This is a genomic window from Tunturiibacter psychrotolerans (assembly GCF_051013365.1).
Lineage (GTDB): Bacteria > Acidobacteriota > Terriglobia > Terriglobales > Acidobacteriaceae > Edaphobacter > Edaphobacter psychrotolerans_A.
In genome coordinates this window covers 5,644,273-6,105,645 of record NZ_CP132941.1, presented here as the reverse complement: position 1 = coordinate 6,105,645, position 461,373 = coordinate 5,644,273, and the positions used below count along the sequence as shown (strand labels likewise).

398 protein-coding genes, 4 tRNA genes, 3 pseudogenes and 1 riboswitch (2 of these 406 cut by a window edge) are annotated in these 461,373 nt (G+C 57.0%); of the genes and pseudogenes, 159 read left to right on the top strand and 246 right to left on the bottom strand.

Annotation, left to right across the window (positions count from 1 at the left end; genetic code table 11):
* Nucleotides 1-713, bottom strand: partial view of an SDR family NAD(P)-dependent oxidoreductase gene (locus tag RBB76_RS26010; protein WP_429634196.1) — the 5' portion only. The gene continues 37 nt to the left of window position 1, outside the view; only the first 713 of its 750 coding nucleotides appear in the window; it begins with the start codon at nucleotides 711-713; its stop codon lies beyond the left edge, outside the window.
* Between the two features lie 230 nt (nucleotides 714-943).
* Between RBB76_RS26010 and RBB76_RS26005 the strand changes: the two genes are divergently transcribed.
* The 3 genes from RBB76_RS26005 to RBB76_RS25995 all read left to right on the top strand — a co-directional run bounded on the left by RBB76_RS26005 (nucleotide 944) and on the right by RBB76_RS25995 (nucleotide 4,154).
* A complete protein-coding gene (locus RBB76_RS26005) occupies nucleotides 944-2,077 on the top strand; it encodes a tyrosine-type recombinase/integrase (RefSeq protein WP_429634194.1) in 1,134 nt (377 codons plus the stop codon).
* A 392-nt stretch (nucleotides 2,078-2,469) separates the two neighbouring features.
* A complete protein-coding gene (locus RBB76_RS26000) occupies nucleotides 2,470-3,321 on the top strand; it encodes a type IV toxin-antitoxin system AbiEi family antitoxin domain-containing protein (RefSeq protein WP_429634192.1) in 852 nt (283 codons plus the stop codon).
* Nucleotides 3,322-3,395: 74 nt separating this feature from the next.
* Nucleotides 3,396-4,154 carry a nucleotidyl transferase AbiEii/AbiGii toxin family protein gene (locus RBB76_RS25995; protein WP_429634190.1) on the top strand — a complete coding sequence of 253 codons (759 nt, stop codon included), beginning with the start codon at nucleotides 3,396-3,398 and terminating at the stop codon, nucleotides 4,152-4,154.
* 65 nt (nucleotides 4,155-4,219) lie between these two features.
* Here RBB76_RS25995 and RBB76_RS25990 read toward each other — a convergent pair whose 3' ends face one another.
* Both RBB76_RS25990 and RBB76_RS25985 read right to left on the bottom strand, forming a co-directional pair.
* The gene (locus tag RBB76_RS25990; RefSeq protein WP_429634188.1) at nucleotides 4,220-4,897 is read right to left on the bottom strand and encodes a DNA methyltransferase; all 678 of its coding nucleotides are present in this window, start codon (nucleotides 4,895-4,897) and stop codon (nucleotides 4,220-4,222) included.
* Between the two features lie 254 nt (nucleotides 4,898-5,151).
* On the bottom strand, nucleotides 5,152-5,991 hold the full coding sequence (locus RBB76_RS25985) for a helix-turn-helix domain-containing protein (RefSeq protein ID WP_429634186.1): 840 nt from the start codon (nucleotides 5,989-5,991) through the stop codon (nucleotides 5,152-5,154).
* A gap of 147 nt (nucleotides 5,992-6,138) precedes the next feature.
* Between RBB76_RS25985 and RBB76_RS25980 the strand changes: the two genes are divergently transcribed.
* The 3 genes from RBB76_RS25980 (at nucleotide 6,139) to RBB76_RS25970 (ending at nucleotide 9,190) form a co-directional block, all read left to right on the top strand.
* Nucleotides 6,139-7,209: an NmrA family NAD(P)-binding protein gene (locus RBB76_RS25980; protein WP_429634185.1), complete on the top strand. Its 1,071-nt coding sequence runs from the start codon at nucleotides 6,139-6,141 to the stop codon at nucleotides 7,207-7,209.
* 245 nt (nucleotides 7,210-7,454) lie between these two features.
* Nucleotides 7,455-8,486: an IS110 family transposase gene (locus RBB76_RS25975; protein WP_429634183.1), complete on the top strand. Its 1,032-nt coding sequence runs from the start codon at nucleotides 7,455-7,457 to the stop codon at nucleotides 8,484-8,486.
* Between the two features lie 338 nt (nucleotides 8,487-8,824).
* On the top strand, nucleotides 8,825-9,190 hold the full coding sequence (locus RBB76_RS25970; RefSeq protein WP_429634181.1) for a YybH family protein: 366 nt from the start codon (nucleotides 8,825-8,827) through the stop codon (nucleotides 9,188-9,190).
* Between the two features lie 50 nt (nucleotides 9,191-9,240).
* On the opposite strand, the gene RBB76_RS25965 is transcribed toward RBB76_RS25970, so the two are convergent.
* Nucleotides 9,241-9,507 carry a DUF1905 domain-containing protein gene (locus tag RBB76_RS25965; RefSeq protein WP_429634179.1) on the bottom strand — a complete coding sequence of 89 codons (267 nt, stop codon included), beginning with the start codon at nucleotides 9,505-9,507 and terminating at the stop codon, nucleotides 9,241-9,243.
* 261 nt (nucleotides 9,508-9,768) lie between these two features.
* Between RBB76_RS25965 and RBB76_RS25960 the strand changes: the two genes are divergently transcribed.
* Entirely contained in the window at nucleotides 9,769-10,251 is a 483-nt protein-coding gene (locus RBB76_RS25960; RefSeq protein ID WP_429634177.1) for a nuclear transport factor 2 family protein, read from the top strand.
* Nucleotides 10,252-10,358: 107 nt separating this feature from the next.
* On the opposite strand, the gene RBB76_RS25955 is transcribed toward RBB76_RS25960, so the two are convergent.
* Nucleotides 10,359-11,228, bottom strand: coding sequence for an NmrA family NAD(P)-binding protein (locus tag RBB76_RS25955; protein ID WP_429634175.1), 870 nt, complete (start codon nucleotides 11,226-11,228; stop codon nucleotides 10,359-10,361).
* A gap of 61 nt (nucleotides 11,229-11,289) precedes the next feature.
* The gene (locus RBB76_RS25950; RefSeq protein ID WP_429634174.1) at nucleotides 11,290-11,982 is read right to left on the bottom strand and encodes an alpha/beta hydrolase; all 693 of its coding nucleotides are present in this window, start codon (nucleotides 11,980-11,982) and stop codon (nucleotides 11,290-11,292) included.
* Nucleotides 11,983-12,295: 313 nt separating this feature from the next.
* Between RBB76_RS25950 and RBB76_RS25945 the strand changes: the two genes are divergently transcribed.
* From RBB76_RS25945 to RBB76_RS25935, 3 genes are all read left to right on the top strand, one after another.
* Nucleotides 12,296-12,844 (top strand): carboxymuconolactone decarboxylase family protein, encoded by a 549-nt coding sequence (locus RBB76_RS25945; protein ID WP_429634172.1) that lies wholly within the window; start codon nucleotides 12,296-12,298, stop codon nucleotides 12,842-12,844.
* A gap of 168 nt (nucleotides 12,845-13,012) precedes the next feature.
* Nucleotides 13,013-13,939 (top strand): DJ-1/PfpI family protein, encoded by a 927-nt coding sequence (locus tag RBB76_RS25940; protein ID WP_429634170.1) that lies wholly within the window; start codon nucleotides 13,013-13,015, stop codon nucleotides 13,937-13,939.
* Nucleotides 13,840-14,844 (top strand): GlxA family transcriptional regulator, encoded by a 1,005-nt coding sequence (locus RBB76_RS25935; protein ID WP_429634168.1) that lies wholly within the window; start codon nucleotides 13,840-13,842, stop codon nucleotides 14,842-14,844. The genes RBB76_RS25940 and RBB76_RS25935 overlap by 100 nt, the downstream gene beginning before the upstream one ends.
* A 384-nt stretch (nucleotides 14,845-15,228) precedes the next feature.
* On the opposite strand, the gene RBB76_RS25930 is transcribed toward RBB76_RS25935, so the two are convergent.
* On the bottom strand, nucleotides 15,229-15,837 hold the full coding sequence (locus RBB76_RS25930) for a TetR/AcrR family transcriptional regulator (protein WP_429634167.1): 609 nt from the start codon (nucleotides 15,835-15,837) through the stop codon (nucleotides 15,229-15,231).
* A 97-nt stretch (nucleotides 15,838-15,934) separates the two neighbouring features.
* On the opposite strand from RBB76_RS25930, the gene RBB76_RS25925 reads away from it, so the two are divergent.
* Together RBB76_RS25925 and RBB76_RS25920 are read left to right on the top strand one after the other, a co-directional pair.
* On the top strand, nucleotides 15,935-16,315 hold the full coding sequence (locus tag RBB76_RS25925) for a DUF4267 domain-containing protein (protein WP_429634165.1): 381 nt from the start codon (nucleotides 15,935-15,937) through the stop codon (nucleotides 16,313-16,315).
* Between the two features lie 54 nt (nucleotides 16,316-16,369).
* Nucleotides 16,370-16,801, top strand: coding sequence for a hypothetical protein (locus RBB76_RS25920; RefSeq protein WP_429634163.1), 432 nt, complete (start codon nucleotides 16,370-16,372; stop codon nucleotides 16,799-16,801).
* A gap of 222 nt (nucleotides 16,802-17,023) precedes the next feature.
* Here the strand turns inward: RBB76_RS25920 and RBB76_RS25915 are convergent, their stop codons facing one another.
* The 25 genes from RBB76_RS25915 to RBB76_RS25795 form a co-directional block, all read right to left on the bottom strand.
* Nucleotides 17,024-18,118 (bottom strand): serine hydrolase domain-containing protein, encoded by a 1,095-nt coding sequence (locus RBB76_RS25915; protein WP_429634161.1) that lies wholly within the window; start codon nucleotides 18,116-18,118, stop codon nucleotides 17,024-17,026.
* A gap of 632 nt (nucleotides 18,119-18,750) precedes the next feature.
* Nucleotides 18,751-19,311 carry an aspartyl protease family protein gene (locus RBB76_RS25910; protein WP_429634159.1) on the bottom strand — a complete coding sequence of 187 codons (561 nt, stop codon included), beginning with the start codon at nucleotides 19,309-19,311 and terminating at the stop codon, nucleotides 18,751-18,753.
* Nucleotides 19,312-19,462: 151 nt separating this feature from the next.
* Entirely contained in the window at nucleotides 19,463-21,337 is a 1,875-nt protein-coding gene (locus tag RBB76_RS25905; protein ID WP_429634157.1) for an aspartyl protease family protein, read from the bottom strand.
* A gap of 73 nt (nucleotides 21,338-21,410) precedes the next feature.
* Nucleotides 21,411-23,264 carry a DUF885 domain-containing protein gene (locus RBB76_RS25900; RefSeq protein WP_429634155.1) on the bottom strand — a complete coding sequence of 618 codons (1,854 nt, stop codon included), beginning with the start codon at nucleotides 23,262-23,264 and terminating at the stop codon, nucleotides 21,411-21,413.
* Nucleotides 23,265-23,336: 72 nt separating this feature from the next.
* A complete protein-coding gene (locus tag RBB76_RS25895) occupies nucleotides 23,337-24,623 on the bottom strand; it encodes a dienelactone hydrolase family protein (RefSeq protein WP_429634153.1) in 1,287 nt (428 codons plus the stop codon).
* 495 nt (nucleotides 24,624-25,118) lie between these two features.
* Complete coding sequence (locus tag RBB76_RS25890; protein ID WP_429634151.1) at nucleotides 25,119-25,496, bottom strand: winged helix-turn-helix transcriptional regulator; 378 nt, start codon at nucleotides 25,494-25,496, stop codon at nucleotides 25,119-25,121.
* 2 nt (nucleotides 25,497-25,498) lie between these two features.
* Nucleotides 25,499-27,439: a TolC family protein gene (locus RBB76_RS25885; protein WP_429634149.1), complete on the bottom strand. Its 1,941-nt coding sequence runs from the start codon at nucleotides 27,437-27,439 to the stop codon at nucleotides 25,499-25,501.
* 3 nt (nucleotides 27,440-27,442) lie between these two features.
* Complete coding sequence (locus RBB76_RS25880) at nucleotides 27,443-28,195, bottom strand: ABC transporter ATP-binding protein (protein WP_429634147.1); 753 nt, start codon at nucleotides 28,193-28,195, stop codon at nucleotides 27,443-27,445.
* A 23-nt stretch (nucleotides 28,196-28,218) separates the two neighbouring features.
* The gene (locus tag RBB76_RS25875; protein WP_429634145.1) at nucleotides 28,219-29,481 is read right to left on the bottom strand and encodes an efflux RND transporter periplasmic adaptor subunit; all 1,263 of its coding nucleotides are present in this window, start codon (nucleotides 29,479-29,481) and stop codon (nucleotides 28,219-28,221) included.
* A 177-nt stretch (nucleotides 29,482-29,658) separates the two neighbouring features.
* Nucleotides 29,659-30,492 carry a hypothetical protein gene (locus RBB76_RS25870; RefSeq protein ID WP_429634143.1) on the bottom strand — a complete coding sequence of 278 codons (834 nt, stop codon included), beginning with the start codon at nucleotides 30,490-30,492 and terminating at the stop codon, nucleotides 29,659-29,661.
* A gap of 163 nt (nucleotides 30,493-30,655) precedes the next feature.
* A complete protein-coding gene (locus RBB76_RS25865; RefSeq protein WP_429634141.1) occupies nucleotides 30,656-33,367 on the bottom strand; it encodes an ADOP family duplicated permease in 2,712 nt (903 codons plus the stop codon).
* Nucleotides 33,364-33,711 (bottom strand): PadR family transcriptional regulator, encoded by a 348-nt coding sequence (locus tag RBB76_RS25860; protein WP_429634139.1) that lies wholly within the window; start codon nucleotides 33,709-33,711, stop codon nucleotides 33,364-33,366. Before RBB76_RS25860 ends, RBB76_RS25865 begins: the two co-directional genes overlap by 4 nt.
* A 159-nt stretch (nucleotides 33,712-33,870) precedes the next feature.
* Entirely contained in the window at nucleotides 33,871-34,356 is a 486-nt protein-coding gene (locus RBB76_RS25855) for a hypothetical protein (RefSeq protein ID WP_429634137.1), read from the bottom strand.
* A 154-nt stretch (nucleotides 34,357-34,510) separates the two neighbouring features.
* On the bottom strand, nucleotides 34,511-35,038 hold the full coding sequence (locus RBB76_RS25850; protein WP_429634135.1) for a hypothetical protein: 528 nt from the start codon (nucleotides 35,036-35,038) through the stop codon (nucleotides 34,511-34,513).
* Nucleotides 35,039-35,403: 365 nt separating this feature from the next.
* Nucleotides 35,404-35,637: a DUF3303 domain-containing protein gene (locus RBB76_RS25845; protein ID WP_429634133.1), complete on the bottom strand. Its 234-nt coding sequence runs from the start codon at nucleotides 35,635-35,637 to the stop codon at nucleotides 35,404-35,406.
* Nucleotides 35,638-35,751: 114 nt separating this feature from the next.
* On the bottom strand, nucleotides 35,752-36,771 hold the full coding sequence (locus RBB76_RS25840) for a ketopantoate reductase family protein (protein ID WP_429634131.1): 1,020 nt from the start codon (nucleotides 36,769-36,771) through the stop codon (nucleotides 35,752-35,754).
* A 270-nt stretch (nucleotides 36,772-37,041) separates the two neighbouring features.
* Complete coding sequence (locus RBB76_RS25835) at nucleotides 37,042-37,749, bottom strand: aspartate/glutamate racemase family protein (RefSeq protein WP_429634129.1); 708 nt, start codon at nucleotides 37,747-37,749, stop codon at nucleotides 37,042-37,044.
* Nucleotides 37,750-37,881: 132 nt separating this feature from the next.
* The gene (locus RBB76_RS25830) at nucleotides 37,882-38,256 is read right to left on the bottom strand and encodes a Rid family detoxifying hydrolase (RefSeq protein ID WP_429634127.1); all 375 of its coding nucleotides are present in this window, start codon (nucleotides 38,254-38,256) and stop codon (nucleotides 37,882-37,884) included.
* 89 nt (nucleotides 38,257-38,345) lie between these two features.
* Nucleotides 38,346-38,771, bottom strand: a complete 426-nt coding sequence (locus RBB76_RS25825; RefSeq protein ID WP_429634125.1) for a Rid family hydrolase — start codon at nucleotides 38,769-38,771, stop codon at nucleotides 38,346-38,348.
* 65 nt (nucleotides 38,772-38,836) lie between these two features.
* Entirely contained in the window at nucleotides 38,837-39,739 is a 903-nt protein-coding gene (locus RBB76_RS25820) for an alpha/beta fold hydrolase (RefSeq protein WP_429634123.1), read from the bottom strand.
* A gap of 71 nt (nucleotides 39,740-39,810) precedes the next feature.
* The gene (locus RBB76_RS25815; RefSeq protein ID WP_429634121.1) at nucleotides 39,811-40,227 is read right to left on the bottom strand and encodes a cupin domain-containing protein; all 417 of its coding nucleotides are present in this window, start codon (nucleotides 40,225-40,227) and stop codon (nucleotides 39,811-39,813) included.
* Between the two features lie 9 nt (nucleotides 40,228-40,236).
* Nucleotides 40,237-41,184: a subclass B3 metallo-beta-lactamase gene (bla, locus tag RBB76_RS25810; protein ID WP_429634119.1), complete on the bottom strand. Its 948-nt coding sequence runs from the start codon at nucleotides 41,182-41,184 to the stop codon at nucleotides 40,237-40,239.
* Between the two features lie 310 nt (nucleotides 41,185-41,494).
* Nucleotides 41,495-42,019, bottom strand: coding sequence for a DinB family protein (locus RBB76_RS25805; protein ID WP_429634117.1), 525 nt, complete (start codon nucleotides 42,017-42,019; stop codon nucleotides 41,495-41,497).
* 209 nt (nucleotides 42,020-42,228) lie between these two features.
* Nucleotides 42,229-43,239 carry an alpha/beta hydrolase gene (locus RBB76_RS25800; RefSeq protein ID WP_429634115.1) on the bottom strand — a complete coding sequence of 337 codons (1,011 nt, stop codon included), beginning with the start codon at nucleotides 43,237-43,239 and terminating at the stop codon, nucleotides 42,229-42,231.
* A gap of 68 nt (nucleotides 43,240-43,307) precedes the next feature.
* Nucleotides 43,308-44,270: a formylglycine-generating enzyme family protein gene (locus RBB76_RS25795; protein ID WP_429634113.1), complete on the bottom strand. Its 963-nt coding sequence runs from the start codon at nucleotides 44,268-44,270 to the stop codon at nucleotides 43,308-43,310.
* 259 nt (nucleotides 44,271-44,529) lie between these two features.
* On the opposite strand from RBB76_RS25795, the gene RBB76_RS25790 reads away from it, so the two are divergent.
* Together RBB76_RS25790 and RBB76_RS25785 are read left to right on the top strand one after the other, a co-directional pair.
* Nucleotides 44,530-45,612 (top strand): sensor histidine kinase, encoded by a 1,083-nt coding sequence (locus RBB76_RS25790; protein ID WP_429634111.1) that lies wholly within the window; start codon nucleotides 44,530-44,532, stop codon nucleotides 45,610-45,612.
* Nucleotides 45,609-46,367 carry a LytR/AlgR family response regulator transcription factor gene (locus RBB76_RS25785; protein ID WP_429634109.1) on the top strand — a complete coding sequence of 253 codons (759 nt, stop codon included), beginning with the start codon at nucleotides 45,609-45,611 and terminating at the stop codon, nucleotides 46,365-46,367. The genes RBB76_RS25790 and RBB76_RS25785 overlap by 4 nt, the downstream gene beginning before the upstream one ends.
* A 17-nt stretch (nucleotides 46,368-46,384) precedes the next feature.
* Here the strand turns inward: RBB76_RS25785 and RBB76_RS25780 are convergent, their stop codons facing one another.
* From RBB76_RS25780 to RBB76_RS25770, 3 genes are read right to left on the bottom strand one after another with little or no spacing between them, the layout of a single operon-like run.
* Complete coding sequence (locus RBB76_RS25780; protein WP_429634237.1) at nucleotides 46,385-46,969, bottom strand: SCE4755 family polysaccharide monooxygenase-like protein; 585 nt, start codon at nucleotides 46,967-46,969, stop codon at nucleotides 46,385-46,387.
* A gap of 59 nt (nucleotides 46,970-47,028) precedes the next feature.
* Nucleotides 47,029-47,829, bottom strand: a complete 801-nt coding sequence (locus tag RBB76_RS25775) for a hypothetical protein (RefSeq protein WP_429634107.1) — start codon at nucleotides 47,827-47,829, stop codon at nucleotides 47,029-47,031.
* Complete coding sequence (locus tag RBB76_RS25770) at nucleotides 47,830-48,159, bottom strand: PadR family transcriptional regulator (RefSeq protein WP_429634105.1); 330 nt, start codon at nucleotides 48,157-48,159, stop codon at nucleotides 47,830-47,832.
* A 120-nt stretch (nucleotides 48,160-48,279) separates the two neighbouring features.
* On the opposite strand from RBB76_RS25770, the gene RBB76_RS25765 reads away from it, so the two are divergent.
* The 3 genes from RBB76_RS25765 to RBB76_RS25755 all read left to right on the top strand — a co-directional run bounded on the left by RBB76_RS25765 (nucleotide 48,280) and on the right by RBB76_RS25755 (nucleotide 49,895).
* Entirely contained in the window at nucleotides 48,280-48,768 is a 489-nt protein-coding gene (locus tag RBB76_RS25765) for a cytochrome c (protein WP_429634103.1), read from the top strand.
* A 237-nt stretch (nucleotides 48,769-49,005) separates the two neighbouring features.
* Nucleotides 49,006-49,446, top strand: a complete 441-nt coding sequence (locus RBB76_RS25760) for a heme-binding domain-containing protein (RefSeq protein ID WP_429634101.1) — start codon at nucleotides 49,006-49,008, stop codon at nucleotides 49,444-49,446.
* Nucleotides 49,443-49,895, top strand: a complete 453-nt coding sequence (locus tag RBB76_RS25755; protein WP_429634099.1) for a c-type cytochrome — start codon at nucleotides 49,443-49,445, stop codon at nucleotides 49,893-49,895. The genes RBB76_RS25760 and RBB76_RS25755 overlap by 4 nt, the downstream gene beginning before the upstream one ends.
* 227 nt (nucleotides 49,896-50,122) lie before the next feature.
* Here RBB76_RS25755 and RBB76_RS25750 read toward each other — a convergent pair whose 3' ends face one another.
* From RBB76_RS25750 to RBB76_RS25735, 4 genes are all read right to left on the bottom strand, one after another.
* Nucleotides 50,123-51,709 carry a ParB/RepB/Spo0J family partition protein gene (locus tag RBB76_RS25750; protein ID WP_429634097.1) on the bottom strand — a complete coding sequence of 529 codons (1,587 nt, stop codon included), beginning with the start codon at nucleotides 51,707-51,709 and terminating at the stop codon, nucleotides 50,123-50,125.
* A gap of 83 nt (nucleotides 51,710-51,792) precedes the next feature.
* Nucleotides 51,793-52,206: a DUF6908 domain-containing protein gene (locus RBB76_RS25745; RefSeq protein WP_429634095.1), complete on the bottom strand. Its 414-nt coding sequence runs from the start codon at nucleotides 52,204-52,206 to the stop codon at nucleotides 51,793-51,795.
* On the bottom strand, nucleotides 52,207-53,121 hold the full coding sequence (locus RBB76_RS25740; protein ID WP_429634093.1) for an ArdC-like ssDNA-binding domain-containing protein: 915 nt from the start codon (nucleotides 53,119-53,121) through the stop codon (nucleotides 52,207-52,209).
* Between the two features lie 1,146 nt (nucleotides 53,122-54,267).
* Nucleotides 54,268-55,497 (bottom strand): dienelactone hydrolase family protein, encoded by a 1,230-nt coding sequence (locus RBB76_RS25735; protein WP_429634089.1) that lies wholly within the window; start codon nucleotides 55,495-55,497, stop codon nucleotides 54,268-54,270.
* Nucleotides 55,498-55,660: 163 nt separating this feature from the next.
* Here RBB76_RS25735 and RBB76_RS25730 point away from each other — a divergent pair, with 163 nt between their 5' ends.
* Together RBB76_RS25730 and RBB76_RS25725 are read left to right on the top strand one after the other, a co-directional pair.
* Complete coding sequence (locus RBB76_RS25730) at nucleotides 55,661-56,899, top strand: aspartyl protease family protein (protein ID WP_429634087.1); 1,239 nt, start codon at nucleotides 55,661-55,663, stop codon at nucleotides 56,897-56,899.
* A gap of 13 nt (nucleotides 56,900-56,912) precedes the next feature.
* Nucleotides 56,913-58,217 carry an alpha/beta fold hydrolase gene (locus tag RBB76_RS25725; RefSeq protein WP_429634085.1) on the top strand — a complete coding sequence of 435 codons (1,305 nt, stop codon included), beginning with the start codon at nucleotides 56,913-56,915 and terminating at the stop codon, nucleotides 58,215-58,217.
* A gap of 2 nt (nucleotides 58,218-58,219) precedes the next feature.
* Here RBB76_RS25725 and RBB76_RS25720 read toward each other — a convergent pair whose 3' ends face one another.
* Complete coding sequence (locus RBB76_RS25720) at nucleotides 58,220-58,825, bottom strand: ArsR/SmtB family transcription factor (RefSeq protein WP_429634083.1); 606 nt, start codon at nucleotides 58,823-58,825, stop codon at nucleotides 58,220-58,222.
* A gap of 608 nt (nucleotides 58,826-59,433) precedes the next feature.
* Here RBB76_RS25720 and RBB76_RS25715 point away from each other — a divergent pair.
* The 4 genes from RBB76_RS25715 (at nucleotide 59,434) to dinB (ending at nucleotide 63,033) form a co-directional block, all read left to right on the top strand.
* Nucleotides 59,434-60,531, top strand: coding sequence for a hypothetical protein (locus RBB76_RS25715; RefSeq protein WP_429634081.1), 1,098 nt, complete (start codon nucleotides 59,434-59,436; stop codon nucleotides 60,529-60,531).
* Nucleotides 60,532-60,939: 408 nt separating this feature from the next.
* Nucleotides 60,940-61,563, top strand: coding sequence for a response regulator (locus RBB76_RS25710; protein ID WP_429634079.1), 624 nt, complete (start codon nucleotides 60,940-60,942; stop codon nucleotides 61,561-61,563).
* Between the two features lie 92 nt (nucleotides 61,564-61,655).
* A complete protein-coding gene (locus RBB76_RS25705) occupies nucleotides 61,656-61,892 on the top strand; it encodes a hypothetical protein (protein WP_429634077.1) in 237 nt (78 codons plus the stop codon).
* The gene (dinB, locus tag RBB76_RS25700) at nucleotides 61,885-63,033 is read left to right on the top strand and encodes a DNA polymerase IV (RefSeq protein WP_429634075.1); all 1,149 of its coding nucleotides are present in this window, start codon (nucleotides 61,885-61,887) and stop codon (nucleotides 63,031-63,033) included. The genes RBB76_RS25705 and dinB overlap by 8 nt, the downstream gene beginning before the upstream one ends.
* Before the next feature lie 213 nt (nucleotides 63,034-63,246).
* Here the strand turns inward: dinB and RBB76_RS25695 are convergent, their stop codons facing one another.
* From RBB76_RS25695 to ligD, 4 genes are all read right to left on the bottom strand, one after another.
* Nucleotides 63,247-63,975 carry a DUF5131 family protein gene (locus RBB76_RS25695; RefSeq protein ID WP_429634073.1) on the bottom strand — a complete coding sequence of 243 codons (729 nt, stop codon included), beginning with the start codon at nucleotides 63,973-63,975 and terminating at the stop codon, nucleotides 63,247-63,249.
* Nucleotides 63,972-65,057: a three-Cys-motif partner protein TcmP gene (gene tcmP / locus RBB76_RS25690; RefSeq protein ID WP_429634071.1), complete on the bottom strand. Its 1,086-nt coding sequence runs from the start codon at nucleotides 65,055-65,057 to the stop codon at nucleotides 63,972-63,974. The genes RBB76_RS25695 and tcmP overlap by 4 nt, the downstream gene beginning before the upstream one ends.
* Before the next feature lie 150 nt (nucleotides 65,058-65,207).
* Nucleotides 65,208-66,167 (bottom strand): SOS response-associated peptidase family protein, encoded by a 960-nt coding sequence (locus RBB76_RS25685; RefSeq protein ID WP_429634069.1) that lies wholly within the window; start codon nucleotides 66,165-66,167, stop codon nucleotides 65,208-65,210.
* 54 nt (nucleotides 66,168-66,221) lie between these two features.
* Entirely contained in the window at nucleotides 66,222-67,193 is a 972-nt protein-coding gene (ligD, locus tag RBB76_RS25680) for a non-homologous end-joining DNA ligase (RefSeq protein WP_429634067.1), read from the bottom strand.
* A gap of 267 nt (nucleotides 67,194-67,460) precedes the next feature.
* On the opposite strand from ligD, the gene RBB76_RS25675 reads away from it, so the two are divergent.
* The 9 genes from RBB76_RS25675 (at nucleotide 67,461) to RBB76_RS25635 (ending at nucleotide 81,027) form a co-directional block, all read left to right on the top strand.
* Complete coding sequence (locus RBB76_RS25675) at nucleotides 67,461-68,492, top strand: recombinase RecA (protein ID WP_429634065.1); 1,032 nt, start codon at nucleotides 67,461-67,463, stop codon at nucleotides 68,490-68,492.
* Nucleotides 68,489-70,000 carry a DNA polymerase Y family protein gene (locus RBB76_RS25670; protein WP_429634063.1) on the top strand — a complete coding sequence of 504 codons (1,512 nt, stop codon included), beginning with the start codon at nucleotides 68,489-68,491 and terminating at the stop codon, nucleotides 69,998-70,000. Before RBB76_RS25675 ends, RBB76_RS25670 begins: the two co-directional genes overlap by 4 nt.
* Entirely contained in the window at nucleotides 69,993-73,220 is a 3,228-nt protein-coding gene (locus RBB76_RS25665) for a DNA polymerase III subunit alpha (protein WP_429634061.1), read from the top strand. Before RBB76_RS25670 ends, RBB76_RS25665 begins: the two co-directional genes overlap by 8 nt.
* Before the next feature lie 624 nt (nucleotides 73,221-73,844).
* Entirely contained in the window at nucleotides 73,845-74,192 is a 348-nt protein-coding gene (locus RBB76_RS25660) for a hypothetical protein (RefSeq protein ID WP_429634059.1), read from the top strand.
* Nucleotides 74,185-75,306 (top strand): HigA family addiction module antitoxin, encoded by a 1,122-nt coding sequence (locus RBB76_RS25655; RefSeq protein ID WP_429634057.1) that lies wholly within the window; start codon nucleotides 74,185-74,187, stop codon nucleotides 75,304-75,306. Before RBB76_RS25660 ends, RBB76_RS25655 begins: the two co-directional genes overlap by 8 nt.
* 2 nt (nucleotides 75,307-75,308) lie before the next feature.
* A complete protein-coding gene (locus tag RBB76_RS25650) occupies nucleotides 75,309-75,881 on the top strand; it encodes a hypothetical protein (protein WP_429634055.1) in 573 nt (190 codons plus the stop codon).
* Between the two features lie 38 nt (nucleotides 75,882-75,919).
* Entirely contained in the window at nucleotides 75,920-77,092 is a 1,173-nt protein-coding gene (locus tag RBB76_RS25645; protein WP_429634053.1) for a hypothetical protein, read from the top strand.
* A 52-nt stretch (nucleotides 77,093-77,144) separates the two neighbouring features.
* Nucleotides 77,145-79,268: an ATP-dependent nuclease gene (locus RBB76_RS25640; RefSeq protein ID WP_429634051.1), complete on the top strand. Its 2,124-nt coding sequence runs from the start codon at nucleotides 77,145-77,147 to the stop codon at nucleotides 79,266-79,268.
* The gene (locus RBB76_RS25635; RefSeq protein ID WP_429634049.1) at nucleotides 79,255-81,027 is read left to right on the top strand and encodes a UvrD-helicase domain-containing protein; all 1,773 of its coding nucleotides are present in this window, start codon (nucleotides 79,255-79,257) and stop codon (nucleotides 81,025-81,027) included. Before RBB76_RS25640 ends, RBB76_RS25635 begins: the two co-directional genes overlap by 14 nt.
* Nucleotides 81,028-81,062: 35 nt before the next feature.
* Here the strand turns inward: RBB76_RS25635 and RBB76_RS25630 are convergent, their stop codons facing one another.
* The 20 genes from RBB76_RS25630 to RBB76_RS25535 all read right to left on the bottom strand — a co-directional run bounded on the left by RBB76_RS25630 (nucleotide 81,063) and on the right by RBB76_RS25535 (nucleotide 101,107).
* Entirely contained in the window at nucleotides 81,063-81,980 is a 918-nt protein-coding gene (locus RBB76_RS25630) for a DUF2971 domain-containing protein (protein WP_429634047.1), read from the bottom strand.
* Between the two features lie 177 nt (nucleotides 81,981-82,157).
* Nucleotides 82,158-85,826, bottom strand: coding sequence for a MobF family relaxase (gene mobF / locus RBB76_RS25625; RefSeq protein ID WP_429634045.1), 3,669 nt, complete (start codon nucleotides 85,824-85,826; stop codon nucleotides 82,158-82,160).
* 2 nt (nucleotides 85,827-85,828) lie between these two features.
* On the bottom strand, nucleotides 85,829-87,916 hold the full coding sequence (locus tag RBB76_RS25620; protein ID WP_429634043.1) for a type IV secretion system DNA-binding domain-containing protein: 2,088 nt from the start codon (nucleotides 87,914-87,916) through the stop codon (nucleotides 85,829-85,831).
* Between the two features lie 4 nt (nucleotides 87,917-87,920).
* Entirely contained in the window at nucleotides 87,921-88,313 is a 393-nt protein-coding gene (locus tag RBB76_RS25615; protein WP_429634041.1) for a plasmid mobilization protein, read from the bottom strand.
* A 197-nt stretch (nucleotides 88,314-88,510) separates the two neighbouring features.
* Nucleotides 88,511-88,837 carry a hypothetical protein gene (locus tag RBB76_RS25610; RefSeq protein ID WP_429634039.1) on the bottom strand — a complete coding sequence of 109 codons (327 nt, stop codon included), beginning with the start codon at nucleotides 88,835-88,837 and terminating at the stop codon, nucleotides 88,511-88,513.
* 31 nt (nucleotides 88,838-88,868) lie between these two features.
* A complete protein-coding gene (locus RBB76_RS25605) occupies nucleotides 88,869-89,804 on the bottom strand; it encodes a DNA-primase RepB domain-containing protein (protein WP_429634037.1) in 936 nt (311 codons plus the stop codon).
* 102 nt (nucleotides 89,805-89,906) lie between these two features.
* Nucleotides 89,907-90,281: a single-stranded DNA-binding protein gene (locus tag RBB76_RS25600; protein WP_429634035.1), complete on the bottom strand. Its 375-nt coding sequence runs from the start codon at nucleotides 90,279-90,281 to the stop codon at nucleotides 89,907-89,909.
* 530 nt (nucleotides 90,282-90,811) lie between these two features.
* Entirely contained in the window at nucleotides 90,812-91,780 is a 969-nt protein-coding gene (locus RBB76_RS25595; RefSeq protein ID WP_429634033.1) for a CpaF family protein, read from the bottom strand.
* A complete protein-coding gene (locus tag RBB76_RS25590; RefSeq protein WP_429634031.1) occupies nucleotides 91,777-92,586 on the bottom strand; it encodes a VirB8/TrbF family protein in 810 nt (269 codons plus the stop codon). The genes RBB76_RS25595 and RBB76_RS25590 overlap by 4 nt, the downstream gene beginning before the upstream one ends.
* Nucleotides 92,576-92,824: a hypothetical protein gene (locus RBB76_RS25585; RefSeq protein ID WP_429634029.1), complete on the bottom strand. Its 249-nt coding sequence runs from the start codon at nucleotides 92,822-92,824 to the stop codon at nucleotides 92,576-92,578. Before RBB76_RS25585 ends, RBB76_RS25590 begins: the two co-directional genes overlap by 11 nt.
* On the bottom strand, nucleotides 92,824-93,756 hold the full coding sequence (locus tag RBB76_RS25580) for a type IV secretion system protein (protein WP_429634027.1): 933 nt from the start codon (nucleotides 93,754-93,756) through the stop codon (nucleotides 92,824-92,826). Before RBB76_RS25580 ends, RBB76_RS25585 begins: the two co-directional genes overlap by 1 nt.
* 45 nt (nucleotides 93,757-93,801) lie before the next feature.
* A complete protein-coding gene (locus RBB76_RS25575) occupies nucleotides 93,802-94,032 on the bottom strand; it encodes a hypothetical protein (protein ID WP_429634026.1) in 231 nt (76 codons plus the stop codon).
* Nucleotides 94,033-94,043: 11 nt separating this feature from the next.
* Entirely contained in the window at nucleotides 94,044-94,910 is an 867-nt protein-coding gene (locus tag RBB76_RS25570; protein WP_429634024.1) for a hypothetical protein, read from the bottom strand.
* Between the two features lie 17 nt (nucleotides 94,911-94,927).
* Complete coding sequence (locus tag RBB76_RS25565; RefSeq protein WP_429634022.1) at nucleotides 94,928-96,202, bottom strand: TrbI/VirB10 family protein; 1,275 nt, start codon at nucleotides 96,200-96,202, stop codon at nucleotides 94,928-94,930.
* A gap of 2 nt (nucleotides 96,203-96,204) precedes the next feature.
* Nucleotides 96,205-97,041 carry a TrbG/VirB9 family P-type conjugative transfer protein gene (locus RBB76_RS25560; protein WP_429634021.1) on the bottom strand — a complete coding sequence of 279 codons (837 nt, stop codon included), beginning with the start codon at nucleotides 97,039-97,041 and terminating at the stop codon, nucleotides 96,205-96,207.
* Nucleotides 97,042-97,077: 36 nt separating this feature from the next.
* Nucleotides 97,078-98,355: a VirB4 family type IV secretion system protein gene (locus RBB76_RS25555; RefSeq protein WP_429634019.1), complete on the bottom strand. Its 1,278-nt coding sequence runs from the start codon at nucleotides 98,353-98,355 to the stop codon at nucleotides 97,078-97,080.
* Entirely contained in the window at nucleotides 98,294-99,430 is a 1,137-nt protein-coding gene (locus RBB76_RS25550; protein ID WP_429634017.1) for a hypothetical protein, read from the bottom strand. The genes RBB76_RS25555 and RBB76_RS25550 overlap by 62 nt, the downstream gene beginning before the upstream one ends.
* Nucleotides 99,414-99,680 (bottom strand): VirB3 family type IV secretion system protein, encoded by a 267-nt coding sequence (locus tag RBB76_RS25545; RefSeq protein WP_429634015.1) that lies wholly within the window; start codon nucleotides 99,678-99,680, stop codon nucleotides 99,414-99,416. The genes RBB76_RS25550 and RBB76_RS25545 overlap by 17 nt, the downstream gene beginning before the upstream one ends.
* Nucleotides 99,681-99,687: 7 nt before the next feature.
* Complete coding sequence (locus RBB76_RS25540; protein WP_429634013.1) at nucleotides 99,688-100,032, bottom strand: hypothetical protein; 345 nt, start codon at nucleotides 100,030-100,032, stop codon at nucleotides 99,688-99,690.
* 118 nt (nucleotides 100,033-100,150) lie between these two features.
* Nucleotides 100,151-101,107 carry a LysR family transcriptional regulator gene (locus tag RBB76_RS25535; RefSeq protein ID WP_429634011.1) on the bottom strand — a complete coding sequence of 319 codons (957 nt, stop codon included), beginning with the start codon at nucleotides 101,105-101,107 and terminating at the stop codon, nucleotides 100,151-100,153.
* A 311-nt stretch (nucleotides 101,108-101,418) separates the two neighbouring features.
* Here RBB76_RS25535 and RBB76_RS25530 point away from each other — a divergent pair, with 311 nt between their 5' ends.
* Complete coding sequence (locus RBB76_RS25530; RefSeq protein ID WP_429634009.1) at nucleotides 101,419-101,667, top strand: helix-turn-helix domain-containing protein; 249 nt, start codon at nucleotides 101,419-101,421, stop codon at nucleotides 101,665-101,667.
* A gap of 213 nt (nucleotides 101,668-101,880) precedes the next feature.
* On the top strand, nucleotides 101,881-102,951 hold the full coding sequence (locus RBB76_RS25525) for a tyrosine-type recombinase/integrase (RefSeq protein WP_429634008.1): 1,071 nt from the start codon (nucleotides 101,881-101,883) through the stop codon (nucleotides 102,949-102,951).
* A 70-nt stretch (nucleotides 102,952-103,021) separates the two neighbouring features.
* Here RBB76_RS25525 and RBB76_RS25520 read toward each other — a convergent pair.
* From RBB76_RS25520 to RBB76_RS25495, 6 genes and pseudogenes are all read right to left on the bottom strand, one after another.
* Nucleotides 103,022-103,098 (bottom strand) — tRNA-Asp (locus RBB76_RS25520).
* A 347-nt stretch (nucleotides 103,099-103,445) separates the two neighbouring features.
* Nucleotides 103,446-104,299: pseudogene (locus RBB76_RS25515) on the bottom strand (nitrilase-related carbon-nitrogen hydrolase).
* A 198-nt stretch (nucleotides 104,300-104,497) separates the two neighbouring features.
* Nucleotides 104,498-105,037, bottom strand: coding sequence for a cytochrome P460 family protein (locus tag RBB76_RS25510; RefSeq protein ID WP_429634006.1), 540 nt, complete (start codon nucleotides 105,035-105,037; stop codon nucleotides 104,498-104,500).
* A 513-nt stretch (nucleotides 105,038-105,550) separates the two neighbouring features.
* The gene (locus RBB76_RS25505; RefSeq protein WP_429634004.1) at nucleotides 105,551-105,919 is read right to left on the bottom strand and encodes a metal-sensitive transcriptional regulator; all 369 of its coding nucleotides are present in this window, start codon (nucleotides 105,917-105,919) and stop codon (nucleotides 105,551-105,553) included.
* A gap of 8 nt (nucleotides 105,920-105,927) precedes the next feature.
* On the bottom strand, nucleotides 105,928-108,348 hold the full coding sequence (locus RBB76_RS25500; RefSeq protein ID WP_429634002.1) for a heavy metal translocating P-type ATPase: 2,421 nt from the start codon (nucleotides 108,346-108,348) through the stop codon (nucleotides 105,928-105,930).
* 12 nt (nucleotides 108,349-108,360) lie between these two features.
* Entirely contained in the window at nucleotides 108,361-108,573 is a 213-nt protein-coding gene (locus RBB76_RS25495) for a heavy-metal-associated domain-containing protein (protein ID WP_429634000.1), read from the bottom strand.
* Between the two features lie 163 nt (nucleotides 108,574-108,736).
* Between RBB76_RS25495 and RBB76_RS25490 the strand changes: the two genes are divergently transcribed.
* A tRNA-Val gene (locus RBB76_RS25490) sits at nucleotides 108,737-108,813 on the top strand.
* Nucleotides 108,814-109,279: 466 nt separating this feature from the next.
* Here the strand turns inward: RBB76_RS25490 and RBB76_RS25485 are convergent.
* The 3 genes from RBB76_RS25485 to RBB76_RS25475 all read right to left on the bottom strand — a co-directional run bounded on the left by RBB76_RS25485 (nucleotide 109,280) and on the right by RBB76_RS25475 (nucleotide 114,839).
* Nucleotides 109,280-110,026: a copper homeostasis protein CutC gene (locus RBB76_RS25485; protein WP_429633998.1), complete on the bottom strand. Its 747-nt coding sequence runs from the start codon at nucleotides 110,024-110,026 to the stop codon at nucleotides 109,280-109,282.
* A gap of 169 nt (nucleotides 110,027-110,195) precedes the next feature.
* On the bottom strand, nucleotides 110,196-111,131 hold the full coding sequence (locus RBB76_RS25480; RefSeq protein WP_429633996.1) for an N-acetylglucosamine kinase: 936 nt from the start codon (nucleotides 111,129-111,131) through the stop codon (nucleotides 110,196-110,198).
* Between the two features lie 252 nt (nucleotides 111,132-111,383).
* Nucleotides 111,384-114,839, bottom strand: a complete 3,456-nt coding sequence (locus RBB76_RS25475; RefSeq protein WP_429633994.1) for a carboxypeptidase regulatory-like domain-containing protein — start codon at nucleotides 114,837-114,839, stop codon at nucleotides 111,384-111,386.
* A gap of 254 nt (nucleotides 114,840-115,093) precedes the next feature.
* Between RBB76_RS25475 and RBB76_RS25470 the strand changes: the two genes are divergently transcribed.
* From RBB76_RS25470 to RBB76_RS25460, 3 genes are all read left to right on the top strand, one after another.
* Complete coding sequence (locus RBB76_RS25470; RefSeq protein WP_353067452.1) at nucleotides 115,094-115,879, top strand: DeoR/GlpR family DNA-binding transcription regulator; 786 nt, start codon at nucleotides 115,094-115,096, stop codon at nucleotides 115,877-115,879.
* A gap of 65 nt (nucleotides 115,880-115,944) precedes the next feature.
* Nucleotides 115,945-116,280 (top strand): energy transducer TonB, encoded by a 336-nt coding sequence (locus RBB76_RS25465; protein WP_429633992.1) that lies wholly within the window; start codon nucleotides 115,945-115,947, stop codon nucleotides 116,278-116,280.
* A gap of 127 nt (nucleotides 116,281-116,407) precedes the next feature.
* Nucleotides 116,408-117,382: a glycosyltransferase family 2 protein gene (locus RBB76_RS25460; RefSeq protein WP_429633991.1), complete on the top strand. Its 975-nt coding sequence runs from the start codon at nucleotides 116,408-116,410 to the stop codon at nucleotides 117,380-117,382.
* Nucleotides 117,383-117,404: 22 nt separating this feature from the next.
* On the opposite strand, the gene RBB76_RS25455 is transcribed toward RBB76_RS25460, so the two are convergent.
* From RBB76_RS25455 to RBB76_RS25440, 4 genes are all read right to left on the bottom strand, one after another.
* Entirely contained in the window at nucleotides 117,405-117,944 is a 540-nt protein-coding gene (locus tag RBB76_RS25455) for a hypothetical protein (protein WP_429633989.1), read from the bottom strand.
* Between the two features lie 47 nt (nucleotides 117,945-117,991).
* A complete protein-coding gene (bla, locus tag RBB76_RS25450; protein WP_429633987.1) occupies nucleotides 117,992-118,849 on the bottom strand; it encodes a subclass B3 metallo-beta-lactamase in 858 nt (285 codons plus the stop codon).
* 146 nt (nucleotides 118,850-118,995) lie between these two features.
* The gene (locus RBB76_RS25445) at nucleotides 118,996-120,033 is read right to left on the bottom strand and encodes an LLM class flavin-dependent oxidoreductase (protein WP_429634235.1); all 1,038 of its coding nucleotides are present in this window, start codon (nucleotides 120,031-120,033) and stop codon (nucleotides 118,996-118,998) included.
* A gap of 20 nt (nucleotides 120,034-120,053) precedes the next feature.
* Complete coding sequence (locus RBB76_RS25440) at nucleotides 120,054-121,073, bottom strand: ATP-grasp domain-containing protein (RefSeq protein ID WP_429633985.1); 1,020 nt, start codon at nucleotides 121,071-121,073, stop codon at nucleotides 120,054-120,056.
* A gap of 198 nt (nucleotides 121,074-121,271) precedes the next feature.
* Here RBB76_RS25440 and RBB76_RS25435 point away from each other — a divergent pair, with 198 nt between their 5' ends.
* The 5 genes from RBB76_RS25435 to RBB76_RS25415 all read left to right on the top strand — a co-directional run bounded on the left by RBB76_RS25435 (nucleotide 121,272) and on the right by RBB76_RS25415 (nucleotide 128,525).
* Nucleotides 121,272-122,240, top strand: coding sequence for a quinone oxidoreductase family protein (locus tag RBB76_RS25435; protein WP_429633983.1), 969 nt, complete (start codon nucleotides 121,272-121,274; stop codon nucleotides 122,238-122,240).
* 68 nt (nucleotides 122,241-122,308) lie between these two features.
* The gene (locus tag RBB76_RS25430; protein WP_429633981.1) at nucleotides 122,309-124,741 is read left to right on the top strand and encodes a TonB-dependent receptor; all 2,433 of its coding nucleotides are present in this window, start codon (nucleotides 122,309-122,311) and stop codon (nucleotides 124,739-124,741) included.
* Nucleotides 124,742-124,835: 94 nt separating this feature from the next.
* Nucleotides 124,836-125,789 (top strand): hypothetical protein, encoded by a 954-nt coding sequence (locus tag RBB76_RS25425; RefSeq protein ID WP_429633979.1) that lies wholly within the window; start codon nucleotides 124,836-124,838, stop codon nucleotides 125,787-125,789.
* 350 nt (nucleotides 125,790-126,139) lie between these two features.
* Nucleotides 126,140-127,312: a TIGR03118 family protein gene (locus RBB76_RS25420; protein ID WP_429633977.1), complete on the top strand. Its 1,173-nt coding sequence runs from the start codon at nucleotides 126,140-126,142 to the stop codon at nucleotides 127,310-127,312.
* Between the two features lie 181 nt (nucleotides 127,313-127,493).
* Nucleotides 127,494-128,525: an IS110 family transposase gene (locus RBB76_RS25415; protein WP_433963464.1), complete on the top strand. Its 1,032-nt coding sequence runs from the start codon at nucleotides 127,494-127,496 to the stop codon at nucleotides 128,523-128,525.
* A 466-nt stretch (nucleotides 128,526-128,991) separates the two neighbouring features.
* On the opposite strand, the gene RBB76_RS25410 is transcribed toward RBB76_RS25415, so the two are convergent.
* The 4 genes from RBB76_RS25410 to RBB76_RS25395 form a co-directional block, all read right to left on the bottom strand.
* Complete coding sequence (locus RBB76_RS25410) at nucleotides 128,992-132,042, bottom strand: FG-GAP-like repeat-containing protein (protein WP_429633963.1); 3,051 nt, start codon at nucleotides 132,040-132,042, stop codon at nucleotides 128,992-128,994.
* A 459-nt stretch (nucleotides 132,043-132,501) separates the two neighbouring features.
* Nucleotides 132,502-135,195, bottom strand: a complete 2,694-nt coding sequence (locus RBB76_RS25405; RefSeq protein ID WP_429633961.1) for a glycoside hydrolase family 2 TIM barrel-domain containing protein — start codon at nucleotides 135,193-135,195, stop codon at nucleotides 132,502-132,504.
* 437 nt (nucleotides 135,196-135,632) lie between these two features.
* The gene (locus RBB76_RS25400; protein WP_429633960.1) at nucleotides 135,633-136,502 is read right to left on the bottom strand and encodes a 3-keto-disaccharide hydrolase; all 870 of its coding nucleotides are present in this window, start codon (nucleotides 136,500-136,502) and stop codon (nucleotides 135,633-135,635) included.
* A gap of 266 nt (nucleotides 136,503-136,768) precedes the next feature.
* The gene (locus RBB76_RS25395; protein WP_429633958.1) at nucleotides 136,769-137,635 is read right to left on the bottom strand and encodes an NmrA family NAD(P)-binding protein; all 867 of its coding nucleotides are present in this window, start codon (nucleotides 137,633-137,635) and stop codon (nucleotides 136,769-136,771) included.
* A gap of 150 nt (nucleotides 137,636-137,785) precedes the next feature.
* Here RBB76_RS25395 and RBB76_RS25390 point away from each other — a divergent pair, with 150 nt between their 5' ends.
* The gene (locus tag RBB76_RS25390; protein ID WP_429633956.1) at nucleotides 137,786-138,334 is read left to right on the top strand and encodes a TetR/AcrR family transcriptional regulator; all 549 of its coding nucleotides are present in this window, start codon (nucleotides 137,786-137,788) and stop codon (nucleotides 138,332-138,334) included.
* A 104-nt stretch (nucleotides 138,335-138,438) separates the two neighbouring features.
* Here the strand turns inward: RBB76_RS25390 and RBB76_RS25385 are convergent, their stop codons facing one another.
* The 3 genes from RBB76_RS25385 to RBB76_RS25375 all read right to left on the bottom strand — a co-directional run bounded on the left by RBB76_RS25385 (nucleotide 138,439) and on the right by RBB76_RS25375 (nucleotide 141,855).
* Nucleotides 138,439-139,401, bottom strand: coding sequence for a class I SAM-dependent methyltransferase (locus tag RBB76_RS25385; RefSeq protein ID WP_429633954.1), 963 nt, complete (start codon nucleotides 139,399-139,401; stop codon nucleotides 138,439-138,441).
* A 378-nt stretch (nucleotides 139,402-139,779) separates the two neighbouring features.
* Nucleotides 139,780-141,453: a chaperonin GroEL gene (gene groL / locus RBB76_RS25380; RefSeq protein ID WP_429633952.1), complete on the bottom strand. Its 1,674-nt coding sequence runs from the start codon at nucleotides 141,451-141,453 to the stop codon at nucleotides 139,780-139,782.
* Between the two features lie 102 nt (nucleotides 141,454-141,555).
* Entirely contained in the window at nucleotides 141,556-141,855 is a 300-nt protein-coding gene (locus RBB76_RS25375) for a co-chaperone GroES (protein WP_020713919.1), read from the bottom strand.
* A gap of 306 nt (nucleotides 141,856-142,161) precedes the next feature.
* On the opposite strand from RBB76_RS25375, the gene RBB76_RS25370 reads away from it, so the two are divergent.
* Nucleotides 142,162-142,731, top strand: coding sequence for a carboxypeptidase-like regulatory domain-containing protein (locus tag RBB76_RS25370; protein WP_429633950.1), 570 nt, complete (start codon nucleotides 142,162-142,164; stop codon nucleotides 142,729-142,731).
* A gap of 20 nt (nucleotides 142,732-142,751) precedes the next feature.
* Nucleotides 142,752-143,480 carry an SDR family NAD(P)-dependent oxidoreductase gene (locus RBB76_RS25365; RefSeq protein ID WP_429633948.1) on the top strand — a complete coding sequence of 243 codons (729 nt, stop codon included), beginning with the start codon at nucleotides 142,752-142,754 and terminating at the stop codon, nucleotides 143,478-143,480.
* Between the two features lie 9 nt (nucleotides 143,481-143,489).
* Here RBB76_RS25365 and RBB76_RS25360 read toward each other — a convergent pair whose 3' ends face one another.
* The 3 genes from RBB76_RS25360 to RBB76_RS25350 form a co-directional block, all read right to left on the bottom strand.
* Nucleotides 143,490-144,281, bottom strand: a complete 792-nt coding sequence (locus RBB76_RS25360) for a tyrosine-protein phosphatase (protein WP_429633946.1) — start codon at nucleotides 144,279-144,281, stop codon at nucleotides 143,490-143,492.
* A gap of 38 nt (nucleotides 144,282-144,319) precedes the next feature.
* A complete protein-coding gene (gene purQ / locus RBB76_RS25355) occupies nucleotides 144,320-145,018 on the bottom strand; it encodes a phosphoribosylformylglycinamidine synthase subunit PurQ (RefSeq protein ID WP_429633944.1) in 699 nt (232 codons plus the stop codon).
* A 371-nt stretch (nucleotides 145,019-145,389) separates the two neighbouring features.
* Nucleotides 145,390-146,754 carry an alpha-amylase domain-containing protein gene (locus tag RBB76_RS25350; protein ID WP_429633942.1) on the bottom strand — a complete coding sequence of 455 codons (1,365 nt, stop codon included), beginning with the start codon at nucleotides 146,752-146,754 and terminating at the stop codon, nucleotides 145,390-145,392.
* 106 nt (nucleotides 146,755-146,860) lie between these two features.
* Here RBB76_RS25350 and RBB76_RS25345 point away from each other — a divergent pair, with 106 nt between their 5' ends.
* Nucleotides 146,861-147,412 (top strand): AI-2E family transporter, encoded by a 552-nt coding sequence (locus RBB76_RS25345; protein ID WP_429633940.1) that lies wholly within the window; start codon nucleotides 146,861-146,863, stop codon nucleotides 147,410-147,412.
* Here the strand turns inward: RBB76_RS25345 and RBB76_RS25340 are convergent.
* Nucleotides 147,394-149,181: an ABC transporter permease gene (locus RBB76_RS25340; RefSeq protein ID WP_429633938.1), complete on the bottom strand. Its 1,788-nt coding sequence runs from the start codon at nucleotides 149,179-149,181 to the stop codon at nucleotides 147,394-147,396. The genes RBB76_RS25345 and RBB76_RS25340 overlap by 19 nt on opposite strands.
* Entirely contained in the window at nucleotides 149,178-150,530 is a 1,353-nt protein-coding gene (locus RBB76_RS25335) for a nitrate/sulfonate/bicarbonate ABC transporter ATP-binding protein (RefSeq protein WP_429633936.1), read from the bottom strand. Before RBB76_RS25335 ends, RBB76_RS25340 begins: the two co-directional genes overlap by 4 nt.
* Before the next feature lie 167 nt (nucleotides 150,531-150,697).
* On the opposite strand from RBB76_RS25335, the gene RBB76_RS25330 reads away from it, so the two are divergent.
* The gene (locus RBB76_RS25330) at nucleotides 150,698-151,081 is read left to right on the top strand and encodes a response regulator (protein ID WP_183980255.1); all 384 of its coding nucleotides are present in this window, start codon (nucleotides 150,698-150,700) and stop codon (nucleotides 151,079-151,081) included.
* A 79-nt stretch (nucleotides 151,082-151,160) separates the two neighbouring features.
* Here RBB76_RS25330 and RBB76_RS25325 read toward each other — a convergent pair whose 3' ends face one another.
* From RBB76_RS25325 to RBB76_RS25275, 11 genes are all read right to left on the bottom strand, one after another.
* Nucleotides 151,161-151,787 (bottom strand): putative colanic acid biosynthesis acetyltransferase, encoded by a 627-nt coding sequence (locus tag RBB76_RS25325; protein ID WP_429633934.1) that lies wholly within the window; start codon nucleotides 151,785-151,787, stop codon nucleotides 151,161-151,163.
* A gap of 12 nt (nucleotides 151,788-151,799) precedes the next feature.
* Nucleotides 151,800-152,975 (bottom strand): glycosyltransferase, encoded by a 1,176-nt coding sequence (locus RBB76_RS25320; RefSeq protein WP_429633932.1) that lies wholly within the window; start codon nucleotides 152,973-152,975, stop codon nucleotides 151,800-151,802.
* 73 nt (nucleotides 152,976-153,048) lie between these two features.
* Nucleotides 153,049-154,308 (bottom strand): glycosyltransferase family 4 protein, encoded by a 1,260-nt coding sequence (locus RBB76_RS25315; RefSeq protein ID WP_429633930.1) that lies wholly within the window; start codon nucleotides 154,306-154,308, stop codon nucleotides 153,049-153,051.
* A gap of 18 nt (nucleotides 154,309-154,326) precedes the next feature.
* Nucleotides 154,327-155,580 carry a glycosyltransferase family 4 protein gene (locus tag RBB76_RS25310; RefSeq protein WP_429633928.1) on the bottom strand — a complete coding sequence of 418 codons (1,254 nt, stop codon included), beginning with the start codon at nucleotides 155,578-155,580 and terminating at the stop codon, nucleotides 154,327-154,329.
* Nucleotides 155,581-155,623: 43 nt separating this feature from the next.
* Nucleotides 155,624-156,718, bottom strand: coding sequence for a polysaccharide biosynthesis/export family protein (locus RBB76_RS25305; RefSeq protein ID WP_429633926.1), 1,095 nt, complete (start codon nucleotides 156,716-156,718; stop codon nucleotides 155,624-155,626).
* A complete protein-coding gene (locus RBB76_RS25300; protein WP_429633924.1) occupies nucleotides 156,715-158,967 on the bottom strand; it encodes a GumC family protein in 2,253 nt (750 codons plus the stop codon). Before RBB76_RS25300 ends, RBB76_RS25305 begins: the two co-directional genes overlap by 4 nt.
* 109 nt (nucleotides 158,968-159,076) lie before the next feature.
* Nucleotides 159,077-160,990: a capsule assembly Wzi family protein gene (locus tag RBB76_RS25295; protein WP_429633922.1), complete on the bottom strand. Its 1,914-nt coding sequence runs from the start codon at nucleotides 160,988-160,990 to the stop codon at nucleotides 159,077-159,079.
* An 89-nt stretch (nucleotides 160,991-161,079) separates the two neighbouring features.
* Nucleotides 161,080-161,952: a thiamine pyrophosphate-dependent enzyme gene (locus RBB76_RS25290; RefSeq protein ID WP_429633920.1), complete on the bottom strand. Its 873-nt coding sequence runs from the start codon at nucleotides 161,950-161,952 to the stop codon at nucleotides 161,080-161,082.
* Between the two features lie 86 nt (nucleotides 161,953-162,038).
* Nucleotides 162,039-164,714, bottom strand: coding sequence for a pyruvate dehydrogenase (acetyl-transferring), homodimeric type (gene aceE, locus RBB76_RS25285; protein WP_429633918.1), 2,676 nt, complete (start codon nucleotides 164,712-164,714; stop codon nucleotides 162,039-162,041).
* Between the two features lie 245 nt (nucleotides 164,715-164,959).
* The gene (gene argJ / locus RBB76_RS25280) at nucleotides 164,960-166,198 is read right to left on the bottom strand and encodes a bifunctional glutamate N-acetyltransferase/amino-acid acetyltransferase ArgJ (RefSeq protein WP_429633916.1); all 1,239 of its coding nucleotides are present in this window, start codon (nucleotides 166,196-166,198) and stop codon (nucleotides 164,960-164,962) included.
* Between the two features lie 447 nt (nucleotides 166,199-166,645).
* Entirely contained in the window at nucleotides 166,646-167,719 is a 1,074-nt protein-coding gene (locus RBB76_RS25275) for an oxidoreductase (RefSeq protein WP_429633914.1), read from the bottom strand.
* A 270-nt stretch (nucleotides 167,720-167,989) separates the two neighbouring features.
* Here RBB76_RS25275 and RBB76_RS25270 point away from each other — a divergent pair, with 270 nt between their 5' ends.
* The 4 genes from RBB76_RS25270 to RBB76_RS25255 all read left to right on the top strand — a co-directional run bounded on the left by RBB76_RS25270 (nucleotide 167,990) and on the right by RBB76_RS25255 (nucleotide 172,658).
* Entirely contained in the window at nucleotides 167,990-169,513 is a 1,524-nt protein-coding gene (locus RBB76_RS25270; protein WP_429633912.1) for a TolC family protein, read from the top strand.
* Between the two features lie 2 nt (nucleotides 169,514-169,515).
* On the top strand, nucleotides 169,516-170,826 hold the full coding sequence (locus RBB76_RS25265; protein WP_429633910.1) for an HlyD family secretion protein: 1,311 nt from the start codon (nucleotides 169,516-169,518) through the stop codon (nucleotides 170,824-170,826).
* Nucleotides 170,827-170,891: 65 nt separating this feature from the next.
* Nucleotides 170,892-171,488, top strand: a complete 597-nt coding sequence (locus RBB76_RS25260) for a Dps family protein (RefSeq protein ID WP_429633908.1) — start codon at nucleotides 170,892-170,894, stop codon at nucleotides 171,486-171,488.
* 147 nt (nucleotides 171,489-171,635) lie between these two features.
* Nucleotides 171,636-172,658: a VTT domain-containing protein gene (locus RBB76_RS25255; protein ID WP_429633906.1), complete on the top strand. Its 1,023-nt coding sequence runs from the start codon at nucleotides 171,636-171,638 to the stop codon at nucleotides 172,656-172,658.
* 33 nt (nucleotides 172,659-172,691) lie between these two features.
* Here RBB76_RS25255 and RBB76_RS25250 read toward each other — a convergent pair whose 3' ends face one another.
* Nucleotides 172,692-173,414: an energy transducer TonB gene (locus RBB76_RS25250; RefSeq protein WP_429633904.1), complete on the bottom strand. Its 723-nt coding sequence runs from the start codon at nucleotides 173,412-173,414 to the stop codon at nucleotides 172,692-172,694.
* A 248-nt stretch (nucleotides 173,415-173,662) separates the two neighbouring features.
* Here RBB76_RS25250 and RBB76_RS25245 point away from each other — a divergent pair, with 248 nt between their 5' ends.
* Together RBB76_RS25245 and RBB76_RS25240 are read left to right on the top strand one after the other, a co-directional pair.
* Nucleotides 173,663-175,252: a UbiD family decarboxylase gene (locus RBB76_RS25245; protein ID WP_429633902.1), complete on the top strand. Its 1,590-nt coding sequence runs from the start codon at nucleotides 173,663-173,665 to the stop codon at nucleotides 175,250-175,252.
* A 101-nt stretch (nucleotides 175,253-175,353) separates the two neighbouring features.
* Nucleotides 175,354-176,442 carry a hypothetical protein gene (locus RBB76_RS25240; RefSeq protein ID WP_429633900.1) on the top strand — a complete coding sequence of 363 codons (1,089 nt, stop codon included), beginning with the start codon at nucleotides 175,354-175,356 and terminating at the stop codon, nucleotides 176,440-176,442.
* Nucleotides 176,443-176,455: 13 nt separating this feature from the next.
* On the opposite strand, the gene RBB76_RS25235 is transcribed toward RBB76_RS25240, so the two are convergent.
* The gene (locus tag RBB76_RS25235) at nucleotides 176,456-177,007 is read right to left on the bottom strand and encodes a hypothetical protein (protein WP_429633898.1); all 552 of its coding nucleotides are present in this window, start codon (nucleotides 177,005-177,007) and stop codon (nucleotides 176,456-176,458) included.
* A 38-nt stretch (nucleotides 177,008-177,045) separates the two neighbouring features.
* Between RBB76_RS25235 and RBB76_RS25230 the strand changes: the two genes are divergently transcribed.
* From RBB76_RS25230 to RBB76_RS25215, 4 genes are all read left to right on the top strand, one after another.
* Entirely contained in the window at nucleotides 177,046-177,549 is a 504-nt protein-coding gene (locus RBB76_RS25230) for a NuoI/complex I 23 kDa subunit family protein (RefSeq protein ID WP_353067539.1), read from the top strand.
* A 102-nt stretch (nucleotides 177,550-177,651) separates the two neighbouring features.
* Nucleotides 177,652-178,752, top strand: a complete 1,101-nt coding sequence (locus RBB76_RS25225) for a homocysteine S-methyltransferase family protein (RefSeq protein WP_429633897.1) — start codon at nucleotides 177,652-177,654, stop codon at nucleotides 178,750-178,752.
* Complete coding sequence (gene metH, locus RBB76_RS25220) at nucleotides 178,749-181,457, top strand: methionine synthase (protein ID WP_429633895.1); 2,709 nt, start codon at nucleotides 178,749-178,751, stop codon at nucleotides 181,455-181,457. Before RBB76_RS25225 ends, metH begins: the two co-directional genes overlap by 4 nt.
* 195 nt (nucleotides 181,458-181,652) lie before the next feature.
* Nucleotides 181,653-182,045, top strand: coding sequence for a hypothetical protein (locus RBB76_RS25215; protein WP_429633893.1), 393 nt, complete (start codon nucleotides 181,653-181,655; stop codon nucleotides 182,043-182,045).
* On the opposite strand, the gene RBB76_RS25210 is transcribed toward RBB76_RS25215, so the two are convergent.
* Nucleotides 182,042-182,362 carry a hypothetical protein gene (locus tag RBB76_RS25210; protein WP_429633891.1) on the bottom strand — a complete coding sequence of 107 codons (321 nt, stop codon included), beginning with the start codon at nucleotides 182,360-182,362 and terminating at the stop codon, nucleotides 182,042-182,044. The two genes, RBB76_RS25215 and RBB76_RS25210, sit on opposite strands and share 4 nt — an antisense overlap.
* Nucleotides 182,363-182,524: 162 nt before the next feature.
* A riboswitch (SAM riboswitch) is annotated at nucleotides 182,525-182,641 on the top strand.
* A gap of 123 nt (nucleotides 182,642-182,764) precedes the next feature.
* Between RBB76_RS25210 and thrC the strand changes: the two genes are divergently transcribed.
* Nucleotides 182,765-184,045 (top strand): threonine synthase, encoded by a 1,281-nt coding sequence (thrC, locus tag RBB76_RS25205; RefSeq protein ID WP_429633889.1) that lies wholly within the window; start codon nucleotides 182,765-182,767, stop codon nucleotides 184,043-184,045.
* Nucleotides 184,045-184,326 (top strand): MoaD/ThiS family protein, encoded by a 282-nt coding sequence (locus tag RBB76_RS25200; RefSeq protein WP_429633888.1) that lies wholly within the window; start codon nucleotides 184,045-184,047, stop codon nucleotides 184,324-184,326. The genes thrC and RBB76_RS25200 overlap by 1 nt, the downstream gene beginning before the upstream one ends.
* 65 nt (nucleotides 184,327-184,391) lie before the next feature.
* Here the strand turns inward: RBB76_RS25200 and RBB76_RS25195 are convergent, their stop codons facing one another.
* Entirely contained in the window at nucleotides 184,392-185,276 is an 885-nt protein-coding gene (locus tag RBB76_RS25195) for an alpha/beta fold hydrolase (RefSeq protein WP_429633886.1), read from the bottom strand.
* A 298-nt stretch (nucleotides 185,277-185,574) separates the two neighbouring features.
* Between RBB76_RS25195 and RBB76_RS25190 the strand changes: the two genes are divergently transcribed.
* On the top strand, nucleotides 185,575-185,724 hold the full coding sequence (locus RBB76_RS25190) for a lmo0937 family membrane protein (protein WP_183980309.1): 150 nt from the start codon (nucleotides 185,575-185,577) through the stop codon (nucleotides 185,722-185,724).
* Between the two features lie 74 nt (nucleotides 185,725-185,798).
* Here the strand turns inward: RBB76_RS25190 and lon are convergent, their stop codons facing one another.
* The 5 genes from lon to RBB76_RS25165 all read right to left on the bottom strand — a co-directional run bounded on the left by lon (nucleotide 185,799) and on the right by RBB76_RS25165 (nucleotide 193,415).
* A complete protein-coding gene (gene lon / locus RBB76_RS25185) occupies nucleotides 185,799-188,225 on the bottom strand; it encodes an endopeptidase La (protein WP_429633882.1) in 2,427 nt (808 codons plus the stop codon).
* A 243-nt stretch (nucleotides 188,226-188,468) separates the two neighbouring features.
* Nucleotides 188,469-189,755, bottom strand: a complete 1,287-nt coding sequence (gene clpX / locus RBB76_RS25180; protein ID WP_429633880.1) for an ATP-dependent Clp protease ATP-binding subunit ClpX — start codon at nucleotides 189,753-189,755, stop codon at nucleotides 188,469-188,471.
* A 166-nt stretch (nucleotides 189,756-189,921) separates the two neighbouring features.
* A complete protein-coding gene (gene clpP, locus RBB76_RS25175; protein ID WP_256369948.1) occupies nucleotides 189,922-190,542 on the bottom strand; it encodes an ATP-dependent Clp endopeptidase proteolytic subunit ClpP in 621 nt (206 codons plus the stop codon).
* 15 nt (nucleotides 190,543-190,557) lie between these two features.
* Nucleotides 190,558-191,970 carry a trigger factor gene (gene tig, locus RBB76_RS25170; RefSeq protein WP_429633878.1) on the bottom strand — a complete coding sequence of 471 codons (1,413 nt, stop codon included), beginning with the start codon at nucleotides 191,968-191,970 and terminating at the stop codon, nucleotides 190,558-190,560.
* 200 nt (nucleotides 191,971-192,170) lie between these two features.
* Nucleotides 192,171-193,415 carry an aldose 1-epimerase gene (locus RBB76_RS25165; protein ID WP_429633973.1) on the bottom strand — a complete coding sequence of 415 codons (1,245 nt, stop codon included), beginning with the start codon at nucleotides 193,413-193,415 and terminating at the stop codon, nucleotides 192,171-192,173.
* 189 nt (nucleotides 193,416-193,604) lie between these two features.
* Between RBB76_RS25165 and RBB76_RS25160 the strand changes: the two genes are divergently transcribed.
* Nucleotides 193,605-194,321, top strand: a complete 717-nt coding sequence (locus RBB76_RS25160) for a uracil-DNA glycosylase (RefSeq protein WP_429633876.1) — start codon at nucleotides 193,605-193,607, stop codon at nucleotides 194,319-194,321.
* Nucleotides 194,322-194,612: 291 nt separating this feature from the next.
* Nucleotides 194,613-194,909: a YtxH domain-containing protein gene (locus RBB76_RS25155; protein WP_429633874.1), complete on the top strand. Its 297-nt coding sequence runs from the start codon at nucleotides 194,613-194,615 to the stop codon at nucleotides 194,907-194,909.
* 138 nt (nucleotides 194,910-195,047) lie between these two features.
* Here the strand turns inward: RBB76_RS25155 and RBB76_RS25150 are convergent, their stop codons facing one another.
* From RBB76_RS25150 to RBB76_RS25140, 3 genes are all read right to left on the bottom strand, one after another.
* Complete coding sequence (locus RBB76_RS25150) at nucleotides 195,048-197,516, bottom strand: ATP-dependent Clp protease ATP-binding subunit (RefSeq protein WP_429633872.1); 2,469 nt, start codon at nucleotides 197,514-197,516, stop codon at nucleotides 195,048-195,050.
* A 364-nt stretch (nucleotides 197,517-197,880) separates the two neighbouring features.
* A complete protein-coding gene (locus RBB76_RS25145; protein ID WP_429633870.1) occupies nucleotides 197,881-198,684 on the bottom strand; it encodes an ABC transporter ATP-binding protein in 804 nt (267 codons plus the stop codon).
* Between the two features lie 92 nt (nucleotides 198,685-198,776).
* Complete coding sequence (locus RBB76_RS25140) at nucleotides 198,777-199,256, bottom strand: carboxymuconolactone decarboxylase family protein (protein ID WP_429633867.1); 480 nt, start codon at nucleotides 199,254-199,256, stop codon at nucleotides 198,777-198,779.
* Nucleotides 199,257-199,381: 125 nt separating this feature from the next.
* Here RBB76_RS25140 and RBB76_RS25135 point away from each other — a divergent pair, with 125 nt between their 5' ends.
* Complete coding sequence (locus RBB76_RS25135; protein WP_429633864.1) at nucleotides 199,382-200,014, top strand: hypothetical protein; 633 nt, start codon at nucleotides 199,382-199,384, stop codon at nucleotides 200,012-200,014.
* 91 nt (nucleotides 200,015-200,105) lie between these two features.
* Here the strand turns inward: RBB76_RS25135 and RBB76_RS25130 are convergent, their stop codons facing one another.
* From RBB76_RS25130 to RBB76_RS25120, 3 genes are all read right to left on the bottom strand, one after another.
* Complete coding sequence (locus RBB76_RS25130; RefSeq protein WP_429633861.1) at nucleotides 200,106-201,398, bottom strand: FtsX-like permease family protein; 1,293 nt, start codon at nucleotides 201,396-201,398, stop codon at nucleotides 200,106-200,108.
* A gap of 139 nt (nucleotides 201,399-201,537) precedes the next feature.
* Nucleotides 201,538-202,185: a trimeric intracellular cation channel family protein gene (locus RBB76_RS25125; protein ID WP_429633859.1), complete on the bottom strand. Its 648-nt coding sequence runs from the start codon at nucleotides 202,183-202,185 to the stop codon at nucleotides 201,538-201,540.
* A complete protein-coding gene (locus tag RBB76_RS25120) occupies nucleotides 202,185-204,425 on the bottom strand; it encodes a hypothetical protein (RefSeq protein WP_429633857.1) in 2,241 nt (746 codons plus the stop codon). The genes RBB76_RS25125 and RBB76_RS25120 overlap by 1 nt, the downstream gene beginning before the upstream one ends.
* Before the next feature lie 216 nt (nucleotides 204,426-204,641).
* Here RBB76_RS25120 and RBB76_RS25115 point away from each other — a divergent pair, with 216 nt between their 5' ends.
* Nucleotides 204,642-205,598: a glycosyltransferase family 2 protein gene (locus tag RBB76_RS25115; RefSeq protein ID WP_429633855.1), complete on the top strand. Its 957-nt coding sequence runs from the start codon at nucleotides 204,642-204,644 to the stop codon at nucleotides 205,596-205,598.
* A gap of 145 nt (nucleotides 205,599-205,743) precedes the next feature.
* On the opposite strand, the gene RBB76_RS25110 is transcribed toward RBB76_RS25115, so the two are convergent.
* Nucleotides 205,744-206,751: an NAD(P)-dependent alcohol dehydrogenase gene (locus RBB76_RS25110; protein ID WP_429633853.1), complete on the bottom strand. Its 1,008-nt coding sequence runs from the start codon at nucleotides 206,749-206,751 to the stop codon at nucleotides 205,744-205,746.
* A 165-nt stretch (nucleotides 206,752-206,916) separates the two neighbouring features.
* Nucleotides 206,917-208,743, bottom strand: a complete 1,827-nt coding sequence (locus RBB76_RS25105; protein ID WP_429633851.1) for a SpoIVB peptidase S55 — start codon at nucleotides 208,741-208,743, stop codon at nucleotides 206,917-206,919.
* A gap of 72 nt (nucleotides 208,744-208,815) precedes the next feature.
* Between RBB76_RS25105 and RBB76_RS25100 the strand changes: the two genes are divergently transcribed.
* Nucleotides 208,816-209,340 (top strand): hypothetical protein, encoded by a 525-nt coding sequence (locus RBB76_RS25100; RefSeq protein WP_429633849.1) that lies wholly within the window; start codon nucleotides 208,816-208,818, stop codon nucleotides 209,338-209,340.
* 62 nt (nucleotides 209,341-209,402) lie between these two features.
* Nucleotides 209,403-210,566, top strand: coding sequence for a VWA domain-containing protein (locus RBB76_RS25095; protein ID WP_429633847.1), 1,164 nt, complete (start codon nucleotides 209,403-209,405; stop codon nucleotides 210,564-210,566).
* 19 nt (nucleotides 210,567-210,585) lie between these two features.
* On the opposite strand, the gene RBB76_RS25090 is transcribed toward RBB76_RS25095, so the two are convergent.
* On the bottom strand, nucleotides 210,586-211,404 hold the full coding sequence (locus RBB76_RS25090; protein ID WP_429633844.1) for a carbonic anhydrase: 819 nt from the start codon (nucleotides 211,402-211,404) through the stop codon (nucleotides 210,586-210,588).
* 118 nt (nucleotides 211,405-211,522) lie between these two features.
* Nucleotides 211,523-212,404 carry an alpha/beta fold hydrolase gene (locus RBB76_RS25085; RefSeq protein ID WP_429633842.1) on the bottom strand — a complete coding sequence of 294 codons (882 nt, stop codon included), beginning with the start codon at nucleotides 212,402-212,404 and terminating at the stop codon, nucleotides 211,523-211,525.
* A gap of 242 nt (nucleotides 212,405-212,646) precedes the next feature.
* On the opposite strand from RBB76_RS25085, the gene RBB76_RS25080 reads away from it, so the two are divergent.
* Nucleotides 212,647-213,243, top strand: a complete 597-nt coding sequence (locus tag RBB76_RS25080) for a CGNR zinc finger domain-containing protein (RefSeq protein WP_429633840.1) — start codon at nucleotides 212,647-212,649, stop codon at nucleotides 213,241-213,243.
* A gap of 16 nt (nucleotides 213,244-213,259) precedes the next feature.
* On the opposite strand, the gene RBB76_RS25075 is transcribed toward RBB76_RS25080, so the two are convergent.
* The gene (locus RBB76_RS25075; RefSeq protein WP_429633838.1) at nucleotides 213,260-213,763 is read right to left on the bottom strand and encodes a DinB family protein; all 504 of its coding nucleotides are present in this window, start codon (nucleotides 213,761-213,763) and stop codon (nucleotides 213,260-213,262) included.
* A 120-nt stretch (nucleotides 213,764-213,883) separates the two neighbouring features.
* Between RBB76_RS25075 and RBB76_RS25070 the strand changes: the two genes are divergently transcribed.
* On the top strand, nucleotides 213,884-215,563 hold the full coding sequence (locus RBB76_RS25070) for a prenyltransferase/squalene oxidase repeat-containing protein (RefSeq protein WP_429633836.1): 1,680 nt from the start codon (nucleotides 213,884-213,886) through the stop codon (nucleotides 215,561-215,563).
* Nucleotides 215,564-216,429: 866 nt separating this feature from the next.
* Here RBB76_RS25070 and RBB76_RS25065 read toward each other — a convergent pair.
* From RBB76_RS25065 to RBB76_RS25045, 5 genes are all read right to left on the bottom strand, one after another.
* Complete coding sequence (locus RBB76_RS25065) at nucleotides 216,430-216,624, bottom strand: hypothetical protein (protein WP_433963488.1); 195 nt, start codon at nucleotides 216,622-216,624, stop codon at nucleotides 216,430-216,432.
* Nucleotides 216,625-217,378: 754 nt separating this feature from the next.
* The gene (locus RBB76_RS25060; RefSeq protein ID WP_429633834.1) at nucleotides 217,379-218,128 is read right to left on the bottom strand and encodes a hypothetical protein; all 750 of its coding nucleotides are present in this window, start codon (nucleotides 218,126-218,128) and stop codon (nucleotides 217,379-217,381) included.
* Between the two features lie 198 nt (nucleotides 218,129-218,326).
* On the bottom strand, nucleotides 218,327-220,411 hold the full coding sequence (locus RBB76_RS25055; RefSeq protein WP_429633833.1) for a DNA polymerase: 2,085 nt from the start codon (nucleotides 220,409-220,411) through the stop codon (nucleotides 218,327-218,329).
* A 6-nt stretch (nucleotides 220,412-220,417) separates the two neighbouring features.
* A complete protein-coding gene (locus RBB76_RS25050) occupies nucleotides 220,418-220,732 on the bottom strand; it encodes a hypothetical protein (protein ID WP_429633831.1) in 315 nt (104 codons plus the stop codon).
* A gap of 172 nt (nucleotides 220,733-220,904) precedes the next feature.
* Nucleotides 220,905-221,450: a hypothetical protein gene (locus RBB76_RS25045; RefSeq protein ID WP_429633829.1), complete on the bottom strand. Its 546-nt coding sequence runs from the start codon at nucleotides 221,448-221,450 to the stop codon at nucleotides 220,905-220,907.
* Between the two features lie 301 nt (nucleotides 221,451-221,751).
* Between RBB76_RS25045 and RBB76_RS25040 the strand changes: the two genes are divergently transcribed.
* A complete protein-coding gene (locus RBB76_RS25040; protein ID WP_429633827.1) occupies nucleotides 221,752-222,312 on the top strand; it encodes a hypothetical protein in 561 nt (186 codons plus the stop codon).
* Between the two features lie 110 nt (nucleotides 222,313-222,422).
* A pseudogene (cas1, locus tag RBB76_RS25035) lies at nucleotides 222,423-223,403 on the top strand (CRISPR-associated endonuclease Cas1); the annotation flags it as partial.
* A gap of 627 nt (nucleotides 223,404-224,030) precedes the next feature.
* On the opposite strand, the gene RBB76_RS25030 reads toward cas1, so the two are convergent.
* Both RBB76_RS25030 and RBB76_RS25025 read right to left on the bottom strand, forming a co-directional pair.
* A complete protein-coding gene (locus tag RBB76_RS25030) occupies nucleotides 224,031-224,483 on the bottom strand; it encodes a hypothetical protein (protein ID WP_429633974.1) in 453 nt (150 codons plus the stop codon).
* A gap of 5 nt (nucleotides 224,484-224,488) precedes the next feature.
* Nucleotides 224,489-226,276 carry a caspase family protein gene (locus RBB76_RS25025; RefSeq protein ID WP_429633825.1) on the bottom strand — a complete coding sequence of 596 codons (1,788 nt, stop codon included), beginning with the start codon at nucleotides 226,274-226,276 and terminating at the stop codon, nucleotides 224,489-224,491.
* 336 nt (nucleotides 226,277-226,612) lie between these two features.
* Between RBB76_RS25025 and RBB76_RS25020 the strand changes: the two genes are divergently transcribed.
* Nucleotides 226,613-226,686: transfer RNA gene (locus RBB76_RS25020), tRNA-Gln, on the top strand.
* A gap of 84 nt (nucleotides 226,687-226,770) precedes the next feature.
* On the opposite strand, the gene RBB76_RS25015 is transcribed toward RBB76_RS25020, so the two are convergent.
* From RBB76_RS25015 to mutS, 6 genes are all read right to left on the bottom strand, one after another.
* Nucleotides 226,771-227,631, bottom strand: coding sequence for a recombinase family protein (locus tag RBB76_RS25015; RefSeq protein WP_429633823.1), 861 nt, complete (start codon nucleotides 227,629-227,631; stop codon nucleotides 226,771-226,773).
* Nucleotides 227,603-228,469 carry a hypothetical protein gene (locus RBB76_RS25010; RefSeq protein ID WP_429633820.1) on the bottom strand — a complete coding sequence of 289 codons (867 nt, stop codon included), beginning with the start codon at nucleotides 228,467-228,469 and terminating at the stop codon, nucleotides 227,603-227,605. Before RBB76_RS25010 ends, RBB76_RS25015 begins: the two co-directional genes overlap by 29 nt.
* A 484-nt stretch (nucleotides 228,470-228,953) precedes the next feature.
* Nucleotides 228,954-229,472, bottom strand: coding sequence for a class I SAM-dependent methyltransferase (locus RBB76_RS25005; protein ID WP_429633818.1), 519 nt, complete (start codon nucleotides 229,470-229,472; stop codon nucleotides 228,954-228,956).
* A 233-nt stretch (nucleotides 229,473-229,705) separates the two neighbouring features.
* Nucleotides 229,706-231,208, bottom strand: a complete 1,503-nt coding sequence (locus RBB76_RS25000; protein ID WP_429633816.1) for an ABC transporter substrate-binding protein — start codon at nucleotides 231,206-231,208, stop codon at nucleotides 229,706-229,708.
* Nucleotides 231,209-231,370: 162 nt separating this feature from the next.
* Nucleotides 231,371-232,564, bottom strand: a complete 1,194-nt coding sequence (locus RBB76_RS24995) for an anhydro-N-acetylmuramic acid kinase (RefSeq protein WP_429633814.1) — start codon at nucleotides 232,562-232,564, stop codon at nucleotides 231,371-231,373.
* Nucleotides 232,565-232,687: 123 nt separating this feature from the next.
* Complete coding sequence (mutS, locus tag RBB76_RS24990; protein ID WP_429633812.1) at nucleotides 232,688-235,354, bottom strand: DNA mismatch repair protein MutS; 2,667 nt, start codon at nucleotides 235,352-235,354, stop codon at nucleotides 232,688-232,690.
* Nucleotides 235,355-235,525: 171 nt separating this feature from the next.
* Here mutS and pqqA point away from each other — a divergent pair, with 171 nt between their 5' ends.
* The 8 genes from pqqA (at nucleotide 235,526) to hemA (ending at nucleotide 241,847) form a co-directional block, all read left to right on the top strand.
* Nucleotides 235,526-235,612 carry a pyrroloquinoline quinone precursor peptide PqqA gene (gene pqqA / locus RBB76_RS24985; RefSeq protein ID WP_183792039.1) on the top strand — a complete coding sequence of 29 codons (87 nt, stop codon included), beginning with the start codon at nucleotides 235,526-235,528 and terminating at the stop codon, nucleotides 235,610-235,612.
* Nucleotides 235,613-235,623: 11 nt separating this feature from the next.
* The gene (gene pqqB / locus RBB76_RS24980) at nucleotides 235,624-236,538 is read left to right on the top strand and encodes a pyrroloquinoline quinone biosynthesis protein PqqB (RefSeq protein WP_429633810.1); all 915 of its coding nucleotides are present in this window, start codon (nucleotides 235,624-235,626) and stop codon (nucleotides 236,536-236,538) included.
* Nucleotides 236,511-237,281, top strand: coding sequence for a pyrroloquinoline-quinone synthase PqqC (pqqC, locus tag RBB76_RS24975; protein ID WP_429633808.1), 771 nt, complete (start codon nucleotides 236,511-236,513; stop codon nucleotides 237,279-237,281). The genes pqqB and pqqC overlap by 28 nt, the downstream gene beginning before the upstream one ends.
* Nucleotides 237,278-237,565 (top strand): pyrroloquinoline quinone biosynthesis peptide chaperone PqqD, encoded by a 288-nt coding sequence (gene pqqD / locus RBB76_RS24970; RefSeq protein WP_429633806.1) that lies wholly within the window; start codon nucleotides 237,278-237,280, stop codon nucleotides 237,563-237,565. Before pqqC ends, pqqD begins: the two co-directional genes overlap by 4 nt.
* A gap of 436 nt (nucleotides 237,566-238,001) precedes the next feature.
* Complete coding sequence (gene pqqE / locus RBB76_RS24965) at nucleotides 238,002-239,087, top strand: pyrroloquinoline quinone biosynthesis protein PqqE (protein WP_429633804.1); 1,086 nt, start codon at nucleotides 238,002-238,004, stop codon at nucleotides 239,085-239,087.
* A 300-nt stretch (nucleotides 239,088-239,387) separates the two neighbouring features.
* Nucleotides 239,388-239,588, top strand: a complete 201-nt coding sequence (locus RBB76_RS24960) for a hypothetical protein (RefSeq protein ID WP_429633801.1) — start codon at nucleotides 239,388-239,390, stop codon at nucleotides 239,586-239,588.
* Nucleotides 239,589-239,772: 184 nt separating this feature from the next.
* Nucleotides 239,773-240,582, top strand: a complete 810-nt coding sequence (locus RBB76_RS24955) for a cytochrome C assembly family protein (RefSeq protein WP_429633798.1) — start codon at nucleotides 239,773-239,775, stop codon at nucleotides 240,580-240,582.
* Nucleotides 240,579-241,847 carry a glutamyl-tRNA reductase gene (gene hemA / locus RBB76_RS24950; RefSeq protein WP_429633796.1) on the top strand — a complete coding sequence of 423 codons (1,269 nt, stop codon included), beginning with the start codon at nucleotides 240,579-240,581 and terminating at the stop codon, nucleotides 241,845-241,847. Before RBB76_RS24955 ends, hemA begins: the two co-directional genes overlap by 4 nt.
* 77 nt (nucleotides 241,848-241,924) lie before the next feature.
* Here the strand turns inward: hemA and RBB76_RS24945 are convergent, their stop codons facing one another.
* Nucleotides 241,925-243,376, bottom strand: a complete 1,452-nt coding sequence (locus tag RBB76_RS24945) for a sugar transferase (RefSeq protein WP_429633794.1) — start codon at nucleotides 243,374-243,376, stop codon at nucleotides 241,925-241,927.
* A 548-nt stretch (nucleotides 243,377-243,924) separates the two neighbouring features.
* Between RBB76_RS24945 and RBB76_RS24940 the strand changes: the two genes are divergently transcribed.
* From RBB76_RS24940 to RBB76_RS24915, 6 genes are all read left to right on the top strand, one after another.
* The gene (locus RBB76_RS24940; protein WP_429633792.1) at nucleotides 243,925-244,740 is read left to right on the top strand and encodes a 2OG-Fe(II) oxygenase; all 816 of its coding nucleotides are present in this window, start codon (nucleotides 243,925-243,927) and stop codon (nucleotides 244,738-244,740) included.
* A gap of 307 nt (nucleotides 244,741-245,047) precedes the next feature.
* The gene (locus RBB76_RS24935) at nucleotides 245,048-246,175 is read left to right on the top strand and encodes a glycosyltransferase (RefSeq protein ID WP_429633790.1); all 1,128 of its coding nucleotides are present in this window, start codon (nucleotides 245,048-245,050) and stop codon (nucleotides 246,173-246,175) included.
* Between the two features lie 437 nt (nucleotides 246,176-246,612).
* Nucleotides 246,613-248,907 (top strand): GumC family protein, encoded by a 2,295-nt coding sequence (locus tag RBB76_RS24930; protein WP_429633788.1) that lies wholly within the window; start codon nucleotides 246,613-246,615, stop codon nucleotides 248,905-248,907.
* Entirely contained in the window at nucleotides 248,894-249,916 is a 1,023-nt protein-coding gene (locus RBB76_RS24925) for a polysaccharide biosynthesis/export family protein (RefSeq protein ID WP_429633786.1), read from the top strand. The genes RBB76_RS24930 and RBB76_RS24925 overlap by 14 nt, the downstream gene beginning before the upstream one ends.
* 160 nt (nucleotides 249,917-250,076) lie before the next feature.
* The gene (locus RBB76_RS24920) at nucleotides 250,077-251,432 is read left to right on the top strand and encodes an O-antigen ligase family protein (protein WP_429633784.1); all 1,356 of its coding nucleotides are present in this window, start codon (nucleotides 250,077-250,079) and stop codon (nucleotides 251,430-251,432) included.
* 132 nt (nucleotides 251,433-251,564) lie between these two features.
* A complete protein-coding gene (locus tag RBB76_RS24915; RefSeq protein WP_429633782.1) occupies nucleotides 251,565-252,899 on the top strand; it encodes a lipopolysaccharide biosynthesis protein in 1,335 nt (444 codons plus the stop codon).
* Here the strand turns inward: RBB76_RS24915 and RBB76_RS24910 are convergent.
* Nucleotides 252,896-253,669: a hypothetical protein gene (locus RBB76_RS24910; protein WP_429633780.1), complete on the bottom strand. Its 774-nt coding sequence runs from the start codon at nucleotides 253,667-253,669 to the stop codon at nucleotides 252,896-252,898. The two genes, RBB76_RS24915 and RBB76_RS24910, sit on opposite strands and share 4 nt — an antisense overlap.
* A gap of 220 nt (nucleotides 253,670-253,889) precedes the next feature.
* Nucleotides 253,890-255,101, bottom strand: a complete 1,212-nt coding sequence (locus RBB76_RS24905; RefSeq protein ID WP_429633778.1) for a glycosyltransferase family 4 protein — start codon at nucleotides 255,099-255,101, stop codon at nucleotides 253,890-253,892.
* 186 nt (nucleotides 255,102-255,287) lie between these two features.
* Here RBB76_RS24905 and RBB76_RS24900 point away from each other — a divergent pair, with 186 nt between their 5' ends.
* The 4 genes from RBB76_RS24900 (at nucleotide 255,288) to RBB76_RS24885 (ending at nucleotide 262,261) form a co-directional block, all read left to right on the top strand.
* Nucleotides 255,288-257,891 (top strand): glycosyl hydrolase family 28-related protein, encoded by a 2,604-nt coding sequence (locus RBB76_RS24900; RefSeq protein ID WP_429633776.1) that lies wholly within the window; start codon nucleotides 255,288-255,290, stop codon nucleotides 257,889-257,891.
* Nucleotides 257,892-258,039: 148 nt separating this feature from the next.
* On the top strand, nucleotides 258,040-259,200 hold the full coding sequence (locus RBB76_RS24895; RefSeq protein ID WP_429633774.1) for a glycosyltransferase family 4 protein: 1,161 nt from the start codon (nucleotides 258,040-258,042) through the stop codon (nucleotides 259,198-259,200).
* A 220-nt stretch (nucleotides 259,201-259,420) separates the two neighbouring features.
* A complete protein-coding gene (locus tag RBB76_RS24890) occupies nucleotides 259,421-261,310 on the top strand; it encodes a glycoside hydrolase family 55 protein (protein WP_429633772.1) in 1,890 nt (629 codons plus the stop codon).
* Nucleotides 261,311-261,487: 177 nt separating this feature from the next.
* A complete protein-coding gene (locus RBB76_RS24885; RefSeq protein WP_429633770.1) occupies nucleotides 261,488-262,261 on the top strand; it encodes a WecB/TagA/CpsF family glycosyltransferase in 774 nt (257 codons plus the stop codon).
* Nucleotides 262,262-262,273: 12 nt separating this feature from the next.
* On the opposite strand, the gene RBB76_RS24880 is transcribed toward RBB76_RS24885, so the two are convergent.
* Entirely contained in the window at nucleotides 262,274-264,811 is a 2,538-nt protein-coding gene (locus RBB76_RS24880) for an ABC transporter permease (protein ID WP_429633768.1), read from the bottom strand.
* A 245-nt stretch (nucleotides 264,812-265,056) separates the two neighbouring features.
* On the opposite strand from RBB76_RS24880, the gene hemC reads away from it, so the two are divergent.
* A complete protein-coding gene (hemC, locus tag RBB76_RS24875) occupies nucleotides 265,057-266,031 on the top strand; it encodes a hydroxymethylbilane synthase (protein ID WP_429633766.1) in 975 nt (324 codons plus the stop codon).
* A gap of 6 nt (nucleotides 266,032-266,037) precedes the next feature.
* Here the strand turns inward: hemC and RBB76_RS24870 are convergent, their stop codons facing one another.
* A complete protein-coding gene (locus RBB76_RS24870) occupies nucleotides 266,038-267,360 on the bottom strand; it encodes an MFS transporter (RefSeq protein ID WP_429633764.1) in 1,323 nt (440 codons plus the stop codon).
* A gap of 244 nt (nucleotides 267,361-267,604) precedes the next feature.
* Nucleotides 267,605-267,901, bottom strand: coding sequence for a GYD domain-containing protein (locus tag RBB76_RS24865; RefSeq protein ID WP_429633762.1), 297 nt, complete (start codon nucleotides 267,899-267,901; stop codon nucleotides 267,605-267,607).
* A 114-nt stretch (nucleotides 267,902-268,015) separates the two neighbouring features.
* On the opposite strand from RBB76_RS24865, the gene RBB76_RS24860 reads away from it, so the two are divergent.
* The gene (locus RBB76_RS24860; RefSeq protein ID WP_429633760.1) at nucleotides 268,016-268,780 is read left to right on the top strand and encodes a uroporphyrinogen-III synthase; all 765 of its coding nucleotides are present in this window, start codon (nucleotides 268,016-268,018) and stop codon (nucleotides 268,778-268,780) included.
* A 32-nt stretch (nucleotides 268,781-268,812) separates the two neighbouring features.
* Here the strand turns inward: RBB76_RS24860 and RBB76_RS24855 are convergent, their stop codons facing one another.
* The 3 genes from RBB76_RS24855 to RBB76_RS24845 all read right to left on the bottom strand — a co-directional run bounded on the left by RBB76_RS24855 (nucleotide 268,813) and on the right by RBB76_RS24845 (nucleotide 271,502).
* The gene (locus RBB76_RS24855; protein WP_429633758.1) at nucleotides 268,813-269,718 is read right to left on the bottom strand and encodes a class I SAM-dependent methyltransferase; all 906 of its coding nucleotides are present in this window, start codon (nucleotides 269,716-269,718) and stop codon (nucleotides 268,813-268,815) included.
* Between the two features lie 171 nt (nucleotides 269,719-269,889).
* Complete coding sequence (gene nth / locus RBB76_RS24850) at nucleotides 269,890-270,684, bottom strand: endonuclease III (RefSeq protein ID WP_429633756.1); 795 nt, start codon at nucleotides 270,682-270,684, stop codon at nucleotides 269,890-269,892.
* Between the two features lie 5 nt (nucleotides 270,685-270,689).
* On the bottom strand, nucleotides 270,690-271,502 hold the full coding sequence (locus tag RBB76_RS24845) for a chlorite dismutase family protein (protein WP_429633754.1): 813 nt from the start codon (nucleotides 271,500-271,502) through the stop codon (nucleotides 270,690-270,692).
* Nucleotides 271,503-271,572: 70 nt separating this feature from the next.
* On the opposite strand from RBB76_RS24845, the gene RBB76_RS24840 reads away from it, so the two are divergent.
* Nucleotides 271,573-272,199, top strand: coding sequence for a DedA family protein (locus RBB76_RS24840; protein ID WP_429633752.1), 627 nt, complete (start codon nucleotides 271,573-271,575; stop codon nucleotides 272,197-272,199).
* Nucleotides 272,200-272,275: 76 nt separating this feature from the next.
* On the opposite strand, the gene RBB76_RS24835 is transcribed toward RBB76_RS24840, so the two are convergent.
* Nucleotides 272,276-272,851 (bottom strand): KdsC family phosphatase, encoded by a 576-nt coding sequence (locus tag RBB76_RS24835; protein WP_429633750.1) that lies wholly within the window; start codon nucleotides 272,849-272,851, stop codon nucleotides 272,276-272,278.
* A gap of 158 nt (nucleotides 272,852-273,009) precedes the next feature.
* Between RBB76_RS24835 and RBB76_RS24830 the strand changes: the two genes are divergently transcribed.
* A complete protein-coding gene (locus RBB76_RS24830; protein WP_429633749.1) occupies nucleotides 273,010-274,365 on the top strand; it encodes an inositol-3-phosphate synthase in 1,356 nt (451 codons plus the stop codon).
* Nucleotides 274,366-274,454: 89 nt separating this feature from the next.
* On the opposite strand, the gene RBB76_RS24825 is transcribed toward RBB76_RS24830, so the two are convergent.
* The 3 genes from RBB76_RS24825 to RBB76_RS24815 all read right to left on the bottom strand — a co-directional run bounded on the left by RBB76_RS24825 (nucleotide 274,455) and on the right by RBB76_RS24815 (nucleotide 276,721).
* Nucleotides 274,455-274,970 carry a hypothetical protein gene (locus RBB76_RS24825; RefSeq protein WP_429633747.1) on the bottom strand — a complete coding sequence of 172 codons (516 nt, stop codon included), beginning with the start codon at nucleotides 274,968-274,970 and terminating at the stop codon, nucleotides 274,455-274,457.
* A gap of 186 nt (nucleotides 274,971-275,156) precedes the next feature.
* Nucleotides 275,157-275,768, bottom strand: coding sequence for a ribosome biogenesis GTP-binding protein YihA/YsxC (gene yihA / locus RBB76_RS24820; protein ID WP_429633745.1), 612 nt, complete (start codon nucleotides 275,766-275,768; stop codon nucleotides 275,157-275,159).
* A gap of 104 nt (nucleotides 275,769-275,872) precedes the next feature.
* Nucleotides 275,873-276,721, bottom strand: coding sequence for a hypothetical protein (locus tag RBB76_RS24815; protein WP_429633743.1), 849 nt, complete (start codon nucleotides 276,719-276,721; stop codon nucleotides 275,873-275,875).
* 597 nt (nucleotides 276,722-277,318) lie between these two features.
* Here RBB76_RS24815 and RBB76_RS24810 point away from each other — a divergent pair.
* Nucleotides 277,319-279,415, top strand: coding sequence for a hypothetical protein (locus RBB76_RS24810; RefSeq protein WP_429633742.1), 2,097 nt, complete (start codon nucleotides 277,319-277,321; stop codon nucleotides 279,413-279,415).
* A 9-nt stretch (nucleotides 279,416-279,424) separates the two neighbouring features.
* Here RBB76_RS24810 and RBB76_RS24805 read toward each other — a convergent pair whose 3' ends face one another.
* On the bottom strand, nucleotides 279,425-279,574 hold the full coding sequence (locus tag RBB76_RS24805) for a hypothetical protein (RefSeq protein WP_429633740.1): 150 nt from the start codon (nucleotides 279,572-279,574) through the stop codon (nucleotides 279,425-279,427).
* Between the two features lie 36 nt (nucleotides 279,575-279,610).
* Here RBB76_RS24805 and RBB76_RS24800 point away from each other — a divergent pair, with 36 nt between their 5' ends.
* The gene (locus tag RBB76_RS24800; protein WP_429633738.1) at nucleotides 279,611-282,094 is read left to right on the top strand and encodes an Ig-like domain repeat protein; all 2,484 of its coding nucleotides are present in this window, start codon (nucleotides 279,611-279,613) and stop codon (nucleotides 282,092-282,094) included.
* A 19-nt stretch (nucleotides 282,095-282,113) separates the two neighbouring features.
* On the opposite strand, the gene RBB76_RS24795 is transcribed toward RBB76_RS24800, so the two are convergent.
* From RBB76_RS24795 to RBB76_RS24760, 8 genes are all read right to left on the bottom strand, one after another.
* Nucleotides 282,114-282,842, bottom strand: a complete 729-nt coding sequence (locus RBB76_RS24795; RefSeq protein WP_429633736.1) for a ZIP family metal transporter — start codon at nucleotides 282,840-282,842, stop codon at nucleotides 282,114-282,116.
* A gap of 120 nt (nucleotides 282,843-282,962) precedes the next feature.
* Nucleotides 282,963-283,448: a DUF4149 domain-containing protein gene (locus RBB76_RS24790; RefSeq protein ID WP_429633734.1), complete on the bottom strand. Its 486-nt coding sequence runs from the start codon at nucleotides 283,446-283,448 to the stop codon at nucleotides 282,963-282,965.
* A gap of 1 nt (nucleotide 283,449) precedes the next feature.
* Nucleotides 283,450-284,301 (bottom strand): zinc metalloprotease HtpX, encoded by an 852-nt coding sequence (locus RBB76_RS24785; protein ID WP_429633732.1) that lies wholly within the window; start codon nucleotides 284,299-284,301, stop codon nucleotides 283,450-283,452.
* Between the two features lie 10 nt (nucleotides 284,302-284,311).
* Entirely contained in the window at nucleotides 284,312-285,649 is a 1,338-nt protein-coding gene (locus tag RBB76_RS24780; protein ID WP_429633730.1) for a carboxypeptidase regulatory-like domain-containing protein, read from the bottom strand.
* Between the two features lie 171 nt (nucleotides 285,650-285,820).
* Nucleotides 285,821-286,114, bottom strand: a complete 294-nt coding sequence (locus tag RBB76_RS24775; RefSeq protein WP_183980514.1) for a hypothetical protein — start codon at nucleotides 286,112-286,114, stop codon at nucleotides 285,821-285,823.
* 1 nt (nucleotide 286,115) lies between these two features.
* Nucleotides 286,116-286,553 carry a cytochrome c-type biogenesis protein CcmH gene (locus RBB76_RS24770; protein ID WP_429633728.1) on the bottom strand — a complete coding sequence of 146 codons (438 nt, stop codon included), beginning with the start codon at nucleotides 286,551-286,553 and terminating at the stop codon, nucleotides 286,116-286,118.
* Nucleotides 286,554-286,686: 133 nt separating this feature from the next.
* Nucleotides 286,687-288,756, bottom strand: coding sequence for a heme lyase CcmF/NrfE family subunit (locus tag RBB76_RS24765; RefSeq protein WP_429633726.1), 2,070 nt, complete (start codon nucleotides 288,754-288,756; stop codon nucleotides 286,687-286,689).
* Nucleotides 288,757-288,825: 69 nt separating this feature from the next.
* Complete coding sequence (locus RBB76_RS24760; protein ID WP_260698456.1) at nucleotides 288,826-289,257, bottom strand: response regulator; 432 nt, start codon at nucleotides 289,255-289,257, stop codon at nucleotides 288,826-288,828.
* Between the two features lie 295 nt (nucleotides 289,258-289,552).
* Here RBB76_RS24760 and RBB76_RS24755 point away from each other — a divergent pair, with 295 nt between their 5' ends.
* The 4 genes from RBB76_RS24755 to RBB76_RS24740 all read left to right on the top strand — a co-directional run bounded on the left by RBB76_RS24755 (nucleotide 289,553) and on the right by RBB76_RS24740 (nucleotide 296,299).
* On the top strand, nucleotides 289,553-291,412 hold the full coding sequence (locus RBB76_RS24755; protein ID WP_429633724.1) for a sodium:solute symporter family protein: 1,860 nt from the start codon (nucleotides 289,553-289,555) through the stop codon (nucleotides 291,410-291,412).
* A gap of 146 nt (nucleotides 291,413-291,558) precedes the next feature.
* A complete protein-coding gene (locus RBB76_RS24750; RefSeq protein WP_429633722.1) occupies nucleotides 291,559-291,813 on the top strand; it encodes a hypothetical protein in 255 nt (84 codons plus the stop codon).
* Between the two features lie 123 nt (nucleotides 291,814-291,936).
* Nucleotides 291,937-293,271: an NAD(P)/FAD-dependent oxidoreductase gene (locus RBB76_RS24745; protein ID WP_429633720.1), complete on the top strand. Its 1,335-nt coding sequence runs from the start codon at nucleotides 291,937-291,939 to the stop codon at nucleotides 293,269-293,271.
* A gap of 535 nt (nucleotides 293,272-293,806) precedes the next feature.
* The gene (locus tag RBB76_RS24740) at nucleotides 293,807-296,299 is read left to right on the top strand and encodes a protein kinase domain-containing protein (RefSeq protein ID WP_429633718.1); all 2,493 of its coding nucleotides are present in this window, start codon (nucleotides 293,807-293,809) and stop codon (nucleotides 296,297-296,299) included.
* 440 nt (nucleotides 296,300-296,739) lie between these two features.
* Here RBB76_RS24740 and RBB76_RS24735 read toward each other — a convergent pair whose 3' ends face one another.
* A complete protein-coding gene (locus RBB76_RS24735) occupies nucleotides 296,740-297,048 on the bottom strand; it encodes a GIY-YIG nuclease family protein (RefSeq protein WP_429633716.1) in 309 nt (102 codons plus the stop codon).
* 196 nt (nucleotides 297,049-297,244) lie between these two features.
* Nucleotides 297,245-298,171, bottom strand: coding sequence for a hypothetical protein (locus RBB76_RS24730; RefSeq protein WP_429633714.1), 927 nt, complete (start codon nucleotides 298,169-298,171; stop codon nucleotides 297,245-297,247).
* A gap of 509 nt (nucleotides 298,172-298,680) precedes the next feature.
* On the opposite strand from RBB76_RS24730, the gene eno reads away from it, so the two are divergent.
* Complete coding sequence (gene eno, locus RBB76_RS24725; RefSeq protein WP_429633971.1) at nucleotides 298,681-299,973, top strand: phosphopyruvate hydratase; 1,293 nt, start codon at nucleotides 298,681-298,683, stop codon at nucleotides 299,971-299,973.
* A 63-nt stretch (nucleotides 299,974-300,036) separates the two neighbouring features.
* Here eno and RBB76_RS24720 read toward each other — a convergent pair whose 3' ends face one another.
* Nucleotides 300,037-300,375: a cupin domain-containing protein gene (locus RBB76_RS24720; RefSeq protein WP_429633712.1), complete on the bottom strand. Its 339-nt coding sequence runs from the start codon at nucleotides 300,373-300,375 to the stop codon at nucleotides 300,037-300,039.
* Nucleotides 300,376-300,528: 153 nt separating this feature from the next.
* Between RBB76_RS24720 and RBB76_RS24715 the strand changes: the two genes are divergently transcribed.
* Together RBB76_RS24715 and RBB76_RS24710 are read left to right on the top strand one after the other, a co-directional pair.
* The gene (locus tag RBB76_RS24715) at nucleotides 300,529-302,034 is read left to right on the top strand and encodes a hypothetical protein (RefSeq protein ID WP_429633710.1); all 1,506 of its coding nucleotides are present in this window, start codon (nucleotides 300,529-300,531) and stop codon (nucleotides 302,032-302,034) included.
* Between the two features lie 121 nt (nucleotides 302,035-302,155).
* Nucleotides 302,156-302,884 (top strand): SIR2 family NAD-dependent protein deacylase, encoded by a 729-nt coding sequence (locus tag RBB76_RS24710; protein WP_429633708.1) that lies wholly within the window; start codon nucleotides 302,156-302,158, stop codon nucleotides 302,882-302,884.
* Between the two features lie 156 nt (nucleotides 302,885-303,040).
* Here the strand turns inward: RBB76_RS24710 and RBB76_RS24705 are convergent, their stop codons facing one another.
* Both RBB76_RS24705 and RBB76_RS24700 read right to left on the bottom strand, forming a co-directional pair.
* A complete protein-coding gene (locus RBB76_RS24705) occupies nucleotides 303,041-303,316 on the bottom strand; it encodes a hypothetical protein (RefSeq protein WP_429633706.1) in 276 nt (91 codons plus the stop codon).
* A 426-nt stretch (nucleotides 303,317-303,742) separates the two neighbouring features.
* Complete coding sequence (locus RBB76_RS24700) at nucleotides 303,743-304,534, bottom strand: PP2C family protein-serine/threonine phosphatase (protein WP_429633702.1); 792 nt, start codon at nucleotides 304,532-304,534, stop codon at nucleotides 303,743-303,745.
* 302 nt (nucleotides 304,535-304,836) lie between these two features.
* Between RBB76_RS24700 and gpmI the strand changes: the two genes are divergently transcribed.
* Nucleotides 304,837-306,462 carry a 2,3-bisphosphoglycerate-independent phosphoglycerate mutase gene (gpmI, locus tag RBB76_RS24695; protein WP_429633700.1) on the top strand — a complete coding sequence of 542 codons (1,626 nt, stop codon included), beginning with the start codon at nucleotides 304,837-304,839 and terminating at the stop codon, nucleotides 306,460-306,462.
* 473 nt (nucleotides 306,463-306,935) lie between these two features.
* Here gpmI and RBB76_RS24690 read toward each other — a convergent pair whose 3' ends face one another.
* From RBB76_RS24690 to RBB76_RS24670, 5 genes are all read right to left on the bottom strand, one after another.
* Entirely contained in the window at nucleotides 306,936-307,955 is a 1,020-nt protein-coding gene (locus RBB76_RS24690; protein WP_429633698.1) for a metallophosphoesterase, read from the bottom strand.
* A 77-nt stretch (nucleotides 307,956-308,032) separates the two neighbouring features.
* On the bottom strand, nucleotides 308,033-308,611 hold the full coding sequence (gene recR, locus RBB76_RS24685) for a recombination mediator RecR (protein WP_429633969.1): 579 nt from the start codon (nucleotides 308,609-308,611) through the stop codon (nucleotides 308,033-308,035).
* Between the two features lie 45 nt (nucleotides 308,612-308,656).
* On the bottom strand, nucleotides 308,657-308,989 hold the full coding sequence (locus RBB76_RS24680) for a YbaB/EbfC family nucleoid-associated protein (RefSeq protein ID WP_260738734.1): 333 nt from the start codon (nucleotides 308,987-308,989) through the stop codon (nucleotides 308,657-308,659).
* Between the two features lie 26 nt (nucleotides 308,990-309,015).
* Nucleotides 309,016-311,067, bottom strand: coding sequence for a DNA polymerase III subunit gamma/tau (dnaX, locus tag RBB76_RS24675; RefSeq protein WP_429633967.1), 2,052 nt, complete (start codon nucleotides 311,065-311,067; stop codon nucleotides 309,016-309,018).
* Between the two features lie 175 nt (nucleotides 311,068-311,242).
* The gene (locus RBB76_RS24670) at nucleotides 311,243-311,701 is read right to left on the bottom strand and encodes an SET domain-containing protein (RefSeq protein ID WP_429633696.1); all 459 of its coding nucleotides are present in this window, start codon (nucleotides 311,699-311,701) and stop codon (nucleotides 311,243-311,245) included.
* Nucleotides 311,702-311,815: 114 nt separating this feature from the next.
* Here RBB76_RS24670 and RBB76_RS24665 point away from each other — a divergent pair, with 114 nt between their 5' ends.
* Nucleotides 311,816-312,547 (top strand): hypothetical protein, encoded by a 732-nt coding sequence (locus RBB76_RS24665; RefSeq protein WP_429633694.1) that lies wholly within the window; start codon nucleotides 311,816-311,818, stop codon nucleotides 312,545-312,547.
* An 82-nt stretch (nucleotides 312,548-312,629) separates the two neighbouring features.
* Nucleotides 312,630-313,184 (top strand): DUF1569 domain-containing protein, encoded by a 555-nt coding sequence (locus tag RBB76_RS24660; protein WP_429633692.1) that lies wholly within the window; start codon nucleotides 312,630-312,632, stop codon nucleotides 313,182-313,184.
* 18 nt (nucleotides 313,185-313,202) lie between these two features.
* On the opposite strand, the gene RBB76_RS24655 is transcribed toward RBB76_RS24660, so the two are convergent.
* On the bottom strand, nucleotides 313,203-313,718 hold the full coding sequence (locus RBB76_RS24655; protein WP_429633690.1) for a hypothetical protein: 516 nt from the start codon (nucleotides 313,716-313,718) through the stop codon (nucleotides 313,203-313,205).
* 124 nt (nucleotides 313,719-313,842) lie between these two features.
* Here RBB76_RS24655 and RBB76_RS24650 point away from each other — a divergent pair, with 124 nt between their 5' ends.
* The 5 genes from RBB76_RS24650 (at nucleotide 313,843) to RBB76_RS24630 (ending at nucleotide 319,633) form a co-directional block, all read left to right on the top strand.
* The gene (locus RBB76_RS24650) at nucleotides 313,843-315,048 is read left to right on the top strand and encodes a tetratricopeptide repeat protein (RefSeq protein ID WP_429633688.1); all 1,206 of its coding nucleotides are present in this window, start codon (nucleotides 313,843-313,845) and stop codon (nucleotides 315,046-315,048) included.
* 137 nt (nucleotides 315,049-315,185) lie between these two features.
* Nucleotides 315,186-316,223 (top strand): alpha/beta hydrolase, encoded by a 1,038-nt coding sequence (locus tag RBB76_RS24645; RefSeq protein ID WP_429633686.1) that lies wholly within the window; start codon nucleotides 315,186-315,188, stop codon nucleotides 316,221-316,223.
* A 102-nt stretch (nucleotides 316,224-316,325) separates the two neighbouring features.
* Nucleotides 316,326-316,640, top strand: a complete 315-nt coding sequence (locus RBB76_RS24640; RefSeq protein ID WP_429633684.1) for a PspC domain-containing protein — start codon at nucleotides 316,326-316,328, stop codon at nucleotides 316,638-316,640.
* Between the two features lie 3 nt (nucleotides 316,641-316,643).
* The gene (gene lysA / locus RBB76_RS24635) at nucleotides 316,644-317,948 is read left to right on the top strand and encodes a diaminopimelate decarboxylase (protein WP_429633682.1); all 1,305 of its coding nucleotides are present in this window, start codon (nucleotides 316,644-316,646) and stop codon (nucleotides 317,946-317,948) included.
* A gap of 1,235 nt (nucleotides 317,949-319,183) precedes the next feature.
* A complete protein-coding gene (locus RBB76_RS24630) occupies nucleotides 319,184-319,633 on the top strand; it encodes a YybH family protein (protein WP_429633679.1) in 450 nt (149 codons plus the stop codon).
* A 228-nt stretch (nucleotides 319,634-319,861) separates the two neighbouring features.
* Here the strand turns inward: RBB76_RS24630 and RBB76_RS24625 are convergent, their stop codons facing one another.
* From RBB76_RS24625 to RBB76_RS24610, 4 genes are all read right to left on the bottom strand, one after another.
* Nucleotides 319,862-320,089, bottom strand: a complete 228-nt coding sequence (locus tag RBB76_RS24625; RefSeq protein WP_429633677.1) for a tetratricopeptide repeat protein — start codon at nucleotides 320,087-320,089, stop codon at nucleotides 319,862-319,864.
* Nucleotides 320,059-320,631, bottom strand: a complete 573-nt coding sequence (locus RBB76_RS24620) for a hypothetical protein (RefSeq protein ID WP_429633675.1) — start codon at nucleotides 320,629-320,631, stop codon at nucleotides 320,059-320,061. The genes RBB76_RS24625 and RBB76_RS24620 overlap by 31 nt, the downstream gene beginning before the upstream one ends.
* Nucleotides 320,632-320,700: 69 nt before the next feature.
* Nucleotides 320,701-321,159 carry a hypothetical protein gene (locus tag RBB76_RS24615; protein WP_429633965.1) on the bottom strand — a complete coding sequence of 153 codons (459 nt, stop codon included), beginning with the start codon at nucleotides 321,157-321,159 and terminating at the stop codon, nucleotides 320,701-320,703.
* A 5-nt stretch (nucleotides 321,160-321,164) separates the two neighbouring features.
* Complete coding sequence (locus RBB76_RS24610; protein ID WP_429633673.1) at nucleotides 321,165-321,422, bottom strand: hypothetical protein; 258 nt, start codon at nucleotides 321,420-321,422, stop codon at nucleotides 321,165-321,167.
* Between the two features lie 390 nt (nucleotides 321,423-321,812).
* Between RBB76_RS24610 and RBB76_RS24605 the strand changes: the two genes are divergently transcribed.
* Nucleotides 321,813-324,002, top strand: a complete 2,190-nt coding sequence (locus RBB76_RS24605) for an immunoglobulin domain-containing protein (protein WP_429633671.1) — start codon at nucleotides 321,813-321,815, stop codon at nucleotides 324,000-324,002.
* A gap of 652 nt (nucleotides 324,003-324,654) precedes the next feature.
* Here the strand turns inward: RBB76_RS24605 and RBB76_RS24600 are convergent.
* Nucleotides 324,655-325,479: a hypothetical protein gene (locus tag RBB76_RS24600; RefSeq protein ID WP_429633670.1), complete on the bottom strand. Its 825-nt coding sequence runs from the start codon at nucleotides 325,477-325,479 to the stop codon at nucleotides 324,655-324,657.
* Nucleotides 325,480-325,992: 513 nt separating this feature from the next.
* Between RBB76_RS24600 and RBB76_RS24595 the strand changes: the two genes are divergently transcribed.
* The 4 genes from RBB76_RS24595 to RBB76_RS24580 all read left to right on the top strand — a co-directional run bounded on the left by RBB76_RS24595 (nucleotide 325,993) and on the right by RBB76_RS24580 (nucleotide 329,636).
* Entirely contained in the window at nucleotides 325,993-326,742 is a 750-nt protein-coding gene (locus RBB76_RS24595; protein WP_183980918.1) for a YebC/PmpR family DNA-binding transcriptional regulator, read from the top strand.
* 76 nt (nucleotides 326,743-326,818) lie between these two features.
* Nucleotides 326,819-327,568: an acyloxyacyl hydrolase gene (locus RBB76_RS24590; RefSeq protein WP_429633668.1), complete on the top strand. Its 750-nt coding sequence runs from the start codon at nucleotides 326,819-326,821 to the stop codon at nucleotides 327,566-327,568.
* A gap of 42 nt (nucleotides 327,569-327,610) precedes the next feature.
* Complete coding sequence (gene ftcD, locus RBB76_RS24585) at nucleotides 327,611-328,531, top strand: glutamate formimidoyltransferase (protein ID WP_429633666.1); 921 nt, start codon at nucleotides 327,611-327,613, stop codon at nucleotides 328,529-328,531.
* A gap of 145 nt (nucleotides 328,532-328,676) precedes the next feature.
* Nucleotides 328,677-329,636 carry a hypothetical protein gene (locus RBB76_RS24580; protein WP_429633664.1) on the top strand — a complete coding sequence of 320 codons (960 nt, stop codon included), beginning with the start codon at nucleotides 328,677-328,679 and terminating at the stop codon, nucleotides 329,634-329,636.
* Between the two features lie 110 nt (nucleotides 329,637-329,746).
* Here RBB76_RS24580 and RBB76_RS24575 read toward each other — a convergent pair whose 3' ends face one another.
* The 6 genes from RBB76_RS24575 to RBB76_RS24550 all read right to left on the bottom strand — a co-directional run bounded on the left by RBB76_RS24575 (nucleotide 329,747) and on the right by RBB76_RS24550 (nucleotide 333,455).
* Entirely contained in the window at nucleotides 329,747-330,214 is a 468-nt protein-coding gene (locus tag RBB76_RS24575; protein ID WP_429633662.1) for a GyrI-like domain-containing protein, read from the bottom strand.
* 128 nt (nucleotides 330,215-330,342) lie between these two features.
* Nucleotides 330,343-330,798, bottom strand: a complete 456-nt coding sequence (locus RBB76_RS24570) for a nuclear transport factor 2 family protein (RefSeq protein WP_429633660.1) — start codon at nucleotides 330,796-330,798, stop codon at nucleotides 330,343-330,345.
* A 64-nt stretch (nucleotides 330,799-330,862) separates the two neighbouring features.
* Nucleotides 330,863-331,369 (bottom strand): GyrI-like domain-containing protein, encoded by a 507-nt coding sequence (locus RBB76_RS24565; RefSeq protein WP_429633658.1) that lies wholly within the window; start codon nucleotides 331,367-331,369, stop codon nucleotides 330,863-330,865.
* Nucleotides 331,338-332,003 carry a TetR/AcrR family transcriptional regulator gene (locus tag RBB76_RS24560; RefSeq protein WP_429633656.1) on the bottom strand — a complete coding sequence of 222 codons (666 nt, stop codon included), beginning with the start codon at nucleotides 332,001-332,003 and terminating at the stop codon, nucleotides 331,338-331,340. The genes RBB76_RS24565 and RBB76_RS24560 overlap by 32 nt, the downstream gene beginning before the upstream one ends.
* 479 nt (nucleotides 332,004-332,482) lie before the next feature.
* On the bottom strand, nucleotides 332,483-332,935 hold the full coding sequence (locus tag RBB76_RS24555; protein WP_429633654.1) for a chemotaxis protein CheX: 453 nt from the start codon (nucleotides 332,933-332,935) through the stop codon (nucleotides 332,483-332,485).
* Nucleotides 332,936-333,068: 133 nt separating this feature from the next.
* A complete protein-coding gene (locus tag RBB76_RS24550; protein WP_183980910.1) occupies nucleotides 333,069-333,455 on the bottom strand; it encodes a response regulator in 387 nt (128 codons plus the stop codon).
* 133 nt (nucleotides 333,456-333,588) lie between these two features.
* Here RBB76_RS24550 and RBB76_RS24545 point away from each other — a divergent pair, with 133 nt between their 5' ends.
* From RBB76_RS24545 to RBB76_RS24505, 9 genes are all read left to right on the top strand, one after another.
* A complete protein-coding gene (locus RBB76_RS24545; protein WP_429633652.1) occupies nucleotides 333,589-334,344 on the top strand; it encodes a flagellar hook-basal body protein in 756 nt (251 codons plus the stop codon).
* Between the two features lie 47 nt (nucleotides 334,345-334,391).
* Complete coding sequence (gene flgG / locus RBB76_RS24540; RefSeq protein WP_183980908.1) at nucleotides 334,392-335,180, top strand: flagellar basal-body rod protein FlgG; 789 nt, start codon at nucleotides 334,392-334,394, stop codon at nucleotides 335,178-335,180.
* Nucleotides 335,134-335,727 (top strand): flagella basal body P-ring formation protein FlgA, encoded by a 594-nt coding sequence (locus RBB76_RS24535; protein WP_429633650.1) that lies wholly within the window; start codon nucleotides 335,134-335,136, stop codon nucleotides 335,725-335,727. Before flgG ends, RBB76_RS24535 begins: the two co-directional genes overlap by 47 nt.
* On the top strand, nucleotides 335,724-336,560 hold the full coding sequence (locus RBB76_RS24530) for a flagellar basal body L-ring protein FlgH (RefSeq protein ID WP_429633648.1): 837 nt from the start codon (nucleotides 335,724-335,726) through the stop codon (nucleotides 336,558-336,560). The genes RBB76_RS24535 and RBB76_RS24530 overlap by 4 nt, the downstream gene beginning before the upstream one ends.
* 11 nt (nucleotides 336,561-336,571) lie before the next feature.
* Complete coding sequence (locus tag RBB76_RS24525; RefSeq protein WP_429633646.1) at nucleotides 336,572-337,747, top strand: flagellar basal body P-ring protein FlgI; 1,176 nt, start codon at nucleotides 336,572-336,574, stop codon at nucleotides 337,745-337,747.
* Nucleotides 337,744-338,034, top strand: a complete 291-nt coding sequence (locus RBB76_RS24520) for a hypothetical protein (protein ID WP_429633644.1) — start codon at nucleotides 337,744-337,746, stop codon at nucleotides 338,032-338,034. The genes RBB76_RS24525 and RBB76_RS24520 overlap by 4 nt, the downstream gene beginning before the upstream one ends.
* A gap of 69 nt (nucleotides 338,035-338,103) precedes the next feature.
* Nucleotides 338,104-338,412: a flagellar biosynthesis anti-sigma factor FlgM gene (locus RBB76_RS24515; RefSeq protein WP_429633642.1), complete on the top strand. Its 309-nt coding sequence runs from the start codon at nucleotides 338,104-338,106 to the stop codon at nucleotides 338,410-338,412.
* 166 nt (nucleotides 338,413-338,578) lie between these two features.
* On the top strand, nucleotides 338,579-339,991 hold the full coding sequence (gene flgK, locus RBB76_RS24510) for a flagellar hook-associated protein FlgK (protein ID WP_429633640.1): 1,413 nt from the start codon (nucleotides 338,579-338,581) through the stop codon (nucleotides 339,989-339,991).
* A 9-nt stretch (nucleotides 339,992-340,000) separates the two neighbouring features.
* Nucleotides 340,001-340,948, top strand: coding sequence for a flagellin (locus RBB76_RS24505; RefSeq protein ID WP_429633638.1), 948 nt, complete (start codon nucleotides 340,001-340,003; stop codon nucleotides 340,946-340,948).
* Between the two features lie 126 nt (nucleotides 340,949-341,074).
* On the opposite strand, the gene RBB76_RS24500 is transcribed toward RBB76_RS24505, so the two are convergent.
* The 5 genes from RBB76_RS24500 to RBB76_RS24480 form a co-directional block, all read right to left on the bottom strand.
* Nucleotides 341,075-341,941, bottom strand: coding sequence for a DUF2076 domain-containing protein (locus tag RBB76_RS24500; RefSeq protein WP_429633636.1), 867 nt, complete (start codon nucleotides 341,939-341,941; stop codon nucleotides 341,075-341,077).
* Nucleotides 341,942-342,084: 143 nt separating this feature from the next.
* Nucleotides 342,085-343,962, bottom strand: coding sequence for a SpoIIE family protein phosphatase (locus RBB76_RS24495; protein ID WP_429633635.1), 1,878 nt, complete (start codon nucleotides 343,960-343,962; stop codon nucleotides 342,085-342,087).
* A 494-nt stretch (nucleotides 343,963-344,456) separates the two neighbouring features.
* Nucleotides 344,457-345,248 (bottom strand): deoxyribose-phosphate aldolase, encoded by a 792-nt coding sequence (deoC, locus tag RBB76_RS24490; protein WP_429633633.1) that lies wholly within the window; start codon nucleotides 345,246-345,248, stop codon nucleotides 344,457-344,459.
* A 48-nt stretch (nucleotides 345,249-345,296) separates the two neighbouring features.
* The gene (locus RBB76_RS24485; RefSeq protein WP_429633631.1) at nucleotides 345,297-346,886 is read right to left on the bottom strand and encodes a UdgX family uracil-DNA binding protein; all 1,590 of its coding nucleotides are present in this window, start codon (nucleotides 346,884-346,886) and stop codon (nucleotides 345,297-345,299) included.
* Entirely contained in the window at nucleotides 346,886-348,118 is a 1,233-nt protein-coding gene (locus tag RBB76_RS24480; protein WP_429633629.1) for a putative DNA modification/repair radical SAM protein, read from the bottom strand. Before RBB76_RS24480 ends, RBB76_RS24485 begins: the two co-directional genes overlap by 1 nt.
* 143 nt (nucleotides 348,119-348,261) lie before the next feature.
* Here RBB76_RS24480 and RBB76_RS24475 point away from each other — a divergent pair, with 143 nt between their 5' ends.
* Nucleotides 348,262-349,287 (top strand): LLM class flavin-dependent oxidoreductase, encoded by a 1,026-nt coding sequence (locus RBB76_RS24475; RefSeq protein WP_429633627.1) that lies wholly within the window; start codon nucleotides 348,262-348,264, stop codon nucleotides 349,285-349,287.
* Nucleotides 349,288-349,531: 244 nt separating this feature from the next.
* Here the strand turns inward: RBB76_RS24475 and RBB76_RS24470 are convergent, their stop codons facing one another.
* A complete protein-coding gene (locus tag RBB76_RS24470) occupies nucleotides 349,532-350,203 on the bottom strand; it encodes a class I SAM-dependent methyltransferase (RefSeq protein ID WP_429633625.1) in 672 nt (223 codons plus the stop codon).
* 183 nt (nucleotides 350,204-350,386) lie between these two features.
* A complete protein-coding gene (locus tag RBB76_RS24465) occupies nucleotides 350,387-351,130 on the bottom strand; it encodes an alpha/beta hydrolase (protein ID WP_429633623.1) in 744 nt (247 codons plus the stop codon).
* Between the two features lie 228 nt (nucleotides 351,131-351,358).
* Here RBB76_RS24465 and RBB76_RS24460 point away from each other — a divergent pair, with 228 nt between their 5' ends.
* Nucleotides 351,359-352,183: an alpha/beta fold hydrolase gene (locus RBB76_RS24460; RefSeq protein ID WP_429633621.1), complete on the top strand. Its 825-nt coding sequence runs from the start codon at nucleotides 351,359-351,361 to the stop codon at nucleotides 352,181-352,183.
* 98 nt (nucleotides 352,184-352,281) lie between these two features.
* Here the strand turns inward: RBB76_RS24460 and hpt are convergent, their stop codons facing one another.
* Nucleotides 352,282-352,845 carry a hypoxanthine phosphoribosyltransferase gene (gene hpt / locus RBB76_RS24455; RefSeq protein ID WP_429633619.1) on the bottom strand — a complete coding sequence of 188 codons (564 nt, stop codon included), beginning with the start codon at nucleotides 352,843-352,845 and terminating at the stop codon, nucleotides 352,282-352,284.
* A gap of 66 nt (nucleotides 352,846-352,911) precedes the next feature.
* Here hpt and RBB76_RS24450 point away from each other — a divergent pair, with 66 nt between their 5' ends.
* Complete coding sequence (locus RBB76_RS24450; protein ID WP_429633617.1) at nucleotides 352,912-353,763, top strand: prolipoprotein diacylglyceryl transferase; 852 nt, start codon at nucleotides 352,912-352,914, stop codon at nucleotides 353,761-353,763.
* A 131-nt stretch (nucleotides 353,764-353,894) separates the two neighbouring features.
* Here the strand turns inward: RBB76_RS24450 and aqpZ are convergent, their stop codons facing one another.
* Nucleotides 353,895-354,629 (bottom strand): aquaporin Z, encoded by a 735-nt coding sequence (gene aqpZ / locus RBB76_RS24445; protein ID WP_429633615.1) that lies wholly within the window; start codon nucleotides 354,627-354,629, stop codon nucleotides 353,895-353,897.
* Between the two features lie 154 nt (nucleotides 354,630-354,783).
* Here aqpZ and RBB76_RS24440 point away from each other — a divergent pair, with 154 nt between their 5' ends.
* Nucleotides 354,784-355,755, top strand: coding sequence for a hypothetical protein (locus tag RBB76_RS24440; protein ID WP_429633613.1), 972 nt, complete (start codon nucleotides 354,784-354,786; stop codon nucleotides 355,753-355,755).
* Nucleotides 355,756-355,788: 33 nt separating this feature from the next.
* Here RBB76_RS24440 and RBB76_RS24435 read toward each other — a convergent pair whose 3' ends face one another.
* The 5 genes from RBB76_RS24435 to RBB76_RS24415 all read right to left on the bottom strand — a co-directional run bounded on the left by RBB76_RS24435 (nucleotide 355,789) and on the right by RBB76_RS24415 (nucleotide 361,166).
* Entirely contained in the window at nucleotides 355,789-356,598 is an 810-nt protein-coding gene (locus tag RBB76_RS24435) for a M48 family peptidase (RefSeq protein WP_429633611.1), read from the bottom strand.
* A gap of 212 nt (nucleotides 356,599-356,810) precedes the next feature.
* A complete protein-coding gene (locus RBB76_RS24430; RefSeq protein WP_429633609.1) occupies nucleotides 356,811-357,347 on the bottom strand; it encodes a hypothetical protein in 537 nt (178 codons plus the stop codon).
* 35 nt (nucleotides 357,348-357,382) lie between these two features.
* Nucleotides 357,383-357,844 carry a hypothetical protein gene (locus RBB76_RS24425; protein ID WP_429633608.1) on the bottom strand — a complete coding sequence of 154 codons (462 nt, stop codon included), beginning with the start codon at nucleotides 357,842-357,844 and terminating at the stop codon, nucleotides 357,383-357,385.
* A 26-nt stretch (nucleotides 357,845-357,870) separates the two neighbouring features.
* On the bottom strand, nucleotides 357,871-359,250 hold the full coding sequence (locus RBB76_RS24420) for a tetratricopeptide repeat protein (protein ID WP_429633606.1): 1,380 nt from the start codon (nucleotides 359,248-359,250) through the stop codon (nucleotides 357,871-357,873).
* A gap of 755 nt (nucleotides 359,251-360,005) precedes the next feature.
* The gene (locus RBB76_RS24415; RefSeq protein ID WP_429634952.1) at nucleotides 360,006-361,166 is read right to left on the bottom strand and encodes an IS30 family transposase; all 1,161 of its coding nucleotides are present in this window, start codon (nucleotides 361,164-361,166) and stop codon (nucleotides 360,006-360,008) included.
* 91 nt (nucleotides 361,167-361,257) lie between these two features.
* Here RBB76_RS24415 and RBB76_RS24410 point away from each other — a divergent pair, with 91 nt between their 5' ends.
* Both RBB76_RS24410 and RBB76_RS24405 read left to right on the top strand, forming a co-directional pair.
* Entirely contained in the window at nucleotides 361,258-361,623 is a 366-nt protein-coding gene (locus tag RBB76_RS24410; protein WP_429630339.1) for a hypothetical protein, read from the top strand.
* Nucleotides 361,624-362,082: 459 nt separating this feature from the next.
* Nucleotides 362,083-363,633: an ATP-binding protein gene (locus RBB76_RS24405; protein WP_429630341.1), complete on the top strand. Its 1,551-nt coding sequence runs from the start codon at nucleotides 362,083-362,085 to the stop codon at nucleotides 363,631-363,633.
* A 319-nt stretch (nucleotides 363,634-363,952) separates the two neighbouring features.
* Here RBB76_RS24405 and RBB76_RS24400 read toward each other — a convergent pair whose 3' ends face one another.
* The 7 genes from RBB76_RS24400 to ileS form a co-directional block, all read right to left on the bottom strand.
* Nucleotides 363,953-364,489, bottom strand: a complete 537-nt coding sequence (locus RBB76_RS24400; protein WP_429630343.1) for a hypothetical protein — start codon at nucleotides 364,487-364,489, stop codon at nucleotides 363,953-363,955.
* Between the two features lie 260 nt (nucleotides 364,490-364,749).
* Entirely contained in the window at nucleotides 364,750-365,805 is a 1,056-nt protein-coding gene (locus RBB76_RS24395) for a cytochrome P460 family protein (protein ID WP_429630345.1), read from the bottom strand.
* 152 nt (nucleotides 365,806-365,957) lie between these two features.
* A complete protein-coding gene (locus tag RBB76_RS24390) occupies nucleotides 365,958-366,458 on the bottom strand; it encodes a DUF4760 domain-containing protein (RefSeq protein WP_429630347.1) in 501 nt (166 codons plus the stop codon).
* Nucleotides 366,459-366,520: 62 nt separating this feature from the next.
* Nucleotides 366,521-367,954 carry a DUF2252 domain-containing protein gene (locus RBB76_RS24385; RefSeq protein ID WP_429630349.1) on the bottom strand — a complete coding sequence of 478 codons (1,434 nt, stop codon included), beginning with the start codon at nucleotides 367,952-367,954 and terminating at the stop codon, nucleotides 366,521-366,523.
* Nucleotides 367,955-368,103: 149 nt separating this feature from the next.
* Complete coding sequence (gene uvrA / locus RBB76_RS24380; protein ID WP_429630351.1) at nucleotides 368,104-371,181, bottom strand: excinuclease ABC subunit UvrA; 3,078 nt, start codon at nucleotides 371,179-371,181, stop codon at nucleotides 368,104-368,106.
* A gap of 24 nt (nucleotides 371,182-371,205) precedes the next feature.
* Nucleotides 371,206-371,751, bottom strand: coding sequence for a signal peptidase II (gene lspA / locus RBB76_RS24375; RefSeq protein WP_429630353.1), 546 nt, complete (start codon nucleotides 371,749-371,751; stop codon nucleotides 371,206-371,208).
* On the bottom strand, nucleotides 371,751-374,645 hold the full coding sequence (ileS, locus tag RBB76_RS24370; protein ID WP_429631139.1) for an isoleucine--tRNA ligase: 2,895 nt from the start codon (nucleotides 374,643-374,645) through the stop codon (nucleotides 371,751-371,753). The genes lspA and ileS overlap by 1 nt, the downstream gene beginning before the upstream one ends.
* Nucleotides 374,646-375,089: 444 nt before the next feature.
* Here ileS and RBB76_RS24365 point away from each other — a divergent pair, with 444 nt between their 5' ends.
* The gene (locus RBB76_RS24365; protein WP_429630355.1) at nucleotides 375,090-376,172 is read left to right on the top strand and encodes an energy transducer TonB; all 1,083 of its coding nucleotides are present in this window, start codon (nucleotides 375,090-375,092) and stop codon (nucleotides 376,170-376,172) included.
* 71 nt (nucleotides 376,173-376,243) lie between these two features.
* Here the strand turns inward: RBB76_RS24365 and RBB76_RS24360 are convergent, their stop codons facing one another.
* From RBB76_RS24360 to RBB76_RS24340, 5 genes are all read right to left on the bottom strand, one after another.
* A complete protein-coding gene (locus RBB76_RS24360) occupies nucleotides 376,244-377,950 on the bottom strand; it encodes a methyl-accepting chemotaxis protein (protein WP_429630357.1) in 1,707 nt (568 codons plus the stop codon).
* Nucleotides 377,951-378,066: 116 nt separating this feature from the next.
* A complete protein-coding gene (locus tag RBB76_RS24355; RefSeq protein ID WP_429630359.1) occupies nucleotides 378,067-378,402 on the bottom strand; it encodes an energy transducer TonB in 336 nt (111 codons plus the stop codon).
* A gap of 49 nt (nucleotides 378,403-378,451) precedes the next feature.
* Nucleotides 378,452-379,069 (bottom strand): class IV adenylate cyclase, encoded by a 618-nt coding sequence (locus RBB76_RS24350; protein WP_429630361.1) that lies wholly within the window; start codon nucleotides 379,067-379,069, stop codon nucleotides 378,452-378,454.
* A gap of 41 nt (nucleotides 379,070-379,110) precedes the next feature.
* Nucleotides 379,111-380,127 (bottom strand): L-threonylcarbamoyladenylate synthase, encoded by a 1,017-nt coding sequence (locus tag RBB76_RS24345; RefSeq protein ID WP_429630363.1) that lies wholly within the window; start codon nucleotides 380,125-380,127, stop codon nucleotides 379,111-379,113.
* A complete protein-coding gene (locus RBB76_RS24340) occupies nucleotides 380,124-381,278 on the bottom strand; it encodes an ATP-binding protein (protein ID WP_429630365.1) in 1,155 nt (384 codons plus the stop codon). The genes RBB76_RS24345 and RBB76_RS24340 overlap by 4 nt, the downstream gene beginning before the upstream one ends.
* A 420-nt stretch (nucleotides 381,279-381,698) precedes the next feature.
* Between RBB76_RS24340 and RBB76_RS24335 the strand changes: the two genes are divergently transcribed.
* Nucleotides 381,699-383,015, top strand: coding sequence for a carbohydrate porin (locus RBB76_RS24335; RefSeq protein ID WP_429630366.1), 1,317 nt, complete (start codon nucleotides 381,699-381,701; stop codon nucleotides 383,013-383,015).
* Between the two features lie 77 nt (nucleotides 383,016-383,092).
* On the opposite strand, the gene RBB76_RS24330 is transcribed toward RBB76_RS24335, so the two are convergent.
* Entirely contained in the window at nucleotides 383,093-383,845 is a 753-nt protein-coding gene (locus RBB76_RS24330) for a CAP domain-containing protein (RefSeq protein ID WP_429630368.1), read from the bottom strand.
* Nucleotides 383,846-383,936: 91 nt separating this feature from the next.
* Here RBB76_RS24330 and RBB76_RS24325 point away from each other — a divergent pair, with 91 nt between their 5' ends.
* Nucleotides 383,937-384,362, top strand: a complete 426-nt coding sequence (locus RBB76_RS24325; RefSeq protein WP_429630370.1) for a TOBE domain-containing protein — start codon at nucleotides 383,937-383,939, stop codon at nucleotides 384,360-384,362.
* Between the two features lie 12 nt (nucleotides 384,363-384,374).
* Here RBB76_RS24325 and RBB76_RS24320 read toward each other — a convergent pair whose 3' ends face one another.
* Entirely contained in the window at nucleotides 384,375-385,826 is a 1,452-nt protein-coding gene (locus RBB76_RS24320) for a cytochrome P450 (protein WP_429630372.1), read from the bottom strand.
* Between the two features lie 89 nt (nucleotides 385,827-385,915).
* Complete coding sequence (gene tmk, locus RBB76_RS24315) at nucleotides 385,916-386,590, bottom strand: dTMP kinase (RefSeq protein ID WP_429630374.1); 675 nt, start codon at nucleotides 386,588-386,590, stop codon at nucleotides 385,916-385,918.
* A gap of 117 nt (nucleotides 386,591-386,707) precedes the next feature.
* Here tmk and RBB76_RS24310 point away from each other — a divergent pair, with 117 nt between their 5' ends.
* Nucleotides 386,708-386,860 carry a hypothetical protein gene (locus RBB76_RS24310; RefSeq protein ID WP_429630376.1) on the top strand — a complete coding sequence of 51 codons (153 nt, stop codon included), beginning with the start codon at nucleotides 386,708-386,710 and terminating at the stop codon, nucleotides 386,858-386,860.
* 161 nt (nucleotides 386,861-387,021) lie between these two features.
* On the top strand, nucleotides 387,022-387,168 hold the full coding sequence (locus RBB76_RS24305; RefSeq protein ID WP_429630378.1) for a hypothetical protein: 147 nt from the start codon (nucleotides 387,022-387,024) through the stop codon (nucleotides 387,166-387,168).
* 11 nt (nucleotides 387,169-387,179) lie between these two features.
* On the opposite strand, the gene RBB76_RS24300 is transcribed toward RBB76_RS24305, so the two are convergent.
* From RBB76_RS24300 to RBB76_RS24285, 4 genes are all read right to left on the bottom strand, one after another.
* Nucleotides 387,180-387,536: a hypothetical protein gene (locus RBB76_RS24300; RefSeq protein ID WP_429630380.1), complete on the bottom strand. Its 357-nt coding sequence runs from the start codon at nucleotides 387,534-387,536 to the stop codon at nucleotides 387,180-387,182.
* 341 nt (nucleotides 387,537-387,877) lie between these two features.
* Nucleotides 387,878-388,711, bottom strand: a complete 834-nt coding sequence (locus RBB76_RS24295; RefSeq protein ID WP_429630382.1) for a response regulator — start codon at nucleotides 388,709-388,711, stop codon at nucleotides 387,878-387,880.
* A gap of 57 nt (nucleotides 388,712-388,768) precedes the next feature.
* Nucleotides 388,769-389,764, bottom strand: coding sequence for a UDP-3-O-(3-hydroxymyristoyl)glucosamine N-acyltransferase (gene lpxD / locus RBB76_RS24290; protein ID WP_429631140.1), 996 nt, complete (start codon nucleotides 389,762-389,764; stop codon nucleotides 388,769-388,771).
* Nucleotides 389,765-389,970: 206 nt separating this feature from the next.
* Nucleotides 389,971-390,510 carry a DUF6982 domain-containing protein gene (locus tag RBB76_RS24285; RefSeq protein WP_429630384.1) on the bottom strand — a complete coding sequence of 180 codons (540 nt, stop codon included), beginning with the start codon at nucleotides 390,508-390,510 and terminating at the stop codon, nucleotides 389,971-389,973.
* A gap of 204 nt (nucleotides 390,511-390,714) precedes the next feature.
* On the opposite strand from RBB76_RS24285, the gene RBB76_RS24280 reads away from it, so the two are divergent.
* Together RBB76_RS24280 and RBB76_RS24275 are read left to right on the top strand one after the other, a co-directional pair.
* Nucleotides 390,715-392,613: a CCA tRNA nucleotidyltransferase gene (locus RBB76_RS24280; protein WP_429630386.1), complete on the top strand. Its 1,899-nt coding sequence runs from the start codon at nucleotides 390,715-390,717 to the stop codon at nucleotides 392,611-392,613.
* 228 nt (nucleotides 392,614-392,841) lie between these two features.
* Nucleotides 392,842-393,432 (top strand): NADPH-dependent FMN reductase, encoded by a 591-nt coding sequence (locus tag RBB76_RS24275; RefSeq protein ID WP_429630388.1) that lies wholly within the window; start codon nucleotides 392,842-392,844, stop codon nucleotides 393,430-393,432.
* A gap of 32 nt (nucleotides 393,433-393,464) precedes the next feature.
* On the opposite strand, the gene RBB76_RS24270 is transcribed toward RBB76_RS24275, so the two are convergent.
* The 6 genes from RBB76_RS24270 to pdxT form a co-directional block, all read right to left on the bottom strand.
* Nucleotides 393,465-394,298, bottom strand: coding sequence for an isocitrate lyase/PEP mutase family protein (locus RBB76_RS24270; RefSeq protein ID WP_429630390.1), 834 nt, complete (start codon nucleotides 394,296-394,298; stop codon nucleotides 393,465-393,467).
* Nucleotides 394,299-394,332: 34 nt separating this feature from the next.
* On the bottom strand, nucleotides 394,333-394,743 hold the full coding sequence (locus tag RBB76_RS24265; RefSeq protein ID WP_429630391.1) for a hypothetical protein: 411 nt from the start codon (nucleotides 394,741-394,743) through the stop codon (nucleotides 394,333-394,335).
* 62 nt (nucleotides 394,744-394,805) lie between these two features.
* Complete coding sequence (locus RBB76_RS24260; RefSeq protein ID WP_429630393.1) at nucleotides 394,806-395,579, bottom strand: cytochrome c oxidase subunit 3; 774 nt, start codon at nucleotides 395,577-395,579, stop codon at nucleotides 394,806-394,808.
* Between the two features lie 35 nt (nucleotides 395,580-395,614).
* Nucleotides 395,615-397,459: a cytochrome c oxidase subunit I gene (locus RBB76_RS24255; protein ID WP_429630395.1), complete on the bottom strand. Its 1,845-nt coding sequence runs from the start codon at nucleotides 397,457-397,459 to the stop codon at nucleotides 395,615-395,617.
* A complete protein-coding gene (locus RBB76_RS24250; RefSeq protein WP_429630397.1) occupies nucleotides 397,456-398,205 on the bottom strand; it encodes a cupredoxin domain-containing protein in 750 nt (249 codons plus the stop codon). The genes RBB76_RS24255 and RBB76_RS24250 overlap by 4 nt, the downstream gene beginning before the upstream one ends.
* Before the next feature lie 44 nt (nucleotides 398,206-398,249).
* On the bottom strand, nucleotides 398,250-398,894 hold the full coding sequence (pdxT, locus tag RBB76_RS24245) for a pyridoxal 5'-phosphate synthase glutaminase subunit PdxT (protein ID WP_429630399.1): 645 nt from the start codon (nucleotides 398,892-398,894) through the stop codon (nucleotides 398,250-398,252).
* A 538-nt stretch (nucleotides 398,895-399,432) separates the two neighbouring features.
* Here pdxT and RBB76_RS24240 point away from each other — a divergent pair.
* Nucleotides 399,433-401,424 (top strand): hypothetical protein, encoded by a 1,992-nt coding sequence (locus RBB76_RS24240; RefSeq protein ID WP_429630401.1) that lies wholly within the window; start codon nucleotides 399,433-399,435, stop codon nucleotides 401,422-401,424.
* Nucleotides 401,425-401,534: 110 nt separating this feature from the next.
* On the opposite strand, the gene RBB76_RS24235 is transcribed toward RBB76_RS24240, so the two are convergent.
* Complete coding sequence (locus tag RBB76_RS24235) at nucleotides 401,535-402,242, bottom strand: lipid-binding SYLF domain-containing protein (RefSeq protein ID WP_429630403.1); 708 nt, start codon at nucleotides 402,240-402,242, stop codon at nucleotides 401,535-401,537.
* A gap of 82 nt (nucleotides 402,243-402,324) precedes the next feature.
* Between RBB76_RS24235 and RBB76_RS24230 the strand changes: the two genes are divergently transcribed.
* From RBB76_RS24230 to RBB76_RS24220, 3 genes are all read left to right on the top strand, one after another.
* Complete coding sequence (locus tag RBB76_RS24230) at nucleotides 402,325-402,462, top strand: hypothetical protein (protein ID WP_429630405.1); 138 nt, start codon at nucleotides 402,325-402,327, stop codon at nucleotides 402,460-402,462.
* A 74-nt stretch (nucleotides 402,463-402,536) separates the two neighbouring features.
* On the top strand, nucleotides 402,537-403,661 hold the full coding sequence (locus RBB76_RS24225; RefSeq protein WP_429630407.1) for a hypothetical protein: 1,125 nt from the start codon (nucleotides 402,537-402,539) through the stop codon (nucleotides 403,659-403,661).
* A gap of 146 nt (nucleotides 403,662-403,807) precedes the next feature.
* Entirely contained in the window at nucleotides 403,808-404,197 is a 390-nt protein-coding gene (locus RBB76_RS24220; RefSeq protein WP_429630409.1) for a hypothetical protein, read from the top strand.
* 81 nt (nucleotides 404,198-404,278) lie between these two features.
* Here RBB76_RS24220 and pdxS read toward each other — a convergent pair whose 3' ends face one another.
* Nucleotides 404,279-405,238 carry a pyridoxal 5'-phosphate synthase lyase subunit PdxS gene (gene pdxS, locus RBB76_RS24215; RefSeq protein WP_429630411.1) on the bottom strand — a complete coding sequence of 320 codons (960 nt, stop codon included), beginning with the start codon at nucleotides 405,236-405,238 and terminating at the stop codon, nucleotides 404,279-404,281.
* A gap of 173 nt (nucleotides 405,239-405,411) precedes the next feature.
* Between pdxS and RBB76_RS24210 the strand changes: the two genes are divergently transcribed.
* Together RBB76_RS24210 and RBB76_RS24205 are read left to right on the top strand one after the other, a co-directional pair.
* Nucleotides 405,412-405,807, top strand: coding sequence for a (R)-mandelonitrile lyase (locus RBB76_RS24210; protein WP_429630413.1), 396 nt, complete (start codon nucleotides 405,412-405,414; stop codon nucleotides 405,805-405,807).
* Nucleotides 405,808-406,025: 218 nt separating this feature from the next.
* Nucleotides 406,026-406,745, top strand: a complete 720-nt coding sequence (locus RBB76_RS24205; RefSeq protein ID WP_429630415.1) for a glycosyltransferase — start codon at nucleotides 406,026-406,028, stop codon at nucleotides 406,743-406,745.
* A 107-nt stretch (nucleotides 406,746-406,852) separates the two neighbouring features.
* Here the strand turns inward: RBB76_RS24205 and RBB76_RS24200 are convergent, their stop codons facing one another.
* From RBB76_RS24200 to RBB76_RS24180, 5 genes are all read right to left on the bottom strand, one after another.
* Complete coding sequence (locus RBB76_RS24200; RefSeq protein WP_429630417.1) at nucleotides 406,853-407,374, bottom strand: PaaI family thioesterase; 522 nt, start codon at nucleotides 407,372-407,374, stop codon at nucleotides 406,853-406,855.
* 104 nt (nucleotides 407,375-407,478) lie between these two features.
* Nucleotides 407,479-408,012, bottom strand: coding sequence for an SRPBCC domain-containing protein (locus RBB76_RS24195; RefSeq protein ID WP_429630419.1), 534 nt, complete (start codon nucleotides 408,010-408,012; stop codon nucleotides 407,479-407,481).
* A 69-nt stretch (nucleotides 408,013-408,081) separates the two neighbouring features.
* Entirely contained in the window at nucleotides 408,082-408,480 is a 399-nt protein-coding gene (locus RBB76_RS24190; RefSeq protein WP_429630421.1) for a VOC family protein, read from the bottom strand.
* 57 nt (nucleotides 408,481-408,537) lie between these two features.
* Nucleotides 408,538-411,342: a RecQ family ATP-dependent DNA helicase gene (locus RBB76_RS24185; protein ID WP_429630423.1), complete on the bottom strand. Its 2,805-nt coding sequence runs from the start codon at nucleotides 411,340-411,342 to the stop codon at nucleotides 408,538-408,540.
* Between the two features lie 109 nt (nucleotides 411,343-411,451).
* A complete protein-coding gene (locus RBB76_RS24180) occupies nucleotides 411,452-411,952 on the bottom strand; it encodes an energy transducer TonB (RefSeq protein ID WP_429630425.1) in 501 nt (166 codons plus the stop codon).
* A gap of 188 nt (nucleotides 411,953-412,140) precedes the next feature.
* Here RBB76_RS24180 and RBB76_RS24175 point away from each other — a divergent pair, with 188 nt between their 5' ends.
* The 10 genes from RBB76_RS24175 to RBB76_RS24130 all read left to right on the top strand — a co-directional run bounded on the left by RBB76_RS24175 (nucleotide 412,141) and on the right by RBB76_RS24130 (nucleotide 422,328).
* The gene (locus RBB76_RS24175; protein WP_429630427.1) at nucleotides 412,141-413,325 is read left to right on the top strand and encodes an acyltransferase family protein; all 1,185 of its coding nucleotides are present in this window, start codon (nucleotides 412,141-412,143) and stop codon (nucleotides 413,323-413,325) included.
* Nucleotides 413,326-413,402: 77 nt separating this feature from the next.
* Nucleotides 413,403-414,401, top strand: coding sequence for a serine hydrolase (locus RBB76_RS24170; protein WP_429630429.1), 999 nt, complete (start codon nucleotides 413,403-413,405; stop codon nucleotides 414,399-414,401).
* A 185-nt stretch (nucleotides 414,402-414,586) separates the two neighbouring features.
* A complete protein-coding gene (locus RBB76_RS24165) occupies nucleotides 414,587-414,973 on the top strand; it encodes a rhodanese-like domain-containing protein (RefSeq protein WP_429631142.1) in 387 nt (128 codons plus the stop codon).
* 137 nt (nucleotides 414,974-415,110) lie between these two features.
* Entirely contained in the window at nucleotides 415,111-416,703 is a 1,593-nt protein-coding gene (locus tag RBB76_RS24160) for a S10 family peptidase (protein WP_429630431.1), read from the top strand.
* A gap of 141 nt (nucleotides 416,704-416,844) precedes the next feature.
* Nucleotides 416,845-417,072: a hypothetical protein gene (locus RBB76_RS24155; RefSeq protein ID WP_020713518.1), complete on the top strand. Its 228-nt coding sequence runs from the start codon at nucleotides 416,845-416,847 to the stop codon at nucleotides 417,070-417,072.
* A gap of 127 nt (nucleotides 417,073-417,199) precedes the next feature.
* Nucleotides 417,200-418,345 (top strand): 3,4-dihydroxy-2-butanone-4-phosphate synthase, encoded by a 1,146-nt coding sequence (ribB, locus tag RBB76_RS24150; RefSeq protein ID WP_429630434.1) that lies wholly within the window; start codon nucleotides 417,200-417,202, stop codon nucleotides 418,343-418,345.
* A gap of 353 nt (nucleotides 418,346-418,698) precedes the next feature.
* Nucleotides 418,699-419,517: a GAF domain-containing protein gene (locus RBB76_RS24145; protein ID WP_429630436.1), complete on the top strand. Its 819-nt coding sequence runs from the start codon at nucleotides 418,699-418,701 to the stop codon at nucleotides 419,515-419,517.
* 287 nt (nucleotides 419,518-419,804) lie between these two features.
* Entirely contained in the window at nucleotides 419,805-420,563 is a 759-nt protein-coding gene (locus tag RBB76_RS24140) for a hypothetical protein (RefSeq protein ID WP_429630438.1), read from the top strand.
* A gap of 86 nt (nucleotides 420,564-420,649) precedes the next feature.
* Nucleotides 420,650-421,378 (top strand): DUF4440 domain-containing protein, encoded by a 729-nt coding sequence (locus RBB76_RS24135; RefSeq protein WP_429630440.1) that lies wholly within the window; start codon nucleotides 420,650-420,652, stop codon nucleotides 421,376-421,378.
* Nucleotides 421,379-421,410: 32 nt separating this feature from the next.
* Complete coding sequence (locus RBB76_RS24130) at nucleotides 421,411-422,328, top strand: hypothetical protein (protein ID WP_429630442.1); 918 nt, start codon at nucleotides 421,411-421,413, stop codon at nucleotides 422,326-422,328.
* On the opposite strand, the gene RBB76_RS24125 is transcribed toward RBB76_RS24130, so the two are convergent.
* The 3 genes from RBB76_RS24125 to RBB76_RS24115 all read right to left on the bottom strand — a co-directional run bounded on the left by RBB76_RS24125 (nucleotide 422,289) and on the right by RBB76_RS24115 (nucleotide 429,963).
* Entirely contained in the window at nucleotides 422,289-423,119 is an 831-nt protein-coding gene (locus RBB76_RS24125; protein WP_429630443.1) for a response regulator, read from the bottom strand. The genes RBB76_RS24130 and RBB76_RS24125 overlap by 40 nt on opposite strands.
* Nucleotides 423,120-423,269: 150 nt before the next feature.
* Nucleotides 423,270-429,197, bottom strand: coding sequence for a choice-of-anchor D domain-containing protein (locus RBB76_RS24120; RefSeq protein ID WP_429630445.1), 5,928 nt, complete (start codon nucleotides 429,195-429,197; stop codon nucleotides 423,270-423,272).
* Between the two features lie 103 nt (nucleotides 429,198-429,300).
* Nucleotides 429,301-429,963 carry an HAD family hydrolase gene (locus RBB76_RS24115; protein ID WP_429630447.1) on the bottom strand — a complete coding sequence of 221 codons (663 nt, stop codon included), beginning with the start codon at nucleotides 429,961-429,963 and terminating at the stop codon, nucleotides 429,301-429,303.
* A gap of 229 nt (nucleotides 429,964-430,192) precedes the next feature.
* Here RBB76_RS24115 and RBB76_RS24110 point away from each other — a divergent pair, with 229 nt between their 5' ends.
* Nucleotides 430,193-431,254, top strand: coding sequence for a hypothetical protein (locus RBB76_RS24110; protein WP_429630449.1), 1,062 nt, complete (start codon nucleotides 430,193-430,195; stop codon nucleotides 431,252-431,254).
* A 114-nt stretch (nucleotides 431,255-431,368) separates the two neighbouring features.
* The gene (locus RBB76_RS24105) at nucleotides 431,369-432,544 is read left to right on the top strand and encodes a pyridoxal phosphate-dependent aminotransferase (RefSeq protein ID WP_429630451.1); all 1,176 of its coding nucleotides are present in this window, start codon (nucleotides 431,369-431,371) and stop codon (nucleotides 432,542-432,544) included.
* A 54-nt stretch (nucleotides 432,545-432,598) separates the two neighbouring features.
* On the opposite strand, the gene RBB76_RS24100 is transcribed toward RBB76_RS24105, so the two are convergent.
* The 5 genes from RBB76_RS24100 to RBB76_RS24080 all read right to left on the bottom strand — a co-directional run bounded on the left by RBB76_RS24100 (nucleotide 432,599) and on the right by RBB76_RS24080 (nucleotide 437,361).
* Nucleotides 432,599-433,231: an MBL fold metallo-hydrolase gene (locus RBB76_RS24100; protein ID WP_429630453.1), complete on the bottom strand. Its 633-nt coding sequence runs from the start codon at nucleotides 433,229-433,231 to the stop codon at nucleotides 432,599-432,601.
* Nucleotides 433,232-433,342: 111 nt separating this feature from the next.
* The gene (gene secG, locus RBB76_RS24095) at nucleotides 433,343-433,642 is read right to left on the bottom strand and encodes a preprotein translocase subunit SecG (protein ID WP_429630455.1); all 300 of its coding nucleotides are present in this window, start codon (nucleotides 433,640-433,642) and stop codon (nucleotides 433,343-433,345) included.
* A 225-nt stretch (nucleotides 433,643-433,867) separates the two neighbouring features.
* Nucleotides 433,868-434,617, bottom strand: a complete 750-nt coding sequence (locus tag RBB76_RS24090) for a LuxR C-terminal-related transcriptional regulator (protein WP_429630457.1) — start codon at nucleotides 434,615-434,617, stop codon at nucleotides 433,868-433,870.
* 256 nt (nucleotides 434,618-434,873) lie between these two features.
* Complete coding sequence (locus RBB76_RS24085; RefSeq protein ID WP_429630459.1) at nucleotides 434,874-435,833, bottom strand: UDP-glucuronic acid decarboxylase family protein; 960 nt, start codon at nucleotides 435,831-435,833, stop codon at nucleotides 434,874-434,876.
* Between the two features lie 109 nt (nucleotides 435,834-435,942).
* On the bottom strand, nucleotides 435,943-437,361 hold the full coding sequence (locus tag RBB76_RS24080; RefSeq protein WP_429630461.1) for a UDP-glucose dehydrogenase family protein: 1,419 nt from the start codon (nucleotides 437,359-437,361) through the stop codon (nucleotides 435,943-435,945).
* A 674-nt stretch (nucleotides 437,362-438,035) separates the two neighbouring features.
* On the opposite strand from RBB76_RS24080, the gene RBB76_RS24075 reads away from it, so the two are divergent.
* Entirely contained in the window at nucleotides 438,036-439,487 is a 1,452-nt protein-coding gene (locus RBB76_RS24075; protein ID WP_429630463.1) for a sugar transferase, read from the top strand.
* A 74-nt stretch (nucleotides 439,488-439,561) separates the two neighbouring features.
* Here RBB76_RS24075 and RBB76_RS24070 read toward each other — a convergent pair.
* The 5 genes from RBB76_RS24070 to RBB76_RS24050 form a co-directional block, all read right to left on the bottom strand.
* A tRNA-Leu gene (locus tag RBB76_RS24070) sits at nucleotides 439,562-439,646 on the bottom strand.
* A 209-nt stretch (nucleotides 439,647-439,855) separates the two neighbouring features.
* Nucleotides 439,856-440,551 (bottom strand): lipid-binding SYLF domain-containing protein, encoded by a 696-nt coding sequence (locus RBB76_RS24065; protein WP_429630465.1) that lies wholly within the window; start codon nucleotides 440,549-440,551, stop codon nucleotides 439,856-439,858.
* A 259-nt stretch (nucleotides 440,552-440,810) separates the two neighbouring features.
* Nucleotides 440,811-443,243 (bottom strand): Orn/Lys/Arg decarboxylase N-terminal domain-containing protein, encoded by a 2,433-nt coding sequence (locus tag RBB76_RS24060; protein ID WP_429630467.1) that lies wholly within the window; start codon nucleotides 443,241-443,243, stop codon nucleotides 440,811-440,813.
* A gap of 161 nt (nucleotides 443,244-443,404) precedes the next feature.
* Nucleotides 443,405-444,088, bottom strand: a complete 684-nt coding sequence (locus RBB76_RS24055; protein WP_429630469.1) for a sigma-70 family RNA polymerase sigma factor — start codon at nucleotides 444,086-444,088, stop codon at nucleotides 443,405-443,407.
* 110 nt (nucleotides 444,089-444,198) lie between these two features.
* Nucleotides 444,199-444,921 (bottom strand): HAD family hydrolase, encoded by a 723-nt coding sequence (locus RBB76_RS24050; protein ID WP_429630470.1) that lies wholly within the window; start codon nucleotides 444,919-444,921, stop codon nucleotides 444,199-444,201.
* A gap of 361 nt (nucleotides 444,922-445,282) precedes the next feature.
* Between RBB76_RS24050 and RBB76_RS24045 the strand changes: the two genes are divergently transcribed.
* Complete coding sequence (locus RBB76_RS24045) at nucleotides 445,283-448,570, top strand: protein kinase domain-containing protein (RefSeq protein ID WP_429630471.1); 3,288 nt, start codon at nucleotides 445,283-445,285, stop codon at nucleotides 448,568-448,570.
* Nucleotides 448,571-448,663: 93 nt separating this feature from the next.
* Here the strand turns inward: RBB76_RS24045 and RBB76_RS24040 are convergent, their stop codons facing one another.
* The 10 genes and pseudogenes from RBB76_RS24040 to RBB76_RS23995 form a co-directional block, all read right to left on the bottom strand.
* Nucleotides 448,664-449,152, bottom strand: a complete 489-nt coding sequence (locus RBB76_RS24040) for an SPASM domain-containing protein (protein WP_429631144.1) — start codon at nucleotides 449,150-449,152, stop codon at nucleotides 448,664-448,666.
* 150 nt (nucleotides 449,153-449,302) lie between these two features.
* Nucleotides 449,303-449,596: pseudogene (locus RBB76_RS24035) on the bottom strand (radical SAM protein); the annotation flags it as partial.
* A gap of 94 nt (nucleotides 449,597-449,690) precedes the next feature.
* Nucleotides 449,691-451,640 carry a methyltransferase domain-containing protein gene (locus RBB76_RS24030; protein WP_429630473.1) on the bottom strand — a complete coding sequence of 650 codons (1,950 nt, stop codon included), beginning with the start codon at nucleotides 451,638-451,640 and terminating at the stop codon, nucleotides 449,691-449,693.
* Complete coding sequence (locus tag RBB76_RS24025; protein ID WP_429630475.1) at nucleotides 451,637-453,100, bottom strand: B12-binding domain-containing radical SAM protein; 1,464 nt, start codon at nucleotides 453,098-453,100, stop codon at nucleotides 451,637-451,639. The genes RBB76_RS24030 and RBB76_RS24025 overlap by 4 nt, the downstream gene beginning before the upstream one ends.
* Nucleotides 453,097-453,909, bottom strand: a complete 813-nt coding sequence (locus RBB76_RS24020; RefSeq protein ID WP_429630477.1) for a class I SAM-dependent methyltransferase — start codon at nucleotides 453,907-453,909, stop codon at nucleotides 453,097-453,099. The genes RBB76_RS24025 and RBB76_RS24020 overlap by 4 nt, the downstream gene beginning before the upstream one ends.
* Before the next feature lie 182 nt (nucleotides 453,910-454,091).
* Entirely contained in the window at nucleotides 454,092-454,910 is an 819-nt protein-coding gene (locus tag RBB76_RS24015; RefSeq protein WP_429630479.1) for a class I SAM-dependent methyltransferase, read from the bottom strand.
* Nucleotides 454,907-456,304: a B12-binding domain-containing radical SAM protein gene (locus RBB76_RS24010; RefSeq protein WP_429630481.1), complete on the bottom strand. Its 1,398-nt coding sequence runs from the start codon at nucleotides 456,302-456,304 to the stop codon at nucleotides 454,907-454,909. Before RBB76_RS24010 ends, RBB76_RS24015 begins: the two co-directional genes overlap by 4 nt.
* Complete coding sequence (locus tag RBB76_RS24005) at nucleotides 456,305-457,807, bottom strand: B12-binding domain-containing radical SAM protein (protein ID WP_429630483.1); 1,503 nt, start codon at nucleotides 457,805-457,807, stop codon at nucleotides 456,305-456,307. It abuts the gene before it with no gap.
* Between the two features lie 24 nt (nucleotides 457,808-457,831).
* The gene (locus RBB76_RS24000) at nucleotides 457,832-459,334 is read right to left on the bottom strand and encodes a B12-binding domain-containing radical SAM protein (protein WP_429630485.1); all 1,503 of its coding nucleotides are present in this window, start codon (nucleotides 459,332-459,334) and stop codon (nucleotides 457,832-457,834) included.
* The gene (locus RBB76_RS23995; protein WP_429630487.1) at nucleotides 459,328-460,845 is read right to left on the bottom strand and encodes a B12-binding domain-containing radical SAM protein; all 1,518 of its coding nucleotides are present in this window, start codon (nucleotides 460,843-460,845) and stop codon (nucleotides 459,328-459,330) included. Before RBB76_RS23995 ends, RBB76_RS24000 begins: the two co-directional genes overlap by 7 nt.
* Nucleotides 460,846-460,985: 140 nt before the next feature.
* Between RBB76_RS23995 and RBB76_RS23990 the strand changes: the two genes are divergently transcribed.
* A protein-coding gene (locus tag RBB76_RS23990) for a hypothetical protein (RefSeq protein ID WP_429630489.1) crosses the window boundary here: on the top strand, nucleotides 460,986-461,373 show its 5' portion. 593 nt of this gene lie beyond the right edge of the window; only the first 388 of its 981 coding nucleotides appear in the window; its start codon is at nucleotides 460,986-460,988; its stop codon lies beyond the right edge, outside the window.

Sequence of the window (461,373 nt, the reverse complement as noted above, 5' to 3'; positions counted from 1 at the left end):
GTTATAAAGGATGATTCGTCGGAGGCGAAAAACACTGCGGCAGCCGCTACATCCTCGACAGAACCATTGCGGCCAAGTGGTGTTTGCCGCAATATGTCGTTGAGCATGACACGCCCCATTTCCCCCAAACTTCTGACTCCCTCAGTGGGAGTGAGTCCCGGGTTCAACGTGTTGAAGCGGATCTGGCGACTCGCATGTGCTTTTGCCAAGGATTTCGTAAGGGCGTCTATCGCACCTTTGGTTGCCGAATATACGGGTCCCAACTCCGATGGGCAAACGCTCACTACAGAGCTAATGTTAACGACACTGCCGCCCGTTCGTTTGAAGTATGGGATAGCAGCCTGAGTCACGAAAATCGTGCCAAGCACGTTGAGGTCGAAGAGGTTATGAAAATGCTCCTCCGTAATAGCTTCCAAAGGAAGAAATTCGTATGCTCCGGCATTGTTGACAAGAATGTCCAACGGCCCAAAGGCTTTGACACTCTCAGAGAGCATTATCTGTACCTCGTCTCGTTTTGTTATATCTGCGCGGAGCGATATCGCTCTTCCACCTGATGCAACTATGTCCGAGACAACCTTATCCGCCTCAATTTTGTTGCTAGGGTAATTCACGATCACATCCGCGCCTTCCAAGCCCATGCGGCGGGCGATAGCAGCGCCGAAACCCATCGACGCTCCTGTTACGAGAGCAACTTTCGCTTTGAGTCTGTGCAAGGCGGTTCCTCTAGACGAATCGTATTAGTTATTTCTGATAAGAGCTCAAAGGTGAGCGCACTAAGCCTCCAAGGGACGGCTTCAGCCTCGCTGTAGGAAACTACTGACAATGGTCATCTTAAATGGTGCTGCAGAGACGTGATCGGTCGCTCAAGCAACTACTGGAATGTGTACTTGCAGATCCTAAAAAAGACGCACAAAGACAAAATGGTCAGGATAACCTCGGCACAGTGAAGGATCTTCCTTCACGCCGGGATGCGGAGCAAGCCGTGGCCGACTTTCGCGCCAACATCAACGTCGAGGTCAGAGTTCCTATTACGGTCTCTGAACTCATAGCCCACTATCGCAAACACGAGTTAACCGAGGACAAGAAAGCATTCGCCACGATTGCATCGACCTCGATCTATCTGACCAATCACATCGCTCCGAAGTGGGGTGAAAAGCGGTTATCGGATGTCCGAACCGTGGAAGTTGAAGAGTGGCTGCACTCTCTTTCATATGCTCCGGCAACGAAGAGCAAGATTCGGAACATCATGTCTGCAGTCTTCAACCATTCCATCCGGCATGAATGGACACATCGTAACCCAATCTCTAAGGTCAGGGCTTCATCGAAGCGTCTACGGGAGCCAGATGTACTAACGCCAGCAGAATTCGCGGCTCTGGCGGACGAACTGCCGCTTCGCGTCAAAGCGATGGTAGTCCTGGCACGGAGCACGGGTTTGCGACGGTCGGAACTGGTTGCCCTCACATGGCGCGATATCGATCCGCTCCTGATGCAGGTCAACGTTCTTCGCTCGTGTGTGCGGGGCCGCTTCGGGGATACCAAGAACGAAGCGAGCCGAAAACCCGTTCCGTTGCACACGTCAGTCGTCGAATGTCTCGACGCCTGGAGAAGGGAGTCGATGTACAACGGCGACGATGATTTTCTCTTTCCGTCAGTTCGGAATGAGGGAAGAACGCCGGTGACACCTGACACGATTTTGAAAAAGATCATTCGCCCCGCACTCGTCCGGGCGAAGATCACTGGGAAACGAATCGGATGGCATAGCTTCCGTCACTCCCTGGCGACGAACCTAAGAGCGGCTGGAGCGGACCTGAAGACAGCCCAGGAACTCCTGCGTCACGCGAACTCGCGGATCACCCTCGATATCTACACGCGGGCGATCTCCGCGAACAAACGTGAGGCTAACAACAAAGTCATGGAGATGGTGATTGAGGCCGGCAAGACCCGGCTTTCAGCACCCTCGCCAGCACCCTCGCGACGGGAGCCTCACCTATTAGAAGGCAGCAAAAAGGGTGCCGGAAACTTTCAGCACCCTTCAGCACCCTCGCGGGCTACAACTAATCTTGTCACTGTGCCATAAACCTTTGATTTTCTTTGGTTTATGGCGGGGACGACGGGGCTCGAACCCGCGACCTCTGCCGTGACAGCTAACCGGTAAATCGTAACTTGTTGATACCAGGCGTAGCGGATGGCTACCTGAGCGCCCTGAGACACCCAAAGGAACCGTTATTGGGCCCTTATCGGACCCGCGACCTTTGCCCTCTAAACCTTTGCCCTATTCTTAGTTTTGGATGGAATTTGGGCCATTTTTGCGTCTAATTTCGACCTCGACCTCTTTCGCGAGAAGGCAGAGGCCGTGGGTCCAAATGATATCCGGATCACGAATTGTTCCCTGCGAGGGAACGTTTCATGCAGACAATAGCACTGAGTTATGATACTGTGTTCTTGTTTCGTTCCCTCCGGGGGAACAATATGAGCACAGAATACAACTCGAAGACTGCCGGACCCGGATCTAAAACCTTGGGGCCGAAGTCGTCTGCCTTATGGGTGGAACTCAACGAACGCGGCAAGACGACGTTCACCCTCCAAGATGCCGAAGAGATCACCGGATTGCGCGGATCGTCGGCGAGGACCCTCATCCACAAGGCGGAGCGGCGGGGACTTGTGACCCGGCTGCGCTCTGGCCTCTACACGCTCGTTCCCTTTGAGCTGGGCCGGGCGACGGAGTATGTCGGCGATCCCTACGTCATCGCCCGGGAGATGTGCGAGGGACGTTCCTACTTCCTTTCGCACGCCTCGGCGATGGAGCTGCACCGTATGGTGACCCAGCCTCAGTTCACCATCTATGTCAGCTCAACGATGCGGACGCCGCCGCGTTCGGTGCATGGACACGACTACCGCTTCGTCACGGTCAAGCCGACGGATTTCTTTGGCCTGATGAAAGTGTGGGTTACGAAGCAGCAGTCCGTCATGGTCAGCGACAAGGAACGGACTATCCTCGACGCCCTGCGCCAGCCTCAATACGCGGGCGGCATCCCGGAGGTGGCGAAGGCGCTTTGGATGAGCCGCGATGACATCAAGATCCCGCAGCTTCTCGACTACGTGCAGCACTTCTCAAGTGGCGCTCTGCGCCGGCGCCTCGGCTTCCTGCTGGAGCTTTACGCAATGGCCTCATCGGATCAACTCGAACTCCTGCGCTCGAAGCTAACCTCTACCTATGACCGCCTCGATCCCACGCTGCCGAAGTCGGGTTCCTTTCAGGCACGCTGGCGTCTGCAGCTCAATATCGGTATCGACGAACTGGAGGCGATTCCGCACACATGATCCCGCAGCGCAATCTATCCCTTCTCGCAAACCGGCTGTACAAGGAACATGGTGGCCGTCGCATTCCCGAGGCAGTGCTGGAGCGCGACTACTGCCTGGCTTGGTTTCTCGCGGGCCTTAGCCGAAGCAAGCTCCGCGATCTGCTCATCTTCAAAGGCGGAACCGCGCTCAAACGCTGTCACTTCGGAGACTATCGCTTTTCCGAAGACCTCGACTTCACGCTTGCAAGAAAAGTAGAGTTCGCAGAAATCCGTGAAGGTCTGGAAGAGGTTTATGAATTGGTGGCCCAAGCCTCCGGCATACGCTTCTCTTTTGAAGCCGAAGACCGCCTGACGCACGTTAACAGCTACACCTTTTATCTCCGGTATCAAGGGCCGTTGCCGACATCGAACACGGTTAAGGTGGACATCACGGTTTCGGAGATTCTGCTTTTTCCAGTGGAGCAGCTTCCGATTTTACGCACTTACCCGGAATTTGAGGACGTACCGGAAGATCGCCCAATCTCTGTGTACAGCCTGAACGAAATCGCCACCGAAAAGATCGTGGCTCTTCAGGACAAGGCTCGCAACGAGCCGCGCGACCTCTACGACCTGTGGTTCTTGACCTCTCATGCGGGTGTCGACATCGGCCCTCTCATCGGAGCCGTTACGAAAAAAATATGCTTTCGGGAGAAAGACCCCATCGGCATCGAAGACCGCATCCTCGCAAAAGAAGCTCGCCTGAACGCGCTGTGGAACGGCCGTCTCGGGCATCAGATGGAAGCGTTGCCTCAGTATGATGAGGTCTTCCGCACGGTGCGCCGCGAGCTTCGTCAGGCGGCCTTTCCCAAGTAGAACAGCCTATTCATATCGTCAGGCGAGCGAAACCAACTGATGGCTGGATATGAAAAGACAGGCTGTCATTTGGCAGCCCGTTCCCGAATCCGAGCCATGCGATTTACTGCTTGCTCAAAGTAGGCAGGGTCCAGTTCGATCCCGAGGTACTGACGATTGCAAAGCGACGCCGTGGCACAGGTGCTGCCGCTGCCCGCGAACGGATCAAGTACAAGTTCGCCCGGCAAAGTAAAGCTGCGAATGAGCGGAGCCAGAGCTGCGATGGGCTTCTGCGTCGGATGCAGCTTATTGCCGCTGTACGGCATATCGAGGACATCTGCGATGGGCCGTGCCGGCAAAGGCGGTCGTCCCTTCGCCAGAAGGTATGCCTGCTCATGCTGATAGCTGAGAAAGCCTGTCTTAGAGAAATAGGTCTTCCGAAAGACGACGTGCCCCACTGGACGAAAACCCGCATCTTTCCACGCAGCGAAGAACGCATCGACCTTGGTCCAACCGTAGAACATGATAGCGACTCGATCTTGCTTCAATACACGGTAGGCTTCGCGCATGGCAGGCCGGAGCCAGTCGGCATTGGTGTCGTTCTGTATAGAGCGGCCATTCCGGTCACGGTAATTCACCAGATAAGGCGGATCAGTGAGGATGAAGTCGATGCTGTTCGCAGGCATCTGGCGCATCTTGTCGATGCAGTTGCCATTGAGGATCGCGTTGACGGGAAGCTGATGCTGAATGGTATTCGTGTTCATGGAAGTCACTCCGTTTTGTGTGGTCTCCCGACGGGTCGGGGCACACTGCGCGAAGCGACGAGAGTGGGTCAGGCTTCCAAGGCCAAGGGACGCTTTTGGGGAAGGACCTGAAGAAAGTCTTCCACGTTTGTTACGGAAGAGTTTGTTTGGTGAGGAACCGGAAAAGCAGAGGCCCGACGTGCCGCAGGACGACGGTAAAACCCCGAACGCGTGCCCGACTCAGAGAAGAACACAGACAGAAGTGCGCCTGAATACTATTCGATAACTATATCCGGTGTTTCCTTGGAGATTCCATTGGCGGCGGCGACCAATAAAAATTGGCGGGTCGATTCATCGACGGGAAATGACATATCGATGCGCAGTTCCTGCAACGCGATGTCCTGCGATGTGCCGAACGTCGTGAACATGGTGAATAGCCGCAAGTGAGCGCCGTCGACAAGTAGTTCGAGCGGCAGAACGGCGTCGAGCGGTTCATCCAGCCCGAAGGCTTTATCGCCAGGTGCGCCCGCGGCTTGATGCAGGTCTTGTAACAACTGCGCGGAAGGCGAGTTTGGGTTCCCGATCGCTTCACGGCGTAATCTGCTGACCAGAGCGTGACTGGTTTCATTCCAGTTGAGGATGTGGGGCCGTAGGCCGTCGATAGCGAACATCAAGCGCATGAAATTGAGAGGCAAGTCTGCTGCAACCCTGGATATGCGGTCCGACTGGATGCAAGAGCCGATGATCCGCGATGCGGCTTCATTTTTCATGACAATATTCCACGCCGCATCCGTGACGATCGCTGGATAAGGCTCGTGATGTTTCAGGATGCGATCGAGCGCATCACGCGCCGGCCGCATCTCCACCAGGTCAAGTTGACGCTCACGATAGATGGGCGCGTAGCCGGCCGCGAGCAGAAGTTCATTCCGGGTTCGCAAAGGGAGGTCAAGGCCACCTGCGAGTTTCAGGATCAACTCGCGACTGGGTTGTGCACGTCCAGACTCGACAAAGCTGATGTGCCTTTGTGAGACACCGGTTGTAAGAGCGAGGTCGAGCTGGCTCGCGCGGCGAATAGACCGCCATTCGCTAAGAATCGATCCAAATCCACTCTTCACTTTCCCCACTATAGTTCCTCGGCTACACAGGTCAATTATCTCCGAGGTAATTGCGGGGCCAACTTCTTCTCACTATCTTTGGCGTAGTCGCAGGCTTTGTGAGTCCGCGAAGAGAACAACAAAGCAGCGATCATGAGGAGCTAATTCATGCAGAAGCCTCTCACTTTGGTGACTGGTGCGACCGGTAAGACTGGCGCGGCAACCATCAAGCTACTTCTGGCTCAGGGATACCCAGTGCGGGCGATGGCCCGACGGGCGGATGAACGCAGTGCGCGGCTTAGGCAAGCAGGGGCTGAAGTCGTCGTCGGGTCGATCGAAGATGCAACGGACCTGCGCACAGCGATGGCTGGCGTGCAGCGGGCCTATTACTGCCCGCCGCTGGAACCGGGAACACTTCGGCGCGCAGCGCTATTTGCCGCCGTGGCACTCGAGAGCAAACTGGAAGCCGTCGTCGTGATGAGCCAATGGTTGGCAGAGGCAAACCATCCGGCGATTCATGCGCGGGAGAAATGGCTTAGTGAGAAAGTATTTCAGTGGGCTGCGGGTCTCGACGTGGTTACGATCAATCCAGGATTCTTCGCCGACAACTACATGTTGGCGCTGGAGCCGATCGCTCATTTTGGGTTGATGGGCATGCCCTTGGGCGACGGACTGAATGCACCACCTTCCAATGAAGACATCGCCCGCGTAATCGTCGGCGCACTTGTTAATCCAGCGCCTCATATCGGCAAGACCTACCGTCCGACGGGGCCGAAGTCATTAGCGCCGGAAGAAATCGCCGCGGTCATCGGCAAAGTGCTCGGGCGTAAGGTGAAGTATCAGAATGTGCCAATCAACCTATTTCTGAAGGTTGCAAAGTCGCTCAAGATCGACGATTTCGTGATTGAAGAGCTGTATTGGTTCTTGCGTGATTACCAGCGGAATTCCTTTGGGGTGGGAGCGCCGACGAGTGCGGTGCTGGAGGTGGGCTGCGTGGAGGCTGAGGGTTTTGAAACGACCGTTCAACGGTACATTGCCCGCTCCGCATTCCGCGAAAGGACAATCGGATCGACTTTTACTGCAATCCATAACCTTCTTGCGGGCCTTCTGACTCCAGCGCCAAGTCCGGAGTCGATCGCCGGACGTCTCAAATTACCATCGCTGAACCATCCGTCACTCGCCGCTGATAGCGCCTCCTGGCACGCCTTGCACATGATGGATCACCACTTGGAAAGGTGAGAATTCTCGGTAAATCTCCTCAGCGTAGAGCTGCGAAGCGACGACGCGCTCAATCGTTGAGAAATTGCAAATGCGCGTTCGAACAAGTTCGGCTTGGAAACGTGCGTTGGCCTGTTCGCAACAATTGACATTCTGAATACCACGATTACTGACGATAAGCCGACTAATGAGATGGTCCGCCGCTTGATTCTCCTGCGTGAGCAGGAAGATTGTAGAAGCAGCTTGTGACAAGGAGGATCATCGCTATGCAGATACATTCCGTTGGCATCGACCTGGGCAAGACTACCTTTCACCTTGTGGCGCTCGGCGCAGCCGGCAAGGTGCTCGTGAAGAAGAAGTTCACACAGCGCCAGTTGCTGACGTTTACAGCGAACATGCAGACATCGCTGATCGGCCTGGAAGCCTGTTCCGGAGCGCACTTTCTCGGAAGGGCATTGTGCAAGCAGGGGCACGATGTACGCCTGATTCCAGCGCAGTTTGTAAAGCCGTTTGTGAAGTCGAACAAGAACGACTTCGTGGATGCGGAAGCGATCGCCGAAGCTGTCGAACGCAAGAACATGCGCTTCGTTCCGATCAAGACGGACGATCAGCTGGATCTCCAGGCCATCCATCGAGTGCGCGACCGGCTTATCTCGCGGCGCACCGCAGTCATCAACCAGTTGCGGGCATTCCTGCTAGAGCGAGGGATGGTATTCGCGCAGACGCCAGCGAAGCTTAAGGCTGCCATGGCCGACATCCTTGAGAACGCGGAAGCGAACCTGACACCACAGATGAGCAACCTCATCGACATACTGTGGAGTGAGTGGAAGACCGTTGAACAGCAGATCGAAGAACTCACCACGCAGTTGGAACGCATCTCTGCTGCAGACGCGGGTTGCACTCGTATCCGTCAGATCCCGGGCATCGGACCGATCGTTGCAACAGCTATCGTCGCGGCTATCGGTAACGGAGCTGCATTTCGTAAGGGACGAGACTTCGCGGCATGGCTCGGTGTCGTTCCACGCCAGTACTCCACCGGAGGCAGAGCCAAGCTGCTCGGTATCAGTAAGCGTGGCAACGTTTATCTGCGCAAAGTGCTGATTCATGGTGCCCGAGCCGCCGTACTGCGCATCAAGCGAGATCGAGCGGCCATCGGGCCCTGGCTGGATCGACTCGACGCAAGAGCTCCTAAAAATGTTGTCGTGGTTGCCATGGCGAACAAGCTGGCACGCATCGCATGGGCCGTGCTTTCGAGCGGACAAGATTACAGACCGTCACCGATCGTCTCAGCAGCCTGAAGTAAAAACCAGTAACGGCAACACATCTACGGATTTGAACTTACCCACCGAAGTCTGCACAGGAACAGCAACGACGAAAGAACAGTCACAACGGCGTGCCTTCAACCTGATCCCGATAATGGTCTTCAACGACCGACCGACTTGTAAGGACAGGCACGCAGCGGAACTCATCATGGCCAGGAGAACCTACCTCCACCTAAAGGCCGAATACATTGCCGCAGACTTGTCTTCTCGCCCACAGCTTTTCCATTGCAGTCCTGCGGCGGACCATACATTATCGGTACCGACATCATTCCAGTACGATTACGGAACGTGGATTCTGAGCATCGAGGTCAACTATGACATTCGACGAGGCCTTACAACACGCGCAGCATTGGGCAGCCGCTTGGAATGCGCATGATCTGGATCGAATTCTGTCTTTCTATGCGGACGATGTCGTTTTCGAGGTGTCGACCGCAGTCACTCGTTGGCAAAAGCCCGACGGGAAACTCCGAGGAAAGAGCGAATTAAGGAAGCATTTCGGGCTAGGCCTGCAACTCGCTCCGCAACTCAGGTTTGAGATCGAAACTGTATTCCTGGCGCCGTCAGGGTACGCAGTTCTATACCGTCGTGATAACGGTAACCGCGTCGTTGACTGTGTGGCTTTGGATAGCGATGGCCTGGCTTCCCACGCCATCGCATACTATGCAGGCGCTCAGCAATAGAAGTTTCCCCGTTCACTTCTGGTAAACGCCGTTCGCGCAAGTGATCGGAGTCAGCCTGCTTTCCGCAGCTTGATCTGCACAGCGTCTCCGGGATCCTTTCCGATCCGCAATCGAAGCTCTTTCAGGAGGCCGAGAATATGTTGCGGAAAACCATATTTCAGAAGCTTCCCTCTGTAGAGCACACCGTCAACAGTCGCCTCGACACTCACTTTCCCTTTTGTTCCAAATGACTCCTGCATGTCGAAAGGGAAGAACACAAAGGCCCCGCCACCATCGCCGGCTTGGATGACTGCTTCAAATTCGAAATCGCGGTCCATAGCTGAATGATTCCACACGCCGCAACGCAGTGCGAGGAAGATAACGATAAACGCGCTTCTCGGAAGTATGGGAAAGGTTCGGGAGGAGGAACGAGCCTGTTACTAGAGTTGCAGATCACTATTCTACCGGGGCCAACTCCCTGGCGAGAAGCCCGGCTTACCGCAACTAAACCATCAGCGCTTTCCGTCTAACGACGACAGTACTGTCCACCGTAGAGCTCGTTACACTTTAAGATGATTCGGTCGATCAGGGAGTACTCGATGAAGACTCGTATTCTATTTACCGTAATGCTCTCGCTCTTTTCGCTTCGTGCCGCAGCACAAATGGATACTGGCCCTGCGACCGATGTAAGAGACATTCACATTCTGATCAACCGGTACGCGAAAGCGATCGATAACGTTGATCTGAACCTGGTCTCGCAAATTTGGTCTCACTCGGCTGAGGTTTCCTTCATCTATCCGATTGGCGAGGAACATGGATTCGAGGCCATTAGGCAGCATGTCTTTCAAGACGTGATGGGTGGGATGTTTTCAATTCGCCATCTCGAAGTAAATAGTGTAACGATCCATGTGAGTGGCAATGAAGCATGGTCGGAATTTCACTGGACCTTTCATGCGACGATGCGCAAAGACGCATCAGCTATAACCACGGATGGCGTTGAAACCCAGGTGTACCAAAGAGAGGCCGAAGATTGGCATTTGGTTCATGTCCACTACTCCGAAGACCATCGAATACTCCCTTAATCCGTTGTGTCATTTCGCCATGATCGCTTTGGAATTCGGCGCAAGTCCCCATAAACGCGCTTCTCGTTAGGGATGCTCCTGGATTGGTGCCCGCCAGACGAGAATGATCAGCTAGATTTCGCAGCAAGAGCTTTCACGGTAGTCACAAGATCGATCGTGCCTTCGACATGTTCTGTCTCTGGAACGCCAAAGTGAATCCAACCGGAGTTTATGCTGTCGACGAGTTCGACATATGCACCGGAACGGTCGGCTGGCATTCCGTTCTGAGCCAGGGTTTCGACCCAGCTTTCGCGAGGAACGGCCACGGGGGCGACGGACTGGCCAATCGCCGTTTCGAGTGCGGCGGCGACGTCATTGCTGGAGTAGCTTACGGGACCGGAAATCTCGATAACGCGGTTTCCTTGCCAGCTTTGGAGCAGCACTTCAGCCCCGATGCGCCCGACGTCTTTTGTGGCGACCATCGCGTAAGCACGTTCGAGGGGTTGGTAGAAGGAAAAATATTTCCCGGTAGAGCGAGCGGCGGGAAGGCTGTACACAACGTTCTCCATAAACCATGCGGGGCGGAGAAAAGCACTTGGAACGCCGGTGTCACCAAGCTCCTCCTCAAGGATGCGGTTGGTAGTGACTATGCCCAGGCCTGAAGGTTGCTCACTGCCCCAGGAAGAAAGAAAGACAGCGCGGGGCGGTTTGGCGGCGATGATGGCCTTCTTGATGGCGGCAATCTTGGCGACGCTATCCGGGAAGCCTGGTTCCGGGAGCAGGTTGGGCGGAATCATAACGAAGACACCTTCAACTCCCTTGAAGGCCTCGCTTAGATTCTCGTCATAGTTCGATACAAAGATTTCGACGCCTTTATCTTGCCAGGCCCGCGCTTTAGCTGCATCGCGGACGATGCCACGGACCTTCTTTCCATGCTGGAGAAGAGTATCTGCGATTGTTCCGCCTACGTTACCGGTGATTCCCGTAATTGCAAACATGTGGAGCTCCTTTGCGACGAAAAGCACGTGAATGATTCAGTCCGGTCGTGCAGGCCATCCATCATTCGCCTGCTGCGGCCTTTGCGATGAGATCGGCGACGGCCTGAGGCTGTGAGACGTAGACTGCATGGCTGCCTTTTACTTCGATGACCTCCGCCTGGGCGCGCTTCGCCATAAACCTTTGTGCATCTGGCGGAATCATCTTGTCTTCAGTGGCGACGAGATACCAGCTTGGCTTGGACTTCCAGGCAGCGTTGCTTACTACTCCGCTTAGCGCATCCAGTCCCCACGGCACCTGGGAGTCAGCCATGAAGGAGACCAGACTGGGTTTTACATCAGCGGCAAATGAAGCGGCAAACTTTGTGGGATCGAGGAGGAGATAACCGTCCCGCGGCGGCATGATGGGCGGCACCGGCGCTCCGGGGATCGGGTCCTTGATCAACGTACCAACCGACTCGCCGTTATCCGGAGCAAAGGCGGTGATGTAGGCAAGCCGCGCTACCTTCGGGTTGTTGCCTGCCTCTGTGATGACGGCGCCCCCGTATGAGTGGCCAGCGAGAATGACCGGGCCATCCTGCACGTCGATGACGCGATTGGTTGCGACGACGTCGTCCGCCAGAGAAATAGTCGGATTCTGCACAATGGAGACATTGAAGCCCATGTTCTTCAGGATGGCGTGCACGTTCTGCCAGCCCGAACCATCCACAAAGCCGCCATGGACCAACACGATGTTGTTTACCTTTGAGTTTGCCATTGTCCGTCTCCTCGGGGCATGCTGACCTGGTGCCATCTCAGAGGTCATGCCTGATAACTCAATTGAAGATAAACAGTTCTCGCGCGATAGATGAGGCGCGGCACTCAACAGGCGCTCGCATTGGCTGTTAAGTAGGCAACGTTGTCCGTTTCGGTGTGGTTTTTGCGTTCGGCGGGATGCATCAAAACGTCGTCGGTCCGGGATGACGCGCTTCATTTACCTGCGGGCAATTGATTCAGCGCCTATCGATTCGATCCTGGATCAGTCATAGCTCAGCATTCCCAGCGACCTACACATCACCAAGGAGAATTACATGCCAAACTATCCTATTCATACGATTGCCTCGGCACCCGAGGGCTCTAAGTCAGGCCTTGAACAGCTACAAAAAGCGTTTGGAGTCATGCCGAATATAGCCGCCGCGATTGCAAACTCGCCGAAGCTCATCAACTCCCTTGTCGGCGTATTTGGGCAGGTCCATAGCAGCAGCCTCACCGAACAGGAGATTCAGATCGTTCTTCTGACAGACGCAGTCGCGAACTCATCCACGTATGCCGTGGCATTCCATACGGGATTGGCGCTCCAGGCAAAAGTAAGCTCCGACGAGACCAATGCGATTCGTGAGGGACGCGTGCCGACGGACAAACGATTTGCCGCACTCTCCATCCTCGCAAAAACGCTCATCGAAAAGCGCGGACATCTGAGCGAGGAAGAAGTTGATTCGTTCCTCTCTGCCGGCTTTACGAAGGAACAGGTTCTAGAGGTCATCGCCATCGTCGCTGCCTCAACGATCACAAACTACTTTGCCACCATTGCCAATCTGCCGCTCGACGACGCCTTCGAGCAATATGCGTGGCGAGGCTAGAAGCAGAGACCGAGTCTCGGCAACTCGGCCGCTGGCGGAGCTTTGTATCCGGCGTGGCATCACCACGAGTTCACGGCATTTATCCAGCGAAGCCTCGTCGACTTTCCGGGTCGGGCCTCAGCTTTAACGAAAGGAATAGAAGCAATGACGACCATGAATGAACCATCCTTGCTCACCTTCGGAAAGCAGCCGGCTGTTGACCGTAACGCCCACCTCACAATTGGAGCGTTCGTCTTTCCCGGTCAGGACCAGATCGATTTCACGGGCCCTTTTGAAGTACTGTCGCGAATCCCTGATTCAACATTCGTCGTGCTCGGCAAGACCCTCGAACCGATTCGCGACGTGAAGGGCCTTTTGCTTACCCCTGTGAAGACCATCGCAGAAGCACCTCAACTTGACTTGCTACTCGTTCCTGGTGGCCTGGGGCAGCAGCAGATCATGAACGATGAGGAAATCATCGGCCTTATACAAAGACAAGCGGCCTCTGGACAGTATGTCTTCTCCGTTTGCACAGGTGCGCTCTTATGCGGCGCAGCGGGTTTACTGCGCGGGCGGCATGCCACGACTCATTGGGCAGCCAAAGAGCTGTTGCCACTGTACGGTGCCATCCCGACCGACGCCCGAGTTGTTATCGACGGCAACTATGTCAGTTCCGCAGGCGTAACCGCTGGATTGGATGGCTCCCTGGAGATCGCTGCGCTTCTGAGAGGGCAGGAAGTGGCGGAGGAGATTCAACTCGAAATCGAGTATGCGCCTAACCCCATTTTCACAGCGGTACGCCGGCGACAGCCTCAAAGTCAATCGTCGATGCCTTTTACCGACAGTACGGCCATAATCGGGCGGATCGCAAAACGGAAGCAGAACGATTTGCGATCCAACTGGGCATCACATTGCAAATGTAGCGCGGATGTTTGCTCTGCCAGGTCCCGCGGTCTTTGGTGCAGGGGTAAGCTCATATCAGAGAAAACGAAGTATTCCGCGGAGATTATGGCCGAATGCAGGCATCAGCCAAAACCGACTCTCACAAGCCAGGAACCGTCAATGGCAGATCGATCGCGATTCTGGGCATTTCACCTGTTCGAGCCTTGGACCTGATCGGGCCGGGCGAAGTCTTCATGGAAGCGAATCGCCTGAAGGGCAACACGTTTTACCACTTGACGTTCTTGTCCGGCGCTAAAGATACAACTATCCTCAGTCCGCTCGCCCTCCCATTCACCGCTGCTAGCAGTTACCTGGATGTCGACTCGACGTTCGATACATTATTGGTAGCTGGTGGTGGCGGCGCTCAGGGGCCGGTGTACGACACAGCTCTATTGGGCTGGTTACAGCGGCAGACCCCAGCCTGCCGCCGGTTCGGCTCTGTTTGTACAGGCGCCATGGCGCTTGCAGCAGCCGGTCTACTAGACGGCAAACGTGCTACAACTCATTGGAATTGGTGTGATGAGCTTGCAGCGCGCTATCCACGAGTGACCATTGAACGAGATCCGATTTTCATCAAGGATGGCAACTGTTACACCAGCGCTGGAGTGACTGCCGGGATCGACCTCGCACTAGCACTCGTAGAGGAAGACCTAGGCCGCGAGGTCGCTCTACGTGCCGCTCAAATGATGGTCGTCTTTCTCAGACGTCCAGGCGGCCAGTCGCAGTTCTCCGCGACACTTACTGCGCAGAAGGCTGAAAGAAACGCTTTAGCAGACTTACTGACGTGGCTGCCTGAACACCTCACTTCGGACTTGTCGATCAAAGCAATGGCTCGTATCGTAGCCATGAGTCCCCGCAATTTCTCTAGAGCATTCAAACAAGCGGTCGGGAGCACCCCCGCGCAACATTTAGAGGCGCTTCGGGTAGAGGCGGCGCGCCGACTACTAGAGACATCAAGTTTGTCCCAAGCTGAGATTGCTGGACGCATAGGGGTGAACAATACGGAAACCTTGCGTCGAATCTTCGGTAGACACCTGCATGTGACGCCCGGCGCATATCGAAAGAGTTTCGGCAAATAAGAGGAACGAGAAGGGCGGCAGCAAGGCGCAGAGGACCGCACCTCCTACAGGTCACTGACGACACATCAACCGGCCCTCGATATCCCTTGTGCCCATCAAATAACGGTAGCGTAAGCCAGCTTCCCTTAGCGAGTCAGCATCGTGCAAATAACGGTCAGGAACCGGATTGCCTGGTTTTCCCGATACCGTCATGCGCTAATTCCGCTCCCCGGATAATCTCATCCGGAAATAGCTCCTGATAAACGCGCTTCCCATCAGTCGACGATTGCTGACGAGAAACCGACCTATAGGGACCGATCCGCAACCTGGACGTTGAAGCTGTGCGCTGATCGCGATCACCGAAGGACGCATGAGCACCACTCATGAGCTCTGTCATTTTCGCCTCTATGCCTTTGCCGGTTCTTCCTTCGAAACGCTGAAGAGATCCACGAGCGTCCTGACGCGCTCTTTCTGACGGCTGGGCGGAAATCGCTCGGTTCTTGTAAGCTCGGCGATGCCGTGGAGAGCCGCCCAAAAAAGCTCAGAGATAACTTCTGGTCTTGAGCGCTGCCCCTCAAACAACTGCAGAATCTGGGAAAATGCGAATCGCAGTTCTGGAGGAGTCGCCGCCTCACCGAACGGGACGCTCAGGCTGAGCGAAAACATCGCCTCATACAATGCGGGTGATGACGTTGCAAACTCCAGATATGCGTCCGCGATGGATTTCACGGCACTTCCACGCTTGACCTGTTTCCGCGCCTGCTCCATGGCCAGGGCAAGCTCCTGGAATCCTTCGATCGCAACCGCGGCAACAACTCCTTCACGGCTTCCGAAATGAGCGTAAAGAACAGGTTGGCTATACGAAATCTCGTCCGACAGCCGTCGAACTGTCACGCTAGGCCACCCCTCAAGCTCCGCGATGCGTCGCGCGGCACTGATGATGTTTGACCGGCGCGCCTGCTTGTCCCGCAGTTTTCGTTCCGCGATCCGGGTTGGTACTGACTTTGTCGCCATATGTAGATATTATAGCGCTGCTAGAAATTATTGGAACGTGGCCACTACAAGGATCATCACATATAGCGTTGCTAGATTCTATACCAAGGAGAAGTTCATGCACTCCGCCCTCCCGCTCGCTATCGCCGTACTCGTCTCTGTTGGGATCATTGTGATCGGATGTTTCTACGTTGCCGCTCCGGAGCGAATCGTAGGAGGTTTTGGGCTTAAGCCACCTGCACCCGACGCTGACACTCGCGCGTGGCTCCGTCTCAAGGGAGTCCGGGACGTCGCAGCTGGATTGGCCGTGCTGACCCTGATGTTGACCACGGACCACCGGACCGTAGGCATAGTCCTCCTTGTTTTCGCCATCATCCCATTCGGCGACATGTCCAACGTGCTGTTATCGGGCGGTCGCAAAGTCACAGCATTCTCCGTACATGGCGTGACCTGCGCGGTAATGCTCTTCGCGGGCATCCTACTGATTCACGCATTTTAAGGAAGCGCATCACATCACTCGCAAATTGAACGAAGGAATCAATAGGAGCCGCTCATGCACTTGTTCACTATGGCAACTGTCTTCATCGTAGTTTCTCTGGTAAGCGTCGAGTTCTCCGTTGCTGCCTTCGTAGACCCCGCCGCGCGGCGACTTGATCCCCAACCGCAGCTGAACCTACTCAGCCGTTTGGCTTCCGTGCTTGGAAAAGTGATGCCGGTCTGGTATCCCGTGAGTGCTCTATTGCTTGTTATCCAGACCTGGCTATCTTGGCACTCGTCGGGGCGCGGCATTCTCCTTACAGCTACAGCGATCTGGCTCCTTGCTTCGGTCGGATCGATCCTTTTCCTGGTTCCGCTGAATACTCGCGTGGCAAAAGGTGATGCCGATTGGCAACGGATACATCGAATCTGGGACAAGAGACACCGTGTCCGAACTGTCGCTCTCGCCGTCGCGGCCGTCTTGTTCACATATGTAGTTGTGCGCTAAATGGGTGTTCCGCTCAGATTGGTAATGCGAAACGCCGATTGCGTCAGTCATGATCTCGGCGAGTGCCAAATCGCCAAGGCGCTCATAGAGCATAGGCCGAGCTGCAAACGTGCTTTGGCCTGTTGTCGCTCATCTAGATTTCATAGTGCCTGGGGTAAGCAAACGCAAATACGATTGCACACTATCAATCCAACGAGCGCAGCGTTGCAGATGACGCAGATGCTATTCGGTCGTCGTGGCAGACAAGATTCTGAGTAAAACATCCTGTGATCGCTGCTGACCCCATCGGGTGCCGTACGCGCTTGAGGTGATCGCAACCACCATATGGAAAGAAGGCACGATGTAGATCTTGTTGCCGCCATTGCCAGAAGCGAAGTGTACCAGGACTTTGTCATCGCCAACCGGCTCGGCCTTCGTGTACCACATATACCCATAAAAGTCCGAATAGGGATCGCTGTCGCTGATCGGCACCTGGTTTGCAAGGCTGGCCGTGACCCAATCATGGCTGACAAGGCGTTTGCCATCTACAACGCCGTCGTTCAACATAAGTTGCCCAAGAGCTGCGGCGGAGCGGGCCGTGATTTCGAGGTTTCCTTGTCCTGTCGTCCGATTGACAGGAATATGCCTCCAGCGAAAGTTCTGGATATTCAAAGGGCCGAAGAGATTGATTCGGGCAAAGTCATCCAAAGGGGTCTTGGCAGCATTCTCGACGATCACTCCGGTGAGGAATGCGTTTACTGAGCAGTACAGATATTTCTCGCCAGGCGTGCGCTTCATGGGGATGGCATAGACCGACTTTATCCAGTCCGAGGATTCGTCGAGCCGGTTTTCGTTGCCGGGACTGGCAGGATCTTCATCGTCCGCATCGAGTCCGGAACGCATGTTGAGAAGGTCTTTGATCGTGATCTTTTCCTTACCGTCTTGCGGCAGCCCCGGAAGATACTGCGAGATCGACTCGTCGACACCATGGACTACCTGATTGTCGATGGCGATGCCCATTAGGAGAGAGGTGAGGCTCTTCGTAGCTGACCGGATATCATGGAGCGTCGTCGCCGAGTCGCCGTTGAAGTAGTGTTCACTTAGCAGAGCGCCATTCTGGACGATGACGATACCCTTCAGATCGTGGTGCTGCTCTTTCTCCATATCGGCGTATAGCCCGTCGAAAGCCGCGGAACCCATCGGGGACTTTCCGGTCAGAGATGGACTCCAGACGATGCCATTGGGGAGCGATTTCGCTGGCGGCGCCTGCTGCGCCGGGGCGACGGTGACAAATAGGGAGACGGCGAGAGGGCACACGACGGCCAGAGATCTGAACATGCCCGGGATACGCGGTATGAGCAGGAAAGGTTCCCGGACAGTATGGTTGTGAGTGGCTTTTGTTGTCGCAGTTTGTATCGAAGGACGACCCTCAAGGAGCTCGCATGGGTCATGAGCATAGTGCCGGCAAAAGCGCCTGTCCGCAACACGAGGAGGCATACGACAACTACGTAGTATCCACGCTCAAATCGAGACGGAGATACACTTGCAGTCGGTCCACTGAACAGAGCACCGACAATAGAACCAACGAACATTACAGCCAGTGTGTAGTCGACTCGGTAAAACATCTATATCCCCTCCAAAAACACGACCATCTAAAGCGCCAGTTTGTTCCAATCTCTCGCCCAGTTCCGGGATTCGCTTCGCCTGCCGCAAATTATCAGCCTTGAGGTTATGAACACGAAGACCGCGTTAGCTGGCGGCATGTGGCGAAAGCCATGCATGCCCAGACGCTAAATCGAGGATCAGTGTCCACTTCTTGAAAAACTGTGCAGCGATATTGCCATCCATAATCATGTCTGGAGTTCTGGCTGTTCCCTCGACTGGGATACCAGCAGCGATGTCGAACCTCACTGGCTGAGGTTCCTTCTTGTCTGGGTCCAGACGGAACAAGCTGGCCAGATGACTGGCTATCACAAAGTCCCGCCGTTCCCAGAGTCCAATTCCATCCATGCCATGCCAAGCGGCGTCGGGACACCTACGTCTACGGCGAGAGCAACACCTTCGGCATCACGTACCAGACGAATAGGAATCTCTTTCGCGTTTCGTATCCTTTTTATAAGGCTGGCCCTACTCTCTAGAATGAGCAATCCGTTCGATTCATCGAATGTGATCGCCCGACCGGCAAGAATATCCAAGCCCAGTGCACCGTCCAGATGCGGAGCATCGGACGGCAAGAGCGTCATGATGTCGAAGACTCCAGCGATCGGCGCTGTCAAAGTCTCTCCAGCAGTTTTGAACTGCAGGTTGTCACAGCGTGGAAAATCCAGCCTTCCTCCGGTCATGCGAAACCCGGTAATTCTCCCCCACGGTACACACCCAACAGTTTTTGCAAATTCTGAACTAATGGTCGAAACGCCCTCACCCGTATCGAAGAGAAACAGTCCAGTATGTCCATTGACTTCAGCGCGGATCGTAAGCGCTGTTCCGAGGTACGGTTCAAGCCTGATCGTTGTTGGCTCTGAAGACCTCATTTCCCCTCGCATCGGGGGGACGCCGCACAGCAGTAACAAACATATGATTATCGTGCGCACAGGGTTTCTACACTCCTTCAGGTTTCAGAGACTCGTTAGAAAAAAAGATCAGGGCCCACTGGAAATGCGCTCATCGAGACGCGTTTATTGCTTAGGAGGGCTTCTGATCGATGGAGACAACGGCCATCGTGGCGCGGATGGATGTTTGCTTGCCAGCACGAAGGATGTTGAAATCATGGGTTTCATCTGTGCGTAACAGCGTGTCGCGGAGCTGGCCCAGGGTGAAGCTCGTGGCTGGTTTGCCGTCTAGGCCGGTGATAATGTCACCCTTGAGGAATCCCTCTTTCTCTGCGGGGGAGCCGGCGCGGATAGCAGTGACGAGAAAGGTGCGGAGGTCGTCGCCGCTGGCGATAAGGGTGAGGCCAAAGGTCTTGCGCTCAGGGAATGGGGCAGCGGTCTTGGCGGTGGGTTCGAAGATGACGCGGTGGTGTGGATAATCGAGGAAGACATGGTAGCGAGTGTAGATGCCTTCGCCAACCGTCCCGTCGAAGATGTCGTCGCTGTATGCGCCCGCAGTGTTGGCGGAGAGGCTGACAGGAATACTGCGGGCAACCAAGCCGCCGACCCGAAACTCGTCGATGTGACCGCGCATGTTGGTTTGGGCGAAGAACTGGTTCTCAAGGCCGGCGGGCTTCGTGGCGCGAGTATCGGTGCCTGCGAGCCGAACGAGACTGTGCTGCTGCACAAAGGGTGAGTTAAACGTCATCGTGTCGGCGGCCCCGAAGTCCATGCACATACGCGCGGGGATGGCGGGTTGGGTAGGTACTGAAATTTGCGTTTCGAAATAAGGGATGCCGCTATCGAAGGTGATCGGAACGACAAAGCCGTGACCCGTGTACTGCCAGGCTGAAGGTTTGTGGAGAGTCATGATTTTGGCCTCATAGTCAATTTCGACAATGAAGCGGCTGAGAAAGTCGTAACCGAGGATGCCGCCGAGAGGGATGCCGAGAGCTTTCTCGAGGCCGGTTTGATCGAGCAGATCGACGTGCTGATTGTGCAGTTCCATACCGGGAAAGGTGAAGCTTGCGCCAGATGCGAAGCTAAACTGCGCAAGGTTCCCGCCACCGTAACTTGCGGTTGCGCCGTAACTGGAGAGTTTGAAGGCGGCAGCACGCGGAGTGTTGATGGATTCGTGGTCGTCACCGGTGTCGACAAGAAAGCCGATTGGCGCGGTGCCGTTGACTCGCGCTTGAAGGATGATGTGATTTGCCTCCATAGAAAATGGGAGCTTGACGCTAGACTTGGCCATGATGACGTCGGAGCCTTCCTGTTTGATCGGGGCAAAGGTGGACGCACCAGCGGGTTCGAACTGAACTAGTGCTGCGATGTGGTAGTCCGAATCGGGCTTGTCTCTTTCTTTGATGACAATGTGCTGCGGAGTGAAGACGCCGCCGGAATGCTGCCATTCGCTGTATGTGGTGACCTGATCGGCCTCAGTTCCGCGGATGATGGTTTGGACTGGAAGCGAGGTGTCTTGATCGATGATCCACTTGATGCTGATGCCATGGGAAGGCGTGAAGAGTAACGCAACGCTGTGGGGTTCCGAGGTCGAGGTGAGCGTCGCTTGATCCATGGCTGCCGCCGGGCCGAAAGCAATAACGGCGGCGATAAAGGCCTCCGAACGGCGGCGTGCAAGTTCGACGCCATCAAGGGACCGAACGAAGCCATTCCAATCACGGGTTTGCGCGATGGCGGGTGTGACGAGAAGCTCATTACTGTCGGAGTCGCGCTCGGTGTCGCGGCGCAGGATGCCCGAGGGAGTAATCCACTGATCGACGGTGGCGGAGACGTCTTCCTCGTTGGCGGTGAAGCGCTGATGAAGCGTGCCGTGGCGGGTCGCCGTACCGACCGCGTGACGCCAGGCTTCAATTATGCTCGGCACCGGGGTAGACTGCGCGAATGCGGGTGGGGCTAAATTCGTTGCAGCGAGAGTTAGACTGAGGTGGATAAGTCGGCTGAATTTCATATCAATAACCCACAGGTGAAGAGGAGTTTCTCAAACTAAAGGATCTTCTATTCGTTTTTGAAGGCGAGCTTATCTACTCTTTCTTCTTAGTTGCTAGCCACGCATCAACCCGCGTCTCCAAGATATTCAGCGGCAAGTTTCCAGCACTCAGAACTTCATCGTGAAATTGACGGATGTCGAAATGAGAACCAAGCTCCTGCTGCGACCGTTGGCGGAGCTTGAGAATCTCGAGTTGTCCGATCTTGTAACTGAGACCCTGCGCCGGCCAAGCAATGTAGCGGTCCACTTCTGCCTGAATCACTGGCTCGTCCGCGCAACCGCTTTCACGAAAATATGCCACTGCCTGGTCGCGAGTCCAACCATTTGCGTGGATGCCAGTGTCGACCACCAGCCGAACTGCGCGCATGAGTTCAGTATTGAGCCGCCCGTAATCGGAGCCGGCGTCCTGAAAGAAGCCGATCTCTTTGCCCAATGCCTCAGCATAGACAGCCCAGCCTTCGGTGTAGGCTGCGCTGAAGAGATGCTTGCGAAACTCTGGCAGATCTTTCAGTTGCTGCTGCATCGAGATTTGCAAATGATGACCAGGGATACCTTCGTGGTACGCGATAGTTTCGTCGCTAAGCAGACGTCGCTGTGCATAGTTTGAGGTGGCAACCACAACCCGCGCCGCTCGCGACCCATCCGGTGTGCCACCGATATAGTGCGTTGCATTGCCCGGCTCCGAAGTGGGAACAGCTTCTACGGTCAGTGCGGTCGTGGGATATACATTAAACAGCTCGGACAACTTCGGCTGCATCTGCGTTACATACTTTCGGAAATCGTCAACGATCTGGTCCGCAGATTTCGGAATGTACTTCGGATCATCGTTCAGTGCGGCTCTGAAACTGGCGAGATCGGTGTATCCCTGCTTGTGAGCCAGATTGGTGAGAAGGCCGGTAAGTCGGGCTACTTCCTGAAGGCCAAGCGTATGAATTTGAGCTGCCGTCATGTCCGTCGAGGTCTGCTCCTTGATTGCTTGTTGATATCGGCGAGCGCCGTCTGGCAACCCGCTGAGGCCTATCGTTGCACGGCCGTGAGGAGCGTAGTCCTTGCTGATGAAGTCAGCAAAGTTTTGAAAGGCGGGCAAAACCTCTGCACCGACGACCGCATTGATCTCGGTGGTGAGGCGCTTTTGGTCGGCAGCGCCGATTGAAGGCGGAAACTTTTTCGTCGGTTCCACGAATGGGTTCTCGGCGATCACCCCTTGGCACTGCGCAGGCACTTGATCGAGGAGAACACGTGGCGGCATCAAGCCATCTTTTTCTCCCTGCCGCAGCACCGCAATGGTCTGCTTAAAGACACGCGGGATCTGACGCAAGCGCGCAATGTACTCCTCATAGTGCTGGACAGAATCTAGTGGCACGGCATTTGGAAGATCGGCAAGGCTGTTCTGCACTCCGCCCATTTGAGAGATTGGCATCTCGTACTGTTTCAGCTCGTAATCGATGATCCGTTCTTCCAGGACCTGAATAAACAGGTCATGGGAGATGCGATCCTGCTCCGGGAAGCCCGCATCCGAGACGGCTTTGATCTTCTGCAGGTACGCTTTGTCCACTGCATTTTGCCGTGTACTGGCCGCAAGTGAATAGTCGTCGAGCCTGGCATTGTCGCTGTAGTCCCCAACGGCAGTCTTGCTTTCCGGTGAGATGTTCAGATCATTCTGGTATTGCTGCGCAAAGAGGTTGTTCTGCGCGGATAGTCGATCTTCGGCGCTTGGAAGGAAGACTGAAACGAAAGAAGAACGACTATGCCTATACGGATCGGGAGTAGTTAAGCCAAACGCCTTGACAGTGCCAAGAGCGAACAGGAATATGAGTACAGGAGCAAGCGCGGTTCCGGTTGAGCGCGGGATGCGACTGTTGAGAAAGTTATGCGACAAGAGCGGCATTATCACCTCATCTTTCTAATCATCTGACCTATCTCCGAAGCGAGGGCTGGTCGATGTTGACCTTCATAAAATCTATTGGGAGTGTCTTGCACTCGGGTAGCTGCTACTGCTTCGCCTAGATTGGCCCAGTTTGACCAGTTCAACCTTCGCGTGCTCATTGTCAGGATTCAACTCGACAGATCGCGCATATGACATACGCGCATCTTGGATATCGCTCATCGCCTCGTAACCATCTCCAAGGCTGTCCCACGCATTCGCGGAACCGGGATAGGCCCTTGTGTTCAATTTGAACAGCACAACGGCTGACGACGGATCCTTTTCCTGAAGAAGGGTATAGCCAAGCCTATTGATCGTCTCCTCTTCGCCTGTCATGTAAAGGTGCTTGGGATCGGCAGCGAAGCTTTGGAATGCCTTCCACGCGCTCTCCTCTCCTGTCCGAGCAGCGGATCGCATTATCTCGGCAAACGATCCAGGACGGAATATAATTCCCATGATGTGCATGGGGACGCCGTTTTCAGCGGGAGTTCTACCCAGAAACGCCTTCGCCGCAGAGTCATGCCTAACGTAGGCATTCAGAAACTGAAGCATGTAAAGTGCAACCCAAGAGTAGCTCGTATTGGCGTCGTTCCGTCCATAATCTGCGACCTGATCCCACTCCGCGAAATCTTTGGGTGTCTTGAAGCGTTCAATCATCGAGGAGAATTCAGGATGGGACATTCCTAACATATTGACCGTCATGAGATCCGCATGTGTCCACTCATTCAGGACGTTGTGCCCTGTCATGTCCATGCCGGAGTGCTCGATGTCCTCGATAAAGTTTTCTCTGTTTGAGGTAAAGAAGAGAAGTGGGACATTCAATTGCTCCGGGTGAATAGATCCAGCTTTTGCCACGAAGCTTGGGTAATAGCGTATGCTGCCGTCCATCTCGGCCAAGACCTGAATGCGAGGGTCCCGCGCAGCAGCGAACAAACTCGATATTCCTCCCCAACTCCAGCTCACAACTGCGACCTTGGACACGTCCGAGTCGGAGAGCGTTTCGGCATAGGTAATGAGGAATGAGATGTCGCGAGCCTGGGAGTCAATCCCCGCCAGGTCGTCAGTCATATCACCCGTCGACACTCCCATCGACCGACTGGCAAGAACGACATAGCCATGGCTGGCAAGGTACTCGCACAGATCGGCATTTTCCCATGCTATGGATGAATCGCTGGGAGCGTAAATGAGAACCGGGAAGTGCTCCTGCGCCATTTGTGCGTCGCGCACCGCCCACAGCGGAACATCGAAGGAACTTTTCAACCGTCTGCGCCATTTGTTGTGCCCCGGATCAGGCGCGTCGAAAGAAATTTCGGTATCTGCCAATGCCACATAATCTCCAACTGTCATTGGCTTAGTCGTGCTTTTGAGCGCCGGATACCAGATGAGCGTCTGCAGAGGGCGGCTTCGTTGCCGGGCAGGTGCTCCGGGACCATCAGCTTTGGCGGGAAACTGTCGTGAAGGATCGTACTGATCCACCACCTTTAGGCCCACGGAATAGGGCCCGAACTTTTGCATAAATTGAAACGAAGGAAACTGCGAGAGCGATGTTCTCGAGCCGAAGAGCAAAAAGGGTATGAGAGCTGTCAGTGTCCTCGTTTTACAAGTCATAGATTCTCCTGTTTATCTGTTCGCCCTCTTCAACCAAGGCATGCCAGGGAGAGCGAGCTTCTCTAGCCAAGACGCAACGCAGCTCGGAGTGATCGGTGAAACTCCTTCGTGTAGTCAGCGAGTTTCGCAACAGCCTCATTCCTCCTCCTGTACATTCCCCTGCAGTTCCGTGAGATAGGCATGATGCCAGTTGTTCGCCGCTTACTGAACCTATTTTTTGTCATTTCCCAATTTTCCAAATTGAAGGCCTCCCCACTTTGCCAGGTGATCCAGAAGGGCACAAACCCCTTCTCTCGTACTTTCAGCCAACTCGTATTCGATATGAAGCACGAGATCGCTCATGTCCTTTCGAACGACGATTCCATCAGCTTCCAATTGGCGCAAGTTTTGGGTTAGCATCTTTTTGGAGGCCCCAGGAACGATCCTTGCGAGTTGACCGAGTCGAACAGGACCAGACCGCATAGCACAGAGGATTTGAAGTTTCCATTTGCCCCGGAACAAGACTTCAGCAGTCAGATTGGCGCGCCGCACGTATCGTGAAACTTCGTTCTCTGCTCCAAAACTCTGGTCTGCTCCTCTCATCATCATGATTACCGCTTAACCGGTGCCGCTGCATCGACACCTCTACGGGCAGAATCTATCGAAATTGCGTTGACCGCGAGCGTTCTACCTGTGGCGCGGTCCAGTTCAACGCGGGCCTTCTGGTAGGCAGTGCGAGCGCCCACGAGAGCGGACTCTGCCGTAGCCAGGTCGTGGCGTGAGGAAAGGGTCTGCAAGGCGGACCCTGCGCCGAGAGACTGCTCCTTGGCCGTAATCTCAAAGGTCTTTTGAGCGAGGTCCCGAGCCTTGAGTGCGGAGGTTACACGGGCCGCGCCTTGCTCTAGGGCATATTGGGCATTGCGAACTTCAATGCGAATCTGCTTCTGCAATTGTTCAGCACGGAGCTGGGCTTGGCGAAGTTCCAGTCCGGCGCGGTACTCGTCGGACTTGGAGACGCGATTACGCAACGGGACGTTGAGTGAGAGGCCAACATAGTAGTCTGGAGCATCGTTCTTGAAAGCATTTGCGAGCTCGCCGGAGTTACTAGTGGGAGAGACGGATGGAATTCCTGAGGCGGCGTTGTCTAGACCGCCTAGACCGGTTCCGCCGTACCAGGCGGTGAGGGCAAGCGAAGGCAGAAGCGAGTTGCGAATGGCGGCGAGGGAGATATCGCGGTTCTTGAGATCAATTGAGGACTCGGAGAGCTCAATGCGGCTCCTGAGAGCTTCTTGAATGATGTCTTCAGTAGGCGCGGCGGTGGCGAAGACAGAATCAGCGGCCACGGTGCTGAGATCGGTGGGCTGGACGGGCATGGCCTCAAGGATGGGGTCATCAAGGTTCTTGGTCAAGGCGTTCTTGATGAGGAGCTCCTGGAACTGGAGGTTGGACTTGGCGATGGTCAGGTCCTGCTCGCGGTTCGCTACTTCGCCTTCGGCTTTGAGTGCATCCAAGGCCGGAATGGCCTGAATGGCTACCTGTTTACGATCGCTCTCGAGGGTTTGGTTCGCGAAGTCGAGCGAGGCCTGCTTGACCTTCTCGTCTTCGTAAGCACTGACGAGGTCCCAGTAGATGTTTTCGATTTGAGTAACGGTGCTGACTACTTGAAGTTGGAAGGCCTGGTCGGAGATCTTCTGGTTGTTGCGGGCGATGCGGAGGTAACGGAGGTTAGGACCCAAACCAAAGCCGGAGAGGAGTTGTTGTTGGAACTCGACGCGATAGTAGCTGTCGAGCTCCGGGGTAAGGATGTTGTCCAAACTGTTAGTGGCTATCCGGTCGTTGTTGAGCAGGAAAGTCAGCGTCGTGCCGGTGGCAAAGGCCTGCGTGTAATTGAACTCTCCGTAGATGCCGTTGCTGCGCAAGGTGGGGACGCCGTAACCGACGGTGTTGGCGAGGGGCTGGGTGTAGTGTTCGTCCCAACCGGTGATGCTGATGGTTGGGTCATAGGAGGAGACGGACGAGCCGCTGCCGAGGGTAGACTCGACGAGACCGCCCGCACCTCCACCCGCACCGCCCGCGCCACCGCTGGTGCCACCCGCACCGCCCCCGGTGCTGGAACCGAGGTCCGCGCCGCCGCCGCCGGGGGTGTTCCGAACGACACCGGTGTTGACGCCGCGGAAGACGCCGCCTGCCTGAGTGCGGAGAATATCGGCCTTGGCGATGGGAATGTTGTAGCGAGCGATGGCGAGGTCGAGATTGTTTTCGAGCGCGAGCTCGATAGCATCCTTGAGGGACAGGTGAAGTACCCCTTCCGAGATGAGGTTGTCGATGTGCGCTGAGTTGGCGAGATTGGGCTCGGCGACCGGGGTGCTGCGATATGCGGACAAGGGATTCCAGGAATGAGGGATGTCGAGCCGTAGCGTGGGTTGCGGAGCGGCGGGAGTCTGCGCAGCGAGCGTGGTCTGGGCGTACCCTTCCGTGCTCGCTAAAGGAAGCAGAGCAGCGCTGGTGAGTGTGACGGCGAAGGCGAAAGTAAGGCGCGAGCTTAGGGGCATAGTCTAGACAGCAGTTCCGGTGGAGGTGCTCTCTTCAGATGCGGCGAGCAGTCGAAGCAACTCGTCTTCGCTAACGACCTTGCCGTCGAACAGGTGGATCTGGCGTTCAGCGTGTGCGGCGAAGCGCGGGTCGTGAGTCACCATGCAGATCGTTGCGCCCTCGGAATGGAGGTCCTGCATGAGGCGCATGACGGCCTCGCCGTTTTTGGAGTCGAGATTTCCAGTTGGCTCGTCAGCTAAGAGGATCGAAGGTGAGCCTGCAAGCGCGCGGGCAACGGCGACACGTTGTTGTTGACCACCCGAGAGCTGTGCTGGATAGTGGCTCGTGCGATGTGCCATATTCACGCGCTCCAGCGCATGCAGTGCGCGCTCCTTGCGTTCGGCGCCTGCCATGCCGGCACGATACGTGAGGGGCAGCTCGACGTTCTCGAAGACCGTGAGGTCGCCGATCAGGTTGAAGCTCTGGAAGATGAAACCAATCTCCTGGTTGCGGATACGGGAGCGGTCAGCGAAGCCGAGGTTAGCCACGGCTTTTCCGTTGAGTGTGTACTGACCGGTGGTCGGCGTATCCAGCAAGCCGAGGATCGAGAGCAGTGTCGATTTGCCACAGCCAGAAGGTCCTGACATCGCGACGTATTCACCGGGTGCAATGGACAGGTGAACACCAGCGAGGGCGTGCGTTTCGAGCTCGTCAGTGTAAAAGACCTTGGTAAGCTGCTCGATGTGGATGATGTTGGACTGCGAGAGATCATTCATGAGATCCTAATTTTCCTTTCGAATTACTGGCTCTGAAGCTTGACGCGATCAGCGGAGTCCCAGCGCGACATATCAGAGAGAATGACCTTGTCCCCGACTTGGAGACCCCCGATGATTTGGATACTGTTGACTGACGCACGGCCGATTTTGACGGGCACGCGGGTCGCGTACTTACCATCTGGCGCTAGGCGAAAGAGACTAATCGTAGAGTTTTCGTTGCCGATTGCAGGATGTCCGACGTAGAGCACGTCCGCCAGACGGTCGAGATCAATCGTGCCGTCAACGGAGAGGTCAGGGCGTGCACCCTGCGGTAGATCACCAAGAAGCTCGACGTCTACCGTAACCGTGCCGTTTTGGACAGCGGGGTCGATGCGCGTCACCTTGCCGGAGATAAGACCGTTATGGGTGTCGATTTCTGCAGGTTGGCCGATCTGAATGTCCCGAGCTTGGGTCTCCGGGATCTTGAGCGCTGCCTTGAGCTGATCTGGTTGAACTACTTTGGCGAGGGTCGCACCAATGGCGACGTGCTCACCCACCTGATGAGGAAGGTCGGAGAGTACACCGGAGATGCCGGCGCGCACACTCAAAGCGTCTTGCTGCTTCTGTCGCAGCGCAAGAACGGCCGCGGCTTGCTGGACCTTGGTCTGCTGTACCGCAAGTTCGGTGGCAATGGCCTTCTGGTTGAGATCTAGCCGCTGTGTCTCCAAGTCATTGCGCACGTTCAACTCTTCGGCCTTACCCCTCGACGCGCTGTACGTAAGTCCGCTAATGACGCCGAGGTCATAGAGATTCTTATCTGTCTGCGCCTGCAACAGCGCCTGCTTTTGATCGGCACCCACCGTCGCGGCACCGGCGCGCTGCGTCATCAAGTCGCTCTGCAGCCTGGCCTGAGTGTTCTTGTAATCCGCCTTGGCGGCTTCGAATTGTAGTTGGGCGTCCAGCAACTGCTGCTGCAACTCGGGATCAACAAGATCCATGACCACAGTTTCCGGTTCGACGCGGGCACCCGGCAGTACCCGAATCCTCACGACGGTTGCCTCGGTCTCCGCTGGGATGAGGCGAATACGATCTTCACGTGCTACCAGTGATCCCGGTCCGCGTACTTGACGAAGAAACGGGCCGCGTTTGACGGTGTCGGTCCAGACAGCACTATCCACGGTTGGAACCGCTGGTTTTAGTCGAAGAATGAACCAGGCACCTATGACAACCAGGGTCAGCCCAATGGCCGCTAGGGTGAGTCGATAGCGCAGCTTTCGCTTTCGTATGTCAGGTCGTGAAATATCCATTATGGGGAGTGATCCTTGAGAACTCGCTATGGTTGATTCATCAGCATCCCGAAGGAGGCTGGGATGGCTACAACTTTGTGAAGTTAAGTCTCGATTTGCTAGATCTACCGCGATTGACCTGAATGTCTAATGGCCGAGGGTACAAGTCCCAATTTGCGATCCAGTGCATACGGGACTTCACTGGAGTTTTGGTTCAACCCCACAGGTGGGATCGGAGAAGCATTCGCTCTGTCCTGCATCGCGATACTCTGCTCCTTTACTCTTGAAGCCCTCCTCCCCGTCATAGCTGCCCGAGAGTGCGGCGGAGAGCCGCCATGAGGGAGTGTCTGGAAGACTGGTTTCGCTGCACATAATGGTCGCTATTGCGGGACTCTGGTCAACGTTCTGGTCATACGCCGCCGTTATCAGATACTTCGCGGGCAGCGTAAGCCCTGGCCGCTCATTATCAAAAAGAAGACTGGCGATCCAGAAACGTCCGCGAGCATGCACAATCTGGAACGAATTGATGCCTCGCGAGGATGGCTTAGCGTCGTCCTTCGCGTCCCGGCCTTCGTCCGTGCTCCACACCTCGACAAGATCGCCAAACTCCTCGACTCGGTTCGCTATGCTCCGCTCGAAAAAGCCGGTCGTCTTGAAGTAGGGGTCGTTTTGTTGGGCGAACATGTCGGGGGTCAGGAAGACTACATCGCCCTTGCGTGCGGGTTTGTCTTTCGACGCGGGAAAATCAGGATGAATTGAGCCAATCCTGCCATCGGGCAAGAACAATGAGCGGAAGCGCTGCCAATCACGGTTACCGGCTGGGCCGGAAATCACGTCGTACAGCGAAGCGACGAGGTGGTCCACAGTGTCCACATCCGCTGAGTCCTTCGCGGCAGGCCAGTCTGGATGCCCCGCGAGTGTCCCCACCACCGGAGGCGGCGTTGGTGTGGCGGGTGCGGACTGCTGTGCGCTCGCATTGAGCGTCAGTCCCACAAGAAAACAAGACACCATAAAAGCGAAGCTACGAGTCATGACATATCTCCTTGGTTGATTAATTCAACCGATGCGCAATCCGGTAAGAATCGGGCCCAATTCCGAGCGCCTTTCACATTCTTTTGAGTGCGCGTTGTGAACCGATTCGCTCCGTTCAAACGCGGATACTGAGCTTGAGCTTCACGCTTCCAGCGCCAAAAGCTTATCCGGACTGGAGTGTCGTGATCGGATCGAGGCGCATCGCGCGCAGCGCAGGGACGTAACTGGCGGCGATGGCGACGGCGGTGAGCGCCGCGGTCACGCCAGCGAAGATGGAGAGATCGTAGGGCGAGACACCGTAGAGCAGGCTAGCCATCAAATGAGAAACAATAAGCGCGCCTACCAGGCCTACGCCGGCGCCGGCGCCGGCCAGAGTGAGCCCTTGGCGCAGAACCATAGCGAGGATATTGCGCCTTTGCGCGCCCAACGCCAGGCGAATGGCGATCTCGCGCGATTGCTCATTGACCAAGAACGAAATGGTGCCATAGATTCCCAGGCCCGCTAACAGCAGGGCGGTTATGGCAAATAGCGCGACCATTTCCATGGAGAATCGCCGCACTGAAAGCGATGAGGCGAGAACGTCGTTCAACGTCTGCGGATGGAAGACAGGAAGCTCCGGATCGACAGCCTGTATCTGTGTGCGCACCTGCTCGGAGATGGCGGCGGGATCGACCGCTCCACGCAAGTAGAACGCAATAAACTTGGCCGGCCGCTGATAGAGGTCCAGGTACATCTGCGGGACACTTGCGTCCGCGAGCGACTCTGTGTGCGCATCGGCAATGACGCCGACGATGGTGGTCGCGTCCGGCCTGGCACGGCCCAAACGGCCCAACATACGGACTCGCTTGCCGACCGGGTCCTGATTAGGCCAGTAGGTGCGGGCCGCAGCCTGGTTGATGACTGCGACCAGAGGCGTCGATTCGAGGTCCTGATCGACGAAGAAGCGTCCACGCACAAGAGTCATACCCAGCACGTGGAAATAGTCCGGGGAGACGATCGATGTATCCAGCAACGGTGGCTGTCGGTCCTGCCCTTCCTGGCCCTCGCGAACCAATGGAACCAGTCTGCGATCGTTCTGGCCATGGCCGAGTGGGATCGCCTGCCGATCGCTGACGGCGGTTTCTTCTACTCCCGGAAGCGTCCGGATTCGACGGAGAGTTTCCCGCAGGAACACCGCTTCTTGCGTGGCAGTTCGATAAATGTCGGTACTGGGATCGTTAGGATTCGGCAGCGAACTCTCGATTGCCATCACTCGAGTGGGATTGAAGCCGAGTTGCACGTTGAACAAGTCCCAGAAGCTGCGTAGCAGAAGGCCGGCGGCTACCATCAGCACCAAGGAGAGGGCTAATTCACCAATCACCAGAACATGGCGCAAGCGCGAACTCCGCCGGGAACCGCTAGAGCCGCGACCTTCCTGCCGGAGGGTCGCCGTCAAATTAAGGCGGCTTGTGAGAAACGCGGGGACAAGTCCGAAGATGGTTCCGGCGGCGACGGAAACAACGATGGCAAACGCCAGCACGCCCCAACTGATGGAGATATTATTGAGGCGCGGCAGGCTTTCGGGAACAAATTGCAAAAGGAATTTTTGGGCGCAGAAGAGAACGGCGAAACCGGCGAAACCGCCAAGCACGAAGAGTAACAAGCTCTCAGTAAAGAGCTGCCGGACTAGCCGCATTCTTGCGGCTCCCAAAGCCTGGCGAACGGCCATTTCGCGTCCGCGCGCGCTGGCGCGAGCGAGAAGCAGATTGGCGACGTTGACGCAGCTGATCAGCAGGACCAGGCCGACCGCGCCAAACAGCAGAATGAGCGACTGGCGAACGTTGCCGACGAGACTCTCGGCCAGGGGAGTGAGATGGATAGCCCACGCGCCTTGCGATGGATAATCCGCCGGATATTGCTTTTTTAGCGATGCAACGAGGGCATCGATACGCCCCTGTGCTTCCGCAGCCGATAGACCTGGCTGAAGGCGCGCGATGGTCTGATAGGGGGTACGCGTGCCGCGCACCAGGGGTGAGGAGGGGTCAGCGATAAATCCGGTCGCCGCCCACAATTCGGTACCGACCTGCTCGTTGGTTTGGCCCTGGTCGCGGAAGCTGGCGGGCATGACGCCGACAACAAGAGCGGGATCGTTGTCAACGCGCAGAGTTTTGCCGACAATGTTCGGGTCGGCCCCTAATGCGCGCTTCCAGAACCCATCGCTGATGACGACTTCATTGTTGAAGCCGGGGGTGGCGTCGTGCGGATCGAAGGTGCGGCCCAACTGAGCGTGCACGCCGAGCACCGCGAAGTAGGTCGGTGAGACCGACTTTCCAGCGATGCGCGTGGGCTGGCCGCTGCCGGTAAGAGTATCGGTGCCGAAAAACCAGAGGGACACACTTTGAAAGATTCCCGAGTTCTGAAGGTCTCTCAGCTCAGGAATGGAGAAGCCGATGTCATGCGCGCCCACGCCGGGAAGATTGGCTTGAATGCGCACCAGCTCGTTGGGGTGGGGGTAGGGCAAAGGATGCAGCAGTGTGGCATCGATGACGCTGTAGATGGCAGTGGTGGCTCCGATGCCGAGGGCAATGGTGGCGATGACAATAAGGGAAAATCCAGGAGCCCTCAAGAGCATGCGGAACGCATACCGGATATCGAGAAGGAGATTCTCAGCGAGCGGAAGACCCTGCTCGGCGTTGTGGTGCTCCCTGATGGCCTGGGCCGCGCCAAGCTTCAGTGCGGCCTGCCTGCGCGCCTCCGCAGGCGACATGCCGGAGCGTAGGTTCTCCTCAGTCTGCAAGGCCACATGCTCGGCCAGTTCCTCACGGAGACGCTGGTCGGCGCGCTTTGCGGTGGCGAAGTTTGAGAGACGAATGAAAAAGCGTCGTAAGAATCTCACAATAAATCCTCCGCCTTGAAGTTGAAAAAGCGTGCGACGATCGCTGCGGTCTGTTCCCAATTGCGGGTCTCTGCCTGAAGTTGTTTGCGGCCGGCCTTCGTAAGGTCATAGAAGCGCGCGCGGCGGTTGTTATCCGATGCGCCCCACTCCGATGTGACTGAGCCTTCATGCTCGAGCTTGAGCAATAGGGGATATAGCGTGCCCTGGTTGACAGCCAAAAGGTCTCCGCTGACCTGCTCGATGCGCCGTGCAATTCCCCAGCCATGCTGCGGTCCCCTGACATCCAGTGTCTTGAGCACCATCAGCGAGAGAGTTCCTTGTTGTATGTCTTGTTTGTCTTTCACGGTAAAGTCACCTTTTGTATTCCCACAGGAATGGAATTTCGATACGTCTCCTACAGGTAACCAACAGGAAGAATGCATTTAGCAGCCAGACCTGTTGTGCAATTCAATCGAGTTTCCTGAAGCCTCGTGTTCTGCGGTACCGCGTCGGTGACATGCGGTTCACTGAACTGGCTCAGTTGCCCTTGCGAACCGCCGAGCGCTGAAAGATATCGGCAGCCCGATCACGACCATGTGCACAATCAGTCCATGAAGGAGATCGTGAAGCTTGTAGGGACCTCTTGCGTGAAGCGCGGAAAGAGGTAGGACGATGAGATTCATTACCAGCTCGACTGCAATCCCATAAAACAACCCGCATACCAGCCAGTGCCCGGTCAAGAAGTTCAGCTTACGGCTCGCCGCATAGTAAATAGCTGCAGCTGAGAGCGCGATAAAGAAGTGCAGGAGGACGCCCAGCACATAAGTGGATACACCCCCATGTAAAGCCTGTCGGCCCATCAGGCCCGCTGCAACTAAGAGCGGAACGCGCGTTCCAAAGAGGGCAAAAGCTTGCATAAGGTCCAAGGTGCCGGCGACCAGGCCGCCCACTGCAATTGCCAGAATAGGTTTGCGGAAATTAGGAGCCGTGCTTCCGGAAACATCAATCATTCAGGACTCCTTCGGGATTCGTGTATGAGCCTCGACGTTTGACACCTTCATCCCGTAGAAGGAACGGTTCAACGATTAACCTAACGTCACTTTTCGCCGGTAACAGCAATTGCGCGCTAACTTGGGGCCGGCAGAGGACATCACTTGAATCCCATTACCAATTTGCGATCGGCGGACTCTCCGTCCACCGTTGCTGGCCCAGTGGCTCGGTAGATAAGATGGTCCACTGGTTGTCATTCAATTTTCTCCAGCCATCCCTTGCAACCAGCACTCGGTACCCCTTGCTCGTTTTGCCGTCTTTGTCCTTGGTCTCGACCTCGACTTTCTCAAATACGAGTACGGACCAGTCATTGCCTCTGGGCTCGACCGTGAGCACGTTAGCATCAAACTTCGTTGCCTTGGCTGAAGGCATGCTATTGATAAACTCTTGCCGGGTACGTTTTTGGTCAGCAGTTTGGACGTAGAAATCAGCAGCCAGCATTCTCTCGATCGTGTTCATGTCCAGCGCCACACGCGCTTTAGTCCACTCGGCGTAACCGGCTTGAATCGCTTTTCGCGCTTCATCGGAACTGATGGTAGGAGCATTTTGCGCCGCGGCTGCAACGGTCACGGTTATCGCCAGTAACGTGGAAGCGAGAATGCGCCGCCCCAGGTTCATGTAAGTTGCCAATCTCGATTTCACTCGCTTCTTCTCCCCTTGTAGAACTCGTCGGCCGCCGGGGTCGTCCCAGCAACGTTCTTGGCGATACTCCGGCGCTGACGGAACCATATGCCGCGAAGAACGGGGGTTTGTAGGAAAAGTGACATGCGGTGTCTGCGATGAGACAAGCGGTCAGACTAGGCGGCCAAAAAATGTGTCACGGGATTCGTTCACAGAGCAGAACCGGTCCGCAGCGCTGGTGCCGAGGCCGCCTCAATGGTAGCTTCGGCACTCGCTTCGCGGATAAGCGCTACAAAAGAGTTGGGCCAGTCAAGAATCGCCAAGGCAACCACCAGGGCAACGGAGCTTAGGAATTTCACTCAGATTGAATCGTCGACCAGAAATCGTTAGAAGTCAGTACCGGAATGATTTCGATCCATTAGGTCACTCCAACACCTGATCCACGGCATCAGCGATTCTGAATCCGGTGCTTCCATGAGTTGAAACCACCGAACGGCCGGCAAGTCGACCCAGTTCGCGTGGTACGGTACGCCCTCAGGCAGCATTCGGCCTTTTTGTCTGAATCGCTCCCCGATGAGCCCCGTGTCACATTTGAACCGTTCTATGACCTTGAACAACATGAACAGGCGTCGCCCTCTGAAACCCTCTTTGGATGATGAAGCATGCCCAATGTGAGCGAGACCAATCTCTTTCTCAAAAGACGGGTCACTTGGGTTTCAGTTACGGCGCCGACCTCAGTCCGCAGTTTGGACGGCCAGATCGTTCATCCGATCTGGTGAGGGAAGGAGATCCCCACGCTCGATCTGGTGTATGAGGCCTGTCATTCTGGCGTTCATGTGTACGGGCACTCCGGATACGTGGCCTAACTTCACCACATAGCCGTTGATGAAGTCGATCTCAGTCTTACGGCCGCGCTCAATGTCCTGGAGCATAGAGGGTTTGATGTCTCCGTAGAAAGCAAGGACAGTCTCCACCCACGCCTTGTATTCTTCCTCTGCGGCAGACTTGCTCGGCCAGCCGGGCGGAATCGGGTCCACGGTCAGCCGCTCCAGCCGAGTGCCAATCGCAAGTGCCACGGACAACGCTTCCTCGTACGTCCGTCGGAAGACCTTCTTGCCTGCCTCCGTTTCGATGTATTGACGCATGGTCTGCGAACAGAGCGCACCGAGGGTTGTAACCGAGCAATTGATCAGGAGTTTCGACCAGATGGCACCAGTCAGGTTTGAAGATACCTTGACCTCAATCGCTCGGCCCAAGGCGCGCGCAACCCGCTCGACGCGCTCACTCACACCACCGGCAAGCTCGCCTATCAGTAGATGCCCTGCATTCTTCTGCTCGTAGACGCCCGGTTCTACCATTGTGGCACCAAGATTTGAGAATCCACCTAGGATCTTATCTTCGCCTAGACGATCCGCAAGCGCCCGCGCAACGCCGCCATTCTGTATCGGCAATATAACCCCTTTGGGGGCAAGTAGGCCCACCATGTGGGGCGCGACTTCCAGCGCGTCCTGCGCTTTGGTGGCAAGCAGGATCAGGTCAAATTGATCTCTCTCTGCGTAGTCCTCAACTGCGGCAACGTCGATAGCGTTTGCCCTTACCTCGCCTCCGATGCCAGACACTCGCAGACCCGATCTCCGCAATGCCTTCGCGGAATCGGTATTGCGAGTCGCAAGCCGGACAGGCAGTCCTGCGTGGATGGCACGCGCCGCAATAGTTCCTCCCAACGCGCCGATGCCCACTATCAGTATTTGCACTGAAGCCTCCAAGGTGGCAAAGCCGTCCAGTCTTTGACGGTATGCATGTCGACAATGATTGGCCCATCTTTTCGAGAAAAGGTAGCCCAGGGATATTGAAAACCTACAACTGCGTGAGAACGGCCATGCACCGAATTCTCCCCGATCCCGAGTAATCGGCAAACTGGAAGTGATTCCAATGTTCGTTTCGAGAAAGACAGCGCAGGTAAGGCGTACCGACCCTTCTCAACAACCTTGTTTGCGTCGGATCCCTTCAGATCTGAAGACGGCTCAGGCACCGACTAAGCCTATGGCTTCTGGAAGCACCTTCTTGAGAATCGCTTCAATGTGCAAAGCAGCACAGTCGATGTACGGAAACTGGGTGTTTGCTTCATTGAAAATCAGTGAGAGGTCGGTACCAGCGAGAAGAATCGCGTCCAGCCTATCCCGCTCGCAGAATTCGAGCGCAAGGCTGGTAAGACCTCGATGTTGCGACTCGGAGCCCTCTCCTGCTTGAGCCAGTTCTAAATAAGTGCGATGGATGTACTCGATCTCGTTTTTCGCCGGTAGCACTACTTCCACGCCATCAGCCATGCCAAAAAGGACGGACTCAATGACAAAGCGAGTACCGAATACACCAACTCGGCTGGCCGAGCGTCTGGCAAGCTCTTTGACGAGCGGATCAAAGATGTTCAGCACCGGCAAGGGCGAGATGGAGAGAAGTTCTCGAATACAAAGATGCGGCGTCACTGCTGGAATCACAACCCAATCCGCTTTCGCCGCCTTCAATCGATCAACAAAGCTTTTTAGATATCGCGCCATACCTTCACGGTCACTCGCCTCAGCATACTCAAATATCCGAGATGTCTCGGCATGAACCATGACAAGGTCGAGCGGGAGACGCCGCTTGGCATGAGCCTCTGCCAGCGCTCGATAGTAATGCGAAGCAGCTCCCGGTCCGAGCCCGCCGATGATACCGATACAGCAATCCATATCCATAAAGTATGCCTAACAGTCTTGAGCGCGTGGGCGAAGATAGAGACTTCCTGAAGCAATCACTCTCCGCTACATCGAGTATCGTTTCTGCACTTTCTCGCGTAAGTTTGCTAAACCCGGTTAGCCTGTTCCGTTCTATTCCAGAGCGATAGCGTCGATCTCCACCAAGCTATCTTTGGGCAGACGTGCCGCCCCAACGGTTGTACGTGCCGGGCGATGCGGACCGAAGATTGCCCCGTACACGTCGTTCATCGCTTCGAAGTCACTCATGTTTTTCAGGAACACCCCGCACCGCACGACTTTGTTCAGGTTGGATCCAGCGGCTTCGAGGATCGCTGCAATATTCTGAAGGGCGCGTTCGGTCTGTTGCCGCGCGTCACCCTCGATGATCTGCCGGGTAGCGGGATCGAGGGCAAGCTGTCCGCTCACGAAAATAAATCCACCGGCCTTGACAGCTTGTGAGTAAGGCCCAACACCGGGAGCCTTGCTGGTACAAACGACATCGCGCATAAACCTCCTTGCAAATACGTACCTTCCTCGTACCCGGACGGATCTCCGTTTGTTCGGTCTGAGTCTTGCTGCTCGCAACAAGTAGCTGGCTATGCGCGAATCTTTCCCTCCCCGACGACCACCGCCTCGCCGCCGACCTGAACCTCTTCGAGAACTCCATCACGGCTAGAGAGCGCAATGTGAATATGACTTGGGCGGCCCATCCGGACGCCTTGGAGGCTTACGAGCCGCGACTCAGTATTGGCTGATACAGCGTTGTACTTGAGCAGATATGCGCCCAGCACTGTCACCTTCACAACATGAGAGAGATCCTTCCGAGCCGCCCGCAATATAGCCGCATCATTCTTGAAGATCTGTTCCGTCTGTTCAGTGATCCCGCCTGGTATAAGCTTTCCCGAACCTGGATCTTGTGCCACTAGCCCGCTGAGGTACAAGACCTGGCCTGTTGTGACTGCAACAGAAAACGGACCAACGGGTCGCGCAATCTCGTTCGTTAAAATTTCAGTCCTAGTCATATTTCTTCTCTTGAAGTACAAAATCAACTGCTACGGTGTTGCTGTCAATGATGTCGCATCCCCCTTTACCGGGCGCGGCTTTGTTTTGTCATCGCCAAGCTATAGAAGAGATCGAAACGAGTGACCATATCTGCTGGCCGTTGAGCTTGAATAAGATGGCCCACATCTTTCCAGATTTCAAATGAGGCGGAGGGTACTGCTGCTTTTATCGCCCCCGCGTAGGCAAACACATCGCCAATGTCAGCCTCACCCACAAGGATGAGCGTTGGCACCGTGATTTCTGAAAGACGGGAAACAGCCGACGGTGAAGGGTGCTTTTCCAATTCGCCTCCAAACTTCAGGTTCTGCGGATTGTCCGCCAACACGTCATAAAGTTTTTTGCGCGCAGCCGATTCGTTCCCTGCAATCAGAAATCGGTCCCTCGACCATTTTTCCGCTGCAGCTCTTACGTCTCCATGAGAAAGGGGAGTGTCGTTCTCCTCTCCCCGCTTGATGAAGTAGTCAGAGTTAGCCATGCCGTGAACGACAGGCCCAATCAGAAACAACGCCGACACCATTGCCGGATGAGCGAGAGTGAAGTCTATCGCCAAGCCTCCTCCTGAAGAGTTCCCAATAATCACGGTTCGATCCATATGCACTATTCGCAAGATGCTTAGAAGGTCATCTTCGGGAACAAAGGGGGCTCTAGCTCTATCAGACCGGCCGTATCCTCTGCGGTCGTATCGCACAACGTGGTATTTGGAACATAGAGGTTTCCAGACCTCGTCCCAGGTGACAGAGTGCAACAACCCGTCGTGGAGGAGTACCACTCCGGGTCCGGGTGTGCTTGGTCCGCATTCTTCGTACCAGATCTTTGACCCACCTACATCAGCGTATTTCCCAACACTCGTACTGAATTTCAAAGCCTGAGAAAGAGCTTGCTGGAAGACGCCAACAAGGCCGATCAACAAAGCTATTTTGCGGATCATCTACAAGTTCTCCCTGACATACTCTGGACGCCTTATTGCATCGCTCATACGCTATCCGCTTGAAACTTGCCCTAGTGTGGAGACCGGATATTGAATTGGTCGCCAGGAGTGTGTACCCATGTGGCTAGAACTTTCGCCCCGTGTTGCCCAGCGGTGGTCTGATGCGCGATCATTGCTGGAATTTGGAAGCTTTCCCCCGTGCGGTATACCTTTTTCGGCCTGCCCTGCATTTCTACTATTACTTCTCCACTGAGCACATAGCAGGTCTCGGGACCGATCGCCTTTTGACGGGGTTTTGCTGCGTTCGGAGAAAAGTTTGCTATTCCCATACCTAGTTCGCGATTTGTCTCCGGGATTGCAACCCTTTGAAGGACAACGGTTGCATCTGCAGCGATGGGGTTAGTCGCTGTTTGCGTCATAGCTCTCTGTGGGTGGATGCCCAGTATGAAACCTACACACAGGAAGATGAATGTAAAAGAAATGCTCACAACATTCTCCTATCGTCTGACCGCGGCAGCCTGCTGTTCGGCCAGAGCCTTCTCAAAAGTGTTCTGCGCGTCCGAAACGAACTCCTTATAGCCGGCAGGGTCGACGAAGACACCGGGGCCAGCTTTTGGATAGCGCTTCAGTTTGGTGAGCAGGTCGAAATACTCGCCGTGAGCTCCAAGAAATACGTCGCACGGTAACCTGCGCAACGTTAGGAAGGTGTGCTGAAAATCTTGGGCGATACCGGGGTAGCTCTCGGGATGCATGGACGTCGGAACGAAGTGATATTCCGACCAGAAACTCATGCCTCCAACGATTACGATATTCCTCATCGTTCCGGCTGGCTCTCCTGGAATGTGAGATCGCATCGTCCATGTGGTGCATCCGCGGGTGTGGCCAGCCGTCTTGTGAGCTGTCAACGTGACATTTCCTAAAACTACAGTGTCCCCGTCGTGAAGAACGCGGTCCACATGTACAGGTGCGTATAAGGGGACACTTGGCGAGGGAAACAAGAAGTCTGTGCGCGCACCGCTTTCGGCCACGCTCACGTCTCCGTCCATCACCATATTCCTTGCGTGTGTCTCGCGAACAACTTCGGCGGCTCCAGCCATGTGATCGAAGTGCGCTTGGTTGTTTAGCAAGATCCTGGTGTCGCTCCAATGAAAACCAAGCTTCTCCACGCTTGTCCGGATTTGTGATGGCGAGCTAGCAAGGTTTGCATTGATAAGAATATTTCCGTCAGAGGTTATGATGAGGTAGCTTGCAAGTTCTTGGCTTCCTACGTAGTAGACGTTGTCAGCGATCCGAAAGGGTGCGAGCGGTGTAGTCCACGCCGGATTATTTTCAGCAAGAATGGGTTTCGCAGCGCTGCACAGGAGAACGAATAAACAGGAGACGACGACCCGCGATTCGCATCTGTCTCGGAACACGCAGCCAATAAGCTGGCCGAATCCGCCCATAGAGTCTGATCCTCGTTGGTGCTTTAGGGAAATAGTAGAGCGTGGCTCGGTCGCTACGTCCACAAGTTCGGAAGCTGTGATTTGCGCTGCAATCGTTCGAACACAAAGACGACGGAATAATTTGACTAGTTTCATGAACACTAACAACAACCCTCCACTTTCATGCTTTGACTTTGTTCTTCATCCAAGACAACCTTGCCCGCGAAGAGATGGATTTCACGTTCGGCGTATGCTGCAAGCCTTGGATTATGTGTAACAATGCGAATCCTCGCTCATCGAACAGTATGCCGCAAAGAACCCCGCGACGCTCCTACTTAGACCAGGGCGGAACCACGTCGTTGGTCCGCGCGTACGCGATCGACTGCCCCAGATGCTCGTGTTGATCCTCGATAATCAGCATCAGCGCGGCCTGCTTCGTCATGTCTCTTCCGAACAGTTTCACCGGCGCCTGCAGGTCGTTGTCGGAAAGTCCCGTAATCGCTTTTTGCAGATTGACGTAAGAAGTCTTCAGAGCTTCCTGCATTTTCTCCGGATCGGTGATCGGAGCTGGCTTCGCCCCCGCATTCGGTGTGCCCGAGAGCGCGGCGGCGAGCATGCCGTTCTCCGTAACGATCAGGTTGAACACGTCGCTAACTGAGCGAACGCCCTGGCCGGGCTTCCAGTCGTACTTGCCCGACATAACGCGCGCGAGTCCGGTGAATTTGTCGGAAAGCGTTCCGGCATCTTTTCCGAAGGCAGCTCGAACTCCTGCCGGCTGCGCTTGCGCATGCGCCAACGGCATCATCAAAGCGACCGCAAGCGCGAACACTCCATACTGAGTAAGAATCTTCTTCATGTGGAACTCCTCTACGTGGCGATGCTTCTGCTCACTGAACATATGCTGCGGAGAACCACTGATTGTAGGAAAAGTGACATGCGGTGGCCGAAATGAGACAAGCGGTTAGAGTTGGACGTCAAATACTGTTCCAACGGATTCGTTCACAGAGGGAAACCCGAATCAAAATGTGGCAGCGATATCCAGCACAAACTGAACCGATGACTTAGTTATGGACTCTTAGTCCGCTTCTTCACGGGTTCACCTGACGGTAGTTTGTCAGACCAGCTTGCAATGACCTGTGAGACACCATCTTCGTGCCCGTCATACATGTGCCCGGCACCTTGAATCAGAGCAGTATCTACGCGTGTTGGGTGGGTAGGTAGCCGTTTGATTGAAGATTTGATCTCTTCCAAGTCCTTCTCGTTTCCAACGTCTCCATCTGTTCCTAAAAGAATGAGCAATGGACACTGAATGCGGGCGACACCCGCATCGGTGCTCAGCTCTCCGAAGAAATCTTTGAATCCGGGAGGTCTGTTGAGGATGTCCAGAAAGGTGGCGGCACTCAGAAAGGGGCCTTGCACCAATTCTTCTGGTTTCCCATCAGCAATGTCTTGCTTTGCGTTCGATACCCATTCAGGAGGTGGAACCCTCGTATCGGGGCGGACATCTCCTGAAGCAAGTATCAGTCCCGCGACGCGTGGGTCCTGGGTCTGCGCTTGATATTCGCGTACAGCGTTCGCGCCCGCACTGTGACCCACGAGGACGACCTGTTTGAACCCGAGTCCCTCTGCAAAGTCTATCCATGCAGCTATATCTCGTTGCTGTTCGCCGGGGACTCCCCAGTATGTACCGCCGCGGATGCGCTTGCCGCCACGATCAGTCTCGACATTACCAAGATCGTGCGTTCGGGTGTTCCCATCAATGACCGTGTAGCCTCGTGCTGCAAGGTCTCTGCTGATTTCAAGATAGGTTGGAGAGTAGAAATTAACGGTCGCTCCATGAATCCAAATCACGGCGAGTGGCTTGGCTACGCTCTTTGGTGGAGAGAAGAGCGCCCCCGCGTCGGGAACGCCATCTTTAGTCTGAACTTGAACAATGCGCTCTGTAATCTCTCCGTCCTTTCGATCGGCGGTTTGAGCGGCAAAGCTTCGCCCAATCGGAAAAGCTGCACAAAGCAACACAACGGTGCCACAAAGAGCCGCCGTCTGAATCCGCACTTTCACTTGGTCTAATATCATCCCGCTCCGCCTCCTTTCATCTGCTACGCAGGCTGGGGAGTAAAGTTCCGCTGCCTTGCTGAATTTCTCTAGAGCGTTCTGGCCACGCGGAACCCCAAGCTGGTAGCCCGTTTGGACGTGGCGAGCCCACGGCGATGAGCCGAGCGGACGACGCTAAGATCAGCGTCCCAGGAACCGCCATGCACAACGCGCCGACCACAGTCTCCAGCCTGCCACGCCGTGCCATCAGTAGGTGCGCCGCTATAGTTGGCGTTCCAGCAATCTTCAGTCCAATCCATGACATTGCCAAGCATGTCGTCGAGGCCGAATTGGTTCGGCGGAAAACTTCCGACCGGCGACGTGAATGCATACCCATCGCGGCACGCTCGATTTGCCCCGCTATCGCCAGGGTGCTGCTCACTATAGTCCAGATCTCCAACATTGGTGTAGCGGCAGAACTCCGCCGGATTATCGCTACCGTAACGCGCTGTCGTTGTTCCCGCGCGCGCGGCGTATTCCCACTCATCTTCCGTTGGCAATCGGTAAATATGCCCTGTCTTGGCGCTCAGCCAAGCCACATAAGCCTGCGCATCGTCCCAACTCACACAGACGACGGGGTCTCTTCCTGTCTGCAGAAATCCTGGAGCATGCCAATTGCCCTTCATGGCAATGAAGCCGGTTCCGGCCGCATTAACCGTGATGCAGCTATCGGAGTCTGGCCTTTTTGTTTCCCCGACAAACAGAGCGTACTCATCTCTTGTCACGTCAAATTTGGCAAGTGCGAGCTTGTGTCGGATCGTGACCAAATGCTGCGGTACCGAGCTTCCGCGAATTTCACTGGGTAGATTCTCGCGCGCTTCTTCCCCAGCCGGCGCCCCCATAGTGAACCTGCCTTGTTGGATCACCACCATTTCGGGACAACCATTCGAACAGTCACGGAACGACGTACCCGGGGCCGGCGTTCGCGCCCGCGCGCCGGCCAGCGTTGCGGTCATCCCGAGCACCGCCAAACCGGCGATGCCACCCATCACTCTATTCACTAATCCGTTCATGCCGCGTCCCTGTCTCTATCTTGTCGGTGCTCCTGCTCACGAAACAATATGCCGCGAAGAACGGGCGCCCGCAGGAAAAGTGACATGCGGCGTCCAAAATGAGACAAGCGGTCAGGAGTTGGCCGTCAGATACAGTTGCCCTTTGTCGGGAGAACTTGGCGCTCTCGACCGCCGTGTCCTCAGTGATATCTCCTTCGAAGGGTCAGCTATAATCCGTGCCTGAGGGGTCGACACACCATTGCGACAAGCCACGCTAGATATGAGACGGACGAGTTGGTTTTTGATCCTGTGCGCGTGGACGATTGTAGGACTGTTGTTCGCCGTGCGCCATATCGTGGTGGTGAAGGCACAGGGGTCACATGTAAGTTGGGCGATCGTGGGTACACTCGAACTTGTCTACTGGTGCATATGGGCGGCGTGCACCCCGATTGTGATTGGTCTGGCCAAACGGTTCCCGTTGACTGGGGCGAAGGTTGTACCTCATGTAGCGATTCACATAATCACGTCGCTCATTATGGGTCCGCTGGCAGCTGTCACCGAACACTTTTTGAGCCATGGCCTTGTGCAAACAGTTTTTCGCACGACTGATCCTGCCGTGCTCCATCTTCTCCCGCCGTTTGCACTCAGTGTTCTATCGATGAGCTTTACTGGCATGCTTACGTACTGGTTGATTGTGGGACTGTATCAGTCCATCCACTTTTACCAGGCCGCTTTGGAGCGCCAGACGATAGCGGCGCAACTGGAGACGCAGCTCTCTCATGCCGAACTTGAGAACCTTAAAAGTCAGTTGCATCCGCACTTTTTGTTCAACAGTCTCCACACCATTGGAATCCTGATGCAGGAAGACGTCGATGCTGCGAGCCACCTGCTCGTCTGCCTCGGCGATTTGCTGCGCATGGCCCTCGAACGTAGGGAGAATGAGATCACCCTGCAGAGCGAGCTCGACTTCGTCAGCAAGTATCTGGAGATCGAACTGACGCGCTTTCATGATCGCTTGAAGGTTCACATGGATGTGCCACTTGACCTTCTCGGAGTCTATGTACCGAGCCTGGCGCTTCAGCCACTGGTTGAGAATGCCATCAAACACGGCATCAGCGTCGATTCCGCCGCAGGCCGGCTAGACATCATTGCCAAACTCCGCAACGGCAGAGTTTGGCTCTGCGTCCGCGATGATGGCCCGGGTCCGGCGCCGGCATCGCGTCTGCGCTTCGGCGTCGGACTCACCAATATTCAGTCACGCTTGAAACAGCTTTACGGGGAGGATGCGTCGCTGGAACTCACGGGCGGCAACGATCGAGGTTGTGAGGCCATCATCACCATTCCACTGAGGAGTTCCCATTGAAGACTCGAGTCCTCATCGTCGATGACGAACCGATCGCACGGCGCGGCATCCGTCGCTATCTGGCCGAACACGAGGGTATTGAAGTTATAGGCGAGGCGGCGAACGGAATAAGTGCGGTGGAGCAGATCAATGAACTGCTTCCCGACATCGTTTTCCTCGATGTACAGATGCCGGATCTGGATGGTTTTGGCGTCATCGAAAATGTGGAGCCGTCGTCCGATCCCGCTCCCGTATATATCTTCGCCACGGCTCACGATGCGCACGCCATTCGCGCATTCGAAGTGCACGCTGTCGACTATCTCTTGAAACCCTATGATAAGGAGCGATTTGCCAAGGCCCTGGTCCACGCGCGTCAAGTCCTTGAACAACGCGGGAAAACGAATCGAGATCTCGAACCGCTGCTCCAGTCCCTCCGTCGTCTCCGCCCATTGGAACGTTTTGTAGTGAAAGACAAGAAGCGGATTTTCTTTGTTCCCGTTCCCAACGTTTTGTGGATCGAGGCCACGGGAAATTATGCCTGCATACACACCGCAAGCGAACATCACCTGTTGCGGGAAACCATGGCACACCTCGAAGAGAAGCTGGCGGCCCACCACTTCATCCGTGTGCGTAAATCCACCATCGTGAACAGTGCCTGCATTAGCGAAATTCGTCCGATGTTCGATGGGGTTTACGACATCGTACTGGCAGAAGGAACGGTGGTCACGTCGAGCCGCAGGTACGCTCACAAGTTACGGACGCTGTTGGAATCCTAGCGAGCGCAGTAGCGCCTTCAATGCTGCTTGTTTTCGGCGGGAAATCTGGTATCGATCGGCTTATCCGGATTGGCGCGTATTTGAAGGTCAGCGCAATGGTGATAGGTGTAGTCTCCGTCCGGGTTTCTGACATGGGACGCCATAAATTCGATCACCTGTAAGGTGCACTTCGTACAGTTGATGTTCGGCATTTCGATTTCAGCTTCCTGAATTTTGTCGAGCGGGACGGTGTGCATAAACAATCCGTCGGCAAGAATCGGTGGAGCAGGGGGATATTGAATTGCTCCTGAAATTGACCTTTGACGACCGTCGGGTCCGGTCTTGCTGATGGGTTCTGGATCTGGTGGGAGTTCACTGCGCGAGTTCACGGCGAGGGCCACACGGTAAAAACCGGGATGGAATGCCATCTCCTGGATTCGAAGATGAAGCTTTTCGCCTCCTTCGAGTTTCGTTACGGCCCCGGTGGGTTTCCCCGGATCGGTCAACGTTCCGCCGCACGGATACGACCACTGCGGGTCGCCGAAATCGTCTTCTTCCGCAATCCACGGTGCGGGTGAAAGCAATTTGAAGTGCGCTTCTACTGGCAGAGTCAGCGCGAGCACCAAGCAGCCGCCCAACACAACGGAATACGTACTCATCCGGTTCCTCCTTTAGGGCCTCTTCAAATCCGTTGTAGTCTGTCGAGAACAGCTGCATCTACGCGCGGCGCGAGACGACTCATGAGCAGGTATCCCATACCCAAAGCGAGCCAACTGGCGCACGTGACAAAGAGGTCAACCGTTGAAACCGGTGAACGTAGCAGAGCGAAACTGAACCCGGCCAAAACGAAACAAACCAAGACGATGCCGACACGCGCGACTTCCGCCGGAATAAAAAGGCGTACCGCTCGGAAGAACAGGCCGGTAATAAGCCCATAGAACAGAAAAGCTGGGTGAAAACCCATAGCTCTAAATGACATTGTGACGACTGCACCAATTGCCGCAAGCATAATTGCAGCTTTTTGAAACCGGCAGCGTTCAAATTGAGTTTCGAGCAAAGTCAAACCCAGATATACAGCGACGAACGCCACGATATCCAGCGCTTGCACTACCGTATGTTTACTTGCGAGCAGTTCAGAAATTGGTGTGCCAAAGCCGAATGCCAAACCGGTCTGGATTCCCAGAATGGCCATGAGAAGAGAACTCGCGATCAGCAATGTCGACAGCGCATAGGCGAATACCAAAAACGTTCGACGCTCGTACCTGTAAACATGCAAAAAGCCTTCGGCGACTTGGCGGGCGTCGCCAAAGTGAGCCATGAGTAGTAACTCAATCTCCTGCTCTTCATGGCCTGCATCGCGTGCGGCATCAACGAAATCTTCAATATGTGCGGTAAGTTCTCGCTGAATCTCCCGCCGCCGCCTGGCGGACGGAATCTGCGCGTAGGTCACGACGTCATGGATCAATTCGTCCGCTTTGCGCATCTATTTGCTCTCCAGTATGGCCGCCATCGCGCCGGTCAAATGTTGCCACTGCCTTTCGTATGCGACCGCGGTTTTCTTGCCCTTAGGGGTGAGCGAATAATACTTTCGTTTCCTGCCATTTTCGGCTGTGCGCCACTCGGCCTTTATTTGGCCTTTCTTTTCGAGTTGATGCAGCGCAGGGTAAAGAGTGCCCTCTTTGAAATCGAATGCGTTGGCGCTGCGGCGCGAGGCTTCCTGAAGAATTTCATAGCCGTACAGTTCGCCTCGCGAAAGCAGGTGGAGCAGCAATAAGCTGATGCTTCCCTTCAAAAATTGTGTGTCAATCTCCATGGACGCCTCCTGTCATGCTTAACAAGCCTTGGTAAACAAGGTATACTCGCCAAATCGCTCTGTCAATCGCCTCGCGGTTGAAGAAACAGAGAAAAATCAGCAGGACCAAGGAGGCACACAATGGGAAAAGGTTTGATCGCGTCATCGGTCGCTTTCGTTTGCTTGGCAGCCGTTGGCTTGTCGTCACAAGAAAGAAACGGCGTCTCCTACGTTGACGTAATCGCCACACGTCAGGCGAGCCTGGATATGTCTTCGATCACCTTCCACTCAATGGGAGACGCCATGAAGGCAGGCCGCGAGGCGAAGACTCAGGCGTATCCAGCGGCCGCCCTTGCGAAATGGGCTAAGACTCTTCCAACAATGTTTCCGGTGGGAACTGGCGAGGGGCAGACGTCGGCGGATTCACAAGCGCTTCGTGCAATCTGGACCGATCGCGCCAACTTTGATCGGGCTGCGGCCGATTACGCGGACGCCACAACCAAACTGGCTGCATTGGCTGCTGCGAATGACACCGTGAGCTTCACAAGACAACTCGATGAGGTCAGTCACGCGTGCAGTTCCTGCCACACCCGGTATAAATCGGGAGCGCAGGCCGCTCCAAAGAAGTGAGTGTCGGTCGAATCTCGCATACCGAGGATATCCACGAGGTGATGCATAACTGGAGAGGAACGTGGGCTTTCATACCGTGATGTCGTCGGCGTCTCTACTGCCAGCAACGCGAACCGCTCCCTTCCGAAGGCCGATGAGAGCGGGGTGGTGGTGACCCCATGAAACCAATCCACATTGCGTTGCCTGGCACTTTTTTAAGTGCGAGCTTGGCGTGCTCTTTTATCCACCCGTGGGGAAATGCTCGGATTACAAAATCCGACGATCGACTCATGGAGGGGGATAAATGTACCTGCGCCGGTCAGGGCCATCCTGGAGAACAAATGCGCCGATTGCCATTCGGAGAGGACAAAGTGGCCGCGCTATAGCCGGCTTGCCCCAGCCTCGTGGCTGATGGAGCGTGACGTTCAGGACGGTCGTGAGCATTTTGATATGTCACGGTGGCAAGAGCTGGATCGGGATGAGCATGTCGAGTTACTGACCAAGATCGCAGCCGAGGCACACAGCGGTGAGATGCCGCCGAAGCAATATGTGCTGATCCACCGCAGCGCAAAACTCACTCCAGAGGAAGGCGATTTGGTATATGCGTGGGCAAAGGCTGAGAGAAAGCGGCTCCGGCAGCTAGCCTCGGCGATTGGCAATCGTGGAGTAGGAAATCGGAGAGGTACAGACGCTCGATGAATGATTCCCATCAACCGATAGCAAAGAAGAGCTTGAGCAGGAAGGCCTCGACAGCTCTGTACCTTGTAGCTCTCGTTGGAGTGGCGTGTATGGTGCTGGCACCTGCGGGGAGTGCTGCAGGCGGTTCGGCTACGAGAATGCCCCAAGTCGGTACGCCGGGCGGCGATGTTTTGTTTGTAAGGCGGTGTGGCGGGTGCCACTATTTGGACGACGATAAGGAGGGTCCGCGCCTGCGGCACGTTTACGGAACGAAGGCGGGTAGCGTTGCTACCTTCAAATATTCGTCTGCATTGAAGGCGTCACGCGTCGTTTGGGACGATGCAACGTTGGATAGGTGGCTGGCCAAGCCAGACTCTGTGGTGCCCGATAGCGATATGGATTTCAGTGTCTCGAAACCCGAGGAAAGAGCGGCAATCATCCAGTACTTGAAATCGGTTTCCACAAAATAGAAAGTGTACCCCGCGTTTGACCCCAGGTTCATAACCCAAAGAACAAGCAGCCGCGAGTTTCGTAGCAGCTTCGGAACTCGACTCCTGACGCGCAGCCGGCGAGCGGAGGCCGGTGATGTAAGCGGGATGAGGGCTCGGGAGAAACCGAAGGGGTGTCTCCCGGCGCGATTTGTTTCGAGCAAAAGAATGAGAGGCGGCAGGTATGCCGCCCCTCGAAGGATGGAACGCTAGGCCGCTTTCTTCGCGGTCTTCGTTGCGGGTGGTGGAGTCTTCTTTGCCTTCTCCTTCGCGGCGAACTCCTGCTTCACCTTGGCGGCGATGGCCTCGGTGTCTACCTTGTATGCCGTGGCGGCATCCTTGAGGACGGTGGCCGGGTTGCCCCGCGAGGTTGCAAGCAAAATGCTCGCCTCGACCAACAACCGGGAGAGCGTCCCTTCATCCGCGCGGCGAACAAAAGCAGTCAGCGTTTTGCCAATTCCTCCATCGTCCCGCTTCTGACGGATGCCATGCTGCCGCGCCAGCATTTCAACACGGTTCTCGTCCATGACGCTTACCAGCTTCTCAAGGATGAAAAGGAGGTCGCGCTTCAGGAGACGAACGGGAACGGCGGCGTTCACAGCGGCAAGGACACGGAGACCGGTCGTGTTGGCGATGGCCTGTTCCTTGCGCTGCTTGTCCTGCTCGGCCTTCCACTTCTCATCGTTGCGGCTGGTTGGCTGCTTCGGATGATGGACCGGGCAGGTTGGATTGGCACATACCTTATGGATGGTGCCAACGTCCGAGCCTTCGGTGATGATGGCCTCGGTGGTGAACTTGCACACTTTGAACTCGGGCCGCTTCGCATCATCTTTCGACTTCGGCTTGTCGTCCCGAATCGCGATGTACTTATTGCGAGGGATTACCGGGCTGCCTTCTTTCTGTCCGCCGTAGGCCGTGCTGATCTGCACCAGTTCCGGCTTCGCGGAGACGGTCTGCGCGACGTGAGCCGAAACCTTCGCCTGATAGCAATTGGGGTCGGTGCATCGGTCGCCCTGCCTTCCGAGGTCATCGCCAAAGAGCAGCTTGTTATGTCCTGTCCGTTTCGGGCAGTCGGCACAACTGCCAGCAGCGGGAACAAGCTGCGCGTCGCGTTTGTTGAACGGCGCATCTTTCAAGACCAACAGGATATTGCTGTCGATCCAGAATTGCAGGTTGCGAACCGGTAGCAGGATACGCGCTGGTTTCGATCCTCCGTTGTAGACCTCCTTGAAGCAGGATTGGAGTGCGGCTTTTTGCTGGTCGGCGGGCAGCTTCGCCAACAGCAGCGCATGGCCCACGCCGATTTCATCGGCGTAGAAGGCATCGACCGCAGCGGAGACAAGGTCGGACAACTTCAACCTCGAAGCCACGAAGACGGGTGATTTGCCCACCTTCGCGGCGATCTGCTCGATGCTGTACTTCGGGTCTTCCAAGTCCAGCAAAGCGCGGAATCCCTGCGCTTCTTCCATCGGGTGAATTTCCGACCTGATAAGGTTCTCGACCAATTGAGCTTCCAACGCCGCTGCATCGGAGAGGTGAACGATCCGGACAGGGACGCTCGGTGTCTTGGCCATCTGCGCCGCGCGGTAACGCCTTGCTCCGGCGATGATCTCGAAGCCGTTTTCGGTCAGTGGCCGCACAAGCAAAGGCGAGAGAACGCCCTGGGTACGGATGGACTCTGCCAGTTCCTTCAAGGCGGTCTCCTCGAAGGTACGGCGCGGGTTGGTCTTGGACTCACTCAAGAGAGCGAGAGAGACGTTGCGATACTCGGTGGCATTGACGATCTGCGTTTCCATGATGGTTTGCTCCTTTCGAGCGGTTGAAGGGTGAACGGTAGCGGAGCGGAGACACGCTGGCGGTTCCGCTCCAAGGGAGCGGACTAGCCACGAATGCACTTATCCGTAAAAGCCTCGACAAAGCCCTGTAAGCGGAGGTTGTTGTCCCACGTTGCGGCAAAGCGTTTGTGCTGGTCGTGAAGCTCGACAAGATGCACGTACTGGTCGCGCACGACGTTGCGGCTCCACTGCTCGATGGCAACGTAATCGTTGCGCCAGTACCAAGGATCGAGGTGCGCACCACCCCCCATGCCAAGCTCGAAGCACATCTCCGGGTCACGCATGAGGTCGCCGTTCTGTTCGCCGTAGTGGGCTACGGAGATGGCAGAAAGTCCCATCGGACCGGACTCGTCCATCGCCTCGATGACAAGTTCCATGTACGGGGCGTTGTCGATCTTGAGATAGAGGCCGGGGTGCCACCCTCCGGCCATCTTGAGGATTTGAAGGATGGTCTGCATTTACGCCACCTTCGCCAGTTCTGCATCGGGCATCGTCTCTTCGGCTGCGGACGATTCCAGTGCGGCAAGGATGACAGCGGAGGTCTGCTGGATGACTTCCAGCGATTCAATCAGCAACGAGGCGTTGCCATGATAGAGAGCAATGTAATCGGCACTCGCGGTTCCAACCTCAAGCCCTACGGCTTTGCCGACCACAAAGGCGATTGCCTCGGCCTCTGTTTCGCGTACAACCTTGGTTGTGGTGGTGCGCCGCTCGGCCTTGTGCAACATCTCGTGCGCCAACTCATGAAGCAAAGTGGCGAAGGTTTCGGCCTTCGATTGTCCGGGAAGAATGGCGATGCGTCCCCCGTAGCTCATGCCAAGCGCGGGAGCGATGTTCTCGGTGTAGACAAGCTCGATGCCCTGACGTTCGATAAACGAAACGAGACGGTCGTGATTCTCGCCTACATCGCCATACACTTCACGCATGGCGGGGAGCTCGACACCTTCGGTCTGCTCCACGTCGAAGACATAGGCATTGCGGAAGCCAACAAGCACGCGGGTGTTCTGCTTGGTGATGTCCTTCTCGGCTTCTGCGTCCGGCTTGCGCTTGATGCCGATGATGGGAGCGAGAATGCGGATACCCTTCTCGCCTTTCTTCACGCGGCGTCCTAGCTGGTTCCATGCGTACATGCCCGCAACGCGCGTGGCTGTCGGGCGCTGTCTCGCAATCTCCAAGACATTCCCGAAGGAATAGGAATGAAAGCGGCTCATCGTGTTCAGATAGGCGGTAAGTGCGTCCGAGTGCCCGGCCTCTAGCTGCTCGATAAGGCTCTGGACATTGGCGGCGATCATCTCTTTTGCTGTTTGCCGTGGCTGCGGCTGTTTGGGGTTTCGCGTGGACGGGGTGACGGTGGTCGTGGCTGGGCTGCTCATGGTGTTTGTCTCCTTTGCGGTTGCCTTTTGCTTTTCATGCCATGCGTGGCATGTACCTACATGCCGAACGCCTCCTGGCGAAGGCGGGGCGGCAAAGCGCAAGGGGAGGGGTATCTCCCATCCGGAGCAAAGCGGAGGACGAGCGAAGCGAAGGTCTGCACAAGCGCAGCGCGGAAGACTGTTGGGAAACCCCTTGCGCTGCGCCAGGGCAGAGCCCTCAGCGAGGTTTGGTTTCCTTATTCGTGCGCGTCCGCGCACACAACTTTCAGGGTCGCGTTGCGGCAGGAACAGGCCGCTGAGGAGGGTGGCGGAAGACGCGCGAGCGGCTGGAGACAGGCGAGGAGTGCAACTCCTCCCTCTACGGGAAACGGCTATCGGAAGCATCAAGCACTACAGCGTGAGCCACGATCAACCATGTTCCGTATCGACGGCGGTTTGAATGTTGTATGCAGGAAGGGCTTGCTGACCGAGATAACGCTGTAACGCGACTCTCTCGCGGACGGTGTCAATACTGACCACAGCGCGAAACTTGGAGGCATCGATGGCGATCCATTCGCCGCAGCTAAGACCACAATTCCGAGCAAAACGAATGAGGGCCGCGTCCGCTGCGGTTACGGCTTAGGTGTGCACTGGCGAAATTCAGCAATGCTTTTACGGTCTGGATGCAAGCAGTCAAGAAGCCACATTCATTCAACGTTTCGACGAGATTCCGCTTCCAACCGTCGTCATAATCGAATCTGGTTCAGACAGCCATTTAGATATAGTTTCGATTGGTCGCGCGGATCAGAGCCGGGTCGTCCTGTGTCAGCGGCCTGAGCGCGCTCGAGACCAAGCTCCGACATCCAAAGTCTGTTGACAACATGTCGATGACGCGGCACGCATGATCTTCAGGTATCAAATCGTCGAGCACCACCGAAACAGAGTTCTTTGAACGCGCCCTTCACCTTGTATGTATGCCATAAGACGGTGCCCGCGTGTTTACAAGGGCATCGTCTGACTCGGGCCTGTTTAAACTTATTCGTGGATGCACGAGGTACTTACCTTCTTTGCACACGCTTTTTATTGCTCAAAAACATTAGCCACACTCGTCTCTAGACGACAGCACAGAAAGGGGGGCCATCGTAGACGACGTGATTTGAAGAGTACCTAGTGGGGTTTCGCAACCGGCGTAATCGCTACAGGAACACCTGACCGAAATTTCATTGACATCGTGTGTCCGGGCACACCATTCGCACTTGTCGAAGCTTTCAGGAAGGCTCCAGCCTGAACGTCCTGTTTGAGGTAAAAGTCTAAAAACGCACGCGTATAACGCATGACCCAAGAGTATCCAACTAAACCATCTGCCCGGTCGTAATCTGCCACCTGAAGATTGGGAAGTTCCTGCTCCCAAAGTTCGGAGTTTCGGTAGGCGATGGAACAGAACTCTGGATGAAAAAGGCCAAGCATTCTGACCGTAACCAAGTCCCCATGACTCCACTGGTTGAGCACGCTTGGCCCTTGAGCATGAAATCGCTGATCAAGCTTATCTTGACCTTCCAGGGACGCATCACCCTCTTCGAAGTAGATGAGCGGAATCGTCATATGATCAGGGTGAACGGTCTTAGACGTTTCAACCAAACCTGGGAAGTAGCGCTCGCTACCGTCAAGAGAGACCAGCGCTTTGATTCTGCTGTCTGTCGAAGCCGCAAACAAGTCGGCAAGCCCTCCCCAGCTAAAACCCATAGCGGCGACCTTCGTCATGTCGGTATTTGGCATTGAGGCTGCGTACCCAATCAGGAACGACACGTCACCGGCTTGGGCGTTAGCTCCTGACAAATCGTGGGTGGATTCGCGAGACTTTTCGCCTATGCCTGGACTCGCTACTACTACATAGCCGTAGCTTGCGAGATATTCGCACAGGTCGGCGTTCTCCCATGACCATGAACTGAAGCTAGGGGCGTAAATCACAACCGGGAATCGGCCCATTTCGGGAGTCGCATCCCGCACGGCGGACAGGGGCTGTCCGAGCGAGGCTTGCAACCATTCCTTTAGCACATCGCCATCTCGCGTTTTCTGAGGATTTCCGAAGCTTATCTCCGTATCCATCAACGTGACGTAGTCTCCCATAGTCATGGCCGGACGAACGCTCTCCTGCGCGGGGTACCAGATGAGCGTCTGTAGCGGCCGGCCACGTTCAGGTTGAGCAGCGGGGACAGCTTTTGAAGCAGACGTCGCTCCAAAGTTGCGTGTATTGTCGTACTGCTCAACGACTCTCACGCCCACTGCATGTGGCCCCAGTCTTTCCAGGAACTTCACCGCAGCATGGTTCTGCGCCGGAGCGAGCCTAAGAGCGACAGTGAGGACGAAACAGAGGATTGCTAATTGACGTAACCGCATGAGTGCTCCATTTCCGGAATCTGCCTGCCTTGCCCTCCTTTACGTCAGGTTGGAGACATTTGTTCCCCGCTTATTGCCTAAAGCTAGATCTGATGTACCCAACAACTTTCGTAACGGTATGGTGTAAGAATATAGATAGTTACACTCGCGCGACGCCAATAATATGAACTGTCTGGTGAATAAATCTCGAAGCGGAAGGCGGATTCTGAAGATCGTGGTTTTCGGGCTATTGTCTGTTTCCAGCACGCTTGCATCAGTGCCGAATCAGCCAACGCTGCAAGCGTGTGTTTATGAATCGCCGGTGGCAGTCATCCCATTTTCGATCGTCGACGGACGAATCCTAATTGAAGCCAGATTAAATGGGCGTGGGCCATTCCGAATGATCTTCGATTCAGGAGCTTCTGCAGTCGTCTCACGAGATGTAGCCAAAAGGCTTCGGTTATCGCTGTCGTTGCCCCATTCGGAGAGCGGCACAGGAAACAAAGCTAACGAAACTGCGGGTACCACGATGAGATCCGTGCAAATCGGCTCGTCCCGTCTCTCCGATATTCGATTTGATGTGATGTCCATGGTCGACATGCCGCCCGTGTTCGGGACCGTAGAGATCGACGGTATCCTTGGTCGCCCCGTGTTCGACCGGTACACCGTACAGGTGGACTATGACCACCATCTTCTTTCGCTGTATATGCCGGGAACCTTTTGTCCTGGTTCTTTCGACACTCCCGTGCCATTTACTCGGGTGCGCGATGTGCCTCTCGTGAAGGCCAGTCTCAATGGCCATTGCGGAATGTTCGGCGTCGATCTGGGCGCTCGGTCGTCCCTGCTCGTGAATGCCTGGTTCGCTGAAGAGGGCCATTTGGCCTCTGTGTTCGAGGACGCGCCGGGAATGATCACCGGGTGGGGGCTTGGCGGGCCGATACGTGGCAAGCTCGGTCGAGCGCAAGAGTTTAAGCTCGCAAACGCGACCATTGAACAGCCGGTCGTCAGGCTGTCGACCCAACGCTCGGGTCTGCTCAGCAGATCGGATACGGCAGGACTCATTGGCGCCGACATTCTGCGGCAGTTCACCCTCACGTTCGATCTGCTACAGCACGTCGTCTACTTCCGAAGGTCCAGATCCTTTGGGAGGAGAACTGAATTTGACCGCTCCGGCATGTGGGTCATTCAAGGCCCCCAGGCTTTCACGGTGATTGACGTCGTTGATGGAGGAGCCGCAGACCGAGCCGGTCTTGAGGTTGACGACAGCATCCGTAGCATTAACGGGCATTCCGTTTCTGAGATACGTTTGGCCGATTTGCGCGAACAGTGGGCGAACGAGCCGGATGGAACGCGCATTACGCTTGAGATCAAGCGAGGCAAAGTGGTGCTAGAGAAGACACTGAAGTTGAAGTCGCTCGTGTGACCGGAGAGTGAATATGCATCGAAGCTGGATTGGCCTCATTCTGCTTTTCACGTGCGCCGTCAGCGCTCAAGAACTCCCTCGACGCAACGCATTCGGTGCTACGGTCAATCCTGATCCTCAGGGAGTTCGGGTTTCCATCGTCGTTCCGGGGTCTCCCGCAGCGCAAGGAGGGGTGCGGGTTGGAGATGTGATCACTACGGTCGGCATGCGGGCCATCTCGACTGCAGCCGACTTCCTGCAGACGGTGAGATCTGCGCCCGCATCGACGCCGCTGGCCGTCTCAATCCTCCGAATGGGTAAGCGGGACCAATTGGAGGTCAGCTTAGTACCGGTTGCAAAGGAGTCCGATCCACGGGTAGACACGGTTTATTCCTCAATCTCAGTTGCGGGTTCGCTACGCCGAACTTTAATCTCCACGCCGAAAGGGGCTACTGGACAACTGCCAGCCGTCTTGCTGATTGGGGGTATCGGCTGTTATTCCGTCGACAACCCAGCCGATCCGAACGACGCCTACAGGAGGCTCGCCCACGATTTGAGCACAGCCGGCCTGATTGTGATGCGCATCGAGAAGTCCGGGATTGGCGACAGCCAGGGCAGTCCGTGTTTTGAGACAGACTTCAATTCTGAGACGCAAATGTACGCGGCAGGGCTAGCTGCTTTGGATAAGGAGCCTCATGTCGATCCTGACAAGATATTCCTCTTCGGTCATAGCATCGGAACACTCATTGCCCCGCGCCTCGCGGTAAAGAACTCCGTAGCAGGCATCGTCATCGCGGAAGCGGCCGGCATCAACTGGTTCGAGTATGAATTGGCCAACCTGCGACGGCAGTCCATCTTGGGTGGCGACACGCCGACCCAAACAGATGATCTGCTTCGATCGAAGGAAGTCTGCATGCATCGTCTTCTCATCGAGCATCAGCCTGAGGAGTCCATCGAGAGCTCAATGCCCGAGTGCAAGAAGCGGAATTCGTATCCGGTGGCTGCACCCTACATGCAACAGGTAGCGGCACTCAATGTAGCGGAACCTTGGAGTCAGGTAAGCGTGCCGGTCCTCGCCATCTACGGTACAGCCGATTTTGTCACCGCGGAAGCCGAGCACCAACGCATCGTGGACATCGTGAATACAGCGCACCCTGACGCTGCCACACTTATCTTGATTCAAGGCATGGATCATCATCTCGAAATCATGGGAACGCCACAACACGCCTACGAGCTGCGTGTCGAACAACACAAGGACGGACCATATGCAGGAGACCTGAGCGATCAGGTGGCAAAGTGGTTGTGCGCGCACGCCGAGTGCAAGCCTGCAGCTATCTGAGTTCAGCGGACCTTTCTCGTCCTTTGACGAACTCCAGCCTCCGGACCTCGATGCAGACGGTTCACAGGGGTCAGTAGAACGGTAACGGCGTATAACTGCCCTTGCTCCGATCCCGGCGAGGCTGAGTCAAGCAATTCTTTGATGAGGCGGTTCACGCGCGCCAGATCTTTGTTCGTGAGTCTGCCGGTCTTTCGAGCCGACCAGAGCTCACGCCGAGGACCCTCGACGACAATTTCTGTATCGCGTACGGCATCGGCGAAGTCCCGAATTCCGAGTCGGAGCATGGATGTGGCCACGGCGACGAGGTCCTTCTGATTCTTGCGCCTAGAGGTGTCGTAATCGATATTCAGGTTCCGAGCATGGTAGAGCGTCTCTGCTCTGCCGTCCCTGACACGTGACCCGACGGTTTCAACCAGTCCCGCCTTTTGGAGAATGCGGAGATGATAGTACAAGGTGTCCGGGGGCCTGCCCAGCGCCTGAGCCAGCTCTGGAACGGACACCGTTCCCATTTGCGCTAGTACGTCAATGATCTCTTGGCGCGCAGAGGAAGCGAGCGCGCGCAATTCCTTCTTGCCATAAATGGTGTAAACCGGCTCCCGTTTAGCCATGCCCTTATCGTACCGAACGAGCTCCGGCAAAGATGCCGGTTATACGAGCGTTGATCGGGACCGATAGTGGTTCGCGGCAACCTTAACGAGCACGAATGACTCACGATAGAGTGCGGAGGAGACCTCCTGCCTGGCGAGAGTCTTTCTCCTAAATTCCCCGAAAACGCGGTTAACAAGCAAAATTTGACGAGATATGCCATGGACGGGACTGGGCGCCGTTGCCATTCGAGCCTGTATGCCCGATGATGAATTTGGAACGGTCACGCGCCGTTCTGGGGTGTGGAAACCCCAACAACACTTGAGCGCGCGTATTCGCGCTTACGAATCCCTACGCCTTTGCGGTCGGGGAGCCTGTGACGTATGTCCAGGCCCCTAAAGCTAAAGGTCACAGGAGCCGTGTGTTGTCGGCTTTCCAACTCCCCGATCACGGGTTATAGGGTTGTTTGCGGGGGCGCACCGCAGACGTTTTCCCACCCTTCCGATTGAGGAGTTATGCTGATTCCGCATATTATTTCCCGGAAATGGTTCCTGCCGGCCTCCAAGGGACCGGGATTTGTGTTGGCCTTAGGTAAGCGATGGAGGCATTGCTTTGTGCGCATGAAAAGTCCATGTGCGAGAGCGACGGGGTATCCGCGATGAGCGCCATTCGCGAACTGAACTTCGCGGCCAAAGGCGAGGCTCGTCTGCCGCTGCCGGACCGGTGCAGCCTCGATGTCTCCTGTTTTGAAGAACCGGAGGTACAAGACGCGCTGGCCGTCGCCATCGAAGAAATACTCTACGTCGTCGCGTTTTCCGGGATTGAGTTGCAGGCGCTGGACGGCGTGACGGTCACTTCGGACTGCCGTGCGGCTGCATGCGCGCTGCAAGCCCTTCCCCAAGGCCAGGTTCCACTAGAGATGGGTCCCCAGCCGGAGGTCATGGAGATGGCGCGGACGGCTGCGGTCCGGCGTGGGGGAGACCTACGTTTCCATATCGTGTTGCGTCGCGGCCTCGCTTTATCAACACTCTCTCCGGAGCCGGAGATGCAGCGGTTGGCGCTGGGCTGCATTGCCCATGAAGCCGCCCATGTGGAGCACGAGAGCCATCTCTATCGGATGTTTCGCGAAAGTTATGGAAAGCCGCTGGAGTGCGGCAACCGATCGCGACAGACCTTCTTGAAGGCTATGGATGTTTGGAGCGAATACGCCGCGTGCCGATCTTCGGCAACGTTTCGCCCGGAAGCGGTTGAGGAGTTTGAGGGGATTCTCTGTCGGGCGATCGAAGACAGCTTTTGTGCGGCACTGGAACAAATCAAGGCACACCGTGAGGGGCGCGGCGCAGGCGATGTGTTCCGTGAGCTTCAGCAGCTCTTCGGAGACGTGTTCATTTGTGCAGGCTACCTGCTTGGCCATGTCCACGGAGTGGAACGAAATCTGAAGGATCGCACGCCGAGCCTGGAGGAGGTTTTCAAGAAGAATCCGCCGGTTATAGATCTCATCAGCCGTCTCGAACGCATCCTGCATGAACTTTGGCTGCAGGAATTCGTCTGGGAATCCATCGAAGTATTTGCGCCCATCTACGATCTAATCTGCGAGATGATGGCCCAATGCGGACTTGTCTTTGCAAAGCACGAAGAGGAATGGCGAATCGTGATGTATGAGGAAACTGAAGCAATGGAAGCGGCGATACAAGCTTTGCAACGATGGACGAATCCGCCTGACGAATAGGCAGAACAGGGCGACCGAAGGGAGTCAATTCGGAACAACAAATTATGGGGAGCCGAGGGGGCGCGAAAAGCGTTGCGTGGGATTGTGAAACTCTTCCCTGATTCGAATGAACCAGTTGAGTTTAAGAGCAGCGTAATTGAAGCGGTGGCTGAAACGTCGAATGGAAGACGTATGGCGGAAGACGCGAGGCGGCTGCAGACGGGTGAGGAGCGCAGCTTCTCCCTGAAACATTGAGCGTTAAAACGCGTCCCGGGCCGGCAGTGCTTGTGAAGAGTAAGATTCCCTTAGCCAGAGAGTGAGCGGAACGGTCCGCTTCTACCGTCAAAGCCTCTTCAAGATACGAACAGGTCAAGGGCGCTATCGCGCAAGCCCACGGGTTCCTGGGAAGAAAGACACAGGTAACCTCTGATGGATGCAAGCCGCCTTTTCAAATGCCGTGTTCTCCTCGTCGATGATGATCCTGTCCTGCTTCAGACAACCGCAGCGATCGTTCGGAGTTTCGGGTTCTCGGTGCGGACGGCGGAAGACGGGTTCGTCGCCTTGAAGATACTGCGAGAAGTCTTGCCGGACATGATTATTTCCGACCTGCGCATGCCGAATATGTCCGGGTTTGAACTGCTCTCCATCGTCCGTCGCAGGTTTCCTCACCTTCCCACCATCGGCATCAGTGGCGAATTCATTCTTGCGACCATGCCGCTCGGCTTGCTGGTCGATCACTTTTTCCAAAAGGGCGAATACACTCCAGGCGATCTCAAGGCAAAGATGAAAGAGTTGATCTCTGATTCGCCGATACGCCCGCACATCGGTAAAGCCGACAAAGCGCCCTTGTGGATTCCGCGAAAGGACGCCGACTATATCGTGGTCACCTGCCCAGAGTGCTTACGGTCTTCCTCGATTCCAGACCAGACGGACGCGGGCGACTTGCAACTGACTGAGTGTTTCGCATGCAGCGCAATGATCAGCTATCTGGTGGACTCTAGTGTTCTCAAAGCACTCCGTGACGCGAGACCAAAGGCGTCAGCCGCGAACTAGAGCGGACCTCTCCTATAGCGTCCTCAAATCTGCACCGTTAGGCGAATGCAAGGCGAACATGCCAGAATGAGATGTAGGTTACGGAGTCCTGCATGTCCAAGCCGGATCAACTCGAATTTGGGATAGAGAAGCTGTTTGCCGAAGATGAGGGACTGCCGTGTCCAGCCGGAACGGAACTCCTACGAAACTTCGTTGACGCACGTCCGCTCGACTTCGCGTTTCTCAAACCACACAATCTGATCGATCTGAACAACTCGGCCTTCGAGGGCATTCCCGAATGGGACGCCTTCGCTCAGCATTATACGGAATGCGAGTTGTGTAATGCCTGAGTCGAGCGAGGTGAAGTCAACGCTCCACGCGTTGGGCTCTCGCAAGATCGTCCATGTCGACATGGACGCGTTCTACGCCTCCGTTGAACAACGAGATGACGCAAGTCTTCGCGGGCGTCCTGTCGTTGTGGCCTGGAAAGGCAAGCGCTCTGTGGTCTGCGCCGCTTCGTACGAGGCGCGGCGCTTCGGTGTGAGGTCCGCGATGCCCGCGGTGACGGCGGAGCGACTGTGTCCTGAGGCAGTCTTCGTCCCACCTGATTTCGTGCGTTACAAGGCCGTGTCGCAAGCGGTGCGAGAGATCTTTCAGAGACACACCGATGCAATTGAACCACTCTCCCTGGATGAGGCCTATCTTGACGTCACCGCGAACAAGACAGGCCTACCGACCGCGACCGTGGTGGCGAAGACAATCCGTCAACAGATTTGGGAAGAGCTGAATCTCACGGCATCGGCAGGCATTGCTCCAAACAAGTTCCTGGCAAAGATCGCATCGGACTGGCGCAAACCTAATGGTCAATTTGTAATTCAGCCACACGAGGCGCAGCCATTCTTGCTCACGCTTCCGGTTGGTCGCATTCCGGGTGTTGGTAAGGTTACGGAGGCACGGATGGCCCGCGCCGGGATCAAACTGGTCGGCGACATTTACGCGATGGATCTTCGGACACTGGGACAGGAGTTTGGCGATTACGCCCAACGACTATACGAGCTGGCTCGTGGGGTCGACCATAATCCGGTGATTTCGAATCGCGTCCGCAAACAGGTCTCTGCGGAAGACACGTTCGAGGACGATATCCCTCTGTCGGAGTGCCTGCCGCATATCCGGCATTTGGCAGAGAAGGTTTGGAAAGCCTCACACGAGAACGCGCGCGGTGCCAGGACCATCGTGCTCAAACTCAAGACGAAGCAATTCCAATCGCTGACGCGTAGCCTATCAATGCGGGGCCCAGTTGCCAGTTTCGAAATGCTTGTAGAGACGGCTCTGATGTTGTGCGAAAGAGTCGATCTACGAACAACACAGCTCTACCGCTTGGTGGGCGTCGGACTCAGTAACTTTCAGGCACTTTCGGAAACAGCGGAACAGCCTGACGCAGAGCTTTCGCTCATCATTACGCCCAGTATGCTCCCAGAAGCTGTTGAGTAGTGGCGTAGCTATGAGAATTGGTAGTGCTATCTCTGAAGTGAGGATGACTTCCCACTACTAATGTCGATTGCTGCGTCGTGAGAAATGGCAAGGCCTTGGCTATTTGGTCGGAAGGCTGCCTCGTACGCGTTCGATATCTAAATTAGGGCGCTAGCGCGAAGCAAATTCACTTCTGCAATTTTGCGCGGATTCAGTTTTTGTAAGCCGACGGGATCACTGAATAATTGGTAATTCGTCGTAAGTCCGATTATTGAGCAATCTCCCTGTGGCCTTCTTGTTCGGTCCGCCCCATTGCTTGAAGAAGAAACGCACGCCTTGTTGCTTACATTGTTTCAGGAGATGTTCAACCCAAGTTTTCTGCATCGGTCGTGCACCGTGCCCGCTTTCGCCTCCAACGATCATCCAGTCGATATCAACTAAGTCAACCACTCCCAAGTCCTCAAGGAGTGGCTCTACCGAAAGGAACTTTATTGAAGCTGGCGTGTCGCGTAGATGTGCAATCCTTTGCAGCCCGTAAGGTCTGTCCTCAACACTGACGCCCCACCAAATATGCGGAGTTTCGGCAGCGAATCGCAATTTGGTCTTCAACAAATGCGACAATCGCTCAGACCTTTTGGTCAAGACTTGGTACTGGTGCCAATCCGCTTTCACCATGATTTTGCATACGGACACGATGTAGGAATCGGGTACCTCGGGGTGGAAGAGGTCACTCATGGAGTTGACGAAGATCTTGCGTGGTCGCTTCCACTTCAATGGCTCTTCCAGTTTCTCTGGAACGAGCAGAAGATCAAAGCCTTGTTCGTACGGGTGGCCCGGGACTCCGCGAAAGCGTTCTGCAAACGTCTTCGCATAACAGTGTTTGCAGCCGGGGCTAATCTTGGTGCATCCTCGCACTGGATTCCAAGTGGCATCGGTCCATTCGATCGCTGAATGTTCGCTCACGAAGTTCTCCCTTCCTGCGGAAACGTCACCGTGACTAATTCGGACATAGTCACAATACCGTTGCGTGTGGGGCGCTCAAAGAGACATGGTGTCGTCTTCACGCAAGCGGCGGCTTCTAGCCTCCTGAGCGCCTCTTGATAGTTCCGAAGTAAAAAGCATTCGTTGGTGACGTGATGTTCTTCAAAGATCTCACCCACGGTCGCGGTCCGACCAGCAAAAAAGGTGAGCAACTCGCTCTGCAATCCAGGTATCGGATCGGGATTGAAGAGACCGTGTTGGACTGGCCCTTCGGTATAGCCCATCTGAGGAACGCCGTCATGATGCATGGTACTACTGCGATCCATGACATCCTTCATAACCTCAAGTCCCTTCGAATGCTTGCCCAAGTAAATGAGGTGTTGCTTTGGGCTATTTCCGTCGCCAAGACGAAATGGGAACGGCTGGAAGTAGGGAGCGCCAGCGAGCCGCATCGCTTCCTTGAGGTGCTCTAAGACAACGATTTCCTTTTCCCGTGGCCGGTCGCGGAACGATTGCCTAAGCGACTCCAAGCCTGTGTCGCCGAACAGAGTAACCATTGCGTCTCGGGAATTGGGATTCGACACGGCCGCTATAACCCTCGGGGTACGCAAGAAGAAGGCGCAATCGCATTTGCGGTTCTTGAAGATTCGGCGCACTAAATCCGGTGTGATGTCTGCCCATCCAAACTGGTCCAAAAAGTAGAACTGCGGGACGTCCAATGAAAGACCAAGGCTGTCGATCAACCTGATGGTCGCCGGCAAACTGCTGTAGCGTGGCGCGTGCCGCAGGGTTATGGCACCCGCCAGTCCACTGATCTCTTGGCGCAGAGAATTCGTCAGAGAGGGGTTGATGTCATTGAAGAACATCTGAAGCCCCTGCACCAGCTGAGGCTTCTTCAGAACCGCCTCTGCAATCAAAAGAGGTGTCGAACGGGCCCCGTCGTCATAAGAACCCGGACCTGAAAAGAGATCAACATATGCAGCTGTGCCAGTGCTGTTATATCTGGTATTCAAGACGATGGCGGCCCAGGCGAGGACGTATTTGTAGACGATGTCGGCCTTCACACGAGAGTGCGCGGTTTGCTCGGCGAAGAACTTTTTCGAGGAGACTTTGGGCATGTCACCTGGCCCCCCAAATTATTCGCGATATCGAGAGGCTCGACCACTGTCTTTCGCAAAGGGATACTGAACAGTAACGGGTCATACCTCGAATGATCATGCTGCGATCTGATGAACGTAGTACGGAAGCTCTTTGTCCGAAAGGATGTGCTCAAGCCGCTCTTTGCTCAGCGCACACGGTGACAGCCACTCGGAAAGATATCGCTCCTGAATGGTGATGATGGTGCGCTGGTGGCCTGTCGCGGCGACCTCGGGCGTAGGCTCGTCGGTGATTGCCGCAAACGAATTGAGGCTAGGTTTCCCGGGCTGCGTCCAGTGATCCCAGAGACAGGCAACGAGCATGTCACGCGAGGGCTTCGGATCGAACTCCAGAACAAGGTTCTTTTCCTTCTCGTCGGGAGCGAGTTCGCGATGCTGATACAGGTGCTCGGGCACGTTTTCGTAGAAGCCGCTGATGACCATGACGGCATGGCTACGCCCGTACACGCCACGCCAGTAGTCATCCAGGCTGTCTCTGCGCGCGTTGTAGATGCCGGGAAACCGCTTCTCTATATCCGCGGGCTTTCCCGAGAGGCGACACGTATAACGCATCGGCTTGATAACGATGCGGCCTTCTTCCGCGATTAGGACGGGAGCAAAGCTGAGGGGAAAGATGCGGGCATCTTCGTTGTTGGCCTCTGTCCGACGAAGATCCGTAAGGCGATCGAGGTAATCCTGTGCTTTCTTTGTGCCGATCCGGATATCCTCGCGCGCCTTCTTGGTCTCGCGTTTCGCGAGTGATTCTTCAGCCTCGGCAACGCGGCGACGCTGGGCGAAGATTTCATTCTCCCACTCGTCGCGCCTTGCTTTGAGGTATTGACCGATGTATGCGGCGGTGCTGCGCTCGACATCGGTTTCCGGGTGCTGGAAGTTGCGCTGGAGGTCGCGGGAGGTACGAATATCCTCTCCTTCCGCTCGCCGCCGATACAGCTCCTCGAACGCTGCCCAATCGACCTCGGCCTCATAGCGACGGGAGAGGTGTTTCAGATTCTGCCGGACTCGGGCTGAGAAGCACATAGACCTCTATTCTAGGCTTTTGCTGGTATTTTCTGCGATTTTGAGGCCGCTCTGTTAGGTCTCCCGGACGACCTTGCGAGGATCTTTGTCGTCGCGTAGAGCGACGAACTTCGTGTGCCGCAGATGGTCGGCGCCTGTCCATTCGAGGAAGTCGATCCGGGCGACAGCTTCCGGGCGAAGCCAGATGCAGTCCTTCATCTTGTCGGCAGTCAGACCCTGCCCCCAGCGGCCAGCCTGCTTTTCAGGCAGGTTTGCGAAAGGACATTTCGTTGTCGTGAGGTCTTTGATCTTTGCGAAGACTTCTCTGCGTGTGGCGGGGATGAAGCCGGCGCGAACACGCGCCGCGTAGCGAAGCTCTTTATCTACGTAAAAGCCGACGATCAGCGCATCCAGACCATGCGTTCCTGGTGTGTAACCACCGATGACGAACTCCTGACCGAGATTGATCCGGTGCTTCGACCAGACTCCCGTTCTCATGCCGGGCTGGTACACACCATCGCTGCGCTTGGCTACGATTCCTTCCAAACCGTGGGAACGGACGAAGCTGAGCATCTGGGACGCTGTCTGGTCGGAAACCTCCGACAACGCGAGATGCTCAGAGGGCTTGATGACGGATTGTAGGATTCTGCGGCGTTCGGACAGCGGAAGCAAGGTAAGGTCTTTGCCTTTGTAGACGAGGACGTCAAAGGCGTAGTACGTGATGTGGGATTCGGCAGAGCGAAAGTTCTGAAGCAGATTGAAGTTCGGGCGGCCGTCTGGCCCCATTGCGACCAACTCCCCGTCGATCACGGTATCTTCCGGCAAAGCGGTGAGAGCGGAAACGATGTAGGGAAACTTCTGATTCAGGACATTCCTGCGACGTGAATACAGCGTCGTTTCACAACCGGCCCGGACAGCTTCCAGCCGGTAGCCATCGAGCTTGAGTTCGTAGGTCCACTCTGGGCCCTCCGGCAGCTTGGTCACGGGGAGGCAATCCATCGTGTCAATGAACTCTGCCTTCCGACGGGATATGGTTTTCTTCACCATCTGCTTGTCCGGCTCGAAAAACTCGTCATTACGGAAACCTCTTCAGGCCGTCTGATGCAGTCGGACAGATGGTAAAAGGCACCTTTTCGCATGACATCGCTGGCGCTAACTTCAGTCATGGAGTTAAGGGCTGGCATCAGGAAGGCTTCTGGAAAGAATTAGCGGTTTCTTTTCAACAAGATAGCTCACATGTGCACCGTAAAGAGTGCGCCACCGTTTGACACGACCAGAGCAGGATAGGCGAAGATAAGGCGAAGAGTCTTCGCCATGTCAGCTTCCTCCACAATTCGTGTCCAAGTCGAGTCGGCCCTTGCGCACAGGTTCCCCTCTGCGCTGACGCCCCCCGCACGCATGGTGCGCCCGGTAGTCCCGACGGGAATTGGCCCTTTGGACGAACTTGTTCAAGGTGGGTTCCCGGTTGGAGCGATGACCGAACTGGTCGGGGATGTGTGCTCTGGGCGAATGTCTCTCGCTCTCTCGTTCCTGTCACAAGTGACGGCAGCGGAAAAGGTGTGTGCGTGGATCGACGCCTCAAACACCTTCAACCCGGCAGCGGCATCCGCAGCGGGAGTTGATCTCCGGCGTCTTCTATGGGTGCGCTGCGGTGTGAGCGAGACGGTATCTGAACAGGAGACGCGGAAGTTTACCCTTCCCCCGGAATGCTTCACTCCGAAACCTGTGCTGAAAGGGCTTCACGGTGGAGGCCACGGAACGCATCCGCGTAACGAGGTCAAAGGTCTATCCGCAGCCGTGGGACGGTTCCTCAGTGATGAGACGGTAAGGGCTCGCTGCGCGGAGCCTATCTCGAAGCCACGACCTACGCCACAGACGTTTGCGCCGAACCCAAAAACCGCCTCGACCAGCGTCCGCACCCCCAGGCGCGGACGAGCTTATGACGCAGTGGAACAAGCGCTGCGCAGCGCAGACCTTCTCATCCAAACGGGCGGCTTCAGTGCTGTCATTCTTGACTTTGGAGAGATTGCAAGCGAGGTCGTGTCTCGCATTGACCTATCGACCTGGCACCGATATCGCGTGGCTGCGGAACAGACGCAAGCGAGCATCGTTCTGCTCTCCCAATATGCCTGCGCGAAAAGCAGCTCGGAACTGCAACTATGCCTATCGCCTTTGGAAGACACCAACGAGGAGCGAACGGTCTTTACCGGACTCAGTGCTCACGTTGAAGTTATGCGCCAGCGTTTCACACAAACGCCCAGTAACGTCGTGCCGATGCGAAAGCCTCCGCAAAGGGCACGAGACGCCCGTTGGACGCATCGTGCGAGTTGGGTAGGCCCGCGATGACTCGTCCACCGGAGCTCTACGCCTGCGTCTACGTCCGGGAACTCCCCGCACAAGCCCTACTCCGCCTTCGACCCGAACTGCACGACAAGCCGTGTGTCGTGTTGGAAGGCGAGCCACCGTCGGAGTCAGTGTGCGCGATGAACACGCGAGCCCGACTTCACGGTCTCCGTAATGGGATGACGAAAGTAGAAGTCGAGACCTTTGAGAACGTGATGGTGTTGCAGCGTTCCCCAAAGACAGAAGCGGCCGTTCGCACCATTCTCCTGGAATGTGCGGGCGCATTCTCGCCTCGCATCGAAGATCGAAGTATCAACGGGCTCTTCGTGTGCGTTCTGGATGCAGCCGGGACAGAAGGATTATTTGGACCGCCGTTGATGCTGGCGAAGCACATCCGGCAACGTCTCCGTTCCGTGGGTATCGTAGGCTCGGTCACGATCAGCGCAAACGTGCATACCGCAGTGTGTCTAGCCAGAGGACTGAGCGGCGGTGTTCCAGCCCGTGTTGTGCCTCGCGGTGAAGAGGCCAAGGCTCTTGCGCCGTTGCCCGTGACGGTCTTGGGTATCACTGAAGCTCAGGATGAAACCTTCCGCATATGGGGCATCCGGTCGGTGGCGGCGCTAGCGGCATTGCCGGAACGATCACTCATCTCTCGACTAGGACAAGATGCGAAGCGGCTTCTTCAACTGGCGCACGGGAAGCATCCGCATCTGCTCCAGCCTATCGACGTGCCGTTTGTACTTGAAGAGCAAGCGGAGCTTGATTCGCCGCTCGATGAGTTGGAGTCTTTGCTGTTCGGACTCTCGACGATGCTGGAGCAACTTATCGTTCGAGCTAGGTCGCGCGTTCTCGCGTTGGCATCGGTCACGATCACGCTTCGGCTTGACGGTGGAGGCTCGCACGAACGCACCGTGAATCCGCGCGTACCGACGAATGAGAAGAAGCTGTGGCTCAAGCTGCTGCAACTTGATCTCGAAGGCCATCCGCCGAATGCTTCGATTCTCGGAGTTCATCTTCATGCCGAGCCTGGTGCAACCAGCAAATTACAACTGGGTATTTTCTCCCCGCAGCTTCCTGAAGCGGGAAGGCTCGACGTGACGCTGGCGAAGATCACAGCGATTGTCGGTGAAGGCAATGTCGGTATGGCGGTGCTCGATGACACACGACGCGCCGGTGATTTTCATATCGAGCCTTTCTCGATCACCACGGCAGAGCCTCCTTGCGCTGCTACAGCGTCGCCCATGTGTCTACGTCTGCTTCGGCCAGCAGAGCGAACGAGAGTTGAGATCCAGCGAGGCCAGCCCTGCGAGATCCACTTTCGCTCACGCTGTTACACCGTCGAACGGGTTTATGGTCCATGGCTCAAGGGAGGAGATTGGTGGAACGAGTCGATCTGGGGCAACGAGCAGTGGGACGTAATCGGTAAGACGACGGATAGTGCAATTCTGATCTGTCGACTTTCGCATGACTTCATCCTGAAAGACTGGAGGGTGGCGGGACTCTATGACTGAGAGCTATATCGAACTCCACACCAACAGCGCTTTCTCATTTCTGGAGGGCGGCTCCCAGCCAGAAGCACTTGCAGAACGTGCCTTCGCGCTTGGGATGCCAGCAATCGCGATGATGGATTGCAACGGCTTCTACGGGTCGGCACGGTTTCATAAGATCGCATCTGAGAACGGGATTAAGGCGCACGTCGGAGCAGAAGTTTCCGTTACCGGCCTGGGTAATCGCATCACGCCTCCCGTGTGGTTGCCGCATCAGCATCTTGCTGAACCGACACGTCTCCCTCTACTTTGCGAAACCCGCGAAGGCTATCAAAATCTTTGCCAAATGATTACGCGTTTCAAGATGCGTGAGACGACAAAGCAGGAAGGGTCCGCAAAGCTCGGTGACCTCGAAGAGTACAGTCGTGGTCTGGTCTGCCTTACTGGGGGCGAGGAAGGGCCTCTTGCTGCCGCGCTCATGAACGGCGGTGAAGCCGCTGGCCGTGCGTCCGTGGAAAGACTCGTGCGGATTTTCGGACAGAAGAATGTCTATGTAGAGGTCCAGCGTCATCGTGAAAGAACGCAAGAGTGGAGAAATCAAGCGGCATTGCGCATCGCGGAGTCACTCCATTTGCCGGTGCTCGCGACCAACGGCGTTCGCTACGCAACGCGGTACGACCGCGAGATTGCCGACCTCTTCACGGTCATACGCAATCACACGCAACTTGATCGCGCGGGACGCCTGCTCGCCCTCAATAATCAAAGGCATCTCCGAGCCGCTGACAAGATGGCGCCGCTGTTTCGCGACATTCCAGGCGCCGTCGAAAACACAATCGAACTCTCGTCGCGTTTGGGGTTCCAGCTCTCGGACCTCGGCTACGAGTTCCCACGCTATCCGGTGCCTGACGGCGAGACGATGGATTCGTTTCTCGCTGAGCGGGTAGCCGAAGGCGTCACTAAGCGTTATGGACCGAAACGCGACGCTGGCCTTCTGGAACGCGCGAAAAAACAAGTCGCTCATGAACTCAAACTGATTGCGAAGCTCGGATTCGCCGGATACTTCCTCATCGTCTGGGACATCGTTGAATACTGCAAGAAGTACGGCATATTGATTCAGGGACGCGGGAGCGCGGCGAATTCTGCTGTCTGTTATGCGCTCGAAATCACCGCGATTGATCCGGTCGGCATGGAGCTGCTGTTCGAGCGCTTCCTCTCCGAAAGTCGCGGCGAATGGCCGGACATCGATCTTGACCTGCCTTCGGAAGAGAAGCGCGAGCAAGCCATCCAGTACGTCTATCAACGTTACGGGCAACTTGGCGCAGCGATGACGGCGAACGTCATCACGTATCGTGGCAAGTCCGCAGCTCGTGAGGTTGGCAAAGCCCTTGGGTTTGATCCCGAATCGCTGCAACGGCTTTCTGGCCTGGTAGCGAACTACGAGTGGAAGGGACCGAACGATACGATGGCGCGTTCGTTTCAGAACGCGGGCTTTGATGTGCAGCATCCACGCATAGCTAAGTACCTAGAACTCTGTATGCGGATACAGGACTTCCCACGGCACCTCGGGCAGCACTCGGGCGGCATGGTGATTTGCCAAGGCCAGCTCGACAAAGTCGTCCCTCTGGAGCGGGCGTCGATGCCAGACCGAACCGTTGTGCAATGGGATAAAGAGGACTGCGCTAACCTCGGCATCATCAAAGTGGATCTCTTGGGGCTCGGCATGATGGCCGTGCTCAAGGACTGCCTCACGCTCGTCCCTGAGCACTATGGCGAAACTCTCGATCTCGCACAACTGCCGGAAGATGAGGGGGTTTATCGAACCCTACAACTCGCCGACACCATCGGCATGTTCCAAGTTGAAAGCCAAGCGCAAAAATCATCCTTACCCAAGAACCGCCCCGAGAAGTTCTACGATCTCGTTGTTCAGGTTGCAATCATTCGGCCAGGCCCGATCGTCGGCAAGATGATGCACCCCTACATGCGGCGGCGCCAGAAGCAGGAGGAAGTGAGCTATCCGCACCCTTCTTTGGAATCGACACTCAAGCGCACCTTAGGCGTTCCGCTCTTTCAAGAGCAACTATTACGGATGGCAATGGTAGTCGCCAACTTCTCAGGATCGGAAGCAGAAGAGCTTCGCCGCGCGGTGGGAATGCGGCGCTCCTGGGAGCGCATGAAAAACCTCGAAGGACGGTTGCGTGCCGGCATGACGTCGAACGGACTGGATGCTGCAACGCAAGAGACGATCATTCAGAACATCAGCTCGTTTGCGCTTTACGGATTCCCGGAGAGTCATGCCGCCAGCTTTGCTTTGATCGCGTATGCCTCGGCTTATATCAAGGTCAAATACCTCGCAGCGTTTACGTGCGCCATTTTGAATAACCAGCCGATGGGCTTCTACAGTCCATCCGTCCTAATCGAAGATGCGCGGCGGCACGGCCTACGCGTGAAGCCTATCGACATACAAGTGTCCGATTGGCCGTGCACGGTAGAACACGAAGACGACCAGTCATTATCACTTCGTCTCGGACTCGGCTACGTGAGAGGGCTACGCAGTCAGTGTGCGGAAGCGATTGTCAGAGGCCGCGTGTTCAACCGGTTTGCGTCCGTTGATGATCTCGTGCTGCGCGTGCCGCAACTCAACCGAAAGGAACTGGCTCTCCTCGCGAACATCGGCGCACTCAACGCGCTCGATGGTGTGGATCACCGTCGAGATGCTCTGTGGCAGGTCGAACGTGCGGGAAAGCCGGAAGGACCGCTGCTCATGCAGCAGAGCCAATGGCTACACGAGGAGACGAGCGAATCGCCATTGGCACCAATGACTCCAGAAGAGCGGCTGGTCGCGGACTACGCGGTCAGCAGTGTCACCACTGGCCCGCACCCAATGTGGTTCCGAAGGCAGGAATTGCATCGCAAGGGATACCTACGGGCGGCCGACCTTGCGAACTGTGCCGACGGTGCATGGGTAAAAACAGCAGGGCTGGCTTTCGTCAAGCAACGCCCTGGCACGGCTTCGGGTGTTGTCTTCATTGGTGTGGCGGATGAAACAGGCGATTTCAGAATCTTCGTCGCTCCTGATTTCTTTGAGCAAAATCGTCGTGTGATCCAGCAGGCAAAGTTCATTGGCGTAGAAGGACCGATTCAGAAGGAAGGCCCAATCATTCACGTCATGGCGCGTTCGATCTATGAGCTATCGGTAGAGGGCCCCGCTGGCCGTCTCAAGGTGGAGTCGCATGACTTCCACTAAACCGGGTGGTCAGGTAGGTGGATATCGAACGGAAGTGGATCAGCAGAAACTTGGGCCCGCACTCGTCATCACGGCTGGTCTCATACTTGGAATGCGAACAATACGGTGGGAAGCAACGCACAGCGACGGCCTGGCAGGAGAAGAGTGGGAAAGAGAAGTTGAACACAGCGCGAGAGTCGCGAAGCGGATGCTGACCTTTCTTACGACGCGATATCCAGATCTATTTCAGTCCAAAAAAGTCCCTTGGTATGTTGCCACAGATGAGGATTCTCCTCGGTAAACTGCCTAACGGTCCAATGCGGGCAGAAAGAGGCCCGCTCCGTCTTTCGACCGGAAGACGCGAAGCAGCTGAAGGCGCAGTCGGATGACGGCTCGCCGGCAGGAGACTCCCTGGGTCCGGTTCCACGCTGTGGTCATAGGCACGAAGTTCTAGGTAGCACGTCCTCTTCGTAGACACCGTCGAAGGTCAATTCTCTATTCCAAGCCAGGGATCATTCAACCTCTTTCCCCTCCTATAGGTAGAGTTTCCCACGCCCTCTGTTGCTTGAGGTTGCCCTGCTGCTCCGATTGTGTTACCTTTTTGGTAATGAAACTAGTCGATACGGCTTTACCACTTGGGGAAATATGCTCGTTATGGTCGGTGACAACAAGCTGCGAAAGACTGTAGAGGACGAAGCTGTCGCTCAGAAACAGCTTGGCGTCGACATGGCGAAGAAATTAGCTCTACGTATCGCCGCCTTGAAGGCAGCTGGATCTCTCGCAGACTTTTGGCCACCAAAGACACCCCCCGAGCGGTGTCACGAATTACAGGGAGCTGACTTGGGTAAGTTCACGGTCGATCTCAAGCAGCCATACCGCCTTATATTCGAGCCGGTCGATGAGAAGCCCCCGCAGGACCGCTCGAATGAGCAAGAACGATGGAGCTTGATCACGCAAATCAACCTTTTGTCGATCGAGGACACCCATGAATAGTTTCGCGAATGAAGAAGTACAAATGAACGCCGTTCCTCATCCGGGGGAAAACGTAACCGAGTATTTAGAGGCTTACGGCTGGTCACAAAGTGATCTTGCGCGACGGACCGGCCTCACGCCAAAGACGGTTAGCGAAATCTGTAATGGGAAAGCTGCTATCTCTCCGACAACCGCGCTCAGCTTTGAACGCGTACTGCAGCGCCCGGCACATTTTTGGCTTGGATTGCAGAGGAATTATGACGAATTCGAGGCCCGAACGAAAGAATTGGCGCAGTCTTCTCACTGGCAGGCTTGGGTGGATCATTTCCCGCTAAAGGAAATGCGGAAGCTCAAGTACACCCTTTCAAGCGGAAAATCGGACGCGGAAACGCTCCTAAATTTCTTCGGGGTTTCGTCTCCCGACACCTGGGGAAAAGTTTGGAAGGCTTCCGCCGTTGCCTATAGACAGACCCAATCGTTTTCGGCACGAGAGGAAGCGATCGCCGCATGGGTTCGCGAGGTAGAGTTAGTAGCTCGTGGATTGTCTCTGGAGGATTTTGATGAAGATCGCCTTTTGGGCTCCATTAGCTACTTGCGAGCCCTGACACGAATGAGTGTCGAGAACATCATGGATCCGATTCAAGAGATCTGTGCCGCGGCAGGCATAGGAGTCGTTTGGGTGGCAGCGCTCAAAAGCACCGGCATTAGTGGGTGTGCGCGCTGGATATCACCGAAACGCGCACTCATTGGTTTGACTCTCCGCTATAAAACTGATGACCAGTTATGGTTCACTTTTTTCCACGAGCTTGGACACGTCTTACTTCACCGGCAGAAGCGATCTTTCGTTGTTGACAACTCCGAAGACTTAAGCGATCGCTTTATCGACCCAGAAATGAGAGCTTTCGAGGCGGAAGCCGACCAATTCTCTTCCGACGTTTTGGTGCCGCCCGCTCAGTTAGGGGCGTTTATCCGAAAGAAAACTTTCACAAATGAGTCTATTCATAACTTCGCAGAAAGTATTGGAGTAGGCCCAGGAATTGTTGTGGGTCGTCTTCAGCATGACGGCATCTTGCAGAGGCATCAAGGAAACGCACTTAAACAAAAATTGAACTTGCATTTCAAGGAGGACGAATAACGATGATCGGCAAAATTTTCATTACCCGCTCCGGATATGATCCCGAGCTTGGTAAACACGTTAAGGACCCATATCTAGGTGCGAATCCCACTTTGGGTGCTTGCCGACCCGACGTTAGGCGGCAACTCAATGAAGGTGATCACATCTTTGTGATTTCAGGAAAGATTCCTGAGGCGCACCAGTATGTCATGGGAGGTTTTGAGATCGATGCGAAGATTCCAGCCCTAGATGCGTACAAGCAATTTCCAGATCTGCGGCTCCGACAACGTGAGGATGGACAACTCACCGGAAACATCATTGTCAACGATCAAGGATCGCAGCACTCTCTGGACGATCACAATTCCTTTGACAGACGGATTGAGAATTACGTTGTCGGGCGTAATCTCTTGGCACTCGATCAGCCCAATGAAATTTTACGGGGGAGGAACGAAACGTTGAATGTTCTTCAAGAGATCATGCACAAAAAGGGATCTTCTCCAGTCGAGGTGGTGGGAAGATGGGGTTCGCGTCTTCAGGAAGATCAGATCTATCACCTGAGAGAGTGGCTGAAAACTATCAAAGGGATTCCCAACTAGACAATTTGTCGCACATCTTGCTGCAAGGAGAAGGAATCATGAGTGACTATTCGCTGATCCAGGGCCCTTCGCAGAAGCTGCTTTTCCAAACTGACCCGTCCCTCGCTGCAATCACCAACGCTTCGACCTCGTGCAATATCGTTTCTGTAGGCCGACGGCGCGACGGGGGAACGCGATATTGGTGTTTGACCCACAAGGCAGACGCCACCGCGAAGTATGGCGTTGCTGCAGAACAGTGCAAGCGTCACCACGTCTCCGCCACAGATGATGGCGATATATTTACATTGAATCTCGACCTTTACCCAGGAGGGATAGCACTATGGGGCGCCGTGCCGCCCGTGTATGACACGACCGAATTTGGGATTGACCGTGGCATTCATGTTCACGCCCGCCCGGCTAGTGGTGGTTCAAAAAGCATCGACCAGAGCTACCGTCGTCTTCGCGTCATAGGCAAGAAACTTGAGGAGCCGGGAATCGTGATCTCGGAGCTTGAAGCGATCTATTACATGGCCTCCTCCGTTTTCCAATATCCAATGTCCCGAATTGCCTGCAACTACTGCGGCGCATTGCACCTAGATAAAGACTTCTTTAGCGTTCATCCGCACCGGCGTCACCTTTGTTCAAGCTGCGGACGACACTTCCAGGATTTCCAGAGAGGAATCGGAAATCCCATCTGCGGGATACGTGAAGCTTGCCAGGTCTCGTCAAAGCCGCCTGTCTCTCCGAACCGCCCTCTGAATATAAGTCAGAGTGATTATCCTGGAGGGATCCAGATTTGGGGAACCAATCCCTCATTTCTTTGGACGGGCGAAGCCGCCGAAGAAGATGGAATTCATGTCCACGCCTTTTCTCAATTAGGAGTTGAGGCAACGATTGACGAGACATACTCCAGCGTAGCGATCGACGGCGTTGACTTGGACCCCGTAATGGTACGTATTCTGATGGCGCAGAAAGCGCTTCCTTCCCTCAAGGATCGGATAAGACCGTTGACCTGTCCGGCATGTGGAAATGGTCAGTTTGACCGCGGTCCCGCCGCTCACACCCCTCAATCGCTCAGAACATGCTCAAGCTGCTCTACTGAGATTCGGCCTTTCGGAAGCATTCGGAATGTAGTTTCGAACCCGCTTGTCGATATTCTCAACCGCCTGGCAGCAGCTGCTCCACGCCCAATGCAGAGACACGAGCTTGATCTTGAACCTGAGACTCTCTAACGGACCGTAGCCTCCGTAAAACTTACCTCAAGACAGAACGGTAGCCAACATCATGCACATCAGCGAACTTCGGATTAGGAACTTCCGCAACTTCATCAAGGCGAGGTTCTGTTTTGAGCCCGGGGTGAATACGCTCATCGGCGAGAACGGCTCAGGAAAGACAAATGTCTTTCATGCTATCCGGTTGTTGCTGGATGAAAGCCTTGAACGCAACGCAATCTACCTTCGAGAAACAGATTTCTGCCGCGATCTGGGACGCTGGCACGGCCATTGGATCGTCATTTCGGCAACGTTCGCGAATCTCGATGCTTCGGAGGGCTGTCAGTTGCTGCGTCACTCCGCCGGTCATATGAACGGCTCGAATACTGGTAGCTGTACATACTTTTTCCGACCAAAAAAGGAAGTGCGAAAGAAGATGTTTGAGCTGTGTGGCCGTGAGGAGGAGCTGCGCAAATATCGCTCCACCCTCTCCCTGACGGATTACGAGGCGCTCTTCACGGGCCGCGCTACCGGAGACTTTTTGGATGATGCAACTTATAAGAGTTGGATCGGCGACCTAGACGAGGCCGATTGCCCGGATCCGGAAAATGAAGACACCGACGTAGTAGGCGTGCGATTGACGCCGATCTATCAGGAGGTCGCTTGTACCTTCGTTCGGGCGTTGCGTGATGTCGTGACTGACCTGCGCAGCTTTCGTGGTAATCCGCTTCTCTCGCTCTTGCGAGGAATGGAGTCCGAAATTCGGGTTGAGAACGCCTCCAATATCACCGACCAGGTCAGAAAGCTCAACCATGACATTTCGTCCTTGGACGAAATTAAAGCTTTGGCTCGCGATATCGAAGGTGCATTGAAGAAGACTGTGGGCCATACGTATGGACCGAACGTCGACATCACATCATCATTGCCAGATTCGATGGAAAGACTTTTGCAACGACTCGGCGTTCTGGTCGGAGATAGTTCCGCGTCTGACTACAAAGGTGAACTGCACGAGCAAAGTCTAGGCGCTGCGAATCTCATCTATCTTTCCCTGAAGTTGCTTGAGTACGAGCGAAAGCTATCGACGGATCGTGTTGCGCACTTCTTCCTGATTGAGGAGCCTGAGGCCCACATCCATACGCACATCCAGAAGACCCTCTTTGCGAATTTGCCGTCCGAAAATACTCAAGTAATTGTGTCGACACATTCCACACATATATCGTCTGCAGCGAAGATCGTCAGCATCAACGTTTTAGGGAAGAAGCGGGACCATGCGGAGGTATACCAACCCGCAAATGGCATAAACATGAAGGAAATGCGCAGAGTTGAGCGTTACCTTGATGCAGTGCGGTCGACGCTTCTTTTCGCGAAAGGCGTGCTCTTGGTGGAAGGAGATGCCGAGCTTTTGATGATTCCTGCGATGTTAAAAGCCGTCTTCGGGGTGACACCCGATGAGCTGGGCTTCAGCGTTATATCAATGAGTTCTGCGTTCTTCGAGCACGTCGCCATGCTGTTCTCTGAAAGCCGCATTCAACGTCCTTGTGCGATCCTGACCGATGGAGACTCCGCCCTCTGGGATTTGCCCGAGAATCCGGAGGGCGATACGGGCGAAGACGCTCACGCGAGGGCTGCAGAGAAAAGCGGACGTTTGCGACGCGTTGCATTGGAGACGAGCAGCGCACAGAACGTTTGGGTAAAACCGTTCTTCGCAGAGCACACCTTCGAGGTTGATTTCTTGGAGGCTGGAAATTCCGCCGAAGCGATTAAAGTCTTGGATGAAATTTATACCGACGCGAGGGTAAAAGCCCGAAGCGAGAACCTCCTGTCGTCGGATAAGCCACGTGTTTACGGCAAGGAAGTTCTGCGATTGGCGTACAAGGAGGGCAAGGGCTGGTTTGCGATTTTACTCGCAGAGCAGCTAACGCCTTGGACCCGAATTCCGAGCTACATCCTCGAAGCCATAGCATTTGCTTGCCATCAGAGTATCAATGCCCGATCACTCCATCGCATGGCTGAGTACCGCGTTGAGCGTCTGATGAAGACAAGCAGCCCACTACGAGCACGGGTTTCTCCTCTTGCAAGTGGGGTAGAGCTGACGCCGGAAGGATATGTAGAAGCGTTTCGACAGGCGGTAACGAATGACGATCTGACAGAGTTTTGCGGATATCTTGGAGCCTATCAAGCAGATGATTCCGCTTAATGACGAACAGAGATTAGCCGTCGATACTCCCGGCAACGTCGTAGTCACGGCGTGTCCAGGGAGTGGCAAGACACGTGTGCTTGCAGCGCGCGTCGTTAGGGGACTCACGGAACTGAAGACACGGCGTGAACGGGTAATCGCGCTTACCTATACCAATCGGGCGGCGGATGAAATCCAATCAAGACTCGATGAGGCGGATGTGGCTGCCGAATGCCTATGGGCCGGGACTATTCATTCTTTCGCTTTGGAATGGATCCTGAGGCCTTACGCGCCTTATTGCACGGAACTCCAGTATGGGTTCTCGGTCGTGAACGAATATTTTGCAGAGCAATTGCTGTCACGTTTGAAGGCCGAGGCAGGGCTTGCATTCTTCGATGATGTGCATACAGGCTTCGGACGAGACGGAGCGGATCAGAACACAGGGCACGCAGCGCAGGCGGTGTTCGAATCCTACAAAGCCGAGCTTCGTCGGCTTAGAGCAATAGATTTTGACGATGTTCTTTATCTAGCATATCGTTTGCTGCATGATCGGCCTGAGATCGCGGAAACTCTAGGTGCGATCGTTCGAGTCATCTGCGTAGACGAAGCACAAGACATTCAGGACCTGCAATACGGAATCTTGAAATTTATTCACCGTGCAGCGAGAGATAAGCCCTCCCTTTTTTTTGTTGGTGACGAAAACCAGTCGATCTACGAGTCGCTTGGGGCAATGACAAAATCTCCGAGCGAGATCGCAACGGAGTTTGAGCTCACAACGATCAACCACCTCGAGCTACACGGAAATTACCGATCGACGCAGAGGATTATTGACTTCTACCGTCTTTTCAGGGCGAACGTACCACGAATCGACGGGCGATCCAAGTGGGCCGGGGAAGATGGACTCATCACCTTCGAGAATCAGACGGTGGCGCTGGAGGGGCTTGCTGCGGCAATCGCTTCCCGCATTACGGCCGCTTTGAGCGAGGGCGTTGCCACAAACGATATCTGCGTGATCGCGCCACGCTGGATGCATATCAAACCATTGGCGCGACTACTTGTGAACCACTTGCCGGAGGTTGATTTTGACGCGCCAGGATTATCTCCGCTGCATAGTTCCTACGAGAACTTCTGGTTCAAAGTAGGCCGCCTAATGCTGACGAGGCCTTCGCCAAGGCGGACCCGTACGCGAATGCGATGGGCTCGAGAGGCAATTACGGACTTACGTACGATCGCAGCAATCGAAGCTCCGTCAGCCATTGACAGCCCCCGGCGTCTTCTTCGCCTTCTCAATGGTTTGTCTTCAAACCAAAGCGACGGGATAGCGTACCTTCGCGATGTCTTTGCGCAGTTCCTCAAACTGATCGACTTTGATATGGAAACATGTCTAGCTCTAAAAGAGTCCTACTTGGGATTCTTTGAGAAGGCAGAAAGCCATCTGTCCAACGCAGAGGATCTCCTTCCGAGAGATATTGAAAGTTTCCGGCGACTATTTAGCCATCCGTCAGGAGTTGTCGTGAATACCTGTCACGGTGTCAAAGGAGAGGAATACGACACCGTCATAGCGTTTGGGCTGCTCCGAGGTTTTGTGCCGCACTGGGACGTTATCATAAACCATTCAGTGGAAGCAGCGACCGACCAGGAGTCGAAATTGCTTTATGTGATTTGTTCACGCGCGAAGCGAAAACTTCACCTGATTGCTGAGACTGGCCGGCATACAAAAAGCAAAAGGGCGTATCAGACATCCGAGCTCCTTGCTGCGGTGAGGTTTGAACTCGATTAGACATCGATCTAACACTGATTTCGATCAACATCTACTCAGGTCCTAAGGGGTACTGTCGAAAGCGTTATAGGGAGATTGTTGTAGCCATGGTTGCGAAGCAGAATTTGCATGGCGCGAGACGACTGTTCCTGGAATTGGCTTGGCCCGCAGCGAACTTCTAGGATAGGCAGACGCTTTCCTGGTAACGGCTCCACGCTCATGTACGGAAGGAGAAGCCGCGCCGTTGGGCGTACCGAAACCCCTTCAAAATTCTGTGGATGGACTCCATTCAGAGTTGCGCCCTTCGGGTATGTCACGATTCGCCATTCTCTCTCTTCGGAAAAGGACTCGTGCTTCACGCTGCATGCCCAGTCCGTCATTACAAGAACAAGAATCACTGATAGCTCGACATGAGCAGAAGCCCCTTCAGTTGAGTTCGGCTTAAAAGCGAATCCATTCACCAGCTTGATAAGGCGCCTGAGAAGGAACCGAAGCCGTGCCCGTTGCTTATTCGGTTCGTATATGACCCGCTTGATTCCCGTCCTGAAGCCGTGTTTGCATGCGAGCTTAAGCTCATCATCTTGATTCAAGGATTTGAATGAGAGTGAAAAGCCACTCGCCTGTCCGTATCCCCGCCATTGGCTCAGCAGATCACCTGCCTCGCAGAAAGAAACAATGAAGGGCTGTCCGAAGCTGTGTAGCGGGGTGCTGAGGAGATGCACAACGTGTTCGACGAGCATCCTTTCCCAAGGGCTCAAGCCTGTCGTTGACTTCCAAGTCTCTTGAATGACTCTCATGGCCACTGAAACGGAATTTTCAATTTCGGAGACATCGTTTGAAAACTGTGTTGCTGTCGCCCAGAGAGAGTTTGAAGATATGATTCCCGAAACTCCGAAAGCGTCGGTATAGTGATGCAGGGTCGGCGCAATTGTTGGCGAAGGCTCGTCCTTGAGGATATCGAGCCAGCGATCCATGACAGAATACGGATTCGGCTCTTTCGATGACGCTCTCGGCAAGATGTCCTCCGTCCGCGGATTTTAGCATGCGGACCTTGGAGATCTAACGAAAGCTTCAGCCTTTCTGCTGAGACTATGATCGTCTCGAGCGGGCTTGCGACCGCGCGCGCGAAGTTCACAATCGATCTGCACCGCCTACAGCCCTCTGCCGAATTCTTCTATCTCAATCCCGGGCATAGTAGGCCTCGGGATGCTATCGATAGGGGGCGAAATTCTATTGTGGGACTCTGCGATCTCCGCACCGTGAGTAGCTTTGTGCACTGCGAGCTCACGGCTATCTGACGTGTAGAGTCCAAGATCGCGCGTATGCATAGAAAGGCGCGTAAGTGCCTCGCGCTGTTGCGCAAGCTCGGGAGCGTCACCGGTCACAAGAACCCGATCGGCAGAGGTTCGCTCTGCCGTTTCGACGGCATAACCGTATTCGATATGCCGAGCCGCTTCGTAGTCCAACTCGACCGACTTTCCATTATCGAGGCGGAGGTAGAGCGCGTTATCCACTCCGACCCGCACAACCGTGGCGAAGTCGCCGGAACGGATACCGGCATCGCGATCTGAGTCGGCGAACCTGATTCGCTCCCCTATGGCAACGTCGCGCTGCTCCTCGCGGTATACCGTACTCTGCATGGTCTGTTTATTGAGGAGTGCGGGATTATAGGAGGTCTCGTTGCCGTCGCGGGTTGCAACGGTAAGAGTGTTTGCTCGTGCATCGACGGAGAGAACTGTGGCGGTGCTGTTGTCGGCGATGCCATGCTCCACGAGACTGCCGTCTTTATAGCGAATCTCATCACCCATAGCGTAGTTGGCAGCGAGACGAGGATTGCCGAAGTGCTGCTCGACCAGGATTGGGACAGAGCGGCTTTCCGACTCAAGCCGTCCCTGCTGTCGCAATTCATCGCGGATGAGCTGGGTTAACTCCCGACGCTCGCCGGCATCAGGTGCAATGACGACAGCACGATCTTCCTGGGCGGTGTACGCAATAGCAACGGCAGCCATGCGATGCTCCGGGTTTGCGTACTCATGAACACGCCCTTGCTCCTGCAACTTTGCTGTCCCGGTGACGGGGTCATTCGCACGGAACGCGGCCACGGCCTGCTGGATTTCGGTCGTAGAACTCGATGGCCGGAAATCGACGGCGGCGGTCTTCGAGATATCGGTTGCTAGCCGTTGGCCGAGGGTTTCGGCATTGTTGGTATATACACGCGCATCATCCGAGGCCCGCGAGATGGCAACGTAAGCAAGCCTAGTGTTGATGAGAGAGTATGCGCCGTCGGTGTCGAAGTGAGCGAGGACGCGGCCTGCGGTGAGTCCCTGCGAGCTGTGCGAGGTCACGGCGTAGCCGTGATCGAACTGCCGGAACTCAGCGGTATCAAATGAGATCGTGCGCTCGGCCTTCCCATCCATTCGCACAGCCATCTGGCCGTTCTCGATACTGGTGATGGTGCCAAGATCTCGGTTGGCGACACCAAGCTCTCTATGGGTTGAGGTCATTTGAATCCGATCGCCAGTAGCGAATTCGCGGTCCGTCTCACGGAAGACCTGGACGCCGCGCAACCGTCGCGGGTCATACGTCACATTCGCTCCGTTTTCAAGCTCCACATTGAGCGTGTTGGCGCGCGCATCGACGGTGCGCACGGTGGCGAAACTATCCCGCTCGATGCCTTCGGCCTTGCTGCCAGTCGTGTATTGCAACACGTCGCCAGTGTTGTAACGCGCCGCCCAGGTACGGTCGGCTCCGGTCATATCGGAGCGATGGGAAAGGGTGCGGAAAGTCTGCCCATCTGATGCCAGAGCTCCTTTGTCTAACAGTTCGGCACGGACGGCCTCATTGATCTGTTGACGGCTACGGTTATCGGGAGAGACAACGATGGTGTTCTCCGGCTTATCCGCATAATCCTTGGCGATAGCCGCAATGCGTTCCTGCCTGTCTGTTATCTCTGTAATGCGGCCTTGGCTTGCGAGCATATCGATGCCCTGCCGGGTATTGTTCTTCGCAAGCTCCTCGACGGCTTTTAGCAATTCAGGCGCTTTCTGCCGCATGATCTGGTCAAGTTGCGACGTGCGCATTCCGGCATCTTGCATCTGCTCAAAGGGCTTTCCGGCATCCACGCCCTGATGCTGGCTCGTGTCACCGATCACCAATACACGGTCGTTGGGATTCAGTTTGTCGAGGAAGGCTCGCATCTGCCGTGTACTGGCGAGACTCGACTCGTCGAGCATATAAAGATGGCGCAGTTCAGGGCTGGCGCTGGGGTGGTTGTCGCCACGCGCAAGAAAGCTCTGTAAGGTTGTAGCATCGATTCCGACCTCGCGAAGCTGCGCTGATGCACGGGAGGTTGGGGCAAAACCCTCGATGGTGTACCCGCTCTTTTCTGCGCCTTCCCGGATCGAAGCCAGCACGGTCGTCTTCCCACTTCCCGCGCGTCCCTGCAGGCCGTGAATGCGGTCCGCGGAATTGAGAACTTCCTCGATCACGCGGCGCTGGGTGTCGTTCAGAAAGTCCCGCGAACGTGCTTGATCCTGCGCTAACTCCGCACTCATTATGGGTTGGACTGTATTCTTTCCGGCCACAACGTGAGCGATGTTTGCGCGTTCTGCGGCGATGGTTTCCGGTGTCGTGAAGCTGCGACCCGAAGCGTATTTCGCGGTCTCCAGGGAGCGAAAGTCACCACGCTGGCGCCTCGCCTCGAAGTCGGCGCGAACCTCGGCATAGGTCGTTTCCCCCATGCCGCGCCGCAACGCATCGCGAAAGATGAGCCGTTCATCAGCGACAGCCTCACGCTCGAAGAGACTGTCCCGCGCATAGGTGATGGCTTCCTTCGCGCGAGTCACTCGATCTGGATTGCGTTCCTGGGTCTGGACACGTTCGCGGGCCTCCAGAATCACTTGTCGCGGTTGGTCGCCGAACTCGGCGGCAACATTTCGATGGGCCTCCAGAACCTCTTCTCGGATAAGGGTTTGCTTCTTGTCGCGTGTGGAGTGAGCTGCGATCTGCGCGGCTCTTGGGCCACTAACGCCGCTCCTTTCCATCTCATCTTTGATCTGTTGCGAACGGAGGCTCGATGCATCGAGATATGCCTGGCTATAACCTTTTACCGCGGGTGCGCCGCTCTTTCCCGGCTCGATTTCATAGCCGAGATCACGCAACCGATACATCAATTCGGACTGGTAGACCGCCGTGGCGAATTGCTTGCTCTCAAAGAATGGCCGTTCCTGGAGAGCCCTCGTGGAACCATCGGCCCGTTCGGTCACATTGAAGATGACGGCATGGGTATGGAGTTGCGGCGCGGCGTAGCCATCTACGGGGCGGGCGGTGTCATGTTCAAACTTCGCCGCGATGAACTTGCCGGTGTTCTCGGCTGGGTTGTTGCCCCCGATCCGCGCGTGCGTGTACTTCTCTAACTCATTCAGTGCTACCGTGACGGCAGCGGCATGAGCTTCACGGACCCGGTCGTCCCCTCCGACCAGAGCCGTGAGGGAAACCGACTTCGGCGCTGAAAAAGTAGCATCCCAACCAGCGCGATGCTCTACCGCTTTGACGGTCTTCCCGCTGGCCGTCTGATATTCCACTGCCTCTCGGTGGCGAACCATCTGGACCTCGGTCTGCGGATGTTGGCCCTCCGAGAGACGGGAAAACTCCCGGGCTGTCACCTCGCCGGAGAGTCCCAGCGAGGTTGCGAGCCGACCCTGCCATTCTCCCTTCACTTCGTCGCCCTGTTTGTAATAGCTCTGGGCGGCAGAGGTGTACTCCAGTTTGTGATAGGCCTGAGCCTGTCCTGAACTAAGCGCCTTTGGAATGGTCATCATGGCTACATCTCCCGGATGTATTCAGGGCCATGCACCTCTTCCTGCTCGGTGTCGGCGACCACGATGGAAGTAGGAGCAGGCGCGGGCCGGCTCACTTCGCCGGCGCGAGTCGACTCATTCACATCTTGCTTGGGCCACGGAATGGGATTCTTTTCGAGCGCCAGTGGCGCATCGTTCGCCACCGTTTCTGACGCATCTGTCACCTCTGGTTCTGATGATGCTTCCACGTTCGCGGTCTTCGGAGCGCGTGGCTTGAGGGTATCGGGATCGAAACTCATCTCACCGTCCGGGGACTTGCGTGGCATGAAACCGGGTGTTGGCGTTGGCAGGTCCATGTAGTCGAAAGCGAACCTGGCCACATTGTTGCCCAACTTCAAATATGCGTGGCGATCATCGAGCCCGGTTATCTCCGAACCCATCACAAGCGGTTCGATCTGGCGTTCTAGTGTGAAGTTCTTGCCTGATCTGGAGCCGTCGAACTTCGTCTCTTTCAGGCGTTCGATTTCGACCTTTCCGATGGCCTCCGAGATCCATTCAGCGGCTTTGGGTTCCGCAGTCTTCATGAAGATTTTGGTGGCAGGTTGGGAAAGCATGACCTCGGCCAGATGCCCATAGATGACTTCAAGCTGGGCCTTGCCCTGAAAGCCCAACACCAACGGATTTTTCGACTTTCTGTTTTCCGTGATCGCCGTATGGAGCTGCGGCAACTTCTGCAAACTCGCCAGCTCGTCGATCACAAACCAGACGGGTTTCTGTCCCGGTTGCGGCGCGGTCAAGAGACGCATTACCAGCAAATCTATCCACAATGAATGCAGCGGACGGAGCGTTTCCCGCTCGGGCGGACGCGACGTAATAAAGATCCAACCCTTGCGTGTCTTAGCCCATGTGCGGGCGTTCCAGACGGGCCGCTTCTCATCTTTTTGCGGTAGAAGGCGGAAGCATTTTGCGACCAGGCCAAGCGACGAAAGGACACCGGCACGCTGCGGGCCGGCCTTCCTATCTATATAGAAGGCCATCTCGGTTCCTTCGACTCGCTTCATCAACTCCGTATCGCTCGCCATCCACTCGGCAAGCTGATGCGGCGTTGGCCCCAGCTTCAGCAGGTGCGCGAAGATCTGCGCGGGCGTCTGGTGAAAGAACTCATCCTTATCGGCGGTGGCAGGCTGGTAGAGCGAAGCAGCGATAGCATCGGCCTCGGCGTTCGACTCCATCTCCTGAGCCGGTCCCCAATAGGGGCAGCGCGTGTCCAGCGGGTTCAGTACGATGTCTCCGCGACCGGCATCGTAAAATCTCTGGATATATTCGCAGGCCGGGTCGTAGACGATAGCCGAGTCTCCCCGCTGGCGAATCTGGCGAAGGCATTGCATTATTAATTGCGTTTTCCCGACCCCGGTATCGCCCATGAGCTGAAGGTGCTGTGCCTCTTTCCGCAGCGGAATCCGCATCATCTTGTCCGATTCCGTCGTCTTGAAGCCGATGCCGTCCCCCTTTTGGACTTTGTTGAACTCCTTGGGCGAGAGCATGAGTGGGCCGCGCAGAACGCGCCCGTACTTCATCTGCCGGAACCGTTGGAAGTCTTTTGGGATGGCAAACCAGAGCATCGCCAGCAGGCAGACGCCGCCCTCGATGAAGCTGATAGTAAACACACCGAACAATCCCTGACCATCGAAGATCGCATAGCATAGCCAATGATTCATCGCGGCATCCGCGAGCTTTTGGCTAGGTCCACGAAATGGAAAGCGATAGCCCTGGGCCTGTGCCAACTCCGACAGTGTGAACGGAAGGACTCTGCCGTCCGGAAGCGTCATCTGCCCTGCGGCGAAGTCTACCGGCAGAGCGAGACGAGGCTTGGGTTTGTCGCCGCCGAGATACAGGAGCCGGTACGAGCCATGTGTATGGACGGCTGCTCCAATCTCGGCGCGCGCGTAGTCCGTAAGATAGGACTGCTGCAATGGTGGCAGCGCAAAATGAAGCCGTTGCCAGACAAACAGCACCGTGCAAAGCAGCGCCGTTGCGATGGCCGTGTAACACATAACCGGAGCGTGCGGCGGCCAGATGATCGTCTCTTTTCTACCCCATTGCGTCGCCATGTCTTTACTCCTTTGCCACGCCTTGCGCGTATTGCTGCATAACCTCTTGCGCGGCCTTGTGCTTCTCCCGGCGCACCATGCCCATTGCCTCGGTAATCCATGTGGGCGACACCTTCTCACCAAGGATGAGCGGCTTGATGAGATTCACAAGGAGCATCCGAGTAGCGACCAGCTCCGTGAATACGGCGTCGTCCTGGGAACGCCGTGCCTCTTGCAAGAGCACGTCACGGGCCCACTCGCTGAGCGATTTGCCGCTCTTGTAAGCGGCGTGTTCTAGTTCTTCTTGCTCTTTGCGGGTAACTTTCGCGCTTGCAACATAGGTTCGTCCGGCACGACCGTGGGAACGGCTCGTGCGGCTCTCGAAATCAATCGCTGTTGGGATTGTCTGAAGCGCCATGTCTGCCTCGTGGCCGGTAGACGATAGGAGACTCAAAGTAGCCTATTGTCTACCGGTGGGTTGTAAGTCATCGTTCTTGAACGCGGTAGACGACTGTCTACCATGCACCTCAAAACACCACCCTGGAAGGGATCAAGTGTCAACATTCTTCCGGTGCGCAGCACCGCTGTGGTCTTGCCACCGGATCTGACGGCAGATCATGCCTTCAAACCCGCCACTGCTGTAGGCGTTTGCACTGCTGATTGCGGTACATTCGCCGGCTTCCTCCGCAATGGCTCCGCTGTTTCGGCGACCGGACCTTTGCGGATGCGAAGGGTCGAGGTCGCCTGCTTCGCTTGGGGAGTCTTGAGGAAGTCCTGAAAGTCTCGATCTTTCGAGAAGACATACGCGAGAGCTTGCTCGACCACATCGTCGGCGCAAGCACTGATGAATGACGCATACTGATCGACCTGCGTAGCGGTCGAATCGGTAAGGCGGATGGAGGCGCTGACTTGGCGGGTTTGGACAACTTCGAGTAGGGGCATTTGATTCTCCTTTAGGTGGTGAATGAGTGAACTATCTGCGGGCAATCATCCGCTGTGCTGTGGCAGCGATCTCACGCGCACGAGCGGAGCAAGTTGCGCTGGCAATTTCAAGTTGACGACGGATTTCGAGCGACGCAATCACGTCCTCGATGGCGGTGCCTTCAAGCAACCAGAGACGCGCCGAGGCCATGTCTACGGTGCGCTGGGCATAATAAGTGGGATTGGGCTTGTCGGAGCGGCGCGAAGCAAGCTCTCGAGTGAGCGTTACGGCGTCTTTGCCGTGAGCGAGTTCATCGGACACCCACGCCCAATCGTGTTCGGAATGCGTGTGCATGTCCAGACGCCGATATTGCGTGCGGATGGGAGGGATGCAGGCTGCCTCACGCAGGGTGTACAACCGAAAATCGTCCGGCTGATACGTTGCATCAGCGACGTATTCGACGGTGACGAGCTGTGGAGGATCGTACTTGCAATTGCGAAACCCGGGGATACGGAGGACACGGTTGCAGTCGGTGCAGGAGATGTCACCGTGGAACGCCAGTGTCAACAGCTTCAGCGTCATCTCCTGGGTGTAGAAGTCGAAGCCTTCTACACGCCAGAGAACCTGGTATTTGCCAGTCGATGTCGAGACAACGATGTTCGGTTCCGGTACAAGGTCAGAGGCACGGAGCGCAGCGAGCCGGGCCTCTCCATTGACGTCGATATCTATATATAGATGTCGAACTGAGGCGATGCAATCCTTGGTGCGTCGACGACTACCAGCGAGGAGCGGATTCGCCGCGACGTAGATGTTCGTCCCGCTATGATTCTCATGAGCGAGCCAGCCCCGGTAACGGGGCGCGAGCGCACGCTCCAAAGGCACGACACGCTGTTGCGTCGTGGCCGTACCTTCATTGCGAAGCAGGAGAGCAATGGTGTCACCCCGAGCGAAGCAACGGGTGAGAAAGTCTGTAGCAATTCCGTTCATGCAACACCTCACTTGCGGGGGATGGATAGAACGCGATCGGACGGGCGGTTAGCAGAGTGAGAAGCCCGGTGGTTGCCGGGCTTCTCCAGTCACGGAAGCGGCCTATGCGGCCTCTTCCTCGGTGACATCTTCGTCGTCTTCCGCCGAAGCCTTGGCAGCGCGATCCAGTTTGAGAATCGAGCTCACCCGGATCTCCCAGATGGTCTGTTCCGAGTTCGTCTTCTTGCTGTCGTACTTACGGCTGCGTAGTTCGCCCTCGACCTGGATATGAGCGCCCTTCTTGAGCGTGGCGGCGAACTCTCCGAGCTTGCCAAAGGCTACGCAACGGTGCCATTCCGTGTGCTCGATGTACTTGCCGTCCTTCTTGTAGGAAGACTTGGTTGCCAGCGAGAGAGTGGTCAGGCTGCGGTCGTTGTTGGTGCGAACCTCTGCGTCGTTGCCGAGGAATCCGATGAGGGTGACTTTGTTTGAGTACATGGTGGTGATCTCCGTTTCGTTGAATTTCCCGTATCCTGCTCGGGTCACAGTTGGCAAAGCCAGCGAGTGGGCCCGGCTCCCAAGTGCCAAGGAGTGCTTTCTTGGCGGGGCCCGAAAGAAGTTTGTGCGGCGTTCTTTGCCGCGGCTCTCAAACTTCTTTTGGGAGGAACCGAGACCCCGCAGGGGCGCTATAAGCGAAGCAGAACGACGCCGAGCCGCAGGGCGCCGGTTTGGCCCCGAAGCGTGACCCCGAGTAGAGGACGGGATACGAGGCGGAAGGCTCCCCGATGCACCGAAGTCATCCTTTTCATTTCGGCGGCGGAAGTTCGCCTCAACTGCAGCCTTCTCACGAGCGACTAAGTCTCCATAGAAGGCCGGTATCGCACATGGACGGTTGCGCGCTTCTAAGCTCGGGAATGCCACGCTGGGCGCTTTCTGGGACGAGTTGGGCCATGCAGCCGCCTTGGCAGCATGAAGGGACATCGGAGTGACCTCGATTCGGGGTTGGTTTCTAACGGGACGCCTGACGATCAGGCTGCGGAAGCACGATAGATGTCCTCCGTCTGGAAGCTTTGGTCTGCGTGACTATATCCAGCCACGGTAATCAGCTCGCGAACCCGGCGTCGCCCCGTGGGATCACGTTCGCAGTACAGGACAAAGTCGATGGCCTCCGCCGTCTCGGAACGCACGAAGGCGTGGTTAAGATTTGGTCGGGCACTCAAGGCTAAGTCGGAAAGGCGATTGAGAGCATCCCACGCAGACTTTGCGTGGATGGTCGAAAGGGTTCCGCCGTGTCCGGTGTTCATCGCCTGTAGAAGGTCGTAGCCGCATTCATCGCGGATTTCCCCCATGATGATGCGGTCAGGGCGGTGCCTGAGAGCTGCGGCCAATAGCTGGCTCGGCGTGATGGCAACCTGGCCTGGAATCGCTTCTACTGCCTCCCAGCGGATGGCGTTCGGTTGCGATATCTTCAGCTCTGCCGGTTGTTCGATGACGACCAGGCGTTCATGCTGGGGAACGTGGTCCAGGAGCGCCTTCATCAAGGTGGTCTTCCCACTACCGGTGCCGCCGCTGATGATGCCGTTCTTTCTATCGACCATGAGCTTGATGACGACATCCCTCACGCTGACGGGAAGACTGCCGGAAGCGATTAGTTGATCTGAAGTAAACCAGTGGTTAAATTTGCGGATCGTCATGGTGATCCCGTTGATGGACGCTGGCGGTCCGACGACGGCAACGCGCGAACCATCCGGGAGGCGCGTGTTGAGAATGGGGTTCTGATCGGAGAGATTCTGTCCCAGCTTCCGCGCTATCTGTTGAGTCGCCGCAAGAAGGGTTTCCGTCGTTAAAGCGCACGAAAGCGGGATCTGTTCCAAGACGCCATTGCGATCCGCATACACGCCCGTTGTCCCGTTGATCATGAGGTCGGAGATCGTGGCATCAAGAATGAGCTTCTGCACTTCTTGGGGGAAGAAACCGAGCACCAAATCCCAGCTCATCGGCTCACCCCGATCGGGCGTGCGGTAGTTGCCGGAATGGTCATTGTCGGAGTCGTAGTACCTTGCAGAGAGGCGGCGGGGTCGATGGGCTCAACCGACAGCCTGTTCTCATGAAACTCAGTGATTGTGAGACCGAGCGGATTTATGGTCTCGAACTGGGGGAAGGTCTGCGCCGCGATACTCACCTGAGACGGATTAAGATAATAGGTGACGGAGAGTACCCAGTGCTCTTTCCGGGGCTGACGGGAATTGCGGGGCGAGTAAATCTTCGTGATGTTCACCAGGGCCGTCCCACGCGCAATCGGTGCGTCTTTGACCATCTCCTGCGACATAGAAGTGATGGTGACGCCGTCGATCTCAACGTCACTTTGTTCGATCTGATTGCCCAACACCTGAGAGACGAGATGAGCCGCGTTGTCTTCGGCCATGTATTGATTCGCAAGCTGGGCAGACAGGAAGTAATAGTTCATCGGGTACTTCTTCGCAATGGTGTCTCGGCTGATGGTGTAGCGGTAGTTGGCCCAATCGGTGAGATACGTCCGCACCTCTCCTTCGCGGGGACTGTAGTTCAAGTCGCTATACTGAATCGCCTGAGCATGGTGCATCTCGTCGATACGGATGTAGCGGTCCACGATGGGGCGATGGGCCAGTGAGACAATCGTGGCAAAGCTGGCGACCAGGAGCACACTCTCTGTCGCAATTACCATGCGACTGATCTTCCGTTCAGCATAGAATCCGACGTATTTCTCGTTCGCAATCTCGTCGGTCAGCAGAACCTGTTTGGGAGTAAGACTTTCAGTCTTCATAAATCCTCCTCACGGTGACGGGATGGATCGGATGGTGGCTTATAAAGTCCGGCGACATCGGCTGATGTGATTCCGGGCGGAAGAAGTTCCCGTGATGTAAGGGCATCGTGAGAATGATCCGGGTGAAGAGGATGAGCACCAGAACCAGAACCACGAGTACGAAGCCTACGGCAATCCACCGAGCGATAAAGCGGAATCGGCGCGGAACACAGAGATAAGCCCAGAAAATTGCAAACATTACGCAGCTCCTATAGCCGCCGCCCGGATAAGCACGGCTTCAGCAAACTGTGCGACTCTACCGGCAGCGCCCGAACCGCCCCCAAATAGTGTCTGTGTGATCGTTGGCACCATCGTCATATTGAGGATGAAGGCGATGAAGACGGCAATGACTCCATAAAGGTTCGCAATCCACATGGGAAGCGAGTAGTCGCCGTTGAAGGTCTGTTGAAGGAAGGTCACAAGGAATCCTGACCAAACGAAGATGAAGGCGGCGGCGACAGCCCGAATCATCGCGAAACTGAGCAGGACATCGACGAAGTTGTAGAACTTGCCGCGAAAGGTACGCGACATCAGAAGCGGCACGAAGATCGGTCCGAAGAGGGCTGCAACGCCATAGAAAATGAATGACGAGCAATTGATCAAAAAGAGGATGCCGCCAGCTAGCCCAACGAACACATAGACGAGGAGGTAGGTTAGAATCTCCAACGGCGCAAGATAGCTGGGTTGAGGTGTGCTGTTGAGCGCTGTACTGAGGGCCTGCTGTAACTGATTGAGAGAGTTCTGATCGAGCGCCGCGACAATCACCTGCGCGAAGTATGAGAAGAGATGGTTGAATCCAAAGCTTGCCCCTGGGAAGGGTGTCGTCCAGTAGTTAATAATGAGCAGGCAGATGATCAACTGCATTAGGAACTCAACTAAGTCGCCTATCCGAACCGGCTGTGCGCTCAAGCTGAATGTCATGGTCGAGATGTTCCAGTGCGCCACCATGCGGACAAGTTTGATAAGGCTGACAAAGGCCAATAGGGACATGCCGACCGACGACAGTGCGTCTCCGTTTTGGGTCGTCAGATTGGTGAGGTTGTTTGTGAACTGATAGAGCCAGTCAACCCCTGGGGCGGTAGCGGCGGTCTGCAAGAAAAAAGCAGAGGAGGCCATCGTGTGGAGGATCATGTTTGGTTTCTCCTCTGTTTCAGCGTGCAGTTGAAGATGGAACGGTTAGTGGTTTGGAGCCGTGGTCGCCTTCTGTGCATTGTGCTCACGGATCTTCTGGATAGCCGCTTTGTCGTCGCGATCAATCTGTTCTGCTTTGTCGCGCTCGGCGGCGGTCTTGGCTGTGGAGGCTGCCGTCTCTTTGCTTACCTGAAGTTCATGTGCCAGGACCCCACCAATCACGGTAAGAGCGGCGAGAATCCCAATCAAGAGCTTCGTTCTTAATGCTTGCTGCATGGTGACTCCTGTTAGGGCAGGTAGGTCTGCCAGGTTTGGGAGCTGTTTGCGGGGGCGGACGAGAAGGTCGCACGCTGTTGTTGAACGAACGAAGCATTGTTGATCTCGTCCGCAGCAGCGGTGCGCTGAGCCATGTTCTGCACAGCGGCCTGCGCCGCCTGACAGGCATGGAGGGCGCCCTGGGCCTGCGTCTCGTTCAGATGATGAGCATTCCCGACGTTGACGAGGTTGAGTTGTTCGAGTTCAGTGGTTGTGAACGAAGAAGTGTCGAACTGTGATTGGGTGAGCGAACTCTGGGGTAGCAGATTGTTGTTTCGCTGCCAGTTGTAATCGCCCACCGAATTGAGGCACTGGCTCGATACGCCGTCCATCGCCTCCATGCGGGTAAGCGTCGCAAGAGCATGGCTCGACCCGAGGACTTGGCCGCTGAGGAAGGAAGACGAGGTGGAATTGAGCCCCAGGTTCATCAACTTCCAGACCATGCTGGAGGTTCCGGGTGCCTGACCGTTCATCGCAGCTTGAAGCCCGGTAGTCTCGCCGTACTGGTTGGCGAAGCTTGCCATCGTCAGTTGTGACTGGATGGTCTGCCAGATGGATTTGCTGCTGAAGTTTTTCAGATTACCGTAGACCGTGTTGTACAAGGTCACGGCCTGCAGATAATCCTTATCCAACGTTGCAGCCATTTGGATCTCGTTCGCAAGTTGTTGCTGCCATGTCACGCTGTTCTGTATGTTCTGCGAGATTTGTTGGATAGCATGAGCAGATTGGGTGGGGTCGAAGACAACGCCGCCAAACTGCGCGTGCCCGGGCAGTGCAGTAAGCATGAGGAAAATGGCGGCGAGGCCTCCGGTCCGGTATTTGTTGAGAAGTCTTTGCATCGTATGGCTCCTTTAGGTCACATTGCGGGTTCGACGCGGTGTTCTGCGTAGGAGGGGATGAGGAGATCACGGCCAATGTAGACCCGTGCGCGGGAACCTTCCTTCAGGGTGATGATCGGAAGGCGGTTGAGAAAGTGGTTGAGGATCTGTTCGGCCTCCTCGCTCGACTGCGAGGTAACGCCGTTGCGTATTTGGGCCGACGGATCGAGGATGTTGTTGTTTCCGATTTGCGCGAGACCGCCCAGGCCGCCGATTGCGGCGGCGACGGCGAATGTTTGTAGATAGCGGTTATCTACCTTGGTCGCTAGGCCGGTTGTGCCAAGCGGGTCAAGGCCGGCGAACTTGTCGAGATCAATCGAGAAGCCATCAGGGCAGATCGCACGATGGAAGGAGACGACCATCTTGCGAGCTTGGCTGCTGTTCACAGCCTGCACACTTCCAACGAGCCGCGTCCCCTGTGGCAATAGAAGTTGTTGATGGTCATGCGAGTAATAGTCGGTGGTGAGCATCAGGAGGATGGGACCTGACAGGCCGCCGTCCACATGGTTCGTGACCACTCCCTCGAAGACGCTGCCTTCGAACACTCGGTAGAGTTTGCCGTCGTAGGTGTCGAAGTCGTATTTACTGATTGCCGCATCTTTCGACTGGGGCTTGCCATTCCCTTCGTCCTCCGCTTTCGCGGTCTCTGGTTTCTCAAGATGCTCTCCGAGCGCGACCGACGGCGGCTGCGAGGCTGCGGTATGCGGCTGCGGCGGGGAAGCCTCGGCCGATGATCGAGCGAAGTCAACGGCGACGGTGTCGCTGTTGAGAGCGTCCTGGTGCTGCTTCTCTCGTGCCAACTCAGCTTGCTTCGCCTCAGCTTGGCGCTCGGACATCTGAGATGTTGCCTTCGGAGCGTCTGGGTTGTTGGCCCCGTAAAGGGCTGCCCGCTGGGCCGCTGTCATCGGCGGAGCGTTCGGCGACTCCGGCCCAGGTACCTCTGCCGCTTGAATCTGCGCCAGCAGAGCGGCGGTCGCCAAACGCTGTTGCTGATCCTCCTGATCCTTCTTAGCGACTTGCTCCTGCTGAGTCTCAAAGGAGTTCACCTGCTGCGGATTCGCTGCGGCTGGACGTGCCGTCATCTGACTCTTCACCGGAGCAGCCTTCTTTCCGGCATTGACGACGCTTGATATGACGAACACTACCAAAATGATGAACAGCAGGATAAGCAGCGGTTGCTTCTTATTCAGAGGCGTCGAAGCCTCGGGCTGCTCAGGGACGGTGGCTGGAGGTGTAGTGGGTGTGTCTGCCATGATTAGCTCCCCGCCTTGGTCTGTCGGAAGTCCACACGCTGCTTGCCGATGGAAAGATAACCCTGAGCGACGGTCTTCGGAATGGTGAACAGGCCATTTGAAAAGTCAAAGTTGATGAGTGAGCCTTTGCCATCCTTCAGCTCATAGAGCGCGGGCGTCTCCTGGAACTTGCCGCGCAGGTAGGTGAACTTGTCATCGCGCCATATTTGCTCAATGCCAAGCGCGGCACCCTTTTTCTGATCCCAGCTGTAATCGAAGTGCAGAGTGCCGGGATAGCTGGCTTTGAAGTTCTCGGCTGCAGTCGCAACGGCCTTGTGATCTGCCTCTGCCGCTTTGCGAGCATCGTCAGCCTCCTTCTTGAGTTGCGCCTCCTTCGCATCGGCTTCGGCGGCAGGGACGAACACTGGCGACTTCGCCATATTCTCTGCGGCCTTCGGATCGCTAGATGTCACGTACACCTTCGAATCGAAGTGGGGATTGTCTTTCTCGTTCGAGATCTCCCGCAGTTCAATCGTGTACTCATTGCCGTGGTCGGAAACGATATGAAGGTCGGTAGTGCTGTCCGCCACTTTGGGCTTGATAGAGATGTACCGGCTCGCCACATGACCGGCATCGAAGACCCAACTGACCGTGTCTCCGCCAAAAACCGTCGCGACCTTCTCCTCGGCAGGCAATTCGATAAGGGTCGATTGGAGCAGGCCGGCGCGAACCACAGGTGGAGCGGAAGCATCGGCGGTCACGACGGTGCGTGGCGCACCGGGCTGGAGATGGGGAGTCTGCGCATTGCCCGCTGCGGCGATGGCGAAAGCGGTCACGAAGGTGAAGAGCCGGATAGTCATAACGTGTCCTCTAAGTGATTTGTGCTACTGAGCCTGCTATACCGCTTCGCCCTGCGCGAAACGCTCGATGCCTTCATGGAGTCCGTACATCTCGATCAGCTTGGAACGGCGAACCTTGTCCTTGGGCCTGGTCGAAAACTTTGCGTAACTACGGTTGTCAAGGTTGAGGGTGATGACTTTCGTGACCCCGTCACGCCGAACGTAAAGTCCTTCGCGCGGGCGCAGACTCTCGAAGAGATTTAATTGCTGGTCGCTGAGCTTGAACAGCTCTCCGTAAAATTTGCGATTGAACGTAGCGTCTGGAAGGAACAAGAACGAAGTGCAGGAATTGACGATCGAATCAGCATTTTCACCAAGATCATTCGCAGACTGGCCGATCAAGGTCACGCCGCCGAGGTTCTTGCGCACCGTCTTGATCGAGGCGAGCGCACCTTCAAGCAACTGTTTGTTCTTCATGTTGGAGAAGATCTCTTCGATCAATACGTGCTTCGGCACACCAAGATTTTTCGGGTCGTAGACGATCTCGTCGATCCGTCGCAGTATCCAGACCATGAGCGGTTCGATCAGGTCCGCATACTGCTTGTTGTTCACTCCTTGAAAATCAAAGCACTGGAGTCTGGATATGCGGAGGCTGTCTTCCACGTTGTCGAAGATCGCGTGGTAAACGCCTTGATCTTTCCATTTCGCCATATAGCGATCAAGATGCTTGGGCAATGTGAGATTCCCAAGCCTCCGCATCGCTTGCGGGAGGTTGTAGATACCCTTCACAGATTTAAATACATCGTCATCGTCTTCGGGGCCGATGGTCGCCCCTGAGTTCGTCAGCAACAGCTTCACGAAGGAGTGAAGGAAAGCGATGTTGGTCTCAGTGGGTTCAAGCGCGAACGGATTGATGCGCGGGCCGTCCTTGCCCACCCGGTCGATACGCCCTCCGTAGAGTTCGACGACACTCTCGTAGCTGCCCCCAATATCGAATATGAAGGTGAAACCGCCATACTTTTGCTCCAGGCTGAGCATCTGGCAGGCGTGTACGCTTTTGCCGGTCCCTGTAGGGCCTATGATGAGCTGGACACGTACACCGTTCACATAAGCGTCCTGAAAATAGGGAGTTCGAGTCCGCGTCTCGAAGATGTTCAGATACTCGGCATCGAGGTCGTCCGAGTACGCATGGCCCAGATGTGGCGCGAAGATGCTGGACAGGCGTGCATGGTGGTCTTCACGCAGCCACAGGGGATACACATTGAACTGCCGGTTACCCGGAAACATCGCGTAGAAGGCAGAGATTGCCGTAGGTCTCCTCCATGATCGGTACACGCGCATCCACAAAGAGACGATGGACAGCAGGAGTTGCGGCGCGCAACTCAGAGGCGGTCCTCGCGGAGAGAAGCAAGCGCAAGGCATAGTCACCCTGGCCCAACTTGTCGAGAGAAGAGACAACTTCGGTGAGGTTGTCGACATTGCCGGCAGCCGCTTTTGCGGTTGCGGTCGCTTCAAGCGGTGCCGTGTTCTTTCCACTCATAAGGCGCTGGAACGGCGAGAGCTTGAAGAACTCCAAGAACTTCTCCTGGCTCGTCACCTCCTTGCGGGTAGCACTGTCCGATTGTGGTCGCCATACAGAGCACAGGATGCTGTCGCAATCGAGTTCCATCAGGTTCGTGAACAGGCATGGGCGAGAGATCTCTGGCGTATCGGTCAGCGGGAACATCTGGACGTAGCGACGTCCAATGCGGAGATGCTCGCTGTGCCATTCCACGGGGGCTTTGACAAGTTGACGGTCTACACCAGAATCGGAGCGAAGATGCACATCGGACGCCCACTCCTCAAGGTTGAAGAGATAGCTGAAGAACTGGAAAACCTTTGCTTTGCCAAGAAGCTGCAGACCGATTGAATCGCTCATATGCGATTCGAGAATCGTTGCCGCCTTTTCAAGCTCGAAGAGTTGCCGGTCTGTTGCGCCTTGCTGCTCCTTCGGCCTGCGACTAAGCGGGTTAATTACGTCGGGCTCAATCGTGAGGCACCAATGCAAATCGATACGACGAAAGCGGGCGGTTCGGTTGAGGAACTCGATGCGGTCGCCAGCAAACGATTCGGTGATCGGATCTGCATACGCCTTCTGCCGAGGAAGGGCGAAGCCGGCCATCACGCGGGTGTACTGATAGAGACAAGCGCCCGGTGGGAGCCCACGCAGTGAAGCTTCGACACCGCGAACTCGAATATCTAGGTCCTCATCCGTGCGGCTTTCTTCATCGATCCCGGCCAAGGAAAAGAGGCAACCATAACCGCCACCTTTGAGCGCGAAGATGTCTTCGCTGACGAAATGCGATAGGGGCATGATCCCGGTCGCTGCTCCGGCCTTTGTGAACCACGGTGCGTCATTTGCGCGGGTCATAATAGCTCCTCTGCTTCAGGCTCAAAGACCAGAGTTGAAACATCTTGGGGTGCTTGCGGACGACGAGCCACGCTCCAAGCAACAACGTAGGAAAGCTGAAGATGGCAAGCCATTTGAAACCAGCGAGGAAAACCGTCACCGTGACGAAAACAATGGACATCCACGCTGACAGTTCGAGACCTAATTTGGTCCTGGGTCGATTCAGTGCGCCATTGATTGGTAACGGTTCTCCGCGCTTCGTCGTGTGCATGGCGACCTCACATCGATTGGCCGGTCAGTGAACCAATCCAGCCAGCACCCCATCCGAGTACGCCTGCACCAAATAGCGCACCGAATAAGCCTGGTATAGCATCTTGAAAACGCCCACTCATCATGCGGATTCCTGCAAAAATGAGCCCGCCGAAGCAGATAACGGCACCTGCGTAAATCGCGAAGGTCTTAAAACTTCCCATAAGCGTCTGCGCGCCAGAGAAATCCATCGTTCCCTGAGCATGGGCAGCGCCCGCAAATGACAGCGCAATAAGTGTCGGCGCCATCACACGAATGAGTTGATTGAGCTTGTGACTGAGCTTCCGCGGCCGGAAGTATGAACGTAGTGACATGAGCATTCTCCTGATGGCATCTTTTGCGCTGCCATGTCACGGAAGTTAGGCCATTCTCTCGCGATCGTCCAAGACGTAATACCAATACCACCCAAAGTTCGACTTATAGAAGCTTCGTTCAGCCAATCAATTTGAGCTGCTGCGGTCGAACCCGCTCGGACCGAGTCGGCTTCCGCTTGGGAGTCAGACCGTTCTCTCTGAGGTACATCTCTAGGATTGACAGGGCGATGTGAGCGCTTTCCTTGCTGGTCACGAACGCCGTATCTGAGGTCCAATTCACACCCGCTATTGGTCGAGTAATTAAGCCCGCTTCAAGGGTGGAAAGCTGGTCGACAAGAGCAAGGCCGTACTTCTCTTTGACCATCCATTGCATGTCAGAGGGAGTAGCCGCTGAGTTCGCGAGATTCAATGGAATTCCGGCCTCTGCAAACATCTCAGACAGGCGAGAGTGCGCGGCGGGATGCAGCTCTGGATCGCGGAAGACTTTGATTCGAGGAGCTGCTTCGTGAATATCGATCTGTGCTTTTGAAGCGAGAGGATCGTCTGTCCGCATACAGAGGACCAACGGAGCCTGGGCCACCTGCAAGACGGTCCACAGATCTCGATCAATGGGTAGGGGGAGAATGGCGCAATCTAGGCTACCGCGGCCGAGCCGTTGCAACGTGTGCGATGTATCTCCGCTGGATAGCTGGATATCACAGGAGGGGAAAAGCTCTTGATAGGCGAGCCGGAGGGCCTGCAAAAGAAGCGGGTTCACGAAGGGAGAGAACCCCAGCCTCAATGGAGGTACTTGCTTGTTGTATATGGCCCGAGCCATAGCAAAGACTTCACGGCGTTCTGTTAGAACCTTACGTGCCCAGTTGAGAATGAGTTGGCCAGGGGGAGTAGGAGAGACGCCATTGCGTCCGCCGCCACGGACGAAGATCGGAAATCCCTCTTCCTCTTCGAGCGCTCGAACCTGTTGACTGATCGCGGGCTGCGAACGATAAACCCGCTCGGCGGCCTTCGTGAAATTTTTTCCTTCATAGATGGCAAGCAGGTATACAAGATGGCGAAACTCTACGGAATCTGACATGGCCCTGGTACTCCGCTTGGCATGGCGTCCATCCGACAGTCCACATGGGGACAGTGGATAACCAATCGTTCTCCCGCGCACCAAAACAGTCAATTAGGAACCCATGAGTTGCTAGTAACTCCGCGCAGTGACTAGGCACTTTTTTGTTCCTACCATCACAGCCTCCTATAAGTGAAACTTTGGGCAGTATTGGTAGGAAGTATTGGACTTCGAAGGCACGGACACGCACCCTTGGATATCGATGCGCTCACCGTTGAAGGGAATCTTGACGATGCGTGCAGGGTCCAAACAATCTCTTATGCGAGGTTCCAATGTCTTCAGAGTTCACTCACGACACAAATCCGAACGTAGTGCTCAAGAAGCCCCCATCCTCTGTCACCACAACGATCCCCGAGCGGCTGCTTGACAGCGACGAAGCCGCAGCCATCATGAACTGCCATCCGAAGACCTTGCAGAAGCTTGCTCGTAAGGGAGTCGTGCGGGGAGTCCATATAGGGAAGCTCTGGCGTTTTCGTGCTTCAGTCATTGAGGAGTGGATTCAGCGTCAGCTAGCCAGCTAATCCACAAGACAAAAGTCTCGACCTCTGCCCGGCGTAGCGGTACCCTAGAGATAGCCATCCGTTACGCCTAAGACGGGAGAAAGAATGTCAAGGCGAACACGGTATCAGAATGGAAGCGTGCAGCGTGAAAATCGGCGGAGCGGCCCGGATGTATGGGTCTTTCGTTGGTGGGAGCCTGGCTCTGATGGTGAAAGCAAGCGGAGGAAAGCAATCGTGGGAACTGTTCTCACCTTGCCGACTGAAGCGATTGCCCTCAAAGCCGCTCGCGCGTTGCGCATCGACGCTAACTCACAAACCCCGCTGGCAGAGAGCGGGCCGGAAACAATCGCTGAACTGGTTGCTCACTATCGGCTCAAAGAGTTGAAAGAGGACAGCCACAGTCGGAAGTCGTTTCCTACACGCGCTGCCTATCGAAGTTACCTGGACAATTGGGTGCTGCCTCGTTGGGGCGAACTCAAGCTGGATCAGATCAAGCCCGTCACAGTCGAACAATGGCTGGACGGGATCAAGCGGGCGAAAGCAACACGAGCCAAGATTCGGAACCTGATGAGTGCTCTCTTCAGTCACGCGATGCGCTACGAGTGGACGGATAAGAATCCGATCAAGCTGGTGCGTCAGAGCGCGAAGCGGGAACGCATTCCTGATGTTCTGGAACTCGCAGAACTTCAGCTTCTTCTCACCAAGCTCGATACACGCGAACGCACACTGGTTCTGCTGGCGGCTGCCACTGGACTGCGTGTGAGTGAGTTGCTGGGTATCCAGTGGGCTGATGTGGACTTCGAGAATCTTGAACTCAGTGTGACCCGATCCATCTGGCATCAAAAAATCGGGGAATGCAAAACGGAAGCCTCCGCCAAGCCAGTTCCACTCGACGGCTACATGGCGGAAGACCTGCTTCAGTGGCGAAAGAAGAGTCCTTATCCCATGCAAGAGGATTGGGTCTTCGCCAGTCCGACTATGAAGGGCGAGCAACCCTATTGGCCGGACAATCTGATGAAGCGGTATATTAAGCCGGTCGCCAAGGCGAACGGCATCTACAAGAACATCGGCTGGCACACCTTCCGTCACACCTTCGGCACACTGCTGAAGGCGAACGGGGAAGATGTGAAGACCGTCCAGGAGCTTTTACGGCACGCCAATAGCAGGATCACACTGGATGTCTATACGCAGGCAGTGGGTTCCAACAAGCGGGCCGCACAAAGCAAGGTTGTAAGGATGATGATTTCCGGCGTGGGTCAGAACGCGGTTGAGATGGACCCGCAAAAAGCTCGCATTGGAGCTTAATGGACCTTTATCGGACCCGGATTTGCTTGTCACTTAGGTCCCATATATTCCGTAAGTCTTTTGGAATGTATGGCGGGGACGACGGGGCTCGAACCCGCGACCTCTGCCGTGACAGGGCAGCGCTCTAACCAACTGAGCTACGTCCCCAAGAGTGTTTTCAACACTTTGGATGTGCGTCACATAGAAGCAAGCGTTTCGTAGCCTTCGCTACTGTCGCCTTTTTCTACCTTGCCACTGCGGGACTCGATTCCGGAGATGGGTCGACACAACGTGGACACCAAACGAACTCGACGCAACGACAAGATTGAGTTTATCAGAAGATGGCGCCCGTTGGTGTCCATTCGCCCTCCCACAGAGCCAAAAAGTGAAACTCAACTGTGGATCGCCGGCGTCGTGTCCACGACGAGTCGGCGTCCGAAGGTAGTAATCTTCGCATGGCGTTCGGACAATTGCTGCGGAAACCTCAAGCGTCGGCATTTCAACTTCAAGATTTTCTACGCAACCTCGTCGTGAAGATCTTCCGAGATTCGTACAGATTTTGACTCGGGGTGCTTAGCACGTTCGTGAAAGTGCGCGGTGGGAGTGCGGTCGATAAGCAAACTAAGCAATTCTGGCCGACTGTAGTGCCCTCTCGTGTCCACTATGTGCTTTCGCTTGTCGATCAGCGCGAAATCAAGGTCGACGGTGACTTCTCCTTCGCCCGAGCGGACGGGTTGTCCCATGATGCTCCCGTCGGGCGCGATGATCGCAGTGAAGCAGCCGCCGGAGATCGGCCCAAGGTCGGCGCAGCCGGTGTCCGCGGCAATCTGAGCCTGCTGGTCAGTGTCCAACCAGGCTGTAGCGCAAACGACAAAGCACCCAGACTCCAGCGCGTGCTGCCTGACTGCGATTTCGGCCCTCTCCGCAAAACCATCGCCGAACATGGAACCGGGGAACATCGCAGAGTGGATCTGCTCGCCATCGGCCATCATCGCGTACCGTGCGAGAGGGTTGTAGTGCTCAAAACACGCCAATTGACCAATACGTGCGACCTTACTGTTAATAGCGCGCAGACCTGAGCCATCGCCTGGCCCCAGATCATGCGCTCATAGTGGGTGGGTGTGATCTTGCGTCGTCTTTGAATCAATGCGCCGTCGGCATCGAAGAGAAGTTGTGTGTTGTAGATTGTTCCGCCGTCACGCTCGTTGACGCCGATGGAGGCGATGCCTGCCTGTCTGCAGGCCTCGCCGAGCGCTTCTGTGGCAAGAGACGGCACCGTCACCGACTGGTCAAGCAGCTTCACGAACTCGCCGCCGCGAAGGATTTGATAGCCGGACTGCACGATCGAATAGTAGGAGTAGTAAGGCACCACCGTCTCGGGGAAGGTGGCGAACTGTACCCCCTGCTGGCCAAGCTCGCGGATCTTTCCGCACGCTCTTTTCGACCGTCCCTTCGCGGCTATAAAGGACGGGACTTATTTGGACTGCAGCGGCTTTAACGACCCTCATTGGAATCTCCTTTGCTTGTGCTGCTTTGGAATTTCGGCCCCGCGCCTGCTCGTCAAACTTCAGAAAGGCGCGTAACGAGTGAACACAAAGTCACGATCTTTGGCAGGTTCGTGGCAGGAGAAGCAGGCTTTGTGCATCGCCTCGTCGGCAGGTTTGCCGTCCTTAAAGTCACCGAACCCCCAGCCGCCTGTTGCCGCGTATTTTTTTGAATCCTTGACCATGACTTGCATGTTCACGGGCGATCCGACAACGAAAGATTGCGCGCCGGGGAAAGGACCGGCCAGGACTTTGTCGTTGTCTTCCGACGCGACACGAGTCCAATGCAGCGCGACAATGATTGAGCCGTCTGGGAACGGTATCGTCCCTTCCTTATAGGCTTTGATCGCTATCTCATTGCCGAGTTGCGCGCGCAACTGGTCAACTTTGTCGGTCTTTAGCTGGGCCACGGCGATCATCTTCCAATCGCGGTATCCAGGCGGAATTGTGACGCCGTAGATGGGAGAGGCCGCTTCATCCATACGTCCGGATACGGGGGACGAAGAGGCGACGGTGGCCACCACCGCTGTAACTGCAACCATCATCAAGACGATTCGTTTCATGACTCCTCCTTCCAAATTCTTGTTCGTAGTCGTTCACTGCGGCAGCACTTCTGCCGCACACCATAGACTCGAGATACCTTGGAATTCGCAGTAAATTCAGCGGACACTTCTTTTTGAGTCTTCACCGAAGCTCTCGACAGGGTGAGGGTCACTTGCGTGATGGCTCCGTCGCGCGCTGAGGCGCGACGATTTTTCCGGGGTAGCCGAGGGAGCCCAACTCAGTTGATTCGCGACACCCTGATTCTGAAGGATCGCGTTGGCCGGGAAACTGAATCGCCAAAATTCAGTTTGGCGACGATACGAGTCTGCACCAGATGTTCCTTGCGCGAATCCCCAAATCGAGAGGTTACGCGGACACCATTATCTCCCGAAATTCTGCCTCTTTCGAGTCTCCCGCCTTGACCACAGAAGAAATTTTCATGACAGGGCTGGGGTGTTCCTCGCCATTTATCCGGATGATCGCGACGGCCCTCGATTTGGAGTGCATCTCCGATAAGCCTTTACTGATCTTGATTAGCGTGCGTTTTTGTAGATGAGATCCAATAACTCGTCGTACATTGCCTGTCTCTCCTCTGTGGAACCTGTGCGAATCGCCTGAGTTGCACAGTGAGAGAGATGGTTTCGCATCAACGCTCTGGCGACGGAACGCAATGCCTCCTGAACGGAAGAGACTTGAGTAAGAATATCGGTGCAATAGCGATCTTCCTCAACCATCCGCTGGAGACCCCTGATCTGCCCTTCGAGCCGTCGCAACCGACGCAGGTTGGAGGCCTTGATCTCAGGATCGACTCCAACCGCCTTGCGGTCCGATTCGCCTATCTCGCAGCCGCACGATTCCACGATCGCGACGTTGTGTTTAGGAGTTGCTTTCTTCGTCGGCATATTCTTCCTTAGTCAAGCTGCAGCCGGCGTAATCGCAAGCTGTTTGTGACAACACTGAAAGAACTGAGGGCCATCGCTGCGCTGGCTATCACCGGGCTCAGCATTATTCCAAAGGCTGGATAGAGTGCACCAGCAGCAATTGGAATCCCAATCACGTTATAGACGAAGGCCCAAAACAGATTCTGCCGCATGACTCGCATCGTGCGGCGCGAGAGAGTCACCGCCGCCGCGACACCATTAAGATCGCTCCGCATCAGCGTCACATCCCCAGCGTCCATCGCGATGTCAGCGCCACTGGCCATAGTCAGTCCCACATCAGCCTGTGCGAGCGCAGGAGCATCGTTGACTCCATCTCCTACCATCGCTACGACGCGGTGTTCTGTTTGCAAGCGCCTGATTGCTTCAACCTTGCCGGCAGGAAGCACACCCGCAATCACCTCATCGACGTTCACCTGCCGTGCAATAGCTTGAGCGGTGTGTTCGTTGTCGCCTGTAAGCATCGCCACACGAAGCCCTTCGTCATGCATCTTGCGAATAGCTTCGATGGAACTGGGCTTGATCGTGTCTGCGACAGCGAGAATGGCAGCGAGCGCGCCATCGATCGCGATCCATAACGGAGTCTTTCCTTCCTCTGACATTCGTTCTGCCGATGCCTTTAGCGGTTCAACGGTGACGTCGTGCTTCTTCATAAGTGCAGCGTTGCCGATCAATACAGTCTCGCCACCGACAACTCCCACGACTCCAAGTCCAGGGAACGACTCGAAGTCATGCGCCTGCGGCAGATTCAAACCACGCTCCGCTGCGTATTTAACAACCGCTTCAGCAAGAGGGTGTTCACTAGCGCGCTCCAGTGCTGCCGTTACGCGAAGGACATCATCTTCGTTGGTTCTTTGGCTCATTGCCGTATTGCTATCGCTTGAAGTGAGTAGAAAGTCGGTAACCTCGGGACGGCCAGCAGTGATGGTTCCCGTCTTATCCAGCACAACGGTATCGATCTTCTCCAATCGCTGAAGAGCATCGCCACCTTTGATGAGAATTCCATAGTTGGCTCCGCGTCCTGTTGCAACCATCACGGCTGTCGGAACAGCCAGACCCATCGCGCACGGACAGGCAATCACCAGTACAGTAACGGCAGCCACGAACGCCTGCATCACTCCTGCGTGCGGAGCCAACACACGCCACGCAGCGAAGGTGACGATCGCAATACCCAGGACCGCCGGAACAAACACCGAGCTGATGCGATCTGCGATGCGTTGTATCGGAGCACGAGATCCCTGAGCCTCGCGCAGGAGGCGCACAATCTGTGACAGCATGCTGTCTGCGCCCAGGCTGGTCGCTCGATATTGCAGCGATCCGCGCTGGTTCAACGTTCCCCCTATCACTTTGTCGCGCGCAGTCTTTTCAATGGGTAACGACTCGCCTGTGAGCATCGATTCATCGACACTGCTCCGACCCGAGATCACCTCGCCATCTGTCGGTATTCGCTCGCCGGGTCGCACCACCACGTGATCTCCGTTTTGAATCGACTCAAGCGGTACGTTGCTCTCGATTCCATCGCGCAGAACAGTCGCGGTCTTCGGCTGCAGTTGAACGAGCTTTCGCAAAGCACTTGCAGTCTGCCCCTTCGCCCTGCTCTCCAGCGTATTGCCAGCAAGCACCAATCCGATGATCAGAATAGTGGCTTCAAAATAAACATCGGGAGCGACGCCGCGGGTGACAAAAAATCCGGGAGCGATTGTACTGGCGGCAGAGTAGAGATAAGCCGTTCCCGTACCAAGAGCCACAAGCGTGTTCATGTCCGCCGTCTTATGCCGAAGGGCAGCCCACGCTTTGATATAAAACCTTCGTCCTGCCCAGCTGAGGATGCATGTCGCGAGAACAAACAGGAACCAGCGAATCGCGTCCGGACTGAGGTCGTACATCCAGGGCAGCGCGCTGCGCAACAGCGGATCAACCACTCGCATGGTCCAATTCATCAGCGGATCTTTCATCCGCTCCATCCCGGCACCACTGTTGATCGTCATCAAAGGCATCGACAAGAGCATGGCAGCGCCACCGGCGATGAGGCTTACCACCGCCTTCTGTCGCAGTTGCCGATACTCCCTCAACTGCGTCTCGTCGTGCTCCTCCTGTTCGTCAAGAACCGACTGGTGCTCCAGAGGAAGATCCGCGCCGTACCCGGTGCCACGAATCGCCTCTACCAATGCAGAGACCGATGTTGCACCTGGGTCGAAGGTCACAGTGGCGTTATGTAGCATCAGGTTTACCGTCGCATCCTTCACCCCAGCCTGATTGGCAAGCTCCCGCTGAAGGAAGGACTGGCACGCCGCGCACGTCATCCCTTTAACGGGAATCGTGACGTGCTTAGCCACACCGGAAGCTACGGGATTGCCGACGTTTCCGTCTCTGATCATCAAACTACCGGACATAGCTCCTCGCATTCACTTTTCGGCGCGTGCCTCGAACCCGATCTTGTTGACCGCACCGGCGATCTTCTCCATCGTGACTTGTTCCGGATTGAACGTTATGCTGGCCGATCCGACCTCAACCGAATTCACCTGAACCCCCTCCACCTTTCCTAAAGCGGCGGTAACTCTGCGGACACAAGCCTCGCAATGCATTCCTTTAATCGACAAGGCAATTGCTTCCTGCATGGAATTTCTCCTTCTACTGAGTAGATGCATATACCCCCCAGGGGTATTCAAGAAAAATTCTATACCTGCACAGAGTCCGGGGGGATCTCGTGCGTTTACCCGAGACGCATTGCATCCATGGCGCCGCTCCAATACACTGTCTTAGGTCCCACAAAACCGCAACGGGCGGTTAGCTCAGTTGGTTAGAGCGCCTGCCTTACAAGCAGGATGTCGGGGGTTCGAGTCCCTCACTGCCCACCATTTATCTCTCTCCGCACCATACCAGCTACTTCAACAGAATCCACGAGACTCCAGATAAGATGGGGCGCGTGCTTTTTTTGGGTCGGTGGCGTCCCGTACGCACAGTGGAAACCACGTGTTGCTGATGGTACCTTTCCGTAAACGCGTCGCGATCGCTGAAAGGACACTGATGTTTAGGCTTGCTCATGTCGAACGCTGAATGCTACAGAGTCGAACGGCTGTATGAAGAAGCTACCAAAACACTTCTCGCCGCCGAGAACGATCTGGATAGTACTTCTCCAGACGCATCACCGCGTCTAGTCCGCGATGCAAGGTTGCGGACGGTAAAGCGCGAATACGACGTATCCAGGGAGATTCTTTTAGAGCACCGTCGCACCTGCTCCATCTGCAAAGCTAAAGGGATACCGGAGTAGCATCCAGGGTCGATGGCAACCCGCATCGATCCGTGTCGACTGTACCCAGAGGTTCATGCGCTACGCAGATTCCCGATCATCGTCCGTACATCGCCGGCGTTCACCACAAAGCGCGAGGTGCCATCGAGCGAATCTGGATCTTCCAGCACCCAGCGCCGCTCGTGTTGCATCTTGCTGGCTTCGCTCCGCCGCAGAGAACCATGAAAGTGGCTGGCACCGGTGGCCCGAGCCAGGGCTGCAGCATCCTTGATGCGCAGACCTCCACCAACAGCTATATCAATTCTTCCATTAGCGATCTCGACCAGCCGCGCAAGCTTGTCCGCTCCCGCCAGCACATCGGGTTCGCCGCCGGAGGTAAGAACGCGTTTGCAGCCAGTGGCAATGACGTCTTCGAGAGCCTGCTCCAGTGAGATCGTGTAGTCGATAGCGCGATGAAAGGTGATTTCGAGTGGTGCAGCGAGTTCAACGAGTTCGCGTGTGCGTTCCATGTCCACTGTGCCGTCGGTTCGAAGGATCCCAAGGACAAATCCACTGGCTCCAAGACTGTGCGCGTGAAGGAGATCCTCCCGCATCAGGGAGAACTCATCGTCCGTGTAGTGGAAGTCACCGCTTCGAGGTCGCAAGAGGACGTGAACGGGGAGGCCGCTATGAAGAATCGCAGCACGCGTGAGACCATGACTCGGCGTCAGCCCCCCTTCGCTGAGGGCAGTGCAAAGCTCAATGCGATCGGCACCGCCTTCGCGCGCGGCGAGGCAGGCCTGAAGACTCTCTGCACAGAGTTCGAAGATGATTTTGCGCATCAGATTACACAAACCACAAAAGCTTTCCGATCCTTGGAAATAGTTGACGCAACGACTCGAAGCGAATGAGCCGCTAAAAAGCACTATCGAAGTTACAAGTACAGGATAACGTCAAAAAGTGAAAAATTGAACTTCAAATAATCACAATTTTGAGAATATCAACCGAAACTCAGCCCGCCACGGGAAGCGAGCCGGTTCGCGCCCGCCAGAGCGCACCGAGTATGGGATCGACAGTACCCGGTAAAACCTTCAGCGATGGGTGGTCGCGTCGCAGAGCAGCAACGATTCCTTCACGGATCGGGGCTACATGTTCGAGAATGCTGCCGGTGAACGCCAGCTCAGGAACCCACTCGGGGCGATCGTTGGATGCGTCCCTTCGCAGGCGCTCAATGACGAGATGCGCAAGGTGAGCCAGCTCTTCTGCTTCGCGGCGGAGAACATTCTGCGCAACGGCGTCTCCTTCTGAGGCACACTTCACGACCAGGGGAGCAAGACGGGTAAAGTCGGGGGAGGGAATCTGGTTGGCATAACCGATCAGCGATTCGAGATCGGGAAGCTGCCACAGCTCAAGAATCGCCGGTAGCAGTGCGGTCGTGCGATCTTCGTCGATCGCAAAAAAAGTATCGCGCAAAGCCTGATGGCCGATTCTGCTGCCCGAGCCCTGGTCAGCTAACGCGGGGCCCCATCCGCCGGCTGTGGTCAGGTCGCCCGCGACAGTGCGCCCAGCGACGTTCGACCCCGTCCCGGCCATGACAAGCACGCCCGGTCCTCCGAAGAAAGCGGCGTCGAGCGCAATCTCCACATCCCCCACCAAGATGAGCGAGCCGCCTACGCGCTCGGCGAAGGCTTCGCGGATCCAGTCGGTCACCAACGCGACCGTAATGCCAGCGGCGCCGACACAGCTGCGTGTGACCGACTCCATCGAAACTCCCGTCAACGCCGTCAACTCGGCAAGCGCCTTCTCGAGATTCTGCGTCGCAGAGTGTGCGTCGGTGCGCATGCGTTTGATCGTGCCCCCACGTACTCGCGCGAGTTCGCGGGTATCATCTGCCAAAACATATTCCGTCTTTGTGCCGCCTACATCCAGTGCAAGATAGAACGCCAAGCCGATTCCTCTTCTTTCCGTAACCTTCAAAAAGATAGCAGCAACAAAGACAGGATATTTGTTCCTAATCGCGATGGTGTTGCCACATCATGTGCATCAGCCTTTGCCCGGTTCTGCAAGCCGATTAGTCAGATTCATCATCGTCAGCATTTCTGAAACACCACCAGCAAGTCACAAGGGCAGAGCCGAAGCCCTGCCCCTCTGATGTTGATACTGGCATTGGTCGATATCCGAGGACAGATTCAACCCGTCTTAGAACCGATAGTTTGCGGAGAACTGCAGCCGTCGTTCCGTGGAACGAACGGCCTGCTGGATTCCGTTGGCGGTTCCTTGGTTTGAGATATTGCCAAAGTTGGAATCGCCAATGTTGGTATCTGGATTGCCATAGCTGACGATGTTGAAGGCGTTGAAGGCATCGAACCGGAAGCCCAGAGTCTGCTCACGGACAATAGCGAAGTCCTTGAAGGCCGACATGTCGACATTCAGATAACGTGGACTGCGTGTGTTGCCGTTTCTCGCATCGCCAAAGGTGTTGGGGGCAGGCGCTCCAAAGGCGCATAGACCGTTATCGACTCCAGGGGTGGTGCAGGGAATCGCCGAGGGATCGGTGCCATACCAGTGATCGATACTGCGGTTCACGATCTTCAGAGCACGGTACTGATTGGGCCGTGCATTGCCGAAGCTGTTGGAGTTGTTTCCAGGCCCAAGGATCGTCTCGGGAAATCCGCTGTAGGCCACGGCTGCCGTCGAGATCTTCCAGCCTCCAATCGCCTCGTCTACTGCACGGTTGACTCCAGAGAGATACTGCTTCCCGTGGCCGAAGGGCAGGGAATAGACTCCCGTTCCGCTTAAGTTATGACGCACATCATAAGCAGCGGGACCCCAGTCCGCGGCGCTGTCATAGTAGTTCTGAAAGGCGCCTTGACCGAAGTTGGAAGCACCGGAGGTATTTACAGCGTAGTTCCCCGCGCTGTTCGTCAAAGCCTTCCCATAGCTGTAGTTCACGGTGAACTCCAACCCATGACTCGTGCGCTGACGAAGAATCGTCTGCAGCGCCTGGTAGTTCGACGCTGCACGAGACTCCGTGATCAACAAATTACCGGAACCGATGCTGACCGTCGGATCGATCGCATTGATACCGATGAACTGGTTGTTGTAGTAGGGCGCTGACTTCGGATCTCCGTTCACCAGCCACTGGTTTAGGTTCCCGTAGTCCTCGATATGCTGGCCTATTTCGCCGACATAACCGATCTGCAACGATAAGGAGCGTGTCACCGCATACTCTGTCGTGAGATTGAACTCCTGCACGTAAGCCGGTTGAATATTGTGCGGATACACATTGAAGGTTCCGGTCCCTGTAATAGCACTACCGCTGAAGCCCTGCTCTGCCGTTCGCGGAGCTCCCGGATTGCCAGGTGTCGGCGTCACCACGTTGACATTGACTGCCTGAATGAACGGAGTGATCGAGGTCAGGCGCTGGTTGGAGGAGTTACCTTCAAAGAAGCTGGTAGCGCCATAACCACCGCGAATGACAAAGCGATCCGTCGCCTGATAAGCAAAGCCGAAGCGTGGCATGATCTGGCGGTAGTTAGCGTCATAGCATGCACGATTGCTGCATAAGCCAGAGCCAACAGGCGCACCGGCGGGAATCTTGCTGGCGTAGATCACCTGACCCGTAGCGATATCGATGTTCCCGGTCTTGTTATTGGATTCGATCCAGGGCTGATCAAATTCGTAGCGGAGGCCGGCGTTCAGGGTCAGCCGTGGGGTCGCCTTGTAGTCATCGCCGAAGAATCCGGCTATGCGCCACTGCCGCTGTCCGACATTGACGCTCGAAAGCGTGGCGGCTGCCGTGCTCACTCGGTCAAGCAGGAAGTCCGCACCACTATAGCCGCCTGCGTTAGACAGCGAAGGATTGCTGGTGAAGGCACCGCTATAGGTTTGTGATCCAAGGAAACCATTGTTGTTGCTCGTAGGGTAGTTATTCTGATAACGAAGCGCCTGCACACCCATGCTGTACGTACTCTTGCCATGTTGCCAGGTGAGGTTATCGATGTAGCTGAAAGTGTTATCCGTCAAGCTTCCATTGTTCGAAGCTTGGTTGCCGAGTGTGCTCAAAGTGCTGTTCTGGAGATTTTGCGCGGTAAAGCCCTGATAAGCCTGATTGGGAAATGTGATGCCGACAACCGCATCACCATTGATGCCAAACTGACCGGTTCCATCGATTGGCAGTCCCTGATTCCAATTGACGCGCGTATAGCCGATGCGCGCTGAGTTCACAATCGACGCCGAGAAGATGTGAACCCAGGTGAGGCCGCCAAGCTGCGACGGGAATGTGCTTCCGTTCGGAAACGAAACCGGCAGAACCGAGGTCGCACCATCGAATGCATCTGATTTCGAATAAAACGCGCTGAATTTATCCGCCGCGTTCGGGGTGTACTCGATCTTGATATCTCCCTGGTTGTTGGCTCGAAACGTTCTCTGTGGGCCTTGCAGATCGTTTGCCGCGATTCCGTCTGACGGTGTCGCATTTGGCAACGGGTAAACCTCTGGATGAGCAAAGAGATACTTCGCAACCGGATTGTTGATCGGAACGCCCTTATTCCCAACAAACGGCGCAAAGCCGTTCTGCGAATCGAACAGTTGAATCGGATTGGAGCCGCTGAGGAGCGCCGAAAAGTCCCCGCTGCGCATAGCCTGGGTAAAGACGCTCGCCTGGCCAGTCCCTCCCTGGTGGAAACGCGATCCCAGATAGTCGACGAAGAAGAACAGTTTGTCGCGTTTGATCGGACCGCCAAACGTCCCCCCGAACTGCGATTGGGAAAAAGGATTGGTGTGAATAATGGGGTCTGCGTGCTTGTTGGTCCAGGAGTCAGCATTGAGCCTGTAGTCCTGCACGTAGCCGTAGACCGACCCATGGAATTGATTGGTTCCGCTCTTCAGAATGCTGACCACTCCGGCGCCATTCACGTTCCCATAGTCCGCAGGGGAGTTCGCCGTCAATACCTTAATCTCCTGCAGAGCCTCAGGCGCGGGGCTGTACGCGATCAGGTTGTTGAACGTTTCGTTCAGATCGATTCCGTCCAACGTGTAGTTGTTCGCCTGGGCGCGGTTGCCGTTCAGATTGATGGAGTCAGTGGATTGTGTGCTGCGCTCGATGCTTGTCGTGCCGGATGTTCCTACCGTGCTGACGGAGCCCGGGACGTAGAGCGTCAGCGCGGAGAAGTCCAAACCATTCAAAGGGAAGTTCTGAATCGTATTCGCGGTAAAGGTACCGCTCAAGGTGGCGTCACTGGTATTCAAAATCGGCGCTGCCTCGGATACGTTCACCACCTCCGCCGAGGATCCGACCGTAAGCGTGACATTGAACGTAGTCGTCTGCAACACCTCGAGCTGAAACGCCGGGATCGTCTCTTTATCAAAACCCTTCGCTTCCACCGTCACCTCATAGCGACCGATCGGCAGAAACTGAATTCGATAGAGTCCCGACGCATTGGTTGTCACTTTTGAGTCCACGCCGGTGTCGGTGTTGTGGGCAGTTACGTTCGCTCCGCCGACCACAGCGCCGCTCGGGTCCGTTATCACCCCGGTGACGGTTCCGGTAACCGTCTGCGCAAGCAGGCCCGGCGCACTGAAAACTACTGCCAGGGCGAGCACAATCCCGGAGATACGTTTGAGAAACTTCATCTTTTGCGCTGCTTTAATCATTTTTGAGCGACTCCAGGGTGTCTATGGGAGATGGGAAGATCCGCATTACGCATTACGGCTGGCCTTTGCCGAAGATCCCGTTAGTGCGGTCAGAAAAATCAAATTGTTGGTAGAGGATAGAAATCTATGTAAACATTTGTCAACATTGCTTTCATAATTCTGAAGAAAAATAGTTCAAATACTCAAAATGGAACCGCTCGTCTGCCACATAATCAACTATTTGCAGATTTGTGAGTGATTAGAATGGACACGACATGGCCCAGAAAACCCAGGATCGCGCAAACCAGATACTTCATCTCCTCCTCCAGAAAGGCCAGAGCTGCGTTGAAGATCTGGCGACCACGATTGACGCCTCTCCGGCCAGCGTTCGGCGCGACCTGATCAAACTCGCACAGCGTGGTCTGGTAAACCGCACCCACGGCAGCGTCGAACTGGCCGGCAAGATGACCTACGAGCCATTCCGCTTTGACGCCGCCTTTCCCCTGCGCGAAGAGCGCTTCTCGAACGAAAAACGGCGCATCGCCATCGCTGCGGCCGAGATGGTCAACGAGGGCGACACCATCGCGCTCTCACCCGGCACCACCACCACGCAGGTGGCCCGCAGCCTCCGGCATCGCGAGGGCATCCACATCGTGACAAATGCGGTCAATATTGGAATGGAGTTCTCCAGCCTCCCGAACGCACGCGTCACCCTTACCGGAGGCTCCATCCGCTGGCCAGGCGCCTTTTCCATGGTGGGTGCAACGGCGTTCGACTCGCTGCAGCGTCTCTTCTTCGACAAAGTCTTCATGGGAGCATGTGGTATCCATCCCGAGCACGGCCTCACCGTCATTGAATCCGAGGAGGCCTTGATTCTCGGCGAGATGGTGAAGCACGCCAGACAGGTGATTGCGGTTGCCGATGCAAGCAAACTCGGCATCTTCACCTCGACCAAGGTCTGCGCCACCACCGATTTACATACCATCATTACAGACGACAGCGTCGATCCAAAGCTGGTCGAAGAATTTCAGCGAAAGCAGGTCAGGATGATCATCGTCTAGCGCGAGTCAGCCCACAGAAGCGAAAATCTACGTTCCGCGCAGGCCAACTCGTGAGACGATGAGCCATGCGTTCAGCCTGGGCTCCTCTCGTGGTCTTTCTCGCGGCACCCGTGTCGGTTACGCTGCAGGCTCAAAGCATGCCTTCGGTCGTACCGCCCAGGCTGATCAGTATCCCGAATCCAGACTGCAGGTCAGGGAAGTCCTGCCACAGAACGCACGGCCAGGTCCGTCTCATCGTCGACGTACTTCCCGATGGCAAAGTTGGCGAGATAAGAGTCGAACTCGGCGACCCCGTCCTGGCTGAGGCGGCCAGCGCGGCTGCCCAACAGGCCGAGTTCGTCGCAGGTTCCTACTTGGGCAAACCTCAAAATATGGATTACGTCTTAAGATTCAGCTTCTAGGACTTGAAAAAAAGCGGTAGCATAGCTTCTGCGCCGCAATACGCCTGCCGGAAATGCCGAAGAATTCCGATCTCTTTGTCCTCTTGTCATCATCTAAGTAGGACAAACAGAGGAGTATCATTGAAAAGTGCCGAAATATTCGATCGTTGTACCCTTCCATAACGAAGAAGAGAATGTAACCACACTTTATGACCGCCTCAAGGCCGTCATGGAGCACGTCAACGAGACCTTCGAGCTGGTCTTCGTCGACGACGGCTCTCGCGACCGCACCTATCGGTTGCTCGAAGAGATAGCTGCCGTAGATAGCCGCGTCCTCGTCATCAAACTCCGCCGCAACTTCGGTCAAACCTCTGCCCTCGCCGCCGGCTTCGACCATGCCCAGGGTGATTTCATCCTCGCCATGGACGGCGACCTCCAGCACGACCCCGACGAAATCCCCGGCTTTCTCGCCAAACTTGAAGAAGGCTATGACGTTGTCAGCGGATGGCGCTCCCAGCGTGGCGACAACTTCATCATGCGCCGCATCCCCTCACGCGCCGCGAACTGGCTCATGGCCGCTCTCAGTGGCGTCGACATCCACGACTTCGGCACCACCTTCAAGGCCTATCGCCGCGAAGTCATCCAGAATATCCCCCTGTACGGCGAGATGCATCGTTTCATCCCCGCCCTAGCCTCCTGGTACGGAGCCAGCATCTGCGAGATTCCCATCTCCAATCCTGCCCGCGAGTTTGGCGAGAGCCACTACGGTATCTCCCGCACCTTCCGCGTCTTCTTCGATCTGTTGACCATTCGCTTCCTGCTGCGCTACATGACGCGGCCGCTCCACTTCTTCGGCACCATCGGAGCCTTCGGCATGGTAGCCGGTTTCGGTATGTCGGCCTGGCTTCTGATCCTCAAAGTCGTTACCGGCCAGCACATTATGAGCCTCCACGGCCCGCTCTTCGTCATTGCCGGCGTCCTCATTCTCGCCGGAATCCAGATGATGGGTATCGGTCTCCTCGGCGAGCTCCAGGTACGGCACTTTCACACAGCCGCCCACCGCGCACCCTACGCAGTAGACCGCATCCTTCGCCTGCGCTCCGAAGAGAGCCTCATCCAATAACCGAGTAGCCGCTAGCCCTGCACTATTTTTTTGGGGCTAGCGCCTGCGTCTCTTTTTCTCTTCGTAGCTCTTCCTGCGCCTCTTTGTTCGAATCCTTGAACGCAGAAGCGTCCAGATCCTTGGCCAGCTTGTCCTGCTCCACCAATGGATCTGTCAAAGTCTCCAGATACCCTTCAAACTGCTGAGCGCACTCCCTCTGCTCCCCCGGTTGCTTGTCCTCTTTCAACTTATTACGCAGCACATCTTCAAGTTTCAGTGCATCGTCCAGGCTGAACGCGACGGAGGAGTACGTTCGGCTTCGCATCGCGAAGACGTCTTCATGCAACCCCGTCTGACTCACGATTAAGCCGGTCCGCGCGTTCTCAAAGGATTGTTTCTCACACGCGCTCATGATCGATGCCAAGCCGTCAGCTGCCAGATGATTTGGCCCAAGGCTGGTAGCCTTCGGCGGTGCCGTGCTCGAAAGACGCTCGAGAAGGGAATTATTTCGCTCGTCCGAGTGACAACCGGCCATCAGCAGCAGAATCCCGACGATTCTCCCCGCCCGCACTATTGCGCCCACTCTCCGACGCTCCGCCCTTTCACTCACTTTCCGCTTCAACGATACGTTCATCTCCCGCTGCCCGACTGCTTGGCTAACGCCATCCGAAATGCCTGCTCCCGATCCGAAACATAAGCTTTGTACCCCGCAGGATCGACAAACGCATTCGCATCGCCTGCCTTCATCCGCGCGAACTTCTCATCCATATCAAAAAAGCCCGCATGCGCTCCCAGAAACACATCGCACGGCAAAGACTTCAACGTCCGAAACGTCAACTCGTAGTCCTGCGCCATTGTCGGATAAACAGAGCCCTTCACCAGCTTGTATCCCGGATTCACATTCGGGCCCCCAACGATTACAACGTTATAAACCTTACCCGCCTCCCGCACCTTCATGGTCCAGGTAGTGCACCCCTTGGTATGCCCCGGCGTCAGGTGCGCGACCAGCACAACATCCCCAAGCCGAACCTCATCTCCATCGTGCAGCACGCGATCGACCTTCGCAACGGGATACCAGTTCTCCGATCTTTTGCCATACTGAAAATCCGCCTTCCCACCGGACTCCACCACCGGCACATCGCGATCCATCACCATATACTTCGCGCCCGTCAACTCTTTCAGCAGCTTGCTTCCGCCGCAGTGATCCCGGTGCGCATGGCTAATCAGCAAAATCTTCACATCGCTGAACTTGAACCCCAGCGCTTCGACACTCTTCTTGATCTGCGGAATATCTTTCGGCACATCGCTATTGATCAGAATGTGTCCCTGCGGTGTCGTAATCAGATAAGACGCCAGGTCTATCCCTCCCACGTAATACACATCGCCGACGATACGAAAAGGCTCATGGGGAGCGGTCCAATCAGGGGGATCCTGCCCAAAAAGACCGCATACAAATACAAAGGTCAGCAAGAGGGAGCGAAGCAGCATAGCAAAGCATAACCTTCCCCCGCAACGACCTGCCACCCGCCGCCCTCGCGAAGAATTAACCTTTCCGGTACGTCCCGTTTCACGCAAAAAAAAGAGCGTCCGCCGGAAGACGAACGCTCGTCAACATGCAAACCAAACAATAAAAACTAAGCCGTCGCTCCAGCAGTATTGCGGATCACCTGCGCCCCAAACCGCTCCATCTCCTCTGCCTGCGGACTAGATTGCAGCAACACCAGATCCACTCCAACCGCGGCAAACTCTTCCATCCGCTCCGACACCTGCTCCGGCGTCCCCACAAACCCGCACCGAAGCCCGCGATTCGACACCGAATAGTCCTTAAGCGAAATCTCTGTCTGCAGATTCGAACCCGTCACCCACTGCTCATAGTTCGCATATCCACGCGCCGACTGCTTCACATCCGTAATCCGTTCCACCTCGCGCAGCGCCTCAGCCTCCGAGTCCCGCACAATCGCATACCCGGCCACACCAAACGTCATCGGCCCCAACCCCAGCTTCTCCCGCCGCTCACGCATATCGGCGATCTTCTTCCCCACGGCCTCGGGCACATCGCCATGCATCAGGTAAGCATCGCACTTCGCGGCGATCAGGTTCTTCGCCGTCTCCGACTCGCCCCCCGCATACAGCGTAGGCCGCGGCTTGCTCACCGGCTTGGGCGAGAGCACGTTCTCACGCACGTCGTAGTACGTGCCCTTATAAGAAAATCCCTGCGTCTTCCAACACCCATCGACAACATCGAGCCACTCCGACGTCCTCGCATAGCGGTCATCGTGCTCATCGAAGTGAACACCGTACTTGGTCGCCTCATCCTTCCACCAGCTCGAGACCACATTCAGCGTCAGCCGCCCATGCGACATCTGATCGACCGTAGACGCCTGCTTCGCCAGCAGCGCCGGATTATGAAACGTCGGCCTCACCGCAACCATCAACTCCAGCCTCTCCGTCACCGCAGCCAACGCCGCCGTAGTCGACCACGCATCGAGCGAAGGAGCATCCACACCCTTGATGTCGTTCAAATTCAATTCCGCAATCAACGTCAGATCGTAGCCAATCGTCTCGGCCTTCTTCGCCAGGTCGCGCACATACTCCCAGCTCGCAACCATCTTCTCGTCGTGAACGTTGCGCAGCCAACCCCCAAACACCGGCAACCAGAAACCGTATCGCATCCCTGCCTTTGCCTTTTGACTCACCGCCCCACCTCGACAAACTCCTGCACCCCGGCCCGACGCTCATTGACGATCTTCGCCTCAGCCTCCAGCCAATCCGCCAGCTTCACAAACGGATCAAACCCCACCACCTTCGGCCCATCCGCAACAAAGTTCGAGAGCGCATTGATGTCGTAGTACACCCTCACGCCGTCACGATCATCGATCATAAACTCCACGCCGCCCAATTCAATTCCCGCCTCAGCCATCAGTCGTTCCACCTCCGCAATCACGTCAGGCGGAGCATCGAATGCCTCCACCGCCAGCCCATCCTTAGCCGCATCGATCGGGCAAGCCGCACGATCCAACTCGACCCCCAGCGGCGTCTTGCAGATATCGGCCGGGCAAAGATCAAATGTCTCGCCCGTAATATGTATCTTAATCGCGTACAAAAACTTTCCGTTCAGAACTTCAACGCGAACGATGTACGACCCACGCGCCGGAACAAACTCCTGCACCAGCCCCGTCGAATCCATCCCCAGCATCAGTCCGTTTTCGGTAGCCGAAGCCTCCGCCAGATGCTCCTTCGTCTGAAACTTCACCACGCCGCTTCCACTGCCGCCAATATTCGGCTTCACCACAACAGGGAAGCGCAAACCCTCCGCCGCTGCACTCGCCTGCGAAGCCCGATGAATCACTCGCGCCTTCGGATACCCCAGCCCCAGCGCCTCCAGCATCGAAAGCTGCGCCGCCTTCGACAGCTCGCTCCGAAAAGCCTTCACCCCATTCACGACGCGAACGCCGCGCCTCTCCAGATGCTCCAAATACCCGAGCGTGTAAAAGATCTGATCCCCATGCCCACGATTCCACGCCGAAGGGCTCATCTTGTTCAGCACTACCGCGTATTTCTCCTCCGGGTGATCCTCCGGCCCATAACTATGTTCCACCGCACTCAGCTTCACATAGTTCGCACCACGACGATCCAGCTCCTCAAACAAAAGCTTGAACCAGATTGGCTGCTCATAATAAATCGCGATCGGCAAGAACTGACGGCTGGACATAATCTTCTTTCACATCCTCTACAAAGGGTTCGACTCGAAACTCACCACTCGGTTACAACGGCACTGACGACAGGCGTACCCGGCGGCTCGAATCTGATATCTCAAGTTTAGATCAACAAAGCCGTCCGCTCGCTCCAAAACGAGGGGAGTCTGAAAACTTCCAGCCAATCTCGCGCCATGTTGTACCCTGAACCAGCTATGCAAGCCATCCAGATCCTCACCACCGGCTCCGCCGACGTCCTCACCTTCACCGACCTCCCAACGCCGACCCCAGGCCCTGGCGAAGCCCTCATCCGCATTGAAGCTTCCGGCGTCAACTTCATCGACACCTACTTCCGGGAAGGCCGCTACCCCGCGAAACTCCCCTACACCCTCGGCCAGGAAGCCGCCGGCACCATCGTCTCTGTCGCGTCCGACGTCACCACCTTCAAACCCGGCGATCGCGTAGCCTGGTGCCTCATCCCCGGCACCTACGCCCAGTTGGCCGTAGCTCCTGCAGCCCGTCTCGTAGCCATCCCCGATGGCGTCACTACCCAGCAAGCCGCCGCCGCGATCCTCCAGGGCATGACCGCCGACTATCTCCTTCGAGCGGCCTATCCAGTTCAATCCGGCGATGAGGTCCTCATCCACGCTGGCGCAGGCGGTACTGGTCTCCTCTTCATTCAACTGGCGAAGGCCTTAGGCGCCCGCGTTATCACCACCGTCTCCACCGAAGAAAAGGCCACACTCGCCCGCGCAGCCGGGGCCGACGAGATCATCTTCTACACTCAGGAAGACTTCGCCGCAAAAGTCAAATCCCTAACCGGCAACAAAGGCCTTCCCGTCGTCTACGACTCCGTCGGCAAAACCACCTTCGAACAATCCCTCCAATGCCTCCGTCCCCGTGGCGTCATGGTTCTCTTCGGAGGATCCAGCGGAGCCGTCCCACCCTTCGATCTCATCCGTCTCTCCACGATGGGCTCCCTTTTCATCACCCGGCCCACCCTCAAGGACTACATCGCCACCCGCGCCGATCTCGAAATCCGCGCCAAAGATGTCTTCGATGCAGTCGCAAACGGCTCCCTAAGACTCCGCGTCGAACACGTCTACCCACTCGCCGACGCCGCCCAGGCCCATCGCGACCTCGAGTCCCGCCGAACCACGGGCAAAATCCTCCTCATCCCATAGACGTCCACTCGTGTAGCAATGCCTTCTTCCCCTCAGATGAGTTCTCACCAGCAACTTACAATCGAAACATGCTTCTTCTGGCGTCTCGCGGCTCGATCAAACAACTTCTCGCCCTCATCGCCGCCGTTCTCATCGCCTTACCTGCCCACGCTGTAGTCGTCCGAGGCACCGTCACCACGCCACTCGGAGCACCTCTCGGCAACGCTCGTATCCAACTCGTTCAGGGACAGCGCGTCATCGCCTTCACCATGTCGCTCATGGATGGCACCTACGAGATCCGTAGCTCCCTCTCCGGCCGCTTCGTCCTTCTCTCCGCGGAAGCGCCGTTCACACCCAGCATCAGCGACGCCTTCTACGGTGGCCGCACCTCTGTCGTCACCCGCGGCATTGTCATGGAGTACTCCAAGGTCACTCCGCAACTCGCCGTCACAGCCAACGGCGTCTCCACGCCCATCGAGCGGGTCCCCGCAGCCATCACCCTCATGCCGCAAAAAGATCTCGATACCGAAGTCAATCTTCTCAACGGCTTCCGTCAGGTTCCCGGCACCAACGCCGTCCAGATAGGGCAAGCTGGCGGTCCCATCACCCTCTACGTACGTGGTGGTCCCGCCGACGCCAACAAGATCCTCATCGACACCATCCCCGCCACCGACATAGGCGGCAACTTCGACTTCAGCACCGTCTCCACCACCTCCCTCAACGGTCCGGAGATCTATCGCGGAGCCAACAGCGCCTTCTATGGCACCGGCGCCGAAGCCTCCGTCGTCAACCTCGCCACGACGCGCAGCAACTTCCTCAGCCCCACCCTCAACTACACCGGCGACGCCGGAAACTTCCGCACCTACCGCAACGAAGCCATCCTCTCCGGCGCCTTTAGCAGGCTCGACTACCAGGCCGCCTTCAGCCGTTTCAACACCTCCAACGCTCTCCCGCTCGATCAATACCATCTCATCACCAGCGCCGCCAACATCGGCTACAACATCCTCTCCAACACCTCGGCCCGCTTCACCATTCACAACGCCGACTCCGCCGTCGGTCTCCCCCAGGCGCACGACATTTACGGCTTCTCCGCCTCCGGCAAAAAAGCCGACCAGGATCTCTACTCCGGCCTCACCATCGAAAATGTTCTGGGAGGGAACTGGCACAACCTCGCCCGTTACGGCATCGCTCGCAAGCGCGAACAAGAGCAGCAGTTCGATCAATCCACCGTCGTCATCAACGGAGTCGCCGAACCCACAATCAACTACGGCGATATCGTCACCCTCCGCGGTGCCAACGGCTACACCGCCACCGGCCAGGCGGCCTTTATCTCCCCCACCCTCGACAACGTCCACAACCGCGACGACTTCTACTACCAGACCGACTACATCTTTCCCTTCCGCATCGGCACCCTCTTCGGCTTCCACTACGAAGACGAGCGTGGCCGCCTCTACAATCCCACTTCAGGCTTCAACCAACAGGCCGACCGCGTCAACTATCAGTACACCTTTCAACTCCACGGCGACTTCAACCACCGGGTCTTCTACTCCTTCGGCGGAGCCATCGAGCGCAATCACCTCTACGGCACAGAAGGCACACCGCGTTTCGGCCTCACCTACGTGTTGGCCCCTCAAGGCGGCGACTTCTTTCGCGGCACCGTCCTCCGAGCCAACGGCGCAACCGGTGTTCAGGAACCCACCCTCGAAGATCAATTCACCAGCCTATCCACGCTCCTCGACGAGACCGGAAACGAATCCGCAATCACTACCTATAACATCCGCCCAATCTCCGCCGAGCGCTCCCGCACCTTCGACATTGGCCTCGACCAAAGCATCGTCGGTCAGAAGCTCATCCTCAAAGCCGACTACTTTCACAACCAGTTCAGCCATCAGATCGAACGCCTCGCACCCAATGGCCTCGAAGAATTCTTCGGCATCCCCGCCAACATCGCTCTCCAAATACCCAGCGCCTCGCTGAACTCCCTCGCCTACATCGCCCGAGGCTATGAAGCCGAGCTGCAATACCAGCCACTCGCTCGGCTCTTCCTCCGCGGCGGTTACACCTACCTCAACTCCCAGGTCGAGCAGTCCTTCACCTCCGACAACGTCACTCCCGCCTTCAACCCCGAACTCCCCGGCATTCCCATCGGAGCTCTGTCTCCCATCGTCGGCAACCGTCCCTTCCGCCTGCCCCCAGACACAGGCTACTTCGCCGTCCAGTACACATCAAAAAAAGTCTCCGCCGCCATCAGCGGCGCGTTCGCCAGCCGCAGCGACGACTCCACCTTCCAGCTCCACAACGATCGCAACGGCGGCAACACGCTCCTGCTCCCCAACCGCGATCTCGACTTCGGCTACGCCAAGCTCGACCTCAACATCCTTTACTACGCCACCCGCCATGTCACCGCCTTCACGCAACTCGACAATCTACTCAGCCAGCAGCACATCGGCCCCATCGGCTACCCCGGCCTGCCCTTCACCATCCGCGCCGGAATGAAGATCCGCATCGGTGGTGGCAACTAAGTTTGTCTCTTCGGTGTTTCTATCTTGTATGTTCTTGCGCTCTCTGAATCACGGAGCCCCGCTGCACCGTCTATATCATCGAAGGGAAACAAAAATGACCCGATATCTCCTTACACTTACTCTCCTCGCAGCAACCGCAGCAAACGCCCAGGAGGGCCTCACTGCCACCCAGGCTCTCGTCGCATTCGACTCGAAAAATCCCGTTAGCCCCACCGCAAACAACCTCACCATCAAGGTCGACAACCGCGCCACCCAACTCGCCAATCTCACCGCCATTCCGCCCGGCGGTGCACAAGTCGCACTCTTGATCGATGACGGCCTACGCACCAGTGTCGCCCGCGAAATGAACAATCTGCGCGCCTTCATCACCGGTCTTCCCGCAGGCACCGAGGTCTACGTCGGTTACATGCAAAACGGCACAGTCTTCCCCGGCACCGGCGCTTCAGGCTTCACCTCCAACCTCGCCGCAGTAGCCCAGGGAATCCGCATTCCCAGCGGCATTCCCGGCTCAAGCGCCAGCCCCTACTTCTGCCTCTCCGAGTTCGTAAAGAACTGGCCCGGTCGCGCTGAGAATGAGGTCAGCCCCGTTCAACGCAGCGAAGGCCCCGTACACAAACCACGCTTCGTCCTCATGATCACCAACGGCGTCGACCCCTACAACGGCAGCACCAGCCCGCTCAATCAGAACAGCCCCTACGTCGACAACACCATCAACGACGCCCAGCGCGCCGGCGTCCCTGTCTACTCCATCTTCTTCAACGACGCCGGATTCGGTCGTGGCCGCGGCAGCTTCAGCGGACAAAACTACCTCACTGAGCTAGCAGACGGAACCGGCGGCCTCTCCCTCTACCAAAGCACCGGCCAAAACCCAGTCTCCATGGCGCCATACCTCAAACAGTTTCAGAACGACATCGCCAACACCTACGTCGCAACCTTCTCTGCAGACTCCAACAAGAAACTCGTCAGTTTAAAAACCTCAACCGATCTGCCGAAGACCAAGCTTCGTGCCCCAACTCAAGTACGTCCAGGAACCATCGTCTCGAACTGAACCTCAACCATCTCACCACCGACGGCGGCTGCCTGAAGAGAAGCAGCCGTCTTCTCTTTAACTCTCGACAAGAAATTCTTCTCCCTGCAACACACTTCTGTGCAACTAAATTCGATTCGCAAATTAGTGCCGAGACATGACGAGTCTCTGACATTTTTGCGACACCGGAACTCCCTGCGAACTCTACCTTCAAACTCACATCGGGAATATCCGCAAAGCGAGCGTGTTCTTCCCGATATGGATGAACACTGCATATCTCCCCGCATGCAGCACGATCCGCGTCTGCCGGAGCAGCGCGTCGCTCCGGGACGTAACCAATCGCAGGGACTTACCGCATCAGGAGAAGTCGGATGAAGAACTTTATTCACACTGCCACTCGCATCTCATTGGCCCTGTCGTTCGCGACAGCAGCCTTCGGTCAAAACTACTCACAAGTCAACTTGGTCTCCAACGTCGCGGGTATCGCACCCGTCACCGATCCCACCCTCATCAACTCATGGGGACTCTCCCGCAGCAGCAGCAGCGCTTGGTGGGTCTCCGACAACGGTTCCGGACTCGCCACGCTCTACAACGGAGCCGGCGTGAAACAGTCTCTCATCGTCACCATCCCCAAGGCCGATCCCAACAGCAAAACCTTTCCCACCGGCACTCCCACCGGAACCATCTTCAACGGCGCTCAAACCGACTTTCTGATCGCCGGCAAACCAGCCGTCTTCCTCTTCACTACCCTTGACGGAACAATCTCCGCCTGGAACCCTGCGGTCGCCGTCGCTCCCGGTGCCGCGCCTCCTTCCACGAACGCTGTCGTTGCCGTTAAGACCACCGACGGCTCTGTCTACACTGGCCTCACCAGTGCGTTCGTAGGCGGCAAGCCCTTCCTCTACGCCGCCAACTCCTCAAAGGGCCGGGTTGATGTCTATGACAACAACTTCGCCCCTGTGACCTTGTCCCGCGAAAAAGGAGCGACGCCCGCCTTCGTCGACACCCAGCTCCCCCCAAACTACAATCCCTTCAACGTCCAGACCGTAGGCAATGATGTCGTCGTCACCTACGCCCTCATCCCCCCAGGTCAGCCTCGTGAGACCGATGGACCCGGCCTCGGATACGTCGATGTCTACAGCTCCACCGGCGTCCTGCTCCTGCGTCTCGAGCACGGAGATTGGCTCAACGCTCCATGGGGCGTCGCACTCGCACCGCAGGACTTCGGCCTCTCCAGCCATAAGCTTCTCATCGGGCAATTTGCGGGCGGGGGCACAACCGAAAACAGCGGAACCATCGCAATCTATGACCTCGTAACCGGTCAGTTCGAGGGTCAGCTCAGGAACTCCGTTGGCACAGTGCTCGCCATCAACGGCCTGTGGTCCCTCAGCCCCGCAAACAGCGTCGCTCCCGGTAGCTACGACGCAGCCGGCGCCCCTGGCGCTGAAATCTACTTCACCGCTGGCACCAATCAGGGAACCGGCGGTCTCTTCGGTTACCTCAAACCCTTCGCGGACCAGCTGACCGAAGGCAACAGCCAGTAAGCACGGCCTGAAACCCTGCAGCGGGTGACGCGCAAGTTCACGCAGCCACCCGTTGCCGCAACTCCCAACGAAAAGTCTTTAAAGATCGCTGACGAGAAGCCGACTAATGAGATGGTCCGCCGCTGTCACCCCCCGCTGAGGCGGAGGATATTAGCAGCGGTTTCAGAGGAGGATCATCGACATGCAGATTCGTTCGGTAGGCATCGACCTGGGCAAGACGACATTTCACCTTGTTGCGCTGGGAACATCGGGCAAGGTACTGGTGAAGAAGAAGTTCTCACAGAAGCAGCTGCTGGCGTTCACGGCGAACATGCAGACCTCGCTGATCGGATTGGAAGCCTGCTCCGGAGCGCATTTTCTCGGGCGAGCGTTGCGGCAGCAAGGCCATGACGTGCGGCTGATCGCAGCTCAGTTCGTGAAGCCGTTTGTGAAGTCCAACAAGAACGACTACGTCGACGCAGAGGCTATCGCCGAAGCGGTCGAGCGCAAGAACATGCGCTTCGTCCCGATCAAGACGGACGACCAGCTGGACCTGCAAGCGATCCACCGGGTTCGAGACCGGCTCGTCTCGCGGCGCACGGCGGTCATCAACCAGATACGGGCATTCCTGCTGGAACGTGGCATGGTGTTTGCGCAGAAGCCGGCGAAGCTAAAGGCAGCCATGGCAGATGTTCTCGAGAACGCAGAGAACGCGTTGACGCCGATGATGCGCAACCTGATAGGTATGCTGTGGGACGAGTGGAAGACCGTCGAACAGCAGATCGACGAGCTGACCGACAGACTCGAACAGATCGCCGCCAGCGATGCGGGTTGCTGCCGCATCCGCCAGATCCCAGGCATCGGACCTATCGTCGCGACGGCCATCGTTGCCGCCATCGGCAACGGCGCAGCGTTCCGCAAGGGACGAGACTTCGCAGCGTGGCTCGGCCTCGTTCCGCGACAGTACTCTACGGGCGGTAAGGCCAAGCTGCTGGGCATCAGCAAGCGCGGCAACATCTACCTGCGTAAGGTACTGATCCACGGCGCACGAGCCGCGGCCATGCGCATAAAACGAGATCGCTTCACGATTGGAGCCTGGATGAACGCACTGGAAGCCAGAGCGCCGCGCAACGTGCTGGTGGTCGCTATGGCGAATAAGCTCGCCCGCATCGCCTGGGCTGTGCTCTCCACCGGCGAAGACTACAGGCCCGCGGCGAGCGCAACAGCGGCATGAGATAGAGCGGAAAAGACGCCTGCGGCTTGGAAGCGCTTCACGCTCCCACTTTCCCGCTCTACGACGACGACTTTCCCACCAAGGTCTGCACAGGAACAGCAAAGACGAAAGAACAGTCACAACGGCGCATCTGCAACCTGATCCCGATAAGGGTCCTCAACGACCGACCGACTTGTAAGGACAGATGCGCAGCGGAACTCATCCTGGCCAGGAGCACGCGGCTCCATCAAAGGCCGAATACATTGCCGCAGACTTGTCTTCTCGACCAAACTAATCCTTGCAGTCACGCGGCGGACCATACATTGCCGGTACTAACCGCGGTGGATAAGTGACTCAGCGATTTAGCACTCGTCGAGAATCGATACTGTGCAAACCATGCGTTCCGTAGCGAGGCACATTTGCGGAGGACCTATCAATCTCCGTCCTACGGTTCTGCTTTCAAAGGCAACTCCTCGAACGATCACGCTCAGTTTACCGTCACGGTAACGGTGGTTGTGGCCGTGATCGCACCACTGGAACCTGTGACCGAGACGGTATAGGCGCCCGGCGTGGTGCCAGGATCGGCGGGTGGGGCTGGATTGGCGGGTGGGGCTGGATTGGCGGGTGGGGCTGGCGCGTTGGCGCTGGTGCCGCCGCAACCTATCGTTGCGCCAAGCAAGATGCTCACCAGCAGCAGACCAAGCAGTGACAGCTTGTTTCGCCGCCGGACGGGAAAGCCAAACCACAGCAGAGACGCCAGAGCAACGGCGGAACTCCCCATTGCAACATCGCGGGACGGAAATTGGTTGCGGATCGCTGGATAGCTATTGGCAGCGGTCGATGCAGCCGTGGTGCTTACGGTGAGCGTCGCGGTGACCGCTGTGGTGCCCGTGATCGCCGGAGGAGTTGTAACCGAGCACGTAGGTACATCGGCTCCCCCCTTGGGGACGCCCGTGACAGCGCAGCTTAGAGCTACCGTACCGTTGAAGCCGGCGGACGGAGTGATGGTGATAGTCGATGTGGCGCTTGGCCCTGACGTCGCGATGGTGACTGCTGTGCCGCTGAGAGCGAAACTCGGCGAAGCCACCGGTACAACGAAGGTGAAGCTTGTGGTTGCGCTGAGACTGGTTGTGGAAGCTCCGGTAACCGCGACGGTATAGGTGCCCGGGGAGGTTATCGACTGTGTATTCAGAGTGAGCGTTGTAGTCACCGGCGAACCTGTGACGGAGATCGGCGATGGAATCGCGCAGGGGGGCCCAATGAGGAAGCCCCCATTTTGATTGGTCACCACACAACTCATCGTTACCTGTCCTGTATAGCCGGCGGACGGAGTAATCGTGATGGTCGAACTCCCGCTGGCGCCAGACGATGCGATGGTAACTCCAGTATTGGTCAGCTGATAGTTCTGATTTGTCTCCAAGACGGTGGTGGAGGTAGAGACTGGTGCGGTGGCGCCAGCGCTGTCGCTGGCAGTGATGGTGATGGTGTATTGACCAGAGGGCGTATTCGCCTGAGTGGTTACGGAGTAGCCCAGGACGACCGAACCACCCGGCGAGAAAAATAAGACGGTCGTTTGCACGGAACATGCCGGGGGATTCGCCTGAGTCTGCGCAGATGATATCGAGCAACTCAGGTTCAGGGTACCGGTGAAGCTTGTGCTGGTTACCGAGAAGCTCCCCCTCGTGGAGCCCCCAGGACCCACCACGCTGGGGCTGCTGGACAACAGAACGGGAGGAGGGGGCACATAAACTGCCGGCTCATTTGTGGAACTGGAGGGAGCATTATTTGCGTCGCCAGCATAATTGGCCTGGATGACGTCGTTGCCAGCGGGTAGGACGTAGTTGACCGTTGCCGTTGTGATGGAAAGATTTCCAAGGAACACATAGTCAATTCCGGCAAGGTCCGAGGAGCCATTCCCGGTGAAGTCCGCCGCCGCCAAACTTCCGATTCTCAATGGAGCTGACGCGACATTTAAGCTATCTGCGAATGTGCCATCGCCAGCACCCAGAAAAGTTGATACAGCGGAACTTGCAGTGCTCATTGAATAATTGGCGACTGCTAAATCGCCTTTGCCGTCGCCGTTGAAGTCGCCCACCGCGATCGCACTACAGTCTGGGTTCACCGCGAGAGTCGATGATGCTGTGAATGTGCCATCTCCGTTTCCCAGCAGGATGGTGGTGGGATTACCGAGGGCGGCCAGATCAATCTTGCCATCACCATTGAAATCCGCAACGACAAGCTGGGATGCAACAGACTGCGGTTGGCTGGGCGCGGCCGTGAATGTGCCGTCTCCATTGCCCTGCAGGATGGTGATAGGCGTGTTAGCAAAGGTGGTGTTGCTGAAGCCAGCTATAGCCAGATCGATTTTGCCATCGCCGTTGAAGTCCGCAGCGACAAGTTGGGATGAGTCCATCTGCGGAGGATTGGGGGCCTCTGTGAATGTACCGTCGCCATTGCCCAGCAGGATGGTTGTCTCAACGCTCCCTGACAGCGCCGCGTCGAGCTTGCCGTCGCCGTTGAAGTCTGCGATGGCTATGGAAAATGTGCTGTACACCATGGACTGCCCCACGGTGAATGTACCATCGCCTTTCCCGAGTAATACAGTCAGCATTCCCGTGTCTTCATCGTCAACCATGAGATCGGTATTGCCGTCGCCATTGAGGTCGCCGACGGCGATGGCATTGATCCCATCATCTTGGTCTACGGTAGCGAACACTGGCTTAGCAAACGTTCCATCGCCGTTGCCCAAGGACACGGCGATGCCTCCGCGTGGGGAGAAGGCGATGTCGGGAATGCCATCGCCGTTGAAATCGGCGACGGCAATCAGTGGAATAGCATCGGCTTCGCCAGACGGTTCCGGCACTGCCACAGCCATAAAACTGGTTCCTCCGGTAGACGGTCCCAGTGTCGCGGTTCCCGCCATGAAGGATTGGTTGGCGAAACTGGAACTTGTTGCAGAGAACGAGACCGTACCAGATGGCGGAGTGGGTCCCTTCGTGCCGACATTTGCCGTCAACGCATAGGTGTCGGCCGTCGGCGACGCGACCGGGCCGGAGATTGAGGCGGTTGTGTACGTTGGCTGCGGGCCTGCGGGGCGCGGACCTACGGTCAACGCGATGGCGGCCGAGGCACTCGCTGCGCCGTTTGAGGTGCCGAGGAATTCAGCCTTGTAGCTATGGCTTCCAGGACCTGGACGGAAGCGCAACACCGCGGTTCCTGCGCTGGTCAATTGCGCTGTGCCCACCAGATGGATGTCCGTGCAGGAGGCCGCAGTGGCATCGCAGAAGTTCACCTGTCCAAGCGTGAGCGCCGCGCTGCCCGCCTGGACCGTGGCGGTCAAGGTGACCACGGTTCCGCCGGTCACGGAGGATACTGCATTTCCACCTGAGGTAACGGAGAGAGCTGTTTGAGTGGCCTGGGAAGCCCAAGCCGGCTGGGAACCTCCACACCAAGCCAGGCAGGCAATCGCGAGTGCGCAACAAGATGAATTGGGCCGGGCCGGCGGACGCAGCCCCGCAATCGTTCGTAGAATGCTCATACCATCAAGCTCCCGGTTGAAGCAGGGTGTCCTTCTACGAGATTTAACTGAGCATGTGCGGATTTATTCCCACACAGCATTGGTTCCCGCGCTGCTGGGTGGATGCCGATTCGTAGCCCCTGAGAACGGTCTTTGTGTTCCAGCTCGAAGCGAATTGAGGCTCTGATCTTAGGGAGGCCAAAATCTATTCGGTTCTTAAAGCCTCAATCGGTGATAGGGGCACATCAGAGGGAGCCAGCCCGGTGCGCGAAAACGGCCGAACGCAGCGATACCGTCTGTTCTATAAATTGCTCGATCGGCCGGAGGGGCTAGAGCGTGTGAAATTGGATCTCCCCTAACGACATCAGGCCAACGCCCATTTCTAGTTCAGCATATCCTCGAAGAGTGCCTCCGCGATTTGCACTCAGTTACGACCCCAGAGAATAGCCGAGTGAGTTGGACGTGATCCCACGCGCGACGCTATTGCACCTCTATCGCGGAAATAATGGCGTCTCCTTTGGTGGGTTTGAACTCAAGAGTGACGAGGCTTTCCTTGGCATTCACTTCGACCTTCCGTTGGACCGCGGTCAGAGCGCCTCCAGCAGCTTCTGCCACATCCAGATTGGTCAGAACTTTCTGCCCGTTCGCGAAAACGTCGAAGATACGTTCGCCTGGATGAAGCGACGGCTCAACAAAGGTGAAGACGACAGTATGCGGGCCTTCATCCACCGGAACACGATAGCTGAAGGTTCCCGTGCGGTATGTGGCGGCCACCTCGGGGATACTGGTCCCGGCAATCGAGGCCGGTGGCGGAGCTCTGAACCCAGATCCAGGGCCGGTGATGACCTGCGCCGTTCCGCCCTCGAAGAACGTATCCGATCCAAAACGTTTGTCCGGGCTGGCGCCAGCAACCAACGCGCCGCAATCGATATAGGTTCCCTTCGCGGCCGCGGCGGAAAGATGCCACTGAACCTTGTCCGCTACCTCTCCGCTGGGAAAGGAGCCAGTCGCCACGATGTTGTTCGCGCCGGGACTGAGAACGATACCACTCCAGACACAGATGCGATCCGGGCAGCGTTCGAGCACTCCTATCCGCTTTCCATTCACATCCAGCGAAGTCTTCGGCGCGTTGCTGTACACGCGAACGTCTGCTGTTCGGTAGGCTCGCTCGGTGTACAGGCTGGAGTTGATGTGCACCGTCGGCGTAGCCGTCCAGTTGGCTTTGTAAAAGAAGTAAGGGTCCTTCCGATACTTGTGGTCGAAGGTGACGATGCCCTTTGTGTTGATGTCCTGGGCATTGCCTTCGCTGCGCGTCGTGCTTCCGAAGTCGAAGGAGTTCCAGAGAAACGTTGCCCAAAGATACGGCTTGCTTCGCAGCGTAGACCAGTTCTGTTCGTGAAGGTAGGACTCGTATTCTTCGGCCTGGGGCCGGTTGCGAGACTCCGGGCCGCCCAGTGCATTGTCAGAGTGCAGCGAGATAGCGCCGCCAGCGCCGTATTCCGTGACCGCCATGGGCTGTGCCGGCCGCGTGTCGTGCAGGGCGTCAAGATGAGGACCCAAGTCAGAGGGCGTCCCGTAATACCAGCCGAAGTAGCGATTCGCACCGGACAAGTCGGTGACCGAGGCCGTGATGGGCACCACAGTGTCGGGTGCGTAGCGTATTCCCTCGCAGCAAGTCGCCAATGTTGTGGGCCTGCTCGGGTCCAACTCGTGCGCCAGTTGATTCAACTCTCTCAACAATGGCAGCGGATCTGGGACAACGCCGCTCTTGTTCCCGACAAATGCGGGTATGCTGTTTCCGAAATCGATCTCATTGCCGATAGACCAGGTGATCACCGAGGGATGATTGAAGTCCTGCGCGATCAGCTCCCGCAGTTGCTGCCGGGCGTTCTCACGAAGCGCTTCCGTCGGCTGCAGGCTCTCGCCTAGGGTCCACTGGCTCACCAGCGGGATTTCGTCCCAAACCACAAGTCCGTCGCGATCCGCCAGATCGTGAATCGGCTGGCCATGCTGGTAGTGAGTCAGGCGTATGCCTGTCACGCCCATCTCACGCATGGTCGCCTCGTCCGCGGCGACGTCCTCCGGTTCCCGCGCCCAGCCCTTGCCTTCACGATCCTGGTGGTAGCCGACCCCGTGCACCGCCACGTGCTTGCCGTTGAGAAGCAGCCCCTGATCTGCGTCGAAACGAACCTGCCGAATGCCAAACGGTACAGAAACACGATCCACCACTTGCGAGGACTTGTTGGAGAGTTCCACCACCACGTGATACAGGTAAGGATCCTCCACTCCTTGCCAGAGATGCGGATGTGGCACAATCACATTCGCGGTGCGCTCTTCCACACTCGCTGGCGCCAACGTGACCGTCTGCTCTTCCTGTCCCGCAATCTTGTCCTGCGCGTCAACGAGCGTGGTTCGGAGCACAAGAGCTTCACTCTGCTGACTGTCGTTGCGCATTCGTGCGCGCACTTGCATCTGCGCACTGCCGGCTGCTATCGACGTCGTCTCTGCGTAGACTCCCGCAGAGCCATAGTCCATGAGATCAAGGTGCGCCTTCTTCGTGAAGACAAGGCTTACCGGACGATACAAACCACCGTAGACGAAGAAGTCCCCGGTCAGCGGCAACACGTCCGCGGTCGAGCTTCCCAGCGCGGGCTTCGTGTTGTCCACCTTCACGGTGAGCCTGTTCTCCTGGCCCGGCTTCAGTGCGGCGGTGCAATCCAGGCGAAAGCGCGAAAAACCTCCGCGATGGGTGCCCAGCAAGGTTCCGTTTAACCAGACGGTTGCAATACGGCTTGCTGCGTCGAACTGCAGAAAGCTTTCCATGCCGTCTACGTTCGCCGGAGGCGTAAAGACGAGCTTGTACCAACCGACCCCCTGCGTGGTTACGACGTTGTCGGCGGTATTGATGTGGGTTGCGGGTGCATCTTTGTAATATCCAACCCGATTCCAGGTGTGGGGCACGCTCACGGTGGTCCATGTCCCATCCGGTTCAGCCTGCAGCTCTGTCGCAGAGTCCTGACCCATTTTGAAGCGCCAGCCACCGCGAAATGTCATCTGGGAGCGAGGATCGACAGCCGTCGAACGGTGCGTTTCGCTCGTCGACGACCTCTGTCCCTGAGTCTGCAGGGTGAGAGGCAGGAGGCAAAGCATCAGCAGGCAATGTGTGCGGTTCAAAGGCAGCTCCTGCAATCCCTATTTATTTCCATGTTCGGTAACCGAGGAATTATAAAGAGGGCATCAGATGCTGTCACTCGGGCGAAGTGAAGCGGCGCCGAAGAGGAGAAGTCGAGGGACTTCTTCCTAACGAGTTCAAGCCATCATAGGTCGGCATCTCGGAAGTACTGCATCGGGAAGCGCGTTCTTGGTGCAAACGCCCGTTGGATGCTAGAGTCCGCTTCATATCAAAGTCGAAGACTCTTAGGAGGGCACCTTGAAACGACGTGATTTTGTGAAGCTGGGCGTCCTCTCCGTGCCTTCTATCGCGCTGGCACAGTCGTTCCATCCTGATGAGTCAGGTTTGCGGCAAGTTCGAAACTGATCGGGTGCCCTGGTGGTCGGGTAGCCGGACGATTGCTCCTCTCCAACATCTCAACTGCTTCAGGTTGTGAGGATCAACCGATGGCCTTGACCTCGAGCCTGCGGAACCAGATCTCGGCGTACTCAATCTCGAGAGCGATCTTGCCACGCGTTAACGGCACGAAGCCGCCGGGATTGGCTGGGTCCGGTTGCTGCAGCCTTGTAATGGTATTGACGCAGCGGCCATTGATGATATGCGCAGCGCGGTCGCCCTGCCAGAGCACCTCGACCGTATTCCAATCGTCCAGCTTCTCGAAGTTTCCGTCTTTGATCTTGCGGCCTGTGCTCGGCTCTTCCGTGCTGGGCTTGCCGGCGGCGTTGGCGGCATCGCTATCAGGCGCAGGCCAGCCATGGGCCGGACTTAAGCCCTGGCCGAAGAGTCCAGCGTCATGCGGAGACTGCACGCCACGAACACCGTCCACCAGAAAGAAGTCGCCAACATCGCCTTCTTCAATCTGGCATTCCACGCAGCGCGGCCATACCTTGTCTTCACCCACCAACCCGTAGAGCAGCCCGTTGTCGCGCTTGCTGATCGTGCGGGGTGCAAACTGTTTGACGCCCCACTTGTACTCCAGGCGAATGCGCACATTTTCAAATTCCTGGTGCGTCGCCAGGTAGCCCGCCTCGTACTGGGTGTCGTCCACATCAGCGCCCATGATGTGGAGCATCTCGTTCTCCACGGTGAGAATGCGCTTCTTCTCCGCCACGCCCTTGCCGCTCTTCTGAAGCATGGAATACCAGCCAGTCAGATCGCGATCATTGATTAGCGAGATCCATCCGTTGGCCCCCGGCGGAGGCAGCGTCAGCTTGGGCGGTGCAGCCTGTGCAAGAGTTGTAAGAGGCAGCAGCGTGGGACCCAGCGCAAGCGTACCCATCCCCTTCAATACGTGTCGGCGGTTGATCATGCAGTTTCCTCAATTCAAAAGTAGTCACAGCCGTTAGGTTCGTCTGGGGCGTCGAGCCTCTCGCCAGCGATCTATTCCATACTAAGGTGCGCTAGCACTTATAGGTGGTCTAGATTGACTCGTCAGGATCGAAGTTTCCGATAATCCCGTTTTGCGGGAACCATGTCTCACTGACCAGAATCCGACTTCCCAGGACCAACCGATCCACAGTGGCGCCCATGTTCGATAACCTGCCCAACCTGGGCGCCACCAAATTCCAACCTTCTTTATTCGACTCCGCGCGAGAACTCCTCGATGGTTGTGGATCCGTGAAACTTTTCAGTTCCAGGATTGCCAAAGTGAATCCACCCTGAGTTGAAGCCCTTGACCATCTCGATATATAAACCAGTCCGATCTGCCGGAGTGCCCATCGCCTCCAGAACGCTTTGCCACGCCTGCTCGGGGAGCGGCACAGCCTTCACATCACGACCCAGTGCCTTGCCGAACGCGGTTGCGACTTCGTACAGGTTCGTTCCGCCTTTCGGCCCGTCGACTTCGAGCACGCGTTCTCCAGTCCAGCTCTGCTGCAGTACCTGAGCGCCGGCCAGACCGATGTCACGAGTCGCGACCAAAGGGAACTTACGATCGAGTGGTGCATAGAAGAAGGGCATTTCGCCAGAATTGCGGATGCTGTCCGACATCCCCAACCAGTTCTCCATGAAGCTGCCCGCCCGAAGATACGCCACGGGAATCGAAAGGGTGCGTGTGGCCTCCTCCATCAGATGTGTCGATGTGATCAGTCCGAGTCCACTCGTTTGTTCTGCACCGATGGAAGAAAGGAAGACTGCCTTTCCTGGCTTTGACTGATCCAAAGCTTCACGCATGGCTGCGATACCGCGCTTCTGGTCCGGCAGATCAGGTGCGGGTGCGAAGTCCGGTGGGATCATCGCGAAGACTCCCTCGGATTCCGTAAATGCTCTCGAGAGTCCCTGAGCGTCGTCATACGCCGACGTTACCAGTTCGACACCTCGATCGGCCCAACCTTTTGCTTTTTCCGGATTGCGGACGACTCCGCGAACCTTTTTGCCTGCCGCGAGCAGGTTTTCCGCTACTGTTCCGCCTACCCTACCGGTTATTCCCATTACTGTGAACATAGTTGCTCACCTCCTATACAAGTAGATACTTGTATTTATCTGAAAGATGCAAGTATTTACTTGTTTTAATGTTTCTGCAAAAATCATTGAGTGACGGTCTTCGATCCAAAGCGGAAGCGCAATGCGCGGGGAGAACAGCGATTACGAGACTTGCTTCGCGCAGCGGCCACGGTCTTCGGGCGTATTGGGTATCACGAAACCACCACGAATGCGATTGCTTTGGAAGCAGGGGTGTCTCCCGCAACGCTTTATCAGTTCTTCCCCAACAAGGAAGCAATCGCGAGCGCCCTCGCCTCCATGTACGCTCGCGAAATGGCCGAAGCGGAACAAGCGATTGATCCGGAAGGCAAACTGGACTTCACTACGGCTGTGACCGAGCTGATCGATCTATGCATGGGCTATAACCAGAAGCATCCCGAGTTTCACACTCTCGTGGTCGACGCACCGCTCACACCCTCCGCGCGCGAAGACAAGAAAATCCTGGGGCAGGTCTTCGTCGAATTTATCGCGCTCCGTCTTCGAAAGGAACGGCCGAGTCTGTCGCGCTCGGAAGCGGTTCATCACGGGCAAGTAGCGCTCATGATCTTCCGCGGCATCCTCGACGAGTTGACGATCTCCTCTCCCCACGCCCGTCTGCGCCTGCAGCGGGCTATGCGCAGCGCGATCCTGCGCTACCTCACTCCTGTACTCGTCGGATAGGGTGGACAGTCGTTGCCGAGGCCAGGAGATAGGCAGTTATTTCAGGATGGTTGGCAGATCGGAAGTTCCAAGGGACGAGCCAGGGTCTGCGCAAAGACCCACCGCTAAACCCGCTCAATCCAGATCGAAGAAAACGTATTCGGCTCCTCGTCGATCCCCCGATACCCCGGCGCAACCGTCCGCAGAAACGCCTCATCATGATGCCGGATCAACGGTGTCGACAGCGCCACCGAAAACTGGCTGTTCCCGCAAAGCAGCGCATGCAGCAGCATCGACTCGTTCCACCACATCGGCCAGACACTCTCGTAGACCCAGTACTCCGCAGGGTAAGGACCGTGATACGGAAACGGAATGTCGTGAATATGAATCAGCGGGCCCGACTGCAAAGCCGGCAGCACCTCAAGAAATAGAAACGGCACATCCCCATCCACCCGGACAATGTGGCTTGAGTCGATAAACAGCACATCGTCCTTACCCAGCGAAGTAAACACCTCCAACCCCACATCCTGTACCTCCTGCCGGAGAACGCTAATCCCGGGGAGCGTCTTCAAAGCGGCAAACGGATGAGGCTCGATGCAGGTAATCTTCATCGGATAGCCCTCACGCGCGTTCTTCATCGCTGCAAGGCTCGCATAGTAGGTCGACAGCCCCGAACCAACCTCGACATACTGCGCAGGCTTCCTCGCCCGCAGCATCGCATACAGCACCTCCGCATCGAACCTCGGATACCCAGGCCCGAACCCAAGATCCAGCGCCTCTTCATACGAGGTAAATATCTCGGAGAATTCGCCGAGATAACGGCCCAGCAGATCCGCCAGCTTCGTCTTCATCTTTTCCAGGTCGTATTCCACACCCAGCAGAGAACTCGGCCCGCTCCACCGTCTCTTCGTAGACTTCAGTGCCTCGCGCGACGGCAGCGGGGAGTAGTAGTCGCTCTTCCGCGCCACCACAAATCCGCACCGGTCCATCGTCCACTGAAAGGCACGTGCCGGAGAATTCTTAACGGAACGAAGCCCTCCATACAAACTCTCCGGTAGAGTCGCCTTCAACAACGTTCTGACTGGCATCTCCTGTGGCATTTCCGACAAGCCTTCCCTGCGATTATGGGAACAAGAGAAAACTATCACTCCCCCGACCCTGGTCGTGTCACACCGTCGTCAGACAATCGTCAAATCTTCGTCCGATTTCACCCCAGGCTAGTCAATGACCATCTCCCGTTAATAAAAATCACAATTTCCACAGAAAAGGTCTATTCCGTTGGCGTATTTTTCGACGTCGAAAAATACGCATCCAAAACGCCACGTTTACCATGCGAAACACCACAACGTCACCATCGAAAAACCACGTTCGAAACCACGTTTTTCCCAAAACACCCTAAAAACCTCAACAAAAACAGCAAAGCCCCGGGTTCACCGGGGCTCCACTTTTTTTCTTGAAACAACTTCTTAGTACATGCCGTCCATGCCGCCGCCGCCATGCTGATGTCCGCCGCCGCCAGCTTCCTTCTTCTCTGGGATATCCGAGATCATCGCTTCGGTGGTCAACATCAACCCAGCGATCGAAGCCGCGTTCTGCAGAGCAGTGCGCGTCACCTTGGTCGGATCGATCACACCAGCCTTCACCAGGTCCTCGTAGGCGCCAGTCGCGGCGTTGTAGCCGTAGTTGGACTCCTTCGATTCGTGGATCTTGCCGATCACCACTGCGCCCTCTTCGCCCGCGTTCGAGACGATCATGCGCAACGGCTCCTCGATCGCGCGACGGATGATCGTTGCACCGATCTTCTCGTCGCCTTCAAGGCTCTTGATCACTGCCTCAACTGCAGCCGTGCAGCGAATGAACGCCACACCGCCGCCCGGGACGATGCCTTCCTCAACCGCAGCGCGAGTAGCATGCATCGCATCCTCGACACGAGCCTTCTTTTCCTTCATCTCGGTCTCGGTTGCCGCACCCACCTTGATCACTGCAACGCCGCCAACCAGCTTGGCCAAACGCTCCTGCAGCTTCTCACGGTCGTAGTCAGAGGTGGTCTTGTCGATCTGTGCGCGAATCTCCTTCACGCGTCCTTCGACATCGCCATCCTTGCCGCCGCCATCAACGATGGTGGTGTTGTCCTTGTCGATTGTCACGCGCTTCGCAGTGCCGAGATCTTCGATCTTGACGCCCTCGAGCTTGATGCCGAGGTCTTCCGTGATCGCCTTGCCGCCGGTCAGAATCGCGATATCCTGCAGCATCGCCTTGCGACGATCGCCGAAGCCAGGAGCCTTCACAGCAGCAACATTCAAGGTGCCACGCAGCTTGTTGACGACCAGAGTCGCAAGCGCCTCACCATCCACATCCTCGGCAATGATGACGAGGGGCTTGGCGGTACGTGCAATCTGCTCGAGCAATGGCAGCAGGTCCTTCATCGACGAGATCTTCTTCTCGTAGATCAGGATGTAGGGATTCTCCTGGGCAACTTCCATCCGCTCTGCATCGGTTACGAAGTAAGGCGAAAGATAGCCACGATCGAACTGCATCCCCTCTACGACATCCAGCTGAGTCTCCATCGTGCGGGACTCTTCCACGGTGATGACGCCATCCTTGCCAACCTTCTTCATCGCCTCGGCGATGATCACGCCGATCTGCGAGTCAGAGTTTGCCGAGATGGTCCCGACCTGAGCGATCATATCGCCCGAGACAGGCTTCGAAAGCTTGCTCAGTTCTCCGCCAACCGGAGCGCCATTCTCATCGCGCTTGCCGATGATGGCTTCGACAGCCTTATCGATGCCGCGCTTCAGCGCCATCGGGTTCGCACCGGCAGCAACCGTCTTCACACCCTCGCGATAGATCGCCTGGGCCAGAACGGTTGCAGTGGTGGTACCGTCGCCGGCGACATCCGAGGTCTTCGAAGCAACTTCGCGAACCATCTGCGCGCCCATGTTCTCGAGCGCATTCGCAAGCTCGATCTCCTTGGCAACGGTCACGCCGTCCTTGGTGATCGTCGGCGAACCGAACTTCTTCTCGATAACGACATTGCGACCCTTAGGTCCAAGCGTCACCTTCACTGCGTCGGCCAAAATATTGACACCACGCAGGATAGCCTGACGCGAATCTTCTCCATGCAGAATCTGTTTTGCCATTGTCTTACTCCTGTTACCAGCTCAAAAGCTGGTGAAATGTTTGTAATAAGGCGCCCGAAGCGCCGATTCGGCGGCAAAGCCGCGGTATACGGCCCGAACTGCTTACTTCTTGAGGATGCCGAGGACTTCTTCTTCGCGCATGATCAACAACTCTTCGCCGTCGATCTTGATCTCGGTACCCGAATACTTGCCGAACAGAATGCTGTCGCCAGCCTTCACATCTAGCGGAAATACCTTACCTTCGTCGTTCGATTTGCCCTTGCCGACGGAGATCACCTCGCCCTGCTGCGGCTTCTCTTTTGCCGAATCCGGGATGATGATCCCGCCACGAATGCTTTCGCCCTCTTCAATGCGCCGAACCAGAATCCGGTCGTGCAGCGGTGTAAATGATGTTGTCGCCATTGCTTTGCATCTCCTTAGTGCGATTTGGCGAACGGCAAGCCGTTCGCGATTGTCAAGCGCAGCATCGGCCATCAACCGCTGGCCGCCGCCGCAAATGAATGAGTGGAACTGGCCATAGGCCCGGCTCGAAAGCAAACCAGAGAGCCGTTAGCACTCAAGCCTTCCGATTGCTAACGATAGTCAGGCCGCTTCCTGTTGTCAACCTGAATACGTGAAATGTGAGTGAAACTCGCGCAAGCCTCGCTCAGACTCTCCCGTCTGGTGCCTATGCGTACAATCCAAGCTCAAAAGTCGTAAAATGGGCCCATGTCGTTACGTCGCACCGTCTGGTCCCTCTCGTTTCTCGTTCTCTTCCTGGCCTTCACACCCTGCCTCCCAGCTAAGGCTCAGGATCAGGACGCGCCCGTAAAACGCGGCCGCAAGTACAAGGCTCCCCCGGCTACCTCGCACATCGAGGTCACCGTACTCAAAAAGGCCAATGGCAAGCCCATAATGAACGCCGCTGTCGTCTTCAACTCATCAATGAACGGCAAGGACGAGGGCAACCTCGAAGTCAAAACCGACCCCGACGGCAAAGCGACCATCGACGTCATCCCCACCGGCAGCACCGTTCGCGTTCAGGTCATCGCTCCTGGTTATGCCACCTTCGCCGAGGAGTATCAGGTGACCGATCCCACCAAGGAGATCGCCATCGCTATGGTCCGCCCAAAGGAGCAGATCTCCTCTTATGTCAACAATGAGGGTAAGGACTCCAGCAGAAAAGCAGGCGTCCAGGAGCCGATAAGGCCCACCACGCCGACATCCAAGCCCGCGCCCAGCAGTCCTCCTGCAACTTCGCAGCAGCCCGCGACTCCAAACTCAACACCTCAGCAATAACGGATAGCAACAAGGAGTCTATGGACAAGCCGCTAACAGGAAAGACTGTGCTTGTAACCGGAGCAGCCAAGCGCATCGGTCGTTGCATCGCCCTGGCCCTTGCCGAACGCGGCGCGGACGTAGCGATCACCTATCTCGCCTCCCAAACCGAAGCCGAGCAGACGGTGCAAGCACTCGAGGCCCGCGACGTTGATGCGCTGGCGATCCGTTGCGATCTCCGCAACCCCGAAGATATCGAGCAAACAGTCGCCACCGTCATCAACGACTTCGGCCGCATCGACCTCCTCGTCAACAACGCCGGCATCTTTGCATCCGAGGCTCTCGAAGAAATCTCTGCCGATCAATGGGACGCGATGTTCACCACCAACACCCGCGCACCTTTTCTGATGGCCAAAGCCGCACACCCGTATCTTCGCGCCGTCAAAGGGCGGATCCTGAACATCGGTTCGCTTGGCGGCCTGCACCCTTGGGCCACCCATGCCCACTACTGCACCTCGAAGGCTGCACTGCACATGCTCTCACAGACCATGGCCAAGGCCTGGGCCCCCGAGATCAGCGTGAACTGCATCGCCCCCGGCATGATCGTTCAGGGCGAAGTGGACGAAGCCTACGAGCACCTGGCCCGTAAGACGCCTATGCAGCGCAACGGCACGGCGGAAGATGTGGCTGCTGCCGCCATCTTCTTCGCAACCGCGCCGCACTTCATCACCGGCCAGCTCCTCGCCGTCGACGGCGGCCTTGGCCTGTAGCATCAGTTCCTAAACGCCCAGCACCCGGCGCCACCAGCTCTTCTCTTTGTACTCTGCGTAAAGCTTCAGCGGCTCCAACTGCGGAGGCATCGGCTTACCCAAAAACACGGCCAGAGGATTGGACAGGCACAGCATGTGCGCGTAGTCCGGCCCATACTTGCTCGCTACTAGTTCGAGTGCCTCCCGCATCTTCGGAACGCGCGAAGTTGTGTTGTGCGCATCTGTCGCGAGAAAATGCACCCACCGGTTCTCCAGTAGCTCATGCGCCATCCGCTCGGCGCGCTTGCCCATGCGCCCCAGAACAGACCCCGCCGTTACCTGCACCAGCACGCCACGCTGCAGCCACTCCGCCACTCGGGTCTCGTCGCTCTGCAGCGTCGGATTCCTCTCCGGGTGCGTCAAAATCGGCGTCAGTCCGGCTAGCTGCAGTTGATAGAAAATCTCCGTCAGGCCTCGCGGCAAGCCGTAGTCAGGAACTTCGACCAGCAGATATCCCAGCCCGTTAATGCTGAACTTGGTGGGGTCCGACTTCGCTTCCTGAATGTTTTCGTACGACATATGGAAGTCGCATCCACGGCCAAGCTTCAGACCTACCGCGTCACGATCGAGGATGCCCTGCAACTCAGCAATCTTTGCGTCGATGTCAGCAGGGTCGTAGAAATATTGTCCGTTCGAATGCGGCGTACAGACGATATGAGTGATCCCGTCCGCCGCAGCCATCTTCGCCATGGCCACCGAGGTCTCGAGGCTTGAAGCACCATCGTCCATGCCCCACAGAAGGTGATGGTGAATGTCTATCATTGCGTAGCTAGGTTACACCACGTCAGTTTGGCCGCACTCTATCGAGCCGAAGCCAATGACCCCGCCATCGCCTGAAACAGCAATAGCCCATCGGCCGAGCCGAGCAGCGCTTCGCTGGAACGGTCCGGATGGGGCATCAATCCAAGCACGTTGCGTCCTTCGCTGAGCACACCCGCGATATTCTCGAGCGACCCATTCGGATTCGCCTGAGCCGTCACCGCACCCTCGCGCGTCGCATAGCGAAACGCGATGCGGTCTTCCTTTTTCAGCGCATCCAGTGTGGCTGCGTCGCAGAAGTAGTTGCCTTCCATATGTCCAATCGGCATCTGCAGCACTTGTCCGCGAGAGAGGCCGTGCGTGAAGGGAGAGTCGTTGGTATCGGTGCGCAGAAATGTTTGCTTGCAGATGTAATGCTGGCTGGCATTGCGCATCAGCGCTCCCGGTAGCAGGCCTGCCTCGCACAGAATCTGAAATCCGTTGCAGATTCCCATCACCAGACCGCCGTTTTGCGCGAACTTCTTGACCGACTGCATCACTGGCGCAAAGCGCGCAATGGCGCCGGTTCTCAAGTAGTCGCCATAGGCAAATCCGCCGGGAACGAGGATGGCGTCGCAGCCCTGGAGGTCTTCGGAGGCATGCCAGAGGTAGGTTGCGGGATGGTGCGCGATCGCCTCGACCACATGGTGGGTGTCGTGGTCGCAGTTGGACCCGGGGAAGACCAAAACGCCAAATTTCATACTTTAACGATAGCATTCGCCACCCGAGAGCTTGAAAACGGGTGCGAACCTGGAAAAAATTATGGTTGTGGTGGTGAGTGCGGTTTTACAGGGGGTTTGGCGTTTTCCACCGTGCAAAATGATTGTTTTTTGCTGGTGAGAAGGTGGTCTTTTGCATGGCTGACGTGGTCTTTTAGCACGACGTTTTTCGGGTTCTAAAAATACGCCATGTTTTTAAAGTTTATTTTTGGACAGGCCCGCTGCGCGCGGGGCGGTCACTTCGTGACTTGTGTACCCCTTCGGTTGGCGCTCCCGTTGGTCGCGATGAGATATCTTTCGTCGACCAACGGGAGGCCCGTGGCGAAGCCGGTATACGCGTCACGAAGTGACCCTTAGACCGGGGCGTAGATGGCAAAGCCGCGCGGCGGAGCAGGGAACTCGGATCTGCCCTCAGCGTCCGTCGTCCGCTCGTCCGGGTGCGCGGTGTCGTGACCATCCCAGGCGATTGGAGCGAACCTCTGGTTAGGCCACTTCGTCTTGACCGAGGTGCCCGACCACTTATCTCCCAGATTGTTCAGCACATAGATCAAGCCCGGTTGATCGACGCTGTCATCCTTGAAGCCAACTCGCTGCATGATGTAGAGATCGGGGTCCGCGTGGAGAATCTGCGAGTCGCCACCGGCGTATTTGCGATGCGCTATGATCAGCGCGTCGATGCCGTTCGGCGTCAGCGGCCGCGCCAGCTCGTTGTTGTAGTAGTCGTACCAGAAGATGCTTGGGTAGCCTTCGTGCACCATGATGAATGAGTAGGCCATCATCTTGTCGTTGACGATCGCGTTGTCGCCCATATCGTGATTGTCGACAAATGTGGCGGCGTTCATCGGCCGCTTCATTACGACGGCGCCGTCGTCAGTCAGGTTTCGCAGATCGTAGTTCGGTTTGTCGCAGACATCCTTCAGCTTGTAGCGAAGAGGGAAGTCGAAGGCTGCGATCTGATTGTCCGTGATCTTGTTCACTTTATCGAGCCATCCATCGATATCGTCGGAGCCCGACCACATCTCCCCAACGACGTAAGGCGTGAAGTCTTTGCCGTCTTTGACGTAGCGATACTTCGATAGCAGGCCGATCATCCATGCCCCGAAGCCCTTCACGAAATCGAATCGGAAGCCGTCAAAGCCAAGCTCCTCAATCAAAAAGCGAGCGTATTCGAACATCGCCGTGTAGACGACGGGGTTGCGATGGCAGAGGTGCGGGAAGCCCGCGAAGTTCTCGCCTTCGATCATCACCTGTTCATAGCGGCTGGGATGAAAGCAGTTCCAATCGCGGGGAAACTTGCCGCTCTTTGGGTTGAACTTCGTCCACCGTTTCTGACCATCCAGCGGATTGACCTCTTCCTCGTCGGCGCCGGAGTTGTGGTTGATGACCATGTCCGCATACAGGCCGATACCGTTCTTGTGAGCTTTGGCAATCAGCGCCTCCAACTCAGCACGATTGCCGTACAAGGTCTTCACTCCGCCCTTCTGGTCGAAGTCGCCCAGGTCAAAGTAGTCATATGGGTCGTAGCCGACGGAGGTATGGTCGGAGGCCTTCGAGACCGGCGGCAACCAAAGCGCGTTGAATCCAGCTTTGCTTAGGTCTTCCACTTTTTCGGCGATGAAGTTCCACCATTCGCCCTCTTTTTTTTCGTGTTTGGGGGCGTCCCAATAAAACGCCTGCATCATGACAGCCATCTTGATAGTGCTCCATTGTTTGCCCATTCGCGCGAGCGTCTCCATCGCACCAGCAATGTCCGCATCGAATGAAGGGCTTGGTTTATAGTTCTGCTTCAGCAGGTCAGATGCGCCTAAGGACGGTCAGGTTGGTATGGACATCCGAAACAGCAACACGACCACCCATCTGAAGACAGCCGGCGGAGCACTGCTCAGTTGGTGGCGCGCCGCGACGCTCGATGCACTCATCGTAGGAGTGCTCTGGCTGATTGGCCTCGAGCTGATCCGTGTTCCGTTCGCTCCGTTCTGGGCGATTCTCGGCGGCATCCTTCAGATCATCCCAACCTTCGGCGGCATGATCGCGCTGATCGGCCCAGTCCTTGCGGTAGCTTTCAGCGGTCACGATGAGTGGCGCCTCGGTCTGGTCCTCGGCCTCTACGGCTTGATCGTCATCCTTGAAGGTCTTGTGATCGGTCCCTATGTTCTTCATCGAACGACGAAGGTTCCATGGTGGGCTGCATTCCTCGGACCAATCGTGCTGGGCATCCTCATCCCGTTCTGGGGAGTGTTGCTTGCGCCGCCTCTACTGGCCGTCGTCTTTGCCTTTCGCAAACCACCGCCGCCGCCTTCGTTTCCGGGTGCTCAGCCGCCCAGCATTCCGCCACCAAGCGTTCAGCCACCCGGCGCTCAGCCGCCGAGTTTGTAACGAGTCTCAGCCAGCCGATAGAGCGGCCGCCACACCAGCCGATTGATCGTAACTACCATGATCGCCATCACGATGGTTGCCAGCAGCAGAATTTGAAACTGTCCGCTGTCTGTCGCCGCGCTGATGGTTGCTCCAAGCCCGACCGTCTGCAGCGTTTGATTCTTCAGCCGGAAGTACTCGGCGATGATGCTCGCATTCCACGCGCCGCCCGATGCCGTTACCATGCCTGTGACCAGAAACGGAAAGATTCCAGGCAAGATTACGGTCTTCCACTTCTGAATGGTGGTGAAGTGGAAGAGCGTTGCGACTTCTTTGAGGTCGGAGGGGATCGCCATCGCACCCGCGATCACGTTGAACAGGATGTACCACTGCGTTCCAAGCAGCATCAGTGCAATGGAGCCGATGTTCATGCCGCCGCCGATGCGGATAAGAGCAAGGAGGAGGACGGGAAAGAGCGCGGTGGCGGGAACGGACGCTGCAATCTGCGCGATGGGCTGAGCGATTCGCGCAAGTCGAGGATGAAATCCAATCGCAACGCCGGCTGGAATCGTCCAAGCAGCCGCGAGAATGAGGGATACATTCACTCGTAGAAAGGTGGCTGCCGCGCCCTTCAGAATGCCGACGAACTGGCTCCCATGCACCTCACGCAGCAGTGCCAACGCCTGCCAGGCTGCGTAAAGAACCGCAACCGTGGCAACTAGTACGACAAGACCACGCAGTATCTTGGATACGATTCCGTTCTTTGTCGCTCCGCGATCCGCCTTTGGCGCGGGGGCGGGACCATCGACACGCTTTTCTGCGAGCCGCCGATAGAGAATCTCCTCCAATGGAACGAGAGTATTCCGCCCTAAGCTTTGCAGCGCGCGAGAGTGCTGGAACAGGTGAAGCATCGGCGAGTGCACACGCGATGCGCTCTCTACCTGTTCGAATTTGAACTTGTCGCTCCAAGCAATCACGGGTCGCCAGACGAGCTGATCGGTGGCGACGATGATTGCAATCATCGTCAACAATCCCCAGGTGATCGCTGTGTAGTTTCCTGTTCCAGCGGCGGTCTGCAGGTACGATCCCAGTCCCGGAAGGCGGAAGTCGCGCGTCCCCAGCACGAACATCTCGCAGGCCATGAGGAAGAACCAACCGCCGGCAACAGAAACCATCGAGTTCCAAACGAGGCCAATGGCAGCGTAGGGAAGCTCTAACTGGATTAACTTTTGTAAGCGCGAAAACTTATAGATGCTTGCGGCTTCAGTCAGCTCTCTCGGAATGCTCTTGATCGACGAGTAGAAGCTGAAGGCCATGTTCCAAACCTGGCCGGTGAAGATCAGCACAATCGCGCCCATCTCGACGCCTATCTGCCGCGTGGGAAAGAGTGCCACCATCGCAAGCATGACGCCGGGCAGAAAGCTGAGCACTGGAATCGACTGCAGGATGTCGAGTCCTGCGATCATCAGCGGCTCGACGCGCTTGCTGTATGCCGCGATGTAGCCGTAGCCGACGGCGAAGATCAGGCTCAGCAGGTACGCGAGAAAGATTCTTACGACGGAATAAAACGCGTACAGCGGCAGCGCGCGTGGGCTCAGTGAGATTGCGATCTCCGGCTCGGGATGCCCGAACCAGTAGCGTGCAATCACGACGACGCCGTAGAAACAAGCCAGGCCGATTCCCGCAACGCAGAGGTCGAGAAATACGGGCCAGCTGCGCTGCAATACCTGCGATCGCGCGAGCGTCTCCCGGCCTGGGATGTTGCTGAAGCTATCCGGAAACTTCATCATGCATCGATCTCCGCGGTAGAGCTTGCGTCCGCGTCGTGATGCAGCTTCTCGGACTGAATGAAGCGCCGCCGCGAAGCATCGAAGTCGAAGAGCTCTGCGTAGCGGCCCCAGTTGATGGCCGTCTCCAACTGACGCAGAGTCTCGTCTTCGCTGAACTGCTCGTCGAGCATGTCGTGGAAGAACTCCTCGGGTACGCTGCGGTCGCTCTTGGACTCGATCGCGCGCACAATCTGACGCAGGAGCAGAACGTTCTCCACCGCAGCGTTGCGAAAGAGTTCCTTTTGTCGCAGGATCTCTGAGTTCGCATATTCGGCGCCGGTGGAAGTGATGGCGGCGTCGCCTTCTGTAACCGTAAGGAAGCCAAGTAGTTGTGCGGCGTCGACGATGGGTAGGAGGTCGTCGATTTGGAAGGCGAGATCGTCGGCGAGGCGGTAGATGTCGTCCTTGCCGTTGTGGTCGAGCACCAGTTCGAGCAAACCGGCAATTCCACCGGGCCGCGCGTGGGGAAGCATCTGGTAGTGCATCTGCCTTTGATCGCGTACGGGCTTTCCGGTCGAGGTCTGCGGTAGCGCGGGTGGCTGCGCGTCCGGCTGCGTCAGCACCTTGTAGATGTAGTCGACCAGCTGCGTGAAGGCGGTGGCCTTTCGGTCACGTGGATGCGGAATCGCGACCCGGAAGTCGGTCCGCACGTGGCCGGGGTTTCGTCCGAGCACGATGATGCGATCGGCCAGCAAAACCGCCTCTTCGATGTTATGTGTAACGATGAAGATTGCTTGTGTCGGAATCGTTTTGTTTTGCCAGAGCTCCAGCAGTTCGCTGCGCAGATTCTCTGCCGTCAACACGTCCAAAGCAGAGAACGGCTCATCCATGAACAATACTTCAGGCTCGACGACCAGCGCTCGCGCAAAGCCGACACGTTGGCGCATGCCGCCAGACAGCTCCTTCGGATAAGCGGCCTGGAAGCCGTCGAGACCAACGGTGTCGAGGATCTTGAGGCTGCGCTTTCGGCGCTCTGCCGGCTCCATGCCAAGGGCCTTCAGCGGCGCTTCGACGTTCTCGAGCACGGTGAGCCACGGAAAAAGAGCGAAGCTTTGAAACACGATGGAGACGTTCACACTCGCCGTTGCAATTGGCTTCTCGTGCCAATAAACTTCTCCGGCAGAAGGCGTCGACAGACCGGTCAACATTCGCAGAAGAGTAGATTTTCCAGAGCCTGACGGCCCAAGTAATGCAACGATCTCGCCCGCACCGATCGACAGGTCAGTAGGCGAGATCACCTGAATGCGATTCTCGCTTGGTTGCGCGTAGTATTTTTCGACGCGTTCGGCACGTATGATGGCTGTCTGCATAGGAATTTGGTAGGACCGGGAGCGCTTGTGGGAATTTGTGGCGGTTTGGCCGACAACCACCTCTGCGCTCAGCGTATCATTACTGGGTGGGCGAAATATCAATCTGCCGCCTGCGTACGTCAATTTAAAACTGAACCTTGAACCTTCTACTTTTGGGGAAACTTAGCATGGCAGATTTAACCTCTACCGCAACACCCAAGCCCAAGGTGCTGGTCGCTGACGACGAGCAGGTGATTGCGAATACTCTGGCAATAATTCTCAATCAGGCAGGCTTCGAAGCTCGCGCAGTCTTCAGCGGGGAAAAGGCCGTCGAGTCGCTCGAGAGCTTCAAACCCGACATGCTCATCAGCGACGTCATCATGACCGGTATGACCGGCATCGAAGCAGCAATCATCACCCGCAGCAAGCTGCCGAGTTGTAAAATCCTGCTCTTTTCAGGCCAGGCCGCTACTGCGGATCTGCTCGAAAAGGCTCGCGCGCAAGGGCACGAGTTTGAAATCCTCGCGAAGCCCGTCCACCCTACCGATCTTCTGGCAAAGTTGCGCGGCTAGCTCTTCGGCCGCGTGACAAGAAACGACGAAAGCAGCGGGACCGCGTCGGTCCTGCTTTCTTTTGCTCCAAAATAATCGGTTACCGTTGCTCGTGGATCGAAGGGGTGGAAGAAGCAACAGGAAACTGACGCCGCTCCTTTACTTTGACAGCAGGCACTCCCGCATACACCGTCCAGGGCTCGAGAGTTCGCGTCGCAACCGATCCCAGCCCGAGGACCGCTCCCTCACCCACATTGACCCCAGGCGCCACCGACGCTCTCGCACACACCCACGCGTACGCCCCGATCTGCATCGCATAGGCAATCAGAGGAAACGCCGGGTCGTCATAGTCATGGGTCGCCGCGCAAACATACGCGTCCTGAGACAGAATCGCGTGCGAACCCAGAGTGACAGGAGCGGGATTGTAGATCTCGGCGCCGTCTCCAGCCGTCACTTGTTCGGCACAGATGAGATTCCACGGGGCCCAAACCTTCGAACGCGGATAGAAGTGACAGTTCGGCCCCATCGTCGCACCGAAGAGACGCAGAAGAAACGCACGCCAGGAATGTAACGGTCGTGGTGACGTTCTATACAAAATTGCCCAACACAGATTCCAGTTCAGCCGCCTCAGTCTGTCCTGCAACGAAAACGCCGGACGCAGATAGGGGTCTGCGGCTGTCTCCGCCGAAATATGCTCAGCCGCGTTGTAGTGAATCTGCTTCGGCATGAGGACTCTTTCCTACTCGGCTTCGACCGGGGTGGGGGTAAGTACTGTAGCTGTTCCAAATAATCGGATGATCGCCTTCGCATTCTCGCGCATGTCATAGCGGCGATGGAAGCACTGATATGCCAGCTCAGCCATGCGCTGACGTTCGGCAACCGTCATACCAATCCAACCCTTAAGCAGCCTCAACGTACCATCGGGGGTGTCAAGCTCCATCAACCCCGCGCCGTCCTCAGCAATCTCTTCCGCGATATTAACTTTATCGGCCAGCAGAACAGGCTTTCCGCAAGCCAGAGCCTCGGCAACCGCAATCCCGAAGTTCTCCTGGTGCGAAGGTAGGATGAAAGCCTCCGACCCGTAAAACGCTCCCCACTTCGCATCTCCAGTCACCATGCCGGGCCAGAAGACGCGGTCTTTGATCCCCAGGTTCGCGGCCGTCTGCTTCAACTTCGAGCTCCACTGCTGCTGGTCCGGTCCCGCCATCACCAGGTAAAGGTCGGGGTCATCGGCTGCGACCTTCGCGAACGCGTCGATCAGCATGTCGCAGCCCTTCTTGCGATGAATACGCCCAAGGAATAGGAGATATCTCTTGCCTTTGGCCTCAGGGCACTTCGCAAAAAAAGCCCGCTTCTGCACCTCGGGATCGCCTGTCGGACCGCTCGCACCGTACGGCACCACATAACCATTCCAGCGATGCAGCCAGAAGCTTTGCTCCGCGAGCCGCTTCTCCGCCTTCGATGTAAACAGCACGCGGTACGCTCCGCGCAGAATCCAGTACTCCGCCGGAATCCAGTACAGCCACTTCTTGATATGCTTCAGCGGAAACGCGTGTTTGAAGTAGGGATCGAGCATGCCGTGGGTGAACACCACGTAGGGCGTGTTGCCCGCCAGCGTACGCCAAGCAGCATAGCCGCAGTATTGCCAAAGTCCGTTCACCACCACACCGTCAAAGCGGTGACGATTTTCGCGCAGCCAGGGCAACAGCTTTGAGTTGAAGCCATAGGTGGTACGCACCGGACCGAGAGCATGAACCGGAAATCCGATATCGTTCAGATAAGGTGCAGACGGATCGTCCAGCGTGACCACCTCGCCGGTATAGCCGATCGGGCCATAGCTGAGCAGAACCCGAACCGACTCCGTAGGGCCGCCCGCCGCGGGGTTCAGTGTTCCAATGATGTGCAGAATCCGCATAAATCTTCGACTATCGACACTTAAGCATAGCAGCAGAGGTTATCCTCCCATGCTGTGCGAACTTAAGTGGTAGTTACGTCGACAACCTCCTTGTCACGAACGCGATTGCCTGTCGAAGCCCGATCATATCCTGCTCATAATCCCATCCAGAGATTCTCTTCAGCCCGCGTTGTCCCATGGCGTCTGCAGTCCCAGGCTCCGTTAGAACTCTTCGCAAGGCATCCGTCAGCGCCTTCACATCGCCGACCGGAAACACACAACCCTCAACGCCGTCGGTTACCAGATCCGGCTGGCAGCCCACGTCATCCGAGAGGATCACGGCTCGTCCGGAGTTTATGGCCTCGTTCACGATCAACCCCCAGGGCTCGTTCTGCGAGGGCAAAACGAAGACGGTCGCAAGATCGAAGAATCGTGGCAACTCCGATTGATTGCGAAAACCGCAAAATCGAACTCCGCTGACTCCGCTCTCTTTGGCACGTCTCTCGAGAGCGGTGCGCTCAACCCCATCCCCCACGATGACGAGGTAGGGAACTGGCCCGTCTGGCTCGTTCTCAATTTCAGAACAAAGGTCGAGATAGGCCTCTAACAGGTCTCCGCATCGCTTCCGTCCTTGCAGCTTCGAAGCAAACAGAATGACCGGACGGGATGGATCGAGGCCGAGCTCTTGGCGCAGAGCCTCGCGTCGAGAAGCAGCCTCGCAGCTGCGGCTCTGAAAATAATCGTTGTCTACGGCATACGGCATCAGGAACTGCGGGAGGTCCTCTCCCAGAAAGTGGCGCCAGTATCCGGCATTCGCACTCCCAATCGGCAACACGGCGTCGACCAGCTGCTTCAATCCACTAAAGAACAAACTCTTCGTCACCTGCTTCAGCGTGCCACTCTGTTTTTTTCCCAGCCGCGACTCCGCACGGAGCAGCACCGGAATCCCTAGCGCCTTCGAGATCACCATTGCCTGCAGCGTATTCAACGTCGAGTACCCATGTACCCAGAGCACGTCGAATCCGTCTGCCTCTTTGCTTCCACGCAGCCGGCTGAAGATGCCGTAGTTCAACTGCGCGGTCGGGCTGGTCCTTCGCTTATCCCAGATCGAAGGTAGAAACTCATGACGATACCCATCGAGTAGCGGCACATCCCACTTCACGTCCACACCAAAGCCCTTGTCGACGTACTCCTGAACGGAGAAATTCGATCCAAAGAAGACCGTCAGATCAATGTCGGGCTCCTGCGCGATCCTTCGCAGCAAGGGAGCCTGGTACTGAATCGGATGGCTCACCAGGTACGCCACCCTCACTCTCTTCGTGTTGCCTTGCCGGCTTTGGTCGAGAGATGTCATGGAGGTTGGCGGCCCATTCTAAGCAACGATCTTACGTGTCAGCTGAGCGATCGCTTGGCGAAGCGCCAGAATGTCCTCTTCAAAGCTCCATGCGTTAATGCGATCGAGCGCATGCCGGCCCATCTGTTCCGCGGTTTCAGGTGTAGCAAGCACGCGGCGCAGCGCCTCAGTCAACGCGTTCACATCGCCGACCGGAAACACGCATCCTTCCACGCCGTCGGTTACAAGGTCTGGCTGACAGCCAATATCGTCAGACAGGATCACAGCGCGGCCCGCGTTCATCGCCTCATTTACGACCAGCCCCCAGGGCTCATGACGCGAAGGCAATACAAACACGCTTGAAAGATCGAAGAACCTTGGCAGCTCTGACTGATTGCGAAAGCCGCAGAATCTAACGTCAGTCAATCCCTTCGCCTTCGCCCTCTCTTCCAGAGCAGCTCGTTCCTCACCGTCGCCAACGATGAGCAGGTAAGGATGTGGATGGTCCGTCTCGTCGTTGATCAGACGCTCGTAGGCATCCAGTAGATCGATACAGTGCTTGCGTTTTTGCAGCTTCGAAGCAAACAGAATGACCGGCCTTGCCGCTTCGAGCCTAAGCTCTGTTCGCAGCTCGTCGCGCCTTGCAACCGCTTCGCGGCTTCGCTGCTGGAAGTATTCATTGTCGACTGCGTATGGCATCAGAAAGAACGGTACATCGTCGCCAAGATAGTGGCGCCAGTACTCTGCGTTCATCGTTCCAACGGGGAAAACTCCGGCCACCATGTTTTTCAAGAACTGAAAGAACATCTTTTTTAGAAGAAGTTTTGGCCCGCTTCGCGGACGGTCGCGCAGCCACGATTCCGCTCTTACCAGCACCGGAATCCCCAGCGCTTTGGCGGCCAGCATTCCATGGAGTGCATTGACCATGTTGTAGCCGTGCGTCCAAAGCAGATCGTAGCCGGGCTCACCGTTGCGGCCGCGAAGCTCGCTGAAGATGCCGTAGTTCATAGGAGTCGTCATCGTCTGCGTGCCATCGTCACGAATTACCGGCAGAAACTTATGACGGTAGCCGTCGAGCAACGGCACGTCCCACTTCACCTCAACGCCGAAGCCTTCATCCTGGTAGCTGCGGACCGAAAAGTCTGAGCCGAAGAACACGGTCAGATCGATGTCAGGCTCCTGCGCGATGCGGCGCAGCAGCGGAGCCTGATACTGGATCGGGTGGCTCACCAGATAGGCCAGCCTCACCTTATTCTTCAACCCGATGCCAACCCTTGACGGTGGTAAATCCATATGTTTTCGGTTCTCGTGCAAAACCAGCCCGGTGACGCGATGTCTACTGCTGAATGGCGAGAATAAGAATAGAAGCAATACCCAACAACGTTGAGATACCGCCGCTCTTGATAGCCGCCTTCATCGGATTGGTCGGCAGGAATACTATGTCTTCGGCTAGCAGGACAGGATCAGGTGCCTTGCCGTTAATCACCTTCGAGATGTCGACTTTGACCACCTGTCGGGTCGTGCCCGTCGTGCGAATAATCCTGAGATCGTTGAATCTGCCTTCCCAGCCAGGCCCGCCTGCCAGCGCCGCTATCTTCATCAGAGTGATTGGGGAGTTCTGCTGCAGCGGAATGGCGCCCTGTGTCTTGAAGGCGCCCAGCAGATACACGACGCCAACCCGAGGCACAATAATCGTGTCGCGCGGAAAGATGGGAATATTTATCAGCGCGCTCTTTGCAGGGTCGGTTCCGAGGTCGATAATGATCGGCTGCGCCATGCCGTAGCGATTGATCGTAAGCACGTGGCTTGCTGTTGATGGCAGTCCGCCGCCTCCGACGACAACCGTCGTTGCCCCAACCGCGCCTCCGCCTCCGGCTCCGCCACCCGCGCCAACGGCCGCCAGCACATCGAACAGGCGACGTTCGCCGATCACGGGCACAATCCCGTGCAACTCTCCCAGGACAGTGACGATCTGGTTTGGAGAATCCGTGAGCTGAACCGACACCTGAGGGTCGCGATACATGCCTGCCGCTTTGAGTTTTTGTGCGATCAGATCCTGAGTCTGATGTACCGTCAGATTGTCCACCATCAAATTGCCAATCAGAGGTAGCTGAACGGTGCCATCGAGACCGACCCGCACCACCGGGCTGTAGTCCGTGTTTCCGAAGATATGCACGGATAGCACATCTCCCGTTCCCAGATAGATGTCCCGGGGCCCAGGAAACAGAATTGCCGGATCGGTCGTTATCGTGATGGGGGGATTTACCTCGCTCGAGATCCCAAGTGCAGGCCCGCTGAACTGCGCCTCCGCCTGGCGTGCGGAGACGACGATCAGCAGAAGAGCGATTGAAGCAAACCATACCCTGCGCCAGACGACCTGATTCACAAGCTTGCTTGCGCCAGTTCGGAGGCCTTCTTGTTTCTGTCTCATCGCTTCGTCTCCCCGACGTTGGTGTGGTCTTCGTGGGGGACAGTCTGCGACTCCCAGCTGTCCGAATCCACACTGGAGTAGGAGTAACCCGAGTAGCCGTAGTAGCCGTAGTACTCGGGCGAATTCAGATCAACTGCATTCAGCACGATTCCCGTAATCGCTGCCCCGGAACGCAGCAGCAGATCTCGTGCTCGACGCACCACATGCTTGCTCGATTTGCCATGGCGTACGACCAGCACAACGGCGTCCGCCTGGCGCGCCAGAATCACGCCATCGGTTACGGAGAGGATTGGCGGAGAGTCGATCACGATATAGTCGTACAGCTCTCCACAGCGCTTGAGAATGGTCTCCATCGCCTCCGAACTCAGCATCTCGGTAGGGAATGGCGGAACAGGTCCACTCGGTAGAATGTCGAGGTTGGGAATCTCGGGCACTCTCTGAACCGTCTCCTCCAGTTTGGTTGCGCCGGTCAATACGGTCGTCAACCCGATCTTCCCGTTCAACCCGAACCGATGATGGATATTGGGCCGGCGAAGGTCTCCATCGATCAGCAGAACGCGTGTGTCCCGTTGCGCCATGATCGCAGCAAGGTTGCTCGCCGCCGTCGTCTTTCCTTCCGAGGGCGTGGCACTGGTCAGAACGATGTACTTCGGTGGATGTCCGGTATTGGAGAGTAACAGCGAGGTTCGCAGGGAACGGAACGCTTCTGCAAACTGCGACTTTGGCTGGGTCAGAATACCCACATTTCGTTGTGCCGTACTGAGCGTCGCGGCCTGATCCACCGACGACCTGCGCGCTCGCGGAATGATGGCGAGTGACGGCAACTCCGTAATGCTTTCGATCTCCGCGATGCTCCGCAGGCCCGTGTCCAGGCTTTCCATCAGGAAGGCTGCCACAATGCCTGCCAGGAGACCGAAGACGAGAGCTGTGAGGATCACCGTCGACTGCGGCCGCAGCTGAGGCTCGGCCGGAGGCAGCGCCTGATCGACAACATCTACCTCCAGCGACTCAAGTCCTGACTGTACGCTTGCAGTCCGCAGTCGCTGCTGCAGGCTGTCATAGAGGGTTCGGTTGGCCTCGTACTCGCGCTGCCGCAAGGTGTACTCCACCAACTGGTCGCGCAGCTTATAGGCATCGGTCTTCTGAGCTTCGAGCGCCGCGGTCGTCTGGTCTTCATTCGCCTTCGCGATGACGTAGGTCTGCTTCGCCTGTGTGATCAGTCGGTTCTGCTCTTCGTCGATCTCTTTGACGTACTCGTCGATCTGCGCCTTGACGGCTTTGGCCTGCGGATGATTCGGCCCTAGCGAAGACTCGAGCGTTGCGTAGTTTGCTTTGGCTCCGGCGAGCTGTCCACGCAGCATGTTGAGCTCTCCCGGCGCCGTTCCTGGAGTCAACTCGATCGTGCCTTCGATCGTGTTCGGATCCATTCCACTTACCACCCGATAGCGGGCTTCGGCGATGATGCGTTGCAGCTTCGCCGCACCGGCCGCCTGGGCAAGTGCGTCGAGCGAAGCGCTGATCTGATTGTGGGTCGGGTCGAATCCCAGGATGCCGAGCCGACGCTGCATGTCCATCATCTGTTCCTGCGATGACTCGACCTCCTGCTTCAGGCCCTCAAGCGTGCCCGAAAGCCACACGGAGGCGCGCTGCGAGGACTCAAATCGCGTCTGATAGCTTCGCTGAACATAGTCCGAGATCACCTTGTTGACGATATCGGCAGAGAGCTTCGCATTCAGGCTGCTATAGCTGATGCGAATGATGTCAGTCTTCGGAACGATGGTGACGTGCAGGTTACTCTGGAGTCGATGGACCGTAGCCTGCCTGGTTTCGCCATCATCCAGACTCGCATGCTCGAGAGGGCCCTTCTTCTCCAGAAAGTCCGCGTTGTTGGCCAGGTCCATCTCACGGCACACAGTCAACATCAGCGAATCGCTCTTCAGGATCTCGATCTCGCTCAACAGTTTCGTGCTGGAATCGCCGCCGTACTGGACCGTGCTCACCCGGTATTCATTCGACGAGCCGGACCGCACTTGAATGCGCCCATAGGATTCATAGAGCTTTGGTTGGGATTCTGCCTTGAAGATGCCGTACGCCAGCCCAAGCAATACCGCAACTATCACGATCAGCTTGCGTTTCCGCAGCACAATCAGTGCTTCAGACAGCGTAGTATCTGTAACCGTAGTACTGAACCCTGCCTGGTTCGTTTCCGGAACACCCACAAGCGGCGGCTGCGTATTTTTAGAACCCATTCGCTCTAGTCTACCCGAGCGGACCTTCCGGAAGGAGGATTAGATGACCGCCCGAGTCCATATGGTCCAAAAGTGTTACCTGGTTTCTTAGTCCCCTCAGCCCCAGACGCTAGTGAAGCGACGGAAAGGAATGTAACTGCGGATACCAGGTAAGCTGCACTGCGGTCGAAGTATTCTTCTGAAGCCCTGGCATGTAGACCGGCGCCTTCCATTGCTCATACTGAAACCATGCGTTCAGTTCGACGTCTTTTCCCAGTCGCTTCACCACGCTGGCCTTGTACTGGTTCTGCGTCGTCCCGCCGGGAATAAAGTTCGCGGGTGTCTTCTTGTTCAGATACTCCAGCTGAATCCACTCGTTACCCGACAGATGATAGGTCAGCCACGCCTGACCACCCTTGGCCTCTCGCCCGATCCAGTCTCCCATGATGAATCCCTTGTTCGTGTAGCCCTGTTTCTGGATGGTCTCCCAGTACATGAACTGTCCAAGCGAAGCAGAGGAGACACCAGGGTCGGTCGATACTGCCTCCACCCTGAAATCCAACGCCCTGAGTCCGGGGAACTGCGAAAGATACAACCCGGTTCTATACGATGACCGGCGGGGAGCGCTGATCGGCGTTACATCGTCATGCACGATCGAATCGACCACGAACGTCACGTATTTACGCAGGAACGGAAGCCGGTAGGAGGCACTGAAGTCGCTGAACCTGGCACCTGGATCGTCTCGACCTTGCTTCTCATCCCCAACGGTGTCGTTCGGATCGAAGAAGCCCTTGAGAAAAAGGTGAAGGTTGACAGGCGCGTGCCCCGCTCCGCCAAAGATGATCGTCCGCGAGAAACCGAACTCAAAGTTGTCGGTCGGTCGAAACGAGAACATCTCCGAGTGGACCCACGGAGCGCGCGGCACCGTATGTCCCTTCAGGCTTCCGTAGAAAAAGTCATAACGGAGCGGACCCAGGATCTTCGAGACGAGAGGAATATACAGCGGCTCGACCCGGTTGATGCGAAACGAGTAGATGTTCTCCGCGTTGTTCGACCACGCCATGGAACTGCCCGCCGCCGGCCCCAGCCATGCGTCGCTCTTGCCCCCGGAGACCTCATGTCCCAGTACATGCACCGACGCGTACGCTTCTACCAGCCGGAACGGATTCTCCTCCACAATCGGACCCAGCGGAATCGTGGGTTGACGCGCAGCAGGATAGGGATTGATGAAGTCGTTGATCGACAGAAGCATCGCCAGGTCGTTTGAGTATCCCGTCGCCGACGGGGCGTGCTGATACTCGCCGCGCACATAGAGGGAAACCGGCCCCCACTCCTCAACCGTGGAGGCTCCTGCGATCGCGTTGAAGCCGCTCTGGTACGGTCGACCGTAGTCATTGCTGATCGTCTGGCCAAGGTGATAGCTGTCATTCAGAATCGGCCCGTCGATCCCGACCACCCGCGTGTACGACGAATCCAGCCCATAGACGATGTTGCGTGAGATCAGGCCGCCGTCAGGATCCTCTGCGCTGAGGTAGTACAACAGCTTCGCCAGAATCGACTGAGCCTGCTCATTGTCGCTGTTGACGATGTCGTCCTGCGACTTCTCCAGCATGTGCAGAACGCTTCGTCGCGTATAAGGCCGCATGCTGAGGAACATCGTGTTGCAAAAGCCCATCGAGTAGAGCCTCGACAACTCTGGATACACCCAGCTGTCGACGGGAATATAAGTCGATCCCAGCCAATCCGACGGCTCCTTCGGCTTCTCAGGAGCGTAGCCGGGATAAGCGACGTAAGGCTGCTCCGGAGTCGCTTGCGCTGGTGTTACGACCGGCGGAGGCGTAGGTGTGGGGATTGCCTCCGAGGGTAGCGGTTGTTGTTGCACCGCGTAGGGCGGCTCGCTGGGAAACGTCGACTCCGGAACCGGCGTCGGGGCAGGATTGGAGGGTGGAGGGGGAGCGGGAGGGGTCGTTGGCGTCTGCGCGATCGCTGTCGATGCGGCCCATAAACTCAGCACCGCAAAACAAAGAGAAGCTTTGGTCCGCACTTACACCTCAATCCAGGGGCCTGAACGCCGACACCAGTGTAACCGCCCGCAACCTCCGGCTCGCAGTTACCAACTGATCACCCGACAGATCATTTAGTAGACGATGAGATGCGCGTGCGGAGCCGCTCTCCGGCGTTTTTCAGCCATGTCTCGGTGCAAACCTTGCGACCAAGGAGAAAGGCCCTCATCTGCTCCAGCGGATCGTCGTTAGAGTCTTCTTGCGCTCCTTCCACCCGATACCCTTTGCATTCAATCAGAACCGGACCGCCTCCGCCTCGAATCCTCCCCAGAGACTCCTGCGTCACCCGGTACAGAGCCACCGCGTCGTTCGCATCCACGGGCATTCCCGGCATCCCCCACCCGCGGGCCTTCGCGCTCAGTTGGCGAACTCCGCCTTGATCTTTTCCGCTAGCCGGCAGGACCACGAAGATCATGGGCAGCTCCAGCTTAGAAGCAGTCTCCAGAATCTGTCGCCACTCCTTCTTGCCCAGCTCGTCGTGGCCAACATAAGCGACGACCAGGCTTCCGCGCTTCAGCGTCTTGAACGACAGCGCCGCACCCATCGCCAGCCTCAGCCGGTCGCCGACATCGTCAACCCAGGGCAGCACGCGCGCCAGCGCACCGTCCTTCGCCAGCTTGGCCCGGTCGATCTTTCCTTCATGGAACTCCGCGACACGCTCCAGCAGGGAATCGAGCTGTGCCCTCGACGGTGGACCCGAGATCAGATCCATCACCACCCCCGCCTGCGAGTCGCTCACCAGATCCCCCGGCAGAAGTTCAAGAGCGGTGCTCACCCGGCAAGCCTCCTGCCCACGCGTGGAAGCAAGCCTCCGCCGCGCCTTCACGCCCTTCTGCAACCCTTGAATGTGCTCATCTAGCGCTCGCGCATCTGCCATCACGCCATACATCTGCAGCAGCTTCTTATTCGGCACCAGCGGATTCTCGTACGACGCTTCGCTCAACCAACCCTCCAGGCAAGTCTCAAACTACAAAACGAGAGGGTTCCACCAAGGAACCCTCTTAGCAATCAAGCCCTGCAAAAACGGCTCTAGGCACGCGCCGGATCAGCCGCATCCACATCAAGACCAAGCTCCGCCATCGCCTTCTGCGCCGCTTTCGCTTTGAACTTGCCGTCACGCGCCAGCTTCGACAACGTAGCCCCGACAACAGCCTCAGCACTCACTTCAAAGTGTCTCCGCAGATGCTCGCGGTTATCGCTCCGGCCAAAGCCATCCGTCCCCAGCGTCACGAGCCGCGAAGGCAGCCACGGCGACAGCAGATCCGGCACCGACTTCATATAGTCGCTGGTAGCAATAATCGGCCCGGCCGAGTTTCCAAGCGCCTCAAGCACATACGGCACCTTCTCCTTCTCCGCCGGATGCAGCCGATTCCATCGCTCCACCGCCAACGCATCCCGCCGCAGCTCCGTATAGCTGGTCACGCTCCAGACGTCGGCATGAACGTTGTACTTTGAGGCCAGAATCTCCTGCGCTCGCAGCACCTCATTCAGAATCGGCCCGCTGCCAAACAACTGCACCGTCGCCTCACCACTTGCAGGCTTCAGCTTGTACATCCCGCGCAGTATGCCCTCAGCCGAACCCTCCGGCATCGCGGGCATCACATAGTCTTCGTTGTACATCGTGATGTAGTAGAAGCAGTCCTCGCCCTTCTCATACATCCGGCGAATCCCGTCCTGAATCACCACCGCCAGCTCATACACGTACGCGGGATCGTACGTCACGCAAGTCGGCACCGTACTCGCGAGCACGATGCTGTGGCCATCCTGATGCTGCAGTCCCTCGCCAAGCATCGTTGTCCGCCCAGCCGTTCCGCCCATCAGGAAGCCCTTGCCGCGCGAGTCCGCAAACGCCCACACCATATCCCCGATGCGCTGAAATCCAAACATCGAGTAGTACATATAGAAGGGAATCGCCGGCACCTTGTAGTTCACATACGCCGTGCCCGCCGCGGTGAACGAGGCCATCGACCCCGCCTCCGTAATCCCTTCCTCAAGAATCTGACCATCCTTGGCCTCGCGGTAGTAGAGCAGCATGTCCGCGTCATGCGGCTCATACTTCTGCCCCTCCGGCGCATAGATACCCACCTGCCGAATCGCCGACTCCAGGCCAAACGTCCTGCCCTCGTCCGGCACAATCGGCACGATCAGCTTTCCAATCGCCGGGTCCTTCATCAGGTGCCGCAGTATGCTCACGAAGCCCATCGTCGTCGACACCGCGCGCTTATTCGAGCCGGCCGTCCACTCGCCAAAGTACTCGAGTCCCGGAGCCTTGAAGTCGCTCTTCGGCACCTCGCGCGTCGGCAGATATCCACCGAGTACCTTACGCCGCTCCTGCATATAAACAATCTCAGGAGAATCCTGCGCGGGACGATAAGGCGTACCTGACTTCGCCGCCGACTCTGGAATCGGAATCTCGAATCTCTTCACAAACGCCGCCAGCCCATCATCAGCCAGCTTCTTCTCCGAGTGCGTCGCATTCCTGCTCTGGGCCGAACCCAGCCCATGGCCCTTCACGGTCTTCGCCAGAATGACCGTCGGGCCGCCCTTGTGCTCGGCCGCCCGCTTATACGCGTTGTAAATCTTCGTGTGGTCGTGCCCACCGCGATGCAGCAGCGCAAGCTCGTCATCGCTCATATCCTTCACCAGCTCCAGCAGCTCGGGATACTTTCCAAAGAAGTGCTCGCGCAGGTATGCTCCACCCTTCGCCTTGAACGTCTGGTACTCGCCGTCGACGCACTCTTCCATCCGTCGCAGCAGCAGACCCGTATGGTCGCGCTCAAACAGGGCATCCCAATCCGAGCCCCACACCACCTTGATCACGTTCCATCCAGCGCCGCGGAACACGCCTTCCAGCTCATCGATGATCCGCTTGTTGCCGCGCACCGGACCATCCAACCGCTGCAGGTTGCAGTTCACCACAAAGATCAGATTATCCAGCTTCTCCCGTGCCGCGACCGAGATCGCGCCAAGGCTGTCTACCTCGTCGGTCTCGCCATCGCCCACAAAGGCCCACACCTTGCGCTCGGTCGGCTCAATCAGCTTCCGGTTTTCCAGATACCGCATAAACCGCGCCTGGTAGATCGCATTCAGCGGCCCGATTCCCATCGACACCGTCGGGAAGTTCCAGAAGTTCGGCATCAGCCACGGGTGCGGATACGAGCTTAGTCCCGGTGTATCCCGCAGTTCATGGCGAAAGTTCTTCAGCCGGTCGTCGTCGAATCGTCCCTCAAGATAGGCCCGCGCATACACACCCGGCGAAGCATGGCCTTGAAAGTAAACAAAGTCTCCCGGCTGTTCGTGCCCAGCCGCCGTGTACTTGGCGCGGAAGAAGTGATTAAACCCAACCTCCAACAAGGTAGCCAACGAGGAGTATGTCGAGATATGTCCGCCAATTCCGGCGTCCTTTTTGTTCTGGCCGTGAACCATCGCCATCGCATTCCAGCGAATCAGGCTCTCGACCTTCCGCTCCATCGCTCTGTCGCCCGGATACGGAACTTCGTCGTGTTTCGGGATAGTGTTGCGATAGGGCGTCGTCAGCTCGCTCGGCGTCGGAACTCCCGCTTCATGCGCACGTCTGCGCAGAGCCTCCAGCAGCTCGGAGCCTTGCTCCCAGTCCGCGGCAACGACGTCGTCAAACGCCTCAATCCACTCGGACAGCTCGGCGGTAAAGTCCTGTTTGGCGGCTTCTTCAAGTTTCGTTGTCATAAGTCTTCTCGCGCTCCCACGCTTATAACGATATAAGGGTTGCTCGAAAACGTCATCTGGGCAGGTGCAAGGTCCTGCCGGACGGGCCTCCTGCGCGGAGGGCGGTCACTTCGTGACATGTATACCGGCTTCGCCCTGGCAGAAAAAATCTTGATTGCGACCAACGGGAGCACCAACCGAAGGGGTACACAAGTCACGAAGTGACCGCCCTCCGCGCAGGAGGCCCGTCCGGCAGGACACCGCCTCTAAGACGAATAATCCGCATTAATCCGCACATACTCTTCCGTCAGATCACACGTAAGAAACCGGCACTCCGCCTCACCCAGCCCCAGATCAATCGTGATCGTGTAATCCCGCGCCTGCATCTCCGCATGTGCCGCCGACTCCTGAAAAGCGGCCGACCGTACCCCAAGCTCGAACACCGGCTGCGCTCCAATCGTGATATTCACCAGCGCCGGATCGAACGCCACCCCGCTATATCCCGCCGCCGCCAGCAGACGCCCCCAGTTCGGGTCCGCACTCGACCAGGCCGTCTTGCACAGAGGCGAGTGAGCAATGGCCTTCGCAATCTGCTTCGCCTCCGCCTCCGTCCGCGCACCGGCGATGTGCAGCGTCACTACGTGCCCCACGCCCTCACCATCGTCCACAATCTGATACGCAAGCGATCCGCACACCAGCTTCAACGCATTCGCAAATGGCTCCTGCGTGCGTGCATCCAGCTTGACCCCACTCGCACCACTTGCCAGCAGCAGCACCGTATCGTTTGTCGAAGTATCGCCGTCGATCGAGATCGAGTTAAAGCTCCGCTCCACCACAGGCTCCAGCAACGAACGTAGCTTTTCACTCTCAGCCGCAATGTCGCTGAACAGATAAACCAGCATCGTCGCATGCGCGGGCCCAACTGGCGCGCCAAGCTGCGGATGGATCATCCCCGCACCCTTCGCCACGCCGAAGATCCGAACCTCAACTCCATCCACATCGACAGAAGCCCGAGCCACCTTCATCTTCGTATCGGTCGTCATAATTGCTTGCGCAAACGAATCTGCGTGCTCAGGCGTCGCACCCATCGCCTGCTCCAGTTCAGGCAGCGCGGCGAGCACCTTCTCCGCTGGAAAGGGAACGCCGATGATTCCGGTCGAAGAAGGAAACACCTCATCGAAGATGCAGTGAAATCTCTCCGCTGCGGCCACGCACGTCTGCACGCATGCATCGACTCCCGGTTGCCCGGTCGCACAGTTTGCATTTCCCGCATTCACCAGCACCACGCTCACGCGCCCACCGGTCGAAGCCATATGCCGCCGCCCAACTGTTACCGGAGCCGCCACCACCTGGTTCTTCGTAAACATTGCCGCGCCATTCGCACCCTTGGCCGCGACCGCAACGGCCAAATCCGGCTTGCCGCTAACCTTGATACCTGCCTTCACCGCACCCCACACAAATCCCTGTGGCAACCCCTGCGCCTTCAAAGCCTGCTCATTCTCCATACCTCTACTCTACAATTCCGCAGCAAAGTGGAAATTCGCCGCCGCATTTGCCGGCCGCAGGTTGTCGCCGTTATTGCATTTGCGGTGCCTTTGCCAGTGCATTTCTAGTTGCCATCCCCGGAGGGAATCTGCGGCTGTCTTTCACGTGAGCGAATCCCAATCCGCCCCAAAAACTTGTCAAGCCCCCAAATCGCGAAAAGCCGCGCCAATCCAGCACATTCGCGTAGCGTATGAGTTCTGCCCGATTCGCTACAATTGATACAGAACAAAGAAGAGCCCCGGCACGCCGGGGCTTTTTCTAATCCGAGAGGAGCAACAACCCGTAACCCCTTTGCTTGGACGAATTTGGCCGTAACCCTTTTCGTATGACGAATTTGCAAAAGATGAGATGTTGTAAGCTAAACAAAAGAAGAGACTTACGCGCAGGCAACCGGGGGGGGGGTACCCTCAAAGGGCAATCGGCAAGGTACGGCCCTCCAATGAACTCTGGCGAGCCAGTTCAAGCAGCTTGATGGTCCGATACCCGTCCTCAGGCTTCACCGCCAACTCGGCCGTGCCATTGATCGCATCGCGAACATTGGCGTAGTAATTGCGATAGTCACCCAATTCGGTCCTCACCTTTGTCCGACTGAGTGTGCCAGGATCGCCAGGATTGGGAGCAACGGTCAAGGTGCCCCAGTGCTCTTCGGCATCGGCCAGCCACTCGCCCTGTCCCATGCGAGGCAGCTTTGCCCCACCGAGGAGCGCCGGCTCCTGCGGGTCGAGACCAAACTTCTTGAAGCTGCCCCGAGTCCCATGCAGCAGAAACCTGGGCGCAGCATCGCAAGCCAGCATGCTCGAGCGGCAGTGCGCCCGCATCTTCGGATACTCGAGCGTGATATCGAATGCATCCTCGATATCGGTCGAGTCGCGATCCATCCGGACGCTGGCCGTGATGCCCTCCGGCACCCCAAACAGCGTCAACACCTGGTCCACGAGGTGCGGACCAAGGTCGAACAGCAGCCCGTTGCAGCCGCTCGCCCCCTCCTTCCACGAGTTCTCGCGAGGCAATGGCCGGAACCGGTCAAAGTGCGACTCGTAGGTCACCAGCCGCCCCACCGCTTCGTCCTTCAAAATCTTCTTCACGGTCAAAAAGTCGCCATCCCAGCGCCGATTGTGAAACGGAGCCAGGACCCGCTGGTGTTTCAACCCGAGTTCCTTCAACTCCAAAGCCTGCTCGCTGGTCGCAGCGAACGGCTTGTCGACAACCACATGTTTTCCAGCCGACAGAGCCTGCTTGGCGAGGTCGAAGTGAGTCTCATTTGGTGTTCCAACCACGACAAGCTGGATCGCAGGATCGCTCAAAGCCTCCTCAAACGACCGCAGAATCCGAGCCGAAGGGTAAGCCTTCCCAGCCTCATCACCCTTACGCTGAACAATCGCCTCGAGCTTCAGCCCAGGAACAGCGCTCACAAACGGTGCGTGAAACACCTGTCCCGCCAACCCAAACCCAACAACAGCAACCCCAATCTCAGCAGCCATCCTCAACTCCTCGCAATCTCACGCAACACCGCCGACCAGCGCGGCCCGCGTACCCCGGTCCCAACGTCAATCCCCAAAAGCATGTAGGGAGTCCTCAGGACAAGTTTGATGAAAGTGTACCGAATGCATCTTTTGAAGATTTTTGATAATCGGGCGCATCATTAACGCATACGAGTAATTTGTGACAACACCAATGGCTTCTGTAGTTGTGTCGGGCTTGCCATAAACTAGTCTGTGAATCCAATCAAGATGCAGGGTACGATCAAACGTATGAATAAAAGCAAAACAACGGACGCTGCCTGGGCGTCGGTTCGTTCTGTCGGGTTTTGTCTGCTTCTAGCCTGCAGTCTGTCTTATGCACAGGGACCGGGCGGACAGGCGGCGCAGACTCCGGCCAGCGGACCCAGCACCGCCACCAATAGCTCCGTCGTCGCGAACGCCCAACAGAGTCTGTACACCGCCACTGGGCAAAACGGCGCTCAGCCGACGCAGGACTCCTTCAAGGGAAGCGTGGTCACAGGTAAGGCTACAGACGGCGTGCTCGATCTCTCGCTCGACGACGCCATTCAACGTGGCCTGCGGCAGAACCTCGGTCTCATTCTGCAGACCTCGTCGGTGAAGAACGCCGCGGGTCAGCGTCTCGAGGAATTGCAGCCGCTTCTGCCCACCGTCACCGGGAATGCGAGCGTCGAGGTGGAGCAAATTAACATTGCTGCGTTCGGATTTAAGTTTCCTGGCGTCGCTCCCATCTTTGGCCCGTTCCAGGTGGTCGACTTTCGTGCTTACCTCACCCAGAATCTAGTGAATGTTTCGGCGCTAAAGAATTACCTGTCGGCGAAACACAACTTCCAAGGCGCAAAACTTACCGCGGAGGATGCTCGCGACCTGGTAGCTCTCACCGTGGGGAACGCTTATTTGCTGTGCATTGCAGACACTGCGCGGATCGAGGCGGTCACCGCAGAGTTGGCAACGTCAAAAGTCTCGCTCGATCAGGCCGTTGCAGCACACGATGCAGGCACCAGCCCCAAGCTTGATGTGCTGCGCGCCCAGGTCGATTACCAGAACGAGGAACAGACTCTAATTTCGGCAAAAAATAGTCTTGAGAAGGACAAGCTCGCCCTGGCAAGAACTATTGGCCTGCCTCTTGAACAGGTCTTCCGTTTGACCGACCTCGTTCCTTTCCAGGCTCTCGATCACGTCGACCCTGAGGTCGCGTTTCAGCAGGCGCTGAAGACGCGAAAGGATCTGAAGGCATACGCCGAACAGGTGAAGGCTACCAAGGACGAAAAGACCTCAGCCTGGGCTTACCAGCTTCCTGTCGCCAGCTTCTCCGGCGACTACGGCGACATTGGCACCACGCCGGGCCACTCGCATGGAACCTTCACTGCAACGGGACAGGTAAGCGCGCCGATCCTTCAGATTGCGAAGACTCGGGGGCAGGAACAGGTCGCCGACGCTCAGTATGAACAGGCACGTGCGAAGCTCTCCGATCAGATCCAGCAGGTAAACCAGGATGTGCGCGACAGCCTGCTCGATATTCAGTCGGCGGCGAAGCTGGTCGAATCCACGCACTCGAATGTGGATCTCGCGAACGAGGCTCTCAGCGAAGCGCAACAACGATTCCACGCCGGTGTGTCGGACAATCTACCTGTCTCACAGGCTCAGTCGCAGACAGAACAGGCGAACGATCAATATATCAGCGCGCTCTACCAGCACAATGTTGCCAAGCTTGCCTTGGCCCGTGCCCTGGGCGTCGCGCAGACCAATTACAAAGATTATCTCGGAGGAAAGTAAACTTGCCAGACCAATCAGATCAGCAGCAAGGTGGCCAGACCGCGCAGATCAGCGGGACAGTGCAAATCAAGCAGAACACGGGAGACAAACAGCCTCCTCCGGAGGATTCGCACAAGCAGGAAGAGGACGACGCGCCTGAGAAGAAATCCGGCCGCAAGTTCATCGTCATCGCGGTGATTATCCTCCTTGTCATCGGAGCGGGAATCTTCTATTGGCGTTCGACCTTCAGCGAGGACACTGACGACGCTCAGGTTGACGGCGATCTCTACCAGGTAAGCTCCCGAGTCACCGGCCAGGTCATCAAGGTGTATGTCGAAGACAATCAGCCGATCAAAGTAGGCGATCCTATCGCCGAGATCGACCCCCGCGACTATCAGGTTGCCCTCGAGCAGGCACAGGCCAACCTCGCCAGTGCGCAGGCCGCGGCAATCCAGGCGACCGTTAACGTGCCGATCACCAGCGTCAACGTGAACACCAGTGTCAGCACCACCGGTTCCGATGTCCAGGGAAGTTCCGCCTCGGTAGAACAGGCGCGTAAGGAAGCACAGGCGGCAGAAGCGCGTGTCGTCGCAGCTAAAGCCACCGCGGTCAAATCGCATCTTGACGTGGAGCGTTACACCCCGCTGGTCGAGAAGGACGTAATCTCGAAGCAGCAGTTTGATGCAGCGGTAGCCACAGATGCAGCGAACCAGGCCGCCGTGCTCGAGGCCGAAGCTAACGTCATCGGCCAGCAGGCGGCGGTCACCAACGCGATCCAGAAGCTGGCCCAATCTCGCTACCAGGCAGCGCAGTCCGTCAAGACCGGTCCCGATCAGGTGCGTGTCCAGCAGGCGAAGGCGAACGCAGCTCTTGCCGACGTCAAGCAGGCGCAGGCTAAAGTCGATCAGGCTGTTCTCAACCTCAGTTACACCCACATCACCGCTCCCACCACGGGTATCGTCAACAAAAAGAACGTCCAGGTGGGTGTGAATCTCAGTATCGGACAGGATGTACTGACGATTATCCCTCTGACGAACCTCTGGGTGACCGCAAACTTCAAGGAGACGCAGCTGTCCAAAATGAAGGCCGGCCAGCCAGTCACTCTCAAGGTCGATGCCCTCGGCGGTCGTAAGTTCCACGGTAAAGTAACCCAAATCGGCGGCGCTACCGGCTCGAGGCTCTCCCTGTTTCCTCCTGAAAACGCTACCGGAAACTATGTCAAGGTCGTACAGCGAATTCCCGTTCGGATTGATTTCACGAATCTGCAACAGGAAAACGGCGACTATGCCCTGCGTCCGGGAATGTCGGTGACGCCGGATGTCGAGGTGAAGTGATCGAGAGAAACCGACACGTTATCCGTAGCATCTGAGAGGTGTAGGTAGCTTTTACGAGGTGGAAAATGGCAGTTGCAATCAAGAAAGTAAGTTCGAGCGACGCGAAAGTAGCGCCGCATTGGCATGCACATGCGAAGGAGATACAGAAGTACGGTTCCGTGGTCGAGGATATGCCTCACCCGCTGAGCGCGAAGGTCCGGTCTGATATGGTCGCCCAGCTTAATCAGCTTTTGGCCGACTCGATCTTCTTGCGCGACATGTACAAGAAACATCACTGGCAGGTCGCCGGTCCGACCTTTTATCAGCTTCATCTTCTCTTCGACAAGCACTTTGATGAGCAGGTAGAGATGGTTGATACGATTGCTGAGCGAATCCAGCTACTTGGCGGCGTCACGATCGCGATGGGCGGCGACGTAGCCGAGGTCACTCGCATCCAGCGGCCGCCTCGCGGCAGGGAAGAGGTACCGGTTCAGATCTCCCGTCTCCTCGAGGCTCACAAGATCATCATTCAGAGCTGCCTTGATATCTCGGATTTGGCAGACAAAGCGGGAGATCAGGGAACCAACGATCTGGTGATCAGCGATATTCTCCGCCCCAATGAACTGCAGTCCTGGTTCATCGGCCAGCATCTGGTGGAGATGCCGTTGATTCTTGAAAAATAGTCGAGGGGAACTCACAAACTAGTCCGAATTCGATTTTTACGCTGAAGCACACAGCCCGGTCGCGCGAAGCCTCCGGGCTGTGTATGTTAAAGGCTGTGAGCCCGCATCCAACTGCTCGCTCCAATCATCTGTAATAAGTACACTCCTATGCCGATAGCGCTCGCATTCTTCGTCCATTACGCCTACCTGATTGTCTTCCTTTGGGTATTGGTGGAGCAGGTCGGCATACCTATTCCAAGTGTCCCGGTGTTGCTCACTGCGGGGACTCTTAGTGCAACACATACCGTCAGCCATCTCTATGTCGTTATTTCGGTTCTGTTTGCCTGCCTCATCGCGGACACCATCTGGTTCGCGCTCGGTCGTCGTTTTGGCAACAGTGTTTTGAAGCTGCTCTGTCGGCTTTCCTTTGAAGCTTCCACCTGTGTCAGCAAGACCGAGGGTTACTTTACGCGGCGCGGCCCGGTCACTCTCCTCTTCGCGAAGTTCGTTCCAGGCCTCAGCACCGTGGCTGCGCCCATCGCCGGCCAAACTGGGATGCCCTACTCGAGGTTCCTTATGTGGGACCTTGCAGGTTCGTTGATTTGGGGGGAGACTTTCATTCTCGCCGGCCGATTCTTCGGCGACGTCGCCAAAAAGAGCGCACCCTTCCTTCACTGGCTTGGCCATTTTGCCTTCGTCATCTTTGTCCTGATGGTTTTGGGCTTTCTAGGTCATCGCATTTGGAAGCAGCGTAAGTTCCTGCAGCAGGTTCGCGAATTGCGCCTTGAGCCTAGCGAGTTGAAAGGGATGCTGGATGCCGCCGAGGCTGGCGGTCTCAAGCCTCCGTTCATCGTTGACCTGCGCCACCCACTCGACTATCTGCCGGATCCTCGCGTGCTTCCGGGAGCGCTCCGCATTGGCCCAAACGAGCTCAAGCTGCATAGTGAGATTATTCCGCGCGACCGCGACGTGATCCTCTACTGCACCTGTCCCAGCGAAGAAACCAGCGCGAAGCTTGCCCTGCAATTGCACAAGATGGGGGTATACCGGGTGCGTCCTCTCCGCGGTGGCTTCGATGGCTGGAAGGAAGCTGGGTATCCTCTGGTCGATTACGTTTCGGAGACGCCGAGCTCTGAGGTCGTCCAGAAAATCCTTCCAGCGAACTCCAACACAGCCGTGCCATCGATGTAAGCCGGCGACTGTCTCGTATTCGACCGTCGCATCTCAAGCACTCAACCGAAAATTAACCGTGATCGTAGTCTGAACGTCGACGGCTTCTCCGTTTAATCGGTAAGGCCTGTACCGCGCTCCTCGTATTGCCTCGATTGCGGCGCTTTGCAGCATCGTAGGCCCTCTGAGTACATGCAGGCTTTCGATGGTTCCATTTCTCGAGATAACCGCCTCCACGACAACTGTCCCTTCAATATGGGCCGCTCTGGCGATCGCCGGATATACCGGCCGAATCGGCGTGATTAACATCCCCTCCGAGACTCCAGAAGAGACGTCGATCCTTTTCTGAGGTGTGCCCGATCCGACTGTCACGTTGGGATGAGGTACGCTCCCGACGAGAAGTCCACCGGGTACTTCAGAGCGCATCCCCATTCCGTTGTCTGGAGCCAGAAGCGCAGGCTCTTCGCTCGCTGAAAAACCGCTGCTCGGGGCTATGGTCGAGATGACTGGCGGGCGTGATAACTCAGGTGACGCTGCATTCGAAGCAGCTTCCGTGACTCGCTCGACGCGGACCGGTGGCTTAGGTGGTTTCGGAGGCAAAGGGAGCAACATCTTTGGCGCTTCGATCTCAACCGAGACCGCCTCCGGATGCAGCAGAGGCAACGCGATCACCAAACCGGCGACCGCAAACTGTAGGGTGATCGACGCAACTGCGGTCCACCGCCGGCTCGAAGAGACTTCACCCACACGCGACTCTACAAGACTGTCCTCAAACATAGAAGCACCCTCCAGCGTTCGGATCTCAGGTGCGCCTCCAGCGAGGAATGCGGCCGTACTACGTTAGACACCTCAAACCCATCTATGTTCCCGCATCGGCCATCGCTGGGTGTGCACGATTTTCATCTGCCGCGAATCGACGTCAATTCTTTGCGGGGCTTCATTGCAAAGCTTTATGCAAACGCGCAACACAACCGAAACCATTACCATAAGCTTGCAGCCTCAACCGACTGCAGCAGGAGAGGGAATTGGCCTACAACGATCTACGCGAATGGATTAAGCAACTAGAAAAAGCCGGAGAACTAAAGCGCATCACCGCGGAGGTCTCTCCGGATTTGGAGATGGCCGAGATTGCCGACCGCACTGCCAAGCTTGGTCGAGGCACACCCAAGGCCGGCGGCCCCGCACTACTCTTTGAAAACGTGAAGGGTTACCCGGGCGCTCGCGTCCTGATGAACCAGTTCGGCAGCGAACGTCGCATGAGGCTCGCGCTCGAGACCGACTCACTCGACGCCATCGCCGACCGCATCCGCACCCTCATCAAGCCACAGATTCCGACGAGTTTGATGGACAAGCTCAAGATGCTCCCCATCCTCGCCGAAGTAGGCAACTTCTTCCCCAAGGTAATCGCCGCTAAAGACGCGCCATGTAAGCAGGTCATCCGCCGTGGCGCAGACGTCAATCTTCTTGAACTGCCCATCCTAAAAACCTGGCCGCAGGACGGCGGTCCTTTCATCACGCTGCCGTGCGTCATCACGCGTGATCCAAAATCCGGCAAGCGCAACGTCGGCATGTATCGCATGCAGGTCTACGACGGCAAGACCACCGGCATGCACTGGCAGCGACAGAAGGTCGCCGCCGAACACATGCGGGAACGCCTTCGCGAAGCTTCCCCGGACTCCGCCGCCCGTGTCGACCTCATGGCGATCACGTCCGGTGGAACAGCCGCCGCGTCTTCCCTCGAAACTCTGAACGCCACAACCATCACCAAGATCCGTGAAGACCGCATGGAGGTGGCCGTGGCCATCGGTACAGACCCTGCCACTACCTTCAGCGCCATCGTCCCTGCACCACCCGACGTCGAGGAGTACCTCATCTCCGGCTTTCTTCGGCAGAAACCCCTCGAACTTGTGAAAGGCGAAACCGTCGAGCTCGAAGTTCCTGCTCATGCGGAGTACATTCTCGAAGGGTACGTCGAACTTGGTGAACTCAGAACGGAAGGCCCCTTCGGCGATCACACCGGCTTCTACACCATGCAGGACGAATATCCTGTCTTCCATATCACGTGCATCACGCATCGGAAAGACCCAATCTACGCAGCCACCATCGTCGGCAAGCCGCCTATGGAAGACGCCTGGATGGGCAAGGCAGTCGAACGTATCTTCCTCCCACTCATGCAGCTCACCATGCCCGAGATCGTCGATGTCAACCTTCCCCCCGAAGGTGTCTTCCATAACCTCATGATCGTTTCGATCAAGAAATCCTACGCGGGCCACGCGCGAAAAATCATGAGTGGCATATGGGCCATGGGGCAGGCCATGTTCACCAAGTGCATCATCGTGGTCGACGAAGATTGCGACGTGCAGGACCTCGCCGAGGTCACACTCCGCACGGCCAACAACATCGATCCCGAGCGCGACATCCAGTTCACCCTCGGGCCCGTCGACTCGCTCGACCACGCCAGCCGCCTGCCAAACTTTGGTAGCAAGATGGGTATAGACGCCACGCGCAAATGGGCCGCCGAAGGCTTCACACGCCCCTGGCCCCCCATGCTCACCATGGACGCGGAGGTAAAGTCGAAGATCGACGCACTCTGGAAAAAATTGGGGATTGAGTAGTCCGCTCGCGTTACCCGTCGTTTGTTCCAGTTAGCTCAGTTTTAGCGAATAGTAACGAGCAGAGCGTTCAAGTCACTATCCAAAAAGAGAGGGGTGACACGATGTCAGCTAATCTCAACTTCGCCGATGTAAGGCTCAACTACGATCCATCACAGCCCCAACAGCGATTTCGCAATGCTGGCCTGGAAGCCGCATTCCTGGCGCCAGCTGCGCAGCTTCCCCATGCGATCCCCTGGCCGGCAGGTACAGAGCCTACGCCCATCACGCTCACTCCGCCTCCTCTCGACACAGACGATCTATCGCGGTTTGAAGGCTATGACGCGGTAGTGGTCACCTGGACTTCAGCGGAAGCCGCCGCACTGGCATCTCTCTTCACCCCGGCCAACCCAACCAGCACCTGGTTTCTCTATCGCCACAACGTCGCCCAATACATTCCTCTTGTGACGGGAGGAGTAGCTCCGTTCAACGACGACACGCCCGAGATGGCACGTTACTATCACACACTCGCCCTCTACTTCCCCTGCCAGATAGGCAAAGCAAAAGTTCTTCTAGTCAAGAGCGGTTTGCATCTGGACTATGATGGCCCGGCAACTCCAGTGAAGAAGCTGATGACCGAGATCGCGCAAACAGTTCGTCCCAAGCTTTTCATCACAACCGGCACTGGCGGCGGCATCGGTTCCGAAGTGCTGTTGGGGGATGTTGTCATTGCAGGCGAGGTGCGCTTCGACTGTCGTACCCAGTTCAAGAACGAGCCTTGGCATGATGCGGTCTTCTCACCGTCGAAGTTACCCGCTGGCGCTCTAGCGGCCATCACGCCGGCGCTCACTCAACCAAATGCCTCGCGCATTCCGAACGCCAGACCGACTCCAAAGATATGGAGCTCCGCGAGCGATGCAATTGTCACGACCGACTTCTTCGCCTTCGATGACTCGACGAATTTTTACAAGCTTCAAGGTCTAGGGCAGGCCTGTGATATGGGCGACGCTATGGTCGCCAGCGCGCTACAGGGCATTCCGAATCTCTCCTGGCATGCCATTCGCAACGCGTCGGATCCTCAGATCCCTAATCCCACCAACAGCATCAAACAGGCTGGTGACGCAGCCGCCCAGATATACGCAAAATACGGTGGCTTGACTACCGCTGCCAGTGTCATCTCCACATGGGCCGTCATCCACTCCGCAACTCATTAGAGCGAGGCCGAGGTCATTCCGCACTCTTCACCGTAATCGCGCTCAAATTCCGTACCCACCGCTGCGGCTTCTTATCTTCGCTGTCGACAAGCTTCAATTGTCCATCTTCCCCCAACGGCTTGCCCCCCATGCTGGTCGCAACAATCACGTCCCCGTTATGTTCGGATCCCTCAATCTCCGTCACCGAATACAACACCCAATACTTGTCCATCCCCTCAGCTATGAGATAGCTCCGCAGCATCTTCCGGTGGGTCGTTTTGTCCACTGGAAACCCATACTTCGAAAGCAGATCTCCCAGCAGCACCCCGGTGTAAGTCTCATCTGTCTTCGTATGTTCGTTATGCACCGTCACCGTCTTCTGCGGCATCGCAGCCAAATCCGCAACAGACAGCGTAGTCGCCTTACCATCCAGCGTCAGTACCAGGCTGGTTGAAGGCTGCGCAGGAGCGTGCTGGTGCTCCGCCATGCCTCCGGCTGGCGCAGTCTGAGCGTGAGCCTCTGCGGCGCTCACTCCTGCAAAGCAAAGGCTTACCAGTAGCGGAATTATCAGGGAGGCTCTTTTCATGGCTTCCAGCCTATAGCCCCCCGTCGTATACTCAAGGTATGTCTATCGTCCGCGACGCCGCAGCTATTGCCAAGGGAATGAGCATCACGCTGAAGCAGGCCTTCCAGCCGACCGAAGTCGAGAACTATCCTGATGGCAAAGGTCCCATGCGCGGAGCGAAGTTTGAAGAGCGCTTCCGCGGCAAGCACCAGCTGCAACGCGACGAGAACGGCCTTGAGAAGTGTGTGGCCTGCTTCCTCTGCGCCGCCGCCTGCCCTTCGAATTGCATTTACATCGAAGCCGCGGAGAACACCGAAGAAGTTCGCATCTCCTCCGCCGAGCGCTACGCCAAAGTCTACAACATCGACTACAACCGGTGCATCTTCTGCGGCTACTGCGTCGAAGCCTGTCCCACCGACGCCATCACGCATGGCCATGGCTTCGAACTCGCCAGTCTCAATGCCACGACCCTTGTCATGCGCAAAGAAGATCTCCTCATTCCTGCTCCGATGCTTCCAGACGTCGTCCGCTCGGACAAGGATCAAGCCGAGATTCTCGCTTAAACCTTTAGGATGAAGTTTGAACCCGCGACAAGTCTCCAGGGACTTGCCGGACTTCGACAGGCGCAAGCGCACCGCGCAACGACGCAAGGACATCTAATACCAATGACCAAAGCCAATCAACATCCTCTTGAAAAGATTATGGAGAGCCGAATTGCCATTATCGACGGTGCGATGGGAACGACGATCCGTACCTATGGCATGAAGGAGGCAGACATTCGTGGGGAGCGGTTCAAAGACTCTACCAAGGATCTGTTGAATAATGGCGACCTCTTCTCCATCACTCAGCCAAAGATGATCTGTGATATTCATCGCAGGTTCCTGGAGGCGGGAGCAGACATCATCGAGACGAATACATTTGGGGCGACCAGTATCACCCAGAGCGAATTCTTCGTAGAGGATCCGCGAGAGCACGGTGGCCGGAAAGACCCCGAGTTTTACCAGAAGATCATTGACGATCCGATGCTTGGTAGCCTTGCGTGGGAGATCAATGAGCAATCAGCATTGCAGTGTCGCGAGTGGGCGGACCGTGTTGGGAGTGCAACTTCGCGCCAGCGGTTCGTGGCGGGAGCCATCGGTCCGCTAACCGTGTCGCTCTCGAACTCGCCCGATGCCGATGATGCAGGCTTCCGCGTCGTCACGTTCGACCAGGTCAAGACCGCCTACATGCAGCAAGTACGCGCGCTCATCGCCGGCGGCGTCGACCTTCTTCTGGTCGAGACGATCTTTGATTCGCTCAACGCCAAGGCTGCGCTCGTCGCCATTCGCGATGTGTTCGATCAAGACGGCAAGGAACTTCCGGTGATGATATCGGCAGCGGTTGGGCGTGGAGGCGAGACACTGATCTCGGCACAAACAACCGAAGCATTCTGGAACGCGGTCGAGCACGCGAAACCACTTTCGGTTGGTCTCAACTGCTCCCTTGGACCCGATCTGATGTACCCGTTTCTTGAGGAACTCTCAGAGAAGGCAAACGTGGCCATCTCCTGCTACCCGAATGCCGGTTTGCCGAATCCACTTTCGGAGACCGGGTTCGACCTCGGACCGCCGGACATGGCACGTTATTTGGGCGATTTTGCACGCGAAGGAATGATCAATATTGCTGGCGGTTGCTGCGGCAACACACCCGAACATATCGCAGCGATCGCCAAAGCGCTCGAAGGGATGCCTCCGCGTGAATTAGTCCGGAACGGGAGAGCCGCATGAGCTTGGTCACCGAGCCGAAGCCGCTCCGTCTGTCCGGATCACAACCCTTCACTCAGCAGTCCGGCGTCTACATCATGATCGGCGAGCGGACCAATGTGGCTGGCTCGCCCAAGTTCGCGAAGCTCGTCAAAGAGGGCAAGTACGAGGAAGCCGTTAGCGTTGCTCGTCAGCAAGTTGAAAATGGAGCAAACGTCCTCGACATCTGCATGGATGAGGGCATGATTGACGGCGCCGTGGCAATGACGCGCTACCTGCAGTTGCTGGCGAGCGAACCTGAAGTGGCCAAGGTGCCTTTCATGGTGGACTCCTCGAAGTGGGAGGTCATCGAGGCCGGGCTTAAGTGTCTGCAGGGGAAGGGGATCGTAAATTCGATCTCGCTAAAGGAAGGCGAAGAAAAATTTCGCAAAAACGCCGCTGCAGTTCTGAAATATGGCGCCGCCGTAGTGGTAATGGCCTTCGACGAACAGGGTCAGGCCGCGACCCTCGAAGACAAGATCCGCATCTGCGAGCGTGCGTATCGGATTCTGGTCGACGAGGTCGGTTTCCCGCCAGAAGATATTATCTTCGATCCCAATATCCTCACCGTAGCCACCGGCATGGAGGAGCACAACAACTACGCGGTTGACTTTATCAACGCAACTCGATGGATCAAGGCCAACCTTCCTCACGCGAAGGTCAGCGGTGGCGTTTCGAACATCTCGTTCAGCTTTCGAGGCAACAACAAAGTTCGAGAAGCCATGCACTCCGCGTTTCTCTATCACGCGATCGGCGCGGGTATGGACATGGGCATTGTCAATGCCGGCATGCTCGAGGTCTACGAAGAGATTGATCCTGAACTGAAAGAACTCGTCGAGGATGTGCTGCTCAACCGCCGCCACGACGCAACCGAACGGCTGGTCGAGCATGGCGAAAAACTCAAGAACGTCGGCACGGTAGTAAGTGAAAAGAAGGCGGAAGAATGGCGCAACGGCACTGTCGAAGAGCGCCTCTCTCACGCACTCGTCAAGGGTATCGATACTTACATAGAAATCGACGCTGAGGAAGCACGCGTCAAGTTGGGCCGTCCTCTCCTGGTCATCGAAGGTCCGCTGATGGCGGGAATGAGCGTGGTGGGCGATCTCTTCGGAGCAGGGAAGATGTTCCTGCCTCAGGTGGTCAAGTCTGCCCGCGTGATGAAGAAGGCCGTGGCACACCTGACGCCGTTTATGGAAGCCGAGAAGGCCGCTCTGGAAGCGTCTGGCCAGATCGTCAAAGCGCAGGGCAAGATCGTACTTGCAACGGTCAAAGGTGATGTCCACGACATTGGCAAGAACATCGTCGGTGTCGTTCTCGCCTGCAACAACTACGAAGTCATCGACATGGGTGTGATGGTTTCGAGTGAAAAGATTCTTGAACGCGCCAAGGTAGAGAAAGCGGACATCATTGGCCTCAGCGGCCTCATCACGCCGTCGCTCGACGAGATGGTGCACGTGGCGCGCGAGATGGAGCGTCAAGGGTTCAAGCAACCGTTGCTTATCGGTGGAGCGACAACGAGCCGCGCACACACAGCTGTGAAAATAGCGCCTCATTATAGTCAGCCGGTGATTCACGTGCTCGATGCGAGCCGCGCTGTCCCGGTGACGACCAGTCTACTGAGTGAGGATGGCAACGCCACGTTTGTTACTGCGTATCGTGCAGAATATGAGGCAGTTCGCAAGGCACACTCTGCGCCCAAACAGCCTGTCGTCTCCCTTGACGCTGCGCGTGCAAGGCGGACTGCAATCGAGTGGCGCGCTGAGGATCTACCTGTCCCTGCGTTTACCGGTATTCGAGTGCTCGACAACTTCCCCCTTGCAACACTGCGCGAGTTCATTGACTGGTCGCCGTTCTTCCACACCTGGGGGATGAAAGGGATCTATCCGCGGATCCTCGATGACGAGCGCCAGGGTGTTGAAGCGAAGAAGATCTTTACAGATGCCAATGCTCTGCTGGACCGCATTATCGACGAAAACCTGATTACTGCTCGCGGCGTCTATGGGTTTTTTCCTGCCAACGCCGTGGGGGATGACATTGAGTTATATACCGACGAGTCGCGGACAACCACCCTCGATCATTTCCATTTCCTCCGCCAGCAGGCAAATAAGGAAGGCAGTGAACCTTGTCGATCGCTCGCTGACTTCATCGCACCCAAAGAAACCGGATTGGCCGATCACATCGGCGCGTTCGCGGTCACCAGCGGCCTTTGCCTCAAGGAACTCTGTGACCGATTCCGGGCAGAGAACGACGATTACAACGCGATCATGGCAGAAGCTGTCGCAGATCGCCTGGCGGAAGCCTTCGCGGAGTGCCTGCACAAGCGCGTGCGTGATGAATGGGGTTACGGGCTTGAGGAAGGGCTCAGTCCGGCCGATCTCATTCAGGAAAAGTATCGCGGTATCAGGCCGGCCGCGGGCTACCCGGCGTGCCCGGATCACACGGAGAAGGGGACGCTCTGGCGTCTGCTCGATGTCCAAGCCAACACTGGCATGCAGATTACAGAGTCTTTCGCGATGTGGCCCGGATCGAGCGTGAGCGGTCTTTATTTTGCGCACCCGGAATCACGATACTTTAGCCTCGGCAAGATCGATCGCGATCAGATCGACGACTATCACCAGCGCAAGGGAATGAGCGTGGCCGAGGTAGAGAGATGGCTCGGTCAAAATCTCAACTACGACCCTCGCCCATAGGCACACATCTCGGAGCAGCAGCGGCCAGCAAGTCCTATGTTGTCTACCACACATAGGGGCGATCGGCGCGGGAAACCACTGAATCTTCGATAAAATGATAAAAGCCCTGTCACAGGGATTTCGTGAGTGGACTATCGCAAACGTCCGCCTTGCGGTCCTTTCAGAGCGCACACCTTGAACGAAAGTAAGAAGACAATGGAAACTCCGACCAGCAGCAAGCGCGCCGTCTTGCACATATGCACCCGCGAGACGATCCGCCCACTCCGCGATCAGGTTCTTCGCCTCTCAGGCTTTACCGTAGACTCGACCCTCAACCACGCCGAAGGACTCTCGATGTTCTGGGCGCGACAGTATGATCTCGTACTGATCGACGTGGAAGGGGAAGAAGGAATACCGCACGCCGAAAAGATGTGCTCCGAGATCAAAACGGCTCAGCCTCAACAACTCGTTGCCTTCGTCTGCAACTGGCGCGTCGCTATTCTCACCGACTGCCCGGACGAGATTGTTCGAACCGAGTTCGATCCAGCCGCCTTCGCGCGAGGGGTTCACGACATCATTCCAACGAGTCCGAATCAAGTCGAAAACTAAAGCTGAGGCACTGGAATCGTTCCTTTGTCTGCGCTCACCATTGTCTTTGGCTTAGCCGTCGTCGCGCTTGGTTGATTCTGGCTCGTTGCAGGCGACTCTATAGCTTCGGCGGTCTGACCGCTGGTCATTGCAGCTGCCTGTGTCGTCTGAGCAACCGGTGTACCCTGACTAGAACTGCCCGCAACTGCCGCTGTAGTCGTCGTCGGACTAGCCTTCTTCGCGGTCGTAGTCGTCGCACTCTGTGCCACCGCGAACGAACCAGCCAGCAACAACACGCTCATCGCGAAATTTCCGGCGAACTCGAACTCCCTCTTCATCGATGACGTCTCCTCCACCAGGTTTGTACTCGCCATCTGGCCAGTACACCCACCCGCCCGCCTGTTGTCGATACAACTTCTGCGTCAAATTCTTCCACAGGTTGCGACGCTGCCCGGCCTGTGGTACAAACGATGTATTCCAGTCTGCTTCGGCAGATTTGAATTTCATGCAGAGTGGTTGAGGGACGAGCCCTTTGACGCCACGACAACCGGACAGAACAAAGGCGTACCGGTGTCAACTCTCTCCTGGGAGCCTTTGGGCCGCAGGGAACATGAGATTCGGAGCACGCAAGCCCGAATTCCAGGTTTGCACCCCGCATTTCACCTTCCCAGCCTATCCGGCAACCCCAAAACAAGAGAGTAAGCGCAAAAAGTTCCCCCTTTCCCCTCGGAAAGAGCACGATGAACTACTCCTGTAGCCGGTATGAGCTGAAGTGCAACGAGTGTGGCAAGCGGTTCGGCAACCAACCTCTCTCCGCCTGCCCCGATTGCCTAGCCCCCCTCGAAATTTCGTATGACCTTGAGGCCGTCCGCGGTCTTTTCACCAAGGAAAACATCGCAGCCGGTCCAGCGAGCATCTGGCGCTATGCAGCTCTTCTCCCCATCCCGGAAGGTTTCCAGCCCGATCTCCCCGTAGGCTTTACTCCTCTCGTCCGCGCCAAAAATCTGGGCAAGCGAATCGGTGCGGCCAATCTCTACGTCAAGAACGACGCCGTCTGCTTCCCAACCCTCAGCTTCAAAGATCGCGTCGTCTCGGTCGCCTTAGCCAACGCGCAGAAGTTCGGCTTTGACATCGTCGGCTGCTCCTCTACCGGCAATCTCGCCAACTCAGTCGCCGCGCAAGCCGCACGCCTGGGCCTCAAGGCCACCATCCTCGTCCCCGCTGACCTCGAGCCCGCCAAGATCCTCAACACCCTTGTCTACGGCGCGCGCCTGGTCCGCATCGACGGCAACTACGATCACGTCAATCGCCTCTGCACCCAGATTGCCGACGAGTACGCCTGGGGGCTCGTCAACGTAAACCTCCGCCCCTACTACGCCGAAGGTTCGAAGACCGTCGGCTATGAGATCGCCGAACAACTCGGCTGGCGTCTTCCCGACAACGTCGTCGTCCCCATGGCCGGCGGCTCGCTCATCCGAAAAATTCGCAAAGCCTTCAACGAACTCATCTACCTCGGCCTCGTCGAAGAGAAGCCGGTTCGCTTCTTTGGAGCCCAGGCCTCCGGCTGCTCGCCCATCTCGGTCGCCGTCAAAGAGGGAACCGATGGCATTGAGCCCCAGCGCCCCAATACCATCGCCCGCTCGCTGGCCATTGGCAACCCCGCCGACGGCCCCGCGGCCGCCAAGATGATCCGCAGCAGCGGCGGGTGGGCGGAGGACGTCTCCGATGTCGAAATCGTCTCCGGCATTCAGGAACTCGCCGAAACCGAAGGCATCTTTACCGAGACTGCGGGCGGTGTCACTACGGCAGTCACGGCTCGCCTCTACGCCGATGGCCGCATCTCGGCAAATGAGACCACGGTCACATGCATCACTGGCAACGGACTCAAGACCACCGACGCACTCATCGGTCGCTTCCAACAGGAGCGCGCAGTCCGCCCACGGTTAGCAGACTTCGACGCTTACCTCCGCGAACTCGACGGAATCACAGAACCGGAACTGACCACCGCAGGAGCCCTCTAATGTCTATCAAAGTTACTCTTCCAACTGCCTTCATCCGCCACACCGATGGCCGCAAGCACTTCAGCTCCTCGGCTTCAAATCTCCCCGGCCTCATCGCCGATATCGATCAGACCTTTCCCGCACTGTCGACCCAGATCAAGGATGAAGAAGGCAAGCTACGCCGCTTCATCAACATCTACGTCAACGACGAAGATATCCGATTCCTCGGTGGCGAAACCTACGCCTTTCAGGAGGGCGACGAGATCATGCTTATCCCTTCCATCGCTGGTGGAACCGTCTGAACCGAAATAGTCGTCCCGGCCGGAGCATCGAACAGATGCTTCATGGCCGTATCACTCGATCAACTTCATGGTTTCTGCTTCAGGAGAAAGCCTTTGATCCGATCCGCGATCTCTTCGCCGTGCGTCTCCAGGGCGAAGTGGCCGGTGTCCAATAGATGCGTCTCGAGATTCTTCAGATCGCGACTATATGGGGCGGCACCTTCAGGCGGAAAGATGTAGTCGTTCTTGCCCCAGACGATCAGAGTGGGCGGCTGATACTTGCGGAAGAAGGCCTGAAACTCGGGGTAGAGCGGCACATTGGATCCATACGAGAGAAAAAGATCCATCTGTATGTCGAGATTCCCAGGACGGTCCAGGCCGACTTGATCTAAAACCCACGCGGTCGGATCCAGTAATGTCTTGTCGGCCACTCCGGTCTCGTATTGCCACTGGGTCGACTTTTGGTCCACCAGAAAATTGAGTGCCTTCCGGTTCTCCGGGGTAGGTTCAGCCCAATACTTCTTGATCGGATTCCAAAATTCGAGTAGTCCCTCCTCATATGCGTTGCCATTCTGGACGACGAGAGCCTGCACCCGGTCAGGCAAACGCAACGCAAGCCGATAACCGATGGGTGCGCCGTAGTCCATCACGTAAAGCGAATATTTCGTGAGGTTCAGTGCCTGGACGAACCCCTCCACAGTGTTTGTCAGATTCTCAAACGTATAAGCAAAGCTCTTGTGGTCGGGCATACTGCTCAAACCAAATCCGGGATAGTCAGGGGCTACAACGTGGAATGAGTTCGCAAGCAACGGAATCAGATTACGAAACATATTCGACGAAGTCGGAAATCCGTGGAGGAGAAGAATCGTAGGCGCGGATTCTGGTCCTGCCTCTCGGTAGAACACGTCTTGTTCGTTCACGCGAACCGTTTTGTAGTGAACAGGGAATCGTGCAGAAGAGGGCGTCGTCATCGTGCATCTCCATTTCAATAAATTTGCAGGGATGACGAAAGTCACCCCAACATTTTCCATGGGCCCTTACCGAATACGCTGGTTAGAGCATTCAGAGAGCAAGAACGATGCCGGAAAAATGGGAAGTAAGGAAGATACCAAGCCGAACCTGCGCGATTAGCCTGCTTTTTAGCTAGAGATTCACCTCCCGCAACGATATTTCTGGCTGCAGGAGCAACGATTCAGCGCCAAAACACCTCATATCACCTGTAGCCATACCGCGACCCGCGGCAATTTGTAGTAAGAAAGAAGGTCACTTATGTTTCTCATTTTGGCTGTTGTTTTGGTATTGCTTTGGCTTGGAGGGTTCTTCGTTCTTCACGTGAGCAGCTTCCTCATTCATCTGCTGCTGATCTTTGCTTTGATCTCGATCATCATGAATTTTGTTAGTGGCAGACGCACCGTTTAGCTCGAAATGAACTAGTCTCCAAGTTAAAGGCCGAACCCATCTGGGCTCGGCCTTGTTGTTGAACTGCCTAAACTCTACTGATGAGCGATAGGCTGAGGGAGCTCGATCCCAGCTGAAGGCATGACGTTTGCGAGCGCTTCAGGAGTCTCTTCCTGCAGTTCGGGCAGATTGCCTTCAAGCGCCAGCTTTAGCACCTGGTCCATCTCCTCGACAAAATGCAGCTTCATGCTGGTCTTGAGCAACTCAGGAAGATCTGCCATATCCTTGCGGTTCTCCTCCGGCAGAATTGCTTCGAAGATTCCAGCCCGATGCGCGGCCAACAGCTTTTCCTTCAACCCGCCGATGGGAAGCACCTTGCCCCGCAGCGTGATCTCACCGGTCATCGCAATGTCGCGCCGAACCTTGATCTTAGTAAGAGCACTCGCAAGCCCCGTAGCGAGCGTAATGCCAGCCGACGGACCATCCTTCGGAATCGCTCCCTCCGGTACGTGCACATGGATATCCACGTTCTTATAAAAATCCTTCGCTAAACCCAGATGATGAGAGCGCGAACGAATATACGTCAGCGCAGCCTGGGCCGACTCCTGCATTACATCACCAAGCTGCCCGGTGGCAGTCATCTTGCCTTTGCCATCGAGCACCTGCACCTCGGTTTGCAGAATCGTCCCGCCCATCTCCGTCCAGGCAAGGCCTGTGACAAGACCTACCTCACTCTTCTCATGCACCTGCGAGTCGCGGAACTTCGCGACGCCTAGGATGTCCCCGAGATTCTCTCCGGTGATGGTTTCCTTATGTTCCGCGCCGTTCTTCACCACACGACGAGCAACCTTACGGCACACATTCCCGATCTCGCGTTCCAGATTCCTGACGCCAGCCTCGCGAGTATAGCCACGAATAATCTGCTTCAGGGCGTCGTCTTCGAAGATGATCTGCTCGTCCGTCAGCCCAGTGGCTTCCCGCTGCTTCTTCACCAGGTACTGCTTCGCGATCTCCAGCTTTTCGATCTCGGTATAGCCATGCAGCCGTAAAATCTCCATGCGATCCTGCAGCGGGCCCGGAATCGTATGCAGCACATTCGCTGTCGCGACGAACAAAACCTGCGACAGGTCGTATTCAACGTCCAGATAATGATCCTGGAACGACGTATTCTGCTCCGGATCCAGCACCTCGAGCAAAGCACTCGCCGGATCGCCACGAAAGTCCGAAGCCATCTTGTCTATCTCATCCAGCATGAACACCGGATTCTTGGTCCCAGCCTTCTTCATCGACTGGATAATCTGCCCCGGCAGCGCACCAATATATGTCCTTCGATGACCGCGAATCTCGGCTTCATCCCGAACGCCGCCGAGCGACAGCCGCACGAACTTACGGCCCGTAGCTTTGGCAATCGACATCCCCAGCGAAGTCTTTCCCACACCCGGAGGTCCGACAAAGCAGAGGATCGATCCCTTAGGATTCTTCACCAGCTGACGAACCGCAAGGAACTCAAGAATCCGTTCCTTGATCTTCTCCAGCCCGTAGTGATCTTCGTTCAAAATCTGTTCTGCATGCTCGATCGAGCGAATCTCCTTCGACCGCTTCTTCCAGGGCACAGCCAGCAACCAGTCCAGATAGTTCCGCGACACGGTAGACTCAGCCGACATTGGGGGCATCGCCTCCAACTTCTTCAGCTCCTGAAGCGACTTCTCCAAAACGTCCTTCGGCATCGCTGCTGCTTCAATCTTCTTCTTCAGCTCATCGAACTCCGACTTCTCTCCCCGACCAAGCTCCTTCTGGATCGCCTTGATCTTCTCGTTGAGGTAGTACTCCTTCTGAGCCTTCTCCATCTGCCGCTTTACACGCGACTGAATGGTGCGATCCATATTCAGCTTTTCGATGGCCACATCAAGCACATCCGCAACCTTGGTCAGTCGGTTTTCCGGATCGAAAACTTCGAGCAGCTGCTGCTTCTCCTCGATAGAGAGCTGCAGGTTCGCTGCGATCGTATCTGCCAGCTTGGCAGGCTCATCCGCGCGCACACTCGCCGCCATCGTCTCGTAGTTCAACGACTGCTGCAGCTTCACATACTGCTCAAACAGTGAGTGGACTCGCTGCATCAACTGCTCCACCTGGGGAGTCATCTCCAGTTGCGTCTGGCCGGTACGAACCGTCGCTACAAAGAAGCCATCGACATCATTGATCTCAGTCGCGCGAGCCCGCTCCACACCCTCAACCAGCACCTTAATGTTGCCATCCGGCATTTTGACGCTCTGAACGATGTTGCCAATCGTTCCCGTCTCGTAGATATCGTCGGCATTCGGCTCGTCCACGGAGGCGTCGTGCTGCGTCGCAAGAAAGATCTTCCGGTCACCCGATAGCGCCTCTTCCAGAGCCCGTACGCTGGACTCGCGTCCAACGACAAAAGGCGTCATCATATGCGGAAAGATGACCATGTCACGAATGGGCATCATCGGAAGCTTGCGAACATCGCCGCTTAGCGCTTTTTTTGGTTGATTTGTCATCTCTCTCCAATTAGACGTTAAAACGCCGGAAATGATGCAACGGCGTCGCGGCTTCAGGTGATTGTAATTCCTCGGACCTTATAAAGGTATTCCACAAAATGCGCCCGATGAAAATTGAAACCGCAATCCGCTCTTAAGCAGCAATCGCAACGACAGCTTAAGCCGTTGCGACACACTGAACATCAAAAAAACAACTAAACCCAACAATACGTAGCAATCCGCGCTCCACAACCACGCACTTCCTTAACCCGCTTTTTCCAATAGCATTGGGAGAGTCAGACTGTGTTTCTTCACCATCTCCGCTGTGATGGAAAGCTCTTTGACCTTCTTGTTCCCCGGAACGTAATACATCAGATCCAGCATCAACTCTTCCAGAATCATCCGCAGACCGCGAGCTCCAACCTTTCGCTGCAGGGCCTCACGAGCGATCTCTCGCGCAGCCTCGTCGGTGAAGATGACCTTCACGCCCTCGTAGTCGAATAGCTTCGTATACTGCTTCAAGATCGCATTGCGTGGCTTGGTCAGAATCTCTACCAGGGCCACCTCATCCAGCTCGTCTAGGATCCCCAGCACCGGCAACCGGCCGACAAACTCTGGAATCAACCCGTACTTCAACAAATCCTGCGGCTCTGCCTGACGCAGCAGTTCTGCATCTCGCTGAGCCCGAATCGGGGTTACATCTCCGTCTTTCGCGTCGGGATCTGCAATTGCCTTGAACCCCAGTGCCTTCTTGCCAATCCGTCGCCCAATCACCTTCTCGAGGCCAACAAACGCTCCCCCGCAGATGAAGAGGATGTTTGTCGTATCAACAGCCGTAAACTCCTGGTGGGGGTGCTTTCGTCCTCCCTGAGGTGGCACATTGGCGACAGTACCCTCCAACAGCTTCAACAGGGCCTGCTGTACTCCCTCACCCGAAACGTCACGGGTAATCGAGGGGTTTTCATCCTTGCGTCCGATCTTGTCAATCTCGTCGATGTAGATGATCCCGCTCTGTGCCCGCTGCACGTCTCCGTCTGCTGCCTGCAGCAGCTTCAGAATGATGTTCTCAACGTCTTCGCCCACGTATCCAGCCTCAGTCAACGTGGTGGCGTCCACAATCGCGAACGGCACATCCAGCATCTTCGCCATCGTCTGTGCCAGCAACGTCTTACCTGAGCCCGTTGGTCCTACCAGGAGAATATTCGACTTCGCCAGTTCCACATCGTTGCCGCGGGTCTTGTTCATCTGAATGCGCTTGTAGTGGTTGTAGACCGCCACTGCGAGCTTCTTCTTCGTCTGGTCCTGTCCGATCACGTACTCATCCAGAAACGCCTTTACCTCCTGAGGCTTAGGCAAGTGAGCAGGCGCTGCACCTGGCTGCGTTTCAGTGCGATCGTCTTCCAGAATCGAGTTGCAAACCGCCACGCACTCATCGCAGATATAAGCCCGTGGATAGTCCGAAGGAGATGAGATCAGCTTGGCGACGGCGTCCTGCGATTTATGGCAGAAAGAACAGCGAAGAGATTCGTCTGAGCCCCGTGAAGTTTTCATAGATGCGACTACTCCTGAGTCGTGCGCGCAACAAAGTCTTACTGTAAGTTTACACCCGATTCAACTTACAAAGCATGGTTCGAGGGTGCACCACAGTACCCCGAAATAGTCATATACGCAAGAGCCCGAACCATAGGCTCGGGCTCTTGCAATCCAAGTGCCGTAGTTATGTGCGAGGCCGATCGATGATGTCGTCGATAATCCCGTACTCTTTCGACTGCGCGGCCGTCATAATGAAGTCGCGCTCCACATCCCGCTCGATCCGTTCCAGCGTCTGGCCCGTGCTGGCGCTCATCAGCTTGTTCGTAATCTCGCGAATCCGCAGAATCTCGCGCGCGTGAATGTCGATATCGGTAGCCTGACCGCTCAGGCCCCCCATCGAAGGCTGATGGATCAGGATTCGCGAGTTCGGTAGAGCAAATCGCTTGCCTTTCTTACCCGCCATCAACAAAAACGCACCCATGCTGGCAGCCTGCCCAATGCAGAAGGTCACCACATCGTTTTTGATGTACTGCATCGTGTCATAGATCGCCAGGCCGGCTGTGATCGATCCACCTGGCGAGTTGATGTAGAGCTGAATGTCCTTCTCCGGGTCCTCGCCGCTCAAAAACAGCATCTGCGCAATGATCACATTGGCAATATTGTCATCGATCGGTGTGCCCAGAAAAATGATGTTGTCCCGCAGCAGACGGCTGTAAATGTCGTAGGCGCGTTCGCCCCGGCTCGTCTGCTCGATCACCATCGGTACTAGTCCCATAACACTCTCTTTCTTTCTGTCCGTTAGCAATCCGACAACTTCACTCTACGAAGCCAGCTTCTCGTAGAGCACGCTTCCAGTCTTCTCGCGCCGCATCTGCTCGCGAATCCGGTCCAGCCCGCCATCGTTCGACAGCCTGTCACGAAGGGTCTCCAGTGGTTCACGCGATTGAATCGAGAGCAACAACAGCTCGCGCTCCAGATCCTCCTCGCTCAGCGTGACACCCTCCACCTCGGCAATGCGGTCGAGGATCATCGAAACCTTCACCTCGTTCAGAGCGAGATCACGCTGAGAGGCGCGCAACTGCTGGAAGTCCAGCTTGCGCATATCCTCCACCTTCATGCCCTGTTGCGCCAACGCACGCAGCCCGCGATCCAGCCGTGCCTCGATCTGTTGCTGCACGAACGCCTCAGGAACAGGGAACTGGAACTTCTCGATGAATTCTCCGAGCATCTTGTCCTTCGCAGCATTCTCGAGGGCGCTCTTCTTGCGATCCGACGCATGCTCGCGCAGCTTCGTCTCGAACTCATCCCAGCTCTCATAGTTACCCAGCTGCTTGGCAAACTCCGCATCCCGCTCAGGGAAGCTCTTATGCTTGATGCCCTTCACGGTCACGTCGTAGCTCACCGTCTGTCCTGCAAGACGCCGCTCGCCGAAGTCCGCCGGATAGTCCACCTCAAACTTCAGCTCCTGCCCAGCTTTCGCTCCGCGCAGCGCTTCGTTGAAGGCAGCCAGCGTATTCTTCCCGCCAATCTCGATCAGCACATTCTCGCCCGTAATCGGTTCGTTGGTCGAAGCGTTCTGCACTCCATCCTCGGTCACCGTCTGCGCCAGATCCTTAATGTCGCCGCGGAACTGGATCTCCGCCCAGTCGCCATCCACCAGCGGCCGATCTTCTTCCACCGGCTCAACGGTTGCGTGGCTGTCCAGCACACGAGCCAACTCGGCGGCGTACTCCTCGTCGGTCAACGCAGCCTCAGACTTCGTCACCGAAACACTGTCGTAGCCCGCAACGTCGATCTCTGGAGCGACTTCAAACGCAGCCTTGAACTTCAACGGCTGTCCATCGAAAAGCTGAAGATCCAGCAACTGTGGCTCCGACACAGGACGCAGCTTCTGTTCGTCGATTGCCTTGCGAAAACGCTCCGACACCAGGCTCTCCAAAACCTCTTGTCGAACTTCCTTGGCAAACTTCGAGCGCACCAGTGTCTCCGGTACCTTGCCTGCGCGAAAGCCAGGGATTCTCGCCAGCTTCTGGTACCGTTTCACCACGGTCTTGAAGCTCTTCGACACCTCATCCGCTCCAACCTCCACCTCAATCTCGCGGGTCAGTTCGGGGTTCAGTGCGGGAGCATGCTGATGCGTATGCTCATGGTCGTGAGCGTGGTCATGATGTTCATGCTCATGCGTAGTCGCTACTTCTGGCTGCAGCTCTGCAGTCTCATTTGTCTCTGTCATCTCAGTCGGGGTCAAATCCATGCCTTCCAGTCAGCGTCTGTTTATGCCGCACCGTCGCCGATACCCTGACGAGCGCGATCCACGCCTCTTATCTACTGTACGAGTCCGGGACTGAGGGGGTCAAACGTCGTCCCATCTTTCGATCTCTTCCGGTCGATCAGAAGCCGCAATCCAATCGCTCCATCCACGGAAAAGCTGCTCTAAAAGTGCTCCGGCGAGGCCGAACTCAGGGAGAATATCTCTAACCGAATCCTCCACTGGGTTGACTGCCCCGGCTGCAGCACCACCATTCCGGTATCTTCCTGTTTGGCCCACTCTCGCCCGAAGGGATCGTCGTAGTTATACTGTGGCTCGATCGAAATATACGATCCATCGAGCGGTGCGTACACCCGCAAAGCCTTGATGGTAGGTGACGTTGCCGTGATACGCAGCCCATAATCGCTCTCCGGATCGCGCAACTCCGCTACCGGCCCATCCGTCATGATGCCCCGCTTCAACTGCACAAAGCTATCGTCGAGATTCAGGGCGCCCAGTTGGGCTCCATTCCTGCCCGTAAAGTCATACTCGGTCCCCGTAACCGGCAGTAGGCGTCCACTCAGCTCACCGGTGCGGCGATCCTTCACTTCTGCTCGAAGCCCCTCTGGCAGTCGCAGAACCATCTGCCCGCGATGTCCGCTAAGAATGGCAAACCTCGGGTGCCAGCCGATCCCGATCGGCTCTGCAGTATCGCCGATATTATGGGCGACGATCCGCAATTCAATCGCCCTTCCGCTTAGCTCCACGGTCGTAGTAATCTCCGTTTGCGAGAGCCAGTGGCCATCAAAATTCCCCGGCCGAAACGTTGCTTTCGCCTCTCCTCCATCCGGCATAATATTGGTGTTCACCGAGGTGGAAGGCTCCTTCAGCAGCAGGCCGCCGGCGGCTACCGCACCATCCAGCCCATAGCTATCCTTCACGCCCGTCGGCAGGTTCAAATGAACTCCTCGCCATACAGCCGTCACGTCCGCCCCATCCGGTGTCCGTGTCCCCGAGAGACGGCCTGCCCAGGGCGTTTCAATCGCCGCGCCCATCGCCAGGCTCTTTGCTCCTGTAGCATCCACCCCAGCGCCGCTCAACTGTTCCGTCGCTTCGCTCAATGGCGGCGAGGCAAGCAGATTCATCTCGCCCTTCTGTGGAAGATAGGCAGAAATCTGCAGCATGTTCATCCCACGCCCCGGCAGCAGAGTAGCCGACAGAAACTCGGGGCCGCTTCCACCTATCATCTGCGTGCGCTGCAGTTTGATAACCTCCTGCCCACCCGGACGAAACACCACATCCGGCTTCGGCTTGGCCTGAAGCTGCTTCTTCAGCATCGCAAACTGTCCCAATCTGTGGGTTCGCCATCCAAAGGCCAAACCCGCCAGCAGCAACGTCAAAACCAGCACAGTCAGCATGCCGGAGCGCATCACTGCCACGTGCCATATGCTTCTGCGACGCTTAGCGGCCCACTCCTTCAGGAGCGCCCAATACATCCTGCTCAGTCTCGGATCTTCCAACTTCCCGCCTATTCCCGTCGTGACATACAAGCATCATTCTACTGAGTTGTTTGACGCACCCATCGTCCCGACCGTCTGCCTCCAACTATCATTAGAAAAGTGACGCCAGCCAATACACAAAGTACGTCTCCACTCCTGCTGCAGATTCGTGAAACCATCATCACTTGCGAGCGGTGCCCACGCCTTCGCGATTACTGTCGTGGTATCGGCGAAACCAAACGCCGCGCCTACCTCGATCAGACCTACTGGTCACGCCCTGTACCCGGCTTCGGCGATTCTCGAGCCCGAATCTTGATCCTCGGTCTCGCCCCAGGTGCTCATGGAGCCAACCGCACTGGCCGTCCATTCACCGGTGACGGCTCCGGCGACTTCATGTATCCGGTCCTCCACGAACTCGGGCTAGCCAGCAAGCCCCGCGCCGTAACCCGCGACGATGGCCTCAAGCTTCGTCACGCGTGGATCGCTTCCGTCGTCCGCTGCGCCCCGCCCGGCGACAAGCCTCTCCCGCAGGAGATTCGCAACTGCGGCACCCACCTCGCCCAGGAGATCCAGGCCCTGCCGCGCGTACGTGTCGTCGTGTGCCTCGGAAAGATTGCTTTCGATGGATATATGGCCCTCCTCTTGCAAACCGGCGTCATCACTCGCAAATCTGACTACCACTTCTCGCACGGAGCCGAATATCCTCTACCGAACGGCCTGCATCTTCTCGCCACCTACCACCCTTCCCTGCGTAACACCAACACCGGTCGCCTGAACCGCGTCATGTTCACGCGCGTCTTTCTACGGGCAAGGGAACTGGCCGGACTCTCTGTCTAAAGCTGGTTCTTTTCACCGAATAGGTCCAAAGCAAAAAAAGCAGGCCCCACGATCATTGCAAGAAAAACAAGTGCGATCACAACGTCTCTCATCACTCACCTCTTCCACAATGTAGCGTGCCGCTCCTGGGTCTTCGCAGACATACAAAATTAGGGAGCCGCTTCGCCATTATCTTGAGAGATTCCTCGTAACTGCTTCAAACGCTTAGCAATATCAAGAAACAACCAACCAAATGCTACCCCTGCGAATCTTACTTACCCAGAGACGTAAAATCTCGCACGAGGTATTCGAATGAGTGCAAAGAACTACTGGCTTGCCTTCGGAATCGGCGTTTCCGCGGGGGCCGCAATCGCTCTCCTCTATGCTCCTCAAACTGGAGTCAAAACCCGCAAGCAGATCCGCAAAAGGGCGGAGAACGCTGGCGATTATCTGGAGGATGCAGGCAACTACCTGAAGGCTCAAGCCGAGCGCCTCAGCGATGAGGCTCAAAAGGCTATTAAGCGAACCAAGGGCCAAGTGGAATACGCAGCCGACAAGGCAGGCGACGCCGTCAACAGTGTTGTAAAGACCGCTCAATCGCTGGTCTAGAGTTTTTCACTGTACCAATCTGCCTTCTCTGGAAGGTGCAACATCCCGAGCCTCTTCGGGATGTTGCACGTTAAGCCACGATTCCAAATGAAAAGCCCCAGCAAAGTAGCTGGGGCTTTTCGTTCACCATTTTCTGACCTAAACAGTAGTAAGTTCAAGCCCAGCTAGCTTCTCCTCGCCATCGGCAGAGATGGGACGATAGAACAGCTTGTTGTTCTCCATGTAAACCTCAAGGAACGCTGGACGCTCAACAATCCCGCCGCCGATCAAAGCCTCCGACAGAGGATCCTCAACAAACCGCTGTAGCGCTCGACGCAAAGGTCGCGCACCATAGCTTCGATCCGACGCCGTCTTCTCGATGATCCACTTCTTCGCATCGTCGGTTACAGAGATCGTGATCGCCTTGTGCACCAGGTTCACGTTCAACTGCTGCACCAGCAGTTCGAGAATCTGCATCAGGTCCGCATCCGACAGCGACGTGAAGATGATGATCTCGTCCAACCGATTCAGGAACTCTGGATTGAAGGTCCGTTTCACCTCGCCTCGCACCAGTTCTTCCATCTTGTCCAGCACCATGTCTTCCTTTTCGCTTTGGAAGCCAAGACCCTGCCGCTTCTGCAGATGCTTCGCTCCAATATTCGAGGTCATGATGATGATCGTGTTCTTGTAGTCGACCGTATTGCCGAGTCCATCCGTCAGCTGCCCGTCTTCAAACACCTGCAATAGCAGATTGAATACATCCGGATGGGCCTTCTCAATCTCATCGAGCAGCACCACGCAGTACGGATTCCGCTTCACTCGCTCGGTAAGCTGACCACCCTCTTCGTAGCCCACATAACCCGGTGGCGAACCGATCAGTTTGCTAACGGAGTGCTTCTCCATGAACTCCGACATATCAAAGCGAATCAGAGCCTTCTCGCTGCCAAACAGGAACTGCGCCAGCGTCCGCGCCATCTCCGTCTTGCCCACGCCGGTAGGCCCAAGGAACAGGAAGCTTCCAATCGGCCGCGCAGGATTTTTCAACCCGGCACGTGACCGTCGAATCGCCCGCGCCAGCGCCGAGATTGCCTTATCCTGCGAGATCACGCGCTTGTGCAGCTCTTCCTCAACGCGCAGCAACCGCTGCGTCTCCTCTTCCTTCAACGAAGTAATCGGAACGCCAGTCCAGCGGCTCACCACGTCTTCGATATCCCCGCGCGTCACGATCCCCGCCGAAGAATCATCCAGGTGATACTTGTCCCGGAGCGCCCGCAGATTCTCCCGCTCCTTGCGCTCTTCATCCGAGTAGAACCGAGCCTTCTCGAACTCATGATTCGCAATCGCGTTCTCCATCCGGTGCACGATGAACTTGATCCGCTTCTGCACCTCGGTCAGTTCCTCAGGCATCGAGGTCTGCCGCAGCTTCACCCGAGCACCCGCTTCATCGATCAAGTCGATCGCCTTATCCGGCAGGAAGCGATCAGGAATATAACGACTGGAGTGCGACACCGAGAACGTAATCGCGTCGTCGGTATAGCTCACCGCATGGAACTTCTCGTACTTCTCTTTGATTCCCATGATGATCTTGATCGCATCTTCCTCGTTTGGCGGAGGAACCTTCACCGCCTGGAATCTGCGCTCAAGGGAACGGTCCTTCTCGATCGATTTCCGATACTCCGCAGGGGTCGTCGCGCCGATGCACTGAATCTCACCGCGGCTCAACGCCGGCTTCAGAATGTTCGCTGCATCAAGCGAACCCTCCGCCGAACCAGCCCCAACCAGGGTATGCAACTCATCGATGAACACAATGGAGTTCTGATTCTCCATCAGCTCCTTCATGATCGTCTTCAGCCGCTCTTCAAACTGCCCGCGATACTTCGTGCCCGCAACGATCAACGAAAGATCCAGCGCCAGCACCCGCTTGTCGGCAAGGAAGCTAGGCACCTCGCCATCGGCAATCTTCTGCGCCAGCCCTTCAACAATCGCGGTCTTACCCACTCCAGGCTCACCAATCAACACCGGATTATTTTTCGTACGCCGGCACAGAATCTGAATCACACGATCAACTTCGCTATCGCGCCCGACCAACGGATCCAGCTGCTGGTCCATCGCCGACTGCGTCAGATCTCGCGAAAACTCCGCCAGCATGCTCTGTTCGCCGCGCTGTCCCTTGCTTCCACTCGACGAAGGAGCCTTCTCCTGCGTCGTCCGCTGAAGTTCTTCGCGAATTGCCGGCAGCCGCAATCCTCGCTCCTGCAGAATCTCTGCGGCAAAGCACTTCTCTTCGCGCAGAAGTCCCAGCAGCAGATGCTCGGTCCCTATATGTTTATGCGACAGCCGTTCTGCCTCTTCCGCCGCATACGCCAACACCCGCTTGCATTCATTCGACAGCGGCAGATCGACCGAGGTCGATACCTTCTCCCGAATCGTCGTGTGCCCTTCAATCTGTTTGCGGATCGACTCCACCGATGCGTGCGACCGCAAAAAGCGGTTCGTCAAAGCCTTGTCCTCACGCAGCAACCCAAGCAGAAGATGCTCGGTCTCGATGTAAGGCGACCCAAACTGACTGGCCTCATAGCGGGCAAAAAAGATCACCCGCCGCGCCTTCTCCGTATAGCGTTCGAACATATATCCCCTTCAAGCCGGTCACCACCCAGCCCGAAGGCCGCATAGCGCCGTTGGTCCCAACAACCGTCTCCGTGCCGCTCGCTCCCGGAGACCACTCAGGCTACTTCAACCTACGAAGCATCCATCCCACTACTTCTTAGTGTAGTCGCATGCACAAAATATTCGAAATCACTCGAAAGTTATGCATAAACTTAGCACTCTTGTTAGACGTGGCCTGTGCAAAACCAGCACCAAATTGGGTGCACTGTGTATGGAATCAATCTTTCCCGTATATTGGATGAGTTTATCGAGCCCGAAGGAGCTGAAAAAGGGCTAAATTCATATCTTGATTCACTAAAGTGTTGATCAGCAACTGGGTCTCGCTTCAGTGCGCCGATTCAGATTGAACCATCGCTCGCCCATCCGTGAGCCTGCCTTCCCGCAGCTTTAGCACCCGGTCACACCGTTCCGCAAACTCCAGATTGTGCGTCACCAGGACACTCGTAAGCCCATGCGCCTCATGCAGACGCTGAATCAAACCGAACACCGCCTCCGCGGTTCTCCCATCCAGATCTCCCGTCGGTTCATCTGCTAGCAGCAGTTTCGGCTCCGTGACCAAGGCCCTCGCCACGCTCACCCTCTGTTGCTCCCCTCCGCTCAACTCCCCGGAACGATTCTCCCCTCGATCGCCAAGCCCCACCTCGTCCAACCAGAATCGCGCCTTCTCCAGCGCCTCCGCCGATCTGATCCCGCGAGCCAGCAGAGGCATCGCGACGTTTTCGAGCGCCGTAAACTCTGGCAGTAAGTAATGAAACTGCCATACATACCCCACGTCCCGATTGCGAAACTCCGCTGCCTGCCGCGGCGTAAGCGAACTCAATCGGCTCTCACCACACCAGACCTCTCCAGCCGTAGGCGTATCGAGCGCCGCCAACAGATGCAGCAGGGAACTCTTCCCCGCGCCGCTTTCCCCCACAATCGCAACCATCTCCCCCGCATGAACCTTCAGGTCCAGCCCACGAAACAGCTCCAGCCCGGCTCGCCCCGAACCACTCTTCCCCGCAACGGCCTCATACGTCTTCGTCAGCCCCACCGCACGCATCACGACCGTGCGCTCCCGCACCACAGGCAGCGGCTCCAGCGTCCCCTCATTCTCAAACCTCACATCTCCATCCAACGGATCGCTCAACCCTTCACCTCATCATCCATTCCCAATAGAAATCTCATCTCGACCGGAGGCGGCGTTTTGCCGACGTAGTGGAGAGCCCCCCGCATTTGCCTTCAGCTATGTATCTCTGCACCGAAGCTTTTCGCAGCGTCGTGCTCCGGCCGCCTTCCAAGTGAAATCGCAATGCGATTCCACGCATTCATCGTCGTAATTGCCAAAGTAAGATTGACCGTCTCAACCTCATCGAAGTGCGCCCTCACCTCGTCATACACGGCCTCCGGAGCATGCCCCTCCTGAATATTCGTCACCGCATCCGCCCAAGCCAGCGCCGCCCGCTCCCTCTTCGTATAAGCCTCCGACTCTAGCCAATCCCCAACGCCCGCCACCCGCTCCGCAGTCTCATTCGCCCTCTTCAACTCAGCCGTATGGACACGAACGCAATACTCACACCCATTCATCAACGAAATCTTCAACCTCACAAGTCCCAGCAACGAAGCCTCCAGCCTCGTCTCTGTATTCAGGTAGTGCTCCAGCGCCGTCATCTTCGCTAACCCCTCCGGCGCCAACTGCCCATACCTCAATCTCGGTTCCATATTTGCTCCATGCTGGGACGTGAGCCGATTTTCTCAATACTAGAAGTCTAACGCTCGTTAAACATTGAACCAACTTGAACTTGCATGCTGTAGCATGCTGTCTTATGCCGCGTCCAAATTCCACGATGCTCAACATCGTTTTCTTAGTCGGCACTTCTTTTGCTTTGGCTCAGACGCCCTCTACGAACGGTGTCAAACCGATCACGATATCTCGAATACATCAGCTATACGCCGAAGATCAGAACGAAAACCCAGGCAATATTACTGAACAAGAGCACAACCGGCATGGAGTTGTTCGGCGATCTGAGATTCGATTGATGCTTGCCAAAGGGGAGATCGAAACCGCAGGTGACTTTCATGATGCTGCCGTCCTCTTCCAGCATGGCGAGGCGGCGGATGATTACATGATGGCTCACATCTTTGCGATTGAGGCTCTTTTGAGAGGCGATAACTCCTCGAAGTGGATTGCTGCGGCAACGCTAGACCGGTACCTGCAAATCATTGGTAGACCACAGATTTTCGGCACGCAATATGACGCCGAAGCCGCAAGCGATGCTTCCAAAGAACAGGGCAAACTTGTCGATCCCAAGGTTGCGAATCTTAGACGGACGCAATCCCCATATAACGACGAACTCTTGCCGGACAGTGTTCGAAATGATTTTTGCGTTCCCGACCGTATACAGCAGAAGAAAAATTTAGAGGTTCTAAATACAGGGCATTATCCCGAACACATGGTTCCTGCTGGCTGCTCTCGATAGGATCATGTTGCTGAATTCTCACAAGATCAGCCGCTGATTGAGCAGGAGAGCGAAGACACCTCAGCTATCGATTCGCTTCTCAACCCCTCGTTCACTCATATCGCAAAGCCTCCGCCGGCAACACCTTGGCCGCGCTCCCACTTGGATAAATCGTAGCAATCAGACTCACACCCAACGAGACTGCCGCCACAATCACCGCATCCCAAATCCGCGGCGCGAACGGCAGATAATCAATCGAATAAACCGCAGCATCCAGCCGGATAAACCGGTAGTGTCCACCCAGCCAGCTCAATCCATAACCCACAATCAGCCCCAACACCGTCCCAATCACCGAGATCAACAACCCCTGCATCAAAAAAATCCGACGCACCTGATCCGCCCTGACCCCAAAGCTCATCATCACTGCAATATCGCGCGTCTTCTCCATCACCATCATGGTCAGCGCAATCAAAATATTCAGTGCAGCCACGCAAACAATCAGCGCGAGCACAATAAACGTCACCACCTGCTCCAGCTTCAACGCACGAAACAGCTCCCGATTCTGCTCCATCCAGTTCGTTGTCTGAAACCCCTTACCCGCCGCATCTTCAATCGCCCGGCCAACACGATCAGCGTGATAAAGATCATCCACCTTGAAGCTGATCACCGAGATCAAATCTGGCTCACTGAACAGACTCTGCGCATCCGCCAACCGAAGAAACGCGTAGCTCGAGTCATACTGATAAAACCCTGACTTAAAGATCCCAGCCACTTGAAACCGCTCATACTTTGGCACCAGCCCCAGCGGTGTCAGCTCGCCCTGAGGACTCGTAACCAGCACACCATCCCCAACCTTTGCTCCCAACGTGTCCGCCATATCCTGCCCAATCACAATCGGCGGAATCTCTCGCGACACACCGTTCCCACAGTCATTTCGAGGACGCGCTCCATCCGCGCAAGGAGCCTCCCCCCGAGCCAACGGTTCCAGCGCCGATGCCGAACCCTGCACCACGCTCTGCAGCAGATCCCCCACGGTCTTCTCATCTGCCGGAATCACTCCCTTCACCAATCCGCCGCCACTCCGGGCACCCTTCGAAATGAGCACCTGCCCATACAATCCCGGAGCCGCCGCCACCACATGCGACACACCGCGAAGCCGCTCCAGCAACGGCCTCCAGTCCCGTATACCGTCACCCGCCACGCGCATCAGGTCAACATGCGAAGTCGACCCCACGAGCCGCTCCTGCAAATCCCTCCGCATCCCATTCGTAATCGCAAGTGCAATGATCAACGAAGCGACTCCAGCCGCAACCCCAATCACCGAAATAGCTGTGATCACTCCCACCACAGCCTGTCGCCGCTTCGCCCGCAGATAACGCGCCGCAATAAAAAATTCAAATCGCATCGAATCCCAGCTTACTATTCAGCTCCCTCAAGCGCCGAGCAACGCGAGGCCCGCACGCCTTTCACCCGTCTCATTAAGGTATACAAGTCACGAAGTGACCGCTCCACGCGCAGTGGGCCCGTCCGGCAGGACACGCGCATTAATGCGCTATTACCTTAGGCAGATTCCAATGCTTCGCCACAGCCACCATCCGCAACACAAAGCAACAAGCCCCACCCAAGGTCATCGCAATCGTTCGAGGCACCTTCAACGCCAGTCCAATTACCATCACCGCCGCTCCCACCAACGCAGCCGAAGCATAAATATCCGTATTCAAAATCCCCGGCACTCGCGCCATCAGAACATCACGAATCGTCCCACCGCCCACGCCAGTCAGCACGCCCATAAGCACAGAGATCATCGGATTGATTCCAAACTCCAGCGCCTTCCCCGCACCCGCCATCGCAAACAGAGCCAGTCCCGCCGCATCAAGGGTAATCATCAACTGCTGCGGCACATGTTGAAACGACGGAGAAAAACAAAACACCGCAGCCCCGCCCGCAAGCGCCGTCGCTCCATATCTCCAATCGCGGATACTGTTCGGAGGCACAGCGCCAATTAACAAATCTCTAACGGTGCCCCCGCCCAGTGCCGTCACAAACGACACGACCAGCAGCCCGAGCAGATCCAACTCGCCCCGAATTCCAGCCAGCGCCCCCTCGACTGCAAAGACAAACGTCCCTACGAGGTCAACCGCCAGCAGCACCACATCCTGCCCGTACTTCGGGAACCAGTCTCGCAGCGCCATTACCGCACAACCGCCTTCACAGCCACCACATTCTCGTACCGGTCGTACACTCTAACCGCCAGCACATGCTCCTTCGCATCGGTCACACTTGCAGGTGCGGCTGGCACAGCAACGGTAAAGTCATAGCGCTCCGCAAGCGAATCCGAAACCTTCCCCACGGGCTCCAGATACTGCCACGGTCCCGCATCGATCGAGTACTCTGCATGCGCAATCGGCGAAGTAGCATCGCGAGCCTCCAACGTCGCATGAATCGACTCCCCGGAGTATTCGTTCGCTTTTCCGGCGCCGCTCTTCGTAACAGACCGCACCATCGTCGCCGTCAGCACTCCAGGCACAGGCGGCGTAGTGTCCACGACAAACACCTCGCTTGCCCGTTCTCCTGTCAGCGCCTCCGCATCCGTATGGTTTGGCGCATCGCTCGCCATCACCTTCACCTCATAGCTACCATCCGGCAATAAAGGCGAATCGAAGCTGAACACCTTCTCCGAGATGTTGTCTTTCAACAGCCGCCAGTTCGCCTCGCCCACCCCGCGATACCACACAGCGAACATCAGGTCATCGCCGTTGTCATCATGCGCCATCCACCGAACCGTCACTGCGGTCTTATCCTTCTGAGCGGTCAGCGGAGTTGAACTCGCATCCGGTGAAAAGGTCACCGGCGCCGATCCTGAAGCAGCAGGGAAGGCCACCTGCACCGTCGCATTCGCCGGGACCGGAGTAACCGGCGTCACCCGCGCTCCTGGCTGTACCACCACCTCGTCCACCACCGGAGCAAGATTGCGCTGGAGATAATTCAATGCCACTGCATCCACCGTGCCGCTCGGCCGGAGGACTGCCTTCCACTGCACAAACCGTCCCGCCGGAACCGTAAAATTCCCACCCGTTCCAACCTTTACCCATTCGCTCCAACCCATCACAGGACTTTCGACGTTGCCGCTCCGCACAAACAGATCAAACCCCGCTGGCGCTCCGGCCCTTACCTCCGCACGTCCCCACTGCGAGAAGCTTTGCGCATCGAAGACATCGCTCGTATAGGTAGCCGCGGTTGCAACCGCATCGCCCAGTCGAAACACCTTCCCGCTATTGCTGGTAGCGATCAGCAGACCATCCTTCACTGCTGCAAAAGCCATCCCCTGCGATGCCTCCAGGTGTGCGACATCGCTAAACCGTCCTCCACCGTCCGTATCCACGCGATACACGCGGCCCCGATTTCCCGTGGCCGCCAGCAGGCTCCCATTCCGTACCGCTAGCGCGTACACCACATCATCCTTCAGCGTCAGCAGCTTCTGCGGAGCGCCGTCCGCCGCAATCTTGTAAATCTCAGATCCATCCGGCACCAGCGTATTCGCGCCAGCAGCCGTCGACGACCCTGGCTGCACAAATGTAATCGTCACCCCAACGCCGCCCGTCACCGGTAATGGAGGAAGCGTCGAGTGTCCTTTCGTCCCCACCCCCGCGGCATAAATATTCCCGGCGGCATCAGTCGCCAGCGCTGTAATCTCTCTCCGTCCCGCGGCGTATGCCGCAAACGGCTTCGCCCCCGCTGTCTGTGTCGCAAAACGATACACAACACCCGATCCATCCGACCCGGCCCACAGCATCCCATCCGCACCAAGCAGCAAACACCGAATGTGTTGATCAGCGGTCTTGAACAACACCTCTGCCTTACCGCCTCCCGCAGGCACTCGGTACACTACCGCCGGAGCTCCCGCCGCAACATACACCTCGCCACCCTTTCCCACCGCCAGGTCCCACAGATACTTCGGCTTCTCCTCCGTCGCCGCCGGATCGAACAGCACCGCCGCTGCTCCTCCATCCGCTGGAATCCTATACACCTTTCCATCCGGTGATGTCGCCGCGAGCACGCTTCCGTCAGCCGCGACACGAACCGCCTGAACCGCCAGCTCCTTCCCTGCAAAAATCTGCGTAGCCTTCCCCGCGGCTGTCACCTTCATAACCAATGCCGACCCTGCCGCCGAGCCCCCAAGCCCCACATAGCCGTTTCCGGTAGCATCGCTGGCCAGCGACCACGCGTAGCTCTTCCCGCTCTCATACATCAGGGAAGTCACGGGGCCTGGCTCCAGCCGCCCATCGCTGCGGATAGCCACACCCTCAGCGTTGCCCTTTTCCATCTCGTCGTAGCGCTCAACGCTCCACAGCTTCGTACCCTGCGCGCTCACCCACCCGGACAGCAGGGAACACCCCACCGCCAATCCCGTAACCAACACTCGTCGCATCATTCTGATCCTGAGTCTAAAGCACTTCGTCTTGGAAGGTACTTCCTTGAAGAATCAGTTCAAACTTCGGGTGATGCTGTTTTTAATGAGGCATTCAACATTTCTTGGACTAAGATCCTCCTCAAGAATCTATTGAGGCTAAAGTAGCGAGCGGAGAAGAGTGTCGCCTCTCCAAAGCAGCGGTTAGTTTATGCATTATGTGGCACTGCAAGGAGACTAATGCCACGAATTACTGTCCTGGTTCCCGTCTATAACGGAGCGTCTCATTTGGATGAGACGATAACTTCTTTGCTGGCTCAGACTTACAAAGACTTCGAACTTCTAGTCATTGACGACGGAAGCACCGACAACTCGGTCGAAATCATAAAGTCCTTCTCCGACCCGCGCATACGCATCATGCAAAAGGAGAATGGAGGGCTTTGCTCAACTTTGAATCGGGGCATACAAGCAGCTCGTGGCGAATACATTGCTCGTAGTGACCAGGACGACATCAGCTTTCCGCATCGATTGCATCGCGAGATGACGGTAGCAGACACCTATCCCAAAGCTCTTGCCATCTTCGCCTACAACACCAAGATCGGCGGGAAACATTCGTGGGCAAACTCAGATAAGCTGACGGCAACCAACGGTGTCAAACTCTACGATCCCATAAAGGATGGGTGCCTTCTGGGTTCTACCATGCTGGCTCGTACCTCGGCTCTGCGCGAGGTCGGTGGATTCCGGGAGCAATATTATCCCGTGGATGACTGGGACCTTGAGTGCCGTCTTGCCGAGAAGGGGCAGGTACTGGTGGTGTGTGAGCCTCTGGTCGCCTATAGATTCCATCGCGACGCCAACACCTACAGAATCTTCGCCGAGATGCAGCGAAAGAGATATTGGACAGAGGACTCACACCGTCGTCGAGTGCAAAATCTTCCCGAAATCTCGTTCCAGGAATTTCTCACCCAGCTGCCCAGAAATATCCCGGCAAGGCTTCAACGCCGCCGACTAGGTCTATGGAAACTTCACACCCGCATCGCTGGGCAGCATCTTCTCGACGGCAATTATCTGAGAGCAGCAGCCAATCTGACAGCCGCTTCGGTTCTTCACCCGATCGATATTTCGAAAAGAATTGGAAGGATGCTGTTCCGAGAAAGAATCCCAGTAACTCCCAGCGTCGAAACCTCCGTGGAGTGACTGTGGAGGGAATACAACTGCTTCCAGAATCTCCCGGCAGTAAGCACCGCAATAACGCTCAAATGAAAAGCCCAACCCCCTGAAGGGATTAGGCTGGGGTGTAAATAGCGGTGAAACCCCACCATTCATTGAAGTCCAGTAAGTCTCAGTTCGTCAGAACAGCCCGATACCGAACCTGGTTCTTCTTCACTTTGGTCACAGCGTCGTTCGCCTTCGCCATCGCAAACTTCTCGGTGACCGCTTTTATTCCATGCCGTGCCGCTACATTCAGCATCTCGCTCAGCTCATGCGGACTACCCGTGTTACTACCCGCAATCGCCTTCTGGCTGTGAATCAAGGACGCCCCCTGGATCTGCAGCGGCGAAGGAGACGCGCCAACGATGCAAAACGTACCCTTCGGACGCAGCGCACTCACATAGGCCTGCCAGTCCTGGTCCGCGCTCACAGTCGAAAGTAGAAAATCAAACGACCCTGCCACCTTCTTCAACGCGCCCGTATCCCGCGTATTTACGAACTCGTGCGCACCCAGCTCCTTCGCCTCCGCCTCTTTATCCTTCGAGGTCGAAAACGCCGTCACCTCCGCGCCAAATGCCTTCGCAAACTGCACACCGAGATGCCCAAGGCCACCAATTCCAATGACTCCCACACGCGACGAGGGCCGCACGCCATAGTTCATCAATGGCGCATAAACCGTAATGCCGCCGCACATCAGTGGAGCCGCATTTTCGCTCTCAATCGCCGTCGGAATTGGAACCGCAAACCGCGAGTTCACCCGAACTCTATCCGCGAACCCTCCGTTCCGGCCCACGCAGGTAGGCTGCGACTTCGCACACAGATGCTCTTGCCCCTGCCGGCACCACTCGCAGATCCCGCAGCTGTCCGCCTGCCAGCCGACTCCGACCCGCTCACCCATCGTACGGTCCTTCACCCCCGAGCCCACCCCCACAACGGTTCCCACAATCTCATGGCCCGGAATAAACGGATACTTGCTGATCCCCCAATCGTTATCGATCAGATGAACGTCGCTGTGGCACACGCCGCAATGTGAGATCTTGATCTCCACCTCATGGGTCTGCAACTCGCCCGGATCATACTTGTACGCCAGTAAATGTGCACCGGCCGCGTGCACCGCAAAGCCATGAATTTCACTCATTCGAAATCTTTCCTTTTAGCGCGGAACCTAACCGTCGCGCCTACCCTTTGATGCTACAACACCACCCAGAGCAAAAAAATCATCCACACGCTAATCGCACCATTGCAACAATCGTGTAACAAGATCTGCTTCAACACTTATTGGCCCGCGTATTCCCTCACCGTGCTACTTCACAATCATGTTCAGCACCTGCGAGCCACTCACAGCATACCCCGCATCGGTCGACCCGCCAGCAACTACACTCTCCCCCGTTAGTTGCATCTTCTGAGCATCTTTTAACGGCTCAAAAACATTCGCCATCGACAACGGCATCTGCGGCAAAGCCTCCCCCTCCAGCACCGCCTGAGTCGCATGATCCAGCAGGGTCACATACACGCGGTCGTTCGCGTGCATCCTGTTCAACGCCGCCACCGTATCTGCCAACCCCACGGACCGCTCCGCCCCGTTCTTCGTCGTCAATCGGTCCACTGTCGCGCCATCGCTCACCACCACCCGCATCGTTCCCGCGGCCAAATCCTCAGGCAGTTTCATCTTCACTCGCACCATCCGCGCCTCGGATTGGTACGGATGCACCATCGCCTCCACCTCAATCTCATCGCCCGCACGCACTTCCATTTTGCTCAGCCGCGCAGACTCCAACACCGCGGTCATCCTCGCAGGAATCGCCTCCGCCTTCAGCCTTACCCCCGTCACCACCGGTTGATCCAACGCATTCCCATAAACCTTGCTGAAGCGGTCGTTCACCAGCAGCGCCGCATTGATCGTCGCCGGGTTCAACTCATTCTGCGCCATCAACCCCTGCATCCGTACCGTCGGCAGACCCTTGACATCGATCTCGCCCGACAGACGATAGCTCAACTCCTCCGCCGCCGTATTGTTCGTCTGCAGACTTTGATACACCGACACCAGCATCGCCGAGGGTGTCAGCTGCCGGTTATCCAGCACCTCAAAGTGCAGCGTCTTAGCCTCTGCCTTTGCTCCCTTATCCGCTGGAGGAGGCACCACCTCTACCACCACCGGAATCATCCGCGCCTCCAACCCAAACCGCCCCATAATCGCCGAGGCCCGATCCTCCGTGAATGCCCCCACCGTCTCCGTCGTATTGATAATCTTGAACGCATTCAGCGGCGACGCCAGCGAAGCCAGCACCGTCGCCTTCGTCATAGGCATATCCACCGGCCCATACTGCGTTATCGGATGACCGCAAGCCAGCAGCCGCTTCGGATCCACATAGGTCACGGTACAAGTTCCCGCCATCGACAGGTCGCCCCGCACCAGCACCGCGCTCACAGCACTCCCCGGCACCAGCGGCTCCGGCTGCACCGCAGCAGAGTCCGCGCCACCCAGCCCAACCACCGGCGTCAACCCCATCGCCCTGAACCTGTCTCCAAACCGCTCCACCGTCTCCTGGCTAAAGCCGCCCATCACCAGGGGAGTCTCGATCGCCCGCATCTGCGGCTGCCCTTCAAAATCTTTGCTGACTGAAGCAAGCCTCATGCCCGCCGCGCCATCTTCATCCCGCACCTGCAGCATCGACTCGATGGGCGTAATCCCCGCAATCGGCTCTTTGCTGAACTGCCCAATCCGATAACTCAGCGCGCCCACCAGCCGCCCGTCGATATAGACGGGGCTTCCGCTCATTCCCGCCACCACACCCGTATACTCCGGCTTGTCCCCATGCAGCCGCGCCAGAATCATGTCCTGCCCCGGCCCCAGCGCATCCCGCAAAAGCCCTAGAATTTCCACCTGCATCGGCTCCGGATTCACCCCTTCGAACACCGTATAAGCGACGCCCCGCATCCCCCGCTTCACCTCAGCCAGCGGAAAGAACTTCGTCACGGCCGGGGCAGCCGAAGGCACCGGCACCGCCGCCCACCCCTCCCCACTCACCGTCTGAACCTGCGCCTGCGCCCCACCCACCAGCACAGAACTCCCCAACATCCCGCCCACTGCCAGGCCAACCATCCACAACCGAGTCTTTACCGCAGCCATCACGTCTACAGAGTACTAGAACGCTCTCATCAACGGCGATCCGCCGTACCCTATGCGAATATTGAGTCACCTATGAACCGGAGACAGCTCCTCACCGCCGCCTGCTGTGCCGCGCCTTCCATTCTGTTCTCCACCGGCGAGGCTCAATCGAAGCCATCCGCCAATCACTTCCAGGGTTCGCCCGAGCAAAGAAACTCACTCCGTAAAACCGGCGAAGCGATTCGTTTCGCCTTCGCAAAAGGCGATGTCAAAGAAATCCTCGCGTACCATCACCCCGAGGTCATCAAGGCTCTCGCCTACCAGAACTACATCGTAGGGATCGAAGCCCTCAAAGCAGATTTGCTAGGTACCTTTCGATCCTTCAAGCTGGAGTTCCTCGAAAACACCCCCGAAACCATTCTCTTCAATCAAGGCACTGCCGTAGAAATGAGTCTCTTCACCATCCAAAGTGTCTCCAAGACGGGCGGCCCACCCGCCATCTTCAAAGGACGTTCCATGGTCGTCTACGTCGAGTACCCTGCAAGCCCCACAGGCTGGGCCTCCATTCGGGAGACCATCCAGCCAGCATCAACCGTAAACTCATCAACAAACATTTAGCCTTAAGCGCCTACTCACCATAGGCAACGAAAACCCGTCCAACATTCGGAGTAAAGTTTCAGATGATGACAATCCTTCCGCATCTCAGGGCCCGCATCCTTCTCCTTCTCTCCTGCTCCATTGTCCTCACCCTGCCCGCCGCCTATGCCCAGGACAACTCTCAGGCGCCCCAGCAAACCAAACCCACCCCACCCTCTCCCGACGACGCCGGCCCCGACACCGACAACGGCACCATCGTCCTCAAAAAAAAGAAGGAAGCCGACGAGCCCCCGCCGCCCGCTCCCGTCGCCCCCAAGGTCAAAAATCCCGATAACGAGACCTTCTCCCTCCGCGTCGACGTCCCCATCGTAAACATCGACGCCAGCGTCATCCTCGACAAGACTCACCAGTTCGTCCCCGGCCTCAAGGCCAACAACTTCCTCATCCTTGAAGACGGAGTCCCCCAGACCATCACCAGCGTCCGCACCACGCAGACCCCCATCACCGCCGTCATGCTGCTCGAGTTCGCCGCCAATAGCTACTACCTCATCAACGACATGCGGAACGCCTCCTACAGCTTCTTCCGCACGCTGCGTCCCGATGACTACATCGCCGTCGTCACCTACGACCTGCGCACCCACATCCTCACCGACTTCACCAACAACAAAGAGCTCATCGCCCAGTCGCTCTCCTCTCTCGTCATCCCTGGCTTCTCCGACACCGACATGTTCGACGCCCTCTACGAGACCCTCGACCGCACCAGCCGAATCGAAGGCCGCAAGTACATCATCCTCATCGGATCTGGCCGCGACACATTCTCTAAGCTCACCCTCGACAAGATGCTGGCCAAAGTTAAATCCACCCAGAACATCACCATCTTCACCATCAGCACCGGAGCCATGCTGAATGAAATGCGTGGCGGAGGCGGCCCACGCGAACTCGACTACCTTCAGGCGCAAAATCAGTTACAAACCTTCGCCAGGATGACCGGTGGCCTCAGCTTCGCCCCCATCTTCCAGGGCGAACTCCCGGACATCTTCTCCCAGATCAACCAATCCATCCGCAACGAGTACATCCTCACCTACCGCCCCACCAACAACAAGAACGACGGCACCTACCGCAAGGTCAAAGTTCTTCTGGTCGACAACGAAGGCCACCCCCTCCGCATGCAGGACGAAAAGGGAAAACCCCAAAAATACTCAGTCATCGCCCGCGACGGTTACAACGCCAAACTTCCCGTCGAGTAGCGCCGCCTTATGGAGTAGTTCACGGCTGGCCCACATCAAAAGGCCACCGTCTCACGGTCGCATGTATTACCCGATTGTTTGGGCTTTGAAGCGGGCGGAAATCATTCCCAAGAATCTTGCGGAAGGTTTCAGCCTGCTCCGGCGACAGCTCTGCCCACTCCTTCAAAATCAGCCACGTCACCACCGGGCTACAGGGCGGAGTCGTTAGAGATCCGGGATACGTGAAGTATTGCGATGAATCGGTCAGCGCCTTCTCAAGATTTGGTTTTACCGTGACCTCCGCTGACGTCGTCTTTTCAGGCAGACCAGCATCAATCAAGGTTTTTAAGAACGCGTTCGACCTTCCAACCCTGTACAGCATTCCGATCACTGCAAAATCCGTATCCGAGTGCCTGAAGACAAAGTGCACTTCCATCACGCCATGCTTGCCCGCCACAGTGTGTTCCGAGACAGTATGAAAGTGAAACTGGAGGAGAGAGTAGTTGCGTCCATCCAAGGTCAAAGAACTCCCGAACGCAGGCGTAGCCTGAATCGTGTAACCCAGATTCTTCATCACGAATGGCGCCTCGACAAAGCTGACATCCAGAGGCCGAAGTGCCGGGTCTTCAACCACTGTTTCAATGTCAATCGGCGACTGTCGGGCAGAAGGCGACGGAGCGCATGCCGAAAACTCTTTTCCGTCTTTGCCGTGCAACTCCGGCCAGAAGCCCGGACCTTTATCTCCTGAGTAAGCAAAATCGTCAGCGTTGACACCAGCAGCGGCAGCGAGAATCTGCGCATGGGCTGAGATACCACACAAGGCACACACCAGGACAGCAAGAGCGAAATCTCTCTTCATCTATGAAATCTCCTTTCGGGGCCGGGATGCTCACTTTACCATGCGTTACGAAAACAGACCATAAAAATGGCCGTTCACAGTTACTCTATGAACGGCCCGATAAAGTCTGTTCAGATCATCAAACAGCCTTCTGCAACAACTCCCTCACCGCCGCCGCAATCTCCTCCACATGCGTCTCCAGCGCAAAGTGTCCCGTATCCAGAAACTGGACCGTCGCATTCGGAATATCCCGCTTGTAAGCCTCCGCCCCCGGAGGAATAAAGAACGGATCGTTCTTGCCCCAGATCGCCAGCAGCGGCGGCTTCGCCTTTCTGAAGTACTCCTGAAACTTCGGATATAACTTCACATTGTTCTGATAGTCCAAAAACAGATCCAGCTGAATATCCGTATTGCCCGGCCGATTCACCAGGGCATAATCCAGCCAGTACCCCTCAGGCTTGATGGCCTCAGGATTCGGCACCCCATGCACATACTGGAACTTAATCCCTTCGAAGCTAACCGCCGCCTTACGAACTTCCTCACGATTCGGGCCCGAAGGATCGCTCCAATACCTACGAATCGGCCCCCACGCATCACCCAGCCCATCCTCGTAAGCATTCCCGTTCTGCGAAACGATCGCCGTCACTCTCTCCGGATGAGCCATCGCCAAACGAAACCCTGTAGGCGCACCGTAGTCGAACACATACAACGCATACCGCTTCAAACCAAGCGCATCAGTAAACGCCACCATCGTCTTCGCCAACGCATCGAAGCTGTACTTGTACTGCCGTGTCTCCGGCACCTCAGTAAATCCAAACCCTGGCAGATCCGGCGCAATCACTCGGTACTTATCTGCCAGCCGAGGAATCAACTCGCGATATTGAAACGACGAAGCAGGGAAGCCGTGCAACAGCAGCACCACCGGCGCATCAGCCGGCCCAGCCTCACGATAAAACACACTCACACCATCGGCCTCAACGCGATGAACGGTAGTCAGCGGCACTTCTGAACTCTTGGACATAGCTTTTGTTCTCCTGGGACTTCCGATGTTCTTCAAGCCTTGTGAAAGGCCAGCTGGAACAGCGGTGCCGACCAATGCAAGCAAGCTGCCACCACCTGTAATGAAGTTGCGACGATCCATACTGTCCTCCAAACACAATTCAACTCCAACCACCGAAAATAAATTTCAGCGGTTACAAATAAGATGTAACCTGCCCAAAGAGGTTTCAGGAGTTACAATAAATAGCGGAGGAAATTCACCCCATGCCGAACGACTCCCAGCCCGTCCCACCTCTCACGCCACCGCGTGTGGCAGACCATCTCGCGCTCGAACTTCTTAATACGGTCTTCCTACTCAATGGCGAACTCGTAGATTCTCTCCAAACTGACAAAGACGTTCTCCGATGGCTTGCCGACAATGGTTGGCCGGTCAAGGATAATCTCGCGAACTCAAAACCTGACACCCTGCTGCACAGCGCCCGCACCTTACGTGAGGCGATCCGCAAGCTCGTCGAAACCAGAAAGGCAGGCAAGCGCGCCGACGTAGCCCACTTCAACGCCTTCCTTGCCGAATCACAAAGTCATCTCAAACTCTCACCCGGCAAAGGCGGAACCCTCAACCTCGAGCGCGAATGGAAGCAGCGAACCCCCGAAGAGATTCTCGCCCCCGTAGCCGAGGCCGCAGCTGAACTCCTCGCCACCGGCGACTTCAACCTGGTCCGCCACTGCGAAGACTCCGAGTGTGTCCTCTGGTTCTACGACCGAACCCGCTCTCACCATCGTCGCTGGTGCAGCATGGCCACCTGCGGCAACCGCAACAAAGTCGCCGCCTTTCGTAAGCGCCATCAGGCAGAAAATTAGCCCCACGCCAGCAACGTTACCGAGGTCGCGGTATCGTCAAATCCAGGTCCATGGCAGTCATCTGCTTGGTCACCAAAATAATCTGCCCCACGTGCTGCTGCACATGACCCACCACTTGGTAGATCGCCTCCAGCACGCTCACGTTCCGCCCCTGCGGAGTGATCCTCTCCGCCAGTCGCTCCGCCGGCACCGCCGCAATCACACCCTTTGCCTCATCGAACGTCGAACGGAACAGCGCAATCAGTTCCTCTCCACTCATCCCCCCATCGGCGCTAAACTCCGCATCCCGCACCCGCACATCCGGCGCCCCGCCCACTCCATGCATAATCCACTGCCGCGCATTCCCGCAAAGATGCAGCACCAGATTCCCCACAGCATTCTCATGCGCCCCCTGCCGCTGCCACACCTGCTCGTAGCTCAGCTTTCGCAAACAAGCCTCAAAGCACTCAGTCATCATGTCGAGTCTGCGACAGGAAACATCAAGAAAATCGGCAGCAACAGCATCAAGCGTCGTAGTCATCCCAGCATTCTAACCCGCACCACTGCGTCAGACGTTGACGGGATAGGAGATAGGGGGCTCCAAAACTGCCTCCCCCTGTAGGATGGTGGTTCGGAAATGCTTCTTGGCTCTAGGAGAGAAATGGACTGGGAAAAGGTAGCGCAAATCTATGAATCGTACTTTCAATTGCAAGATCTACGTAACTTCGAGGAAAGGCTGTCGCGCCCTTTCGTATGGGGTAGTTTAACTCTCGATCACACTCACGCTTCACAGTTTGCTGTCGAACTGAACCGTCTCGGGCTAGAAGCTGGATTGGAGAAGGGGCTGCTGCAGGAAAGGGTTGCAAAGCGGGTACTTGACCTCGAAAGACTGAAAACAATTGATGCCAACACTCCTAAAGCGACAGCAAAGGCGAGGGAGAGGCAGACCGGACGGGTGCAGAATCCATTTCATGACTTTGTTACCGAAGAGATCCGAAAATTGGGCGACAAAATAAAAGCTATTCCTACCAACGTCGAAAAATCGAGTTGCGCATTGAAAACACTACTGAAAACCCGCGAATGGGTGTTGAATGACGAATTGCTGGATGTGATCGTCTTCATGCGGAAAGAAATCAGCGACGATCTCATTCAAGATGTAATTGCTGACTGGACAAAGGATCGCAACAAGAACATTCAGGACCCCGTTCGACCTTTGAGCAGTATTTTCTGGTCCGCACCGAGCGGCAAGTTTGTCGAGTGGGGCGTCTCACGATACAGATTCGCGGAGCATTTTGATGTCGGAGGTTTCGAAGACGCATTCAGTGATTTCGAAAGAGAATTGTCGGGTCTCCTGTCTGAGGATGTTGGATCGTCCGGCATTCGCTCTCTTTGTTTCGATTTGTTGATGATGAGTCGAAGTTCAAAGCTGACCGTAGGACTCAGTGACGAAATCGAAATCGTGTTGAAACGCGTGTACGAAAGTGCCGAAGACGAAAAGTGGGAAGAAGCTGAAGTTCGTCCTGGAAGCCCATACAAGGTGGCGCCGAGTGTCGCGACAACCGCAGTCGCCTGCCTGGCAATCTTGAGACTCTCAACATCCGATTCCCAGAAGAAGCTCGCTGTGGCTGCTGCCAAATGGCTACTTCAGCAACAAACAAATGAAGGTGCCTGGTGTACCGATTTCGAAGTGAATGCAGGAATTAAGAAGCAACCGGATGTGTTTATAACAGTAGTTATCTGTGAGGCACTGGCACGGGCCGGATTGCCGGGTATTTCACATGCTCTCAAAAGTGCGAAAAGCTGGTTGATGTCACAGCAAAACGAAATTGGGTTCTGGCAGGAAGACGGATTCAACTATTCTCTTTGTACCGTGATTGTTTTAGAAGCGCTAAATTCACTCCAATCCCTCCCATCTATTCCTACTGATCCTTACTTCATCGCAGCCCAGGGGTTTCTTCGAAGATCCTTTAGGTTTCTGCGAGAGGACAACCCCACATCGCGAAGGCTGGCTGTCATAGCGGCGCACCAAGGGTTAGAGTCTTTGCTTTACTCCTTTCTCAATCACGAACAGAAGAAGATTTGGAGAGACCACGCGGAGACAATCGGCTTCAGAGAAGCATTAAAGGTTTTCCAGGAGCACCTGAAGTTTAAGAAACTCCTGAACGTCAACGAGATCATTCCATATCGAAGCCAACTTGAATCGCTCGCACATCTGAGGGATGAGATTATCCACAAGGCGGCTGATGTCACGGAGGCCAGTGTGCGACCGTTAATAGAAGTGACATGGCACTTTGCGTCGAAATACTCGCGCGAGATACTCAAAGTTGATCTGTTGTACTGATCGGAAACAGGCTGCGTTTCTATTGGGTTCTCTTTTGTGGGAGGACGTGGGACGAAATAGATACGTTCCGAAGATCGTTTTGATCAAATATTTTGACTGCTCTCCAGCATAGAGAAGTTGGACTGTAACCGCTGCCACGCGTAACTCATATTGTGGCAGCGGTTTAGGGAGAGTATGGGGCTTGACCAGATTTTGGTAATTTGGTTACGAGCCGCAGGTAAGAGCAGCGCGAAGTCAAAGCAAAATGCCCTTACGGAGATTAGCAAATTTGTTGAGGGGCACACGGCAAAGAAGCACGTTTTGTAGACAATGTTCACTCCAAGTCTCTTGCATGGCTGCGACGGTCGAATATTAACGTGTACTTGATTATTCCCGGAGTGTATAATTCGCCTCGCAGAAAGATCCAAAACATACAGGGCCCTTCTTGTTGTTGTTCCCCAGCACGACGCGAAGAGGAGAACTTTAGAGTATGCCCAGTGATCATCTCAGCATCGACGAATTTCTGAAAGATCAATCCAGCTCAAAATTTACCGCTACGGTCGAGGCGATAGAAGACAAGCCCGATCTTGTGAAAGTAACTCCGTGGGTAGCAGCCAGCAGGACGTGCTTGTGTCATTTAGCGATAAATGTTCGAAAATCTTCCCTTGAGGGCGTAACGCCTACCGGCGACACCCATGTTTGTTGTGGTAAAAGTCTCAAAATCGTGGAATTGCATTTCAAAAAGGGCGAAACCCTTACAGCAGAAGATGTTTTCAGCCAGCTGAGTGCGTCTGCGCGGGGATCGGCAGAGTCCCACCATACAGGACACGGACAATTGCCGTCGAACCCTATGCCGGGAGTGTCATACAGCCTATATTCACCTCACTTTAGCCGACATCCGCAGTCACATATGCGGCCCCCCCTTGATTGCAGTATTCAGCTGCATGAATGCAATTCGAATTGTCTTCCGCTCCCGGATGGCAGGGAGTGTCAGGAGATTTGTCAAATTGGCTATCAAGCGTGTATTGCAGCCCATCAGCCCCCACCACCTCCACCCCAACCCCCACCCCCGTCGCCGTCACATCCTTCTTTTTGCTACCGACTTGCTCAGGAGTGCTATTTAGCCTGTAATCACTACGAATTCGGAATGCGTACAGCTTGTCAAGCCGCATGTGCCGAACGTTATCGATTGTGCTTAGGCCATTGAGTGAAGGAGGTCTGATGTCCAAATTGATGAACGTCGAGGAATTGATTGCCAGTCAATTAGAGTCCGTAAACACTGCAACCGTTGAGGCGATCGACGATAAACCGGCATTCGTTAGAGTCACGCCCTGGACTCGATCATCTGGATGTCTCTGTCATTTGGCGCTGGATATAAGAAAATCGTTGGTGGCAGGTGTCAGCCCGACCGGTGATACTCATGTCTGTTGCGGCAAGACGCTAAAAGTCGTCGAGCTCCACTTCAAACAAGGTGAAACCATAGCTATAAATGATGTGTTTGGACAGCTGCATAAATCGGCAATCGCGGCTGCGTCGTCGCAAGGTTTCGCGCAGCCTCAGTATGCGCCTGGGCGCGGCCCAGATTACAGGCCTCCCTTCAACTGCTTAGCGCTTAGCCGTTGCTTGGACAGTCCCAGCTGTGGCGGCAATATTTTTTGTCAGGATTGTGACTTTTACAGACTGGCTTGCACTCCGTGGGCCTCAGTTCCAGCGATGCCTTTCTGGCACGGTGGGTGGTAAACGTTATTCATTGGATCGTTTTCGCGGCATCGTGGGAACGATGCTAGTTGGATCGGATCACTACTCAGAAGTCCGATTCCGTCCAACCAAATACCATTAAGCACCATTGCAGAAAATAGCCTGTAAACGCTCCTGATTCTTGGCATGCGGCCTGCTGCGTCCTGCGCGAATATCCAGCAGAGCACGTCGAGAGAGTCCGCCTTCACTGATCAACGTCTTTAGAGGCAACCGTTTCAACACGGGCAAAATCTTCGTTTGCCACTCATCCCGGCTCTGGTCTATATATTCCGTGTAAATGCTCTCGCCGCAATGCACGAGTCCCGCATCGACATCTTCCAGGTGGTTGGACTCTTTGCCAATGTATTTAATTTGATCGACGGTGACGTGCCGACGTTGGAGCAATCCGACTGTCTGCTTGTCACAGGGATTTCCCGTTGCATCTGCGCATTTCGATTCAGGATGAAATTCATATTCACAAAGGACGTCCCCGTACGTCTTGACCAGGGCCGTTCGCGCGCTTCCCGTGTGCGCGGAGGTCGAAATCCGATAACTATTCCCAGAATATTGATCAATCCAGTCCGTCTTGAGCCACTGCGACGACCTGTTGTTGTACGGCGCAATGAGGTGGAAGTGTTCAGGGTCCGCTCCTTTGGGATGACCGAACGGCTTCACGTGGCAAGTTAGCAAGAAATTGAATGGTTTGATCTGTTCCGAGTAGGGTTTACCCTCGTTCAGTTTTGCCAATGGCCGGATGACAGCGGGACTGCTTACCGTGACGCGACCAACAGCAGGCCGATCTTCAAATCCGAAAGCCACCGCCGGTAAACCGAATGCATTGCGCACCATATTCAGCCATACCTGTCCGACCCATTTCCGGTCGTCACTTTCGGGATCGGTTGGATTTAGTAGATGCCCAAGGCCATGCTCAGACCATCGATCCTCATCGTTGTTGACTCCCTTTCTGAGCAGTTCAGGATTGCCATGTTTGTCTTTGAGGAACAGGGCATACCGCTTGGCGGAGATTGCGTAGCAGTAAAGTTGCCGCTACTTTCCAGTTTTCGGCTCAAAATTATCTCCTTCGATTTTCAGAACTGATCCAGGTATTGCATCCCGGTCGTAAGGATTGAGAGCTTCAAACCGCTTAGCAATCTCCTCAACCTCTTTCCACGAGAGGGCTCTGATCGCGGGCTGGCCATCTTTTAGATACGATCCGCCTGGACATGGAATGAGTCCGCCGCGCTCTGTCGCCACGATTGCCATGGAGTCGGTATCTTCCATTGCATACGTGCCACCTTGCTCCGAAACACAATGTTCTAGTAGCGACAGCATGAGTCGTGCACCGCTTGTAATCAGAGCTGCGAGGGGTGGAAAGCAGTATTTGCCTGGAATATCTGGATGTTTGACCTTGCAGGTAAACGGATCAGGATCGATACCGTGACAAAGAACATTCACTCTCTCGTCCGATTCCTGTGGGTTCATCTCTGCGTAAATGCCGTAGCTTGTGGAATTCGCGAGCACTTTGAGGGCTTTGTCCAGCCGGCCCTTTTCAGACTTTGGCATGTCTGTGCGAGAAGCCAACCTTTTGCGCTCCTCAATGACGACTTTGAAGAGATCCTGATTGCGAGGGTCAACCTTGATCGCCTTGCGGAGACTAATTGGTTTTAGTCCCTTAGATTTGCCTTTTGCCTTCAACCGGAAGGCAGCGACGATCTTCGGAACGCGACCAGCTAGAATCACGGACGCAACGACATCAGGTAATGCAAACCAGAGCGCAGTCGAGTTCTCTGCGTCGCTGTACATGTGATTTACGCCTACCTGCCAATCATTGCTTGCGGTGGCGTATTTGCTCCTGGAAGGCAGAATATCGCCGTCGGGGATTATTTGGACAAACGCCGTGAGATTTTTCCAGGTATCCGGATTAAATAAATAATCAGCCGAAACGCAATTGAGAAATTCGGTTATTTCCTTTTCGCAGTGCTCTTCAATTGTGATTTCCCGAGCCGTCACGAATTCCCAGAGACCCATATTGATATTCACGATTGGATACATCGAAAGAAAATCCGTATAAACCACCGGTTTTGGATTTTTTCTAATATGTGCGCTCGTGCGTCCGCCAAAAAACGCGGATTGAGCGTAACCGAGATATTTCTTCGGAAAATCAGGCTGTCTCTCAAGAATTGGCGTAATTCCCATTGCATGCAGGTGAGCTTTACCAATCGAAGCTGGTGAATATGCTTTTGTTGGCTGCAGCTCTATCGGATGTTTATCAAATTCCGCAAGCAGCTTTTCCGCCAATTCCGCCGTGGCCAAAACGTCTCGCCGGTTGTAGTCGATGTATTCGCTTGTGATATCGCCATTGTGTTCAGCATGTTGTTTTCCGTGCTCCACTTCGAATGCTTCACACGCATCCGCCAGAGAATATCCCCTGTCCGTTAAGGCAAACGCTAACGTTCGCAAATCTAGGAAATGCCCGCGGAATTTAGATCCCTCCTCAGGCTCACCCGTTGGCGATCCTTCAGGAATGAGATCCTCGGGATCACATCCGTTCCGAGCCGTGAATCCCTTGAGAGCCCGTTTTCCATCGATGTGTTTTATGCATATTCTTGGCCTAAATCGGTTTTCGAGTTCGTTACCGAACTTGTCAACATAAGGCCAAAGGCTGAAGGAGAAGCCCCCAGCGAACCGTCCACGTGCCGCAGTGGCATCGCGAGCGATTCGTGACAAGTCGAAGGGGAGATTGAAACCGACCAGAAGACAGCGGCCTTTGTACACAGCCAAATAAAACTTTGAAACAAATTGATTCAGTGTGAGGAGCTTTAATTTTGTGTTGTTAGCTTCTGCCGGATGCTCCGCAGCGTAACGTTCAAGAACTTTGCGGTCCTGGTCTGGTAAATCGTTCGGGAAGAATAATCCTTCTTCCTGGCATTCCCCATTGATCAAAAATTGATAGCTGCCGAAGGTGAGGCGTTGCGTAGCATCGACCCGCGTCTCCGTATCGAACACCAGCATCGCATTGGGTCCTCTCCATTTGTTGCGCTTCTGGTTGCTTGCTCGTGAATCTTCGGCGGGGGAAATTTCTTTCTCAGGATAAACGCGGACTGCAATCGGGAGTGAACTGATTCGTGACATTTGTTCTTACCCTTTCCTCGCAAATTGAGCTATAGGTGTACCGAACCACCAATTTGGTCCGAGTCTTTCGATCAGAACTGCACTCAGCAACTCCAGCATCTCGGCGATCCAGTGCAGTAGTTCCTCGATGAGGTAACAAACTGTTTCGGTGAATCCTCGAATGCATCCGGCAGCAACTCGAAGCGGGCAGCCTTTAGGATTTTCGAGCGTTTCTTTCGGCCAGTCGTACTGACCCACGCTCAACACGGACCGATGATCGTTTGCCGGTATAGCCACCGTGACGTGGCTGTTCGATTTTCCTGCAACATGATGGTTATCCATGATGGTGTGACCCCTCTTTGTCCGTAGACATTCGGCACAGATCCCGCTACGTCCAACCAACGCTTCAATCCGTGTCTCGCCGCATCTGCAACGATTGTTAATTCCGACACGGCGCGCAGTAGTCGACTTGCGTTGGTAGGCCTTGATGGGTCTCGTTGCGGCTGCATATTCTTCATGTGGTCCTCGCATACAGGGATTCGAACGACAAAACACCAGCGGACCCCAAGCGGTTCAATGCACTGAGATCTACCGACAGCGGAATATCCACACCATTTGCATCTCTGATGTGCTTGCCCTGGAACTTCTTGAGTCGCGATGCGTCGCCAGTCTGCAAATAGCGATGGAGGGCGTTCCAATATTCGGCAAGCAGCGTAACTTGCTTGGAACCCTTCACTGCGATGTCGCGTGTTCCGTCCGGTGTCGGGATCATGACCAGTCGCAGCAGACTGTCCGACTTCTTAGCTGCGTACTTGCCGTTCTTCTGTTTTTGCAATGCTGTTTTGCCCCACCTGGTTACAGTGCGTGGGCTAATGCCTGCGTCGCGCGAAGCCTCGGCGAGAGAAATCTTCTCGCGTCGCATCTTCGATACCACGCCGAGAACTCGGTCCCAGGTGTCCTTGAACTTTTCCGGCTTTGCGAGGTATTGGGCTTCTGTGCGAGGAGCGGCGACCTTCGCTCTGGCTCGCGATTGATGAGCAACCTTCTTGGCTTTCGGCAATGATCCCTTCCCGGCCTTCTTTGTTAAAGCTTGCGCTCTGCTCTGAGCTGAGGGGTTTTTGACGACGCGCCACCCGTCACCCCGCTGGCACTTTTCGAAATTTTAGCCACTTGTTTTGTTTTGCGATGTGCGTTCATGCAGTCGAGATTGCGGGATTCGCTAGGCCTATACAAGACCCCTGGCTGATGTGATCCGCTGCAGGTCAAAACATCTACTTAGCTGTTTTGGCCCAAATTGATCGCCAACGTATCGGGTTTGATAGCCTGAGATGCCACCCATACATTTACGGAGATTCGCATTCTTGAAAGAAGAGACGCAGCAAGAGATTCTGAAAGTCTTGGATGGGCTGATGAGAGACCTTTCCGCTTGGTTGCGACAACTGGGTCTCAGCGAGGAACAAGCTATTGCTCAATTTAATGCGGCCATGCGTGAAAATGGGATTTTGGCAAATCTGATCCTGAATCGAGTGGATGACGTTCTTCCGGTGAAACGCTCGGGCAGGACCGAGCCTCCGCAGCTCGAACAAGAACTTGCTCTATTCCGATCAGGAGAATTTGCGGATCGGCTTTTGAGACAATCCGAACCGACAGCCGAAGAACTAGATCAGATCGGATCTCTGAAGAATGTTTTAGCTGATCTTCGTAGCCGGATGCAGGATTCAGCGAAGGGTGGACCACGCCATAAAACGGGCGGTCGACCTAACGTGCTGGAAGATCCGGCGGAGCGTGCAAAGATTCGTGAAATGATCAGAAGTCTTCGTGGCCCCGGTGTCAGACTTCAAGATCTGTTCCAACGCATGGCCGACAGATACGGGGTGAGCGACACTTCCATCAAACGGATTTGGCTGGAAAAGACCGACTAAGATTGCATTTGGTCGTGTAGAATTGGTCTCGTAAGTGGTTCATATGAAACGGACTTACCGATTGTTGCGAGCAAGCGATAAGTCCTGACCACCAAGGAGATCTGACTCCGATGGCAGCTACAGTGACCGTAGCGCAAGTGGCCCCCTTGCGCAAATCTAGCAGCCCTGACTTACCCCCAAGCGGCATCAACTCAGCTCCATTGCGACCCCGTAGAGGTGTCCTAGTTCTCTATGGGTACGGCACTAGTGTTCGTGTCGAACGTGGCCATCTAGTTGTCGAAGATGGTGTTGGGTTTGATCGATACAAGGGTCGCTTTCCCAGAGTTGGGCACGGACTTGAGCGGTTGGTAGTGATCGGAGCCGATGGCGTTGTGTCCCTTGCAGCCTTGCGTTGGCTTGCTGATCAGAATGCGTCTTTCGTGATGCTGGAACGAAATGGAAACGTCTTGGCTACAACCGGACCGGTCAGGCCGTCGGACGTTCGGTTACGCCGAGCGCAGGCGCTGGCCCATCATACGGGTGCAGCGTTCCGAATTAGCCGAGAGTTGATCGATCGTAAGCTCGCTGGACAAGAGCGTGTCGCGAGCCAATCTCTCAAAGACCAGACGATAGCCACACAGATCAAGCAGATTCGATCTGAATTGGCTGAAGTCGAAACACTTGATGGAGTTCGGTCTGTTGAGCTACGCGCAGCCAAGATCTATTGGAAAGCTTGGCGCGCAGTCCCAGTTAAGTTCCCTGAAAAGGATCTGCCTCGCGCACCGGAGCATTGGCAAAAGTTCGGCTCTCGCGCGTCAACCCTTTCAGGTTCTTCTCGACTCGCAGTAAATCCTGTCAACGCGATCTTGAACTATCTCTATGCGCTGCTGGAGGCGGAGTGCCGTCTCGCTATCGCAGAGCTTGGACTTGATCCAGAGATGGGAGTTTTGCACATGGATACGATCAACCGAGACAGCTTGGCGTGCGATCTGATGGAGGCTATCCGGCCCGAGGTGGATGCCTACGTTCTCAATCAAATTTTGAAGCAGCCTCTCAAGAGAGACTGGTTTTTCGAAGAGCGCAGCGGAAATTGCCGACTGATGGCTGACCTGGCGAGTCAGTTGGCAGAGACGACTTCGACTTGGGCTCGCTTAGTCGCCCCGCTCGCCGAGTGGACTGTGAAAGAGATAGCCTCGACGACGAAATCTTGCAGAGCGACTCCAGCAACTCGGCTGACACAGAATCACAAGCGCGAGATGCGAGGCGGCAGTCCGTTTGTGGCGTCGAAGAGCTCGGTGACCTTGCAGAACGTCTGTAGTGACTGCGGTAGTCCAATTATCAATGGAAACGAAAAGTGTAGGGTTTGCTCAGTTGAAGAGTCGAAGGAGCGGCTTACAAGAGTCGCAACAGAGGGTCGCGTCGTTTCTCATTCCTCAAAAGCTCAAGCTAAGCGATCAGAAACGCAGATTGCCAGACAAGCCAATATACGGAAGTGGTCGATTTCAGACCAACCATGCTGGCTGACTGCTGAGTTCTATGCGGAGAAGATTCAGCCGCAAATCGCGTTCTTATCTAGCAGTCTCATAAAGCGCGAACTTGGAGTCTCGCGAGGGTATTCAGCTGAAATTCGACATGGGAGAGTGCCGCATCCACGGCACTGGTGGACTTTGGCTAAGCTTCTAGCGCTGTCGGAACAGGAACATATGTCGCAAATTTCGTATGGCGAGCGGAACGAAAGCTTACTTCTTCGGACGGGCTTGTTGCAACACCGCTTGCCAGAAGAAACCGTTTTGAAAGGCAAGCAAAGCAAACGAGACTACCTGCATCGATTCGAGACTTTTCACAGACTGCAGGGAGCCGATGAGCGGCAACAACAGAATCGGCGAGATGCAGAGCGGCTTGGCAAAATCGAGCCATGAAAACGCCCCCCGAAGATAGAATATGGATCGTGCAGCGACCCCTAGGATGATTGCGCCGAACATGGCGAGCGAAATCCATAGAGGGGAACTGCCTGAGCCGAAGGTCACGTAGCCGGTACTCGCACTCGCAACCAGGACGTCGAGGACAATGAGACCGAGGAGAGGCAGCAGCTCAATTAAGAATCGCTTGAGTTCGCGGGTACGCAACCAGTCAATAACGATAACTACGAAGTAAAGCGCAGCGCAAAATTTTAGGATTGTTGGAATGGACATAGGTTTTATTTGGGCATCTGACTAAGTCGATTTTTAGCTTCATTGTTGCCGGCAGCGGCCGCTTCCTCATACCACTTCCTGGCTTGCTGGTAATCCTGTGCTACACCACGGCCCTGGTCATAAAGAGAGCCCAGAACATACATGGCGAACGGATTCCCACCGGCTGCGGCCTTCTCATACCATTGCCGAGACTGCCGGTAATCCTGTGCTACACCACGGCCCTGATCATATAGATCACCCAAATTGTACATGGCGAACAGGTCCCCGCCGGCTGCGGACTTCTCATACCATTGCCGGGCCTGCCGGTAATCCTGCGCTACACCTTGTCCATAGTCATACAGATACCCCAGGCTATTCATTGCGCTCGCACCCCCGGCAGCTGCACCCTTCTCAAACCATAGCCGAGCCTGCTGGTAATCCTGTGCTACACCTAGGCCCTGGTCATACAGATAACCCAGGCTGTTCATTGCGTCCGCATTCCCGGCGGCTGCGGCCTTCTCATACCACTGCCGAGCCTGCTTGTAATCCTGTGCTACACCATGGCCGTGTCCATACTGATTCCCCAGGTTATTCATTGCGGTCGCACTCCCGGCAGCTGCGGCCTTCTCATACCACTGCTGAGCTTGCTGGTAATCCTGTGCGACACCTTGTCCCTCTTCATACAGATACCCCAGGTTATTCATTGCGTCCGCATTCCCGGCGACAGCCGCCTCTTTGAAGGCCCGAGATGCGTCTTTATAGTGCTCTGCGCGGTACTCCGATTTACCTAGTTCAAGTACGTTATCAGCAGGTTCGCCGAATGCTGTCGCTCCGCCAGGGGTCCAAGGCTTTACATTTCCCAATTGAACCTGCCGCCCTCTGTTCAAAAAGAAGAACTCACCGATGCTACCGTTGCGGGATATGTCACCTTCCATGGGAATCTGGCTACCGTTGGTTACATAGGGAATTTCCGAATGAAGATAACTATCCAATTCGTGGTACGTAACGACGCCATCTCGCGGGGAATTGTCAGCGGCACCCGCTAATCCGGCAAAAATCTTTTCAAAGAACACGCTGCCGGGACCTACTGCTGCAAGTTGAAGGCTCTCCTGGTTCGCGCGGCTGGCCATAATCGCGTGGGCTCCATGGTCCCCCGGTCCAAGCGGATTGGCCCCGAAGGATTTCCGTCCGAGAAATGCTCCGCTCTGACACGCGTTTATAAGCACTAATACTTTTTCCGCAGCATCAATGTCGGAGTCAAGAAGAGTCCGCAGGAGACCGAGGTCGATTCGGTTGACGGGATCGGTCTTCGAGGCGGCCGAACCGGTAAGGAGGAAGCCACGTGCTGTCTCTGCGGTCCCTTCAGCGTAACCATGGCCGCTAAAGGCAAAAAGGAACCGGGAGTGCGGGGAATGGCTGAGACGGTCCGGAAAGTAGTTTTCCAAAAAATAATTCAGATTGTCGAGATTCACATCCCCGTCTTTGAGCACAATGATTTCGTCAAAGAATTCCTGGTCTTTCAGATAAGATTTCAGCTTTTCTATGTCGACGGCTGCGGGCTTTAGATCCCTGTCTATTGGCGATAGATTTGGATACTTCGTTACTCCTACAATTATTGCGTAACTGCGGCCAACTGGCTGAGATGTCAGGCTTATAGAATTGAGTGCTTTCTCATACAAAGAACGCTGGTCGGCATAGTAATAGAAGAGGCGCCTGTATTGTTGGGGCACGTTGGGGGCTTGTGCGAGTATGCGGGTTGGCAGGCAGCAAAGTAACAGGGCCAGGGGCAATCTTTGGTTGCTCAATAACTTCACAGACAAACCCCCTGATAGGAAGTCAGCCTAGAGTAGTCCAATACTGAGACTTGTTCCAGAGACAAAACGCCGATGCGCTTGGCGGAGACTTCGCGCCGAAGCGGTCGAACTGTTCACGTTTTTGCGACTCCAAAAACCGCGCGGAGTTCTCTTCCGGCCCATTTTGGGGTACCAGTCTCGCAATCTAGTCGCCAGATGATAGTGAGGGGCAGTTTTGGAGCCCCCTATCTACTATCCCCGTCAGACGTTGACCTTATCTTCCTCACCTCGTACACTCTTAAGAGGCAGTCAGCGAGCACCCTGTTCGCGACGCAAAGCGCACCACGCTAAGCATTTTGCCCCCTAGTTCAATGGTAGAACAGTCGGCTCTGAACCGATCAATCGGGGTTCGAATCCCTGGGGGGCAACCAATCGTGACTCATCCACTAAGTCCGCAGCTAATAGCGTATAGATTGAATGAGTTACAGGTGTTCCAAAGCCATTTTCGCTATAGGCTAACCCATCAGGGAACATCCGACGCAGAATCTTCTTTTCCCTTGTAAATCGCTCGTTTGCCAAGCAATCGAGGTGTTCCAAAGGATATGAGTTAGGTGTTCAATCGCAGAGTCTATGTCCAACACATCTGACTCAGCAAAGGACAGACGCTCCTCTAGATCGGCGATAGCTTCCACAGTGCTTGCATTCAAACTCTTGAAGTCTTCTTTGCTCAAATCTCCATCTGCCATCTGGTCCAACACTCGCCGCTTACGCGCCCTCTGCTTTGATAGTTCACTCCTCAGTGCAGCGGCATCCGTGGCGGCGGTCTGCACGCGGCCGACCCAAGCATTGCGGAAGACACGCTCTATAAGCACCATCTGTTCCTGCTTCGGAGTGAGACGTTCCAGCAGGTCAATGAACGCCGCCTCGACTGTCTCAGCCTTCGCATTGATGTGTCCCTTGGCGCGGTGGCATCGGTAATAACCAAACTTGTTGCCGAGTTTGCCAGTGCTGAGGCTGGCTGTGACTGGCTTCAGACAATCAGGGCAGAGAATCCAACCACGGAGAGGAAAGTCTTCGCGCTCTCTGACGTGTGCGACAGGTGCCGGTGCGCGTCCTGAGAGCACAGTCTGCACACGGTCAAAGACCGATTCAGATACCAATGGCTCGAAATCACCCTTTACGCACTTGCCCCACTTCTCGACAAACATCTCACCCATATACAACCGGTTGAGGAGCATCTTGCGTATGGTTTCCTGCGTGAGAGGTACGCCTTTCTCTGACCTCAAACCAAGTGCAGTGACAGCAGCTAGAGCAGACGCTTTTGTATGCTCACCTGTCGCGATGAGTTCAAACAATCGAGCGATGAGCGACGCCATCTTGGTTGGCGTTGTTCGGATTGCCGCCAATGACTTTGATGTTATACATGCCTATGTGGCGCGAGTCTTTCATCTGAACTTGCCAACTCCGGCTGCGGGTTATGCAGGTGATGCCATCAAGTTCGATGTTGTATGCGTCGTCCATAACGATGCAGTGCCAATTCTTCTTGTGTATCCAGCCGGTATCAGAGTACGGGTCCTGCGGTCCGTCGTAGATGATCGTGCCGGTACCGAGGACGTGTACGTTTTCAACCTGCCAGAGGTTGAGCGAGCCGAAGATGACTGCACCGCCGGCAAGATAGATGGTGTCGCCGGAGTTGGCATCGATGTTTTCGCGATGGATTCCCGATTCGTAATAGCGGACGTTTGGCGTTGAAGCGGTGATGCCTGAGTGGTCGATAGGGTTGGCGAAGAGGAACAAGATGTCAGCGTCGGCGAAATGGTCGCCGGGGCGTGTAATCGTCAGCTTTGATGGCCCAGCCATGGTGAAACTGATAACCGCCCCGTGCCGCGCCGGACGAATGCCAAAACGCGTCGGTCGAACCTCGACACCGCTGTCCCAGAAGTGCGGATCCTCCGCAGTCACGGAGACATTAACCGGACCGGAGGTGTCAAAATTCAACAGGTAGTAGCTCGTTGCTGCGTGCAGGACATCCGTACTTCGTCCGTTCAGGCTCACGCGGAAGTGCGAAGAGCTTACCTCCGCCGGGACGTGATACATCCTGAGTTGCGGAACACCCTTTGCGTACGCTGCCTGGGTAAAAAAAGTCGTAACAATCCAGACCGTTGTGACCAGACGAATGATCAAGTCATTGAGTGAAGCGGAGAAATGGGACATTTGCTCAGATGACTCCTGGCAAGACTTACATTTAAAATCCGACCGGTTTCGGCAGCTCTCACTGCACTATATGGGCGTTATGATTCAAATGAGCGACGGTGATTTTGCATCTCCTGGCATGAGTTCTGATACTTGTACCAAATAGCATGGCGGTAAGAATCGCGAAATTGCATGGACGGTTGAGTAGAAGTATCCGCCGTGCTCATCAGGCATTTTGACTCCGGTCAACGTCAAGGTACTGTACGGTAATGACTTGTCTAATCAGCAATCGTGTGAACTTCTCACAACCTTCGGTGCAGGTAACTTACCGTGGAAAATACGTACGACCGCTCTAACCTCGAAAGTGCAAACTTGATCACGTAATTTTCGGGGTCTGCTCGTCGGGTGCGCATTGCGGCGAAACGAGCTCGCCGAGTTCGATGTCGAAACCATTCAGCAACACGAGGGTCGGTACGTCTGAACGATCTTGACGGAAACAACACCGCTAGGGTCGTTGAGCAACGGCGGAGTAAATCGTGCCGCCGAACCGTGAACGCTGCGTCCCCAGCTTCTCGACCCGCTGGACTCCTGATTCGGTGAAGAGTTCGCGGAGCTTTTCGAAGCCAACCGGATAAGGTCCCCATGGACTCGGTTTTGATCGCTCGTACTCCACAATCAAAAAACAGTCAGTGAGGGGTAGAAGCTTCTTTAGAAATAAGTGTTGGTCCTGAATGAAATGAAGAGAGTTCGCCATGAGAATCCCGTCGACAGACGGAAGGCGAAGACCGGGGCTTCTCAGATCTGCAAGAACCTTACGAATGACGACTCCGTGATCCTTGTCCGGAATGGATTCAAGGGCCTTCGAATTAAGATCGACGGCATGAATTGTGCTGCCGGAGGCGAGTGATTGGGCAAGCGCCCTCGTGAAGGTTCCAGTGCCGCAACCGAGATCGCACCAGGATTGGATCCTGTTCTGCTGCAAAGTGGGATTTCTGATGAGGGCCATCGCCTCACTGATCTTCATATCTCAAATTTACTGTGGACTACATATACCCACATGATGGCCTCACTGCTTGCTTCGTCTTGTGTTCTGTTGAGAAGTCGAATTAGGAGTGGGCAACAACGCTCCACAATCGAAGCTTGAATCCCTATTTCGCGTGTGGAGGAACAGTGTGGGGAAGAATGGGTAGAACCCTCCTATCCCTCTTATTTACAGCGCGCGCGAATCCCTGGGTGCCACCAAAGCACGTCTCAGCGCTACCTCACCCAGGCATCCCGTAAAAAATCGAAGCTCCCCGCCCCACGCGGCACAACTCCCTCAACTCGCCGAGTATGAATCACCTCATTATTCGGATACCACATCGGAATTCCTGGCAAATCCTCCGCCAGAATCTTCTGCACCTCAACGTAATCCGCTCTCCTCGCCGCCCGATCCGAACTCGCCGCCGCCTCCGTCAGCAAAGCATCCACACGCCCATTCGAATACCGCCCCCGATTTCCCCCCTTCGGCGGAAAGCTCGTCGAAGCATATGCATACCGAAAGATATCCGGATCTTCATTGCTCCCAATCCATCGCAGCGCATACATCTGGAACGCACCCTTCGTCACATCCGCATAGAACGTCCCAAACTCCGCTGACCTTATCTCGAGTCGAATCCCCGCCGCTCGCAGCTGCTGCTGCAACACCGTCACCATCAGCCGAGTCGTCTCATCCGTACTCGTCTTTATCGTCAACCGCAGCCGCACCCCATCTTTGCCGGCAGGGAAGCCCGCCTCCTCCAGCAGCCTCTGCGCCCGCGCCACATCATGCGGATACTGCGCCAACTCCGCATCCGTCGCCGCCGCCCAGTGTCCCTCCGGCAACAACGTATCCGCCAGCCGAGCCTGCCCCCGCCAGATCGCATCCACAATCGCCTGCCGATCCATCGCACACGCAATCGCCTGTCGCACTCGCTTATCCTTCAACAACGGATCTGTAACATTAAATGTCACATAAACCACCGGCGACCCAATCCCCGACTCCACCTTCAGGTTCGGCGCACTCTCCAGCGCATGCACCATATCCAGCGTCACCACGTTGCTCGCCACGTCAGCCGATCCCTTCTTCAACTCCAGCGCGCTCGTAATCGCATCCGGCACCACCTCAAACCGCACCCGCTCAATCCGCTGCGCACCGGCAGGTACCTCCTGCATCCCCGCCCAGTACTCATGATTCCGTGCAACGATCACCTCTTTATCCTGCACCGCGCTCACAAACCGAAACGCCCCCGACCCCACCGGATGCAATCCAAAATCTCTCCCGCTCCCACGCGGCACCACGCCAAACAAGCCATCGCTCACATTGAACAACAGCCCCTCATCAGGCCGTTTCATATGCACGACGACCGTCAGCCGGTCTCTCGCTTCAACCGTGTCCACCGCCGCGAAGCCCCCGCCCTTCGCAGTCACAACCGAACCATCGATCAAACTCCTCATCGTGTAAGCAACATCCTCCGCCTCAAGCGGCCTCCCATCATGAAACCGCACTCCATCGCGCAGATGAAAAACCCACGTCAACGGATCAGGCTGCTCCCAACTCTTTGCCAGCCACGGCTGCAACTCGTAGTGCTCATCCTTCTTCACCAGCGCATCGAAGATCAGCCCACCCACTCGTTCCGACTGCGCATCCGCCCCCACTCGCAAATCCAGATTATTCGGACTGCTCTCAATAATCACCACCACCGAACCCGGCTCTTCCACTCGTCCGCGACAACCAGTCATTCCAACGGACACGGACGCAAGGAGCAGGCAAGCCAATCTTCGTCGGATAGCAGCCAAAATTGCTGTAGACCTCGTACCAGCAAAGGATGTCGTCATCTTGTCCAGCGCGCGTCAGGAAGCCCTAAGGCCCTCATCTTAGTTTCACGATCATCCCAACATCTCTCAAGCATGGGTTATCTTCCCGAGCATCACAGCTCTCTGCGCCCCCGTAGCCGCGGGAATATTTCCCGGCAGATTGAACCAGCTCAACCAGGCAAGCAGCGCAAACGCAACTCCCTCCTTGGCCTGTGACGGAACGCCCAACTCCTCCATCATCCGCACCTTCACTCCCATCGGCTCCAATCCTTCCGTTAGCAGCCCGATCAAGGAAGCATTCTTCGTCCCTCCTCCTGCAACTACGAACTCCACCGGAGACAGCGGAGCTGCCTGTCCTACGTGCCCCCACACAAACTTCTGATAAGCCTTCAAAATCGACGCAGCTGTCAAAGCAGTAGCGGTAGCGATTACATCTTCATCTCGACCCTCACTCCCACCCGCCTTGCGGCACATCGCAATAAATCGCGAAACAAACGCCTCTCCAAACTGCTCTCGCCCGCAAGACTTTGGTGGCGGGGCGGAGAAGTAAGGTTCCTTCAGAATCGCATCAATCACATCCCGCCGTACGAGCCCGGTTCGAGCCACCGCACCGCCACGGTCAAACTCCCGCTCATACAGTCTCTTCATACAGGCATCGATCACCATATTTCCCGGCCCCGTATCGAACGCCATCAGCCCATCCACTCCCGCCTCTGCCGGAACAGCGGTAAGATTCGCAATCCCGCCAAGATTCAGCAAAACCCTGCTTACCTTCGCCGAGCGAAACATGCAGTAGTCCAGCATTGGCACCAGCGGAGCGCCCTGTCCCCCAGCAGCCAGATCCGCCGGCCTGAAGTCGCTCACCACAGGAATCCTCAGCTTCTCCGCGATCACTGCTGCTTCGCCCATCTGCCATGTGGCACGCGTCGCCTTACCCAGATAGTTCTCCGAAGCTCCCTGGTGGTACACCGTCTGCCCATGACAACCCACCAGCTTCACCTTCACGCCAAACTTCTCCTGCGCCTTCGCCACTGCATCTGCATACACCTCACCCAATCGCCAGTTCAGCCGCGCAAGCTCTGCCACCGGAATCGCATCAGCATCCATCGCACGCAGCACTTCCGCTCGCACATTCTTTGGATAAGCGACACCCAAATGACCCAGCAGCTTGATCCGAGGAGTCCCACCCGCGCGCAATGCGGGCGCGATCCGACAGATTGCAACATCCACACCATCCGCCGAGGTCCCACTCATCACTCCAGCGACCACCATGCTCTTCATCAATCCCCTCTCAATCGAAAAGCACCGGGCAAAGCCCGGACCCAAGCATCAAACCCCACCTCAAAAAGGTACACAAGTCACGAAGTGACCGCCCCGCGCGCAGCGGGCCCGTCCGGCAGGACATCATCCCTTCAACTCCCTTTGCAACTCCGCCAGCAAATTCAGCGCATCACGCGGAGTCAACCCATCCACATCCGCCTCCGCCAGCCGATCCACAATCCGCTGCGACAACGGGGTAAACATAGTCATCTGCATCTGCACCCCTTGCGCAGGCGAAGCCTCTCTCACTTGCTGCGTCTCCGCCCGCTCATGCACCTTCAGCACCTCACGCGCCCTCGCAATGACACCGCTCGGCAACCCCGCCAACCGCGCAACCTCAATCCCATAGCTCTTACTAGCCGGCCCCGCTTCCACCGTATGCAAAAACACAATCCCCCCCGCCGTCTCCTTCACCGTCACCCGCAGATTAGTCAGCCTCGCCAACCGATCTGCAAGCAGCGTCAGCTCATGATAGTGCGTAGCAAACAGCGTCCTCGCCCCAATCCGATCATGCAGATGTTCCACCGTCGCCCACGCCAGACTCAAACCATCATAAGTAGCAGTCCCACGCCCCATCTCATCCAGCAGCACCAGCGAGCGGTTCGTAGCAGTATTCAAAATCGCGGCCGTCTCCGTCATCTCGACCATAAACGTCGACCGCCCCCGAGCCACATTATCGCTAGCCCCAATTCGCGTATAGATCCGATCCACCAACCCCAGCCGCATCCTCTCCGCAGGAACGAAGCTCCCCATCTGCGCCATCACCACCAGCAGCGCAGCCATCCGCAAATACGTACTTTTCCCTCCCATATTCGGCCCTGTAATCAGCAGCACCGCCGGGCCAGCATCCGCATCCAGATGAACCGAGTTCGGCACAAACCGTCCCCCACCCGACTCCTCCATCCGTCTCTCCACCACCGGGTGCCGAGCCTGCACAAACTCCAGCACGCCCGACTCCTCCACCTGCGGCCTCACCCATCCACGCAGCGCAGCCAGATGTGCAAAGCACCCCAGCAGATCGATCTCTGCAACCTTCCTCGCAGTCTCTCGCATCCGCCCCGCAGCTTCCAGCAACTGCCGCCGCAACTCCGCAAAGATCTTCTTCTCGATCTCGCCACTCCGCTCCTGCGCGGTCAAAATCTTCGTCTCATACTCCTTCAACTCAGGAGTAGTAAACCGCTCCGCATTCACCAGCGTTTGCTTCCGCTCATAATCCGCCGGCACCGCCTTAGCATTCGCCTTAGTCACTTCCAGGTAATAGCCAAACACATTGTTAAACCGCACCTTCAGCGACCCAATCCCCGTCCGTTCACGCTCCCTCTCCTCAATCGCCGCCAGCGCCTGCCGACCACTCCGGCTCAACTCTCGCAGCTCATCCAACTCCGCGTCCACCCCCTCGCGAATCGCCCCACCATCCCCAAGCGACACCGGCGGCTCCTCCACAATCGTCCCCACAATCATCTCGTGCAGATCTTCCAGCGGATCGATGCTCTCCCCCAACTCCCGCCACCTAGCACTCCCAAACAAACGAACCGCCGCCACCACACCCGGCAAACACCCCAGCGTCTTCGCCAGCGCCATCACCTCTCTCGGCCCAGCCGAATCCAGCGCCACCCGCCCCAGCAGTCTCTCCAAATCCAGCACCCCATCCATCGACCGCCGCAGCTCTTCACGCCGCCGCAGATCACCCGCTACCTCACCCACCGCCTCCAGCCGCGCCTCAATCTCCACCAACCCGCTCGCCGGCCGCAGCAGCGAAGCCCGCAGCAACCGCTTTCCCATCGGCGTACAACAAGCATCCATCGTATAAAAAAGCGTAGTTTGCGCCGACTCCCCCGAAAACAGCGGTTCCACCAGCTCCAAATTCCGCACACTCACCGCATCTAGCTCGAGACAAGTAGACCGCTCATAAAACCGCAGCCCATCCACATGCTCCAGCCCACCCTGCTTAGTCGCCCTCATGTAATGCAGCAGAGCCCCAGCCGCCACCGCAGCCGCCTCATGCCCACCCAGCCCCATCCCATCCAGCGAATGCACCTTAAAGTGATTCCTCACCAGCGGCACCGCATAATCCGCCGTAAACACCCACTCCTCCACCGCCGTCTTCGTCCGAATCCCATCCAGCCCCGCCGCCGTCTCGCTCTCACCCGCCAGATTCACCCCACCCAGCAGCCCCGTTCCATACAACAACTCCACCGGCCGCACCCGCCCCAACTCGTCCACCAGCCCCGCCCATCCACCCGGCCCCGCAAACTCCGTAGCCCGAAACTCCCCCGTCGAAAGATCCAGGAGCGCCAGCCCCCACACCTGCGCCGCCCCCGAACCCAACACCCCCGCACTCGCCAGATAGTTACTCTGCTCTGCTCCCAACGTCGGATCGAGCGCAGTCCCCGGTGTCAGCACTCGCGTCACCTCGCGCCGCACAACCGCCTTAGTCTGCTTCGGATCCTCCATCTGCTCCATCAGCGCAACCTTGTACCCCAGGCGCAGCAGCTTCTGCAGATAAACCTCAGCCGCATGGTACGGAACCCCGCACATCGGCTGCTTCTTCTCGCGATCCCTTGCCGTCAGCGTAAGTTGCAGCACGCGCGAAACAAGAATCGCATCCTCATAAAACAGCTCATAAAAGTCCCCAATCCTGCAAAACACCAGGCAGTCGGGATACTGCGTCTTCGCTGCAAAATATTGCCGCATCGCCGGCGTAGCCCCAGCCGCCTCCGCCGCAAAATTCGTTACCGTCTCATTCGCCATCCCATTCATAATCCCACAACACCAAGGGCGCCGAAGGCGCGTCAGCCTCGATGGCAGATCGCGCCGTGTGCGCAGCACGCCGGTGCCTGTTTTTGCCTTTACCCAACCCAAAGCCAATGCGGTACACTCATAACCAAGAAGTCTTAGATCTTCCACGAGAGGTTCTACCCAATGACACAGTCGACCTGGGCCACGCCCGACTTTGAAGAAGTATCCCTTAACTGCGAGATCAACTCCTACGCTCCCGTAGAACTCTAAGCAGAGTTTCTGTGCGGATTAAAGTCCTGGGGGCCGCCGCAGGTGGCGGCGTTCCCCAATGGAACTGCACCTGCGCGAACTGTCTTGCCCTCCGCCAGAATCACCCCGACATCCAATCCAGAACCCAGTCGCAACTAGCCGTCACGGCAGACGACGCCACCTGGTTCCTGATCAACGCCTCTCCCGATCTCCGCCAGCAACTCATAGACAACTCCGAGATCCACCCCGACCCCTCAAAGGGCCTGCGCAACACCCCCGTCGCCGCCATCATCCTCACGAGCGCTGACCTCGACCACGTCCTCGGCCTCCTCCTGATGCGAGAGTTCACCCCCGTCCGCATCTACGCCACGCGCCCGGTCATCAGCATCCTCAAAAAAAATAGCTTCTTCCAAATGCTCGATCGTCTCCCCGGACAATCCCGCTGGACCGAGATCGAACCAAACATCCCCTTCGACGCAGGCGACGGCCTCACCTGCACCCCAATCGCACTATCAAACAGCCTCCCAACCTATATCAGCGAAGAAGACCGCGCCTCCCTCGACCCAACCGGCGCGACCATAGGACTCATCCTCGAAGGCCCTCAGGGCGCACGCGCCGCCTACCTGCCGGCACTACCATCCGTGTCCGGTTCCTTGAAGGAGCTCCTCTCAACATGTTCCACTATCTTCATAGACGGAACCTTCTGGAGCGATGACGAACTCCAAAAAATCCAACCCGGGACCCCGTTAGCCCGCTCCATGGGCCATCTGCCAATCAGCGGCCCCGATGGCTCTGTCGCATCACTTCAAGCCCTTGAGAGCACTCGCAAAATCTACACTCACATCAACAACACAAACCCGATCTTGCAGGAACAAAGTTCAGAGCGTCGCGCAGTCGAAGACGCAGGCTGGGAAGTGGCATGGGACGGACTAGAGATAGCGCTGTAGAGCAAACAGAGTCGGCTGTGTTGAGCAAGGCCGAACTACGTCAACGCCTCCAACAGGTAGGCGAGGCGATGTATCACCACAAGCATCCCTTCCATCTGCAAATGCACGCCGGACAACTCACCCGCGGCCAGATGCAGGCCTGGGTTCTGAATCGCTACTACTACCAAAGCCGCATCCCCATCAAAGACGCCATCATCCTGTCGAAGTCCGAAGACGTGGCCCTCCGCCGCGCCTGGCGAAAACGTATCATCGACCACGACGGCGACACCGGTGCAGGTGGCATCGAAAAATGGCTGCAACTCGCAGAGGCCGCCGGCCTCGACCGCGACTACGTCATCAGCACCAACGCCATTCTCCCCGGCGTTCGCTACGCAGTCGACGCGTATATCGATCTGGTCACCAACAGCACTCTGCTCGAAGCCGTCTCCTCCTCGCTCACCGAACTCTTCGCCGGCCAACTCATCGCTCTTCGCATGGACGCTCTCGCGAAGCACTACCCCTGGCTTCAAAACGGACTCGCATACTTTCAGGGCAGGCTAACCCAGGCTCCGGAAGACGCCGCCTTCGCCTTCGACTACGCCGCCGAACACGCCGACACCCCGCACCTTCAATCATTGGTTGTTCGCTCGCTTGAGCGAAAGTGTGCTCTCCTCTGGGCTCAACTCGACGCCCTCCAATACTGCTACGTCGAACCCGGATCGCTCCCCCCACAACCCGACGTCTTCCGCCCGAAGCCATCATGAGCGAACCCATCGCAGACACAAGAATTCCGCGCCTCGCAGTAGGTTGCCGCGTCCGCACAGTCTCACCTGACGAAGCAATGCTTCTGGTCCCTGAAGGCGCTCTTCGTCTGAAAGGCGCAGCCAGCGAGATCATCGGCCTCATCGACGGACAGCGTTCTGTCGAAGCAATCACAATCGAACTCCAACAGAAGCACGCCACAACCGACGCATCGCAAATCGCCGCCGAAGTAAAACAATTCCTCGAAAAACTCCACGCCCGCAGCGTCCTCCTCTACAAGGACTAGGCGGTATTCAACAGATAAACGCTGATGGAACGCCGTGATCTCGCGGATTCAGATGAACGCTGATGGAAGGCTGTGATCCCCGGATTCAGATGAACGCTGACGTAGTGCCGTGACCCCCAATAAACCGTCGTCCTGAGCGTAGTTTAGCGCGGCACTTTGCGCCAAACGCAGTCGAAGGACCTGCCATGCCTCCAGGGGTTTGCAAAACCGTTTGGCCATTTCAGTCAAGAATCCTGCTTTAGTAGCGAAGAAAAGGGCCTTCCGGCCGGGACCGCTACGCGCGGGGCGGTCACTTCGTGACACGTGTACCGGCTTCGCCAGAAAAAATCCAGTCGCGACCAACGGGAGCGCCAACCGAAGGGGTATACAAGTCACGAAGTGACCGCCGCCCGCGCAGGGCGCACTTAAACCGGCATACAATCCATACAAGCCGCAAATGCCCACACACCCAGGCCCACTCTCACTAGTAGCAGAAGTAACCCATCGCTGCCCCCTGCACTGCGTCTACTGCTCGAACCCCCTCCAAATGCAGTCCGCGACAAACGAGCTAACAACCGAAGACTGGACCAGAGTCTTCCACCAAGCCTCAGCCTTGGGCGTCCTCCACCTCCACCTCACCGGCGGAGAACCCCTCGCACGACCCGACATCGCAAAACTCGTAGCAGCGGGCAGGGAAGCGAACCTCTACGTCAACATGATCACCTCGGGCCTTGGCCTCACCGCCGACCGCATGACCGAACTAAAAGACGCAGGCCTCGAACACATCCAGCTAAGCCTCCAGGACGCAGACGAAGAAAAGGCCAACGAATTCGCCGGAGCCCGAGCCCACGCCCACAAGCTCAAACTCGCCACCCTCATCCGCCAACAAGACATAGCCTTCACCGTCAACGTAGTAGTGCACCGCGAAAATCTAGACCGCCTCGAAGACATCCTCGCCCTCGCCGAGTCCCTCGAACCGCAAAGAATCGAAGTGGCCCACGTTCAGTACTACGGCTGGGCCCTAAAAAATCGCGACCGACTCATGCCCACTCCCAGCCAGGTTGAGCGTTCGGTCCTACTCATCCAGGCAGCCCAATCCCGTCTCACAGGCCGCATCCAGCTGCAAGCCGTCTTTCCCGACTACTATGCCCGCTACCCCAAACCCTGCGTCGGAGGCTGGGGCCGCCAGATGATGCTCATCGACCCCGCCGGCCTCGCTCTCCCATGCCACGCCGCCGCGATCATCCCCGGCCTTGAGTTCGACTCAGTCCGCACCCATTCCCTCGAGTGGCTCTGGCAACACTCTCCAGCCTTCAACCGCTTCCGTGGCCAAAGCTGGATGAAGGACCCCTGCGCAGACTGCGACCGCAAAGAGATTGACTTCGGCGGCTGCCGCTGCCAGGCCTTCCAACTCACCGGAGACGCGGCAAACACCGATCCAGCCTGCAGCCTAAGCGACCTCCACGCTGACCTGGTCGCCATCACCCAAACCCCACCCCCGCCCCCTACTCAATGGGTCTACCGCATCCTCGCAAACTCCTGATTCCACCCTGCTGCCACCTCAAAATCCGCCCCCAAAAATAAACTTCAAAAGTTTGGCGTATTTTCCGACACCAGAAAAAGTGGATGCCAAAACACCACATTCACCACGCAATCCACCACAATCTCACCACGTTTTCACCACCACAAAAACGCCAAAATTCCCTAAACCCCTACAAAATCCACCCTTTCACCGCGCAGGATTTAATTTCGTACCCCAATTTCCACACATACCCCATTTGAGGGATATCAAGGTGTATTCCGACAGCCGTACTCTCGTCTTCGTTCAAAAAGGACAAGAAATATGGCCAGAGCACTGTCATCGATGCAAGTGGGTATTAACTTCAACCCCACGAAACCCACCAAATCCGCCAGAAACCGCAAAAAACAAGGCTCAAGCGCCGCCTACGGCATCGTCTTCGGCCTTCTTTGTTCGCTGATAGCCTGGATGTTCCTCGCATACGGAATCTACCGCATCCACGCCATGTTCCTCGCCGCTCGCTAAGCCAAAGCCGCGCCAACACAGGTTGTTCCGGCGATCCTCTCCGTAAACCAACGAGTATTCAAGCCGATTCGCGCGCTCCCAGCAGAGACAGCGAAACCGTCGGCACCCCTCCAGAATCAAACTCATAAGCGATATACTTAATGTTTGCGGAAAACTCCGCGAAGCATTACTCAGTACGTCACTTATGTCCCTCCTCTGGCTCAGAGTCGCGGTCTCTCTCTACGGCATCGCCGCGCTCGCGGTCTTGCCTGCAGCCCTCTACGACCGCCCCCGCTGGCGTCACATAGCCATCCCTGCCACCGTAGCCGCTGTTTTCTTCCACTTCGTATCGTTGGCCGAGATGCTCAACCAGGCCCACCATAGACTTCCCGTCGATACCCACGAAACGCAGACCCTCCTTGGCCTCCTGCTCGCCCTGGCCTTTCTCCTCGTCTACGCCCGCTACCGCACTGTCTCCCTAGGCATCTTCCTTCTGCCCATCTGCTTTCTCCTCGGTCTGGTTCCAGCCTTCCATCCCGGCCAGGAGAACACCACCTTCCCCATCCTCCACACCGGCTGGATCTTTCTCCACGTAGCTCTTCTTCTCGCTGCCTACGCCGCGCTTTTCCTCTCCATGCTTGCCTCGCTTCTGTATCTCGTTCAAGAGCGCCGCCTCAAGCAAAAATCTCCAACCATCTCCTGGCTGCCACCGCTCGAAACGACCGATCAGATCGCACTCAAAGCTCTTCTCTTCGGCCTCCCCTGCATGACCGCCGGCCTTCTCATCGGATCGCTCATCGCCCAGGCCACGGTCGGCGCTTCCTACTTCCGCGACCCCAAGATCCTTCTCGCCTTCGCCATGTGGCTGGTTTACGTGGCGATGATCCATATACGGCGCATCTCCGGCCTCCGCGGCCGACGAGCCGTCTACCTCTCCAGCTTCGTCTTCCTGGTCGTTCTCACAGTCTGGGTGGCAAACCAGTTCTCTGCAGTCCACAGGTTCGCCGCCCCATGACCACAACGACACAGGGGCGCCTCGTCCTTCTCGGCATCAATCACAACACCGCGCCAATCGAGGTTCGCGAGCGTCTCGCCATCCCCGCCGAGCGCCTCGCCGACGCCACCCTGACCCTCCTCCACCAGCCCGGAATCCGCGAAGGCCTCATCCTCTCCACCTGCAACCGAGTCGAACTCCTAACCCTCCAGGACGACGCCGAAGCCACGCTGCCACAAACCAAAATAGATCTCCTTCGCTTCCTTCACGAGTACTTCGCCGTCTCGCCCCACGACATCCAGCCCCACCTCTACGAGTTCCGCGAACGCGAAGCGGTTCGCCATCTCTTCCGCGTCGCCAGCTCGCTCGACAGCATGGTCGTCGGCGAACCCCAGATTCTCGGTCAGGTCAAAGAAGCCTATACGATCGCACGCGATGCGGGCGCGGTCTCTACGCATCTGGAAGCTCTGCTGCAACGCACCTTCACAGTCGCAAAAAAAATCCGCACTGAAACTCAAATCGGTTCAAGCTCCGTCTCGATCGCATCCGTTGCTGTTGATCTCGCCACGAAGATCTTCGGATCACTCTATGGAAAGACCGTCCTTCTCGTAGGTGCTGGCAAAATGTCCGAACTGGCCGCCCGTCACCTCATCCAGAAGGGCGCATCGTCCATCCTCGTCACCAATCGCACCCAGTCCCGCGCCGAAAAAATTGCCGAGAACTTCAGCAGCCTTACCGTCCACACCGAAGCCATTCCCTTCGAGGCGCTCTACGAGCAGGCCGACCGCGCCGACATCGTCATTACCTCCACCGGCGCCCCACAAAAGATATTCGGACGCTCCCATGGCCAGCACTTCCTCCATCGCCGGCGCAACCGCCCCATGTTCTTCATCGACATCGCCGTCCCTCGCGACGTCGATCCCCGCATGAACGAGGTCGAAGGTTGCTTCGTCTACGACATCGACGATCTCCAGCAGGTCGCTGCTGCCAATCTGGCTGATCGCAGCCGCGAAGCTGCAGCAGCAGAAACTATCGTCAGCAGGGAAGTGGACAAATACCACGAGCGTCTCCAATCCCGCGACGCTGTTCCCGCCATCAAAGCCCTCCAGCAGCAGGCCGAACAACTCCGCATGGCCGAACTAGCGCGTTCTCAATCTAAACTCGCGGATCTTACCCCTCAACAACGCGAAGCCGTAGAAGCCCTCACCCGTTCCCTCACCGCCAAGCTCCTACACCCTCAACTGGCTGCCTTGCGGGAGTCCACGCGCCCAAAAACCTCCGAGTAGACTCAGGCCATCTTTGCCTGAGCCACTAGGAGCCTGAGCCACTCGGAATTCTCGTGATCCACACCAGAACAGCGAAACTAAACTGCGCCGGAACCACGAAAGACTGCCGGAATAGTTTGAAACAGAATCTTGATATCAAGCCACACGGACCATTGGTCGATATACCGCATATCCAGAGCCATCCACTCATCGAAGCTGATCGAGCTTCGCCCCATCACCTGCCACAGACATGTAATTCCAGGTTTGACGCTGAACCGTCTCCGATGCCAGTCCTTCGAGAATCCTTCATAATCTCTCACAGGAAGCGGCCGAGGTCCGACCAGACTCATGTCTCCGCGTAAAACATTGATGAGTTGAGGGATCTCATCGAGACTCGACTTCCGCAAAAACTTCCCCAAGGGTGTGATGCGAGGATCGTTCTTCAACTTGAACGTAGGACCTTGAGTCTCATTCAAGTGCTCCACCTGAGCCATCAGCTTCTCGGCATCCACCACCATCGTACGGAACTTCAGAATCTCGAAAGGCCGCTTTCCGTAGCCGATCCGAGTCTGCCGAAAGAAGACCGGTCCTTTGGAAGTCAACCTGATGAGCGCTGTGACCAGCAGAAAAACGGGTGCCAGAGCCAGCAACAGTACCGCAGAAACCACTGCGTCAGTCAGTCGTTTAATCATGAAGCCCCAGGCATTCCATGACTCATCATGCAGCGTGATCGTTCCTACGCCGCCCGGTAGATATGCAGTTCGCTTCGGCTGTTGCTGATCGAAAAACGTTCCAATGCTTCGAACCGCAATCCCATGATCACGACAGGACGCGACTATCTCCGCGATCTGTTGATAAAAAGATGCCAGCGGCAAAGCAACAATCACTTCGTCAATCGACATCGTTCGGAGTAGGGACGGAATCGAATCCAATCCTCCCAGCAGAGCGCCCCCATTGGAGCTGGCCGTTTCTTCAGACCACCATTGATCGTCGACAAAGCCCTGTAGGTGATAACCCCACTCCGGGTGAAGCGCTACATCCTGCGCAAAGCCGTGGGCGCGCTGATTCGTACCAACCACTAAGATATGACGTAGGTTATATCCCCTCGAACGAAACACACGCGCCAAAGCTCGACCCATAAGCCTCGTGGATACGAAGATACCGAAACTCACCACTCCAAAAACGATGCTGATAAAACCGAGTTCCGCGATGCTGTGCCTCGAGTGCGAGCACACCAGTCGCAGCCAGAGAAAGCAGGAGAGCGCGCAAAGGAAACTCGCCAGAGATACATCCATGACTTCTCTTAGAAGCCCGTCCACTCTTCGAGACCGATAAAACTTATTCGACCGGAGAATTCCGTGCCATACTACCGCTAATACGAGCGTCGCAAGGAAGACCTGGATAGGGTGCCGAGTTTCCAGTGACTCGAGGAACCCAAAGAAGCGGTGCCCGGAGGTAAAGGCGTACACTGCCCCCAGAGTACTGAACAACAGACAAATGTCGCCTAGCTCCACCAACTCGATAAATATCTTTCTGTTAGGTGGCGTCATTGGTGTAGCCCCTTTATCAGTGCGGTCCAGCAAGTTATGATGCGAAGCCAACAAGGAAAAAAACGATTACCCCACGTCACTAGAGTAACCAGGTAGAAAGCGTTCCGCAATGAAGCGGACGATCTAAGAAAGCCTTCTCATGTACAACGAGTGTTCGCTATCTTGCCTTCTGTAAGCATGTAAGCAATTTTGAGGCCGGACAGACGGTCAATGAACCTAATTCTTTAACCAGACCAAAAGCATCATGAAGGTGCCCGTATACGCCCTCTTTGGAATGTGATCTCGAGACCCGAGAGTTGTGTGAAAGGATTTGCGGTTTGGACTACCAAATGCTCATAAGTACACATAGAAAAGTGAGAACGGCCATGGAAACGACGGATTATCTACTTGGAAACTCTGGAAGTGCTAAAAAATTGCTACTAGTTGGGAACTTTCGTTCCTTTCGTACTTCGGCGGGTGCACTTTAGTCGCATTCATTAACTGCGATACGGCACTATAATGAATTTATTGATAATGCAGATTCTGGCGTTTCCGTGCGACGGAGAAATATGCAAAACGAACCGGGTATCCGCGATGTTTCCAGACTGCTTGACCAACTCTCGATCCCAGAGAGCTCATCCGGCTTAGCGAGCCGATATCGGAATAGTCTGCCGTTTCCTCATCTCACCATCGACAACTTGTTCAACCCAGAGCAACTCACGGCTCTGGTGCAGGAGATGACCCAGGCCAGAAGTTCCGACTGGGTGCATCACAATACCCAGAATCTCGAAAAGCTTGGACAAAAGTCAGCTGCGGGGCTTGGTCCAACCGGATTTCAGCTCGTGGCGCTGCTCCATTCCGCTCCGTTCCTCTATCTTCTTTCCGAAATTACTGGAATCTGGAATCTTCTGCCTGACCCCTATATGCATGGCGCCGGTTACAGCATTATTCCGCCAAAGGGAAAGTTCGACGTTCACATCGATTCCAATGCGGATATTACCAGCGGTCTGATCCGTCGCCTGGCCCTGATCATCTACCTCAACCGCGATTGGAGCCCCGACTATGGCGGCCAACTCGAGTTGTGGAATAAAGACGCCACCCGCAAGGAAGCTGAGATAGAGCCCATCTTCAACAGAACGTTACTCATGGAGATCTCGGAGTCTAGTTACCACGGCATCAATCCAGTAGTAGAACCAAGCGGAAGATCGCGCTATTCCTTCATGATCTACTACAACACCGCTGGAAACATTCTCGGCAAAGAATTGGGCGTGCATAGTTCGATCTATGCTCCGGCTTGCTATCGGCCAAAGCCCACTGTGCGTAGTGTGGTTCGCAAGTGGACGCCTCCGGTCTTCTACGATTTTGTTCGTCAGAGGATGAGGTAGTTCGTCTCGCCGATGGAGTAATTCAAAAGTTGCCGGCAGGCATTCAGCTTGGACCCGAACTTCATAGGCAATCAAACTGAGATTTGCATCTCAGCCAATATGTCTGTGCCGAGAGGCGCTCACGTCCCTTTCGGATGAGTCAGTCTTCTCACTCAATCCGCATCAGATTGCTTCACAATGAAAGAGCCGGGGCTGCAGTGCAGTGAACCCACAATAGATTTTTTGAGGTCTGATGCGGATTCTGTTTCTACACAATCGATACATATACCGAGGTGGAGAAGATGAATCCCGAGAGCAGGAGATCGCGATGCTTCGCGCTCGCGGAGAAGAAGTCCTCGATTATGTGCTCGATAATGCCGAAATAAAAACTGAAAATCTGATTTCCGTCGGTATGCGTTCCATCTGGAACGCCAAAGAAGCTGATCGATTGAAAGACCTGATTCGATCGACCAGGCCTGACCTTGTGAAGGTCGATAACTTCTTTCCTCTGCTTTCCCCGTCGGTCTTCGCCGCAGCGAAGGCAATGGGCGTCCCTACAGCACTTTCCGTACGAAATTACCGGCTCATCTGTCCTTCCGCCAATCTGTTTCGCGAAGGCCACGTATGTACTACCTGCATCGGCAGCAAAGTCGCATTCGCCGCCATACAGCATCGCTGCTATAGACAGAGCTATCTTCAGTCGGCTGCCGTCGTTGCCAGTAACGCCTATGCTCATCTCCGCGGTACCTGGACACACTCCGTCGATCGCTACATCGCTGTCAGCAGCTTTGTAAAGCAGCAACTTATCGAAGGCGGGTTTCCCGAGGAGAAAATTCTCGTGAAGCCGAACTTTATCTCAGATAGCGGTATCGGCGACGGTTCTGGCGGCTATGGTTTATATGTCGGCCGATTGACTGAGGAGAAAGGTGTTCGCTCGCTTCTGAAGGCTTGGTCGGATGTTCCGCAATCAGTCTCTCTGAAGATCATTGGTGATGGCCCACTCGAGGGCGTCGTCCGTCAGGCGTCGGATGCTGATCCGAGAATCGAGTCCCTTGGACGAAAGTCGCTCTCCGAAGTCTGCGAATATCTCGGCAAAGCCGCCTTCCTTGTCTTTCCTTCGGAGTGGTATGAGCCCTTCGGTCGCACCATTGTTGAGGCCTACTCGAAAGGAACACCTGTGATTGCAGCCTTGACCCCACCGATGAAGGCCATGGTTGAGCATGACGTCACCGGCCTCTTATATAAGCCAGGCGACAGCAGGGACCTAGCCTCCTCCGTAAGCATCCTAATGGCAAGTTCGGAGCGTCTGAATCTAATGCGTGCTCAGGCCAGAGCCAAATATCTTGCTGTCTACACAGAGGATCAGAACTACCGGCAGCTTATGGATATCTTTCACCAATGCATCACGAACAATTCTGCCCAAACCATCGGAATGGAGAGTCGATTGCAACAATAAATGGTGAGATACCTTCTCAAAGTAGAGTCAGTCTTATAAGTTGACCAGCATCTGCGAAAGTAACAAGCTTTTCAACTGACGAGAGTAATCTGGAATTTGTTACATGTTTTGAACAAATTGAAGTTCGAGATAGGTCTCACAAAGAACGAAAATCCTAAGCAAGGCTCGCAAATGACAGTAAGCAATACCACAAGGATGAAATCTACAACCTGCAACGATCTGCAAGTCTACGGCTCCGAGAAAGCTCTATCGCATCACAGACAGTTCGAGGAGACCTATAAATCCTGTGGTATATTCATGAGTAAATATCTTATCTGCACTGTAAAAATTTTATCCCTCGAGCCTCACGAGGGTGTTTCTCTTGAGCTAGCACAATTCATAGCATTCCCCCATGGAGCGGCACCGACCAAGGGCGAATGCGCAAAAGGATTATTGCTATGAGTGCACTTCAGCCACACTCTTCTCTTACCAGACCACAATCTACTGCTCTGGGCACCTTATCGGATGGCTCGCTCTTCGGATCCGTGCCTTCGGAGTACGAGACGCTTTCAGGCGTCCTCAGGGTTCTGCGCAGGCGATGGAAGACCGTTGCTCTGGTAACACTCGGTATCTTTCTTCTGGGCTTGGCGGTTTGTCTGTTGATGACCCCGAAGTACGCCGCGGTGGCCACCATCGAGATCAATAAAGAAGACAATAGCGCAAATGTCTCCACCGATGTCGTACCTGCCTCGCCGACTGCCGATGAGTTGAAGGCCGAGATCGAAACCGACATCAGCGTGCTCCAAAGTGATGGTCTGGCGCTCGCCGTGATTCATGACCTCAACCTCACGCAGACGCGACCCTTCAACAAAGCTATTGTCGCGTCCGAAAAAGGGAAGCCCCTCGATCAGGCGCCTCTCACCCGAGAAAAGTTGATCAAACGGTTTGAGAAGAGTCTCACCGTCGAGTCGCCGCCGGATACCCGGCTCATTACGATTACGTTTTTAAATCCAGATCCGGTTGTAGCCGCGAACGTCGCAAACGCGATCGCGCAGAAGTTCATCGACAGCGCGATGGACCGTCGCCACAACTCAACCATTCAATCCTCCTACTGGCTTCGAAAACAGCTCGAAGACCTTAAGAAGCAGGTCGAAGATTCGGAACAGAAGCTGGCGGACTACCAAAGAGAATCCGGCCTGGCGGGTGTCCAGCTAGCCGGTGGTGGTCCCGGCGACAACGGTGCGACCGCAGGCACAACACAACACAGCACCGTAACGGATCGGCTCTATGGACTGAACCAGGAGCTGACCGCTGCAGAGTCCAACCGCATCGCCGCGGAGACGACCTTCCACCTTGTCCAGTCGCAAGATCCTGAGGTAGTGATCGGCTTGGGAGCAGCAGCGGGCGCAGGCGGCGCAGGTGCACTTCCCGGAGATGGAGGGATTCAGCTCATCCGCTCCCTTAGAACTCAAGAGGCTGAGCTCGCACAGGAATATGCAGGAGCGGCCGTGAAATACGGCGCGAATAATCCTCGCCTCGTGCAGACGCAACAACAGCTTGATGCCATCAGGGCGCAGATGCATGCCGAGCTTCAGCGCATCAGTAAGCGCGCTGAGAACTCGTACATCTACGCAAAGAACAATGAAGAGACAATTCGGCAGCAGTTCGTCAAACAGCAGTCTGCCGCCAATGAGATGGCCGACTCGACCGTCCACCTTCAGGTCTTGGCGCAGGAAGCAGCCTCCAATCGAACTCTCTACGAGAATCTCTTTTCGAAGCTGCAGACGGCAAGTCTCGCCTCGGGCGTTCGTGCCACCCGCATCGATATCGCGGATCAGGCTCGTCCCGCCGGAACCCCGGCCATACCGAACTATCTCAAGTATCTGTCTCTCATTGCAGGCATCGGCATGTTCTTCGGCATCTCGTCTGCCTTTCTCCGAGAGTCTCTCGATGAGACAGTCCGCAGACCGCGCGATTTCCAACTCCTCGGAGGCCTGCGCATGCTTGGCTACGTCCCCCGGATGGGAACCAAGAGTCTGTTGACGGTATCGGGCGGAGACAGCAAGCTGATTGACGCGCCGAAGGCTCCCTTCTCCGAAGCCTTTCGTGTCATTCGAACCTCGATCCTGCGAGTCTTCCCATCCAATGGGCCTAAAACTCTACTCGTCACCAGTGCTGCTGGCCGCGACGGCAAGACCACAGCGGTCTACAACCTCGGAGTGGCCTTTGCTCAGCAAGGTGCGCGTGTTCTTCTGTTGGATTGCGATCTCCGCAACCCCGATCTGCATCGTCTCTTCGGATGCGCGATCTCTCCCGGCGTAAGCGATCTTGAAGACCCGGTCACTGAAGCCGAAGTTCGCGGAGTCGTTCGGCACACTTCTTTACCCAATCTCTACATGCTCCCCGCCGGGCACCCACCCGCGTTTCCCGCCGAGTTCTTCGAATCGCAAACCTTCGATGCGCTTCTGCGCGTTTGCAGCGCAGACTACGATTACGTTCTGATCGACAGTCCTCCCATCCTCTCGGTCACGGATACCTCCATCATTGCGAGCAAGGTGGGCGGCACCATCGCAGTAGTTCGGTCACGCAGAACCACCCAGTCGGTGCTCTCCAGCATGATCGACAGCTTGCATCACGCCAATACCCCGGTACTCGGTGTTGTGCTCAACGATGTTCGCAATCCGACAGCTGACGGGTTCCATGGTTACAGCTACTCCAGGCAAGAGGAAGGTCAGGTTCATGCGACTATCTAGTCTTTATGGAAAGATGTGTCTCGCTCCACTGTTTCTAGGGGTCTTCACACTCTCGTCATCGACAGTCCGCGCTCAACCTCCCCAGCCGAAGGTCGGAGGAAACGGGACTTTTGACGGCGCGGGAGCGGGCGATACTCCGGGCGCAAATGGCAGAAGAAGGCTAACGACTCTAACTGCGGTTCCCGAGGACTTCTCCGCGCTTCAACTCGCCCCCGGCTTTCTTCTCAGCATGGAAGTGTATGACGCTCCCGAGCTATCCACCGACGCCCGCATCGACACCCATGGGGACATTACTTTACCCATGATCGGATCAGTCCACGTCGCTGGCCAGACGATGACCGAGGCCGCCTCTGCGATCGAGGCACGTCTCAAGGATGGAAAGATTCTCAATAGCCCTCAGGTCACTCTGAATATCAGTGAATATGCCGGTTCGAACGTCAGTGTTCTGGGCGAAGTGCACAATCCAGGACGGATCGAGTTGTTGGCGCCTCATAGCCTCGAGGACGTCATCGCTCTTGCCGGCGGTGAAACTCAGGTAGCGGGAAACGTCATCGAGATCCGCCATCCGGAAGGCGTCACCCCGCAAAAAGAGATGGTCCATTATTCCCGTGACCCGGATGACATGACGCTCGTCGATACAAAAGTTCATCCAGGAGACACAGTCACCGTGCGGCGTGCTGGTGTCGTCTACGTGCTAGGCGGGGTTACTCGACCAGGCGGGTACGTTATGCAGGAAGGCGGCGAACTGAATCTGACCCAGGCTCTTTCGCTCGCCTATGGGACGACCCTCAACGCCGCAGTCAGCTCCATGCGGCTGATCCGCAAGCTCCCGGACGGCCAGGTGCAGGAGACGAACATTCCATATAAGGACATCGAGAAGGGAAAGATTCCGCCTCCGCGGTTGCAGGCTGAGGACCTCGTCTATGTGCCTATCAGCAAAACAAAGACGATTCTCACGACCGGAATCTTCGCAAGCACTTCACAGGCTGCCATCTACGTCTATCACTAGGGCCTCCCTTGCTGACTTCAGCCGCAGCTTCGCCGTGCAGACCAGCTAACAGCGGGAGATCTCTAAGTCGGTCTCGCAATCATCTCGGAAGCCGCAACTGCGAAACACTCTCTTCGTTGCAGCCCGACTCTATCGCCTCTCGGACAGGATGGAAATCTTTATGACGGCAGATCAACCCTACCCGTTGCAGAAACAGAATCCCCTTCTGTACTGGACGACGTTGATCTTTCTCGTGGGGGTTCCGAACTTCATTCATTTCGACGTAACTGGCCGCACGCACGAGCAGGGTCTGCTCAACCCGACGTCCCTCAGTGCGATGGCGGTCAACTTTCTCTCTACCTACATCCTGATCGTTGTAGTGATACTGTCGCGGCGGCCTCTGTTCTGCCGCAAAGTGAACATTGCGGGTTGGCTCTGGATTGTCCTCCTTCTCCAGATGCTGTTGTCCACGGCTCTTGCGCCGGCAAGTCGCCTTACCCCTCCCACATTCAGCGATAACTTGATCCCTCTCTACCGCATGTACGAGTGGATCCTCGCTTTCGCCCTTGTCCTTGCGCTCTACACCCGTACTCCAGAAGATCGTGGAACGGAGTTGATGGTGGAGCTCATCGGACGCATGTCTTGGATTTGGATCGCGATCACCTACATCGTACTTCCGATCATGCCGTCCCAGGTCTACGGTGGTGCAGGCGAAGGCGAGATGACCAGCGTTCATGCGCAGCTTGGTGGTCAGCTGCTATCGCCGTCCTATCTCTCCACGCTCTCTGTGGCCGCTTTTTTCTACGCACTTTTTTTCTTCCCTCGCGGTCTCGCCAGATTTTGCGGATGCGTGGTTGCTTTTGGCACCCTCGTCCTGGCTCATACGCGCATTGAACAGGGTAGCTTCCTCATACTGATCTTCTTGTATGCGGTATTTTTCTCGGGCCTCTTCTTTCTGAGGATTGCCACAATCGTCTCCACAGCGGTTTTGGCAGCACTTGGCATCTTGTTTCGAAGCACGATCCTCGAGTACATCGCTCGTGGTCAAAATGCCAATTCGCTGGCAACACTGAATGACAGAACTCGCGTGTGGGCAGCCGCTATCGAAGCAATCCGTGCCAGACCGATCCTCGGATACGGCTACGTCGTGGGTGCGAAGAACGCGCTCAAAGATCACTGGATTTACGCGCACTGGATTCCGCCTCACGCCCACAACGAACTCATTCATGCGTTTCTCAGTGGCGGCATACTTGCGGCTCTTCTGGCTCTCTGTATCTATGCCCGGGCACTTTGGGCCGGCTTCAGAACCGCGCATCGTGGTCTCCAACAAATCTTTCTTCTGTTCATCGTCATACTTTCCACGGTGAGATCTCTTGGAGGTCCAAACCTGACCTACATCTTCACTCGACCCGGCGCTGTGTTTCTACTTGCCTTCATAGGGCTTGTCGGCGGCGCCGCATCACACTCATCTCGATCGAAACTTCGAAAGGTCTCGCAATCTTCCATTCCGTCGATCCCTCAAGAAGTCGGCGCATAGAGACCCTTCCTGCGCCAGTGATATCCTTAACCCAAGTCACGGATTCGGCAAGAGCACTTAGCTGTCGCCTTTGGATTTCTCCTGATGAACCGGTCTCCCCAACGTTCTCCTCTCCAGCCCGCAGAGGTCCCAGTGGGTACTGAACTCTTGGAAAAAAAACAGACTTTTCTCGCTCGAATCCTTGCACGGATTGGTGGCGGCCGAACGCCGGCTGCTCTCTTCGATCAGGGCCTGGTCAGCGGCGCAAACTTCGTCACCAATGTTATTCTCGCGCGCTCCTTTGGGCTTCGTGACTATGGTGTCTTTGCCCTTGCATGGGTCGGAGTCTTGTTTGCCAACAGCCTTCAGTACGCAATGATTGTGACGCCCATGATGAGCGTGGGCCCCAAACAAGATCAGGAAGACCGGCCCGCCTACTACGGCTCCGTGCTCGTCCAGGAAATTGCCTTTGGTCTCTTCGTCGGACTCATCATGTTCGTCTGCGTGTGGTACTCCGCAAGGTACTTCCCCCAGTGGCACATCGCAGGCCTTGCCCTGCCAATCAGCGGTGCCGCGGTCGCTTACATGTTGCAGGAGTTCCTTCGACGCTATTTCTTCTGCACCAGCCAAAGCAAGCACGCTCTCACCTGCGATATCGTGAGCTACCTTACTCAGGTGCCGATCATCTTTTGGCTCTCTCGAAGCCACGGTGCGAAGCTATCCACCATGCTCTGGATCATCGCCGCGACCTCGCTGATCGGATTCCTCTCTTGCCTCCGCTGGTACGAGCACGTTACCTACAGTCGGCATGCCCTTCGAACCGTCTTTCTCCGACATTGGCAAATGTCTCGCTGGCTCGCGCCATCGGCCTTTATGCAATGGGCATCAAGCAATCTGTTTCAGTTGGCCGCTCCGGTCTACTTCGGTGCTGCGGCCTCGGCTGTTCTGCGCGCCTCACAGAACATCGTAGGTGTCGCCCACGTCTGGTTTCTCGGACTGGACAACGTCGTGCCCGCAGAGGCCGCACGCCGGATGCGCCGTGAAGGCGTTGAGGGCATGTTGCGTTACGTCAGGCGAATTACTTTGCAGTGGGGAGCCATAACGCTTGCTTTCACGGGCCTCGTGGGTTGTTTCCCTTCGTTCTGGTTGAAGCTCGCTTATGGAACGAAATATGCAGGTGACGGATTCGTTCTCCGCGCATTCGCGTGCATCTATTTAGTCGTCTTCATCTCGGGCCCATTGCGTTATGGCTTGCAGGCACTGGAATACACCGCTCCCATCTTCTGGACCTATCCTGTTCTGATCGTTTTCTCCGTGGCGCTAGCCGGGCCCTTGGCTAGCAAACTTGGGATGAAAGGAGTCATGATAGGAATGTTGGCGAGCCAGGTTCTCTTCCAGGGACTCATTGGGATAGCATTTTGGCTGAGAGTTCGAAAGATCCGTCGCGAAGCCGCGTTAGAGGGCGCCGAAGCGTTATATCCCCGCTAACGCCAGGCTTTTTCTGACACGTGGCGGCCGGACGATAAGGCGGCCGCCTCTTCAAGAAGAGCGATATCTTTCGCCGTATAGGTACTCTGAATCTGCTCATCGTTTCGAGACTGAAGAACGTTGCCGTGGTAAAGCCCGCTATCTTGCGTCCCAGGAACAAACGGAAACCTCAGAGGCCGACTCCAGATCTGTCGCGTCTTCATCCCGGCTCGCAACGCGTTGACGTGCAGCCAGACATCATCTGCCTTTGGGCAGTGCTGCAGAAACTCAGTTCCGGCAACTTTCAATCTCCGCAACAGTGAAGGCGGATAGATGCAGCCGGACACACCCGTAGCAAAGTGAAGAAACTCTGGCTCCGTTGATCGGCATGATGCCCACGTCTGATACGGCGTGATAATGCCCTCCGAAAGCTTTATCCGATGCGCCCGATAACAATTAACGGCCTCTGGAAGTTCGCGATGCGCTCGAACCAGACCCTCCAGCCACCACCTGCTGTAGAGAAGATCGTCATCAGCAGTCGCAAGCGGTGTTTCGAAGGTATCGCTGGACAAAAGATAGGGATAATACTTCGTGTGTGGACCGAAGTTATCGCTCAGGTAAATCTCAAGACCTCTCTTCACCAGCCTTTCAAGGCCAGCAGATCGATTGGCAAACGCCTCTGCGTTATCCACCCACAAGATAAGCCTCGACGGCAGAACAGAGCCGGCAGCAATCGATTCCAGCATCAGGTGAACCGACCTCAGCCGCTCTCCATAGGTGGTCACTGACACCACAGGCCCACCGGGTGCAACCACCGGGGCCTTCGAGCGCTCATTGCGTGAACGCAAGTATGTCAGTTGAAACTTTGTAACTTTTGTCTCGTTTCTCAAAACGAACAGCCAGGCCTCAATGGCTTGACTCGATAAGTCAATCTTCGTGGCACGTAGCGTCAAAAAGAGCCCCCTCGTAGATGATAAAAATAAAACCAATCAAGGCTGTCGAACGCAGCCGTCACGTTGCCTTCTCCACAAGCTCCGCATACAGCAGCTCAGCTTTGGCCGCACGAGAGGCCCACGTACTCGTCCTGGCGAAATCCCAGCTCGCGCGCGACATCGCATTCTTTTGATCAACGCTCATCGACGCGAATCGATCGACTGCATTGGCAAGACCGCACACAACCTCAGCAGGAGTCGTTACCGGCACCTTGATACCCGCCTCTTCAGGTACGACGTCACGGGCGCCATGCAGATCCAGCGTAATCACCGGCAGTCCAACGGCCATAGCCTCCAGCAACTGCACCCCGGAAGTCTCACGCAGGCTGGTAAACAGAAGCACGTCATGCTTCAGATACTCTGCTCGAACCTCCTCCCACGACAGTCGTCTTCCCGCCCAGTGAACGCGGTCACTCAACCCTCGCTCAGCGATCATCTGCCTCACGGTCGCCTCCGCAAGTCCGTTCCCGACGATCGTAAGCGTCCAGCCATGCTGCACCTTGGCAAGCGCATCGAGCGCCATCGGAAGAGCCTTCCTCGGCAAGATTCTCCCCACCCAGATCAACCGCACCGCAGGCGTGCCTAACTTGAAACTCTTAGGCTCCGGTGCAAGATAATCCGCACCCACTCCGTTATCGAACTGCAGCCTGACGTCTGATCGTCCCATCGCCCGTATCAGCTGCATCGTATCGTCGTTCGCCGCGAGCACCGTAGTCATCTTCCCGAGCCACCGTCTGTGAAGAGGAGAGAAGGGAAGTGCTTTTGTCAAAAGTGTTCGACGCTCCTCGGCACGCCTGCTCGATCCGAAGTACTCCAGCATGCTTGCAGGCGCTGTCTGACCTCCTCCCACAGGCCCGAACACAGTCGGAACGCCTAAACGCCAAAGCTGCGTCGGCACATGAATGCTCGTGTAAGTAACGTGATGCACAAGATCAAACCGCTGCTGACGATTCAACGACCGCGCAACTCCGACCGCGAACATCTGCCAAAGCGCGTAGTGCATCCCGGTGCCAGGTTTGAACAACTTCGTCGGAACCGACACGTAGCCGAAAGCAAGATTTCCATTCGGATGAGCCTGCCGGTAAGCTTCAATCTCGTCGCGCCCCTCGCGGCGAGTCAATACTGTAACGTTGATTCCGCGTTCTGCCAGATGCATCGCCCAGTTCCAGCCATTGCCCGGTTCAGAACCCGAGTTTGGCATGCATGCATAGGCTGAAAGCAGAACATTCATTCGCAACAGACCTCTTCTTCAAAGATGTTTTTTCTACGTTGTTTGTATAATTAAGAAGCCTGCTGATTGACCGCAATTGCATCTGCAGGAACAGTTTACCGAGAACTGTATCTTTGATGCTAATTATGAGAGGACAACAGATCCTCAATCGTCCATCCTGATCGTACTTCCACCCGAGGACACACGATGAAGATGCGCTTGGCATTATTCCTGCTGCTCTTTCTAAGCGGCATCTATGCAGGGGCCACGACTTATACAGCCACTGCAACGCATCTCACCATGCACGTCGGCGATCCTCTGCCGCCTCTGATCTTCAAGATGTCGTCCTACTCCGGAACCTACGCTGGCCTCTTCAAAGGTCAGCCGAAGTTGAGCACGTCCGCCACTTCCGGCTCTCCCGCAGGCAACTACCCAATCCGAATCTCAGCAGGCTCCATGACAACCGTCAATCGAGCTGACAGCCTGACCTTCGTCGATGGCACGCTTTCAATCATCCCTGCCGATGGAATCGGTGCGCGACTCACAAACAACATCGTCTACCCTCCAGGCTTCACGAGCGCAGCCGCATTTGCAATCATTGACGTGACACACAACCCCATAGCCAATCTCGTAGGCGATGGAGTCACCGACAATACTGCGGGGCTACAAAGATTATTCGCATTTGACAGAGGATCGGCCGAAAGCAAAGTCAGCACCTCTGTCAGCGGCAATACCTACACCGTGACTCAAGTCGGCGGCTCCGTATTTGCTGGACTCGCGCCCGGCTCTCCCATCCGAATAGCAGGCGGACTCTACACCATCGCTGCCGTTCTTGATCCGCAGCATCTCACGCTCACCACAAACCCCGGCAGCCTCGCCAACGTAAACGCACGCCTTCCACCGAACGTAGTCAGCACCAACGGAACAACCGTTACCGCCGTCAGCGGCCCTACCTTCGCAGCGCTAAAGCCAAACTTCAGCCTTCAAATTGGCAGCGTCTTCTACAAAGTTGCGTCCGTCACGGATGCAACGCACCTCGAACTCACCACCGCCGCGCCCCCGCTCAAAAATGTCAACATGTTCTACGGCGCAGGCGCAGGCGGCCAGCTTGGCGCCTTTCCGATGTTTCTCTACTTTCCCCCCGGCGTCTATCTCGCAAGCGACACCATCATCCCCTACGGCAACTACTGGTCCATCTATGGAGCCGGAGCTCAGACATCCATCATCAAACTCGCACCCAACTCCCCTGCCTTCAACACAGGAACAAATCCCGTCCAGTTTTTCAGTCCGCTCAGCGTCAACAAGAACGACAACTTCCACGTCTTCATTGAAAACATCGGCTTCGAGTCAGGCGTCGGTAATCCCAACGCTGAAATCTTCACCACGCAGGTCAACAACATCGGCGCCATCAGAAACGTTCAGGTCTGGTCCGACGACTCAAACTGCGTCAACGCTCTCAACCTTCGTCGCGCCTATCCTGGCCCAGGCATGATGCGCAACGTTGCCGCCTATGGATGCCAGAACGGCATCTACAGCAATCAGCAGGAGTACAGCTTCACCTTCGAGGACATCACTCTCGAAGGTCAAACCGTCGCAGGCATCGGCAGCACAAACATGAAGTTCAGTATTCGCCATCTGCTAAGCGACAACAGCGTACCCGCTCTCCAGGCCGAACTCTTTCACGCCAACACAACCATCATCGACTCGGAGCTTTTCGGAGACAACTCCAGCGGAATCGCCCTGCAGAATGGCAAAGAGCGTGGTCAACCGGGTTGTCACCTCTACACGCGCAACGTAAAAGTCATCGGCTACGCAACGTCGGAGGCAGACTACTGCGTAACTCCCGCCAAGATGTATAAGGGAGACCTCACAGAGACCTGGTCGGGCGAAGCTCAAACTGTGTTCGATCAATCCGCTCCCCCGGGCTCTCTTCATCTTCCCGAATCAGAGACACCACAGCCCAACGACCCGGATCCACGCACTTGGACAGTATTGGGAACGTCTGTTTCCACCTGGGCGGCTACCATCGCGCAATCGAAATCTCCAACCGTCTACGCTCCGCCAGGCCAATACGGTGGTCGCGGTTCGTTCGACATAACAGTCCCCGACACGGTCAATCATCTCCAGTTCTTCACGGCCATGCCCACACCAGGCCGAACCTTCTTCCTCAATCTCAACGTCGCGGGTTCCTCGAAGACTCCTCTGATCATTGAGGGTTGCCCGAACACCGCCTGCAACATCAATCACACAGGATCTCGAACACTCGTCCTGATCGACGACAATACCTACAACTATTCAGCCTCTCCAGGTGCAGGCAATCTCTATCTCGATGACGCCATCCTCGGTGCCAACAACAATCCGGGCAACACCGTCACGTTCTATCCCACTCAGCACATCTGGGCTCGGCAACTTGATCAAGAACAAGCCCATGCAGACCAATTGACCTGCAATGGCTGCACACTCTGGATCCTTGGCTACAAAACCGAACACAACGGCACAGACATCGTCGCCACCGACGCGCAGGTCGAGATATTCGGATTCTTTTTCTACAAGCTCTCCACCGCGGCGCCCGACTCCACGACGATGAAGATCACGGATTCGAACCTCTTCGCGACTGGATACGAAAACATCAACATCGCCGGCTATGGAGCACCTAACTGGGTCATTGAAACTCGAAACGGCAACACCTCGCGCCTCGCCGCTCCCGGTGTCAACAGCCCTCAACATCTCCACGTCTTCTACTCCTACGGAGGCAAGAAAGCGTCAAACAATTCGGTCCGTAAAATTCACGGCACTATCAATAATTTCTAAAAGCAGCCCTCCCCGTTTGACGGCGTAGATATCGAAATTAGATCGCGTCCGCATACAACCTTCAGCGACCACAATTGCCGAGCTCGTTCTCGTGCAGAGCAACGCAACTGCATCTAAATTACAGAACACATCGCAGGAGCCAAACGATTTGCGCATCATCCATATAATTCCAGGAACCGCCGACCCGAACACGGCGAATGGAGTTAACAAAGTCGTACACTGGCTCGCCACGAACATGGTGGCACAGGGTCATGCATGCGAGGTCTGGACATTACTCGCAACGGAGCAGCCTCCCACTCACGCCCACACCTACAAGCTCGTTGCATTCCCAAAAAGCAGATCGCAGTTCGGCTTAGCAGAAGACCTCCGCGCAGCACTGTACGCTCTACCGGAGAGCGCATGGGTTCATCTGCACTCTGTCTTTGTTCCGCAGCTCACATCAGTCGCAAAATTACTCCGCAAAAGAAACATACGATTCGGCGTCACTCCCCATGGAGGCTACCTCTCTGACCGCAAGGGCCGCTCGCTCGCAGGCCGACTAAGGAAGCGGTTCTATCTCTCGCTGTGGGAAGGCTGGACCCTGCGAAATGCTTCTCTGGTTCACGCAATCGGCCAGACCGAAGTAGATGACCTCAAGTCTCGATTTCCCACCGTTCATCAGATCACCCTCATCCCCAACGGCTTCGAATTGCCCGCTGCCCAGGACATCGCCGATGAGGTCATGAAAATAAAATCGGCAGATGCTGAGGCCACCGAGCCCTCAATTGTCTATTGCGGGAGAATGGCAATCTTTCAAAAGGGACTAGATCTTCTTGTAGAAGGATTCGCACGCTATCGGAAATCCGGAGGCACGTTGAAGTTGACGATGGTGGGTGACGGTCCTGATCGGCCTCAGCTGCAAACGCTCGCAGATCAGCTTGGCATCGCCGACGCGATCAGCTGGACAGGACAAATCTTTGGATCGCCTCTGCGCACCACTCTAAAGGCGGCGATGTTCTTCGTTCACTCCTCCCGCTTCGATGTCATCCCCACAGCATGCCTCGAAGCGGCTTCATGCGGCGTCCCACTCATCGTCTCCGAGGAGACCAACCTCGCCGATTTCGTTCGTCATTGGAACTGTGGTCTGGTCCTCGCTCCCAACACCCCCATTCGCCTCGCCGAGCTCTTCCAGCAGGCAGAGGAGTTCACAACCGCTGAACGCACTCACATGGGCGACTCCGCAAGAGCAATGATTGAAAACGATTTCACTTGGAGTGAGATCTCTCGACGCATCATCCTGGCGATAGAACAAACCAACGGCAGATATTGAAGAGACATTGCTATAAAAGAATTAAAAATTCTCAAGGTTGTGGACCAAGTCTCTCGCGCAACTTGGTCTCATCGAACAACTTCTGCGCTTCGATGCGTAAGAACCACCCTTTAGTACCATTGTGGCGGGCGGGGAAGTATGCAACTATTTGCGAATGAGAAAATGCCCTCCCCCTCCCCAATTTCTCTCTGAGATTTCTGCGCCCCGCGAAATCCATCGAGTGCCAACAACCCCTCGCGCAGCAGTAACCGCGATCGTCTCCCTTTGTATCCTCGTGTTGGTTGGTTGTTCCGGACAAACCATTCCCGTCACAGAGGGTGGCACGGCTGCCCCGCAGCCGCTCACCGTATCGGGCGCAAATCTTAACACGGGAACACTCTCCTTTCCCGCAGGCTTTATGACCTCCGTCAAAACATACGGTGCCAAAGGTGACGGAGTCACCGATGACACGGCAGCAATTCAGAGCGCCCTCTCCGACGGTCGATCGAATGCGTCAGCCGACTACTACGGAGTGCCCAAGGCGCTATATTTCCCGCCCGGAACCTACCTCGTCAAGAACACCCTGCAGTGGGTCGGATGCTGCGTCACGCTGCAGGGATCAGGTTCGTCCAGCAGCGTCATTCGCCTCGCACCGGACGCCAGCGGCTTCAACAACTCCGCTGCTCCAAAGCCGGTGATCCTCACCCCACTTGGCAATCAGTCCTTCCGTCAAAACATATGGGACCTCGGCTTCTCGATCGGCCCCGGCAACCCTGGCGCCACCGCGCTCAACTATGTCTCCAATAACATCGGCTCCATCCACAATGTTCTCGTCAAAAGCGAAGACGGAAATGGCCACGCAGGCATCGACTTGACGCGGCAGTACGCTGGTCCTCTCATGATCCGCAACACCGAGGTGCAAGGCTTCGACGTAGGCGTGGATCTTCAGAACGCCGAGTACAGCACCACCATCGAAGGCATCACTCTCTCCGGCCAGAACATCGCTGGCATTCGCAACAGCAATCAATTGGTCAACGTTCGCGGACTCACCAGCACCAACAAGGTTCCTGCCATCACCAACAGCGGCGGATTCGTCGTCCTGCTGGACGGCAGCCTCTCCGGCGGTATCGCCTCCGTTCCCGCAATCCAGACCAACAGCACGATGTACCTGCGAAACGTAGCCTCGAGCGGATACGAAGCGACGTTGCAGGATTCAAGCACCGCCACTCCGACCCTTACCAAAGGCACCATCGTTCATCTCGTAGTCGGCGGCGCTCCGTCAACCCTCACGGGAACCGCATCCTCCACTACAGGTGTCAACATGTCTATCGGAGAGACGCCATCCTTCACAAGCACAAGCCTCTCGGACTGGGCCGTCTTCACGCCTAAGTGGTACGGAGACACCTCAGGCCTTCAGGCCGTGCTCAACAGTGGCAAGCACACCGTTTACTTTCCGTTCGCCGCATATTTCTCTTACAACGAAGCCGACGTTACAGTACCCGACACCGTCGATCGAATCGTAGGATTCTCTTCCGTGGTCAACCTCGGCGCAGGGACAAATGGCGGCGGCATTCGCTTCGTCGTCACTAGCAACAGCACCACGCCACTCATCATCGAGCAGTTTGGTTACGGAATAAAGATCGATCATCGCGGCAGTCGTCCCGTCGTTCTCAAAGATGGGTTCATCAACAACTACGCGAGCTACCCCGGCGCCGGCAAGCTCTTCCTCGAAGATATCGGCATTGACAGCTTCAACATCCAGAAGGGCCAGCAGGCGTATATACGTCAACTCGACAATGAGGTCTCCGCAACCAAGATCTCCAACCTCGGCGGCTCCCTCTGGATCCTCGGCCTTAAAACCGAGCAAGCCGGCACAGTCATCAGCACCGCCAGCGGCGGCGAGACAGAGCTTATCGGCGGCATGATTTATCCAGCCATTGCTGTCCCCTCCACACAAGCCGCCTTCGTCTCCACAGACGCGCAAACCTCCTACATCTACAAAGAAGACGTCTACTGCAGTGGCTGTGGATATGCCACTCAGGTGCAGGAGACACGCTCTGGCGTAACCAAAAAAATCACCTCACCGACCACTGGTAACTTCCGCATGCCGCTCTTCGTCGGTTACAAATAGTAGCTTTAACATGGGCTGTCGATGCAGACGATCGGTCGACAGCCTCTCGCTACTTTCGTATACTGACCTAACAGATTCTGGTAATAGAGTTAGAGGAGTTCACTCCGATCGAGCGGGCACTCTCTACTGATCTTCAACATCTGATGCCGTATTCATCTTCACAATCGAGGCCCGATCATGATCTCTGGCGATCCGCCAAGAATCAACATCCTTGGTGTCGGCATCAGTGCACTCTCCATGGAGAGCGCGCTCGAGCAGAGCGAGGCGCTCTTGAACCGCAGCGGCAACGGATATATCTGCGTTACGGGTGTACACGGCATCATCGAAGCCCAATCGGACGAGTCCTTCCGGACCATCCTCAACAAATCCTTCCTATCAACCCCCGATGGCATGCCCACCGTCTGGCTTGGCCACCTGCACGGCTTCAAGCACATGACCCGCGTCTATGGCCCCGACTACATGCTGAAGATGTGTGAACTCTCCGTGCAGCGCGGCTATCGCCACTTCCTCTACGGCGGCAGGCCCGGCGTCGCCGAGGAGTTACGAAGCGAGTTGATCCGCCGATATCCGGGCCTGCAAATCGTAGGCACCTACACTCCTCCCTTCCGACCGCTTAACGCAGAGGAGGAGCAGGATCTGCGAGCACAGCTTGAAACATCTCAGGCCGACATACTCTGGTGCGGACTCAGCACGCCCAAGCAGGAGCGATTCATGTCCGCCTATAGCGGCCGCCTCCCCGTAAAACTCATGGTCGGCGTCGGCGCAGCGTTCGACCTCCTCAGCGGCAATCTGGCAGAGGCCCCCGACTGGATGAAACGTTCCGGCCTCCAGTGGCTCTACCGCCTCATCAAAGAACCGAAACGTCTGTGGCGCCGTTACCTCCTCAACAATCCAAGATTTATCTGGCTCAGCTTTTTACAGCTATCCCGTCTCCGCCGCTTTTCTATGTAAGAAGGGAAGCGTCTATTCGGTCCGCAACGCCGTCATAGGTTCGATATTCGCTGCACGCCGAGCAGGAATAAACCCCGCAATCGTAGCCGACCCCAGCAGCACAACCACCGCGATCAACAGACTCACCGGATCGTACGACCGCACACCATACAGTTGATCAGCCATCACCCTCGCTCCGAAGATCGCGATCGGTACACCAATCACGAGCCCCAGTCCAGCCTGAACGAACGCGCTTCGCATCACCATCCGCACGACCTTCCCACGGTCTGCTCCCAACGCCATCCGTAGCCCGATCTCGCTCGTTCTTCGCGCCACCTGATACGACGTGATTCCATACAAACCCACGGAAGCAAGCACCAGCGCAAGCCCTCCAAACAACATCGTGAGCCGGGCAATCAACCGCTCCTGCGTAAAGTTGTCAGCCACCTGGTAGTCCAGCGAGTGCAGATCAAGCACCGTCAGGTCTGGATTTATATTCGCCAGCGTTCGTCTCACCGTTGCGTCGAGATTCTGCGGCTCGCTCCGAAAAAATAGAGTCACCGAATTGATAAAGAGTGCGCGTCCTTCCGCCATCGTTTCATTCGGATCGGTCAGCCCCGTCAGCGTCTGATTGAGCGGACGAAAGTACATCGGCCTGAACTCGTCGCGCGGATTCTGATATTTGGCATCTGCCACAATGCCAACAATCTCGAACGACGACGAGAACTTCTGCTCGAAGACTCCGAAGTGCTTTCCTATGGGGTCTTCCTTGGGAAAAAACTTCTTCACAAACGCTTGATTCACCACGGCCACTAGCTGCGACGTTGCCGTATCCTGATTCGTAAATCCTCGCCCGCGCACAATCGGCTGTCCAACCGTCTCGAAGAATCGAGTACTCACTCTGTCCCACGAAGAGTTGTTATGGTCATTTGGTCCGGGCGCCGGTCGTCCGCTAACGAACACACCCTCGCCCCAGTTGTTTCCTTCAAGCGTGCTGTAAAGCGCCAGCCCAACGCTCTGCACTCCTGGCAACGACCCAAATTGATCTTCCAATGCCCTGTAAAACGCTGGAAGCGTCTCCGGCGTATAACCTGCGCCGGCCGGGTCAAGATGCAGCACATACCTGTTCGTCGTCTGAATTCCAAACTTCTGATGCTCCATATTTCGCAGGCTCTTCGTCAACAACCCCGCGCCCACCAACAGCACCAGCGACAGCGCTGCCTGAAACACAATCAATGATCTCTGCGGCAGCGACGCCCGATCTCGCGTCGAGCGGTTCGCACCACGCAATGCCTCCGCCGGATCGGCATGGGATGTAATCCAGGCCGGCACAACCCCAAAGATCACTCCGGTCAGCAGCGACAATAAAAACGCAAACCCCAGCACCGCCAGAGAAGGACTCGCGGCAATTGGCAGATTCGGCGAATCAGGAAATGCGAGAGACAAAATCACACGCGTCCCCGCATAAGCCACGATCAAACCGGCCAAACCACCCACACACCCCAGCAACAGGCTCTCCGTCAACATCTGCCGAATCAACCTGCTCCTCGCCGCGCCCAGTGCCATTCGCACCGAAGTATCAGCTCTCCTCGTCGTACCGCGCGCCAGCAGCAGGTTCGCAACATTCGCGCACGCAACCAGCAGCACCAGCCCCGAGATCGTCATCAGCAGATAAAGCCCCTTGCCCGTCTGCTTCTGCAGATTCTGTATCCCCGCGCCACCCGGCACGATCACCACATGTTGCTTTGGAATATTCGCCAACCCGCCATTTCGAGAGTAGCTAGGCTGCGCCGCAAGAAACTGTCTCAAGCTACCCGACATCTTGTCCTGCAGCGCGGTGACGCTAATCCCCGGCTTCAACCTCCCCACGGCATAGAGCCAATTGCTATCCCGCACATGCAAAATCGAATTCTTCCCTTCGATCGCGGGTTCCATCGCCAGCGGAATCCACAACGCCGGCGGATCGCTCCTGATCCGATCGCCAAAGAATCCCGGCGGAGCAATCCCCACCACCGTCGCGGGTTGTCCCTGCAGATAAAACGTCGAGCCCACCACCTTCGGGTCTCCACCATAATCCGACTGCCAGGCCTGATAACTCATCACCACCGCTGGAGCCGCACCCGGCGTATCATCCGCATCGGTCAACACCCGCCCTGCAAACGGTCCAATCCCAAACGTCGTAAAAAAGTTACCCGAAACATACTGTGCACGTTCAGACTTCGCCGGCTCCGAGCCTCGCCGCGTGGTCTTCTGTTCACCCCCCGCCTGCATCGCCGCAAGCCGCTCGAACTCCGGCGTAGTCTCCTGCAGATGCTTGTACAACTCATAAGAGAAAAGGTCGAAGTCCCCATTGTCATTGATGTAGCCACCATTGACGCAGCAGTCATCCAGGTCGCCCACACGAAACAGCGTCTTCGGATCCGCTACCGGCAGCGACTTCATCAGCACCGCGTGCACCAGTGTAAAGATCGCGGTATTTGCCCCAATTCCCAACGCAATCGTCAGCACAACGGTAATGGCAAAGCCAGGCGACTTGTAGAACTGACGCAAAGCAACCCACAGATCCTGCATGAAGTCCCTCCAGCGCTCGTGTGTCTCTCAGGCTCTTACGCTCCCATCGCCCGGTTAGTTCCAGACAATTTCGCCTAGTCCGACCAAGGCCACTCCTTCGATACCAGCCATAGCCACTCACCCCGCCACTCCACCGACCGAGTCGTATCATTCCGCCCAAACTAGAGGGCCTGGCTTCCATTCCGCCACATTGATGACAACTATCTGAACCATCGCACTTCGCATCCCGTATCCTAGTTAGGAATATGAGTTCCGAGCACAATAATCCCCGCAATCCCATCCGCATCGGCAGCCGAGGCTCCCAACTAGCCCTCTGGCAGGCCAACCACATCCTCTACGCCCTCCGCGACGCCGGCTATCACGTCGAACTCGAGATCATCCGCACCACCGGCGATCGCATGCAGCAGCCCGGCTTCGTCCCACCCCCCAACCTGGACGGCAAAGGCATCTTCATTAAAGAAATCGAAGAAGCCCTCGAAGAAGGCCGCATCGACCTCGCCGTCCACAGCCTCAAGGATCTCCCCACCAAACTCGCCCCTCAGTTCACCCTTGCCGCCATCCCCAAACGCGCCGACGCCCGCGACGTCTGGGTCTGCGAACCATACTGGGCGCTCCACACCCTCCCCACCGGTGGCCGCATCGGCACCACAAGCCCGCGTCGCCGCGCTCAGATCCTCGCGCTCCGCCCCGACGTCACCTTCGTCGATGTCCGCGGCAACATCGACACCCGCCTCCGCAAACTCGAGCAGGGCCAGTGCGACGCTCTCGTCCTCGCCGCCGCCGGCCTCGACCGCCTCAAGCGCACCGAATCCGTCCATCAGCGTTTCTCTCCCTGCGAACTCTGTCCCGCTCCCGGCCAGGGAGCGCTAGCCCTCGAAACCCGAAGCGAATCGCACGTCATCGACGAAGCCCGTGACGCCTACATCCGCAACGCCATCACCTTCCTTGAGCATCCCTACACTCGCTTCGCCATTGAAGCCGAACGCACCACCCTCGACGCCCTCGGCGGCGGCTGCTCCCTCCCCATCGGCGCTCACTGCTTCCACGAAGAAGGGAAGTGGAAGATGGTCGCTCAGGTCGTCTCACCCGACGGCGAATCCATGGTCCAGGTCGAAACTGAAGCCGCCAACGACGCCGATCCCACCGACCTTGGCCTCCACGTCGCCGACGACCTCAAATCCAGGGGAGCACTCGATCTCCTCGCTGTCCCAGCCATCTGAAGGACCTCACAAATCTTGAACGCTTAGCGTTCGCGGATCTGTTACGCGCTGCATCAGGCCAGCGGCGATCAGCATGCAAACGCCCCCGGCAATAATTGCGTATATCCGATTGTTGTGAAGAAAGTGCGTCATAATCCATCCGAAGAACAGCGATGCCAGGATCTCTGGCGTCACCACAAAAAAATTGAAGATCCCCATGTAGACTCCGGTTCTCTCCGGAGGCAGTGACGCCGCCAGCATGGCATACGGCATCGAAAGCGTGCTCGCCCACGCTATGCCCACACCCACCATCGTAAACAGCAGCATGTATTTGTTGTGCATCAAGACCACCGACATCAGCCCGATTGCCCCGCATAGCAAACACGCAGTGTGAGTCTTCTTGCGACCAATCGCCTTGGCAAGTCCTGGCAGCACAAACGAGAATGCAAAGCACACGGCCGAGTAGGCTGCGAAGCAGACTCCTCCCCACTCAACCCCCGCTTTATAGTTCGGTGAACCAGGGTCATTCGCGCCAAACACGTTGTGCGCCACCGCCACCGGGAAATAAAGCCACATGCAGAAAAGACCAAGCCAGGTAAACAACTGCACCGGCCCCAGCCTCCGCATTGTCTCCGGCGTATCCTTAACTGCCGCCAGTATCTCCTTCGCACTGGCCATCAACCCGGCCTTGCGGCTCTTGGCTCTGCGAAAAGCCTCCATGTCTTCTGGTGGATATTCTGGAGTGGTCACAATAGTCCACAACACGGCGCTCATAAAGGCAGCCGCCCCAATGTAAAAAGAGATCCGCACCGTGGTAGGTACAGCCCTCGCGTCCCCAACGACTTGATTCATGTGAAACACGTTGGTCAGTAACCAGGGAAGTGCCGACGCGATTACCGCGCCCAGGCCGATAAACAGACTTTGCATCGCAAAGCCCCGCGTCCTCTGCCCCTCCGGCAGAATGTCCGCGACAAACGCGCGAAACGGCTCCATGCTCACGTTGATCGACGCATCGAGAATCCATAACATCCCCGCCGCCATCCACAAGCTCGCACAGTTCGGCATCAAAAGCAGCATCAGCGAGCTGAGTATCGCTCCCGCAAGAAAGTAGGGACGTCGTCGCCCTAATCGTCCCCACGTGTTATCGCTGGCGTATCCGATGATTGGTTGAATCAGCAAACCTGTCAGCGGAGCGGCCAGCCACAGAATCGGAATCTGATCCGCCCTCGCTCCCAGATACTCGTAGATGGCGCTCATATTTGCCATCTGCAGACCCCAGCCAAACTGAATCCCCAGAAAGCCAAAGCTCATGTTCCATATCTGCCAGAAGCTCCGGTTCGGCTTTCTCATGGATGGTCTTCCTCTGGCATCAATTTCAAGCAGCGACGCAGGCTCAAATTCATAGCGGGCAAGCATAGCAGTCATTACCCGCCTGGGGACAGGGGAAAGAAAACAAGGCTTCGATCTTACCGCTCACCCAACATCAAAACAGCTCCCGAGAACGTCGACAGGCCTCCCGCAACTCAGCACGACCCCGATGTCGCCTTAGCGAGAATAGCGTCCATAGATCAGCCATCAATGCCTTTGAGGCCAATCAAATTTGTAGGCTCTTCATAATCCCCTTGTACTCGTCTTCTGTAAAAGCCCGCATCGTCTGTGTTGTAACTCCCCCCTTTGCAATCGTCGATAGGATCGCCTTCGCCATCACCTCATCGTTTGGCGCTTCGGTAATGATGACCATATCGTGAGTCCCCATCGTGAGAAAGTAGTGCAACATCTTAACGCCGTCCGCCGCAAACGCTTTCTTCGCAGCTTCCAGCCTGGCCGGACTCTCCTTCATGTTGTGCGCGCCTTGTTGCGTCCAGCGGCCGAGCGAAATATAAGTTGGCATAAGTTTTCTCCTTTGGTGCGGCATCCTAGGCCCGGAATGAGAATCAAGTCAACAAGCGCCGCATCAACCTCGCGTAAGACTCGTACCGCTGGCGCGACATACAATATCCAAAGGATGCCAACCCTAACCAACAGACGCATCCTCATCACGCGAACCCGCCACCAGGCCTCCGACCTCGCCGCTCAACTCGAAGCCCTCGGCGCGACCCCCATCCTCATCCCCACCATCGAGATCGCCCCTCCCGAAACCTACGCCCCACTCGACGCCGCCCTCACCTGTCTCCGCACCTACGATTGGCTCGTCTTCACCAGCGCCAACGCCGTCGAAGCCTTCCACCGCCGTGCCCAGTTCCAGCGCCTCACCCAACTCCCCAGACACATCGCCGTCATCGGCCCCGCCACCCTGCGCGCCGCCAACAACATCGGCCTCACAGTCGATCTCGTCCCACCGAAGTACATCGCCGAATCACTCGCCGAAGCGCTCCTCCCCGAAGCCTCCGGCAAATCCTTCCTTCTAGTCCGCGCCGCCGATGCCCGCGACACAATCCCCGAAGCCCTCACCACTGCGGGAGCCATCGTCACCATCGCCGAAGCCTACCGCAACCAAGTCCCCCCCGACTCCATCCCAGCCCTTCAAGCCCTCTTCCGAACCCCAGCAAGCTACCCCGACGCCGTCACCTTCACCAGCGCCTCAACAGCCCGCAACCTCATCTCTCTCCTCGAGACCGCAAGCCTCACCCTACCGCCAGGCATCCTCCTCGCGTCCATAGGCCCCATCACCAGCCAAACCCTCCGCGACCTCGGCTACGAACCCACCGTCGAAGCTGCCGAAGCCACCATACCCGCCCTCGTCCAATCGCTTCTGACTGCACTCACCTAGCAAAGATCCCATACGCATTCCCGGCAGCAGCGCTAAGACCGCGTCCACACCGCGAACGTCTCCCCCAGGTAGATCGGAATGCTCATACTACCCAAAGCGTTTTTCTGCACCATGCGATAGCCAAACTCGCTGGCAGGAATCCGATGCTGCGACAGACGGTACAAAATATATTCCAACGTAAACGAAGCAGGGCGACGATCGAAGGCGACCCACTGCAACCCCACCTTCTCTCCGCAAAGCTTCAAAGTATCCCGGTCAAAGTAGTTCAGATGTTCAGCAAGAAGCAAAGGCCATCGCTCGCCAAGCAGCCTCGCCTGAATGCTGCTGATATCCGGAAGATTCGCGAACAGATATCCCCCAGGTTTCAGCAAGCCTGCGCAATCTCCTAAAAATGCCACCGGATCGGTCACATGCTCCAGCACATCCCACAGCGTAAGCGCATCGAAAGACGCCGGAGCCAGGTTCGCCTCCTGAAGCGTAGAGCAGTACACTTCGCCGCGACCGCGAACCGCCTCCTTGGCATGGCTGGCCAGCACCTCCGAAGGCTCCACTCCCGTCACCGCCCATCCTGCCTCTGCAGCAACAGAGAGAAACGAACCCGACGCGCAGCCGACGTCCACCAGTTTCCCGCCCGAGGCATGTCGGCCCACCATCTTCAAATGCCGCTCAGCTGTCTTCAGCCGCCCAGGGGCTTCCTTCTCATAGACGGTAGGGTCCATCTGCCGATAAAGCGTGTGAAGCTCTTCATCCGCAGGCCGAAATTCGGAGAAGACAAACCGGCACGACTGGCAACGAAGTATCTTTCCGTGAGTCACGTTTGTCCGCGACGACCCCAGCGCGTCCGCAGCGAGAGTCCCACCCTTCGCGTCAATGTAGATCTCTATCTTTCCACCAGAACACAACGGGCACTTCGGTCCCACCGCATCAACTTCAGACATTCTCTCTCCACTGCGAAGCCCAATTTACCAGCAACAATCAGCCATCTTTAGAAACCGGCGCACCTGCACGTAAGTCGCGACAGACCGCGATCGGCACGCCATACCCACCAAGATACTAGATGAAACTTTTCTCGAACCTGCACGGCAAGGTCTTAATCGAGGACAGCTCTATCAATGAGAACTCCACGTCTTGTCCCCGGAGTTGCAAAGCCTCTCCAGCGTGCAGTCCACGCACCGAGGCTTCCGCGCCACACAGATCTGCCGCCCATGATGAATCAGCTCATGCGAAAATGCGATCCACCGATCCTGCGGAATGATCTTCATCAAATCCCGCTCCACCTTCTCCGGCGCACTCTCCTTGGTCAACTCGAGCCGCTTCGACAACCGCATCACATGCGTATCGACCACCACTCCCACCGCAATCCCGTACCACGACCCCAGCACCACATTCCCCGTCTTCCTAGCCACCCCCGGAAGCGTCAAAATCTCTTCCATCGTCTGAGGCACCTTCCCCCCAAACTCCTCGGTCACCACCCGCGCCGCGCCCTGAATCGACTTCGCCTTATTCCGAAAAAATCCTGTCGTCCGAATCAACTCCTCAAGCTCGGGCAGGGAAGCCGCCGCCATCGCCTTCGGCGTAGGAAACGCCTTGAACAGCGCCGGCGTCACCAGATTCACCCGCACATCCGTACACTGCGCCGACAGAATCGTAGCCACCGTCAGCTCCCACGCATTCTTGTGGTTCAGCGCACAAACCACTCCCGGATAAGTCTTCCGCAAAGCATCGAGAATCGCAGCGACCCGCTCCGACGCCAGAGGATTCACCGTCTTCCCAGCTTTCTTCTTAGCTGCCACCGGTTCAGACTTCGCGATCGCCCGAGCCTTCGCCCCAACCACAGCCTTAGCCTTCGCACCCCGCGGTTGCTCTGTCAGTGTTCCAGTCCGAACCACGGTAGTCTTCGCCATCCGCTCTAACCCAGCCGGTCCAGCATCTCTGCTGGCGGAACGCGCACACAGCTGAAGATCGGCGTGTCCTGCAACGTATACATACTGATCTCCGTCTCCCGAAGTTGCTGCACCAGATCCAGAAAGTCCTCCGGAAAGTTCGTCTCGAACGCCACAACAAACTCCTGGTCATCAATCCCGAACGAGTAGGTCGTATTCAACTTCACCCGCGGATACATCAGCCCAATCCGAATATGCTCATCCATCAGCCGCTTCCGCTCCGTAGCCGGAAGCAAATACCAAGGCCGCGTCTTCCAGAACGGATAGATAAAGATGTACTTCTGCCCACCCGGACGAATCGCTCCACGCCCTTCGCCCTCACTCTCATCCGGACGATCGATCTGATACTGCGACCGCTTCGTCATCGCCAAAAAGTTATGCGGCGAGTTCAAATACCCACCCAGCGGCGTCCGCATCAGCTCGCTGCGCATCTCATTCAACTCATCCACACCATACCCAATCGACCAGACGCACATATCCACATCGCCCCGCGTCCCAATCGTCGAGTACGTCAACGAAACAAACTCCCCCGGCTTATTCCACTTCGTCAGCACATCGACAAACGCCGACTTATGCTTCGCCTTCTCATCCGCAGGCAGTCTCCGCCACTCCGGCATCACCTTATAGAAGCTGAAGCAGACGATCTGCCGCTTCACCGCCGGCTTCGACGGATCATGCGGAGCGGCCCCATAGCTGCTCGCCGGTCGTCCCGTCGTCGCCGCAGCCGCTGTAGTTTCGCTAGAGATAGAGGTTCCTGCTTCCGTAACAGTATTCGACATGGTGCAAATCTCCTGACTCCTCCATGCTAGCTCATTCGCCCGTAACCCTCACCTCGTATACTGCACCTACATGTCAGAGAAGATCATCGCCCTCCTCATCGGCGCCATCGCCAGCGGCGGCTACGCCAGTGTCGTCCTCCTCATGGCCATCCAGTCCGCCTGCATCCCCATCCCCTCCGAAGTCATCATGCCTCTAGCGGGTTACGCCCTCGCGCACACCCAACTCCAGCTCATCATCCTCGCCACTGTAGCATCTCTCGCATCGAACCTCGGCTCCATCCCCGCCTACTGGGTCGGCGCAAAGGGCGGACGCCCCATGGTCGAACGCTACGGCAGCATGATGCTCCTCAGCCGCCGCGACCTCGACCTCGTCGATCACTTCTTCGCCAAGTACGGCTCCATCACCGTGCTCATCGGACGCATGCTTCCCATTGTTCGCACCTTCATCGCCTTCCCCGCCGGTGTCGCGAAGATGAACCAGCTCCGTTTCCACATCTACACCTTCATCGGCTCCTGGCCCTGGTGCTACGCCCTCGCCTACATCGGCATGAAGCTCGGTGCCACCTGGAACACCAACCCCCGCTTCAAAGAGATCTTCCACCGCTTCCACCTCGGCGTAGAAGCCATCATCATCATCGGCTTCATCTGGTTCGTAGTCTCCCACTGGAAAAACCGCATTCGCACCGAACCCGCATAGGAACTTCGGTGCGTTGGGGCGAGTCGAAGAGACTTTGATCTCCAAAACCCTGACAACGCCATCTAAGCCCGATGTATTACGCCAGCGCCAGCGGCACGGCCTCTTCCCAGCGTCCCTGTGCTTTCAAAATGAGTTCTATCACTTCGCGCGCGGTGCCTCGCCCCGCAAGTCGCTGAGTCGTGAAGTGACAGACCGCTCGCAACTCGGGCACTCCATCGGCCACGCAAACCGCCAACCCAGCTCGCTTTGCCAGAGGAATATCAGGCAGGTCGTCGCCCATATAAGCGACCTCTTCTTCCGTCACGCCGGCCTTTCGCATGCACTCCTCGAAAGCCTCTGTCTTTTTCGCCTGTCCCAGATAGACGAACGTGACCTTCAGCTCCTCGGCGCGCTTGGCTACAGCGGGTGAGGACCGTCCAGTGATAAATCCTGTTTGAATTCCCATCGTGTGGGCAAGCGAGAGTCCCTGCCCATCCTGGGCGTTGAATACCTTCATTTCGGATACGGCCGCCGAACCATCAGGGGAAGTCGATGAAATCAGGCATACGCCACCATCCGTTAGGGTGCCATCCACGTCCATCAGGAAGAGCTTAATCTTCCGGGCGCGTGCCAGCACATCGGGCGAAGCGAGGGCAACGGCTACGTCGGTCATACGAACGATTCTAATGCAGACGTCGGCGGCCTCACTCGGCACTGCGGATATCGCACGCCCTCGCGCCGCCACTCCATTTGCCGCCACCCTCCCCGCTAAGCGATACTAAAGAGTCCGCATTACACGGAATATCGCACGATAGAAGGGTACCGCCAAGAATGTCTACACCCCCGGCCGCTAAGCCAGCATCCGCTGCGCAAGACGCGGCAGCCATCAAGCCTGCCACTGGAAAACTAGGCGTCATGATTCCCGGCATGGGAGCCGTCGCCACCACGCTCATCGCCGGAGTAGAAGCCATTCGCCGCGGCTTCGCCAAACCCATCGGTTCCACCACCCAGATGGCCACCATCCGCCTCGGCAAACGCACCGACGCACGCAGCCCACTCATCAAAGAGTTCATCCCCCTCGCAGACCTCAACGACCTCGTCTTCACCGGCTGGGACATCTTCGGCGGCAACCTCTACGACGCAGCCAAGACCGCGCAGGTCCTCGACCGCGACCAGCTCGAACAGATGCGTCCCTTCCTCGAGTCCATCGAGCCCATGCCCGCCGTCTTCGACCAGCACTACGTCAAGCGCCTCACCGGCCAGAAGGTCAAGACCGGCAAGAACAAGTGCGACCTCGCCAACCAGATCCGCAACGACATTGCTGAGTTCAAAACCAAGACCGACCGCCAGGTCATGATCTGGTGCGGCTCCACCGAGATCTACCTCGAGCAGACCGCCGTCCACCAGACACTCGAAGCCTTCGAGAAGGGCCTCGTCGACAACGACCCCGGTATCTCCCCCTCGATGATGTACGCCTGGGCCGCGCTCAAGGAAGGCGTCCCCTTCGCGAACGGCGCACCCAACCTCACCGTCGACATCCCCGCACTGCAAGAGCTCTCCAAAAAGATGAACGCTCCCATCTGCGGCAAGGACTTCAAGACCGGACAAACCTTCATCAAGACCGTTCTCGCTCCTGCGTTCAAGGTCCGCAACCTCGGCGTCAGCGGCTGGTACTCCACCAACATCCTCGGCAACCGCGACGGCGAAGTCCTCGACGATCCCGACTCCTTCAAGACCAAAGAGGTCTCGAAGCTCGGCGTCCTCGAACACATCTTCCAGCCCGAACTCCACCCCGACCTTTACAAGGACCTCTATCACAAGGTCCGCATCAACTACTACCCACCTCGCGGCGACAACAAAGAAGGTTGGGACAACATCGACATCTTCGGCTGGCTCGGCTATCCCATGCAGCTCAAGGTAGACTTCCTCTGCCGCGACTCCATCCTTGCCGCACCTCTCGCCCTCGACCTGATCCTCTTTATGGACCTCGCTGCCCGCACACCTTTACTGCGTGGCCTCGGTATTCAGGAGTGGCTCAGCTTCTACTTCAAGGATCCCGACTCCGCACCCGGCGTCTACCCTGAGCACGACCTCTTCATCCAACACATCAAGCTGAAGAACACTCTCCGTCACATCATGGGCGAAGAGCTCATCACTCACCTCGGCCTCGACTACTACGGCGACTAGCCTCACATCGAAATCCGACGACAAAAGGCGGCTGTGAAGACTTCTTCACAGCCGCCTCTACCGTTAACGAGATTCGCTTGCCTGCTGCCCTAAGGTTGGACCAGGGGAACCTGCGACGCTAGCTGCAAGTCAATCAGCATGACCAGACGCCGATCCATCTGGAAAAATAGAGCGGTCTTTCTGCCCGAGATCACTTGGCTGAAGATCGGGACGTACTTAAGTCGCAACTGCGCTGCCTGCGCATCGACGGTCAGCAAATTGTTAGTGAGTGCCAGGGCATGCTCATCCGTGAGCGAACTGTTCAAGGTGTTGGCATATTCCTTAATGACCCCATACTTCGCATCATTGATCTTGACCAACTCTGCGGTGTACTGGTCATAAAGAGGCCAGAACTTCACCGCCTCGGCATCACTCAGCTGAAGATTCGCGGCAATAATCTGTTTCTTCTGAGAGCGAATATCTTTCCTGAGTAAATCGACGTCCTGATCTACAGTGTTCTGGGCCGGTGGGTTGGAGGGTGTTTGCGCCGAACTTTGACCACGAGACACGCCAGTCAAAATCAAAATTGATGCCAGGCTGATCGATAGAAGATTCTTCGTCGTCACAGATGTCTCCTCTTATTTCACGTTTTCTTTTTATGTAGACCCGCGACCTGGCCCGGAAGGCGGATGGGTGCCATCTGATATCACGCCAACCGAACTGTCAACTCCATCTGGCGCTGCACATCGTCAATTCACGCCGCAGCTGTCCGAAACCAACGCGCACCCGTATGCAGACGCGAACTCGAAAACCTACTCCGCCACTTCCATCATCTTCGCCCAAAGCATCTTCGTCCCCGAATCGGTCTTAGCCGACACCGGAAGAATCTCCTCCACCTCGTGGAACTTTTTCAAAGCAGCAATCGACTTCGCCAGCTGATTATTCGACAGCCGATCCGCCTTGGTCCCCACCACAAGATACGGCCGCTGCGTCTGTTTGAAATATGTAATCAATTGAGTATCATTTTCCTGCGGCGGAATATTCGTATCCACCAGGCAGATGCAAAGCGCCAGCGTCTCCCGTTCCGCAAGATAAGGTTCAATAAACGACGGCCACTCCGCCGAAATCGACTTCGAAATCTTCGCATAACCATACCCGGGCAAATCAGCGAAGATCAACGTAGGCCGCACCTTCATCTTGTCGCCCGAACCCTCATGTAACGCAAAGAAATTAATCGCCCGCGTTCGCCCCGGCGTTGAAGAAACCTTTGCCTCCTGCGATCCCAGCAGTGAATTAATCAGCGAAGACTTGCCCACATTCGAGCGCCCCAGAAACGCCACCTCAGGCGCTCCATACGTCTTCGCCTCAGAAGGGAAGTGCGCGACATCGGTCGCAGACAACAAAAAAACAGGATTCAGCCGCATCCCACAAGTCTACCGTCAATAGTCTCCGCTCCCCGAAACAGCGCAGCCGCAAAAAAAGGCACCTGCTCCCAAACAAAGGAGCAGGTGCGGTACCGCTTCAATATTTATTGTTGTGGTGGCGGCAGGGGGGCTGGCTCGGTTTCCTGTGGCTCCCTCGGCTCTCTCGCCCTCGCCGTAACCGTGACAGGCGCCGTCAGGTGGAAGGTCACGGTGGACTCGGACGGAATCACAACGTCCTTGTTGCCCGTAAACGCCGCGCCAGCCGTTCCAGCGCCCGCGCCCAGCAGTCCGCCGATCAGCGCGCCCTTGCCGCCGCCGGCCAATCCTCCGATCAAGGCACCCCCACCCGCACCGCCACCGATAAACCCGGCGCTCCGTTTCCCCTTGCCCTTTTCATCCTTCTCATAGGAACTCGTGCTGACAGACATTCCCGAAATCGAGGTCACAGCGATACCAAGCGCACCCGACCCCTTGAACTTTCCGCGGCCCTTCGCAGCTACCACCGTACCGACAACATGGGCTCCACGCGGGAAGACAACTCCACCCCCCGAACTCTTCACCGGAGCGGCCAACACCCCAGTAAACCCATCCCCAACATTATTATGGCTCGCGCTCAGCTGTTCGGTTACGGTCACCGTAACCGCAGTCCCTGCCGGAGCAGTAATCCTCACCGGCGGCGGAGGAGGTGGAGGAGGTAGCGGAGCCGCCGCAACTGCCGGCGATGCCGGAGGCGGTGGCGGCACAGCGGGAACCGACGTCGTCGGCGATCCCGCAGGCGGGGCAGCAGTCATCGCTGAATTTGTGGAATTCGGTGCCGCCGCAGGCGTCGCATCGGGGCTCGCACTTTGTGTCGGAGCCGGAGCGGGAGCAGGCGTTGAGCTCTTGCATCCGCTCAAAAGTAGGGTCGACGAAAGAGCTAAGCTTGCTACGAGATACATCGTTTTCAAACGCATGGTCTTTCTCCGGTCGCAAGGATCTGATTGGCGAAGCACTCTACTGGGATAGATTAGCCTTCTTTCCTGAAAGTTGTCCGAAAATCAGAGTGGGCGAAGGAAGCTAACCTGGACCAGTTCTGTCATCCGGCAATGGTGATTCCTCTTCCTGTATAAGGTGTAGACCGTCATTAACCAATTGGCCACTATTCAGAAGCTGCAATTACTTGCATATCGCACCAGTGAAAGCTCTTGCAAAACACTGCCTCCGTGGTCCACACTTCAAACCTGTCCCATACGAATGACCCAAAAGTGTCACGAGTTATTTAGCAACAGAATGACCAACCTCGGTTATGCTCCATCATGAGATGTTGAGAAGTTTCCAGTTGTCTCGTAACTGTCCTCCCCACAGGGGCCTTCCTTTCCGAAGAAGCTCCGTTATCGAAGGATGTTCCAGATGTTCTATTAGAGCTTTTTCTTTGACCTGGCAATTCGATACCCTTTTTCCCCAGCCTGTCTCACTTCTTAACTTGACGTTGTCCGCTGGTCATCACACCTTGTCGCTACAGAATCTACCTTGAACAGCAAACCGTACTACCACCTTCGGAGGGAACACCCATGATTGGCAATTCTTTCGCCCGGCTGACGGGCTCAAAGCGAAATCTGCTCGCGCTTATGGCTTCGAGCGCGGTATTCACGGCCGGTTGCGCCAATATGGCGACCACGGCTTCGAACCCAACCCCGCTCGGTCAGGCTGCCACACTCAGCGGGAAGATCCATGGAGGCAATCAGCCTGTCGTTGGAGCAACCGTTAACCTGTACTTCTCCGGACTAAAAGGCGGAACGCCAGCCGCTATCGCCGCTACGACGACGACCGACACCGCAGGCTCCTTCGCCTTTAGCAAGGACCCCGTCAACGGCAACACCGATACTGGAAATACCTTCTCCTGCCCAACAGGCTACAACCCACTGGTCTACGTGATCTCGAAAGGCGGAAATACTCAGAACAACGGTGACCCAACCCAGACAAACGCCGCTGCAGCCTTCATCTCGGTCTACGGCAACTGCCAGGGGCTTAGCGCGGCCAATCACGTCGACATGACAGAAGTGACCACTGTAGCCACAATGGCTGCGGTTCAACAGTTCTTCAACCCATTTGGCACGATCAACGATGCCATCGTCTTCGACGGCACGGGACAGCAGTCCAACATCGTAACTCAGTTCCCCGCTACCATTGCTCTTCTGGCTGATCCCTCCGCCGGCACAGCTGTCACCTCGACAACGCTGACCGCCGGTACAGGCAACATCAATCCCGCTGTCACCGTCACTGCAACGCCAGAGCCCGGCAAGGTCAACCTGCTCGCGAACATTCTCTCGGCTTGCATCAACCAGGCCACCGGAGCCGCAGCCAACTGCAGCTCTCTCTTCACCGCCGCTGTGCCGCCAAACACCGGATTTACCACTAACTTCGGCAACTCGAGCTTCGCACCGGCCATCGACACACTTCAGGCCATCTACTACATGCTTACCAACCCGAGCAGCGGCGGCACTTCCAACGTGGCTACCCTCTTCGGCCTCGCCGGCGGAGTCAGCGGCCCCTACCAGCCGGCGCTCGCTACCCAGCCGACGGATTGGACCATCGCGCTTAACTACACCAGCACCAGCACCTGCGGCACCACCACAGGAGGCAGCGGCGGTTTCATCAGCGGGCCGATCGACATCAACATCGATGCAGCTGACAACGTCTGGATCGCCAACTCCCAGGCCGGTACAGGCAATCTCTCAGAGATCTCGGGCGCTGGCGTACCGACTACCTGCGTCTTCCTTGGCAGCGGCGGATCTCAGGGCGGCGCCACCATTGACTCGGCAAACAACGTCTGGATCGGATCGGGCGCAAACCTCTATCGCTACAATCCCACCACCACCGTCGCCACCACCTTCCCGGTTACCGTGTCGCCCATCGGCGTCACCGCAGACGGTGTAGGAAACGTCTACTTCACTGCCGTCAACGGTGCCGTTGGCTCCCTCTACCAGCTCCCCGGAGCCGCAGGATCGGGCGGCGCGGTCACTGCTCTTCAAATCTCCGGCAACGTCGGAGCCCACCCGGTTCGCCTCATGCCGGACTTCCAGGGCAATGCGGTGCAGGGCAATATCTTCGTTACCTCCGGCACGACCTCCGTTGCCGAGGTCTCGCCCAGCACTGGAAGCGGAAACCTGAACGGCTTCCTTACCTCTTCCATTCCAACCTCCGGCAACTCCTATGGCATCTCCATCAGCCACGACAACAGACTCTTCATCTCATCCATCGACAGCGGTGCTATCGATGGCCTCGTTCTTTCCGCAGGCACCTACACAAATATCTCTGGCTTCCCCTTTACCACTCCGGGCACCATCGGTATCGCCACTCCGACCTCGATCTCAGTCGATGGTCGTCTCAACGTCTGGATTCCCAACAATACCAACGGCACTGGCACAGGCAGCGTAAGCGAACTCGCAAGCCAGGGCACTGCAACCGGACTCTCTCCCTCTACCGGATTCCAGAAGGATGCTTCCTATCTGACCTCCGGGCGCGCTCTCGCAGTCGACCAGGCCGGTAACGTCTGGGTCGCAGGCGACGGTACCAACTTCATCACTGAGATCGTCGGCGCCGGTGTTCCCCTCTTCCAGCCCTACGCGATTGGTTTGAAGAACGGCCGCTTCCAGACCATCCCCTAATCCAACCCTTCACCAAACCACAAGAGACCCCGGAGTCATTCCTCCGGGGTCTTCTTCATTCATCCCGTAATTGACCAATCCATCTTCATCGCTCTCGGCGTCCATAACAGCCCTGGCTCTTCCGGTAGAGTAAGAGTAGTTTGCGAAAACACTATCCATTCCATCCTCTCCGCAGAATGCATTTGACGATCTCTCATGGGTAAGCAGAGCCTCACGCATCCTCCCCGCACCAAATACGATGCCCGCGGGATTGCACTCTTTCTTCTCTGCCTCCTGTCTCTCCCCAGGCTCTCCGCCCAGACCGCTTCGGTCTCCGCACTGACGATTCCCCTCATTCTTCCGTCTGCCATCGTCTTTGACGCAACTGGCAACCTCTACTTCGCAGAAACAGGCAACCACGTCATCCGCAAGGTCGACACAGTCGGCAACATCACCATCATCGCTGGCACCGGCACCCAGGGCTTCTCCGGCGACCTGGGCCCCGCAACCTCCGCAACGCTCGACTCCCCCCAGGGTTTGGCCCTCGACACAGCCAGCAATCTCTACATCGCTGACACGCACAACCAATGCATCCGCAAACTCAACCTCACCACAGGCGTCATCACTACGATCGCCGGCAGCACCTCCGGCTTCTCCGGAGACGGCGCTTCTGCCCTATCCGCCCAACTCAGCCTCCCGACTGCCCTCGCGCTCGACTCCTCCGGCAATCTTTACATCGCCGACACGGGCAATCACCGCATCCACAAGCTCAACCTCACCACCACCATCATCACGACGCTTGCGGGTAATGGCACACAAGGCTACTCCGGCGACCTAGGTCCAGCCACATCCGCTGCCATCGACTCCCCCACGGGCATCGCGTTGGACGCCTCCAGCAATCTTTACCTCGCCGACACCCATAACCATCGCGTTCGCAGAATCAACGCCGACAATGGCGTCATCACCACCATCGCCGGCACCGGCTCACCTGGCTTCTCCGGCGACACCACCGTCGGGACTGCTGCAAATCTCGCGCTCCCCCACGGCCTCACCTCGGATTCCGCCGGCAACCTCTACCTCGCCGACACCGCCAACCACCGCATCCGGCGTATCGATGCCACGACCGGCATCATCTCAACCGTTGTTGGCGACGGCACCCAGGCCTTTGCCGGTGACAACGGCCCACCTACCGCCGCCTCACTCGACAGTCCCACCGCAACAACACTCTCACCGGCGAGCAGCCTGACCCTCTCTGACACCGGCAATCAGCGCATTCGTCAGGTAGTAACTCAACCCTCCTCAACCTCGATCACCACCATTGCAGGTGTCGGCGTCACCGCCCCGGGAGTCCTCAACCTCACCGCTCCCTCCGTTATCCCCTACGGCACCGGGCAACTCACAGCCTCTCTTGCAACCAGCCCAGCCACCGGCACGGTTACATTTTTCGAAACCGTCAACACCACAACGAAAACCCTAGGCTCGTCTCCCGTCGTCTCCAACACCGCCACTCTCTCAACTTCAAGCCTCGCTGCCGGCGCTTACAATCTCACGGCAACCTACTCCGGTGATCAGACCCATCCGTCCGCACAGAGTTCTCAACTCGCTCTGACCATCACGCCCCTTGAACTCACCGCGACCATCGCACCAATCTCCCTCCTCTACGGACAACCGATTCCGAACCTGAGCGGTACCATCACCGGCGTCCTTCCCCAGGACGCAGCAAATCTCACCGCCACCTTCACCACTACCGCCACCGTCGGCTCACCCGCCGGTACTTATGCCATCACGCCCATCTTCAAAGGCTCAGCGGCAGGGAACTACACCGCTGCATCCCCCGCAGCGATCACCATCCACCCAGCCGCCACTCTGATCACGCTCAGCAATCTCGTAGCAACCGGCACTACCGGATCGACGGTGACCCTCACCGTCCACGTCGCCAGCACAACCATCGGCACCCCACCCGGTTCTGTCACCTTGCTCGATGGCAATAGCCCCCTCTCCACCATCCCCCTCTCAAGCTCAGGCGACGCGGTCTTCCTCACCTCCACTCTCGCCCAGGGCGCTCACAACTTCACCGCGGTCTATGACGGAAGCCCGAACTTCACCCCCAGCCTCTCCGCCCCTCAACTGATCACAATCGGAACAGGCCCACCCGCAAACCCCGACTTCGCGCTCGCCGCAACCGGCACCACCACACAGACGATTCTCTCCGGCGCAAGCACCAGCTTCACGTTCGCCGTCCAGATGCAGAACAATCTATCCAGTCCAATCACGCTGGCCGCCACCGGTCTCCCGAATCTCGCCACCGCATCCTTCAACCCCGCGTATCTACCCCCTGGCGGTACGCCCAACACCTTCACCATGACCATCGTGACGCCGAAGACGACCGCGACGAACGTCAATCCGCACGGCCGCCTCTTTCAGCCATTCCTTGCCGCAATCTTTCTGCTATGCCCCATCGCCGGTCTAGCCTTACCCCCACGCAAACGCGGCGCAGCAACAAGGTTCGTCCTGCTCACCATCGCCGGCATCACCCTCCAACTCACCTGCGGCTGCGGAGACCGCATCAAGACCGATCCAGCATTATCCAGCCAGTCGAAAACCTACGCCATCACGGTCACCGGCACGGCCACCGGCCCAACCGGAAACGCCCTGCAACACTCCGCCACCGTGACCCTCGTTCTCGATCCCGCCAGCTGAGTCCTCAGCCACACAGCAACTAACCTGGCCCAAGCAGTCGCAGAATAAAAAACACCACCACGCCCGCAAGGAAGACCAGCGCCATTCGCAACCCAGGCTCGCGATTCACCTCAGGCACAAGATCCGTAGCCGCGACATAGATCGTCACCCCAGCCGACAGCGGCAACCCCACCCGCACCCAGCTAGGCTCAAGATTAATCACGAGCACACCAAGCACCGTCGTCGCCCCAAGAAACAACGCGGAGTTCAGCGCCGTCGCCGCGCCTCTTCCGCCGGCCAGCATCACGCTCGCCACCGTAAAGCCCTCGGGAATCTTGTGCAGAAACACCGCGAAGAACAAAATCCATCCCAGCCAATGCGACAGCACAAACCCCGACCCGATCGCCACGCCATCAAAAAATGTGTGAGTCGCTAATCCCAACAGAACCGAGTAGCTGGTCTTCGCCGCAATAAACTCGTGCTCATGGGTCTTCTCCCCAAAGTGAAAATGTGGCACCAGCGAATGCTCCACCAGATGCACCGCGCAATAGCCAACCAGAATCAACAACGGAGCAAACCGCGGATTCACATGCAGCCCCTCCGGGATCATCTCAAGCACTGCCGCAGCCAACATGAAACCCGCACCCAGCGCGACAAAATAGCGCAGCGCGCGCGCCGAAGGCGACTGCCGCACCAGCAAAAACCCGCCAAGATAATCAGCCAGTCCCGCCACCAGACCCAGCGTCAGGCTCAACCCGAGCGTCGACACCCCTAGCTCCTCATGCCGATCTTCAGCGCATCGCCATCCGTTCCACAAAACAAAGCAGCCGCGCCCAGCCGCAACAGACCAACTACACAGATTTTCATGTTCTTACGATTCTACCGTCTCTCATTGCGACTCACGCGACAGCACAAACACCACGCCCAGCCCGCAAAAGAACACGAAGCCCTCCAACCTCTCCGACAACGTATGCAATCTTTCAAAGTCCACCCGGCCCGGATTTCCCGCTGGAGCCGTCTCCACCGCCCCGCCCGCCAGCGCCCGATCCACCTCCATCGCCGGCAGTATTTTGAACTGCGAATAAAACGTTCCCGCCATCATCATTCCGGCCAGAATCATCTCGATCGCAAACTCCACCCTCGCCGTCACTCCGGCCCGTAGCCACAACAGCCCCGTAGCAACATAAAAGATCGCGCCACCCACCAGCCCGATCCAGTGCAACACCCGCAGCGTCCCTCCAACAACAATCCCAGCCTCATGCGCACTCGGCAAACTATGAAAGGCCACCGGCGCCACCACAAAGGCGAAAAATCCAAGCCCACCCACCCACGCCACCATCGCAAACAACCGCAGGGCCCGCAGCAAAATCTGCATCCTAGACGTAATCCCTTCCAATCAACCGTTGAATTCGTTCCTTCATCGGAGGATGCGTCGAAAAAAGATTCCCGATCCCGCCACTCCCCAGCAAAGGCGCAACAATAAACAGATGCGCATTCGAAGGCGAAGCCTGCATCGGAATCCTCTTCGAATAATCCTCCAGCTTCTGCAGCGCCCGCGCCAGCGCATACGGATTCCCAGTCGCCGCCGCGCCCGTAGCATCAGCCTCAAACTCACGCGTCCTCGAAATCCAAAGCTGAATCAACGAAGCCGCAATCGGCGCGACGATAATCATCAACAGTCCGCTCATCCCACCCCCGCCGCGTCTCTCACGGCTGCTTCCACCACCGCCAAACAGCGAAGCCCAATATCCCATCCGCGCCACCATCGTGATCGCGCCCGCCAGCGTCGCAGCAATCGAGCTGGTCAGAATATCTCTGTTCCGCACATGCCCCAGCTCATGCGCCAGCACGCCCTCCAGCTCCTCATCATCCAGCAGTTGCAAAATTCCATGCGTCACCGCCACTGAAGCATGTTGCGGATTTCGCCCCGTAGCAAACGCATTCGGCGACTCCGTCGGCAGCACATAAATCTTCGGCATCGGCAGCCCCTGCTTCGCCGTCAGCCGCTCCACCGCCGCATACGCCCGCGGCAACTGCTCCCGAGTCACCGGCTGCGCGTTGTACATCCGCAACGCCAACTTATCCGAAAAGAAATAAGTCACAAAGTTGAAGACAACCGACAAGGCAAACGCCAACACCATGCCATTGCGCCCACCAAAGCGATCCCCAATCAGGATCAGGAACACAGTCAGCAACACCAGAAGCAACGTCGACTTGAACGTATTCATCGCCAACACCTCAGACTACGGGGCCCGCCACATTAGACGTATCCACACTCCGTTCGCCGCGCGCCAGCGCCCTGCGCAACACCACCTCAAGCGCCGCCTTCTGCTCTACATACTCGCTCTCAGTCAATCTGCCTTGAAGCCTATCCGTCTCGAGCGCAAAAAGTTCTTCCTTCATCGCCGCAAGCAGGGAATCCGAACCGGCAGCCGTCGCCCCCGCCCCAACCGGACTCGCCACCGGCGCAGGTCCATTCCTCAACATCACACCCGCACCCACCGCCAGCACCAGCCCAAGCCCACCCAGAATCCACCACTTATACTTCGCCCACGGATCATTCGTCCCCTCAGGATCAAGTGGCGTCCCCAACCCCCCACCCGGCCGCGTATCGCTCGCCGCCGTACCCGCTGCCCCACCCGCACCAGCCTGCGCCGTCGCATCCGCCGCCGGACCACCTTCACCCGCCGCAGCAGCAGCACCCGTATCCCGCGGCATCTGCCCCGTCCCTGACACAGTAAAGTCCAGCGCCTGCGACGGAGCCACACTCCGCGCCACATAAGTCTGCGCCGTCGTCTCTTCGGTCACCGGCGTATAAGGTGCAGAAGGCCCGGGCTTGAACGTCATGCTCTTCGGCATCATCACCGCGATCGTATCCGTAGGCATCATCACTCGCGGCGAAAACTTCAAACTCCCGCTATAAGGCAGCTTGTACGTAATCTGAAATCGCGTCTCCCCCGGTCGAATCGGAAAGATAAACGCATAATGATTCGGCTCTCCCAACGGAACGGGCGAAGCCTGCACTGGCATTCCACCCGGCGCCAAAGCTGCAGACCCCTCCACCACCGCACCCTCCGGCAGATAAAACTCAAACGGCCTGTCACTGAACTGCGTCAGCGGAGGACTCGACTCGTTCTTCACGAAAAAATTCTCCACCACATGCAACGCCTTGCCGCTCTCATCCGTCTGCAGGCGCATCACGTCCGCCTCGCTGCTCACACCCTTCACCTTCGCAGCAGCGTTATAAACTTCCACCTCAACCGACTGCGTCCCCGGAGGCGCCGGCCGAAAATAGTTCGCCTTATCATGCGTCACACGCACCAGGTGAATCGCCTGACTCTCGTTGGCCGGAATATCCAGCGAAAAGCGGCCCCTCGCATCCGTCTTGGTCCGCGTCGCCTCCTGCATGCCTTGCTGCAGACGAATCAACACCACATCATCGCCAGCCGCAGGTTTATTGGTCGTCTTATTTGTAACCGTGCCGGTGATCGAATCGGCAATGGCAAAGCTAGAAAACGCCGCCACCATCGCAGCAGCAACAACAGAACGTCGGAGGAAAGGAGATAGAAAGCTCACCCGTCAAGTTTACGTCAAACCTCGCCATGCAATCTGCGATTGAAACAGGGCAGGGAAGTTATCATCCCTGCCCACGATTTATTTCCCACGATTTATTCGGAGCACGCGAAAGCGCCTTCTTTGCGACGACCGTAAACCAAGACCGGACCACTCGTCATACGGCGGGACACACTAAGCTCGGCTTCGTCGCCCAAAATCCCCACGAGCCTCAAGCGAATCCATCTCTGCAATCACTCGCGCCGCTTCATCCTCCAACCCCGCCCGCTGATCCGCATAGTCTTGCTCGGGATATTTCCCAGCCAGATACTCGAAGTTCAGATCCCGAAGATTCTCGTAGATAACATCCTTCCGCTCCCGCAGATAATCCACCCGCGTCTTATCCGCCTGCACAAAAGGATTTCGCTCCGGCCAGAAGATGAACCCGAACAGCGCCAGCGTCAGCACCACACCCGCAATCATGCCCATCTCAGTACTCCGTCTCTCGCCGAATCCGTTCGCGCATCGCATCACTTCCCACTACAACTCCGCCCGCAGTCACCGCCCTGCGTTGTCTCGACCGCGACGACCACATCCGCACCAGCAATCCCGTCCCAATCGTCGCCAGCAAAAACACCGCCATCGGCGCAACCCACGCGACGTTATCGAACCCTCCGCGAATCGGAGATGCGAGCACAATAGCCCCATATTTCGCGGCAAACCAGTTGAAGATCGAAGTATTCGTCCCTCCTCCATCGATCTGCGAATGCAACTCCCCGATCATCACCGGAGAAACCGGGCACCCCACATGGTTGCACTCCAACAGGATCTGCCCGCATCCGCAGGTGCAGATCATCTCATGCCCCATCTTCTCAAAGCGCGCATCCGGTGACGCACCCAGCATCACCACCGCCAGCAAACAAACCATCCCAGCACCAGCAAAACGTCGAAAGCGACCAACGGGAGCCGCAACCGAAGGGATACACAAGGCACGAAGTGGCCGCCTCACGCGAAGTGAGCCCGTCCGGCAGGACGCAACGAAACCCTCGAAAACAAAACCCTCAAACATGATGAACCTCAGCCTCAATCACCGGCGTCTCAGCCGTCACGCGAGCAGCCGTCCGCGCAAGATTCGGCACCAGCGCCAGGAACGTCCCACCCACCACAATCAGCACCCCGATCCAGATCCAATTCATCAGCGGATTCAAAAACACCTTGATAATCGGCCGGTCCGTATCCGGATTCTTCCCCTCATAGATCACATACAGATCGCTGGCCAGCGTCGAGTGCAGCGCCACCATCGTCGACGTCGTCTGGCTCGCCTGATAAAACCGCCGCTCCGGAGCAAGCTGCGTAATCTGTTTGTTCCCACGAAACACATCGAGCAGCGCATACTCCGTGTCGTAGTTCTTATTGCTGTCCTGCGTATAGCTCTTGCACACCAGCCGATACGGCCCCAGCTTCAACGTATCGCCAAAGCCCATCTCCTGCTCATGCGATTGATTGAACGCTCCACCGGCAATCCCGATAAACATCACCACAATGCCGAAGTGAACGATATACCCGCCATACCGCCGCGTATTCCGTCGCACCAGCAACACCGTAGAAGCCAGCAGATTCTTCCCGGTCTGCGTCGCCACCACGTTCGCTCCACGCAGAAATTCAGCCGTAATCGCCGTAATCACACCCGCCGCCAGCGTAAACGTCACCAGCGAAAACAGCGTAGCCTGCCAATCGTCACCAGCCTCCCACGGCCTCACCCCCACAGCAAGACACACCACCAGCGCCACACCCATCGCAATCGAAGGCAAAATAAAATTCCTTCGAATCGACCGCAGCGAAGTCGAACGCCACGCCAGCAGAGGCCCAATCCCAGTCAGAAACAGCAGAAACAATCCAATCGGCAAGTTCACGCGGTTATAAAACGGCGCGCCCATCGTGACCTTCGTCCCCTGCACATACTCGCTCAACACAGGAAACAGCGTTCCCCAAAGCACCGTAAAGCAAGCCGCCAGCAAGATCAGATTGTTGAATAGAAAACTAGACTCGCGGCTCACCAGCGACTCCAGCCTGTTCTCACTCTTCAAATGATCCCGCTGCTTGAAGAACGTAAACAAACAAACCGCAAACACAATCAGAATGAACCCATAAAACCAATCGCCAATCGAACTCTGCGCAAACGCATGCACCGAGCTCACAATCCCCGATCGCGTCAGCAGCGTCCCCAAAATCGTCAGCATAAACGTCGAGAAGATGAGCCACACATTCCAGCTCTTCATCATCCCGCGCTTCTCCTGCATCATCACCGAGTGCAGAAACGCCGTCCCAGTCAGCCACGGCATCAGGCTCGCATTCTCCACCGGATCCCAACCCCAGTACCCGCCCCACCCAAGCACGCTATAAGCCCAGTGAGCCCCCAGAAAAATCCCGCACGTCAAAAACAGCCACGTCACCATCGTCCAGCGCCGCGTTATGTGAATCCACTTCTCCCCCGGATACCGCATCATCAGTGCACCCAGCGCAAACGCAAACGGAACCGAGAACCCCACATACCCCAGGTAAAGCATCGGAGGATGGATCACCATCTCCGGATACTGCAGCAGCGGATTCAATCCAAACCCATCCGTCGCCACCGGCCCCGGCTGAATCGCAAACGGAGGTGCTGCAAAGTTCAGCAGCAGCAAAAAGAACACCTGAATCCCCGCCAGAATCGTCGACGCAAACGCCGACAGCCGCACATCCACCTTGTGCCGCATCCGCAGAACAAATCCGTACGCACTCAGCAGCCACGCCCACAACAGCAGCGAGCCCTCCTGCCCCGACCACAGCGCAGAAAACTTATAAGCCGTATTCAGATCGCGATTGGTATGGTGCAGAATGTACGAAACCGAATAGTCATTCGTAAACGAAGCCCACACCAGCGCAAACGCCGCACAGCTCAGCGCCACAAAACTTGAAATCCCCGCCCGTCGCGCCGTCTCACCCAGCCGCCCTGCGCCGCCATCGACGCCCGCCGCCATTCCCCGCGTCCGCCACAGTGCAACCCCACCCATCACCAACGTGTAGGCGCTCAGCGCCAGAGCTAGCAACAGCGTAAAACTTCCAAACTCCGGCATCGGATGCAGTCGCATGAATTCCCCTGCCCTATTCTCTCAAGGGCAGACCGTATCAGCAATAAACCATCGTTTACCGGACACGCTCTACTGGGCCGTCAGCTGCCCCGAGTCGTGGCTTCCGTCCCGAATCAGCCCATGAACCGTCGCCAGCAGGTGGTCCGGCATCAGCGGCTTCATCCGAAACGTCACATTCAAGCCGACATACTCTTCTTCGGCCTCCTCCAGCCCGCTGATCACAAGCACCGGAATCGTGGGATTGGTCTTGCGCAACGCCTTTACAAAATCCGCCCCGTTCATCCCTGGCATCACATGATCGGTAATCACCAACCCAATCTCTGCAGGGAACTCCCCGGCCCCGATCTGATCCAAAGCCCGTGTAGGATTCAGCGCCGCAATCACAAAATAGCCCGCACGCTTCAAAATCGTCTGCCGAGTAGCCGCCTGCACAGCATTATCGTCAATAAGAAGAATGGTAGCTGGCATGCGAGAGATCGCTTGTTCCAGGGGAGAATTCATCAATAGATCCAATTCAAACCTCTTTCCACAACCTTAATCAGGCAAATCTCAGTGATCTGACCAATTCCACAGTCGGATGCAAAATCTCGGTAAAACGTTGGTACTTGATCTCCATCTTCTGGAAATAATTAGCCAATCATAGGACATTTTTCCCCTCCACTACGCCATAACTCCTACAACCTTTGTGGCTACACCTCTCTACAGGATTTGGAAGACAGTGCCCAAACAATTTACAGTTGGCCTCAGTACCATTCCACTCATAGCGATTAGAGCAGCTCGAACTCCAAGGGTTACCGTGAATCTTTCCATCATTGACTGGCTCATCATGCTGGTCTACTTCGTCTTCGTCTTGGGCATCGGCTTCGCCCTCAAGCGCTACATGCGCACCTCGAACGACTTCTTCCTCGCCGGCCGCTCCATCCCGGCCTGGGTCTGCGGCCTCGCCTTCATCTCCGCCAACCTCGGAGCCCAGGAGGTCATCGGCATGGGCGCCTCAGGCGCTAAGTACGGCATCATCACCAGCCACTTCTACTGGATCGGTGCCATCCCAGCCATGGTCTTCGTCGGCATCTTCATGATGCCCTTCTACTACGGCTCAAAAGCCCGCTCCGTCCCCGAATACCTCCGCATGCGCTTCGACGAGAAGACCCGCGCCGTCAACGCCTTCACCTTCGCCATCATGACCGTGCTCTCCTCCGGCATCTCCATGTACGCGATGGCGCTGCTCATCCAGACCCTCGGCCTCCTCCACGGCGTCATCCCCGACGCGTACATCTTTCACGTCTCAGTCTTCTTATCGGCGATCATCGTCCTCGGCTATATCTTTCTCGGAGGGCTCACCAGCGCCATCTACAACGAGGTCCTTCAGTTCTTCCTCATCGTCGCCGGCTTCGCCCCCCTGGTCTGGATCGGTCTCCGCAACGTAGGCGGCTGGCAGGGAATCAAGCGCACCCTCCCCGCCACCATGACCCACTCCTGGCGCGGCATGGCCCACGCCTCCACCAACACCCTCGGCGTCGAGTGGGTCGGTCTCGCCATGGGCCTCGGCTTCGTTCTCTCCTTCGGCTACTGGTGCACCGACTTCCTCGTCATTCAGCGCGCCATGGCAGCCGACTCCGAGGTCTCCGCCCGCCGCGTCCCCCTCATCGCCGCCATCCCGAAGATGTTCTTTCCCTTCCTCGTCATCCTCCCCGGCCTCATCGCCGTCACGGTCACCAGCCACATGGCCGGTGCAGGCCAGGGTTCCTCAAATGGCCAATATCATCTCGAAGTCAGGGAACGCCCTGCTACTCCTGCAGAGCTCGCATCTCTAGCTTCATCCAAACCCGTCAAGGTCCCCCTCGACGAAGCTCACCCCCACGGCATCATCCCCGAAAAGACCGATCCCGTCAGCGGCCAACCCATCCTCGACAGCCGCGGCAACCCCGTCTACAACTACGACCTCGCCATCCCGGTCATGCTCCTCCACTTCTTCCCCACAGGAATCCTAGGCCTCGGCCTCACCGCGCTCCTCGCCAGCTTCATGTCCGGCATGGCCGGCAACGTCACCGCCTTCAACACTGTCTGGACCTACGACATCTACCAGGCCTACATCAACAAGCGCGGCACCGACGCCCACTATCTCTGGATGGGCCGCATGGCCACCATCGGCGGCGTCGCTCTCTCCGTCGGCGCCGCCTACCTCGTCACCAACTTCAACAACATCATGGACGCGCTGCAACTCGTCTTCTCCATCGTCAACGCGCCCCTCTTCGCCACCTTCCTGCTGGGCATGTTCTGGAAGCGGACGACAGGCCACGGTGCATTTACAGGATTGATCGCAGGCACCGGCGCAGCTCTCCTCCATCACGGCCTTACCCTCCCCACCGACGCGACGCCCGGCATCCACGGCGGCTGGATCGCCATCCTCCACCACTATCCCAGCGACATGGCCCAGAACTTCTGGACCGCCATCTTCGCCTTCACCGTCAACCTTCTGGTCACCATGGCGGTCTCGCTCGCCACCACCCCACGCCCCGAGGCCGAACTCGTAGGCCTGGTCTACTCCCTCACTCCCAAGCCCATCGAAACCCATCTGAGCTGGTACCAAAAACCCGCCATCCTAGGCGTAGTAGTCCTCGCCATGCTCATCGTCCTCAACCTGGTCTTCGCCTAACGGAACCACAAGTGTAGATTTACGGTCGTCATCCTGAGCGCAGCGAAGGATCCCTGTAGTTGTTTTTGTATTTGCACTTTTGAAACTGTCCTTCTGACGTGAGCATGTCGAGGGAAAGAACATCAACCAAGAATCAAAGGAGCACCATGGGACTCGACATCCGCATCCCCCTCGGCCTGATCTTCCTCCTCATCGGCGGCCTCATGAGCGTCTACGGATTCATCACCCGCCACACCGCCGACATCTACGAAAAATCCATGGGCATCAACCTCAACCTCACTTGGGGTCTGCTCATGTTTCTCTTCGGAGCCGTCATGTACATCGTCGGCCGCCGCCAGAAATGGCAGGACGACCCCGTCAACCCCCGACCCTGGGAGCAAGGCAACCGCCCCCGGCACTGACAACCAGGGGAGCAAACGCCATCCCATTGGCCTTCCAGCTGTTAGCATCAGGGAAACCTAACCTGACCTTCCCGCAATCACCTTGTTTCTCTCTATCGTTACCAAATCTACGGAGACCTTTGGATGTCGCGAGTCGTTGTTATCGGAGCCGGTGCCATGGGCCTGGCCGCCGCCTATCGAGCAGTCAAACTGGGCCACCAGGTAGACCTCATTGAGGCATCACCCGAACCCGGCGGTATGGCAGGCCACTTCGACTTCGACGGAATCTCCATCGAACGCTTCTATCACTTCGTCTGTCACAACGATCTCCCCACCTTCGCCCTGATGAAAGAGCTCGGCATTGGCGACAAGTTGGTGTGGCGGCCCACCACCATGGGCTTCTTCTCCGGCAACACGCTCCACCCCTGGGGAGAACCCATCTCTCTTCTGAAACTCCCCGGAGTAAGCCTCATCGACAAACTCCGCTACGGGCTCTTCGCCTTCGTCTGCACCCGTCGCAACCACTGGCCTGCCATCGAAAACGAGTCGGCCAAAAGCTGGATCATTCGTTGGTCCGGAGCCGCCAACTACGACCGCTTCTGGAAGCCGCTCTTCGCGCACAAATTCTACGAATACGCCGACAACATCTCCGCAGCATGGATCTGGACCCGCATCCGTCGCGTCGGCCGCTCCCGCAAGAGCATCTTTCAAGAAGAGCTCGGATACATCGACGGCGGTTCCATCACACTCATCAACTCCCTCGTCGCAGCGATTCAATCCCTCGGCGGAAGAGTCCATCTCGGCAACCCCGTCCAGCAAATCACCGTCGAGCAGGTCACAGCCCAGCAAAACCGCGTCACCGGCGTCCAGACCACCAAAGGTCACTTTCCCGCCGACGCCGTCATCTGTACCGCACCCACTCCGCTCGTCTCCGCCATGATTCCCGAGCTTCCCAGCGAATGGAAGGATCGTTACAACGCCATCCACAACATCGGCGTCATCTGCGTCATCTTCAAACTCACCCGCTCCGTCACCCCGCACTTCTGGGTCAACGTCTCCGAGCCCGACATCGACATCCCCGGCATCATCGAGTTTTCCAACCTTCGCAAAGCAGGCGACCACACCATCCTCTACGTGCCGTTCTACATGCCAGTAACGAACCCAAAGTTCACCGCGCCAGACGAAGACCTGGTCGCCGAAGCCTTCGCGTGTCTCCAGCGCATCAACCCCAAACTCACAACCCAGGACATCGTCGCCACCAAAGTCGCTCGCCTCCGCCACGGCCAGCCCATCTGCGAGCCCGGCTTCCTCGCCAAGATCCCACCCGTCCAGACTCCCATCGCTGGCCTCCAGATCGCCGACACCTGCTTCTATTATCCCGAAGACCGCGGTATCGCCGAAAGCGTTCGCGTCGGCGCAGCCATGGCCGAATCCATCACCAGCGGAAAACCAGTCCACACCGCACCCGCCGTCGTTTAGAAAATCCGAGCAGTATCGATCGGAAAATGAAACTATTGGGCGACCGAAAACCTGTCTATTTCGCAAGGCGATCAAAAACTCATCATCTCGCAAGCCAAGAGACTTGGGCGACCGAAAACCCCATCATCTTCGCGTGCCAAAAGACTTGGGCGACCGAAAACCCATCATCTTCGCGTGCCAAGAGACTTGGGCGACAGAAAACCCATCATCTTCGCGTGCCAAAAGACTTGGGCGACCGAAAACCCATCATCTTCGCGTGCCAAAAGACTTGGGCGACCGAAAACCCATCATCTTCGCGTGCCAAAAGACTTGGGCGACCGAAAACCCCATCATCTTCGCGTGCCAAAAGATCTGTCATTTCGACCGAAGCGGGACGGCTCTTTGTCCCGCGCAGTGGAGAAACCCGCTGTTTTCCCAAGATCAGTTCAAACGACCGTTCGCTCGCTGATCACCTTTCACCGAGCTGTCATCAAAACCAGCCGAAACTCTCGAGGACCTTCCGCATCCTGAAACACTCTCTTGCGATAATGGAACCATGAAGCGCCGCGAAATCAAGCAGTACGAGTTTGTCCGCAAGATCGGCACAGGCGGCAGCGGCGTCGTCTTCCTCGCCACCGACACCCTCCTCCAGCGCCCCGTCGTCCTCAAACTCCTCAAGCGCGGCAACCTCACCATCGAGCAGGTCCGCGCCACCCAGCTCCGAGAAGCCCGCCTCGCCTCCGCCATCGACCACCCCAACGTCTGCGCCATCTACGACGTTGGCGAAGCCCCCGAAGAGAACGGCGACGGCGAAGAAGCCTACATCGTCATGCAGTACATCCCTGGCAAATCCCTCGACAAGGTCATCGCCGAAGGCCCCGCCAGCCTCGAGCTCGTCCTCTCCGCCGGCATCCAGACCTCCGACGGCCTCTCCGCCGCCCACTCGCTCGGCATCTTCCATCGCGACCTCAAACCCGCCAACGTCATGCTCACCGACGGCGGCCTCATCAAGATCCTCGACTTCGGCCTCGCCCGCCGCCTCCGCCCCGACCAGACCGAGTTCGACCCCGGCGGGCCCGTCAACAAGCGCATGCCCGCCGCCGGAGCCACCTACACCGCCCGTGGCGGCACCATCGCCTACATGGCCCCCGAGCAGTTCGTCACCGGCCAGTCCAGCGTCCAGTCCGACATCTTCGCCCTCGGCCTCATCCTCTACGAGCTCGCCACCGGCCGCCACCCCTTCCACCGCCCCGACGCCGCCGAGTTCCAATCCATCCGCGCCATCCAGTTCGCCGACCCACCCTCCATCCGCGAGATCGCCCCCGACCTCCCCATCGAACTCGAGTCCGTCATCCTTCGCTGCCTCGAAAAGCAACCCTCCGCCCGCTTCGGCTCCGCAGCCGAAGTCCGCGACGCCCTCAAGACCATCATGCGCGCCATGCAGCTAGACTCTGTCCTGCTCCCCGGCGACAACATCCGTCCCTCGCACCAAACCCGTCTCCCCCTAGACGCCCCTGACGAAGAAAAACGCACCACCGGCATCCTCTCCATGCTCGCCGAGCGCTTCCGCGAGTCCGGCTCCTCCTCCACCACCAACCAGAACAGCATCGTCGTCCTGCCCTTCGTCAACTTCGGCCCCGCCGACGTCGCCCCCCTCTACGGCTACGCACTAGCCGACGCCATCGCCACCCGCCTCACCCGCATGTCCACCCTCGTAGTCCGCCCGTCGAGCTCCTTCATGAACATCCCCACCCAGCAGCTCGACCCCCTCAGCATCGGCAAAAAACTCCTCGTCAACTTCGTCCTCGCCGGCAACTTTCTCCGCTCGGACAAAGGCTTCGACCTCAACTGGCAGCTCCTCGACGTCCCCAACCAAAGCGTCCGTGCCGGCGGCTCCATCAACGTAGCCTCCTTTGATCTCGTCTCCGTCCAATCCGAGATCTGCAACGAAGTCTTCAGCACCCTCCAGGGCTTCGGAGATCTCGCCCCCCACGAAAGCAATCGCGGCACACCTCCCGCGCGCTCCCTCAATCAGGCCCTCTCCGAGCAGTACCTCCAGGCCCGCGCCGTCCTCTCCTCCTTCATGACCCGCACCGGCAGCCGCGACGACCTCAACCGCGCCTGCGAGCTCTTCACCGACGTCGTCAAGAAGGACGAAAAATACGCCCCCGGCTGGTCCGGCCTCGGCATCACGCATCTTCAGTACGCCCGCCACGGCCTCGGCGGCCAGATGCACGTCCTCGAAGCCCGCCGCGCCTTCGACAAGGCCCTTCAACTCGACCCCGGCTCCGTCGAAGCCAATCTCTACCGCGTCTACATGCTCCTCTCCCGCGGTGAAAAAGAGTCCGCCCGTCACGGCATCGAAAACCTCCTCCAGACCGCAGGCAACGACTGGAACGTCCGCCTGGTCGCCGGTCAGACCCTCCGCATCGACGGCATGTACGACGAAGCCCTAGAGCAGTTCAACGCCTCCCTCCGCATGAACCCCTCGAACGCGGCCATGATCTACAACCACCGCGCCCGCGTCTACCAGTACCAAAATCAAATGGAGCTAGCCTCCGACGAAATCGAAAAGGGCCTCACCCTCGAGCCCCGCCAACCGCTCCTCCGAATCTCCCTCGGCTACCAACAGATGCGCACCGGCGACCTCCCCAAGGCCATCGAAACCCTTGAAAACGTCATCCGCGACGAGTCCTCCCTCCGCATCGTCTTCCCAACCATCGCCCTCTGCTACGTCCAACTAGGCGAGCGCGAAAAAGCCGCCACCTTCATCGTCGACGAAACTCTCTCCGCCGCCGAAGCCGACAGCGAGATGGCCTATCGCCTAGCCACCTACTTCGCCCTCGAAGGCGACGAGTCCGAAGCTCTCCACTGGCTTCGCCGCGCCATCTATCTCGGCAACGAAAACTATCCATGGTTCAGCATCAACCCAGCCTGGCGCAAACTAAAAGGCCACGCCGACTTCGAACGCATCCTCGAAGACCTCAAAAAAAGCTACCGCCGCAACCAGAAAAACTGGAAGCGCCTCCTAGCCCAGGTCAGCAACTAATCATCACTCCCCGCAACCTAAAATCACTCACCCAGCGCAATCCCGAAGCCACGAGGGAGGAGAGAGGTCTTCCTGCCATCCTAGAAGTTGTCATTTCGACCGAAGCCAAGCACAGACCAAACGCAATCCATAAACGTTGTCAGTTCGACCGAAGCCAAGCACAGACCAAACGCAATCCATAAATGTTGTCATTTCGACCGAAGCCAAGCACAGACCAAACGCAATCCATAAATGTTGCATTTCGACCGAAGCGAAGCACAGACCAAACGCAATCCACAAATGTTGTCATTTCGACCGAAGCGAAGCACAGATCAAACGCAATCCACAAATGTTGTCATTTCGACCGAAGCCAAGCACAGACCAAACGCAATCCACAAATGTTGTCATTTCGACCGAAGCGAAGCGAAGTGGAGAAACCCGCTGTTCCTTCCCATCACCCACTATCTCAAATCAACAGGCACATCCCACACCAGCGACAGATCCTCCCACGTAGGATTCTCTCGTTCAATCAAAAACACCTTCTTCTCCCTACGCCAGCGTTTGATCTGTTTCTCACGAGCGATCGCTGCTGAAGGAGTAGTAAACCGCTCGAACCAAACCAGCCGATCGCAACCATAGTCACTCGTAAACCCTTCAAACCTACCTTCTCTGTGTTGTTTTACCCGCACTTTGAGATCGCTAGTGAAACCCACATACAAAACTCTACTTCGATTCGCAACAAAATAGACGTAGTAAATCTTCCCCTCCACCGCCCACCTCGTACTTTAATATCGTCATTTCGACCTGACCCTGAGCAAGCGAAAGCGCGCCGAAGGGGAAGTGGAGAAACCCGCTTCTCTTCCTGTGTCTCCACCAAAGTTGAACCTTCGCACGGACCCCGCAAGCCACAATTAAACCAAAAAGGCCGGGAGATGATCCCGGCCTTCCCACACAACCAAAAACCAACTACCGAGCCGCGCCCACCCCACCCAAAGCACCCGCGTTCAAGCTGCTAACCGGCGAAAGCGGAGTCAAAATCATAGGCGTAGTCAAACTAAACACCAGCAACTCATCCTTCGGCAGCGTAGCCTGACGATCCTGCTTCAACCAGATATAAGTGCTAACCCCCGCGCCAATCCCCGCACCCACAATTGCCCCGACTCCACCGCCAATCAACGCACCCGTAGCCGCACCCGCACCAGTCACGCCGCCTACAATCGCCAGTGTCTCCTTCACATGGTCCTTCCGCTTCAACGTTCCTTCGTTGTCCACGTTGAACTCACTCTTACCCGTATCGATCAACTGCGCATGCACAATGTAGTGCGTTCCATCCGGCAGCGTAACGTCGCTCGTCTCCAGGTGCAGCATCGCAACACCCGAAATACGCCGCCCACCACGAACCTCCGTCACTCGCCCCTCAAGAGTAGAACCTACCGGAATGATGACTCGCCCATTCCTCTCTATTGCTTCTGTAACTGTCCCGGAAAATCTGCTTCCTGCAACCGTCGAATCTGTACCCAGCGTCTCGCCAATCTTCACCTTCAGCAAAGTCCCTTCGCGCAAAGTGCCTTGAAGCTCCGGCACACTCGTCACGATCATCGCATCGGCAGGATCTTCCGCAGGAGCCTCATGCATCACATCATTCGAACCCGCAACCGCGGCACCCTTATAAGGAACATAAGGCCCATACTCCACCGCAGGAGACGCAGGCACCGTCGCCGGCACATCTGCACTCGGCTTCGCTGTCGGCGTCTGCGAACCCGCCTGCGCGGCTGCATCATCACTACTCGTAATCGCCACAGGGTCGGGGTTTGAAACGCCTGTCATCGCACTCTGTGAAAACGCGGGAGCAGCAGCAAGAACGAGAGCAGCGGTGGTGATGTGCATCTTCATGGCAATATCCTCAAACAGATTTCCAAAGCCAGCGCTCAAACTCAAACACCGGATCTTCCAGAACTTCTATCACTCCAAAGAGTAGAACTAGCTTCAGCTCCGCGCAACAAATTCGCGAGCAGGGAATCGACCCTGCTAATAAGACCTTCAACGCCCTCGCTACGCCAACCGAGCGCAGCACACTTCAGAAACGCTCTTGCCGCTGTCCAAAGAGCTGTCATTTCGACCGAAGCGCAGCGAAGTGGAGAAACCTGCTTCTCTACCAACGCGCCGAAACTCCTCGTCTCTCCGCTTCAATAATTCATCTTCTTATCGTGGCAACCCAAAGCAATACCCCTAATCCCTTTGCTAAAATCCGTCAGGTGAGTCCATCCGACGCAAAGCTGGTGCAGTCCATCACACTCGCAGGTGGCAGCACCCTCCCCGTTGACCGCCGTCCAAAGTTAAACGAACGGTTGAACCACCGCGTCGTCTCCCAACATTCCGCAACCCCTACCAACAGGAGCAATATGACCGAGATCGTCTCTATCCACGCACGCGAAATTCTGGACTCCCGCGGTAATCCCACCGTCGAGGCCGACGTCATCCTCGACAGCGGAGCCAAAGGCCGCGCCGCCGTACCCAGCGGAGCCTCCACCGGCGAGCACGAAGCCGTAGAACTTCGCGACGGAGACAAAGAGGTCTATCTCGGCAAAGGCGTCCTCCAGGCCGTCGAAAACGTCGAGACCATCCTCGGACCCGAACTGACCGGCATGGACGCCAGCAACCAGCGCCTCATCGACGCCACCATGATCTCCATCGATGGCACCGAAAACAAATCCAAACTCGGAGCCAACGCCATCCTCGCCGTCTCCATGGCCGTAGCCCGCGCCTCTGCCGAAGCCCTCAAACTCCCCCTCTACCGCTACCTCGGCGGCGTCAACGCCTGCCTCCTCCCCACGCCCATGATGAACATCCTCAACGGCGGCTCCCACGCCGACTCCAACGTCGACTTCCAGGAGTTCATGGTCATGCCTGTCGGCGCCGAAACCTTCTCCGACGCCCTCCGCTGGGGCACCGAAGTCTTCCACACCCTCAAAGGCGTTCTCAAGAAGAAGGGCTACAACACCGCCGTAGGCGACGAAGGCGGCTTCGCTCCCTCACTCAAATCCAACGACGAAGCACTCGACCTCATCCTCGAGGCCATCCAACTCGCCGGCTACACCGCAGGCGAAGACATCTCCATCGCCTTAGACCCCGCCTCCAGCGAGTTCTATAACAAAGAGACCGGCAAGTACGTCTTCAAGAAATCCGACAAGCGCGAGCTCTCCTCCGCAGAGATGACCGCCTACTGGGAGAACTGGGTCCGCCAATACCCCATCATCTCCATCGAAGACGGCCTCGCAGAAGACGACTGGGATGGCTGGGCGCATCTCACCAAGGTCCTGGGCGACAAGGTACAACTAGTAGGCGACGACCTCTTCGTCACCAACACCCAGCGCCTCCAGCAGGGAATCGAGCAAAAAGTCGCCAACTCCATCCTCATCAAGGTCAACCAGATCGGCACCGTCTCCGAAACCCTCGAAGCCATCGAACTCGCCCGCCGCTTCGGCTACACCAGCATCATCTCCCACCGCAGCGGCGAAACCGAAGACACCTTCATCGCCGACCTGGCCGTCGGCACAGGCGCAGGACAGATCAAAACCGGCTCTGCCTCCCGCACCGACCGCATCGCCAAGTACAACCAGCTCCTGCGCATCGAAGAAGAGCTAGGCCAATCCGCCGAATTCCTCGGCATCGAATCGGTCAACTTCGGCGAATAACTCTCTTCGAAATCCGTTATCCCAATCGAAGCCGCTCACAGTCTCATCGTGAGCGGCTTCTTGTCAGACAGCAACCGTCTCAGCCTGCGCCAACTCAAAAGTTAGGTTCACCGATCGCGCACCAACCGGCTTCGTCCGATGACGCACCCCGCGAGGTATCGTAAGCATCTGTCCCGGTGCAAGCTCCCGCGACCCGCTCTCGAACTCTATACAAAGCCGCCCCTCCACCACCAGAAACGTCTCATCCGAGTTCGGATGAAAGTGCCAATGGTAAGGCTCAACCATCGTGGAAATCCGAACGACATGATCATTAATCTCAGCGATCGGATGATTGTCATATCCACCATGCGCCGAAGACTCCGCCGTCACCGTGATGACCTCTGGAAGCTCTCCATTCATCATGAATCCTCACCTTCCAATCTATTCCCCTAATCCTTGGCGACCCGCAACGAGAGCTCCAAAACGCAACCGCGTCCCTGTAGTTTGCAAATCACTGAATACCCATTCATAATGGCCAGCGAACTGAAAACCCAGCCTCGCCGGTACGGAGAACGCATGCCAAGCTCCCGCAAGCGCAACACCCTCTTCACGCTCCTTACCATCATCCTCCTGGCCCCCTACCTCTCAGCTCAAACCGACGCCTTCGTCCAACGCTCTGGCACCAAACTCACCCTCAACAGCGCACCCTTCCGCTACTCCGGCCCCAACATCGAATGGCTAGGCCTAGAAGGCTACGGCCCCCACGACCCCATGGGTCCGCGCCTCCCCAGCCACTTCGAGATCGACGACGCCTTCGACACCGCCGCCGAGATGGGCGCCAAAGTAGTCCGCGCCCAAACCATGGGCGACACCGTAGGCTGCCCCCTCTGCATCGAGCCCTCAGAAGGCAGCTTCAACGAAGCCGCCTTCGCATCCAGTGACTACGCCATCGCCACCGCCCAGAAACACGGCATGAAGCTCATCATCCCCCTGGTCGGCGACTGCGCCACCTGCGCCGGCGGAGGCATCGGCCAATACCTCGCCTGGCACCGCAAACCCAACCCGCAAGACTTCTTCACCGACCCCGCCCTCATCGCCGCCTACGAAAAACACATCGACGCCGTCCTCAATCACCTCAACCCCATCACCGGCCTCCGCTACAAAGACGACCCCACCATCATGGCGTGGGAGAACTGCAACATGTGCGGCATCCTCACCATGCTCTCCGGCGGCAACGCCACCGCGCTCGGCCAGGTCTCCACCTGGGTCGAAACCATCGGCGCCCACATCAAGCAGACCGACCCCCACCACCTCTACCTCGACACCTCCGGCATCTATCGCGTCTACCCGCCGGTCCTCGACAACAAATCCACCGACCTCGCCACCTTCGAGTTCTACCCGCACTGGGACATTCTTCTCGGCCCCAACCAGCCCCCAACCACCGCCGCCACCTTCACCCACGACGCCGCCACCGTCACCAGCCACGGAAAAGTATTCATCGTGAATGAATTCGGCTGGGACCGCACCGACTGGAAGACCTCTGCCGACTTCGAAAACGTGCTCAACACCCTCTCCACCGACCCCAACGTCTCCGGCGACGGCTTCTGGGCGCTCCAAGCTCACCTCGACAACTTCGGCTTCCAGCCCATCCCCGCCGACAGCAACAACCCCGTCTTCGCCGAGCACGGCGAGTCCGGCCAATGGTGGGCGCTCTACTATCCCGGCGTCAAAACCCTCGTCAACACAGCCGAAGACATGGCCGCCCGCGCCCAACTCCTCCGCGCCCATGCCTACACGATGTCCGGCATCCCAGCCCCTAAACACGCAATCCCACCACGCCCCGTCATCACCTCAACTGTTATCGTCGGCCTCATCGCATGGCGCGGCTCAGCCGGAGCCGTCCGCTACTCTGTCGAGCGCAACGACGCAGGCTCAAAGGAATGGAAGCCCATCTGCGACCGCTGCGCCACCGACACCGACGACCCCTGGGTTGATCCGCACGGCGCCCTCGGCGGCGTTCATTACCGTGTCATAGCCTGGAACGCAGACGGAGTCCCCAGCGAACCCTCCGACCCAAGATAGAAAGGATAAGAAAAAAAGCCGAGCATCGCGAGGCAAGGTACACAAGTCACGAAGTGACCGCCCCGCGCGCAGCGGGCCCGTCCGGCAGGGCACAAGCAGCGCAGGACCGCATCCAACAACCATGGACTTAACTCCCCAAGACCATCTCTTCGTCCTAACCGGAGCCGGCATCTCCGCCGAAAGCGGCCTGGCCACCTTCCGCGGCTCCGGCGGCCTTTGGAATGGCTATCGCGTCGAACAGGTCGCCACCCCCGAAGCCTGGGCCGCCGACCCCGAGCTAGTCTGGCACTTCTACTCGCAACGCCGCCGCAACGCAGTCTCTGCCCAACCCAACGCAGCCCACCTGGCCCTGGCCAAAATCGAAGAGCAGCTAGGCGACCGCTTCTATCTCTGCACCCAAAACGTTGACGACCTCCACGAGCGCGCCGGCTCCCAACGCATCCACCACATGCACGGCAGCCTCTTCGAATCCCGCTGCACCCGCTGCAACCAGCCCTTCCCCGACACCGCTCTCTACGAAACCGCCGAAACCCTCCCCCTCTGCGCCAAATGCAGAGCACCCGTCCGCCCGCACATCGTCTGGTTCGGCGAGATCCCCCTCGACATGGACACCATCTACCGCAAACTCGACCGTGCCACTGTCCTCCTCGTCGTAGGCACTTCAGGCTCCGTCTATCCCGCCGCGGGCTTCGTCCATATCGCCAACCAGCGCCGCATCCACACCGTCTACGTCGGGCCCGAAGAGCCTCTCAACCGCGAAGCCTTCGACGAGATCCTCCTCGGCAACGCCACCCAAGTGCTTCCCTCGCTCTTCCAAGAAGATCATTCAAACCTCCCACGCTACTTTTAGAAGCACTATGTAAATCAATGAAAATAAGCTACTTATTAATAGTTCCTATTGACACAGGTTCTATACTGAATTCATAGCATCACTCGCAAAGTCCGGCCACCAAGCCGGACTTTTTCATTTAACTCACACGCAAAGTTCGAATCCAGAAGTCCGGACTCAAGCCGCTTCTTTTGAAGACTTTGCACAACAAGTACCCCCGTGGGGAGGGGCCTCATGCAAGCAGTCATCAACTCGGTCATCGACAAACCGAAACGCTATCAATGCCGCCACATCTTCACCGACGGCCACCGCTGCGGCAGCCCATGCCTGCGCGGCGAAGAGCTCTGCTACTACCATCACACCACCCGCAAACCCGCCACCGGAGCGCGTCGCCGCCGCTGCCGCCGCTCCGCCTTCGACCTGCCTCTGCCAGAAGATCGCTCCGCCATCCAATCCTCCATCGGCCAGGTCCTCCAGCGCATCGCCTCCAACGATATCGACCCGCGCCGCGCCGGACTCCTCCTCTACGGCCTCCAGATCGCAAGCCTCAACCTGCCCCGCGATCTCGCCCCATCCCGCGCAACCGTAGCCGAAACCGTCGAAGAGATCATCCTCGACCCCGCTCTCGGCACACTCGCTCCACGCTCAGAGGCAGGCTTGGAGGTCTCCCGCCGCAGCCCAGTCGCGGCGCTCTTCGATCGGCTCGGCCAACTCGGAATCACGGAAGAAGACTCCCTCAACACGTCAGAACCACTCCACGCAGCCGCTCCTCCCACCGAGGCTCAAACCGAAGATCGAGTCGAGGCCCAGGTCGAAGATCAGGTCGAGCCCCAAGCCAGGCATCAGATCCTTCCCACCCTCCATGCCGCTGCCGGCGAGCTAACCCACACGCCGCCGTACCATCGCAAGCGCGGTCAGATCTTCATCTTCCACATCTTTGCCAAAAGGAAGATTCTGAAGGCTATACCAGGGGATCTGTCTGAACTCGCTCGCAGCCCTCAGCGTAGCCCGGCAAAGCTCCGTAGCCGACTCCGACGCAAAGCCCGGCGCCGTCTGCTCCAGCAGCGGAATCAGCCGCTCCACACCGAAGTGAGTTCGTCCATGCCGAGTCTCCATCACGCCCTTGGTCACCATCAGCAGCTTCGCCCCCGGCTCAAACGCCTGCATCACAGGCTCATGCGTCAGGTGCGTAAACAAACCCAGCGGCACCGAAGCACTGGCCAGAACCCGCGCACCCTCCGAGTCATGAAAAACAGCCGTCATCCCGCCCGCGTTCACATAAGCAAGAATCCCCAACGCAAGATCGTAGCAACCAATAAATGTCGGTGCGAAGCGGACGCCATGCGCAGCCCTCAGCAACTCATGGTTGATCTCCTGGACCAGTTGCGCAGTCGCATCCATCACGTTCGTGCCCTCCATCCCGAGAAGCTCCGTGCCCCGGCGACGAAACGTATCCTGAACCTCTGCGGCAATCGACTGCGTCTCCTCTTTGGTCCCCGCAATATCTGCCAGCAGAAAAATCACATGCGATCCGAGGTTGATCGCATCAAAAAAATCTCCACCCGTCCGCGCCGAATCATACTGAGCATGCAGATCAAGACCCTCCAACCTTTCCAACTCCATACGGCGAGGAGTTCGACCGACCGCAGGGGACCCCACTTCAGACGACATAAGGACATGCTCCAACCAACTAATCTTTCCGCGATTGTAACGCCGCCCGTTACCGACTGGCCGAGCGAATGTCGTCTGCAAGTTAACGGGTCATGTCGTTTCGAACGAATCTCAAGCATCGCGCAAAAGGGAAGTCAACAAACTACACTCCCTGTCTACTGCGTAGAAACCAACGAAATCAGATCACCTTCCACCAGACCATGAGCCAAGCGACCGGCCCGGTGGAGAAAGCCCCGCCCACGAGCCTCCACCAATCTTGATATTCTGACCTTCAGAACCAGACAGAGAGAAACCAAGTCACCATGCCCAAAGCACCAGTCGTCCTCACCATCCTCGACGGATGGGGTTACCGCGCCGAGACCCACGGCAACGCCATCGCCCAGGCCCGCAAGCCCACCTACGACGCTCTCCTCCGCGACTTCCCCAACACCCTCCTCCGCGCCAGCGAACACTTCGTCGGCCTCCCCGACGGCCAGATGGGCAACAGCGAAGTCGGCCACCTCAACCTCGGCGCCGGCCGCATCGTCCGCATGGACATGACCCGCATCGACACCGCCATCCTCGACGGCTCCCTCTACACCGACCCAACCCTGGTACGTGCCTACGAACTAGCCGCCCAGAAGGGAAGAGCCCTCCACCTCATCGGACTCCTCTCCGACGGCGGCGTCCACTCCCACCAGCGCCACCTCTACGCCCTCCTCCGCATGGCCGCCGAACACAAGCTCACCCGCGTCTTCGTCCATGCCTTCATGGACGGCCGCGACACCATGCCCACCAGCGGCCTCGGCTACCTCGAGGACCTTCTCCGCAAGTTCAACGAGTACAACGTCGGCCTCTTGTCCAGCGTCAGCGGCCGCTACTATGCCATGGACCGCGACTGTCGCTGGGAAAAGGAAAAACCAGCCTTCGACGCAATGGTCACCGGCAATCCCGAAGGAGGCCGCTATAACGGCCCCACCGCCCGCATCCGCGAGCTCTACAACAACGGCATCACCGACGAGTTCATCCCACCCTTTACCTGCATGAACCCAACGGACGACACACCCGTCGGCCTCATCCGCGACCACGACGTAGTCATCAACTTCAACTATCGCGCCGATCGCGCCCGCCAGATCACCCGCGTCCTGACACGCAAGTCCGGCCTGACCGCAGACCCCATCGGTAGCCAGGGCCTCGCGCTCCCCAAAGCCACAGAACTCGAAGCAGAGATACCCTTCAGCAGCATCCCCGCCGACCTCCACTACGTCTGCATGACGCAATACGACAAAAACTTCAAGCTCCCCATCGTCATCCCCGCCGAGTCGATGGATAATCTCCTCGCCAACCTCATGTCGCAGGCAAACCTTCGCAACCTCCGCGTAGCCGAGACGGAGAAGTACGCCCACGTCACCTACTTCTTCAACGGCGGCATCGAAAAGCCCTTCTCCGGCGAAGACCGCGCACTCATCGACTCACAAAAGGTAGCTACCTACGACCTCGCCCCCGAGATGTCAGCCGCAGGCATCGCCGACGCCGTCATCAAAGCCATCAGCGACACCGCCTTCGACGTCATCATCGTTAACTTCGCCAACGCCGACATGGTCGGTCACTCCGGCATGATGGAACCCACCATCCGCGCCGTCGAAACCGTCGACACACAACTAGGCCGCATCTATCGCGAGATCAAGCAACGCGGCGGCTCACTCCTCGTCACTGCCGACCACGGAAACGCCGAGATGCTCATCGACCCCGCCACCGGTGGCCCCCACACTGCCCACACCACCAACCCCGTCCCCTTCCTCTACGTCACCGAAGAAGGCAACAAGCCAACCCTCCGCGAAGGCGGCAGCCTCCGCGACATCTCCCCCACCATCCTGTCGCTCCTCAACCTGGACCAACCCAACCAAATGACCGGCGGCAATCTCCGCACAACTCACACGCCCAAATGACATGCGTTGCAGGGAGAAAAATCCGCTCTTATTGCAATGGTGCTGAGATTTTTGGTTGTCATTCCGCAGAGAAGCGGAGGAATCTGCTTTTAGTCTCCGCTCGCTCCGTCCACTGCCAGGAATTCGAGGTAAGGTTTGGATATCGTCGCAATCCTATCTGTCGCAGACTCTTTCATAGAATCTCTAGTATCCCTCGCGAACGTCACGTCGATCTTGATGTAGGGGCAACGCTTGTAAACATAGTGATTCTGGTCACGGGAAGACAAACTTCCCTCGGTGGTGAAGTATTTCAAGATGTCGGCACGGGTCTTGCCCGTGCGCAAGTCGTCCACGATTCTGATGACTGTGCCGATCTCGTGTTGGAGAGTCGGATCGCTCTGCCAAAGTTGGTTTGAGGCCTGACCTTGTGCTAGGCCATATATAAAGAAAAAAGCTAGACAACAAATGCCGATCTTTCTCAAGATAGTGTTACCTCACGATACGATCGCCACCGTACCATCCGCCCTCTTCGTAAACGCATGTATCAACCGGCCCTGTTCATCCAGGTGCCGCAGCGTCAACAACTCCGGCGTAACTTGAAGGTCGCTGAACCCATAAACGCGTTGCGCATAAGGCCCACGCTGAGCCTCATCGATCAACAGCGGATACAGATCCGCCCCACCGCCGCCCGACAAAACAAAGGAAGTCGGATGCCCATCGAACTCCAGGTGCTGCATATCATGGTCATGTCCCGCCAGATACAGATGCACCTTATGCTTCCGCAACAACGGCTCCCAATCCCGAACCAGCACCTTATGATCCCCATGCGGCCCATTCGAAAAGATCGGATGATGCCCCATCACAATAAGAAACGGAGTCTTCCGCGGCTTCTCCAACTCTGCCGCCAGCCAAGCCAACTGCTCCGCCTGCTGCTCCGGAGTAAGCGTAAAGTTCACTCCAGCCGCCTGAGGCCCTTCAGGCCGCGGCATATTGCTATCCAGTGCAATCACCGTCATCAAAGGCTTCTTCACCGGAAACTCAAAGCTGTACCAAAGCGAAGGCATCGTCCAGCGCGTACCACCCAACTTCGCATACTCCAGCTCAGCCGCCACTTTACTCTGCGGCATCCGCTGATAATCGTGGTTCCCCGCAATCGCATACGCCGGACAATCAAACACACTCTTCGGATACATCTCTTCAAACTGCGTCTGCCAACGCACATCCTTCACACCGCCCGGCAGAGGCCCATACCAGTTATCCCCAAGCATCAGCAGCGCTTCGGTGGTGAACCCCTGTCCACGCACATAAGCCTGCATCGCCTTCGCCACACGGCTCTGTGCCTCGAAGTTCTCATATCCCCAATCGCCCACCATCAGCAGCCGCGACGCACCGGTCGCCGAACCGATCTGCTTCGAACTCGCAAGCGACGGCAAAGCACCCAAGCCAGCCAACGCACTAAACGCGAAACTCTGGCGCAGAAAACTCCGCCGCGAAACTACTTCACTCGGACCCATGAACCACCCGTTTGGTTATCTATGTTCGTACAAAGACTTAGACGAATCACCCCCGTCAAAAGCCGCGAAGGGAACAGCTAAAACTCGCGCCGTCCTTCCATCGCCCGCGTCATCGTCACCTCATCGGCATATTCGATATCGCTTCCCGCCGGCACACCCGTGGCAATTCTCGTCACCTTCACATCAGCCTTTGTCTTCCGCAACTCCAGCGCCAGATATCCCGCCGTAGCCTCTCCCTCTGTCGTCGGCGAGGTCGCCAGAATCACCTCATCCACCTCAGCCAAACGAGTCAGCAGATTCGCAATCCGCAACTGCTCCGGCCCCACCCCGCCAATCGGCGAAAGTGTCCCATGCAACACGTGATATACGCCGTGATAACTCCGCGTCTTCTCAATGGTCCCTATATTCGTCGGCTCTTCCACCACGCAAACCAACCGCTGACTCCGCACCGGACTCGTGCAATATCCACAAGGATCAACATCCGTAATGTTGTTGCAGATCGAGCAAAGCCGCAGGTGTAGCTTCAACTCCCGTATAGCCACCGACAGCGCCTCAGCATCCTCCGCCGACGATCGCAGCACATGAAACGCCAGCCGCTGTGCGCTCTTGCTCCCAATTCCCGGCAGCTTCCTAAGCTCTTCAATCAGCCGCGACATCGGCTCCGCAAAGCGATTGGGGTTAGCACCAAAAGAACCAGCCACTTATCCCAACCCCGGTAGATCCGGCAGACCTAATCCACCCATCATTCCTGCTACGCTCGACTTCATCGCCTCATCCGCACGTCGCCCCGCTTCATTCACCGCTGCAGCAATCAAATCCTCCAGCAACTCCAGATCGCTCGCCGAACTCCCCATCGCAGTCGGCTCAATCTTCACCCGCAATACCTCTTTCTTGCCGTTCATCCGGACGGTCACTACGCCGCCGCCGCTCGAAGCTTCTACCACCGTTGCAGCGAGCTTCTTCTCCATCTGCTCCTGCATCTGCTTCGCCTGCCCCATCATCTCTTTCATTTTTCCCAGATCAGAAAAATCCATCATCCCTCCAGTGCTGTCATGAGTGACTAGTCGTTGTCCCGCAGATCGATCACATTTCGAATCTCGGCATTGAACAACGTCTGAGCCCTCTGCACGATTGGATGCTCCATAGCCTTTGCTTGGACGCTACCACTTTTCACCGCTCGCGGTTTTTTCGCATTGGCAGCGTTCTTTACGCCCGGCAGCAACACCAGCTTCAATGCCCCAGCATCAGCGTCCCGAAGCGCAGCCTTCACCAACTTCTCCACCTCGGCATTGATCACCAAGGGCAGCATCGTCTTCGACAGTTCCGTCTGCACCCGGATCTCGCCTTCCGTCACCGTCCACTCCGCGTCCGCCAACGCATCGGCCGGCGTCGCCTGGTTCTTCGCCGCCAACAAAGCATCAACGGCCACCCTCTGGAACTCCTCTGCAGAATGTAACGCAGCTGGTTGCATATTCAACCTGCTCTCGGTCTTTGCACTCTCCCCCTGCGCAACTGCCTCCAATCTTGCAACCGCCGTCTCCGCCAGATCCCCTAACTCCAACAGCGCAGACCCCTTCGCATCACCATCCGTCAGCACCATCTCTGCAGGCGTCGCAACGGAGACCGGCATCGGTACCGCCACAGGCACAGGCATCGGAGCCGCAATCGGCACAACCGGAGCCGCAACAGGAACAACAGGAACCACAATCGGTGCTGCCACCACGGCTTTCTCATCAAACCGGTTTCTACTCTGATCCTTTTCAAAGGGAGAAAAAGCCGGTCTCGCGCTCGCTACCGTGGCGCTCGTCTCAAGCACACGCGCCGCCGCCCCTCCGCCCACTGGATTCCTCGGTGGCGCGGCAGCAGGCGCACTCACTGTCCTCGCCGTTGCCACACCTGGGCCGGGCCTCGCCCCGCCGGCAACAGGGAACTGACTCAACACCGCTTCAATCGGCAAAAGCCGCCGCAGATGCACCAATTTAAGCAAGCCCAGCTCAAAGTGAAACCTCTGCTCTTGCCTATATCCCAGCTCATCGAACGTCTTCAACATCACCTGCAGAAACCGAGTCAGCTCCTCTTCACTGAACAGCGCAGCAGACCGCCCCGCACGCCGCTGCTCATCCGCCGAGATCTGCAGCAACTCTCCCGCAACCCCATCTGCACCCGCGCCATCGACGCCGATGCCGGCAATCTTCGCAATCACCGTATTCCGCAGATACCTCACAAACTGCCGCGCCAACTGCGCCGGAGAGTTCCCCGCATCCAGCAGCTGATTTGCAACCGTAATCACCTCGGCGCTCCGATTCCAATCCACCGCCTCGAGAATCCGCTCAAACACCGCATTCGGAACCGTCCCCATCAACTCCCGAATCTGTCCCGCATCCAGCCGTGCACGCCCATCTTCCACCGGCGCGCTCGCAATCGCCTGGTCCATAATCGAAAGCGCATCGCGCATCGACCCATCGCCAGCCTCCGCGAGTAGACTCAGCGCAGCCTCATCCGCATCCACACCCTCACGCTCTGCAATCCCGCGCAACTCGCCAAGAATGTCCACCAGTTTCACCGCATGAAAGCTGAAGTGCTGACATCGCGACCGCACCGTCTGCGGAATATCCTCCGGCTGTGTTGTCGCCATCATGAAGACAATATGATCCGGCGGCTCCTCCAGCGTCTTCAGCAATGCATTGAACGCCGCATCCGTAATCTGGTGGGCTTCGTCCAGGATGTAGATCTTGTACTTATCCCGCGCCGGCCGATATCGCGCCGCATCCCGCAACTCACGAATCTCGTCGATGCCACGGTTGGTCGCCGCATCGATCTCGATCACATCGACCGCATTTCCCGCCCTGATCTCCGTGCAGCTCTCGCACACCTCGCAGGGCTCTGCCGTCGGTCGCACCGCCGAGCCAATCGCATTGCGGCAGTTCAGCGCCATCGCAAGAATGCGTGCAATCGTTGTCTTCCCTATGCCGCGATGTCCGCTGAAGATATATCCATGCGCTATCCGACCTTGCGTCAGCGCATTCATCAACGTCACGGTAACGTGATCCTGTCCCGCAACATCCGCGAAACGCTGAGGCCGGTATTTCCTTGCAAGAACCTGATATGCCATATGGAAAGTAGGGAAGTCGCGATCGTCGCAACAACTCGTCAACGTCTATTGTATCGTCCACCAGCGGAGCGTTTATCATCAGCGCAGTATGGCGCCGCAGGCGCGTCAGCCTCGATGGCAGATCGCGCCGTGAGCGCAGCACGCTTTCAGTCTTTGCCTGGCAAAACGTAGAAAACTACCGCCCAGCCCGAACCGCAGCCCGCGCCTTCCGAGCCCGCCGCTTCACCTCAGCATCGCTGAACATCGTCCCCCGGCACTTCGCGGCACCACAATAGCAGTTCTGTTCATCATCGTCGCTGTCATAGAGGTTGTACTCATACGTCAGCTCCTCTCCCGCCGCGATATCCCGAATCGCAACGATGAACACCCGACCGTCCACGTTGTCCGATTCACAGTTCGGGTCGCACGAGTGGTTGATAAACATCGCGGTCCCAAACCCATCGATCACCAACCCATTCTCCCCACAGCTGAACAGGTAGGTAATATCGCGGTCCTGATACCTATCATCCGCCTCGTCTTTGGTAAACCTCGGCCCGTCATACTCGCAGACCCGCTTGCCCTTTTTTATCGCTCGAGTTGTATAGCAGCCCGCCGCATGAATCGACGAAGAACGAATAATGAGTCCATCAACCATAGTCAAAGAAGTTCCATCAAATAAAATAGAGGCAGGGAAGCAGCCTGGGTCAGCTGACTATAACAAACCACCGCGCAACATCGTCAAAGTATCAAACAAGAACTCCGAATCCCTATGGCAATCGGTCTTAAAATCCGCGCATCGCTCGCCGCCTTCCTCTTCTCCGCGGCCTGCCACGCACAGAGTGCGCCCGCGCAAAATCAACCAGCCCCATGCCCGGCCCCGAGCCAGAACGCCTCTCAACCATCCACGCCGTGCCCGCCGCCGGCAAAAAAACCTTCAACCGCCGAACAGTTCCCGTTCCCCGGCGCTCCCGCAAAACCCGCACCACCTGCAACCCCTGCACCCGACTCGCCCGGTGCCACAACTCCCTCATCTGCCGCAACCGAACACCCCTTCCCAACCACACCAGCCCCCGCTCTCCCCGGAGACGACTCCAGTAGCAGCAGTGGAAGTAGCAACAGTGACAGTAGCAGCAGCTCCAGCGGCACAGATTCAGACGTCCCTGACACCGACATGCCCAAACCCGGCGCCGAAGGCAGCTCCGTCCATCGCAAACTCCCCAAGGTCGCGCGTGTCCAGACCGACGACGAGCGTGTCGACGAAGACCTGCGAGTCGCCAAGTTCTACATGCGTGACGACAACCTGAAAGGCGCCTATCTCCGCGCACAGGACGCCGTCAAAACCCAGCCCGAATATTCAGCTGCTCACTACGCCCTCGCCGAGATCGCGGAAAAGATGAAGAAGAAAGACGAAGCAATTGCCGAGTTCGAGACCTATCTCAAACTGGACCCCGACGGCGAAAAAGCAAAAGAAGCCCGCAAAGCACTGAACGAGCTCAAGTAATCTTGCCTCAAACAAGACACCGCTCACCCCCGCAGAGAACACTAGCCGCCACCCCTCGAACCGGTGTAACGTGATCCTGCTTATGAACACCACCCTCCACCGTCTTCAGCGCGAGATCGCCTTCTCCCTCGACGGACTCGACGCCGCCCAAACCCAGCTCCAGCCACCCGCGCGCCCGCACAAATGGACCATTCAGCAGATCATGGAACACCTTCTGCTCAGCTACTCCGGCACAGAGATGGCCTTGAACGCGCGCCTCACCAAGCGAACCCCCACCCGCGCAAAGCCCAGCGTCCCACAGCATATGGCCCAGTACACTCTCATCCATCTCGGCTACTTCCCGCATGGACGCAAAGCCCCGCCGCTGGTCACGCCTGCGGTCACAGACCGCCAACTCTGCGGAGAAGAACTCACCAACGCTGCGGCCGAACATCTGGCACATCTCGATCAGCTATGTGCTGAGGCAGAAGAGATCTTTGGCACAACCTGCCGGTTCGCCAGCCACATGGCCCTCGGGCCGCTCAACGTCAACCAGTGGAGAAAGTTTCAGCTCATCCATGGCGAGCATCACCTCAAACAAATTCTCGCCATCCGCAAAGCCCACAATCTATCGCCGATCGAACGTACAACTCACTGAGCACACCCCAATCGCTCACTACCCCTCCGACTCACCCAGCACACTCTCAACCTGCTCTTCGTCCAGATCGTCCTCCACCCGCAGATAGCGCCGCATATACCGCAGTGGCTCCTCAGCCGCCGCCATCTCCTTCAGGTGATAGAGCCATGCATCCTCACGCGCACTCCGCCGCGTGTATCCCTTGCGCTGCACCGTCCCAATCGAGCCGTCCTTCATCCTGCGGGTAAACGACTGCATCGGAACCTGAAACGTCATCAACTCGCCCGGCTTCCAGAAGCTCGACGCAAACTCATGAGAGAAAAGCAACGCATAGTAACGCCGCTCCGCCGCCAGCACCTCTACAGCGTGGCGAGCGTTCTGCCACGGTAAACCCAGCTTCCCCACATACCATCTACGAAATTCGAACCCGTTAGTGCGCGCCTGCCCGACCAGCAACTGAAGCAACTCGACCCGTGTCATAAAGTCCGTTTCACTCTGTAGGAAGATACCGCGGCTCTCGCCAACTTCCGGTGCCCAAAGAGTACAGTCTGCCATGACGCGCGTCCAATTCCGTGTACCCTACCTCAGACACGTTCTCTCGATCGGAATCTGTCACAGAAGACATCAAATACCTCAGCGCTTTGTACACCAGGCCCGGAGAAGAATCATAAAACGCAGCGTGAAACCACTCAGTTTTTTCCTCGCCTTCCTGCTGGCTGCCACAGCCAACTCGCAGACCTATAACCCTGCCGCCCATACCGACCCCGTCAACCTCACCCCCGAGGTCCACGACGCCTTCGAACACTTCTATGCCCTCGACTACGAAGGCGCTCTCTCACGCTTCGAAGCAGTCCAACTCACCCACCCGCAGAGCGCCATCGCCATCGGCAACGTCCTTCTCACCATCGTCTTCCGCGAACTCTATCGCCAGGACCTCCTCGACACCACCTACTACGCGCACGACTCCTTCCTCACCTCAAGACGCAACGTGCCCGTTCCTCAGCCCGTCCGCGATCGCATCGAATCGCTCACCAACTCCGCCGTAGCGCTCGCCGATCAGCAGATCAACGCCAACCCCAACGACGCCAACGCCTACTTCGCCCGCGGATACGCTCGCGGCCTGCACGCCGCCTTTATCACTCTCTGCGACCACAGTTATGTCGCCGCAGCCCGCCAAGGCCTGGCCTCTCGCAACGACAGCGAAGCTACTCTCAAAATCGATCCTCAGTACGCCGACGCCAAGATGGCCATGGGCATCCAGCAGTTTGCCGTCGCCAGTCTCCCTCGCCTCGTCCGGATGCTCGTCGGCATCGCAGGAGTAGGAGGCAACAAAGAAAAGGGTCTCGATCTTCTCCGCGAATCCGCCGCTCACGGCATCGTCACTCCCATCGAATCCCGCACCGCCCTCTCGCTCTTCCTGCGCCACGACGGACGCTACGCAGAGGCCATCGTCGTTCAAAAGGGTCTCGCCGACCAATACCCCCACGACTACCTCTTCCGCCTCGAGGTCGCGAACCTCACCAAGGACTCCGGCAACGGACCGGGAGCCATCGCTCTCTACCGCGCCATCCTCGCCGACGCGCAAAATCCCACCTACTTCGTTGAGCCGCGCCTCCACATGGCCTACTTCGGCCTCGCCGACACAGAACGCGGTCAGAACCAAATCGCCGAAGCCGCGCAAGACTATCTCCGAGCCGCTGCCCAGCCCACATGCAGCGACTGGATCCGCCGCCGAGCCCAACTCAACGCCGGCGAAATGTTCGACCTTCTCCACAGACGCGACGAAGCCACCAGGCAATATCAGCTAGCGTCAGCCGGAGGAGGCGACCAATCTCAATCCGATGCCGCCCACCGCTACCTCAAGACCCCCTACGTAGGAAAATAAAAAAGTACACCCGCCACGAAGTGGCCGCACCACCCGCAGTGGGCCCGTCCGGCAGGACATACGCGGCGAAGCAAGCGCCAAGCAAGAGTCGTCACCCGCACTCATCGCCCGCAAATCCTGCTAGCCTTTTCACACCTATGCGATTCCCTCCCCACCTAGCCGCCGTCCTCGCATTTACCGCAACCCTCTGCGCCCAACAACCACCCCAAACCAACACCAGCATCCTCGACGCCAACGGCACCGCGCACGTCACCCGCGTCGTCCCCGTGCCCACCACCATCAGTCCCGAGGCTCAGGCCACCCTCCGCCGTCCCGCCGGAGCCGAAAACCAAACCCTCGCCGAACGCCGCACCTCCACCGACGCCTGGCAGACCCACGCCGGCGAAGTCTCCCTTAAAGCCTATCCAGTCAAGATCGAATCCCTCACCATCGCCGGTGTGCCCGTCCGCAATGTCATCCCCCTCGACGAAACTCCCCAGCACCCTGACCGCGTCCTCATCAACGTCCACGGCGGTGGCTTCAACTCCGACTCCGGCTCCTTCACCGAATCCATCCCCATCGCCAACCTCACCCACACCCGCGTCGTCTCCGTCCTCTACCGCCTCGCTCCCGAGCACCCCTTTCCCGCCGCCGTCGACGACACCATCGCCGTCTACCGCGACCTCCTCAAAACCTACAACCCCTCCCACATCGCCCTCTACGGCACCTCTGCCGGAGCAATCCTTACCGCCGAAGTAGCCGTCCGCCTCAAACAACTCAACCTCCCCCTCCCCGGCGCGCTCGGCATCTTCGCCGGCACAGGCGACTTCAGCCAAACAGCAGACTCACAGGCGATGTACGCCCTGCACGGCCTCACCGGCAGCCTTCCCGTCGCCGGAACCCAACCCCGCAACACCGAGTACACCGGCACCACCGACCCCAAAGACCCCGTACTCTCGCCCCTCTACGCAGATCTTCACGGCATGCCCCCGACCCTCTTCATCACCAGCGGTCGCGACTCCCAGCTAAGCGGCACCATCATCCTCCACCGCGCCTTCCTCCGTAGCGGCGACGACGCGCGCCTCATCGTCTTCGAAGCTCTCACTCACGCCTTTTGGAACGACGTCAGCCTCCCCGAGACCAAAGAGGCCTACGCCTACATGGCCGACTTCTTCTCCCAACAGCTAAATCACTAGCAACACACGCGGGTTGCTGGCTCACACTGGAACCGGCAACCCCAGCCTTACGTATTCAATCTCAGAGAGCGTATGGCAAAATAGAAGCTCTTGGAGACGCCCATGTTCTGTACCCAGTGTGGCAATAAAGTCGATCCTTCCTCCCGTTTCTGTACTGCCTGCGGAGCACCCGCAGCCGCTGTTCCGCCTCCCATGGGCAGCTACCCAAACACAGGACAGCTCACCCGCCCACGCCACAACCGCATGATCGCCGGCGTCTGCGCTGGCTTCGCTCTCCACTACGGCTGGGACCTCAACCTCGTCCGCGTCCTCACAGCTCTCATGATCGTCCTCACCGGCGTCGGCGCCATCGCCTACATCGCCGCCTGGGTCATCATCCCCGAAGCACCCTACGCCCTTCCCGCAAAGAGCATCTAAATCTTGCCCAAAAAGACCCCCTCCGCCCCTCCGCCCGAAACACGCCCCAGCCCACGACCCTTCGCCTACCGCAATCGCCTCCTCCACTGCGACGGAGCGGACCTCACCGCCCTTGCCGCTGAACACGGCACCCCACTCTACATCTACTCCGCGCATCAAATCTCCCACCGCTTTCAACTCTTCGCAGAAGCCTTCGCCAGCCGCCCCCACACCATCTGCTACGCCGTCAAAGCAAACTCCTCCCTCGCCATCCTGCGTCTCCTGGCAAAGCAGGGAGCAGGCTTCGACATCGTCTCCGGTGGCGAACTCGAACGCGTCCGCAAAGCGCACAAGCCGGCCCTCAAAAAAGTAGTCTTCTCTGGCGTCGGCAAACAAATCTGGGAGATCGACGCCGCCCTCAACGCCGACATCCTCCTCTTCAACGTCGAGTCCGAAGCCGAGCTCCATCTCCTCGCCGCTCGCGCCGAAGCCTGCAACAAAGTCGCCCGCTTCGCCCTCCGCGTCAACCCCGACGTCTTCGCCGAAACCCACCCATACATCTCCACCGGTCTCAGCGAGCACAAGTTCGGCATCGACATCAAAGCCGCACGCGCCATCTATCGCGCCGCAAAAAAATCAAAGTGGCTCGACCCCGCCGGTGTCTCCGTCCACATAGGCTCACAGATCCGCAAAGTAGATCCCTTCGCCGCCGCCCTCACCCGCGTCACCAGCCTCATCGCCGACCTCCGTAAGGACGGCCACAACATTCGCTACGTCGATGCAGGCGGTGGCCTCGGCGTCGACTACGGCGCAACAGCATTCGATCCAGCAAAGCAAGTTTCAAAGTACGCCGCCGCCCTCACTAAAGGCCTCGGCACCGAATCAGCCCATCTCCTCCTTGAGCCCGGCCGCTTCATCATCGCGCAAGCTGGCGCGCTCCTCACCCGCGTCCTCTACGTGAAGAAAAACGGCGCAAAAACCTTCATCATCACCGACGCCGGCATGAACGATCTCATCCGCCCCGCGCTCTACCACGCGCACCACGAGATAATCCCCATCAAACAGCCAGCAGGGAAGTCAACACTCATGGCCGACATCGTAGGTCCCGTCTGCGAATCAGGCGACTTCTTCGCCCGCGACCGCATCCTCCCACCCGTCAAACCAAACGACCTGGTCCTGCTCCTCGACGCCGGAGCCTACGGCATGTCGCAAACCTCCAACTACAACTCCCGCCCCCGCCCCGCCGAACTCCTCATCGACGGCGCCACCACGAAACTCATCCGCCGCCGCGAAACCATGCGCGACCTCCTCGCCCCCGAACTGCTCTAGCTTCCTGGCAGTCCTTGCTGTTGTCTTTCTTGTTGTCATCCCCGAAGGGGATCTGCGGTTGCCCTTGTCTTTGCGGTTGTCTGTTTTTTTGTTGTCATTCCGCAGCGAGCGGAGGGACCTGCGGTCGCCATGGTTTTTGCGGTTGTCTGTTTTTTTGTTGTCATTCCGCAGCGAAGCGGAGGAATCTGCGGTTGCCGTCGTCTTTCATTCGCACAGGAAGACATCTCTTCAAACAACAAACATCGGTCATCTCGACCGAAGCTACTCACAGCCTCATCGTGAGTAGCGCAGTGAAGAGCCCCCCGCATTACGCATCCGCTTCAGGCAACATCACAGCAGTTGTTCTCGAGACCGCTCTTGCTCTCGCCATTCCCTGCAACAGACGTCATCTCGGCACACCAGTCAACTCTCGCACTACGGCTAGCGGAGCCTTCGCATGAATCTCATGCGCACCTGAGAGAGGCCGCCCGAAGGCGGCCTCTCCGTTTTAACACTTGCTACTGACAGCAAGTGCCGCCATCACAACACGCAGGGTCTCCGCAGCAGACGTGAAACGTTGCGGCAGAAGCCGACAGAGACGAGAGCATAACTGCTGCAAATACCAACGATAGGACTTTGATCTTCATAAAATCTCCTTTAGGTTTTTCGGCAAGGAACGACACGACCACAGATAAGAACGGGCCATGAAATGCGCGCAGGCATAGAGAATCTCTCTAAACTCGCAGATCGTCCTTAAGCTGAAAAACCGTCGGATGATATCGCAATCCCTGAGTAAGTTCATGCAGAGCCACGTGGGGCGGAAGGGCCGCTCCGGTGTGGAGAACACACTCAGAACGTGGTGTGAAACGGACTTCCTCCGATTTGCTCTCTTGTTTTTCCGCTGCTGTGATGGACGCCTGACACGCCGGACAAGATACAGGCGCATTGTTCACAGGTAGTGGGCAGCAGGGAGAGTGGTCCGGCTCACATAGTGGGAACTTTGCAGAGAGATGCTCGGCAAAAGATGCGCTCGTGATCCAAAGGCATGCGAGGAGAAGCGCAAACGTTCGACGAAGCTGGCGACTCGGACTCACAGATTAACTGTATCCCATTTTTCTTCTACCTCGAGTCCGTCAGTGTCCGAACTTGCCGATAACCCGACTTGCGGGAACTACGGGATTACTTCCGGATTGGGAGCAATGGACCGACTCTAGGACCGAACCATATTGTTCGGCCTATGATCCACAGTGAAAGCCATGGACCACCTTACGGACGAGACCATTCAAACCATCGAGCGACTCCACTCAGCGTGGATGGAGCTTGAAGTGGCTGGGGAGGCACAAGGCTTGCTGGCTTGCTGCGCCGAGGATATCGAGTTACGTCCTCCGGATGGGCCGTCGGTGTATGGCCGCGATGCGGTTCTCGCGTACTTAGAAGAGGGAACTGCTCAGATTCACTCGATCGAGATATCTGACCGCCGCCTTTGCGGATCAAACGAAAGTGTGTCTCTGACTGCGAACTATAGAACCACGTTTTCTCTGGCGGGAGACCCCTCCCCCAGGCAGGCAGCGGGAAGCCACAGATGGGAACTGCGGAAACAAGTGGGTCTATGGCTAGTCTTGCTTGTGAGCTGGTCATCGTCGGCCACGACTGATCAACCTGAGCGACAGACACCCTCTCCACTTGATCCAGCCTCAACCGACTGAATAGTCACATTGCCGATAACCCGACCTTCAGGGAACTGCCTAAGCCCATGGTCCATAGTGTAGATGTACTAAGCACATTTCCGAGGACCGATAACCTTGGGCGCGTTCGTAAGCAGGTGTTGGGCAAAACCGTGCGAGCGCCGCGAGCGTAACTTTCGTGGCAAGGTTTTCATGGGGCTCAAGCAAATTTCGGTAATTAGAAACCTCAACACATCTACTCTGATAAGCCTACCTTGGCTCCGCTTGATGCTCTCCGAGTTCCTCTAGCTTCCGCCTGGCGTTGCTGTTGGATGGGTCTTTCTCCAACGACTTCTTGTAGCAGTCGGTAGCTAGCTGTTTCTGACCGGATCTCATGTAAGCCTCGCCGAGGCTGTCATAGGTGTTCCCTGAGTCGGGATAGTTCTTCACGTTCAATTTGAAGATGTCTATTGCTTCGGGGAGGTGGCCGTCGGCCATGAGTTCGTAGCCCCAGTTGTTGACTGCAGATTCATCGAGCTTGAAGTCTGGGGATTCTTCCGTATGGCTGCATAGATATCTTCGACGTGATCGAAGCCCTGCTGACCCAGTTCAGCACGAAAAGATTCCAGAGTTGCTGGCATGCCTTTTGCCGGGCGGTAGGTTGTGGAGAGGAAGTGTTCGGGCGCGCCGTTTTCAGCAGGTGTTTTCTTAATCCATTCCTTTGCCGCCGCGTCGTGTTTCAGATAGGCGTCGAGAAAATGAAGCGTGTAGCGGGCGATCCAAGCGTAACCGGCGATTCCGTCCTCGCGACCATAGTCAGCTATCTGTTCTTCGTGAAAACTCTTCCATACATCCTCGTTCCGCTGATACATCGAACTGTGTTCGACGTGCACTAGCCCCAACATATGCACTAGGACGAGATCACCGTGTGTCCACGCGTTGAGGACACTGGGACCTCTGTTCGCATCGCTGTTCAGGTATCGGGACTCGTCTTCGAGCGTCATTCCTCCCTGGGTGAAAAATAAAAGAGGAATCGTCATCTGCTCGGGGATGCACCTCGCCTTGCTTCACCAGTCCGGGGTAATAACGCATACTGCCGTCAAGGGCTACTAGGCGTCGATACGGTTGTCTTGCGCAGCGGCGAAGAGGTTGGAGATGCCGCCCCAGCTAAATCCCGCCACAGCGATGGCGGACATGTCAGTGTTGGTCAAGGTTTGTGCATAACCGATGAGAAAAGAGATGTCGCGCGCCTGGGCGATGATACCGGCGAGATCGCCCGTCATCTCGCGTGTCGATGCTCCCATGTCCGGGCTGGCGATGACGACATAGCCGTTGCTGGCGAGGTATTCGCACAGGTCGGCGTTCTCCCAGGACATTGCGGAGAAGCTGGGTGCGTAAATCACGACGGGAAAACGCCCAGCTAGGGCTGGGGCATCGCGCACCGCCCACATAGGCATGGCGAGCGTGGGCTTGATGCCGTCGAGCCACTTCTGATGGGCAATGGACAGATTCGGCTTGTCGAAGCTTGTCTCCGTAGCCGCGAGATTGCCGTAATCGCCGACGGTCATCGATTTCAAAGCAGTTTTTCGGCTGGATACCAGATGAGCGTCTGCAGGGGGCGAGCTCGCTCGCCTTTATAGGGCTTTCCTAGATCGTCAGACTGGGACTGATATGTGCGGGAGTAATCGTATTGCTGGACCACCTTGAGGCCCACAAGTTGAGGTCCGGGCTTCTCTATGAACCGAAATGTAGGTGCGCTTTGAGCCGGTGCGGCGACCGAAATTGCTACAACCACCAATGCACCGATAATCAAGCGAGTAATTTCGCTCATCCAACAACCTCTTAAAGGACCTACTTTGCGCCGCAATGGCGGGAGTATAGCACCGCTAAGATGCTCAATCGCCTTCTATCAGCACAAGCGCCGTGGGCTAACTCCTACAAGGGATTTTGTGGGAATTGAGCAGCTAAGGACTGCGATATTGACGGAGTTCTCGGAAACTTCATTCTTGAACTTGCCGCAAACACTGACTTTCCGGGAACGGGGTTTCGTCTAACGCCTAGGTATACTAAGCTCAAAGTCCTTCATGGCTGTCTTTGCTGAAGATTCACCTTTTGCTCATTGTTAGGCCCGGTCGGCGACGTTGCCCCTTCGGAATGTGTAGAGCCCTCTGCCACAGTGATAGGTCCGAACTGTAATTTTGCAACGCTGTTTAGGAGCCCCATGCTGAAAGTAGCTGCATCTCTTAACTCGCTTTTCGCTTCGTCACTTTTGACTTGGCGTCGCGGCATTTTGATCGGCGCGCGGCGATCAAGCCGCTTGGTGATGCTCCGGTCGGGATGCATCCAGCTTCTCACCGCCACCCTGGTACTGCTCGTGATGACAGCCTGCAGCGGAGGAGGAGGAAGTAGCAACTCTGCTCAAAGCCCCACCATCACGAAGCAGCCCGCGAATCAGGCTGTAACTGTGGGACAAACTGCGACGTTCAGCGTTACCGCCACAGGAACCGCGCCGCTCACTTATCAGTGGTTCGACAACGGAGCAGCGATTGCAGGAGCCACTTCGAGTACGTACACCACTGCTGCGACGGTGATCGCAGACAATAGCTCGAAGTTCACGGTCACTGTATCCAATGCTGCAGGATCGACCACTAGCAATCCTGCGACGCTTACGACAATGATTGGCTTGCCAATGATTACGACGCAGCCGTCGAGCGTGAATGTTTGCAACAGCGCCTCGATAACGCTATCTGTAGTAGCACTCAACGCAAGTACCTACCAGTGGTCTTTTAACGGATCGCCGATTGCCGGCGCCACCAGCTCGAGCTACTTCATCGCTAGCGCCACTGCAACCAATGCCGGCAGCTACACCGTCACGGTTACAAATGCTGCGGGCAGCGTCACCTCACAAGCGGCCACGGTGCTGGTGGGAACGTCTCTTGCGTCGAATCCTGTAAGCCTTTCGATCGCACAAGGCCAGACCGCCACATTCTCCGTTGCGGCTGCGGGAGACGCTCCCTTTAGCTACCAGTGGTACCTCACCGCTCCCGGCGGTTCGACTGGAGTTGCGATCGCTGGTGCCACCTCAAGCACCTATACGACCCCGGTAGAGGGACTTAGTTCCAGCGGCTCGCAATACTACGTCACCGTGACGGACGCCTGCGCGACCGTTCTTACCAGCACCTCCGCTACCCTCACCGTCACTCCAGGCAATGTGCCCCCCACAATCACCACGGCACCTGTCAGCCAAACCGTAGCCATTGGCAGCACCCCAACATTGACCGTGACCGCTGTTGGACCTCCCACGCTCACCTACCAGTGGTATCGCATTCCGGCGGGAAGCAACACCGGCACCGCGATCACGGGTGCAACCGCGGCCGCTTACACTGTGCCGGCTGCAGATACTACCGCCACCAACGACCAGGATGCCTACTACGTCATCGTATCGAACAGTTACGGGCAGGCCACCTCTCCAATCGCCATTCTTGTGATTGGTAATGGAATCCAGATCACGAAGCAGCCTGTAACCGCATACGTCAGCGCCGGAGGATCGGCTACGTTCTCGGTAACGGCTACTTCTGCCCTCCCTCTGACGTATCAATGGTTCGAGGCCGCGCCCGGAACCTCCAGCTTCTCCGCGATCTCAGGCGCAACGAGTGCGACCTATACCCAGCCTTCGACGGCAACCACCGATTCTGGCTCGGTCTTTCATGTGGTCGTCAGTAACGGATCTTCTGCTTCTGTAACCAGCGGTCCAGCTTCACTCTTCGTTGGAGCTCTTCCAGCTATCGGCAGTCTTTGCTCCGGTTGGCTCCCGAATGGCAGTGCGCTACCACCTTCCGCTTCCTGCACCGCTCAACTTACCGGGGCTACGACTTTTCAAAGCGGTCAGATCGTTTGGCCTAACCTCATCTCTACCGGCAACCTTCAAGTCAGTTTCACTTTCACGACCAGTAATTCGAGCCCAACTCCAGCAGACGGCTACACCATGACTTTGGCCGACCCCTCTCGCGGAGCAACGACCACCAGTGCCGGAATGGACGGAGGCGGGCTGGGAGCTGAGGGAATTCCCGGAGTCGTGGTCGCCTTCGATGACTATCATGATCTCAACGATCCACCTGTTCCTTACGTCGCAGTGGGTAGAGGAGAGGTCAGTCAATGGGAAAATCCGTACTTCATCGTCAATACAAATGTCCCTCCACTCGCCACCGCCACAGCTACGGTGTCGCATAACTATGTCGTCTCAATCGTGCAGGGAATGACGACTGTCACGATGGATGGGCTGCAGCTTTTTTCCGGCAGCGTCAACGTTCCTCCCGTCGCCTACCTCTACTTCACCGCATCTACCGGCGACAACTTTGAACAGGCAGTCATCAGCAACGTATCGGTCACAGTCACTGCACCGTCAAACTAGCGGACGGGGGGAATCCAAAGATGGCGGGTGAGCCATTCACCAGCGCAACCAATATCTCGTGTGCCTCATTTTGTACCAAACGTTGCCGTCCGGCGTTCTGACTGGAATGTCGTCATGGTGATCTTCGGGACAGAGGGGTAGGGACTTACGCAATTCAGGCTCGAGCGCGAAGTTCGTCGCAAGAGCGCCGGACTTCTCACCCACACAGTGGATGCCAACACCGCAGCTCTGTTCCTGCTCGTCTCCAAGTATGGCTCACGGACGTCCTTGCTCCGGGCCGGGCCGTGCTCCGCCCCTCTTGTGTCGCCTCCCAGACCCCTGAGAAGCTCAAGCAGGCTCCTGCCGGCCCCAAGGGGGCTGTTCGTCTACGGAGAAACCTCGGTGAGCTTTATGTGGCGGGATTAAAGTTGGCGTGATCCATGACCTTTCAAAACCAGGTGCATACAAGAGTCGCATCGATCGTTACGACGAATCGGATATAACGCCGGGACAGAAACCGGCCATTTACCTATCGTTCACTCAACCCGGCTGACAATCTTCGAGAATCGTTTAGCAGGTTCCTGAAAATTGGCCGAGTGAACATCCCTGGAAACGGGGTTGTGGGAAACTTCAAATATTGGCTTTTTGCTCTCGCCATTCTCTCCACAGTCTGTCAATTCGACGCACTAATCGAGTCCCGAATCCCCGCCAGCGGAGCCTTCGCATTCAACACCACACCATTATTCGGCCCAGCACTCACACCCAGCTCCTTCCATAACGCCGGCAGATCTACATCCACCGGCTTCTCGCTCCACTTCGCATACATATCCGTCAAAACAGTCGTCCCCGTTGCGTGATCCCCGATCTGCAGTACACGCGACAGCGGCCAGTCCTTATCGATCCCACCCCCGCTATCGACAACCGCGCGCAGAGCATCTCGAAGCCCCTTCTTGTCGTTCGTCTGACGTCGGATCGAAACATCCGCCATGAGACAAAACATCGCCCCACCCCAGTACGTCCGTCCCCAGGTCGGCGTCTTGTTCATCCCCCGATCCCCACGCTCCGGCTCGCCATTGTGCATCTCGTGCAAAAACTCCGCCCACACCCTCGCCTCGGTCAGCCTGCCCGTCCCCGCGCGCGCAATCGGTTCGATGTACGTCGCCAGCCCCTCTTCCATCCAATGTTGATCATCCGGAAGATCCGGCAACGCCGTATGCACAAGCTCATGCGTCATAACCCAGTCATCCTTAAGGTCGTCTCTGGTCGCATGCTGCGCCAAACGAATCCGTGTCAGAGCAGGAAAGCCCCCCATATCTCCCCACGTAGTACCGTGAATCGAATCGGACTCGCCAGCGATCGGTTCAATCACCACCCGCGCCCGCGCCACCGGAAATCTGCCGTAGTACACCGCCACCGAATGCGCCGACGCCTGCACCCACGAGACAATGTCCGAGTGCGACAGATCAAGGTCTCCCGCCGCAAAGTCGACCTGAATCATGCTTCCGCCCTCCACAAAACTATGCGAAGCGACGATCTGCTCCCTCGAGTGTCGGCTTTGCGCACAACCGACGCAGCAAGGCCAGACAAACGTCAGGTACACACACATCAGTATAGTAGTCCGTCCCCCCAAACATCTCATTCCAACCTCAAACCGGACTCTGCCCGTTCACTCGATCTTCTAATAGGACTCTCCCGCGGTCGAAACCGTTACACCAAACCCGCAGCTGTCCCGCCGGACGAGCCCACTGCGCGTGGGGCGGTCACTTCGTGACTTGTTTACCCCTTCGGTTGGCGCTCCCGTTGGTCGCGAACAAAGATAATTCCGACCAACGGGAGGACAACGCGAAGCTTTAAAAAGGCGTGCGAACGCCCGCACTTCGCGCAGGAGGCCCGTCCGGCAGGACAGCTTCTAGCGGGATGCATGATCCCCTCCCCAACATGCTAAAATCACAAGGTCGCGCAAGCCCGCAACCGATCGTAGGCACACGCAAAATCAACACCGAGGTAGTCCATGTCCGGCCACTCAAAATGGGCGACAATTAAGCACAAAAAGGGCGCAACAGACGCCAAACGCGGCAAGATCTTCACCCGCCTCATCAAAGAAATCACCATCGCCGCCAAGACCGGCGGAGGCGATCCCGACGGCAACCCCCGCCTCCGTGGCGCCATCGCCGCTGCCAAAGCCGAGAACATGCCCGCCGACAACATCAAGCGCGCCATCCAGCGCGGTACCGGCGAACTCGAAGGCGTCAGCTACGAAGAGATCACCTACGAGGGCTACGGACCCGGCGGTGTAGCCCTCATCGTCGACGTTCTCACCGACAACAAGAACCGCGCTGTCAGCGAGATCCGCCACGCATTCTCCAAGAACGGCGGAAACCTCGGCGAATCGAACTCCGTCTCCTGGATGTTCACCAAGAAGGGCGTCATCACCGTAGCCAAATCGACCGCGTCCGAAGACAAGCTCACCGAAATCGTCCTCGACGCCGGCGCCGAAGACCTCTCCGACGAAGGCGAAAATTGGGAAGTCCTCTGCGACCCCAAGGACTTCGAAGCCGTCACCGAAGCCCTCAAGGCCGCAAAGATCACCCCCGAACACGCCGAGGTCACCAAGATCGCCTCAACCTACACTAAACTTGAAGGCAGTCAGGCCAACGCCATGATCCGTCTCCTCGAGACCATCGAAGATCTGGACGACACCCAAAATGTTTACTCCAACTTCGACTTCGACGAAGCTGCGGTAGCCAACGCCAGCCACTAAGCAACAACGGTAGCTAAGCCCCAAACGGCCGCCGTTCAACGGCGGCCTTCTTCTGCCACCAACACCGGAGACCTAAGTGATCAAGCAACTCGCACGCATTGGCGCGACCACCCTCTGGGCCCTCGCCCTCCTGCTCGCCGCTACTCGCCCCTCCTCCGGCCAGGCAATCGTCACCAACGAGAACAACCCGTTCCTCGATCCCAAGGGCCATCAGCCCCTCGAGATCGGAGCCATCGTCCAGGGCGGCTTCGGCGTCACGGAAAACCGCGACGACTTCAAGTTCCTCATGGCAGGCGTCCACGCCGGCAAGGTCCTCACCGGCAACATGGGCCACGGTCCCCTCCGCGGCAACTTCGAATACGCCGTCGAAGCCTTCCCCTTCTGGCAGTCCTACACACCAAAATTCCAGCGTCCCTTCTGCACCAACCCACCCGGCACTCCTCCGCAGTGCACCCCCTTCTACACCGTAGGGGGCACCTTTACCGGAGCCTCCGTCACCCCAATCATCCTTCGCTGGAACGTCATCGGCACCAAAAAATTCTCCTTCTGGGGCCAGGCAGCCGGCGGCCTCCTCTGGACCAACCACAAGTACCCAGCCTTCGGCGGACCACCCTACAACTCACAAAACGACGGCAAATACGCCGACGCCAGCGTCTTCAACTTCACCCCGCAAGGCGGCATCGGCTTCCACTACTTCCTCCGCCCCCGTCGCTCCATCGACTTCAGCGCCAACGGCGTCCACATCTCCAGCGCCTCCCTCGGAGACCGCAATCCCGGCGTCAACGCCAGCGTTCAGTTCTCCCTCGGCTACACCTGGTGGAAATAACTCTTACAATAAGCCGCGAATCGCGCACGAGCAGTAGCTGAAATGAATCCAGAAGCCATCATCGAGTGCGTCCCCAACTTCTCTGAAGGCACCGACGTCGCCAAAGTCGAAAAGATCGTCGCCGCCACGCAGGTCGAAGGCGTGCGCCTGCTCGACTGGTCCCTCGACACCGCACACAATCGCTCCATCGTTACCCTCGCCGGCTCACCCGCCGGCATCGTCGAAGCCGCCGTCCGCGCCGCAGGCAAAGCAGCCGAGCTCATCGACCTCACGACGCAAAACGGCGTCCATCCTCGCATCGGTGCAGCCGACGTCATCCCCTTCATCCCCGTCAGCGGAGCCTCCCTCGCCGACTGTGCCGTCCTCGCCCGCCAAGCCGGCCTCCTCATCTGGCGCCGCTACGGCATCCCCGTATACCTCTACGGAGCAGCCGCCGCCCGCCCCGATCGCGTCCTCCTCGAAGACGTTCGTCGCGGCCAATTCGAAGGCCTCCGCGACGCAGCCCTCCGCGACGCCACCCGTCGTCCCGACATCGGCGGCCCCGAACTCCACGAAACCGCCGGAGCCTCCGCCGTCGGAGCCCGCAGCTTCCTCATCGCCTACAGCGTCCACCTCCAGCAGCCCGACATCGCCGCCGCCCGAGCCATCGCCCGGGACGTCCGCGCCGCAAACGGTGGCCTCCACGGCGTCAAAGCCATTGCTGTCCTCGCCAACGGCCGCGCCCAGGTCAGCATGAACGTCACCGACTTCCGAATCACCCCCATGCGCCACGTCCACGCCACCGTCCAGCACCTCGCCCAGCGCCACGGCGTCCTCATCGAAGAAGCCGAGCTCATCGGCCTCATCCCCGAAGCCGCCTATGAGCCCGATTCCGATTGGGTTCGTCAAATAAGCGGCTTCGATCCGGACGGAAAGGTATTAGAGCGCAGGCTTCACTCCCCAATCGCGTGGCCTAAGCACTAACTCTTCCAAAACCACCGCATCTACCACGAAAGTAGCAAGCTTGCTAACAGAACTCGTCTCATCCAGTCTTGCAACCAGCGCGTATTCACGGAACAATGGTGGTATTGCAGCTACACTGCTAGTAGCTCAAGGAGCAAAAGGATTTATGAACACAACCAAGCGCACTCTCTTCACCGCAGCCGTAGTCATGGCGACCATGTTGGCCCCCACCTTCGCCTCCGCTGCCCAGCTCTCCAGCGACGCCAAGTCCGCCACTCCCAAGGAAGTTCAGCAGCTCATCGTCGTCGACTATCGCGCCATGCAGAACTCCCCCGCTGCCATGGATCTCAAAGACCGCGTCCTCCCGCCCGAGCTCAAGCGCCTTGAGACTGCGCTCAAGAGCTCCGGCCTCAAAGTCGACCAGGACGCCGACGTCCTCGCCTTCGCGGCCTTCCGCGATTCCAAGGGTGAGGGAACCCGTATCGTAGGCATCGCCCAGGGCCAGTTCCACACCCGCGAAGTCATGGCCAACTTCACCAAGAACAAGATCAAGCCCACCATGATCCGCAACAACAGCGTCTATCCCATGGGCTCCAACGGCATGAGCGTCGTCTTCCTCAACCAGACCACCATGGTCTTCGGCGACAAGGAATCCGTAAAGGAAGCAATGGACGCGCGAGACGGTATCACCTCGAACTTCCTCGCGAACAGCGACATGGTCAACGAGATGGCAGTCGTAGACACCAAGGCAGTCTGGAGTCTCCTCGACGCCAAGGGCACACAGACCATGATGAAGAGCGTCCTCGGCGACGCCTCTCAACTCGCCGACTACGACACCGTCAAGAACCGCATGAAGAGCAGCCGTTACACAATGGACTTCCAGAACGGCGTCAAGTTCGATATGGCCGTCGTCATGTCCGACACACTCACTGCCGCAACCGCTGCCACCTTGATGAAGGGCGTCTCGATCCTCCGCAAGAACTCAGGCACACCGCTTGAGAAATCGGCTCTCGACCAGACCACCATCGACTCCAACGCAGGCACTCTGACCGTCTCCTACTCCTCCTCCGACAGCCAGTTCGCCAGCCTCCTCACCTCGCCGCTCTTCCAATCCGTAGTCAAGTAAGCACAGCTGAAAGCAATCGGACTCACCCACAAAAAAGCCCGGCCACCGCATCAAGCGAGGCCGGGCTTTTTCTTTCCTGTGGCACGAAGACGTTGTCATCCTGAGCCGCTCTACAAGCCAGCCAGCGGCCGGTTCAACTCCGTCTGCCACTTGGACGGATCCGGCCCTACCTCCGTGCCCGTAAGATATCTCTCCCAAAGATCGGCCCCCGTCTTATACCCGCTCTTCACGATCCACGCCTCCAACTCACCCCATCCAGCACCAAGGCCCGAGTAGTCGCCGTGATACACCGTCCTCGCCACCTTCATCGTAGGCCACACTCCGGTCTGCACACGGCCCGACGCCTTAATTGGTGCGGCTACCGGCACACCGATCTCGAAATCAAACGTGTCCTTCGGAGCTCGCAGGTGATGGGTAAACCACGGCCCGGCCTCCGCCACTCCCTGCGCAGCCACAGCAGCCTTCACCTCGTTCAACCCCGGAATCATAACCTTCTGTATCTCCGAAGCCGGAACCGTGAGATGAAGAAGTGCCACAGGCTGCGTATCTGTCTCAACAATCCGCGGTGTCTCGATCATGATGTCTTCTCCTCGTTATTTTGTTTCCGTCACACTGCTTTTTCTCGTTCAAAAGGCATGCGGCTATCACGCGAACGCATAGCACCGACGTTGTTATTCGATCGTGTCGCTCTATCGCTTTCTGCTTGCTAAGGATTCAAATCAAAAGCCGGCCGCAAACTGCCATCCATATAAAACGGCACCGACGTATGGGAGTGTGTGATCTTCCACTGACCCGCGTCCCGCTTCAAATGAAGAGTGGAGCGCATCCAGAAGCTGACCAGTCGCGCTCCCATCTTCGAGGTGGCGTTCATGTGCATGAAGCCATGACAGAACGCAACATCGCCGCTGACCGTCACCTCAAAATCACGCGCTTCGATCTCCACCGGCCCATCCCAGGAATCAAACCACGCCTGCTTCTCGCGGAGATCGATTCCATGATGAGTGAGCGGCGGAGCCAGATTGTAGTCGGCCGCATCTGCCGCGAACAACGCCGCAAATCCGGCAGCATCTTTGTCATGATTCGCCTTGCGGAGTTGATCGATCACCGCCAGAACTTCGGCCTGATCCTTCGAAACATCATTCTGTATCGCTACTGTCGCCATCGTGGTTCTCCTCTCTGATTAGCTGCGCGGCCCCTTTGCTGCATCGTCAAAACACACGCCAGTCCTATCGGATAGGCACCCACACCTCGATATCGCCCTCGCCGATCTTTGGATCAAAGCCCTCACCATAACGCTCAAAGAAACCAGCCGGCCCAAGCCCGAGCGAGTAACGCGACTTGGGCAGCCAATCGTGCTCAATCGCATAGCACGTCTCCTGAAGCTTTGTGATGTGACCCCGATGTGCAAAAACCGCATACCGCTGCGAAGGCATCTTTACAGTGTTCAACTCCGAAGGAACTCCCTCAGAGCTTTGCACCTCTACTGCCGCCATATAGTCGAAGCCGTCCGGCAAAGGAAAACAAACCCCATATGCCACCTGGCCCACTTGTCCCGGGACCTTATCGATGTAAGGTACAAAACGCTGCCAAAGCTCCGGAATCTTTCCCATCGTTGCTACCGTGTAGTTGCCTCGCAAACCTGCCAACAGCATCGGTTTTCCATCCTCGAACCGCGGCGCTTCCAACAACCCCTCAAATGCTTCATCTCCTCGCTGTGGCGGTACCTCTGTCATTTCGAACGCTCCTTGGATCGGATTGAGAGAACAACATCTCAATATACCGATGGAGATGATCAATGCAATCAACTGCTATCTCGGATCCGCTCTTCGCCTTCGCAAGAATGAAAGCTCCCTGCAACGTAGCCTGCGTGTAAAGCGCGAGACTCTGCGCCGTCCACTCCCCCTCAACGCCGTATTTCCGAATAGCCTCTTCGATGTCTGCCTCAATGGTCGCCGCGTGGCTACTGATGCTCCTGTTGCAGGCCTCCCGAATATCCGGGTTGGTATCGTAGACCTCCTGCACCATCGTTCCCACCAGACAGGTAAAGTCCGCCAGTTCTCCCCGCAAAATCTCCTTGCGAAAATCCACATACGCCAGAACGCGATCTAGTGGATCGGCCAGCTGCCGGTAGGGCGCCGATCGAAACAAACCGCTGGTCACCTCTTCCCAGTGCTCGGCCGCCGCCAGTGCTAGATTTTCCTTGCTCTTGAAGTGATGAAAGAAGCTGCCCTTGGTCAATCCGGCCGCGGCGCACACATCCTCAATTCGAGTGGCCGTATAGCCTTTGACTCGGATTACATGCATCGCCGCATTCAGAAACTTCGTCTTCGATTCGTGCCGCGCGTCGATCATGTAGGTAGGTCCCATGGTTGGCAGCTACAATACCAACCAGTTGGTATGTTGTCAACGTAAGATTTTCCCACGCCGATCGCATCCGCCAACGCCAGACTCACACGAGACCGCGAAAACCCTCAGCAACCAGGCGAGCCCCCGACACGGACGTAACTTGCAGATGAAAAGCAGCCATACCGCCCCGCTGCGCTCTAGTCGCACCACGTTTTCTACTGATCGCCAAAAGCTGTCAAGTCCTCTTTTTCGTCAAGTGTCGATTTATCAATAGGATAGACGTGGCGTATTAGTTCCAACCCAACAGCTATACTGGATATGTCTCAGAGTAAAAGGGGTTCTCCTTTTTCGACCTTCTGGTCGGAGAAACCCGTAAGTCCTTTGACTGGAAGAATTTGCACGTAACCCCTTTGATATGAGTAATTTGCGAGCAATTATACGCTGTAAGTCGTTCATTCAAAGCAATTTACGCGCGTTGTACCAGGGGGGGGGTACCCTCCCTAGAACGCAAGAACAACGCCAAATACATTGCCCTGAAACGAATACTTTCGGCTGAATTTGGTTCCAAACTTCGCCTGATACCCCTCAAGCCCATCCCGAGTGACGGCTGGCGTTGAAATCGTGCAGTTCGAGTCTGGAGAGGCAAGCTTGCTCTTCCAACCGCCGGCGATCATGTTGCAAAGTTCTCCGATCGCATCATCCACCATCGGATCATGCGGCTCTGAAGGGGTTCCCAGCAACGCCTCAGCAGTCACCGAAGCGGTAGCCTGGCTCGCGTACAAAAGGCACTCGCCATCCACGCCACCGGTAAATTGAATCCTCGCTACGATCCGCCCCTCCACCGTATCAACCTCACCCTCCAACGGGTCGCAGCTCCTCTCCAGCATCGTCTCGAAAACCTCCGCGACCGCTGAATCCAGCCGAGTCACTGCCTCATCCTGCGCGTTTGACACAATCGTCCTCTTCCCACTCCCGGTTTTTATTCCGCAACAACTCGAGCAACTCTCAACCAACTAAGATTCACCAGATTCCAAGACTCGAAGGACCGAACTGAAAGATCCAATCCGAACGATCAGCAATAACGTTCTACGCAGCCCGCAACAGAGGAAGCACGCGCGCTTTCACTTGCTCGGCCGTGAACGGCTTGCAGATATAGCCTTGAGCACCCGCAGCAATCGCTCGTAGCACGAAGCTCTCATTGCCTTCCGTCGTAATCATCACGACAGGAACACCCTGCGCGAGATTCTCCTGCTTCCGAGCCTCCAGAAACTGCAGTCCATCCATCACTGGCATGTTGATGTCACTCAGGATCAACGCCAGCGCACCGGAACCTTGATTGTCTCGAAGAGTCTGCAACGCCTCCTCCCCATTCGAAGCCTGCAACACCTCGCTGAGCTCGAGGCCCGCCTGCCGCAACGCTCGCTCGATAACCTTCCTCATCACTGCCGAATCATCAATAATTAGAGCTCGCACCGACCCTCCCAACGCTTCTTCTGGTCTGACTGCTGTATCGGCAGATCAACAGCAATCTTGAACGATCGTCTCCTTAGCACCTTCTAACGATCGCCTCCGAAACTTCGGCCACCGAACTGCATAAGCTCGTGGCATGGACAGCGGACTCTACGCAGCATATACAGGACTCCTGGCTCGCACCCAAGCGCTCGACACCGCAGCCAACAATCTAGCCAACGCAGGAACCTCTGGCTTTCGCGCCCAGCGCGACTACTTCAGTGGGGTTCTAGCAGGTGGCGTCGATCAAGATCCCGAGACAGCATCGCAGGTCGGCCAATCTGTAAACGGCTTCGGAGTCTTGGGGGGAAATCGACTTGATCTCGGACAAGGAGAACTGAAAGCCACCGGCAATCCGCTGGATCTCGCCTTAGAAGGTCAGGGATTCTTCGCTGTACAGACCGCCAACGGCATTCGGTACACGAGAGATGGAGCGTTCTCCCGCTCCGCAAAGGGGATCCTTCAGACAAGTCAGGGAGAGCCGGTGCTCGATGCCAATCTCAAGCCCATCACTATTCCCACCGGGAACATCTACGTCTCACCCGATGGGAGCATCTCGGCCTCTACAGCGGACGGCAGTGTGATCGTAGGTAAGGTCGGAGCCTTCGATTTTTCGGATAGATCAGTTCTCACCGCTGAGGGCTCTAACCGATTTTCCGCGAATGGGGCAAAGCCTATTGCCGCGAGCGTCTCGGTAGAACAAGGTTCGGTAGAAGGAGCCAACGAAGATGCCGTTCACGGCACAATGCAGCTCGTGCTGGTGCAACGACAAGCAGAGATGATGCAAAAAGCATTGAGCGTATTCAATAACGACTTTGATAAGACGGCGTCAGAGGATCTTCCTCGAGTCTGACAAAAGGTCCATACTTTCAGAGTTCTCTACAGGAAAAGGAGCTTGAAATGATTCGTGCATTGTATACAGCCGCAAGCGGAATGAGTGCCCAGCAGACAAATCTGGACACCATCGCAAACAACCTGGCCAACTCAGGGACCGCGGGTTTCAGACAGCGTCAGGTGCAATTCGAGGACATGATTTATCAAAACTTGGTCACTCCTGGTTCCGCCGAGACTCAACAGACTCTTTCAGCCGGTTTGCAAGTGGGTCTGGGCACCAAGACAGCCGCGAGCGAAGTGATTATGACGCAGGGTGATCCCAACAATACAGGGAACCCATACGATCTTGAGATTCAAGGCGCTGGGTTTTTCCAGGTTTCACTCCCGGATGGAACCATCGCCTACACGCGAGCTGGGAACTTTCATTTGAATAGCCAGGGCACGATTGTGACCTCAGCTGGGGACACGATCTTGCCCGCAATCACAATTCCGTCTAACGCGACTAATGTTGTGATATCTCAATATGGCGTTGTGACGGCAACTCTTCCCGGACAGACAAACGCTGCTCAGCTTGGCACGATTCAGCTTGCAACTTTTCCTAATACAGGAGGGCTAAGCTCAATCGGCAGTAATTTGCTGCAACAGACAGCATCCTCGGGCAACCCCATCACCGATACTCCCGGAGGGACAAGCGGGATAGGAACGTTGCAGCAAGGGTATCTAGAAAACTCAAATGTTGATGTCGTAGCAGAGTTTGTACAAATGATTCTGGCGCAACGTGCCTACGAGAGCAACTCCAAAGTCATACATGTCGCCGACGACATGTACTCGCAGATTAACGGCCTTGTTAGGTAAGGTGACTATGTTGATTGTCTTTTCAAAGTTCAAAAAGATTAGCGGAAGATCCTTCCTTACCCTTTCCGGAATATGTCTCGCCCATACCGCTCTCGCAGCTTGCTATGCAACACCACTTACGGCGATTGCCGCAGCCTCCGTTACTTCGTCGTCTTCGATATCGGAGAAACGTGGTTATCGAGTGGAGGGGATCCAGTCGGACCCTGTGCTAAGGCAGACCTGGGCCATGGTACTTCGTTGCGATCATCCAGAATGGCCAGCGGTTGCCGTCCCACTGCGTGATTCAACCCTGCCGCCAGGAGCCAGACTGCAGGAAAGTGCAAAGAATATTACGCAATCTGTTGTAATTCGCGCCGGCGAGATTGTGAGGGTGTGGAGGCAAGAGACATCTCTGCGGATTGAAGTCGCCGGAATCTCAGAAGGGAATGGCGGATTGGGTGACCTTATAAAAGTCCGACTAATTCGTAGAAATACCGATGACCAGTCTATAGATGAGCAATTCTCCGGTATTGTTCGAGGGCCGTCTGATGTGGAGATGAAACCATGAGAGAAATTCGACGGACAAAGTTAGCTCACAGTTCGATTCAACTGCCACCACCTAACAAGATCAGGAATCTTACGAATCGACCTTTATGGGTGTTACTCGACAACAGTGAGTTAGGTTGTTTTGCGCCGATAATAGTTGCCGCTTTGCTTGTGTTTTCGACATTACCGTCGCAGGCACAAACCGAGGCGATCCATAAATTGATTGAGCCAAAACCTAATGTGGCTGCCGCGTCTTTATCCTCGTATCTGGAAAGGGTACGCGCGGAAAACTCCAACGTTCAGCCTGCACCGGGATCAATCTGGACTGACAATGGAAGGCTCACCCGCATCAATACGGACGTGCGGGCCATGCGACCACATGATCTGATCTCGGTTGTGGTCTCCGAGAGCCTGGCAGCGTCGACGGACGGTACTGTGAAAAACTCGCGAGCGTCCAACGCGAGTTCTTCCATTTCAGGCCTAATCGGCACATTGCGTGCCGGGAACGCACTTCAGAATTTAATCAACCAAACATCATCATCGGGACTCAACGCGCAGGGAACAAGTGCAACTAATTCGAGCCTGAGCACTACGTTTGGAGGCCAAGTGATAGAGGTCCTTTCAAATGGGATGCTTGTGATCGAGGCGGCTCGGCAGGTTGAGTTTAGCCAGCAGACGCAGACGATTATTTTGAGGGGGCTCGTCCGTCCTGAAGATATCTCTCAACAAAATCAGGTTCTGTCGACGGCCATTTCTAGCCTTGAGCTTGAGGTGCGTGGCAAGGGAATTATCAACGACTACACGCATCGCCAGAACGCCCTTGTCCGTCTCCTACAAAAAGTGTTGATCTTCTAATGAGGAATTCTATGTATGTTGCTAGCGATCCAAAAAAATCACAGGTCCAGAAATCACTCACAAGACTCGCGATCTCCTTTTTGTGCTTTTTGATTCTTTCTTCTACCGTGGTTGCGCGCGCACTCTATTCAGACCAGACGATACCTGGACCAAGGCTAGCTCGCGTCAAGGATATCGCTTCGATCGAGGGTATTCGCGACAATCAATTAGTTGGATACGGGATAGTTGTTGGTCTGCAGGGCACCGGCGATAGTCAGCAAACAACCTTTCCTGCACAAACATTGGCGTCAACGTTGCTCCGCATGGGCGTCAGCGTTCCAGCAGCTGCAATCCGAGTCCAGAATCTCGCGGCAGTCTTTGTTTCCGCGACGTTGCCACCCTTTGCTCGTCCAGGTACCAAACTCGATATTACTGTCTCATCCGCAGGTGATGCGAGGAGCCTCGAGGGTGGGTTGCTTCTGATGACTCCTCTTTATGGATCAGACGGCAAAATATATGCGCAGGCGCAGGGGCCGTTGGTTGTTGGTGGCTATTCGATCAACGTGAATGGAAATGTAAAACAATACAATCACCCCAATACTGCTCGAGTTCCTTTCGGTGCGATGGTAGAACGCGGTGTTCCTCTGGATTTGGATGGAAAAAAACAGTTTTCACTCTTACTGAATGATGCTGACTTTCGTGGCGCAGAGGCCATGGCCCTTGCGATCAATCGTTCGTTGGGAAGATCTGCAGCACACGTTCTCGATAGTCGGAGAATCGATCTGCTGGTCGGAGTGGATGAAGAGGTTCCGGCTCTACTGGCTCAGGTCGAATCAATAGAGGTACCTGTCTTTCCTCGAGCGAAGGTGGTTGTCAACGAGCGTACAGGAACAGTAGTTATTGGCGGAACGGTAGTGTTGCAGCCGGTGTCTATTCTTCACGGGGGACTAGCAGTCAATGTGGTGAGCGAGTTTCAGGTGTCGCAGCCAAATGCATTTTCCTCAGGTGGCACAACCCAGGTCGTGCAGCAGACGCGAGTTGATGCCCAGGATAAACCGGTCAACCGAATCGAGCTCAAGCAAGGAGCTACGGTAGATGACTTAGTCCGAAGCCTCCAGATGATTGGAGCCTCAGCGCGCGATGTCATCTCGATCCTCCAGGCGATGAAGTCAGCAGGCGCACTTGAAGCGGAGATTGAAGTCCTATGATGATAGATCCGGATATCTCACGCCTTCCTACCGCGGAGGCCCAAAGACAAGCCAAGTTAGTGGATGCCGCACAACAATTCGAGGCGACGATGTTGCAGGAACTGCTGAAGCCAATGCAACACGGCCAAAGTAGTTGGGGAGACGAAGAGAAGAGCGAAGACTCGGCCTCGGACACCATCAGCGGCTTTGGCACCGAAGCAATTGCCAAAGCCATATCGAAGAGCGGTGGCTTTGGGATCGCTCGACGGGTGGTTGAGCAAGTCACCCAAGAACATCAACGACGCTAAAAAGAAAATCGTCGAGTACTAAAGTTTGCGTGTTGGATGCCGATACAGTCAAGTAGACGGAGGCTGATCATGAGCTATACAAGTGGAATCGGCGGTCAACAGACAGACAACGCGATCACTCCATCTGGGGCGCAGCCAGTTGTCTCGGTGGATACGTCCGGAATCGCTGCCAAGAAGCATCAAGTACTCAGCGCGACTGCGATACACGACGATGAGACGGCTGTGAGTTCGACGGGAGGGCTCGTATTACAGGCTTTGGAAGCGTCGGACACACGAACTGCGAAGGTTTTATCCTTGCAGGAGGCGATCGCCGTTGGGAGCTATACAGTTTCGTCGTCAGACGTGGCAGATAAAATCGTTCAATCCTTACTGAAATAGCGATGGCAATCGATCAAACAGTCCTTGCGAAATGCAGCATCGTAGTGGCTAACCTATAGTCATCTCGATTTTGGGTAGAGAGCCAGTTGCTTGAACTCATCCTCGAAATTTGGGCAGAATCTGGCTTCAATTTTACCGCCTACACGGGAGAAAACACGGGATACCAATGGGTACACTTACATCATTATTGAATATAGCCAGCGAAGCGCTGCTGGCAGATCAGGCCGCACTGAACGCGACCGCCAACAACGTCGCAAATCAGAATACACCTGGCTATACACGCGAGGTTGTGAGTTTTCAGTCGGGGGATTCAGTTTCTCTAAGCGGGGAGTCTCCGAGCTCGGGCGTAACCGCCACTGTTTCGTCTCTGAGGGATAGAGTTCTTGAACAGCGCGTGCAACAGCAAACGCAGACGACGGCGCAGAGTGCCGCACTTCAAACTGCTCTGCAGCAGATCGAAAACATATTCGGACTGACCTCGGCTTCAACGGGTTCAGGGGCGGTAGCTTCGTCGCAGCTTGGTACTGCGATCAATGGATTCTTCAGCTCTCTCTCTTCCTTAGAAGCTAACCCGTCTGATACAGCAACGCGGCAGAAAGTGCTAACTGCTGCGAGCACGTTAGCTGGCGCCTTCAATTCCGCATCGAGTCAGCTTTCGCAGATATCAACTAGTCTCAATCAGCAAGTCAGCGGTGATGTCGGTCAGATAAATACCCTCACGTCTTCGATAGCGTCTCTAAACTCTAAGATTGCTAGCCTCAGCCCTGACGCGGATGCTGGAACTCTCGAAGACCAGCGTCAGGAGGATATCGACCAACTCTCTCAACTCGTGGGGCTGGATCAGATTTCAACTTCACAGAATGGCATATCTTTGACAACCAGCGGTGGCGCGGTTTTGGTCAGCGGTGATCAATCATTCCAAGTGAGCACGACACAGGTGGGCGGAGACACTGACGTTCTGGCAGGTGATCCCCCTCAGGACGTGACCTCAAATCTCAACGGTGGAGACGTGGGCGGAGCTTTGCAGGCAAGGGATCAGTACTTACCGGCTTATTCATCTGCACTAGATAATCTAGCCTTTTCACTCGGAACTGCAGTGAATCAGCAGAATGAATTGGGAGTTGACAGTAGCGGAAACCCAGGTCTAGCAATCTTTAGTCTTCCAGGTAGCGCGACTGGTGCAGCAGCAGCGATCTCCGTATCCGCAACTTCCCCTGGAGCCGTAGCCGCGGCCACTGCTGGCGAGGGATCTTCGGGCAACAATAATGCTACGGCGCTTGCCGATCTTTCCACTACGAATGTGGTCGGGAGCCAAACTGCCACAGGCTTCCTCGCATCATTGCTCGATCAGGTCGGCGGAGACGCTTCTGGTGTAACAACGGATAATGCAACACAACAGGCTGCGCTCACTCAGCTCACTACTCAGCGTGATTCGCTCTCGAGCGTGTCTTCCGATCAGGAGGCGTCGAACCTGACGCAATATCAACGCTCCTATCAAGCGGCGTCTCAGGTGTTCTCGATCGTTGATACTCTGATGGCGAGCGCAATCAATCTTGGTGAAGAAACTACAGTGACCTAGGAAAGCGCTGTGTTCTTCAGCTTGCCTAACCAACTAAGAATCAGGAGCGCACACTTGCGAGTAGATCCGAATTACCTTAGCACTCTAACTGGGGCACTCAATCAGTCCAGTTCTATGATCAACAACCTAACGTCTGAACTATCGAGTGGGTTGAGTGTCCAGTCGCTTCAGGACAATCCGGTCGCGGTTGCTCAAAGTACCCTTTTGGCCAGTCAGATTGATCAGACGGACACATTCGTTCAATCAGCTTCTGGAGAAGCTTCGATGATGCAGGTTGCCGACTCAACTTTGGGTGACGTGGTGGCTCAGGTGACACAGGCGCTATCGCTCGCCGTCGAAGGCAGTAACGGTACTCAGAACGCGGCAGACAATGCTAGCGTTGCTCAGTCTCTTAGCGGAATCCTTAGTGAAGTGGTATCGCTGGCCAACACCAGCTATCAGGGGCAATACTTGTTTAGCGGCAGTCAGGGATCAGTTCAACCTTTTACGCTGAACACGACTGCTACTCCTCCAACAGCTACCTACGCGGGCGACACTAATGTGCAATTCATTGAGGTCCCAGGAGGACAGAAGCTTCAGATCAATCTACCCGGCTCCTCAGTTTTCGGTTCGGGAGCTACCGGGATTGTTGGCGCATTGAGTCAATTGATCGGCGATATTTCGGGTGGTGCCTCGACTGCGACCATCACGACCGATACTGCTGCTTTGAACACAGCTCTTGGCCAATTGTCCGATCAGCGAAGCACTCTCGACAGCTCTTTGAGTCGACTCAACTCCGCCACTACGTTCGCGCAAACTACCGAAAGCCAACTTGAGGTGGCACAAGGTGGCCTAGTCTCTGCAAATCCTGAGATCGTGGCGACTCAGCTGTCGTCTGCGGAAACCCAACACCAGGCCTTGTTGAGTGTCATTAGCAACTTGGGGAACCAAGAGGATCTATTTCAGCTTATGAGGTAGGTGGATTGTTCACCATTTGGTCGCCATCTCTCGAACGAATGCGATTCCTCGTCCGTTCAGGCAGGACGGGATATCCATTTTCAGGTGATCGGAGTCCATTCGCGTGGGAATCAGCGCCGTTCAAAGCTAAGCGAAATTGCTGTCGTCTCCTCCACCCGACCCGTCGTCGCCAAAATCGCTGCCGTCATCCAATGAAGCATCATCAGAGGATGTGTCCGAATCCAAGCTCGTATCGTCGATAGAGTCAGAGCTGTCCGAACCATAGAGTGAGTCTCCATCGTTCGAGGAGTCACGTGATCCGAAGTCCCGATCTTCTTGCTGGCCAAGCGACCTCTCATCGGCAGAGACATCCCGTCCGCCACGATCATCGCCATAGTAGTTGTTGACGATCTCTTCGGTAGGACGCTGACTCCCATCGAAGCTCCCAAATTCTTGGCCACCGCCGCCATATCCAGCTTCATGCCCAAATCCATGCATCAATGATTCGACGCCTTCAAAGGCTAGCGCTCCTGCAGCCACCCCAGTCGCGGTTTGGAGAGCACCCCTCAGAAATCCACCACCCCCCATCCCTTGTGGAACTCCGTATTGAGGAGGCGCTCCATACTGTGACGGAGGAGCACCGAACCCACCGACCGGTGCATACTGCGGATACGCAGGCACCGGCTGTTGAGGATAGCTCTGTGGCGGAGGCGGGGGCGCCGGTTGGTCATCATGTCGTCCGAGCAAATTCCCCAAGAAGCTCGTCGAATGTTTCGGCTCAGGGTGCTGCTGCAGTTGCTCAATCTGCGCCTTTGCCTGAGTTAGTTGTACCTGCGCCTGTTCTAGCGCGTACTTCTGCACCAGCACCGTCTGCGCCAGAATGTAGAGAGCGTCCGGGTTTCGTCCTAGACCCTGTTGCAGCATCTGTTCCGCATCGATATCTTTCTCTGCAAGTTGTGTCTTCTCAACTCGGTCGATCAGACCGCTGATCATGTCCTGTTCCTGAGGAGTCATCTTTAATCCTTTCCGTTATCTTGCGCAGCTGTTTACAGGGTCGCACAAATTAGGACACCAACACTTGACCATCGACCTGATGGACGCACCATACGTCCGAATGTTGCTATTGGCATGTAGATCTTCTGATGATTCGTTAGTCGTTACTCCGTGGCGCGCAGGACCACAATGGTCTCGTCGTCAAAGTGGGCCGTTCCGGACTGAAAATCGTTGACGGCCTGGAGTATGGCGTTCACTGTGAACTGCGCAGTGGGGTGATGCTGCGACTCGAGGAGTTGTGTGAGACGTTCATCGCCGAACATGTCATTGGTGGCGTTGACGGCGTCAACAATGCCGTCGGAGAAGAAGACGATGAGGTCGCCGGGGCGGGTGGAGAGGGTGAACTCCTCATACTGGGCGTTGGGGAAGAGGCCCAAGGGAAAGCCTTCAACCTGAATGGTGCGGACGCTTGGGGGTTTTGTGATGTCTGAATTGGCCGCCACGAAGAGAGGCTGGACGGAGCCGGCGTTGGCGATCTGAAGGGTTTGGTTGCTGTCGTCCCAGACTGCGATGAGCATAGTGACGTACTGGGAGTCGAGCTTACGCTCCTGGAGTTGGTCGTTGAGCGCGGTAAGCATCGCCGCGGGGGAAAGGTGTTGGGGAGCGAGGGAACGCAGGATGCCGCTGACAAGCGCGGCGTAAAGCGCAGCAGGAGCGGCCTTGCCGCTGACGTCTCCTACGGCGATGGCGATGCGTCCGGCGCCGTAGTCGAGATAGTCGAAGACATCTCCTCCGATGGAGCGGGCTGCGACGAACTCGGAGGCAATCTCGGCGTGTTCGAGCTTGGGTGGACGAGAGGGCATGAGGCGGAGCTGAACCTGGCGAGCCATGTCGAGGTCGCGCTCCATGCGCTGCTCCTCTTCGTGGATGCGCTGGTAGAGGCGGGCGTTGGCGATGCTGATGGCGACCTGCGACGCGAGGGTGGAGAGAGTGCGCTGATGGTCTTCGTTGTAGTAGTTGACGCGGGTGTGCTCGAGGTCGAGGACGCCGATAACTTCGCCCTTGTAGACGAGGGGGATGGCGAGTTCGGAGCGTACCTCTGGGTTTGCCTCCACGTAACGTGGATCCTTGCGGACGTCGGATGCGAGGACGGGTTCGCGGAGTTGGGCCGCGGTGCCGATGAGGCCTTCGCCGAGAGCGACGGTGCGTTCGCGGGTGACGCGCTCGCCGAAGCGGGAGGAGAAGCGGTGCTCGAAGAGCTGGGTGCGATCGTTCCACAGGAGGATGGTGAACATGTGGAAGTCGATGACACGCTTGAGGAGCTGGCCGATGCGCTCGAGGAGGTCGTCGGGATCGAGGATGCTGGTGATCTCTCGGGAGATGTCGTTGAGGACGGCGAGGGTTTGCGCCTGGCGCGAGACGCGGGTGTAGAGGCGAGCGTTCTCGATGGCGATGGCCATGCGCGAGGCGACCAGCTCGAGGAGGCGCTGATGCTCCATCGTGAAGTAGCCGATGGTCTCGGACTGCAGATCGAGGACGCCGATGACCTTGTTCTTGACTACGAGCGGGACGGCGAGTTCGGATCGGACTGCGGGATTCGCATCGATGTAGTTCTCCTGAGTGGTGACGTCTTCGACGAGGAGAGATTTGCGATGGAGAGCGGCTTGACCGGAGACTCCGCGGCCGAGCTTGATGCGCATGCGCTCGATCTCGCTGGAATGGCCGATTTGGAAGCGCATGCGGAGATCCTGTGAGCGCTCATTGATGAGCAGGATCGCGAAGATTTTGTAGTCGATGACGGCGCGGACCAGGTCGGCGACCCGGTGCATAAGGGTGTTGAGGTCGAGGGTGCTGTTGAGGGCGTCGGCGAGTTTGTGGAGGAACGCAACCTGGAGGGGTTCAACGCGAATGTTTGGGTCGGCGGCGTGGGGGTGGAAGAGTTGCGGGGTTGGAGGGCGGTAATCTCCCTCGTAATGGTGCTCGGGCTTGGGCGCTTCGGGGCCGGTGGTTGGAGTCGCGCTCGGTTTGATCGGGGAAGACATTCTGCTTTGGGTTGATCTTACCGGGTGAGGTGGGGTTTGGGGAGTGTCTGGCCGGAACTCCTTTCGTTGTGACCGATTGGCTACGTAACGACGCCATGCTTGTTCGTTTTGGCCTCACCCAACGATCTTCAAGTCTGCGTTCGCTTGTGCGATGCTCATTCTTGCTCTCGAAGGGGGGTACCCCCCCTGGGGTTACCTTCGGCTAAGTCTATTCCTTTGTTTGGTTTGCGCGACACCTATCCTCGCAAAAACGTCATTCTAAAAGGGTTACGGCTAAATTCTTCCATCGAAAGGGGTTATGGCGCTGCCTCTCGTTGGCCAGAGATGCGGGCTCACTGACCGGTTGTCGAGAATCGACACTATCTCCATTATAACGGCGTACGTGGAACTCATACGCAAGGTCTATCCTGCTTATTCTAAACAGGATATGACCTTACGGGGCTTGACAGGATTTTAACGCGCACACTCGCGATTGTCCGCGAATCGAAACGGGGTCAGTAGCCGGGGGCGGAGGTGGATGGTTCGACAGCGTGGCCGGCTAGCTCGTTGACGATTTTGACGCTGGCACTGGCTCCGATGCGGGAGGCTCCGGCTCGCAGCATGGTGGTGGCGTCGGCGAGCGAGCGGATGCCACCGGAGGCTTTGACCCCGGCGCGAGTTCCGGCTACGCCGCGAAGCAGTCCGATGTCGTCTGCGGTGGCTCCTCCGGTGGAGAAGCCGGTGCTGGTCTTGAGGAAATCGGCTCCAGCGGAGAGGGCTAGCTCGGAGGCTCGGAGTTTCTCTTCGAAGGTGAGGAGACAGGTTTCGAGGATGACCTTCACGATTGCTCCGGCTGCGTGGGCGAGCTCGACGACACCGTGGATGTCCTGACGAATGGCTTCGTAGTCGGCGGTCTGGCCGGACTTGAGGAGTCCGATGTTGAGGACCATGTCGATGTCGTGTGCGCCGTGGCGAAGCATGTGAGCGGTCTCTTCCTGCTTGGAAGCGGATAGGGTCGCGCCGAGAGGGAAGCCGATGACTACGCCGACGGGAATGCCTGTGCCTTGAAGAGCGGCGGCTGCGAGCGACACCCAAGTGGGGTTGACCATCGCGCAGGCGAAGCGGTGTTCCGCGGCCTCGTGGCAGAGCTGGAGGACTTGATTGCGGGTGGCTTCGGGCTTGAGGAGGGTATGGTCGAGGACGGCGGCGAGATTTTGCGAGGAAGAGAGTGTGTGTGCAGCGAAGGCTTCGGCGTCAAAGTGCTCTGGGCCGTGCGGGAGTGGATCGGTGATGGACAGCGTATTCAAAAAGCGCTCCTTCGGCGAGGGGAGGTGACGGCGCCGGGTTACTTTCTATCATACCGGGGTCAGAGCTGGCTTTTCGGCTGTGCGCCAGGCGAGGGCCATGTCGTCTCGGAGGAATTGATAGAGTTGTTCGCCGGACTCTTTGTCGCGAGCGCGGAGGATGGCACTGGGGTGGATGGTGGCGATGACTTGGTTGGCGTAGGGGGTGTTGAGAATCTTTCCGTGGTCGCGCATGAGGGAGAAGGTTCCGCCCAGCAAGGACTTGGAGGCTGAGGCGCCGAGACAGAGGATGACGTGGGGGTGGATGGAGTCGATTTCAGCGAGGAGCCATGGGCGGCAGGCACTGATCTCGGACATGCGAGGATTTTGGTGGAGGCGGAATTTGCCGCGCTGAACGAATTTGAAGTGCTTGACAGCGTTGGTGACGTAGACCTTGGAGCGCTCGATGTTGAGTTCGTCCATGACGCGGTCGAGAATTTTGCCGGCGGGGCCTACGAAGGGTTTGCCCTGGAGATCTTCCTGATCGCCGGGCTGTTCACCGACGAGAATGAGTTTTGCGTGGGCTGCTCCTGCGCCGGGAACGACCTGGGTAGCGTGCTGGTAGAGGTCGCATCCTTTGCATGATGGGAGGGCTGCGCGAAGTTTGGGGAGCGAGTGGTCTTCGGGGACGAAGGGTTGGGCGGTTGGTTGTTGTTGCTGGTGTGTGACCATGTCGGCGACTCGACTTTGAGATTTGGTAATGAGGTCGGGCAGAAGCGAGATTTCGGGAAGATTCTTCCAATAGCGGACGGGCATCTCGCTGCGCATCATCTCAGGGTTGAGGCGAGCCGGGTTGTAGATGCTGGCGTAGTAAGAACGCCAGAGATCTTCGAGCTCGTCTTCGGCGGGGGCGGACTCGCGGGGCAAGCCGGGGGAGAAGGTGAGTTGTTTGCCGGTGGGGTCCCAGGAGACGGAGGCATCGGGGGTGAGGATGGTCCAGCGCATGATGCCGAAGCGTTCTACGAAGAACGGCGCGGCGAGTGGGAGGATGCGGTGGTCTGGCTGGTACCAGGCGATGAAGTGCTCGCAGGTGTCGGGCTGAGAAGGCGTTGGTGTGGCGGCGGGATCGGGTTCGCAATGAGGGAGCTCGGTGTGGTTGAGTCCGAAGGGAGTGGGTGTCGCGAGAACCAGATGATGGGGACCGGGTTCGGTGCGGAAGGACTCGTCGACGACGATGGGGCGAGGATTTGGGTCGTCGGGGTCGAGGACCATGCGGAAGCGCAGGAAGGCATGCATCTTGTGCAGGTCGCGGCGGACTTGCGACTCGAGGCGTTCGAGTTCGGCGATGTCGGGGTCGACTGAGATTTTGAGTAGATTGCGGTTGGCTTGCAGGCGATAGAGGATGCGGTAGAGAAGATTCCAGCGCTGGGGGTCGCGATGGACGGCGGCGTACTCGGCGGATTCGAGGAAGGCTTTGGAGGTGTGAGGCGTCGGGAGTGGATCTCCGGTGGGCGCGTCCGAGGTTTCGAGGGTGAGATCGAGCGTTGACGGAACTGTGGAGTCCTGCAGGTCCAGTTCTTCGGGAAGGTAGCCAAGATGGAGGGCTTCGCGTGCGGCTTCGCGCCATGCGTTGAAGTCGGGTTCGAGAGGGATGCGCTTCATTAGAGAGAACCGCTGAGTGCACTGAGAGGTGCGAACAGATCGAGCTGGGTGATTGGTTGCGCCAGATTGGTGGCGGGTTGCTGATGAGGGATGTGGTCGACGGTTATGAGGTAGGGTAGGACGTTCTTCACGCGGACGTGAAGTTTTTTTAGGTCGTCGATGAGGAGGCGATGGTATTTGCGGATGCTGAGGATGCGCTCTACGTTTCGATAGCCGATGCCGGGGACGCGGAGGAGGGATTCGCGTGGCGCGGCGTTGACGTCGACCGGGAAGAACTCGGGATGGGATTTCGCCCAGGTGGTCTTTGGGTCTTCGGTGAGGGAGAGCGATGGATCTTCTTCGGTGGTAAGTTCGGCGGCGGTGAAGCCGTAGAAGCGCATGAGCCAGTCCGATTGATAGAGGCGATGCTCGCGGATGAGGGGAGCGGGCTTTAGCGGAAGGCGAGCGTCGGCGGCGGGGTAGGGACTGAAGCCGGTGTAGTAGATGCGGCGAAGTTTGTATTGGCTGTAGAGGTGAGTTGCCGTTTTAAGGATTTCGCGATCGGTGGTTGGTGTGGCTCCTACGACCATCTGGGTGGATTGGCCGGCGGCAGCGAACTTTGGTGCGGAAGGGAGCTTGCGGCGATCTTCGTCGGCCTCGTCTTTGCGGAGGGCGATGTTGTTCATCGTGGCTTCGATAATGGTGGTCTTCTTTTCCGGGGCGAGTTGGACCAGGTCTTGCTGGGTGGGGAGTTCGATGTTCGCGCTGAGACGGTCGGCGTAAAGGCCAGCTTGTTCGATGAGGCGCTCGCTTGCTCCGGGAATGGCTTTGAGGTGAATGTAGCCGCCAAAGTGATGCTCGGTGCGAAGGGTTTTGGCTACGTGGAGGAGCTGCTCCATGGTGTAGTCGGGGGACTGGATGATGCCGGAGGAGAGAAAGAGGCCTTCGATGTAGTTGCGCTTGTAGAAGTCGAGGGTAAGTTGGACGACCTCGTCGGGAGTGAAGCGGGCGCGCCGGATGTCGGAGGAGATGCGATTGACGCAGAAGACGCAGTCGTAGGTGCAGAAGTTGGTGAGGAGGATTTTGAGGAGGGAGACGCAGCGGCCGTCGGGGGTGTAGCTGTGGCAGATTCCCATGCCATCGGAGTGGCCGACGCCTTGGCCGTTGCCGCTGCGCTTGGCTCCGGAGGAGGCGCAGGAGGCGTCGTACTTTGCGGCGTCGGCGAGGATCTCGAGCTTTTGCTGGATGTTCATGCGTGATGAGGAGCCGAGTGATTTGATGCCTTATTGTAGCGAAGAAAAGGCGAATATTACGATTAGGACTTGATTCGATTTGAGCGGTTCAACATCCAACAGAGGTGACTATAGATAACGTAGAAAAAAGGCTTCGACTTTCGGTGCTGGATCAGAGTCCGGTTCCGGCGGGGAGTTCTCCTGGGCAGGCTTTGGAGAATTCGATTGAGCTGGCGCGGCTGGTGGATGGGCTTGGGTATCGGCGGTTCTGGATGTCGGAGCACCATGCGATGGATACGCTGGCGTGTACGGCTCCGGAGGTGATGCTGGCGCGGATTGGTGCAGAGACGAAGCGGATTCGGATTGGGTCGGGTGGGATTATGCTGCCGCACTACACGTCGCTGAAGGTGGCGGAGTGTTTTCGGATGTTGCATGCGCTTTATCCGGACAGGGTGGATTTGGGGATTGGGCGCGCGCCTGGGGGTGGGCCGATTGAGGCGCTGGCGTTGAAGCGGGACCGGAAGACGAAGATGCTGGACGATTTTCCGGAGCAGGTGAGCGAGCTGCTGGCGTTTCTTGGGCATCATTTTCCTGAGGGCCATCCGTTTGCTGGGATTCGGGTTTCGCCGGAGATGCCGGGTGGGCCGGATGTGTGGATGCTGGGATCGAGTATGTGGAGCTCGGCGGCGGCGGTGGAGTTTGGGCTGCCTTATTCGTTCGCGCATTTTTTTAGCCCGGTGAATACGCGCGCGGCGATTGAGACTTATCGGCGGAGCTTTAGTCCGAGTATCTATCGGAGCGAGGCGGAGGCTACGGTGGCGGTGGGCGTGATCTGTGCGGAGACGCAGGAGGAGGCGGAGTTTCTGTCTTCGAGCGTGCGGTTGCTGCAGAGGAGGATTCGGCAGGGGGATCGTCGGCCGGTGGCTTCGCCAGAGGATGCGGTGCGGGAGTTGAGACTGCTGGGTGATATGCCGATGGAGGAGGGCGAGTGGCCGCGGTATTTTGTGGGGACGCCTTCTGCGGTGAAGGAACAGTTGGAGGCGATGGCGGAGGAGTTGGGGATTGGGGAGTTGATTGTGAATACGATTGTGTGGGAGCAGGCGAAGCGGTTGCGGAGTTATGAGTTGTTGGCTGAAGAGTTTGGGTTGAAGCCAGATGGTTTGAACTCGCTTGTGGAGTCATCTCGGTAGCAGAGCTTTGTTCTCATGCGCCCCCCCCCTTAAATGACTCAGCCACAGATGGGTGTCTGTGGCTGTTATTGAGATAGGCCACCCCGATTTTTATAACTCTTATCGCAGGGAGCCTCCGCCGGGCGGCGCTCGACGATCGGAGGATGATCGACAGATTTGAGATTCAGCAATATCTATCAGAACATGGACGGATGCTTGCGGTAAACAACTCTGATTTCATCTAAACAAAGGTTTGCATTTCGAGTTAGGCACTTCTTGTCATCACGAATATCTGACGATAAGATGGGTTCCCATCAACATTCTTCAATATTGGTTCCAAGATTGAGGGAAGGGTCCTGACGATTTTGCCAGTAATCCTTACGAAAAGATGGTTCATTTCCCGCTTCATCATCCATTCATGAAAACGTAGGCTCTCGTTGCTGAATTGCTCGACCTGCCAGCCAGGAAGGTTCTGGAATAGCTCCGGCTCGGGAAATTGAGCATCCATGTGTTCTTCGAGCCACTCCGGTACTTTGATGCCCTTGTCGAGATATTTCTCACGGAGAGCTGTATCTGAATCATGAGCTGCTTTACCGCATGGAAAACCGAAAATCACAAGCTTGTCGGCCACACGAAGGGCTTCGCTGATCACCTGCACTCGAAGGCTGGGTGGAATGTGCTCCAAGACATCAGAGGCCAAGACCATATCAAACGAGCGGTCGGCAAGCGGTAAGTCAGCTGCAGAGGCGGCCAGCTGAGTCATTGGCCACTGTTCTTTCGCAGAAAAGGATAAATCGCAGCCGGTGAATGGGACCTTCCTGAATGTTCCAATGCCATAGGGTCCAGATCCAATCTCTAGCAATGTTCCTGATTCGTAGAGGCCATGCTTCTTGATGGTGCGGATGATGGGAAAATAACGTGCTGCCCAATTTAGCAAAATTCTCTCCTTGCTCTCTGATCATAAGACATATGGAGTTTCATCAGGCCGGGACCGAGAAACTGCAGACCTCACGGGCCACACTATCGGATTCGTGTTCGCAGGCATTCTCCGCGAGTTTGACGATCACGGCATCGAATAGCGCCAATACCTCTGCATGCGCTTAGTAGTCGTTGAGCATCGCTAGAGGTCGCTGATTACCAGACCGCGCGGCTTCGGGGCATGGTTTGCCTTGTTGAGCGCGCTTTTTGCGGCTTCGTCGATTACTGCCACGATTTTTGCGGGCTCTTCGAGGATGGACATGTGGCAGGTGGAGAGAATCGTGGTCTTCGCGCCCATTTTCTTTGCTGCTAACTCTTCCATAGCTGGCGGGAGCATTTGATCCTTCGTAGAGATGACAGCCCATGTGGGCTTGTTCTTCCAGGAGGCGACGGTCAGTTTTTCGTCGAACATGGGACCGTAGCTCTGGCCCTGTACTGCGAGGAAGAACTCCCGCTCTTTTATCGGGAGTCCTTCGGCAATATATTTCAGCATGCCCTCCGAGGTAACGGTGGCGAACTTTTCTGCGTCAAGTCGAATCTGCTTTTGTCCTTCGGTCCATCCAAATGGACTGCTGGCGTCGTTTGCGGATTGTCCCGCATCAGGCGCATAGGCGGTTACATAGACAAGAGCGGCGATCTTCGGATCGTCACCGGCCTGGGTGATCACAGCACCTCCCCAGGAGTGGCCCACGAGAATTACGGGACCATCCTGGAGCGCGACAATTCTCTTCGTGAAGGCCACTTCGTCCGCTAGGGAAGTCATTGGGTTCTGCACAGCTACCGCGTTGTAGCCCAGGTCTTGCAGTAGTGGAATGACCTTCGACCAACTGGATCCATCTGCGAACGCGCCGTGAACAAGAACGATGTTCTTTACTCCTGAAGACATGGTCATACTCCTGTTGCTTCTGATTCGCTTGCCCTGAAAGATATTCGAGAAGTTTTGCTGACGCTTGAATTAACTTCGGTGTCGTAGCGATCGCCCGTGCCCTTGTCGCGAAGCTTCGTCGGCTACGTATGAAAAATGCGACCGTTATGAACTTCGCTGAGTCATATTCCATGCACGCGAGTGTGTTCTAATTTGCTGGATCTTACTACCCATCTAGAAGGAGTGCATATGCCCATCGTCAAAACCAAGGACGGCGTTGAGATTTTTTACAAGGACTGGGGAACAGGCCAGCCTATTGTGTTCAGCCACGGCTGGCCGCTGTCGGCAGACGACTGGGACGCGCAGATGTTGTTCTTCCTCCAGCATGGCTATCGTGTGATCGCCCATGACCGCCGCGGCCACGGGCGCTCAACCCAGGTTGCCGACGGTCACGATATGGACCATTACGCGGATGATCTAGCCGCTGTTACTGCTCACCTCGGCCTGAAGGACGCCATTCATGTTGGCCACTCCACTGGTGGCGGTGAGGTGGTTCGTTATCTCGCTCGGCATGGCGAAAAGGGCGTATCGAAAGCTGCGTTGATCAGCGCGGTACCGCCGCTCATGGTGAAGACTGCCGCTAATCCTGAGGGGCTGCCCAAGTCGGTCTTCGATGATCTGCAGGCGCAGCTCGCGGCCAATCGTTCGGAGTTCTATCGCGCTCTGCCGACGGGACCTTTCTATGGCTTCAATCGGCCGGGTGTGAAGTCCTCGGAGGCCGTCATCGAGAACTGGTGGCGTCAGGGAATGATAGGAGGAGCGAAGGCGCACTATGACGGCATTGTGGCCTTTTCTCAGACGGATTTCACGGAAGACCTGAAGAAGATCACGATTCCCGTGCTGGTGATGCATAGCGAAGACGACCAGATCGTTCCGTATGTTGCGGCCGGGCCGAAGTCTGCGAAGCTGCTGAAGAATGGGACGATGAAAACCTACAAGGACTTTCCGCACGGTATGCCCACTACGCACGCGGAGACGATCAATGCCGATTTGCTGGCGTTCCTGAAGAGCTGAAGGCCGTACTCAGTCGTGCCTTCTGCGGCTTCTGCATGCGACAGAAGGGCTGTGAGTTGGTCGAAGCAGGATGTTTATTCGATGGTTGCGGGCCATGTTTAGTGGCCTGCGACTTCGGAGGGGAAGATGCGGATGTCTTCGACGCCGCGGTAGCGCTCGGCGTAGTCCATGCCGTAGCCGATGACGAATTTGTTGGGAATCTTGAAGGCAATGTAGTCGGCTTCGATGGGGACGAGACGACGCTCGGGTTTGTCGAGGCAGGTGGCGATCTTTAGCGATGCGGGTTTGTGCTGGAGCATGAGGCCGCGGAGATAGCTGAGGGTGAGGCCGGTGTCGAGAATGTCTTCGACGATGATGACGTGCTTGCCTTCGATGGGATTGTCGATGTCCTTGATGAGCTTGACGGCGCCGGAGGAGACGCGGGCGCGGCCGTAGCTGGAGACGGCGACAAAGTCGAAGGTGTTGTCGACCTGGATGGCGCGTGCGAGGTCGGCGAGGAAGATGGCCGCGCCTTTGAGAACGCCGATGAGGACGATGGATTGGCCTTTGTAGTCGGCGGAGATCTGAGCTCCGATTTCGCGGGTGCGGTCGGCGATCTGTTGTTTGGAGAAGAGAATCTCCATCTCTGCGGCGGGGGGGAAGACGGGCGTGCTGGAGGACATAAGGGATAGGCTAACCCGAATAGGGGGCTGAGGCAAAGGCCGCTATACTTTAAGCGAGCGAGGATTATGTTTCCCTATATCGATATTGGCCCGATTCATCTGGGTACGTTTGGGCTGTTGCTTTGGCTTGCGGCAGTGGCGGCGACGGTGGTGCTGCATAAGAATTTTGTTCGGAATGGCGTTGATGCCGATGCGTTGAACGTTGTCGCGTTTGTGGTGATCGCGGGCGTGCTGGGTGCAAAGGCGTGGCATGAGCTGCAGAATCCGGCGGATTTGTATGCTGCGTTTCGGCAGATTGTCGCTCCGGGATGGAGTCGTCCGTTTGCTGTGGCGATGGACTTTCTGCACTGGTTTCAGGCGGGATTTGCGTGGTTTGGCGGGATGCTGGCCGGAATCGCGATGTTGATGTGGCAGGGCAGAATGGCGAAGCCGGATGGGTTGAATGGGGGGAAGGCTGCAGTGCGGATGCTCGATCTGGCTACGCCGGCCGCTGCGATTGGATATGGCGTGGGGCGGATCGGATGTTTGACGTCCGGTGATGGGGACTACGGGATCAACACGACGCTGCCGTGGGGAGTGCATATGGCGAAGAATGCGTTGGTGCTGCCTACTCCGCCGGACGCGCTGGTGCAGCCTACGCCGGTGTATGAGTTTCTGTTTGCGATGGCGCTGGCGTGGCTGCTTTGGCAGTTGGGCAAGAAGGCACGGCCGCTTGGCTGGATGACGGGGCTGTATCTCTTGCTGAGTGGCGTTGCGCGTTTTCTGGTGGAGTTTGTGCGGGTGAATCCGCGGCTGTATTGGGGTATGAGCAATGCGCAGGTTGCGGCGTTGGGCTCGGTGGTGGTGGGGTTGATCGTGATGGTGGCGACGCGGCGGGGGACTGTTGTGGTTTCGCCGGTGGTGGAGATGAGTTCGTAAGGGAATTTGTCCTGCCGGACGGGCCCGTTGCGCGCGGTGCGGTCACTTCGTGACTTGTGTATCGCTTCGCTTGTACCTCCCGTTGGTCGTTATCAATGATTCGACCAACGGGAGGATTATGCGAAGCCTGTCTAGCGTTTGTCTCGGGCCATCTCCTCGCGGAGGGGTGGTTGTGGGGCGGCGAAGAAGGCTGTGGAGATGAGGCCGCCTAGAATCGCACCGAGGATGGGAGCGAGCCAGAAGAGCCAGAGTTGACTGAGTGCCCAGCCTCCGACGAAGATCGCGGGGCCGGTGCTGCGGGCCGGGTTGACCGAGGTGTTGGTGACGGGAATGCTGATGAGGTGGATCAGCGTGAGACAGAGGCCGATGGCGATGGGAGCGAATCCTTTGGGGGCGCGCTCGTCGGTGGCGCCGAGGATGACGAGGAGGAAGAAGGCTGTCAGGACGACCTCGGCGACGAAGCAGGCGATGAGCGAATAGCCGCCGGGGGAGTGGTCGGCATAGCCGTTGGAGGCGAAGCCGGCGGCGAGGGTGAAGCCGGGTTTGCCGCTGGCGATGAGGTAGAGAACACCTGCGCCTGCGACAGCTCCGACGACCTGAGCGACGATGTAGGCGGGGAGTTCGGAGATAGGGAAGCGCCGGGCAGTGACGAGACCGATGGAGACCGCGGGGTTGAGATGGCAGCCGGAGACGTGGCCGATGGCGAAGGCCATAGTGAGGACGGTGAGGCCGAAGGCTAGCGCAACGCCGACGAAGCCGATTCCAAGGTTGGGAAAAGCTGCTGCGAGGACGGCGCTGCCGCAGCCGCCGAAGACGAGCCAGAAGGTACCGAAGAACTCAGCTGTTGCGCGTTTTGAAAGATCCATGGATAGCCTTTCTTGCTGGTGAATTCACCGTTGATCTCATGTTGATGTGGCATAACGCAGGTGCTTGGGCCGGATTGAGGGGAGGGCCGAAGTCTAGCATAGGGCGGTAATTTCCGCGTTAGAATCTTGCAGATGATTGATTGTGACGGAGTGGATGACGGAGCCTGAGAAGATACCGGCGGTGGGCGAGATCTGGAGTCGCTTCGATCTTGGCGAGGCGACCAAGGTCATCACGATTCTGGCCGCGTTCGCGTATGCGACGGGTGCGATCGCGATTAATACGTATCTGCATGGGCTGGGGATCGTGGATTTTTCCTTTGCCAAACCGAAGCTGTTGCTGACCGGGATCGTCGTGTTGTTCACGTATCTGCTATTGGCGTCGCCGGCGTTTTTTGTCGCGTGGTCGATGGCGACGCGCCACGAGCAGACGGTGCGGAGGCTGTCTTCGCTCGGGCATATTGCGATCTTGTTTGTTGGTTCTCTGATGTTGCTTCTTGGCGCCTCGGTTTTTTCCTGCTTTCAGACGCATCCGAGCATGGGGCAGAGCACGGTTTGGCAGGTATGGAGGATCACGAATCCGGGAGGCAGCGTCTCCAAGCGGTTGCTCGCGTCGCTGCTTGTGACGTTGGCGGTTTATCTTCCTGTTCTGATTGCGGCTGTGTCGGTCTATGTGGCGGCACGATTGTTCGACCGGGAGACGTCGGAGGGGCGTGCGTCGCAGATCAGTTTGAGACGATTCTCCCTGGTGATGGCAGTTGCGGTCTTCGTGGTGGCGACGATCGGATACATCTGTGTCTTCACGAATACTTTCTATTCAGTGATTCCGCAGGAGTTTGGAGGAGGACAGCCTTACTTTGAGAACGTCGTGGTTGGGAAAGATGATTTATGCCAGTTGCAACAGCTTGGCATACCGTTTGTTGCCGACCAAAGCGATATCACGCTGCCCTTGCCGGTGTTGCATGAGACGGACACGCTGGTAGCGGTGTGGTTGAACGATATGTCCAAAGGGGAATGGAATTTTGTTGTCGCGGTGCTCGATAAGAAGGTGATCACCGCAACGAAGATCGTTGCAAAACCGGATAGTCCGTTTCCGCCGCGATTGTCTCCTCTTGTGTGCAAAGACTGACTCGAGCTGGCTCTGAGGGGGCTGCGGCATATTTCAGAGGCGTTTGAGATAGGCTTTGGCGGCTTCGAGTTCGGGGAAGAGACGTTCTTCGGCCTGGAACTCGCGGGAGTGCACACAGCGGCGACCGGCTTTGACGCGGACTGGATGCTTGAGGTGGAGCATCTCGTGGTAGAGGAGATACTCGATGGCGCAGCGGGGGGTGTCGGGTCGGTCGAAGACGCGGCTGACGACGATGGTGTTGTGGGCTGCGTCGTAGTGGCCGAGCATGCGGCGGGCGTGGTGAGCCGACCAGGTGAGGGTGGGGCGGCCGAGGAGGCCGTGGAAGAAGCGGGTGTTGAGCGACTCGAAGACTTCGTTGAGGTCGTAGTGGTGGCCGGTGGGGGTGGAGAGACGCTTGCGGCCGCGGGTCTGGCGGATGTGCTCAGCCTGGCGGGAGATGGCTTCGGAGGAGACGTGGCGGCGGTAGCGGTCGGCGTGGGCGGAGGCGATGGGCTTCTTGTAAAGCTTGGCGAGGAGGATGTGGGCGATGGCGTGGTGAACGTGGTCGGGGGCGGACTCGAGGAGATCTGAGAGGCGGACGTGCAGGCGGCCTTCGCGGAGGCGGATGGTGGTGTTGAGTGAGGTGAAGCGGCGGAAGCGGATATCGAGCGGAGGAATGGGGGCGCGGGGGCGGAGCTCGCGGTACTGCTCCTCGAAGACGGCGATGAGTGAGGTTGAGGCCGTGGACTTCGGTTTTGCGGTGCGGGGTTTTCTGGGGCGGGATTTGAGCGAGGGCGTGGGCGATGAGGGAAGCTCGTGGACGGGGAAGAGGGATGGCGTTGCGGACGAGGAGAAGAGCTGCATGAACTGGCGCAGCGGTGAGGGGCCGGGATGCTTCGGTGGGTTCAGAGCTTGTCCTTTGTTGAATTACTGAAGGTGGTTTTCTTCAATGCAAATAGGGCGACGAAGAACTGCGCATAAGAACAATTTTATAAGAGGAAGAGCCTGGTGCGGACGTGCCGTTTGGGGTTCGGGTGCGGAACTCCAGGTGTCGAACGATACGAATGGCGATGGTTTCAGCGTGGGGGGTCGATTGGTGCGTTCTTGTTTTCTTTGGGGGGCGGATGCGCGAGAAACCATGCCTTTTGCTCTTCGATCATCTGCGTGGCTTGGTCGTGTAGGTCGTGAACGGCTTCGAGGGCGAGTCTGCGCGAGACGTTGTAGGCTTCGTCGTCGGGCGGGGTTTTGAGGTTGGAAGACCAGCGCTCGGTGGCTTCGACTAGCTTGGGTAGGGCTTTGCGGATATCGCGGTGGCGGGGGCCGTAGTCGTCGAGGTTGTCGTTGAGCTCGTCGGCGATGGCGGTGAACTGCTCGAGGAGATCGTGGGTGTCCTGTTCGCGGCCGGGTTTGCGCGGGCGGGCGAAGAGATCTTGGATGGATTTGTTCCGATTGTCGAGGAGTTTGATGAAGAGGAGGACGCGGTCGCTGGGATAGTAGGCGGCTTCGCGGAGTTGCTCGATCTCGCCGTCGGAGAGAGCGGCTTCCGGTTTCTGAGCGTGCAGGGAGAGAGCGAGCGGGAGCAGGAGGAGAGCGAAGGAGAGTCTACGGAGCATCGGTTCCTGGTGTCGGATTTCTGAGTGACTCGATTTTACTTTTTGAAGACCTGAGCGAGAAGCTCGTCGTGGACCTGGTCGAGCTGCTTGAGGGTCGCTTGCAGGGTGTCGCGATCTTCGTTGGAGGCTTTACGGAGATATTCGCCGAGGCGGTACGAGGTGTGGTGCATCAGCTCTTCGGCGTTTTTGACACGTTTGGAGTTGCTGGAGAGATCCATGTGGATGAGCTTCGCGTAGTCGTTGACCTTTTTGAGGGTGGCGGTGGCCTGGTCGACGTCGCCGTCGAGCATCTGTTTGCCCGCGATCTCGGTCATGACGTGGACGAGCTCGGTGTAGAGGAAGCACTGGTCTTGAGGTTTGGCTTGCTGGGCGCGAAGTTCAAGCGCAAGGAGTGCTTGGGCGTTGGGAAGGTTGTCGTCGACGTTGGCGGCTCTGGAGGGAGTTGCTAGAAGCAGCGGCAGAGAGAGGAGGAAGGCGAACCGAAAGATCGATTTCATAACGCACCTCTTATGGGAGCGCTTGCCTACTTCGTGTTTGCGAGGGTGACGAGGCGGTGGCGGGCCTCCCACTCCTCATCCGGAAATTGGCCGTTTGCCACGGTGAGGAACTGTTTGTACAGGTCGGTCGCCTGTTTGGTGTGGTGCAGTTTGTCGTGCGCAGTAGCCGCGAGGAACAAGGACGACGGCGACTGTGGCTGCACTCTACCACGAATATCTAACGCTTGCAAGGTGGTTGTGGGGTCGTTGTTGGCGGAGGCGGCAAAGGCGAGATGGCTGGCGGCCTGGGCGAGATCGTCCTGGTTCGGGAAGGCTTCCGGGTGGGCAATGGCACGCTTGAGGAGGGCTTCGGCTTCGGCGAAGTTTTTGAGGTGAATCTGGACGTCTGCGCTGTCGTCGAGGAGGGTGGGGTCCTGGGTGGATTTGTTTAGGAGCGAGGCGTAGAGGGGGGCGGCCTGGTCGTACTGCTGGTTGCGGCTGTAGAGGCGGGCGAGGAGGCGGGTGAGAGTGGCGTCGTCGGGGTGGGCGGCGTGGAGTTTGGCGGCGAGCGGGATGGCCTGGGCGGTTTTTCCTTGCTGCTCGTAGAGGCTGGCTAACTGGGCGTTGAGGGTGGGGTTGTCGGGATCTTTGGCGAGGGCGGCGGTGAGGAGCGATTCGGCCTGGTCGGGTCTTTGCTGGTGGAGGAGGAGGTGGGTGAGGGCGGCAGTGACGTCGTGATTTTGCGGGTCGACGGCGAGGAGGCGGCGGTAGGCGAGCTCGGCGGCGGTGTTGTCGCCGGAGGCTTCGGCTAGCTCGCCGGAGAGGAGGATGTCGTCTGGGGTTTCGGGGGTGAGTTTGATGGCGGAGAGGAGTTCGTCGCTGGCGGTGGCGGGGTTGGCGGTCTGGTCGATGCGGGCGAGGGCGCGGAAGGCGCGGGCTTTGAGGGCTTGGTTGTCGGTGGTGAGGGTGGTGGCTTTGAGGAGTTCGGCGTGGGCGTCGGTGAGGCGGCCGCCGCGGGCGAGGAGGAGGCCGAGGGCGAGGTGGGGATCGAAGTAAGTGGGGTCGGCGGCGATGGCGCGGCGGTAGGTGGCCTCGGCGGCGGTGGTCTGGTCGAGTGCGTCCTGGGTGAAGGCGAGGTCGTAGAGGAGGTGGGCGTCGGTGGGAGATTTTTCGGCGAGGGGGGTGAGGAGTTTGAGGGCGGTGGGGTAGTCCTGCTTGTCGAGGGCTTCGTTGGCCTGGGTGCGGAGGGGATCTTGCGGTGCGGTCTTCGGGGGAGCGGTGGTGTCGATGGCGCCTGCCGGGAGCTGGGCGACGATGGGCCCAGAATAGGTGAGCAGGAGGGCACAAAATATATAGGAAGGAAAGGTGGAGATAGCGCGGTAGAGCAAACCTGGGTGCGCTCGTTTGTTGCTTGCTGCGTGGTGCATTGCCGGTACTCCCCCTCCCACCCTAAAAGTGTGCAAAGTATTCGATCTCGACACTTTAGGTCTGGACTTCCTGCGGTTCGTTAAGTGCGGAAGCCCGGCCTGGAATGGCCGGGCTTCGACAGCTTTTCTGTCTTTTAAGAGTAACAGACGAGTCAAGAGGGTGCGGCTGGAGACTGGTACGAAACTCTGCCTGCGGACTCTCCCATCTCTGGTGCAACCTCCGAGTTGTCGACACGGGAAACTTGCGAATTGGGCCCTTCCGCTCCTCTGGATGGGAGCCTCGGGATGCCCTCATCAAATGAGAGATGAAGTTGCCGAAGACCCGACTTTCGAGGAACAGCGCGAAACGCGATGAGAGGCCTTGTCGCTATTGGAATTACTTGAGACGATTATCGGCATGATTAGCCGTATCTTCGATGGACCAAATTCTGGGTACGCGGTCCTCGTAGTCGGGGGTCTTTATTTGGCAATCTATGCATGCTTCACGGACTATTTCGTCGATGAAAGTGAATCGTCCCCAATGTCAGAGGAAGACAAGGAGCGATACGCGCTGAAGGCGACGAAGGTTACCCGGCCCATCATGATCGTGATCTTCCTTTCCATCGCTGGATTTGGCATGTGGAAGATGTTTCAGCCCTAGCCACTGTCACCGGATTTCCCTACGCAGATCGGTCCTACACTTCGGCGTCCTCGACGTTCCCGGTAAATGGGGTTATCGGAGGGCCGAGGCGAACTTGCCGAAAGCCCGGGCGGTCTCAACCGGTCGATGCAACACTGGCTTGCAGTTTACTCGCTGGCGTTTGAAAGCCCAAGGTCTCTCGCGGGCGTTGGTTTAGACGGAGCGCGATCTTGTTGAGATGGGCTTGAGTGTGGACGGACAAGTCGGTCTTCTTAGGGAAGTACTGTCTTAGCAGGCCGTTGGTATTTTCATTGGTTCCGCGCTGCCATGGACTCTGCGGGTCACAGAAGTAGACCTTTACATTTGTGTCCACCGTGAAGCTCTTGTGTTTGGCCATCTCCAGCCCTCGGTCCCAGGTCAACGAGCGCCGCAGAGTTGCGGGCAGTTTAAGCACGTGCTTGCTCAACGCGGCGACAACCGTCGCGGTATCTTTGCTGGGCACTTTGATGAGCATGACGAAGCGCGAGTGCCGTTCCACCAGGGTTGCGATATGAGTGTTTTGGCTGCCTGCAAGCAGGTCGCCTTCCCAGTGGCCGGGAACGGCGCGGTCTTCAACCTCTGCCGGTCTTTCGCTGATCGAGATAGCATCGACGATCTGACCGTGGGACTTTCCGCCAGCCCGAGCGTGCCGTGAACGACGGATCAGCCGCTTGGACCGGAGATGCTGAACCAGCTCTTTTTTCAGCACTCCACGGGCCTGGATGAATAAGCTGCGGTAGATGGTCTCGTGGGACACACGCATGCTCTCGTTGCTGGGATAATGGACCTTCAGCCATTTCGAAACCTGTTGCGGCGACCAGTCCAGGATCAGTTTACTGGCCACGATCATCCGCAGTTCCTCGTGGTTGGCAAGAAGACAGACCTTGGGTCGCAGAGCGGACTCCCATGCCTGACGATCGGCTTCACTGGCTCGATAGAGTGGACGCCCGCCATGACGTGCCACCTCACGGCTCACTGTCGACACAGGACGTTGCAATCCGCTGGCTATCTCCCGGATCGGCGAACCAGCTGCGATTCCTCGTGAGATCTCTTCCCGCTCGGACAAGGTCAGCGTTCGTGGTGAACGCCGACGCGGAGCAGGAGCGATCCCGCCGCGCTGCGTCAACAGGAACCGAATGGAACCATGCCCCTTACCGAAGGCTCGCCCAATGTCATGCAACGACTCGCCCGCCTTCCAGCGCCCCCACATCTCGATCCGCTGCTCCGTGGTAAGCCTGTTCCGTTTTCCTTGTGCCATAACCACCACCTTTAGAAATTGAATTCATATCAGATGGTGTTGCACCGACCGGTTGAGACCGCCCGACTTTGAAGGCATTAGAATGCACCCCATGGGATCTCTTAGAGTTCAACACGGAGATGACTGGATCGCCGCCAAGGCGACGATCGTGGCGACCAAGAAGAGGCTGCTGCCTTGGAAGTATGGCGGCGCGATGGACTATCCACTCCCTGAGTACGTCGTCACCTTTTCCTACACGGTGGGTGACCGCGAATTGACGGGCAAATATGTGACTACTTCGCCTCAAGAGCGTGGTCATACGTTCAACATCTTCTACGATCCCGAGCACCCGGACAGAAATACGGGACTCGATGAGCCGGTCAATCCATGGGTCAAGTGGACTGCAAGAGTTCTAGGGATAGGCGCAGTCGTTGTGGCGATATGGCTTTGGGGCGATCGGGACTGGTTCCAGAACTAATAGCTCGTCGGTCCGCAAAACGGAGTTATGAGAAACGTCTACCTTGAACTTGCCGCAAACCTGACTTTGTGGCACTACGGGTTACTTCCGGTTTGTCGGTAATTCGCCCAGAACGAGAAATCTGGAAGTGCCATGCCCACCCTGTTCGGTTGAGTTGGCGATTTATCTATCTAGGTCTGACGCGAACGATCAACTAAATATTGGCGAGTTACTGGAGCGAAGAGATCTGGAACCACGCTGCCGTCGATCTCGATATTGTCTTCCATTGGGTCTATCAAAGGCCGTGCGTGCAAAACGGCACGGTATTGCTTCTTCATCCGACACAAGCGTATCTTCTCAAGCAGCAACGAGTGGAAAAAGATTCCGGCCTGGTACAGGCGAGTTCTGTTATTACTCTCCCTTCAGCCATACTTCCACGATATCCAAGCGCATATACCGTAGAGAAACTCTGGTGCAAGGATGATGCTTAAAGCCGCGCAGGAAGCGCTCATTGAGTCCGAGCTTCGGTATCGCCGTCTATTCGACACGGCCCACGACGGCATCCTGATTGTGGATTTCGCGACAAGCCTGATTGTTGATGTGAATCCCTTCCTGCTGGAACTCCTGGGGTACAGTCGCGAAGAGATCGTGGGAAATCCGCTTTGGGATTTCGGGCTGTTCAAAGATAGAGAGCTGTCCAAAATTGCTTTCGACACGCTCAAGGAGAAGCATTACGTTCGCTATGAAGATCTGCCGCTCGAGACCAAAGATGGCATGGCCATAGCAGTTGAGTTTGTCAGTAACGTCTATGGGGAAGGCGACCGAAAGGTTATACAGTGCAACATTCGTGATATCACCGAGCGGAAACATGCAGAGCAGACGGTCCAGCAGCTATTACAGTCGCGGCAACTGGAGGCCATAGGCCAACTCGCCGGCGGCGTCGCCCATGACTTCAACAATCTGCTTCAAATAATCCTTGGCTACGGTGAAATGCTCGTCAATAGTCCGAATCTCAATGATGCGGAACGCAGGGCCATAGCTAAGATGAACGAGGCAGGCACATCGGCAAAGAACCTGACGCATCGCCTTCTCGCATTCAGTCGTAGACAGGTACTGGAGCCTGTCTTCATGGATTTGAATGATTCTGTGACGGAAGCGAATGCCATGTTGGCAGGGCTGATCGGCGACGATATCGAATTGAAGATGAACCTCAGTCCCAAGCTGGGTACGGTCAAAGCCGATCCTAACCAGATCGAACAGGTGCTCATGAACCTGGCGATCAATGCTCGCGACGCAATGCCGAAGGGCGGCAAAATTACTTTCGAAACGGCGAACGTCGAGATCGACGAAACCTACGCTCAACAGCATCTTTTCATCAAGCCCGGTCATTATGTCTCGCTTTCCGTAAGCGACACGGGGACCGGTATGGACGCCGAAACCCAGGCTCGCGTCTTCGAACCCTTCTTTTCCACCAAGCCGACGGGGAAAGGGACCGGGCTGGGGCTGTCGACCGTGTTTGGAATTGTCAAACAATCGGGCGGGTCGATTAACATCTACAGTGAGCCCGGGCATGGAACAACGTTCAGAATCCATTTTCCCTGCCGAGGAGAGGCGGTGGAACGGCTGCAGGAGACCAAGCCGCCTCCGCTGCTTGGCGGCAACGAAGTGATTTTCGTGGTGGAAGATACAGTGCTGTTGCGTGAGCTTACCCGACTCCTTTTGGAAGGAGTCGGCTATCAGGTATTGGATTCCGGGGTACCTGACGAGGCTCTTCGCATGGCGAAGAACTATGTGGGAGCCTTGCCCCTGCTGATCACCGATGTGGTGATGCTAGGTATGAGCGGAATTGAACTGGCAAAGGAATTCGCGAAGATCCGACCTGAGACGAAGATCCTATACACCTCAGGGTACCCGGATGATGCCATCGCTCGACACGGTGGGCTTGCGAGCGGCGCATCGTTCCTGGAAAAGCCCTTCACTCGGGATGCCCTGCTCAGGAAAGTACGAGGAATCCTTGACTCGTCGGGGTGACGCTCGGCAACTTTGTTCGCATGTCAAGCTTCGTCTCCCGCTTCCGCTTCTTAGAGGCATCTGAGCGCGGGGAGTTAGCCCGTAACGCCAGAGCGTCGAAACGCTCCTTTTTGGCTCGACCTGATACATAGCGAGCACTCTGTAATCTGTGGGAATAGCACCGCTAAACGCTCCAGGTAAATCGGCTTCTCGTCTGCTAAGTTCCTGATCGTCGCAAACCGAAATAATCCTAACGTTGGCAGCTTGTCACTTTGTAGTGCGCGAAAAACGGAGTTTGCGGTAACTTCGAAACTTTATAGGCACCTGAAATAGTCCGGGGTCAATAGACGCGCCTTCCGGTGATGGTGTAGATCGCGTCGGGAGGATCCTCTGAGACGATCACCTTTTCCTCTGCAGGTTTCACCTTCTCCTCCGGGGGTTTCATCACCTCCGCAGCTTTCATCGCCGGCTCTGCGGGTTTCATCGGCTCCGCAGGTTTCATCACCTCTGCAGGCCTCAGCGCGTCCGCAGGTTTCAATGCCTCCGCAGGCCGCAGTGCGTCCGCAGGTTTCAATGCCTCCGCGGGCCTCAGCACCTCCGCAGGCTTCAGTGGGTCTGCAGGTTTCAATTCCTCTGCAGGCTTCTTCGCCTCCGAAGGTTTCTCTGGGATCATCGCCCACGCGAAGCCGTGCGCCAGCCACAAAAAGAAGCTGGCGAAGAGGCACACCAAAAAAAGGCCAGCGAAGAGGAGTACTACCTGGCCTTTCGTGTTGGCGTCGGCATACAACCCGATTGAGAAGAAGGCGACGGTTGCGAATGAGAAGCCGCCCGCGAATCGCCCAAGTCGACGCGATAAAACAATCATGCGATTACTCATTGAGGTCCTCCGTCGCTTGCGAAATAAACCCGGAGAGCTTATTGAACAGACCGTTTCCCTGTCCAGGTAGCTTGCACCCTCCGTCCAGGGCTTCCAGTCTATCCCGATTCTTCGAGGAGGTTTAGTGTGCGAATCACCTGGTCGCGGAGTTGTGAAGAGGCGGAGCTTCTCCGGTCTATCTTCCAATGTGGCACCAAGAAACAGAATATGAGTAGGGCCGTCGCCACCTGGTATAACAAGAAGAGTCTGCTCCTGCCGCATCACCTTTGACCGTATGCCGTGAAAACGTAATCCTTTGTCTTCACTGCCGTGTGGCACGCGAATCCGCACTTGGCGTCGGTCCCCTGTGGCGGCTTGTCACCTAGGTTGCCGAGCCTGAAATTGCCGGACGCGGGGTCAATCTCGAAGACGCCGTAACCCCATCCGCCGCTGTCGGCAAACCTCTTGCTGTCCTTCACCATGAGATCAACATCATGCTGCGTACCTGGCACGGTTGGCGCTCCGGGTTGAGCGGTATCTACCTTCGCGTTCCAATGAACCTTCACCATCTTGGAGCCATCCGGGAAGGGCTTGCCGTTGCCGGGAATTCCTGCCTTATAAGCGTTGATCATCGCGGGATTTCCGAGGATCGCAGCGACCGCAGCTCCGTTATGACTGACGGCGATCACCGGCCAGGTTTCGTATCCTCTGAACTCAGAGAACGCGAGGCCATTCGGTATTTTGAGGGTGTACTTGTCCTGCGCGGAGATGACGGGTGGTGGCTGTGACGGCACTGATGTGGTGGCGGGAGCGGCGTTGGGGCCGGGAAGTTTGTGGATGAAACGTGCAAGTTTCCAGGTGTCGTTATCGGAGATGCTCGACTTCCAGGCGGGCATTCCTGTGAGGCGAACTCCGTTCTGGATGATCCAAAACAGTTCAGCGTCGCTCCAGTGCTGGACGTGGGCTGAGCTCAGATCCATGGCGGGCGGGGTCATGTTGCGCCCGAGGTCACTGTCTCCGCGCGCATCTGCACCGTGGCATTGGGCGCACGAGCCAAGAAATATCTCGTGGCCCTGGCTGACGATTTCGTCCGTCTCGGGTAGCGGGTTGCTCATTTTGCCCGCCTCCAAGGGAATGGTGACGTCTTTAGCTGCGTTGGCCAGGCTGGTCTCCCCCTGAGAAGGAGGTTTGCCGGCTGAGCAACCTTGCAGCAAGGCTCCGACGATTGCACTGATCGCGCCAAGGATCAGCTTGTGTTTGATCGCAACGCTGCGATTACTTCCGCGCAAGCCGCCAATCCACGGCAGACCCATAGATTTCCTCGTAAGTTCAGGCATGGAGTGTTCCTTTCACAAAGAAAGTTTTCTAGGCCCGATCCAGCGTGTGTCACCCTTTGGAGATTCTGATGTCTGGAATGAGAATGCGGCGTTATTTACTTTTACTGAGGGCCGTCACGCTCACGCGGCGCGATCTATTTTTACTCTGGTGCTTATGTTTTGGAAAGACTGGCTTTCTTCGCGCGTGGCTTGATTGGGGGACGGCTTCGTGCCTCGGCGATGGCTGCGAGGTTCTTTTGCATGGATTCGAGACGCTTGCGGCCCGTTCGGGATCCTTCTATCAGCTCTTCGACGTTGATTAAGAACTCGGGCAGGTCCATCTCTTCGCGAAACTGGGCGAGGTAGGGTTGAATTTTGGCGTATTGGAAGTACATCTCGGGGCAGGTGTCGTAGAGCAACTCCGCATCGAGGGCACCGCTTTTTACAAAGGCGGCGACCATCTGCCAGTATCCGTACACCTGAAGAACGAAGCTGCTTTGCTTGTTGCCTGCGCTTACGATTTGGATAAATTCGGTGGCGGATGCGGGAAGAAACTCGCCGCCTACGTAGGAGCGCGCTTCGCGCATGACCGTCTCACGCCGGAGTTCATACAGCTTGAGAATCAGTTCCGCTTGGCGAATTGCGTTGGCGGTGGTCGTTTTCTTCTTTCTCATCGCCTTCACGATAACAGGCGCGTGAAGGGATGGACTGCGTAAAGACGAAGAAAATTATGCGGTCACGCGACATCAGAGACTTTGATTCGTTTGGTGCGCGCTGCTTCTTTGAGTTTGTCGTAGTCGCGTTCGTTTTGTTCGCTGTAGGCGAAGGCGAATTTTGTAAGGGCTTCGTCGATTTCGTCGGTTTTACCGAGATAGCCTGCGATGGTTGCGGGGTCTCCCGATTTGGCGTGCGCCAGAGCGAGGGCCCAGCCACATAAACCGCAGTACGCTACCATCCCTTTGTGATTCGTGGTCGCGGGGTCGAACTCGTAACTGCCTTTCATGTCACGTAGCTGACGAACGTAGAAGTTAGTTTTGTTGAAGGCTCCCCATCCCAGAAGAATGTCTGGCGAGCCCTGGATCAGGTGTTGGCCGGAGACGACGCGGAGGCCTTCGTTCTGAAATTTAGGTGCCTTCAGGTACGGTGCGAGTACGGACTCCTGGGCTTCTTTGTATTGGAGGAAGAGTGGATCGCCTTCGTCTTTGCCTCGCATGAACGCGATCCAACAACGTGTCCCGACGCTGCCTACGCCAACTACCTTTCGGGCGGCGTCCACGACCTGATAGCGCGAGATGAGTTGTCTTCGGTCCTCGGTGAGGGAGGTGAGATATTGTTCCAGGAATATTCCTAGAGCCTCGTGAATCGGCATGCCATGTTCCGTCTTGGTTTCGCGCACGACGAACGGGGCGTTCTCGACGATCCGTTGCTTGTTGTCGACCAAGTCCGTCATCTTCTCCAATACCTGGAGGTGTGATCCTTTCTTTGCCTTGCTAATGGCCTTCTTCCAGAGGTCTAGGCGATTTGGTGGTGCTGCAGCCAGGATGTCGTTTTCGTGAATGACGGAATACCAGGTGGCGAGGTAGCCCATATCGGCGAATTCGCGCATTCGTTGCCGATAGGAGCTGACGACTGCACGGCTATACTCCTCGCAATCTGCATGGTCTTTTCCGATGAACTGGCCGGCGACGACGGCGCTGGTTACGAGTCGTTTCAAGTCCCATTCCCAGGGGCCGGGAATCGTTTCGTCGAAGTCGTTGATGCCGAAGACGAGGCTGCGTTCGGCGGAGGCGAAGACGCCGAAGTTTGAGACATGCATGTCGCCGCAGAGCTGTACCTGAAGGCCAGTGACCGGCGAGGAGGCGAGGTCCTGTGCCATGACGGCGGCGGTGCCACGTAGGAACGCGAAGGGCGATTGCAGCATGCGGGCGTAACGGACGGGGATGAGCTCCTGGAGACGAGTCTTTGCCTGGGCCTCGAGGATTGCGACAGGATCTTTGCGGTTCTTCGGGAGTTGGTGCTCTGCAAGGCCGGCTCTTGGCACGGTGGTTCGCAGGCGCTTTCCGGCTTCTTCGCGGTCAGCTACGGAGGGACGCGGCGCGGTGAACTGATCGGCGAGCTTTTTGCTGATCGATGGAACCTTGGCGGACGACGCTTTTGTAGATTTCGGCATTCGAGGTTCCTCAGGTGGAAGCTCTCTCTTCGACCGCTTCCTGAGGACCGATGCTGGTCAGACGGTGTCTTTGAGCCCTTCAGGAGATAAAGTCTGTCGAAGGGATCAAATGTTCTCTTATGTTGTGGTTTACGTCAAGTTTGTTGCGGCTACGCGGTGGTTTGGAGTTCTGGTTCGGCTTTGGGGGCGGCGAGGTTGAGGACGGGGGCGAGCCAGTGACCGGTGTGGCTCCGCGGGTTGGCGGCGATGTCTTCGGGGGTGCCGGTGGCTACGATTTGGCCGCCGCCGGAGCCGCCTTCGGGGCCCATGTCGATGACCCAGTCGGCTGACTTGATGACGTCCAGATTGTGTTCGATGACGAGGAGGGAGCCGCCGCCTTCGATTAGTTTGCGGAAGGCTGCGAGGAGTTTGGCCACGTCGTCGAAGTGGAGGCCGGTGGTGGGCTCGTCGAGGATATAGAGGGTGCGGCTGCGGGCTTTAGCGGCGGTGTCGTTCGTGCTGCGGGTGGTGATGCTGCGTGCTGTGGCAAGGTGGGAGGCTAACTTGACGCGCTGGGCCTCGCCGCCTGAGAGCGTGGTGGCGGATTGGCCGAGACGGACGTAGCCGAGGCCGACTTCGTCGAGGACGTAGAGCTTGTCGACGATCTTGGGATGACCGGCGAAGTAGACGAGGGCTTCCTTGACGGTCATGTTGAGGACGTCGTGGATGTTTTTGCCCTTGTAGCGGATGTCGAGGATGGTGGATTTGTAGCGTGTACCGTTACATTCTTCGCAGGGGAGCTCAATGTCGGCGAGGAACTGCATCTCGACGGTGACGGTGCCGTCGCCTTCGCAGACGTCGCAGCGGCCGCCGGGGACGTTGAAGGAGAAGTGCCCTGGGCCGAAGCCGCGGCGCTTGGCGTCGGGTTGTGCGGCGAAGAGTGCGCGGATATCGTCGAAGGCTTTGATATATGTAACTGGATTGGATCGCGGGGTGCGGCCGATGGGGGACTGGTCGACGAGGATGACGTCGTTGAGGTGGTGGGTGCCGGTGAGTTCGCGATAGAGGTGCGCGGGATCGGCGCCTTCGGTTTGTCCGAGAGCCTGCATGAGAGCGCGGTAGAGGACCTGGTGGACGATGGTGGATTTGCCCGAGCCGCTAACGCCGGTGACGCAGCAGAGGAGGCCGAGAGGGATGTCGATGTCGACGCCACGGAGGTTGTGGATGCGGGCGCCGGTGAGTTTGAGGTGCTCGCGGCCGGGTTCGCGGCGGTGTTTCGGGACGGGGATGGTGAGGCGGCCGGAGAGATATTTTCCGGTGATGGAGTTTGGGTTTGCGGTGACTTCGGCTACGGTGCCTGAGGCGAGGAGATGGCCGCCTAGCTCTCCCGCTCCGGGGCCGAGGTCGAGGAGGTGGTCGGCGGCGCGGATGACGTCGGGGTCGTGCTCGACGACTAGGATGGTGTTGCCGAGGTCGCGGAGGTCTTTCATGATGCCGATGAGCTTCGCGGTGTCGCGGGTGTGGAGGCCGATGCTGGGCTCGTCGAGGACGTAGAGGGCTCCGACGAGACGAGAGCCGAGTGAGGTTGCTAGCTGGATGCGCTGGGCTTCGCCGCCGGAGAGGGTGGAGCTGAGGCGGTCGAGGGTGAGGTAGTCGAGGCCGACCTGGAGGAGGAAGTGGACGCGCTGGCGGACTTCTTCGAGGATTTTTCCAGCTACTTCTAATTGTGCTGGTGATAGTTGCAAATTGTCGAAGAAGGTTTGCGCGGCGGTGATGGTGAGGGCACTGGTCTCGCAGATGTTCTGGTTGTTGATTAAGACGGCGCGGGCTTCGGCGCGGAGGCGCTGGCCTCGGCAGTCGGGGCAGAGTGCGTAGCCGCGATATTTCGAGAGGAAGACGCGGACGTGGAGTTTATATTTTTTGCGTTCGAGGGCGGCGAAGAAGCCGCGGATGCCGGGGAAGGTGGCGTTGCCGTCTTCGATGAAGGCTTGTTGCGCGGGTGTGAGGTCGTACCAGGGGACGTCAGTGGGGATCCCTGCGGCTTTGGCGGCGCGCTTCATCTCGCCGTGGTGGGGGCGGTATTTGGTGGTGGTCCAGGGGGCGATGGCGCCTTCGTCTAGGGTCTTCGACTTGTCGGGGATGATGAGGTTGGGGTCGAAGTCGATGGTGTTGCCGAAGCCCTGGCAGCGGGGGCAGGCGCCGTAGGGGTTGTTGAAGGAGAAGAGGCGTGGCTCGGGTTCGCGATAGGCGCGATGGCAGGTGGTGCACTCGAACGCGGCGGAGAAACGGAGACGAGTTGGCGGTGTGGGTAGAGAAGCGGGTTTCTCCACTTCGGCTGCGCCTTCGGTCGAAATGACAGATTTTTGTAATGGTATGGCTTCGGTCGAAATGACAGCGTTTCCGCTGGGGACGGTGTGGAACTGGACTTCGCCGGATTCGCGGTAGCCGGTTTCGATGGCGTCGACGATGCGGGCGCGGCTTTCGGGAGTGATGGCGAGGCGGTCGATGAGGACGAAGATGGGTTGGGTGAAGTCGAGCTCGAGGAGGGATTCGGGGGTGGAGAACTCGACTATTTTGCCGGATTGATAGAGGCGGTTGTAGCCGCGGCGGCGCAGTTCGGTGAGACGGTCTTTGAGTGCGTCGGTGAGGGTGAGGGTGTCGATGGCTGCGGGCTTTGTGGACTTCGCGGATTTCTTTGCGGCGGTCTTTTTGGGCTTGGGCGCTTCGGCCTCGACGTCGGGCGTGGCGATCTGCATCGGCTCGAGTTTGACTTCGGTGCGGATGATGGGGAAGAGGACGTGGGTGCGTGTGCCTTCGGGGAGAGCGAAGAGTGTGGTGATGATTTCGTCTACGGTGTCGTGCTTGACGATGCCGCCGCAGTGGAGGCAGGTGACGGTGCCGCAGCGGGCGTAGAGGAGACGGAGGTAGTCGTAGATCTCGGTTGCGGTGGCGACGGTGGAGCGGGGATTGCGGGTTTGATTTTTTTGCTTGATGGCGATGGCGGGGGCGAGTCCGTCCATGTGGTCGACGTCGGGCTTTTCGATGCGCTCGAGGAACTGGCGGGCGTAGGCAGAGAGAGATTCGACATAGCGGCGCTGGCCTTCGGCGTAGACGGTGTCGAAGGCGAGGGAGGATTTGCCTGAACCGCTGACGCCGCTGACGACTGTGAGGGCGTTGTGCGGGATGTCGACGTCGATGCCCTTGAGGTTGTGGGTTCTTGCGCCGCGGATTGTGATCTGGTCATTCATAGGGAGTGGGTACGGACGTGAAGCTTAGGAGTCGGTTGGTTGCGGGCGAAAGATTTCGATGAGGAGGAGGCAGGCGCCGATGCAGATGCAGCTGTCGGCTACGTTGAAGTCGGGCCAGTGGTAGTTGCCGATGTGGACTTCGAGGAAGTCGACGACGTAGCTGTAGCAGAGGCGGTCGTAGAGGTTGCCGACGGCTCCGCCGAGGATGAGCGCAAGGGCTACGGTGCTGACAGTGAGGGCGCGGCCCGCTCGCCAGAGCATTCCGATGAGGACGATGGCGGCGATGACGGAGAACGCGATGAGGATGTTGCGGACTGTTGTGGGCGAGGCTGATTCGGCGAACATGCTGAAGGCGGCGCCGGTGTTGTGGACGTCGGTGATGCGGAAGATGCCGGGGATGACGGTGTGGGCCTGGCCGTTGGGGAGTTGCTGGACGACGATGCGTTTGGTGATGCGGTCGAGGATGACGACTGCTGCGGCGATAGCGAGCGCAACGCCGCGCCGGTCGCGCGACTCGGTCGCGATGGCTGGCGTTGCGGCTTCGAAGGTCGTCTTGTTCGGTGAAGACATCAGGATTGCGGCTCCGTTGAGTTGCTGGGTGGTGCGTCGTAGGGTGGGAAGTGGATGGCTTCGAGAGCGTCGGCGCAGCGAAGGCAGACGGTGGGGTAGTTGGCTTGCTGGCCTACGTCTTCGGTGAAGCGCCAGCAGCGTTCGCACTTCGAGCCTGCTGCGGGTTTGGCCTGGACGTAGAACGCTCCCTTTTCTACGTTGCCTTCGGTGACGATGGCGTTGGAGATTTCTACCTGGGCTACGCCGAAGAGCTCGGGGAGAATGGATTTGTATTGCTCGAAGACTGGATTGGGGCGCTCGGAGACGCTGTTTAGCCAGCCGAGGACGATCTGGGTCTCGGATGGTTTGTTGCTGATGGTCTTCGCGGTTCGGGCCTCTTCGAGGACTTTGAGGACTTCGTCGCGGAGGGTTAGAAGCTGGTCCCAGTCTTCTTCGAGCTGGCGGGTGGTGCCGGGGATGATCTCGGCCATGGAAGGGAAGAGTGCGAGATGGACGCTGGACTCGCGGTTTGGCAGGGCGGGCAGGAGTGCCCAGACCTCGTCGGCGGTGAAGCTGAGGATGGGCGCGATGAGACGGGTGAGGGTTTCGGCGATGCGCCAGAGGGCTGTTTGTGCGCTGCGGCGGCCGGGATGGTTGGGCGCGAAGGTGTAGAGGCGGTCTTTGAGGACGTCGAGGTAGAGCGCGCTGAGGTCGGTGTTCACGTACTCGTTGAGCGCGTGATAGGCGCGGTGGAACTCGAAGTCGTCGTAAGCGGCTCGGATTTTCGCGTCGAGCTCGGCGGTACGGGCGAGGATGTATTGGTCCTGCGGCTGTAGCTGTGCGAAGGCGATTGCGTCGGTGGCAGGGTTGAAGTCGTGGATGTTTCCGAGTAGGAAGCGCAGGGTGTTGCGCAGCTTGCGGTAGTTGTCGCTGACGCGCTGCATGAGGTTTTCGCTGGCGGCTACGTCTTCGCGGAAATCGACGGAGGCTACCCAGAGGCGAATGACTTCCGCGCCGAGACGCTTGGCGATGTCGACAGGATCGACGCCGTTGCCGAGGGATTTGGAGAAGGCGCGGCCTTGCTCGTCGAGGGTCCAGCCGGAGGTTGCGACCATCTTGTAGGGGGCGTGGTTGCGGACGGCGACCGAGGTTAGGAGTGAGGAGTGGAACCAGCCGCGGTGCTGGTCGCCGCCTTCGGTGTAGAGGTCGGCGGGGGAGTGGAGTTCGGGTTCGAGATCGAGGACGGCGTGCCAGCTTGCGCCGGACTCGAACCAGACGTCGAGGATGTCCATCTCTTTGCGGAACTCCTGGTGATGGCAGCTTGCGCAGGCGGTTCCTGCAGGGAGGAGAGCGGCGGCTTCGTGCGCGTACCAGGCGTCAGCACCCTCTTTTTGGAAGAGGTCGACGATGCTCTGGTTGACGGCGGGTTCGTTGAGCGGCTCGCCGCATTTGTCGCAGAGGAAGACGGCGATGGGAACGCCCCAGATGCGCTGGCGGGAGATGCACCAGTCGGGCCGGGTGGCGATCATGTTGGAGATGCGCTCTTCGCCCCAGGCCGGGTCCCAGACGACTTTCTTGATCTCGTCGAGGGCTCGCTGGCGGAAGGTGGTGACGGCGCCTTCGTCGGTGATCATGGGGGTTTCCATGCCGATGAACCACTGCTCGGTGGCGCGGACGATGACGGGGTTGTGGCAGCGCCAGCAGTGGGGGTAGGAGTGCTCGAAGCTGGTGTCGCTGAGGAGCGCGCCTTTTTCTTTGAGGAGCTCGATGATGACGGGATTGGATTTGAAGACGGTGAGGTCTTCGTAGGGTTGCGCGACTTCGCCTCCGCCGTTTGTGCCGGTGTGGCGCTGGCGGCCGGCGTTGTCGACGTATTGGATCTCGGGGAGGTGGTAGCGTTGGCCGGTGTAGAAGTCGTCGACACCGTGGGCGGGTGAGGTGTGGACGGCTCCGGTGCCTTGCTCGGCGGTGACGTAGTCGGCGGTGACGCCCAGGATGCTGCGATCGAGGAAGGGATGCTGGAAGGTGGACTGCTCGAGGTGGTTGCCGGTGAAGACCGCGACGATGTCGGTTTGCGATGCGGGCTCTGCGGGGTTCTTTGCGCTCATCAGACGGCAGTGGGTGATGACGGAAGACATTAGCGCTTGCGCGACGATGTAGGTGCCGCCTTCGCAGGCGAGGGCCACGTATTCGAGGAGTGGGTTGAAGGCTACGGCCTGGGAGGCGGGGAGGGTCCAGGGGGTGGTGGTCCAGATGATGGTGTAGAGGTCTTTTACTCCTGCGAGTGATGGGGCGATGGCGGCGGGATCGCTGGTGAGGGCGTAGCGGACGTAGACGCTGGGTGAGGTGTGCTGTTCGTATTCGACCTCGGCTTCGGCTAGCGCGGTGCGATCGTGGATGCACCAGTAGACGGGCTTGAGGCCTTTGTAGACGAACTTCTTTTCGAAGAAGTCGTAGAAGGTTTCGACGATGCTGGCTTCGTAGCCGAAGCTCATGGTGAGGTAGGGATCGTTCCAGCGGCCGAAGACGCCGATGCGTTCGAACTGGCTGCGCTGGAGGTCGACGTACTTCTGCGCGTACTCGCGGCAGGCGCGGCGGACGGCGATGGGGTCCATCTCGAGTTTTTTGCGGCCGAGTTGTTCGTCGACTTTGATCTCGATGGGAAGGCCGTGGCAGTCCCAGCCTGGGACGTAGGGTGCGTCGAAGCCGGCCATGGTTTTGGTTTTAACGACGAAGTCCTTGATGCACTTGTTGAGGGCGTGGCCGAGGTGAATGGCTCCGTTGGCGTAGGGAGGGCCGTCGTGGAGGATGTACTTCGGGTGTCCGGCACGAGCGGCGCGGATCTGCGCGTATAAGTCGCCTTGCTGCCACGCTTCGAGGCGCGCGGGTTCGTTCTGCGGCAGGTTTGCCTTCATGGGGAAGGCTGTCTGGGGCAGATTTAATGTGGACTTCAACGCCTTAGGCGCTGGATCCGGTTCGTTGCCTTCCGCGCCGATTGGCAGGTTCAGCGTCGACTTCAGCGCTTTGAGTTCGGGTTTTGCCTGGGTTGCTTCCGACATTCGGTCCTCTTGGTTCGTTGTGACAAAGATCCAGTTTGTGGCAAACCTCTATTGTAGACGGCGCGGAGGGGTGGTACACAGGATGGCAAGGAGACATTCCCATGGTGACGTGCGTCCAAGGTAACGAGCGTCCGCTGGCGAATGTTTGTAGAATGTTAACAACCAGGTGCTGTTGCCAGAGCCGGACTAGAACCGGACTGGCATTTGGAACGTAAATAAGAGCAGTAGTTTCATGGCGGGCATGATTTTTGGAAGTGGTGTGCGGAGGCTGCGGCTTACTGCACCGAGGCGAAACGGCTTATGGCGAATAGTTTATTGACACCACCACCGCAGATAGACCCAGAGAGACAGGCTCCGACCCTGCGACCGGCAGATGCTCCAAAGTTGAACGAAGAGACCGATGGGTCCATGTGGACGTCGTTCTTTGCGAACCTTCGGGATGCCTTCAGCAAGTCAAACGAAGCTCCGCTGCAGCTGGAATCGAAGCCGGTTGATAGCGACATGGTGATCGAGGAAGAGGGAGTGTTTGCCTCTCTTTGGAGCAGCATGCGGGATGTCTTCTTCCCGGTAAAGCTGCCGCCTCTGGTGCTCGAGTCAAAGCCGATCGCTGTTGTCGATCGGATGAAGACCAAGCAGAATCCGATTGCGACGACGTCTGCTGTGGTGATCTACGGATTAATTATTCTGCTGATCGCGTTTCTGCTGGCGAAGAAGGTTCAGTTTGCAGCGCCGGTGAAGACGATGCAGGTGACGGAACTCTCGGTTCCTCCGCAGGCTCCGCCAAGGGCTCAGGCGATGGGTGGAGGCGGTGGACAAAAAGGGCCTACTCCCGTGGTTAAGGGATCTCCTCCGAAGTTTGCGGATACGCAGATTGTGCCGCCGAATAAGCCTCCGCTGGTTGAGCCGAAGATCAAGATTGATCCGACGATTGAGGTTCAGCAGGATGTGAAGATGGCGAGCAACCTGCCGCAGGTCGGAGTTCCGAACTCGCCCATTATTGGGCCGTATTCAGGTGGCGGCGGCACGGGCACTGGTCTTGGATCTGGCAACGGTTCGGGGCTTGGGCCCGGCTCGGGTGGCAATACCGGTGGCGGACCGAGGCGGATTGGCGGAGGGGTTTCGGCTCCGGTGCTGATCTTCTCGGTTGAGCCGGAGTTTTCTGAGGAAGCTCGGAAGGCGAAGGTTGCCGGAAACGTTCTGGTCAACCTCTGGGTCGACACCAATGGGAATCCGAGCCACGTTCATGTGATTCGCGGCGTTGGCATGGGTCTGGATGAGAAGGCGATGGAAGCGGTGAGGCAGTACAAGTTCAAGCCGGCGATGGAGAACGGCAAACCTGTTCTGGTTGAGCTGAACGTTGAGGTGAACTTCCAGATCTTCTAAAGGTTGTTTTCTGAAAGATGAAGAGGCCCGCTCAGTGCGGGCCTCTTCGTTTTGGTGAGGATGCTGGTTGGTTATGCGGTTTGGAAGGTGGCGTGACGTTTCGTGTTGCTCTCGACGCGTACCAGCCTTGAGTCGGGTGCGGACCTGAGGCTGAAGCGGTCGACCTGCTGCTCGAGCGTGACGGCGGTGGAACGGAGAGATTCGATTCCAGCCGCGGTGGTGGCCATCTCCGTGAGATTTTCGTGGCTGAGGGAGTGGATCGAGTGCAGGCTGGCGCTGGACTGATCGGCAGCGGCGGTCTGCTGGGAGGCGGCGATTGCGATCTGGGCGATCATGCGATCGACGCGCTCGGCCATACCGATGATGCGCTCCAGAGCTTCGCCGGCCTGGTTGGTGGTGATGACGCCCTGCTGCACGGTGCCGGTGCCGCTCTCCATGCTGGCGATGGCGGTGAGGGTGCGGTCCTGAATGCCTTGAATCATGCTGGCGATCTCGCCGGTGGCCTGAGCGGTGGACTCGGCCAGACGACGGACTTCTCCGGCGACTACGGCGAAGCCGCGGCCCTGGTCGCCGGCACGAGCGGCTTCGATGGCCGCGTTGAGGGCCAGGAGGTTGGTCTTGCGGGCGATCTCGTCGATGACGGTGACGATCTGCGAGATGCGGCGGGAGTCGTCGCCTAGGAGGCCGACGGTGGCGGAGGTGTCGCTGACGGCCGTGGCGATGGAGTGCATGCTGCCAAGGACCTGCTTGACGATGGTGCCGCCTTCGCGGGCGGTTTCGGCGGCGCTGCGGGCGGTCTCTGCGGCGGACTGGGTGTGGCGGGAGACCTCGGCGATGGAGGCGGACATCTCCTGCATCGCAGTGGCGGCCTGCTGGGTCTGCTGACTTTGCTGGTCCATGCGGCGATGGATCTGGTCGCTGGCTGAGCCCATGGTGGCGGCGCTGCCGGTGATGGTGGAGACGGTCTCGGCGAGCGTTCCGATGATTCCGGCGAGGTTGGTCTGCATCTTCTGGACTGCGTGCGCGAGGGCGCCCGTCTGGTCGGTCGTGTCGAGGGCCAACGGCTGGCCGCTGAGGTCGCCGGCGGCGATGGCATCAGCACGTTGCATGACTGCGTTCAGGGCGTAGGCGATCTTCCGTCCGAGGTAGACCGATACGGTGATGCCGATGAGAGAGGCGATAATGGTGCCGAGCCAAAGGACAATGAGGGTGAAGTGGTTGGCTCCGCGGAGCTGTGCCTGTTCTTCATTGGCGAGGCGGGTCTGCGATTGAGCGATCTCGGTGATGTTGGAGAAGAGGCTCTTTTCGAGAGGCAGAATCTGGTTCTGCAAAGTGTCGTAGGCTGCAGCCGAGCCTTGGGGGGTCTTCGATTCGTTCAGGTTCTCGACTTTTTCTTCGAGGGTCTTGAGCGCGGCGAGATCGGAGTCGAGGGCAATGAGACGCGGTGCGTCGGAGCCGAGATCGAAGTGGGATGTCTGCTGATGAAGCAGAGCGAGCGAGCTCTCGGCCTGCTCGAACTCTTCGCGTCGCGACTTGCGGTAGAGAGCGGAAGAGTTCGCGTCGATGCCGAAGAGCATGTAGGACTCAAGCAGACGAACGGTGTCGGTGAAGTGAGAGCGGATGTCGCGACTGGACATGATGACGGGGATGCGGTTCTCCGTGACCATGTTCGACAGGACGTTGGCCTCTTCGATGTATCGGTGGGCGATACTTGCGCTGAGAACGGTAGTGGCGACGATGGCGCCAGTCATCAGGAACATCTTCGACTGCAGTTGCATGAGGACCTCGGAGCGAAGTTAGGAGAGTCGATCGGCTTTTAGGGTTGGCAGATACCGCCGGGATGGATCCCGACGGTGGTTTCGGTTGCGAGGGATGTCTGGGTTACTGACCGTCGTTACTGACCGTCGATGTTGAAGTTGACTTCAACCTCGGACTCGGTGGCATCAGGGTTTGGGGCGAAGCGCCAGTGAGTGACGGCGTCCTGCGCTGCGGGCGCGAGGAGGGCGTGGCCTGACTCTACCTTGGTGCTTGCAACAGTGCCGTCAGCCTTGATGGAGACGAGAAGAACGACCTTGCCGCCGACGTGCATGCGGCGCGCCAGCTCTGGATAGGCTGGGGCTGTGCGGGAGACGATTGCGCGGTGAACATCGCCTGCGAAGGCAGTGCCAACGCAGAGGGCAACGCTTCCGGCAAGAAGAAGTGGGCGCGAAGAGCGAAGTGGGATAGCCAAGGAAAACCTCCGGGGTACAGAGGTTGTATCGGCGGAGGTGGGGGAGGCTTTAGCGGAGAGAGAGTACCGGCGGGGTGATTTCGGCGAAGGTAAGGTTTCCGGCGGGGCTGCCGGTGCGTTGTTTCCAGTCGAGGAAGAGCTTGCCGTAGCTGTCGGTAAGGCAGGTGGTGGGGGCGATGTCGAGTGCAGCGAGGGTCTGGTCGATCCAGGCGGTGGGACCTTCGAGTTCGGCGTAGGTGCCGATGGGGGTCTCGTCGAGGACGAGGTGTGCGGTGGTCTCGGAGGCGGGATCTGTTGGATGAGACCACTCGGTGCGGTATTTTTCGTAGGTGAAGGCGGGGGCGTAGCCTAGCTGCAGGAAGATCTCGGCCATGGCTTCGAGGTTGCCGATGGTGGTCTCGTTTTCGATGCGGATCTTGTAGCGGGTGGTGTCGACGGGGGCCTGCTCGTCGGGGAGACGCTTGTGGGTGACGGTGCAGAGATTGCCGTATTGGCGGAGGCGGAGGATTCGTCTGCGGGCGCGGAGGTCGCGGTTGGGAGTGTCGTAGAGGGTGTTGTGCTCGAAGGTGCGGGGTGTGACGAGATGGAAGCCGAGGTGTGGGAGGCGGGTTTGGAGAGCTTCTGGATCAGGGACGGAAAACTTGAGTTCGATCTCAGAGTTCTTCATGGGGCGAGTATACGGCGGTGGGCCGGTGAAAAACGTGTACCTTAGTTTGTTTTTGCGGCTTTTTTTAGCCGGTCGCGGATGGCGAGGCCGAGGCCTTCGGGTTTGGGTAGCGGGCAGAGAATGATGGCGACGTTGCGGGCGTCGAGGTCGCGCAATCCGGCGAAGAGGGTTTGGGCGAGGGCTGTGGGGTCTTCGAGGGAACTCCAGGGAAAGACTTCGACGTGGTTGGTTGGGATGGTCCAGTTGCTTGGGAGCATGACTCCGATGCGACCTTCGGTGGTGGCGAGGCGGGAGTTCAGGTCGGCTTCGCTGTCGACCAGGATGAGGCGGGCGCGGGGGGCGTAGTGGCGGATGCCGACGCCGGGGGAGGGTAGACTTTGCGGGGTTGAGGGGGCTTGTTGTGGAGGCGTGTAGATCGTGACGGGGCCGGCGATGGACTCGAGCATGGCTGGGGTGATGGCGCCGGGGCGGTAGAGGATCATGGGGGAGGGATTTGGGTCGAGGACGGTGGATTCGACGCCTACGCTGGTGGGGCCGTCGTCGATGACGGCGTCGATGCGGTGGTCTAGATCCTGGAGGACGTGCGCTGCGGTGGTGGGGCTGGTGTGGCCGAAGCGGTTGGCGCTTGGTGCTGCTAGGGGGAGCCCTGTGGCTTCGAGGAGTGCGTGGGCTAGCGGGTGCGCGGGCATGCGGACGCCTACGAGGGGGCGATTGGCGGTGACTGCGTCGGGGATTTTTTCTGTGCGGGGAAGGAGGAGGGTGAGGGGGCCGGGCCAGAATGCTTTGATGAGGCGCTCTGCCTGCTCGGAGACGGTGGCTACTTGGTCGAGCATGGCGCGGTTGCTGACGTGGACGATGAGGGGGTCCCAGTGGGGGCGGTCTTTGGCGAGGAAGATGTTGGCGACTGCGTTGGGGTCGAGCGCGTTGGCTCCGAGGCCGTAGACGGTTTCGGTGGGGAAGGCTACGGTGCCGCCGTTGCGGAGGATCTCGGCGGCGCGGGCGACGTCTTCCGGACTGGACGAGAGGCGCAGAGTGTTGCGGGCGTCGGGCGTACTCATTTTGCGGCTAGTTGGCCGGCGAAGGCATCGAGGGAGAGGCTGCGGAGGAGGTTGCGGCGCATTCCGCTTTGGACTTGATCGAGGCCGCGGGACGCGGATTCGATCCAGGCGAAGTTGAGGGTGGTGCTAAGGCGGTCGAGCTCGGGGCGTAGGTCGGTGTTGCGTAGGAGCTCTGGAGTGCCGGCCCCTAGGAGCAGGAGATCTTCGAGGAGGAGCGAGAGGCTGCGGAGGAGAGCGGAGGTTTTTTGCTGACCTTCGGCTCCGGCGCGGTAGGTTTCGGTCATCTTGAAGAGGGCGGTGTGGTCGGGCTCGGCGGAGCCACTGCTGGCCGCGGCGGCGTTGCGTAGAAAGAGGAGGGCATCGGCGCGGGCGGCGGTGTAGGCTTCGAGGTCGAAGCCCAGGGCTTTGCCGGCGGCGCCTTGTGCGAGGCGGGCGATGAGGGTGCGCTGTTTGGGGGGCACGTCGGGGCGGCGGTCGGCGAGGAGCATCTCGATCTCTTCGACGGGCAGGGCACCGAGGCGCACGGTGGCGCAGCGGGAGCGGATGGTGGGGAGGAGTTCGCCGGGATTTTCGGCGAGGATGATGATGTGGACGGTGTCTGGTGGCTCCTCGAGGACTTTGAGGAGGGAGTTGGCGGCTTCCTTCATCATGTTTGCGGCGGTGAGGATGAAGATCTTGCGTGGGGCCTCGCTGGGGAGGTAGTGGGATCGCTGGATGACGGTGCGGATCTGGCCGAGTTTGATGAGGAGCTGTGGGGGGTCGGGTGGGACGATGAGGACGTCGGGGTGGGGCTGGACGAGGACGCGGGTCTCTTTTTTGTCGGTCTCGCGGAGCTCTTCGCGGACGGCTACGGCTTTGTCGATCTCGTCTTCGAGGTTGGCTGCGCTCGCGATGCGGGTGCAGTTGTGACAGACGCCGCAGAAGCTGGCGAGTGAGACGCCGTTGGACCAGAGGTCGCGGGGTTGGCGCTCGCACTCGACGGCCATGGTGAGCATGAGGGCGAGGGTGTATTTTCCTGCTCCGGTGGGGCCGGCGAGGATGAGGGAGTGGGGGAGTCGGCCGGCGGCGATGGCGGTGCGGAGGTGCTCGATGGCGGTGCTGTTGCCGAGGAAGTCGTTGAAGTTGACGGGCAGAGCGTTTGGCGTGGTCACGACTTGCGGCTTCCTCCTCAGGCGTAGGTTCGATGCAGGTTCGGGATGGTCACCCGTGGTACTGTTTGGTGCTAAAGTATTCGGTCTATGAAGGTTAAGTCTGGACTTTGTTGGGAGTTCTTCTTTGAAGAGAAGGCTCTGAGCCCGGCTCTTCGCGGAGTGATCTCCTGCTTCTATGATACGCGTTGTAAGAGGGGTAATACGCCAAACCGGGGAGGCTATAAAAGGCGCTCCGTTAGCGGGTTTGGTGCTGTCTTCGAGGTCTTTGGGGGTTGACAGCAATTTTTTAATGTTTGAGTTGGGCCATGTTGCCGTAGCAGAATACTCCACGAAGATTCATGCCCCAAAGCATGACTGCGGCGGATCAAGTCGGCAGTCACTTTTCAGAGGAACAAGGCCAGCGGGTCGCTAAGGAGTTGTGTGAACGTCAGAAAGCACGTAGGTAAGACAATCGCGTTGATTCTGATAGGAGCGTTCACCGATCTTTGGGGACAGAACATCAAGATCGTCAGGCCGAATGCTACCGATGAGACGACTCAGTACCAGCCGCAGTCTGAGCCGGCGATCAACGAGCCGCTGGAGAGGTACCCGCAGGAGCTGGACTCGGCTGTGGCGGCGCTGGGGTTGGTGCCGGCAGATCCGCTCTTTCAGACCGATCCTTTCAGGGTCGTCACCAAGACGGTGGATATGGGTGGGAGTTGGCTGGAGACGAGTGCTCGGCTTCGGTTCGGAGCGACGTATACGTTTCTCAATCAATATGCGACGGTGATACCGGATACGGCGCAGCGTCATGACCAGATAAGCGGACGGCTCGACTTTACGGGAAACTGGGCGGTGTATGAGCATGGAAGCACGGCTGGCTCGATTGCGCTGCTGGTGCGTTCGGGAACCAACATCGGGATGAGTCAGCAGTGGAACCTGAGCGACCAGATGGGGTCGGGTATTTTTTTGAATTGCCTTCAGGGTGGTGGGGCGCAACGGCCAATCACCGTGAACGTTCTTTATTGGCGGCAGGATTTCCTGCATAAGAGACTGTCGTTTTATGCAGGCAAGATACATCCGAATCAGTTTGTCAGCCTGAGCTTTCTGAACAACGATGAGAGAACTCAGTTTTTGAATGGAGAGAATGACGGCAATCTTGCGATTACTTCGGACGGAACGTATGCGGGTGGAGGAGCGGTTGATTTTCAGATGACGCACCACTTCTACATGCATGCTTTGGCGATTGACACCATCGGGTCGCAGTACACGGGGATTGGAACGATGGCGCAAGGGAAGTTCCTTGAGGGCGTGGAGTTCGGCTGGTTTGATGGTGCGCCTGGGAGCAAGTATTTGAAGCTGCGCGCCGGAGCGTGGCGTGACGATACGAAGAACACGGGAAGCGGGCATGGTGTCGCGTTTGGTTTCGATCACGAGTATGCGAATGGATGGGCCCCCTTTGGTCGGTATGGATTCGCGACGGAGACGGGAACGGCTATCAGACAGACCGATACGCTGGGACTGACGAACGTTAGCCCGTTTGGCCGGCGTGGCGATATGTTTGGGACGGCGTTCAACTACATTCAACCGACGCGTATGGGGAAGCGACACGAGAGTATCGTCGAGACGTTTTATCGGATTCGCATGACCAAGAGCATGGAGATCGGGCCGGATGTGCAGGTGTCGATTCATCCGATGTATGCGGCGAAGGCTTATACAAGCGTGCTGCTGAATGCTCGTATGCGGATTATTTTTTAGTGCGCCCTGCGCGGGCGGCGGTCACTTCGTGACTTGTGTACCCCTTTGGGTGGCGCTCCCGTTGGTCGCGATTGAATTTAGTAGAGGAGTACAGCTGTGTTGTAGGTGGTGAACTGGGCTTGTTTGCTGGCGCAGACTGCAACTTCGGCGGTGGTGTATCTGCCGGTGGAGATGGCGCGGAGCAGAGCGTCGGGCAGGAGAGTTGGATCGGGGCCGTCCCACTGGACGACTAGCTTGGGAGAGCCTGCAGCGCCACTTTGCATGGTGCAGGTTTGATGGGCGTCGGCGTTGGATTCGGCGGGCGCTATGCCGTGCTCGAGCAGGATCTGGGCGACTTGTTTTTCTAGCGAGTTGAAGGATTGGACGGTTGCGCTGCGGGAGAAGTCTTCGACGGCGGAGAAGAGGCCGTGATTTTTTGTGACGGAGATTCCGACTGCGTTGAGATTGGGGTCGAGGATATTGGCGCGGTGGCTGGGGCTGTTCATCCAGGTTTGATGGATGAGCGGGACGTCGGTGCCGCGGCCTACGTTTTCGGCGATGGTGGTGAAGTGAGCTCCTGCTTGCGCGCCGCGCGTGGTGAGGTCGGGTTCGCCGGGATATTGATGGAGGAGTTCCCCGGGTTGGTTGCGGACGCGTTGGACATGAGTTTTGGCTGCGGATGCGAGGGCGTTGTCCCAATGGAGCGGAGGCAGGTTGTGCGCGGCGCGGGCTTGATTTGTGAGTTGGAGGAGAGTCTGTTCGGGCGAGGTTGGCGGGGTTTGTCCAGTGAAGGAGGATGCTGCAAGGAGGAGAGCAAGCAGAAGGCTACGTGCGTGCGTTCTATTTTGCATGTGTGTGATTGGAGTTGGGAGATTGGAGTAAAGTTGGCCGCGTGGGATAGGCTTTTTGAATTTGGATACGATGATGATGAGGTGAAGGCGAATGAAGACAAGTGCGCGAAATACGCTGGCTGGAACGATCAGCAAGGTTACGAAGGGCGCGGTAAACTCCGAGGTCGTGTTGGCGACTGAAGCTGGGAGCGAGATTGTTGCGGTGATTACGAATGGCAGCGTGGAGGCGATGAGGTTGAAAGAGGGGATGAAGGCCTGGGCGTTGGTGAAGGCCAGTTGGATCATCATTGGGAAGGAGATGGACAAGAGCAAGATCAGCACGCGAAATATTTTGTGCGGCTTGGTGGAGACGATTCGCGAAGGCAGCGTGAACGATGAGGTGTCGATCCGGTTGCAGGGCGGAGAGCTGTTGACCGGCGTGATTACGGATGGAAGTCTGCATCGGCTGGAGCTGCATCTGGGCGAGCAGGTGTGTGCGGCGTTCAAGGCTTCGAGTGTGATTGTTGCGGTGGATTGATTTCTTGCGTGGTCAGCGGGGGATGAGCTGCATCATGAGCGGGTCGCGTGGGCGGAGGGTTATTTTGGCTTGCACCTCGGGTGGGATGGTGCCGAGGTAGTTCATGCGCCAACGTTGGGCGAGGGTGGCGATGCTGAAGACACCTTCCATCCAGGCGAAGCTTTCGCCGATGCATTGGCGGCTGCCTCCGCCGAAGGGGAAGTAGGTGAACTTGTGGCGGGCGGCTTTGTTTTCGGGAGTGAAGCGGTCGGGGTCGAAGCGGAGTGGGTCGGGGAAGTATTGGGGGTCGCGGCCCATGATGTATTGGCTGAAGAAGAAGTGCGCTCCGGATGGGATGGTGTAGGGGCCGAGGGTGATGGGCTTGGTGGACATGCGACCCATGGCCCAGGCGGGTGGGTAGAGGCGCATGGATTCGGCGAAGACTTGTTCGGTGTAGCGGAGGGCGGGGTAGTCGGCCAGGGTGGGGAGGCGTTGGGTGGGGCCGGTGCCGAGGACTGCGTCTAGTTCGGCGTGGAGTTTGGATTCGATTTGCGGGTTCTGGCTGAGGAGATACCAGGTCCAGGTGAGGCCGTTGGCTACGGTTTCGTAGCCGGCGAGAAAGATGGTGAGGACTTCGTCGCGTACTTGTTCGTCCGACATGCCGGTTTGTTGGGTGGGGTCTTCGGACTCGTACTTGCTGGCCAGGAGCATGGAGAGAAGGTCGCCGCGATCTGGTTCGCCGCGGGCGGCGGCTTCGCGATGTTCGCGGATGAGGCGGTCTACTACGGCGTCAAGGCGGGCTTTGGAGCGGCGGAACTTCATGATGCCTGGGACGGGGAGGTGCATGAAGGATTCGATTTTGGGGAAGGCGACGATGAAGTTGTAGAGGCCCATGATGGTGTTGACTTCATCGTTGATGCTGCGGATGTCGGCGGTGACGTCGGTGTTGAAGAGGGTGCGGGCGACGATCTCGAGCGAGAGCTGCATGCTGGCGGCGGAGATGTCGATGTGCTGATTGGGGCGCCAGGCTTCGCGTTGGTGGAGGGCGCAGGCTACGATCTGGTCTCCGTAGGCGGCGATGCGCTGGCGATGGAAGGCGGGCGCGGCGATCTTGCGCTGGCGCATGTGGATGGGGTCGTCGGAGGTGATGAGGCCTTCGCCGAGAAGGACCTTCATGCGGCGGACGGTGCGCTCTTTGACGAAGCTGGTGGCTTGGGTGACGAGGATCTCGCGGATGGACTCGGGGTCGTTGATGAAGACGATGGGGGTGCCGAGGAAGCGATAGTGGGCGATGTTGCCGTAGGTTTTGAGGAGGTACTCGAAGAGGAGGATAGGGCTTCCGAGTTTGACCCAGGGCCTGAAGGCGTAGAAGGGAAGTGAGTGCTTGAGGCCGGGTGGCATTCGGCCTTGAACACTGTTGCGCGGAGGTGTGACGGAGGGGATTGGTTCCGGCGGTGCTTCGAGTGTCGGGGGAGGGGTGGTCATCTTGAGGCCTTGATGCTTCTCTTAGATGAGGAGAACACAGTTCGGCGGATGAGGTATGGGGCGCCTTGACGAAGTGGAAAGAAGGTTGGTTAGGCTTTGGCGTTGTCGAGGCGCGCCGCGACGATTTTTTTTATGCACGTTTGTATCTCGTCGATGGAGGCGTCTTCGCGGATGGGGACGACGCGGTGGGGTTCGCGGGCGGCGATCTCTTCGTACTTGTCGTAGATGCGGCGGTAGAAGTCGTCGGGCTCGCGCTCGAAGCGGTTTTCGTCGGTGCCTAGTTTTTCGACGTGGCGCTGGTTGCGGCGGCGGGCGCGGCGGAGGGAGGATTCGAGCGAGGGGAGGAGGAGGAGGGTGAGGTCGGGCTGGAGGTTGTTGCAGGCGGCGGCGTGCATTGCGAGGATGCGCTCGCTGCCTAGCTGGCGGCCTCCCCCCTGATAGGCCTCGGAGGAGTCGGTGTAGCGGTCGCATAGGACGATGGAACCGGCGGCGAGGGCGGGGAGAATGACTTCGGCGATGGACTGGGCGCGGTCGGCGAACATGAGAGCCATCTCGGCGGCGGGGGCGATGGGGCCGTGGGCAGCCTCGGAGCGGGAGTCGAGCAGGATGCTTCGGATGCGGTCGCCGAGGGGGGTGCCGCCAGGTTGGCGGAGAGTGACGACGGTGTGGCCTTCGGACTCGAGCGAGGTGGCCAGGCGGCGTAACTGGGTGGTCTTTCCGGAGCCGTCGAGGCCTTCGAAGGTGATGAAATATCCGCGGGGCATAAGCTTCAGCTTACCGCAGATGGTGCAGATGGCATCTTAGTGAGGAGGCAGGGCGTTGCGAGCTGCAGAACGCTTTTGGCTGGTTTGCACGCCTGCTGAGGAAAGCAGGAGGATGAGATGCTTACCATCGCTTTTATTGCAATGATCGTTGCGTTACTGGTAGTGGGCGGAGTGATTGCGTTGATGATGAGAGATCAGAGACGCAAAGGACATAGCGGAGATGCTGCTCCCGCCACACATGGACGAGCTTCTGGGGTTCACTCGCGGTAGGTCGTTCATAATCATTGGCTTCTGTTGGATGCCAAGGAGGCGGGATATCTCTGTCCGGGGGCGATTGGAGATTTTGCGGCTAAATATATTGCCAGTTTAAGTGTGGAAAGCCTATTATGTTCCGCGCTGCGGAAAGCGGTTGCAGCGGAGGGCTCTAAGTTATGACGGTAGTCGTTTTTGCAATGCTCTTTGTGGTATTGGCGCTGGGTACTGTGGTGGTGTTGATGCACCGGGCTCACACGCATGCGGTTCGGCTCAGCTCGCTAGAAGTCGCGACCGAAATGCAGGGCGGAAATTTAGAAATTTAGACTGGATCAGGTTATTTGCCTGATGTGACGGTCGTGTCGGGTTGCCAGGTGACTCCGGTGGGAGTGATCGCGATAGACAACAAACCTTCGGCTCCTTCTTTGAGGAAGGGGCCATCGGCTTTGTGGTCTTGATGGGCGCTGTCGGTATAGAGCAGCTTCATGGGGCCGGAGCCTAAAACTTTGAACCGGTAGTGGAAGTCAGAGCCGGTGGCGAGGTTTTGTGTGCCGAAGCTGGCGCTGGGGTAGTCGACCTCGAGGAGCTCGATGGGCTTTCCTGTGCGATTGCTGACCGTGGTAGCTACGTAATGGGAGTGGCAGCCGATGGTGGTGAGGCTGGTGAGAAGGACGAGCGCGGGCAGAGGACGCATAAGGTTTCAAGAGTATCAGGGAAAGTCCTGATGGCTCGGTCGTCTGAGCCTCCAGCCGAGGACAGCGGGTTTCTCCACTGCGCGGGACGAAAAGCCGTCCCGCTTCGGTCGAAATGACAGATTTTTGTTTCGGTCGAAATGAAAGATTTTCGCTTTGGTCAAATGACAGATTTTCGCTTTGGTTGAAGTGACAGATTCTCCGTGATCTTACGAGTTGAGGCGAACAGCGGTTTTCGCTTAGGTGGAATGACAGATTTTCGCTTCGGTCGAAATGACAAAGCTTTTTTGGGTTGCTGGAGGGCGGGTTTTCGTGGCGTTGTTGTGCGATCGAACGGCGCTGACTAGATGAAGGGGAGGAGCTCGGAGTTGCGGGTGGGCTTGTCGAGGATGCGGGCGGTGAGGACGGCACCGGAGCGGTTGTCGTGGAGGGTGATGGGGAAGGCGAGGACGCTCCAGGTAAGCTGGGGTTCTTGCGGGCGGGGTTGGGCCAGCAGGCCGCGATGGGTGCGATCGATGTAGGTTTCGCGGGTGAGGCAGACAGTCTGGAGGACGTCGCTCCAGTCGCGCATGAAGGGACGTAGTTCTTCGTAGACGCTGCGGCCGATGAACCACTCGCGGGGTTGGCCGAGGTATTCGGCCACGCTGTCGTTGCAATATTGCCAGATGCCGTTCTCGTCGAAGATCTGGACGAGCACATCGGAGCCGATGGCCATGGCGATGCGGGAGTAGAAGAAGTCGCGTGCGTCGACGACGACGGGTGCGCCGCGGCGTTTGGCTTCGAGAGAGCTGAGGGCGTCGAGGAGGTCTTCGACAGAGCTGTGACCTTTTAGGAGATGCATGTCTTCGACGCCGCCGAAGTAGCGGTCGATGGTAGCCGAGAGAATGATGATGGGAACGTGGGGACGACGGCGGCGGAGGAGAGCGGCTACTTCGGTGCCGAACTGGCCGGCTCCGAGGTGGTAGTCGAGGACGGCGATGTCGATGTTGTTGAAGAGGTCGGTGGCCTCTTCGATAGTGGCGGCGGGAACGGCTTCGTAGCCGTGCTGGCGCAGGATGGCGGCGCGAAGGTGGAGATTGGTGGGCTCGTCATCAAGCAGTAGTACGCGAACGGGTTGTGCTGTGGTGCTTTGCATTTCGGTAGTGCCGTTACTAAGACCTTCGGGAGGTTCCGCCATCGTTCTACCCCCAACTGCTTCTAAGAGTTATATACGAGGAGGTCACTCGCTGGATGGTTATTTTAGTTTGGACTTTAGATCCCTCAGGAGTTCGGGGAGACGATTGAAGAGTGCTACGGAGCGAAGCCATTGCCGGTTGTCGATGGCGGGATAGCCGCTGACGACTTTTCCGGGGGCTACGTCGTTGGGGATTCCGCTTTGGGCGGTGGCGATGGCTCCGTCGCCGATGGTGCAATGGCCAGCGACGCCGACCTGGCCGGCGAGGATGACGTTTTTGCCTACGATGGTGGAACCGGCGAGGCCGACCTGAGCGCAGAGGAGAGTGTTTTCGCCGACGGTGGAGCCGTGACCGACCTGGACGAGGTTGTCGATCTTGGCGCCGGCGTGAACGCGGGTTTCGCCGATGGAGGCGCGGTCGATGCAGGCGTTGGCCTGGATTTCGACGTTGTCTTCGAGGATGGCGCGACCGGATTGGAGGATCTTGTACCAGCCGCCGTCGGATTGGCGGGCGAAGCCAAAGCCGTCGGCTCCTACGATGGCTCCGTTCTGGAGGGTGACGTTGTCGCCGAGTTGGCAGTGCTCGCGGACGATGGCGTGGGCGTGGGCGAAGAAGTTGTCGCCGATGGAGGCGTGGGGGTAGAGGACGACGTGGGGGAGGATGATGGCGTTGTCGCCGACGGTGACGTGATCGCCGATGACGGCGTAGGCTCCGATGTGGGCGTTCGCGCCGAGGGTCGCAGTTGGCGCGATGGCGGCTGTGTGGTGGATGCCGGGGGCGTAGGCGGGTGTTTGGTAGAAGAGCTCGATGGCGCGTGCGAAGGCGAGGTAGGGGTTTTTGAGACGGAGGGTGGCGGCGTTGATTTCGGGGAAGTCGGGTTCGACCAACACGGCCGTTGCCTGGGTGGTGTGGGCCAGGGAGGCGTATTTGGGGTTGGCGACGAAGGCGAGCGCGCCGGGAGTGGCGGTTTCGATGCCGGCTACCTGGGTGATTCGGGCGGTGGGGTCGCCGTGAAGGGTGGCTCCTAGATGGTCGGCCAGTTCGGCCAGGGTGATGGACTTCGCGGGGGATTGCATGGGGAAGATTGTAGAAGACCTCGGGTTGATGGCGCGGCAAACATCGGGTTTCTCCACTGCGCAGGACAGGAGCTGTCCCGCTTCGGTCGAAATGACAGATTTTTCCGTCGTCTACGAATTTTTCTGTCATCTACGATTTTTCTGTCATCTACGAAATGACAGATTTTTCCTTGAGAGATTGAAAATCAGTTGGGGCGGGTGTTGGGTGGGATGAGGTTGGTGAAGAGATCTTCCTGGAGGCTGGGCACCGAGGAGGCGGGAAGAGGTTTGCGGCGGGAGGGTGAGGTGATAACGGCCAGAAGTTGAAGTTCGGTGATGGAGGTGCGGGGGACGAAGATGCGTTGGGTGTTGGAGCGGACGTCGGGTGGGGTGAGTTGGAGGCCGGCGTCGTGGATGAGGTCGTCAGCGAGAGAGATGTCGATAGGAGCGAGGCCTTCGAGGAGGTCGCCGGAGCGGAAGGTGAGCCGGAGCCAGAGGCCCTCGGTGCGCGGCTTGGCGAGGAAGGTGCGGCGGGTGAGGCGCTCGGGGTTGGCGGTGTCGTTCAGGTTGAAGTCGCGGACGTAGCAGATGTGCTTTATGTCGTTGAGGGCAAGGGGGATGACCCGTCCGCTCAGGTCGAGTAGATCGACGGTGTGGTTACGGACGAAGCCGGCTAGCGGCAGGTAGCCGGGAAGGGTTTCGTTGGTGAGGCGCCGGACGATGACCTTCTTGTGCGCAGAGGACATAAGGACTCGCGGATTGTCGCATACCAGGGACTAGAGCAACGAAAAAGGTGCATTCAGAGTAGTCAATTCGCTAACGCTGTGTTACATTGGCCTTTTGCGTTTACCTGTGCTCACCATTATAAACGCTTGATTCGTCGGAGCTTAGCTTGGCTTTGACGGGTTGAAGTGTCCGGTTTGAACCGGCTTGGAGTAAAAGTACCAGTTATGGCCGACTACATCTACCTGCTCGAAAATCGCCTTTCTCAAGCGCAGCGCTCCGCGTTGCTGGCAGTCCGTGAAGTAGCTCGTGCCAAAGGACTTACCGTGTTTCTAGTGGGCGGCGCGGTACGGGATATGACCAGCGGATCGCCGGTGCGGGATCTGGATGTCGTGGTTCAGGGTAATGCTCTCAAACTCAAGAAAGATATAGAGAAAGCCCACGGTGTGATCACAGGGGAGTCAGAGGGGGCGCAGGCGTTTTTTGTGCGGTTTCCCGGTGGCGTGAGGATGGAGATTGGCAGCACTTTGACGGTCACTTATCCGAAGCCGGGTAAGGCGGTGGTCAAGGCCGCGACGATTCTGGACGATCTGCGGAGGCGTGACTTTACCGCGAATGCGATGGCGCTCTCGCTGAACGACGGATCGTATGGGCTGCTGATGGACCCGCTGAACGGGGTTGCGGATATCGAGAATCGCGAGCTGCGGCTGGTGAGCAACTATGGATTTATCGAAGATCCGGTGAGGATGATTCGGGCTGCGCGGCTGATGGCTCGGCTGAGCTGGCAGATGGATGAGAAGACCCAGGCTCGGTATGAGACCGGGAAGCAGGAGGGGTACATTTCGGCGATGGACGAGTTCCATCGCGGGTATGAGACTGAGGAGATCTTCCACGAGGAGGATCCGCTGCGGGTGTTGACGAGGCTGGAGGCTGAGGGGTGGGTGAAGCACCTGTTCCCGGCGCTGTCTGCCACTAAGGCGAATGTAACGGAGTTGGAGAAGCTGCGGGATTTGCAGGGGCAGTTGCAGATGCAGGGGATTCATCCTGAGGCGTCGGTTGCGAACTTCCCGTATTTGACGGCGAAGATGGCTCCGAAGGACGTCGCGGCGCTGAAGAAGAGCTTTGCGCGGCAGGGATTTGTGGCAGAGATCGAGGCGCTGGAGGATGAGGCGAAGGCGTTTGCGACGGAGCTTTCGGGCAAGGGTGCGGCGACTCCGTCGCAGGCCTGGAAGTTGCTGCATGCGGCCAAGCCGGAGTCGATTCTGTGGGTGGCGCACACATCGAAGAACGCGGGGATTCAGAACAAGTTCAAGGGATTCTTTACGGAGTGGGCTCAGGCGAAGCAGAAGCTGCCGTACACGTTGATGCAAGAGATGCGCATCGTTCCGGAACTGCCGGGATATAACGAGCTGCTGGACAAACTGTTCTTTGAGTTGATGGATGGAAAGCTGGGGACGGTCGAGGAGATGAAGGCGTTCCTTGAACCGTACTCGCCACCGGCACCACCTCCTCCGGTTCATCTGCGTAGGCCGCGTGCGGCGAAGAAGGATGCCAAGCCTGCGAAGAGCCGGAAGAAGGCTGTAGTGGAAGGGAACGGAGAGGGCGTGGAGGCGATTGCGGCTTCCGGTTCGGATGAGGTTTCAGCGAGTGCGCCGTCGGCGGCGAAGAATGGGGCTGGGACTCCCGCGAAGACTGCGGCGGCCGCGGCTCCAGCGAAGGCTGACGCGAAGAAGGCTGCGGTGCCGGTGAAGGCGGCTGCTCCCGTCTCGAAGAATGGTGCAGCGAAGACGGCTGCCAAGGCTCCCGTGAAGGCTGCTGCCAAGAGCGTGGCTGTAAAGCCTGCGGCGAAGAAGGCACCGGTCAAAGCTGTAAGCAAGGCTCCGGCGAAGAAGGCTGTCAAAGCGGTAGCGAAGAAGGCACCGGTGAAGACGGTCGCGAAGAAGGCGGCGGTAAAGGCTGGTGCGAAGAAGGCACCTGCGAAGGCTGTCGCGAAGAAGGCAGCTCCGGCGAAGAAGGCGGCTGTCGTGAAGAAGGTAGCTGCGAAGGCTGCTCCGGCGAAGAAGGTTGTTGTAAAGCATGCTCCGGCAAAGAAGGCTGTGAAGGCGGCTCCGAAGAAACGGCGCTGAGGCTCCGTTTTTTTTCGGGAAGAGGCACAAGCGTAGTACGACGGTTGAGCAACGAGCTTGACCTGATGTCTGTCGCCATTTCGGTTAGTGGCCTGTCGGCCCTATCGAAAAAACTCCTGCAGGTTGTTTTGACGTACCCAAAAGACTTCGTGAAGTGGGTTGAAGTTTTTGCCTCAGCCGAGGGGTGAGGTTCGCACGGCTGCATCTCACCTTTCGAGGTGATCTTCAATGGTGGTTGCAGTGTTGCTGGGGTCTGTGCGGAGCGATCGGATGGGTGATCGTGCCGCCAAGTGGGTTGCGGCTCAACTGGAAAAACGGGGGCATGAGCCAGAGCTTGTTGATGCTGCGGAGTTGAAGTTGCCGCTGCTGGACAAGACGTGGAAAGAGATTAAGAAAGATCCTCCGGCGAAGTATGAGAAGTTGCATGAGAAGCTCGCTCCGCTGGCGAAGCTGTATGCGCGAGCGGATGGCTTTTGCGTGGTGAGCGCGGAGTATAACCACTCGATTCCGCCAGGGCTGACGAACCTGCTCGATTATTTTATGGAGGAGTACTTCTTTCGCCCGTCGGCGATCGTTTGCTATTCAGCTTCGTCGTATGGTGGCGTGCGCGCGGCGATGCAGTTGAGAGCGCTGCTGCCAGAGGTGGGGATGCCGACGATTCCTTCGTTGCAGCCGATTCCTTCGATTGGGAGTTCGCTGAGTGAGGAGGGAATTGCGCTGACACAGGAGTTGGCAGAGAAGAGTGGGAAGTTCTTCGACGAGTTCGACTGGTACATGCGTGCGATGAAGGCGGAGCGTGCCAAAGGTGTGCCTTCTTAATTGGTCTACTCGCCGCGCATGAGTCCTGAATCTTAAGGAGTCGAGCGCTTATGGTCCATGTAACGCGTCATCTCGGAGCTGGGGACGGCGTCGGATGCGAAGTTGAAAGTGCCTTGATCTTTTACTTCGCGTGCTGCTCGTAGAAATGCTCCGAGAGCGGCACGGGCGAAGGCTCCGCCTACACTGATTCTCTTGACGCCGACGGCTGCGAGTTGCTCAACGGAGAAGGTTGCGCCTTTCAGCCCCATGAGGACGTTGACCGGTTTGGAGACGGAGGCGCAGACCTCTCGGATTGCTTCGAGCGTGGGGAGTCCGGGTGCGTAAAGAACGTCAGCGCCTGCGTCGGCAAAGGCCTGAAGGCGACGGATGGTGTCGTCGAGATCGGGTTTGCCGTGGAGGAAGTTTTCTGCTCTTGCGGTGAGGAAGAATTGGTGACGGCTGGCCATCTGAGATGCTGCCGCGATCCGATCTGTAGCGTGTTGTAGTTCGTAGATGGGATCGGATGGGTCGCCTGTGGCGTCTTCGATCGATCCGCCGGCGAGTCCGGCGGCAGCGGCGAATCGAATGGTCTCGGAGCAGCTGTGGGGCGAGTGACCGAATCCGTTTTGAAGATCGGCGGAGACGGGAAGGTCGGTGGCTTTGACGATCTCCGCGGCATTTTGCAGGATGTCGTCGTGGGTTATTTCTGGCGCGGGGTCGCGATGTCCCACGGAGAAGGCATAGCCGGCGCTGGTGGTGGCGAGAGCTTCGTAGCCGAGCGTGGCGAGGATCTTTGCGGTGCCGGCATCCCAGGGGTTGGGAATTACGAAGGCTCCTGGGCGCTCGTGAAGCGCTTGAAAGGCTTTGTATCTTTGCGCGCGTGTCATCTTTGGCGGTCTCCCTGGAGATGTGCGGGGCGAGCTAGCGGTGGCGTTTGAAGAGGGTTAGGGTGCCTACGAAGAGGCTGCCGGCGGTGAGAGTCATCAGAATGATGGCGTGGCGGTAGGCGGCCTGGGTTTTGGGTGGGGTGGCGGCGGTGTTGTCCTGGCATTGGGTACAGCCCTGGGCGTGGGCGAATAGTGGGCTGGCGAGAGATGCGGCGAAGAGGACGCAGGCGAGAAGAAAACTTCGTGCTGTTTCTTTGTGACGGGGGTCGATCGGTAGAGAAGCAGGTTTCTCCCCTACGCTGCGCTCCGGTCGAAATGACAGCGTTTTCTGAGGCGGCTGCGACAGATGCGCTGGTTCATTGGAAGAAGACGAGGAGGGTGAAGAGAAAGAGCCAGCTGTTTCTTTGTGACGGAGGTCGATCGGTAGAGAAGCGGGTTTCTCCACTACGCTGCGCTCCGGTCGAAATGACAACGTTTTTTGAAGCGGTTGCGACAGATGCGCAGGTTTCATTGGAAGAAGACGAGGAGGGTGAAGAGAAAGAGCCAAAGTAGGCCCATGGCGTGCCAGTACCAGGCGGCACCGTCGACTAATATCTGGCGGTTTTCGAGCTGGCGAGAGACGTAGAGGCCAGTGAAGGCGGCGAGAAGGGCGGCGACTCCGAGGAAGAGGTGAATGGCGTGGACGCCGGTAATGAGGTAGAAGAAGTGGCTGCTCTGGTTGGTCTTGAAGAAGACGTGTTGGCGCGCCAGTTGGCGCCACGCTACCCACTGACCTGCGAGGAAGAGTACGCCGAGAACAATGGTCGCCGAGAGCCAGGGTAGAGCGCGGCGGGTGATTGGTTTGCCGAGGCCAAGCCACTCGTCCATGACGTCGGTCTCGCGAAACATGTTGCGGCGGGCGAACTCGATGGTGCCGGAGCTAAGGAGGAGGACGACGGTGTTGAGCCACAGGATGGGCGGAATGGTGGTGGGGAGCCACTCGTTGACGTAGTGGTTGTAGGCGTCGAAGTGGCCGGTGGACTGGTTGACGAAGAAGGTGCTGACGATGGCGACGAAGAACATGAGGTCGCTGGCGAGGGCGAAGAAGATGCCCATGCGATAGCGATGGAGGCGCTCGTAGGGGCCGCGTCGGCCGTGGGGGCGTTCGTTCCAGTTGTCGTTGTCGCCCCCACCGCCGGTGCGCTTGTCAGTGGGTGGACGACGGCCTGCGCCGTTGTCGTGGTCTTCAACGCGTCGTTTTCGTTCCTGCTCAGTTTTGTTGGGAGTGATGATTGCCGGCATGAAGTTGCCCTCTGGGTCGACGCGTTGTGGACAGCTTACTCCGGTTTTGAGTCTGTGGCATTTTGAATTTCGTCCTGAGCGAAAGAGACGGGTGCCCATTGCGGCAGGAACGAAATTTCAACCTTGTTGGATTGATAGTGGCATGGCATTCGGTGAACGGAAATCTCTGATGTATCGGATGCGGATGACGGGGTGAAAGGATTCATGGCCGGATGCCATTCGAGTGTGGTGGCTTGCCATGGATTAGACGACGCGAAGGTTCCTTTGTACAGGGACCGAGCGAGATTTAAGAGAAAGAGGAGCTGGGCGGCGGCGAGGAAGAGGGCTGCGTAGGTGATGAAGCGGTTGAGGGGCAGGGTGTGGGAGAGTAAGGCGCCGGCTGGGCTTAGGGAGCCTCCTGGGCCGGGGATTCCGGTGAGTTGGGCGTAGTGACGGGGTTCTCCGGCCAGGCCGGTGAGGTGCATGGGGAGGAAGACCGCATAAGCTCCGATGAGGGTGCACCAGAAGTGGAGATGGCCGAGAGGCTCGGACAGGAGACGGCCGGGATGACTGTGGGTGGCGGTGAGGAGGGGGAACCAGTAGTAGGTCGCGGCGTAGAGGCCGAAGATGCCGGCCATTGCCATGATGAGGTGAAAGTGGGCGACGACGAAGAAGGTGTTGTGGAGGTACTCGTCGAGAATTGGCTGGGCGAGGATGGGGCCGGTGAGGCCTCCGGTGATGAAGAGGCTGACGAAGCCGAGGGCGAAGAGCATTGGGGTTTTGTAGGACGGGCGGGAACGCCAGGTGGTGGCGAGCCAGCTTAGGACCTTGGCGGCGGCGGGTAGCGCGATGGCCATGGTGGTGATGGAGAAGGCAGAGCTGGCGAAGGGGTTGAGGCCGGCGACGAACATGTGGTGTCCCCAGAGGAGGATGCCGAGGAGGCCGATGAGGAGGGTGGTGAGGATCATGGTGCGATAGGCGAAGACGCGGCGGTGGCTGAAGTTCGCCAGCAGCATGGAGGTGAGGCCCATGCCGGGGAGGATGGCGATGTAAACCTCGGGATGTCCGAAGAACCAGAAGAGGTGGAGCCAGAGGAGGGGGCTGCCGTTGCCGCCGTGGTGGAGGACGCCGTTGACGAGGTCGCCAGTGGGGAGGAAGAAGCTGGTGCCGGCGTGGCGGTCGCAGAAGAGGAGCAGGATTGCTGCGAGTAGGACGGAGAAGGCGATGATGCTGAGGAGGGCGGCGGTGAACCATCCCCAGACGGTGAGGGGAAGACGCTCCCAGGTCATGCCGGGGCAGCGGTTGCGGAGGATGGTGGTGAGGGTATTGATGGAGCTGGCGGTGGAGGCGATGGCGAAGAGAGCGATGGAGGCGAGCCAGAGGTCCATGCCGAGGGCTTGGCCGGGGCCTGCGCTGGGGATTGCGCTGAGGGGTGGGTAGCTGGTCCAGCCGGAGATGGCGGCTCCGCCGGGTGCGAAGGTGGCGCTGAGAAGAGTGATGAGAGCTAGGGCCGTGAGCCAGAAGCTGGCGGCGTTGAGGCCGGGGAAGGCCATGCTGCGGGCGCCGATCTGAGCGGGGAGGATGAGGTTGCCGAAGCCGGCCAGTGGCGCGGTGGTGAGGACGAAGAAGAGCATGATCGTGCCGTGGATGGTGACCAGGGCGAGGTAGTCCTCGGGGAGGATGGGGCCGTGAAGCGGAAGGGGCCAATCGGGCCAGACGAGGTGGATGCGCATCAGCAGCGAGAGTATTGTGCCGATGACTACGGAGACGAGCGCGAGGATCAGGTATTGGATTCCGATGATGCGGTGATCGGTGGAGAAGATGCGGGAGAGGATGGGTTTCGGGGTTCGTTTGCTCGCGCGCTGGGATCGCGTTGGGGGGATGTTGGAGTGCGGGGTCATTGGGCCGCCTTTTGTTGCGTGGCGAGCCAGTTTGCGAATTGGTCGGGCGGGAGGATGCGGAGGGTGGCGTTCATGCGGTAGTGGCCCAGGCCGCAGAGTTGGGTGCAGAGGATCGCGTAGGTGCCGGGGGTGGTGGGGGTGAAGTGGAGGTGGATCGTCTGGCCGGGGACGGCGTTCTGTTTGAGTCGCATCTCGGGGATGGAGAAGCCGTGGATGACATCCTGGGCGTTGAGGCGGAGGTCGACTTCGCGGTTGGCGGGGAGGACGAGCTGGGAGGAGACGTGATCGTCGGCGGAGTGAGGATCTTTGGCGTCGAGGCCGAGGGGGTTGCCTTCGCCGGGTGCTACGAGGTTGGGGTGGGTGAGGCCGAAGGTGGCGTCGGGACCGGGGTAGCGGAAGTACCAGGCGAACTGGACTCCGGTCACCTCGACCTGGAGGGCGGTGGGTGAGGCTCCGGTGTAGCGGGTCGCGGCCCAGAGGCGTTCGGCCTTGACGGTGAGGGTGGCGAAGAGCAGGGCGAGGGCGGCGAGCGGGAGGTACTCGATGCGCCAGAGGTGGTTTGGAGCGGAGTGGCGGCGGGCGAGGAGGCCGGTGAAGAGGATCACGTGGGCCAGGGCGAGGAGGGCGAGGGCGATCCAGAGGTTGAGGAGGAGGTGATGGTCGAGCGCGGGTCCGTGGGCGCTGGCGTCTGTGGGCAAGGACCAGGGAAGTAGGGTTGCGGCGCTGGTGAGGCGGGACCAGATCACCTATGCAGGATATCTTGTCTGTAGTTTTGTCTGCGCTTTCGGTGCTAGGAAGCGACGGTGGTGTGGGCGGCGATTCTGTGAGAGGCGATCAGGTCGAGGAAGAGCTGGTGGACGCGGAGGTCGTGACCTAGCTCGGGGTGGAAGGTGGCGGCGAGGAGATGGCCCTGACGGACCAGGACAGGGAAGTCGTCGCGGGTGGCGAGGGTTTCGACCTCGGGGCCGGTGCGGGTGATGCGGGGGGCGCGGATGAAGACCATCTCGAGGGGGGCGCCGGGGAGTTTGGTGGGGGCGGTGAGGATGGTGGAGTCGATCTGGCGGCCGTAGGCGTTGCGTTCGATAGTGATGTCGAGGGCGGCGAGGGAGATTTGCGGGGGATTTTGTACGTCGTTCGCGAGCAGGATCGCTCCGGCGCAAGTGCCGAAGGTGGGGAGGGTCTGGACCAGGCAGCTGAGGGATTCGAGGAAGCCGTTGCGCTCCAGGAATTTGAGCATGGTGGTGGACTCGCCGCCCGGGATGATGAGACCGTCGATGCTGGGGGTTCCCTCGGGCGTCAGGAGTTGGTCCGGGGTTCGGATTAGACGGGTGGTCACGTCGAGGGCTGCGAGGGTCCTGGCGTGGGCTTCGTAGGCGCCCTGAAGGGCCAGAATGCCGATGGTTGGGGAGCTCGATGCTGTGCGATTATTGGTCATACCTGCTACCCCCACCCCCCCCCATATATGCCGCGTGTAAGTCTATATCTTGCACTTAAGCGAGATCAATGTTCGTAAATTCTTCCAACGAAAGGACTTATAGACAAATTCGTCTCAGCAAAGGACTTAGAACAGAGACGTTCATTCCGAGGAGTCTTTTGGCACGATATTTTTGCCACACTTCCAGTATAGAAGAGTGGAGAGCGTAAATGCGCCACGCGTAACTCTATACGCAAGAGCGGGTTAGGGTGAATGAGCCCTTGACAGCTTTTTGCTGATGTCCCTTTGAGTGCGGAGGAAGCAGGGCAGGGCAAAACCGATGCCTCGCCAGAGTGCCGGCAAACCGGTTGGGGATTTGTCTGAGGCGCCGCTTGGTAGACACGGAATCGTACCGGAGTTCATGGAAGACAACTCGCGGCGTGCATGGGTTGTTTCGCCGATGCTTGATCGACTTCTGTCCTGAGATGACATCTGAGAATTCTTTCTCCTATAGAATGGCCGCGAACGAAGAAGCGACTAACTAAGGTGATAGTTCTTTATGCTGAGGCGGGGACTACTCTTCGCATTCACTGGTCTTGTCTGTACACTCGCTCGAGCGCAAGGTTCGAGAGAGGGTTTCGATCGCGTTCTCAGCTCCCAGGTTCCTCTACAGGCTGATCTTCTCGCTCCCCTCGATGCAGGCAAGTTAGCGCGCGGCGCGGCCGTTCTAGCCAAGGCGCGAGTGGATTGGAATAACCCGACATGTCATTTGCGTGCGGGTGCCATTGTCATGGGCCACATCATCGATCTTGGGCGGCGATCAAAACAGAACAAAGGATCGAGCGTCACCGTAGCCTTCGACCACGCCGAATGCGAGGGCAGTGTGACTCCGTTCACTTTCACTCTGTTTGCCATCATTGCCTATCCCCAACTCGATGAAGGGGTCCCGATGGTCGGCACCGGTGACGTTTATGGCCACGGAGGCATGACGTCTGGTCACGGCGGAGTTCCGATGCCGGCTCCCACGCAGCTGGGCATGGGTAGCGACATGCTTGCAAGACGAGGGGAGACGAAGGATCTCACACCCGCCACCATCGAATCAGGCCAAGTCGTCGGTCTCAAGAAGATCAGCCTGCGCGTTGGCACCGGTCCTGGGGGCTCTTCTATTGTTTCTTCGCCCAAAGACAACGTTCGGCTCGAAGGCGCCACTCAACTTGTTCTCATGCCTGGCGGCACTGTCACTCCTTCACCTCAACTTTCTGCGGCGGGCGTGTTTGGCGACCCAACTTCATCCCCGGCGCCAACACCGCCATCTGTTCCCGCGCCTATTCCCACCACCATTGCGACCAACTCCATCACACCAGTGGCCGCGCCGGAGGTAGACGAAACCAGTATCTGCACCGCGCCTTGTTCCCTAGTTCCTGATGCACCTGGCCCTGCGCTACCTAACGCATCCTCTTCGCTCTCGACCACTGTGCTCGGCTTCACGCCACATGATCGAAGGGAGTATGAGGCCTTCGACTTCGAAGCCACGCTCAGCTTTCTCAACGCGCAGAATCTTCTCTTCACCTACGATCCCCACCATCTGCGCCAGCGGACTCCTCATGGCATCGACGGGGAGTTCGTACGGACGGTTCGTGCGGCCCTTATGGATCCTTCCACTCTTCACGTGAAGCAGATCTTCGATTGGAAGATTCAGGGAGAAGGCCAGTATCTCTGGCATGCTGGCCCCGATAAGATCCTTGTCCATCTCGGTCCCAATCTGCGTGTGCTCGGTCCCGACCTTGCTGTTCTGCGCGAGATTCCGCTGCAGGGCAAACTTGTCTTCGTATCGACGTCACCCTCCGGAGATCACATTGCCATCGGGACCTTGCACGAGCGGCACACTCGCGAGATGCACGACCAGCTTGTCGAAACCCTTAGAAGTCCACCGGAAGAGGATGTTGACATTCAACTCCTCGATAACGATTTCCAAGTGGTGCTTACTGTCCGGCAAAGCTCGGGCCTTCCGCCACCCGTGCTCTCTGCTGCAGGCGAAGTTAGAATCAACTCATTCGGGCTAAATCATTGGCACATTCGGGAATACGGCTGGGACCACAGTGTCCGCACCATTGCGAAGGTGATCTCCCAATGCCGCCCTGACCTTGCAACGCCTCTTCCCGATGCCATCTTCGTAATCGGCTGCAATGGGTCCACCGATCAGAACTGGTATCGCATGTTGCGCCTCGATGGTCATCCTATTCTCGAGAGCCACGGCACGTCCGAAGATCTTGAACAGACTTCAAGCAGCAGCAACGAAGCATACTTTGCTGTCCGAGTCGTCCGCGCCAATAATGCGATATCGCGGGGAGATCGATTTTACAAACAGGACCTCAAAGAGCAGGAAGTGAGCGTCTACCGTGCCAGTGACGGCAAGCGGCTTTTCTCTACCGCTAGCCCCGGTATTTCACTCGCTGAGCAGTCCTTTGCGCTCTCGCCTAACGGCACACAACTCGCCGTCCTTTCAGACCTCACGATCTCGCTTTATCCAATTCCCAAACAGAATCCGTGACAGAGTCGTCTTAGATCAGAGTTCTTCTGAATCATGAGGAAAGGCCGGTCTTTTTGGGTCCGGCCTCTTTTGTAGCGGTCGATGATGCGTTGGATTAGTGATGGCTTGGATTAGTGGGCGCCGCTGGCGTGGAACATCTGGTTGACGGTGCGGATGAAGTGCTCCGAGCCTGGCTTGGGAGGGACGCCGCCGGAGAGGATCTTCTCGTAGGTGACATCGCTGCCATAGTAGGCGGTGGTATCGTCGGTGTTCTGGTGGACTACGTCTCCGGAGAGATCGATGCCGGCGAAGACGCCTTTGCTGCGTGAGTAGGTGAGGAAGGCGGCGTTGGCGACTTCAGTGGTGTTGGCTGAGGTGTTGCGTCCGACTGGGCCGGCCGCTACGGAGGCGTCCCCGCCGAGCTTCAGCTTGTCGTGGAGGAGGCGCTCGAAGGAGTCGTGGGTGGTGCCGACGAGGACAAGATCAGTGGATTGGCCACCGGCCTGGAGACCGAAGCTGGCGCCGCTGAGTTGGATGAAAGCTGGGGCGCTCCAGCCATGACCGGTGCGGCAGCTGACGACGCCCTGTCCGTATTGTCCACCGAAGATGAAGGCTCCCTTTTTGAAGCCGGGAACGACGGCGATGCAAGTAGCTTTGGCTGCGATGTCGTCAGGGATGCCTTTGTCTGGGGTCTCCATGAGTTCGTGAAGGACAGTGCCAGCGGCCTCGATGCGTTGATCGAGTTTTTCGATGTCTGTGGCGGCGGAGGCGCCGACGGTGAGCGACATGGTGAGCGCTGCGGTGGCGCAGAGTGTTTGGATGAAATTTTTGTTCATCATATTTCGTTCTCCCTTGTTTCGCTTGATTTCAGTGTTTGAAATTAAATGACTGTGATGCGATGCATATGAAATGGGAGGAGTTGTGCAGGAGATGGTTGTGATTGATAAACAATCCAGCGGGGAGGAGTTTGTGGATCAATCAATTTATGGAGAAAAATTGTCAGCCGACCACAACTTATTTGCGAGATTGAAAGAAGACAGCGGCTCTACAAACATATGACAAATGCCGTGGAATAGATTGATAGTGTGGCTTTCCAGCGGGCTGAAGCCGGCTCGTCAAGGAGAACCACCTTTATGAAGAAGCAGAGCAGTACGATGTCGAATCCGCTGGATCGCCGCTCGTTTATGAGAGGCGGACTGGTGGCAGGGGGCGCAGCAGTAATGGGCGCCGGATTGTTGAGCGGCAGCAGAGAGGCTGTGGCGCAGGACTATAACAATGGACGCGGTCTCAGCAGGGGGGATGCAGCGATTCTTCGGTTTCTGGCCGCGGCGGAGCTGATCGAGGCTGATCTTTGGACGCAGTATGCGGAGTTGGGTGGCCTGACGCCGGGCCAGAAGCCGGTAGAGGACACCCCAAACTTCACCCCGATGAATAACTATCAGGGGGCATTGATGGCCCTCGATGGAGATGGTCCGCAGTACATTACCAGCAACACTTTGGATGAGGTCAGCCACGCAGACTTTTTGAATGCGTATCTTGTATCGAAGGGCGTGGATCCGGTTAATCTCGATCAGTTCCGTACGCTTCAGGGAAGCAAGGCGACTGGTGCGAAGAACATCGGCCGACTCACGAACCTGATGCACCTGAACGTCGATACGAGCTGGTTTACGCGATATCGGAGCACGACGAATCCTGATGCAGGTGCGACGTTTCCGCAGGCTGTTACGATCACCAACCGCAGTGCGATTCCTGTGACGAATGCCGACTTCAACAATCCGAGTCATATTCAGGTGATCGCCAATATTGCGGCGTTTCATTTTGGTTCGATCGAAGCCGGCGGTTCGAGCCTGTATGCGAGCCTGTCGCAGAAGGTTTCGAGCGCAGAGGTGCTGGAGATCACGCTGGGAATTGGCGGCGATGAGATTGCGCACTTTCTGGAGTGGGTCGACTTTGCGGGTAATGGATGCCAAACGCCGGTTGCTCCTGTAACGGACAATGGGCTGACGTTTCCTAACTTGTTCGCGAACCCAGGCACACCCGAATTTCAGCCGAACCTTATCTTCCCGGTGCCTGCCGAGTTCATCAGCCCGAACCTTCCCAAGTGCGCGACCATTCGACCTTTGACCGACAAGTTTGCCGGGCCTAAGGCTGCGGTTGCAGCTTTGACTGGCTCGGGACTCTTTACCGGGCAGAGCAATGGGTTTTTCGCTACGCTCGAGATCCTCGCCGATCAAGCTGAAGCTGCGAGCCGTTTCTAGCCTTCCGCTGATCATTTGAGTGCCTGAACCAACGGAGCTCTTGGGTTTCTGGAGGATTTCTATTCAGAGACCGGAGCTCCTTTTTCCTCAAGCGGCGGCGGGTTTGGGACCGATACATCCTTCGTGGGATGGGTTGGAAGGCGAAGATGGTTTATACCGGAGATGTGTTAGATCTTCGGGCCAAAGTTTGGGTGTGTGTCGTGCCGTTGTTGATGGGCTTGCCGGTGAGGGCATCGGTGCCATCCGCGGTTTCTGTGTGTCGATTTGGGGCGACGGTTCCGGAAGAGATTGTTGTCACAGAGCCGGTCGATAGCGAGGCTGCGATGCGTGAGAGTCTCAGGCGCGACGCGTCGGATCATCCGGGAGAATTCGTCGTGTTTCTGACGCGGACGGGTGCGGACCACTTTGTGAGGGAACACCGGGATGATGTGGAACGCGAGACGAACAGCAGGGTCGTGTCGCGGGGGATCGTTGGGTACTGGCAGGGGAAGACGCTGGTGGTGCTGCCGTGGGCTCCGTTGAAGAACTTTCAGTAGTCGTTCGCCGCGGCTTGAAGGGAACGACTCGGCAACTCTCCAATAGATTGGTAGATCGCAAGAAGTGCGGCTGTGTCTGGTTTACCAGCCGCGGGTTTGCATGAGGTCTTGCTCTTCGATGGCTGCTGCGGCGAGACCCTTCATCGAACCGATGACGGCTTCGCTGGCTTCGGCGACGATCTTGGGGTCGTTGAAGTGGGTGGTGGCGATGACGATGGCGCGGGCGCGGCTGACGGCTTCTTCGCGCTCCTTCGGATCGTTTTCGACGTCGAGTGGAGTTGCGCGTTCCTTCATGAAGATGCCGGAGCCAACGAAGATTGTTTCGGCACCTAGTTGCATCATGAGGGCTGCGTCGGCAGGGGTGGCGATGCCGCCTGCGCTGAAGTTGGGGACGGGGAGTTTGCCGGCCTTTGCGACCATGCGGACGAGCTCGTAGGGAGCGCCGTGGACCTTGGCGGCGTTGTAGAGCTCTTCGTCGCCGAGGACGGTGAGGGCTTTGATCTCACGGACGATCTGGCGCATGTGCTGGACGGCGTGAACGACGTCGCCGGTGCCGGGCTCGCCTTTCGTGCGGATCATGGCTGCGCCTTCGGCGATGCGGCGGAGGGCTTCGCCGAGGTTGCGCGCGCCGCAGACGAAGGGCGTGGTGAAGGCGTGTTTGTCGATGTGGTAGGTCTCATCGGCGGGGGTGAGGACTTCGGACTCGTCGATGAAGTCGACGCCGAGATGCTGGAGGACCTGGGCTTCGGCGAAGTGGCCGATGCGGGCCTTGGCCATGACGGGGATCGAGACGGCGTTGATGATCTGCTTGATGAGCTTGGGGCTGGCCATGCGGGCTACGCCGCCTTCGGCGCGGATCATGGCGGGTACGCGCTCGAGGGCCATGACGGAGATGGCTCCGGCCTCTTCGGCGATGCGGGCCTGCTCGACGTTCATGACGTCCATGATGACGCCGCCTTTGAGCATCTCGGCGAGGCCGAGCTTGAGGCGGAGGGACGGGGAGCCGAAGTTTCCGTTGCCGTTGAGGGTGGGGTCTGCCATGGTGTCTCCTTGATTCTTGACTTGCTGGTGCGCGGGTGGTGGCGCGCTTGTGTAGCTTATGTCCGCAAGATTCTTAAGTTTAGCAGTTTTGTGCTGGAGTGATTGGGTTGTGTTTGGGTGTTGTTGCGTGTGATTTGAAATTTCTTCTCTGCGTGAACCACTAGAATGGGTCCATGGAGATCAAACGCAGCGGTTCGCAGCCTTCGGGCAAAGGTCCGGCAGAGTGGTTTACCGGCACAGTTCGGATTGACCCGCTCTTTCAGGCGCCCGATCCGGCATTTGTTGGCGGTGCGAGCGTTACGTTCGAACCGGGAGCGCGTACTGCGTGGCATACGCATCCGCTGGGGCAGACTTTGATTGTGACTGCGGGCTGTGGCTGGGTTCAGCGGGAGGGCGATGCGGTTGAGGAGGTTCACCCGGGCGATGTGGTTTGGTTTTCGCCGGGAGAGAAGCATTGGCACGGAGCTACGCCGACTACGGCTCTGACGCATATTGCGATTCAGGAACGATTGGACGGCAAGGCTGTGGAGTGGATGGACCACGTCAGCGATGAGCAATACCGGCGATGATCCACTCCGTGGAGTGCATTCCCCCTTCGGGTCGCTGCTCCCGTTGGTCGCGATGAAGATCTTCGCGCCGCTCGACGAAGATATGACGAGGCCATTAACGACTTTGAGGCTTTCGGGATGGATTTAGCTGAAAATTCAACGGTGGTTTATCCGGGGCCGAGGGTTGCAGGCTCAAGCTTCGCATAAGGGGCGTTGTGTGCCCTGACGGAGGCTCCTGAATGGTTGGTGAACTGACGATCGTGATTCCTGCCAAGAATGAAGTGGCGATGCTGCCGAGGTTGCTGGAGTCTCTTTGCAAACAGGACTATGTGGGGATGGCGGAGACGCGTGTGCTGGTGGCAGATGCGGGTTCGACCGATGGCACTGTTGAGGCGGCGCTGGGATTTCGCGGTCGGCTCGCGGTAGAGGTGGTGCCGGGTGGGCTGCCTTCGGTGGGGCGCAACGCTGGGGCGAAGCTGGCTACAACGAAGTATGTGCTGTTTCTGGATGCGGATGTGGAGCTGCCGGAGCCGACGTTGCTGCGGCGAGCGCTATGGCGGATGGAGCGGCGTGGGTTGCATCTGGCGACTACCAACATTGCTTGCCGACAGGGTAGTTTCTTCGATGATCTGCTGTACGCGGGAAATAACCTGATGCAGCGGGTGGGCTCGTTTACGAAGCCGTTTGCTACGGGGATGTTTATGCTGTTTGACCGCGAGGTTTTTTGGGCGCTGGGTGGGTTCAATGAGCGGGCTCTGTTTGCGGAGGACTATCTGCTGTCGAAGGGCGTGGCGCGGCAACGGTTTCGCATCGTGCGCGGGCGGGTGCTTACGACGAATCGGCGGTTTCAGAAGCTAGGGCACTGGCGGATGGTCTGGATGTTCTTCAAGACGATGGTGCATACCTGGGATGAGGAGTATTTTCTTGAGGACCAGGGGTATTGGGGTGAGGCTGGGTAAGGAGCTGTCTTGCCGGACGGGCCCACTGCGCGTGGGGCGGCCACTTCGTGGCTTGTGTACTCTTTCTGGCGATCATTAGGTGCTTTGGTCCGGCCGTTGGCCGGCGATTACACCTCTGGCGGGGTGATGCCGGCGGCGAAGAGGAGTTTTTCGTCGATGGCGATGAAGAGTCCTTTGCTGCGGGCCAGGACGGTACCGTCTGGGTGTTGGATCTCGGCTTGATGGAAGAGCTTTCGGCCTGGTGTGCCGTCTTTTGCGGGGCGGTTGAGATGGAGGCCGATGAGGACGAGCGGCTGGTAGAGCGGGACGGGACGAAGATAGTCGATCTCCATGTGGCGAGTCATTGCGAGCACGTTGAGGGGGCGATTGAGCTTGCTCATGGCTTCGTCGAGCAGCGCGGCTACGATGCCGCCGTGGATGTGGCCTGGGGGGCCCTCGTGCATGCGGTCGAGCTGGAAGTGACAGGTGGCGGTGATGGCTTCCGGGTTTGACGTGTCTGTGGTGAAGCTGAGATGAAGGCCCTGAGGGTTGGCGGGGCCGCAGCCGAAGCAGTGATTGGCGCGCTCGTCGATGGTGGGATTGCCGTCCATCGAGGCCGGTGTGTGGCGGGCGGTGTCGGGTGTAGTCATCGCTTCCTCGGTTGCATGTAGCCCATTGTAGCGAAAAATGAATAGCCATTCATTTTAAATGGGAGTTCAACGTTGGCTTACGGTGCGATTTCTTATGCGAAGAGCTAGGGGATGTCTTCAGCAGCTCGTTTGAGCGCTAGGAGCCACTGGTTACCGGCTTCGGTGAGTTTTTGGGAGGGATAGAGTTTAACCATCAGCGGCCCATCCATCGACTCTTTCATGATGAGCAAGGTTTGATTGCCTGGTTGGGGCCGCAGCTCCCACACGTGGATCGCTTTCGCCGTCAACGCGGTGCCGGTCCAACTCAGACGGCGTTCCGGTTCAAATAGCTGCACCTGCGAGTGAATGTCTGTACCGCCCGTCTTCCATGAGAAGCGTGTCCCATTCTGCAGCGGCCCTTCAACGGTTACGCTTTCGACCTGCTTCGCCCATGTGGGCCAGGAGGACGCGCCAATCAAGAGTGCCCACACCTTGGCCGGTGGCGCCGCGATTTGGATCTGGAGGTGAGTTGTTACGGGTGCGTCTTCATGAATGGAGCCGGTCGCGGAGAGTCGATTGAGCGTAGCGAGCGAGTCTCCGCAGCCGCAAATGGTAAACGCTCCCAAAAGAAGCAATACAGCTACGAGCATCGTTCGCATCCGTTTATTTATCCTCTTGCGGCCAGATTGGTCCCTGCCAATCGAGATACGTAATCGTTGCGAGACAGTTCAATCTGGCTTTCTACCGAACTTACTGGTAGTGGGTTCGCCGACGAAGACCAGGCAGTCGTTCGGGTCGGAGATGTGAAATTCCGTCATGCCGTAGTCGCGGTCGAAGAGGTCTCGGATGCGGTAGCGATCTTTGAGGGTCTTTACGTGCTTCCAGAGTGGGTGAATGTTGGAGACCTCGATGTAGATCTCGGTGTGGCCGCGAACACATTGCATGACCTCGTCCGAGGCTGCTTTTTGGAAGTGGATGGTTTGGCCGTCGCGTTCGACGATGGAGTATTCAGGGGATTTCATGATCGAGGTGAAGCCGAGAACGTCTTGGTAGAACGCGATTGTCTCTTCCATGTTGGCGACGGTGAGCATGGGGCTGATACGTTTTGCGATGGTTGCGGTTGACATTGCGCCTCCGTGCGGCTGCTTTGCTGCTGTAGAAGGGTATGCCACAGAGCGAGATTTTCAAGCGGTGCAAACAGAGATGATTCCGGGGCCGAACTTTTCGATCTTGTCGAGGCCGAGGCCTTGAATGGATCGGAGTTGTGTGAGGTTTTGAGGATGCGCAAGGACTATGTTGCGGAGGGTTGTGGAGGCGAGGACGAAAAAGAGCGGGAGGTTGAGGCGTTCGGACTCGGCCTTACGCCATTCGCGTAGGCGCTCGTCGAGAGCTTGTTGCTCTGGCGTGAGGGAGTCGATGGGGTCGGGCGTGGTCGACCGTCGCTCACGAACGTAGACTTCGAGACGCGGTATCGGGTTTGCAGGCAATGGACGCTGCAGCGATTTGTTAGGCATCGCTTCCGGCTCGTACTCTTCCATGCAGGTAGCCAACAGCGAAAGGTAAAACGATTCCGGTAAATCCCCCCGAAGATAGCTAAGATCTTTTAGCTCTGAAATCGACTTGGGGCGAACACGGAGTATTTCTGAGATCGCCGCGTCGGAGAGCAGATCAGAAGCTTGTTGATTAAATTTGAGTGACTGCGTCTCAGCGAAGCTTCGCAAATCCTCTTCTAACGCTTGGCGGTGATCGAGTGCATCGATTTGATCATTTTCTTCTTGACGCTTTCGTCTCAAAATCCGCTCTGGATTTATAAAGCGTCTTTTAGCTCGCTTGACTCCTGGCGACGTCGATGGCGTGGATTGTTGATGACGGGGATTGTGTTTACTCGATGCAAACTCCGGATCACGGCAAAGACCGACTATGGCGGCTCCATAGCGGTCGGCTTTTTCTGGGCCTATACCAGAGATTGCTAGGAGGGAGCTTATCGTTGTTGGCCGAGCTAGAACGATAGAGTGAAGCACTGAGGCCGAAAGAACGAAGAAATCTGGTACACGCGCTTTGGCGGCTTCAATTTTCCTCCAGTCAGTCAGTTTTGATTTAAGTGATTTCTGATCCGCCGTGAGATCACTATCTGCACGCTCTGCTTTTCGTTGGAGGGTTCTAGGATTTATACCTAATGCGCGGGGATTTGTTCCCGATGCTCGAGAACCCTTGCGCTTCTGCGTTCCTATGGTGGTTGAGGGACCGGCGTCTTTGAGGAGTAGGTCGGGTGGGAGGGGGCCGGTGAGGGTGCGGCCTTCGTGGGTGAGGGAGGCTTTTTTGTAGGTGACTACGTTGCCTTCGGGGTTGGTCCACTGGTCGGTGATCAGCGTGATGAGGCCGGAGCGGGTGAGGGCGTCGAGGAGGGTGTCGAAGACTTTGCGGTCGGCGGCGGGGGTGTTGCGGAGGGAGGAGGTGGAGAGCTCGGTGTGGAGTTTGCCGGTGGCGCGGCTTTGGCCGTCGAGTGCGCGGAGGATGGCGCGGAGTTGGCGTTCTTCGTCGGTGGTGGGTGGGCGGAAGGTTTGCGCGGTTGCGCTTTGAGGGGAGCAGAAGTCGCAGTGGCCGCAGGGGCGGAGGCCGTCGTCGGTGTCGCCGAAGTGTTGGATGAGGGCGGCCATGCGGCACTGTGCGGACTCGGCGAACTGGACCATGCGGTCGATCTGGGAGCGGCGGAAGGCGATCTGTTCGTCGTAGCCCTTGCGCCAGGCGGCGCTGCGGGGGGCGTCTTTATCACTGTTTGGGGCTTTGCGAACGTTGCCGGCCATGTCGATGTTGGCGGCGCCCTGGGCGATGAGTTTTTCGACGGCTTTGTCGAAGGTCTCGGCGTCCATCTGGAGGCGCTGACGGAGGAGGTCGGGCATCTGGTAGTCGCTGGTGAGAAGGGCGGCAACGCGGGTGAGATCGGTGATGGCGGGGTAGTCGCGCTCGAGGAAGAAGTCGTGCATCTTGCGGTCGGCGAAGGAGTGGAGGAGAACGGTGCGTGAGGGTTTGCCATCGCGTCCGGCACGGCCGATCTCCTGGTAGTACTGCTCGACTGAGCCGGGGAGCGCGGTGTGGACTACGGTGCGGACGTCGGCTTTGTCGATGCCCATGCCGAAGGCGATGGTGGCTACGACTACTTCGAGGTTTCCACTGAGGAAGTGGCGTTGGACGCGTTCGCGCGTGGCGGGGTCGAGGCCTGCGTGATAAGCGGCGGCAGATCCGCCAAGCGTGGAGGCGAGGTCTTCGGCGGCTTTGCGAGATGGTGCGTAGACGATGGCGGGGCGGTTGGATTTTTCTCTGAGGAGGTTGGCGGTGAACTCGTTGCGGCGGGGCTTGGAGAGCTCGACGACCTCGATGGCGAGGTTGTGGCGGCGAAAGCCGTGGATGAAGAGATCGGGTTGGGTGAGTTTGAGTTGGGTGATGATGTCGCGCTGGACGGTGGGCGTGGCGGTGGCGGTGAGAGCGATGACGGGGGCTGGGCGCAGGGCAGGGAGGAAGTCGCCGAGGGTGCGGTAGTCGGGGCGAAAGTCGTGACCCCAGGCGGAGATGCAGTGGGCCTCGTCGATGGCGATGAGGGACGGCTTGCGGCGGGCGAGCATCTCGGGAAAGTTGGGCACGCGCATGCGCTCGGGTGCGATGAAGAGGAACTGGAGGGTGCCGTCGAGGTAGTCGCGGCAGGCCTGTCGGGCTTCGTCGCGAGAGAGGCCGGAGTGGATGCGGGCGACGCGGAGGCCAGCGGCGGTGAGTTTGGTGGCCTGGTCGTCCATGAGGGCGATGAGGGGGGAGATGACGAGGGCGGTGCCGCCGCGGGCGATGGCGGGGAGCTGGTAGCAGAGGGATTTTCCTGCTCCGGTGGGCATGACGAGCAGAACGTCGCGGCCATCGGTGGCGGCGCGACAGACGGCCTCCTGGTTGGCGCGAAACTCTGCGAAGCCGAAGGTTTGATGGAGGAGGGTTTCGAGGTTCATTCTGCTAGATCGAGTTTCGCATAATCTTCGTGTGAGGGCGAAGTGGTTTGCGTCGTGGTCGAGGTAGACAGTTTGAGTCCTGGATGGTGTTCAGGTTCGTGGGATGGAGCTAGAAGATCTGGAAGTTAACTTCTACGTTCAATCGATACGGAGCCGGGGTGCCGCGGTAGGTTGCGGGTGTGAACCGATACTGCGCTACCGCTTTGATTGCTTGCTGGTCGAGGGTGAGGGCTGCTTCTCTTTCTTTCTTCGACACGGTATCGGCGATCGATTTGACAACGTGTATGTCAGTTGCAGTGCCGTTCGTAGCTACGATCAGAGAGACTACGCAGTTGCCTGAAGTCTTCTTTTTTCTTGCCTTCTCGGAGAACTCTGGCTCGACGGTGAAGAGGATCTTCGCAGGTGTGACTCCTTCTCCGGCGTGATAGATGCCGAAGAAGTCTGGATTAGGGAGCGGCTGTTTGGGATTAGGTTGTGGATCCGGCTTTTTGCTCTCCGTGGGCGATGCTGCGGATGGAGCTTGTTGCGCGAGAGCCAAAGTTGAATTTGTGAGGACGGTCGGAGTGAGTCCGATGAGGAAGGTTATGACGCTGAGCTTGGTAGCTGTCATTGTTGTCGTCCGAAAATCATAGAGAGAGTAGCAGGTTTTGCGCGACTCCCGAGTGTTTTCAAATCTCAGCTTTGGCTTTGGTGAAGTGCAGGCTGAAGGTGTGTGCGCCGGAAGCACTGAAACGATTAAATAATGGACTTTTCTCGTTGCGGTCTGTAGAAAGTTGACACGTCGACGAGGGTTTAATTTTGGAGAAGATAGATTCCGGGGTTGGTGTGCGCGATACGCGATTGATGTCGCTCGACGTTTTGCGCGGTCTGACGATCGCTGGAATGATTCTGGTGACCGATCCCGGGACTTACGGTGCAGTGTATTGGCCGTTGCTGCATGCGCAGTGGAACGGTGCGACGCCGACTGACATGATCTTCCCGTGCTTCTTGTTTATGAGCGGAGTGGCAAATACGCTTTCGTTCGCGGCGAGGATGGAACGTGGGGCAGACCGCGGGGCGCTTGCTCGGCATATCGCGGTGCGCTGCGTCGTGCTGTTCGTGATTGGCCTGCTCGTGAATGGGTTTCCTGACTACGATCTGCATACGGTGCGTATTCCGGGGATTCTACAGAGAATTGCGATCTGCTATCTTTGCGGCGGTCTGATCTATCTGTGGTGTCGCGGCGATGGGCGATTTCGTGAGTGCGGCAGTTGGGTGATTGGAGCCTTGACGGTTTGTCTTCTGGGTGGGTACTGGGCGGTGTTGAAGCTTGTGCCGGTGCCGGGGTTTGGAGTTGGCCGACTGGACTCGGTGGGCAATGTTGCGGCTTATGTCGACCGTGCCGTGATCGGCACGCGACATATGTGGGCGTACGGGACTACTCCTGGCTACGGCGTGACGTATGACCCGGAGGGGATTCTGTCGACGGTAACTGCGCTGGCTACGCTTTTGATCGGCGTGCTTGCAGGGGAGTGGATGCGCGGCAGACGCTCGGATGAGAAGAAGGCTCTGGGGCTGGCATTGGCTGGGTTGGCGCTTGTGCTGGCGGGGTGGTTTCTGCATCCGTGGCTTCCGATCAATAAAAAGATTTTGACGAGCACGTTTGCGCTGTTCAGCAGTGGGGTAAGTCTGCTGGCGTTTTGCGTGTGCTTTGTGGTGTTGGATGTGAGGCGGTGGCGGTGGTGGGCTGGGCCTGCGCTGATCTTTGGCACTAATGCGATCTTTGCCTTTGTGCTTTCAAATGTGATCACTACACTGAGCGACCGGATTCATGTGAGGGTTGGTGGCGGTAACTTGAACCTGCACGCGTGGGGTTACCAGTACGGTTTTGCTTCGTGGATGCAGCCGGTCCATGCGTCTCTGGCGTATGCCATTACGATCGTCTTCTTGAATTTGGGGATCGTGGGTCTGCTTTATCGGAAGCGGATCTTCCTGCGGATTTGACAGCGTAGATTGGTAAGGCGGGGGGAATTCAGATCTCAGCTCTCGATAGACTTGCGATGTGAGTGGGAGGGAAGAGTATGTTGAATTCGCGGCGGGAGTTCTTAGTGAAGAGTGCAGCGGCTGTGGGGACGATGCAACTCGCGAGACCTACAGAGGCTGAGGATAAGGCAACGCCTGATGCGATTCTCTCGCTGTTCAAAGGACTTCCCGGAGAGGTCGCGGTGAAGATCTATGCGCCCGCGGTTGATGGAAAGCCGGAGTTTGTGGTGCAGGCGAACTCGGCGAAAACGATGTTTGTGGGAAGTGCGATTAAGACTTTTATTCTTTGCGAGGCGCTGCGGCAGTCGGATACGCCGGAGGTTGTGAAGACACTGAGGGCTCGTCAGTTGAATCTTGATGCGAGTGTGTGGGCGCTTGATAGTGCGATCTTCAATCCGCCGAATCTGATTGGCAAGGTTTCGGAGAGGACTGCGTTAGAAGCGATGATTATCCATAGTGACAATACCGGAACGGATATGTGCCTGAAGCAGGTTGGGCCCGATAAGGTTCGGGAGTTCGTCGCTTCGGCGGGATTGAAGAGTTGTGTGGTTCCGGAGAGTACACGGTCGTTTGTCGGGTATCTGTTGGGAGCCAAGGATTACAAGAATTTCACCTGGGAGGCGGTGGGTGCGGCGGCGAATGATTCGATGGTCAACCTTCCGATGAACAGCGTAGAGACGATGGCGTGCTCTGCTGACGATTTTGTTTCGTATTATTCCCGGGCGCTGCAAGGCGGGTTTTTTAAGAATAAAGAGACGCTCAATGAATTTCGCCGGATTCAATCCCTGGGAGATGCAATCTGGCTTCTGCCTCTGCCTCTGGGTGTGAGTTCGTTTTGTAAGGGCGGCAGCATTGACGTGCCGGGGTTTCATGCGGTGTGTGCGCCGGGAGCGATGTTCGTCGGTCAACGGTGGGTATACTTCTGCGTGACGATCAACTGGGATGCGAAGGCTGAGAGAGATCCTGCAACGGTAACTGCCTTTACTGCGGCCGCGAGTGGGGCGCTTTCGATGGCGAAGGATAAGTTGTCAGTGTAATGAAGACGGTTGAGTGCCAGTGATTTGCTGGTGGGTGTGTCGGATCGAGGACTGGCTATAATTTCCAGCATCTTTCGATGTCATTAAATGATCAGATATTTGTCAGAAGGAGCCGAGGAGGCAGTATGTATCTGATTTTGATTTGTGTAGTTGGGGGACTGGTCCTGTTGTTTGGGCTTTTGAGGATGAGACAGTTGCGGAATCGACGTGAACTGGAGGAGCACAGCATCGATGCGGACTCTCTGCGGGAGCTGATGGAGAAAAACGCGGATATTCTGCTGTTCGACGTTCGGCAGCCGCTGGATCTGCTGGCGCATTCGGAGATTATTCCAGGCGCGAAGAGGCTTCCGCCTAAGGAGGTGCTCCACGAGGCTTCGCTGATTCCGAAGGAGAAAGAGTCGGTGATTTACTGCACCTGCGTGAGCCAGAGCACGAGCCGGATGATTCTCGAGAGAGCGTTGAAGCTCAACTTTACGAAGATCAAGTTTCTAAAGGGCGGCCTGGATGCGTGGAAGGCGAAGGGATATCCGGTCGAGCGTTACACGACGCCGTTCCATCTTGATACGGCGTAAGTAACACCGAAGTATCAGCACCGGGAACGCGGAATTGCGGCTTTGTGGAGGCGGTCGGAAAGGTATGATGATCGCGTCGGCAAAGCTGTAATTTGTTTTGGTTGTGTCTGTTTGGATAGCGCTCCCGGAGAAGTGAATTGACTCAGACCGAGGCTTCGAAGTTTCTTCTGGTATCTCGTGTGCCATGTGCTGTTGTTGCGTTGATGGTGGTGTTGATGTCGGTGCCTGCATTCGCTCAGGCTGCTGAGAATAAGCAACATGCTGGTGAAGCCGAGCCGAAGAAAGAAGAGCCGAGCGTTCCAATTCCTGCAGAGGCCGGTTCGGTGACAAAGCATGAGTGGGCCGCTGGTGGGCGGATGGTTCACTACACGGCGACGGCGGGAAATCTGCTGATACGGGATGAGCAGGATAAGCCGAATGGAAGCATGTTCTATGTGGCTTATACGGAAGATGGTGTGGATGCCAAGAGCCGGCCGATCACCTTTTTCTACAACGGTGGACCGGGTGCGGCGACGATCTGGTTGCATATGGGATCGTTCGGGCCGGTGAGGGTGGTGACGCAGAGTCCGGAGGCGACGGGGCCTGCGCCGTTTGAGTGGGTGCAGAACCAGTACAGCCTGCTCGATAAAAGCGACCTGGTGTTTGTCGATGCGCCGCTGACGGGATTTTCGCGTGCGGTTGGGAAGGGAACCATCAAAGACTTCGCAGGCACCGATCAGGATATTGCTGCGTTCAGGAAGTTTATTGTGCGATACATCACGGCGAATCAACGATGGAATTCGCCGAAGTTTTTGTTTGGCGAGTCGTATGGAACGACGCGCTCGGCGGGGTTGGTGAGTGCGCTGCAGAATGATGGGGTCGAGTTCAATGGCGTGACGCTGCTGTCGTCGATTTTGAACTACAACCGGCGGAATCCGGGGCTGGACTATGAGGCGATTGGTTATCTGCCGTCGTTCGCGGCGATTGCGTTTCACTATCACAAGGTGAAGACGAGTCTGGGACTGGCGGAGTGGGTGGAGCAGGCGAGAGTCTTTGCGCGGGGGCCTTATGCGGAGGCGCTGCAGCAGGGGGACAAGTTGCCGGCGGCGGAGTTCGATGCGATGGCGGCTAAGGTGGCGGCGATTACGGGGCTGAGTGTGGAGTATGTGAAGGAGGCGAAGCTGAGGATCTCGGCGACGCGGTTTCGCAAGGAGCTGTTGCGCGAGGATCAGCGGACGCTAGGACGATATGACGCGCGGTTTATGGGTTGGGACCAGGACTCGGCGGGGGAGAGTCCGAGCTATGACCCGTCGGATACGGGGATCAGCGGGGTGTATGTGGGGGCGTTTCATGAATATCTTCAGAGGGAGTTGAAGTTCATGAGCCAGGAGCCTTATTACACCTCGGGGCCGGGGGTGAATGAAGCCTGGGATTTCAAGCGCAAGGCTGCCGGGGCTGGGAGCGGGCGTGGAGGGGAGCAGACGGCGCCCGATGTTGCGGTGGATTTGGCGGATGCAATTCGGAAGAACCCGAAGCTGCGGGTGTTTTCGGCTAATGGGTATTTTGATTTGGCTACCCCATTCTTTTCAACGGAGTATGACCTGAGTCATATGGATTTGCCGGAGAAACTGGTTGATAACGTCCAGTTTGGTTACTATCCGGCGGGTCACATGGTCTATCTGAATGTGGATGCGTTGAAGGAGATGAAGGCGGATCTGGTGAAGTTCTACGCCTTGGCTCAGCAGCGCTAAAACACCGCGAAATACCTTGGGAAAAGCGCGCACGCGGCTTGCTTTTGCCGTGTAAATGCCTTAGAATGAAGGTTGCGTTAATTTCCCAGAGAGTACAACGCGAAGTGCGGAATCAAATATTGAAGAGGTACTGACAAAGACATGGCAAAGCGTCGTGGAAATCCAAACTGGGGCAAGCCTGAGCCGATAGGGCCGGTTGTCCCGACGGTAACATCGTTTGAGCAGGTTGTGAAGGAGTTTAAGCTCACACCCGATCAGTACATTCGTTCGACTCGGCTCCGTGAGTGGGCCCGTAGAAATAAGAATTCGAAGTACATTCCCGAAGCTCTTCTAGAAGCGTGGGGATTCGAGATCGAGTCCACGCTGTAAGTGTTTCGTTTCGATTTTGTAATTCGGTTGTAAAAAGAGAACGCTGCCCGGTGTGGGCAGCGTTTCTTTTTTGCGTCGGACGTAAGATGGAATGCGTCGAAAGAGATGCAGTTGGGAAGGCGGGACTATGTTTGCTGACGTGGCAGAGGCGGTGGCGGAGTTCAAGGCGGGGCGGATGTTGGTGGTCGTCGATGACGAGGACCGCGAGAATGAGGGCGACCTGACGCTGGCTGCGGAGTTTGTCACGCCGGAGGCGATCAACTTCATGGCGAAGTATGGCCGGGGTTTGATCTGTCTGACATTGACGGAGGAGCGTGCGGATTATCTGCGGCTGGGTCCGATGACGCAGGAGAATACGTCGCGGTTTGGGACCGCGTTTACGGAGAGCATCGAGGCACGCGAAGGGGTGACGACGGGGATCTCTGCTGCTGACAGGGCGCATACGATCAAGGTTGCGATCGATCCGCGTTCGACGGCGCATGATCTGGCTCGGCCGGGGCATGTGTTTCCGCTGCGTGCGCGCAAGGGTGGCGTGCTGGTGAGGGCGGGGCAGACAGAGGCTTCGGTGGATCTGGCGCGGATGGCGGGGTTGGTGACCGCTGGGGTGATCTGCGAGATCATGAACGATGACGGTACGATGGCGCGGGTGCCGGACCTGGTGAAGTTCTGCGCGGAGCATGGGCTGTTGATGGTGACGGTGGCGGACCTGATTCGCTATCGCTTGCAGCATGAGCGGTACATTCATCGCGTGGCCGAGTCACTGATGCCTACGGCGCATGGTGAGTTTCGCATGATCGCGTATGAGAGCGAGGTGGATGGTGGAGAGTCGCATGTTGCGTTGGTGTATGGGGATGTGAGCGGTGAGGAGCCGGTGACGGTGAGGGTGCATACCCACTGCCTGGCGGGAGATGTTTTTTCTACGACGCTGTGTGATTGCAAGGCGGTGGTGGATGAGTCGCTGAAGATGATTGCAGAGGCGGGCAAGGGTGCGTTGGTGTATCTGCACAATGGGAGCGCGGGTTTTGGCGTTGATAAGGCTGTGACGCCGCCGCGGATTGTGCTGCATCGGGAGCAGCGGGCTCGGGAGGGAAGCGATGATCGGGCGCATAGGACACTGCGGCAGGTGGGGCTGGGCGGGCAGATTCTGTCGGATCTGGGGATTCACAAGATTCGGCTGCTGACCAATACTCCGACGCATGTGCCGGCGCTACAGGGCTTCGGGATTGAGATCGTGGAGCAGGTTCCGGTTTCGATTGGGGCGGTTCGGCGGTAGATTTTCAGGAAAAAAATTGCTGGCGTGGCGGGGTGGGGAGAACTGCGCCTTTGTGGGCGTTTTTGAGGGTGTTTTGGCGGAATGCCGGTTTTGGGTGTGGTGTTTGGGTGGTGAAGATGTGGTGGGATGTGTGGCTGACGTGGTGATTAAGCCGCGTGTTTCTGGGCTTTGAAAGATACGCCACATTTGAGGAAGATTTTAGAAAGTTTTTTTGGTGGGTTGTGGAGTACTATCGGCACTACCTCCCCGAACAGTATGATTAACGCTTCAGGTCTGAGAGAAGGGCGATGTCGCCACAGTCGTGCCGGAGATTCCGTACGTAGGCAGTTGGGACAAATGAAGGAAGGTTTGAGATGGGCGGGCTCATGTTGACGGCAGCGGACACCGGTTTGGAGGTAATCGATCTCTTCGAGGACGCTTCGTTTGCGAGCAGGCAGCTGCACGTGCGCGATGTTGCGATGCAGATGGAGGGGATGAGCCGGCTGGCGCGTGCTTTTGTGGAGAAGCCGGAGACGATACTGCAGGAACTGGTGAATGCGGCGGTGGAGTTGTGCGGCGCCGACAGCTCCGGAATCAGCATCGAGCGCGAGGACAAGAACGATGCGGAGTTTTATGAGTGGGTTGCAACTGCGGGGGAGTATTCGGGTTTTCTGAATGCGACGCTGCCGCGAAATCCGAGCGCGTGTGGGATGTGTCTGGAGAGAGGGCGGCCGCAGCTGTTTCGTGTGACACAGCGGTTCTTCGATCTGATGGGGATTGAGGCTCCTACAGTGACCGACGGGATTCTGTTGCCGTGGGTGTCGGGGGAGACGCGAGGCACGATCTGGATCATGGCGCATGGACGCGATGAGGCATTTGATGGGGGCGATCTTCGCATGATGCAGGTGCTGGCGAACTTTGCTGCTATGGGTGTGAGGCAGCAGCGGCAGCAGAAGCTGCTGATGGAGCAAGCCATCCATGCGGCGGCTGCGGGAATGGCCAATGAACTGGCTCACCGGATCAACAATCCTTTGCAGAGCATTACGAATATTGTGTATCTGGCAGGTGCCGGTGGGATCGACGGTGACGCGAAGGCGCTGGCTGGGGAGCTGGCAGAGCCTATTCAGCGGTTGTCTGTGCTGGCGGCGAGGTTGCTGTCGCTGCCGAGGTCGGCGGCGAATCGGCAGAAGTAGTTTCGAGGGTGGTCGGGTGGATGGTCTGACGGTCAGAAGCTGGGCCGGGTGAAGCTGGCGATATCTCAGGCGAAAGCGAGATGCGGGGGGCTCTCGACTGCGTCGTGCGATGGTGCGGCCCGGCTTCGGTCGAGATGACGAGTTTTGGCGGATGGCATAGGCGACAGATGTGATTGTGGGGGGGTGACAGAGCCGCTTTGCTGGTCAATTTGACGATACCTGGCTCTTTTGCTGCAGGCGATCCGGGAGGATAATGGCTTCACTTTCGAGTAAGGAGGAGAGCCGTCATGTGTCTAGTTCGCTTTGAGAGAGCAGCTTTGTGTGTGTTGTTGAGTGGCGTTGTGTTCTCTGCTGTGGGGATGGCTCAGCTTTTGCCCCCGCCGCCGCAGATGCCGTCGATTCCGCAGGCTCCGCCGATACCGGATGCGCCGACGATGCCGCCGGACTTGCAAGCTCCGCAGGGACCGCCGCCGGATGCGCCGCAGCAGAGGCAGCAGGATCAGGAGCGAAGAAATAATCAGCAGGGGTCGGCGGGGTTTCTGGGAGCGTGGTGCGCGCAGGGAGATCCTTCGAAGCAGGCTTCGATCAGCAGCAATGGGCCGATGCTGAATCTGACCAATGAGAGTGGAAGTACTTCGATTGGGAATCTACAGGGGAACAATCAGATTGTCGCGCCGGAGTGGCAGTTTGTGACGGGGACGCTGAGTGGAGATGGGCGGCGGATTAACTGGTCGAATGGGACGTTCTGGGCTCGGTGCTATGGAGGTGGTGGTGGCGGGGGTGGTGGGTATCGAACGCCGAATCTGAATGGGAACTGGTATCCGAATGGGAATCGGTCGCTGCAGTGTTCGATACAGCAGCGACGGGGAAATCTGACGTTGCAGAACGAGGTTGGAGACAGGGCTACTGGATCGTTCAATGGCAAGTGGAGTGTGACGACGAACTGGCAGGGGAACAGGATCACGGGGACGATCAGCAGGGACGGGACTCGGATCGATTGGAGCAATGGCACGTACTGGGTTCGGTATCGGCTGTACGGGCAGTAGGTGATTAAGGCGGAGGGAACTCTGAGCTTTGGGCGGCGTACCTAACGTGCAGAACGTTGGGTCGGCGTTGACTGAAGGAGAGTGAGATGAAGCCAGGTCTGGTTGCTTCGTTGGTGGTGATGGTCTTCGTGTGTCCAGCGGCGCGTGGAGTGGATATACCGAAGATTACTGAGGTGGACCTAGTTCAGCGGACACAAGAACTTTACGATGCGGTAGGGCCCGGGAATCAGGCGCCCTGGAAGAAGTATGTCGCAGAGGATGCGATGTTCTTCGATGAGAAGGGCAGGGCGATGGACAAGGCAGCACTGATGGAGGATCTGCAGCCGTTGCCTGCGGGTTATAGCGGGACGATTCGGGTGGTGCGTCCGAAGTCGCTGCTTACGGGTAACGTTGCGATTTTGAGTTACGACTGCGATGAGGTGGAGACGGTGTTTGGACGGGAGCTGCATGCTCGCTACCACTCGACGGATACGTGGTTGTATCGGAATCAGGCGTGGCAGATAGTTGCGAGCCAGACGTTGCGGTACTACGAAGATCCGGCGGTGGGAGAGGTTCGGGAGGCGCTGTTGAACGACTATGTGGGTGCGTATGAGTTGGCTCCGGGGAATGTGGTCACGGTGACGCGGCAGGGGAGTGAGTTGTATGCGCAGCGCAAGTTGGGGAAGCCGTACCAGCTTTTGCCGGAGTCTCCGGATATGTTTTTTCGTGCGGGAGTGGAGGGGCGCCGGCTGTTTCATCGTGATGCGGCGGGGCATGTGGACGTGATGATCGACCGCAGGAATAACGAGGATCTTCTTTGGAAGAAGATTCGATAGTGCTCTGAATTTTGGATCGGGAAGAGGTATTTGTGGCGCTGTCTAATGTCTCGATATGTGTTGCGGGAGTGATTGTTCTTGTTGTCGGGTTTGTTGCCGCGAGAAGAGAGTTGCAGGAGGCGGTGGGGCTGGACAAACTGGTGGCGGTTGGAAGGGTGTTGTTTGCGGCGCCGTTGGCGGCCTTTGGGGTGGAGCATCTGGTGCTGGGCAAGGTGATCATTGGGGCTGTTCCGGTGTTTATGCCGGTGCGTTTGTTCTGGGTGTACTTCGTTGCCGTTGCGTTGATTGCTGCGGCGTTTAGTTTGGCGCTGGGGATACGCGTTCGTCTGACTGCGACGCTGCTTGCGATCATGTTCTTTCTGTTTGTGGTGATGCTCCATGTGCCGAATGCTGTGAAGGGGCACGACAGAATCGTCTGGAATGTAGCGTTGCGGGATCTTAGTTTTGGCGCGGGAGCGCTGGCGCTTGCGGGGTATTTGTGGAGTGGGGCGCGGGATCGCAGTGAGAATGTAGCGGTGTGGATTGGGCGTGTCGTTGTTGCTGTTGTGCTGATGATCTATGGCGTGGAGTTGATATTGTTTCCGCAGTTTGCGCCGGGAGTGCCTTTGGGGAAGCTGACGCCGTCGTGGGTGCCGGGGCCTCATGTGTGGGCTCTGCTGACGGGGCTGGTTTGTATCGGGGGTGGGGTCGCGATATTGATTCGGAGATATTGCCGTGATGGGGCGACGGCGGTGGGTTTGGTGATGACGCTGCTTACGCTGTTTCTTTATCTGCCGATTTTGCTGATGGCGTCTGGGGTGCCGGCGGTGTTGGAGGGGGCGAATTACGTCTGGGATACGATGCTGTACGCAGGGGCGGTGTTGCTGGTGGCGGAGGGTGCGCCGAGGGAGAGGCGTAACGACTCGGTGGTCTACGCGGGAAGTGCATCGACGATCGACTCGGTTAGGTAGCTCTTCATCGCTTGACCGAGCTGGGAGTCGATTTCGTCGGCGATGGTCATGACACCGATCAGCACTACGCTGAAGTCGATGCTCGCGAGGTTTTTCTGCAGGGTGTTGAAGATGCTGACCTGGAGGATGCGCGACTCCTCGACCATCATTGCAGCGGTATATCCCTGCCTGCGACGGACGGTGCCGTGCTCTGTGGCGGCGGCCGAGGGAAGCTCTTTGCTGCCGAGGACGGTTGTAGATCGGAGGCGCAGAACGAGGTCCTGAAATACTCGAGTCAGATGCCCGGAGCGTAGTTGGAATGACATTGGCACTGCCATCAGCGTTTCTTCTTTTTCGACGAGTAGATACCAATCCTTGATGGTGCTTTCTGCAGCGCGTTCGAGAATGGTGGCAACGGTTTCTACGACGCGGGTTCGCGATGGACCGGTGGCGAGTCTCAGCTTGATGGCATCGACCAGCATGGTTACATCCATCGGCTTGACGAGAATTTCATCTGTCTGGAGGAGGATCGCCTGAGCCGCAGCGTCCATGTGGGGAAAAGAACTCAGCAGGATGGTGACGGCTTTTGGGTTGGCATGGCGCATGGCGCTGACGACGGTGAGGCCGTCTCCCGCACCAGGCATGTGGAGATCGCTCAGGAGTACGTCGAAGACCTGGGAGCTGATGTACTTGAGAGCTTCCGTCACAGTTGCAGCGACGGTCACGTGAAAGCCGTGTTTTCTGAGAATGATGCTGAGGGTAAGGCGGATTGTCTCGTCGTCGTCGACTAATAAAAGCTTCGCAGGCGCCATCGGTCTTCCTTCCAGGAGCGCGCGAAGAGTTAAAGCTCGCGTACGGGTTCAGCTCAAGAGTACTCCTAATGTGCGATAGGCGACAGAGTGAATAGCAGGAAAGAGCTTTCCTGCTGAGTTCGGAGGCTGGTGGATGGGACGGCAATGCGGTTAGTGGGCGGTGACGATGAGGTTGAGGGTGACGGTTTGACTGAGTTCGACGCCGGTGGTGGAGGTGGCGGTGACTTGATATTGGTAGGTTCCGGGTGGGGTGAAGCGGAGGTTGGGGTCGGTGCCGCCTCGGCCGCAGCCTGAGATCCAGAGAGCGGGTAGGGTGAGGAGGATTGCGAATAAGAGTAGGCGAGTGGGGTGGGATTTTTGCGGGCTGCCTGATTTTGATCTCCGGAAGAAGAGGAAGGAGAGGGGCAGGAGGCAGAGGAGGGTGCGGTTGCGTGTTGCGTGGGTGTTTTGCGAGGTGGTGGGTGGGACGTCGGCTACGGTGTTGAGGTTTGCGGTGGAGTTTTGCGCGGCGCCGTTGAGGTTGATGCTGGAGGGGAGCAGCGAGCAGGTGGCGTAGGGGCCGGGGGTGACGGGGGTGCAGTTGAGGATGACGGTGCCGCTGTAGTTCGACTGTGGGGTGAGGGTGAGGGTGTAGTCGGCGGCTTGCTCGCTGGGGATGGTGAGGGTGGCGGTGGGGCCGCCGTTGACGGTGAGGGTGAAGGTGCCGCCGTCGACTCCGGTGCCGGTGAGGGGGATGTTGAGGTTTTGGAGGCCGGTGTTGGGGTCGGTGGAGGTGATGGTGCCGTTGCGTGGGCCGAGGGCGGTGGGGGCGAAGGTGACGGTGAGCTGGCAGCTGTTGCCGGGGGCGAGTGTGGTGGAGGTGCAGGGGACGGTGATGGCGTAGTCGCCTGTGATGGTGAGGGCGAGGTTGGTGAGGGGGGCGGTGCCGGTGTTGGTGAGGGTGAGGGTTTGTGCGGCGGAGGCTCCGGTGGCGATGCTGCCGAAGTTGAGGCTGGTGGGGGCGGCCTGGAGGTGGGACTGGATGCCGGTGCCCTGAAGATTGACGTTGATGGACACTTGAGTGAGAGAGGAAGAGACACCGAGCACGCCGCTGTGTGCGCCGGTCTGGGTGGGAGTGAAGGTGACCTGGGCGGTGCAGCTGGTGGAGGGAGCGAGGGTGCCTCCGGTGGCGGGACAGTCTCCGGCTACGGTGTAGTTTGGGCTGGCGCTGAGGCTGAACTGAGTGGCAGGGGTGGCGCTGGTGTTGGTGATCTGGACCGGGAGGGTGGCGCTGGTGCCGAGTTGGACGGAACCGAAGTTGAGTGAGAATGGTGTGACGGTGATGGGGGATGGGGTGGCGATGCCGAGAAGGGAGATGAACTCGAGGGCGGTGCTGGAGTCGGAGACGATTTCGAGGGCGGAGATGCGGTTGGTGGTGGTGTTGGTGGCGACCGGCTGTGGAGAGAAGGCGATGAGGATGGTGCAGCTCTGCGAGGGTACGAGCGTGGTGCAGGTGGATTGGACGGAGAAGTCCGGGATGAGGTGGATGGGTTGGAAGTGCAGGGTGGTGGTGCCGGTGTTGGAGAGGGTGACGGTTTGGGTTTCGGTGATGTCGCCTACCTGCGTGGGGCCGAAGCTGAGGGAGCTTTGCGAGAGGGCGTAGGAGACTAGTGGGGCGGTGTTCGAGGGTGCGGCTACGGTGATGGGGGCGGCTCGGCCGGTGAGGGTGAGGAGATCGGGGGCGCTGAGGGCGTCGCTTTCGATGATGAGGGTGCCGGAGTCTGGGGTGGCGGGGCCGGGGGTGGTGGCGGTTTGGTTGATGGGGGTGTAGGCGAGGGTGGTGGCGCAGCTTTGGTTGGGGGCGAGCGTGTTGACGCAGTTGGTGGCGGCGATGAGGAAGGGCCACTGGCTGGTTAGGCGGCGGATGGTGAGTGAGGCAGAGCCGGTGTTGGTGAGGGTGACGGTTTGGGTGGTGCTTTGGCCGGAGGAGACCTGGCCGAAGTCAAGGACGGTTTGGCCGGGGATGATGTTGCCGGAGATGCTGAGGGTGGCGGAGCCGATGCCGAAGCCTTCGACAAAGCCTAGGCCGTTGAGAGTGGCGGAGCCGTCGGTGGGGGTGGCCTGGGCGAAGAGGGTGCCGGTGATGTCGCCGTTGGTGAGGGGGAGGAAGGTGATGTTGAAGTTGCAGGAGGCGTTGGGGGCGAGGGCAGAGCAGGCGGGGCCGTTGAGGAGGAACTGGCGGGGGAGCGCGATGTCGAGGGCGAGGGATTTGGCGGTGAGGTTGGTGATGGTGAACTGACGGGTTCCGCCGAGGGTGCTGGTGGGGGCGGAGCCGTAGTTGGCTTGATTGGGGACGATCTGGAGGCCGGCGCTCTCGGTGGTGTAGGCGCCGGAGAGGGGGACGGTATAGGTGGCCGGGCCGGTGGCGGAGCTGGTGACGGGGATTGAGAGAGTGTCGGTGACGGTGGCGGTGGTGGGGACGAAGTTGACCGTGATGGTGCAGACGGCGGCGGGGGCGAGGGTGGTGCAGTTGTTGGTGGAGGTGAAGCTGGGTGTGGTGTTGGTGGGGGTGGCGATCTGGAGGGTGGCGGTGCCGGTGTTGGTCAGGATGATGTTTTGTTGAGTGGAAGAGAGGCCGGGGACGTTGTTGAAGATGAGTGCGGTGGGGTTGAGGGAGAGGCCGGGGTCGGGTGAGCCGAAGCCGGTGAGAGTGGCGGTGACGGGGCCGGTGGAGGCCTGTAGGGTGATGGTGCCGGTGCGTGCGCCAGTGGCGGTGGGGGAGAAGTTGATGTTGAAGAAGCAGGAGGCGTTAGGGGCGAGAGGGCCGCTGCAGGCGGAGCCTCCGGTTGGGGCGGTGCTAAGGGCGAAGTCGCCCGTGGAGAGGGGGGCGGTGAGGTTGATGGTGGCGGTGGTGAGGTTGGTGAGGGTGAAGAGTGAGGGGGCGCTGGTGCTATGGACGGGGACGGTGCCGAAGTCCTGCGTGGTGGGGCTGAGGATTAAGCCGGAGAGGGCTATGCCTGTGCCGGTGAGGGTGAGGGGGGATGGGGTGCCGGAGGCAGAGGAGGTGAGGGTGACGGTGGCGGCTTGGGTGCCAGGAGTGGATGGGGTGAACTGTACGCCGAGCCAGCAGTTGGTGCAGGTGCCGGTGAAGGTGGAGAGGAAGGCGGAGGTTGGCGGCTGACCGTGGCCGAAGCCGATGTCTTCGACGAGGATGGCTTTGAAGTCGGGCGCGGAGGTGGTGGCGGTGAGGGTGCTGAAGGGGGAGTTGACCTTGTACCACTGGACTGACGGTTGGCCTACGAGGACGTTGCCGAAGGCGAGGGTGTTGTTGGGGGCGGTGACGATGGCGGTGCCAGTTCCGCTGAGAGTGACGTAAGACGGAGAGGAGCTGCCGGCGGTGACGGAGAGGAGGCCCTGGCGGGTGCCGGGTTGTGAAGGCGCGAAGGTGAGGACGACGGTGCAGGTGGCGTTGCCGGCGAGGGTGGCGGCGCAGTCGGTGGCGTCGGTGAAGTCGCCGGTGAGGGTGAGGGCGAGTGGGAAGGGGACGGCGCCGATGTTGCCGATGGTGACGGTCTGGGTGACGCTGGAGGTGCTGGTGACGAGGACGGCGTTGGGGAAGTTGATGGAGGCGGGGGTGACGGCGAGGTTGGGGTTGGCGGATTGGCCGATGCCGGTGGGTTGAGGGTGAGTAGCGCCGGTGATGAGGACGGTGAGGCCTTCGTCGAGGGTGAGGGTGGTGGAGTCGGCTGATGGGGCGGTAGGGGATTTGTAGGTGATCTCGAGCTGGCAGACGGTGTGGGGTTCGAGGGTGGTGGGGCAGTGGTCGGTGAGGGTGAAGGGGGCGGCGAGGGTGACCGGAGTATGGGTGACTGCGTTGGCAGAGTTATTTGAGAGGTAGAGGTAGCGCGGGAGTGTGGGGCTGGCGTCGGCGCCGGTGCCGAATTGGGTGCCGAAGTCGATCTCGGTTGCGGAGAGGTTGAGGTCGGTGGCCTGGGAGTAGGCGGTGAGGAGGGCGGAGTTGGTGCCGATGGTCCACGGGATCTGGGCGAAGCCGTCGTTGGCGGGGACGCTGGAGGGAGTGAAGCTGAGGGTGATGTGGCAGGTGGCGTTGGCGGCGAGGGTCTTGGTGTTGCCGGCTACGACGAGGCAATCGCTGGAGGATTCGGCGAAGGTGTAGGGGGTGGATTGGTTGCTGCCGAGTTGCGAGGGGAAGGTTTGCGGGGTGTTGCTTAGATTTGTAACTGTGATGGTTCGTGTGGCGATGGGGCTGGTCGCGGTCTGGATGCCGAAGTCGAGTTCGCGTGGGGAGAAGACGATTGCGTTGGGAGCGGTTGTGGTTGCGGGGAGCGTGATGGTTTGTGTGGCGTTGCTGGCTTGAGCGGTGATCGTGCCGGGGTTCCTGCTGGTGCTGGTGAGGGCGATGCTGCAGTCGGCGCCGGGAGCGAGGGTGGTGGGGCAGTCGGTGGCGAGGGTGAAGTTGGTGGCTGTGAGTTGGAGGTTTGTTGCGATGCTGCCGCCCAGGTTGCGGAGGGTCAGGTTGGGGGAGTCGTCGGTGGAGAGGGCGAGGCTGGGGGCGGCGGTGGTGGGGTTGAGTTTGGCGAGGTAGGCGGCGGATCCGGCGCAGAGGCTTCCGGTGCAGGAGCCGGTGGGGAGAGCGGCGGAGCGTAGGGTTGAGGGGAGTGCGGTGGTTGGGGTGTTGAGGAGTGGGAGGTCGTAGGTTTCGGTGGCGAGGAGGCTGGAGCTAGCGGTGGGAGAGGCGCTGCCGGCGAAGGTGGGTTGGCCGAGCGCGTCGACGGTGAGGCCGGTGAGGGTGACGGGGGCGCTGGCGAAGGAGAGGTTGGTGGTGGGGATTCCGCCGAAGCGGATGGTTTGGTCGATTACGGGTTGGGCGGTGTTTTGTTGCGTGATGCGGAGGGCGTAGCTGTTGCCCATGGTGGAGAGGGCGGTGAGTGGGAGGAGCCAGGCGGGGTTGTTGCCTGTGGCTGAGACCCAGGCGGCGCCGGAGGGTGCGGGGGTGACGGAGGATTGGGTGCCCGGGGCCAGGAGTTCGGAGGTGATGAGGGTGCTGCCGTCGAGGGAGATGCGGAGGAGGGTCTGGTAGTTGGTGTTGACGAGCGGGCAGGAGACAGAGGCGATGGGGAACTGGCCGGGGGCGATGGAGCCGGTGAGGAGGAGATTTTGCGCGATGGGGTCGATGGCGAGGGAGGAGATGCCGGGGCCGGGGATGAAGGTGGAGAAGACGATGCCGTCGCCGGCGGGGGTGAGCTTGGTGAGGAAGCCGGAGGTGGTGGTGAGGATGTCGGGGATGATGGCGGCGAGGGTGGGATAGCCGGTGGAGGTGGTGTAGCCGGCGATGTAGGCGTTGTCGGAGTGATCGGCAGCGATGGCGGCGGGGGCGGTGTTGCCGTTTTGGCCGCTGAGGTAGGTGGCGTAGAGGAGGGTGGTTCCGGTGGTGTTGAACTTTTCTACGAAGCCGTTTTGGAGGGAGCCGGATGCCGGGGATTGGATGATGCCGGAGGGGGTGACGGGGAGCGCGGAGCCGAAGATGCTGCCGGTGAGGAAGACGGCGTCGGAGGTGGCGGCGATGGCGGAGGCGGCGGTGCGGGGGCTGCCGGCGTAGGTGAGGAAGATCGGATTTAAGTTTTGGTCGAACTTGCCGATGAACGAGTTGATTGATGTATTAGCCGCGTTGGGAAACGCTGCGCCTGAGGTTGTGGTGAGGGTGCCGGAGGTGGTGGTGCCGGTGATGTAGAGATTGCCCGCGGGATCGGTGGCCATGGCCAGGCCGATGTCTCCGCTTGAGCCTAGATGGGTTTGGGCGAGGAGGTTGGTTGCGGAGGCGTCGGTTTTGAGGAGGCGGATGCCGTCGCCCTGGTCGAGGAGGAGGTACAGGTTGCCGGAGGCGTCGGATTGGATGGCGTTGAACTGCGCGGAGTGCGCGTTGGAGGGATCTAAGTTCGATGAGCCGAGCAGGCCGGTGAAGAGGAGTTGTTGAGGGCCTGTGGTCTGTGCGGTTAGGGGCAGGGAGGAGATCAGGAGGAGAGCGATGAAGCCGCAGAGACCGGCAACTGTACGTCGGAGAGAGAGCGGTGTCTTCATGTTTTGTTAGCTGCGGGCAGTACGCTGGTGCAGCCTGACCTTAAATATTCCTTGCGCTGGAGCTGTTGGGGTGGAGGAATTGGGGAGACACGGTACCGAGGTACTATAGCTTCCCGTTTTGGGAAGCCGTATTCCGCTCAAGTTGTAGGAGGTAGTCGAGGCCGCGGGCGTGCATCTCCTGCTCGAAGGCTGGGTGAGTGGAGTACTGGATGGCTTGCATGCCGGCGGCGAGGGCGGCGGCGATGTTCTCGGATCGGTCGTCGAGGAAGAGGATGTTTTCGGGAGGAGTTTGCAGGCCCTGGGCGGCGTGATAGTAGATCTCGGGTTCGGGCTTGGCGAGATTGACGGCGTGTGACCAGGTGTGGTGGTCGAAGGATTCGATCCAGGCGTGGCGGGCGCGGAGGCCGGCTTCCATGGCGTCGGGCATGTTGGAGAGGATGCCCGTGGGGATGCCGGCGCGCTGGAGTTGCGCGACCCAGGCGAGCATGGGTGGGTTGAGGGTGGACCAGAATTCGGTGTCGGCCGCGACGAGGCTGGCGAATTGTTGTGGCGTGAGGAGGATTCCGGCGCCTGAGGCGGCGGTGTGCCAGAAAGACTCGGCGTTGAGGTCGCCGCGGTCGTAGGCATGGCGGTGTGCCCAGTACTCGCGTTGGAGGAGCTCTTCGCTGAGGCCGGTGATGGAGAGCATGCGTTGCCAGGCGGCGGGGTCGGGTGGGCCGGAGAGGACCATGCCGTAGTCGAAGAGGACTGCTTTGATGGGGGGCATTAAGGACAATTGTAAGGGACGGTGAAGAGATTTTTGTGTTGGCGCACGGCGCTGGCGTTCGGGCGTTGTCTGGGGAATCGATGGTTTTTTTCGTGAATAAAAATTCATGGAAGAAGTCGGAGCACGCCCGGAATAAATCTGCTGTGGCTCAGTTACGAGATCAGGCAGGTACAGCACCGTGAGAAACCGGGTTAGCAACATCAGTCGTATGGTGGATCGTCGTTCGTTTATGAAGAACGGTCTTCTGGCAGGAGGCGAAGCTACGGCGGGCGTCGGTTTGTTAACAAATGGAAGTTCGGCTTTTGCACAATCTGAGGTAGCAGACGGTAGTCTCGACGCGGGCGACGTCGCGATCCTCCGATTTTTGGCGGCGGCGGAACTGATCGAAACGGACCTGTGGCAGCAGTATGCAGAGTTGGGCGGCCTCACTTCTGGCGAGCCTACTGAGGTAGATCGAAACCAACCGTTGAACGCGTATCAGGCTGCTCTCTCGAATCTCGATAGCGATGGCCCACAGTACATCACCAGCAACGCCCTGGATGAACTGAGCCACGCCACGTTCCTGAATGGCTATCTTCAGTTCAAGGGAGCGGAACCAGTGAACTTCGACGAGTTTCGCACGTTGCAGGGAAGCAGAGCTACGGGAGCACAAGACATTGGGCGGCTCACGAATCTGACGCATCTCAACGTCGATACCAGCTGGTTCATTCGTTATCGGAGTGAAACCAATCCTGACTTTGGTGCCGGCTTTCCTCAGGCGATCGATATCACGAACCGTACCGCGATTCCTCTCACCGACGCTGATTTCAGCGATAAGGATCATATTCAGGTGATTGCGAATACGGCGGCGTTTCACTTTGGATACATTGAGCAAGGTGGATCGAGTCTTTACGCAGCGATGAGTCAAAAGGTGAAGCATCCTGAGGTGCTTCGGATCACGCTCGGCATCGGGGGAGACGAGATCGCTCACTTTTTGGAGTGGGTTGATTTTGCGGGCAATGGAGTGCAAAGCCCGGTCGCGCCGGTGACGGATAGGGGGCTAACGTTTCCCAATTTTTTTGTCCCGCTCACTCCGTTGACGCAACCGAGCCTGATCTTTCCTGTTCCGTGCGAATTTATCGATCCCAAACTTCCCAGGTGTTCGGTGATTCGTCCGCTGACGGATGCATTTGGAGGCGCGGTTGCGACGATTGCAAGCTTTACGGCCGATGGGCTCTTTACGGGTCAATCGAAGCGGTTCCTTAGCACACTCCATACGCTTGCTGTCGCGGCTGATGCTGCTACGCGTTAGCTGCTGCCCTGAACGAGTTTGTTTGTGCCAGGCCGCAATCGGGGATCTTGCTTTCTCAGTGAGATCTCCGATAACGGCAGAGAGATTCAATCGGCTGCGCATTAGGATGATTGGGTGAGCTATCGGTTTTCAGCGCGGACGGGTTGGGATGTGGGGGAGAGTGCGTTTGCGGCTGCGATTCGTGAAGCGCGGGCGGCGGGGCGGGAGCTGGTGGACCTGACAGTTTCGAATCCTACGGTTTGTGGATTTGATTACGATGCTGAGGCGGTTCTTGCGCCTTTGGCTAGCCGGGAGGCTTTGACGTACGATCCCGATCCTCGAGGGATGAGGTTTGCGCGGGAGGCGGTTGCGGGGTACTACGGGGAGCATGGCGCGGATGTCGATCCGGATAGCGTGGTACTGACGACGAGTACGAGCGAGGGGTATGGATATTTGTTTCGGCTGCTGTGCGATGCCGGCGATGAGGTGCTGGTCGCGCAGCCTAGCTATCCACTGTTTGATTTTCTGGCGGATTTGGAGGATGTGCGGCTGAAGCCTTATCCGTTGTTTTATGACTTCGGTTGGTGGATTGATTTCGCGGAGCTGGAAAGAAGGATTGGACCGCGGACGAAGGCGATCGTTGTGGTGCATCCGAATAACCCGACGGGACACGGCACAGGGACTCAGGAGCGGAAGAAGCTTCAGGAGATATGTGTTCTGCATGATCTTGCGTTGATCGTTGACGAGGTGTTTCTGGACTATTGGCTGGAGAAGGAAGCGGGGAGGAGTTTCGCGGTGGGACCGCATCCGGTTTTGACGTTTGTGTTGAGCGGGATGAGCAAGATTGCAGGGTTGCCGCAGATGAAGGTGGGTTGGATTGTGGGGTTCGGGCCGGAGGGGGATCGAGGGCAGGCGATGGGACGGCTGGAGGTGGTGGCGGATACTTTTCTGTCGATGAACGCGCCGATGCAGAGAGCGCTGCCGGTTTGGCTGGCGGGGAGGCGGGGAATTCAGGCGCAGATTCTGGAGCGGGTGAAGGGGAATCTTCGGGTAGCGTCAGAGAGTGGACTTGAGGTGCTGAGGGTGGAGGCAGGGTGGAGTGCGATCCTGTGGTTGCCACCGAACTTTGCTGAAGGGGATATGGCGGAGAGGTTGCTAAGAGAGGCAGGGGTGATCGTGCATCCGGGCACGTTCTATGGAATCGCCGGAGCTAGCCGGGTGGTGGTGAGTTTGTTGGGGTCGATGCGGGAGTTTGGGGAGGGGATTCAGAGAATAAAGACGGTAACAGGGCTGAACCACGGTAGTTACTAGTTCATGTGGTGCATGTAAAGCTGTGCTTTTTGTTAATCCGATAAATCGTTCTATTTATTGGTCTTGCAGGAATGGGTTTGAATCGCGTTCTGTGCCGATGGTGGTTTGAGAGCCATGGCCGGGGATGACCGTGGTGTCGTCGGGCAGGGTGAGAAGGCGCTCATGGATGGAGCTGAGAAGCTTGCGGGTGTTGCCGCCGGGTAGGTCGGTGCGGCCGACTGAGCCGGCGAAGAGTGTGTCCCCGGCTAGGAGGAGAGATTGGGTGGGGAGGTGGAGACAGACGCTGCCTTCGGTGTGGCCGGGGGTATGGAGGATGGAGCCCGTGAGGCCGGTGACGGCGATGAGTTTGCCATCTTCGAGGGTGTCGTCGGGGGCGGAGACGGTGGGGGTGGGGATGCCGAGCCAGCCGGCCTGAACGTCCATCATTTTGACCAGAGGGAGATCGTGCTGGTTGTAGAGGATGGGAGCGCCGGTGAGCTGCTTGAGGCGATGGGCGCCGGCGATGTGGTCGATGTGGGCGTGGGTGATGATGATTTTTTTGACAGTGAGGCCGTGGGTGGCGAGGACCGCGATGATGCGAGGGATGTCGTCGCCTGGATCAACGACAATGGCTTCGTGGGAGGTCTCGTCTCCAAGGATGGAGCAGTTGCATTGCAGCGGACCGACGGTGAGGATCTCGTGGATCATAAGGATTCAGGGCTCCGCGCTTTCGACGATGGTTTGATGTGAGTTGGACTACGAGGGTGAAATGAAAAATGCGCAAGCCGGAGGCCTGCGCATTCTGGAAGACTGAAGGGGCTACTTCTTGACCGGCGTCGTCTGATGGGTCGGGTGCGCGGTGCCGGTGAGAACGGAGTGGTCTCCGCTTGCGCGGGACAACAGGATCGTCAGGCCGATGGAGGTGAGCATGAAGACGATCGCCGAGTAGGTGGTCAGCTTGGTGAGGAGGTTGGCTGCGCCGCGAGGGCCGAATGCGGTCTGCGAACCCTGGCCACCGAAGGCTCCGGCGAGGTCGGCGGACTTGCCTTGCTGCAGGAGGACGACGCCAATGAGGAAGAGACAGACGACAACGTGAATGATGACGAGAAGAATAACCATCGGAGCTGCTTGGTACCTCTTGAGCCCGGAGACATGTCCGGAGAATGTTCGGATGGGTGCGGAGCAGGGTTGATCTCTCTGCTCAGAATAGTTGCACCTTAGCCTAAGAGTTAGTGTATCACCGGTTCTGAAAGAAACCCAAGGAGCTGCCGCTGATCTAGATCGTGCCCGGAGGCACAGGCAACGGAGATCCCTGCGGGGATGAACAAGAGAGGCAACAGGTTTCTATGCTGTTTTGATGATTGTGATTTTGTTAGAGGGCATCGGGTTCGAGGGACGGTTTTGGAGCGGGGGCGGGTTGCGAGGGGTAAGCGCGTAGAGGACGGCTTCCATCCGATTCGAGACGCCGAGTTTGTCGTAGATGCGGAAGAGGTGGTTTTTAATGGTGTGCTCGCTCAGTTTGAGCACAGTGGCTAGCTCAGAGTTGCTGAGACCGTCGGAGAGAAGATGCAGGACCTGTTGCTCCCGCGTGGTGAGCAGAGGCTTGCCTTGGCGGTCGACGACGTTCGTCGATCTTGGGTGAGACAAGGAAGAGACCAGGTGGACGAGCAACTCGTTTTTTGCCCAGATCTGTCCCTGATGGACGCACCGGATGCATTTGCATAGGAGTTCGAAGCGAAGGTCGGCGCTGCCGAAGATTCCCTTCGCGCCGGCGCGAAATAAGGAGATGACCTCGGCATAGTCGGGATCCTGGGTGAGGACGACGACGCGGGCATTTTTGTATGCGTCTGGGATGGATTGAAGAATGGAGACGGCTCCGAGCGAGTCCGATTTTGAAGAGCCGATGAGGATGACGTCGACGTTGGCTTCGGCTGCATTGAGAAGATGCTGTAGGTCGTTTGCGGGGAGGACGATCTTGATGTCCGGAACGGCTTGAAATGCACCCTGCAATAGCTCGCAGAGAATGATGGGGAGATTTGCCACCATCACCTTGATGGCGCCGGGGGAAGTTCGCTCTTCAGTAAATCGCTTCATGAGTCTCTCCAGCCAAAGGTTGGGCGCTCAATTGAGAACATCTTCTCAGCTATAGAGATGTTCTCCAATCGCAAAAAGCTACAATAATTGTCCTTCGTATTAAGACGTAAGTACTCGTCCAGCGTTTCTTACGGCAACTCATTTACTCGAGAAATTAACAATGAAGGCTCGAACATCGGAGTGATCGCAATTCTGATGCAGTGATTTTTCACAGAGACACTTTTACTAAATCGCCTATGAGAAAAACTTCTCAGCTCTAAGAGTTCTGAACCAGCCCAATTTCGGCATTGGCTCGAAAGTAGGCTAACGACATCTCGAGACCCTGGCGAAGCTGGATCTTCGGGGTCCATCCGAGCAGCCTGATTGCCTTGCTGATGTCGGGTCTGCGACGTGTCGGATCGTCCTGGGGAAGGGGCTTGAAGACAATTTTCTTGTCTGACCCGATGAGCTTGAGGATCTCTTCGGCGCAACTCAGGATGGTCCACTCTTCTGGGTTGCCGATGTTGACGGGGAGGTGCTCGTTCGAGTCTGCGAGGGCGAGAATGCCTGCGATCAGATCCGAGACGTAGCAGAAACTTCGGGTTTGCATTCCGTCGCCATAGATGGTGAGAGCCTCACCGCGAAGAGCCTGCGTCATGAGGTTGGAGATGACGCGCCCATCATTGATTTGTAACCTTGGTCCGTATGTATTGAAGATTCGCACGAGGTGCGTGTTCACGTGATGGTAACGGTGGTAGGCCATTACGGCTGCCTCGGAGAACCTTTTGGCTTCGTCGTAGACCGATCTGGGCCCAATCGGATTGACATTTCCCCAATAGGACTCAGGCTGGGGATGAACTTCGGGGTCGCCGTAGCACTCGGAGGTTGATGCGTGCAGATAGCCGGCGTGGTATTTCTTCGCAACTTCCAGGGTGTTGATGGTTCCCGCCGATCCGACAAGGAGAGTTTCAACGCCGAGTCGGGCATAGTCGACTGGACTTGCGGGTGATGCAAAGTTGAAGACGAAGTCGACTTCGCCGACGTCGAAAGGCTGACAGATATCGATCTCAGTAAAGTCGAAGCGGGGTTCGTTCTGTAGGTGGGCGAGGTTTGCTTCGTTGCCTGTGCTCAGGTTGTCGACGCCGATGATACTGTTTCCCGCGTCGAGCAGGGCATCGCAAAGGTGCGAGCCAAGAAAACCTGCAGCTCCCGTTACGAGGATTCTTTTTGAATTCATAGTTCCCCTAGATGCTACAACGGCTGAGCTCTTTTAGAAAAAAGCCTTACCTATTCGTACTGCAATGATATTTCAAGACCTCGAAGGTATGACGAAAGCAAAGCTTCGACTAACGAGAACGAGATGCAACGGCTGCGAGCTCAGGGGTGTGATGCCGCGTGGGCCTTCCTACGCTAAAGTAAGTGATCTCATTTTCCAGCATCAGTTCGGGATCATAAAGATTGCGACCATCGAGCACGATGGGATAGCGCATGGTGGCAGCGAGGCGCTGGAGATCCAGACGGCCAAACTCCGCCCAATCGGTGAGGATCAAAAGTGCGTCGACATCCTTAGCTGCGTCGTAGGGGTCGACCGCATACTGGAAGTTTGGACGAGGGGGGAGTATCTGCTCTGCACGCTGCATTGCTGCGGGATCGAAGGCTCTGATGGAGCATCCTTCCTCCATCAACATTCGGACCAGCTCGATGGCAGGGGAGTCGCGAATGTCGTCGGTGCCGCCTTTGAAGGCAAGGCCGAGGACGGCGAGCTTTTTCCCGCGGAGGGTCCAGAGCGCTGAACGCACCTTGCTGAGGAATCGCCGCTTCTGGTCGGCGTTGATATTTTCGACTTCGGTCAACAGTGCAAAGTTGACGCCGAGCTGCTCGGCGACGGAGCGGAATGCCGCGACGTCTTTGGGGAAGCAGGACCCCCCATAGCCGATTCCGGGCCGCAAGAATTTTGGACCGATGCGGCTGTCGAGTCCCATGCCCTGTGCTACCTGTTCCACGTCGGCGTCTGCGGCCTCGCAAAGATTGGACACGGCGTTGATGAAGGAGATCTTCAATGCGAGAAAAGCGTTGGAGGCGTGCTTGATGATCTCAGCGCTCTTGGTGGAGGTGCGTAACAGTGGCGGTGGGGTGTCGCGATTACAGACGCCGTCGATGGCTCCTGCCTTTGCGTAGTATCGGCCGGAGGTCAGGGGTTCGTAGATCCTCGACATGATATCGGCGGCGCGGTCGCTATCGGTTCCGACAACGATACGATCCGGATGGAGGAAGTCGGCTACGGCGGTTCCTTCGCGCAAGAACTCGGGGTTCGAGACAACGTCAAACATATCGCGCGAGACGCCGTTGCGTTCCATAACCCGGCGAATCCACTCATTTGTGTAGACAGGAACTGTGCTTTTCTCTGCGATCACCTTGTAAGTTGTGATGGACCGGGCGATTTCGCTCGCGACGGCCTCGACATACGACAGGTCGGCATCTCCTGTTTCGCTCTGGGGTGTTCCTACCGCTATGAAGATTGCCTGTGCTTCCCGCGTGGCGGCAGACAGGTCGGTTGTGAAACGCACCCTGGCGTTGCGATATCGCTGCAGGAGGTCAGGCAGATACTTTTCGTGGATCAGACTCTCTCCGCCTTGTAATGCAGAGACCTTTTGCTGATCATTATCCACACACACGACGCTGTGACCCATCTCTGCAAAACAAACAGCGGCTACTAGTCCGACGTAGCCAGAACCGACGACTGCAATGTGAATTGAATCACTCATACGATCTCCAATGGGTCTACTTTGGTGCACTAAATCGAGATTGGCGACTGTCGGCCAACTTTATTCTTTTTGCATGTAGCTTGGCTATTACTGGCGATGCGACCTCTATAAGATGGCCTAATTTGAGAACGCGTTGGCTGGATGGCGGAGATATCTCAGATATCGCGACCAGAGCTCGACAAGGCATCAAAGAGCGGTTGATGTTCGGAGAGCGAAGAGGGGTGACCGCGCAGGAAGGAGCTATTTCGTCGACAAGTCGATCCATGGGTCCCCTCCGCTGACTAAGGAATTTCGCTCGAGCTCAATGCGGCTCTGATACAGAAAAACGGTCAAGTCTTCTTATACCGTAGTTTGCAGTGTGGATGCCATTCTTATTTTTTTCACGGGTACCACTTTAGTGACAAGGTTTGAGTGCCTGTCGTCGGGTGTTCGACAAGAGACTGGCTGTCGATGTGTGATCATGGGCCCCGATATCGACAACGAAATTTCACAGTGTTGCAATCTTATGGTCTCGTTTTTGTAACCGTGACGTGAGAATTACTTCTCGGGTCATTTTCTTCATTGCCTACACAGTTGAAATCGGGTTACTCTGAGGCCTGACGAATTCGGGCTCAACGTGCTGCTCCGCGCTTCACTAACTTTTCGAGAAGGCACTCTCAGAAGGGGCTTCCCCAATGACACCTTCGAACAGAGCAACCATCTTAGAGCTGGCGCCAATCGGCGATATCGCGTTACTGTTTTGCTGCCTCGGGCTCTCTTATGTAACAACCATTCATCAGCCCGTCTTCGATGTGCTGAACTCGCTTGAGACCCATTACCCGATTCAGGTCTTTTCGGCGACGTTCGTGCTGGCGTTGGGATGGCATACGGCACTTCGGGTGAATGGGCTATATCGTGGGGGGCGACGGCGAGAGTCTCTGCGGGAGACCTTCAAAGCAGGTTGGGCCTGCTCGTTCTGCGCGTTGTTGAGCCTGGTCTGGCTTTGGCTGATCGGTTCAGAATCGATGCGGAACTCGGTGGATCTGGTGGTTGTCGCAGTCCTGTTCGGCATCATGAGTTTTGCGGCTATTCTTACGACCCGTCTGATCTCCCGAGCGATCATACAGGCGTTTCGCGCTCGCGGCCGAAACCGTAGACACATCCTCATCGTTGGTACGAATCGTCGTGCGAACAGTTTCGTTCGCGAGTTGGCGGGACATCCGGAGTGGGGCTATTGTGTGCAGGGCTTTGTGGATGATCAATGGTGGAGCAAGCAGACGGCTGACTCTCATCTGGGAGCTTTAGTTGGCGGACTTGATTCTGTTCCTGAGTTGCTCAGAACGCTGCCGGTGGATGAGGTCATTGTTGCTTTGCCTCTCGCATCGTTTTACCAGCAGATTGCGGGCATCATCTCGTCATGCCGCGATCACGGAATTGCGGTTCGGTTTCTGGGCACTTTTTTCGATCGGCAAGATTCGAAGCGGACAGCTCTTTTGCGTGGACCGATCAGCACAATTACGTTGCATGACGAATCATGGAATGCATGGGCTTTCATGATCAAGCGTGGGGCCGATGTGATGATTTCGGGGCTGTTGCTTATGGTACTCGCGCCGCTTTTCGTGATGATTGCTTTATTGATTAAACTGACGAGTCCAGGCCCGGTCTTCTTCAGGCAAACCAGGATAGGCTACGGGAAGCGGCCATTTGAGATTCTGAAGTTTCGTACGATGGTTCAGAATGCGGAGCGTCTTATGGCGCAGGTGGAACACCTGAACGAAACTCAGGGGCCCACGTTCAAGCTGAAAAATGATCCTCGGATTACACCGACGGGCAAGTTTCTTCGCAAGACGAGTCTGGACGAGATACCGCAACTTTTTAATGTTCTGATCGGAGAGATGAGTCTTGTGGGCCCGAGGCCACTTCCGCTTCGTGACTACGAGGGATTTTCACAGGACTGGCATAGGCGGCGGTTCAGCGTGAAGCCAGGAATTACGTGCCTGTGGCAGATTATGGGTCGGAGCTCCATTGGATTCGACGAATGGATGGCTTTGGATATGCGGTATATCGATCAGTGGTCGGTCTGGCTCGATATCAAGATTCTCTTTCAGACGATTCCTGCGGTGTTTCGCGGATCCGGTGCTGTTTAGGGGATTTCCGGCTATCCAAAAGAAATGGCCAACCGTTTACGGTTGACCTAATTAAAAATCACAAATGTGTGGATTGGTGCGGAGGAGGGGACTTGAACCCCTATGCCTTGCGGCGCTAGCACCTCAAGCTAGTGCGTCTGCCAATTTCGCCACCTCCGCGCTTTGTCTCGACGCTGGTGAGCGCGAGGTGCGGTAAGCAATCCGAAGGTAAGTATAGCATCTGGGGCGGGTTGAATGGGAGCGAGGTGTGGATAAGGTGGTGCGAAGTCAGAACTGACTGGCGAGAAAATGGTGAACCAAACGAAGAGCACCCGGAGAGTGGCGTCTGTGAGCTGACGTCACCCTCCGGGTGGGTTGGTGGGTTCTTACTAGTTGGCTGATGCGGCACGCTTCGGCGATGCCTTGCGGAGGACGTTGTCCAGAGCCTTGCCTGCAGGGGTTACGGTTACGGCACCTTCGCGGACTATCTCGGTTGCGGTGATGGCTTTACCGTAGACAGCCTTGTTGGCGTCGTCGTCAGTATCCATTGAGGCGCTAGCAATAGAGGCTCCGGCAAACAGACCGCCTTTGGCTCTGGAGTAAGTGAGGACGTCGACACCTGGATCATTGGCAGCGACAGCCTTGGCTCCAGTTGGCCCGGCAACGGCGGTTGCATCAGCGCCCAATTTCATCTTGCCGGACAGAATTTTCTGGGCTCCGGTTTTGGTTTCGACCAGTAGGACGTAGTCAGTGGAAGAACTGCCGAGCTGAACGCCTAAGCTGCCGACATCCAGTTTGTACATGGCGGGAGCCGACCATGGACCTGTCATGTCAGCACCGGAGCGGCAAACAATGACTCCGCGGCCGTAGGTTACGCCGATGCCGATACCAACTTTTTTGACAGCGGGAAACACGAGGACACATACGGATTTATCGAGCAGATTTTGCGGAATACCATTACTTTGGGCAAGCATCTGTTTGAGGACCAGGGCCGAATCACCCAGGCGATTGTCGATCTTATTTTGCGCGACAGCGGGCAAGGTGACTGCAGTGCATACCAGAGCGAGTAGCAGTTTCTTTTTCATGGTCGAACCTTTCGTGGTTTGTTTTTCGGAATATTGGCCGGTCGTCGTAGCTGCTTCAACGCACATAGGATTGACCAGCTTCAACCGGTGAAACTTATCGAAAGTACCAGGCCGTAATGCAAATGGGAGGAAGAGTGCGGCAACGGTAGGACAGAGATCAACCGCCATCGACTATGGAGGTCAAGTTAAAGGGAAAGGCCTCATCTGTCAACAGAAAAGGCCTTTGGACGTGATTGAAGGGGCGCGGGTTACAGGCAAGTTACCGTTCTGACCCCAGCCCGCTTCCCGGGGGGATCGGAGATGTTGGAGGGGTGCGCTTCCTCTTCTTAACGGGCGGTGCTGCGTTTGGCGGGCGCTGCTTCCCGTGGCCGTTGCCGTTTTTCTTCTTGCCGGGGGTTTCGATCACGGCGCGCATCCAGTAGTTTCCTTCGGCGTCGGTCTCGATGCCGTGAACTTCGCGCTCAAAGCCGGGGAAGCGCTTGCCGAACTCTTCCATCGCCAGAATGAGCTTGATGACCGGGCTTTCAGAGCTGCCGAGGCGCTCGCCGGGCATCGACATGGGAATGCCCGGAGGGTAGGGAACGAGCATGACAGCGGCGATTCGGCCGGCCATCTCGGAGAAGCGAATTTTTTCCGTTTCGTGGCGAAGGAGCTTCTGGTAGGTCTGGGCAGGAGTGAGGATGGGGTCGAAGTCTTCGTCGCAGGCGTCGTTGACGAGGCCGGAGAGGTTGAGCTGCACCATCGCGGCGTGCATCTCGTCGGAGAGTTCTTTGAGGGTGACGTTGCGGTAGCGATGGGGAAAACGGGAGACGAGCTCGGGCAGGGCTTCTTCGAGCGGGGCTTCGGAGTCGTAGAGACGCTTGAACTCGAATAGGTTTTCGAGCAGGGCGCCCCACTTGCCCTTGGAGGTGCCGACCGAGAAGAGGACGAGGACGGTGTAGTCGCCGGTGCGGGCGATCTCGACGCGGCGGCCGTCGAGGAATTCGGTGACGATGGCTGCGGGGATGCCCCAGTCGCTCACCTTACCCTGGGCGTTGACGCCTGGGGTAAGGATGGTGACCTTGGTTGGGTCCAGCATGCAGTAGTCGTCGGTGATGTCCTCGTCCTGGAAGCCGTGCCAATCTTCGCCAGCTTTGAGGGTCCAAGCGCTGGAGCGGTTGGTGAGGAGGCCGTCGGCGGCCTCTTCGAGGAGATATGTCTGCCCGTCGAGGGGATCGAAGACGTACTCGGGTTGATAGAGACGGAAGAACCAGCCCTGCTCGGCAGCGCGAAGACGGTGGCCGATGGAGGACATGGCCTTGCGGAAGCTGATGGCGTCGTGCAAGGTCTCGCTCATCAGGGTGGGACCGGCGGGCTCGTCCATCATGGCTGCGGCTACGTCGAGCGAGGCGATCAAGGGGTAGAACGGCGAGGTGGTGCCATGCATCATGAACGACTCGTTGAACTGATCGAAGTCGAGGTTGGCGCGGGGGCTGAGCTTGACGTGGATCATGGAGCCCATGGAGAAGGCGGCCAGCATCTTGTGCGTCGACTGAACCGCGAAGATGGTGGGGCGGTCGGGCATGTCGTCGGGAACGCCCATGGCGAAGCGGCCCTGGTAGATCTCGTGGAACTTGGCGTAGGCGTACCAGGCTTCGTCGAAGTGGATGCGAGGGACGGATTTCGAGAGCTCGGAGACGACTTTATTGACGTCGTAACAGAGGCCGTCGTAGGTGGAGTTGGTGACGACGGCATAGGTGGGGTTCTGATTGGCGACGCCGGTGGTGAGGGGGCTCTTGTCGATGATGCCGCGGATGAACTCGGGACTGAAGCGCTTGAGGGGGACGAGGCCGATCATGCCGTAGCCGTTGCGCGTTGGCTTCATATAGACGGGGCGCGCGCCGGTGACGGTGAGGGAGTGGCAGATTGACTTGTGGCAGTTGGCGTCGGCTACGACGATGTCGTCCTGCGCGATGACGCCGTGGCCGACGATCTGATTGGAGGTGCTGGATCCGCCGAGTACGTAAAATGTCCAGTCTGCGCCGAAGATGCGGGCGGCGTTGCGTTCGGATTCGCCTGGGGGTCCGAGGTGATCGAGCCAGGAGCCGAGCGGCGCGGTGGAGATGCCTAGGTCGGAGCGCATGATATTTTCGCCGAAGAATTTGTGGAACTCCATGCCGACGGGATGCTTGAGATAGGCGACGCCGCCCATGTGACCGGGCGCGTCCCAGGAGTATGCGCCCTGGTCGTTATATTTCTTCAGCTCGCGGAAGTAAGGCGGGAGGAGTTGCTCGTGGTAGCGCTCGACGGCGAAGTCGACGCGGTTCGCGATGAAAGCGGGGGTGTCGCCGAAGAGGTGGATGTACTCGTGGACTTGCTTGACGACTTCGAGAGGAAGTTCGCTGACGAGAGTGCGGTCGGCGATGAGAAAGATGGGGATTTTTTTGTTGCGGCGACGCACGGCGCGGAGGATCGCAAGCGCGGCTCCTTCGGCGAACTGGTTCTCGCCTTCGAGGTCCCAATCGAGAAGGATTGTGCTGTACGAAGGATCGGAGGTGACCAGAGACAGACCATCCTCTGGCGTCGAGGTGCGGACGACCTCGTAGCCTTCGAGACGGATTGCCTCGACGAGGCGCTCCATGGCGCGATCTGAAACGGAATCCGTACCGCCAACTTCACTCGCAATCAATAAAACCCAACGGCCTTCGCTCATTACACCTCTCACTTCTTCTCTTTAGTCCTCTTAGATGTTACAGGGAAGTTTTGTGGGAGGTTTATGGAGTGTTAACGTGGGGGATTTTATTGTTTTATGGCGTTGGCGCACCGGGATGACACAAGGAGAAGTCTTCGGACTTCGGACTTTGGCCGCGGCGTTCAGGATAGGTTTGTTTCGACGCAGCGGCAGTCGAGACAACCGTGCTTCGAGCAGGTGCCGCAGACGAGGGTGAGCTGCTTTTTGAGGGCTTGACGTGCACGATGAACGCGAACAGTGGCGTTGCTTTGCGTGATTCCGGCTTTGAGCGCAAAGGCCTGCAGACTGCCTTCTGCAAGGTCCACGTCACGAAGTATCTCGGCGTAGGCCGGCTTCGGTGTGTGGAGGACGTGGTCGATGCACTCGCAGACGATTTCACGAGTCCGCTTGTCGTGCCCCGCTTCGGTCTTCAGATCCACAGCCCAACGTTCCAGCGCACGATCTTCGGCAGCTCGATGGCGATAGTAGTCGATGACACTATTGCGAAGGATGCGGTAAAACCAAGCGATCGCTGACTCATCCCGACGGAGATTTGAGGTCTGTTCCATGGCGCGGAGATAAGCGCTTTGCAGGATGTCTTCGGCAGTCGCAGTAGAGTCAACTCGTCTGCGCAGGAAGCGAAGAAAGTGCTCTCGTTGCTGCAAAAGCCCGGTGAGTACGGTGGTGGACATGTTTCGAGAGGTAGGAAGCGGTGTGAGATCGTCTCCACACCGCTCCAGTTCGTTATTTGGATGCATTGCAACTGCAGTCAGCGTCGCAACAGGAGCATTCGGGGCATGTACAGATGGGCCAGCAAGAGCAATCACAGTTTTTCGTGGTCATAAAAAGTCTCCTTGTGTCCGGTTTTAAGATCCGAACAAACTAGAGGACGGACGAAGGCCGAAATCATTACAGTTGGAGAGTGGAGAGGGTGTCGCTAAAAGTGTTGGGTGAGATCGGCGAAGCTTGCCAGCTCGAGGAGTTGTTGGCCAGCGGGTGGCTGGTTGACGACTTCATGCTCGAGGACCCAGGTGAAGTCGTGGGGGATGAAGATGGCGTTCAGACCGGCTGAGAGAGCGGGATTGACGTCTGAGCGTGGACTATTGCCGATCATCCAGGTTTTGCATGCATCGCAACTGTGATGAGAGGCGAGCGAGAGATAGGCCTGATGATGTTTTTCAGGGAGCACCTCGACTGCAGTGAAGTGAGGGGCGAGGCCGGAGCGATGCAGCTTATCGGTCTGCTCGGTCTGATCTCCCTTTGTGACCAGGATGAGCCGATGGCGGGTGGCGAGTTCGCTGAGGGTGGGTGCCACGTTGGGTAGGAGCTCAATCTCCTGCTCGGCGATGGATCGGGCGAAGCTTTCGATGCGACGATGTTTCTCATCGGTCATCGGGGTGTCGGTCAGCTGCTGGAAGCAGGTGATCAATGATTGGCGGAAGCTGTGAAGTCCGTAGCCGTGGGTACGGATGGTGTCGTGCTCGACTTGATTGAGATGGCTTCGCACCTCTTCGGCTGTGTGGACGCGATGATCGAGGTAGGAGACGAAGCTGGTAATCGCACGCTCGAAGTAGATGTTGTTCTCCCAGAGGGTATCGTCGGCGTCGATGAGGAGGGTCTGGTTGGCGGGGCGGCGAGTGACCTGATTGGGGGAGTTCACAGGCTGATTATAAGGGGAATCGTGGTCCCGATTCGAGACACTCAGAGAACATGCAAAGGGGATGCCACGCTTGGGGGATGTATCCCCGGAGAGGGGTATGCCAGAGTTGAAAGCAATGATTAGTACTGTTCTCGCGCATATGGAAATGTCGAATGCAGGATTTACTCACGATCGCAAACCCTCTGTGATTGTGGGTTATAGAGTATGGAACCCTTTCGAAGTAGAACTGAGAGCTTCCACGGATGGTCAGTATGATCAAGTCGCGCAGGGTGTTACGCGCTCGATATCTGTTGTGAAATGACGGTTGCGTGGATCCGTGAGATTTGATCGACGCTGAAAAGATAAGAGGCAGACCAGAGGCATGATTCCAGAGAGTGGCCAGAGGTTCGGTCCGTACGAGATCCTGGGCAGACTGGGCAGCGGCGGTATGGGCCTGGTTTTTCGTGCATGGGATGAGCGGCTGCATCGCCAGGTTGCGGTAAAGCTGCTGCATGAGAGCTACAAGATGCCGGGGATGCGAGAACGTTTTCTGCAGGAGGCGCGGGCGGCATCTGCGTTAAATCACCCGAATATCTGTACGGTCTTCGATATCGGCGCACAGGACGGCACGCCTTACCTGGTGATGGAGTTGCTCGAGGGCGAGACAGTGAAGTCGCGGATTGAGCGTGGCGCGCTTTCGCCGGAGGAGATTGTTCGCTATGCGTTGGAGATCTCCGACGCGCTGGCGGCAGCGAACACCAAGGGAATCGTCCACAGAGATATTAAGCCGGCAAATATTTTTTTGGTAAAGATGCCGAATGGAAAGAGCCAGGCGAAGGTGCTGGATTTTGGCCTGGCGAAGATCGGGCTTGAAGAACGTGGGGGGTGGGAGTCACGGACGCTGGACATGACGCTGTCCGGGGCGACGGTGGGAACGGTGGCGTACATGTCCCCGGAGCAGGCGCGGGGTGAGGCGCTGGACGCACGCTCGGATTTGTTTTCGCTGGGTGTTGTGTTGTACGAGATGGCGACTCGGCGAGTTCCTTTTGAAGGAACGACGAGCGCGCTGATGTTTGTTCAACTTCTCAGTCACACGCCGGATTCGGTGCGTACCTGGAACGAATCGATTCCTCGTGAACTGGAGCGCGTCATCTTTAAACTGATGGCGAAAGACCGGACAGACCGATTTCAAACGACGAAGGAGTTACAGGAGGCACTGACTAAGGCCGGCGGCAAATTGGGTCGAGGCGGATGGTTGCACAAGGGATCAATGTCGGCCGTTCCACTTGTTCGTGCGTATGATCCGGTAGCTCCGCATAAGGGGCCGAAACGCAAGTCTGAGTCGGGTCAGGGGGGGAGACCGGCTCAGCCGCAGGCTAAGTCTTCAAGCGATAACAACAGACTGGTCCGTACTGCTCCCGGCCATGGGAAAGATTATGCGGGCGCTCTAGAGGGCGCGCGTTCGATGCAAGCCGGAGTTCCAACAGATGAAATTGAGTATCCTCAGTTGCAGCTTCGTTCGACGTACAACGTCGGCGACTCTTCGAAGGACGCCGTCGACGAGGAGGTTGAGCATGTCGCGTTGACGGCGCCGAGTTTGCGATACGGAGAATCGGTTCCGCTAAAGTCTTCCGCCGTACTAACGAGCTTGGAAGACGGCATTGAGGATGTCGTCGGGAAAGAGTTACCGGAGTGGTCGCGTTCTGAGGACGAATCCTACGCGGAGTTGGTGGCGGAGCAAACGAAAAAAACACGTGTACGGATGGCAGTCGCTCTGATCGCAATCCTAGGCGTGGCGATGGGTGCCTCTCTGCTGATGGGCAGAAGTCTGTTGCGACCGATGGTGCTAAAACCCAGTGATCGATTGCTGTTGACTCTTATCCAGAACAAGACCGGAGATCAGACACTGGACGGAACGCTGATGCAGGGTCTTGAGATCGCGCTGCATCAGTCAAAGACTTTGAATGTGCTTGGTGGTGACGCATATCAAGCGGGGTTGCGACAGCTCGAGACAGAGAGCAGGGATGTCGTGATGGCAGCGCCTGTGCAGAGTGTCGCGCAGAAGGTTGGCGCGAGGGTCTATTTGTATGGAGAGATCACTGGATCGGAGGCACCCTACACGATTAGTGTCGATGTTCTGAGGGCCGATACTAACGACAAAGTGGCAAGTATTGATGTGATTGCTACAAGCGAGGAAGAGATTCCGGCTGCGATCGGTCGACTGGCTTTGGCAGTGCGCAAAGAGATTAGTGTGGATAGCAAAGCGGACATCCAAAGAAGTGTTCCGTTTGTCGATGACGCTTCGGCGAACCTGGAAGCGCTGCATGCGTATTTTTCAGGTGCAGCGGCTGAGCGGAATGGTCATATTGTTGATGCATTGAAGGCGTATCGAGAGGCCGTCGGTTTTGATCCTAAGTTTGTACAAGCACAGATGCGGTTGGCGTGGCTCTATCGCGAAGAGAAGGCCGAAGTTTCATCGGCAAACGCAGCTGGATTGGCTCGGGAAGCGGCTGCTCACGCTAGTGATGCGGTGAGGCTGCTGGCGCAGTTTTGTTTTGAGATGAACGGAAGTGGCGATCTGACGCATGCTACCCGGACGATCCACGAATATGTGATGAGGTATCCGCTCAGTGTTGACGGGCAAAAAAGTCTAGCGTTGACGTTGCGAACGCAGGAGAGATTTCAGGAGGCTCTACAGGCGGCGCAAAAAGGCTATGAGGAGAATCCCTTCGACGGGGAGACATACGTGGAGGCAGAGCGCGATCTGATAGCGATGAATCGGTACGGCAGTGTTCTCGAGTTGAGTTCACAAGCGGAACACGAGGGCGTCCCGCGGAATGTCAACCTTTTGACAGCGGCTCACTTAAATGGAAGGGAAGATCTTGTGACCGCACAGATAGCAGAGTTGGAAAATGCTCTTGCGATCTCAGCGCCGGAAGATCGCATGCAGGTGACGTATGCGAATCTGAACAATTACGCCCTCTTTCTCGATAACACAGGAAGGAGGAGCACTGCCGTGGAACTGTGGCGGAAGACCGCTGCGAGAGCTGGCGACGATAGTCAACTTTTGGGCACGCAAGCATATTTTTTGGCGCAGGGCGCCCTGGATCAAGCTTTGGCTGAGAACTGCACTGTCGCCCTCTCGATGGTTGAGGATGTGAAGGGCTTGGAAAAAGGGCCTAATGCGATGTTCGATGCGGGAATGGCAGCCGCTCTTTGCGGTGATCAGCCGTATGCGGTGAAGACTACCGTTGCGCTCCAACAGAATTTTCCACGAAATACTGTGGCCACCCAAGACTATGTTCCAGAGTTGCAGGCTGCGGCTGAGATCGGGATAAACGAGCCGGAGAAGGCCCTTCCGGGTTTAGACACAAGCGCACAATACGACCGGTCTTTGCTGGCGGTATACCTACGCGGGATGGCTCATACTGCATTGGGCCAAGCGCCGCTAGCCGCCATTGAGTTTGATTCGTTGCTGGCTCGCCAGGGTGAGGCGTCGATGCAGCAAGGAGATGTTTATCCGATGACGGAGATAGGCGCAGCGCGGGCCTACAAAAGCAGTCGTAATCAACTCGCAAGCGTTGAGGTTTATCGTAGGTTTCTAAAGTTGTGGAAAGATGCTGATCAGAAGGATCCTCTAGTAACTGAAGCGTTGGCTAGGACTAAATAGCCGGTCATAGGTCTGGACGTTTAATTTTAGTTATAGACACAGCAGGAGTTCGCGCAATAACTAGGTTGGATTCAAAAACAATCAGACTATAACCTAGGCCTCCGGAGCGTTCTTTGCCAAACTGTAATTCAACGAGCACACACATCGCTTGCAGATTGCGTTGGTCTCCACATCGAGTGAAGCCCTGAACTCTCTCGCCCGATCTCCATTGACTACGTCTTCTAGAGTCGAGTGAGTCATATTTCCTATTGAGTTGTGAAAGAAGCAAGGACGGACCTCGCCGTCGATTTCAACGACGGCTGAAACCCAGGGAGCGTTGCAGAGAGGAGCCTGGGGAGAGACTTGTCCGAGATGCTCGCGGAAGCGACGTGGGATCCTGCGCAGCTTCGCCGGTGACTCGGCAATAAATCTTCCGTTGATGTCGATTTCAAAGTCTTGAATCATCTGTTCGATTTCAGCTTCAAGATCGATTGTTTCTTTGAGGGTCAGGCCAATTTGGTTTTGTTTTTCTGTAGGCCATATCTGAAGACGATTGAAGGCCTCGGAGGTTAGATCCGCGGCGAGAAACGAGATGGAATTCAAGCCCCAGGTCTTAGCAGCAGTGACGGTCTCTCGCAGATGACGATGGTTGGCTTTTTGGACGGTGGTCCGGCAAGTAATGGGTATGGATGGATTGCATCGACGAACGTCAGCGACGCCTTCGTGTATGAGATCGAAAGCTCCCTTGACACGGCGGATACCGTCGTGAACCTCCCGGGGACCGTCCAGGGAAATGATGATGTCATCGAAAAGGGTTGCAACTTCAGAGGCACGCTTCAGCAACAGAAGACCTGTGGTCAGTAGAGTTAGCCGAATGTGTTGATCGCGGAAAAATGTACAAAGCGCTGCGAGATCGTTATGGAGGAGGGGTTCGCCACCGGTTAAAACTACTTGTTGGACCCCGAGTCTTTGCAACGAAAGGCGGTGACGCTCCAAATTCTCCAGGCGAATCTGTTCTTTCGTATCACGTTTCCAGATATCGCACATGACGCAGCGACAGTTGCAGAGGCTATGCACATTCAATATCAAGATCGGCAGATGGGTGATTCGTTCGGCCTGCAGGGGTCGTTTGGTTGATGCCTCATGCAGCACTGGCATGTTCCACCTTCTTTCCGCCGACTCGAAGATCTCTTCCAAGAGTTCTTCTTGCTTGAGCGAGCAGACTATCAATCGGAGCTCGTAGCCATCGTCTTATGCCGTCGACGAATAGGGGCTGCAGTCCGACTTGAAGCGAGTTGGGGAGAGAAGCAAATAGAGAATCGCTTGCGAGTTGGACTCTGCCTCCTAATATGACTAGTTCAACCTGGTCTACCGTAAGTTGCGCAACGGTTTCTGCCGGTGTAAGGCCCTTGTCGCGCACGGCAATCAGATCGGCTACGGCGCCCGGACGAAGACGCCCCTCTCCGTTCCGGAGTCGCAGGACACTGGCCGATTTTACGGTGACCATATCGAAGAGAGACTTGGCATCGAGGCCAATTTCATTGCGCGCGAAATTTATTTCGTCGAGTAGATCACCGGCAGCTGTGAGTGGAGAATCACTGCCTAGAACGACTGTGTGAATAGATTTGATCAAGGTTGCGGAAAGAGCGGAATGAAAGAGGAATTGATTCGAAGTCGGGCAAATTACGAGTGCTGAACGACGTTGATTGAGAAGTGAAATCGCTTTGTGATTCAGGGCCAAGCCATGTACAAGTACAGTTCGTTCATCGAGAACTTCCAGCCGGTCCAGATCAAAGATCTCCTGTGCGCTTTTTGCATCGACACCTTCAGCCGCGTGAACCACGAAAGGAAGGTTCGGCGGAGTATGGTCAAAGTTGTGCAGGAGATTTGGATCCATCGCAAGAGAGTGTGCCCAGCCGAACTTGGCGAGTACTCGAACCGGGAAATCGGCGGCGATTAGTTCCCGCGAGAGCGGATTGTGGTGGCAGACAGTGGTTACACCACATAGCAGATTGCGGATGGCGCCCCATAGCAGCCGTGTCGGCTTTGGCACTTTGCGATGACAGGCAATTGTGGCTGCGTGAGTCCTATGGATCTCTCTCGCCCACTCAGCTGAATTCAGATATGGTCCGACGCCAAGGTTTGGGAAGAGACTGAACTCAAGATGATCGTGGGCGTTGATAAGGCCGGGAAGCAATAAATAGCCAGATAAGTCTATGGTTTCCTTTAAACTAATTCGCCTCTCCCCCCCGATCGGCGATTTGGCTATAAGGGCGCGGATGTTTCCGCGTTCGACCTCAATCGACCCTTCTGTTGCCGACCTGGGTCCGAGGGCATATCTGCCTCCGGAGAGATGAAGTGTCTGAGAGCTTTCAGTTGCATCAGAGAGCTTTGATGCGGGCGATCTTTTTTGCAACTGCAGAATATAAACAGCAGGAAGATCGGCGGATTCTTCATAAAACGCCAGCCTGCCATTTTCCTCAAATATTTTTCTCTCCTCCAAATCAAAGGCGGGCTGGATGTTCGCAAGTAGTTCGAATCCGTAAGCCTTGAAAGTATCAACGATCATTTGCAGGGAGTGTCCATATACACGGAGTTTCTCTGTTGACCCGTCGTGAGTGAATGACCTTGTCCAATTACAGGAAATTGCGGTGTCTGGATGCATATCTGTCAAAAAGACATGGGCACCCGGACGGGTAATTCGGTGCAATTCCTTAGCGAAATCTTTCAGATTTTCGAGATAGCTTATAACGAAAGAAGAGACGACGAGGTCAATTCTGTTGTCAGATATGGGTAGTGCGGTGCAGGCTCCTTGTAGCAGAGAGCACGTGGTTCCAAGTTTTTCTGCAGCACGGTGCAGCATCTTTGTCGAGGAGTCAACGCCAATCAAACTCGCTGCACCGCGTGACGTCAAGAATTGGAGCCATCGGCCGGTGCCACAGCCGGCATCCAGAACGTGCAGGCCGTTGATATCTGGGAGCATCTGACTTAGAAAACGCTGCTCTAACATGAGGAGCGGATTAGGCTGCTCATCATAGACCTGCGCCCAAGTATCGAAGACATCAAAGGAGGACAAAGCGGTTGCAGTCACAGACTTTCTCGCTTTGGTTTGCGGAGGCTGATGAATTCGTTGGCCCATTGAAGTTCAACCGGAAAGCGATAAACTCCGAGAGCGTATCGCCATGCACTGAGAGTTTTTAGGAGGATACGGCTCCACTTCGGCGCGCGGATGTCCTGCACTGTTGGCCATCGCGAGCCAATGACAATCTCGAAGTTGTCTATGAGATCCTTTGTTTTACGTTGAAGCCACGGAGCTTGTGTGTCGATGCGGAGGGTGAAATCCATCCATTGCTTTGAAGCCCACTCTGCGGGTGTGGACGGCCATGCGATCTGCCCATCTATGTTGCCATACATGTTTCCAGGTTGAGGTACCGGCGTGTAGTGGTAGATGATGATCTCGGAATCAGGGTTGATCTTCTTCAGTTTGCGAATGAAGGCGAGAGTCTCCCTTGTGTCACGTTCTGGATCGCCGGGGTTTCCGATGACGAAGGAGAACTCAGGAATGATACCGAACTGTTTTGTTCGTTCTGCGATTGTGACTGTTTGCTCTGTGTTAATGCCCTTCTTCATCTCTTTGAGAGCCCAGTCGGAGCCTGACTCTGCGCCAAAGAAGATCATCGTGCAGCCAGCGCGTTTGAGTGCAGCGAAGGTTTCGTCAGAGTACCGAGACATCACATCAACCCGGGCTTCGCACCACCAACGAAGATTGAGATGTTCAATTCGCTTGGCGAGTTCGAGAGCGTGATCTTCTCTGAGAAAGAAATTCATATCGTAGAACTGAACCGAATCCGCACCGTACTCGGTCACCAAATGGGAGAGAATGGCAGCGGTACGCTCTGGAGATTCCATGCGCTCTTTGTTCCCATAAGCAGCGTGGACACCACAGAAGCTGCAGTTAAAAGGGCAGCCAATGCTGGCGTGGTGGACGGCAGTACGTTTCCCAAAAAAAGAAGGACGAAGATATTTTTCGACAGGAAGTCGATGGAATGGCGACCAGGGGAATTCATCCGGTCCTTTCATAGGCCGCTCTGCGTTATTTCTTGGTAACCCGAAGATGTCTTTGTAAGAGAGGCCGAGAATGGAATCGAAAGCTCGCTGGCCGCGTATCGCGTCGAGAAGCTCAAGGAGAGTATCTTCGCCTTGGCCGCGAACGATGTAGTCTACATATTTTGCATTGAGCGCGGCATCTGGATAGACGGAAGGGAAGTAGCCACCCCACACGATCTTCACATGAGGATAGGCCCGACGTATCTCACGGGAGGCGTCCATCGCCGCGACCATCTGCGGTCCGGGCATGACGGAGACGCCGAGTAGTTCAACGTTGTATTGTTCGATTAGCCGCAAAATGGAGGCTACGGGATTGTCGTCTACGTTGCCGTCAACGATCTCGTAGTCTTCGCGGCCCTCAAGCACGGCGGCAATAGCCAATACCGCAAGGGGAAGCCGTCGGTTGCGTGGTTTTGTAGCTCGCGGATTAAAGAGAAGGATCATTTTTGTACTCGGGCACTGTAGATTCGAAATTGAGATGGTTCACGTCTCGCCTGCATTTTGGCGACTAATGGCCGCATAGACCAGCGGAAGCCGTAACTCGGCTGGTGCACCTGCCAACGAAATTCGAAGCGCGCTTCCAGTCCTTGAAGACGTTGATCGGTGAGGAATTCGAGGCTGTTGAGACTGTCGGAGGCAATGCCATAACGTTGAGTAAAAGACCTACGGCGTTCGATTACCATTTGTTGGCCGCTTGCTTCGTTGCTATACCATGGGGTGTCGGCGATAAGAATTGTGCCCCCCGCAGATGTGCAACGTAAGGCTTCGGCAATGGTCTTCTCGTAGTCTTCGGAATAATGAAATGAAGCGTTGAAGATGACAAGATCGAACGCGTCGTCCATGAGGGGAAGCACATCAAGCTCTGCCTGTACGCGTGGAAAAAGCGTAGTAAGCTGCTTCTGATAGTGAATTGCTGCTCCTAGCCCGTCTCTGTCGTTGGTAAGGAGATCCACGGCCACAGGTGCGTGCCCCCCTAGAGCGAGCCGATAGCTCATCCATCCGTTACCTGCGCCAAGGTCCAGAATTCGAAGCCGCTTTTTGTTACCGGGCTTCAAGCCAGGGAGAATATGTCGCTCGATGTAACGAAACGTCCTGGCACGTATGATCCATTGTTGACTGTTGCTTCCTGACAGGTCGCGATAAGGTAGCGCCAAATAGTACTCTGCATCCACGCTGCCGCGGCCCTCCGCAGAGCGAATAAACTCATAGTCACGAATGAAGCGGGAGAAGTGGGAAACGCGTTCGGGAAGCAACGCTCTCCAAATCCCCCCCTCGCTCGATAACTTTAGGCAACAGTCGGAACAGACCAATATAGCGTCAGCAAAATTTGTATATGACAAATTACTGATCCATCCCCTGCATCGAGGGCATCGAAGACGAACGTCGGTGTCTTCGTCCGCACGAAAATCGATGGATTCTTTATGAGCCATCGCGATCATACCTGGACTCTCTCGAAGCTAATGAGCATGTGATCTCCAATCACTCGAAATCCTGGGCACGCCGAAAGAGCTTTGTCGATCGTCTCCATGACATGCAGCAAGTTTGGAAATTTGCGGATCCATGGTTCAACGTAAGAAGGAGGAACGGTGATGCCGATGCCGACGCAGGAACGCATAACGAAGGCGGGCGAGAACGATTTTTGCAACTGACGCAGTGTCGGATAGTAGACATCTACAACAAATTCGCCTACCTTGGCCACGGCATGGCCCGAGCATCTGCGAAACGCTTCGTGGGGCCTTCCGTGAATGAGAAACCAGATGATTTCTGAGATGCAGAAGCGGGTTGATAGACAAACAATAAGGGGAGCGCCCGGCGGAATGAAAGTTGCTAGGTCTTCTGCTGTTTGGCTGAGATCAGCGACACAATTCAGACCTGAAAAGTTTGAGAAGATCCCATTGAAAGCGCCTTCCGTGCGAATCTCAGTGATTTGCTCGATTGGTAGTTGGGCGAACTTCACTGAAGTGTTCGGAGCTTCGGCACTAAGGCGCTGCTGGGCATACTGGATCATTTGTTCGGAAGCGTCGCATGCAACCACAGAGACTCCTTTCCCAGCAAGGAAAAAGGCGTCTTCGCCAGTGCCACAGTTCAATTCCAGAACGCGGTCTCCGGATCGAAACGCCTGCGCGATCACTTTCCAGACCGCATTACGTTGAGCGCGCCCGATCAGAGATCTGGTAAACAGATCGTCGTAGCGCCTCGCCAATTGGTCGAAGGCCAAAATGGCTTGTGGCTGTGCCGTAGCCACCGGAATCATGCTTCCACCTCGGTCTGCGTTGAGAGTAGACCGGCACGGGCGAGCGCTATCTCGCGGCGCAGACTGGATGCGCGATCGGATTCAGCGTCGGGAGTTTCGGCCATGCGAGCCAGTTGGACCTCATCTCGCAGGAGCTTGTCTGCGTAGCTGTAAAACTTCTGCGAATGACGTCCCTTGATCTTGATCTCGCGATCGGAACTAACTCCCCATGGCTTCAACTGAACGAGGCGACTAGAGATTTTCTGGTAGTAGGGTGTCCCTTTGATGGGATAGGAGACGGTTGTGAAGAATACATCCGGTTTGGAGATGCTGACGTGCTTAATAGTTGCTTCGATGTCTTCTAGCTCTTCACCTTCGTAGCCCCACATAAGGAACATGCCGCTTTCGATACCTCGCTCGCGGCTCATCGCGACAGCTTGTTGTACCTGCTCGATTTTTACTCCACGATCCATGGAGTCGAGGATGCGTTGCGACCCACTTTCAGAGCCGATCCAGATCCGGAAACAACCAAGTTCGGCGAGAAGGTCAAGCATCTCTGGGTTTAGACGATCTGCGCGAGAGATGCATTCGAAAGGAATGCGGAGGCCTCGGAGCTGCATCTCTCGCGCGTAATCGCGAAGCCACTGATGATTGATCGTAAAGACGTCGTCAGATATCCAGACCATGTCCGGAGAATAGGTTTGGAGGAGCCACTCCACTTCATCGACGACGAGCCGTGGAGTACGACGGCGATGAGTTTGACCGAAGACTTGATGGCTGCACCAACGACATTTATAAGGGCATCCACGAGCCGTTATGAAGTTGATCGAACCTTTACCATGCGCGTCGCGCCATGTCTTCACGTAGCGGGCAATATCGATAGCGTGGCGAGCTGGCCATGGTTGACTATCGAGATCGGCTATCTGATTACGCGGTGGGTTTTCCTGCATGTTTCCGGCGGCATCTAGGTAGGCCAGCCCGGAGATGGTAGTGCATGCGGCGGTGTCATCAGCGCGAAAAGCTTCGAGCAGCTCCTGCATTGTGAGTTCGCCCTCGCCAAAGACGACGTAGTTCGCGCCCGACTGAAGATACTCAAGAGCGTATGCACCGGGTTCGGGGCCACCTACGATCGTCTTCCAGCCTGCCTCACGCGCCTCCTTCAGAATTTCTACTACATTGCTTCGTGTCATAAGATTGGCGTAGATACCAATCACCGATGGTGTCTCGGTGCGCAGGTGATTGAAGAGCGTTTCACGACTGGAGAACGTGGTGTCAAAGACTTCTACATCAAAGCCCTTCTTCTGCAGATGAGAGCACAAATACAAGATTCCGAGTGGGGCGTAGGGCTTCAGAATCTGGAGTTCCTTGGGGTCTTCATATAGGAAATAGCCGTGAGTTAGTAGAAGCTCTGCCATTTAAGCCTGCCTCTCGGATGGGAGTAGCGTTTGCAGAGGAACAAACTTGTGTTTGACTGAACCTGCGACCACTGTATCGAGGCCGAATGTTGCCGCGGAATTTCTGCTGACGGCTTCGAGCTCGAAAACACGCTGCCAGAGCGTCACTAGGTCAGTCGAATTCATGACGGTACCTCGGCTATTTTTCCAAGAGTCGACCTCCGCGTGAAGCGCGTTTCGCAGTGCCATGTAAAAGTCATTGTTATAGGCGGCAGAAAACATGACGCATAGGTCGTCACTGTCGGTCCAATTTCGTTTCGTTCCGATCTGTTCCTGTACGCGCTCATAGAAGGCTGTTCCTGGGAGTGGGTAAGAGAAAGAGATGCCGATGTCGTCAGGGCGCATACTGCGTACTAGATCGATAGTCTGTTGAATGTCTTCCCATGTCTCGCCTGGATAACCAAATTGCAGGAAAAAGCACGCGCGCATACCGTTGTCAGCAAGCAGAGTACGTGCAGTGATCACGTCATTGACAGTTAATCCCTTGTCCATTGCATCGAGTATTCGCTGCGAACCAGATTCGACCCCCATCCATATCTCTGCACACCCTGCTCTTTTGAGTCCTGCAACAGTCTTAGGTGTCATTAGATCGGCGCGAGACTGTATTTTAAAAGGGAGAGCGCATTCCATCGTTTCAATCTCGTCTGCAAGGTCTTGTACCCACTGATGGTTTAGTGCGAATACATCATCGCCAAACCAGATGTGCTCAACACCATAAACTTCTTTCAGCTCCCGAATCTCAGTTGCTACGTCTTTGGCCGAGCGGATCTGAAACTTGTTGCCGGAAATTGGTTTGGCACACCAGTTACATCGGTAGGGACATCCGCGACTGGCTACGATGTTTGTTGAAAAATGACCGTGTGCGGAGAACCACGCCTGGCGATAAAGCGCCAGATCAATCAGTTCGCGCGAGGGTCGCGGCAGACTATTCCACGATGGGTTCTTTGGGATGCCCCCTGCGCTCTTTGATAGGACCCCTCCGGTGTCAAGATATGCGAGACCTGGTATGTCCAAGTACGGGTCACCGGATAAAATCGCGGAGCACAGAGCTACGAGCGTTTCTTCTGCTTCACCCAGCAAGATGAAATCGACGTCGTTGCGGAGGTAAGACTCGGCCTGATCTGTCATGTCCGAACCATGCGCTATTACAACTGCACCAGATTGCTTTGCTTCGTGAGCGAGTTGCCAAGCGAGTTGGCGCATGCGCGTGAGGCACATTTTCGAGAGAAAATTGAAATCATCCTCGTAGATCACCACGAGCTTAGGGCGGTGCTTTAGCAAGGCCGCTGTAAAGCCCGAGTTGGGATCTTCGAGCATGGTATCGAACACGGCGACAACGATATCTCCGGCTCTTAGAGCGGACGCAGCATAGAGCGTACCGAGAGGGGGATACGGCTGCATCTTTCGCACCTGCTTGGGGTCGTAGGGTAGATGGTAAGAATGTGTCAGCAGAACGTCAGCCATCGACTATCCCCTCTCTTTGTCTGGTCAGCATGCATTGACTGGCTCCTTTGGCAGCTCTTGGCCAGTCACCAGTGAACGACGGAGTACTATGTGTTCGGATAAGTTGGAGAGCCAGAGTTCCCAAGGGAATGAGTAGTTGCTCGAACGGAGTCGCCACCTGATGGGCATTTGAACGATAAACCTGACAGTGCGTCGGAGTCGTGAATAGCTATTTTGTTGGCGATCAATTTGATTGTTGAGGAGAAAATATTTAAGCATGCGTTGAAGTCTCGCTAACTCGTTACCCTTGAGCCACGGCAACATGTTTGCTCCCAACGGCATGTCCATCCATTCACGTAGATTTGTGGGCTCGGGAACACCGAGCTCCCGCAGTTGAGGCCAAATTGGAATTCCTGGATACGGAGTGAAGATATTTGGAGAGAAGCTGACGTTGGGAAACTGGCGACCAATGTCGCTCATCGTCTGAAAAGTAATAATTCGATCCGCTTCTGTCTCGCCCGGATAACCGAAGATCAGATTGAACGTGACACGAATACCACCTAACTGAGCCTTGCGTGCAGTTTCGTACATTTCATCGACACGCTGATGCCGCTTATTCATAAGCTTGAGAACCGAGTCCGATGTTGATTCGGTACCGAAGCCCATGTGTGAGACGCCGCTAGCGCCCAAGAGCCGTACGTCATCTTCACTCATGCGGCATAAGAAATCAGTTGAGGCTTGGAAGGTCCACTTGAACTTGACTCCCGAATCAATGATGCCACGGGCAATCTGAAGTGCTCGCGGGAGCTGAACCGGGAAGTTAGAGTCCAGCAACGCTACTTCGTCGATGCGGTATCGAGTCACCAGGTCTATCATCTCGGCCACAGTCCGGTCCGCCGAGAGTGCATTAAATCTGCGTTTATAGAAGACCATGTCTGTGCAGTAATTGCATGCATACGGGCACCCGACGCTGGTGGCATAGGCGAGTTTGCGAACACCGGAGACCTTTTCGTAAGCCTCAAAATTAGTGAGGTCGAAGGCGGGGAGCGGCAGGGAGTCGAGGGGTTCTACTCTCCGATCAGCATTGTGGACACGTCGCCCATTGCTTTTCCATGAAAGACCAGCAATGTTGTTGAGGGACCTGCGTTGTGCCAATGCTTGAACTGTTTCTACAAGTGTTATTTCACCCTGACCACGAACAACCATATCTACAAAGCTCTCGCTTAGAGTTTGGTCCGGAAGAAGAGAGGGATGCCATCCACCAAAAATGATCGGCAGCCATGGAGTATGGTTCTTGACTGTGTTTGCGACCTCAATGGCACCGCGGATCATAGGCCCAGTCAAGACAGAGATTCCAATGCATAGAGCGTCTACAGATTCGCACTCAACGCGCGAGAGATAGTTCGGTTCGATGGCGGCGTCGATCATGACAACGTCGAAGTTCGCCTCGCGAAGGCTAGCAGCAAGGGCGAGTAAGCATAGAGGAGCGCCGAGCGGCGGTCCGTCATAGGGCGGGTAAAAGAGAACTACCTTACCTTCGCTCAGCATGCGGCCTCGACCTGCTCTGGGTTGGGCTCCAAGCGGCGCGCGTCAACAACTGGCTTGAATCCGGCGGTCCTCGCTTTTAGCTTGTCATTCAACCAGAGTTCGGCAGGAAAACGATACAGTCCATGATCAAGTCGGAACCGCGCTGGAAAAGAAATGCATTTCTGAGCAAGACGGGTGATGCGGGTTCGGCGGTCCACTCCGATCGGAATCCGATCAAAGGCAATTCGAAGGTAATCGCGCATAATTTGTAGTTCTTCATGGTCACGGCCGTTCAACCATGGGAGCTTGGTATAGCGGGGAAAAAATTCGGCCCACTTTTCGAGGGAGTCGGGGACTTCTATCCCAAGTTCGGCGGCCCTGTTCATTACATTGGTTCCAGGATACGGAGTGAAGATATTCGTCCAGAACTCGGTCCCTGGAAAACGGCGGCAGACATCCATAATGAAATTCATGGTCTCTCGACGTTCTTTTGGTCCCTCTCCAGGGTATGCGAAGATAATGTTGAAAGAAGGGCGCATTCCTGCGGCCAAACATCGTGCCGCGCTTTCGTAAATATCTTCAAAGTTTTGAAATGTCTTGTTCATTGCCTTCAAGATCTTCGGAGACCCGGAATCTACACCTTGGCAGATCTGGTGAAGGCCGCTACGACGCAACAATTTCAGATCCTCCAAAGAAAGCCGCGAAGTTAGATTTGTGGTTGCTTGAATACTCCACTGGAACTCCGCGCCTGCGCGCACTAGACCTTCGCCTATGGCTCGCGCGCGGTCCAGATCGACGAGGAAATTATCGTCGACGATCCAAAGCATGCTCAGGTTGTACCTTCGGCTCAGGTCTATGGTCTCTTCAACGAATTGCTCTGCTGGAAGAGCGTTCCATTTACGCTTATAGACCGCACCGTTAGTGCAATAGGCGCAATCAAAGGGACAAGCCAAGCTGGAGGTGTACATCGCCCACCGCTTTCCGCACATTCGTTCATAGGCATCAAAATCAGCGATTTGATAGGCCTTGGGTGGTTGCTCCACAATGGGCCGAAGCGCACGTTCGGGTGTGAATGTCAGTTTGTTGTCTCGCTTAAAACCAATACCTGAGACGAAGTCCGGAGCGGACCGATTCTCAATGTGTTCGACCAGTTCAAGGAAGGACTCTTCTCCTTGTCCGCAAATAACGTAATCGATGTATGGGGCTTCAAGTGTCTGTGTAGGTAGAAGGGAAGGATGCCAGCCTCCGAGGACAATGGGGAACCTGGAATCTCGAGCTTTGATCGCTTTTGCAATCTCGACAGTTTCCCGAATCATTGGTCCGGTCACCAAAGAGATTCCAAGACAGATCGCATCCTTCACTTCTTCTAGGACGCGTTGCTTATAGTTCGGGGTGATCGTGGAGTCTATGAGCACGACCTCATAGCCAGCGCGTATCAAGGGAGTGGCAACAGCGAGAATACCTAGTGGCGCGGTAGCATCGGAGCTCGCGAAGGATGGAAAGAAGAAGACGACTTTGCGGGCTTTAGGCAATTCGATTCCTCACTCATTTTGGACGATATGACTAGCGGCGACCGCAGTTGTCATATCCGTGTCAGTGCTTTGTAAAGTTTTTTTAGGGTGGCAAAAATCCGGTATCGCTTGGGATAGAGTGAAGTTCGGCAGGTGTTCCGATGAAATCCGTTTTGGTCGATCCAACTATTCTGCCCTACGCCCAAGAGCTTCGTTTCGCAGGTGTGGTGTGTGATTTGATCACAAACTCGTTCGAACTACGAGCTCTACTAAGCCAGCTTTCCCACGTCGAGAACTACCAAGCGGGAAATCGATTCAGCATGCGCATTGTAGTGAACGAATCTTCGTTGGACCCGATTGAAAAGCCCCACTTCCGCGGTTTACGCCATTTAGTTACAGCTTCGTTTGGCACTGGCAACATCTTTATCTTCGATGTGTTGCGCCGCACACTTAGCGCAAGTATTTCTAGAGTGGCAGCTACGGACCTTCGTTTCTGGAGCGAGAAGCTCATCCCAATCTCTCTAGGAGTGCTAGGTGCAGCCATGGGAT

Excerpts from the sequence above, each read along its gene's own strand:
- RBB76_RS25100 (WP_429633849.1), top strand. The coding sequence starts at position 208,816 with ATGAACCGGAGACAGCTCCTCACCGCCGCCTGCTGTGCCGCGCCTTCC.
- RBB76_RS25235 (WP_429633898.1), bottom strand. The coding sequence starts at position 177,007 with ATGAAAAGAGCCTCCCTGATAATTCCGCTACTGGTAAGCCTTTGCTTT.
- ribB (WP_429630434.1), top strand. The coding sequence starts at position 417,200 with ATGTTTGCTGACGTGGCAGAGGCGGTGGCGGAGTTCAAGGCGGGGCGG.
- RBB76_RS24010 (WP_429630481.1), bottom strand. The coding sequence starts at position 456,304 with ATGGCAGAGCTTCTACTAACTCACGGCTATTTCCTATATGAAGACCCC.
- RBB76_RS24530 (WP_429633648.1), top strand. The coding sequence starts at position 335,724 with ATGAGAGAAATTCGACGGACAAAGTTAGCTCACAGTTCGATTCAACTG.
- RBB76_RS25885 (WP_429634149.1), bottom strand. The coding sequence starts at position 27,439 with ATGCCCCTAAGCTCGCGCCTTACTTTCGCCTTCGCCGTCACACTCACC.
- RBB76_RS24605 (WP_429633671.1), top strand. The coding sequence starts at position 321,813 with ATGCTGAAAGTAGCTGCATCTCTTAACTCGCTTTTCGCTTCGTCACTT.
- RBB76_RS24205 (WP_429630415.1), top strand. The coding sequence starts at position 406,026 with ATGGTTGGTGAACTGACGATCGTGATTCCTGCCAAGAATGAAGTGGCG.
- RBB76_RS24835 (WP_429633750.1), bottom strand. The coding sequence starts at position 272,851 with ATGACCGACGTAGCCGTTGCCCTCGCTTCGCCCGATGTGCTGGCACGC.
- RBB76_RS24120 (WP_429630445.1), bottom strand. The coding sequence starts at position 429,197 with ATGAAGACACCGCTCTCTCTCCGACGTACAGTTGCCGGTCTCTGCGGC.
- RBB76_RS25775 (WP_429634107.1), bottom strand. The coding sequence starts at position 47,829 with ATGCGCAAAGCGGACGAATTGATCCATGACGTCGTGACCTACGCGCAG.
- RBB76_RS25710 (WP_429634079.1), top strand. The coding sequence starts at position 60,940 with ATGGATGCAAGCCGCCTTTTCAAATGCCGTGTTCTCCTCGTCGATGAT.
- RBB76_RS24610 (WP_429633673.1), bottom strand. The coding sequence starts at position 321,422 with ATGAGCGAAATTACTCGCTTGATTATCGGTGCATTGGTGGTTGTAGCA.
- RBB76_RS25635 (WP_429634049.1), top strand. The coding sequence starts at position 79,255 with ATGATTCCGCTTAATGACGAACAGAGATTAGCCGTCGATACTCCCGGC.
- RBB76_RS24595 (WP_183980918.1), top strand. The coding sequence starts at position 325,993 with ATGTCCGGCCACTCAAAATGGGCGACAATTAAGCACAAAAAGGGCGCA.
- RBB76_RS25855 (WP_429634137.1), bottom strand. The coding sequence starts at position 34,356 with ATGATTGATGTTTCCGGAAGCACGGCTCCTAATTTCCGCAAACCTATT.
- RBB76_RS24480 (WP_429633629.1), bottom strand. The coding sequence starts at position 348,118 with ATGAACATCCAGCAAAAGCTCGAGATCCTCGCCGACGCCGCAAAGTAC.
- RBB76_RS24570 (WP_429633660.1), bottom strand. The coding sequence starts at position 330,798 with ATGGCGACAGTAGCGATACAGAATGATGTTTCGAAGGATCAGGCCGAA.
- RBB76_RS24565 (WP_429633658.1), bottom strand. The coding sequence starts at position 331,369 with ATGACAGAGGTACCGCCACAGCGAGGAGATGAAGCATTTGAGGGGTTG.
- RBB76_RS24955 (WP_429633798.1), top strand. The coding sequence starts at position 239,773 with ATGTCCCTCCTCTGGCTCAGAGTCGCGGTCTCTCTCTACGGCATCGCC.
- nth (WP_429633756.1), bottom strand. The coding sequence starts at position 270,684 with ATGGCGAAGACTACCGTGGTTCGGACTGGAACACTGACAGAGCAACCG.
- RBB76_RS25375 (WP_020713919.1), bottom strand. The coding sequence starts at position 141,855 with ATGGCGACAACATCATTTACACCGCTGCACGACCGGATTCTGGTTCGG.
- RBB76_RS24575 (WP_429633662.1), bottom strand. The coding sequence starts at position 330,214 with ATGATCGAGACACCGCGGATTGTTGAGACAGATACGCAGCCTGTGGCA.
- RBB76_RS24615 (WP_429633965.1), bottom strand. The coding sequence starts at position 321,159 with ATGACCGTCGGCGATTACGGCAATCTCGCGGCTACGGAGACAAGCTTC.
- RBB76_RS24145 (WP_429630436.1), top strand. The coding sequence starts at position 418,699 with ATGGGCGGGCTCATGTTGACGGCAGCGGACACCGGTTTGGAGGTAATC.
- RBB76_RS25415 (WP_433963464.1), top strand. The coding sequence starts at position 127,494 with ATGCAGATTCGTTCGGTAGGCATCGACCTGGGCAAGACGACATTTCAC.
- RBB76_RS24620 (WP_429633675.1), bottom strand. The coding sequence starts at position 320,631 with ATGACGATTCCTCTTTTATTTTTCACCCAGGGAGGAATGACGCTCGAA.
- RBB76_RS25005 (WP_429633818.1), bottom strand. The coding sequence starts at position 229,472 with ATGAAGATCAGTGAGGCGATGGCCCTCATCAGAAATCCCACTTTGCAG.
- RBB76_RS25345 (WP_429633940.1), top strand. The coding sequence starts at position 146,861 with ATGGACATCCGAAACAGCAACACGACCACCCATCTGAAGACAGCCGGC.
- RBB76_RS25925 (WP_429634165.1), top strand. The coding sequence starts at position 15,935 with ATGCACTCCGCCCTCCCGCTCGCTATCGCCGTACTCGTCTCTGTTGGG.
- RBB76_RS25335 (WP_429633936.1), bottom strand. The coding sequence starts at position 150,530 with ATGCAGACAGCCATCATACGTGCCGAACGCGTCGAAAAATACTACGCG.
- RBB76_RS24730 (WP_429633714.1), bottom strand. The coding sequence starts at position 298,171 with ATGAAGATGCACATCACCACCGCTGCTCTCGTTCTTGCTGCTGCTCCC.
- RBB76_RS24860 (WP_429633760.1), top strand. The coding sequence starts at position 268,016 with ATGCCAACCCTAACCAACAGACGCATCCTCATCACGCGAACCCGCCAC.
- RBB76_RS24670 (WP_429633696.1), bottom strand. The coding sequence starts at position 311,701 with ATGGTTGATGGACTCATTATTCGTTCTTCGTCGATTCATGCGGCGGGC.
- RBB76_RS24870 (WP_429633764.1), bottom strand. The coding sequence starts at position 267,360 with ATGAGAAAGCCGAACCGGAGCTTCTGGCAGATATGGAACATGAGCTTT.
- RBB76_RS24015 (WP_429630479.1), bottom strand. The coding sequence starts at position 454,910 with ATGATTCCGGTGGCTACGGCACAGCCACAAGCCATTTTGGCCTTCGAC.
- RBB76_RS24840 (WP_429633752.1), top strand. The coding sequence starts at position 271,573 with ATGTCAGAGAAGATCATCGCCCTCCTCATCGGCGCCATCGCCAGCGGC.
- RBB76_RS24125 (WP_429630443.1), bottom strand. The coding sequence starts at position 423,119 with ATGGCGCCTGCGAAGCTTTTATTAGTCGACGACGACGAGACAATCCGC.
- RBB76_RS24805 (WP_429633740.1), bottom strand. The coding sequence starts at position 279,574 with ATGGATAGTGTTTTCGCAAACTACTCTTACTCTACCGGAAGAGCCAGG.
- RBB76_RS25120 (WP_429633857.1), bottom strand. The coding sequence starts at position 204,425 with ATGATGCGACGAGTGTTGGTTACGGGATTGGCGGTGGGGTGTTCCCTG.
- RBB76_RS25910 (WP_429634159.1), bottom strand. The coding sequence starts at position 19,311 with ATGAGGTCTTCAGAGCCAACAACGATCAGGCTTGAACCGTACCTCGGA.
- RBB76_RS25610 (WP_429634039.1), bottom strand. The coding sequence starts at position 88,837 with ATGCCCCTACTCGAAGTTGTCCAAACCCGCCAAGTCAGCGCCTCCATC.
- RBB76_RS25675 (WP_429634065.1), top strand. The coding sequence starts at position 67,461 with ATGTCAGCTTCCTCCACAATTCGTGTCCAAGTCGAGTCGGCCCTTGCG.
- RBB76_RS25685 (WP_429634069.1), bottom strand. The coding sequence starts at position 66,167 with ATGTGCTTCTCAGCCCGAGTCCGGCAGAATCTGAAACACCTCTCCCGT.
- RBB76_RS24545 (WP_429633652.1), top strand. The coding sequence starts at position 333,589 with ATGGACAGCGGACTCTACGCAGCATATACAGGACTCCTGGCTCGCACC.
- RBB76_RS24715 (WP_429633710.1), top strand. The coding sequence starts at position 300,529 with ATGCCAAGCTCCCGCAAGCGCAACACCCTCTTCACGCTCCTTACCATC.
- RBB76_RS25590 (WP_429634031.1), bottom strand. The coding sequence starts at position 92,586 with ATGAAGACTGAAAGTCTTACTCCCAAACAGGTTCTGCTGACCGACGAG.
- RBB76_RS25340 (WP_429633938.1), bottom strand. The coding sequence starts at position 149,181 with ATGATGAAGTTTCCGGATAGCTTCAGCAACATCCCAGGCCGGGAGACG.
- RBB76_RS24210 (WP_429630413.1), top strand. The coding sequence starts at position 405,412 with ATGGAGATCAAACGCAGCGGTTCGCAGCCTTCGGGCAAAGGTCCGGCA.
- RBB76_RS24345 (WP_429630363.1), bottom strand. The coding sequence starts at position 380,127 with ATGAGTACGCCCGACGCCCGCAACACTCTGCGCCTCTCGTCCAGTCCG.
- RBB76_RS24800 (WP_429633738.1), top strand. The coding sequence starts at position 279,611 with ATGGGTAAGCAGAGCCTCACGCATCCTCCCCGCACCAAATACGATGCC.
- RBB76_RS25655 (WP_429634057.1), top strand. The coding sequence starts at position 74,185 with ATGAATAGTTTCGCGAATGAAGAAGTACAAATGAACGCCGTTCCTCAT.
- RBB76_RS24960 (WP_429633801.1), top strand. The coding sequence starts at position 239,388 with ATGGCCAGAGCACTGTCATCGATGCAAGTGGGTATTAACTTCAACCCC.
- RBB76_RS24200 (WP_429630417.1), bottom strand. The coding sequence starts at position 407,374 with ATGACTACACCCGACACCGCCCGCCACACACCGGCCTCGATGGACGGC.
- RBB76_RS25830 (WP_429634127.1), bottom strand. The coding sequence starts at position 38,256 with ATGCGCGATGTCGTTTGTACCAGCAAGGCTCCCGGTGTTGGGCCTTAC.
- RBB76_RS24680 (WP_260738734.1), bottom strand. The coding sequence starts at position 308,989 with ATGGATTTTTCTGATCTGGGAAAAATGAAAGAGATGATGGGGCAGGCG.
- RBB76_RS24005 (WP_429630483.1), bottom strand. The coding sequence starts at position 457,807 with ATGGCTGACGTTCTGCTGACACATTCTTACCATCTACCCTACGACCCC.
- RBB76_RS24080 (WP_429630461.1), bottom strand. The coding sequence starts at position 437,361 with ATGAGTGATTCAATTCACATTGCAGTCGTCGGTTCTGGCTACGTCGGA.
- RBB76_RS24450 (WP_429633617.1), top strand. The coding sequence starts at position 352,912 with ATGTTTCCCTATATCGATATTGGCCCGATTCATCTGGGTACGTTTGGG.
- RBB76_RS25990 (WP_429634188.1), bottom strand. The coding sequence starts at position 4,897 with ATGAACACGAATACCATTCAGCATCAGCTTCCCGTCAACGCGATCCTC.
- pdxT (WP_429630399.1), bottom strand. The coding sequence starts at position 398,894 with ATGACCAATAATCGCACAGCATCGAGCTCCCCAACCATCGGCATTCTG.
- RBB76_RS24425 (WP_429633608.1), bottom strand. The coding sequence starts at position 357,844 with ATGAAATCGATCTTTCGGTTCGCCTTCCTCCTCTCTCTGCCGCTGCTT.
- RBB76_RS24190 (WP_429630421.1), bottom strand. The coding sequence starts at position 408,480 with ATGTCAACCGCAACCATCGCAAAACGTATCAGCCCCATGCTCACCGTC.
- RBB76_RS25435 (WP_429633983.1), top strand. The coding sequence starts at position 121,272 with ATGCAAGCCATCCAGATCCTCACCACCGGCTCCGCCGACGTCCTCACC.
- RBB76_RS25240 (WP_429633900.1), top strand. The coding sequence starts at position 175,354 with ATGTCAGCTAATCTCAACTTCGCCGATGTAAGGCTCAACTACGATCCA.
- RBB76_RS24255 (WP_429630395.1), bottom strand. The coding sequence starts at position 397,459 with ATGACCCCGCACTCCAACATCCCCCCAACGCGATCCCAGCGCGCGAGC.
- clpX (WP_429633880.1), bottom strand. The coding sequence starts at position 189,755 with ATGAAAACTTCACGGGGCTCAGACGAATCTCTTCGCTGTTCTTTCTGC.
- groL (WP_429633952.1), bottom strand. The coding sequence starts at position 141,453 with ATGGCAAAACAGATTCTGCATGGAGAAGATTCGCGTCAGGCTATCCTG.
- RBB76_RS25050 (WP_429633831.1), bottom strand. The coding sequence starts at position 220,732 with ATGGATAACCATCATGTTGCAGGAAAATCGAACAGCCACGTCACGGTG.
- RBB76_RS25975 (WP_429634183.1), top strand. The coding sequence starts at position 7,455 with ATGCAGATACATTCCGTTGGCATCGACCTGGGCAAGACTACCTTTCAC.
- RBB76_RS24520 (WP_429633644.1), top strand. The coding sequence starts at position 337,744 with ATGATGATAGATCCGGATATCTCACGCCTTCCTACCGCGGAGGCCCAA.
- RBB76_RS25595 (WP_429634033.1), bottom strand. The coding sequence starts at position 91,780 with ATGAGCTGGGATTTGGTGCTCGGTTTCTTCCCCCAAGAAGTGCAGAAG.
- RBB76_RS24350 (WP_429630361.1), bottom strand. The coding sequence starts at position 379,069 with ATGAAGAACTCTGAGATCGAACTCAAGTTTTCCGTCCCTGATCCAGAA.
- RBB76_RS24060 (WP_429630467.1), bottom strand. The coding sequence starts at position 443,243 with ATGAGCGAAGGCCGTTGGGTTTTATTGATTGCGAGTGAAGTTGGCGGT.
- RBB76_RS25110 (WP_429633853.1), bottom strand. The coding sequence starts at position 206,751 with ATGAGTGAAATTCATGGCTTTGCGGTGCACGCGGCCGGTGCACATTTA.
- RBB76_RS25030 (WP_429633974.1), bottom strand. The coding sequence starts at position 224,483 with ATGTCCATTCCAACAATCCTAAAATTTTGCGCTGCGCTTTACTTCGTA.
- RBB76_RS24535 (WP_429633650.1), top strand. The coding sequence starts at position 335,134 with ATGTCGCCGACGACATGTACTCGCAGATTAACGGCCTTGTTAGGTAAG.
- RBB76_RS24640 (WP_429633684.1), top strand. The coding sequence starts at position 316,326 with ATGTTCTGTACCCAGTGTGGCAATAAAGTCGATCCTTCCTCCCGTTTC.
- RBB76_RS25605 (WP_429634037.1), bottom strand. The coding sequence starts at position 89,804 with ATGAACGGAATTGCTACAGACTTTCTCACCCGTTGCTTCGCTCGGGGT.
- hemA (WP_429633796.1), top strand. The coding sequence starts at position 240,579 with ATGACCACAACGACACAGGGGCGCCTCGTCCTTCTCGGCATCAATCAC.
- RBB76_RS24740 (WP_429633718.1), top strand. The coding sequence starts at position 293,807 with ATGAAGCGCCGCGAAATCAAGCAGTACGAGTTTGTCCGCAAGATCGGC.
- RBB76_RS25930 (WP_429634167.1), bottom strand. The coding sequence starts at position 15,837 with ATGGCGACAAAGTCAGTACCAACCCGGATCGCGGAACGAAAACTGCGG.
- RBB76_RS25620 (WP_429634043.1), bottom strand. The coding sequence starts at position 87,916 with ATGGCGACGCAATGGGGTAGAAAAGAGACGATCATCTGGCCGCCGCAC.
- RBB76_RS25870 (WP_429634143.1), bottom strand. The coding sequence starts at position 30,492 with ATGACTCGTAGCTTCGCTTTTATGGTGTCTTGTTTTCTTGTGGGACTG.
- RBB76_RS25010 (WP_429633820.1), bottom strand. The coding sequence starts at position 228,469 with ATGTCCCATTTCTCCGCTTCACTCAATGACTTGATCATTCGTCTGGTC.
- eno (WP_429633971.1), top strand. The coding sequence starts at position 298,681 with ATGACCGAGATCGTCTCTATCCACGCACGCGAAATTCTGGACTCCCGC.
- RBB76_RS25255 (WP_429633906.1), top strand. The coding sequence starts at position 171,636 with ATGCCGATAGCGCTCGCATTCTTCGTCCATTACGCCTACCTGATTGTC.
- RBB76_RS24645 (WP_429633686.1), top strand. The coding sequence starts at position 315,186 with ATGCGATTCCCTCCCCACCTAGCCGCCGTCCTCGCATTTACCGCAACC.
- RBB76_RS24920 (WP_429633784.1), top strand. The coding sequence starts at position 250,077 with ATGACGGCAGATCAACCCTACCCGTTGCAGAAACAGAATCCCCTTCTG.
- aceE (WP_429633918.1), bottom strand. The coding sequence starts at position 164,714 with ATGACAACGAAACTTGAAGAAGCCGCCAAACAGGACTTTACCGCCGAG.
- mobF (WP_429634045.1), bottom strand. The coding sequence starts at position 85,826 with ATGATGACCATTCCAAAGGCGCTTAGTTCAGGACAGGCTCAGGCCTAT.
- RBB76_RS24580 (WP_429633664.1), top strand. The coding sequence starts at position 328,677 with ATGAACACAACCAAGCGCACTCTCTTCACCGCAGCCGTAGTCATGGCG.
- RBB76_RS25650 (WP_429634055.1), top strand. The coding sequence starts at position 75,309 with ATGATCGGCAAAATTTTCATTACCCGCTCCGGATATGATCCCGAGCTT.
- RBB76_RS25800 (WP_429634115.1), bottom strand. The coding sequence starts at position 43,239 with ATGATATTAGACCAAGTGAAAGTGCGGATTCAGACGGCGGCTCTTTGT.
- RBB76_RS24065 (WP_429630465.1), bottom strand. The coding sequence starts at position 440,551 with ATGAAAAAGAAACTGCTACTCGCTCTGGTATGCACTGCAGTCACCTTG.
- RBB76_RS25945 (WP_429634172.1), top strand. The coding sequence starts at position 12,296 with ATGCCAAACTATCCTATTCATACGATTGCCTCGGCACCCGAGGGCTCT.
- ligD (WP_429634067.1), bottom strand. The coding sequence starts at position 67,193 with ATGGTGAAGAAAACCATATCCCGTCGGAAGGCAGAGTTCATTGACACG.
- pqqC (WP_429633808.1), top strand. The coding sequence starts at position 236,511 with ATGGGACGGACTAGAGATAGCGCTGTAGAGCAAACAGAGTCGGCTGTG.
- RBB76_RS24930 (WP_429633788.1), top strand. The coding sequence starts at position 246,613 with ATGAGTGCACTTCAGCCACACTCTTCTCTTACCAGACCACAATCTACT.
- RBB76_RS25425 (WP_429633979.1), top strand. The coding sequence starts at position 124,836 with ATGACCCGATATCTCCTTACACTTACTCTCCTCGCAGCAACCGCAGCA.
- flgG (WP_183980908.1), top strand. The coding sequence starts at position 334,392 with ATGATTCGTGCATTGTATACAGCCGCAAGCGGAATGAGTGCCCAGCAG.
- RBB76_RS24495 (WP_429633635.1), bottom strand. The coding sequence starts at position 343,962 with ATGTCTTCCCCGATCAAACCGAGCGCGACTCCAACCACCGGCCCCGAA.
- RBB76_RS25735 (WP_429634089.1), bottom strand. The coding sequence starts at position 55,497 with ATGCGGTTACGTCAATTAGCAATCCTCTGTTTCGTCCTCACTGTCGCT.
- RBB76_RS24810 (WP_429633742.1), top strand. The coding sequence starts at position 277,319 with ATGATTGGCAATTCTTTCGCCCGGCTGACGGGCTCAAAGCGAAATCTG.
- gpmI (WP_429633700.1), top strand. The coding sequence starts at position 304,837 with ATGCCCAAAGCACCAGTCGTCCTCACCATCCTCGACGGATGGGGTTAC.
- RBB76_RS25825 (WP_429634125.1), bottom strand. The coding sequence starts at position 38,771 with ATGACTAGGACTGAAATTTTAACGAACGAGATTGCGCGACCCGTTGGT.
- RBB76_RS24185 (WP_429630423.1), bottom strand. The coding sequence starts at position 411,342 with ATGAACCTCGAAACCCTCCTCCATCAAACCTTCGGCTTCGCAGAGTTT.
- RBB76_RS24845 (WP_429633754.1), bottom strand. The coding sequence starts at position 271,502 with ATGTCGAATACTGTTACGGAAGCAGGAACCTCTATCTCTAGCGAAACT.
- metH (WP_429633895.1), top strand. The coding sequence starts at position 178,749 with ATGAGCTTGGTCACCGAGCCGAAGCCGCTCCGTCTGTCCGGATCACAA.
- RBB76_RS24625 (WP_429633677.1), bottom strand. The coding sequence starts at position 320,089 with ATGGCCGACGGCCACCTCCCCGAAGCAATAGACATCTTCAAATTGAAC.
- RBB76_RS25670 (WP_429634063.1), top strand. The coding sequence starts at position 68,489 with ATGACTCGTCCACCGGAGCTCTACGCCTGCGTCTACGTCCGGGAACTC.
- RBB76_RS25475 (WP_429633994.1), bottom strand. The coding sequence starts at position 114,839 with ATGATTAAAGCAGCGCAAAAGATGAAGTTTCTCAAACGTATCTCCGGG.
- RBB76_RS25125 (WP_429633859.1), bottom strand. The coding sequence starts at position 202,185 with ATGGCGCTGCGAGACTGGTTCCCGAAGTACGGGCAGGATGTGGTGCTG.
- ftcD (WP_429633666.1), top strand. The coding sequence starts at position 327,611 with ATGAATCCAGAAGCCATCATCGAGTGCGTCCCCAACTTCTCTGAAGGC.
- RBB76_RS24465 (WP_429633623.1), bottom strand. The coding sequence starts at position 351,130 with ATGTCTTCAGGAGTAAAGAACATCGTTCTTGTTCACGGCGCGTTCGCA.
- RBB76_RS24995 (WP_429633814.1), bottom strand. The coding sequence starts at position 232,564 with ATGAAGAGCATGGTGGTCGCTGGAGTGATGAGTGGGACCTCGGCGGAT.
- RBB76_RS25365 (WP_429633948.1), top strand. The coding sequence starts at position 142,752 with ATGGACAAGCCGCTAACAGGAAAGACTGTGCTTGTAACCGGAGCAGCC.
- RBB76_RS25575 (WP_429634026.1), bottom strand. The coding sequence starts at position 94,032 with ATGCAGCAAGCATTAAGAACGAAGCTCTTGATTGGGATTCTCGCCGCT.
- RBB76_RS25570 (WP_429634024.1), bottom strand. The coding sequence starts at position 94,910 with ATGCAAAGACTTCTCAACAAATACCGGACCGGAGGCCTCGCCGCCATT.
- RBB76_RS25715 (WP_429634081.1), top strand. The coding sequence starts at position 59,434 with ATGTGCGAGAGCGACGGGGTATCCGCGATGAGCGCCATTCGCGAACTG.
- RBB76_RS24630 (WP_429633679.1), top strand. The coding sequence starts at position 319,184 with ATGGACCACCTTACGGACGAGACCATTCAAACCATCGAGCGACTCCAC.
- RBB76_RS25820 (WP_429634123.1), bottom strand. The coding sequence starts at position 39,739 with ATGATCCGCAAAATAGCTTTGTTGATCGGCCTTGTTGGCGTCTTCCAG.
- RBB76_RS25875 (WP_429634145.1), bottom strand. The coding sequence starts at position 29,481 with ATGGATATTTCACGACCTGACATACGAAAGCGAAAGCTGCGCTATCGA.
- RBB76_RS25890 (WP_429634151.1), bottom strand. The coding sequence starts at position 25,496 with ATGATGATGAGAGGAGCAGACCAGAGTTTTGGAGCAGAGAACGAAGTT.
- RBB76_RS24410 (WP_429630339.1), top strand. The coding sequence starts at position 361,258 with ATGGGATCTCTTAGAGTTCAACACGGAGATGACTGGATCGCCGCCAAG.
- RBB76_RS25730 (WP_429634087.1), top strand. The coding sequence starts at position 55,661 with ATGAACTGTCTGGTGAATAAATCTCGAAGCGGAAGGCGGATTCTGAAG.
- RBB76_RS25070 (WP_429633836.1), top strand. The coding sequence starts at position 213,884 with ATGGACTGGGAAAAGGTAGCGCAAATCTATGAATCGTACTTTCAATTG.
- lon (WP_429633882.1), bottom strand. The coding sequence starts at position 188,225 with ATGACAAATCAACCAAAAAAAGCGCTAAGCGGCGATGTTCGCAAGCTT.
- RBB76_RS24775 (WP_183980514.1), bottom strand. The coding sequence starts at position 286,114 with ATGGGCATGATTGCGGGTGTGGTGCTGACGCTGGCGCTGTTCGGGTTC.
- RBB76_RS24785 (WP_429633732.1), bottom strand. The coding sequence starts at position 284,301 with ATGAATACGTTCAAGTCGACGTTGCTTCTGGTGTTGCTGACTGTGTTC.
- RBB76_RS25495 (WP_429634000.1), bottom strand. The coding sequence starts at position 108,573 with ATGCAGGAAGCAATTGCCTTGTCGATTAAAGGAATGCATTGCGAGGCT.
- pqqD (WP_429633806.1), top strand. The coding sequence starts at position 237,278 with ATGAGCGAACCCATCGCAGACACAAGAATTCCGCGCCTCGCAGTAGGT.
- RBB76_RS24460 (WP_429633621.1), top strand. The coding sequence starts at position 351,359 with ATGCCCATCGTCAAAACCAAGGACGGCGTTGAGATTTTTTACAAGGAC.
- RBB76_RS24720 (WP_429633712.1), bottom strand. The coding sequence starts at position 300,375 with ATGATGAATGGAGAGCTTCCAGAGGTCATCACGGTGACGGCGGAGTCT.
- RBB76_RS25270 (WP_429633912.1), top strand. The coding sequence starts at position 167,990 with ATGAATAAAAGCAAAACAACGGACGCTGCCTGGGCGTCGGTTCGTTCT.
- RBB76_RS24935 (WP_429633790.1), top strand. The coding sequence starts at position 245,048 with ATGCTTCGCGCTCGCGGAGAAGAAGTCCTCGATTATGTGCTCGATAAT.
- RBB76_RS24880 (WP_429633768.1), bottom strand. The coding sequence starts at position 264,811 with ATGCAGGATCTGTGGGTTGCTTTGCGTCAGTTCTACAAGTCGCCTGGC.
- RBB76_RS25880 (WP_429634147.1), bottom strand. The coding sequence starts at position 28,195 with ATGAATGATCTCTCGCAGTCCAACATCATCCACATCGAGCAGCTTACC.
- RBB76_RS24420 (WP_429633606.1), bottom strand. The coding sequence starts at position 359,250 with ATGCACCACGCAGCAAGCAACAAACGAGCGCACCCAGGTTTGCTCTAC.
- aqpZ (WP_429633615.1), bottom strand. The coding sequence starts at position 354,629 with ATGGATCTTTCAAAACGCGCAACAGCTGAGTTCTTCGGTACCTTCTGG.
- RBB76_RS24170 (WP_429630429.1), top strand. The coding sequence starts at position 413,403 with ATGTTGAATTCGCGGCGGGAGTTCTTAGTGAAGAGTGCAGCGGCTGTG.
- tmk (WP_429630374.1), bottom strand. The coding sequence starts at position 386,590 with ATGCCCCGCGGATATTTCATCACCTTCGAAGGCCTCGACGGCTCCGGA.
- RBB76_RS24690 (WP_429633698.1), bottom strand. The coding sequence starts at position 307,955 with ATGGGTCCGAGTGAAGTAGTTTCGCGGCGGAGTTTTCTGCGCCAGAGT.
- RBB76_RS24235 (WP_429630403.1), bottom strand. The coding sequence starts at position 402,242 with ATGATGAACAAAAATTTCATCCAAACACTCTGCGCCACCGCAGCGCTC.
- RBB76_RS24745 (WP_429633720.1), top strand. The coding sequence starts at position 291,937 with ATGTCGCGAGTCGTTGTTATCGGAGCCGGTGCCATGGGCCTGGCCGCC.
- RBB76_RS25055 (WP_429633833.1), bottom strand. The coding sequence starts at position 220,411 with ATGTCACGAATCAGTTCACTCCCGATTGCAGTCCGCGTTTATCCTGAG.
- RBB76_RS25090 (WP_429633844.1), bottom strand. The coding sequence starts at position 211,404 with ATGAAGAGAGATTTCGCTCTTGCTGTCCTGGTGTGTGCCTTGTGTGGT.
- RBB76_RS24600 (WP_429633670.1), bottom strand. The coding sequence starts at position 325,479 with ATGATTCAGGTCGACTTTGCGGCGGGAGACCTTGATCTGTCGCACTCG.
- RBB76_RS24940 (WP_429633792.1), top strand. The coding sequence starts at position 243,925 with ATGCAAAACGAACCGGGTATCCGCGATGTTTCCAGACTGCTTGACCAA.
- RBB76_RS25395 (WP_429633958.1), bottom strand. The coding sequence starts at position 137,635 with ATGTTCACAGTAATGGGAATAACCGGTAGGGTAGGCGGAACAGTAGCG.
- RBB76_RS24790 (WP_429633734.1), bottom strand. The coding sequence starts at position 283,448 with ATGCAGATTTTGCTGCGGGCCCTGCGGTTGTTTGCGATGGTGGCGTGG.
- RBB76_RS24665 (WP_429633694.1), top strand. The coding sequence starts at position 311,816 with ATGGCAATCGGTCTTAAAATCCGCGCATCGCTCGCCGCCTTCCTCTTC.
- RBB76_RS25970 (WP_429634181.1), top strand. The coding sequence starts at position 8,825 with ATGACATTCGACGAGGCCTTACAACACGCGCAGCATTGGGCAGCCGCT.
- purQ (WP_429633944.1), bottom strand. The coding sequence starts at position 145,018 with ATGAAATTTGGCGTTTTGGTCTTCCCCGGGTCCAACTGCGACCACGAC.
- RBB76_RS25505 (WP_429634004.1), bottom strand. The coding sequence starts at position 105,919 with ATGCCGACGAAGAAAGCAACTCCTAAACACAACGTCGCGATCGTGGAA.
- thrC (WP_429633889.1), top strand. The coding sequence starts at position 182,765 with ATGAACTACTCCTGTAGCCGGTATGAGCTGAAGTGCAACGAGTGTGGC.
- RBB76_RS24900 (WP_429633776.1), top strand. The coding sequence starts at position 255,288 with ATGAAGATGCGCTTGGCATTATTCCTGCTGCTCTTTCTAAGCGGCATC.
- pdxS (WP_429630411.1), bottom strand. The coding sequence starts at position 405,238 with ATGGCAGACCCCACCCTCAACGGCAACGGAAACTTCGGCTCCCCGTCC.
- RBB76_RS24115 (WP_429630447.1), bottom strand. The coding sequence starts at position 429,963 with ATGCCCCCCATCAAAGCAGTCCTCTTCGACTACGGCATGGTCCTCTCC.
- RBB76_RS24295 (WP_429630382.1), bottom strand. The coding sequence starts at position 388,711 with ATGGCGGAACCTCCCGAAGGTCTTAGTAACGGCACTACCGAAATGCAA.
- RBB76_RS24365 (WP_429630355.1), top strand. The coding sequence starts at position 375,090 with ATGGCGAATAGTTTATTGACACCACCACCGCAGATAGACCCAGAGAGA.
- RBB76_RS25550 (WP_429634017.1), bottom strand. The coding sequence starts at position 99,430 with ATGACCCGCGCAAATGACGCACCGTGGTTCACAAAGGCCGGAGCAGCG.
- lspA (WP_429630353.1), bottom strand. The coding sequence starts at position 371,751 with ATGTCTTCACCGAACAAGACGACCTTCGAAGCCGCAACGCCAGCCATC.
- RBB76_RS25805 (WP_429634117.1), bottom strand. The coding sequence starts at position 42,019 with ATGAAGAAGATTCTTACTCAGTATGGAGTGTTCGCGCTTGCGGTCGCT.
- hemC (WP_429633766.1), top strand. The coding sequence starts at position 265,057 with ATGAGTTCCGAGCACAATAATCCCCGCAATCCCATCCGCATCGGCAGC.
- RBB76_RS25325 (WP_429633934.1), bottom strand. The coding sequence starts at position 151,787 with ATGCCGAAGCAGATTCACTACAACGCGGCTGAGCATATTTCGGCGGAG.
- mutS (WP_429633812.1), bottom strand. The coding sequence starts at position 235,354 with ATGGCGAATGAGACGGTAACGAATTTTGCGGCGGAGGCGGCTGGGGCT.
- RBB76_RS24405 (WP_429630341.1), top strand. The coding sequence starts at position 362,083 with ATGATGCTTAAAGCCGCGCAGGAAGCGCTCATTGAGTCCGAGCTTCGG.
- RBB76_RS24400 (WP_429630343.1), bottom strand. The coding sequence starts at position 364,489 with ATGAGTAATCGCATGATTGTTTTATCGCGTCGACTTGGGCGATTCGCG.
- RBB76_RS25705 (WP_429634077.1), top strand. The coding sequence starts at position 61,656 with ATGTCCAAGCCGGATCAACTCGAATTTGGGATAGAGAAGCTGTTTGCC.
- pqqA (WP_183792039.1), top strand. The coding sequence starts at position 235,526 with ATGACACAGTCGACCTGGGCCACGCCCGACTTTGAAGAAGTATCCCTT.
- RBB76_RS25485 (WP_429633998.1), bottom strand. The coding sequence starts at position 110,026 with ATGCGCAAAATCATCTTCGAACTCTGTGCAGAGAGTCTTCAGGCCTGC.
- RBB76_RS24140 (WP_429630438.1), top strand. The coding sequence starts at position 419,805 with ATGTGTCTAGTTCGCTTTGAGAGAGCAGCTTTGTGTGTGTTGTTGAGT.
- RBB76_RS24560 (WP_429633656.1), bottom strand. The coding sequence starts at position 332,003 with ATGGGACCTACCTACATGATCGACGCGCGGCACGAATCGAAGACGAAG.
- RBB76_RS24155 (WP_020713518.1), top strand. The coding sequence starts at position 416,845 with ATGGCAAAGCGTCGTGGAAATCCAAACTGGGGCAAGCCTGAGCCGATA.
- RBB76_RS25445 (WP_429634235.1), bottom strand. The coding sequence starts at position 120,033 with ATGCGATACGGTTTCTGGTTGCCGGTGTTTGGGGGTTGGCTGCGCAAC.
- RBB76_RS25130 (WP_429633861.1), bottom strand. The coding sequence starts at position 201,398 with ATGCGATTTGAATTTTTTATTGCGGCGCGTTATCTGCGGGCGAAGCGG.
- RBB76_RS24085 (WP_429630459.1), bottom strand. The coding sequence starts at position 435,833 with ATGAATTCAAAAAGAATCCTCGTAACGGGAGCTGCAGGTTTTCTTGGC.
- RBB76_RS25470 (WP_353067452.1), top strand. The coding sequence starts at position 115,094 with ATGGCCCAGAAAACCCAGGATCGCGCAAACCAGATACTTCATCTCCTC.
- RBB76_RS25275 (WP_429633914.1), bottom strand. The coding sequence starts at position 167,719 with ATGGCTGCTGAGATTGGGGTTGCTGTTGTTGGGTTTGGGTTGGCGGGA.
- RBB76_RS25200 (WP_429633888.1), top strand. The coding sequence starts at position 184,045 with ATGTCTATCAAAGTTACTCTTCCAACTGCCTTCATCCGCCACACCGAT.
- RBB76_RS25105 (WP_429633851.1), bottom strand. The coding sequence starts at position 208,743 with ATGGCTGCGGTAAAGACTCGGTTGTGGATGGTTGGCCTGGCAGTGGGC.
- RBB76_RS25400 (WP_429633960.1), bottom strand. The coding sequence starts at position 136,502 with ATGATCAACCGCCGACACGTATTGAAGGGGATGGGTACGCTTGCGCTG.
- RBB76_RS25755 (WP_429634099.1), top strand. The coding sequence starts at position 49,443 with ATGAATGATTCCCATCAACCGATAGCAAAGAAGAGCTTGAGCAGGAAG.
- RBB76_RS25310 (WP_429633928.1), bottom strand. The coding sequence starts at position 155,580 with ATGGATTTACCACCGTCAAGGGTTGGCATCGGGTTGAAGAATAAGGTG.
- RBB76_RS25545 (WP_429634015.1), bottom strand. The coding sequence starts at position 99,680 with ATGCACACGACGAAGCGCGGAGAACCGTTACCAATCAATGGCGCACTG.
- RBB76_RS24435 (WP_429633611.1), bottom strand. The coding sequence starts at position 356,598 with ATGCAGCTCTTCTCCTCGTCCGCAACGCCATCCCTCTTCCCCGTCCAC.
- RBB76_RS24865 (WP_429633762.1), bottom strand. The coding sequence starts at position 267,901 with ATGCCAACTTATATTTCGCTCGGCCGCTGGACGCAACAAGGCGCGCAC.
- RBB76_RS25845 (WP_429634133.1), bottom strand. The coding sequence starts at position 35,637 with ATGTTGTTCAAGGTCATAGAACGGTTCAAATGTGACACGGGGCTCATC.
- RBB76_RS25915 (WP_429634161.1), bottom strand. The coding sequence starts at position 18,118 with ATGTTCAGATCTCTGGCCGTCGTGTGCCCTCTCGCCGTCTCCCTATTT.
- RBB76_RS24045 (WP_429630471.1), top strand. The coding sequence starts at position 445,283 with ATGATTCCAGAGAGTGGCCAGAGGTTCGGTCCGTACGAGATCCTGGGC.
- RBB76_RS24905 (WP_429633778.1), bottom strand. The coding sequence starts at position 255,101 with ATGAATGTTCTGCTTTCAGCCTATGCATGCATGCCAAACTCGGGTTCT.
- argJ (WP_429633916.1), bottom strand. The coding sequence starts at position 166,198 with ATGGAGAATGAGCAGGCTTTGAAGGCGCAGGGGTTGCCACAGGGATTT.
- RBB76_RS24885 (WP_429633770.1), top strand. The coding sequence starts at position 261,488 with ATGATCTCTGGCGATCCGCCAAGAATCAACATCCTTGGTGTCGGCATC.
- RBB76_RS25580 (WP_429634027.1), bottom strand. The coding sequence starts at position 93,756 with ATGATCCTCCACACGATGGCCTCCTCTGCTTTTTTCTTGCAGACCGCC.
- RBB76_RS24440 (WP_429633613.1), top strand. The coding sequence starts at position 354,784 with ATGACGGAGCCTGAGAAGATACCGGCGGTGGGCGAGATCTGGAGTCGC.
- RBB76_RS25935 (WP_429634168.1), top strand. The coding sequence starts at position 13,840 with ATGCAGGCATCAGCCAAAACCGACTCTCACAAGCCAGGAACCGTCAAT.
- RBB76_RS25600 (WP_429634035.1), bottom strand. The coding sequence starts at position 90,281 with ATGTACTCAAACAAAGTCACCCTCATCGGATTCCTCGGCAACGACGCA.
- RBB76_RS24260 (WP_429630393.1), bottom strand. The coding sequence starts at position 395,579 with ATGCCGGCAATCATCACTCCCAACAAAACTGAGCAGGAACGAAAACGA.
- ileS (WP_429631139.1), bottom strand. The coding sequence starts at position 374,645 with ATGAAGGCAAACCTGCCGCAGAACGAACCCGCGCGCCTCGAAGCGTGG.
- RBB76_RS24100 (WP_429630453.1), bottom strand. The coding sequence starts at position 433,231 with ATGATCCACGAGATCCTCACCGTCGGTCCGCTGCAATGCAACTGCTCC.
- uvrA (WP_429630351.1), bottom strand. The coding sequence starts at position 371,181 with ATGAATGACCAGATCACAATCCGCGGCGCAAGAACCCACAACCTCAAG.
- RBB76_RS25165 (WP_429633973.1), bottom strand. The coding sequence starts at position 193,415 with ATGCGCTCCGGCATGCTGACTGTGCTGGTTTTGACGTTGCTGCTGGCG.
- RBB76_RS24515 (WP_429633642.1), top strand. The coding sequence starts at position 338,104 with ATGAGCTATACAAGTGGAATCGGCGGTCAACAGACAGACAACGCGATC.
- RBB76_RS25195 (WP_429633886.1), bottom strand. The coding sequence starts at position 185,276 with ATGACGACGCCCTCTTCTGCACGATTCCCTGTTCACTACAAAACGGTT.
- RBB76_RS26000 (WP_429634192.1), top strand. The coding sequence starts at position 2,470 with ATGAGCACAGAATACAACTCGAAGACTGCCGGACCCGGATCTAAAACC.
- secG (WP_429630455.1), bottom strand. The coding sequence starts at position 433,642 with ATGGTTATTCTTCTCGTCATCATTCACGTTGTCGTCTGTCTCTTCCTC.
- dnaX (WP_429633967.1), bottom strand. The coding sequence starts at position 311,067 with ATGGCATATCAGGTTCTTGCAAGGAAATACCGGCCTCAGCGTTTCGCG.
- pqqE (WP_429633804.1), top strand. The coding sequence starts at position 238,002 with ATGCCCACACACCCAGGCCCACTCTCACTAGTAGCAGAAGTAACCCAT.
- RBB76_RS24320 (WP_429630372.1), bottom strand. The coding sequence starts at position 385,826 with ATGACCACCCCTCCCCCGACACTCGAAGCACCGCCGGAACCAATCCCC.
- RBB76_RS25085 (WP_429633842.1), bottom strand. The coding sequence starts at position 212,404 with ATGTCCAAGAGTTCAGAAGTGCCGCTGACTACCGTTCATCGCGTTGAG.
- RBB76_RS24700 (WP_429633702.1), bottom strand. The coding sequence starts at position 304,534 with ATGTCGTCTGAAGTGGGGTCCCCTGCGGTCGGTCGAACTCCTCGCCGT.
- RBB76_RS24925 (WP_429633786.1), top strand. The coding sequence starts at position 248,894 with ATGCGACTATCTAGTCTTTATGGAAAGATGTGTCTCGCTCCACTGTTT.
- RBB76_RS25765 (WP_429634103.1), top strand. The coding sequence starts at position 48,280 with ATGGGAAAAGGTTTGATCGCGTCATCGGTCGCTTTCGTTTGCTTGGCA.
- RBB76_RS24385 (WP_429630349.1), bottom strand. The coding sequence starts at position 367,954 with ATGCCGAAATCTACAAAAGCGTCGTCCGCCAAGGTTCCATCGATCAGC.
- RBB76_RS24225 (WP_429630407.1), top strand. The coding sequence starts at position 402,537 with ATGAAGAAGCAGAGCAGTACGATGTCGAATCCGCTGGATCGCCGCTCG.
- RBB76_RS25565 (WP_429634022.1), bottom strand. The coding sequence starts at position 96,202 with ATGGCAGACACACCCACTACACCTCCAGCCACCGTCCCTGAGCAGCCC.
- RBB76_RS24655 (WP_429633690.1), bottom strand. The coding sequence starts at position 313,718 with ATGGCAGACTGTACTCTTTGGGCACCGGAAGTTGGCGAGAGCCGCGGT.
- RBB76_RS24760 (WP_260698456.1), bottom strand. The coding sequence starts at position 289,257 with ATGAATTCTCCCCTGGAACAAGCGATCTCTCGCATGCCAGCTACCATT.
- RBB76_RS25770 (WP_429634105.1), bottom strand. The coding sequence starts at position 48,159 with ATGGAGATTGACACACAATTTTTGAAGGGAAGCATCAGCTTATTGCTG.
- RBB76_RS24325 (WP_429630370.1), top strand. The coding sequence starts at position 383,937 with ATGAAGACAAGTGCGCGAAATACGCTGGCTGGAACGATCAGCAAGGTT.
- RBB76_RS25440 (WP_429633985.1), bottom strand. The coding sequence starts at position 121,073 with ATGTCCAGCCGTCAGTTCTTGCCGATCGCGATTTATTATGAGCAGCCA.
- RBB76_RS25260 (WP_429633908.1), top strand. The coding sequence starts at position 170,892 with ATGGCAGTTGCAATCAAGAAAGTAAGTTCGAGCGACGCGAAAGTAGCG.
- RBB76_RS24275 (WP_429630388.1), top strand. The coding sequence starts at position 392,842 with ATGGTGGTTGCAGTGTTGCTGGGGTCTGTGCGGAGCGATCGGATGGGT.
- RBB76_RS25965 (WP_429634179.1), bottom strand. The coding sequence starts at position 9,507 with ATGGACCGCGATTTCGAATTTGAAGCAGTCATCCAAGCCGGCGATGGT.
- RBB76_RS25330 (WP_183980255.1), top strand. The coding sequence starts at position 150,698 with ATGGCAGATTTAACCTCTACCGCAACACCCAAGCCCAAGGTGCTGGTC.
- RBB76_RS25955 (WP_429634175.1), bottom strand. The coding sequence starts at position 11,228 with ATGTTTGCAATTACGGGAATCACCGGTAACGTAGGCGGAACAATCGCA.
- RBB76_RS24710 (WP_429633708.1), top strand. The coding sequence starts at position 302,156 with ATGGACTTAACTCCCCAAGACCATCTCTTCGTCCTAACCGGAGCCGGC.
- RBB76_RS25960 (WP_429634177.1), top strand. The coding sequence starts at position 9,769 with ATGAAGACTCGTATTCTATTTACCGTAATGCTCTCGCTCTTTTCGCTT.
- bla (WP_429633987.1), bottom strand. The coding sequence starts at position 118,849 with ATGCTGCTTCGCTCCCTCTTGCTGACCTTTGTATTTGTATGCGGTCTT.
- RBB76_RS25530 (WP_429634009.1), top strand. The coding sequence starts at position 101,419 with ATGTCTTCAGAGTTCACTCACGACACAAATCCGAACGTAGTGCTCAAG.
- RBB76_RS24525 (WP_429633646.1), top strand. The coding sequence starts at position 336,572 with ATGTATGTTGCTAGCGATCCAAAAAAATCACAGGTCCAGAAATCACTC.
- RBB76_RS25500 (WP_429634002.1), bottom strand. The coding sequence starts at position 108,348 with ATGTCCGGTAGTTTGATGATCAGAGACGGAAACGTCGGCAATCCCGTA.
- tig (WP_429633878.1), bottom strand. The coding sequence starts at position 191,970 with ATGACAGAGACAAATGAGACTGCAGAGCTGCAGCCAGAAGTAGCGACT.
- RBB76_RS25135 (WP_429633864.1), top strand. The coding sequence starts at position 199,382 with ATGCTCAACATCGTTTTCTTAGTCGGCACTTCTTTTGCTTTGGCTCAG.
- RBB76_RS25215 (WP_429633893.1), top strand. The coding sequence starts at position 181,653 with ATGGAAACTCCGACCAGCAGCAAGCGCGCCGTCTTGCACATATGCACC.
- RBB76_RS25190 (WP_183980309.1), top strand. The coding sequence starts at position 185,575 with ATGTTTCTCATTTTGGCTGTTGTTTTGGTATTGCTTTGGCTTGGAGGG.
- RBB76_RS25095 (WP_429633847.1), top strand. The coding sequence starts at position 209,403 with ATGATGACAATCCTTCCGCATCTCAGGGCCCGCATCCTTCTCCTTCTC.
- RBB76_RS25410 (WP_429633963.1), bottom strand. The coding sequence starts at position 132,042 with ATGAGCATTCTACGAACGATTGCGGGGCTGCGTCCGCCGGCCCGGCCC.
- RBB76_RS24300 (WP_429630380.1), bottom strand. The coding sequence starts at position 387,536 with ATGCGTCCTCTGCCCGCGCTCGTCCTTCTCACCAGCCTCACCACCATC.
- RBB76_RS24390 (WP_429630347.1), bottom strand. The coding sequence starts at position 366,458 with ATGAGAAAGAAGAAAACGACCACCGCCAACGCAATTCGCCAAGCGGAA.
- RBB76_RS25075 (WP_429633838.1), bottom strand. The coding sequence starts at position 213,763 with ATGACTACGACGCTTGATGCTGTTGCTGCCGATTTTCTTGATGTTTCC.
- RBB76_RS25430 (WP_429633981.1), top strand. The coding sequence starts at position 122,309 with ATGCTTCTTCTGGCGTCTCGCGGCTCGATCAAACAACTTCTCGCCCTC.
- RBB76_RS25585 (WP_429634029.1), bottom strand. The coding sequence starts at position 92,824 with ATGTTTGCAATTTTCTGGGCTTATCTCTGTGTTCCGCGCCGATTCCGC.
- RBB76_RS24310 (WP_429630376.1), top strand. The coding sequence starts at position 386,708 with ATGCTTACCATCGCTTTTATTGCAATGATCGTTGCGTTACTGGTAGTG.
- RBB76_RS25225 (WP_429633897.1), top strand. The coding sequence starts at position 177,652 with ATGACCAAAGCCAATCAACATCCTCTTGAAAAGATTATGGAGAGCCGA.
- bla (WP_429634119.1), bottom strand. The coding sequence starts at position 41,184 with ATGGGCGGATTCGGCCAGCTTATTGGCTGCGTGTTCCGAGACAGATGC.
- RBB76_RS25230 (WP_353067539.1), top strand. The coding sequence starts at position 177,046 with ATGTCTATCGTCCGCGACGCCGCAGCTATTGCCAAGGGAATGAGCATC.
- RBB76_RS24220 (WP_429630409.1), top strand. The coding sequence starts at position 403,808 with ATGGTTTATACCGGAGATGTGTTAGATCTTCGGGCCAAAGTTTGGGTG.
- RBB76_RS24855 (WP_429633758.1), bottom strand. The coding sequence starts at position 269,718 with ATGTCTGAAGTTGATGCGGTGGGACCGAAGTGCCCGTTGTGTTCTGGT.
- RBB76_RS25795 (WP_429634113.1), bottom strand. The coding sequence starts at position 44,270 with ATGAACGGATTAGTGAATAGAGTGATGGGTGGCATCGCCGGTTTGGCG.
- RBB76_RS25060 (WP_429633834.1), bottom strand. The coding sequence starts at position 218,128 with ATGGTGCGCAATGCATTCGGTTTACCGGCGGTGGCTTTCGGATTTGAA.
- RBB76_RS25630 (WP_429634047.1), bottom strand. The coding sequence starts at position 81,980 with ATGGATCGCTGGCTCGATATCCTCAAGGACGAGCCTTCGCCAACAATT.
- RBB76_RS25640 (WP_429634051.1), top strand. The coding sequence starts at position 77,145 with ATGCACATCAGCGAACTTCGGATTAGGAACTTCCGCAACTTCATCAAG.
- RBB76_RS24395 (WP_429630345.1), bottom strand. The coding sequence starts at position 365,805 with ATGCCTGAACTTACGAGGAAATCTATGGGTCTGCCGTGGATTGGCGGC.
- RBB76_RS25615 (WP_429634041.1), bottom strand. The coding sequence starts at position 88,313 with ATGGCGCTTCAGACAATCCCAACAGCGATTGATTTCGAGAGCCGCACG.
- yihA (WP_429633745.1), bottom strand. The coding sequence starts at position 275,768 with ATGCGGCTGAATCCTGTTTTTTTGTTGTCTGCGACCGATGTCGCGCAC.
- RBB76_RS24830 (WP_429633749.1), top strand. The coding sequence starts at position 273,010 with ATGTCTACACCCCCGGCCGCTAAGCCAGCATCCGCTGCGCAAGACGCG.
- RBB76_RS25660 (WP_429634059.1), top strand. The coding sequence starts at position 73,845 with ATGCTCGTTATGGTCGGTGACAACAAGCTGCGAAAGACTGTAGAGGAC.
- RBB76_RS25465 (WP_429633992.1), top strand. The coding sequence starts at position 115,945 with ATGCGTTCAGCCTGGGCTCCTCTCGTGGTCTTTCTCGCGGCACCCGTG.
- RBB76_RS24500 (WP_429633636.1), bottom strand. The coding sequence starts at position 341,941 with ATGACTCCTCAGGAACAGGACATGATCAGCGGTCTGATCGACCGAGTT.
- RBB76_RS25370 (WP_429633950.1), top strand. The coding sequence starts at position 142,162 with ATGTCGTTACGTCGCACCGTCTGGTCCCTCTCGTTTCTCGTTCTCTTC.
- RBB76_RS25725 (WP_429634085.1), top strand. The coding sequence starts at position 56,913 with ATGCATCGAAGCTGGATTGGCCTCATTCTGCTTTTCACGTGCGCCGTC.
- RBB76_RS25740 (WP_429634093.1), bottom strand. The coding sequence starts at position 53,121 with ATGAGCAGCCCAGCCACGACCACCGTCACCCCGTCCACGCGAAACCCC.
- RBB76_RS25750 (WP_429634097.1), bottom strand. The coding sequence starts at position 51,709 with ATGGAAACGCAGATCGTCAATGCCACCGAGTATCGCAACGTCTCTCTC.
- RBB76_RS25510 (WP_429634006.1), bottom strand. The coding sequence starts at position 105,037 with ATGAAACGAATCGTCTTGATGATGGTTGCAGTTACAGCGGTGGTGGCC.
- RBB76_RS24110 (WP_429630449.1), top strand. The coding sequence starts at position 430,193 with ATGAAGAACGGTCTTCTGGCAGGAGGCGAAGCTACGGCGGGCGTCGGT.
- RBB76_RS24090 (WP_429630457.1), bottom strand. The coding sequence starts at position 434,617 with ATGAAGCGATTTACTGAAGAGCGAACTTCCCCCGGCGCCATCAAGGTG.
- RBB76_RS24415 (WP_429634952.1), bottom strand. The coding sequence starts at position 361,166 with ATGGCACAAGGAAAACGGAACAGGCTTACCACGGAGCAGCGGATCGAG.
- RBB76_RS25745 (WP_429634095.1), bottom strand. The coding sequence starts at position 52,206 with ATGCAGACCATCCTTCAAATCCTCAAGATGGCCGGAGGGTGGCACCCC.
- RBB76_RS24770 (WP_429633728.1), bottom strand. The coding sequence starts at position 286,553 with ATGGTTTGTTTGCTGGCGGTGGTGATGCTGGGTGCGTCACCGGATGCG.
- RBB76_RS25920 (WP_429634163.1), top strand. The coding sequence starts at position 16,370 with ATGCACTTGTTCACTATGGCAACTGTCTTCATCGTAGTTTCTCTGGTA.
- RBB76_RS25980 (WP_429634185.1), top strand. The coding sequence starts at position 6,139 with ATGCAGAAGCCTCTCACTTTGGTGACTGGTGCGACCGGTAAGACTGGC.
- RBB76_RS25300 (WP_429633924.1), bottom strand. The coding sequence starts at position 158,967 with ATGGGTTCTAAAAATACGCAGCCGCCGCTTGTGGGTGTTCCGGAAACG.
- RBB76_RS25210 (WP_429633891.1), bottom strand. The coding sequence starts at position 182,362 with ATGAAGAGGGAGTTCGAGTTCGCCGGAAATTTCGCGATGAGCGTGTTG.
- RBB76_RS24430 (WP_429633609.1), bottom strand. The coding sequence starts at position 357,347 with ATGCTCCGTAGACTCTCCTTCGCTCTCCTCCTGCTCCCGCTCGCTCTC.
- RBB76_RS24240 (WP_429630401.1), top strand. The coding sequence starts at position 399,433 with ATGCTGAGGCGGGGACTACTCTTCGCATTCACTGGTCTTGTCTGTACA.
- RBB76_RS25900 (WP_429634155.1), bottom strand. The coding sequence starts at position 23,264 with ATGCCGCTCTTGTCGCATAACTTTCTCAACAGTCGCATCCCGCGCTCA.
- RBB76_RS24025 (WP_429630475.1), bottom strand. The coding sequence starts at position 453,100 with ATGATCCTTCTCTTTAATCCGCGAGCTACAAAACCACGCAACCGACGG.
- RBB76_RS25720 (WP_429634083.1), bottom strand. The coding sequence starts at position 58,825 with ATGGCTAAACGGGAGCCGGTTTACACCATTTATGGCAAGAAGGAATTG.
- RBB76_RS24180 (WP_429630425.1), bottom strand. The coding sequence starts at position 411,952 with ATGACAGCTACCAAGCTCAGCGTCATAACCTTCCTCATCGGACTCACT.
- RBB76_RS25150 (WP_429633872.1), bottom strand. The coding sequence starts at position 197,516 with ATGTTCGAACGCTATACGGAGAAGGCGCGGCGGGTGATCTTTTTTGCC.
- RBB76_RS24270 (WP_429630390.1), bottom strand. The coding sequence starts at position 394,298 with ATGACACGCGCGCAAAGATACAAAGCCTTTCAAGCGCTTCACGAGCGC.
- RBB76_RS25540 (WP_429634013.1), bottom strand. The coding sequence starts at position 100,032 with ATGTCACTACGTTCATACTTCCGGCCGCGGAAGCTCAGTCACAAGCTC.
- RBB76_RS24360 (WP_429630357.1), bottom strand. The coding sequence starts at position 377,950 with ATGCAACTGCAGTCGAAGATGTTCCTGATGACTGGCGCCATCGTCGCC.
- RBB76_RS25155 (WP_429633874.1), top strand. The coding sequence starts at position 194,613 with ATGAGTGCAAAGAACTACTGGCTTGCCTTCGGAATCGGCGTTTCCGCG.
- RBB76_RS24135 (WP_429630440.1), top strand. The coding sequence starts at position 420,650 with ATGAAGCCAGGTCTGGTTGCTTCGTTGGTGGTGATGGTCTTCGTGTGT.
- RBB76_RS25350 (WP_429633942.1), bottom strand. The coding sequence starts at position 146,754 with ATGGGCAAACAATGGAGCACTATCAAGATGGCTGTCATGATGCAGGCG.
- RBB76_RS24660 (WP_429633692.1), top strand. The coding sequence starts at position 312,630 with ATGAACACCACCCTCCACCGTCTTCAGCGCGAGATCGCCTTCTCCCTC.
- RBB76_RS25385 (WP_429633954.1), bottom strand. The coding sequence starts at position 139,401 with ATGCCAGTCAGAACGTTGTTGAAGGCGACTCTACCGGAGAGTTTGTAT.
- recR (WP_429633969.1), bottom strand. The coding sequence starts at position 308,611 with ATGTCGCGGCTGATTGAAGAGCTTAGGAAGCTGCCGGGAATTGGGAGC.
- RBB76_RS25905 (WP_429634157.1), bottom strand. The coding sequence starts at position 21,337 with ATGAAATTCAGCCGACTTATCCACCTCAGTCTAACTCTCGCTGCAACG.
- RBB76_RS25760 (WP_429634101.1), top strand. The coding sequence starts at position 49,006 with ATGCTCGGATTACAAAATCCGACGATCGACTCATGGAGGGGGATAAAT.
- RBB76_RS25835 (WP_429634129.1), bottom strand. The coding sequence starts at position 37,749 with ATGGATATGGATTGCTGTATCGGTATCATCGGCGGGCTCGGACCGGGA.
- RBB76_RS24285 (WP_429630384.1), bottom strand. The coding sequence starts at position 390,510 with ATGTCCTCTGCGCACAAGAAGGTCATCGTCCGGCGCCTCACCAACGAA.
- RBB76_RS24165 (WP_429631142.1), top strand. The coding sequence starts at position 414,587 with ATGAGACAGTTGCGGAATCGACGTGAACTGGAGGAGCACAGCATCGAT.
- RBB76_RS25115 (WP_429633855.1), top strand. The coding sequence starts at position 204,642 with ATGCCACGAATTACTGTCCTGGTTCCCGTCTATAACGGAGCGTCTCAT.
- RBB76_RS25560 (WP_429634021.1), bottom strand. The coding sequence starts at position 97,041 with ATGACTATCCGGCTCTTCACCTTCGTGACCGCTTTCGCCATCGCCGCA.
- RBB76_RS25000 (WP_429633816.1), bottom strand. The coding sequence starts at position 231,208 with ATGACTGGTTGTCGCGGACGAGTGGAAGAGCCGGGTTCGGTGGTGGTG.
- RBB76_RS24280 (WP_429630386.1), top strand. The coding sequence starts at position 390,715 with ATGGCCGACTACATCTACCTGCTCGAAAATCGCCTTTCTCAAGCGCAG.
- RBB76_RS25360 (WP_429633946.1), bottom strand. The coding sequence starts at position 144,281 with ATGATAGACATTCACCATCACCTTCTGTGGGGCATGGACGATGGTGCT.
- RBB76_RS24075 (WP_429630463.1), top strand. The coding sequence starts at position 438,036 with ATGACACCTTCGAACAGAGCAACCATCTTAGAGCTGGCGCCAATCGGC.
- RBB76_RS25080 (WP_429633840.1), top strand. The coding sequence starts at position 212,647 with ATGCCGAACGACTCCCAGCCCGTCCCACCTCTCACGCCACCGCGTGTG.
- RBB76_RS24330 (WP_429630368.1), bottom strand. The coding sequence starts at position 383,845 with ATGCAAAATAGAACGCACGCACGTAGCCTTCTGCTTGCTCTCCTCCTT.
- RBB76_RS25305 (WP_429633926.1), bottom strand. The coding sequence starts at position 156,718 with ATGAGACAGAAACAAGAAGGCCTCCGAACTGGCGCAAGCAAGCTTGTG.
- RBB76_RS25015 (WP_429633823.1), bottom strand. The coding sequence starts at position 227,631 with ATGGCGTCGCTCATCGCTCGATTGTTTGAACTCATCGCGACAGGTGAG.
- RBB76_RS24815 (WP_429633743.1), bottom strand. The coding sequence starts at position 276,721 with ATGCGTTTGAAAACGATGTATCTCGTAGCAAGCTTAGCTCTTTCGTCG.
- dinB (WP_429634075.1), top strand. The coding sequence starts at position 61,885 with ATGCCTGAGTCGAGCGAGGTGAAGTCAACGCTCCACGCGTTGGGCTCT.
- RBB76_RS25315 (WP_429633930.1), bottom strand. The coding sequence starts at position 154,308 with ATGACATCTCTCGACCAAAGCCGGCAAGGCAACACGAAGAGAGTGAGG.
- RBB76_RS24945 (WP_429633794.1), bottom strand. The coding sequence starts at position 243,376 with ATGACGCCACCTAACAGAAAGATATTTATCGAGTTGGTGGAGCTAGGC.
- RBB76_RS24485 (WP_429633631.1), bottom strand. The coding sequence starts at position 346,886 with ATGAAGCGCATCCCTCTCGAACCCGACTTCAACGCATGGCGCGAAGCC.
- RBB76_RS25665 (WP_429634061.1), top strand. The coding sequence starts at position 69,993 with ATGACTGAGAGCTATATCGAACTCCACACCAACAGCGCTTTCTCATTT.
- RBB76_RS25420 (WP_429633977.1), top strand. The coding sequence starts at position 126,140 with ATGAAGAACTTTATTCACACTGCCACTCGCATCTCATTGGCCCTGTCG.
- RBB76_RS25645 (WP_429634053.1), top strand. The coding sequence starts at position 75,920 with ATGAGTGACTATTCGCTGATCCAGGGCCCTTCGCAGAAGCTGCTTTTC.
- RBB76_RS25140 (WP_429633867.1), bottom strand. The coding sequence starts at position 199,256 with ATGGAACCGAGATTGAGGTATGGGCAGTTGGCGCCGGAGGGGTTAGCG.
- hpt (WP_429633619.1), bottom strand. The coding sequence starts at position 352,845 with ATGTCCTCCAGCACGCCCGTCTTCCCCCCCGCCGCAGAGATGGAGATT.
- RBB76_RS25950 (WP_429634174.1), bottom strand. The coding sequence starts at position 11,982 with ATGGCAAACTCAAAGGTAAACAACATCGTGTTGGTCCATGGCGGCTTT.
- RBB76_RS25250 (WP_429633904.1), bottom strand. The coding sequence starts at position 173,414 with ATGTTTGAGGACAGTCTTGTAGAGTCGCGTGTGGGTGAAGTCTCTTCG.
- RBB76_RS25320 (WP_429633932.1), bottom strand. The coding sequence starts at position 152,975 with ATGCGGATTCTGCACATCATTGGAACACTGAACCCCGCGGCGGGCGGC.
- RBB76_RS25535 (WP_429634011.1), bottom strand. The coding sequence starts at position 101,107 with ATGTCAGATTCCGTAGAGTTTCGCCATCTTGTATACCTGCTTGCCATC.
- flgK (WP_429633640.1), top strand. The coding sequence starts at position 338,579 with ATGGGTACACTTACATCATTATTGAATATAGCCAGCGAAGCGCTGCTG.
- RBB76_RS25790 (WP_429634111.1), top strand. The coding sequence starts at position 44,530 with ATGAGACGGACGAGTTGGTTTTTGATCCTGTGCGCGTGGACGATTGTA.
- RBB76_RS24750 (WP_429633722.1), top strand. The coding sequence starts at position 291,559 with ATGGGACTCGACATCCGCATCCCCCTCGGCCTGATCTTCCTCCTCATC.
- RBB76_RS24195 (WP_429630419.1), bottom strand. The coding sequence starts at position 408,012 with ATGCGAACGATGCTCGTAGCTGTATTGCTTCTTTTGGGAGCGTTTACC.
- RBB76_RS24000 (WP_429630485.1), bottom strand. The coding sequence starts at position 459,334 with ATGCTGAGCGAAGGTAAGGTAGTTCTCTTTTACCCGCCCTATGACGGA.
- RBB76_RS24765 (WP_429633726.1), bottom strand. The coding sequence starts at position 288,756 with ATGCGACTGCATCCGATGCCGGAGTTTGGAAGTTTTACGCTGTTGCTA.
- RBB76_RS24305 (WP_429630378.1), top strand. The coding sequence starts at position 387,022 with ATGACGGTAGTCGTTTTTGCAATGCTCTTTGTGGTATTGGCGCTGGGT.